The organism is Novosphingobium sp. PhB57, assembly GCF_004342985.1.
In the GTDB taxonomy this organism is placed as follows: Bacteria; Pseudomonadota; Alphaproteobacteria; order Sphingomonadales; family Sphingomonadaceae; genus Novosphingobium.
In genome coordinates this window covers 115,343-576,715 of sequence record NZ_SMBO01000003.1, presented here as the reverse complement: position 1 = coordinate 576,715, position 461,373 = coordinate 115,343, and the positions used below count along the sequence as shown (strand labels likewise).

The window sequence follows — 461,373 nt, the reverse complement described above, 5'->3', positions numbered from 1 at the left end:
GGCCGGCGTGGCCCGCATGATTTTCGACAAGCGGGCAGAAATCGAGCGGGTCTTTGCCGAGCACGACGCCATCATGGCTTCGGCCGACAGCCGCCGCCCGGAAGATCCGGTGGAACTCATTACCACCCCGGCAGCACAGATCCACGTCGTGAACTAGGCTGCGACTTGCGCGCTTTGCCTGGTGCTGGCGACAGCATCCAGGCGTGAGCGCGCGCTTGAAGTTCGCAGTGCCGCCGTCCGATGCCCATGCGGGCATCCTCCGGCGAAGTCTTCAGGCCTTGCGGGCCTTGTGTTCGGCCAGGAGCTTGTCCAGTTCGTCGATCCGCAGCCGCTCGGGCGAGCCCTTCGGAAGGCCTTTCAGGCGGCATTCGGCCCAAAGGCTCCTGCGTTCGGACTCCAGAGCTTTGAGATAGAGGTCAGCCACGGTGTTTATCTCCTGTCGCTGCGGCCACGCCGTTCGGGCACGCCAGCGGTGTTGTTGATGTCTTCGGCGGAGAGCTTGCGCCAGCGTTCCAACCGCTCGGGCTCCAGCGTGCCTGCGGCGAGCGCTGCCTGTATCGCGCAGCCCGGCTCCTTGTGATGCCCGCAATTGGAAAAGCGGCATTCGCTGGCGAGAATCGTGATGTCGTCGAACACTTCGGCAAGGCCGGTGGCGGCCTCGGCCAGCTTGAATTCGCGCATGCCCGGGGTGTCGAGTAGCCAGCCGCCGCCCGTCAGCCGGTGCATTTCGCGCACGGTCGTGGTGTGGCGGCCCTTGCCGTCATGCTCGCGCACGGCCTGGGTGGCGATGCTGTCGGACCCGCGCAGGCTGTTGACCAGGGTGGACTTGCCGACGCCGGAAGAGCCCATCAGCGCCACCGTCTGCCCGGGGCCGCAGCGAAGAGAGAGATGGGCAACGCTCTCAGGGTCGCGGGCGTTGACGGTTTCAATCTCGAGGTCGGCCTGAAGCCCCAGCGCGGCCTTGCGGAAATGGTCGAGCCGATCCGTCAGGTCGATCTTGGTGAGCACGAGCACGGGCGTGACGCCCACCTCGCGGGCCAGCACCAGATAGCGCTCCAGCCGCGGCACGCTGAAATCCTGGTTGCACGAAGTGACGATGAACAGCGTATCGACATTGGCGGCAATCAGCTGGACCCGGCGGTCGTTGCCGGGCGCGGGGCGCTTGAACAGGTTTTCACGGTCCAGCAGGCGCTGCGCTTCGTGCTTTTCCCGCCCGACGAGCATCCAGTCGCCCACGGCAGGGCGGTCCTCCGGTCCCCGGGAAGCAGGCAGGCGCGACGATATCAGCCCCTCGAACTCGGCGCCGACGACGGTGACGAGGCCGCGATAGACGGCCATGATCCGTACCGGCAAGGTATCGCGCCGTTCGTCATCGGAGAGCTGGTTGCTGAAGAACGGCCTCCAGCCGAGGTCTGCCAGCGAAGGGAGGGGCGCATCCATGAGCAGCGAAGGGGCTTTCCTGTCGATGTCCGCAAAGCTGCGGGCGGTGCTGAAACGCCGGGCGGCAGCCGCGCGGCGGCGTGACGCGGCGAGGTCCCATCGATCGGCGCCGGATCATCACGGCGCATACACATCAACGGGGCCGTTGGATATGCCCAGTTCGCAAAAAGCCGCAGTCCGGCGGCAAGGGGCGTGGCAGCCGCCCCGAACGCGGCGCTATCAGCTGCTGGCCTCGGCACCGCGATGATAGCCGTAGCCCGGTTCGGCGCCCCGAATGTCGAAAGTGAACCATGCGCTTTCGCCGTAATCGTACAGCTGGACGAAATGGTCGGTGACCTGGGCGGAATAGGCGTGGTCGGCGCCGCGGTCGTGGCCGCGGACCTTGGCACCGTCGATCTCCATGGAAACGAAGGCTTCTGCGCCGGTGTCATAGATCTCGGGAAGGGTGCCGCCGAACTTCACCGCGCGGTCGCCATCGAAGCCCTGCAACTGGGTGCCCCGGCTCTCTGCGGCGATCTGCAGATCGCGCTTGGCCGAATGATCGAACACTCCGGCGACTTTCTTGCCGGCGACAAAGGCGTAAGCTGCTGCGGCGATCATCGCGCGGGTTTCTGGAAGCATGCCCTTATGTGCCACTCCAGGGGCAGGGAAATCAAGCCTTCTCGGCGAATCGCGCCAGCGTCTGCATTGGGAGCGGGGAGGCTGCCAAGGCGCGGCGCGCAGAGCATGGCTTTCCTGCAGGAATGTGGCAGTCGATCCAAAACCCGCAGGTCCCGGCACGATTAGCGACGATATGCTGTAGACGCGAGCACGACTCCGTATTACTATGATTTCAATTAGTATTACTAAGACGGGTGGAAGAATAATACGAGGGCAGGCGCATGGACGGAGTTCGCGTAGGTAAAAGGCTGATAGGCACTCAGGCACCGGTCACGGTGGGCTGGGAAAACATTCCCCGGGTCGAGGGCGGTCCGGTCAAGCAGTTCGTTTTCACCTGGTTCCAGCCCACAGTGCTCTTCGCGCTGATCCTGTTCTGGTACTATGCTCCCAATTCCATCGCCAAGGCATCGACCGCGATCGGCATCGGCATCGGCTTCAAGGTGCTGCTGCTGGCGATGGAATGGAAATTCCCCCGCCACGAAAGCTGGAACCTCACCTGGAAGGAACTGGTGACCGACCTTTTCTACGTCGGATTAGGCTATACCGCGCTCCGCATGGTCGATGGCTACATCGGCGATGGCGCGATGATCGAGGGCATCCAGCACTTCTTCCACTCGGACAAGTTCACCTGGTTCCTCGGCATGCCGCTGCTGCTGCAGGCTTTCCTGATCGCCTTCATCTTCGACTTCGGGCAATACTGGATGCATCGCGGGATGCACAACTGGTACCCCTTGTGGCTGTCGCACTCGGTGCACCACTATATAACCCAGCTGAACATCAACAAGGGCGCCGTGGGCAACCCGACCGAGCTGTTCCTGATCGGCCTGGGTATCGGCGGTTTCTTCGATTTCCTGCCGCGCGCCGCGCTGCTGGCCGGGGCTTTCGGCATGGCGATCGGGACGTACCAGCATATCAACGTGCGCTTCAACAGCCCGCGCTGGTGGCGCTTCCTGTTCAACACCACCGAGCATCACAGCCTGCACCATTCGCAGGACTTCGAGGCCAGCCGCAGCAATTATTCCAATACCTTCATCTTCATCGACCGCATCTTCGGCACTTGCGTCGATGGCGAGGCGGAGTTGCTCGGCATGGAAGGCGGCCGCCGCATGTCGATCCGCGAGCAGATGACCTATCCCTTCACCGAGGGCTGGAAAACGCTGAAGGAGCGCGTCGCCCGTCCCGAGGCGGTACCGGCCGAGTGAGCGCCCGAGTGAGCGCCTGCCTGTACCGTCGGCCTCTTCGCTCCGCCATGCCTTGCCCGAAGCGGTCGTTCGCGGCCCGGCTTCAGCCCTGCCGCGCGAAGCGGCAGGGCGGGGCTCTCCACAAGGAGATCACATGAACCTGCGTTTCATCGACTGGATCTGGCATGTCCGGGGAAGCCTGGCTCTCGCGCCCGACCAGTCCGGCGACGATGCCTTTGACAGGCTTCGTCCGCTTTTCCGCCAGACCGGCACCAGCCACGAGCGCAACAGCGACCGGCTGGTCTTCCAGAAGAAGGACCAGGCCGCCCAGGACAAGATGTCCGTGTTCGACGGCGGCGTGCTGCGGATCGAGAAGGGGCTGGCCGGATCGGTGCTCCATTACCACCTGACCAGCCGTGCCCTGCTGTTCTGCTTTCTGGCGCCTCTGCTTTTCCTGGCGTTTGCCCAGCTGACCGTCGTTCTGGGCAAGTTCGAAAAGCCCGCCGCGGAGACCGAAAGCAAGAGCGCGAAATCGGCCAGGGATGACGCGGCGCTGCCGATGAACTTCATCGACAAGGCGCTGGGCGCCCCCGCTCCCGAAAAGAAGGATCCGAAGAAGCCCAAGGAAAAGGACAAGAAGCACTCGCCCACGCCCGGTTATGTCTTCGCCGGCATCTTCGCGTCGCTATATGTCGTGGGGCGCATTCTGGAGGACAGGCTCGTCCGATCCCTGTTCAAAAAGAAGTTGCTGGGATCGTAGCCGGTCGCAAGGCCCGGGCATCGGCCGCGCCGGATGAGATGGACTTGTGCGGGCGCATATGGTTTCTCTCCCTCATGGTTCTGCAAAGCATGACGATAGCGATGGGTGATTTCCTGTCTTGCTGACGGCCGTTTCGCCCGCGATGCTTGAGCGACAGGCGCGTGCCGCGCTCGCGCAGGGCGATCTGTCGCAGGCTGCCGCAGCGGCGCAGCAACTGGTCGCGGCCGATCCGCTTCGGGCCGAGGGTTACTTCCTGCTGGGCTTGGCGGCGGCGGAAGCCGGCCATGTGGCCAAGGCCATTCCCCTGATCGAGGCCGCTGCCGCGCGGGGCGGGCAGGCAGAGCATCTGGCGCAGCTCGCCAGATTGCTCGTTCTCGTCCGGCGCGAGGGAGAGGCGGGCGCGGCAGCGCGTGGCGCCATGGCGGCGGGGCCGGGCGATCCGCTCACCTTCGATACCATCGGCTGCGTCCTGGCGCGGCTTGGCGACCATGCGGGATCGCTGGCGCCTTTCAGCGCGGCGGTGGATGGCGAGCCCGAAAACCTCGACTACCGTTACAACCTGGCTGCTGCCTGCGGCTTTACCGGCAAGGTCGAAGCGGCGCGGGACCACTACGAGGCGATCCTGGCGCGCGATCCGGGGCATGGCCGCGCGCATTATGCCCTGGCGATCCTGTCGCGGCAGTCGGTGCAGAGCCACCATGTCCCGCGGCTGGAGGCGGCGCTGGCCTCGGTCCCGCGGCCGGAAGATGCGCTGCGCATCCGTTACGCGCTGTCCCGCGAACTGGAGGACCTCGGCGAGAGTGCCGCCTCGCTGGCGCACTTGTCTGCGGCCAATGCCGCGCAGAAACGCGCGCTCCGCTACGACTTCGCGCAGGACGCAGCCATCTTCGACGCGATCGAGGCTCAGTTCGGGGGAAAGCCCGCCGAACTGGCGCGCGGCGCGGGGGATGGCAGCGAAGCGCCGATATTCGTGGTGGGCATGCCGCGCACCGGCACGACGCTGGTGGATCGCATCCTGTCTTCTCATCCGGCCGTGGAGGCTGCGGGCGAACTTCAGGCCATGCCGCTGGCGGTCAAGCAACTGGCGCTGCCACATCTGCCCGGCGCGCCTTCGCGGCAGGTCATCGACCCCGAGACCGTCGCGGCCAGCGGCCGGATCGAACCCGCAGCGCTTGGCGCGGCCTATCTGGCGCGCGCCAAAGTTCACCGCACCGGTGAGAAGCCGCGCTTCACGGACAAGCTGCCCGCGAATTTCCTCTACATCGGCCATATCCTGCGAGCCCTGCCGGAAGCGAGAGTGGTCTGCCTGCGCCGTCATCCGCTGGACACGGTGTGGAGCAACTTCAAGAACCTCTTCGCCAGCCAGTCGGCCTACTACGCCTATTCCTACGATCTCATGGATACGGCGCGCTACTATGCGCGGTTCGACCGGCTGCTTGCGCTGTGGGAGGAAATCTGGCCCGGCCGCGTGCTGCAACTGTCCTACGAAGCGCTGGTCACGGACCAGGAAGGGGAAACGCGCAGGCTGCTGGAGCATTGCGGCCTGGATTGGGACGCGGCGTGCCTGTCCTTTCACGAGAACCGCTCGGCCGTCGCCACCCCCAGCGCGGCGCAGGTCCGCCGGCCGATGAACCGGGACGGGATGGGCAAGTGGCGCGCCTACGAGGCGGCGCTGGCCCCCGCGCGCGACTGGCTGCGCACCCAGGGCATCGAGGTCTAGCCTCCCGAAAAGGACAAGCGCCGCCGCCTCGGAAGGCGGCGGCGCCTGCGATGATCGGCGCAGGGGGAATGGGGCACCGCGCGGTACCCCATTCCCCCTGCTATCCGACGTTTCTCAGTACTTGATCCGTGCTTCCACGCCGACCGTGCGCGGGTTGACCACGGTCTGGCGATAGTAGCGCACGGCGACACCGTCGTTGACGCCGATGCGCGAACGGTCCTGACCCACAGAGACGACTGCGTACTTGTCGAAGATATTGTTCGCGAAGAGGCTGACGGTGTACTTGTCCGTCTCGTAGGACAAGGTCGCGCGGTGCAGGACGTAGCTGGGGATCTTGTCCCCGTAGCCGCGGTCCCAGCCGATGCGCGAGACGACGTTGCCACGGTAGGTCGCCGTCCAGTTGGCGCTGATGCTGCCTTCGCCCATCGGGACGGTGTAAGTCGCACCCAGGCTGCCGGCGTTCTTGGCCGAGCCGGGAAGCCGGTCGCCCGAAAGCGCGTCGAGCTGCGTGAATTTCGGCCGCCCGTCGTAGTCGTTCGGTGTCGTGCGGATGGTGATGATCCCCGGCACGTCCTCGGTCAGCTTCGCATCGGTGTAGGAATAGCTGCCCTGGATCGCCAGCTGCGGTACCGGCTTGAACTGGAACGAGGTTTCGAAGCCCTGCGACTTGGCCGAACCGCCATTGACGGTGATTCCGGTCACGCCGTAATACGTGGCGGAGTCGACCTGGATGCCGTCCCACTTGATGTGGAAGACATCGAAGTTGAAGGACAGTTTACGGTCGAACAGTTGCATGCGCACGCCGATTTCCGCATTGCGCGTCTTGTCGGGTCCGTACTGGACTTCGTTCGGCAGGGCGCAGGCGTTCTGCTGGTTGGCCGGAACCGGATCGGGGCATGGCGCCACGCGGTTCGGGCCGCCGATGCGATAGCCCTTGCTGTACGTGCCGTAGACCATGAAGTCAGGCGTGAAGTTGTACGAGGTGTTGAGCTTCCACACCCAGCCGTCCTTCTTGGCCTTGCCGCCGGCGGGATCGACATCGTAGGGGCTGAGCGGGTCGCCCAGCAGAGGCAGCACCAGCGCGCCCTGCACGTCGGAACTGTACTTGAAGTAGCGAGCGCCGCCGGTGATCTGCCATTCCGGCGTGATCTTGAAGGTGCCTTCGCCGAAGACCGCCTTTTCGGTCACCTTCGACTTGGTGTAGCTGACATATTCGAGATCGTCGGGATTACCGGTGACGCCGTAGAAGTCGGACAGGCCAGGCGTGTGCTCAGCATAGTCGTTATGGTACTTCTGCTGGTTGTAGAAGCCGCCCAGAACCCAGTTGAACGGGCCGCCATGGCGCGAGACCAGTCGAATCTCCTGGTTGAACTGCTTGCGGCGGCCGTCGCTTTCGTTCCAGCTGGAGAAAGCGGGGAACAGTTCGTAGTCGTAGTCGAGATCCAGCAGCAGGTCGGTATTGTCGGTCTGGCTGCGGGTGCGCACGTTGGTATAGGCGGTGGTGGAGACGAGATCGACGATATCGGCGATGTTCGCGTTGATTTCCATGCTGGCAAGGTGGGCGCGGCGGTTGACCGGCTCCTCGTAGCGGGCGGCGTTCTGATACTTGCCGGTGCCCAGCACGCCGTTGCTGTTGGACTGGGCGCCGTCCGTACGGGTGCGCTGGAAGGCGTAAGTGAAGATCGCCTTGAGGTCTTCGGTGGTCTGGATCAGCAACTGGTTGCGGGTGGTGAAGGTCCGCTCGAAGTTCAGGTCCTTGCTGCGGCGCAGATTGGCGGCGAACTCTTCACGGGTGACACCGTCCGTGCCGCCGGGCTGGGGTAGGGAAACGCCGGGCGTCTGCAGCAGCAGCGGATAGTCGATGAAGCCCGGATCGTAGTAGTATCCGGTGGCCGAACGGAAGGCGACATGGTCGCGCACCAGCGGAATGTTGATCATCCCGTCCAGCTGGTAGCCGAAGTTGTCGGAGTGGCTTTTCGTGGTGAGGCGGCCGTGAACCTCGCCTTCGAATTCCTCCACGTTCGGGCGGTTGGGAATATAGCGAATGGCGCCGGCCAGCGTGCCAAGGCCGTAGAGCGTGCCTTGCGGGCCGAGCAGGGTTTCCACGCGCGCGATGTCGAGCAGCTTGAAATCGTAGAAGAGCGGCACTTCGCCCAGGTAGATGCCGAGGGAATCGTCGTAGTTGGCACCGTTGGAATCGACATCCGAGGCGTTGAGGCCGCGCAGGACGATGGAGCCGGTCGAGCCCGGGCCGGTATCCGAGATCGTCAGGCCGGGGGTGAAGTCCGCCAGGTCGCGCACGTCGTCGATCCGCTGGCGCGAGAGTTCTTCGGCGCCGATTGCGGAGATGTTGATCGGCGTATCCATGATCGTCGTGGCGCGGCGCGTTCCGGTGACGACGATGGCGTCACCTTCCTGGATGGCCGCGGCGGGTGCGTCCTGGGCGTCCTGTGCCATGGCCTGCGTGGCACCGGCGGCGCCCGTGAAGAATGTTGCGGTCAGCAGCGCTGCCCTCAATTTCGCGCGATGTGTCATGTGCTTCCCTGTCCTTGGCTGAGGTTCCCCGGGCTCCGGCCTGCCTGCGCCGAAGGTCTCGGGTACCGCTTTTATTGGCATGACGGGCCGGCCATCTTCGTGGATGTCGCGCCTGCGCGTCTCTGGTTCCCGACATCGCCTTTCGGCGGGTCGAGGGTCTTCGTTTCAGTGCGGCGTTTCACTGCGGCCGGTTCGATCCCGGAGGATCAGCCGGTCGCCCGCACCGAATTGCCGCGCTTCGCTTCCGCTCGGCGCGCCTGGGCACGGTCGAGCAGGGGGCGGAAGGGGAAAACGAACTGTTCCCGGATCGACAGGCGACGGAGGTCGTCCTGTCCGACGACGCTGGCCTCGCCCTCGCGGTAAGTGCCGAACAGGCGGTCCAGCAGGATCAGCGAATTGGCGTAGTTGCAGCGCGTGCTCTCGTAATCGGTCGAGTGATGCAGGCTGTGGTGCCGGATCGTCGTGAAGAAGAGCGAATAGAACTTCGGCGGATCCGCGCGCACATTGGCATGGGCGAACGTGGAGACCGCGCCCAGGATGTTCAGCCCGCAGAACACGGCGGCGGCCGACAGGTCGAACAGGGCCAGCACGCTCAGGCCGATCAGGAACAGTTCGATGGGGTTGCCGACGTAGCCCTTCGCGGCGTTGAGCTGGGTGATATGGTGATGCGGTGCATGGGTCAGCCAGAAAGGCGTGAAATTGTGCATCAGGCGGTGCATCCAGTACTGCCCGAACTCGATCACCACGATCACCAGGGCAACCTGCACCAGGAAGGGCAAATGCGCGGCCCATTCGGTGGTGATGCCCAGCGACTGCTTCAGCGCCTTCAGCGGATCTTCCGCCAGATGGGTCGAAACCCAGGAAATGGCAGTCGCGCCCAGCACCACGTAGAACAGGTCGGTAAAGAACTCGCGCCGGTTCATGCGCCAGCCGGCGTGGCGCTCCTTCACCCATTCCAGCCCCAGCACGCTGAGCGTGATCAGGGAGGAGGTGACGATCAGCGTCCACGAGTTTTCGATCACCGCCTTGGGCGCGAAGGCCCAGAACGCCGCGATCACCACGAGATAGGCCGGCGGCACCAGGTTGAACAACCACTGCTTCGTGGTGTCTGCGGTCCGGTCGGCGTCGGCCGATCGCTCGTTGTCCGAGAGAACCGTGCAGGAGATTGGCAGTTGTTCCATCGAAAACCCCCCATCCAGGCCAGTGGACCAGCCTGCTGTTACAGATTCTCTCTCCCGGATTTTCATCGCTCTGCCTGGCGACTTGATACACGGTATGGATATTACGTTTCTCGTCAAGCGTATTAATGTCGGTTTGACTTGTTTTGGTACAGTCGGCCTGGAAACGCAGGATTAATGCCGTTTTTCGGCGGCGAGGTAACACTGGCGCATATCGCCGCAATCGTCGGAGCGGTGCTTCCGCTGCGAAATCGGGATGTCGATTCGCCGCGGAAGGTTCAATCGTAGCGATAGGGATTGCGGTCGATGGTGGTCGTCCCGCGCGTCTGGTTGCAGAGGAACACGGTGCCGGTAAAATAAATCCCGGGCTCGGTGATCTTCTGGGCATGGGCATAGGCTTCGCGCAATTGCTGCACGGTCATCTCCACGGGGGCCTCGTCCGGCTGGTAGGTCAGGCCATAGGGATAGTCCTGCCCGTCCTTGCTGATCTCGACATGGCATCCCATGACGTGCGCGACCGGATGGGTGTCGCAGAAATCGATCAGCCGTTTCATGCTGTCGAACCAGGGCTGCCAGAAGCTGATGTAGCATCGGCCGCGATAGAACATGTCGCCGGTATAGAGGATCTGCGTGTAGCTGTCGTAATACGTGAACTCGGACACGACATGGCCGGGCGAGCCCCAGATCAGGATCTCGCGGCCGCCGAGGTCCAGGGTCACGCGCTCCTCGGGAAACCGGGTCATGCCCCAGAAGCCGACCATTTCCTCGTGCGTAAGGCCCATGTACCGGGTGTTCGGCCGGTCCGCGAACTGGTTGGTCGCGGCGTAGTGGTCGGCGTGGAGGTGGCTGAACGCGACGAGCAGTTCCAGCGAGGCGGGATCGCGTCCGTTGCGGCGGCACCAGTCGTCGATGCACTGGTCCACCACGCCGCGCAGGTCCCAGTCGTTGCGAAGCTGCACGAAGCCTTCGTCGAGCAGGAGCACACGGTCGTTGCCGAAGTAGAGCGGAGCGAACGGCGCCTCGTAGCTGTAGGCCTTGTTCTGCCGCAGGATGGCCGCATGCGGATTGTACCAATGGACCTGAACGGGCGGGTCGGTATTGTCCATGCAGGACGGCGAACCGCAGATCCAGCGCTTGGGGAAACTGCCGGCGGCAGGAAGGTCGCTCGTGAAATCGATGGGCGCCGGCCGCGCGGCGGCGGCCGCCGTGTCGGAGAGGGCGGCCAGGGACAGCCCCGTCAGCGGGACGGCGGCGACAGCGGCATTGCGCGAAAGGAAAGTGCGGCGATCCATGGAGAGGGTCCTTGGCGTCAGAAGGGGCGCGGCGGGTTGATGTCGGGCACGCCCTCGGGCCAGACCTTGGTCTTCTGGTCGGGGCTGACGCCGTTGAACAGGACGAAGTCCGGCCGGATCAGCATCATGTCCTTGCCCTGGATCTCGCGCGCGTGGGCGAGCGCCTCGTCGATCAGGTCCGGGGTCATTTCCAGCACCCGCTCATAGGGTTTGTAGGTCGCGAAGCGGGGATAGTATTTGCCCGGCACGAACATCATCTCGACGTGGCCGCCCAGCAGCCACTTGACCGGCTGTTGCCGCACGAAGTCCCGCAGCCGCTCCAGCGAGGCGACGAAATCGCGGTCGTTGCCGATGTTGATCTTGCCGGGGAACAGCAGGTCGCCGGTGAACAGGAAATCGCAGTAAGGGTCGTGGAAACTGACCCCGTCCCGGTGCGTGCCCGGCGTCGGGATGACGCCGATGACGCGGCCGCCCAGATCGATCCGGCCCGATCCGGAAGGCCAGCTTGCGTCGAGACCGTAGAAGCGCTTCATGAGGGCAAGCGGCTTGGGCACGATCGTCGTGTCCGGCCGCCCGGCGAACTGGACCAGTCCCTGGTTCTGTGCGGCATCCTCTCCCGAGGTGAGCGCTACCGTCAGGGGCACGGACTTGCGTCCGCGGGCCTGGCACCAGCGAGCAAGGATGGCATCCACCGTCTCGCGCAAGGGATAGGCCTGCGCGTTCGCGGTGGCGCCGGTATCGATCAGCAGCGCGCCGGCATTGCCGAACAGGAGGTAAGTGAACGGCGCTTCCCAATGGACGCAGACGTTCTGTCGCAGCACGAACGTGTCCTCGTTGTACTGCACCACCTGCACGCGCGGATCGCGGTTCCGGGCCGCGACGTTGGAGCCGTAAGTCCAGCGAAATGCCAGATTGCCCGGTGCCGGACCGTCGCAGGCGTAGTCATGGACCACGGCCGTCTTGCGGTGAAGCGGCACTGCGCTGTCGGTATGGCGCGCACCGGGCGGGTTGTAGCCCAGCGCCGGGTTGCCGTTGGGATAGGTCCGCGCGGTGGCGGACTGCGGATTGCCCGACAAAGCGGAATTATAGGCTGGATTTTGCGCCACGGAGTTCCCCGATATGTCCGCACGAAGTCCGTCACGTTATCGATATTACCAAACTCTGCAACGGTAATATTTACCGACTATCCCCGTAACACGACCGGGTTTCGGGCGCGGACCCTCTGGGCATGAAGCGCGGCACGCTCTTGACACCCGTCCCCCAACCGGCCCAGCGTCGATCGCAAAGGATCGTCCCGCCCTCCGGTTTTCGGGACGAAGCCGCAGATGCAAGGATTATGACGATGGCCCAAGGGGATGCAGCGTGAAGACCGACGCCGCCAGTCTGGCCCGGCTCAGCATGAGCCTTCCCGCCGACCTGTTCCGCCAGCTCGATGCGATGGTCGAGGAACGCGGACTGCCCTCTCGCTCGCAGCTCATTGCCGAGCTGATCCGTCACGCCCTGGCCGAACATGAAGCGCTGACCCGGCCGGAAGAGATGCTGGCGGGCACGATCACCCTGGTCTACCGGGGCGACAAGGGCCGGGTGCGGCATCAACTGGCGCAGAGCCAGGCGGAGTACCTGAAGGAGGTCATCTCCTCGCAGCATGTGTTCCTGGAGGATGACCAGTCGCTCGAAGTGTTGCTGGTGCAAGGTCCCGCCGCGCGGCTGAAGGATCTCTGCGATGCCCTGCGCGCCATTCGCGGCGTGCATCAGCTCCAGCTCGTCACCACGACGGCGCTGCTTCCGCCGCTGCATGAGCAGGACGAGCTGGCGGGGACGGCGGACCGCGCCGCACGCAAGCGGCAATCCGAGGACGAAGTGGCGGCCTGATCTCTCGGGGCGGGAGGGGGGCGCTGATCGCGCGTTCCCGCGCACATGCTCCTGAGGCCGCATCAACCGCTCCCTGTGCCGCGCCGTCACGCGCGGCAGCTGGCGCAAGTATTACAAAACACGCGCAGCGTAATAATTTTCGATGGACAACCTTTCGAATCGCAGCAATGTTGCACTGCGAAAGGGGACCGACTCATGATCGTACCGATCCGTCGCATTGCCAAGGCCACGTTGATGGCGGGCGTGCTTCTCACTGCAGCCTGCTCGCAAGGCCCGAGCGAGGCGCCCAAGCGCACCGAGTTCAATATCGGATGGTCGATTTACGCGGGGTGGATGCCCTGGCCCTATGCCCAGCAGGCGGGCATCGTGAAGAAGTGGGCGGACAAGTACGGCATCAAGATCAACGTCGTGCAAGTGAACGACTACGTTGAATCGGTGAACCAGTACACGGCCGGAAAGCTGGACGGCGTGACCGTCGCTAACATGGACGCGCTGACGATCCCGGCCGCTGGCGGCAAGGACACCAGCGCGATCATCGTCGGTGACTATTCCAACGGCAACGACGGCGTGCTGATGAAAGGCATTTCGAATGCCGGAGGGGGCGATCTGAAGGCGATCAAGGGCCAGACGGTCAATCTGGTCGAGCTTTCGGTTTCGCACTACCTCCTGGCGCGCGGCCTGAATTCGGTGGGCTTGGCGCTGAAGGACGTGAAGACGGTCAATACCGGCGATGCCGATATCGTCGGTGCTTTCGCCAGCCCCGACGTCAAGGTCGCGGTCGCCTGGAATCCTCAGCTCAACGCCATGAAGGCGCAGCCGGGTGCGAAGCTGGTGTTCAGCTCCGCCGACATTCCCGGAGAGATCCTCGACCTGCTCTGCGTGGATACGGCCACGCTCAAGGCCAATCCCAACCTGGGCAAGGCGCTGGCCGGCATCTGGTACGAGACGACGGCGCTGATGATCCGCCAGGATGCCGAAGGCAAGGCCGCCCGCGCGGCCATGGCGAAGCTGGCAGGGGCCACCCCGGAATCCTTCGACTCCCAGCTCGGCACCACGCATCTCTACGCCGATCCCAAGTCCGCCGTGGCCGCAACGGATGCTCCGGCGCTGATCACGACGATGACGCGGGTGCGGGACTTCAGCTTCTCCAAGGGGCTGTTCAAGGGATCGAACTCAGCCGACGCCGTCGGCATGTCCTTCCCGGGCGGCAAGACGCTGGGCGACGCGCAGCACGTCACGCTGCGTTTCGACGACAGCTTCATGAAGATGGCGGCCGACGGAAAGCTCTAGTTCGGCAGGCGGGATTCGATTGCGGCAGTTTCGCAGTCGACCCGCCACGACGCCAACATCTCGCAAAGTGAGACAACGACAATGCGCTGGGTGAATCGTCACGTCGGGCGAGGGGGGCGGCTGTTCCTGGGAGCCACGCCGATCCTGCTGCTCGTGCTGGTCTATATCGTCATGGCCGCCAGCCGGCATGCGGTAAACCCGGCCGACAAGATCCTGCCGCTGCCGGGGGCCATGGCCGAAAGCATGTCGGCGCTGCTGTTCCAGCCCGACCAGCTCACCGGACAACTGGTGTTCTGGGCGGATACCCTCGCCAGCCTGCAGCGTCTGGGCATCGGCCTTGGCATCTCGACGCTGATGGCGCTGATGGTGGGTCTGGCGCTGGGGGTGCTGCCGCCGGTACGCGCTACCTTCGGGCCGCTGGTGACCGGCATCGCCGTCATTCCGCCGATCGCTTTGCTGCCGATCCTGTTCATCGCGCTGGGGCTGGGCGAGACGGCCAAAGTCGCGCTGATCGTGGTGGGCATCGCCCCGGTCATGATCCGCGACATCACGGCCCATGTCGCCGCTCTGCCGACCGAGCAGATCATCAAGGCGCAGACCCTGGGCGCGAGCAGTTGGCAGGTGATGATCCGCGTGGCGTTGCCACAGGCGATGCCGCGGCTGCTCCAGGCGATGCGCCTGGCGCTCGGGCCGGCCTGGGTCTTCCTGATTTCCGCCGAGGCGATCGCCTCGGACGTCGGCCTCGGCTACCGCATTTTCCTCGTTCGCCGCTATCTCTCGATGGATGTGATCCTGCCTTACGTCGCCTGGATCGCCCTGCTGGCGATCCTGATCGACGTGGCCCTCACGTTCCTCAGCCGGCGACTGTTCCCCTGGGCCCATGGAGCAAGCCATTGAGCACTCTGCTGCGCTTCTGCGATGTCTGGGTCGAATACGGCGACCGCATCATCATCGAGAAACTCAACCTCGACATCGAGGAAGGTTCCTTCGTTTCCATCGTCGGCCCCTCGGGGGCGGGCAAGAGCAGCTTCCTGCGGCTGATCCTGGGACAGGAAGGGCCGAGCCAGGGCAAGATCCTGATGGACGGAACGCCGCTCACGCCCGAATGCGGCCCTGACCGCGGCGTGGTGTTCCAGCGCTATTCGGTGTTCCCGCACCTGACGGCGCTGCGCAACACGACCCTGGGCCTGGAGTGCGAGAAGGCGCCGCTGCTCGGACGCCTGTTCGGCAGTGCCCGGCGCGCGGCGGAGGAGGAAGCGACGGCGATGCTGACCGCCGTGGGCCTGGGGCATAGCCTTGACCTCTATCCGGCGCACCTTTCGGGCGGCATGCAGCAGCGTCTGGCGATCGCGCAGGCCTTGGTGAAAAGGCCGCGCATCCTGCTCCTGGACGAGCCCTTCGGTGCGCTCGATCCCGGCATCCGTGCGGACATGCATGCGCTGATCCTGCGCCTGTGGCGGGAATATTCGCTGACCATCGTGATGGTGACGCACGACATCCGCGAGGCCTTCACGCTGGGAACCCGCGTTCTGGCGCTCGACAAGCGTCGTCACGATCCCCACGCGCCCCACCGTTTCGGCGCCACAGTGGTCTACGACCTGCCGATGCGCGAGCGTGCCGAGCCGGCACCCGAACAGCTCGAAAATATTACTATTGACGTAATTGGTAATAATTGAAAAGAGAGTGGGCATGGGCTCCGAATCCGCAAGCCTGGCGCGGCTCAGCATGAGCCTCCCGGCAGATCTCTTCAGACAGCTGGACATGATGGTGGCCGAACGCGCGCTGCCGTCGCGCTCCCAGCTCATCGCCGAGCTGATCCGCCACGCGCTTGCGGAGCACGGCTCGCTCATGCGCCCGGACGAGATGCTCGCGGGCACAATTACCCTGGTCTATCGGGGCGAGCGGGGCCGGGTGCGGCACCTGCTTTCCCAGACGCAGGCCAGTTACCTGAAGGAAGTGATCTCTTCCCAGCACGTCGTTCTGGAAGACGATCAGTCGCTTGAAGTTCTTCTCGTGCAGGGACCGGCCGTTCGGCTGAAGGAACTGTGCGACGCCATTCGCCGGGTGCGCGGGGTGCAGCAGCTTGAGCTGGTCACCACCACCGCCCTCCTGCCGCCGCTCTACGACCAGCACGGCAATGCATTCAGACAGACCGGAGCGCATTCATGACCCAGACCCTGGCCGATCCGCTCGCCGCGCGGGACCATGCCCGCGCCATGGCAGGGACGATCGTGGAGAGCATGCCCGTGCTCCCTCCCGTTGCCGAAGACTTGCCCGAGGGCGTGGACGGCGCTGACCTCGTGTGGGAGGAAACCATCGCGGCAGGCGGCTATGCCACGCGCCGGCTCTCGCGCGGATCGCGCCTGCGGCTGATCGACCTTGCCGGCGACGCCTGCGCCTCGCTGCTGGTGTTCAATGCGGAAATGCCGACCGAGCGCCTGAACGTCGCCGATACCGTCAAGGTTCAGTGGAATGCCTATCTCGGCGCGGGCAAGCTGCTGCTGTCCGACATGGGGCGCGTGCTCATGAGCATCCTTGAAGACGAGGCCGGTACCCACGACACCTTCTGCGGCACCTCGAACGCGGCCACCAATGCGGCGAAGTACGGCGATGGCCGCAACAGCGGCGACTATCCCAACGGCCGTGACCGCTTCCTGCTCGGCGCTGCCAAGCATGGTCTCGGCCGCCGCGACGTGCATCCCTGCGTCACCTTGTTCAAGGGCGCGCGGATCGAGGCGGACGGCGGGATCACGCCCGATGTCGGCCCCTTCGCGCCAGATCGCAGCCTGGTCCTGCGCGCCGAGATGGACGTGATCGTGGTGATCGCCAACGTGCCTCACGTCCTCGATCCGCGGACAAGCTGGAGCGTCACGCCGCTGCGCGCCTCGGCATGGCGCGGCGCGGTGACGGGCGAGGACGATCCGCTGCGCACCGCCAGCCCCGAAGGCCTGCGCGCCTTCCGGAATGTCGAAGACTATTTCCGTCGTTGAAAGGACAGGTTGCATGACCGCCGACCCCCATCTCGCCGGCCTTTCGGGCGCCGTGATCCACGACGTGACCGTCCCCGCCCGCGCGCCCTGGCTGCACCATGTCCAGGCCGGGCAGACGCTGCGCATCGTCGACCTTGAAGGCAACCAGGCCGTCGACTTCCTGCTCTATGCCGCCGCCGACGATGCCGAGCGCTACAGCGCGCAGGATACCGTGGCCGCGCAGGGCAACCTGTTCCTGCGGCAGGGCACCCGGCTGCTGTCCAACGAAGGCAATGCGCTGATGACGATTGCCGCCACCTCGGTCGAATACCACGATACCATCGGCGGCGCCTGCTCGTGCGAATCCAACACGCTGCGCTACGGCCACCACACCAAGGCCGAGCATGCCTGCGTCGAGAATTTCCTGGAAGCCAACCTCACCGAAGGCCGGGGCAAGCGGGACATCGTCTCCAACATCAATTTCTTCATGAACGTACCTGTCGAGCCGGACGGGTCGCTGGGCATCGTCGACGGAATTTCCGCGCCGGGCCTGACCGTTGACCTGCGCGCGGAAATGGACGTGATCGTGGTCGTGTCCAACTGCCCGCAGGTCAACAACCCCTGCAATGGCTTCAATCCTACGCCCGTTCGCATGATCGTCGCCGCATGAGCTTCGACACGGTCCTGATCGCCAACCGGGGCGCGATCGCCACCCGCATCATCCGCACCCTGCGCGGCATGGGCCTTCGCTCTGTCGCCGTCTACTCGGAAGCGGACGAGGGTTCCAGCCACGTCACCATGGCGGACGAGGCCGTCTGCATCGGCGGGGCCAAGCCCTCGGATAGCTACCTGAACATCCCGGCGATCCTCGACGCCGCCCGGCGGACCGGGGCAGGGGCGATCCATCCGGGCTACGGCTTCCTGGCGGAGAACGTGGAATTCGCCGAGGCCTGCGCGGCGGCGGGGATCATGTTCATCGGCCCGACCACGCAGAACATCCGCACTTTCGGCCTTAAGCACAGCGCCCGCGCGCTGGCGGCAGCACACGAAGTGCCGCTGGCACCGGGCACCGGCCTGCTGACGGGCGAGGAAGAGGCCGTGGAGGCCGCTGCGCAGATCGGCTACCCGGTCATGCTCAAGGCCACGGCCGGGGGCGGGGGCATCGGCATGCGCGTCTGCGAGGACGAAGCGGCCCTGCGCGAAGCCTTCGACGCGGTCGCGCGGCAGGGCCTCAGCAACTTCGGCGATGCCAGCGTCTTCCTGGAACGCTACATCCGCCGCGCGCGCCACATCGAGGTCCAGCTCTTCGGGGACGGGCAGGGGCGCGTCATGGCACTGGGCGAACGCGACTGCTCGTTGCAGCGCCGCAACCAGAAAGTGGTCGAGGAAGCCCCGGCACCGCTGCTGCCCCAGCATGTTCGCGCCGAACTGATCGCCTCGGCCATCCGCCTGGGCGAAGCCGCGGCCTATCGCTCGGCCGGTACCGTGGAATATCTCTACGACGCCGACCGGGAGCAGTTCTTCTTCCTGGAGATGAACACCCGCCTCCAGGTGGAGCACGGCGTGACCGAGGCGGTCATGGGCATCGACCTGGTCGAGTGGATGGTGCGCGGCGCTGGCGGCGACTATGCCTTCCTCGACGCCGGCACACCGGTGCCGCAGGGCCATGCGGTGCAGATGCGGCTCTATGCCGAGGATCCCTCGCTGGACTATCGGCCCACTTCGGGCACGCTGACGTGTCTTGAGTTTCCCGACGACATCCGCACCGAGACCTGGTGCACGGCCGGAAGCACGGTCAGCGCCTGGTACGACCCGATGCTGGCCAAGCTGATCGTTCACGCGCCAAGCCGCGCCGAGGCGGTGGAAGCCGCGCAGCGGGCGCTGGACGGCAGCCGCGCCGACGGCATGGAAACCAACTTGCGCTGGCTGCGCGAAGTGGTGCGCTCTGCGCCCTTCGTCAGCGGCGAAGTCTCGACCCGTGTGCTCGACACGATCGCCTACCAGCCGCGCGCGTTCCGCGTGGTCAGCGGCGGCACCGCGACCACGGTGCAGGACTGGCCGGGTCGGCAGAAGTTCTGGGCCGTGGGCGTCCCCCCATCGGGGCCGATGGACGACCAGTCCTTCCGCCTCGGCAACCGGCTGCTCGGCAATCCCGAAGGCACTGCCGGGCTGGAAGCCACGGTCACCGGGCCGACCCTATCCTTCGTCGCACCGGCCCGCATCTGCCTGACCGGCGCGGACTTCGGCGCCACGCTGGACGGCAAGCCGGTGGCGCGCGGCGTGCCGGTCGATGTGGCCGCAGGCCAGACGCTGGCGCTCGGCCGCGCCTCCACGGCGGGCCTGCGCGGATATATCCTCTTCGCCGGGGGTCTGGACATCGCGCCCTATCTGGGCAGCCGCAGCACCTTCGAGCTTGGCCAGTTCGGCGGCCATGCCGCGCGCCGCCTGCTGGCGGGAGACACGCTGCACCTGGGCAGCGACGATGTCGGCGCCGCGCTCCCTTCGGTGCGGCTGCCCGAGATCGGCAGCGAATGGACGCTGCGCGTGCTCTACGGCCCGCACGGCGCGCCGGATTTCTTCACGGGTGAGGACGTCGAAACCTTCCTCGCCGCCGAGTGGAAAGTCCACTACAACTCCAACCGCACCGGCGTGCGCCTGATCGGTCCGAAACCCCGCTGGGCGCGCACCGACGGCGGGGAGGCGGGGCTTCATCCCTCCAACATCCACGACAATCCCTACGCGATCGGCGCGGTGGACTTCACCGGCGACATGCCGATCATCCTCGGTCCTGACGGTCCCTCGCTCGGCGGGTTCGTCTGCCCCTTCGTGGTGATCGCGGCCGACCGCTGGAAGATCGGCCAGCTCGCGCCGGGCGACAAGCTGCGCTTCGCCCCCGTCACCATCGACGATGCGGCGGCGGCGGATGCGATGCAGCGCGACCTCGTGGCGACGGGCGCCGTGCCCGCCGCTTCCCCGGTGCGGCCGGTGGAGACGCTTTCCCCCATCCTCGGCGAGATTCCCGAGGGTCCGGGCCGTCCGCGCACCGTCTATCGCCAGCAGGGCGATCGCAACATCCTGGTCGAATACGGCCCGATCGTGCTCGACATCGAACTGCGCATCCGCGTCCATGCTCTGATGACGGAACTGGAGCGCCTGGCGCTTCCCGGCATCATCGACATCGTGCCGGGCATCCGCTCGCTCCAGCTCCATTTCGACGGTGCCGCGATGGACCAGCGCGCGGCACTCGCCACGCTGATCGCGGCGGAAGAGCGGCTGGGCGACCTGGAGGACTTCACGATCCCCTCGCGCGTCGTCCACCTGCCGCTGAGCTGGCGCGATCCGGCGACGATCGAGACCATCGAGAAGTACATGGCCACCGTGCGCGACGATGCGCCCTGGTGCCCGGACAACATCGAGTTCATCCGCCGCATCAACGGCATGCCCGACCAGGCCTCGGTGGAGAACCTGATCTTCGAGGCCAACTACCTCGTCATGGGGCTGGGGGACGTCTATCTGGGCGCACCCGTCGCCACGCCGGTCGATCCGCGGCACCGACTGGTCACCACCAAGTACAATCCCGCCCGGACCTGGACGCCGCCCAACGTGGTGGGCATCGGCGGCGCTTACATGTGCATCTACGGCATGGAGGGGCCGGGCGGCTACCAGCTGTTCGGACGCACCACCCAGGTCTGGAACACCTACCGCCAGACCGATGCCTTCACCGAGGGCAAGCCCTGGCTGCTGCGCTTCTTCGACCAGATCCGCTTCTATCCCGTCAGCGCCGAGGAACTGGCCGAATGGCGCCGCGAGTTTCCTGCCGGGCGCCGGTCGATCACGATCGAGCCTTCCGAATTCCGGCTGGCCGACTACCGCGCCTTCCTGGCGGACAATGCGGAAGGGATCGCCGAATTTGAGGCCCGCAGGCAGGCTGCCTTCGACGATGAGCGCGAGGACTGGCAGCGCCGGGGTGAATTCGACCAGGCAGAGGCGGCCGCCGAAGTGGAAGTCCCGGTGGAAGCCGCGATCGTCCCGCCCGACGGCGCGGACCTCGTGGAGGCGCCTTACGGCGGCAGCGTCACCCGGCTGCTCGTGGCAGCGGGTGACAGAGTTGAGGCAGGCGACAGGATCGCCGTGATCGAGGCGATGAAAATGGAATGTCCGGTCGAAAGCCCCGGCGCGGGAACGGTGGCGGCACTCTACATGCGCGAAGGGCAGTCGCTTCAGCCCGGCGCGCCGATGCTGGCCCTGAGGCGCAGCGCATGAGCGGGCCCGCCATCACCGCCCTGACCGCAACCGCAACCGCAACCGCAGCTGGCCGTCTCGGCGTGCAGGACATCGCCGCCGCCGTCCGGGGCGGGGCGACCTCGGCGCTCGCCGTGGCGCAGGATGCCTTGGCGCGCATCGAGGCTTACGACGCGGTGCAGCCGCAGATCTGGATCAGCCGGGCCAGCCGTGAGGATGTCCTGGCTGCCGCCAGCGCCGTGGACGCCCGCGTCGCAGCCGGGGAAGACCTGCCGCTGGCGGGCGTCCCCTTCGCGGTGAAGGACAATATCGACGTGTCCGGGCTGGAAACGACGGCAGCCTGTCCCGCTTTCGCCTACGAGCCCGAGAGCGATGCCGATGTGGTCGCGCGTCTGCTGGCGGCCGGGGCGATCTGCGTGGGCAAGACCAACCTCGACCAGTTCGCCACCGGCCTCAACGGAACGCGCAGCCCTTACGGCATTCCGCGCAATGCCTCGAACCTGGCCTATGTCAGCGGCGGATCGAGTTCCGGTTCCTCGATCGCGGTGGCGGCGGGACTGGTCGCCTTCGCGCTCGGCACCGATACGGCCGGGTCCGGCCGCGTGCCGGCCGCCTTCAACCACCTGATCGGCTTCAAGCCCACCAAGGGCCGCTGGAGCACGCGCGGGCTGGTACCCGCCTGCCGTTCCATCGACTGCATCACCGTCTTCACTGACAGCACGGCCGATGCGCGGCTGGTGGACAGGGTCGTGGCAGGCTTCGACCCGGCTGATCCTTACTCCAAGCCACTGGCCGACCGCCCGCTCGCCCTGCGCCGCATCGGCGTTCCGCGGCGCGAGCAGCGCGTGTGGTTCGGCGACGGCGAATCCGAGTACCTCTACGACCAGGCCCTGACCCACCTCGCCGCGCTGGGCGAAATCGTCGAGATCGACCTCGCGCCCTTGCTGGAGGCAGCGCAACTCCTTTACGGCGGCCCCTGGGTTGCCGAGCGTACGGCGGCCATGGCCGGGATCCTGGCCTCCAACCCGCTCGCCGTGGACCCGACCGTCCGCGCGGTGGTGGAGCCGGGTGCGGCTATCGCCGCTACCGAGCTGTGGAACGGGATCTACCGCATGGCCGATCTCAAGCGCCATGCCGATCTCCTGTGGAACGAGCTGGACATGCTGGCCTTCCCCACCACCGGCACCACGTACCGCGTGGCCGAGATGCTGGCGGCGCCGGTGGCGCTCAACAGCAACCTCGGGCTCTACACCAATTTCGTGAACCTGCTGGACATGGCCGCACTGGCCGTGCCCGCCGGGATCCGCGCCAATGCCACCGGCTTCGGGATCACCCTGATCGGCCCTGCCGACAGCGACCGTGCCCTGTTCGATGCTGCCGATGCCTATCTTTCGGCCGCCGCGCTTCCGTCAACGCCACCACTCGATCTGGAGGGAAAGATGCAGACCGTTAAGCTCGCCGTCGTCGGCGCCCATCTCAAGGACATGCCGCTGCACTGGCAGCTCACCTCCCGCGATGCCGAATTCGTGGGGGCTTTCGAGACCGCGCCCAACTACCGGCTCTACGCCATGGCGGACAGCGTGCCGCCCAAGCCCGCGCTCGTCCACAGCGCGGATGGCGCACCGATCAAGGTGGAAGTCTATGAACTGGGTGTCGCCGAGTTCGGGAGCTTCGTCGTCGACGTCCCGGCGCCGCTGGCCATCGGCACGGTTACCCTGGCCGACGGCAGCAGCGTCAAGGGCTTCGTGGCCGAGTCCCGCGCCCTGGACGGCGCCGAGGACATCACCAGCCTGGGCGGCTGGCGCGCCTTCGTGGCACGCGCTGCCTGAGCGGGCGGCTCGACACAAGCCGGTACGAGCAAACACCGGTACGAGAAACAGGGGGTTAGCATGCGCAAGTGGATTTCGATGGCGGCTCTGACCGGCGCTGCCATGGCCGGCGCCGCGGTGGCAGGCATTGGCCAGGCCCATGCGGAGCAGGTCATCGCCGTGCCGGGCTTCGCGGACTTCCTGGCGGTGGACGGCAAGACGGTCTGGACCACCAACCGCACCAGAGTGGAGCAGTGGTCCCGCAAGGGCAAGCTCGCGGAAGTGCCGGTGAGCCGCGCCTGCGGGGCGATGACGGTGGCTTATGGCTCGCTCTGGCTGGCGGACTGCCAGGAACTGGCCGTTAAGCGCATCGATATCCGTTCGGCCAAAGTGCTCGCGACGATCCCCACGGGCATCGCCAATCCGCAGGGCGAGCTGAACGTCGTTGCCGGCGCCGGCTCGATCTGGGTGGCCAGCGATGACAAGGGCGCCGTCTCGCGCATCGATCCGGCGACCAACCAGGTCATTGCCTCGGTAAAGGTCGATCGCGGGACCTGGTACCTTGCGTTCGGCTTCGATGCGGTCTGGGCGGTCAGCGCGGCGGAGCGCTCGGTCCAGCGCATCGATCCGGCCACAAACACCGTCACCGGGCGCGCTCCGCTCGGTGCGGAACCGGGCTTCCTGGTTGCGGGCGAGGGGGCGGTCTGGGTCCAGGAACAAGGCGATGGCACGCTGGCCCGCATCGATCCCCAGACCGTGACGGTCACCGGCCGCACGAAAGTCGGGGAGAACCTCAAGTGGGGCGATATCGACGCGGGCAGCGGCAGGATCTGGCTGCGCACCACGGACGACCAGGTGTTTGCGACCATCGATGCCGGGACCGGCGCCGTGGAATCGCGCTTCGGCAAGCCGGCCGGCAGCGGCGCGCTGCGCTTTACGCCGTCAGGCGTGTGGACGACGGCGCACGACGAGCATACGCTGACCTGGTGGCCGAAGTCGGAATTGAAGAAGAACAGATAGATAGCGTCGGGAGCGGCCGGACTGCGTTCGCTTCCGCTTCCGGTTGGCCGATCCGTCCGGTTCTGTTCGATCGCTGCGGTACCGGCGCCGATGGGACAGATGACGCATGAGCGAACCTACGCCGTTGACTGACAGGAAGTTCGCCAGCCGGGTGGACTGGAACCTGATGCGCACTTTCGTCGATATCGTGCGAGCAGGGGGAATCGGCGCGGCGGCACGGCAGCTTGGCAAGCAGCAGCCCAGCGTCAGCGCAGCGCTCAAGCGGCTGGAAGACCATGTCGGCGCCACCTTGCTGCATCGCTCCGCCAATGGCGTGGAGATGACCGCCGCCGGCAAGGCGATGATGATCCTGTGCGAGGACATGCTCGAATCGGCGCGGATGATGCCGCACCAGGTGGCCCAGGCCACCAGGCGGGTCGAGGGGGTGGTGCGGATCCAGATCGTGTCCGCCATCGTCTCTCCCGAATTCGACGAAGCGATCGCGAGCTTCCACCGGCGCAATCCGGACATCCGCATAGAAATCCGCGTCTCCGCCTGGCGGCAGGTGCTGGAGGCGCTGGAGGCGGGCGAGGTGGAAGTGGGCATCGGCTACGACAACAGCGTGCGCGGCAGCCTGGTCTACGAGCCGCTGTTCGTCGAACGCCAGCAACTCTATTGCGCCCGCAATCATCCGCTGTTCGGTTACCGCATCACTCAGCCGCGCGAACTGGAGCACGAGGCTTTCGTGCTCATGGGCAGTGACGAGATCGAGGTCATCACGCATCTGCGCCGCCGCTACAGGCTGGGCACGCGGGTGACCGGCCTGGCCGACGACATGAACGAGGCGCGGCGACTGATCCTGTGCGGGGTGGGCATGGGTTTCCTGCCCATGCCTGCCGTGCGCGCGGAAGTGGAGCGGGGCGCGCTCTGGCCGCTGCTCCATGCTGATATCGAACCGGCTTACGACATCTTCCTGCTCGCCCGCTCCGAGCCGGAACGCGACACGGCGACCCAGCTGTTCATCGACGAAGTGTTTCGCCGTCTGCGCGCCCAGCCTCGATCATAGATCCGATCTATGGGCGGCATCGGGATTTTACCCCTGCCGTGATGACCTCCGGCACTGCAGTCTTTTCACCAGACACAAGGTGAAGGCGGTAGATGAGCGTCAGGAACGATCTTCCCAGCAAGCACTCCCGGCAGGCAGGCCCGCTGCGCATCGCCGCTTCGGCGGTCCTGCGGTTCCTTCGCGACGGCATGGAGGCGCGGGCAGGGGCGATCCGGGGCGCTGCAGGCGGTAACGCGCAGCGCCGGACCAGCCGATGAGGCGGCGTTTTCCCCATCGCGCCGCAGAGGTTCGGGCCGGGCGGCGCAGGCCTCTCGGCGGACTGGCTCTCGGGGTTCTGGCTCCCGGGGTTCTGGCCGCCGCCATGACTTGCGCGCCTTCGGCTCAGGCTGCCCAGCACCCCGGCGCGAAACTGGTTTCCTGCGCGGATGCGGACTGCCTGCTCGTCTCGGGCGCACGCAGCGATCCGCAGGCGCAAGTCCTGATCAACGGGCATCCGGTAGAGGCGGAAGGCCGGCGCTCGTGGAAAGTGCTGCTTCCGGTCGAGACGGTGCGGGCCTGGTCGGCGCCCGGTGCGCGGAACATTGCCGTCACCACCCTCGGGGCGGGAAGCGACAGCAGGGATACCCGGCAGGTTGAACTGCCGATCGGAATGCTTGGAAGTATTACTGAACTAGCAGTGCTAGTAATACGCTGAACAAAAATTGACGGTTGGAGTGAATAAATGAGCTGATCGATTGTCATTTCTTTGATCGGGCGCTATGAGTGCGGTGGTCGCCACCGTGTGACTCCTTGTGTCTGCTTGGGAGAAGATGATGAAGATTGGCGTTCTTGCGCTGGCGTCGCTGGCTTTTGCCACGTCGGCCACTGCAGCTACCGGCGAAAATCCGTTCGCGAAGGACCAGACGGTTCTCGAAATCAAGGGTCTCGATCTCGCCACGGCAGACGGGCAGCAGCGCCTTGCCATTCGCATGGACCAGGCCGCGCGCACGGTATGCGGTGAAAAGATGGCCAGCGTTCACCTCGCCGCCGAGCGCAAGGCTCAGGATTGCCGCGCCGCCGTCGTGGCCGACATTCGCAGCCAGATCGAAACCCGCCGCGCGGATGCATCGACTGCGCCTGCCGCCAAGCTGGCCCTGGCCGACTGACGCTGCACCGGCGCTATCCGGTTTGACCTGAGTGCCTGGCCGGCCCCGCGGGCTGGCCATTGGCACTGCAGGTATACGCCGCGGCATTCAGATGCCTAGGCGGTGAATGCCCCAGCCGATCGGGCGCAGCGTGTTCCGCCGCCCCTCTGGCTATCAATCCCCGTTCCGCGCATCATGGATGGCGCGAAATCCCTTCAGGCAGGCCTCGCCCGAGGGGATGAAGCGGGATTCCACCCCGATCGACGCCAGCGCGGCCGCGTAGAGACGCGACAGCGGGCCGTTCCCGATCAAGGGGATCTGTGCCTTGCCGAAGTCCGCGCTGACATCCAGCGCGTCCGCCAGCTCCGAGCCGATCAGCAGTCCGCGCAAGTAGGACGGGCTCTCGCTGCGCTGCAGGTCGCCGCGAACCACTTTCGCGCGCACGCCGAAGAGTTGGGTGGCAAGACCGGGGCTCCGCGACTTTCCGGCCGCAACGCCCGCGTGGAAGGCATCGCCCTCCACTGCCTCGCCCTCCACGACCGAGGCGAGCAGGCCCTGGAGCGTGAGGCGGTCGAAGATTTCCCCCGACATGGCGGTGAAGAAGTCCGCGATGCGGCCGTCCTCGATCCGCACCCACTTGGTATGGGTGCCGGGCAGGGCCGCGATCCCCTGCGCCTGCCCCATGGCGAGAAGTCCGAGAAGCTCCACTTCCTCGCCGCGCATCACGTCGGGCGCGTCGTCGAAGGCGCGGCGACAGGCAATGCCGGGAACGATCCGCAGCGGCGTGCCGCCGATCTCGACCGGGACGCAGGCGGAGGCGACTTCGCCCAGTCCGGCAGGTGCCAGCGCGTAAGGGGCCTCGGCCCAGCCGATGTTCGATCCGATCATCCCGGACGCATAGATCGGCCCATGGTCCGGCCAGCGCGCCACCAGCCCGGCCACGGCCTCCACCATGCCGTCACGGTCGAGCGCGGCGACGCCGGTGGGCGCGGCATATTCGTCAATCGCGGAACCATCCGGCGCGATGCGATAGGCGCGGAAGTTGGTGCTTCCCCAGTTTATGCCGACGATATCGGCTTCGGATTCGGTCTTAGCGGCGTGTGACACCGGCGCCTCCATCGATGGGGTGTATGGCGCCGGTGATCCATCCGGCGCGGTCTGAGGCCAGGAACAGGGCCAGTTCGGCCACGTCCTCGGCCATGCCCAGCCGCCCGAGCGGGTGGCGCAGAACATTGTCTTCGCGCGCCCGGATCGGGTCCGTCTGGCTTTCAAACGAACTGCGCAGGAGCGGGGTGTCGATCGAGGCCGGGGCAATGGCGTTGACGCGGATGCCTTCGGGCGCAAGCTCCAGCGCGACTGTGCGCGTGAGGCTTTCGAGTGCGGCCTTGGATGCGGCATAAGCGGCAAGGCTGGGCGTGGCGAAGCGCGCGTTGATCGAGGAAAGCAGGAGCACCGATCCCTTGCGCCGGTTGCGCATGCCGGGAACGACACCGCGCAGCAGCCGCACGGCGCCGATGACGTTGACGTCGTAGATATCGGCATAAGCGGCAGGATCGGTATCCAGGGCGCCGCCCGGAACCGATGCCGCAGCCGCGTGAACGAGGATATCCGCCCGGCCGAGCTGCTCCTCCATGCGCTGCACGGCCGCTGCCACGGCCGCATCGGAGCGCAAGTCCGCCAGCAGCGGCAGGTCGGCCTCTTTCGCTGGTTGCAGGTCCATCCCCGCAACCCTGGCTCCGGCAGCGCGGAACCGCCGGGCAATCGCCGCGCCAATTCCGCTGGCCGCGCCGGTGACGAGCGCTACCCGGCCGTTCAGTTCGCTTTCTTCCACTCCGCTTCCCCTCCGGCCGTTCGCGTCCGTCAGAACTTCATGCTGACGCTGGCCTTGTACATACGCCCGAAGAACAGGTTGGTGCGCAAGGCGTCCTGCGTGCCGTCATACGTGCGCTGGTGCTCGTTGAGGATGTTGTTGGCCTCCAGGTTGAGCGAGACGCTGGGCGTGATGTCGTACCGGAACGTTGCCGAAAGGTCGGTGTAATTGTCGTTGTAGATGCCGGTTCCGGCAGCCGAAAGGCTGACGAGGTAGGCATCGCGCCAGTTGTAGGCGACGCGCAGGCTGACCGGCCCCTTCTCGTAATAGCCCACGAGATTGACGTTGTTCTTGGAAAGTCCCGGGAAGGCCAGGGTGCGGCCCACCACGTCGCGGATCGGTGTGGTGGAGTCGATGTAGGAGTAGGTCGCCATCAGGCCGAAGCCGTCGAACGGATCCGGCAGGAAGTAGAACGGCAACTGCACCAGTGCCTCCAGTCCCTTCACTTTGGCGCCGTCGCCGTTGACGCGGCGGTTGATGAGGTAGTTCACGCCGCCGTAGACTTCCGCGCTCTGTTCCGAGACGATGAAGGTCGAGACGTCCTTGTAGAACAGACCCAGCGAGGCCATCGCCTGGCGGCCGAAGTAGTATTCCAGCGATCCGTCGAACTGGTAGGCCTTGTAGGGATCGAGGTCCGGCGCGCCGCCGTTGCCGGTGCCGGGCGTGATCTGCACCCCGTCCACGAAGACCGCCGTGTTGAACAGGGTCAGGCCGTTGTTGAGGTCCGCGGTATTGGGGAAGGCCAGGACTTTGGCTGCGCCCAGGCGCAGCACAAGCCCGTCGGCGATGTCGGCCTTCACGGTTGCGGAAGGCAGCCATTCGTTGTCGCTGCGGCGGAACGTGGTGGGCGTGGCCGCGCCGGTGCTGCTGATCAGGTTGCCGATCGAGGTCAGCCCCCGATGCAGATAGCGCAGGCCGATGTTGCCGCTCAGGCTGAACCCGCCCTGGGTGGCGAATTCCAGCTTGCCGTAGCCTTCGTAGAAGTTCTCCTTGATCTCGTATGTCCCGGCCTGCGACGTCGTCGTGGCGGTCGGGTTGAGGCAGGCGGCGGCCTGGGAGACTTGCGGGAAGTCCGTCCAGCTGCTGCATCCGCCCGTGATGAGGTCGGTGGCGACGAGATAGGATCGCGGCAGGCCGGCGAAGTCGCCGCTGGCGAAGTCCGGATTGGAACGCAGGCGGACGTAATCGCCCAGCTGGGTCGCCGGGATGCCGCCGGCCGGGCGAATGTCCGCCAACGAAGGGTTGGCGCGGGTGTCGAGCCGCTGGTAGCGCGCGCCGACGCGCAGCTTGTCGAGGAAGCCGTCACCCAGCTTGAAGTCCCAGTCGTTGCGCAGCGCCGTGGCCTCGGTGCGGGCGCGGTAGAGGTTGTCGAACAGGATCGTGAAGCGAAGCTGGGCAGGATCGGTCAGGTCGATGCCGTTGATCGAATAGGCGCCCAGGTCGCCGCTGGAGAGATCGAAGTCGATCGTCGGCGTGATCCCGGCGACCGGCTGCAGGCGCAAGTAGTTCTGGTCGTAGCTGGAGGTGGAGCGGTTGTACGAGACTTCGGCGCTGGTGTGGATTGTGTCCGTCACCTCGAAGTCGCCGTGCAGCGCGGTGGACCAGGTATCGGCCTTGGTCTTGGCATATTCGGTGTTGGTCAGGACCGGCGCGGTGGACCGGCCGGAGATCAGCACGTTGTCCGGCGAATACGTCGCATTGGTGAGGCCCACCAACGGGTTGAACGAGAGCCAGTAGCGTTCGCGGTCGGAAACCAGCTTGGAATAGAAGCTGTCCAGCGTCAGTTCGATGCCCGGCGAGGGGCGCCACTGGATCACGCCGTCGAGGCCGAACTTGCTGCGCGTCTCGTCGATTTCCTCGGGCCGCGCATCGGAGAGGCCGAAGTGCGTGGCGCCGGCCGCATCGGTGAAGCGGGTATAGCCTGCAAACGTGTCGAGGCCCTGCTGCGAAAGGCGGCGGCGGCCGTAGGAGGCGGAGACGAGGACGCCCAGCGTGTCGTCCGCGAACTTGTGCGAGGCCAGGCCGAACATCTCGTAGCTCGGCTTTTCGGTGAGGTCGTCGTAGCTGATGCCGCCGCGGGCGGCGATCTGGTTCGGCCCGTCCAGCGGCATGCGCGTCTCGATATCGACGATACCGCCCAGCGCGCCGGCGATCTCGTCCGAGCCGGCCAGCTTGGTGACTTGCAGGCGGGAGATCAGTTCGGAAGGCACCAGCGCGAGCAGGCCGTAAGTGGAACTGCCCAGCTGGTCCAGCCCGGTGCCGCCGCGGCCGGTGGCGTCGAAGATCTCGCGGCCGTTGAACAGATAGACGTTCTGGCGCAGGCCGCGCACGGAAATGTTGGAGCCTTCGCCGATGCCCCGGTCCACCTGGACGCCGGAGACGCGGGCCAGCGATTCCGCCACGTTGCGGTCGGGCAGCTTGCCGATGTCGTCGGCCACGATGGCATCGACGAACTGCATGGAATCGCGCTTGAGATCGCGCGCTGCGCCCAGGCTCTGGCGAATGCCGGTAACGATGATTTCCTGCGCGGCCTCGTCGGAAATCGGCGGATTGGAACCGGTGGCCGGTGCGGCGGCTTCACCGCTCGTTTGCGCCTGCGCGAATGCCGGTATGCAGCAGGCTGCCGAAACCAGCGCGCTCGACGCCAGCAGGCTGCGAATCACATGCTCCTTCATCGTTCACCCCTCCATTTTCTTCGTTGTCGGCAGGTTTTCGGTCGTGTCACCGCCCTGTCTCTAGAATCGCTAATAAAGCAACATTACTAGTCGCGCAAGCGCATTGACATCTATAAATGAGTGGGTGTACCGCACATATAGCAACAGAAACATCGGGAGGGTTATGTGATCGAACTGAAGGGGGTCCTGCCGATCCTGCCGACGATCTTCACGGAAAGCGGCGCCATCGACGAGGCCGGCACGCGCCGCGTGCTCGACTATATCGTCGAAGCCGGTGCGCAGGGCGTGGTCTTCCCCGGCCTTGCCAGCGAATACGACATGCTGGACCGTGACGAACGCCTGCACCTGACAGCGCGGATCGGCGAATGGCTGGATGGCCGCATTCCCTTCGTGGTGGGGGGCAGCACCGAAAATACGGACGAGGCGATCGCTTATGCCGAAGCCGGCGCCCGGGCCGGCGCGCAGGCGGCCATGATCCTGACGCCCAAGGCCTACGCTGCCGATTTCGAAGGGATGAAGCGCTTCTTCGAAGCGGCCCATGCGGGCTCGGGAATTGCGATCATGGTGCAGAACGCGCCGCCGCCAATGGGGATAGGCATGCCGCTGGAGCAAGTCGCGCAACTGGCGCACGAGGTTCCGGGCATCCGCTATGTCAAGGAAGAGGCCGCGCCTTCGGGGCAGCGCATCACCCGTCTCAGCGAACTGGCGGGCGGCTCGCTAGACGCCGTGTTCGGCGGTGCCGGTGCGCGCTACGTGATCGACGAACTCGTGCGCGGCGCGCGCGGGACGATGCCCGCCTGCGAAGTGACCGAACTCCACGTTCGCATGCTGGCCGCGTTCGACGAAGGGCGCGAGCAGGACGCGCGCGATCTGTTCGAGCGGACCTTGCCCCTGCTCAGCATGCAGGCGAATTTCCGCTGGCGCCTGACAAAGGCGGTACTCCAGCGTCGCGGTCTGATCGACAGCACTTACGTTCGCGCACCCGGCCCGGAACTCGATCGCTACGACCGCCGGGAACTCGATGCCTTGCTGGCGCGCCTTGGCGATCTGCTGCCGCCCGGCATGGTGCAAGGAGCAGCGTGACGATGCGGATCGCGGCGGTCGACACCTTCATCGTCACGGTCCCCCGCGACACGCCCTATCTCGGGCCGCTGGGGCCGGGGGAGCGGGTCAACGCACGCGGCTACCTGGTGCGGAAGGGCAATGGGACGATCTACCCGACGGTGGATCGCTCCATCGTCGTGCGCGTGACAGACGGCGAAGGCAATGTGGGCTGGGGGGAAACCTACGGCATCTGCGCGCCGCGCGCGACATGCGAGATCGTCAACGATCTGCTTGCACCCGTGCTCATGGACGGCGTGGTTTCAGACCCGGCCGAAACGTGGGATCGCCTCTACGATCTCATGCGCGTGCGCGGATGCACGGGCGGTTTTCACGGCGACGCGCTGGCGGCGATCGACATTGCCTTGTGGGATCTGACCGGGAAGCATCGCGGACTTTCCGTGCGCGAACTGATCGGGCCGGCCGTGCACGGCGCGATCCCCAGCTACGTTTCGGGCCTGCCCGCCGCCACGCTGGACGAGCGGGTCGCCCTGGCCCGCGACTGGCAATCGCGGGGAATGACGGCGTTCAAATTCGCCGCCGTCGTCAGCCACGAAGGCGTGGTCGAGGAAATGGCCGCCCTGCGCGGCGCGCTCGGCGCCGATGCGGAAGTGCTGATCGACCTGCACTGGAAATTCTCGCCCGAAGAGGCGCGCGCCCTGATCGCCCGGCTCGCACCCTTACGCCCGGGCTTCGTGGAGGCTCCGCTCAAGCCCGAGGACATGCCGGGGCTGGCGCGTCTGGCGGCGGAGAGCCCGGTTCCGGTGGCGGCCGGCGAGGAGTGGTACACCGCCTATGAATTCGCCAATCGCCTGGCGTTCGGCCCGATCGCCTATGTCCAGCCGGAGATGGGGCACACCGGCCTGACGCAGTTCCTGCGCATCGCTGCCTTGGCCGAGGCCCACGGCGTGGCGGTGGCGCCCCATGCCACCATCGGTGCCGGCATTTTCCTGGCGGCCAGCCTCCATGCCTCCGCCACCCTGCCGGGCCTGTGGAAGCATGAATGGCAGCACTCCGTTTTCGAACGGAACCTGGCGGTGCTCGATACCGATATGGCGCACGGACCGGATGGTTATCGCGTGCCGACCGAGCCGGGCCTTGGCGTGCGGCCCAATGCAAAATTCCACGAGCTGGCGGAGCACGTCGCGTGACGGCGCTCCGATTGGCAACGATCGAACCTTGGTGCATAGGACCATGTTGTGCGCGCTAAACTCAATGCCCAGCCGAACCAGAGCCTGATCGATGGCATTGCCACGCTCCAGGCGCTTGCGACATCGCCGGAGCCGGTCGGTTGCCGCGAACTGGCGCGGCGGCTGGATGCCGATCCCACCAAGATCAATCGCCTGCTCAAGACGCTGGCCTACCTGGGCATCGCGCGGCAGACCGCCAATCGCAAATATACCGCCGGGGCGGGCATGCACGTCCTGGCGGCGCAGAGCCTCTTCGCCTCCGGCCTGATCCGCCGCGCACTGCCGGTCCTGGAGGGGCTGCGCCGCTTCGGCCACACCGTGGCGCTGGGCGTGCTGTGGGGAGACAGCGTGAGCTACCTGTTCCACGCGCCGCCGGGTATCGAGGCCTCGGCGGGGCTGGGGCGCATCGGCCTGCTGCCCGCGACGACCAGCGGCATCGGCATCGTTCTCCTTTCCGAGCACGACGACGACGAAGTGCGCGATATCTACCGGGACCGCGAGATTCCGATGTTCCCGGATGGGATCGAGCAATTGATCGCCAAGCTCGCCGAAGTGCGCGCGCTGGGCTACGCCCGCGTTCACGTTGCCGACGAACGCGATCATCATGTCGTGGCGGTTTCCACCGGCGACCCGGCCCATGCAGGCCTGGCTTTGTCGGGGTGGATTCCGGAAGCCGCTACCGAGCCGCTCGTCGCGGCGCTTCGCGAGGCCGCGCCCGAGATCGGAGGCTGACATGGCCTCACACGTTCAGGCCGCCTCCGCTTCGGCCGCTCCCGCGCCGAGCGCGGGTGCCGAGGCCGCTGCCCCCGCCGCGCCCGGCCGCATGCGCTGGGCAATACTGGCGCTGCTCTTCGCTTCCACGGTTCTCAACTACGTGGACCGACAGACGCTCTCGATCCTTGCGCCGATGGTCCAGAAGGACCTCGGCATGGACGATATCGGCTATGCCCAGGTCGTCCAGTTCTTCCTGATCGCCTATACCATCGCCTACCTGCTTGCGGGCTGGCTCACCGACCGACTGGGGACGCGGCTGGCACTGGCGCTGTTCGTGGGCTGGTGGTCGCTGGCCAACATGGCGACGGGTCTGGTCCGCAGCGCCGGAGCGCTGGGCGGCGCGCGCGCCATGCTGGGGCTTGGCGAGGCGGGCAACTACACCGCCGGGCCGAAAGCGATTTCCGAGCACTTTCCGCCGCAGGAGCGGGGCTTCGCCTTCGGTACCTATACTGCCGGCGCCATGGTCGGCGCGACGATCGCCCCGCCGCTGATCGGCTGGCTGGCCCTGACCCAGGGCTGGCGCGCGGCTTTCGTGGTGACGGGGGCGCTGGGCTTCGTGTGGCTCGCAGCCTGGCTGGCAATCTATCCGCGCGGCAAGGCCGGCCCCACCGTGACCGCCGAGCCGACGCCCTGGCGCGCGATCCTGCGCGAACGTCCGCTCTGGGGATTTGCGCTGTCGCGGATGCTGGCCGATCCGGTATGGTACTTCTACTTGTTCTGGTTTCCGAAATACCTGTCCGACGAGCGCGGGCTGAACCTGGCCACGATCGCCGCGACGGCCTGGATCGTCTATCTGGCGGCAGACCTTGGCAGCATCGGCGGCGGTGTCTTCTCCGGCAGGCTGATCCGGCGCGGGATCGACCCGGCACGCAGCCGGCTCATCGGTCTGGCGGTGGCGGCGGTGCTGGCGCCGGTGGGCATGGCGATCTCGACCGGGCCGGCCATCCCGCTGACTTTCGCAATCGCCGCGGCCGTCGCTTTCGCGCACCTCGTGTTCCAGATCAACCTGAGCACCCTGGTGGTCGATCTGTACCCCACGCGCGTCGTGGCCACGGTGTTCGGCATCGTCGCGGCGGGCAGCGGACTGGGCGGCATCTTCTCGACCCAGCTCGTCGGACGGCTGGCGCAGTCAGGGCACTATGACCAGGTGTTTCTGCTCATGGGCATGCTGCACCCGCTGGCGGCACTGGTGGCCTGGCTTTCGCTGCGCAGCCAGCCGCGCTCGGCACTGCGCTCCCCCGATCAGGCGGACTGAACGGGGCGGCTCAGGAAAGGCCGTTCCGGACCTGCCACTGGCGTGCGAGATCGGGCCAGCGGGCAATCGGCCAGGATGGATCTGCGCGCAGGCCCAGGCCATGGGCGCCGTCTTCGAACAAGTGCATGTCGATCGCCCCGCCCGATGCGCGCACGGACGCGAACAGCGCGAGCGCGTGATCGACCGGCACCACGCGGTCATGCACGGCATGGACCAGGAAGATCGGCGGCGTGATCCCCGGCAGCTTGCCGTCGAACGACCACTGGGCAATGTCCTCGGGCGAAGGGTCCGGGCCGAGCAGGGCGAGCCGCGAGCCGACATGGGTGCCGGCCCCGAGCGTGACCACGGGATAGAGCAGGATCGCCCCGTCCGGCCGGGTGAGCAGGTGGTCGGCCTCGTCCAGCACCGGGTAGGTGCGGTCGTAGACCTTGACGCAGAGGCTGAGCGCGAGGTGCCCGCCCGCGGAGCCGCCCATCACGGTGACCCGCCTGGGATCGACGCTCCACCGCCCGGGACCGCCCGCGCGGATCAGCCGCATGGCGCGCTGCGCGTCCTGAAGCGCCACCAGCGCCTTGCCGCCCCAGCGGTCCGCTGGAAGCCGGTAACGCAGCACGAATGCCGCCACGCCCTGCGCATTCATCCAGCGCGCGGATTCGTACCCTTCGCGGTCGATGCCGACGCGCGAATAGCCGCCACCCGGCACGATCAGCACGGCCGCCCCGGTCGGGTTGGCGGCGGCGAAATAGGACAGGGTGGGCCGGGTGACATGTTCGGCCACGCGGTAGCGAAGGCCGGCGTTGTCCCACTGGTCGTCCACGGATTCCGTCACTTGCGGCACCGGGCCTCCGGGCATCCGGCGTTCCGGCCAGAGCGGGAGGACGAGATCGGGTTCGCGGGTGTCCTTCGAGAAGCCGAGTATCTCGGTTGCCGAACTGGCCGCCTGGGCCAGCGCATGCGGCGCTGCGAGCGCGCCTGACAGAAGGGTGGCGCCGGCCAGCAGATCGCGGCGGGACGGCTTGGGCAGGTCTGTCATTTGCGGCGTATTCCTCCCTCTCCCTGGGCCTTTTGGCTCCAGGCGAAGAGTGCGGGTTTGTGGCGTAGTTAGCAATATGAATTTGCGGACAATTCGATAAATGCGCCAAGGCTCCGATTATACGGTCATAATCGTGGCTATATATGCAACGATGGTCCGCGCCGTTCCGGGCACCGCCGCCCGTCACCCTTACCCCGAAAAGACGAAGTTTACCGTCAGGGATAGGTGATATTCTCCGCGCACAAGCCGAGGATCGGCCCGACCGTGGAGAGCTGGGATGCAGGAGGACAATAGCGCGAAGCCGCAGAATGCGAACAAGGCCCTGTGGGAGAAAGGCGATTTCACCCGTCTTGCCGCAACCATGCGGGAAAGCGGTGAGGAACTGGTCGACTGGATCGCGCCCGAGCCGGACATGGAGGTGCTCGATCTCGGCTGCGGCGACGGCACGACGGCGGTTCCGGCGGCGCGGCGCGGCGCGCATGTGCTGGGCGTGGACATCGCCTCCAACCTCGTTGCCGCTGGCAATGCCCGGGCGCGCGCGGAGGGGCTGGAGAACTTGCGCTTCGAGGAGGGCGACGCCAGCGCGCTGACCGGGCTGGGCGATGCCCGTTTCGATCTGGTGGTCAGCATCTTCGGCGCGATGTTCGCGCCGCGTCCGCACGATGTCGCCGCCGAAATGGTTCGCGTCTGCCGGCCCGGCGGAAGGATCGTCATGGGCAACTGGATACCCGGCGATCCGACGCTGGTTGCCATGGTGCTGAAGACATGCGCCGCCTTCATGCCGCCGCCGCCCGAGGGTTTCGTCAGCCCGGTGAGCTGGGGCCAGGAAGACCTCGTGCGCGAACGCTTCGGTGCCGCGGGCATCGCACCGGAGCGGATCGCCTGCGAAAGGGCGACCTATACCTTTCGCTATCCCGGAACGGCCGCGGCGTTCCTCGCCGTCTTCCGTGACTACTACGGACCGACCATGAACGCTTTCGATGCGGCGGGGCGGGACGGGCGGCGGGACGCGTTGCAGGCGGAGCTGGAGGCGCTCTTCGAGGCCGAAAACCGGGGCACGGCCGGGCAGACGGTGATACCTGCGACATATCTGCGCGTGACCGTCGAGAGGTAGGGCTCCAGACGTGGCTCACGGCGCGGCGGGGGCGGCGGCCGGGGTGCCGCTTTCGAGTGTGAACAGCGCGACGAGACCGGATGCCACTGCAAGAACGGCTGCGACGATTGCGGCGGCCTGGAATGCCGCGGTGAGCTCCGCCGCGGAGACGGCGATGACCGCGCCGGCCACTGCGGTGGCGACGAGCCCGCCGGTGCGCGCAATCGCGCTGTTGAAGCCCGAGGCGGTGCCGGTATGGCGCTCGTCCACCGAGGAAAGCACGGCAGTGGTCAGCGGTGCCACCGCGCCGGCCATGCCCAGCGCAATCACGGCGATGCCGGGCAGAATGCTGGTCCAGTAGCTGGCCGTGGGATCTGCGCGCATCATCAGCGCGAAGCCGGCGCCGGTGACGATGGGGCCAAGAGTGAGCGGCCAGCGCGGGCCGATGCGCTCGGTCAGGCGCCCGGCAAGGCGCGAGACCGTGCCGATCACTATCGAGAACGGCAGGAGCGCAAAGCCGGCCTGGGTCGGGCTATAGTGTCCGCCGACGATCAGCAGGTAGGGCAGCAGCATCAGCAAGCCGCCCAGCGCGCCGTAGAGCAGCAGGGTCAGCAGGGTCAGGCCCACGAAGGGGCGGGAGGCGAACAGGGCCAGCGGCATCATCGCGCGCTCGCCCAGGCGGCGTTCCGTCATGACGAACAGGGCCAGCAGCAGGATACCCGCTCCCAGCCCGATCCAGGTTCCGGTCGATGCCGCGTGATGGCTGGACCACAAGGTCAGTGCCCAGGTGATCGCGCCGAGGGCGGCGGTCGCCAGCAGTGCGCCCGTCCAGTCGAGCGGTTCCCGCCCCTTTTCGCTCTCCTCCACATAGCGCCAGGCCACCAGGATCGCCGCGGCGGCCACTGGTATGTTGAGGTAGAAGATCGCGCGCCAGCCGACGCTGTCCACCAGCCAGCCGCCTAGCGGCGGGCCGACGGCGCTGGCGATGGCGCCTGCCGCTGCCCAAGTGCCGACGGCCCGCCCCCGGGCCTCGCCCTCGAACGAACTGCCCAGGATGCCGAGGCTGTTTGGCATGAGGATGGCCGCACCGATGCCCTGCGCCGCGCGCGCGGCCAGCAGCATCGCCAGGTCCTGGGCAAGGGCACAAGCGATCGAGGCAAGCGTGAACAGCACGATGCCCGTCACCAGGGCGCGCTTGCGCCCGAAATGATCGCCCGCGGCGCCGCCCAGCAGCAGCAGCGCCGAGAGCGGCAGGAGGTAGGCGTTGATGACCCAGGGCAGGCTTGCGGCATCTCCGCTGAGTTCCTGGCCGATGGCGGGCAGGGCGACATTGGTCACCGAGCCGTCGATGAAGGCCAGGCTGGATGCCAGCATCGTTGCCGCAATTGTCCAGCGCGGATGGGCGACGGTCTTGCCTTTGCGCGCCACGGCCTGGCCGCTGTCGCAATCGGTGGTGGGCAGGGCGGTCATGATGCCTCGGGCAAATTCAGCAAGGGCGAGGGCGGCAGGGCGGGCGGGGCAAGGCTGCCATGTCCGTCAGAGATGCCGGGTTTCGGCAGGGGGATGCTGCCAGTCGTCATGCAGGCCGTCCATGTAGACCAGGGGGGCGGAGACCAGGTCCCCGACCGGCAGATCGTCCAGCGCGGCAAGATGCACGGTGACGAAGTCTCCGCCCATCGCCTCGATATGGCCGTGACCGTGGGTCGCGATCCCGCAGACCGAGCAGAAGCGGTGATGACCTTCGCCCCAGTCGCCCGACTTGCCGTAGTCCGCCAGTTTCCCGTCTCCGCTCAGCAGGCGGAAATCGCCGGGGGCGAGATGGCCGGCGTTCCACATGCGCTGTTTCCAGCAAAACGTGCAGTTGCACTTGCCCGTCCCCAGGTCGAGATCGATGTCCGCTTCGAAAGTGACCGCCTTGCAGTGGCAGCTGCCATGATAGGTTTTCTTCATGATCCCGAGCGCTCCTCCGGCCCTGCAAACCCGCCGTCCCGGCCGGTCGTGCCGAAGGAACAACTCGGCGGCTCCGCATTGGTGCCGGACCATTTGCGGCGGTCTGCCGCGCAAAACGCCGCATTGGTCTCGCCCCGGATGCGGCCCGGCTGTTTTTCGCGGTTTTCCTCACGTCATGCGCTTGGCGGCGGGCACCAATCGACCGGGATCGAGTTGATCTGAGAGCGCGGTCTTCCCGCGCCTCAAAAATGCTGCCCCTCGAGAGGCCGATCACCATGACGATAGTTGTAAACGGCGCTGCCCTGGACGCTCCGCACGATGCGCGGGTATCGCTGCTGGACTTCCTGCGCGAGACTTGCGGGCTTTCCGGCACCAAGAAAGGCTGCGACCAGGGTGCCTGCGGAGCCTGCACCGTGCTGGCCGACGGGGAGCGGATACTCTCGTGCCTCTCTCTGGCCGTGCAGTATGAGGGGCGCTCGATCACGACGATCGAGGGGCTGGGCCAGCCCGGCCGGTTGCACCCCCTGCAGCAGGCCTTCGTGGAACATGACGGCTTTCAGTGCGGCTACTGCACGCCCGGCCAGATATGCTCCGCCGTGGGCATGGCTGCCGAGATCGCGCGCGGCGTACCAAGCCATGTCACGGTCGATCTGGGGGGCGAGGACATCCTGCTGAGCCACGAGGAACTGCGCGAGCGCATGAGCGGCAACTTGTGCCGCTGCGGCGCCTACAACGGCATCGTCGAGGCCATCGCCGAGACTTACGGGGCGGAAACCTTGGCGGAGGCTGCGGAATGACCCCGTTCAGGTATATGCGGGCCACCGATGCGGCGTCGGCGGTTCTCAAGGGCGGCGCGGCGGGTGCCCGGTATCTGGGCGGCGGCACCAACCTCGTCGACCTGATGCGCGAGAACATCGAGACGCCCGAAAGCCTCGTCGACGTGACCGGGCTGCCGGGTGGGATCGACGAGCTACCCGGTGGCGGGCTGCGGATCGGTGCTGCCGTGCGTAACACGGCGCTGGCCGAGCACCGGGCGGTCCGTCTGCGTTATCCGATGCTGGCGCGCGCCATCCTGGCCGGCGCGAGCGGGCAGATCCGCAACATGGCGACTGTCGGGGGCAACATCCTGCAGCGCACCCGCTGTTCCTATTTCTACGACGAGGCCGGATCGCGCTGCAACAAGCGCCATCCGGGAGAAGGCTGCGACGCGGTGGGCGGCTTCAACCGCAATCACGCCATTCTGGGCGCCTCGTCCGCTTGCGTCGCCGTCCACCCTTCCGACATGTGCGTCGCACTGGCGGCGCTCGACGCCGTGGTCCATCTGCGCGGAAACGGCGGCGAACGGCGCCTTGCCTTCACGGCTTTGCACCGTCTCCCGGGAGAATTGCCGGATGTCGATACCATGCTCCAGCCGGGCGAACTCATCACCGCAGTCGAGATACCGCCGATGCCATTCGCCGCGCGCTCCACTTACCGCAAGGTGCGGGACCGTTCGAGCTATGCCTTCGCGCTGGTTTCGGTGGCGGCGGCGCTCGATGTCGAGGGCGGGCAAGTGCGCGACGTGCGCATCGCACTGGGCGGCGTGGCGCACAAACCGTGGCGGGCCGAGCGAGCCGAGGCGCTGCTGCGCGGTGGTCCGCTGTCGGCCACCAGTTTCGCCGCCGCTGCCGAGGCGGAACTGGCTTCGGCGCAGGCGCTTTCGGGCAATGGCTTCAAGATCGATCTGGCACGGCGCACGCTCGTCGCCGTGCTCGAAGACCTTTCAGGAGAGATCGCATGAGCATCGCGAGCGACGCCAAGCAGGCGCTGCAGGGCGCGGTTCAGGGCGTCATGGCGAAAGCGGTCGCCCTCGCGCCGGACAGCTGGATCCCCGGAGGCGAGCCCGATCCTCTGATCCGCGAGCGTTACGGCCATATCGGCAAGCCGCTGTCGCGTATCGACGGTCCCCTCAAGGTGGCCGGTCGGGCCACGTTCGCGGCGGAGTTCCCGCTGGAGGACATGGTCTACGCCTCACTGGTGTTCAGCACGATCGCCAAGGGGCGTATTGCGGCGATGGACACTTCCCACGCAGAGACGGCGCCCGGCGTGGTGGCAGTGATGGACCACCGCAATGCCCCGCGCCTTGCTCCGCCCCCTGTCTTCATGTCGGCGCCGAAGGCCGCCAATGGCGACAATCTGCCGATCATGCAGGAAAGCGAGGTCAACTGGAACGGCGAGCCGGTCGCCGTCGTGCTGGCGGAAACGCAGGAGCAGGCCGACCACGCCGCATCGCTGGTCCGCGTGACCTTCGAGGCGGCTCCGGCCCTGACCTCGCTGGACGAGGCGCGCGAACAAGGCACCAAGCCGGCCCTGTTCATGGGCCAACCGCTTCATGACGAGCGCGGCGATGCCGAAGCGGCGCTTGCCGCGGCCGAAGTGAAAGTGGACGCGCTTTACACGACGCCGCGCCACAACCACAATGCCATCGAACTGCACGGGGTGACCGTGGCCTGGCAGGGCGATGTGCTGCGTATTCATGACGCTTCGCAGCTGGTCGCCCATACCGCCTGGTCCATCGGCCAGATGTTCGACATGCCGGAGGACAAGGTCATCGTCACCTCGCCTTTCGTGGGCGGCGGCTTCGGGGGCAAGTGTCTCTGGCAGCACCAGGTGCTGGCCGCGCTCGCCGCGAAGCTGTGCAGTCGTCCGGTGCGCCTCGTCCTCTCGCGCGAGGGTGTCTACCGGGTGGTGGGCGGGCGCTCGCCTACGGAGCAACGGGTGGCGCTCGGCGCGGATCGCGAGGGTCACCTGAAGGCGCTTGTCCATACCGGCGTGACCGTCAAAACCGCCAGCAACGCCATGCCGGAACCCTTCATCCTGCCCACCCGCAGCGCCTATGCTTCCGAGACGCTCAAGCTGGACGTGCAGGTGGTGGAACTCGACATGCTCGCCAACACCTTCATGCGAGCGCCCGGGGAGTCGGTGGGAACGTTCGCCCTGGAGAGCGCCATGGACGAACTGGCCGAGGCGCTGAACATCGATCCTGTGGAACTGCGCATCCGCAACGAGCCCGAAAAAGACCCGAGTTCCGGCCTGCCGTTCTCCTCGCGCCATATCGTCGAGGCCTGGCGCACGGGCGCGGCGCGCTTCGGCTGGGATCGCCGCGACCCGCGCCCCGGCCTGCGCCGCGAGGGAGAGTGGCTGGTCGGCATGGGCTGCGCCACCGGGACTTACCCCTATTACCGCATGGGCGGCGGCGCGGCCCGGATCACCCTGATGCAGGATGGGCAGGCGGTGGTCGATATCGCCGCGCACGAGATGGGCATGGGTACCGCCACGGCGCAGACCCAGGTCGCCGCCGAAAGGCTGGGCCTGCCTATCGAGGCCGTGCGCTTCAACTATGGCGATTCCACTCTGCCGGGCGTGGTGCTGGCGGGCGGATCGCAGCAGACAGCCGCTATCGGCGCCTCCGTGGGCGCCGCTCATCGCGAACTCGTGAAGCAACTGCTCAAGCTGGCGGGCAATGATTCCCCCCTCGCCGGTCTCAAGCCGGATGACGTGATCAGCCGCGACCAGGGGCTGTGCAAGGCCGATGAGACCGCGCGGCACGAGAGCTATGCCTCGATCCTGTCACGCGCGCAGCAGCCGTCGGTAAGCGTGGAGGCCGAAGGGCCGCCGCCGCTGGAGACCATGCACTGGTCGATGCACAGCCACGCGGCGATGTTCTGCGAGGTTCGCGTCAACACGGTCACCGGCGAGCCGCGCGTCAGCCGGTTCCTGGGCTCGTTCGATTGTGGGCGCATCCTCAATCCGAAGACGGCCACCAGCCAGTTCCGCGGCGGCATCATCATGGGGCTGGGGCTGGCCCTGATGGAAGAAGCGCAGTTCGATGAGCGCAAGGGCCGGGTGATGAACCCCAGCCTCTCCGAGTATCATGTGCCCGTGCACATGGACGTGCCCGAGATCGACGTGATCTGGACCGACATTCCGGACCCCCATGCGCCGATGGGCGCTCGGGGCATCGGCGAGATCGGGATCACCGGCACGGCGGCGGCAGTGGCGAATGCTGTCTACAACGCCACCGGCAAGCGCGTGCGGGACCTGCCGCTGACGCTGGACAAACTGCTTTAGGGTGCTGGACCGGCGGGGCGCCTCGGGCGGCGGACCTTTTCGTTCCTATGAACCGGCCTATGGGGCACGATCCGGTTCAGTTCGGAGGCAGGCGGCGGATGCGATAGGGGCCGGTCCGGGCCGATAACGGACGGCCTTTCCAGCTTAATCCCACGCGTCCCTCCAGCAGCAGGCAATCGACGGCGGCATGGACCTCGGGCATGGCCTCCCGCCAGGTGTCGCCGGGTGCTATCGCGCGGGCGACTTCGCTTGGGCATACCGTGGCCCCCGGTTCGCGGGATGCGAGCAAGGCCAGAGCCGCCGCGCGCGCGTCGCCCATCATTTCCCCCGCGGTTTGCCGCGTGGAGTGCGGCCGGACGTCATCGGATCGGGCCGGGGCGGCGGTTTCCAGCCGGCGGGCGGCGTGCTGCGTTGCTGGTTGGTTCCGAGCCCCATCGCGCCGGGGCGCTGGCGTTGCAATCCCGACAGATCGGCGCGCTCGACCTCTTCCGCGCCGGCGCCGCCGCGCAGGAGGCTGATCTTGTCCCGGCAGCGCTTCGCTTCCTCGAAGTCCAGGGCGCTGGCCGCTTCCTCCATCTTGCGCTGCAGGTTTTCGATCGTCTCGGTCATGGATGCTGAACGCGCGGCGACCCTTCCGGTGCCTGCAATCGCGGATGAACGCGCGGACCGCTGCGTTCCAAACCGAACCTCACCGGGAGTTCGGCTGGAATCGCGGCCAGTATCTCCTCATTCCTGCAGGTTGTCGCTTCACTGGAATGCGTAATCCGGTCGCTGCCGCGCAGCATCGAGAACTGCTCGTTCCATTCCATTGGCTGCGTTTCGATCGGATTATTGCAATTATCACCTTGCGCTTCGGTGATTGTGCAATGCAAGATTGTCCCGCATCATCTTCATGTAATCTCGGTCTGTTTTACGGACTGCCATTCCTATTACCTTGTCAGCACCTTGATCGCGGCAGCCAGCGACAGGATCGCCAGGGTTTCGAAAAGGGGACAGCATGAACCGGTCCGTCGCCAATCCCTCAAGCCCTGTGGCCGAGGCCCCGTGGTACGCCCTGGACGGCCGGCAAGTGCTGGACGAACTCGGCGCCGCGCCAGAGGGTCTGTCGCACGAGCAGGCGGCAGCGCGTCTGCGGCAATATGGACCCAATAGCCTCCCCGAAACCGCGCGCGTGCATCCCTTGCGGCGCTTCCTCATGCAGTTTCACAATCCTCTGATCTATTTCCTGATCGCGGCAGGGCTGGCGGCGTTCCTGCTGGGGCATCCGGTGGACGCATCGGTCATCATGCTGGTGGTGGTGGTCAATGCCATCGTCGGCTTCGTGCAGGAGGGCCGGGCGGAGGAATCGCTGAACGGCATGCGCGCGTTGCTCTCTCCCCACGCCGTCGTGCTGCGAGGGGGAGAGCGAACCTCGGTCGATGTGGCGGATCTCGTGCCGGGAGACATCGTGCTGCTGGAGCCGGGAGACCGCGTCCCTGCCGACTTGCGCCTGCTCAAGGCGCGAGGTCTCGCCATCGAGGAAGCCGCGCTCACCGGCGAATCCGTCGCGGCGGAAAAAGGGGAAGGGGCCGTTCCCGTCGACGCGCCGCTGGGCGACCGCGCCTCGATGGCCTTTTCCGGTACGCTGGTGGCCAAGGGGCAGGCCACTGGCCTGGTCGTCGACACGGGCAGCGCGACCGAGATCGGGCGTATCAGCGGCATGCTCCAGGCGGTGCCGGTGCTGGTGACGCCGCTGATCCGGCAGATCAACCGCTTCTCGCATCAGCTTACTTTCACCATCCTGGGCGCTTCGGTGCTGCTGTTCATCTTCGCGGTCCTGGTGCGCGGCTTCGCCTGGGACGATGCGCTGATCTCGATCGTGGCGGTGGCGGCCGGCGCCATTCCGGAAGGTCTGCCTGCCGTCATCACCATCACCCTGGCCATCGGCGTGCGGCGGATGGCCGCGCGCAAGGCAGTGATCCGCAAGTTGCCCGCCGTGGAAACGCTGGGCGCCACCTCGGTCATCTGCACCGACAAGACCGGCACACTCACGCGCAACGAGATGACCGTGCGCCACGTCTTCACCGCTTCCAGTGCACTGGAGGTGTCCGGTTCCGGCTATGCGCCGCAGGGCATGATCGCGGCCGATCCGCTGGACGACCCCGCTGGCGGGCAAGTCGATGGCGGCGATGCGGCGGCGATCATCCGCTGCGGCATGTTGTGCAACGATGCCAACCTGCGCGAGGAGTCCGGCGTGTGGAGCGTGGCGGGCGATCCGATGGAAGGCGCATTGCTCGCGCTGGGGATGAAAGCGGGGATGGCCCCTGCCCGGGTGGCCGCCGAATGGCCCCGGCTGGACGAGATCCCCTTCGATGCCGACTATCGCTACATGGCGACGCTTCACCGCGGGCCGGGCGGCGATCATGTGGTCTTCGTCAAGGGCGCGCCCGAGGCTGTGCTGGCTCTGGCGGGCGGGCAGGCCGATCCGTCCCGATGGGACCGGCTGGCCGCCCGCGCGGCGGCCCAAGGCGAGCGCTTGCTGGGCTTCGCCATGCTGACGTTGCCGACCGCCCGGGACCGGCTGCGCTTCGAGGATCTTCAGGGGCTGACGATGCTCGGGCTCATGGGCTTCATCGATCCGCCGCGTGAAGAGGCGCGCCGCGCCATCGCCGAGTGCCGCAGCGCCGGCATCGCGGTGAAGATGATCACCGGAGACCATGTCGAGACCGCGCGCGCCATTGCCCGCCAGCTCGATCTCGCGGACGATCCGGTGGCGATGTCCGGCGCGGAACTGGAGCGGCTGAGCGACGCCGAACTCATGGAGGTGGTGGGCGGCGTCAGCGTCTTCGCGCGGGCCAGCCCGGAGCACAAGCTGCGCATCGTGCGGGCGCTGCAGGCGCGGGGCGCCATCGTGGCGATGACCGGAGACGGCGTGAACGATGCGCCGTCGCTCAAGCAGGCCGATGTCGGCACCGCCATGGGCCTCACCGGCACCGAAGCCGCGCGCGAGGCGTCGCAGATGGTCCTGCTGGACGACAATTTCGCCTCCATCGTCGCGGCCGTGAACGAGGGGCGCACGGTCTACGACAATTTGCGCAAGGTCATCGCCTGGACCCTGCCGACCAACGGCGGCGAGGCCATGCTGATGGTGCTGGCGATCCTGGCCGGCTTCACCCTGCCGATGACGGCGACGCAGATCCTCTGGATCAACCTTGTCACCACGATCACGCTGGGCCTCGTGCTTGCCTTCGAGCCGCCTGAAACCGAAGTGATGCAGCGCCCGCCGCGCCGGGCCGACGCCTCCCTGCTCTCACCGTTCCTGCTGTGGCGGATCGTGTTCGTCTCCCTGCTGTTCACCGGCCTGATGCTGCTGGTGTTCTTTGGCGCCCTGGCCCGGGGTGAGGATGTCGAGACGGCGCGCACGCTGGTGGTCAACATGCTGGTGGTGGGGGAAATCTTCTACCTCTTCAACGTGCGCTACTTGCACATGCGGTCGCTGACCCTGCGCGGCGCGCTGGGAACGCCGTCCGTGCTGCTGTCGGTCGGCGCGGTGGTGCTGGCGCAGTTCGCCTTTACCTACCTGCCGGTAATGCACGAGGTGTTCGATACGCGGTCCGTGTCGCTGTTCGACGGCGTGATCATCGTCCTGCTCGGGGTGCTGCTTTTCGCCGTACTGGAAGCGGAGAAGTGGATCATGAAGCGGTTGGACTGGTTCGAAGACCTCCATTCCTGACCCAGGCGGCGCCCTGCGGGCCTCCCGCGCGGCCCGCAGGGCGTGCCGATGTGCGCGGGCGCGCACTGCCTGTTGCCGTCCTTTCGCCAGAGTACGTCCCGCCTGACGGTCTTCCCGCCGCAGAGCATGAGCCTTGGCAGCGAAACTGCCCTAGCCGCGTTTTCCCTTTGGACATCAAGGAGAAATACATGCGGATTCCGAAGTTATCCCTCGCCGTGGCACTGATTGCAGGGAGCCTTGGCCTGGCTTCGCCGGCGAGCGCTCAACATCATTACGACCGTCACGACCGTGTCGAACACCATCACGATGCCCGCCGCGACCATGCCCGCCGTGACGACCGCCGTTATCGTCCCGCGCCGCGCCGTCATGACGTCCGCCGCCGCCATTCGTATCGTCACTCCTATCGCCACGCCAGCCATTGCCGCACCGTATGGCGGCATCATCGCCGCGTGCGCGTCTGCCGCTAGGCCGTGAAAGCCCTCGGCCCGGTGCCGGGGGCTTCAGCCGACCATTCCCGCCGATGGTCCGATCGCGCGCTTGCCGGGCAGGGTCGTCGGAGACATATTCGCCGGCATGACCAAGTACCTCATCTCCTTCCCGAGCGAGGCCATGGTGCTGACGCCGGACGAACTCGCGGTGGCCACCAGGGAATCCCATGCGGTCATCGCCGCGGCCAAGGCCGCGGGAGTCTATGTTTTCGGCGGCGGAATAGAGGAGGGCGTTCCCCCCGTGCTGGTTTCCGGCGAGGGAGGCGTGTCTTCGCGGATCTATCCCGGCAGCCGGTTGGACGGCGGGTTTACCGTCCTGGAATTGCCCAGCCGCGAGGAGGCTGAGCGATGGGCGGCCAGGATCGCTGCCGCCTGCCGCTGCGCGCAGGAACTGCGCGAGTTCATGTACGATCCGGAAAGTTAGGCCGGAAAGCTAGGCCGAAGAGAAACGCCGGCAGCCGGGCGCTCGCTCAGGCGGGCACGATCTCGATATTGGGATGGTCGGCGAACACTTCCATCACGATGTCGAAGTAAGTCGTGCCGCGGCCTTGCTCCAGGGCCGTCAGCTGCCCGGCTATGGTGGAGCCATTGAACATCGTTCGCTGGCCCAGCCTTCCGCTCAGGAAGGCATGGGTGCATTCCGGCCCGAGGGCCGCGCGTGTCGCTGCCATGTCCTTCCAGCGCAAGGTGACTTTTTCGGCCCCCTGCATCGTGCCGTAGCCGCCGTAGAGCAGGTCGTTCAGGGCATCGAGGCTGTCTGCCAGTTGCCAGGATTCCCCGGCCATGAAGACCCTGTTGATCTCGGCATAGAACGCGGGAATGTCCGTGATGACGCTTCCGTCGATCTCGAACTGTCGCGCCTCCATCGGATCGCTCTCAGGCGGCGCGTTGGAGGAACCGCTGGGAGAGCCCGTGATAGAGCTTTTCCTTGCAGACGAACTGGGCGGCGAAATCGCCGATCAGCGCAGAGGCGAGAAGCGGCATCATCAGGCCGCGGCTGGCGGTCGTTTCCGAGATGATGATCACGGCCGTGAGCGGCGCGCGCACGACACCGGTGAAATAGGCGACCATGCCCAGCAGGACGATCGCGCCCGGCGAATAGCCCGGAAAGATTCCGCGCAGAAGTTCGCCGATCCCGGCACCGATGGAGAGCGAAGGCGCGAAGATACCGCCCGGCACGCCGGAGACGGCCGTCGCCAGTGTAGTCACGAACTTGGCCGCGCCGAACCAGACGGGCACGTTCTGGCCGGCGATGATGCCGTTTGCAGTATCGTAGCCGGTGCCCCAGGTCAGGCCGGTCGACACGCCGAGCGCGGCGACGATGGCGCCGCAGATCGCGGCGAACAGCACCGGGCGCGCGCGCAGCCAGCCCATCGGGCGCATGGTCGTGGTTCCTGCTCCCAGCATCAGCCGGGAGAACACGCCGCCGGCGATCCCGCCCAGGATGCCCGCGACCGGGGTGGCGATCAGCGCCTGCTGAAAGCCCAGCGTCTGGCGCATGGCGCCGAAGTAGATGTAGTCTCCCGCCAGCCCCAGGCTGACCATGCCCGCGATCAGCACGGCGGCCATGACCAGCAGCGTCATGCGCTGCTCGTAAGCTGCGGCCAGTTCCTCGATGGCGAAAGCCACACCGGCAAGCGGCGTGTTGAAGGCAGCGGCAACGCCCGCCGCGCCGCCTGCGATATAGACCGAAGACCGCAAGGGCACGCGCAGCATGCGGTGCATCCTGCCCATGATGGCTGCGGCGATCTGCACGGTCGGACCCTCGCGGCCGACCGAGGCGCCCACGAGAAGCGCGCCCACGGTCAGGAAGAACTTGGCAATGGCGGCGCGGGCAGACACCAGGGTGGACAGCGCCGCCTCCGGGTTCTTGGTCGCGGCCATCACCTGGGGAATGCCCGAGCCCTTGGCCAGAGGCGCGAAACGCAGCGTGATCCAGGCGATGGCGGCAAAGCCTGCAGGCGTCGCCAGCAGGGGCCCCCACCACCAGCGGGCTGCGAACATGTGGAACAAGGCGTTGGCTTTGTCCGCCATGTCCGCGAAGACCAGCGCCACCAGACCGACCAGCACGGCCCCGCCCACGATCGCCACGCGCCTGCGCCAGACCAGCGCTTCCGGACCGTGACGGCGCAGGACCACGCGAAGTCGGCGAGGCAGCAGGCGGCTCGGTTTGATCACGGTGCGAGACTCTCTGATGAGCGAATGGGAGAGGGCGGGGAGCCCGGCCCTATTGAAGCGCTTCGCCCGGCCTGTCCACCCATGCAGGGCATTCGTTCCTGTCAATCGCAGCCTGGGTACGGCGTAACAGGCAGGAAGCACTGTGCCGGTCGCAGCCTTTCCTATTGGGCGCGCGCTTTCCTTTCCCACCGCGCCCGCTGCTCGACGCAGGCACGGGCATAAACGCCTGCTCCAGCCGGACCGTTACCGGCTGGAGCGTTCGGCGGCGTCAATACTTGTAGGCGAAGCTCAGGAAGAAGCTGCGGCCGGGTTCGGGGAAGCCATCGGTGAGCACGTAGTAATCGTCGAACAGGTTCCGCGCGCCGGCGCCGATCACGACGCCGCGGTAGACCTCGTAGTTCACGGAAATATTGGCCTGGAAATAGGCGCCCGTGCGGTAATAGCGCGTGCCGGCGGTGTTCACCGTCCAGCGGTCCGAGGCGATATCGGCATTGGGCAGGATGTGCAGGCCGTCCAGAGGGGCCCAGTCGGCCCAGATGAATGCCTTGTGCGTAGGCACGCCGGTGGGCTGGAAGGCGGTGTTCGTCGGATCGTCGATATCGCGGTGCGTATAGGTGTAGTTGCCGCCGAGGCTGAGGGTGTCGCCAAGCGCCGCGGTCAGCGCGATCTCGCCGCCGTAATAGTTCCCGCTGCCGAGGTTGCGGCTCTGGGTTACGGGCTGCTGGTTGAAGATGGTCGGGAAGGCAACGATCACATCGTTCAGGTGCGAGTAGAATACAGCGGCCTCGGCGTGGAGCGGGCCGAAGTCGCGTGCTCCGCCGATCTCGTAATTGGTGGCGCGCTCGGCCTTGAGGTCGGGGCTGGAGGTCGCTCCGCCGAAGCGCGAACTGAAGCGCTCGAAAATCGTCGGGAAGCGGGCGCGCGAGGAAATGCCGGCATGGAGGCTGGTGGCCGGATCCGGTGTCCAGACCAGCTGTGCCTGCCCATTGAGCGCCTGGCCGTTGTGCAGCGGATATTCGATCAGCGCATTGCTGGCGTAGTCTTCCGCCCGGGTAAGATTGCGCCAGTCGAAGCTGACGCCGGCGGTGAGGGCCAGCGCGGGGCTGAAGGCAAGGTGGTTTTCGGCCGCGATGCTGTAGGTTTCCTCGATGCTGGTCTGCTTCGGCTCGGTCGTGCCGATACCGTTGGCGAAGCTCTCCTGCCATTCGACATGCTTGTCGCGGCGGTAATGCGCGGCCACGCTGAAGCGGTCGGCCTCGCTCACGTCCACGTCGAGCTGCGCCGATCCGCCCCAGGCCTTGTCGGCGTAATAGCTGTTGAAGGCGCGCGGGCGCGTCTGGGTGGTCTGGCTGGCATCGTCGAAAGCGCGCAGCAGGTTGTCGAAGCTGTTGCGGTAGACGCGTGTCTTCAGCGTCGCCAGATCGCCCAGCGCCGTGGTGGAGAGGAAGTAGATGCTGTCGATGTTCCAGTAGGGCCACGACCAGTTGCGCTGGGATGCGGAACTGTCGGTGATGTGCAGCGGCGCGTTCTTGGCGCCTTCCTGACGGGTATAGCTCAGCGAATATTCGTCAGTGGCATTGGGCGTGAAGCCCAGCTTGGCATTGACGCGCCAATCCTCGGTGCGCGAGAAATCGCGGTGGCCGCCGTCTTCCGCCGATCCGGCGCTGGGCTCATAGCTCCCGGGCAGGTCCCAGTGGTCGGTGAAGTTGCGGGTGTAGCTGGCCTGTGCGTACCACTTGTCCTGCCGCGTGCCGAGCAGGGCAAACACGTTGTAGCCTGCATATTCGGCCTCGCGGCCCAGGTTCAGCGTGCCGCGTGCCTCGGCCTCGATCGGCTGAGAGGGCTTTCGCGTCACCAGGTTGATCGCCCCGCCCATTGCGCCGGGTCCGTCGAGAACGGAAGCATAGCCCTTGGCCACCTGTACTTGCGCAATGTCGCCGGTCAGGAAGCGTCCATAGTCGGGCCTGCCGTCTGCCGGCAGGTAGACGCGGATGCCGTCGATGGAGAGCGGCACCTGGTAGCGGTCGAAACCGCGCACGTTGATAAGGCGCTCATTGCGCGATCCGCCGCTGTTCGACGAGGACACGCCGGGCATGAGGTTGACCGCATCGTCCAGGCTGTTGCGCTGGAACAGCCGCATGGCATCGGCATCAAGCGTGGTGGAGGATATCGTCGGCGTCGATTCCGTTGGCGCAGTGACGATGATCTGGCCCAGCGTAAAGGCATCGTCCCGACCTGAAGTCGTGCTCGTCTGCGCCAGAACAGGCACAGAGACCGACAAGGAAAGGGCGCAGGAAAAAGTAACCGCAAGCGCGGAAGCGGAACGTATCAAGGAAACCCCCATTTTTTTGACCTGTCGCCGTCCCGGCGATTCGCTATATCCGGTCGTATATAGCTTTGCCGCGCCGTAAAGCATAATGACGCCGGCGTTAGACGATGAGGATTGGCGATGGCGGCATGCGAAGAGGGAACGGACATCGAACCGAATTTCATGACTTGCGTATCCCGCCCGTCACGCGTCGCTCGCCTGTCCTGAGGCCGCGATGCGTTACGGGCTGATCGGCCTCCTGCTGCTGGCCACGGCCGTTTCGGGCGCCCTGGCCGGGGAGCGCGGCGCGTGGAATTGGGGCGCGGACGCACCCCCGATCCCCGCCGACAATCCGATGAGCGCTGTCAAAGTCGAACTGGGGCGGCGCCTGTTCTACGATGCCGACCTTTCGATCAACGGCACAATGTCCTGCGCGACCTGTCACGAGCAGCACCACGCATTCGCGGACGGAAACCGCACTCATGCCGGAGCGCTGGACGATCCGGGGCGGCGCAATGTGCCCGCGCTCCAGAACCTCGCCTGGCTTTCGCCGCTGACCTGGGCCGATCCGCGGCAGGCCACGCTGGAGGCGCAGGCCTCGGTGCCGATCCTGGGTGAGCACCCGGTCGAGATGGCGATGAAGGGGCAGGAAGCGGAACTGTCCCGGCGGCTCGGCCGCGATCCCTGCTATCGCAGCTTGTTCCGCAAGGCCTTTCCGCAATCCCGGGGGCGGATCGACTATGCCGACGTGGTGAGGGCGCTGGCCGCTTTCGAACGGACGCTGGTTTCCCGCGGCAGCGCCTGGGATCGTTTCGAGAGCGGGGAGACAGACGCGCTTTCAAGCCAGGCGCGGCAGGGGCTGACCACCTTCAGGCGCGACTGCGCGGGGTGCCACGCGGGGGCCGATCTCACGGACGCGAAGTTCCACAGGATCGGCCCGGTAGGCGCCGATCCCGGGCTTGCGGAGATATCCGCCTCTCCGGACGACCTGGGGCGCTTCCGCACGCCCGGTCTGCGCAATGTTGCCGTGACGGCTCCTTACCTGCACGACGGTTCGGCGGCGTCGCTGGCCGATGCGATCGCTGCGCACGGACAAGCCGTCCAGAGCGCGGACATGCCGCCGCTGCTCGCCTTCCTGGAGAGCCTTACCGACCACAGCTTCCTGACCGATCCGCAGTTTTCGCTGCCGATGGAGGCTTGCGGCAAGCCTTTGTGATCCCCGGCGTGGGCGCTAGAGCGTGACGCCGCGTTTCCAGATGCCGATGGCCCGCTCGTCGTTGCTTTCGTTGCGCGCGGGTTCGCCGCTGGCCACCGCGAGGATCCGGTCGAGCAGCGCCTCTGCCGCCGTTTCCATGCCCTGTTCCAGAGCGATGCCGGCGTCGAAATCGATCCAGCCGGGCTTGCGCGCGGCAAGATCGTGGTTGGAGGCAATCTTCATCGTCGGCACCGGGCTGCCCAGCGGTGTACCCCGGCCGGTCGAGAACAGTGTGATCGTTGCGCCCGCCGCCGCCAGCGCAGTGGTGGACACGGCGTCGTTGCCCGGACCTTCCAGCACCGTCAGGCCGCCTTGCGCCCGCAGCGGCGAAATACGCTCGCCATAACCGATCACGTCGCGCACGGGGGCGAGGCCGCCCTTCTGCACGGCGCCCAGCGACTTTTCCTCCAGCGTGGTAATCCCGCCGGCGATATTGCCGGGGCTGGGATTTTCCGAGACCGGTTCGCCGTGATCGAGGAAGTAGCGCTTGAACCCGTTCACCAGCGCGGAGAGGCTGTCGAACACTTCCTGGCTGTTGGCGCGTTCCAGCAGCAGGTTCTCGGCGCCGAAGACTTCGGGAATCTCCGTCAGGATCGCGGCGCCGCCGGCCTGGGTGACGGCATCGGCCATCAGGCCGATCAGCGGGTTGGCGGTCAATCCGCTCATGGCATCGGAGCCGCCGCATTTCACGCCCAGGCGCAGCGCCGATAGGGGCACGTCTTCACGGCTGTCGCCTGCCATCTCGGCCAGAAGCTCGGCAATCAGGGCCTGGCCGGCGGAGAACTCGTCCGTTTCGGACTGGGCGCGCAGGACCCGCAAGCGCGAACGGCGCACTTCGGGAATGCGTTCCAGCAATGCATCGAGCTGGTTCGATTCGCAGCCCAGCCCCAGCAGCAGCACGCCGCCGGCATTGGGGTTGAGGGCCAGCGAGGCGAGGATCGCGGCAGTGCCGTCCAGGTCCGCGCCAAGCTGCGAGCAGCCGAAGGGATGGTTGAAGGCGTGGACGCCCTCTGCCCCCTCCGGGCCCGCTACCATTCCGGCATTGGCCTGGGCGGCCAGTCGCTCGCCCAGCCTTCCGACGCAGCCCACCGTGGGCAGGATCCAGAGTTCGTTGCGCGTGCCGACGCTGCCGTCGGCACGCCGATAGCCGCGGAAGGTGCGCTCCGCGTTCGTGCTTGCGCCTGCTGCGGCAGGGCCGGGGCCGGCAAAGGCATAGGCTTTCTCACCTGCCAGGGCCGTGCTCAGATTGTGCGAGTGGACGTGCTCTCCCACCGCGATGTCGCGCGTGGCCAGGCCGATCGGGGCGCGGTAACGGTGGACGGCTGCGCCGGCGGCGATCGGCGCGACGGCGAACTTGTGACCCGCGGGAATGGGATCGCGCACGGTGACATGAAGGCCCGGCAGGCGAATTTCCCGGCCCGCATCGAGCGGGTGCAGGGCGACGGCGACATCGTCTTCCTGGGCAATTCGAACGGCATCGACGGAGGGGGCAAGAGTCTCGATCATGGGCCGACGATACGCCATTGCCAGCGCTGGCACAACTCGATATTCGGACGGCAGCCAAGGAGATTCCGGATGCCGCAGCTTTCGCTTCACCCCGACCGCCTGTTCCCCGCCGATCCCGGCACGCGGGCCATCGCGCGCGAACTCTATGCGCAAGTGGCGGGGTTGCCGATCGTCAGCCCGCACGGGCACACCGATCCCGCGTGGTTCGCTTCCGATGCCGCCTGGACCAATGCGACCGAGCTTCTGCTGGCACCCGACCACTACCTGTTCCGGATGCTCTATTCGCAGGGGATCGACCTCGATGCGCTGGCCGTGCCGCGCAAGGGCGGGCTTCTGCCCGATACCGATCCGCGCGAGGCCTGGCGTCTGTTCGCAGCGAACTGGCACTTGTTCCGAGGGACGCCTTCCAGCATGTGGCTGGACCATGTCTTTGCCGAAGTCTTCGGCATCGCGGTCACGCTGGATGCCGGTTCGGCGGACCATTACTACGACACGATAGCAGAGGCGCTGGCCTCGCCCGCATTCCGGCCGCGCGCGCTGTTCGAGCGGTTCAACATCGAACTGCTCGCCACCACCGAAGGCGCGGGCGACGATCTGAAGCACCACAAGGCGATCCGCGCTTCGGGCTGGAAGGGCAATGTGGTCACTACCTATCGCCCGGATTCGGTGATCGATCCCGAGCACGATTCCTTCGCGCGTGACCTTGCCCGGTTCGCACAGCTCTCGGGCGAGGACGTGGGGAGCTGGCAGGGATACCTCGCCGCACACCGCAAGCGCCGCGCCGATTTCCGGGAGATGGGCGCCACGGCGACGGACCACGGTTTCCTCAGCGCGCGCACCGCCGACCTCTCGACTGCGGCGTGCGAGGCGCTGTTCGCCAAAGTCATGGGCGGCAAGGCCGATGCCGCGGAAGCCGAGCTGTTCCGGGCGCAGATGCTCACCGAGATGGCGCGGATGAGCCTGGAGGACGGCATGACCATGCAGATCCACCCTGGCGCCACACGCAACCACAACGCGCGTCTCTTCGCCAGCCACGGCCGAGACAAAGGGGCGGACATTCCGCGCGGCACCGAATATGTCGAGGCGCTGCGCCCGATGCTCGACCTGTTCGGCAACGAGCCCGGTCTTACCGTCATTCTCTTCACCCTGGACGAGACGACTTACGCGCGGGAACTGGCGCCGCTAGCGGGCCATTACCCCGCCTTGCGCCTTGGCCCGGCCTGGTGGTTCCACGATAGCCCGGAGGGCATGCGCCGCTTCCGCGAAATGACCACGGAGACCGCAGGCTTCTACAATACGGTAGGGTTCAACGACGATACCCGCGCGTTCCTGTCGATCCCGGCCCGGCACGACGTGGCGCGCCGCATCGACTGCGGCTTTCTGGCGCGGCTCGTCGCGGAGCATCGCCTGGCGGATTGGGAAGCGGCAGAGCTGGCGCAGAAACTGACCCTGGGTCTCGTGCGCAAGGCCTATGGCCTGGAGGCCCCGGCGTCGCGCGTGGTGGAGCTGGCGTGACCCGCCTTTCGCAAGCCTCGCTGGCCGCGCTGCCGGGCTCGGTCGCGGCGCCGCGGTACGACCGCGCGGCCGTGCGGCCGGGCGTCGTCCACTTCGGGCCGGGCGCCTTCCACCGCGCCCATCAGGCGGCCGCGTTCGATACGCTGCTGGCTCAAGACCCTCGCTGGGGACTGACCGGGGTCAGCCTCCATTCGCGCGGCGTTGCCGATGCGCTGAACCCGCAGGATGGGCTCTACACCCTGGCGCGCCTCGATGCGGAGACCGACTACCGCGTGATCGGCGCGATCGGCCGGGTGCTCACGCGCGAAGATCCCGCTGCGATCCTGGCGGCCCTGGTCCATGCCGATACGCGCATCGTCAGCGCGACCGTGACCGAAAAGGGCTACTGCCTCGCCGCGGAGGGCACGCTCGATTTCACCAGCCCTGCCATCGCCGCGGACCTCGAAGCCGCGCGGTCCGCAGACTGGATGCCGTCATCCTTCACCGGCTGGCTGGTGCGCGGATTTCAGGGCCGCCGTCTCGCGGGGCTGCCCGGCGTGACCGTGCTCTGCTGCGACAATCTCTCGGACAATGGCCGCAAGCTGGAAGCCGCGACCCTGGCGCTGGCGGAGGCGGTCGACCCCGAGACCGCGCGCTGGATCGCCGATCATGCGGCGTTCCCGAACGCCATGGTCGATTCCATCACGCCCGCCACTGACGACGCCCTGCGCAGGCGTGTCGCCGCAGCGATAGGGCAGGAGGACGCCTGGCCCATCCAGCGCGAGCGCTTCACGCAGTGGGTGATCGAGGAGCGTTTCGCCGGGGAGCGCCCCGCGCTCGACCTGGCGGGGGTGACTTTCACCGGAGACGTTCGCCCCTTCGAAACCGCCAAGTTGCGCCTGCTTAACGGCGCCCATTCCTCGCTGGCCTATATCGGCCTGGGGCGCGGGCTGGAAACGGTGGCCGAAGCCATGGCCGACCGGGAACTCGCCGCATTTGCCGAGCGCCTGATGCGCGAAGATATCGCGCCATCGGTCTTCGCCCCGGCAGGGCTGGACCTGCAGGCCTATATCTCGGACATTCTGGCCCGCTTCGCCAATCCCGCGATCCGCCACCTGCTTTCCCAGATCGCCTGGGACGGATCGCAGAAGCTGCCCTATCGCCTGCTGGACACGGTGCGCGCCGCTCTTGCAGCGGGCCGCCCGGTCGTGCGGTTGGCGCTGCCCATCGCCGCCTGGCTGCGCTTCCTGGCCGCCGCCGCGCGTGAGGGCCGGCCGATCACCGATCCGTTGTCGGGTCCGCTGCTCCAGCGCGCCGAAGACTGGCGGGCAGTGCTGGCGATGCGCGAGGTTTTCGGCGAACTCGGCGCGGACCCCCGCTTCGTCGGCGCGGTGGAGGCCGGCCTCGCGGGATTGGCGGCGGGACGTCTCGACCCTGCCTGCGTCCACTGAAAGGGGCGGCCCTTTCGGCGTCAGGCCGGGGCGGGCCCCGTGGACTCGGCGGGCACGAGTTCCAGCGCATGGGGCGTGGTCGGTGTTGACGTCTTGCCTTCGATCCGCGCGATCAGTTGCCCGGCGGCGCTGGCGGCCATTTCACCGAAAGGGCGCAGGACCGAGGTGAGCGCGGGGGTCAGCATGCGCGTGAGGATGCTGCCGTCGAAACCGACGATGGAGAGCTGGTCGGGCACCGCGATCCGGCGCGTCGCGGCCACTTTCATGACCCCAGCGGCCATGATGTCATTGGCCGCGAAGATGGCGGTGGGGCGCGGCTCCCGGCTCAGCAGCTCTTCCGCCGCGAGGACGCCCGAGGCGAAGCTGTAGTCTCCCGAGGTCTCTGCCAGCGAGATCCCCGCCTGGTTCGCGATTTCGCCCAGGAAGCCCGTGCGCCTCTCCTGCGCGGAGGCGACCCCCTCCGGCCCGTTGACGAGGCCCAGGACGCGGTGGCCCAGGCCGAGCAGATGGCGCGCCACTTCGGCACCGGCCTGTCGTTCCTCGCTGAGGACCACGCCTGCAAATCCCTCGATCGGGATGGATGACAGCGCGACGGCAGTGACGGGGCAGGTATCCAGCGCTTCGGGCAGGCCCGGTACGCCCGAGACCGGCGGCAAGAGGATGATGCCGTCAACTCTCGACCTGTCGATGAAGGCCAGGACGTCGTCGATGACGGCGTCATCCTGATCGGGGCAGGCGTGGACCACCAGTTCGTAGCCGTTCGGCGATGCCACTCTGGCGATCCCGCGCTGGATGGAATCGAGCACCAGCGCGTTCTGGTCGTTATGCACCAGCCCGATCAGGAACGAGCGGCGCATGGCCAATGCCCTGGCGCCCCGGCTCGGCTTGAAGTTGAGCCGGTCGATGATGTCCTCGATCGACTTGCGGGTGTTCTCGTTGACCTTTGGCGACTTGTTGAGGACGCGGGACACCGTGCGGATCGAAACGCCCGCGGCGGCGGCTACATCGTCGATAGTGGGCTCGCCGCCTGGGGATCGCGCTTCCGGTGCTTTCATCGCCTGTCGTGTAATGGCCTGCGGGCGGCGATCAAGGGCTTTCCCAAGTCGGCGCCGGCACCTGCGCCCGCACATCCGAACAGACATGGTCGTTTTTCGACCGCGCTGACGACGCTCGGGAAGTTTTACTGATTTATTTCCGCATTGTAGCGAAACCGTCACCAATCCGTGAAATAGGCCCGCTCCGGAAAGTTGCCGGCGCCGTGAACTCGTCGCGGCGCTTTCGCATCCAAGGGGGGTATAAGTGTTGAACAAGTCCGTTGTCACGTTGGCGGTTGCTGCCGGCTTTACAGTATTCGCGCCCGGAATGGCCCAGGCGCAGGATACCGCGCCCAGTGATGCGGATGGCAGCGAATTCGGGGACATCGTCGTGATCGGCAGCGGCCAGACCCGCTCGGTCTCGACCCTGCTGCCCTCCAATCTCGAAGCCCTGCCGCCGGGTACCAGCGTGCAGAAGGCGCTGAACTTCCTGCCGGGCGTGAGCGCGCAGTCGATCGACGCGCTGGGCGTCAACGAGCAGTCCCTTTCGCTGCAGGTGCGCGGTTTCAGCACTACCCACCTCGGCTATACGCTGGACGGCATGCCGCTGGGCGACGGCGCCTACAACAACTACAACGGCCTTTCGATCAGCCGCGCGTTGATTTCCGAGAACCTCGGCCGGGCCGACCTGGCGACGGGCATCGCCGGCCTTGGCATCCCTTCGACCAGCAACCTTGGCGGCGCGCTGACCTATTTCAGCAGCGATCCGCACCAGGACATCGGCCTGACGGTCAGCCAGACGGTCGGCAGCGAAGATACCCTGCGCACTTTCGCGCGCTTCGACACCGGCGAGCATGGCGGTTTTTCGGCCTATGTCTCCGGCCACTACAGCGAACAGGACCTGTTCGTGAACCAGCGCGCCTATAACAAGTCGACCGGCAAGCAGTTCAACGGCAAGGCGAAGTACGCCTTCACCGGCGGCACGATTACTGCCTTTGCCGACATTTCGCGCACCAACCAGGCCGACGATGCCTATCTCTCCAAGGAAATGCAGGGTCGGCTCGGTTGGGACTGGGGCGGCTATGCGCCCGACTGGCAGTCGTACCTCGACCGCGCTTATTGCTCGGTGACGGGACCGACCGCGCCCACCAAGTGCGTTGCCGCGCCTTCACCGCAGAAGAACTCGGACGTGACCTTCACTAACGGTCAGATCCTGCGCAATGACAACTTGTTCTACCTCGCCGGCGATTTCGACATCACCAAGGCGATCAAGGCCCGCGTTCAGGTCTATCACCATACCGACAAGGGCGCCGGCAACAACTGGATCGTCGGCTGGTCCAAGCAGGGTACGGCGACCACTGCCGATGACGTGCCGGTGCAGATCCGCGACACGCGCTATACCATCAACCGTACCGGCGGGCTCGGCAGCCTGAGCTGGGACGTGGGCTTCAACCAGTTCCAGGCCGGCTTCTGGATCGAGGAAAACAAGAGCAGCGCCGCGCGCTACATCTGGACCAACGTGACCGGCCCGTTCGACATCGGGCAGTTCCTGGAGGGCCAGCCGGACACGGCGCAGTGGGTGCAGGAAACGAAGTGGAAGACCCGCCAGTTCTACGTGCAGGACACGATCAAGCTGCTGGATGACGCGCTCACCGTCGACTTCGGCTTCAAGGGCACGTACTCCCGCTCGGACGCCGAGGCGCAGGACGGCATCGCCAAGACCCCGCCGCCGGCCTCCAGCCAGTTCGCGACCGGCTCCCTGACGGCCAAGGACTTCTTCCTGCCCGAAATCGGCCTGCACTGGCAGGTCGCCCCGCAGCACGAACTCTTCGCCAGCTATGCCGAGAACATGGCCATGTTCCAGGGCGGCTTCAAGCTGGGCCCGCAGTCCGTCTCGCAGACCGTGTGGAACGCGCAGGGCAAGACCCTGAAGCCCGAGACCTCGAAGAGCGTCGAAGGCGGCTACCGCTTCGTCAGCAGCCAGTTGCAGGTCGCGCTCAGCGGCTATTGGGTGAAGTTCGACAACCGCCTGCTCCAGTACAATCCCTGCCCGACCAACCAGCAGCAGAATCCGGGCTGCGGCAACTCGTTCCACAATGCCGGCAGCGTCACCAGCAAGGGCGTGGAACTGGGCGTGCTGTGGAAGCCGCTGCCCTGGCTGAACTGGTACAACTCGGCCTCGTACAACAAGTCCACGTATGACGACGATCTGAACTGGTGCACCGGCGCGACTTGCGTCATCAAGGCAACCGCGGGCAAGCAGCAGGTCGATACGCCCAAGGAAATGCTGGCGAGTGTCCTGTCGGTGAAGCAGGACGGTTTCTCCGCTTCGGTACAGGGCAAGTATACCGGTCGCCGGTACTATACCTATACCAACGACCAGAGCTTCGGTGGCTATGTCACCGTGGACCTCGGCCTTGGCTACGACTTTGGCGACTTCGGACCGCTGAAGGGCGCGAAGCTCTCGCTGAACGTGACCAATCTGACCAACAAGCGCTATGCGTCGAACTTCGACAACAGCGTCTTCGCACCGGACGATGTCAACGGAACCATTCTCGTGTTCCACTCCTCGGCACCGCGCCAGGTCTTCGGTACGCTGGGCGTCAGCTTCTGATGCGATAGGAGCCCTTTCGGGCGGATTTCAACGGCCTTCCCCGCCATGGCGGGGGAGGCCGTTTTCGCATGTGGCCGGGGGGGCGCCCTGCCATCAACCGGCGGCGGAGATCACCTCGATACGCAGGGGAGCACCGCCCGCGGCGATGTCGAGCAGGAGGTCGACATTCGGATGGGCGCCGGGCCGGCTGCGCGCGTCGGGGGTGTGTTCGGCGAAGATAGCCAGGCCATGCTCGGCCGCAGCCGCATCGAGCGCACCGAAGGACTGCTTCAGGTAGTTGTAGACGGCCAGGGAGCCTTGCTTGCCCGGCTGGTTCTCGATCCCGGCGACGACCGCGCCGGTTTCGTCGAGCAGGTCGATGCGCTGAATGCCGTCGATCGGAGGCAGTTGCTGGAGATTGTCCTTGAAGGCGGCGGCGGGTTGGATCGTCAAAGCCGTGTCTTTCGTGTTTCCGGGTGAATGGCGCGGGCCTCTAACACCTTCCCCGTGCGGCAGTCGAGGCGGCAGTCGATGCTGGCCCCTCGCAGGCCACCCGCATGAAGCCGCGACATACGCAGCGAAAATCGACTTGAGATAGGTGGCAGGACCAGCCACTCCGTTGGGTCCGGTTGGCCAATTCACGCAAACAGGTTTCCCATTCGCGAACCGCGAACGGGAAAAGCGGCTGAAAAGCGAAGGATTTGCAAGGGGTTCAACCCGCTAACGCAATCGTTCTTGCCAGCGAACCGCCATTTGCGAAGCCTCTGCCACGCCATGCTCGAAAACGCGGGCACAATTCATGACGATCATGAGGCAGGCGCAGCCACCGCGCCGACTGGAGAATGGAACGATGGCTGTCGCATCACGCGTATTGCTGCTGGGCAGCGCGATATTCCTCATCGCTGCCGATGCCGCGGCAGAGCCGCAAAATCCCGATCCCATCGGCCGGGTCGATCTGGCCACCGTTCCTTTTGCCCAGGGCGAGCAGCTGATTTCGGCGACGTACACGCCCTCCGGCAAAGTCCTCGTCGCCTATCGAAGCCATGCCGGCGGCGACGAGCGGGACCTGACGCTGGCGACGATGAACGACGACGGCAGCGCCCTTCGGCCGTTCTTCGCGGGACGGATCCCCGAGCGCCCGAAGGACAACGGCCTTCGCTTCATGGTCTTTCCCGACGATCGCCGGATATTCCTCGGCGACTTCGTGATCGAATGCGCGACCCCGCTGGAAACTTGCGAAAAGGCCGGATTGATCCCGGTGCTCTACCCGTCCGAAGTCGCCGACGGCGATCATATCGCCCATCGCTGGTCGGAAATGGTGATCGCCCCTGACAACCGGCACGTCGCCTGGACGACGCTCTTCGCGAATTTCTCCGCGGCCGTGTTCACGGGGACCTTGCAGCGGCAAGGCGACAGCTACCGGATCACCGCGCCGCGCATCGTCAGCACGCGCGAACCTTTCGCCGCGGACCCGCGCCATGCCGATGGGGTGATCCCGCAGCCTGTCCGCGGCGGCGAAGTGAAGCAGTTCGTGCGCGGCGGCACGGCGCTCTCGCTGGTGGGGGCGATCAGGCGCGACTTGCCGGACTCGGTCACGCTGGACCTGGCGAGCGGCGGCCTTCAGGCCGTCACCGATACGCCTGGCTATACCGAAACCACCATCTTCTCACCCGACGAACGCCTGGGGCTGACGATGACGACGCGGTTTTCGGCGCAGACCGACCCGGCCATCCTGGGCCTGATGCCGCGGCCCTATCCCGCCGCGCTCAACATGGGGCTGAGCATGTTCGCCTATACCTATGCCGTTACCGGCGTGCGCAGTTCGCGTGAGGGCAGCATAGGTCCGGCGCTCATCGATATCGCCGCCTCGCAGCGACAGGACGGCTACCTCGGCAAGGACCTGGGTACCGAGGCGGGCTGGGTGTTCAACTCGCCGCTGTCCTGGCATCCGGATGGCAAAAGGGGAATGTGGATCGAGAACCGCAGGGGCAGTTCCACGAAGCGCATCCGCATGGTGCGGCTGCCCGATTACCGGCCCGGCCCCGCGGTGAAGGCGCGCGCGACGCCCGAACGGATGGCCTATGCGTCTTCCGATATGACCGAAGTTCCGAAACTGGCCGATCAGGCGAAGGCGGTGAACGTGAAGGTCTATGGCCGGACCTCCGGGTACATCGCCTATGAACGGACAGCGGCGATGATCTCCAAGACCTATGTCGATTTCAGCGACGATGGCGTCGCCCTCTACAACGGCCGCGAGACTACGCATGTCCATCCCGCCGGTGCATCGACCTATGAGGCCGACATCGTTCTGGCCGGTCCGAAGCCGGGTGAGATGAAGCTGAAAGTGACTTTCGGCCCGCTTTCGGGCGCGCGGCCCAGCGCGATCGACTTCTCGCGCGACGGGCAGGGCCAGCCGCGCAGTGGCGGCTTCGCCAGCTATGCCGGCCAGCGGCTGGAGGTGACCAGCTTGGTGCCATGAGCAGGACCGACGCCCCGCGACGAAACAAAACGGCATACCGGGCATTTGCAGGAGCGATACTTATCCCTTCCCATCGGGAGATCCACCTTGCTCAGTGCGCAGCCGGCCGTCCGGCCTATCCGTCCGCTTCGCCGGTCGCTTCATCCGCTTCACGCGCTGTTGATGGCCTTTCCAGTCGCGCTGTTTCCCAGCGCGCTGCTGTCCGACGTGACCTACGTGAAGACCGCGCAGATCCAGTGGACCAACTTCTCCGCCTGGCTGATTACCGGCGCGCTGCTGTTCGGCGGGTTTGCACTGCTATGGAGCGCCATCGTAACCTGGGCCGCGCGGGAGCCGATGGAGCGGCGCCATAACGGCGTGGTGACGGTGCTGCTGGCGCTCGCGTGGATCGCGGGGCTGTTCAACGCCTTCCAGCACAGCCATGACGGTTGGGCTTCGGTGGGAACGATGGGCGTGGTGCTCTCGGTTCTGAGCACGATCCTCGCGCTTGCCGCGGGCTGGGTGGGCCATTCGCAAGGCCGCGTTCTGGCAGTGGAGGCAGGCCGATGATCTTTCGCCATATCGCCATCGGCGCATCGGCGCTGGCGCTCGCGGCTTGCGGCAGCAGCAATCCCGACCTCGACCAGACCGGCGCGCAGCCGGACCTGCCGAAGCAGCGGCAGACCCTGTTGCCGCCCATGAACATCGCCACTCCGGCGGGCTGGAACGGTGAAGCGCCCAAGGCGCCGGCCGGCTTTGCCGTCACCGCCATCGCCACCGGGCTCAAGGTGCCGCGCCAGATCCTGGTGCTGCCCAATGGCGACATCCTCGTGGCGGAAGGCATGGGCGGCCAGGACGCGCCGACCGTGCGGCCCAAGGACGTGATCGCCGGCTACATCAAGTCCATGGGCAAGACCTCGGTGAAGGGCGGCAACCGCGTGACCTTGCTGCGCGACACCAATGGCGACGGCAAGCCGGACTTGCGCACCGAATTCGCGACCGGGCTCAACGCGCCCTACGGCCTCGCCTATGCCGACGGGAACATCTACGTGGCGGATCAGGATGCGGTGATCCGCTTCCCCTATCGCGACGGCATGACCCGCGCGGAAGGTCCGGGCGTGGAACTCGTGAAGCTGCCTTCGCGCATCAACCATCACTGGACCAAGGCGATGACGGCCTCTGCCGATGGCTCGAAGCTCTATGTCGGCATCGGCTCCAACAGCAATATCGGCGAGCGCGGCCTCGACGTGGAGCAGGACCGGGCGCAGATCTGGGAAATCGACCGGCAGACGGGCGCGCACCGGACTTATGCTTCCGGCGTGCGCAATCCCACGGCGATGGCGATCAATCCCGCCAATGCCCAGCTCTGGACAGTGGCCAACGAGCGCGACGAACTGGGCCCGCAATTGGTGCCGGACTATCTCACTTCCGTCCGCGACGGCGGCTTCTACGGCTGGCCCTATAGCTACTGGGGGCAGAACGTGGACCCCCGCGTCCATCCGCAGAAGCCTGCCATGGTGCGTGCGGCGATCCGTCCCGACTATGCGCTGGGATCCCATGTCGCCGCGCTGGGGCTGTCCTTCGTCACGGGAACGGGCCTCGGCGGCAACTTCGCGCAAGGGGCCTTCGTCGGCGAGCACGGCAGCTGGAACCGGCAGGACCTCTCCGGCTACAAGGTGGTCTGGGTGCCCTTCGCTAATGGCCGCCCCTCCGGCAAGCCGCAGGACTTCCTGACCGGCTTCATCAAGGACGGTCATGCCCGCGGCCGGCCGGTGGGCGTCGCCTACGATCCGGTGGGCGGAGCGCTGCTGGTGGCCGACGATCTTTCGAACACCGTCTGGCGCGTGGCGCCTGTCAGGCCCTGACACTCCCTGACCGCCGCCTGCGCTGGATCGAAACCATCGCACGCGGCGGCTCGGCCTTCGGAACGGGTGGCTCTGGTTCAGGGCGCTGAAATGAAGTCGTTTTCCGCTGCGCTCACAGAACCTCACGCCAATTAACAAGCCGGATCGGCGCGGCCCGTTTATGACCTCCTGACAGACAAGGAGGTCGTCATGCTCAACGAAACGCCCATTCTTACCCCTTCCCGGCGGCGCGAATTCATCGCCGCCGCCGCGGCGCTGGCATCGGCCATGGTGGCTGGTCTCGGGCCGAAAAGCGCCATGGCGGCCGCGCCCGTGCGGCAGGCATCCATTGTTCTTGAGCCGGTGCGGCAGATCGCTGCCGGCACGCTCGACATCGGCTACGTGGAAATGGGCCCGTCTTCCGGGCAGCCCGTGCTGCTGTTCCACGGTTGGCCATACGACATCCACAGCTTCGCCCAGGTCGCCCCGATCCTGGCCGCGCAGGGGCACCGCGTCATCGTTCCCCACTTGCGCGGCTTCGGCACGACCACCTTCCGGTCGGCGACCAGCCCGCGCAATGGCCAGCAGGCCGCGCTGGCGGCAGACGGCATTGCCTTGATGGATGCGCTCGGGATTCGGCAGGCCATCGTCGCCGGGTTCGACTGGGGCGCCCGCACGGCGGACATTATGGCGGCGCTCTGGCCGCAGCGGTGCAAGGCGCTGGTCTCGGTCAGCGGCTACCTGATCGGCAGCCAGGCGGGGAATGCCAAGCCCTTGCCGCCCAAGGCCGAACTGCAATGGTGGTATCAGTTCTACTTCGCCACCGAGCGCGGCCGCGCCGGCTATGCGGCCGACACCAAAGCCTTCAACCGCCTCATCTGGCAGCAGGCCTCGCCCCGCTGGGCTTTCGACGACGAGACGTACGACCGCTCGGCCGCGTCCTTCGCCAATCCGGACCACGTCGATATCGTCATTCACAACTACCGGTGGCGGCTCGGCCTGGCGCAGGGCGAGTCGCAATACGACACTGCCGAGGCGCAGCTTGCATCGGCGCCTGCGATCACCGTTCCCGCGATCACCATGGAGGGCGATGCCAACGGCGCGCCGCACCCGGAACCTGGCGCTTACCGCGCGAAGTTCTCCGGCCCTTACGAGCATCGCCTCATCACCGGCGGGATCGGCCATAACCTGCCGCAGGAGGCGCCTGAGGCCTTCGCCAAGGCCGTGCTCGATGCGGGGAAGCTGGCATGACGCTGCGTCCCGGTGCCTGCTGCCTCGCGCTGGCTGCGGCGGTCCTGGGCCTGTCCACCATGGTGGCGGCCCAGGACCGGCAGACGGAAGCGGCTCCTGTCTACGGCGTGAGGTTACCGGAGGGCTACCGCGACTGGAAGCTCATCAGCGTCGCGCACGAGGCGGGCAAGAACAACGACATCCGTGCGATCCTAGGCAACGAGATCGCCTTGCGCGCCTATCGCGCGGGAACGCGGCCGTTCCCCGATGGCGCGGTGATCGTGCGGCTGGCCTGGCGCTTCGAATCGTCGCCCCGGAACGATGCGGTGTTTCCCGCTCCGCAGTCCTTCGTGGCGGGGGCGGCCACTAACGTCCAGGTCAGCGTCAAGGATGCGCGGCGCTATGCGGCCAGCGGCGGATGGGGCTACGGCCAGTTCGAGGACGGAAAGCCTGACCCCGACGAGGCACTGACACGCTCCTGCGCCGCCTGCCATGCCAGGCTTGACGGGGGCGAGCCGGGTGCGGACCGGGTCTTCACCGACTACGCACGCTGAAGCGGGCGACATCGATCGCCCGCTTGCCGCCAGTCGCTGGCCATGACGCCGGTGCGGGACACTATCGCCCGCACCGGCGTTCCTGTCTTATTTTGCCATGGCGGCCCGCTCGATCAGCGCCGCGACTTCGGCCGGGTGCGACACCATGACGACATGCGAGCCGCCCTTCACGACTACCGTCTGCCGCGACTGCGCGCGCTCGGCCATGTAGCGCAGGGCGGCCGGCGGAATGTTCCGGTCGGCATCGCCATAGACGAACCACGAAGGCACATGTTTCCAGGCCGGCGCGGTCGAGGGTTCGGAGAGCGCGGCCTCGGCCACCGGGCGCTGTCCGGCCGCCATCAGGCGTGCCTCCGCTGCTGGCAAGTCGGCTGCGAACTGGTCGTGGAAACGGGCCTGAAGGATGTAGAGATCCTTGCCGCCGCCCGCGATCGGGACGGGCGGCGCCAGCGCCGGAGCGAGCGTACTGCCGGGAAACTTGCCGGTCAGACCCAATGCGGTCTCGCCCGCATCCGGCGCGAAGGCGGAGACGTAGACCAGCCCCTTGACGCTCGGCAGTCCATCGGCCGCCTCGGAGATGACCGACCCTCCGTAGGAATGGCCGACCAGCACCACGGGTCCAGCAATGCTTTTCACCACGTCCGAAACGACAGCGGCGTCCGCACGGACCCCGCGCAAGTTGTCAGGCGCGGCGACCACGGCATATCCGTCGTGCTGGAGCACGGAAATGACGCCGTTCCAGCTGGAGGAATCCGCAAAGGCGCCGTGGACCAGCACGATCGTCGGTTTCGGTGTCGGCGTGCGCGTCTGCGCCTCTGCCGCGGCATAGGGAACGAGCGCGCCTGCAGCCAGGGCCAGTGCGCCGGCAAGGACAGTCTTCATGATGGAAATCTCCGTTACAGGGTCAGGCCAGGGCCACGACGGTGTCGATGTTGCCCTTCACCGCCTTGGAGTAAGGGCAGGTGCGATGCGCCGCTTCGATGATCTGGCGCGCGAGGTCCGGTTCGAGCCCGGGCACATGGACATCGAGCCTTGCTGCCAGCGCATAGCCGTCCGGGCCGTGGCGGAGTTCGACATGCGCATCGATGGAAAGGTCGCTCGGGAGCGTCACGCCCCTGGTTGCGGCGGCAATGCCCATCGCGCCCTCGAAACAGGCCGACCAGCCGGCGGCAAAGAGCTGCTCCGGATTGGTGCCCTGGCCTGCCGTGCCGGGGGTGGACAGCGCGATGTCGAGGCGCCCGTCGGAACTGCGGGCCTTGCCTTCGCGGCCGCCGGTGACATGGACTTCGGCGGTATAGAGCGTCTTGATGTCGGACATGGGTATTCTCCTTTTATTTGAGGGGTTCGTCAGCGCAGGGGGCGGAAGGCGGCGCGCAGTTCCCGGGCGAAGAGCGCGGGCTGCTCCCAGGCGGCGAAATGGCCGCCGGTTTCTGTCTCGTTGAAGTAGAACAGGTTGCGGTAGCAGCGCTCGGCCCAGCTTTTGGGCGCGCGAAAGATCTCGCCCGGGAAGACGCTGACGGCCACGGGCAGGTCGATGATGCCGCGCGCGTTGAAGTTGTTCGAATGGTCTTCCCAATAGATCCGCGCGGCCGAGGCCCCGGTTTCGGTGAGCCAGTAGAGCGAGATGTCGTCGAGTATCGCCTCGCGGCCCAGGACGCGCTCCGGCTGCCCGCCGCTGTCGGTCCACTGGGCGATCTTCTCGTACATCCATGCGGCCATGCCCACGGGCGAATCCACCAGCGAATAGCCGATGGTCTGCGGCCGGGTGTTCATCATCGCGGCATAGGCCGAGTTATCGCGATAGAAGGCCTGGAGCTGCTCGAAAGCCCGGCGTTCCTTGGCCGAGAGCTGGCCGGGTGCGGGATCTCCCGCTGCCAGGGTCCGGGCGATGTCGGCCGGGACCACGGCGGGCATGTTGAGATGGATGCCCAGCAGGCCCGGCACATGCTGAAGCGCCATGCGCTGAGAGATCACCGAACCGCAATCGCCGCCCTGGCTGACATAGCGGTCGTAACCGAGCCGCAGCATCAGCGTGGACCAGGCGCGGCCGATCCGGTCCGATCCCCAACCCGGCGTGGTCGGCCTGGCCGAAAACCCGAAGCCCGGGATCGAGGGGATGACGAGGTGGAAGGCATCCTCGGCCGTGCCGCCATGGGCGGTCGGGTCGGTCAACGGAGCGATGACGTTCAGGAATTCCAGGACAGAGCCGGGCCAGCCATGGGTGAGGATCATCGGCATGGCGTTCTCATGGCGGGAGCGCACATGGATGAAGTGGATGTCCAGCCCGTCGATCTCGGTCATGAACATCGGCAGGGCATTGAGGCGGGCCTCCACCTGCCGCCAGTCGTAGGCGCCGCCCCAGTAGGCCATGAGCGGCTGCAACGTCTGGCGGCGCACGCCCTGGCTGTCGTCCTCCACGGGCTGGGGATCGGCCCAGCGGGTTTCGGCGATACGGCGCTTCATGGCCGCGATCCGCTCCGCAGGCACCGTGACCCGGAACGGGCGGACGCTACCGGCCTTTCCGGGCATGGCGGCCGCCCCGAGTGCATCGTCCGCTGCCAGCGCGCGGGCCGTGCCGGGCAGGGCGGCCAGGGCCACCGCGGCGGTTCCCGCCCCGGCCACGAAATTCCGGCGCGATGTCAGATTGTCTGCGATCATCTCTCTTCTCCTTGGCCGGTCTCCGGGCCGTGTGGCGGACAAAGTAGAGGGATCGTCGCGGTATGCCCGTTAGCTGCGGTGATGCCGCGTTAGCGCCTGTTGTGCGCCGCCGCCCCGGGCGAAACTGCGCGCAGCTAACGCAAGCTGGCGTGCAGGACTGCCTTCCCGGCGCCTAGAACGCGGGCTCCATCCAAGGGAGCCATCCGCCATGACAACGAACCGCTCGCTGGGCTTCATCGCCGCCGCCCTCATGACCGCAGGAAGCACGACGGCGCTCTGCTGCCGCGAGGCGCTGGCCCGCCCGCTGCAGGACGGCGACGCCGTCGCCGCAGCCACTCCCTCCCGCATCGGACCGATCGACCTGCTGGAACGGGCGCGGCCATGGCTGGCGCCGCAGGGCGCTCCGACGCTGCGCGGCAAAGTGGTGCTGGTGAATTTCTGGACTTACTCCTGCATCAACTCGCTGCGGGCGCTGCCTTATCTGCGTGCCTGGAGCGATCGCTATGGAGACAAGGGATTGCAGGTGGTCGGCGTCCATGCGCCGGAGTTCGGCTTCGAGCACGATCCCGCCAAAGTCCGCAGCGCCATTGCCGCGCTGGGCATCGGCTATCCCAACCTTCAGGACAACGACTATGCGATCTGGAGCGCCTTTTCGAACGAGGGCTGGCCGGGCTTCTATTTCATCGACGCGAAAGGCCAGGTCCGCGCCTATCGCGTGGGAGAAGGCGGTTACGACCAGGCCGAGCAACTGCTGCGCAAGCTCCTGACCGAGGCCGGCCATGACGTTTCGGGTGTGCCGCTGGCCTCGATCACGGGGCAAGGCATCGAAGCCGAGGCCGACTGGCGCAACCTGAAATCGCCCGAAGCCTATCTCGGCTATGCCAAGGCGGCCGCCTTCGCCTCGCCCGGCGGGTTCGAGCGCGATGCCGCACATCGTTATGCTCCCGCGCGGGCGCTGCCCTTGAACCGCTGGGACTTGTCCGGCGACTGGAGCGTGGGGCCGGATTTCGCGGTGTCGGGCGGTTCGGACGGCGCCATTCGTTTTCGCTTCCATGCCCGCGATGCCCACTTCGTGCTCGGCGCGCCTGCCGGTGGAAAGCCCGTGCGCTTCCGGGTGACCATCGACGGCGCGGCCCCCGGCGCCGATCATGGCGCGGATACCGACGCGGCCGGCTGGGGCGAGTTGCGGCAGGACCGGCTCTACCAGATCGTCCGCCAGCACGGCGCCGTCACCGACCGCACGGTTCGCATCGAATTCTCGCAGCCGGGCGTCCGCGCCTATTCGGTTACATTTGGATAATCCCGCCCTCCTTTGCGCACCGTGTCTTGATCTGGGAAGGAAACTGCTGAAAACGCCTAGTCAGGTTTGTGTGATCCCGTCGACACATAGTGGCAGGCGGGGATCCAGAGGACAGGCGATATCGTGGCGGATCAGGACAACCCGGCGTTCGGCGAGCAGATGGTGTTCGGGCCGTTCTGCCTCTCTCCCGGGGCGCGTCTGCTGACGCGTGACGGACAGCCGGTGGAGATCGGCGGGCGTTCGTTCGACTTGCTCGTTGCCCTGGCCGAACAGCCCGGCCGCGTCCTGTCCAAACGCGAACTGCTTCGGCGCGTATGGCCCGATGTGGTGGTGGAAGACGGCAGCCTGCGCTTCCACATGGCGGGCCTGCGCAAGATTCTGGGCGAAGGTAAGGCAGGAGAAGGCGGCGGGGCGGGCGAGGGCGATCAGGGTGGCGGCGCGCGCTACATCGCCACGCAAGTCGGCGTCGGCTACGCCTTCGTCGCCCCGGTCGAGAGACCGGCGGAGGCCGGTTCCCCGCCGGACGTCACGACACCGAAGGTGGCCGAAGGCTTCACGACCAATATCCCGCCGCCGCTGCCGCACCTCATCGGCCGTGAGCGCGATGTGGAACTCCTGCTGAACCGCGTGGTCGATACGCCGATATTCACCATCGCCGGCCCGGCCGGCGTGGGAAAGACGTCGCTCATGGTCGAGATCGGCCATCGGCTGACGGCGCGCTTCGCGGGCGATGCCGCTTTCGTCGACTTCGGCATGCTGGAGAACCCCTCGCTCGTGCCGCCGATGATCGCCGGGGCCATGGGCATATCCGTGCATAGCGGCGATCCCGCCGCGGTGATCCTGGGCCACTTGCGCGACCGGCCGTTCCTGCTGCTGCTCGACAATTGCGAGCATGTCGTGGAGCAGGCGGCAGAGATCGTCGAGCGGATCACCGAGGCCGCGCCGCAAGTGCGGATCGTCACGACCTCGCGGGAGCCGTTGCGGGTGAGGGGGGAACATGTCCACCGCCTCGACGCGCTGGACTATCCCGAGGATCCGGAGGGCATGACGCGGGCGCAATTGCTGGCCTATCCCGCCGTGCAGTTGTTCTGCGAAAGGGCGCGGGCGGCGGACAGCGCGCTGGAAATCGACGCGGAGGATGCCCGCCTCATCGCCGGGATGTGCCTCCGGCTGGACGGCATGGCCCTGCCTATCGAACTCGCGGCCGTGCGCGTCGCCGCTCACGGGGTGGCGGCCACGGCCCGCCAGATCGGCGAGCGTTTCAGCCTGGCATGGGCAGGGCGGCGCACCGCGCAGCCGCGCCAGCAGACCCTTCGCGCCGCGCTGGACTGGAGTTACGACTTGCTCTCCCCGGCCGAACGAACCGTGCTGGACCGGCTCTCCGTCTTCGTCGGCCCCTTCTCGATCGATGCCGCCATCTATGTGGTGAGCGATGCCGCGCTCGGTTCGGACGAAGTGGCGGCCTCGTTCGACGAACTTACGGCCAAGTCGCTCATTTCGCCCAATCGCCTGCGCGGCACGGGGACCTATCGGCTGCTGGAGATGACCCGCGCCTATGCCAAGGAAAAGCTTGCCGGGCGCGGGCCGGAGGAGCTTCGGGCCACCACCCGGCGTCATGCGGCGTTCTTCCTGACGGAACTGGAAGCGATCGCGGCGCAGGATGCCGCCGCCTTCCAGGATCCGCGGTCGTTTCGGCCGCAGCTGGGCAACATTCGCAGCGCCCTGGACTGGAGCTTCGGGCCCGAGGGAGACCTGAAGCTCGCCGTGCGTCTGGCCGCCGCCAGCCTGCGGGTCTTCCTCAATCTGTCGCACCTCGTGGAGTGTCGCACCTGGGCGGCCCGCGCCATCGCGGCGCTGGAGCCGGAGCAGCGCGGCAGCGCGATGGAACTGGAACTGCAGAGCGCGCTGGGCATCGCGCTGATGTTCACCCGCGGCAACAGTCCCGAAGCAGGGGCGGCGCTCACCCGCGCGCTGGACATCGGCACTGCGCTGGAAGATCGCTGGGGGCAGCTCTGCACGCTGGCCCGCCTGCACATCTTCCACGAGCGCATCGGCGAATACGAAGTCGCCACGCGCCATGCCGAACGGGCGGTGGAGATTGCCGAGGCGATCGGAGAACCCGAAGCCCTGGCGGTGGCCTATTCGCTTTCGGGTATCTCCCATCACCTGGCAGGCGACCAGACCCGCGCCCGGCACGACCTGGAACGCGCGCTGGCGGCCAGTCCGCCTTCCGAGCGCAGCCGGACGATCGCTTTCGGGTTCGATCATCGCAACCGGTCCACCATTGCCCTCGCGCGGACCCTGTGGCTCTCCGGCGAACCCATGGCCGCGCGCGCTCTGGCAGAGCAGGCGGTGCGCGAGGCGGCGGGGCTGGATCACCCGGTAACGCATTGCATCGCGCTCATATGGGCTTTCTCGGTCTACTTGTGGATGGGCGAGATGGCGCTGGTGGACCAGACGCTGGCAGCTTTCACCGATAGCGCCCAAGTCAACGCGCTCGGCCCCTATATCGCGGCCGCCGGGGGTTTCCGGGGCGAAGTGGCCGTGGAGCGGGGCGATCATGCCGCGGCCGTTCTGGCGCTGCAGGAGAGCCTCTCGCTTCTGCGCGCCGCGCGCTACGATCTGTTGACGACGCCGTTCTCGATCGCCCTGGCGCGCGGATTGGCCGCGGAGGGCCGGCTGCAGGATGCGCGGCAGGTCGTCGATGCCACCATTGCCCGCTGCACCGCCAATGAAGAGCGCATCGCCTTGCCGGAACTGCTGCGGATCAAGGCCGCGATAGTCGGTGCGGCCAGCGCCGACGAGGCAGGCGCGGCGCGGGCATTGCTGGAGGAAGCGCGCAGTCTCGCCCGCGATCAGGGCGCCCGTGCGTGGGAACTGCGCGCCGCGCTCGATCTGGCGGCGACGCTGGTCCAGGAGGGCAAGGCCCATGAGGCCAGGGCGCTTGTCGAGCAGGCCCGGCACGATATGTCACGACCCGCCCAGGATCGCGATCTTGGGCGGGCCGAAACGCTGCTCGCTTCCCTGTCGTAGGGCGGCGTCGCAAGGCGGGGCCCTGCGAAGCCGGCGGCTCAGGCCATGATGGCCTTGGCCTCCAGCAGGGCTTCGATGCCGAAGGCGCCGTTGTCCCGGCCGAGGCCCGAGTGCTTGAAGCCGCCGAACGGGGCGGTCATTTCCATCGGCGCGCCGTTGATGATGATGCGGCCCGCCAGGATGCGCTCGGCCACGGCGCGCGCCCTTTGCGGGTCGCCGCCGGCGACATAGGCGTGAAGGCCGTAGTCGGTGTCATTGGCGATGGCGACGGCCTCTTCGTCGCCCTCGTAGGGAATGATCGAAAGGACGGGGCCGAAGATCTCCTCGCGGGCAATGGTCATGTCGTTGCGCACGCCGGTGAAGATCGTCGGCTTCACGAACCAGCCCTCGGCCGCGCCTTCGGGCCGGCCTTCGCCGCCGGCCAGCAGGATCGCGCCTTCTTCCTGCCCCTTGCGAATGTAGGACTGCACGCGGTCCCACTGCCGCTGGCTGACCATGGGCCCGATCGTCGTTGCCGGATCGCGCGGGTCGCCGGACCGGACATGGGCCACGGCTTCCCGGATGCCGGTCTCGAACGCCTTCAGCAGGTGCGCCGGGACGAGAATGCGCGTGCCCGCGATGCAGGCCTGGCCGCTGTTGTTGAAGCCGGCGGCGAGCGCGAAGGGGATGGCAGCGTCAAAATCGGCATCGTCGAGCACGACCATCGGCGACTTGCCGCCCAGTTCCAGCGTGACTCGCTTGAAGGTCTCGGCCGCGGTGCGCAGGATCGCCCGGCCGGTGACCGTGGAGCCGGTGAAGGAGACTTTCGCGATATCGGGGTGGCCGCTGAGTTCCGCGCCGACCACGTCGCCCCGGCCATTGACGATGTTGAAGACGCCCGCCGGAATCCGTGCCTCATGCAAGGCTTCGGTGACGATCTGGGTTTGCAGTGCGCTCATTTCGCTGGGCTTGATCACGCATGTCGCCCCGGCCGCGATCACCATGGCCAGCCGGGCAGCGATGAACCCGGGATTGGCGTTCCAGGGCGTGATGATGGCGGCGACGCCGAGCGGTTCCATCGTTACCGTGGCGGTGCCCATCTGGCGCACGAAAGCATAGTCTTCCAGCGCCTTGGCCGCCTCGCGAAAGGCACCCACGGCGTAGTCCACCATCCAGGCGGAGCGTGAGACCGGCGCGCCGTATTCTTCGATCACGGCATCGAGAAGTTCGGCGCGGCGGGTCTCCAGGGCTGCGGCAAGGCGTTCCAGCATGGCGGACCGTTCGGCCTTGCTCGTCCGCGCCATCGCCGGGAAAGCGCGCCGTGCCGCAGCAACCGCCTTGCGGGCGTCGATCGCGTCGCCGAGCCGAACTTGCCCGATCACACCTGCGGTGGCCGGATTGTGGAGATCGAACAGTTCCGTGCCGTGCGGGGTCACGAACTGCCCGTCGATGTAGATGGTGTCGATGGTCTTCATGTCACTGGGTCCTTTCCTGGGAACCCGGCTGATGTAGTTCTGTGGAATTATCTGGATAAGCAGGATAGAACGGGATGGGTTGATGAAGGAATGAGGATAATGAAAGGCGGCCTGGCCGAATTCGAAGGCGTGGTGATGATCGCGCGTCTCGGCAGTTTTCGTGCTGCCGCCGAGGAATTGGGCCTGTCGACGTCGGCGCTCAGCCACGGCGTTGCGGCGCTGGAGCGGCGGCTAGGGGTGCGGCTGTTCAACCGAACGACCCGCAGCGTCTCGCCCACGGATGCCGGGGCGCAATTCATTGCCCGCATCGCCCCTGCGCTCGTGGAAATCGGCAGCGCCATCGAGGATGTGAACAGCCACCGCGACACGCCCGCCGGCACGCTGCGCATCAATACATCCGCCGGGGCTGGCCGCATGACCCTGACCCCGATTTTCCTCGAATACCTGGCGCGTTTCCCGGACATGAACCTGGTGCTGGCGACGGAAGGCCGGCTGGTGGACATCGTGCAGCAAGGGTTCGACGCCGGCATCCGGCTGATGGAACATGTGCCGCAGGACATGATCGCCGTGCCCATCGGTGGTCCGGTGCGGATGATCGTCGTCGCCACGCCGGGTTACCTCGCGCAATGGGGAACGCCGCAAGTGCCCGCCGACCTGCTGCATCACCGCTGCATCCGCGCGCGGCTGGCCACCGGCGCGATCTGGAAATGGGAGTTCGAGCGGCGGGGAGAGGCGGTGGAAGTCGACGTTCCCGGCGCCCTCGTCCTGGACGAGATGACGCTGATGCAGGAAGCGGTCCTGGCCGGTATCGGGCTGGCCTATCTCAACGAATGGTCGGTCAGGGAGCATGTCGCGCAGGGCCGGCTGGTGGCGGTGCTGGAGGATTGGAGCCCGCCTTATCCGGGCCTCACGCTCTATTATCCGGGCAACCGCCATACCCCGGCCGGTCTGCGGGCCCTGGTCCAGCTGATCCGGGAGCGAAACCTGGCGGAGGCCGGCTAGCGATCCGTTCAGGGGCTTGCTGGGGAAAAAAATTCGTGCCCGCCGGTTACCTTGGCTGCCCGAGATGGTTATGCCTCCCGTCATGCAGCAGCAAGCCCTCGTCTTCGCGCTGATCGGCTTCCTCGGTATCGGCGCGCAATGGATCGCGTGGCGTACCGGTTGGCCGGCCATTGCCCTTATGCTCGCCGCCGGTGTCCTTGCAGGTCCCGTCACCGGCCTCGTCGTTCCCGAACACACTTTCGGTGACCTGCTGGAACCGATGATCTCGGTCGCTGTGGCGCTGATCCTGTTCGAAGGCGGCCTCAGCCTCAATTTCCGCGAACTCAGAAAGACCGAAGGCGCGGTGACGCGCCTGATGATGATAGGCATTCCCGTGGGCTGGGTGCTTGGCGCCGTGGCCTGCTACTACGTCGCGGGGCTGGTCTGGCCGGTCGCGATCCTGTTCGCAGGCATTCTGGTGGTGACCGGGCCCACCGTGGTCATTCCCCTGCTGCGCCAGAGCAACATCGCGCCGCGGCCGCGCGCGATCCTGAAGTGGGAAGCGATCGTCAACGATCCCTTCGGCGCGCTCTGCGCCGTCATCACTTACGAATACCTGCGGCGGGCGGGAGAAGGCGGCACGCTGCTTTCGGTCCTGGCCGCCCTCCTGGCTGCCGCGCTCGTGGCGGGGCTCATCGGCTATGCCGTGGCCCGCGCCATCGCCTGGGCCTTCCCGCGCGGACATGTGCCGGAATATCTCAAGGCGCCCGTCCTGCTGGTGGCGGTGATCGGCACGTTCGTCCTCTCCAACATGATCCAGCAGGAAACGGGTCTCCTTGCTGTCACGGTGATGGGCGTGGCCATCGCCAACATGCGGCTGGATTCCCTGCGCGACATTCACCCCTTCAAGGAGAACGTCACCGTTCTCCTTATCTCGGGCGTCTTCGTGCTGCTGTCCGCCTCGCTCGACTTTGGAGTGCTGCGCCAGTTCGAGTGGCGCTTCATCGCCTATCTGCTGGCGCTGCTGTTCGTGGTTCGCCCGGCGACGGTGCTGCTGAGCCTGGCTTTCAGCAAGATCCCCTGGAATGAGCGGCTGTTGGTGGCATGGATCGCGCCGCGCGGCGTGGTCGCCGTGGCGATGTCCGGCCTTTTCGCGCTCCGGCTCGACCAGCTGGGTTACGGCGACGGCAGCATCCTGGTGACACTGTCGTTCTCGGTGGTCGTGGCCACTATCCTCGCGCATGGTTTCAGCATCCGCTACGTGGCGCGCTGGCTGAAAGTGACGGGCGCGCGCAAGAAGGGGCTGCTGATCGTGGGCAGCACTTCGTGGAGCCTCTCGCTGGCCAACCAGCTGCGTCAGCTCGACGTTCCGGTGATGATCGTGGACACCAGCTGGCAGCGCCTTTCCGTCGCCCGGCAGGCGGGCATTGCCACTTACCACGGAGAGATCCTGGCGGAATCGACTGACGAGCGCCTCGACCTCACGCAGTTCCAGGTCCTGGCCGCGACGACCGACAACGAAGCCTACAATGCGCTCGTCTGCAGCGAGTTCGCCCCGGACATCGGCCGGGACTCGGTCTATCAGCTCGGCGGGATGGGCGATGACGAGGACCACCGCAGCTTGCCCGAAGCCTTGCGCGGCCGCGCCATGTTCGCCTCCGGGATCGGCGTGGCGGAAATCGCCGAGCACGAACGCGCGGGCTGGGCCTTCCGCAAGACCCGCATCAGCGAGCAGTTCGACTTCGCCGATGCGCAGGCTGCGCTGCCGGAAGATGCGAACATGCTGTTCCTGCTGCGCAAGGACGGAAGGATCCTGTTCTTCACGCACGCCTCGCGGCCCACGCCGCAACCGGGCGACACGATCATTTCCTATGGCCCGTCGCGCCACGGCGAGCCCGAAAACACCCGCGACACGATTGAAAACAAGGAGGCGACAGCATGAAAAGCGCGCCCATGATCGCATCCGCGATCCTGCTGGCGGCCCTCGGCGGCTGCCAGCAGGGCACCGGAAGCGAGGGAGAGAGCACCGATAGCGCCACGCAGCGGGCAGCGCCCGATGGCGTCGTTCCCGACAGCGCCCTTCCTGACGCGGACGCCAGCGCCGCACCCGATCCTGCGGCGGACGAACCGAAGAAATCGATCATCCGCGCCGATGTCGATGTGGGGCCGACCCAGGCACCACCGGTCGAGACGGTCCACCTCGTCGTGCCCTATCCGGCAAAGGGCGCCAAGCCCGACGAGGCCGGGCGTGCGCTGCTGGACGGGTTGCTCACCACGCCCGCTTTCGCGGCCGGCGGGGCGATCACGATCTGGGGGCACAGCGACTCCCGCGGTTCGGATGCCGACAACCTGGCCGCCTCGCGCAGGCGGGCGGAAGCGGCGCGCGACTATCTCGAAAGCAAGGGAGTCGCGAAAGCGCGCATTTCGGTCGTCGCGCTGGGAGAGGCGCGCCCCATCGCGCCCAACCGCAAGCTCGATGGCAGCGACGACCAGGAAGGGCGCGCCAGGAACCGACGGGTGGAGGTGGAGATCGCCGCTCCGCAGCCCTCCGCGCCGGCCTCGCCGACGCCCTGAGGCAACGACGGGGCGGTTTCTCCGTTTGCGTGGTGCAGGCCGAACGCGCAGGGTTGCCGTCTCTTTCGAAACGAGCCTGCGCCTTCGGCCCCATGCCCTAAGGAGGAACACGTTATCATGACCCCCATCGAGCGAGCCGCACGCGCCGTGGTGCAGCAACAGTCCGCACCTGCGCGCTGGGAGGATCTGGCGGAGGCGGAGCAGGACCGGCTGAAAGCGGACATTGCCGCCGCCCTCCTGGCCCTGCGCGAGCCCGACGATCACATGGAAGCGGCCGGGGATCTCGCTCTGGAAAGCGCCAGCTGCCGCGCGATCTGGAGCGCCATGGTCGATGCGGCCTTGGCCGACCGGGACGAGCCCGATGCGACACCATCGCCCGATCCGCTCGCCTGACCGGCGGCGCGAATTCGCAGGCGCCGTGCGTCTCTCGCTTGCGCCTGACAGCAATCGGCGGCAGGACTTTTCGCGGTCGCAACGATTGCATGAATCGGCAGAGCCAGCAACTTGCCCGAGTTTCGCGAGTTGCACCCGGATTGCGGAATCAAAGGCGCATCCGGGCCGCGACCGGGCAGCCGAAGATCAAGAGGCGACGTGACGAACACTGGTATGACGGTCGATCTGACCAACTGCGATCGTGAACCCATCCACCTGCTGGGCGCCGTCCAACCCGTCGGCTACCTGATCGCCCTCAGCACGGACTGGGTGATCTCGCGCGTTTCCGCCAATATTGCGGCGCTGCTGGACGTTCCCCCTGAAAGTCTTGTCGGCCAGCCGTTTTCCGGCTTCATCCCGGCCTCGCTGATCCATGACTTGCGCAACCGCATGGCCTATCTGGTGTCTCCGGATTCGGTGGAGCGCATGTTCGGCGTGAGGCTGGTAGAGGGCGGGCAGTGCTACGACCTCGCGCTTCATCTCTCGCAAGGACAGATCGTCCTGGAATTCGAACCCGGCGTGCCGACCAGCGGGGATTCCAGCGGCATGGTACGCGCGATGATGGCGCGGCTGGACACCCGGCCGGACCTGGCCTCCTTCTACCGGGAAGGCGCACGCCAGGTCCGCGCGCTGCTGGGCTACGACCGGGTGATGGTCTACAAGTTCGCGGCAGGCGGCGACGGCGAAGTGGTGGCGGAGGCCTGCAAGGCCGGTATCGGATCCTTCAAGGGACTGCACTATCCCGCCAGCGACATTCCCCGCCAGGCGCGGGAACTCTACAAGCGCAACCTGCTGCGGGTCATTCACGATATCGATGCCGTGCCGGTTCCCATCGTGCCCCAGCTGGACGCCGAAGGTAAACCGCTAGACCTGTCGCTTTCGGTGCTGCGGTCGGTCTCGCCGATCCATATCGAATATCTTCGCAACATGGGCGTCAGGGCCTCGCTCTCGATCTCCATCGTCGTGGACGGCGAGCTTTGGGGGCTGTTCGCCTGCCATCACTATTCGCCGATCTCGCCCACGTTCGAGCGTCGCTCCGTCAGCGACCTTTTCGCCCAGATGTTCTCCATGCGCCTGGAAAGCCGGGAGCGCCGGGAGATGGCCGAATACGAGCGGCGCGCGCGCGATATCTCGGACCAGCTCCTCAGCGCCGTCGCGTCGGACGAAACGCTGTTGAAGGACCCCGACTGGCTTGCCGACATCCTGATGAGCGCGATCCCGGCCGATGGGGTGGGCGTGTGGATCAATGGCAACTACGCCTTTTCCGGGTCCGTGCCGCCCAGCGAGGACTTTCGCGCCATCGTCCGCGCCCTCAATGCCACGGCCGCGGGCAAGGTCTTTGCCACCGATCACATCGGCTCGCTGGTCAAGGGGGCCGGAAGCTATGCCGGGGACGCCGCCGGGCTGCTGGCCATTCCCATCTCGCGATCGCCGCGCGACTACGTCGTGCTGTTCCGTTCGGAAATGCGGCAGTCCGTGCGCTGGGCGGGAGATCCGCACAAACCGATCGAATATGGCCCGAACGGCCCGCGCCTGACGCCGCGCGAGAGTTTCGCCGAATGGAACGAGCAGGTGGAAGGCCGCTCCCGTCCTTTCCTGCAGCACGAGCTGCGGGTGGCCGAGACCTTGCGTGCCACGCTGATCGAAGTGGTGCTCCGCCTGGCCGACGAAGCCGCGGCGCAGCGGCAGCAGGCCAATGGCCGGCAGGAACTGCTCATCGCGGAACTGAACCACCGCGTGCGCAATATCCTGGGCGTCATCCGGGGGCTGGTGCGGCAGTCCCAGCCTGACGAGGATGCCGTGAAGGAATTCGTCGAGGTGGTCGATGGACGCATCCATTCGCTCGCCCGCGCGCACAACCAGATTACCGACGATCACTGGGGGCCGGCACCGCTGCAGGCGCTGATCGATGCCGAAGCGGCCGCCTTCGCCGCGCACAAGGAAAGCTCCATCCATTACGAGGGGCCGTCGATCCTGCTGAATCCGCAGGCCTATTCCTCCATGGCGCTGGTGGTTCACGAACTGGTGACCAACTCCACCAAATACGGCAGCCTCTCGGGCGAGGGGATCGTCCAGATCGCCTGGGAACGTGCCGACAACGACGACCTCATCCTGACCTGGACGGAAAGCGGGGGGCCGACAGTCAAGGAACCCACGCGCAAGGGTTTCGGCACGACCATCATCAAGCGTTCGGTTCCCTACGATCTGGGCGGCGCGGCGGACATCGTCTACGATCCGGCCGGGGTGCGGGCGACTTTCCGCATTCCCGCACGCCACCTTTCCGAACAGCGCAATTTCAAGGGCACCACGATCAAGCTGCCCAATCCGCGCCGAATTTCGCATGGACCCGCCCAGTCGAAGATGCCGATCCCGCACGATCTGCTGGCGGACATGTCGGTGTTGATCGTCGAGGACAGCCTGATCATCGCGCTCGACGCCGAAGACATCCTGGGCCGTTTCGGCGCGGAGATCGATACGGCTTCCAGCGCGGAAGGCGCGCATGGGGCGCTCGATGGCGGCATGCCGGACCTCGCGATCCTCGACATCAACCTGGGCGACCAGACCAGCTTCGGCGTGGCCGACCGGTTGACCGATGCGGGCGTGCCTTTCTTCTTCGCAACCGGCTACGGCGAACAGGCGCTGGTTCCGCAGGAGCATCGCTCGCGCATCGTCGTGCAGAAGCCCTATACGACGCACAATCTGGCGCGGGCCGTCGAAGACCTGCTGGGCCTGACGCCCATCGAATAGGACCAGCCGCTTCCCGCCCGCCCGGGCATCAACGTGGATGGCGGCGGGCGAGGGCTATGCCCGCCAGGTTCTGCTCGCGCTTGATCCAGCGAATGCGGGCGGGTCTGGCCTTGGCGACGAGGGCCAGAAATTCCGCCTCGTGGCGGTTGCGGGGTTCGCCGCGCTTCAGGGTCTCGTTGGCCTGGCGAACAACGGGAAGCGCATCGCCGACCAGCTCGATATCCTGCAGCCCCAGCGACTGCGCCAGTTCCAGCGCGCGGTTCAGCGCGCGCCATTCGGCATCCTCGTTGCTGCCCTGTCCCAGGTCTTCGAAGAGATGCACCGCGCCGCCGATGACGGCGGCGGCCTCGATCGGGCCGGGGTTGGGGCGGCAGCCGCCGTCGAAGAACACTTTCAGCCGGGATCGGGACATGCCGCGCTTGTGGTCCAGTTCGCGGTGAGATGCCAGCCGTCTCCGGCGCTTCGCAGGGCGAAAGGCCGGAGAACTGGCATGGGGGCGTGCGGGGCGTCAGCTTCCGAAGTTGAACTTCAGCCGCAGTCCATACATCCGCGGCGGGCCATAGGCGAAGTCCAGGATGCCGGAGCTTTCGTAGCCGCCGCCCGATGCGGTCTTGAAGCGCTTGTTGGTGAGGTTGGTGGCGAAGGCGGCAATGTCGAAGCCCGAGCCGAACACGTCGCTCCAGGAGGCATTGAGGTTGAAGAGGTTGGTGGCCGGGATCGTGACGCGCTGCGGGTTCGCGGCCGTGGCTGCGGTGAAGAAGTTGCCGTCCACCGCCTGGCTGGAGGTATAGGTATAGTTGCCGCCGAAGGACAGCGAGCCCGTCTTTTCGCCCAGCGGCACGTCGAGATCCGCCGATAGCGTCAGGCGGTTCTTCGGCGAATAGCTGAGCGGATCGCCTGGCTGGCCGCGCGGGATGATCTGCTCGAACGGGCTGTCCGGGCTGAGCGTGGGGGGCACCAGTTCCTTGATCTCGGTATCGAGGTAAGTGTAGCCCGCCGAGAGCCGCAGCCGCTGGAACAGGGTAATGCCCGTGTCCACTTCGACGCCCTGGATCTTCGACTTGCCCGCATTGATGATCGCTGCGCCGCCAGCAAGGCCGCTGCCCTGCTTGGCGATGAGGGCGCCGAACACCTGCTGGTCGCTGAAATCGTTATAGAAACCGGCAATGTTGAAATAGCCGGGCAGGGAACCGCGCAAGGTCAGCTTGGCGCCCAGTTCGTAGGAATCCACCTTCTCCGGATCCCATGTTTCGAGGCCGGGGTTGGTGAAGTTGACGCCGCCCTGGCGATAGCCGCGCGCATACTTGGCATAGAACAGCATGTCGGGCGTCGGCTTGAAGTCCAGGTCGATCAGCCAGGTCGGCCGGTTGGACTTGTTGGAAATCCGCGTGCTGCAAGCGGTCGTGTCGCCGCCGTTGGCGAGGAGGTTGACGGTGGGGTGATTGAGCACGTCGTTGCAGACGCGCCCGACAGGGATCGTGCCCAGTCCCGGTATCGTCGCCAGGTTCCAGCGGTTGCTTTCGGAGACGCCCACCGTCTTGTCGAACGTGTAACGGAAGCCGCCGGTAAGCGCGAACTGATCGGTAAAGTTGTAGGTGGCCTGCGCGAAGGCGCCGTGGTTGTCGAAATCGAAGCGCGTGCGCGATTCAGAGACCAGAGCGATGCCCAGGCTGGAAGCGGGCAGGCCCAGCGGCAGCACGCCGGAGCAGCCGAGGTTCCCGGCATCCGGGCAGTTCCCATAGATGCCGGTGCGCTGCTGGTTCCATCCGATCGGCCGGCTGAATTCCAGGTAGCCACCGATCACGTAGTTCAGCTTGCCATTGGCCGAGCGGCCCTGGAGCTGGAGTTCCTCCGTCGCGGTCGATTCCGCCGCTGCGTGATAATTGGGCTGGATGTCGAGCGCGATGTAGTTGAACGGCGCGCCCACCGTGACGTAGCCCAGCGACTGGAATGTGCGGGTGACCGGCGTGTCGGCGATGCGGAAGTTGTCGCTGTAGAGATTGAACGCCGAATCCTCCCGGAATTCGCCGTAGCTGGCGATGTTCTTCACCGTCATCGTGTCGCTGGCCTGCCAGGTCGTCGTGTTGATGACCTGCCATGTCTCCAGCAGGAAGCGCGGATCGGGATTGCTCACTTCCACGTCGAGCCTGCCGTCTCCGCGCGCGGCCTGCCGGTCGATCTGGGCGCAGGCGGCCGTTGCGGTGAAGTAGCGGGTGAACGGACCGCCTGCCAAAGGACTGGCCGCGTCGCGATCGCAGTTCTCGTAATGGGTGGCGTAACCGTTCGTGTCCGACCGGCTGTAATGGAAGATCGTGTAATTCTCGAGATTGGGCGTCAGGTCGGCGACCACGCTGAGACGGGCGTAGACGTAGTCGGTATTGTTGTAGGCGTCAGGCCCGATGCCGGAGCGGTTTTTCATGTAGCCGTCGCGCTTGTTGCGGTCCACCGCGAGGCGGACCTTGAACGTCTCCGCCAGCGGCACGTTGAGTGCCGCCTGGATCCGGCGCTGGTCGTAGTTGCCGATGGTGCCTTCGATATGGCCTTCGAACAGATCGGTCGGCCTGGTCGGAACCAGCAGGATCGCACCGCCGGTGGTGTTGCGGCCGAAGAGCGTGCCTTGCGGACCTTTCAGCACCTGCACGTTCTGCAGGTCGGTGAAGGTGCCGGCGCCCACGGTATTGCCGGAGGTCGTGCCGCCCTGCGCGCGAACGCCCACGACGTCCGCGAAATAGACGCCCACGGTGGGCGCCGTGGAGGCATCCTGGTTGAAACCGCGCAGCGAGAAACTGGCTTTCTCGGCGCCGTAGCGCGTGTTGACGGAAAGGGAGGGCGTATAGGTCGCCAGGTCCGATGCTACGACGATATTGCGCTTTTCGATGGTGGCGCCGTCATAGACCGTCATCGAGATCGGCACGTCCTGAAGCCGTTCTTCGGTGCGGCGGGCCGTAACGATGATGTCGCCGGGATTTATCGTCGGGTGGCTTTGCGCCAGTGCCGGCATCGCCGTCGAAGTGCCGCCCAGCACGGCGCCCATGATCATGACGCGCGTCAGCTTCCCTGCATTCATGCCTGTTCTCTCCTCCCGGTATCGTGTTTTTCTTTTTTGTTTTCCCACCGATATTGTTCTGTTTTCGGTGATGATTTGACTTTATCCCGCGCGCAGGCAGCCGATGCCGCGGCGGCGCGCGCAAGTGTTCGGTTCGGAATGATCTGGGTATACTGCCGAAAATCGCCGCAATTCGGCCGGGTTGTCCCGGCCGGTACTTGCTCCCTCGCTCCGTATCTTGCCCGGAGCGTAATGCGGGTGATGCCCGGTGAAAAGAAACTATCGTTTCGTTGCAACCCGTTGCCAAATCGCGCGCCGCGAAATTCGCGGTCTAACAAGAGCTTGGCGAATTAATCTTCCGTCACGGATTATTGTTAGTGCCGATGCAGACTATCGGGCGACCATGGTGCGGGCGGGCTTATCCGAGCCTTGCCAAGGGCCGGACGGGATTGCATGCAGCGGCCGATGCCCAGGCCGGAAGGCCGCTTGTCTGCGGGCTGTGAACCGCCCGGACCTGCGGCAGGAAACTGGAGATGACTTGTGTTTGCGATCGGCTGCCTCGCCCTCATCGTCCTTCCCCTTGCCGGACTGGCGCTGGGCGGGTTCCTGGCCGGGCCGCTCGGAGCGAAGTGGGGCGCGGGGGCGGGGTTCGCCATCGCCCTGGGACTGTGCGGCGTGACGACTTACGCGCTCGTCGCCGCCGCCCGCCGGCGCTAGCCCGGACCCTCCAGGGCCCGGCCCAGGTCGGTCTAGGCTTTGTTCACGCGCGGCAGGAATGCCGTCAGCAGGCCGATCGCCGGGAGGAAGGCGCAGACGTGGTAGACCGTCTCGATGCTCGTGCGGTCGGCCAGCCAGCCGAGCACGGCCGCGCCCAGACCGCCCATGCCGAACGAGAAGCCGAAGAACAGGCCCGAGATCATGCCGACTTTCCCCGGCACCAGTTCCTGCGCGAACACGACGATGGCCGGGAAGGCGGAGGCCAGGATCAGGCCGATCACCACGGTCAGCGGGCCTGTCCAGAACAGGCTGGCATAGGGTAGGAGCAGCGTGAAGGGCAGGGCGCCGAGGATCGAGAACCAGATCACGTATTTGCGCCCGAACCGGTCGCCCAGCGGCCCGCCCATCACCGTGCCGACCGCGACCGCGGCCAGGAAGGCGAAGAGGTGGAACTGCGCGTTCTGCACGGTGAGGCCGAAGCGGTGGATCAGGTAGAACGTGAAGTAGCTCGTCAGGCTGGCGAGGTAGACGTATTTGGAGAAGATCAGCGCCAGCAGGATGGCGATGCCGCGCGCGGCGTGGCCTTTGGGGAGGCCCGCGGAAAGCGTCGCCTTGCCGCCGGCCGCGAGCCGTTCCAAGCCATGACTGCGATACCAGGCGGCCACGTTCCACAGGACGGCGCCGGACAGCAGTGCCAGCAGCGCGAAGAAGGCCAGGCTGGACTGTCCCCAACGCACCACCACCAGCGCAGCGGCCAATGGCCCTAGCGCCTGACCGGCGTTGCCGCCCACCTGGAACAGCGACTGCGCGAGTCCGTGCCGTCCGCCCGCGGCCATGCGGGCCACGCGGGAGGATTCGGGATGGAACACGGAAGACCCCATGCCCAGCAGCGATGCCCCGACCAGCACCAGTCCATAGCTATGCGCGGCCGACAGCACGGTCAGTCCGGCCAGCGAGAACAGCGTGCCGCCGGGCAGGGCGAGCGGAGTCGGTCGCTTGTCCGCATAGAGTCCCACCAGGGGCTGAAGGATCGAAGCGGTGATCTGGTAGGCCAGTGTCACGAGGCCGATCTGGCCGAAACTCAGGCCCAGATCGGCCTTCAGCGCAGGATAGATCGCGGGCAGCAGAGACTGCATCATGTCGTTCAGAAGATGGCAGAAACTGATGGCGACGATCACGCCGAACACGGTTCCATTCACGGCCGCCTGTCTGCGATCGTCCATTGCCGGGCCGGACCCGCCTGCTGCCAATTTCTGGGCCATTTTTGCCGCCTCCTTCGCGGTCCTTTGCTCGTGGCGCCTCTCCTATTCGCTTTGAGATCGTCCCGCTTCGGCATATGGGTCAATCAATTATGATTGTGGGACATCGGATCCAGCAACGCCAGCCGGCGGATTACGAGGACGTGCCGCGGCCGGTCGTCGGTATCGGCAACGATTATCCGCCCTCGTTCGAGCTGGCGGAGCACAGCCATCGGCGGGGCCAGTTCCTCTATGCCTCGCGCGGCGTGGTGGCCGTGAGCACGCCGGATGGCGCCTGGGTCGCACCGCCGGAGCGCGCGGTGTGGATCCCTGCCGGAACGCCGCATTCGGTGCGGATGGTGGGCAAAGTGCAGACGCGCAGCGTGCTGGTGGCGCCTTCGGCGGGCGCGGCTCTGGCGGATACTTGCCGGGTGGTCGCGGTGTCCCCGCTGCTGCGGCAGCTTCTGGTGGCGGCGTCCGAAGTGCCCGCCGAATACGACCTGGAGGGCCGCGACGGACTGGTCATGGCTCTGCTGGTCGCCGAAATCTGCCAGGCGCCGGTCATTCCCATCGTCGTGCCTTTTCCGCGCAACCCTGCGCTGGCGGAACGCTGCCATCGCTTTCTGGAAAGCCCCCGCGCCGGAGACACGATCGAGCGATGGTCCGATGCCCTGGCGATGAACCGCCGCCGGTTCACGCGGCTGTTCCGACGGGAGACAGGCATGAGTTTCGCGGAATGGCGGCAGCAGGCCTGCCTCTCGGTGGCCCTGCCGCGGCTGGCTGCCGGCGATTCCGTCACCGCCATCGCGCTCGACCTCGGTTACGATGGGCCGGGGAATTTCTCCACGATGTTCAAACGCGTGCTGGGCGTGCCGCCGAGCCGTTACCTGCAGCAATAGTGGACCGGAATTATCCTAGATTAACTTTTTGAAGTCCGGCCGGTCTTCGTCGTTGACAGCGTTGTCACTGACCAGCGCTTAAGTCATGCGCTTCAGCGGGCGCGCAGGAGTCGCGGGGCGTTAACAGCTGGGGGCGATGGGTAGAAAACTTGGGGAAGAGGGTTTCGGCGGGCTTGGGCCGACGCCGGAGAGTGGCTTGTCCGGGCATGTATCCGCAGGCGGGCCAGACGGCCATCCAGGTGGCGAGGGGCTGGGTGACGGGGCCGCGGAAGGCGATGCTGGTCTGCTGCCCCTGGCCGAATATATCTATCGATGCCGCCGGATCCGCGATGAAATGCTCGGCGCGGATTTCTTCGGGGAGCCGGCCTGGGACATTCTGCTCGACCTTTTCATCGGCCAGTCCCGCAAACCCGCGGCGCCGCTCGGCACCTCTTCGGCCAATACGGTGCTGCGCTGGCAGAACGTGCTGGAAGCGAAAGGGCTGGTGACGCGCTGTACGGATGCCGCGTCGGGCGGCAACCATGCCTGTCTTACCGACAAGGGGCAGGCGCTGATGCGCGATTACTTGCGGCGGGCCGCGCGCAGTACCGGAAAGGTGAATATTTGACTATCCAATGGGAGTCATTCGTAATTCTACTTGGTTCGGAGCGTTCCTTGGCTTAGCCTGTCTTCTTGGACCTAGGGGGGATAGGCCCGAGGGGGAGGAACGGTCTGATGGCACTCACCAACCAGGAACAGCTTGTCCTTGAGCTGCGCAGCATTACGCACTTGCTGCAGGAAGCCATAGGCCGCCTCGACGCCTGCGGTCAGGATCTCGCGGCGATTCACGTCCAGACGGCTCTCGATGTCCTGCGGGACAAGGGCGGCGACGACGATTGGATCATGTTGCGGAACTGAGTGGCAGGGCGCGGGCGGGTTGGGAGCCTTGCGCTGCGATCAGGATGCCGGTTCGCTGCTGTTCAGATGTTCGATCTCTGCGGGACTGGAATTTCGGCCAAGAGCGAGATTGCGCCCCGGGAAGCGCCCGAAGGCGGCAATTTCGGCGCTATGGCCCGAAGCGAAGCCCGTCACCTCTTCGGCATAGTCGCGCAGGGCCTTGAAGCGTTCGACGCTCATGGCCTGGAGGACGGGGTCTTCGGCATGCATCAGCGGCATGTAGAAGAACTGGCGCTGCGCAAAGCCGAGGGTTTCGTCCATTCTGGCGGCTATGCCCTCGACGGCGAGGTGCTGCGCGGCGGGATCGTTGGCAAAGGCCAGCGCCGTGCCCCGATGGATATGGCGAGAGAACTGGTCGAGCACGAGTATCAGCGCCAGCCGCCCGAGCGGGGTCTCGGCCCAGTCCGCCAGCGCGCCTTCTGCGGCCTGGGCGTGAAGCGCGCCGAAACGGGAACGCACCGCGGGGTCCAGGGCCTCGGCGGTCTCGAACCAGTCTTTGGGAGAGAGTTCGCGGAACCAGAAGTTCAGCACGTCTTCCCGGGGGTCGTTTCCGCTTTCGGTCATGCCGATTTTGCCTTTCAGTGGAGCCTTTTGGTTTCGGGAACGCATGAGGCGCGCCGCTGGCTGCGCTGCGCGGGCGAATCCCGGGTGAAGGTCAGCGCGCGGTAGCGTCCCCGGACAGGGCCTTGGCGAGAGGATCGATTTGCGCCTCGGGAATGCGCCGGGCGATGACGGCCATCGGGTCGCGCGGCTTATGTGCGTCGATCACGGTTTCCTCGCCCCGCCATTGCCGCAATCTGGCGGCGAGGTAGTCCGCCCGCTGGCCGCCGAGCGCGGGCGCTGCCTTTCCGGGCGCGTGGCAGGTGGTGCAGGCAGGCAATTGCTGCGCGGGCAGTCCATCCGAAACGATGGCATGGGCGGCGAGGAGGGATTGGTCGCGCAGCCCCGGTTGCCGTGCGTAATGGCGGGCGGCCTGGCGCAACTCCGCGTCCGAGAGGCCCGATGCCGCAACCTGCATGACCGCACCGTGGCGCTTTCCGGAAGCGAAGTCGCGCAGGGCGGCGAGGAGATAGCTTTCCTTCTGCCCGGCGATCACCGGGATATCGGCCTGGCCGCGCCCCAGGCCGTCGGTTCCGTGGCAACCCGTGCAGCTGGCAAGAGCAGCGTCGCTGCCCGGCGCAGGCGCGGTGAGAGCCTCGTACTCGGCCGGGGTCATGTTCGGCAGGCGGCGCAGGAAGCCCACCATGCGGCGCACTTCGTCCGGTCGGTCGCCGGCCGGCCAGGCGGGCATGCCGGTGAATTTCACCCCGTGACGAACGATCCAGAACAGCTCCTTGTCGCCATATTCGCCCACCACGCGCGCAAGGTCCGGTGCGGGCGGCGTGGCGGACTGCATGACCGGCGATGGCGGCATGCCGGGCGCCCCGTGGCACACCGCGCAGGACTGCCGGAAATGGCCCGCCGCGCTGACGAGGGCGCGGTCGTCGCGCACGCGCTCCGGCGTCTGGAACGCGCTGTAAGTGCGCGCGGAGTTCTGCATGGTCCAGTGGAGGAACCAGTCGGTGATCGCCCAATGTCCCGAAGAAGCGGCGATGGGGAACAGGCCGGACCAGGCAAATCCCATGCCCAGCGCGAAGAGGGTGAGCAGCGCCAGGATCAGGCGTTTCCAGGTCAGTTTCACGGTCATTTCGAAGGTTCCGGCTTGGCTCTCAGCAGTCCCGCAAGAAGGGCAATGCCGCCGAGGAAGTAGCTTGCCCCGCCGATCACCAGCATGGCGACCCCGCCAAGCTGCTGGTCGGCCAGAGGGTCAAGGCCGAACGGCGCGCCGTGGTGGTGCATTCCGGGCATTCCCGAGCCGTAAAGCGGGCGCGGGGCGAGGCCGATGAGCACGCCCAGCAGCGTCATATGCATGGATGTCAGCAGAAGCGCACCGATCCCGGCTGCGCGCTGGGGGGTGTGGATCGCGGCGCTCCAGAGCAGCAGTCCAGCGCCCAGGAAGCTGGCGTATTCCGCGGCGCCCAGCCAGGGTGCGGCGTCGGCGGCGCGGCGCACGGCGGGCAAGTGCCACGCCCAGACGGCGACCAGTTCCACCAGCATCATCGCCATCGGCGTCACCAGGCGGGGCCAGCGGCGCGCAGGATCGAGAGCGGTTTCGGCCAGGCCGAATGCCAGCAGCGGCGCGGCCACGGCCACGGCGATCATATGCGCGGTCATGTGGCCGGTCATGCCGAAGTGCGCGCAGGCAAGGCCCAGCGGCACGAGCAGGAACCCGGTCAGGAGCGCAGCCCGCTTCACCGGCAGTCTCCGATGAACACCACCGGCAGCGCGGTGAAAAGCACGCCCACGAAGCTCAGTCCGGCCAGCAGCAGGGTTGCCTTCGCCAGAAAACGCAGCCGGTCGATGTCGGTCCCGTCCTGGTGCGGCGGTGGGCTGCCGGGCATGCGGACCTGCCGGTGGGCGATCCAGCCCGACAGGGCGATGGCCGCCAGGGCCAGCACCGTCCCGGCCACGAACAGCGTCGGGAACCGGGCGAAGTCGCCTTGCTTGGCGCAGGATATCGCCGCCCAGAGGTAGGAAAACAGGAAATGGGCCGCCCAGACCGTGGGCGGCACGATCAGGGTCCAGAGCGTGACTTGCAGCCGCTCGTGCCATTTCCTGCGGTCGCCGCGCGGGTCTTCGCTCATGCCACCTCCGGGAACAGGCCGATGGTGGCATAGGCGCAGGCGGCGGTGAGCGCGAAGAAGTGCATGTAGACGGTGACGTTGCGAATATCCGCGTCGTGATGCGGGGTCATCCGCCCTGCCAGGCTCCGCGCGAGAACATAGGCCTGCATGATCGCCGCGACGGCGGCATGAAGGCAGGTCCAGATCGCCAGCGTCCAGACGATTGCTGGGTAGCTGTGTGTGGCGGGATCCATGCCGGAGAGCCAGGGCCCCGCCAGTCCGGCCGGGACACCCGCCAGGCTGGTGGCCAACCCGAACAGCAGCAGCAATCGGCCCGCACCGATGCCACCCCGCGCGTGGATCTCGCGCGCGGCGACCGTGGCGACCCAGCCCGCAAGAGCCAGCATCAGCGCGATCATCGGCCAGAAGATGCCGGGCGCCGCGGCCATGTCGGGCGGCGGAAAGTCGGCATGCCGGGTCCAGAAGAAGAAGTAGCCGAACAGCAATCCGGAGAAGGCCGTGGCGTCCGCCATCATCGTGATGAACATGGCCCACCAGCCCGGAGAGGCTCCGCCCGAGATGTAGAGCGGCAGCTCCATGCCGTGCCCGATCGGTTTGCTGGGCTTTTCGGGAATTTCCGCCGTTCCGGTCCAGAGCCACCAGAGCACCATGGCCAGCGTCGCCACGCCCGAAACCAGCGCCAGCCAGTAGAGATGATAAGTGGTCAGGATGAACACGCCGCCAAGCGCCAGGGCGGTGAGCATCGGTTTCCAGCTGGGAGCGCCCAGGCGAATGACCGAGACCGGGCGCGCGTCCAGCACCGAGGTGATGATCGTCTCGCGCCGGCCTTCCTCCGCATCGGGCAGGAAATAGCGGCCTTCGTCCACCTTGCGCACGAAGTCTTCCTGATCCCAGATCGGATAGCGGCTCTCGATCAGCGGGATCGAGCGGATGCCCCAGTTCTCGTCCTGCGGATGGGCCAGCCATTCGAGCGTTCCGGCCTGCCAGGGATTGCGCGGGGCCATCTGGCGCCAGGGCGAGCGGCACAAGTCGAGCACGATCACCGCAATCCCGGCGGCGATCACGAAGGAGCCGATCGTGGAGGCCATGTTCAGCCCGCCGAGGCCAAGGTCGGCCGGATACGTGAACACACGGCGCGGCATGCCCTCCAGCCCCGAAAGATGCATCGGGAAGAAGCACAGGTTGGCACCCACGAAGATCAGCCAGAATGCCGTGCGTCCCAGCCGGTCGGACAGTTTCTTGCCGGTCACCAGCGGCCAGTAGTAATAGAGCCCGGCAAAGAGCGGCATCAGCGTGCCGCCGATCAGCACGTAGTGCAGGTGGGCCACCACGAAGTAGGTGTCGTGCGCCTGCCAGTCGAACGGGGCGAGCGCGACCATCACCCCGGTCAGCCCGCCGATCACGAAGATCGCAAGGCTTCCGGTGGCGTAGAGCAGCGGCGTGGACCAGACCACGCGGCCCGCCCAGAGGGTGACGATGAAGACGAAGATCTGCACGGCCGTCGGGATCGCCACCGCTTCGGACGCCGCCGAGAAGAAGCCGAGGCTGATCTTCGGCAGGCCCGTGGCGAACATGTGGTGGACCCATAGCCCGAACGAGAGGAACGCGGTGCCCACCGCCGCCAGCACGATCCAGGGATAGCCCAGCAGGTGGCGCCGCGCGAACGTGGGCACCAGCATGGCGAAAAGCGCGATGGAGGGCAGGAAGACGATGTAGACTTCCGGATGGCCGAAGATCCAGAACAAGTGCTGCCACAGCAGCGGATCGCCCCCGCGCGAGGCATCGAAGAAGGGCCAGTCCAGCAGGCGCTCCATCTCGAACAGCACATCCCCGGCGATCAGCGGCGGGAAGGCGAAGAGGATCATCACCGCTACCACCAGGATGTACCAGGCATAGAGCGGCATGAGGTTGAGCCGCATGCCCGGCGGACGGCACTGGAGCACGCCCACGATCAGCTCGACCGCAGCGGCGACCGACGACACTTCGATGAAGGAAAGCCCCAGCATCCAGATATCGGCGCCGAGACCGGAAAGGTCGGTTCGGGTGGTCAGCGGCGGATACATGAACCAGCCGCCGTCCGGCGCAGCGTCGAAGAAGATCGATCCCGAAACGAACACGCCGCCGATCAGGAAGGACCAATAGCCGAAGGCGGAAAGCCTGGGGAAGGGCAGGTCCCGCGCGCCCAGCAATTGCGGCAGGAGGATGATCGATACCGCCTCGAACATCGGCACGGCGAAAAGGAACATCATCACCGAGCCGTGCAGGGTGAACAACTGGTTGAACGTGCCCGGCCCCACCAGGTCGTTGTCGGGCACCGCGAGCTGCGTGCGCATGATGAGCGCCAGCACGCCTGCGAAGAGCATGAAGGCGAAGGCCGTGAGCACGTACCAGTTGCCGACCTGGTTGTTGTTGGTGTCCGTCCAGCGCAGGAAAAGGCCTTTGGGCGGCGCCCAGACTTCACGCAGGCGTTGTTCCTGCGCGGCGCGGAGGGCGGGATCGTCCTGGTCGTGCAGGCTCATCGCGCGTTCTCCGCCTTGGTCTGCTTCAGCCAGCGGGCAAGGGCCAGGGCTTCCTCCTGCGTGAGATGAGTATAGGCGGGCATGCGGGCGCCCGGTTTGAAGCGATGGGGATCGCGGATGAAGGCGGCGGTATGGCCGTCCGTCGGTTCGAGAATCCCGGCGCCAAGCGTCAGGCGCTCGCCGAAGCGGGTGAGATCGGGGCCGATGCGGGCCTGGGCCGATGTGCCGGCGAGGGCGTGGCAACTTCCGCAGCCCTCGCGCGCGAACAGTGCTGCGCCGCGGTCTTGCGTGCGGCGCGGGGGAATGCGGGCGGCGGTCAGCCAGGCATCGAAGGCGGCCGGTTCCATGGCGATGACGTCGAAGGCCATCAGCGCATGGCTGAGGCCGCAGAACTCGGCGCAGACCCCGCGATAGGTGCCGGGCTTCTCGGCCTTGACGACCAGCCGGTTGGTGCGGCCGGGGATCATGTCCATCTTGCCGGCAAGGCCGGGGATCCAGAAACTATGGATGACGTCCGTGGCGGTGAGTTCGAACACGACCGTCCGGCCGACCGGGAGGCGCACTTCGTTGGCGGAGAGCAGCAGCGGCTCCGTCCGGCCGTTTAGGCCTTTGTCATCGCTCCGCGCGTAAGCGACGCGCCACCAGAACTGCTCGCCCTCTACGCGGATGTGCAAATCGCTGTCGCCGGTGGGAAGGGGGCGCATGGCCGGAAGGGCCCAGACCAGCAGCGCGGTCAGCACCACGGTCGGAACCACGGCGCCGAGCCAGAGGACGAGACGCATGCCGCTCTGGTGAGTGAGCTTTCCTTCCGGAGCCCGCGCTGCGACGAAGTATATCGCGGCCATTCCAAGCGCGATGACACTGCCTCCCGCCGCCAGCACCGCCGTCAGCCAGAGCGTGGAGCGCGCCTCCAGCCCGAACGGCGCCAGCGCCGACTGATGCCCGTTGCAGCCCGCCAGCACCAGCGTCGCCACGGTAACGGACGCTAAGGTAACGGACGGTGCGGCAATCGATTTTCGCAAGACGACATTTCCCCTGACTCGTTCGGGGGCAACGCGTCAGGGGCCGCCGGGTTCGAGCGAAAGCGGCGAACGCGGCGTTACAAATGGTTGCTGCGGCGTGCCGCGGCGGAAAGGTCAGCCGTGAGAGCCTCGCCGCGCTCCGCCCACGCCGCCGGTCGTTTCGGCATCGGCGCCCGGATTGAGGCGCTCGTCTTCCTTGTCGGCGTGAAGCTCCGCTTCCCGGGCGCGGGCCGGATCCTTCTGGGGAACGCCTTGCGGCGGCTTGCCATCGCGGTTGGTCCAGCGTCCGTCGGGCGTGCCGGCGGTTCCGGTGACATTGCGGGAATCGTCGGGTTCGTACTCGGCCATGATCCTTCTCCTTCGACAGAAGAAAGGCGCGAGCAGGCGGCCCCGTTCCCAGCTTTCGTTTTCAATCGGTCTTGCCGGCAGGGCGCCCTGCGCTCGAACCAAACGCCGGGTCCCGCGTTGGTTCTGCAAACATGTATCGGAAGAAGGACGCCTGCCCGTGACACTCAAAGCCCTGGCCATCAATTGCACTCTGAAGTCCGATCCAGCCGAGCCTTCCTCCACGGACGCGATGATCGCGGTTCTCGCGAAGGCCTTTGCCGAACGCGATGTCGAGATCACGGAGACCGTGCGGGTCGCTGAGCTCAACGTGCTACCCGGCGTGACCTCGAACGAGGGCGAAGGTGACGATTGGCCCGGCTTGCGGGAAAAGATCCTGGCGCACGATATTCTGGTGTTCGGCGGCCCCATCTGGATGGGCCAGATCGGCAGCGTCGCCAAGCGCGTGCTCGAACGGATGGATGCTTTCCTCGACGAGACCGACGACCAGGGCCGCATGCCCAGCTACGGCAAAGTCGCGGTGGCAGCGATCGTCGGTAACGAAGACGGCGCCCATTTCTCATCGGCCCAGCTGTTCCAGTCTCTCAACGACGTGGGCTGGACGATCCCGGCTGTCGCGGCCTGTTACTGGGTAGGCGAGGCAATGGGATCCATTGATTTCAAGGACTTGGACAAAACACCTGAAAAAGTCACCAAGACGGCAAGGATGGTGGCAGGCAATGCGGCGCACCTTGCAGGTCTGCTGAAGACCTCGCCCTACCCCGGTTGAACCGCGCGATCAGGAGATTGGGAATGACCGATAGGAAAGAGGAAGTGAAAGGCGCTGCCAAAGTAATGAAGGGGTACGCCAAGCGCCTTGCGGGGGAGCTTGCCGGCCGTCCCGACCTGGTGGTGGAAGGAGAGAAGGAACAGACCTAGGCCCTCCACGAGATCCGCCGCGCCCGCGACGCGGGCAGCGAAGGGGAGTTATAAGTGCGGCACGCTCGATCCACATGAAGAGACAGGCCGGCAACGGGCGCTAGGCGCCGCACGCTGCCGACCTGTCCGAAACCGCGAGACCGCGGCTTCACCCCACCGGGGTGCGCTCATAGCGCCGCTTTGGCAGGGCGCATTAACCGAGGTTACTTTTCAGGATTTACGCTCGGTCCTCATTTGATACCTACCCATGTCTGATACTTATTGGCGAAGGCTGTCGGGCACGATGCCGCCATTCTTGGCAAGGCTGTCCATGACGGCGCGATGGAGGGCAATATTCTGCTCTGCCGAACCGTCTGCAGCGGCATGGACGCCCAGTTCGTCTGCGAGTTCCTTTCGCGCGGAGAGGCTGGAATCGAGATCCAGCAGTTTCAGCAGGTCGACGATGGAGGTCTGGTAATTGCCGCCATGGTCCGCCTTCATCGATGCCATTTCCTCAAGCACCGCGCCGACGTCCACGGGTTCCGCCGCTTCAGGCGCGGCTGCGGCAGGCGCGGGGGCGGCCTGCGTGGGGGCGGGTGCCGCAGGGGCGTTTTGCGTAGGCGCGGGGGCGGCTTTCGCCTTGTTGCGATGGAAGACCTTGTCGAAGATATTTCCTAGCATTCCCATAGTCTTGCTCCTGCCTTGCCGGGACGCTCCACGATCCTTGCGACCGAGAGCAGTCTGTCCGGGAACGCGCGGCGGACTGGTTGGTTCACGATGGAGCATAGTGAGGAAGAGGAAATCACCATGAAGCACCGGGTACTATACGCCGTCTCGTTCGCAGCACTGGCCCTCACGGCCTGCAAGAAGGAGGCTCCCGCCACGAATGACGTGGCTACGGCACCGGCAACGGAAGTGGTTCCCGGCGCCATTCCGGGGGCGGACATGCCGATGGGCACGGCCACGCAGACCCCTGCGCAGGCCTTCGCCAATGCCGCCGCCAGCAGCGACGCCTTCGAGATCGAGACGTCCAAGCTGGCCATGGCCAAGGGCCAGTCGGCCGCCGTGAAGCGTTTCGCCGAAAAGATGATCGACGCCCATACCCAGTCCACCGCCAAGCTGAAGGGCGTGGCTGACAAGCTGTCGCCCGCGATCACGCCGGACGCCGGCCTCAGCGACGCGCAGGATCAGAAGCTCGATGCACTGAAGAATCTCACCGGGGCCGATTTCGACAAGGCCTATGCCTCGGCGCAAGTCGATGCGCATCAGATGACTCTCGACAAGCTGAAGGACTACGCGGCGAACGGCGATTCCGCGCCTCTCAAGGCTTTCGCGAAGGAATTGGTGCCTACGGTGACAGCGCACCTGAACATGGCCAAGGCGCTCTAGTTCGCGAGCGGACCAAAGGTTTTAACCTGAAGTTTCGGGCCGTTTCCAAGCGGAAACGGCCCGAAACCACCATTGCCATCGGTGGTGCGACGGGGCGTTTCCGTTCTGTCGTGATACCGCAATGCTTCGGGCTTATCCGAAGCGGATGATATTTGTCTGCTGCGCGCGCCGCACTTCTGCTAGAGTCTTCCTGTGAGCACCGCGATTCCCCACGACTTCCGCATTGGTGTCGATGCAAACGACATCGACTTCATGGGCCATGTGAACAACGCCAGCTACCTCAAGTGGGTGCAGGACGCTGTCCTTGACCATTGGCGCGCCTTTGCGCCTACCGAAGTGGTGGGCCAGCATCTGTGGGTCGCGCTCAAGCACGAGATCACCTACCGCAAGCCCACTTTCCTGGGGGACGACGTGATTGCCACCGTGCTCCTGGAAAAGGTCCAGGGTGCGCGGGCGTTCTACGAAACGATCATCAAGCGCGGTGAGGAAGTGCTGGCCGAAGTGAAGTCCAGCTGGTGCTGCCTCGATGCCGTCACGCTCAAGCCTTCCCGTTTGGCACGCGACGTGATCGACCACTTTTTCGGCAGCGAGTCCTGACAGCCTGACCAGGTTTTTCCGGCGCTTCCGTGAAGGGCCGGTACTTGGGTCATCTGTCCACTCGTGGTATCAGCGCGCCATGTTTCCCGCCGCTATCTTGCTTCTGGCAGCGATGCCTCCGGCTTCTTCCTTCATAAAGGCGCACTCCGACCGGCCCATCGGTGAGGTTGCCGCCTGCGTGGAAACCGAGTTCGACGATGTCGGCGTCAGTGAAAACCTGTCGGTGGAAACCGGCAGGAAGGTGAATTTTCGCGTCGCCAAGGAAACCGATACGCCGACGAGCCCCTTGATGTCTTTCGAGGCGCGGCACGACGGCACGCTGGTTCTCTATGGTTTCGGGGACTGGAAGGACGCGGTGGAACCGATGTGGAAGAACCTGGCGCGGGAATGTTTTCCAGAGGTCCAGAGCACGGCGCCGAAACCAAAGCCCTGAAAACGGCCCGATCGATCTGCCTGGTTCATTCCACGGATCGCAGGGCCCCGAGTACCAAGGTGCGGTAGGTTCGCGAACGCAGGCCTGACGGGGATTGCAGATCGAGGCGTTCGAGCGCTTCCTCCTCCTCCCGCGTCGGCGTGGGGCGAGCAAGTCCGCGCGCTGCGATGGCTGCCAGCGCGCCGGGGCGCCCGCCGGTTTCGGACAGATGCTGCAGCGCGGGCACGAGCCGCTGCTCGACCGGCGTGAAATCGGTGCCGAAGGGATAGGCGGGAAAGTCGTACCTTGGCAGGGCGTCGGTGATGCGCTGCGGAAGGTTGGACCGCCATTCCTGCGGGATGCGCCAATCCGCTCCGATTTTTCCGGCGCTTTGCGCTGCTTCCAGAAGTTCGTCCTGAAACCGGCTGTCGGCCACGGCGATCAGGCGCTGGATCACCCGCTCGTCGCTCATGCCGCGAAGGTCGGCCACGCCGTATTCGGTGACCACCACGTCGCGCAAGTGGCGGGGGATCGTCTCATGGCCGTAGCTCCAGACGATGTTGGATTGCAGCGACCCGTCGTGCAACCGGGTGGCGGGCAGGGTGATGATCGAGCGCGCGCCGTCCAGTTCCATCGCCTGCGCCACGAAGTTGTATTGCCCGCCCACGCCGCTGACGACGCGGCCGTCCTCCAGCCCGTCGGAAACCGTGGCGCCGAGCAGCGTCACCATCATCGCGCTGTTGACGAAGCGGGCGTCGACGCGGGCGGCCCGCTTGGCCGCTTCGTCGCCGTAAAGCGCGTTGACCCAGGAGATCTCGCGCATGTGGATAAGGCCGCGCGTGGCTTCGTCCATGTCGCGCAGCGCTGCGTAGAAGGCGCGGGGACCGACGAAGAAGCCGCCGTGCAGCACGGCGCCGTCGACTTCGCGCTTGACGATATCGGCCCGGATCAGTTCGACGAAGCCGTCGACCAACATCTCGGTGGGCGCATAGAGGCCGTGTTCGAAGGCACCCATCTCCACGGGCGGGCGCACTTGCCCGGCCACGAGCAAGGTATCGATGGCGCTGCGGAAACGGTCTGGCTGGTGCTGGCGCAGGATCAGCGAATGGGCCACGGCATCGCCGATCTCGCCGATACCGATCTGCAGCGAACCGCCATCCGCCACCAGCGAGGCGACATGGACGCCGATCGCGTGCTGCGCCGGGCTGACCGGCTGCTTGGGCGGCCCGAACAGGGGAAACCGCGTCTCCGCACTGTCGAGGATCATGGCGAAAGCATCGGCGGGAAGGTCTGCCGGCCCGGGCATGAACGGCAGCTCGTCATTGACCTGACCGACCAGCAGGAAGTCGGCCTTGCCCGCCTCCCGATGGCGGAGCAGGTCCAGCGTCATGTCGCTGTTGCAGCTGAGGCTGAAGCGGTCCTCCCGGCGGGCGACGATCTGCGCGATCACGTTCACGCCCTGATCGAGCAGGCAGCGCACGGCATGGGTGTAGTTGGCCGAAATGTAGCTGCGCTGGGCCACGGCGTTGGTGAGCCGGCTGCCCGCCTGGAAGAAGAACTCGTTCACCTCGATGTTGGGCGGCAGGTCGCCCGCCCGCTGGGCGGCGGCATACGCAAATTCGGGATAGCCACCCATCGTGCGTGCGAAAACCGGCTCAAGAAAGCGGCGTTCGAGGTCCGACCCCAGCGCGGGCGGTTCCAGCGTCAGCGCGGTGAAGATCACGAGCCGTATCGATGGATCGCCCCGGGCACGATCGAACAGGGCATTGGCGACATGGGGAGACTTGCCCAGCCCCAACGGCAGGCCCAGCACGATCCGCCCGCCGGTATGGGCAATGATGCGATCCGCGATCTCTTCCGGATCGGTGAGATATGGGGTCACGTCAGCGCGTCCCACCCCGCGTTCGGTTCGAAGCGCGGCCCATGCTTGGCGGCCAGTTCGGTGAGCGCCGCGACCACGTCACTCACGCCGCGTTCTTTGGCATAGTGCAGCGGGCCGCCGCGGAACGGCGCGAAGCCGGTGCCGAAGATCATCGCCGCGTCGATCACGTCGGCATCGTCGTTCACCCCCTCGCGCAGCACGGCGACGGCGGTGTTGAGCATCGGCAGGATCAGGCGGTCCGCCAGATCGGCTTCGGGCGCTGCGGCGCTTCCGTGCCGTGCACCGTGCCCCTTTACCGCCTTGCCGTCTCGCCAGACGTAGATGCCCTTGCCGGTCTTCTTGCCGAGGTCGCCGGCCTCCACCTTTTCCTTCAGCCATGGCGGGGCATCGGGCATCGGCCAGTCGAGTTCGCGCTTCAGCATCTCGGCGACGGCCAGCCCGATGTCGAGCCCCACCTGATCGGCGAGTTCCAGCGGACCCACCGGCATGCCGAAATCGGTCGCCGCCTTGTCGATGACTTCGGGGGCGAGCCCCTCGTCCATCAGGGTCAGCGCTTCGACCAGGTAGGGCGTCAGCACCCGGTTGACGATGAAGCCCGGCGCGCTCTTCGCGGGCGCGGGCAGCTTGCCGATGCGACCAACGAAAGCGCGGGCCTGTGCCGCGACATCCGCATCGGTGCCGTCATGAGTCACCACTTCCACCAGATCCAGCCGCGAGACCGGGTTGAAGAAATGAATGCCGACCAGTCGTTCGGGCCGCTGGAGCCCTTCGCGCAGTTCGGCCAGCGGGATCGAGGAGGTGTTGGTGGCCAGAATGGCGCCGTCCTTCATGCGCGGCGCGGCATCGGCGTAGAGCTTGCGCTTGAGATCGGCCTTCTCCGGCGCGGCCTCGATGACCAGATCGGCGCTCGTCACGCCGTGGCCTTCGGGATCGGGGATCAGCCGGTCCAGCGCGTCGCGGATCTTGAGCCGGTCGCCATGCGCGATCTTCTCGTAGAGCGCGGCCGCGCGGCCGATGGCCTTGCCGATCGGCTCGGGCTTCACGTCGGACAGGCTGGTGCGCAGGCCCTTCCACGCGCACCACGCGGCAATGTCCCCGCCCATGGCGCCCGCGCCGATGACATGGACTTGCGCGATGCCGGAAGTCTTGCCGGCCAGTTCCTTCAGCTTCTGCCGCAGGAAGAACACGCGGATCAGGTTCTGCGCCGTGTCGGTCAGCATCAGCTTGGCGAAGGAGCCGATTTCCGCCTGCTTCATGGCATTCAGGTCGCCGCCGTGCTCCTCCCAGAGATCGATCAGCGCATAGGGCGCGGGATAGTGCGCAGACGGCGCGCGGCCCTCGGCCTGCGCGCGCATCTGCCGGGCGGCGATGCGGCGTGCCGGGGCGCTGTCCTTCAGCCGTTCCACCAGACCCTGCCGCGCCTGCTCCAGATCGCCGCCGACAGCGGCTGCGATGGCGGCGGCGACATGGCGCTCGGGCACCACGGCATCGACCAGCCCCATGCGCCTGGCCTGCCGGTCATGGATCGACTTGCCGGTGAGCATGGCGCTCATCGCCTCGATCGGATCGCACAAGTGCGTGAAGCGCGCGGTGCCGCCAAGGCCGGGGTGGAGGCCGATCTGCACTTCGGGAAAGCCGAATCGCGTGCCCTCCACGGCAATACGCTGCGTGCAGGCGAGGGCCAGTTCCAGCCCGCCGCCCATGGCGTAACCGTGCATGACGGCGATTGTCGGTATGGTCAGCGCGGCCAGCCGGTCGACCACCTCGTGCGCCGCCGCGATCCTCGCGCGGATCGCGCTTTCGTCAGTGACGCCGCGAAATTCCGCGATGTCCGCGCCTGCAAGGAAGCCGTCCCGCTTGGCCGACCGGATGACGAGCGCCTTGGGCGCACGCTGCTCGACAAGGTCGAGGATGCGGGAGAATTCCTCCAGCACCGCTTGCGACAGGGTGTTGGTGCCGGTGCCCTGCTGGTCGATCACGGCCCAGGCGACGCCATCGGCATCGCGCGCAAAGCTCCAGTGCGTGAAGCCTTCGGTGCTTTCCGGGTGGTCGTGGGGAACGGGGCCGAGCGTCAGGTCGCGGTCGGCCAGATAAGTCCATACGGGATCGTTCATCGTGGCCTCCTTCATGCGCGTTCGATCAGCATGGCGCCGCCCTGGCCCCCGCCGATGCATTCGGTGGCGATGCCCCGGCCGCTGCCCAGCCGCTCCATCGCCTGCACCAGATGGAGCGCGATGCGCGCGCCGCTGGCACCGACCGGATGGCCGAGCGAGATCGCCCCGCCGTCGACATTTATGCGCCCGGGATCGATGGTGCCCGCCGCGCCTTCCAGACCGAGCACCTCGCGGCAGAAGCCCTCGTCCTGCCAAGCGGCCAGGCAGGCCAGCACTTGCGCGGCGAAAGCCTCGTTCAGTTCCCAGAGGTCGATGCTGTCCAGCGAGAGTTCGTTGCGTTTCAGCAGCGCGGTGGAAGCAAGCACCGGCCCGAGGCCCATGATCGAGGGATCGAGCGCTGACCACTGGCTGTCGACGATGCGCGCGCGGGGCTTGAGGCCATGGCGCTCCACCGCCGCTTCCGAGGCGAGAATGGTCCAGCAGGCGCCGTCAGTGATCTGCGAACTGTTGCCGGCCGTGACTTTGCCGTAGGGCCGCTCGAACACGGGCTTGAGCTTGGCCAGCTTGGCAGGCTCGCTGTCCGGTCGGACGCCGTCGTCGTGGTCGTGGACGGTGCCGTCACGGGCGAAGGCGGGTTCGAGTTCGCCTTTCAGCCAGCCTTCCGCCTGCGCCTTCGCCAGCCGCTTGTGGCTCTCTACCGCATAACGGTCCGCCGCCTCGCGCGAGATCGAGAAGAGGTGGGCGAGCACTTCGGCGGTCTGCCCCATGCCGAGATCGGTGATCGGATCGGTCAGCCCGCGTTCGAGGCCGACGATGGGCTTCAGGAAATCGGGCCGGAAGTGGCTTGCGGCCTTGAGCGCGCCGAGCGGGCCGGACTTGTTGCCCTGCATTTCCGCCAGCCATTCCACCGCGTCCTGCCGCAGCACCAGCGGGGCGTGGCTCAAGGCTTCGGCTCCGCCTGCCAGGATCAGGTCGCTGCCGCCGTCGGCGATGTAGCGATAGGCCGTGTCCATCGCCTGCATGCCGGAGCCGCAGTTGATCTGCACGGTGAAGGCGGTGGTCTGGGGGCCGCAGCCAAGGCGCAGGGCGGCGACGCGGGCCGGGTTGGCCTCGTCCGCGATGACGTTCACGCAGCCCAGGATCACCTGATCGAAGGCCGTCGGCGTGAACGGCTGGCGCAGCAGCAGCGGCCGCCCGCACTGCACGGCCAGATCGACCGGGGTGAAGGGACCGGGGCCGCCGCGCGCCTTCAGGAACGGGGTGCGGGCACCGTCGACGATATAGACCGGGCGGCTCATTCGGCGGGCTCGGCAATGCGCGGGGTGGCCGTTTCGTGGCCGGACTGGTCGAGGTCTTCGGCCGCGAAGTCGTCCACCGCGATCACTTCCGCCACGGCCGCATCGGCGGCGCGCAAGCTCTCCAGTTCCCCATCGGTGATGAGGCCCTGTTCGTGCGCCTTGTCCAGATCGCGGATGCGCGCCTTGCGCAGGCGGTCGTGGACGGGCTGGGTCGCCACGGTTTGCTGGAAAGCGTCGGTCAGGCGGCCGACGGCCTCGTCCGCTCCGCCGATATAGACGTTCTCCACCAGCCGGTCGCGCGCGGCGCAGGGTTCCAGCAGGATGTCCGCGCACTGGCGGATCGTGCGGTCCGACGGGCCGTTGCGACGGCGGCCGAAAGGCTGGATGAACAGGCGCAGCATCCAGCCGACCGGACGGGCCGGGAAGTTGGCGATGATCTCGGCAAAGCGTTGCTCGATGGTGGCGAAGCCGCTTTCCATGCACCAGGCCAGCAGCGGCAGGTCTTCGTCCTGCCGGCCTTCGTCTTCCCAGCGCTTGAGCGCGCCGGACAGCAGATAGAGTTCGGAAAGCACGTCACCCAGGCGGCCCGAGAGCAGTTCGCGCCGCTTGAGTTCGCCGCCGAGCGTCAGGAACGAGATGTCCGAAACGAAAGCGAAAGCGGCGGCATAGCGGCTCATCTGCCGGTAATAGCGCGTGGCCTTGCCTGCCCTGGGCGCGGGGGCGAACCTGCCGCCGCTCCAGCCGCGCACGAAGGCGCGGATCGCCGTCTTCAGCGCATGGCCGATGTGCTTCCACAGCACCTGGTCGAAATTCGCCAGCGCCCGGCCGCGATTGGCATCGCCCACGGCGCGGATTTCCTCCAGCAGGTAGGGGTGCGAGCGGATCGCGCCTTGTCCGAAGACCATCAGGCTGCGGGTGAGGATATTGGCGCCTTCCACCGTGATGCCCACCGGAATGGCGCGGTACTGGCTGCCGAGGTAGTTGCGCGGTCCTTCGATGATCGCCTTGCCGCCGTGCACATCCATGGCATCGTTGATGACGACGCGCATCCGCTCGGTGGCGTGAAGCTTGAGGATCGAGGAAATCACCGCCGGGTGGTTGCCCTGGTCCAGCCCGGCGCACGTCAGCCGCCGCGCGCCGTCCAGCAGATAGGCGTTGCCGGCGATGCGGGCGAGGCGCTCCTGAATGCCTTCGAACTTGCCGATCGGCAGGTTGAACTGCGAGCGGACGCGGGCATAAGCGCCGGTGGTATGGGCCGCGAAAGCGCCTGCTGCCGCCGAGAGCGAAGGCAGCGAGATCCCGCGCCCGGCCGCCAGCGCGCTCATCAGCATCTTCCAGCCCTGGCCGACGCGCTCCGGCCCGCCGATCACGTTTTCCAGCGGGATGAACACGTCATGCCCTTCGTTGGGACCGTTCTGGAACGTCTGCATGGAGGGGATGTGGCGGCGGCCGATGGTCACGCCCGGCAGCTCCGTGGGCACGAGCGCGACTGTGATGCCGATATCGTCCTGATGGCCCAGCAGATGGTCGGGATCACGCAGCTTGAAAGCCAGGCCGAGAATGGTCGCGACCGGCCCCAGCGTGATGTAGCGCTTGTGCCAGTTGAGGCGGATGCCCAGCACGTCCTCGCCGTTCCATTGGCCCCGGCAGATCACGCCCTCATCGGTCATCGCGGCGGCGTCGGACCCGGCCTCGGGGCTGGTAAGCCCGAAGGCCGGCACTTCGCGCCCGTCTGCCAGGCGGGGCAGCCAGTGCTCCTGCTGTTCTTTCGTGCCGAAGCGCAGGATCAGTTCGCCCGGCCCAAGCGAATTGGGCACCATGGCCGTCACTGCAGTGGAGACCGATCGCGTCGCGATCTTGCGCACGATTTCGCTATGCGCGAAGTTGGAAAAACCAAGGCCGCCGTGTTCCCTGGGGATGATGATGCCGAAGAACTTCTCGCGCTTCAGGAAGTCCCAGGCTTCGGGCGGCAGGTCGCGGGTTTCCCAGGTCATGCGCCAGTCGTCGATCATGGCGCAGAGCCTGTCGACCGGGCCGTCCATGAAGGCGCGTTCTTCTTCGGTCAGCGTGGCGGGCGGGATCGCCAGCAATTGCTCCCAGTCCGGATTGCCGGTGAACAGCGCGGCGTCCCACCAGGTATTGCCTGCGTCGATCGCCTCGTTCTCCGTGGCGGACAGTGCGGGCAGCGCGGACTGAACGAGCGAAAGAACCGGACGGGTGAGGATTTCGCGGCGGGCGGTGGTCATGATATGGGTCGCGGGCGACATCGGGCAGGCTCCTTCTCCTGCCCCGCACAACGCCTCTGCAAGGCGAATTGCTCCCGGCTCCGTCTCAAGTCAGCCTCGCGCAGACGCGGCTTCAGGACTTGCGCCGCAGTTCCTCGGGCTTGTGCGCCGCTTTCTTGCCCGACTTGTCGCTCTTGACGATATATTGCGGGTCGTCCGGCGTGGCGGCGACCTTGTGGCGCTTGATATGCGTCTCGGTGGTCTGCTTCTTCTGGACAGTGCCGTGTGTCGCGCCCTGGCTGGTGTCCCACTCCACCTTGTCGCCTTTCTTGAATTCCTTCGTCATGGCGCTGTCGCTCCTGCTCGCGGATATTCTCCGCCAACGCCCGCCGCCGGGTCGGCGTTCCTGTCCGTCCGCTCCTTTCGGGCCTGTGCTTTAGTGCTGGGAGCTTGATGGCGGCCATGGTTTGCGCATATGCCGGGAGGATCACGAGTGGCCCATCCGCTGCCGGGTCATCTGAGAGGTCTTCCATGCCCCTAGTCAAGAAATCCGCGCTGGCTGCCCGCAAGACGGCCCCCACGGGCTCCGGCACCGATCCGGTCGCCCCGCAGGCGGTGCCGCGCACGGCCGCGGCATCGGCCCGTGGAGGGCGGCGCGCGGTCACCGTGCTCGAACGGCTGGACGAGGCGACACAGGAACTCGCCAGCGGGCTTACCGAGGCGGCGAGCGCTGCGGGAGAACTCCAGCGGGCCGCCGATCACATTTCCGTCTCGGCCGAAGAAGCGGCAGGCGCGGCCCAGGAATCGCTCGGGCTGATCGCCAGCCTGCGTGGCAATTTCCGCGAATCCAGCGAGCGCGCGGGCGCTGCGCAGCGGCACATCGAACTGGTGCAGTCGGGCTTTGCCGAAGCGGCGACGCAGATCGACGCTTCGGTCGCCGCGATCGTCCTGAATGGCGAGCGGCAGCTGGGATCGGTCCAGCTTGTCGAGAAGCTGGAGGCCACGGCCGCGTCGATCATCGCGATCGGCGGCACGGTGGCGGACCTTTCGGAGCAGACCGGGATGCTGGCGCTCAACGCGGCTATCGAGGCGGCGCGCGCCGACGAGGCGGGAAGGGGCTTCGCGATCATCGCCGACGAAGTGCGGGAACTGGCCGACGATTCGGAGCGGAACGCCGCGGAAATCCGCAGTCTGGGTGACAGCATCGTCTCCGAAATCCGCCAGGTGGCCGAGCGCATCCGCCGTGCCGCCACGGTTGCCATCAGTCAGGCCGATGGCGGGCGGGCGCTGGTGAACGATCTTCAAGAGGCGCGCGGGCGGCTGTCCTCGCTCGGGAAGGGCGCGCAGGATATCGCGCTGGCCGCCATGGAGGCCGACAGTGCCGCCACCGAGGCGGAGAAGGGCGCGGAGCAGATCGCCGCCGCGGCCGAGGAGCAATCGGCGGCAGCGGCAGAAGCGCGGCAGGCCGTGGAGCAGCAGGCGGCCTCGCTGGAGCAGAGCCAGCAGACCGCCGAGACGCTGGCAGTGCTGGCAGACCGGCTTTCGGGCGAAGTCGGCGGAGAGAACGCCGGGCAGGGCCAGGAAAGCGGCGCGGCCGAGCAGATCGCGGCGGCCGCCGAAGAGCTTTCGGCCACCGTGCAGGAACTGTCCGGCGCGGCGGGCGAGATCCTCGTGGCCATCGAGCAGATTTCGCGCGGCGCACAGATCCAGGGCGCGGCCACCTTGCAGGCCAGCGCCGCGATGGTGCAGATCGAAAAGGCGGCCATATCCGCCCAGGAACGCGCGGAAGAGGCCAGCACGGGCATCGCCGCAGTGATCGCCACGACCGAGCAGGGCAGCACCCAGGTGATGGCCCTGGTGTCAGGCGTCACCGAAAGTGTCGAGGAAACCCGCGCGGTGCTGTCGTCGCTCGGCACGATCGGCGACACCGGCCGCCGGATCGAGAAGATCGGCGACGGGCTGGCGCTGGTCGCGCTCCAGACCAACATGCTCGCGGTCAACGGCGCGGTGGAAGCGACCCGAGCGGGCAGTGCCGGCGCCGGTTTCTCGACCGTGACCGGCGATATTCGCAAGCTTGCGCGAGAGGCGGCAGCCAATGCGCAAGACGTCAAGGACGCGGTGCGCGCCATCCAGGACCACTTGACCCTCGTACGCAGCGATCTCGACCAGATCGTGGGCGCCGCTGAAACCGAAGGCGGGCGCAACCGCGCGATGATCGAGCGTTTCTCCGTCATGGCCGAAAACCTTTCCGAGACCGGGCGCGGAAATGCCGCCATTCTCGGCGGAGCGCAGGCGATCCTGCACGCCGTGCGCGAGATCCGCAGCGGCAGCGACCAGATCGCCTCGGCCGCCGAACTTGCCGCAGGCGCAGCCCGGCAGGCCAGCGCTGCCGCCCGCCAGCAGGCGCAAGGCGCGGAGGAACTGGCGGCGGCGATCGAGGACATCGCGGCGCTGGCCGTTTCGCTCGACCGCGGCGCCTGATCGGTCCGTGTCCGCGCGGGCGGCGGCCGAAAGCGAAGATACGGTTCTCAATTTCGTGGCGGACGGCCGGCGAATGGCCCTGCCTGCCCGGCTGGTTCGCGAAATCTCGGCTCTGCCGCGACTGACCCCGGTGCCGTTCGGTGCCGCCAGGTTGCTGGGCCTTGGCAACTTTCGGGGGCACATCCTGCCCGTTCTCGCGCTCGGGGATGCCAGGAATGGGGCCGGCGAAGGGGCGCCCGCGCGGGCCTTGCTGCTGGACGGCGCCCGGCCGGTGGCGCTGGCGGTGGATGCCGTGCTCGGCCTGGGCGCAGGAGGGGATGGCGAGAACCTGGACCTCGATGCGCTGCTCGCGGCCAGTTTCCCGGCTCCGGAGCGACGCGCTGCGACCCATGCACCGCTGCATGCGGAGCGCAGCGAAGCGGTGCGGGACGAGCGCCTGGCACTTCTGGTCATGGATCTGGCCGGCCAGCGTTTCGCCTTGCCCGCCGATCAGGTGCAGGAAGTGCTGACGAAGCCCGCCGATCTTGCCGTCGTTCCCGGAGCGGCGGCAACGGCGCTGGGGGCCATCGAACATCGCGGCAGCCTTTTGCCGCTGTTCTCGCTGGCCCGCCTGCTGGGTTTCGAGGCCGAAGCCCCTGCCGCGCGCGAGCAGATCGTGGTCGTGCGCGTCGGCGCGGGCCGGGTGGGACTGGTGACCGAGCGGGTGCGCAATGTCGTTCATGTCGAGCATGGGCGACTGGAGCCGGTGCCGGGCGTGCTGCTGCGCGGGGATGCGGAGACCTCGATCCAGGCGATCTGCCGTCCCGGTTCGGGCGAGCGCCTGATTTCCGTGCTCGATGCCGATCATTTGCTCGATGCCGAGGCGGTGGCCGGGATGGAGGCGCTTCCCGACTTGCCGGATGTGACCCCGGCGGCTGTGGAGGCGGAGAGCGCCTACCTTGCCTTGCGAGCGGGTGGGAACCGGCTGGCGATGCCGCTCGGCTCCGTGGAAGGGGTGGCGCGGGTGCCGGTTCTCTCGGCTATTCCCGATGCGCCGGGCTGGCTATCAGGCATGGTCAATGTGCGCGGGTCTGCAGTGCCGGTGATCGACGTTACCATGCGGCTCGGCGGCGGATCGGTGGCGGAACGGGAGGGCAGGCGCCTCGTGCTCGCGCGGCAGGGCGGGGATGTCGTCGGCCTGCTGGTCGAACGCGTGGACGGCCTCATCAGGCTGACGAAGGCGGCCATCGAGCATCCGGAGGCCGGCGGCGAGGCGGACGCGATCTTCGATGGCTATGTGCGCCTGGCCGATGGTGCCGGCGCGGGGGAGCGCATCGCACTGCTGGTCTCGCCCCTGACCCTGATCGACGCGGCCGGGCGCGATCTGCTGGAGGCGGTGCGTTGACCGCGATCCGGCTGCTGATCGTCGACGATTCCGCGCTGATGCGCAAACTGCTGATCCAGCTTTTCCGCGAGGACGGCGGGTTCGAGATCGCAGTCGCGCGCGATGGCGCCGAGGCGCTGGCCATGCTTTCCACTTTTGCGCCCGATGTGGTGACGATGGACGTGCACATGCCGCAGATGGATGGGCTCGCCTGTCTCGACCGGATCATGGTGGACCGGCCCTGTCCGGTCGTCATGGTCTCGGCACTGACGCAGGAGGGCGCCGACGAGACGCTGGAGGCGCTGTCGCTGGGCGCGGTCGATTTCGTGGCCAAACCCGAGGGGCCGATCTCGCTGGAGATCGACCGGATCGCCGACCCGCTCGTGGAAAAAGTGCGCGCGGCGGCGTCTGCGCGCCTGCCGCGCTTCGTGCGTCTGGCCGACCGCCTGCGGGCAAGGGCTCATGCGCGCGCTTCTGCGATGAGGACCGGGCATCCCGCTGAGACGCAGCTTGTCGGGAGGGAACCGGCCCAGCTGCCGGGCGCCGAGCCGCTGGACGGCATTTCCGCGGTGATCGTCGGTTCCTCTACAGGCGGCCCGCCCGCGCTCGATGCCTTGCTGCAGCCGCTGCCGGCTGATTTTCCCTGGCCCATCGTCATCGCGCAGCACATGCCGGCCAGCTTTACCGGGCCGCTCGCCCGCAGGCTCGACCGGCAATGCGCGCTGACCGTCAGCGAAGTGACCGGCGCCGTGCCGCTGCTGCCGGGGCATGTCTATATCGGCCGCGGCGATGCCGACGTGATCCTGTCACGCCGCCGGGGAGAGGCTTTCGTGCTGGCCGCGCCCGCCCGCGCCGACTTGCCCTGGCACCCGAGCACGGATCGGCTCGTCGAGTCCGCATGCGATGTGCTGGGCGCCGAGGCCCTGGTGGGGGTACTGCTCACCGGCATGGGCAACGACGGGGCGCAGGCCATGGCGCGCATGCGGCGCGAGGGCGGCCGTGCGATAGCGCAGGACGCTGACAGCGCCGTCGTCTGGGGCATGCCGGGGGCGCTGGTCGCGCTGGACGGCGCCGACCTGGTATTGCCGATGGACCGCATCGCCGGCCAGTTGCTCGACTGGGCCGGCGCATGACGGAAACAGGAACGGGCCTTTCGCCGGGTTCGGGCGTCGAGAACGCCGATATCGCGCGCATCAGCGACTTGCTGCGCGGCTGGACCGGCATGACTTTCGGCCCGAACAAGACCTATTATATCGAGCGCCGACTGGTGGATCGGATCCGGCGCACCGGATCGCCCGATGCGCGCGCCTATTTCACCCGCCTCCTGACCGACGCGGAAGAACGGCAGCAACTGATCAATGCCGTCACCATCAACGAAACCTATTTCTTCCGCGAGGAACACCAGTTCGCGGCGCTCGCCAATACGATCCTGCCGGAACTGGCCCGCACGCGCATTCCCGGCGACCGCATCCGCATCTGGTCGATGCCCTGCGCAACGGGCGAGGAAGCCTATTCCATCGCGATCTGGCTGCTCGAATTCTGGCCGCTGGTGGATGCCTATAACATCGAGATCGTCGGCTCCGACATCGACACAGCGGCGCTCGCCGCCGCGCGCGAGGGCGACTATGGCGAGCGCGCCGTGGCCCGCATGCCCGAAGAACTGCGGGCGGCCTATTTCGAGCGGGACGATCGGCACTACCGCCTGATCGCGGACTTGCGCGAATCCGTGCATTTTGCCTACGCCAATCTGATCGACGCCAGTTCCATGGCCGCACAGGGCCAGTTCGACGTGATCCTCTGCCGCAATCTCCTGATCTATTTCGATGAGGCAGGCAGGCAGGTGGCGGCGGACAACCTGCATGGCGCGCTGCGTCGGGGCGGCTATCTTTGCCTTGGTCACAGCGAATCGATGACCCGGATCGACGATCGCTTCAATCTCGTTCGCCTTGACGACGCGATCGTCTATCGTCGCTCATGATGGACGAATTGCTCGAACAGTTCCTGATCGAGGGACGGGATCTCGTGGCACAGGCGCAAGGCGATCTGGTGGCCCTGGCGCGCCAGCCCGAACGCCGCGACGTGCTGGACAGCCTGTTCCGCGCGGTCCACACGCTGAAGGGCTCGGTGGCCCTGTTCGAAATGGCGCCCGCCGAGCGCGTGCTGCACCGTGCCGAGACGCGCCTGGATCAGGCCCGGCGCGGCGATGCGGTGCTGACGGCGGAAGACTTCGACGGCTTCGTGGCAACGGTGGACCAGGTTGACCGCTGGATCGACGATGTGGAACGCGACGGCCGGCTGCCGGCGGATGCCGAGACGCGCAGCCTTGCGCTTGCGGCCTCGCTGGATGAAGCGGAACGCCCGCCCGCGCCGCCGGAAACGACCGGCGAACTGCCGGACTGGACCGCGCCGATTGTCCGCAGCGCTGCCGCGGCGGATGGAGCCGGCGCCATGTCCGCCTTCCGCTACAGGCCCGATCCGGACTGCTTCTTTCGCGGCGAAGACCCCCTGACCGTCGTGCGGGCGGTGCCGGGCCTGCTGGCGATGGAACTGCAACCGGCGCCGGACGCGCCGGACCTCGCGCAGTTCGAGCCGTTTCGCTGCGCGATGCATCTGCTGGGACTCTCCAGCGCCGAGCCGGACGATGTACGCGCGGCCTTTCGCATGGTGCCCGATCAGGTCGAGGTGGTGCGGCTGCGCCAGGGCGAGAGCGAACCCGGCGCGTTGGAAACGGCCCCGGCCGACCCGGGCGAGGGCGGCGGCATGCTGCGCGTCTCGGCCTTGCGGCTCGACGTTCTCGCTGCCGAAGTGGGCCAACTCGCGGTGGCGCTCAATGCCCTGGAGGCGACGGCCGAGCGCGCGGCGGTGACGGACCGCGCGCTGGCCGCCGAGCTGCGCCGCGTTCAGGGCGAGCTGTCACGCGCGCTGGGGCGGCTTTCCTCGACGGTGGCCGAAGTACGCCGGGTGCCGTTGCAGCCCGTCCTGCGCCGCCTGCCGCGCCTGGCGCGCGAACTGGCCGCCTCGCTGGGCAAGGACGTCCGGTTCGAACTGGCCGGCGAGGGGGCGGAAGTGGACAAGCAGGTGGCGGACGCCATCTTCGAGCCGCTGCTCCATCTCGTGCGTAACGCCATCGACCATGGCCTCGAAAGCGCCGAGCGACGTGCGGAGGCGGGCAAGCCTGCCACCGGGACCGTCCGCCTGAGCTTCCAGCGCAGCGGAGACCATCTTGCGGTCGCGCTTTCGGACGACGGCAAGGGCATCGATGCCGCGGTAATCCGGCAGGCGGCGGTGGCTCGCGGCCTCCTGGACGAGGCGGCCGCGGCAGCACTGACGGATCGCCAGGCCTTGCGGCTGATTTTTGCGCCGGGCTTTTCCACCTCGCAAGAGGTTACCGACGTGTCGGGCCGGGGAGTGGGCATGGACGCCGTGCAGCGCGCGGTCGAGCGGATGCAGGGCTCGATCGAGGTGGAGAGCACGCTCGGCCAGGGCACCGATATAGCCATCCGCCTGCCCCTCACGGCGATCCTGACGCGCCTGGTTACGGTGCGTGTCGCCGGCGAGCGCTATGGCCTGCGCATGGACCAGATCCACGAGACGCTGCGCATCGACCCTGCCGAGATCCAGGAGCTTGGCCATGGCCGTGCCTGCGTGATCCGCGACCGCACGGTGCCGGTTTTGTCGCTGGCGGCGCTGCTGGGCCACGAGGACACGCCGGGGGGCGAAGCGGCGAGACTGGTGGTGACCGGGGCGGCAGGCGAGCGGATCGCGCTGCGCGTAGACGCCGTGGGCGAGCGGATGGATGCCGCCGTGCGCGAGCGCTCCGGATTGCTCGCCGCGATGCCGGCCATCGGCGGCACTGCCGTCGATGCCGATGGCGGGGTCCTGCTCGTGCTCGATCTGCCGGAGCTGCTGTCATGAGCATCGTCGTGGAAAGCGAGATCGTGCGTCTGGTCGGGGCCTGCCCGGTCGAGGATGCGGAGCCGCTGCTTTTGGCGCTGCAGGACGATCCGCAGCGCGTCGTGGACGTCTCGGCCATGGAAGGCGCGCATTTCGCGGTGTTGCAACTGCTGGCGCTGTTCGCCCGGCGGATCGAGGGGGACTTTGCCGATCCCCTGCTTCAGCGCCTGTCCTTTGCCGCACCGCAACCGCCGGCTTTGTAATGAAAGTTATACCCGCCTTCAGGTTCGCGCCCTATAGGTCGGGAAAATCGCCCTCGCGGGCAGCACCATGAGCAGCAGAAATTGAGGAGCAGTCCGTGTCGGTTACCGTGATGATCGTGGATGACAGCAAGCTTGCGCGGATCGTGGCATCCAAGGCCCTGGCCCAGCTCCAGCCGGAGTGGAGCAAAGTGGAAGCCGGCAGCGCGCGGGAGGCGCTGGAAGTGATCGAAAACGAGACGGTCGATGTCTCGCTGATCGATTTCAACATGAGCGAGACGGACGGGCTGGAACTTGCGGCCGAGTTGCGCGCTATGCGGCCCGAGATGCCGATTGCGATCATCACCGCCAACATCCAGGACGAGATCATCGCCCGCGCCCGCGAAGTGGGTGCGGCGTTCATCGCCAAGCCCGTGACCAGCGATGGTCTTTCGGGCTTCCTTTCGGGTGCCGCGCTCAAGCTGAGAACCACGCGGGCATGATTCCGGAGCAGGTTGCCCTTACCGAGCTTGAACGCGATGCGCTGACGGAAATCGTCAATATCGGGGTGAGCCGCGCTGCCTCCAGCCTGCGCAAGATGATCGGCGAGCAGGTTCTGCTCTCCGTCCCTTCCATCGAAGTGGTGAGCCACCGGCGCGCCGCGCGCCTCATCAGCGAGCGCGAAGTGGCCGAGCTGATCGCGGTACGGCAGGATTTCCGCGGGCCTTTCTCGGGCCGCGCGCTCCTGATCTTTCCCGAGACGAACAGCCTCGAACTGGTGCGCGCCGTTACCGGCGGCGAACTCAGCGCCGAGGAAGTGGTAGAGATGGAGCATGAGGCCCTGGCCGAAACGGGCAACGTCATACTCAATTCCTGCCTGGCGACGATGGCGAACATGCTGAAACGGTCGTTGACGATGACGATCCCGGAAGTGCTTCGCGGCAATGGCGCGACCCTGTTCGAGGTGGACGAGTCCGGCGCCGAGGAAGGTCTCGTGCTGTTCCTCTACATCGACTTCGCCGTGCGCATGCGCGACATCAGGGGCTATATCGCCATGTTGATGGACATCCCCTCGCTGGCGACGCTGAAGGAACTGCTGGACGAATTCATCGCGAGCGTCGTGGGCGACGATGCCTGACACGGACGGGGGACCGGGCGGCGGCGCCGGTGATGGCACAGGCGGAAACGGGATGGCGCGCGCCGCGGGCAGCGCCCTGAACGACGAGCAATTGCGCGCGGTTCTTGCGGCGGCCGGGGCCAGCGGGTCCTGGGACTGGGACATCGCCGGGGAACGCTTGTTCCTCGATGCCAGCTTCGCCGAACTCTACGGCCTGCCCACCGACCAGATCCGGGACGGTTTCCCCACCGCCACGTTCTTCCGCTCGATCCATCCCGAAGACCGCCCCCGCATCCGCATCGCGGTGGCGGGCATGCTGGCCGGGGCCTCGCTGTTTTCCAAGGAGTTCCGCGTCGTCACGCCGGCGGGCAAGGTCCTGTGGATGCACGGGCGCGGGCAATGCCATCTCGATGCCGATGACGAGCCGTTGCGCTTCACCGGCCTGCTGGTCGACGTTACCGAGCGCAAGCGTACCGAAGAACGCCTGCGCATCGCGCAGAGTGCGGGCGGGGTCGGCACTTTCGAATATAACGACGGCTTCGCGACCGTGTCCGTCTCCACCGAATTCTGCGTGTTGCTGGGCCTGCACCCGGCGGACCGGCTCCCGCTGCGAACGATCAATTCGGTCGTCAGCGAAGGTGAACTGGCGCTGATCCCCGAAGGCGTGCAGGGCGCCCTTCCGGACACGCTGGCGGGCGAGTTCCTCATCCGCAGGGGCGACGACGGCGAACTGCGCTGGATCGCCCGGCGCGGCGAAGTGCAGTATGAGGCGGACGGCACGGGTTACCGTTTGCTGGGCGTCATCTACGACGTAACCAACGCCAAGCGGCAGGAAGCCACGCTGCGCGAACTGGCGGAAACGCTGGAACAGCGCGTCGCCGCCGAAGTCGCGGAACGCCAGCATGCCGAAGAGGCCCTGCGCCAGGCGCAGAAGATGGAGGCCGTCGGTCAGCTTACCGGCGGCATCGCTCACGACTTCAACAACCTCCTGACGATCATCATCGGCAGCATCGACATGGCCTCTCGCCGGGTGGCGCCTTCGGCCGATCCGCGCGTGCGGCGCTCGCTGGAACAGGCGATGAAGGGGGCCGAGCGCGCCGCCGCACTGACCCACCGCCTGCTCGCCTTCTCGCGCCGCCAGCCTCTGGACCCGCGCGCAGTGAACGTTCGCGACTTGCTGGAAGGCATGTCGGACCTGCTCTCGCGCACGATCACCGAGGCCATCGCCATCGCCATCGATGCGAATTCCGGCGTGTGGATGATCGAGGCCGATCCTCACCAGCTTGAAAATGCCATCCTGAACCTGGCGGTCAACGCGCGCGACGCCATGCCCGAGGGCGGTTCGCTGCGGATCACCGCTCGCAACGCAGTCCATTCCGGCACGGGCGGGGACATGCCCGCCGGCGATTATGTGGCCATCGAAGTGGTCGACAACGGCGTTGGCATGGACGAGGCGACGCTGGCGAAAGTCTTCGATCCCTTCTTCACCACCAAGGACGTGGGCAAGGGCACGGGGCTGGGCCTGTCGATGGTCTATGGTTTCGCCAAGCAGTCGGGCGGCGGCATCGACATCGCCTCGGAGCCGGGCAGCGGCACGCGGGTGGTGCTTCACCTTCCGCGCGGCGATGCAAGCGCAGTAGAGGATCAGGCCTACCATCCCGCCGCCGAGGATTTTGGCCGCCCTTCCGAGACGATCCTGGTGGTCGAGGACGATGACGACGTGCGCCGCTACGCCGTGGGCGCGCTCTGCGATCTCGGCTACCGCGTGCTGGAGGCGGCCGACGGTTTTGCCGCGCTCGACCTGCTGCGCGGGCGCGATCGACCCGTGGACCTGCTGGTGACCGACGTGGTGATGCCGCGCATGTCGGGCAGCGAACTGGCCCAGTCCGCCCACGAGATCGTGCCCGGTCTCGGCGTCCTCTACACCTCGGGCTACCCTCACGACGCGATCATGCACGAAGGGCGGCTGGGCGAGGGCGTGGAACTGCTCTCCAAGCCGTTCACCATGCAGGCGCTGGCCGCGAAAGTGCGCGAACTGCTGGACCGCTGAGCGCCGTCAGCGCCGCAAGGTTCCGGCTGGCGACGCTCCTGCCCGCTTGGTCTTTCCCTCGGGAGCATCGATGCCCATCACGGGTTGATTTCGGCAACCTCATGGGAGAACTGCAATGACCAGCAAGACCCTCAGCGACCTTGCCGAGAAGATGAAGGACATAGATTTCACGATGCTCTCCACCCACGGCCCCGGCGGCACGATCGCCGCGCGGCCGATGAGCAACAACCGCGATGTGGAATATGACGGCGATTCTTGGTTCTTCACCACCGAGGATACCGCGATGGTATCCGAGATCGCCGACGATCCCCGCGTCGGCCTGAACTTCCAGGGCAAGGCCGGGATCCTGGGCATGCGGCCATTCTTCATTGCCGTGGAGGGCAAGGGCGAACTGATCCGCGACAAGGCCCAGTTCGCCGCGCACTGGACCAAGGATCTCGATCGCTGGTTCAAGGACGGCGTCGATACGCCCGGCCTCGTGCTGATCCGCGTGGGAGCAGAGCGCGCTCACTACTGGGACGGCGAGGACGAAGGCGAAGTGATCGTGGAGAGAGGGTCCTACGTTGGTGGGCCCTGACGCTTTCGGCTCCGCAGGTCCGGCTCGGCGCGTCCCTCCGGGGGCGTGTTGAGCGGGCATGCGCGTATTCCTCGATTTCGAAGCGTCTTCGCTGGCGAAGCGCAGCTATCCGATCGAGGTGGCCTGGGTGTTCGAAGACGGGCGCTGCGAAAGCCATCTGATCCAGCCGCACCCGGACTGGACGGACTGGGACGAGGAGGCCGAGGCCATCCACGGTATCTCCCGAAGCCAGCTTGCGCGCGAGGGGGAGCCGCATGACCGGGTGGCGCTCCGCATGGTGGAGGTGCTGACCGGCCACGACCTCTTCGCCAGTGCGCCGTCATGGGATGCCAAGTGGCTTAACGCGCTGCTGCGCAGCGTGGGTTTCCCCAAGCACCAGCTTCGGCTGGGCAAGACTTCCGAGATGATCGCGCGGGAACTGGGCACTCTGCTCGGAGAAGCGTTTTCACCGGAGGAATCCCGGGAGGCTGTGAAGGCAATTCTTGCAGATACGGACCCGGCGCGGACGGGCTCGCCCGCCCATCGTGCGCTGCCCGATGCGCAGGCCGATCGCTCGCGCTGGCTCGCAGCGCGCGGGGCTGCCGAGGCGCTCCGGCAGGCGAAGGGCCATCTGCCGCCCCGGACGGCGTAGCGCCGACGCCTACCCGGCCAAACCGCCATGATCCTGACGAGCCGCGGCCATGAGGCGATCCTTGAACCAGATCATGCCTGCATCGCTCGCCCGGGCCGCGTGATACTGGATCATCTCCCGCATCGGCGGCATGGCGATCGGTGCGGGTCGGATTTCGAGCGGTAACAAGGGTGCAAATAGCCGGGCGAGCCGCTCATGCATCAAAGCCAGCAAGTGCGTGCCGGGCAGCAGCCATGGCACCAGCGAGAACGATGGCGCCGTCACTTCGATGCGCCGCCGGTCATCGGCCGCCAGCAGGTGCCGCTCCGCGAACGAGGGGACGCCGGTGATCCTTACCGCCACATGGCCGCAGGAATGGAAGGCCTCTTCGGTCATCTCGCCGGAAAAGACGGGGTTCCCCGACCAGCCCACCACGACGTGGCGCTCCTCGAACAGCAGTTCGCTGGGGTGGTCGGCGCTGAGAAACTGTTCCGGCGTGAGCTGGAAGTCGAGTTTGCCGTCTTCCAGCAGCGCGCTCGTCTGGCGGGTGGGCAGCACGACGTTGATTGCCACGTTCGGGGCTTCTGTCTTGAGCTGGGGCAGCAGGGGACTGAGCAGGATCGTGGCGATGTAGTCGGAAGCGGCGATTTCGAAGCGGCGGTCGGAGGTGGCCGGATCGAAGGCCGTGGCCCCGGATATGAGCGCGCGAAGGCTGCGGACCGCTTCGGAGACTTGCGGCGCCAGCGCCAGGGCATGGGGCGTCGCCACCATCCGCCGGCCATGCGGCACCAGCAGTTCGTCGTTCAGCGCCAGTCGCAGCCGCGCAAGCGCCGCGCTCATGGCCGACTGTGTCAGGTTGAGGCGCTGCGCCGCCCGCGTGACGTTCTGCTCCTCCAGCAGCAGTTCCAGCGCGATCAGCAGGTTGAGATCGAACTTGTCGAGGCGCATCGAATATCGATCCTGTCCATGATAAGAGCATTGAACCAGAGGTTTCATCGATGATGAACCGATCCAAGTCCAGCCCTATGGAAGCGATTTGCCAAGCGAGGCCGTCTGGCTATCATGCGCTTCATGTTAAAGAGGAATCACGCGGGCCGCACGGGCCGATGAAGGCCGACGCTGGTCGCGACGGGCAGGAGCGCGGGCCTCTTTCGAGGCGCTCGATGGTGATCGCCGCATTCTCGACCATCGTCGAGTGGTACGATTTCACGCTTTACCTCTATCTCGCGACCGTGCTGTCGCGCGTGTTCTTCGGCGGCGGCGAAGGATCGCTTTCGGTCACGCTCGGCGGGTTCGCCGTGGCCTATCTCATGCGGCCACTGGGCGCGGCGGTTTTCGGCCATGTCGGAGATCGCTATGGACGCCGGCGCATGATGCTGCTGTCCATGGCACTGATGACGGCGGCCATGCTCGCCACCGCCGCGATGCCGACTTATGCCAGCATCGGCGCGGCTTCGGGCTGGTTGCTGCTCGGCCTGCGCTGCGTCATGGCCTTCTCGGTCGGCGGCGAATATACCGGCGTCGTCGCCTATCTGATGGAAGGCGCTCACCGCCGGCGGCGGGGTCTGGTGACGTCCTCGGCGGCGGCCGCCAGCGAACTCGGCGGCCTGCTGGCGGCGGGCGTGTCGGCGCTGGTCGTCAATGCGCTGGCTCCGGCCGCGCTCGACGCCTGGGGCTGGCGCATACCCTTCCTGTTCGGCGCCGGCCTAGCCGGAGCCGTGCTGCTGGCCCGGGCAACGCTGGAGGAATCTCCCGAGTTCGAGCGGCAGGTGGTCCACCGCACGGTGCCCGAACGACCGCTGCGCCTCGTCCTTACCCGCCACCGCGCTGCGATCGGGCGCGGGTTCGCCATCTCCGCGCTGGGATCGATCACATATTACGTCGGCATCACTTATGTCCCGGCATTCGTCACCGAATCCGGTGTGATGGCGGAGAGCGAGGCCTTGTGGCTGTCCACGGCGGCGGCCTTTCTCGTCATCCTGGTCACGCCGTTCATCGGCGCGCTGTCCGACCGGATTGGGCGCCGACCGGTGCTTCTCGGCGTGGGCGCGCTGGCAGTGCTGCTGCCCGCCGCGTCCTTCGCCGCAATGGGAGAAGGATCCTACGGCGCCGCGCTGATTGGCGCGCTGTTGCTGGCTGCGCTGGGCGGCGCAGTGAGCTCGGTGGGGGCGGTAGCGACGGCAGAGCAGTTCCCCGGCGAGGGGCGTCTTTCGGGGCTGGCCCTGGGTGCCACGGCCGCGACGGCGATCTTCGGCGGGCTGGCGCCATTCGTGGCGCAATTGCTGGTCAAGGCAACGGGCTGGCAGGCCGTGCCAGGCGTGATGATCGCGATCGTGGCCATCGGAGCCTTGCCGGTATTCCTCAGAATGCCGGAAACCAGACCGACCCGCTGAAGCGCGCGAGTGTAGCCGGATTTCACAAATGGTGAAATCCGGCTTTGCCATTTATCGATGGTCGTCGCGGAAAAATCCCGTCATCTACACCGTTGCATCGCAGCAAAGTGCCGAATCCCGGTTCGGGCACGATAACGCTCCTGGCAGCAACGAGGTATTTCGATCCATGACGGCTTTGACTGAAACGCGCTACGTCTATCGCTTCGGTGGCGGCGTCGACGATGGTGGCAAGGGCGACAAGAACCTCCTTGGCGGCAAGGGCGCGAACCTCGACGGCATGGCTGCGATCGGCCTGCCGGTTCCCCCGGGCTTCACCATCACCACCGAGATGTGCACGCGCTACTACACGGACGGCGGCGTCTATCCCGAAAGCGTGAAGGCCGAAGTGGCAGAGGGCATCGCCCATATCCAGCAGGTGACCGGCAAGACCTTCGGCAACATCGCCGATCCGCTGCTGGTCTCCGTGCGTTCGGGCGCGCGCATCTCGATGCCGGGCATGATGGACACCGTGCTCAACCTCGGTCTCAATGACCAGACGGTCGAGGGCCTCGCCCAGACCTCGGGCGACGAGCGCTTTGCCTGGGACAGCTATCGCCGCTTCATCCAGATGTATTCGGACGTCGTGCTCGAACTCGATCACGGTGCCTTCGAGGAAGCGCTGGACATCGCGAAGGAAGACCGCGGCTACGACCTCGACACCGAGATGACCGCTGCCGACTGGAAGATCCTGGTCGCCGAATACAAGGCCATCGTCGAGAAGCTCTGGGACAAGCCTTTCCCGCAGGACGTGCACGACCAGCTCTGGGGTGCGATCGGCGCCGTGTTCGGTTCCTGGCAGTCGGACCGCGCCAAGGTCTATCGCCGCCTGAACTCCATCCCCGGTGAATGGGGTACGGCCGTCAACGTGCAGGCCATGGTCTTCGGCAACATGGGCGAAACCTCGGCCACCGGCGTCGCCTTCACCCGTGACCCCGCCACCGGCGAGAACGCGTACTACGGCGAATATCTCATCAATGCCCAGGGCGAGGACGTCGTCGCCGGCATCCGCACGCCGCAGTACCTCACCAAGGACGCCCGCGAGCGTGCCGGTGCCCGGGCCGCCTCGATGGAAGAGGCCATGCCCGAGACCTATGGCGAACTCGCCGGTGTGTTCGAAGTGCTGGAAAAGCACTACCGCGACATGCAGGACATCGAGTTCACGGTGCAGCAGGGCAAGCTCTGGATGCTCCAGACCCGCTCGGGCAAGCGCACCGCCAAGGCCGCGCTGAAGATCGCGGTCGACATGGCGCGCGAAGGTCTCATCAGCGAGGAAGAGGCCGTTGCCCGCGTCGATCCCGCCGCGCTCGACCAGCTGCTTCACCCCACGCTCGATCCCGATGCGCCGCGCGACGTGCTCACCAAGGGCCTGCCTGCATCGCCGGGCGCAGCTTCGGGCGCGATCGTGCTCGATGCCGATACCGCCGAAAAGCTGGCCGAGCAGGGCAAGGCCGTGATCCTTGTCCGCGTGGAAACCAGCCCTGAGGACATCCACGGCATGCATGCCGCCCGCGGTATCCTGACCGCACGCGGCGGCATGACCAGCCACGCCGCCGTCGTGGCGCGCGGCATGGGCCGCCCCTGCGTCTCGGGCGCCGGCAGCCTGCAGATCGACAATGTCGCTCGCACCATGCGCATCGATGGGCGTGTCCTGAAGGAAGGCGACACCGTCACCATCGACGGCGCCACCGGCGAAGTCATGGCCGGCGAAGTGGCCACCGTGCAGCCGGAACTCGCCGGTGACTTCGGCACGCTGATGGAATGGGCCGACAAGGTTCGCCGTCTCAAGGTCCGCGCCAATGCGGAAACGCCGCTGGATTGCCGCACCGCGCGCGAATTCGGCGCCGAGGGCGTCGGGCTCTGCCGCACCGAACACATGTTCTTCGATGCCGCCCGCATCACTGCCGTGCGCGAGATGATCCTGGCCGAGGGCGAGGCCGAGCGCCGCGCCGCGCTGGCCAAGCTGCTGCCCGAACAGCGTGATGACTTCGCGGAGATCTTCACGGTCATGGCCGGTCTGCCGGTAACGATCCGCCTGCTCGATCCGCCGCTTCACGAATTCCTGCCCCATGCCGAGGCCGAATTCGAAGACGTGGCGCGTGCCGCCGGCGTCAGCGTAGACACGCTCAAGCGCCGCGCTGCGGAGCTGCACGAGGTCAACCCGATGCTCGGCCATCGCGGCTGCCGCCTCGGCGTGACTTACCCGGAGATCTACGAGATGCAGGCCCGCGCGATCTTCGAGGCGGCGCTCATCGTCAAGGAGAACACCGGCGAGGCGCCGATCCCCGAAGTGATGATCCCGCTGGTCGCCACCCGCAAGGAGCTGGAGCTGATGAAGGCCATTGTCGACCGCGTTGCGGCCGAAGTCTTAAGCGAGCGCGGCGCCACCGTGGACTACCTCGTGGGCACGATGATCGAGCTGCCGCGCGCTGCGCTCAAGGCGGGCGAGATCGCGGAGCTGGGCGAATTCTTCTCGTTCGGCACCAACGATCTCACCCAGACGACCATCGGCATCAGCCGTGACGATGCCAGCCGCTTCCTGACGCATTATGTCGACAAGGGCATCTTCGCCCGCGATCCTTTCGTCAGCCTCGACGTGGACGGTGTCGGCGAACTGATCGAACTGGCCGCGGAACGTGGCCGCAAGACGCGCCCCGATATCAAGCTGGGCATCTGCGGTGAGCATGGCGGCGATCCGGCCTCCATCGCTTTCTGCGAAAAGACCGGCCTCGATTACGTCTCGGCCTCGCCTTACCGCGTGCCGATCGCACGCCTGGCGGCGGCGCAGGCGGCACTTGCCAACAAGTAAGTCATAACCGCGTCGGGGAGGAGGAGCGACCTGACCGGGAATGCGGATCGCGCGCGATAGCGTGCGGTCCGCATTTGCTTTGGCCATTGCGAAACGTCGGCCTTCAGCGGCCGGCGGAGCGTTCCACCAGGAAGTCGATCAGCAGTCGCGCCGGGCCGGACAGGCTGGCGCCGTTGGCGGCGATCAGCATCTGGCGCTCGGCCCAGTTCTCGTCGAGTTCCACCAGTTTGAGACCCATGGGCACGATGAAGTTCTTGGCGGCTTCGCTGGGCAGGACGCCGATGCCGAAGCCGGCCTGGATCATGCGGCAGACCGCGTCATAGCTGTCTACGGCCGCGCGCAGGCGGAAGGACCAGCCCTGTTCGTCGGCAGCACGGGCGAGGAGGCGGGTATTGGCGGTATCGTAGCCCATTTGCACGAATTCGTGCTCGGCCAGATCGTGGAAGCGAACCGAATGGGTGCCGAACAGCAAGTGCGGCGGGGCGACCACGGTGAGCCGGTCGCATCGGTATTTCCAGGTATCGAGACCCACCGTTCCCGGCTCTTCCATGATGACGCCCACTTGCGCTTCGCCGGCGCGAAGGCGGCCGACGATCTCTGCGGAGTAGACCTCCTGGATGTTGAGGCGGATCTTGTCGTTGGCGTGGCCGAAAGCGGCGAGGTCGGCGGGCAGGAACTGGGTGATCGCCGAAGTGCAGGCGAGAATGTCGACGCTGCCTTTCAGACCGTTGGCGTAGTCGGAGAGGTCGGACACCGCCAGCCCGATGTCGCGCATGATGCGCTGGGCATGGGCCAGCAGGGCATTCCCCGCCGCCGTCGGCGTCACGCCGCGCCCGTTGCGGACCAGCAGTTGCACGCCGAGGTCCTGCTCCAGCTGCGTGAGCCGGCGGCTGATCGCGCCGATGGCGAGGTTCGCCTCGTCGGCCGCCCGCGACAGGCTCCCCAGCTCCGCAACGCGAATGAACAGCTGCAGGGTCGTCAGGTTGAGCATCGGATTTCGCGCGTTACGGCCATGAGCCGGTCTCTATAGTGCGCAACGACCCCCGCGGCTAGCGCGCCGCGGCGGCTCGCGCTTGCCAGGCATAGGGGCCGACCACCGTACCTACGAAGCCGCCTGCCGATTTGGTGCTGAGAAAGCGCACGTCGACGTTCTGCGCCAATGTGGCGCGCTGGCCATTTGTGGCATAGGTCATGTCCACGCTGGCGCCTTTGAAGTGGAGGAAGAGCGTGACCGGCCCGGTGCCTGCGAAGGGCTGCGAAGCGATCTCACGCTCGGGCGCATCGCCATCGCGCACGAGAAGGGCCACGCGGGTGGTGCCCTGTTTGCGGAGAAGGCCGAAGAACAGGTAGGCCTTGTCGGACTGGACGGCGGCCAGTCCCGCGCGGTCGCCATCGGCGGCTGGCGCGTAGCGCAAGTCCACCGATATGGCGGCGTCATGGTGCTGCTGCCGCCTGCCCACGAAGGCGGGGGCGGCGGAGAGGTCGCCCAGCGGGGTCGCGCCTTCCAGCACCAGCGAGCCGTTTTCCAGCTTGTAGAACGGCGCGCGGGGCGTGCGCAGGCCGATCCAGGCCATGCCCAGCCGGTCGCCGTGGAACGTGTCGCGGTAGCTGTAGTCTCCCGAGGCAGCCGGTGCGGCGGCCCCGGCGGGCAGGTCCGGCCGAGCCGCGACCAGCGGGATGGCCTTGTCGGCCGGCAGGATACGCGGCCAGCCATCCTGCCAGGTGACGGGGAGCAGGAATGTCTCGCGGCCGATGTTGTAGTTATCGCCTTCATAGGGCCGGGTCGCGAGGAACGTTGCCCACCACTTGCCGTCCTGCGTTTCGACGAGCTTGGCATGCCCGGCGGAAGTGACCGGGTTGGCCCGCGCGGGATCGAGCGACCTCTGGCTGAGAATGGGATTGCCGGACCAGGGCACGAACGGCCCGCGCACGCTGCGGGAGCGGAAGACGACTTCGCTGTGCTGCTCTCCGGTGCCGCCTTCCGCGGCGATGAGGTAGTATTGGCCATCGCGGCGGAGCAAGTGCGGCCCTTCGATCCAGACCGGTTTGCGTGCCAGGTCCACGCCTCCGTTGACGATCTGCGTCGCTGCGCCGACCATCTTGCCGGCGTGCCAGTCGAATTCCTGAACCCAGATCGCGCGGTGCCCTTCGTAGAGCGCAGTCCCGCTCGGCGCCCGGTTGTTGACGATGAAGGCGCGGTCTCCTTCCCAGTAGAGCGAGGGATCGATACCTTCGAACGACAGCCAGACCGGGGCCGACCAGGGGCCTTTGGCGTCCTTCGCGGTCATCACGAAATTGCCGCCGCAATCGACGCAAGTGCCCAGCAGGTAGAACGTGCCCGCATGCCAGGAGATGTCCGGGGCGAACATCCCGCGCGAGCTTCGCAGGCCCGCGAAGTCGAATTGATCCGGCCGGTCGATGGCGTTGCCGATCTGGCGCCAGTTCACGAGGTCGGACGAAGCGAAGACCGGCAGTCCGGGATAGTGCGCGAAGGAGGAATTGACGAGGTAGTAGGTGTCGCCCACGCGCGTCGCCGAAGGATCGGGATAGTAGCCGGGGAGGATCGGGTTACGATATTCTCCCGGGCCGGGCTCCACGGCGTCCTGGCTGCGGCCCTGGTAGGCAAAATTGTCGAAGCGGGCGCCGCGATCCGGTTCTGCCGCGCGTGCTGCCGGCATGGGGGACGCCAGAAAAGGCAAGGCGCCGGCGGCGAGCAGGAATGCAGCGCGAACGGATTTCAGCAATGGTTCTCTCCCTTTGCGGGAGAGCTTAGGTCACGCTTGTTGGTAACGCTACCATAAACCGGGCACGCCGTGATCGAGGCCGCGAGGCGGCCCGGTCGGCGTAAATCGCACCTTCCTGGTTGTGGCGCATATCCCACACAAAGACGAGACAGGTTGTTTAATTAACCAGCAATCTCTCAGCAATCTTGCGAGCCAGTCGCATTATCACTAGTGGCGCGATCGCGACTCATTATCGATATCGAAAGGCAGTTTATGTTTCGAACGACGGTCCGCGGCCGCCTTCTCGTTGGAGCAGCTACCGGCATGGTGGCCATTTCCCTCCTCCCCGTTGCCGCACAGGCTGCGGCGGCCGATTCCGACGACACCATCGTCGTCAAGGGTGACCGTTCCGCAACCGTGGCCTCCTCGGGCACGAAGAGCGATGTTCCGCTGGCGGAAACGCCGCAGTCGGTGTCGGTGATCGACGCGTCCACGATCGCCGAGCTGGGCATTCAGAACCTCAACCAGGCCTTGCGTTATGTGGCCGGCGTCACGCCGGAAACGCGTGGTTCCTCGGCCGAGGTCTACGATCAGTTCAAGCTGCGCGGCTTCGATGCGCCGGTCTATCTCGATGGCCTGAAGATGTTCTCCAGCGGCTCGGGCTATGCGACGCCGCAAGTGGACATGTCGCGCCTGGACCGCATCGAAGTGGTGAAGGGCCCGGCATCGGCGCTCTACGGCTCATCCAGCCCGGGCGGCTTCGTCAACGAGCAGAGCAAGCTGCCGATCGACCGCGATTTCTACGGCGCCGTGTCCGGCACCTACGGCAATTACAGCAATTACCGCATCGATGGCGACGTGGGCGGCAAGGTGGGCGAAACCGTCCTCTGGCGCCTCTACGGCAGCGCCAACGGGGCCGATGCCCAGCAGCGCTACGGCAAGCGCCGCCGCGAAACCGTTTCCGGAGCCGTGACGTTGGGCGCCGGCACCTCGACCACGTTCACGGTGCTCGGCGCCTACTCGCACGATCCGTTCAACGGCAACTACGGCGTGTTCCCGGCCAGCGGTACCCTGTTCGACAACGCCAACGGCAAGATCTCGACCAAGTTCTACGGCGGCGAGCCGGACGACTTCTTCAAGCGTGAGCAGGCCGCGGGTACCTTCATCTTCCGCCACGATTTCGGCAATGGCTGGGCCTTCCGCTCGTCTGGCCGCTACCAGTACGTGAAGACCCGTCTGGGTATCGTCTATACCTCGGGAACGCCGGTCGAAACGGACAGCACGGTCTACAACCGCGCGTCCTATGCGACGAACGAGCAGCTCAACAACTGGACTTACGACAACCAGCTTTCCGGAGAGTTCACCACGGGTTCGGTGCACCACTCGGTCCTGTTCGGTGTGGACCGCCAGGTTGCCCATTCAACCGAGCTTTACGCTTTTGGATCGGCGACCACGATCGACGCGTACAATCCGGTCTATGGAACGATCGCAACGCCCGCGAACCCTTACGTGGTTCCAGGCTATGACGCGGACTTCAATTACGATCCGAACAATTACTCCGAGCCTGGCTACACCGCCACCCGCCAGCGCCAGCAAGGCATCTACGCGCAGGACCGCATCTCGGTGGGTAATCTGGACGTGACGCTCGGCGGCCGGCAGGACTGGGCGCGTCTGGAGCAGAACGGCTCGGTGCAGACCAACCGCAAGTTCACCTGGCGTGCGGCGGCGCTCTACAAGACCGAACTCGGCCTGTCGCCTTACGTGACCTACTCCACCTCGTTCGAACCGCAGTCCTCGGTGCTGGAAAGCGGCGAACTGGCCAAGCCTTCGGTCGGCAAGCAGATCGAGGCGGGCGCCAAGTACCAGGTTCCCGGCACCGATATCCTGCTGACCGGCGCCTGGTTCCAGATCAACCAGACCAATGTGGTGGTTTCCGACCCGGTGACGTTCACCGCGTTCCAGTCGGGCGAGGTCCGCTCGCGCGGGGTCGAGGTGGAGGCCAGCGGGTCGCTGCCCTACGACTTCAACTTCCGGGTTGCCTTCAGCACCCAGAATGTGAAGGTCCTTGAGGACGTCAATACGGACAACGTCGGCAAGGGCCTGGCGACTGTCGGCAAGGGCGGCATCTCGGCCAACCTGGCCTGGGCGCCGAAGTCCGGTTCGCTGGAAGGCTTCTCGATCGGCGGCGGTGTTCGCCATGTCGACAAGGTCTATGCCGGCAGCCTCGATGGCACGACCACGATCTACACCCCGTCCTACACCGTGTTCGACGGCCTGCTCCGCTACAATCTGGGCAAGCTGAATCCGGATCTCGGCGGCGTGACCATCGGCCTGAACGCCACCAATATCTTCGACAAGAAGTACCTGACGAGCTGCTTCGCGGCTTACAGCTGGTGCTGGTACGGCAACCGTCGCACCGTGCAGGGGACCATCGGCTTCACTTGGTAAGCCGGCCCGACGCGGTCACGAAAGGCCCCGCAGCGTACCGGACGCTGCGGGGCTTTCCTTTATCGGATCGGCGCGCCGAGGGGTTTGCCGTGACGGAAGACCCGGCGTTCCGAGGGCGGGGCGGCCACGGCCGCCGCCGCACTCACGGCCGGAAGCGCCACGAAGCTGGCCTCTGCGCCCACTTGCAGGCCCCGGCCTTCGAGGCCGAGCGAGACGGCGGCCTCGGTCGTCGCCATGGCCAGCGCCACGGCAAGATCCTCGTCCCGGTAGAAGCCCGAGCGATAGCCGATCAGCATCGCCCGCTGGAGCATGTCGCCATTGCCATAGGGCCACCAGGCGTCGCGGATATTGTCGTTCCCGGCAAAGACCCGCACGCCATGTTCGCGCAGGCGCAGAATGGGCGGAAAGGCGCGATCTCCCGGCGCGTTGGTCATGATCGCCACCCCGGCGTCGGCCAGGGCACGGGCAATCGTGTCGAGCACCGGAAGTTCCACGTCGCCCAGGGCATAGGCATGGCTCACCGTCACCCGGCCGCAGAGGCCCAGCGCCCGGGTGCGCGCGGCAATGCGGTGCAATTGCTCAACGCCCGGCAGTCCGGCCTCGTGCAGATGGATGTCGATCTTGGCACCGCGCCGCTCGGCAAGGCCGAAGACGATGCCGAGATGAGCTTCGGAATCGCCGTCCATTCCTTCGGGATCGATCCCGCCCACCACTTCCGCGCCTTCGCGGATGGCGGCGTCGAGAATGTCGGCCGTGCCGGGGCAAGTGACGATGCCTGCCTGCGGGAAGGCCACCAGTTCGATGTCCATCTGGCCGCGCCATTTCTCACGGGCGGCCATGACCGCGTGAAGATGCGAGAGCCCGGTCGTGGCATCGACATCCACATGGCTGCGCATCGCCACGGTGCCCAGGCTGGCGGCCTGACCGATCAGCACGTCGGCGCGGACCGCGGCAGGGCGCACGTCGGCGAGCATGGCTTTCTCCACCGCGAGCCGTTCGCGCAGGCTGGCGGCGGGGCGATGGGGTTGCCACGGTTCGCCGAAGAAGCTCTTGTCGAGGTGGATATGGCCGTCGACGAAGCCCGGCAGCACCAGGTGTCCGCCCAGGTCCACGCGCCCGGCGTTATCGTCGGCGGCAAGGTCGGGACCGATTGCCACGAAGCGGCCGCCCGAAACCGCCAGGTCGGCCAGGCTGCCGTCCGGGAGCAGGGCGCCGGTGAAGAGCTGCTCTATCATTGCGTGGCTCCGGCCTTGTCGGCGATGTTCCAGGCCGCGACCTTGTTCTTCGTATCCGTCAGCATCCCGTCCAGCGCCTTGCGGTCATAGAGCTTGCCGTTCATGATGACGGCGCGGATCGCGCGGGTGGCGGCGATGTCCTTCAGCGGATTGCGGTCCAGCAGGACGAGATCGGCCGCCTTGCCCGGGGCGACGGCGCCATAGCGGCCTAGCAGGCCGAACCAGGCGGGACCGGCGCGGGTCGCGGCGGACAGGGCCTGCGCCGGGGTGAGGCCTTCCTTCACGAAGAGGCTCAGTTCGTCGTGCAGGCCGATGCCGGGATAGTTGAAGGAATTGAGGAAGCCCGCATCGGTGCCCGCGATCACGGTGACGCCCGCCTTTTCCAGCAGCGGCAGCACCGCCGCCATGCGCTGGAAGTGCGCATGGCGCGCCTCGATCGCGGCAGCACCTGCCTTTGCGGCGCGTTCGATGCGCCATTCGTAGGTCTTGCGCAGTTTCGGACCGATATAGGCGAGATAGGAATCGTGCGCGTGATCGTCGGCATCGAGCCAGGCGAGGATGCGGCTGCCGTTCAGCGTGGGTGTGACGAAGACGCCTTTCTGCGCGAAGTTGCGATAGGAGGCCATGGCCGTCGCCGTGTCGAACCCGCTGTCGAGCCGGCGATTGGCCTCGGCGCGGTCGATGCGGCCCGCGGCGAAATCGGCGGCGATCGCCGCCTCGTCCTTCACACCGGCCTTGTAGGCATAGTCGATGTGTTCGATCGAGCTGATCCCGGCATCTACCGCCTGGCCGACGGTCAGCGCCATCGGGATATGGCCGGAGCTTCGCAGCCCGCGCGCCTTGGCCTGCGAGACGGCATAGAGGAACAGTTGCGGGTCCAGCGTGCTGTCGGTGATCTTCACGAAGTCGACTTTGTCCCGGTCCTGGAGTCGGGCCAGCGCCGCATCGACATCGGCCTTGCTGCCGACTTCGATCGTGCCTTTCCAGACCGGCTTGATCCCCTCGATCTTGGCGCCGGACGTCAGCAGGCGGGGGCCGAACAGGGTGCCGCCGGCGATCTCGCCGCGCCAGGACAGGACCTGGTCAGGAAGGTCGCCCGAACAGTCGCGGATGGTGGTGATGCCGTGAGCGACATAGAGCGGCAGCAGCGCCTTGTTCTCCTCGACGAGGTCCGGGCCGCCGCCGAAATGAACGTGCATGTCCCAGAGGCCGGGGATCAGGAAGCGTCCCTTGCCCTCGACCACGCTCTGCGCATGCCAGGCCCGGGCGATCTCGCCGTCCTTGCCGACTGCCACGACATCCTTGCCGCGCAGCACGACCGCCTGCTCGCCGATGGCGCGCGCGTGTTCGACGTCTATGACCGTGACGTGGCGGATCATCATGTCAGCGCTGTCGGTGACCGGTGCGCCGGCGGCGAGGGCGGAGGTCGTGGAGGCGAGGAGGGCGACGATCAGCGGGGCGACGAACTTCATGGCGGAAGGCTCCTTTTCCGCAAATCTACGCCGCCGCGTTATCATTCACAAATTAGATATTGGCATGTACATCATTCGCTCTATGAATGAAAATATGCTCGATCCCCGTCTCCTGCGCAGTTTCGTCGCCATTGCCGATACCGGCCATTTCACCCGCGCGGCAGAGCGACTGGGCATGACGCAGTCGACGATAAGCCAGCAACTCGGACGATTGGAAGACATGGCGGGCCATGCCCTGATCGATCGCGCCGCGCGGCCGGTGCGTCCGACGCCGATGGGCGAACGCCTGCTGGGCCACGCCCGCCGCATCCTGCAGCTCGATGAGGAAGCACAGAGCCTGCTGCGCGATCCGGCGGGCACGGCGGCGATCTCCATCGGCATGCCGGAAGACCTGGCGACGCTTGCCATGGCGCAGGGTCTGGCGCGTTTCGCTGCCCGCAACAGCCGGATCAGGCTGGACGTGGTCACCGGGCTGAGCCGCGATCTGGCCGGGCGGTACCGGCAGGGGGAATTCGACATCGTCGTCGTCAAGGAAGACCAGCCCGCCGCGGATTGCCGCGCCAGCTTCCCGGAGCCGCTGGGCTGGTTTGCCGGTCCCGGCCACGCGGTGGAGGCGCGCGATCCTCTGCCCTTGGTGACGTTTCCCAACGGCGGCCTCTACCGCGACACGATGTTCCGCGAACTGGAGGCTATCGGCCGCCGCTGGTACGTCGCCTTTTCCGGCAGCAGCCTGCAGAGCGTGCTTGCGGCAGTCTCTGCGGGCATGGGGATTTCGCTGCTGCCGATTTCGGTGACGCAGGGGCAGGGGCTGCGCCGGGTCGACGGCCTGGGCGAGGCGACGCCCATGGTCGTCTCGCTCTATGCGCGCGAGGATCAGGAGCCGATCGGCGATCTGGTGGCGCTGACCTCGAAAGTGTTGGAGAACCGGTGACCCTCCGCCCCGGCAATGGGGCAGAGGGTGGCTGCGCCTTCGGGCAGGCTACCGGGGTCCTCGCGCCGGGCGGCCGAGGTGAAGCGCAAGTCGGGCCGCGCGCGATCGGAACGCTCTAGTCTTCGAGGATGAGCCCGTGATGCCGCGTCTCGCGCATCCGCACATAGACCACCAGCGAGATGGCGATCATGACCGAGACGTAGATGTAGAAGGCCTGCTCCATGCCTGCCTGCTTGAACCACAGGGCCACGAATTCGGCCGTGCCGCCGAACATGGTGTTGGCCAGGGCATAGGGCAGGGCAACGCCCAGCGCGCGGATATGGGCGGGGAACAGCTCGGCCTTCACCACGGCATTGATCGAGGTATAGCCGGTGACGATCACCAGCCCGGCCATCACCAGCAGCCCGGCGACCAGGGGATTGCGGGTTTCCGCAAGCGTGGCGAAGATCGGGTATGTGCAGAGCACGCCGAATACCCCGAAGCCGATCATCAGCGGCTTGCGGCCCACCCGGTCGGACAGGGCGCCGGCCAGCGGCTGGAGCAGCATGAACACGAAGAGCGTGACGCCGTTGATCTCGGAAGCGGTCTCGCGGCTGAGGCCGCTGGTGTTGACCAGGAACTTCTGCATGTAGATCGAATAGGCGTAGAACGCGATCGTGCCGCCCGCCGTCAGCAGCATGACCGTCAGGGTTTCTCGCGGGTGATGGCGGATCAGTTCGAGGAAGCCGGACTCCGGTGCCCCCTCGGCGCGGGCTTTCTCGAAGCTGTGCGTTTCGGCCATGCCCCGGCGCAGGCGGAACACCAGAACCGCCAGGGCGCCGCCGATCACGAAGGGAATGCGCCAGCCCCAGGCATCGAGCTGGGCCTCGGTCAGCAGCGCCTGGAGCACCAGCAGGACGCAGATCGCCACGAGCTGCCCGGCAATCAGGGTGACGTACTGGAAGCTGGAAAAGAACCCGCGCCGGTCGCGTCCGGCCATCTCGGAGAGGTAGGTGGCGCTGGCGCCATATTCGCCGCCGACGGAAAGGCCCTGCATCAGCCGCGCCAGCACCAGCAGCAGCGGCGCGCCGATGCCGATGGACTGGTAGGACGGCGTCACCGCGATCAGCAGCGACCCCGCGCACATGAGCGCCACCGACAGCGTGAGCCCGCTCTTGCGGCCCTTGCGGTCGGCATAGATGCCCATCAACCAGGCGCCGACCGGACGCATCAGGAACCCGACCGCGAAGATCGCCGCCGCGCTCAGAAGCTGGGCGGTCCGGTCCTCGTCCGGGAAGAAATGCGGCGCGAAGTAGAGCGTGAAGGCCGAATAGGCGTACCAATCGTACCACTCGACCAGATTGCCGGTGGAGCCCGCGACAATGGCCTTCAGCCGCTGGCGGCGGTCGGGGGCGACGGGTGGCGGGGTTGTCGACATCGGGATGCGCCCTCTTGCTGGTCGTCCTGCCGCGGCACCGGGCGGAACGAGCGGACGGTTATGGGAATTGGCTGGCAAGGTCCAGAAAGCAGGTCGAGGGCGCCGGGAGGAAACCCCGGCTCAGCCCCGGGCCTGCTCCAGCGCTTTCAGGGCTTCGGTCAGCTGCGCGAAAGTGTAGGGCTTGTTCAGCATGAAGGCCGGCGGATGGGGCAGATCCCAATTGCCGCCGCCACTGGCGATGGCGAAGGGCACCGCGCGGGCACCAAGCTCGGCGATGATGGGATCGGCGCGCTCGCCGGCCAGGTTCATGTCGATGACGGCCACGTCGAACTCCTCGTCGCGCCCCGCTTCCAGTGCCGAGGCGAGGGTGGCGTAAGGACCGACCACGCGGCAGCCCAGGTCGTCGAGCATTTCCTCCAGCAGCATCGCCACCAGAATTTCGTCTTCGGCCACCAGAACGCGCAGCCCTTCCACTTCGGGGTTCCCCTCGATCATTTGCGTCAATCCTCGATGCTTTCGCGTATCCGCTTCGCCAGTGCATCCATGGCGAAGGGCTTTGTTATCATGGCCATGCCCGGTTCCAGAAATCCGGCGGCAAGCGCGGCGTTCTCGGCATAGCCGGTCATGAACAGCACTTTCAGGCCGGGCCGCGCGGAGCGGCCGCCATCGGCAACCTGGCGGCCATTCAGGCCGGGCAGGCCGATGTCGGTGATGAGCAGGTCGATGCGCTGGTCGGATTGCAGTATTTCCAGGCCGGAGGGCCCGTCCGCCGCCTCGATGGCCTTGTAGCCGAGTTCGTCCAGCACTTCTATGATGAGGCCGCGCACCACGGCCTCGTCCTCGACCACCAGCACGACTTCGCCTTCGACCGCTGCGGGCAGGTGGCCCGCATGTCCGGCATGCTCGTCCGCTTCTTCGACGCCGCGATGGCGTGGCAGGAAGAGCTTGACGCTGGTGCCCATGCCTTCCTCGGAATAGATCCGGGCATAGCCTTCGGACTGCCGTGCAAAGCCGTAGATCATCGAGAGGCCGAGCCCGGTTCCCTGTCCCATCGGCTTGGTGGTGAAGAACGGTTCGAAGGCCCGGTCGCTCACTTCGCGCGTCATGCCCACGCCGGTATCGCTGATCGCGATGCAGACATATTGCCCGGGCCGCAGGTCGCGCTGCTGGACGACGGATTGGTCGTCGAAATGGGCGTTGCACGTCTCGATGGTCAGCTTGCCGCCGTCCGGCATGGCATCGCGGGCATTGATGACCAGGTTGAGAATCGCGCTTTCGAGCTGGTTGGGATCGCAGCGGGTCTGCCAGAGCCCTTCGGAAAGCCCGAACTCCAGCTTGATGTGCTCTCCCAGCGTCCGCCGCAGCATGTCCTCCATCGAGGCGATCAGCGGGTTCGCGCGGACCGGGCGCGGGTCCAGCGGCTGGCGGCGCGAGAACGCGAGAAGACGGTGCGTCAGCGAGGCGGCGCGCTCGGCGGAGGCCTTCGCGCCTTGCAGCCAGCGTTCGAGATCGCCGGTACGCCCTTGCGCCAGGCGGTTGTGCATCATGTCCAGGCTGCCGGTGATGCCCTGGAGCAGGTTGTTGAAATCATGGGCAATGCCCCCGGTCAACTGGCCGACCGCCTCCATCTTCTGGCTCTGGCGAAGCGCATCCTCCATGGCGCGCTGTTCGGTGACATCGCGGCCCACGGCGTGAATGCGGCCGCCGTCCGGCACGGCGGTCCAGGCAATCAGGCGGTAGTCGCCGCCGCGGGTGCGATGACGGTTTTCGAAAGCGAGCATCCCGGCGGAGGCGCGGTCCGGCGCGCCAGCTTTGCCCGCGCCCGGTCCTCCCTGGTCCTCCTCCCCTTCATCAGGGGCCGTATTGAACAGGCCCGAACTGCTCGCCAGCCGCGTCAGGGCCGAAGCGGTGACGGCGCGGTCGTCGGGATGGACGAAAGCGGCGATCCGGCGGCCCAGCATCTCGCCCTCATGCCAGCCCAGCAGCCTCTCGGCGGAAGGGTTGACCGCCGTGATCAGGCCGGCATGGTCGCAGACCAGCATGAGGTCGCGGCTGATCGACCAGAGCCGGTCGCGATCCTGCGCAAAGGCGGCCTCGGCCTGTTTCTGGGCCTCGATCTCGGTATTGGTGCCAATCCAGGCCGTGGTCTCGCCCTGGGCATCGACGAGCGGCAGCGCGCGGGAGAGGTGCCAGCGATAACCCTCCTGCGCGTCGAGCAGCCGGAACTCGGTCTCGAAAACTTCGCCGGTCTTTACCGAGTGGGCCCATTTCGTCCGGGCATCCTCCCGGTCGTCAGGGTGGAGCACCGCGTTCCAGCCATCGTTGCCCAGGCTTTCGCGGGTACGTCCGGTATAGGCGTAGACACGCTCGTTGAACCAGTCGATCTGGCCGTCCGCCCGCGCGGTCCAGACCTGGTTGGGCATGTTCTGCGCCAGCGTGCTGAACTGCGCCTCGCTCTTTTCGAGCGCGCGCTGGATGCGGCGGCGGTCGGTCACGTCCTGCACCACGCCGATCATGCGGGCAGGGCGGCCCTCGCTGTCGAATTCGAACTCGGCCTTGCGGGCGATCACCCGCTCTTCGTCGGTGTCGGCGCGGTGGACCCGGTACTCCACGTCGAGCTGGGTCGCTCCCTGCTGGCGCCGGATCCAGGTGGATACGAGGTACCGGTCTTCCGGGACGACCAGGCCCTCGATCAGCTCGGTCGGCGGCGATCCGCCCGGCTGGGTGCTGGGATCGATACCGAAGATGCGCCAGAATTCCTCGGTGCCGTCGATCTTGTTGGCCGCGATGTCGATGGCGAAGAGACCCACCCCGCCCGCGCGCTGCGCGCGGCGGAGCCGTTCTTCGCTCTCCTCCAGCGCCTGACGGGCACGGTGTTCGGGCGTCCGGTCGCGCATGAGCTTGACGAAGCCGATCGCCTCGTCGGCAGGGCCGCGCAGCGGGGTCATTTCGCTGAGGCCCCAGAACCGCTCTCCCGACTTGCGCAAGTGCCAGCGCGCATCATGGGCGCGGCCGGTCTCCAGCGCTTCCTTGCGCTTCGCCGCGGGACGGCCGAGTGCGCGGTCCTCAGGGGTGAAGAACGTGGCCATCGGCTGGCCCAGCATTTCCTGCTCGCTCCAGCCGAGCATGGCGGCAGCGCCCGCGTTCCACAGAGTGATGCGGCCATCGGGATCGGTGGCGACGATGCCGTAGTCTATCGCGCTGTCCAGGATCTGGCGGTTGAACACTTCCCGTTCGCGCAGCTGCCCCTCCGCGCCCACGCGCTGGACGTGCGCCCACGACCTTTCGGTCACTTCGCGGATGACGCCGAGTTCGTAGTCGCTCCAGTCGTGCGGCTTGCGGTCGTGGATCGCCATCAGCGCGATCAGGTGGCCCTGTTTCACCAGCGGCATGCAGACCGTGGCGGCAATGCCGATATTCTCGAATGTCTCCGCTTCCTCGGGCGCGAGTTCGCGGCGGTTGTCGGCGATGATGAGCGGCCGCCCGGCATTGAGGTCCTGCACCGCGCGCACGCCGAAATCGGCAAGGCTGTAGTGGCCGACGATGGATGGCGAACCGGCCGCGTGCCAGTCGCCGCGAATGGTGAAGCCGTCGCCGTCGCGGTCCATGTCGGCATAGGCGCAGTTGGACAGCCCCAGATGCTGGGCGGTCATGCGTGTCGTGGTCGCCAGGATCTGGTCGGCATCGCGGCTGTCGCGCACGGCCCGGCCCAGATCGTCGAGGAAGCGCAGGCGGGTCTCGCTCTGCTGCAAGGCCTGGCGTGCGGCATGGGCCTCGGTCGTTTCCACCACGACGGCGATCACGCCCGCCGGGACGCCGTCGTCGCCAGGGACGGGGGAATAGTCGAGGTTGAGCCAGACCTCCTCCGGGCGCCCGTGGCGGTGCAGGGTCAGCACATGGTCGCGATAGCTGAGCGTTCCGCCGGAGAGGCCCACTTTCATGACGTTGTCGTTGAAGTCCGCCACTTCCTCCCAGCCGTCACGCACGTTCGAACCGAGCAGGCGGCTGTCCCGCGCGCCGGCGAAGTGGGAATAGGCATCGTTGTAGATCATGACGCCGCTCTCGCCCCAGAGCAGCACCAGCGGCACGGGGGAAGGCAGCATGAAGCCCACGGTCTGCTTCAGGCTGGCTTGCCAGCCGGCGATCGGGCCAAGCGCCGTCGCGCTCCAGTCATGCGCGGCGATACGGCGTGCGAGACCTCCGCCGTGGGACAGGAACCCTTCGGCCTCGTACTCGCCGTGTTTCATCGACCCCACCTCCTGTGCGCCCACCCGCCCGTGCCCCACCCATAGGCGCGCGACCCCGAGTGCGCCCGGCCCCGCCAAGGCTTTAGCCTATCCGCAGTCGGGACACGGCGAAATGCAGAACTCCCGGAAATGTTGCCAGTTCCCGCAAGGGGCGCAAGAGGCGACGTTTTTCGCCTTTTTAGCGTCTTACTCCGAAGCCTGATCGCCGGTGCGGCGTTGCAGGAAAAGGATCGAGAGGTCGCGTTCCGGTCGCCAGTCCGTCTTCGTCATCTCGAAACGGGTCGCACCGATCTTGCGCACGCCTGCTCCGCAGAAGCTGACGAGATCCTCGGGGCGTTCCTTGTCGACCACCAGGCGAAAGCGGCCGATCGGTTTCTTCCAGTTCCCGGCCGTCACCAGGATGTAGTCCAGCCAGGCCTCCGAGTAGATGATTTTGGCCGCCTCCGCCCGGCGCAAGGTGGCGAGCAGCGCTGGCTCTATGCAATAGTTCCGCACGGCCTGCGGCTCGGGATCGCTGCCGAGCAAGGTGCCGACGGTACCGCCCACCGAGGGCTGGTAGCGATGCTCGACGACGACGGGCACGCCGGCGGGAAAGCGCTGCATCCAGTGGTAGGTCGTTTCCAGCGTCCAGGCGGGATAGCCGTCGGCATCGACAAGGCCAAGCCGCTCGGCTTCCGCGCGCGCGGAGGGGGCAAGGCGGTCCACTGCCTCCTGCGCGGGGCCAAGATGAGGCGCCAGCGGCACCGCATGGGCGCGCAGCCAGGCGGCGCGGTCGACCTTGCCGGCCATGGCCTTCTGTTCGATCTCCATGGTCACCGGCTTGCCGTCCACCTTTGTCCGAAAGCCCAGGAAGTTGTCGGGCGAGTCCACCGGGATCGCGATGTCCACCTCGAAGAAGGCGCGGCCGCCCACGGCTGGCAGGGGGAAAGCCACGCGGCTGACCACGTCCTGGCCGCTGGTATTGACGAACGTGTAGCGCACCTTGACGGCCGACCGCGAGATTTCCAGGTCCTCGGTGCGCATCTCGATGGCATCGCTTTTGGTCAGGACCAGCCCGCCGGCAGCAAGCTGCGCAGAGGAATCGTTGGCCAGCGCCTCGCTCGGAAGGACCGAAAGCAGCGCCGCGACGGCGGCATAGGACGTTCTCCACATGAACCGGTCCTAGCCCGCCCAGTGCCCTGGTTTCAATCGCTTGCGATGCCGCTGCCATGCCAGGACCGTTCCGTGGGCGCGGCGGGCAGAGTTAACGCTTCATTCGCCAAGCCACGCTACACGCCGTTGCAGCGACCTTGTCGGGACGCGACTTTGCGGAGCTTGTTTCTTGGCGCGTTGGTCTGACCGGATAGTGGTGTTCGCCGCGGTGCTGCTGCTGGGCCTTGCGCTCGTCTGGACCTGCCTGCAACGCGGGCCGTGGTACGACGAGTTCTACACCCAGTTCGTGACCCGTCCCGGCCTGTCCTGGTTCACCGCGCTGCGCGAGAGCTGGATGGCCGACAATCATCCGCCGCTTTACTACATCCTGGCCCGGGCGACATCGTGGCTGGGGTCGATTGCGCAGCACCGCCTGCTCAACGTCGCGCTCGGCGCGCTGGCTCTGGCAGGGGCAGCCGTCATCGTGCGCGATGTTCCCCGGCTCGCACCGGCCGCCACGGTTACGACGCTGGCGCTCGCCGCCAATCCTTGGGCGTTGATCGCGGGCAGCGAGCTGCGCTCCTACTTCCTCTCGCTTTGCGCGGGGACCGTGTTCGCCCTGGGCCTCTGCGCGATCCGGTTGACCGGCGCGGCGGGCGGAAAGGCGCGCCAGACGGCATTCTGGGCCGCCGCGCTGCTGGCGTTCAACACCCATATCATCACCTCGCTGGCCTGCGCCGCGATCGCCCTGCCGTTCCTTTTCGCGGCCGCGCTGCGGCGCAACGGGGCTGAAGTGCGCGCGGTCGGCGCGCCGGTCGTGGCGGGAGGGCTGGTCTTTGCAGCCGTGACAGCGCTCCAGTTGCCGGTCTGGCTAGCCAATACGGCGGTGTTCTGGATCGAGCCGGGGTTCGATTCCGCCCGCTGGTCGGTCGAATGGGCGTTGCTGCGGACACTGGAAGCGAACCCGTTGGTGCTGGTCGGCGCGCTTGCCGGGGCCGGATTGCTCGCCCGGGACGTGCTGGTCCTGAAGAGACCGCGCGGCGAGGCGGGCGCGCTGGCGCTTCTTGCGGCAGGGGTGGTTCTGGCCGCTGGCGGGCTGGTGGTCCTCCACCTCCTGCGGCCGATTTTGGTCGAGAAATATCTCATGGCGCTGGTTGCCGCCCTCTGCGTGGGCATGGGGCTGGCGGGCGGGAGGTTGCTGGAAGGGCTTGCGTCGCACTGGCGTTCGCTGGCGCTCGTCTCGGGACTGGCGGCGACGGTCTGGGCCCTGTTCCAGAACGTGCCGCTGGCGGTGGAGCGGATCAGCTGGCTGAATACCGGGCGGGCGATTGCGCGCGAGGTCGCGCTCTGCCCCGGCACCGTCGTGCATACCGACCCGTTCTGGAATGCCGAAGTCATGGCGATGAAGCCGCGCGACAATGCGCAAGTCGTGCCGTTCGCCTATCGCTATATAGCGCAGTCCTTCGGTTTCGCGCTGGCGCCCGCTGGATCGCGAACGATGGGGCAGGAATGCCCGACCGTGTTCTGGGGCGAGCATGACAGCAAGCGTCAGTTCGATGCGGGCGCGGTGGCGGCGCATTTGCGCCAGTCCGGCTTCGCGGTGGAAGGCATGGACTTCCGGCGGCTTGGCGATGGCTGGATCGCCGTGATCCCGCCGCGTAACCCGCGGTGACCGCATGACGGGTTCCCCTGCCGGCCAGGCGTCCCGCAAGCTCTGGAGCATCCAGGCGCTGCGCGGGTTGGCGGCCCTTGCGGTCGTGGCCTACCATGCCGCGCGCCATCTCGGTAAGGCCGTGGACGCGTCCGCGATCACGCGCCTGACCCAGCCGGGCCATGCCGGGGTGGACCTGTTCTTCGTGCTCTCCGGCTTCATCATCCTCCACGTTCACCGGGCGGACATCGGGCGTCCGCAGGCCCTGCGACGCTATGTCTGGCAGCGCTTTGCCCGGCTCATGCCGATCTATTGGGTGGCACTGGCGGCGACCATCGCGCTCATGCTTCCCCGCCATGCGGACGAAGTGACCGCGGCAGGCGTGGCGCTTTCGGCCAGCCTCCTGCCGACGGTTCAAGACCCCTTGCTGGGCGTCGCCTGGACGCTTCAGCACGAGATGCTGTTCTACGGCGCCTTCGCGTTGCTGATCCTCAATCGGCGGCTCGGCCTGTGCTTTCTGGCGCTCTGGCTGGGCTGGGGGATAAGTCAGTTCTGCGGGCTCGTTCCGAGCGGACTGGACGTTCCGCGCCTGACCAGCGTGTTCAATCTGCAGTTCCTGTTCGGCATGATGGCCGCTGCTGCTGTCGCCTCCGGCCGCCTCAACCATGGCCGCCGCCTCGCGGCGTTTTCGGCCCTGCTCCTGGTGGTGGTCGGGATGCTGGAAGCAACCGGGCGGATGGACGGCTATGGCAGTGTGGCCCGCCTAGCCTACGGCGCTCCCTCGGCCCTGCTGATTGCGGGTCTGGCGGGCTGGGAAGGGCAGGCGGCCAAGCCTGTAAGCGTTCCGGGGGTGCTCACGGCGCTGGGCGACGCCTCCTACAGCCTTTACCTCTTCCACCTTCTGGGGATCGGGGTGGCCTGGCAGCTATGGCTTCGCGCCGGACTGGATCCCGCCGAGAATCTCGCGGCCTGCTACCTGTTCCTGCTGGCCGGAGCCACGGGGTGCGGTCTTGCGTGCCATTACGGCATAGAGAGGCCCTTGCTGCAATATCTGCGGTCGCGGCGATCAGCCGGGCTTGCGCGTGGCCAGCCGCGCGATACGCTTGATCCGGCGGTATCCGCTCCGCCGCCCACGCGCTGAAGGCTCGGCTTCCGACCGAACCCTTTGCAGCAGCGCACGCAGTTCTGCAGGCGTGGGATCCCGTTCCTCGCCGATGCGGGCGACCAGCGCGGGATAGTGCCACTTCGCCTGACCGACGGGCCGCGCCTCCACGCTTTCGGCACGGGTAGCTCCGCTCGTGGCCCAGAACAGCAGACCCGCCACGGCGACACATCCGAAGGTCAGTGTGGTGGCCCAGAGGCTCCCTCTGCCCACGCCCAGTACCAGCACGGCGACCAGTAGCGCCGACAGGCCCAGTCCGGCCGCCATCGGGTGATGCATGCGCAGCGCGGCCTTGACGCAGAGCACTGTTGCCGCCGTCACAAGCAGGGCGCTGACGGTGATTTCCAGGATCGCTTGCCCAAGAATGGTCAGGATCGTCATGAAAGGCTCCTCTCCCAAGAATGCCAGTTACAACTATATCGTATCGCGACGGAAAAGCCAAGTCGCCGACCCGGACGATCAGAAGGCCACATCGATGCGGATCGTGTCGCTATAGGCTCCGGCAGGCGGCGTGACCTGGCCAGGCAGGAGGGCCGCGCGGTAGGTATAGCCTTGCGAGGTCAGCGAATCGTAAGTCCCGGCATTGCTGTCTGCCGAGGCGCTGCTGCGGCGAGCGGAGCCGGTCGCGCCCCAGCGGTCGGTGGAACTGGCGGTCTTGTAGATTTCGTACTGGAGGTAGTTGGCGGTGGTGCCCGCACGCATGCGGCGTAGGCCGCTGGCCGCATTGCTGCCGTCGTCCAGGCCGACCGTGTAGGCGGTGCCGGCACTGCAGCGGATCAGGATCGTCCGCGTGATGGGATTGAAGCTGCCCACCAGCGGCGCCGAGCCGAAAGCGGCAGTGGGCGCGGTGATGATGCAGTCGTTCTGCACGACCAGGGTGATGGAAATCCGCACGGCCGTGCCCGTCCCCCAATTCGTGGGCGTGCCGAGTAGCGGCCGCACGAAACCGGGGCTGGAATCGTAGGCCAGACAGACCGCCACCCCCAGAGTGCAGACCGAATAGAACCAGCGCACATCGAGGAACCCCGTGTAGGTTCCGGCCCTTAGCGCGGATGTCGCGGTAGTGCGGAAGTAGATCGGGATCGAATTGTTGGTCCCGCTGAAGAGGCTGAGCAGCGTTGTCGAAGACAGGTTCTGCAAGGTGCCGATGGTCAGCGGCGTGCCGTTCTGCGCCAATGAGGCGACGAAGGGGATCGTCTGGCCGCTCGGCCCGGTCAACAGGAATGTCGAGGCGTCGACGCGCAAGGCGACGTAGTGGGTCGCCAGCAGGGCCAGCGCGACATCGCATTGCAGTCCGGACGAACCGCTCCCCTGCTGGGCAGTGCTGGCCACGCTGTAGGAACTGACGCTGCCGAGGTTGGTGCTGGCGGCGGATACGGTGCAGGCGGCGGCGCGCTGCGGTGAGAGAGCGAGCGCGAGGAACAGCGCGAGCGCGGGAAGGAACCGGCTCGCAGGTCGGCGGCCAAGAGGGGCAGGGAGCTGGCGTGCTATCAGGGCCGACATGTCAGGGTTCCCAGGTCGAGGATGTCATCGCGGGGCGGACCGGCGCTGAACTGGACGCGGCAGCTCGCGTCTTCGGGAAGGGCAACTTCCAGCGCGTTTTCCGGGGCGACGTTCTCGAGATAGAGCATGCCGTCCCACCCGACGTAGGTTCTGGCCCCATGGTTCAGCGTGACCGGCGTTCCTGCGGGAAGTGGCTGCCCCGCTGCATCGACGATCACCGCGCGCGCGGCGGCGACGCGCGCCACCGGGAAGCGCACCACGTAGCCGCTGCCCGCCGCCACCGCCACGCGCTGGCTCACCCGGTCGGCCTGGACACTGGGGGGCAGGGCGAGCGTGTCGATGTCGTAATGCGCCGGATACCAGGCGCTTGCGGCGGGAACGAGGAGTTGCCCGTTGCGGTCGGTCTCGCCGATGACCTGGTTTTCGTAGCGGACGGGGATGCCGGCCTCGCCATTGGTGGAAACGAGGGCGAAAGCGTCGGTCACGCGGTTCGCGGCGAACAGGCCGCCGTCCATGAAGACGAGCGCGCCACTGGCACCGAACCACCCGGTCATGCCCCCCGCGCCGCCGTGCGGCTGTCCATAAGCGCCCGCGCGAAGCTGGATGGGCTGCGTGCGCCAGGCCACATCGCCGCGCAGATAAGGGCTGTCGCCTGAGTCGCGGTAGGCGCTGGCGTTCCAGCCGAACCCACCGTCCGTGGGCACCGGCCGCGTGTAGTCCGCCCGCAGCCCGGTCCTGCCGCGATCGTCCCGCGTCAGGCCGCCGCTGACGGAGCCGGTGCCGAGCGGCACTGTCAGGGTCAATGCGCCCGACCAGCTCCGCCGCTCGCCGTCTCCGCCCGAGAATTCTCGCGAGAGCGTGGCGTAGATGCGGCTCTGGCCCCAGAGCGGAAGTGTCCAGGAGAGGTTGGCGAAGCGGGCATTGCGGGCATTCTCCTGCCGCAAGTCGAAGATGCCAACGCCCAGGGTGCCGGTGCTGCCCAGGGCGAGGCTGGCCGTGGCCGCCGTCTGGCGTTCCCAGCCTTCGTCCTCGCGTTCCAGGCGGCCCAGATCGGTGTAGCCGCGGTCATGCCGGGTATGGCGCAGCCCGAGTGAGAACGTCCGCGCCTGATATTCATAGCCGACTGCCAGTTCCCCGCCCGCGCGTGCGCCGAAGCTGCGGCTGTAGGAGGCGCTGACGATGCCGAGATTGCCGATCCGCGCCACGCCCCCGGCACCGAGCACATGCATGTCCCGCGTCGTCTCGGCGCGCATTTCCAGCGTCAGTCCGCTTGTCAGGCCGTGGCGGGCATAGGCGCTGCCGGCCACTGCGCCATAGTCGAAGCTGCGCAGGCCGTAATTGCGCCGAAAGGCTCCGGCGGCGATGGAATAGTCGGTGAAGCCGGCGCGCAGCAGGGTACTGCTGACGTAGAACGGAACGGAGGTCACCACGCTGCGGCCATGGACGTCGGTGACGATCAGGTTGGCCAGCCCGCTGCCGGAGATCGGCGGCAGGGTGTCGAGCGCGAAAGGTCCGGGATTGACGCGGCTGCCGGCGATCCGCTGGCCGTTGACCACCAGGTCCACGGTCGAGGGCAACGCGGCATTGCCCGCGAACTCGGGCAGCGGATAGGTGATGACGTCGGGCCGGACCGAGAAATCGCGGGACACTTGCGCGCCGCCGAGCCGAACCGCGGGCGCCCAGGACAGCGATCGGGTGATGACGTCGCCCGCTTCCACGGTGGTCATGCTGCGCTCGTCCGACCAGCGCCAATATGTGTCGTAGCGCATGTAGGGGCTTTGCGCGGCTGGCCCGCCGCCGACGCGCAGGGCGCCCGTGGTGGAGAAGATGCCGGCGGGTCCGAATATCCGCGCCTCGTGCCACAGCGAGGCCTGGAAACCGATGCCGCCGCCGCCGGTGGCATAAGCGTCGTAGTTGAGCAGGGCGCCCATGTCGCGCATGGCCGGGCGAAAGCCGCCTTGCTCCGTGCCGATCCGCTGGGCCGGCAGGTATTTCGGCAGGACGGTGAGATGAAGCTGCTGGCGCCCCGCGTCATAGTCCGCAACAACGCCGTCGAGACTGTCGAGGTAGAGCCGTTCCTCGGTAACGGACAGCACCATTCCGGCCCGGCGCAGGTCTTCCGCCCGCACCAGGAAACGCGGCCCTGCCTTGATGAGCGAGGCCACCACGCCGCTGTCCATGCCGTTGACCAGCAGTTCCAGCTCCAGCCTTTGCTCGGCGTCGAAGTCGACCCGTTCGGGCGGCGGGGGAAGCTCGGTGAAGACGTCAAGACCGGGCGCCGCGCTGGCGATCGCCGGGGCGGGGGCAGCCAGACACTCCGGTGCCAGGGCGAGGCCCGCCAGCGCCGTGATCGCGGGAATGCCGCCGGTCCGCGACATCCAGGCCGGGCGCGATCGATCCGGTAAGGCTCCCGGCATTCCGGCTCATTCCGGCCCTGTCGTCATGTGCCGGTCATTCCGGCAGCCGTTCGATGCGGGCCATCGCCTTGCCGTTGAGAGTCGCCTCCAGGTCTCCGGCGGCGTCGACGCCTTCGGGTAGCGGCCAGCGCATCGTCGCGCCGGGCAGGACGTAGCCGAACAGCCCCTCGTTGAGGCTCGAGCGCTTGCCGTTGCCCGAAAAGGCCACGCCGCTCAGGCGGGCATGGCCGCCGCCGCTGTTGCGGATCTCCAGGAACCGGCCGCCCGCCTCGGATACCGGGCGCCAGGCCAGTCGTGGCGGCGGAGCCGGCGCCTTCTTGCGGGCATCCTCGGGCCTGGCATAGGAAAACAGCGGCAACGAATAGCGCATGCGGAATGTGACCGTCGCGCCCGGCGTGGTCTGCGCATCGGCCGTGGGGATCTGGTCCACCACGACGCGGTAAGGCTTTTCGGGCACGCCCGGCGGCGGGACGAGGCGGGTGAGGCGCACCAGTTGCCGCTCGCCCGGCGCTATGGTGAGGATCGGCGGAGTGCCCAGGATATCGTTCTGGGCGGCATAGACGTTCTCGCCGTTCTGCTGGGCCCAGGCATAGACGCGGACTTGCAGCGTAATGGGCGCCTTCCCCGGATTTTCGAGCCAGAGTGCGGCCGCAGGCTGGTCGCCCTCGATCACCGGGCTGACCGGCCAGAGCAGCAGCGAGCCGGCCGACTGGGCCAGCGCCGGTCCGGCAGCCGGCACCAGGGCGCTGGAGGCAATCGCGGCACCGAGGGCGAGTTTAAACGACAGAACGGCGGCCTTCATCGGTGGCTCCTCGGAGGTGGCGGGGCGAAAAGGGGGCGCTGGTCACCATGTCAACGTGACGATCAGGGTGTCGGTATAGGTTCCGGGCGGCATGGTTCCGGAGGGTGTCAGCGCGGCAAAGATCGGAAGGCGCACGTCCTCGCTGTTGGTCGAGCCGATGCTGTTGCCGTAGGCCGTGCCGGCCACGATCGGCAGGGTGCAGGCCGCATCGCGGCAGAGCGCATAGGGGATGCGCGCGGTGGTCGTGCCGGTGCGTTGAAGGTTGCGCTGGCCCGAGGCGGCATGGGTGCCGCCGTCGATGGTCATGATGAGGTTTACGCCCGGCGTGCAGCGCAGCCGGATGGCCTGGCCGGTGGTGGTGGTGGCCGTCCTTTGCTGGGTAGAAAAGGTGGAGACCGTGCCGAAGTCCAGCGTGCCGACCCGTCCCGCATTGCCGCTGGAGCCAAGCCCGTCGACCAGGCAACCGGGCGTGACCGTGGCGGTGACGTCGAATGTCGCCGTCGTGGCCGCCCTTGCGCCGGCGGCGCCAAACGTGGCCCCGGCCGCGAGGATGCCGGCAGCAAGAGCGACGCTGGAGGCGGGAAAGGCAGGCGCAGAACGCCTTCCCGCCGCGGCAGGGCGGTCGGAGGGCATGACGATTTCGGGACGCTTCCCTAGAGTTCCAGGACGACCGTGACGATGTCCGCATAAGAGCCCGGCGTCAGGCCTGGCTCCCCGAAGGCGCGGCCGTAGACATTCACGGTCTGCACGGAGCCGTCGCTGGGCAGGACGATGTCTCCGCCCACGGGTATCACGGCATTGCGCGCCGCGTCGCTATAGAGGTTGTAGGTAACGAACTGGCCGGGCGCGGCCTGGTTGACCATGGCGTGAACGCCCACCCCGGCGCCCGATCCGTCGTTCTGTCCGGCGTTGAAGGAGAGCGTGGGGGTCACGCCGTTGCTACACTGGACAGTGAAGCCGGCGGCGCCGCTCAGCACTTGGGCGTCTACTTGCGTGAACAGGGTATTCTGCGATCCGAAGGCGAGCGTTCCGAAATTCACATTGGCCGAACCGTCGTCGTAATTCTGGCCGTTGATGATGCACCCTGCGGTCAGCGTGATCGTGGCGTTGATCGTCCCGTTGATGTCGGCATGTGCCGGCACGGCGGCCAGCATGCCCAGCGAAAGACCGCTTGCAGCAATGACAGTCCTCAACACGATGGCACCTCTCTTTCCTCTCTCGCTCCCGGTGGGAAGCAATGCGTTGGCAAAAGCCCGGCCGCGATCCCGCTTCAACCTGACCAGAGCCGCTGGCCGGGTGTCCTGCTCCAGCAATCGAATGAAATGGCTGGATGCGGCGGCGCAGTGCGTGAAATCGTAATCAACCCACAATGGGTGAAGTTCCGACCATTTTGGAATGAAAAGCCGCCGCATCGGTTATTTCTTGGGGAGGGGTACTTAATTCGGCTCATCGATAACTGCCGAAGAATCCGGAAAGACTGCGGTTTTTCGCAATGCTAATTGTAAATTAACCAAACGCGAATTTACCGCCGGATCGAACAGTGTTCGCCGCTCGATGATCCTCATGAGCAAATTTTTTGCCATAGATTTAGAGCATTAGCGGATACACAACCGTGAATCGGGCCATGGTCATGCGTTTCGCCATGTCTCCATGGCGGTATCGTAGGCCTGGCGGGCCTTCGCGGCACGCGCATCCAGCGCGTCCTGTCGCCGGGCGTGGGAACGGCGCAATTCCGTGATCTCCGCCGCGATCCGGACGCGTTCCGTTTCCAGATCCTGCATCGCCGCCTCGAACGCCCGCTCCTGCCGATCTCTTTCGTCCTCGGCGGCATCAAGCTGGGCGCGACTGGGCTTCGGCGGCGGAGCCTTGCGCTGTTTCGGAGCAGGTTTGCCGGAAGAACCGAGGGCCTCCACGGCCTTTCGCGGAGACTTGCGAGGCTGCGCCCTGGCGGCTTCGGCAAGATGCTGATCCGTGCTGCCGCGCGGCACGCGGACGACTTTTCCCGGATCTGCCAGGGCCGCCCTGGCCAGTTCCGGGTCCGTCACTTTCTCCGCCTGTCCCCGCGCAAAGAGGTCGGCTTCCGCGCCCCACGCCGCCAGCGCCGCCTTCTGGCTCGGCGCGGCCACATAGGCATCGTGGAAACCGATAGGGGTGCGGAATACCTTGAGCTTGGCGGCCATCACGACATCTCCGACGAGATCAGCGCATTTTTTGCGGCATGGTTCCCGCGGCGTCGTTCAGCAGCTTTGTTGCAAATCATGAAAATTCGCCCGGTTTCCGCGCGGGGCCGCATCATCGTCCTATAACGATTGCAGCCGCGTCCGGTCCGGGAGATCATCTCCCGGCTCGTGCTGCGCGGTGCCTTTCTCTCGTCTCCCCCCAACAGAGAACCGCCATGACCGCCATCCGTGCCTTTCTGAAACGCCAGCATCTCTCGACCAAAGTCACCCTCATGACCGTGGGTGCGCTCATCCTGCTATCCGCCGTGTTCTTCATCGGCACCCGCGTCCTCCTCGTCGACGACGCGCGGACCCAGGGAGAGGAGCGACTGGACACGAACATGCGCGTGGCCTGGTCGGTGATCGAATGGAGCGGTCTCAACTATTCTCTGCGCGGCGACACGCTCTATGCCGGCGAGACGCCGCTCAACGCGAACAATGCGGCGGTAGACCGAATGAAGGAACTCGTTGGCGGCACCGCCACGATCTTCATGGGCGACCAGCGGGTGGCGACCAATGTCCAGAACCCGGACGGAACACGGGCCCTGGGCACGCGGCTCGCGGCCGGACCGGTGAAGGACGCCGTACTCGGCCGGGGTGAACCCTATCGCGGCGAGACCGAGATCCTGGGAACCCGCTATTTCGCGGCCTACGATCCCATCAAGGATGCCAACGGCAAAGTGATCGGTATCCTTTTCGTCGGCGTCTCGGCCGAGGACTTCTACCGCAATGTCGACAGTCTCGGTTGGCACATCCTGCTACTGGCCGTCGTCGTCACGGCCATTGCGGCGGCGCTCTGCATGCGCGGCGCCCGGAAGCTGTTCGCACCGCTGGAAACCGCGAGTGCCACGATGATGCGCCTTGCCAAGGGCGACAACGGGACCGAGATCGTCGATACTGAGCGACCCGACGAAATCGGCGGGATCGCGCGCGCCTTGCTGGTGTTCCGCGAGGCAGCGGTGGCCAAGGAAGCCGCGGACCGCGAGCAGCGGCAGGTGGTGGAGCGTCTGGCCGAAAGCCTGGCACACTTGTCTTCCGGCGACCTCACGGCGCAGATCGATCAGGTCTTCCCGGAAACTTACGAGGCGCTGCGGACGAATTACAATTCGGCGCTTTCGGGGCTGCGCGGCATGATCGGCGCCACCGGGGACAGCACTTCGGCTATCCGCGGCAGCTCTTTCGAGATCGCCCAGGCCTCCGAAGACCTGGCCCGCCGCACCGAAGCGAGCGCGGCCAGCCTCGAACAGAGTTCGGCGGCGCTGCTGGAGATCGACAATGGCCTGCGATCGGGCGCCACGGCCGCAACCGAAACGGTGACCCGCGCCGACGAGGCGATTGCCACGGTCAGCGGTGGGCGCGCGGTGGCGGCCGAGGCAGTAGGCGCCATGCGCCGCGTTTCCGACAGCGCCACCAATATCGACGGTGTGATCGAGGGGCTGGACAAGATCGCGTTCCAGACCCGCGTGCTAGCCATGAATGCGGCCGTCGAGGCCGGGCGCGCCGGCGAGGCAGGACGTGGCTTCGCGGTCGTGGCCGATCTCGTCTCGGCATTGGCCAAGCGATCGGAAGAGGAAGCCCGCAGCGCCCGCGCACAGCTGACCGTCACGCAGTCCGAAATCGTCGCGGCCCTGGGCGCTGTGGAGCGGGTGGACGGGGCTTTCGAAGGAATCGCCGGAGACGTGGCGCAAGTCCATGTCCTGCTGGGCGGCATGGCGCGCAGCAATCGCGCCTCCGCCACGTCGGTCAGCGAGATCACCGCGGCCATCGGCGCGATGAACATTGCGACGCAGCAGAATGCCGCCATGGTAGAGCAGGCTTCCGCTGCCGCGCGGGGACTGACCGAGGAAGTGAACCGCCTTGCAGCGCAGGCATCGGCGTTCAGGGTCGCCTGAGCCGAGGGCGAATCAGGCCCTGGTCCTCAACGACGAACCGCTGAGCAAAGACCTTCTAGGCCGTGACGAGGACAGTCATTTCGGTGCGGGAACGGCGGATCGTGCAGAGCTTCAGGGCGCCGTCCCACAGTTCGGCGCTGCGCTTGGCCGCTTCGCGGTGGGCGATGATCAGGGCTCCGGCAATGTCCGGGGCCTTGAACTCCAGCCGCTTGGCCAGACCGTGCTCATCCTCGAAAAACCTCAGGGTGTAGATATTCATATGAGTCCTCCAGCGGTGCGCCGCCGTGTTCGGTATTCGCACTTGCGGAAGAACGGCTAACCCATTTCGCACCGTTCCGGAGTGATTTGCGTCAAATCGTTGCTCCGAAAAGCCGTGCGGTTGGCGGCGGGTGGAAGGCATTTCGGCGCTTCAGGCGGCTTCGGCCAGGCTTTCGACGGCGCTGCGGATATCGGCGACATAGCGGGCAAACTCCGCTTCCGCATCCGCGTCCGGTGGCAGGCGCAGCAGGTAGCTGGGGTGTATCGTGATCCAGCAGGGCGTTCCGTCCGGCAAAGCCACCGGGCGTCCGCGTTCCTGCCCGACCGTCACCGGGCGGCCGGTCAGCGAGCGCGCCGCCGTGGCGCCCATGGCGATGACGAGGCGCGGGCGGACGATGGCGCGTTCCTGATCGATCCACCAGCGGCAGGCCTCGATCTCTCCGGTGTTGGGACGGGCATGGATGCGCCGCTTGCCGCGCGGCTCGAACTTGAAGTGCTTGACGGCATTGGTGATGTAGGCCCGGGTCCGGTCGATCCCGACTTGCGCCATGGCGCGGTCGAACACGGCGCCTGCAGGACCGACGAACGGCCGACCGGCCAGATCCTCCTGGTCGCCGGGCTGTTCGCCCACGATCATGATCTCGGCATCGTGCGGCCCTTCGCCGAAGACCGTCTGCGTGGCCGGCTTCCACAGGGGGCAGCGCTGACAGCCTTCCGCTTCCCCGGCCAGCAGCACCAGCGCTTCCGGCCCCCCTACCTGACCGCGTATCTGACCGCGCCCGGAGCCTTTACCGCGCTCGGGCGCGCTGCGGGCCTGTTCGATCATTTCCAGCTCGCGCTTGCGCGCACCGGCGATGAGCTGCGGCACCAGGGCCGTTTCCGGCATGTTCTTCCAGTATTTGCGCGGCATCTCCTTCAGCATCGCCTGCGGCATGACCCGCGCAGGGTTGAAGATGGCGCTGTAATAGGCCTTCCACACGCTCTCCACCGGGTCGTCTCCGGGGGCGTCGGCGCGCGTGGCGGGCGGACCTTCGGCCAAGGCCATGCCATCCCAGTGCAGCGACCCGCGCGGGGTCAGGATCGACCAGCGCATATTGGTGAAGCGATCGACGAAGAAGCCGGCATTGGCACGCAGGATGTGATGTTCGGGCTCGAACCAGGCAATGAAGCGTGGCCCGTCCTGGTCCGCCAGTTCGCGGAACCGCACGAAGGCGTGCATCTTGTGGCTATCGCGGCGGACGTTGCGCGCCAGACCTTCGATCCGGCGCACCAGAGCGTCGGCGCGGTCCTGAAGCGCCTGGGGTTGGGCCAGCAAGCGGAGCAGGAGAGTGTAGAGCAGCGAAAACCGTTCCGGCTCGCTGTGCAGCACGGCATCGCGCGCGAGATCGAGGAACTCTCGCGTAACCCGCAAGGGCGCGATGCGGGCATGGCCGCCCGCTACGCCTGCAGCTTCCCCGGCGAAAAGGTCCACGGCGCCGTCTCCGACCTGCCAGACGATGTCCGACGGCGCCACGCCCTCGCTGGCGAAGGCACGGGCGGCAAGGCGCCAGCCCTCGAAATCGTCTTCGCTTTCCAGGCGGGCGACGCGCATGGTCAGGCCGCGAACAGTTCCAGTTGAGTCGCCCGGGGTGTGACCAGCGGGCGCAAGTCGGCACGGTCCAGCAGGCCGGTCGGGCGCCAGTCGGTGGTGACGATGAAGGGGCGCAGCTTCTTTACCGAAACGGTCATGCGCGCCACGTCGTCCAGCCGCAGCGTGCGCCAGCGCCTTGCGGCCAGGATGGCCTCTACGGCCTTGATGCCCAGGCCGGGAATGCGCAGCAGCATCTCGCGCGGCGCGCGGTTCACGTCGATCGGGAACCGATCGCGAAATTGCAGCGCCCAGGCGAGCTTGGGGTCTATGTCGAGCGGCAGCATGCCGGTGGCGGGATCGGCGGCCGCGCTCACTTCCTGCGGGGAATATTGATAGAACCGGATCAGCCAGTCCGACTGGTAGAGCCGGTGCTCGCGCATGAGCGGCGGACGACGCAGCGGCAGGACGGTACTGGCGTCCGGGATCGGGCTGAAGGCCGAATAATAGACGCGTTTCAGGTCGAACTTGTCGTAGAGCGAGGCCGCGCGCGTCACGATGTCGCGGTCGGTGGCGGCATCGGCACCGACGATCATCTGGGTCGATTGCCCGGCAGGCGCGAAAGCGGGTGCCGAGCGGAAACGCTTGCGCGCATCGGCGCCGTCTTCGATGGCCGAGCGCATCGTGCCCATGGCACCTTCGATGCGGGCCTGCGATTTCTCGGGCGCCAGCCGCAGCAACCCGCTGGCCGTGGGCAATTCGACATTGATGGACACCCGGTCGGCATGGCGCCCCGCCGCTTCGACCAGCATCGGATCGGCGTCCGGAATCGTCTTCAAGTGGATATAGCCGCGAAAATCGTGATCTTCGCGCAGGGATCGCGCCACTTCGACGATCTGCTCCATCGTATAGTCAGGCGTGCGGATGATGCCCGAGGACAGGAACAGCCCTTCGATGTAATTGCGGCGATAGAAGTCGAGCGTGAGGTCGACCACTTCCTTGGCGGTGAACCGCGCCCGCCGCACGTTGGAGGACTTGCGGTTGATGCAGTAGTGGCAATCGAAAATGCAGCTGTTGGTCAGCAGCACCTTGAGCAGGCTGATGCAGCGCCCGTCCGGCGCATAGGCGTGGCATATGCCGCCGCCGCCCAGCGTCGAGCCAATTCCCTTCCCATCGCGCGAATCCCGCTTCTTGACGCCGGAGGAGGAGCACGAGGCATCGTACTTGGCGGCATCCGCCAGGATCGTGAGCTTTTCGGCGATTTCGAGCGCGGGCATTTCGCGGGACCTTGCTTTCCGCGCCATCGGCAGCGCGGCAGTGAAGGTGCAAACTGGCTCATCGCTCCCGCGGATGCAATGAAAATGTTCTCTATACGTTCCGATTGCGCGATCGATTGCAGGAAGAGGGGATAGGAAGGACCTGCGCGCCTGCGGCGCGTGCCGCCCCGCTCAGTTCAGCAGGCGGGCGTAACGATCGAGCGCCGCTTGCGGCCCTTCCGGCCACCGGGAGAGCACCAGCAGCCGCTTGTGTCCCGCGCCGATCGCCAGTTCGTCGGTCACGCCCATGCCGCCATGGAACTGCACCATCTCATGCGCCAGAGTGAGCGCTGCCTCGCAAATGAACGCGCGCGCGCCGCTTACCGCCTCGGCGAAGCGATCGCCCTCCCAGGTCACGAGCGCGAGGTTCAGCAGGGCGCGGCTTTGCTCGATGGCAGCATACTGCGCCACCATGCGGTGCTGGATCGCCTGGAAAGAGCCCAGTGCGGCCCCGAACTGGTCGCGGGTGCGGACATAGTCGAGGGTATCGTGGAAAATGCGCTCCATGATGCCGAGCGCCTCGGCGCAGCGAGCGAGATCCGCGAGTTGCTGGACCTCTTCGATCTGCGCGGTGCCGCCCTGGAGGCGGTGGCTTTCCGGTATATGCACACTCTCAAGCGCCAGCGCGGAGGCGATGGAGCCGTCCGCCAATGGCCAATCGCGGCGGCGGAGGCCGGGCGTGTCGGCGGGGATGAGGAACATGGCTTCGGCCTCTTCGCCGGCCTGGCCGGAAAGGCGCGCCGAGACGATGTAGCCGTCCGCGCCGCCGCCGGCGATGGAATAGGGCTTGGCGCCGTCCAGCCGGTATCCGCCCTGTTCCGGGGTGGCCGTGGTCGCGATCGCGCCGCTTCCGCCCCGCATGCCGGTTTCAGCATGGGCGAGGGCGAGGCGCCTGCCGCCGGTGAGCAAGTCGCCGAGCCATTCGTCGCGCAGGTTCTCGCGCGCGGTCAGGGCGAAGAGGCGTCCCGCCAGCACCGAAGCCTCGGCCAGCGGCTCCACCACCATGCCGCGTCCCAGCGCCTCGAAAATCGTGGCTATGCCGGTGGCGTCCAGGCTGAGCCCGCCCAGTTCCTCGGGGAAGGGCGCGGCGATCAGGCCCAGTTCGCCCAGCAATGCCCAGTTCTTGCCGGAAAAGCCGCCCGGCTCGGCCAGGAAGGTGCGACGGCTAGTATGGTCGTACGTATTGGTGACGAAGCGCTCCGTGAGCGCCTTGAGCATTTCCTCGTCTTCGCTGAGATCGAAATTCACGTGGCTCTCCCGTCTGTCACACGGATGTAGCACCAGCCGTGGGAGCATCTCCGCTAGGCAAAAGACTAGTGTGCAAAAGACTAGGCCCGAACGGGCCGGATTTGGGCTTTCGAGCAATTGTGCACCCTGCCGGGGCGCGTTAAGCTCCACGGCAAGAGAGGAAAAACATGTCGCTGTTGTCACAGGAAAACATAGACGCCGTGCGCGTCTCGTCGCCGGCGGAGATCCGCCCGGCGGCGGAGGCCTTCCATCGCATCGCCATGGACCTGGGTTTCAGGGCCGCCCCCGCGCACGACATTGCCGACAAGCGCACGCCGGTCGATGCCGAGGGCAAGGTTCTGGCCATCGAGGTGTTCGGCTGGGCGGACGATGAAAGGGTCTGGTGGCGCAATTCGCGCATCGCGCTCGATTCCCCGCTCACCACCGCCTGCCGCTTCGAAAGCCAGCCGTTCTGGGCCAATGCCGAAGGTTTCCGCACGCGCGAACCCAACGCCTACCTCCAGTCCATCGACATCGCCAATTTCGAGCAGCGCGCCATGACGCGGGCCTGCATCGCGGTGCCGGTGCACTTGCCGTTCGGGCAGATCGGCGCGGTGAGCTTCAACCCGCTGGACCGCGACCGGACCGATCTTTCCGAAGACTTCCTGCGGCTGTCCGACGCGCTAGGCCTCTATGCGCGCACGTTCATCGCCACTTACGTCCAGGTGATGGGTTCGACCCAGGCTCTGCCGCCCGGTTCGCGCCTTTCCAAGCGCGAGGTGGAGTGTCTGCGCTGGGCGGCGATCGGCAAAACCGATCTGGAGATCAGCATGATCATGTCGCGCAGCCGCGCGACGGTGCGGTTCCACATCCATAATGCGGCGACCAAGCTGAATGCGGTGAACCGCAGCCAGACGGTCTTCAAGGCAGCGCAGCTCGGGTATATTTCGCTGCACAATTGAGGTTGCAAGGCGCGTCGTCCCGCATGGCGACGGGCTTTACCGCAGCCTGTCTTCCAGCATCAGCTTCGCGCCGCGAAGGCCCAGCGCCATGGCGGGAGCGTTGGTGTTGCCCGTGACATGGCCGGGCATCACCGAGCAGTCCGCCACCCGCACGCCGCGCACGCCTTTCACCCGCAGGCGGGCATCGACCACGGCGTCAGGGTCGTCGCCCATGCGGCAGGAGCGGATCGCATGGAGCCCGCAGCTGGACAAGCGGCGGAAGGCAGACAGGATCTCTCCGTCGCTCTCCACTTCTGCGCCGGGCACGAGTTCGGGGCCGACCATCTGCCCCAGCGGCGCTTCGGCGATGAAGGCGCGCATCTTGCGTACCAGCGCGACGGCGGAGCGGCGATCATGCTCGGTCGTCAGGAAGTTGTGGCGGATATCGGCCGGATCAGCGGAGTTCGGCCCCGAAACCCGCACCGCGCTCTCGCTGGTGAGGCGCAGCAGCTGGCCGTAGATGGTGACGCCGGGGAGCGGGTCGATCTTGTCGAGCGGGACCGGATCCTTGTCGTCGCCAACCTTGAAAGTGTAGCCGCCAAGGTAGAACTGCGCGTCGGTGCGGCCGTCGGGATGAGCGACATTGCAGAAGGCGCCGACTTCGAAGGGGCCGGTCGCCAGCACGCCGTCATGGCGCAGCAGATAGCGCAGCATGGCCAGCCCCGCACCCACCCCGAAGAAGCTGCGGTTGGTGCCGCGTCCGTGCTCAAGCCGGAACGGGATGGAGATCGACAAATGCTCGATCATCCGCTCGCCCACGTCGGGTGAATGGACGAGCGGGGCGATGCCCGCCGCCCGCAGCCGCTCGGTGTCGCCGATGCCCGAACGCTGGAGCAGCAGCGGGCCTTCCATGGCCCCCGCGCTCACCACGATCTCCCCGGCACAATCGAAGCGCTGGGGGCGGCCGTTTACGACCGCATCCAGCCCCACCGCGCGGGTGCCGTCGAACACGATCCGCTCGGCCAGCGCGCCTGTCACCACGGTCAGGTTCGGCCGTCCGCGCGCCGCTGCCAGATACGTGCGGGCAGAGGATTCGCGGCGTCCGTTTCGGATGTTGTGGCTGTAATAGCCGACGCGCGGGCCGGTTTTCGCGTTGAGGTCGTCCACCCGCGTGAGTCCCAGCGCCTCGCCGGATTCGATCATGCGCTCTGCCAGCGGATACGTGTAGCAAGCCGGATCGACATGGACCAAACCCCCGCTGCCGCGCATTGCGGAGGCGCCTGCGGCATGGTCTTCCAGTTCCAGGAAAGCCTCGGTCATGCTTGCGCCGTTCCAGCCGCTTGCACCGGCCTCGCTTTCCCAGGCGTCGTAATCCGCCGGTTCGCCGCGGCTCCAGATCATGCCGTTGATCGAGGAAGAGCCGCCCAGGCCCTTGCCCCGGATCCACACCTCGCCGCCGCTGTCCTCGTTCGCGCCTTCCTCGCGCGGCTGGGTGACGGGATAGGCCCACATGTGCTCGGGCTTCTTTACCAGCTTGGCCACGCCCTTGGGCAAGGTAACCCAGAAACTGTCGTTGCTGCCGCCTGCTTCCAGCAGCAGCACTTGCGACCGGCCGTCGGCGCTCAGCCGTTCCGCCATGACGCATCCGGCCGAACCGGCGCCGACGATGATGTAGTCCCAGGCCTTTGCCATCTGTTCGTTCTCCCGCCTCAATGCGTCGCACGAACTGGCACATTGGCTACCCTAGCGTTTTGATGAGTCACAAAGGGGGAGCGGGCGCGCTTAAACCATTCACATCAACGGACTCGAAAGCCGAGAGATGGGGAGAACGATGCGCGCCATTGCCGAAGGCCTGTTTACCGACGAGACGCCGCCCCGGCTGCTGGGCGGCCGCGAACGGGCAACGGGGCGGGTGGTGTTTCCCTGTCCCGCCGGAGATAGCTGCGATCCGGTGCCGCTGGCGCGGGAGGGCAGGCTCTGGTCCTATACGGTGCAGCGCTATCGCCCCAAGACTCCGCCTTATGCCGGGCCGGAAGCCTTTGCGCCGTGGATCGTCGCCTATGTCGAACTGCCGGGCGAAGTGATCGTGGAGGCACGGCTGGTGGGCGTGGATTTCGGCGCGGTGCGGATCGGCATGCCGGTGCGGCTCGTGCCGCTGGCCCTCGATCCCGAGGCGGCCGAGCCGCTGGCCATTCCTGCCTTTGCGCCGATGGAAGGAACCCGCGCATGAGCGACGTCTGCATCGTCGGCATCGGCATCCATCCGTTCGGGCGCACCGATGGCCTGTCCGGGCTAGACCAGGGCGTCTTCGCCGTGCGGCAGGCGCTGGCCGATGCCGGGGTGGACTGGCCGCAGATCCAGTTCGCTTATGGCAGTTCGGATGCCGCCGGAAACCCGGATACCATGGTGGACCGGCTGGGCCTCACCGGCGTTCAGTTCATCAATGTGCGCAACGGCTGCGCGGCTGGCGGATCGGCGCTGTTCTCGGCGCAGATGGCGATCAAGTCGGGCGAGTTCGAGCTTGGCCTTGCGGTCGGGTTCGACAAGCATCCGCGCGGCGCCTTCAATGCGCTGCCCAGCGAATACAACCTGCCGGACTGGTACGGGGAGGCGGGCTACATGGTCACCACTCAGTTCTTCGCGGCGAAGATCATGCGCTACATGCACATGTTCGGCATCTCGAACGAGACGCTGGCGCGGGTGGCGGAAAAGGCCTTTCGCAACGCTACGCATGCGCCGCATGCCTGGCGCCGCCAGCCGGTGCCGATCGAGGAAATCCTCGCCGCGCCGCTCGTTTCGGACCCCTATACCAAGTACATGTTCTGCTCGCCTGCGGAGGGCGGCGTCGCGCTCGTGCTCGCCAGCGAGAAGAAGGCGCGCGAACTGGGCAAGCCGCTGGTCCGCCTGAAGGCCGCCACCATGCGCACCCGTCCGCCGCACAGTTTCGAGGTTTTCGCGCCCAGTGTCGACGTAGTGGCGGACGATAGCATGCCGCGCGGCACCGCCACGCGCATCGCCTCCGCCGATGCCTTCCGCCTTGCCGGGATCGGACCGGGCGACATCGACGTCGCCCAGCTTCAGGATACCGAGGCGGGGGCGGAGATCATGCACATGGCCGAAAACGGCTTCTGCGCTGACGGCGATCAGGAGCGCTGGCTCTCCGAGGGCCGCACCGAGATCGGCGGCGCGCTGCCGGTCAACACCGATGGCGGCTGTCTGGCCTGCGGAGAACCGATCGGCGCTTCGGGGCTGCGGCAGGTTTATGAAAATGTCGTGCAACTGCGCGGAGACGGTGGCGGCCGTCAGGTGCCGGGCCACAAGCGAGGAAGCGGCCCGAAGACGGCCTACAGCCACGTCTACGGGGCACCGGGCGTATCGGCAGTGACGATTCTGGAACGATAGAACGCATGGACATCGAACTCTCCCCCGCCGACGAAGCCTTCCGCCAGGACGTACGTGCATTCCTGCGCGACAACCTGCCCGATGCGGTGAAGGCCGGTGCCGCCGCCACGCCATCGGTCTTCGTGGAGCCGGAGATCGGGCAGGCCTGGAATGCAGTGCTCGATGCCAAGGGCTGGCTGGGCTACCAGTGGCCGGTCGAGCATGGCGGCACCGGCTGGACGCCGCTTCAGCGCTACCTCTTCGAAAAGGAATGCGCCGCCGCCGGCGCGCCGAACCTGACTGTGCTGGGCCTCAAACTGCTGGCCCCGGTGCTCTGGACGTTCGGAAATGCGGCGCAGAAGGCCCGCTACCTGCCGCGCATCCTTTCGGGCGAGGATTATTGGTGTCAGGGCTTTTCCGAGCCCGGCGCGGGGTCGGACCTTGCCAGCCTGAAGACTCGCGCGGTGAGAGACGGCGATCACTACGTCGTCAACGGATCGAAGATCTGGACCACTCATGCCCACCACGCCAACGGCATGTTCACTTTGGTGCGGACCAATCCGGAGGTGAAGAAGCAGGCGGGCATCTCGTTCCTGCTGATCGACCTCGCCAGCCCCGGCGTCTCGGTACGGCCGATCCTGACGACGGCGGGCGATCATGAGGTCAACCAGGTCTTCCTCGAAGACGTGCGGGTGCCGGTGGAGAATCTCGTTGGCGCCGAGGGCGAGGGGTGGACTATCGCCAAGTTCCTGCTGGAGAACGAGCGCGGCGGATCGTGCCATGCGCCCAAGCTCGGCTACGACCTCGCCCAGATCGAGGCGGCCGCGAAAGATGAAAGCGACGGGCGCGGCGGGGCTCTGGCAGACAGCACCGACTGGCGGCGCCGGATGGCGAAAGCGCGGCTCGGCGTGGAGGCGCTGGAGATGATCGAACTGAAGATCATCTCGGAGATCGCCAAGGGCCGCAAGCCGGGGCCGCAGACATCGCTGACCAAGCTGCTGGCCTCCAACCTGCGGCAGGAGATCGACCTCCTGGCCGTGGACCTGTTCGGGATCGCCGGGCTTCAGCTGGAAATGTCGCGCCCGCTCTATGGCGATAATGCGCCGGAGCCGCTCCATTCTCGCGCCGCACAAGTGGCTGCCGCGCGCTATCTCAACAGCCGGGCCTGGACGATTTTCGGCGGGACAAACGAGGTGCAGAGCACCATCATCGCCAAGTCCGTGCTTGGTCTTTGAAAAGGAACCGTGAAGCGATGCGGACGACAACGGGAGAGGAAGCTGGCATGCAACTGAACCGCGAGGCGCTGACCCGCGCTTATCGGCAGATGAAGCTGATCCGCGAATTCGAGGAACGTCTTCACGAGGAAATCCAGACTGGAGAGATCGCGGGCTTCACACACCTCTACTGCGGGCAGGAAGCCGTGGCGGTGGGCGTGTGCGAGCACCTTTCGGAACGGGACAAGATCGTCTCCACCCACCGCGGCCACGGCCACTGCCTGGCCAAGGGCTGCGACGTCACGGGCATGATGAAGGAGATCTGGGGCAGCCAGGAGGGTCTTTGCAACGGCAAGGGTGGCTCCATGCACATCGCCGATATCGACAAGGGCATGCTGGGCGCCAACGGCATCGTCGGCGCGGGCGCGCCGATCGCGGTGGGCGCGGCGCTTTCGAACAAGATCGACGGGCCCGATGCCGATGGCAAGCTGGCCGTCTCCATCGCGTTCTCCGGCGACGGCGCCTGCAACCAGGGCACCACGTTCGAGGCGATGAACCTGGCCGTCGTCACCAAGGCGCCGGCGATCTTCGTCTTCGAGAACAATCACTATTCCGAGCACACCGGCGATGCCTATGCCGTGGGCACCGCGCAGGACATCGCCAGCCGCGCCGAGGCCTTCGGCATGAAAGTCTGGCGGGCGGATGGAACGGACTTCTTCTCGGTCTTCGACACATTTGGCGAAGTGCTGGAATTCGTGCGGACGCCCGGCAACGGCCCGGCGGCGGTGGAGTTCGATACCGAGCGCTTCTTCGGCCACTTCGAGGGCGATCCCCAGCGCTATCGCGGCGAGGGCGAACTGGATCGCCTGCGCGCCACGCGCGATTGCCTGCGCAAGTTCCGCGAGAAGGTGACCGGCGCAAAGCTGCTTACCGATGAGGACCTCGACGCGGTGGACGCGGACGCCCTGCAGGCCATTGAGGATGCCGTCAAGGCATCGCGCGCGGCGGCGCGGCCGCAGCCCGAGAACGTCCTCGAAAACGTCTACATCAGCTACTGACGGCGGAGCGAAGCACATGGCAAAGATGATGTACCGCGACGCCATACGCGGCACGATATTCCAGGAAATGCAGCGCGATCCGCGCGTCGTCGTATTGGGCGAGGACGTGGTGGGCGGCATGGGCACGGCGGGCGGGCCGGAGGCGATCGGCGGGATCTGGTCCACCTCCACCGGCTTCTACGAGGCGTTCGGGCCGGACCGGGTGATCGACACCCCAATCAGCGAAAGCGCCATCATGGGCGCGGCGGGCGGTTTGGCTCTGGCGGGCAAGCGGCCGGTGGCGGAGATCATGTTCGCGGACTTCATCGGCGTCTGCATGGACCAGCTGTGGAACCAGATCGCCAAGTTCCGCTACATGTTCGGCGGCAAGTCGGTGTGCCCGGCGGTGATCCGCATGCCTTGCGGCGCGGGCTATAACGCCGCCGCGCAGCACAGCCAGATGATCAGCCAGTTCGTCACCTCCATGCCGGGCCTGAAGGTCGTTATGCCGGCCACTCCGGCCGATGCTTGCGGACTGCTGCGGCAGGCGATCCGGGACGACGATCCGGTGGTCTTCCTGGAGCACAAGTTCCTCTATGCCATGACCGGAGACGTGCCGGACGATCCGGATTTCGTCATCCCCTTCGGCCACGCGCGGCTGGCGCGGGCGGGCGAGGACGTCACCGTGGTCGCCTCCGGCATGATGGTGGGCTACGCCGAGACGGCCGCCGACGATCTGGCGCAGGACGATATCGGTTGCGACGTGCTCGACCTCCGCACCACGTCTCCGCTCGATGAGGAAGCGATCCTCGATTCCGTGGAAGCAACCGGGCGGCTGGTGATCGTGGACGAGGCGCCGCCGCGGTGCAGCCTTGCTACCGACATAGCGGCGCTGGTGGCGAACAAGGCCTTTGCCAGCCTGAAAGCACCGATCGAGATGGTCACCGCGCCGCATACCCCGGTGCCTTTCGCCCGCGAGCTGGAAGGGGCCTATCTGCCCAGTCCCGCAAAAGTGGCCGCTGCCGTCCGCAAGACGCTGGCATACCGGTGAGGGGGGCGCTGTCATGAGCAGAATCCGCGCTTTCACGATGCCCAAGTGGGGCATCGAGATGACCGAGGGCACCGTGGCCGAATGGATGGTCAAGGAAGGCGATAGCTTCACGCGCGGCCAGACGCTGTGCCTGATCGAAACCGCCAAGATCACCAATGAGGTCGAGGCCGAATACGACGCCACTCTGCGGCGCATACTCGTCACCGGCGGTAGCGATGCGGAGCCGGTGGGCGCGCTGCTGGCGGTGTTCGACGAGGGGGCCCATTCCGAGGACGAGATCGAGGCTTTCATCGCCGCCTTCACGCCCGCCGAGGGCGGCGTGGCGCAAGGCGCATCCAAGGCCAAGGCCGCCGTGCCCGAGCCGGTGGGGGCTGTCGTCGGCACCTCGGAACGGATGCGCCTGCCGATCGATACCAACCGCCCGATCAGCCCTGAGGCGCTGCGTCTGGCCGAGGAGGAAGGCGTCGACATTTCGGATATCGAGGGTTCGGGCCGTCAGGGCAGGATCACCCATCAGGACGTGGTCAAGGCGATGCGCGGCCCGGCCAGTCCGGCGCTGAAAGGTGCGCTGGCGCAGCCCGAGGAGGATGGGAAAGTCTTCGCCTCCCCGCTCGCTCGCCGCCTCGCCGCGCTCCATGGGATCGCGCTGGCAGGCATGAAAGGCACCGGCCCGCGCGGGCGCATTTCCAAGGCGGATGTGCTGGCACTGGTCCCGGCACCGGCAAGTTCCGGTTCGCTCGCTGCACCTGAGTTCGTCGCGGGGCAGAACCGGCCCGAAATCGTTCCCTTCGATCGCATCCGCAAGGTCGTCGCCCAGCGGTTGACGCAAGCGAAGCAGGAAATTCCGCACTTCTACTTGCGCCTGTCCGCCCGCGCCGATGCCCTGCTGGAACTGCGCAAGAGCGCCAATCTCGTGCTCGACTGCAAGGCCTCGGTGAACGACTGGGTGGTCAAGGCCTGCGCCATCGCGCTGGTCCGCCATCCGGAGGTCAATGTGCAAGTCCACGGCACCGACATCTACCGCTTCCCCCATGCCGACGTTTCCATCGCCGTTGCAGGGCCGAAGGGCCTTGTCACCCCGGTCGTGCGGCAGGCCGACCGCATGCGGATCGACCAGCTTGCTGCCGAAACCCGCCGCCTGATCGACAAGGCGCAAGGTCGCGGACTGGGCATGGAGGACATGGAGGGTGGCACGTTCTCTGTCTCCAACCTCGGCATGTTCGGGGTGGAGAACTTCGATGCGATCATCAACCCGCCGCAGGGCGCGATCCTGGCCGTCGGCGCGGCGCAGCGCCAGCCGGTGGAGACGGCGGGCGGCGGCGTGGCGTTCGAGACGCGGATCGCTCTCACCCTCTCCGTAGACCACCGCGCCATCGACGGAGCTGCCGGCGCGCAGTTCCTCCAGACGCTCAAGACCCTGATCGAAGAACCCCAAGGCCTCTTCGCCTGATTGAAGGACACGCCATGACCAGTTCCGCCAGACCGGGACCTCTCAAAGCCTTGGGCGAGGTGATTCAGCTTGCCTATTTCCCCACCGATTTCGACGCTGCGCTGACGTACTGGATCGAAACCGTGGGCGTCGGGCCGTTCTTCGTGCTCAATGACGTCAGGCTCGGCGAGATGAAGTACAAGGGCCAGCCCACCGACGCGACGTTCTCCATGGCGATCGGCTATTGGGGCGATATCCAGATCGAGCTGATCCGCACCGAGAGTGAAGCGCCCTCGCTCTACACCGGCGAATATGCCGTGCGCGATAGGCTGCACCACGTCTGCGTCTTCGTGAACGACATTGCCGAGGCGCGCCGTGCCTGCGCGGAAGTGGGTGCGGACGTGATCGTGGAGGGCAAAGTGGGGGACGACGGCGAGGTGATCTACGTCGATCCCGGCCAGGGTCCAGGCTTCGTGATCGAATATCTCCAGCCCATGGCCGGATCGGAGGGTCTGTTCGAAATGATGAAAGAGGCCGCGCGCGACTGGGATGGCAGCGATCCCGTGCGGGTGCTGCAATGACCGCGCCGATTTCCGCCCAGGCCATGGCCATGGCCGACCGCGTGGAGAGCTTCGTCCGCGAAATCGTGGTGCCTTACGAGCAGGATCCGCGCCGCGACCATCACGGCGCTCCGACCGACGACCTCGTCATGGAACTGCGCGGCAAGGCGCGTGCGGCGGGCGTGCTCACGCCGCATATCCGCGATGACGGCAGCCACCTGACCCAGCGCGAGACCGCCGAAGTGCTGATCCGCTCCGGCCTTTCGCCGCTCGGCCCGCTCGCCTGCAACACCATGGCGCCCGATGAGGGCAACATGTACCTGATCGGCCATGTCGGTTCGCCCGCGCTGAAGGACAGGTTCCTGACGCCGCTGGTGGAGGGCAGGGGCCGCTCCGCCTTCTTCATGACCGAGCCTGCCGACTGGGGCGGTGCGGGGTCGGACCCGTCGATGATGAAGACCACCTGCCGCCGCGATGGCGACCACTGGGTGATTGACGGACGCAAGACCTTCATCACCGGCGCCAAGGGGGCGATGGTCGGCATCGTCATGGCCGCTTCGGTGGACGAGGCGAGCAAGGGCGGGGCCTGCATGTTCCTGGTCGACTTGCCCGATCCCGCCATCGTGATCGATGAAGTGCCGAACACCATCGACACCTCGATGCCGGGCGGCCATTCCACGGTGACGATCCGGGAGCTTCGGGTTCCCGCCGCGCATATGCTCGGCGAGCCGGGAGAGGGCTTCAAGTATGCGCAAGTGCGCCTGAGCCCGGCGCGCCTGTCGCATTGCATGCGCTGGCTGGGATCCTGCATGCGCGCACACGAAATCGCGGTGGACTATGCCTGCCGCCGCGAGGCTTTCGGCAAGACGCTGATCGATCACGAAGGCGTGGGCTTCATGCTGGCGGAGAACCGTATCCTGATCCAGCAGTGCCGGCTGATGATCGACTGGTGCGCGGGTGTGCTGGACGGCGGATCGCTGGGCACGGTCGAAAGCTCGATGGCCAAAGTCTCGGTCAGCGAGGCACTGATGAAGATTGCCGACAACTGCGTGCAGGTGATGGGCGGCATCGGCGTTACCGACCGCACGATCGTGGAGCAGGTGTTCCGCGAAATCCGCGCCTTCCGCATCTATGACGGGCCGACCGAAGTACACAAATGGTCGCTCGCCAAGAAGATCAAGCGCGAGTGGAAGCAGGCGCGAGAGGCCGCCCGCGCCGAGCAGGCGGCGTAGCCATGGCCGTCGACCTTGCCGCCGACAACGCGGGGACCGTGCCCGTCCGCGAAGGCTATCGCTTCGACGAGGCGGCGCTGGCGCGCTGGATGGCGGCGCATGTCGAGGGTTTCGCGGGGCCGCTCAGGGTGGAGCAGTTCAAGGGCGGACAGTCCAACCCGACTTACCGGCTCTCCACCCCCGGGCGCAGCTATGTCCTGCGCCGCAAGCCGCCCGGAGACCTGCTGCCGGGCGCGCACGCGGTGGACCGCGAGGCACGGGTGCAGATGGCGCTGGGCGCGGCCGGCTTCCCGGTGGCGCGCATCCATGGGCTCTGCACTGACGATGCCGTGATCGGCACCTGGTTCTACGTGATGGACATGGTAGAGGGCCGGATCTTCTGGGATGCGACCTTTTCGCAAGTCTCGCGCGAGGAACGGCCGGCCTACTTCGACGCGATGAATGCGACGATGGCCGCGCTTCATGCCATAGACCCGGTAGGGGCGGGGCTGGGCGACTATGGCAAGTCCGGCAATTACTTCGCGCGCCAGATCGGCCGCTGGACGAAACAGTACCATGCTGACGAACTCGCCGGTCGCAATGTCGACATGGACGCGCTGGTGGAGGCGCTGCCCGGCCTGATCCCGCCAGGGGACGAGACCTCGGTGATCCACGGCGATTGCCGCTGCGACAACATGATCTTCCACCCCACCGAGCCACGGGTGCTGGCGGTGCTGGACTGGGAGCTTTCAACGCTGGGCCACCCGCTGGCGGATTTCGCCTATCACACGCTGATGTACCGGATGCCGCCCGAAATCGTGCCCGGCCTCATCGGCGCGGACCTCGGTGCGCTCAACATCCCTCCCGAAGAGGACTACGTCGCCGCCTATTGCGCGCGGACGGGACGGGATGGCATCGCGAACTACGAGTTCTACGTCGCCTTCAACCTCTTCCGCCTCGCGGCGATCTTCCACGGCATCAAGGGCCGCGTCCTGCGCGGCAATGCCGCCAATGCCCAGGCGGCGAACCGGGCCGAGAGCTTTCCCGTCCTGGCCCGCATGGCGCGTGAAAGCCTGGAAGCCGTGGGCTGAAGCTCGCGCCGGTGGCCGGAACGAGCGGCCTGATCGTCGTTTCCGTCATCAGAAAGCGAAACTTCCCGTTCGCCGGCGCGCTGTGATCCTGTCAGCATCGTCCCGAAGCCTCGCGCCCGGCGCGCGAAAACAGGAAACCAGCATGTCGAGCCAGCACCGCCCTTTACGCAATGTTTCGGCCAAGTGGGACGAAGTCCTGCTGGTGTGCCGCAAGTGCAGCAGGAAGGTCCACGGCGGTTTCGGCAAGGACGGCGACAAGCGCCTGGAGAAAGCGCTCAAGTCGGCGCTGAAGTCTCAGGGGCGCTACAAGGTGGTTCCGGTCTCCTGCCTCGATATCTGTCCGAAGAACGCGGTCTGTCTCGTTCAGGCGAGCGCGCCCTCTACGGTTCATCTCGTGCCGCCGGGGACGCCGATGGAGGAAATCGTGGGCCGTCTCGCCCCTCTGCCCGAAAAAGCGCGCGTGCGCCGTGGCAAGGCGCCGCGCCAGCAGGCGCCCGATAGTTCCGCTCTGCCTTCGGGCTGAAACAGGCGCTGCTGCGTCTGGTCCTTGCATCCCGTTTCTGCTAAGGACTGCCGGACCAGCGGGGCATGGGCGCCTGCCGTGACGAGGGAGGGCGAAGATGAACTATCCGTACAGTCCCTTCCGCGCGCCGAACTGACGGCGAGAGTCCCGAACCCGGCGTCCCGATGCTCAGGCTCGGGCGGCCGCCTCCCGACTTAGACCCGGTATCGCCGGGTCGCTCCTGACAATTGCCGAACCGGGACCGCGCAAGGCCGCGCGGAAAAACCTCATGACCGATACCGACGAAGACCTTTTCCCGCGCGCCGCGGTCCTGCGCAAGGTGCTGTCTTTCACGTTCCGCCATTGGCGGCGTGCCCCGGTGCTGGCCGCGGCCTGCGGCAGCGCGATGATGGTGGCGACCGTCACCGAGGTGTTCGTCCCGGTCTATGCCGGGCGGATGATCGACGCGGTGGGCGGGGGCGCCTCGGCCGAGGCATGGCGCGCTTTTGCCGCGATTACCGTGCTGGGGCTGGGCCTTGTGGTCTTTCGTTTCCTCGGCTGGTGGGCGATCACGCCGCTGACGCTGAACATGATGCGCGATGTGACGCAGGAGGCCTTCGCCCGCGTGCAGCGCCTTTCCACCGATTGGCACGCCAATGCCTTTTCCGGCTCCACCGTGCGGCGCATTACCCGCGGAATGTGGGCGCTCGACACGCTGAACGACGTGCTGCTGCTCTCCCTCCTGCCTTCGCTGACGGTCCTGGCGGCTACGGTGATCCTGCTGGCCCTGCACTGGCCGGTGCTCGGGCTGGTCATGGCGATCGGCGCTTTCGCCTATATCGCGCTGACCGTGGGGCTGGCGATGCGGGTGCTGGCGCCGATCGCGCGGCTTTCCAACCAGTGGGACACGCGGATCGGCGGCATCCTGGCCGACGCGATCGGCACCAACGCCGTGGTCAAGGCGTTCGGCGGCGAGGAACGCGAGGAGGAATTGCTCGGCCGCACGGTCGCCAAGTGGCGGCAGCGGACGCGGCGGACCTGGATGGCCTTCACCTGGGCGGGCAGCGGGCAGACCAGCCTGCTCTGGCTGGTGCGCGCGGCCGTGACGGCTGCCGCGCTGTGGCTGTGGATGCGGGGCGAGGCCAGCCCGGGCGACGTCGCTTACGTCATCACGAGCTACCTGGTGCTCAACGGCTATCTGCGCGACATCGGGCAGCACGTTCACATGCTGCAGCGCTCGGTGAACGAGATGGAGGAACTGGTCCAGCTCCACGATGAGCCGCTGGGTGTGGCCGACCGCGCGGATGCCGGTCCGATCCGCATCGCCGATGGCGCGATCCGCTTCGACACCGTGACTTTCCACTATGCCGGGCAGGACAAGCCACTGTTCCGGGACCTGGACGTGACGATCCCCGCTGGGCAACGCGTGGGGTTGGTGGGACCCTCCGGTTCGGGCAAGACCAGCTTCGTCAAGCTGATCCAGCGGCTCTACGACGTCGCGCAGGGCCGCGTGACGATCGATGGGCAGGACGTGGCCCATGCCACCCAGAACTCGCTGCGGCGGCAGGTGGCCATCGTTCCGCAGGAGCCAGTCCTGTTCCACCGCACGCTGGCCGAGAACATCGGTTATGGCCGCCCGGACGCGACGATCGCGGACATCGAACAGGCTGCGCGCCTCGCCAATGCGCATGAATTCATCATGCGGCTTCCCAAAGGCTACCGCACGCTGGTGGGCGAACGCGGCGTGAAGCTTTCGGGCGGCGAGCGCCAGCGCATCGCGATAGCCCGCGCCTTCCTGGCCGATGTGCCGATCCTGATCCTGGACGAGGCGACCTCCAGCCTCGATTCCGAATCCGAGGCGGCCATTCAGGATGCCATGGAGCGGCTGATGGTCGGCCGCACGGCTATCGTCATCGCCCACCGCCTGTCCACGGTACGCGCGCTGGACCGGATCCTGGTCTTCCATCGCGGAGAAATCGTCGAGGACGGCACGCACGATGCGCTGCTCAAGTCGCAGCAAGGGCAATATCGCCGGTTGTTCGAACGGCAGGCCGGAACGGCGGAGGCGGAAATTCACTGATCCGCAGGCGGATATCCGGCCGCTTCGGCTCGCCATGGAGGCTCATCGGCGAGCGAAGATCGCGGCCCGTCGCAAAACTGAAATGCCAGGCGACTAGAGGCCGCGCAGGGCGTGCGGTCGTGCGCCGTTTCAGCGACGTGACATGCAGGTGCCATCCATCAGGTCCGCCCCGCGCCGGGCAGCGACACATTCGGTTACGGCGAACCCGGGCTTCGGGCGTGAGGCGCGGTTGCTGGGCTATGCCAGCGGCAATTTCGGCAAAAATCTGGTCTTCGCCGGGGCCGACGTCACATTTCTTTACCTGCTGACCGACCTTTTCGGGCTGCCGGGCTCGGTGGCGGGCCTGCTCATGCTGGTTGCGCTGGCGGGCGATCTTGTTTTCGACCTGCTGGCAGCGCTGCTGGTCATTCGCCTGCGCCGCGCGGGCAAAGGCTACCGCTGGCTCATTCTGGCGGGCGCGATACCGGGAGGCACGGGTTTCGCGCTGCTCTATGCGCTGCCGGCGCTGGGTGCGGAGCGGGTCTGGATGGTGGCCGCGGCGCTCCTGCTGTTTCGCGGTGCCTATGCCGTGATCGATGTGCCGCACAATGCGCTGATGGCGCGCATGACGGTGGACAGCCGCGCGCGCGGCAGGGTGTCGGGATATCGCCTGTTCTTCAGCACGACCTCCTCCCTGACGGTCGCCTCGCTGCTGATGCCGACCGTCCAGCAGGCGGTGGCGACGCGCACGCTGGATCTTCTGGCTCTGACCGGCTGCCTGGCGGGCCTGCTGTTCGCCATGACCATCGCCTTTTCGGCCTGCGCCTCGGGGAACGACACAAGCGCCGCAGGCGGGCGCGACGCGGAGGAGCATGACCAGGGGCGCGAGAGCGACGGCGACGGGATCGCCGTGCCTCTGCGGGAAGGGATGGTCGCCGGCATGGGCGTGCTCGCGCTCATCACCGGCTTTGCCGTGCCGACGTTCGAGCGGATGCTGCTTTACATGGGCACATACGTCTTTCACCGGCCGGAGATGGTCAGCACGCTCCTGATCTCCGTGACGCTGGGACAGTTCCTGGGCGTACTGCTCTGGACCCCGCTGACCGGCCGCTACGACAAGAGCCGGTTGCTGGGGACGGGGCATCTGCTTTGCGCCGCAAGCCTGGCGTGCTTCGGTCTCTGCATGGCCTGGCCGCCCGCGCTACTGGCTTGCGGCGTGCTGATCGGCATCGCCTTCACATGCGTCTTCATGCTGCCCTGGGGACTGCTGGCCGATACGGTGGATTTCGTGGCCTGGAAGCGGGGGCGCCGCTACGAGACCGGGCTCTTTGCCTTCTATCTCGTGATCGTGAAGGCAGGCGGCGCGGCCGCGAACGGGGCCATCGGATGGTGTCTCGGCAGCCTTGGCTACACGCCGGGGGCGGAGCAATCGGCACTGGTGCGCGCCGGTATCCTGACGCTGGGCCTGGGCGTGCCCATTGCCGGAAGCCTGGCCGCGGTTCTGCTGCTCCGCCGCTTCGATATCGGTCATGCCCGCCACGCCCGCCTGCTGTCCGCCCTGTCGGCCGGGCGGACCGGCGCGAGAGAGCTTGGACAGCAGAGGGGACGCCCGGTCGTTCCGGTCAGGCGCCCACTTGCGCCGGTGCCGAGCCGGTTTCCGGGTCGTAGGCCGGGTTGGCCGGATCGAGCGGCGAAGGCTTGAGCGGGGCGGGCTTCACCGCGCTTTCGGCCCAGGCTCGGCAGATCATGTCGCGCAGCATCGCCGCGCCCTTGGCCGTGCGTGCGTAGACGAGTTCGCGCACGTCCTTGTCCTTGAAGTTCGCGAAGCGGTCGCGCTTTTCCAGGACATAGACCTGTTCCATGTGACTGGCCGCCTCGTCGAGATAGGCGAGGACGGCGTCGAACATGTCGCCCTCCCGGTGGCCGGCGGCGCCGATGCGCGGGGCGATGTCCCCGGTGGTCAGGGCCATGCCGTCCACGAACTCGCTTTCGAACCGGCCGTGGATCGTGCGGTCGCGCGTATAGCCCTTGGGATTGTCACCCCGCCAGCCGTCGCTGTTGACCGAATCGTGCAGCGGCTGCGCGCCGTCGCCGATATAGTGGCCGAGGCGGATCACCTGGAAGGCGCAGTGCTGTTCGGCAAAGGCGGTCTCCTTGCCCTCGGCGCGCAAGGCGCGGACCTGGCGCATGCAGGCGATCAGGCGTTCATAGGATTCCATCGCGGCATAGGGAAGCGTCCCGGTCCAGCGGACATTGGTGCGCTGGGCGGTCAGCGGATCCTTGTCCTTGATCGCCTCGTAATGCTTGTAGAGCGCGATCACGAAAGCATAGCGCGACCGCGGGATCGGTTTGAGGAAAGCGAACTGTTCCTTGAACCAGCCGTGGTTCGGGTCTTCCTCGATCTTGGAGAACGGCTCGCTATCCCCGCGCCAGCCGTCCGGAAGGGAGGCGGAGCCGGCAATATAGTCCACCTGTTTGCGCAGGAAGACGGGGCCATCGTCCGGGATCGCCTCGATGGCCGCGCGGTCGATCACGGCATGGGCGGTCCCACCCCAGGCGAGTGCCACATTCGGGTGAAGCGCAGCGGGGAAAACGGCGGCGGTTAGCGCGGCGAGAACGAAGGGGCGCATGTCGGGCTCCGGTCGAGAAAGCGGGGGTCGAGAAAGCGGGGGTCGAGAAGGCGGGGATCGAGAAGGCGGAAAATCAGGGATCGAGCGGGTCGCGGGGATCGATCCGGGCGGACTGCGGCGAAGGGCGGAATTCCAGCTCGGTCGGCGAGACGCGTCGTCCGACCTGGCCGGGCTGGTAACCCAGTTCGGCAAGATTGCGCTGGACGAAAGCGGGGCTTTCGATCGAGGCGCTCTGGCCGGGGTTGCAGACGATCACCGTGTCCTTGTCGAGCGGCGCGCCCATGGCCACCAGCAGGCGCGTGGCATTGCGCAAGTTGGTGGTGGTGTGGCGGGCGTAAGGCTCGATGACGATGGCCTCGGCCGGCACGCCGTAGCGCTCGATCAGCGCCTTGCGCATCTGCTCCGCCTCCACGAAGCGGGTGGCGCGGGGATGGGCGCGGCCGCCGGTGACGATGATGAAAGGCACGTCGCCGGCCGCGAAACGGCTGGCGGCAAGGCGCAAGTGGTACTTCCCGAAGGGGCTGACCGCCATGTCGTCTACTTCCGGACCCACCCCGGTGACGATCATTGCGCTGTAGCGGTAGCGTTTCCAGTCGAGACTTTTGGCACGCTTCATGGCCGGGGCGTTGAGGCCGCTCATGAGCGGTTCGAAGCCGATGGCGTCCGTCCGGTCGCTGCCGTCGAGCAGGGCGAGCGCGAACTCGATGCTGGGGTCCAGCGCCTGAACCGAAGATGCGCGCGGGGTCTGGGCCAGCCATGCAGCGGCCTGGAGCCGGGCGCGGGCTTCCTGCGGGTCGATCGTGCCCGCACCGTCGATCTGCGGATAGGCGGGCACCTGGCCGAGACCGAACGTTCGCACGATGGCGTTGACGCCGGCGATCTCGCGCGCGGCCTGGGCCGCGGTGCCGTCATCCGCTCTGCCGAGGTTGGCCGGCTGGACCGCCGCGCCGGAGAGCGCGGCGCTTTCGGCCGGTGTCCAGATCATGGCCTGGGCCAGGCAGCCGAGGTCTGCCGCGCAGGCTTCGCGGCGTTCCTGGCGGGCGCGCAGCATCGCCGCAACCTCGGGCCTGGCCATGAGCGCGGCCATGGCCGAAGTGTCCTGGCCGAGAGCGCCGAGCAGGGGGAACAGCCGGTTGGACAGGGCTTCTGCCTGGACGTCGCGAACCGCCCCGGCCGAAGCCGGGACGGAAGCGAGCGAGAGCATGGCGGCAGCGACGAGCGGTGCCGCCATCCGGTACGCTTTTACGCGCATTACCAGGACTTGCTCACGACCAGGCGGAAGTTGCGGCCGAAGATCGGGCGGCCGTAGATCGCTTCCGCGCTGCCCTGGCCGGCCAGCGAGTCGGTGCGGGTATTGCCTTCGGTCAGGCCATGGGCGTTGAACAGGTTGTCGCCCACCACCTGAAGCTGCCAGGTACCGTGCGAGACCGTGAAGCCCGCGCCGATCGTGCCATAGGCCGGCAGCGCGGTGTTGTTGTAGAGGTCCACGAAGCGCTTGCCCATGTAGGTGTAGCGTCCATAGACCGAGATGTCGGTGTCGTCGGTAGAGAAGTTGAAGCTCGGACGGATGTTGCCGTAGACCTTCGGCTGGCGGACGATCTGGTTGCCTTCGGCCTGCTCCGGATCGGCGCCGGTGGCGCTTTGGAAGTTCTTGTACTTCGGATCGCTGACCGTGAGAGCGCCGTTCAGCGTGAACCACGGGGTGACCGACCAGGCGCCGTCGAATTCGATACCCTTGACTTGCGCTTCGCCGATGAAGGGTACGTTCACGTCATTGCGGCCCGTGGTCGGATCGAACGCGAGGAACGAGGCGTTGAGCGGGTCGAAGTTGGTGTAGAACCCGGTCACGTAAAGGTACGAACGGCCCGAGGCGAACTTGAGGCCGGCTTCGAACTGGTCGGCCACGGTGGTGATGATCGTCGGGTTGATGCTCATCACGGTCTGGACGTTCGGCGGCGTCTCCAGGTGCGAGGCGCGGCCGTAGACGCCGATGTGGCTGGTGAAGTCGTAGTTGGCGCCGACCGTCCAGTTGGTGACGTTGGGCTTCAGCTTCTGGTTCAGGATCACGCCGGTGAAGGCGCGGGTCGTGTCGTCGGCCAGGGTGGTCGCATCGCCCAGGTTGACCTGGGTGGTGAGTGCGGCCCAGCCCTTGTAGCTGTAGCGTTCGTGGCGGATGCCGGCATCGATGCGCAGGCCCGGCACGATTTCCCAGGTGTCGTTGGCATAGACCGCGAACATCTTGGCGTCGGAATCGCCCTGGTTGAGCGTGGCGGCGTAGTTGAGCACGCCGTTGTCGGTAACGCGGCCCACCACGGCGCCGGCAGCGTTGTAGCCGACAAGGTCCAGGGTGCGCGGTTCGCCCGCCACTTCGATCAGGTAGTTCTGATAAAGCGTGCGGCTGTCTTCGCCATAGAGGCTGCCGTAAAGGCCCAGCTTGATGTCATGGCTGCCGATGCCCGTCTCGAACTGCTTGGCGACCGAGAGATTGGCCTGGCCCGAGTAGAACTTCGAGTGGATGTCGCGGTATTGGCCCTGCATGACCAGGCCCGAGGCCGCATAGGGATCGTAGACGGTGCTGGTTCCGGCCAGCACATAGCCGAAGCGCGTGGCGCCGAAGGCAGCACCGCCGGAGCGGTTGAGATAAGTGTTGGCGAAAGCATTGGCGTCGACCGGGTTGGTGGTCGAATAGAACGCGGTGAAGTCGTTCTTGCCCTGGGTATAGCCTGCCGCGGCCGTGACCAGCCAGCCGTCGAAATCGCCTTCGTAGTGGACGCCGAAGTTCAGCATCTGCATGTGGCGACCATCCGACAGGTCGCTGTTGCGGCTCTGCACGACACCGTTGCCGTCGCGGTACTTCAGGTTGACGTGGCGGAACGCCGGCGAGTTCATCGTGCCGTCGAAATAGTCGATGTACTGGTTCAGCGATTCGCCGGTCAGCGGGTTGTTGGTCGGGATCGGCAGGTAGAAGACGTTGTGATCGTTGACGTAGTTGACGTTCAGCTTGATGAAGCCGTTGTCCATTTCATGCTTGATGTTGGCGCGGATCTGGCCGCCCTTGTCGTTGGGGAAGCCGTTGTCGCGGTAGCCGTCGTGATAGCGCATGAAGCCGCCGATCGCGTAGTAAGTCTTCTCGCCCAGCGGGCCGGCCTGATAGGCGTCGAGGCGGTAGAGGCCGGTATCGCCCAGCGTCACTTGCGCCTTGCCGCGCGCCACGTCGCTGCCGGTTACGGTGATGGCGTTGATGATCGCGCCCGAGTAGCTGGCGTAGACGGGGGCCGGGCCGCCGCGGACCACTTCGACGCGGTCGGTCATGAGGTCCTGCTTCAGGATCGCGTCGCCGCGGAAGAACACGCCGTCGTTCTCGTGGAACAGCGGCAGGCCGTCCTGCTGGAAGCTGACGAAGCCGCCGTCGTTGGGCAGGCCGCGGATGCGATAGATGTTCTGCACTTCGCCGCCGGTGATCTCGGTCTGGAAGCCGGGCAGCTGGCCGATCAGGTCCGCGAAGTTCACGGGCGCGATCTTCTGGATGTCTTCCTGCGACACGGTGTTGATCGCGTAGGACACGTCGAAGCGGCGCTGGGCGCGGGTCGAGCCGGTGACGATGATGTCGTCGGACGAGGAGGACTGGTCGTCGGCCTGAGCCGGAGCGGTGGACGCGGCAGCCGTCTGGGCGGCGGCCGGAGCAATGAATACGGTGCAGACGGCGGCCAGCGCCGTGCCGGAAGCGAGAATGCTCTTGAGCATTGGAAGGACCCTCATTTCGTTGATGCCGCCCTTCGAGAGGCGACGCGCAAGCCCCTTGACGGCTGAAGATGACGCTTTTAATTATTATTCGTGAAATAATTAATTATGACAGTTTCGCGGCAGCGCCCGAAGCCTGGAGCCGATCGCCATGCATTTGCCCGCCCTGGAAAAGGATCAGCGAAGGATCGTCCAGGAATTGCGCAAGGCCGGGGCCTTGTCCCGCTCCGCTCTGGCCAGCCGGCTGGAGATAAGCCCGGCGGCGCTTACCAAACTGTCGCGGACGCTCCTGTCTATGGGCGTGGTCGAGGAACTGGACGACCCCGCCCATGCCGCGCGCGGACGTCCTGCCGTGCCGCTGAAACTCGCCTCGGGGGGCGGCTATGCCGTGGGCGCCACGGCGCACAAGGGCATGCTGGACATCGCGCTGGTCGATTTTGCAGGCGGCACCATCGCTACGCATCACGAAACGATCGAGCCGATCGATCCCCGCCAGTTCGCCCGCAAGGTGCGCGAAGTGACCCATGATCTCGTCAGCCGTCACAATCTGCTGGGCCGCCGCATGCTGGGCATGGGGGTGGCCGTTCCCGGCCCGGCGCTCTCGACTACCGGAGACAAGTGGAGCGTCGTCGATGCCTTGCCCGGCTGGCGCGGTTCACCGCTGCGCCAGATCCTGTCGAGCGAGCTGGGCTGGCCGCTCTGGCTGGAGAACGATGCCAATGCCGCGGCGCTGGCGGAATTCTACCTTGGCGGGCTGCTCCGGGACTTGTCGACGGTCGTCGTCCTGCTGCTCGGTTATGGCATAGGCGCCGGGGTCATCGTCGACGGGCGGCTGGTGCGGGGACAATACGGCGTGGCGGGCGAAGTGGGATGCCTCTTCCCGATGGATCGCCCCCGGCCCAGCCCTCTCGATCTGCTTGCCTGCCTGCGGGCGGATGGCTGCGCGATAACGTCGGTGTCCGAGATCGACCCCGCCGCGCCGGAACAGCGCAGCACCATCGAGAGTTGGATGGACCGGGCTGCGGCCCAGCTCGAAGTGGTGTGCAATACCGCCTTCGCCTGGATCGATCCGGGCGCGATCGTGCTGGCCGGACCTTTGCCCTCCGTCATCCTGAATGGCCTGCAGGACCGCCTCAGGCACGCGCCGCTGGTACAGACCGTGGAAAGTCGCCGGCCGCCGGTGCGCGTCTCCGGCGTGGGCGGATCGCCGATCACGCTGGGAGCGGCGCTGCTGCCGATCCATGCTTTCGCGGCGCAGGAATGAGGGCAGGCTTCGGACCGGCGGAGCAACTCCCGGAAATCTCGTGAATTTGCCTGTGCTCCTTGCGCCTTCGCGCAAGGCCAAGGGGCCGGGCATGGCTTCGGTCTGGTCGCTTGCGGCAATGTGTCCTGTCTGTCGGCGAAGTAACGCAAGGAATTGCGGGGCGATCGATTGACCCCCGCCGCGCTCCTCCCCACGGCTTGGGGACGGGACCGAAAGCTCGGCCCGAAATCGAAAAGCGTATCGGGGAAGGCTCTGGCCTGACCGGCGACGGTGGCGGGGCTCGCCCCCGGATCGGCGGCGTCCCTGCGCGATGGAGGAGGGTGTGCCATGCCTGTTATGCGATCATCGACGAAGCGACCGGCCTTGCGACGAAGCGCGGGCGCGCTGGCCATGGCAGCGGCCTGTGCCGCGCCCGCCGCCCTGGCCCAGGCTGCAGCACCGACGGGAACGCAAGCCTCCCCCGATCCCGCGACCGTCCCGCAAGATTCATCGCACGGCTTGCAGGAAATCATCGTCACGGCCCAGCGCCGCGCTGAAAATCTTCAGGACGTGCCGATCGCGATCACCGCCGTGACATCGGCGGCGCTCGGCTCCGCGGGGATCGCGGAAACGAATACCCTGACCCAGGCGATCCCGGCGGTGCAGTTCTCGCGCTCGGGCGCGAGCGGCCTGTTCTTCGTGCGCGGCGTGGGCACGACCAATGCCTCCATCGGCGATGAGGGCTCGAACGCCTTCTACGTCGACGGCGTCTACATGCCGGACCTTTCCAGCACGGTCATGCAGTTCAACAACATAGACCGGGTGGAAGTGCTGAAGGGGCCGCAGGGTACGCTCTTCGGGCGCAATGCCTTCGGCGGGCTGATCCACGTCATCACCAAGGAGCCCGGCGATCGCCTGGAAGCGACGGCTCAGGCCGGCTATGCGAACTACGACACCATCCAGGGCCAGGCCTACGTCGGCGGCCCGGTTTCGGAAAACATCAGTGCGGACCTGGCGCTTACCGGCTACGACCAGCGGGACGGCTGGGGGCGCAACGTCACGCTGGACCGGGACATCAAGAAGATGTGGTACTGGGGCGCCCGCTCCAAGATCGTGATGCGGGCGAGCGATGCCGTCAAATTCGTGCTGGGCGGCGATTACTACCGGACGAACGACAATACGGCGATCGGCTGGAGCGTGGATGAGGACTACCTCGTCGTCGGAGGCATCCGGTCTATCGGCAGCATGGATACCGCGTCGAACAGCTATTCGCTGACCAAGCTGGAGAATTGGGGGCTGAGCCTGACGGCGGACGCCGATCTCGGCTTGGCCAGGCTGACGAGCATCAGTTCCCTGCGGGACAGCACCAATCGTTCGGACTTCGATGTCGATGCCACCCAGGTTCCCTACCTGCATATCGGCTTCACATCGGGCTCGCGCGCCTACCAGCAGGAGCTGCGCCTGGCATCGGACGACACCGATCCGCTGAGCTGGCAGATCGGCGTGTTCTATCTCCATTCCAACGTCTACAACCGCTCCCAGCTTGCGGGACTGGCGCTGGGCGGGATCAACACCGGCCAATATATCGACGCGACGCTCGACACCGATTCCTACGCTGCATTCGGCGAAGTGACATATGCGCTGACGCCGACCACCAAGCTGACGGGCGGTGTCCGCTATACCAAGGACAAGCGCCAACTGGGCGGCGGCTATGCCGCGCTGGTGAACGGTGTGGCGGGCACGCTCATCCCGGTCGACGACGAGATCAGCTACGGCAAGTTCACCTGGCGCGCTGCCCTGCGGCAGGAACTGTCGGAGGACGTCAGCGTCTATCTCTCCTACAACCGCGGGTTCAAGGCCGGGACGTACTCGCTGCAGAACCCGCAGCTTCCGCCAGTGCTGCCGCAATATATCAACGCTTACGAGGCCGGCGTGAAGTCGGAGCTGTTCGGCCGCGCGCTGCGGCTCAACGCGGCGATCTTCCACTACGACATCTCCGACTATCAGGTCCGCTCCGCCGCAGTGGGTACGCTGGGCACGGCAGCGCTGCTCAATGCCGCGTCGGTGAAAGTCGACGGGCTGGATGTCGATTTCGAGGCGGCGCCTGTTCAGGGCATCCGCATTTTCGGCGGCTTCACCTGGCTCAATTCCCGCTTCCACTACTTCGGCCCTACCGAGACACTGGCGGGTGCGCCGTTCATCTATCCCAATCCCGCGATCTGCAATGCGCCGGGCACCAGCGTTCCGGGTATGGTCACCGGGCCGCAAGTGGGCGGTTTCCGCACCTGTTTCGGAGATGCCTCCGGCTTCCAGACGCCCACCGCGCCGGACTTTTCGGCCAGCCTGGGCATGAGCGCGACAGTGCCGATCGACGAAATCCAGGAACTGCGGGTCTCGGTCATGGGCAGCTACAACAGCGGCTTCCCCTTCGAGACGGACGGCGTGCTGCGGCAGGATGAATACATGCTGCTCAACGGTTCGGTGGAGTACCGGCCAAGCGAGCATTGGGGGCTGGAGTTCTGGATGAAGAACCTGTCCGACACGAAGTATTTCCAGCAGAAGATTTCCACCGGGCTGGGCGCCACCACCGCGCGGGCGGCACCGCGCACATATGGCGCCACGCTGCGTTTCACTTACTGACGGGCTTTCGCAGGGGGAGGGCCGCGCCGGTTACGCTGCCGCGCGGCCCTTTCGCTCTTGCCCCTTCCGAAGCGAGGCTCCGCATGTCCAGCCTCCGGGAAGGGCGAGGAGGATGCCTTGCCGGCCTGGCCGGTTGACAGCGGAGCCGCCGGGCCGCAGTGCTCTGCCATACGCGCTTCGGGCGCCGTACCGGCATGGAGCTAGGCTTGCCCATCGATCTAGAGGCGCTATTCTCACTTTCACCCAATCCCTACATCGTCCTCGACCGCGATCTCAAGATCGCGTGGATGAACGAGGCCTACCTCAGGGCCACGATGCGCCGCCGGGAAGAACTGGTGGGGCAGGGCGTGTTCCAGGCTTTCCCCAGCGAACCGGGCAGCGATAGCTACGAGATGATGCAGGCCTCCTTCGCGCGCGTCCTGGCGACCGGCGAGAAGGACGAACTGGCCCTCATCCGCTACGACATTCGCGGCGATGACGGCACGATGGAGCGCCGCTACTGGAGCGCGACCCACACCCCTTTGGCAGGTCCGGACGGCGAAGTGGCCTTCATCCTGCAGCACACCGTGGATGTGACCGAACTGCACGGCCTGCGCAAGCTGCGGGACGAGATGCACGTCATGGACCAGGCGCGCGCGGTGCAGGCGCGGAACCGCGATCTCGCCGCCGAAAGCCAGCGGATCAGGACGATGTTCGACCAGGCGCCGGGCTTCGTGGCGATCGTCGAAGGGCCCAGCCACGTCTTCACCATCGCCAACAATGCCTACCGCCGCCTGATCGCCCAGCGCGACATCGTGGGCAAGACGGTGGCCGAGTCCCTGCCCGAAGTGGTGGACCAGGGCTTCGTCGATCTGCTGGACGAGGTCTATCGCACCGGTGAACCCTATATCGGCCGCGATGTGCGCGTGGCGCTGGCCAGCGAGGAAACCGACCAGCTTGAGGATCGCTACCTGGACTTCATCTACCAGCCGATCTTCGACGAGGAAGGCAATGTCGGCCAGATCTTCGTGCAGGGTCAGGATGTCAGCGAGGAAGTGGCCGCGCTGGAGCGGCAGCAATTGCTGATCGACGAACTGAACCACCGCGTGAAGAATACCCTGGCGATCGTCCAGAGCCTGGCCACCCAGTCGTTCCGAGACATCGAAACGGCCGGCGACGCGCGCCAGATCTTCGATGCGCGCCTGCGGGCCTTGGCCCTGGCGCATGACCTCCTTACCGAGCGAAGCTGGCAGCCTGCCGAACTGGCTGCGACCGCGCGCGCAACGGTGACGGCGGCAGTCGGCGGCGCGATCGAGCGCGTCACGATCTCCGGGCCAAAAGTGCTGCTGGCGCCGCACACTTCGGTGTCCATGGCCCTGACCCTGCACGAACTGGCGACCAATGCCGTGAAATATGGCGCGCTCTCGGATGCGAAGGGGCGCATCGCCCTGGCCTGGCATCTCGAAGTGGAGGGGGACCTGGAGCGGCTCGTCATCGAATGGACCGAGCGGGACGGGCCGCCGGTCGGTCCGCCGCTGCGCCGGGGCTTCGGCACGCGGCTCGTCGAACGCAGCTTCGTGGCGGACAAGGGGCTTTCGGTGCTCGATTTCGCCCCCGGCGGGCTCCATTGCCGGATATCGCTGGTCCTGCCGAAGACCGACGAGGCCGAGGAAAGCTGAGCCGCGTCGGCGGCGCCGCTTGAGGCAACACCGTCGACTGCGCTCAAGCGGCCGGGTTCAGACCATCGTTTCCGGCCGCACCAGACGGTCGAAAGTGGCGCCGTCTACCAGGCCGAGTTCCAACGCGGCTTCGCGCAGGGTCTGCCCTTCGGCATGGGCATGCTTGGCGATCTTGGCGGCATTGTCATAGCCGATTTCGGGCGCCAGCGCGGTCACCAGCATCAGCGAGCGCTCCAGCAATTCGGAGATCCGCGTGCGGTTCGGCTCGATACCGTCCACGCAGCGTTCCGCGAAGCTGGTCATGCCCGTGGCGAGCAGTTCGATGGAGCGGATCACCGCCGCACCGATCATCGGCTTGAACACGTTCAGCTCGAAAGCGCCCTGAAGGCCGCCGACAGTTACGGCCTGATGGTTGCCGATCACCTGAGCGGAGACCATCGTCAACATCTCGCACTGGGTGGGATTGACCTTGCCCGGCATGATCGAACTGCCGGGCTCGTTCGCCGGGAGATCGAGTTCGCCCAGGCCGGATCGGGGGCCGGAACCGAGCAGGCGGATGTCGTTGGCGATCTTCGTCAGTGCGACGGCCAGGGTCGATAAGGTGCCGGAAAGCTGGACCAGGGCGTCGTTGCTGGCGAGCGCCTCGAACGTGTTCGGTGCCTTGACGAAGGCCTTGCCCGTCTGCTCGGCCAGATTGGCGGCGATATCCTCGCCGAAGTTTTCCGGCGCGTTGAGTCCGGTGCCGACGGCGGTGCCGCCCTGCGCCAGGCGCAGCACGCCCTTTTCGGCGTCGCGGATCCGCTGGTAGGCATCGCGCAGCTGTTGGACATAGCCGGAGAACTCCTGGCCCAGTGTCAGCGGCGTGGCATCCTGCAAATGCGTGCGGCCGATCTTGACGATATCCGTCCAGGCCTTGGCCTTGGCATCGAGCGACGCGGTCAGCCGGTCCAGTGCCGGCACCAGCTCTTCCTCGATCGACACGACCGCCGCGACATGCAGCGCGGTGGGGAAGCTGTCGTTGGAGGACTGGCCGCGGTTGACGTGATCGTTCGGATGGACCGGGCTCTTGCCGCCGCGCTGGCCGGAAAGGATCTCGTTGGCGCGCCCGGCAATCACTTCGTTGACGTTCATGTTGCTCTGGGTGCCGCTGCCGGTCTGCCAGATCACGAGGGGGAATTGCGCGTCCAGCTTGCCCGCAACGATTTCACCGGCGGCCGTCTCGATGGCGTCTGCCAGCTTGGCGTCGAGGCCGTGCGCGCGGTTGGCACGGGCGGCGGCCAGCTTCACCCGGGCGAGGGCGCGCACGATCGGCAAAGGCATGCGTTCGGAGGCGGCAAAGGGAAAGTTCTCGATGCTGCGCTGGGTCTGGGCGCCCCAATAAGCCTCTGCAGGAACTTCGATTTCACCGATGCTGTCGGACTCGCGACGAATATCCATGGCCGTAACCGTCTCCTCGTTGCCGGACCGCGGTATCTGGTCCGTGTTGAACCTAGGATCTCCCCCCGAGGGGTTCAATGGCGGCGAATCAATGCACCGCGGGGAGACCATGGCCGCTGTTTGAAGAAAAGCATATGCGAAGCATTAGCAATTACTGCCTGAGGTTCGGCGGTTTTCGCATGAGCCGGTCCTTGTCCTGACGGGGAGGGTAAGGTGTGCATATTGCGCCGACGGTGTAATACCGTATACGATCCTGGTTTCCATTCCTTGCCGAGGTCCTATCCCATGTCGCTTGCTGCTCGTCGTGCCCGTATCTGCGGATTGATGTTGGCGGGCTGCGCGGCGCTTGGTTCCGGGGCGGTGATTGCGGCGCCGACGCGGGCAGACCTGGAACGGTCGCTGGCGTTGCGGGAAAGCTGGCAGTATCTCACCCGCGACGTGTCCTGGCCCGCGCACTGGACGCCGGACGGAACGGCCTTTTCCTATCGCAAGACCGTGGAAGGCGGCTTCGCCTTCGAGACTGTCGAAGCCGTTTCGCAGAAGCGCAGCGCCGCGTTTGACCAGCAGCGCCTGGCCGCGAGCCTGACCGAAGCGCTGGGCCATACGGTCGCGCCGCTGCGGCTCCCTTTCGCCGAGTTCGATTATGCAGGTGATCGGCAGACCATCCAGTTCTGGCTCGACGAAGAGGGCTGGCGCTGCAAGCTGACTGACTACACCTGCCAGAAGCAGGAAGACCCGCGCCGTCCGCGGGGTTTCGGCGTGGTGCGCGATCTCTCGGTACCGGCGGACAATCATCCGCGCCTTTCGCCGGACGGCAAGTGGGAAGCCCTTGTTCAGGATGACAATCTGGTGGTCCGCGCTGCGGGGACGTCGGAGGTCGTTCGCCTCAGCAGCGATGGTTCGTCCGGCAATTTCTATGATCCCGAGACGATTGCCTGGTCGCCCGACAGCCGGCACCTGATCGCTTATCGCGTGCGTCCCGGTTTCGCGCGCCATGTCCTGCGCGTGGAGGCGGCACCGAAGGACAAGGCGCAGCCGGACCTCCAGACGCAGCTCTATCCCAAGCCCGGCGACGCCATCGACCAAGAGCAGCCGGTGCTTTTCGACATTGCTGAAAAGCGGCAGACCGTGGTCGACCCGGCATTGTTCCCCAATGCCTACGAGCTTTCCGGGGTGCGCTGGCGCGCCGACGGCAAGAGCGCCGAATTCGACTATGTCCGCCGCGGCTTCGGGCAGGCACGGATCATCGCTGTCGACGCTGCCAGCGGCGCGGCCCATGCCGCCGTCACCGAGGATGCGAAGACGTTCGTCTATGCCGACCGCCGTTTCTCGCACGACGTGAAGGGGCTGGGCGCCGAGATCGTCTGGGCTTCGGAGCGCGATGGCTGGAACCACCTCTACCTGATCGACGGCCGCACCGGCAAAGTGAAGAACCGCATCACCACCGGCCAGTGGGTGGTGCGCGACGTGGTGAAGGTGGACGACGAAAAGCGGCAGGTCTGGTTCGCCGCCAGCGGCATGACCGCCGGTGAGGACCCCTATTTCCGCCACTATTATCGCATCGATTTCGACGGCCGGAACCTCATCCCGCTCACGCCCGAGCGCGCCGACCACACCGTCAGCTTCTCTCCCGACATGCAGTTCTACGTCGATACTTATTCGCGGGTGGACCTGCCCAATGTCAGCGTGCTTCACCGTACGAGCGACGGCGCGCCGATCATGGAAGTGGCCAAGGGCGATATCAGCCGCCTCGCCGCCGCCGGCTTCCACGCGCCCGAAGTGTTCACCGCCAAGGGCCGTGACGGCAAGACCGATATCTGGGGGCTCGTCGTCCGGCCGCGCGATTACGATCCGGCGAAGAAATATCCGGTGATCGAGAACATCTACGCCGGCCCGCACGACAGCTTCGTGCCCAAGAGCTTCTGGCCTTTCGGCTACCATTCCGGCGGCGACAAGGTGATCGGCATGCAGGCGCTGGCCGACCTGGGCTTCATCGTCGTGCAGATCGACGGCATGGGCACTGCCAACCGGTCCAAGGCTTTCCAGGACGTGGCATGGAAGAACCTCCAGGATTCGGGCTTTCCCGATCGCATCCTCTGGCACAAGGCTCTCGCGGCGAAAGACCCGGCCTACGACATCGGCCGCGTCGGCATCTACGGCGCTTCGGCGGGCGGGCAGAGCACGCTCAACGCGCTGCTGTTCCATGGCGATTTCTACAAGGCCGGCGTCGCCATGGCGGGCTGCTACGACAACCGCATGGACAAGATCAGCTGGAACGAACAGTGGCTCGGATGGCCGGTGGACAAGAGCTATGCCGATGCCTCTGGCGTCGACAATGCCGCTCGGCTCCAGGGCAAGCTGTTCATGATCGTGGGTGAGCAGGACAGCAATGTCGATCCCGCCTCGACCATGCAGGTCGCCGATGCCCTCATCAAGGCGGACAAGGACTTCGACCTGCTGGTGGTGCCGGGCGGCGAGCACAGCGTCGGGCGGTCGACCGGCCCGATCGATTATGTGACGCGCCGCCTGTCCGAGTTCTTCATCCGCAGCCTGCAGTGAGGTGGCACTGGCTGGCTTCGTTCCGCTCGGAATGATGGTCCCGGACTGGACGCCGCCTCAGGCTCGGCGCGGTACCTCAGCGGAGCGGCGATAGGGCGGCCACCACGTCGCCCTATCGCGCCGCCGCGCCGGCCAGATCAGTCGGCGTCCTTGGCCGGCGTGTCGTCGGCCGAGACGAAGCCGTCGTGGTTCGTGTCGTGGCGCAGGAACATGCCCCAGCCGGTGGCGGCGAATTCCGCCGGGGAGATGCTGCCGCTCTTGTCGCTGTCGAGCACGCCGAAGCGCACTTCGGCCTGACGGAGCTGGCGGGTACGCTCTTCGGCGCGGTCCTTTTCGGGGCGCTGCGCCAGTTCGCGCTCCAGGCGCTCCCGGTAGTCGCCGACATATTCGTCATGCGAGAGCACGCCGTCGCGGTTGCGGTCCATCCGGGCGAATTCGGCGTCGCGGCCGCGCTGGAACTCTTCCTTGCTGACCTTGCCGTCACCGTCGAGATCCTGCTCCTTGATGAAGGTGGCGAGATCGTGGGAGGCAGCATGGGCCGCCGTGCTGCCGGCGAGGGTCGCGGCGATCAGGGAGGCCGCGCAGATGGCTGTCTTCATGGTATTCATCCTCAGTTGGTAACCGAATAAGTCAGGGCGTAAGTGTAGCTTCGCGCGGGCTGCGCGCCGATCACCCCGACGCGGTGGCGCGTCATCGCAAAGTAGAGACCAGGCTCCGGCGCGGAAATGGTGAAGCGTCCGCGGGCGTCGCTGGTGATGATCGGCAGCCTTCGGTTCTCGACCTGCCCGGCGCGGGCTTCTTCCACTTCGACATCGGCATTGGCGAGCGGCTTGCCGTCGAATAGCAGTTCGAATTCGGCGGGCTGTCCCGCGCGAATGAGCGATGGGTGGGTCAACGCGCGATATTCGATGCCCTTGCCGGAAGGCGCGAGTGCGGCATCGCCGGGCTTGCCGCGCGTCACATAGGCTTCGGCCTTGGTCACGCTCTGCATCTCGACCGGGACGACGCCGGCAGGAAGCGGCCGGTTCGGCGCCACGAATTCCCATGTGCCGTCGATCAGCGCGGCCTTGGCGACGCGGCCCTGCCGTTCTCCGCTGGTCAGGCGGTAAGTGCCGTCAGCGGGCAGCGGGGCTTCCAGGATCACGAGATCGCGCAGGGCCACGGGTTTCAGCGGCACCGCCTTTTCGTCCGGTCCCACCAGGTGAAAGTCATCGGACTGCATGGCGATGGTCGGCACGAAGACGTGCTCGCTGAAAGAGGCTTCCACGGTGACGTGATCCTCCTTGTCGAGCACGAAGCCGTTGGGCAGCAGGTAAGGCGAATGGGCAAGGGCCGGCGAAGCCACGAGAGTGGCGGCGGCGAGACTGCCGAGGACAGGGGCGATCGTGCTGAAGCGGTGAGAGAAGGGCATCGGGTCTTTCTCGATGATAGGCATGGCGAACTCTTGGCCATATAATCTAATGCGAATCAATAGCGATAATTGTATCCGGAGAGCAATATCGCCGTGCGGTTGCGGCATCCTCGGCACCGGCAGGAGACTCACCCGCCCGGCCATCTGCAAAGAAGTTTGACCGCAAGGATCGGATCGCTATCGCCGGGCTATGAGCTTAGGCGCTGCCCGATGATCGAAAGCACGTACTGTTCCAAGGACGCCGCCGCCTGGGCGAATGCCGAGACCCAGCTCGACGGCGAAGGATGGGCTTTGCTGCCTGGCCTCCTGGATCCAGCCGAATGTGCGCGGATCGCGGCGCTCTACGATGTTTCCGGGCCGTTTCGCAGCCATATTCACATGGCGCGGCATGGCTTTGGGCTGGGGGAATATCGCTATTTCGCTTATCCCTTGCCGGATCCGGTGCAGGCCTTGCGCAAGGCGCTCTACGCCCGCCTGGCGCCGCTTGCGAACCGCTGGAACGAGCGCATGGGCCTGACCACCCGCTTCCCGCCGGACCACGAGAGCTTCATCGCCCGCTGCCATGAGGCCGGCCAGCGCCGTCCCACCCCGCTGCTGCTGCAATACGGGCCGGGCGACTATAATTGCCTCCACCAGGACCTTTACGGCGAACATGTCTTTCCGCTGCAGGTAGCGGTCCTGCTGTCCGCGCCCGGCCGGGATTTCACCGGCGGAGAATTCGTCCTGACCGAGCAGCGACCGCGCATGCAGTCGCGGCCGATCGTGGTGCCGCTGGCTCAGGGCGACGCGGTGGTCTTCGCCGTCAACAATCGGCCGCAGCGCGGATCGCGCGGCGACTACCGCATGACCATGCGGCACGGCGTTTCCAAGCTGCATTCCGGCAAGCGGCATACTCTGGGGATCATCTTCCACGATGCAGCCTGACCTGTTCGCCGAAAGCCGCGAAGCCATCCCGCTCGGCCCCGGCGCGGTGCTGCTGGGCGGTTTCGGACTGGCTGAGGCTTCCCCGCTGCTTGCCGAGATTCCCCGCCTCGCCGCTATTTCACCGTTCCGGCACATGACGACCCGCAGCGGCGGGCGTCTGTCGGTCGCGATGTTCAATTGCGGCGAGACCGGGTGGGTCAGCGATCGCAAGGGCTACCGCTATCAGCCGCTCGATCCGGAAACGGGGTTGAACTGGCCGCCCTTGCCGCAGGCCTTCCTGTCGCTGGCCGGGCGTGCCGCAGCCAGGGCGGGATATGATGGCTTCCTGCCCGATGCCTGTCTCGTCAACCGGTACGATGCGGAGACGCGCCTCTCGCTGCACCAGGACATGGACGAGCGCGACCGGGCGGCGCCGATCGTTTCGGTGTCGCTGGGGCTTTCGGCCAGCTTCCTCTGGGGAGGCCTCGCGCGCGGTGACAAAGTGCGGCGGCACCGCGTGCACCATGGTGACGTGGTGGTCTGGGGCGGGCCCTCGCGACTGGTTTTCCACGGACTGGACAGCGTGGAGCGCGGGCACCATCCTGAGACCGGACCCTGGCGCTACAACCTCACATTCCGGAAAGCCCGATGCCGAGAGACCTCGTGACCGAAACGATCCACCGCTGCCGCTGGGCCGAGGGCGATGATCGCATGCGGGCCTATCATGACGAAGAGTGGGGCGTGCCCATCCGTGATTCCCGTGCGCTTTGGGAAAAACTGGTGCTGGACACGTTTCAGGCGGGGCTGTCGTGGCGAACGATCCTTCACAAGCGCGATGCCTTCCGTGCCGCTTTCGAGGGCTTCGATCCCCTTCGCATCGCCGCCTATGGGCCTGCCGAGATCGAGCGGCTGATGGGCGATGCCGGTATCGTCCGCTCGCGCGCCAAGATCGAGGCCACTATCCGCAACGCCCGCGGTTTTCTGGACATGCAGGAGCGGGGCGAGGATTTTTCGGCTTTCGTCTGGTCCTTCGTGGACGGCGATCCTGCCATGGGTGACGGGACCGGCAGCGCGGCGCGGTCGGCTGCGGGCGATGCGCTGTCGGCGGCGCTCAAGAAACGGGGCTTTGGCTTCGTCGGACCGGTGGTCGTCCATGCCTGGCTGCAGGCGGTGGGCGTGGTCAACGACCACGAGACGACGTGCTTTCGCAGGGACGCAGTGGCCGGCGCGCAGATTTCTTGACTTTGCCCGGATCGGGGCTTATCGGGCCAGGTTCACCGATCCACCAGATTTTATACGGAGTGCCCATGGCGCGCGTTACCGTCGAAGATTGCGTCGACAAGATTCCCAACCGCTTCGATCTGGTCCTTCTTGCCGCGCAGCGCGCGCGCGAGATTTCGGGCGGTGCGGAACTCACCCTCGAGCGCGATCGTGACAAGAATCCGGTCGTCGCCCTGCGCGAAATCGCCGAGGAAACCGTCACCCCTTCGATCCTCAAGGAAACGCTGGTCACCTCGATGCAGCGCGTCCTGCCGGACGACGACGACGAGATGGACGAAATCGGCTCGCTCAGCCAGTCGGCCGAAGCCCTGCGCATCACGGCCTCGGCTCCGACCCGCAACACCTCGCTCGGCGGCGACTACGACGGCTGATTTTCCGGGCTGACCGGGAAACCGGATTCAGCCCTTTCAGTCGATCCCGCGGCATCTTCGGCCCGCGCTTCCTTCCGGTTCTCCCATGCAGTGCAGACTGCGGGAGATCGGATGAAAGCGCGGGCCGTGCCCGTTTGGCTGGGCGGCCATTCGTTCCGTTCGAATGCCCTGGGCCATAATACCAAGGTTCGCGGTTGACGGATGGGCCGTGACGGGCAACGATCTCCGCGTGGCTGGAAAGAAGAACAAGTTGCCCCGGATCGCCGGCGGATCGGTGCGGGCGCGGATGCTGTCGGCAGTCGCGCGTGAGGACGAGGATGAGGGGCCACGTCCGGAAAACAGCGCAACGATCGCCATCTACAGCGTGAAAGGCGGCGTCGGTAAAACGACGTTCGCTGCCAACCTGGCCTGGTGTTCGGCGCAGGACGGGCATTCGACCTTGCTCTGGGACCTCGACGCAGCGGGCGGCTCCGGGTTTCTCTATGGCCTCGAACCCAAGGGTTCGGGACTGGCCGAGGATGTTTTCTCGCGCGATCGATCGCCCACGCGCCTGATCCAGCGCACAGCCTGGGACGGGATCGACGTTCTTCCTGCAGACGAAAGCATTCGCGCGCTCGACGCCCAGCTGGTGCGCATCGGCAAACGTCGGCGCCTGGCCAAGCTCACGGAGGAACTGGCCGGAAACTACGCCCGGATCGTGCTCGATTGCCCTCCGGTGATGAACGAGCTGTCCGCGCAAGTGGTCCGCGCGGCCGATCTGGTGATCGTGCCGCTGCCGCCATCGCCGCTTTCGGCACGCGCCTTCGATCTGGTCGTGCGCGAGATTGCGGGCAATACCCGGCGTCATCCGCCGATCCTGCCCGTGCTGTCCATGCTGGATCTGCGGCGCGCCCTTCACAAGCAGGCGCGCGACGCCAACCCCAATTGGCCGACCGTACCTTATGCCAGCGCGGTGGAACAATGCGCGGTGCACCGCCAGCCCGTCGGCGCGCATTCCCCGCAAAGCCCTGCGGCGCAGCAGTTTGCCCGGCTGTGGAATGCCATCGAAGCCAAACTCGCCGAGCGGCGGGTCTGACGCGGGCTTCTCCGGAACGACTGTTCAGGGCGGCGACAACGCGGTAGGTTCATCGGCGTTTCAGGGGGAAACGCATGAACGGGATCTCGGAAAGTCTCGCGGAAATCGGCCAGGGCACTTTGACTGCCACTGCCGTGGACCCGGCGCAAGCGAGCCAGGGCCATACGCATGAGACGGCCTGCCTCAATTGCGGAACGTCTCTGATCGGTACGCATTGCCACGCTTGCGGCCAGGCGGCCCATGTCCATCGCAGTCTGGGCGCTTTCTTCCACGACCTGCTGCACGGCGTGTTTCATTTCGAGGGGAGGATCTGGCGGACGCTGCCGATGCTCGCCTGGCGGCCCGGGCGGCTGACCCGCGAATATATCGATGGGCGGCGCGCCAGCTATGTCTCGCCGATCGCGCTGTTCCTGTTCAGCGTGTTCCTGATGTTCGCGGTCTTCCACGCGCTCGAAGGCAGTGAGGGCGGCGAAACGCCGGCCGTTCGCAGCGGCGATCTCGACAAGGCGATCAGCGGCACCGAGGCCGAACTCGGCGTCTTGAAGGCCCAGCGGCAGAAACTGAAGGACGGCCGTGCCGATACGGGCGACTTGGACCGCCGTATCGACGGCAGGGAGCAGGCGCTGGAGGCGATGAAGGACACCCGCTCCGCCATTGCCGAAAATATTCCCGATACCCGGCGGTTCAGCGATTTCCACCAGATCGACAAGGCCATCAGGAAGTTCAAGAAGAACCCCGAACTCGCCGCTTACAAGCTTCAGACTTACGCCTACAAGTACAGCTGGGCACTGATCCCTATTTCTGTGCCGTTCCTGTGGTTGCTGTTTCCGTTCAGTCGGCGGTTTCACCTCTACGACCATACGGTTTTCGTCACTTACTCGCTCTGTTTCATGACGATGCTGGTGATTCTCGGCATGGTGATGGACTGGCTCGGCGCCAATGCACTGTTGGCCGTGCTGTTCTTTCTCCCGCCGATCCACATGTTCCGGCAATTGCGCGGGGCTTACGGCCTGGGCCGTTTCGGCGCCTTGTGGCGGACGGTGCTGCTCGTCTGGTTCTCCTCGACGGCGCTGATCATCTTCTTCGTGATGATCATGGCACAGATCAGCCTCTGATCGGTCAGGATGGGCTTTCGGTGAGCGCTCTGGCCCGGCGGGTCTGCTTGAGCGTCAAGGCGACCATGATCCGGGTCGAGCGGATCGCGAGATCCAGCAAGCGGCCGCGCGGCTCTTCGCAGGGGAGAGCGGCGGCGCGGGTCGCGGGTCCTTCCAGCAGAGCCACCATCAGCCGTTCGTCCGGGGAGAGGCTATGCGACCTGCCCACCCGGAACGGGCGGCCGAGCGCGCCTTCGAACAGGAGGCAGAAGCTGTCGATCACCGGCGCCAGCACGACGCAGTCCAGTGTATCCAGGCACGAGGCGAGCGACGGCTGTGTGGGGCGATCCTGTCCGCGAGCGTGCCGCCAGCACCGCGCCGCATCGACCAGCACGCTCGGTGGCAGCATGGCCGAGAGGTGAGCGGGTGCGAGCGGAGCAGGTGCAGGCCGGATTGGTGAAGGCCGGATTGGTGAAGGAAAGTGGAAGGTCATCGTCAGGCACTCCAGATCGCCAAATCAATGCTATTGCAAATCATTCGCAAATACTAGCCTTAACTTTCCCTTCCCGATGCCGTTCGCTTCAAGCTTCGATCCGGCGAGGCGAAGGCGGCGGATCGGGCCGCCTTCGCCCTGTCGTTCAGAACCGGGTGTTGCCGGCCGAGCGCTGCTGGCCTCCGGGAGGTCCGGTGAAGAAGAGCTTGCGGAATGTGATCTGGAAAGCCCGGCCTACCGGGTCGAGGTAGTAAGGCGAATAGGCCAGCGGCGTATTGCCGTTGCCGTCCCGCACTTTCTGGCGCGCATCGAACAGGTTGGCGACGGAGAATGTCACCCGCGCCCCGCGCAGGAAGGGTATCTTGTCCACCAGCTTGGGCTGCTGGCCCAGGTCTGCAAAGAGGCGCAAGTCGAACTTGGCGAAATCCTCGAAACGAAGTTGGGTGGTGGGATAGCCGTCCACGCCGTCGACCGTGGTGCCGCTCTGCCAGCTGCCGGTGAGGCGCAGGCCCAGCCCGCTCTGGGAATAGCCGCTCTGAAGTTCCAGCTTGTGGCGCGGGGTGCCGCCGCTGCTGGCGCCGATCGTGCCGCCGTCGAGCAGGTCGATCTCGGGTTGCCCTTCGCGCAGCACGACGCGGTCCGAGAAGACCCAGGTGTGATAGAGCGAGAACGTCAAGCGTCCGCCGCGTCCGCCCCCACCGCCGAACCCGCCGCCGCCGAAACCGCCGCGACCGCCGAAACCACCGCCGCCCGGGCCGCGTCCTTCGCCGCCACTCCGGCCTTCGCCGCCGCCAGCCTCCGTCCCGCCGCTGTTGCCGGGTGCACTCGCCGCTGCATCGGGCGAGGCGCCGCCCGGCGCGTCACGCCCGGCTGCGGCGGTGTCGCCCTCGCCGGGAGGCGGCGGGGGGGCATCGTTGTCACCCCCGCGGCGACCGGGAAAGCCGTTCGGGAAGCGCTTGCGCATGCTTTCGCGCATGGCATCGATCTGCGATTGCGGCGTCTTGAGCGACTTGGTGAAGGTGATGCCCATGCGCAGCTGGGACTTGTCCTCGCTGGCGATGTTGATCGGTCGCAGGTCCACGGCGACCAGTTCGCCGTCGGCATCGCGGGCGAAGCGTTCGGGGAAGGCGGCGACCACGGCCGGGGTCGCGCCGGGCAGGGCGGTCACCTGATTGCGCTGCCAGGTGCGGTTATAGTCGAGGTTGAGCGTGATGTTGGGATCGTTCAGCCGGAACGTCCCGCCCAGTCTGAAATTGCGCATGCCCGCCGCTTTCAGGTCGGGATTGCCGCCGGTCACTGCCGTCACCCGCACGGATTCGCCGCGCGTATAGTCGAAGATGTCGACATTGGCCGTAGTGATAACGGCGCCGCCGAGCTGTGCGGCCGTGGGGGCGTTCTGGTCGTCGCGGTAGCTGGCGATCAGGCTGAACTGGCTCGTGGGGTTCCAGGTCAGGCCGCCGCCGAACGTGCGCAAGGTTCCGAAATCGCCGATCTGGCGCACGGCGGCATTGGCGTTGAGCGAGATCCGGCCCGCACCCGGGAACAGCGGCACGGCGCGGCTGCTGAGCGGAATGTCGATGTTGATGGAGGCCTCGCCCTGGTCGCGGCCGACGCTGGTGGGCTGGGAGATGCCGAGGCGGGTCACCGTGCCGTCCGAACGGTCGAGATTGCCGCCCAGCTTCATCGTCGTGTTCACGGCGCCCGCGGGCAGTTGCAGGGGCGAGGTGGTGGCGACGAGGTTGAGTTCGGCGCTGTCGGTGGAATTGCGCGTCTGGTTCACCGGCAGGAAGTCGAGGAATTCCCCCGCTACCGGCAGGGAGGGATCGGCCAGCGGATCACCCGCGGCTACGGCTGCTGCATAGTCGGCCAGGTTCAGCGGCCGCTGCTGGATCGAGCGGGTGTCGCTGTGGTCGTAGTTGCCGATTACGCTCCACTGCCATTTCTGGGTGGTGCCGTTCAGCGTCAGCCCGAGGTGGCCGGTCTGGGTGCTGTTGCTGTTGCGCAAGGGCGAAAGCCCGTCGACGGTCGGCAGGAAGCTCTCGTCCGCGGTGCCGCTGGCATAAGGGCTGCCGCCGGGGATGGTGACGTTGGGCACCGCGCTGCCGCGCAAAGCCTGGGTGTCGGTGGTGGTGGCCTCGCCGTTGAGCGTGGCGATCCAGACATGGGATAGCGGCTTGGCCCAGGTTCCGGTGAGCGTCAGCGCTTCCGATTCCGGGCGAAGCGTGCGGTTGTTGCCGTCGCCGCCGCTCGTGGCCAGGCCGCGCTGGGCCTCGGTGATCGGATTGGCGTGCGAATAGTTGGCGTCGATATTGACGCGTTCGCCGCGGCGGATCGCCAGGAAATCGCCCTTGGTATTGACGCCCAGCCCGTCGCCCTGGGTGCCGAGCTTGCCGCCGCCTTCGATGGCGAAGGCGCGGAAACGCTGGCGCAGGATGATGTTGACGACCTTCTGAGTGGCCGAATAACCATACTTTAGGGCCACTTCCTCGGGCAGGATCTCGACGCGCTGGATCGCCTCGGTCGGGATCGTTCCAACTTCGCGGAAGCTGGCGATGCGACGGCCTTCCAGCAGCACGACCGGCGCACCGCCGCCTGCGCTCTCGGTTTGCGGCGCCAGTTCTTCGAGCAGCTCGGTGACACTGGAAACACCCAGGGCGCGCACGTCGCCGGCATTGAAAGTCACTTCGGGCGCGATATCGCCGATCACCGAGCCGCGGGGTTTCTGCCCGGCGACGACGATCTCGAATTCTTCGCCGCTTTCCTCGGGGGCGGCGTGGACCGGAGCGCTCGCTACAGGGGCGCTCGTCGTGGGAGCATTCGCCGCAGGTATATTCGTCGCAGGTGTTTGTTGGGCCGGTGTGGACGCCGAATTCGCGGCAGTGCCGGAAGTCGATTGCGCATGAGCAGAGACGACAGGCCACGCCACCAGGGCGGCCGACGCCAGCAGACCGAAACGGAGTCGCACCACTTTCGTAATTCCCTCATCTTGTTTTGTTGCTGCCATGACAAAGTTCGCGCCCTTTGGGGCGTCTCAATTTGTATTAATTGGTGACAGCGTCGCACCACTTGCCGCCTCGCCTAACCGAGCGGCGGGGGTGGCATGCCTTTGCGGAGATTTACGGGAGATGAGTGGGCGCGGGAAAGCGCGGTATCACGCGCCGGAAAGGGTAATGACTCGCTCCCGCGTGATATCGGCAAGCCTGGGGCAGCCGAGCCCTGCCATGGTCACTTCCAGCTCGGTGCGCAGCAGGTGGATCGCATGGGCGACCCCCGGCATTCCGGCGACTGCCAGGGCGTGCATCTGCGGCCTGCCGATCAGCACGGAGCGGGCGCCGAGCGCCAGAGCCTTGACCATGTCCGTGCCCGACCGGAATCCGCCATCCACCAACAGCGGTATGCGGCCGTCCACCGCGGCCGCCACATCCTCGATCATGTCGAGCGCACTCGGCAGCCCGTCGAGCACCCGGCCGCCGTGGTTCGAGACGATCAGGCCGTCCGCGCCGAGGTCCACGGCGCGGCGGGCGTCTTCGCCCAGGACCATGCCCTTGACCAGGATCGGCAGGCGCGTCGCTTCGCGAAGCCAGGCCAGGTCCTCCCAGCGCGGCGCGGCATCGGCCAGCGGTGTGCCGAGCAGGATGCGCCCGCCCGGGGTGGCGGTATGGCGGGGCATCGGCATGCCGGCGAGGTTCGCCGCGGAGACCCCCGGCGGCAGGGTCATGCCGGAGAGCTTGATCGCCGCATCGATGGTGAGCACGATCGCTTCGTAACCGGCGGCTTCCGCGCGCCGGACCAGATCGAGGCTGTGGCGGCGGTCCGGCTGAAGGTAGAGCTGGAACCACAAGGGCGCTCCGTCCTTGCCGAGTTCGCCGGCGAAGGAACGGCCCGCTTCGGCAATCTCCTCCAGCGTGAAGCTGGCAAGCGTGCTGACGATCATGCCGGTGTCGAGCGCCGTGGCGGCGCGGACGACCGCCAGTTCACCGTCGGGATGGGCCAGGCGCTGATAGGCCAGCGGGGCCAGCATCAGCGGGGCTGCGTGACGGCGTCCGAACAGGTCGAGCGCAGTCTCGCCGCCGCGCAGGTCCGCCATGGCGCGGGGGAGTAAACCCCGGCGGGCGAAAGCGGTGCGGTTGAGGCGCAGCGTCTGCCCTTCGCCCGAGCCTTCCTCCAGATGGTGCCAGGCCTCGACCGTGAAGTGATCGGCCGCGCGGCGGGCATAGTCGGCAAGGCTGCGCAAGTCCGCCGGGATCTGCGTCAAAGGCGGCAAGGGGCGCTCGCTCACGTCGAGGACCATTGGCGCAGGAGGTTGTGGTAGACCTGCGTGAGCGTGTCGACCGAGGCGTGTTCCGGATGATCGACGGCGACGCCCTGGATCGCGCCGTCGAGTTCGAGCAGCAGCCGGCGGCGTTCGGGCGAGGCGACGAAGCTCTGGGTCCAGAAGAACGAAACGAGGCGCGTGCCGCGCGTCACCGGGGCGACGCGGTGCAGGCTGCTGCCGGGATAGACGACCAGGTGCCCGGCCGGCAGCTTGACGCTGTGGGTGCCGAACATGTCCTCTATCACCAGCTCGCCGCCGTCATAGGTCTCGGGGTCGCTGAGGAACAGGGTGCCGGAGATGTCGCTGCGCAAGTGCTCGCCGGTTCCGGGGATCGGGAAGATCGCATTGTCGACGTGGTTGCCGTAATGCCCGCGCCCGTCGTAGCGGCTGAAGCGGGGCTGGAGCACCCGCTGCGGCAGGGCGGCGGCGATGAACAGCGGCGTCTGCATGAGCCGCGCCAGCACGCGGTCGGCAAGTTGCTTTGCCAGGGGTTGGCCGAGCGGAAGCTGCTCGTTTTCCTTGACCTGCGCTGCGCGGTGACCGGCCGTTGCGCGGCCGTCCGCCCAATCGGCGCCTTCGAGTGCTGTGCGAATTTCGCGCACTTCCTGGGGCGAGAAAAGCTCTGGAATTTCGATGACCATGCGGCTTCTCTTGCCGAATTCCCGGGCGCTGGCAATCGCTGCGAATGAATTGCAGGAACCCGGCGGACGCCCGAGGGCGCCCGCCGGGCCGTTGGGACCTGTTACATCTTCGCCGTGAGGGTCAGCACTGCCGAGCGGGCATCGCCGGGCGTGGCCCAGCCCACACCGTTGCCGCGGATGCGGGTGTAGTAGAGCTTGTCGCCGATGTTCTTCACGTTGAGCTGCGCCGAGAAGTTGGGCGAGAAGTCATAGGCCAGGTAGGCCTGGTGGATCAGGAAGTCGTCGGACTTGACGGCACCTGCGGTCGGCGTTGCCACGGCAAGGACGAAGCCGTCCTGGTACGTGAGGCCGTAGCCCACGGTGAGGCCGAAGGGCAGGCGGTAAGTGGTGAAGAGGCTGCCCGAGTTCTTGGGCGTCTGGGGCAGGTACTGCCCGCCGCCCGGGTTCGGATTGGCGGGGCTGTTGGTGCAGGTTCCGGTTCCGGGGTTCGCGAGGCACGCATCGGAGACGGACTGCAGCAGCTTCGACTTGAGATAGGTATAGTTCGCCGTGATCGTCCAGGCCGGGGTAATCGTGCCCGAGGCGCCGAGCGCAATGCCGTCCACGCGCGACTTGCCATCGAGCTGCTGGTCGGGAACGGTCGGATCGCCGGAGATGACGGCGTATTTGTCGCGCTCGTTGCGGAAGGCCGAGGCGGTCAGCAGCAGGCCGCCGTCGAACAGCTCGCCCTTGACGCCGATCTCATAGTTTTTCGCCGATTCCGGATTGACGTTGCAGGTCGAGGAGGTCGCCCCGTTCTCGCCGGAATTCGTGCAGGCACCGTTGACCGAGTTCTTGGAAGGGGTGCGGGAATTGCCGTAGGCCGCGTAGATGCTGACCTCCTCGACCGGCTTGTAGTTCAGGCCCACGCGGTAGGAGAACAGCGTGTCGGCATTGCGGGTCCTGATGCCCGGCGTCACCTGGCCCTGGGTCACGGTCGCCGTGGTGGAGGGCGCTATCGCATCGGTGCGGGTGGTGCCCACATTGCGCTCCACGCGGGCACCTGCGCTGAGTTCGAACTTGCCCAGCTTCATCGTGTCAAACAGGTAGCCTGCGACGTTGGTCTGCTCACCCACGGTGTGGCCGGTCCGGATGAAATTGACCGGGCCGGTGTAGACATTGCTGCCATACGTGAAGTTCGCGGAGGCCGGGCCGGCGATGACCTCGTTAGGATTGTCGATATTCATGAGCGGCAGGCGGGCGAAGGCGGCCGTGCCATCGGCATTGCGCAGGACATTGCCGTTGTAGAGGTCATACTTTTCCCAGGTCGCCGCGCCGCCGATGTCGATGGTGTGCTCGATCGCGCCGGTGTTGAACACCGCCTTGAGGTCGATCTGGTCGAACATCAGCTGGTTGCGGGTATCGCGCGTCGTGCCGCGCGGCCCGGTGGGATAGTAGTAGCCCGCCGGAACCGGTGTCGAGATCCCGGTGACCGTGCAGGCCGCGCCGGTCGGGGTCACGCCGCTGGCCAGGCACCAGGTGCCCTGCGGCGGATCGACTTGCGTCAGCTGGCGCGAATCCTGCCAGCGGGCAAGGTTGCGGACCGAGACGGTGTCGCTCACCTCATGCTCGAAGATCGCGGTGAGCTGGTCGACGTTGATGCGCTGCTTGTCGACATTGCGGAAGCCGAAATAGTCGCTGCGATGAACGCCCGGCAGACCCGATCCCGCGTAGTAGGGCACGCCGTACTGGGGAATGTTCCGGTCTTCCTGGTGGTTGTATTGCAGCGTGAGGCTGGTCGGGCTGTCGATGCCGATCGTGACCGAGGGCGCCACGCCCCAGCGCTTGTAGTCCTCGACATCCCGGCCGGGCACGTCGTTGCGGTGCCACATGGCGTTGAGGCGGAAAGCCACGAGGTCGTTGACGCGCTTGTTGAGATCGACGGTGGCGCGATAGTAGTTGTCAGTGCCGATCCCGGCCGTCGCCAGGTACGCATCGTCGGCCTTCGGCCGCTTGGTGACGATGTTGATGTTGCCGCCCGTCGAACCGGCGCCGGAAATCACCGAATTGGCGCCATTCGTCACCTCGATCTGTTCGAGGTTGTAGGAATCGGTGCGGGTGATCTGGGCGCTGTCGCGCACGCCGTCGACCGTGATGTCGTTGCTGGCGCTGTATCCGCGGAAGGTGATGTTGTCGCCGGGTCCGGTGCCGCCTTCACCGGCGCCGAAGGTGATGCCGGGAACCGTCGAGAGGACGTCGCGCAAGGTGAGCAGGTTCTGCTGCTCGATCACTTCACCCGAAAGCACGGTGATCGTCTGCGGCGTGTCGAGGACGGGGCGCGTGCGCTTCGGCGATTCCAGCACGCGACCGGGCTTCTCGTCGATTGCGGTATCGCTGACGGTCACGCCGCCCAGCACGCGCTGTCCATCAGCCTGCTGGGCCTGCGCGGCGGGGGCAAGAGCCGGGGCGATACACGAAAGCGCGAGGAAAGTGCGGCGCGCAGCCGCCGACGAAGGCTTGAAAGACATAATTCCCCTCATGACCGGATAATTCCGTTGCCGCTTCCGATAATGAGAGTCATTCGCATTCGCAATATGCTTTGTTACATTTGTATCGCTTTTGTTGCAAACGCGCCCCGGCGTTGGCTGACGCTTCAGGAAGGGGCGGTTTCGTTGTCGCCGACGATGAGTTCTTGAAGCGCCGGGCTGAGCCATTCCTGGATCCCATCGGCACTGCGGATCAACGCACGGACCGCAAGGTTCTGCCGCAAGGCCAGAGCGCGCATGGCGTCCGCAGGCTCGACGCAGAGCGCGGTCGCCCAGGCATCGGCGAGCATGGCGGAGCGATGGACGACGCTGACTGCCATGGCCGTCTCGACCGGAATCCCGGTGCGCGGATCTATCGTATGACGCCCGCGAACGTAGTCGCCCGATGTCGCGACGGCGAGTTGGTGCAGGGCGATACGCAAGGGCGCGACCCCAGCTGCGGGCGTCTCCAGGTCGACCCACCAGGGATCGCCGTCCGGCCGCAGCCCGGCGCCCACCAGCTCGCCGCCGATCTCGACGAGGAAATGGCTGCAACCCCGTCGCCGCAGGAGCGCGGCCAGCGCGTCGACGGCATAGCCCTTGGCAATGCCCGAGAGATCCAGGCGCAGGCCGCCCGGTTGCCGGAGCCGCTGCCGATCGTGGTCGAAGTCCAGGCGGCGATAGCCCGAGAGCTGGCGCGCACGGGACAAGGCCTCGGCAGAGGGCGGTCCGGCGACCCCCGCTGGCCCATGGCCCCAGAGATCGACGAGGCACCCGATGGCCGGATCGAAAGCGCCCGCGCAGACTTCGGCGACCGCCAAGGCCGCCGTCATCACGGCAGCGAAGTCCTGCGGCAGCGCGGTCCAGGTTCCGGCGGCAGAGCGATTGAAGCCGCCGAGCACGGAGTCCGCCCGCCAGTGGCTCATCTGCGCTAGAATGTCTTCAAGCCGGGCGGCGATGGCGGCGTCCAGTCCGACCCGGTCGAGGCCGACGGGAGCGGCGAGGCGCAGGCGCCAGTTCGTCCCCATCGTCTCTCCGGCGAGATCGACGACGGGAGAGTCCTGAAGCCAATCGGCCAGGCAGGCGGCGTCGATCTCGAGCGGGACGGCCAGGCGCGGGATTGTCCCCGCGCCTGGTGCGATCGGCCTGGAAACGTCGTTGCCGATCAGGGCGCGACGACTTCCACGGTGGCCGTGTAGCTCATCCGGCGCTCGCTCGCGCGCTTCTCGCTGGGCTTGGCGTCTGCGGCGCTGGCGTTGATCCAGTACATCCCGGCAACCGGCCACTTGACGTGCAGCACGCCGTCGGCGCCCGTCGTCAGTTCCTGCGCCTGCTCTGCCTCGCGGTACTTCTTGCTGCCCGGCACGACCGTGACTTTCACCCCGGCGGCGGGCTTGCCGTCGACCAGGAAGCGGAACTGGCCTTCCTCGTTGGAGACCAGTTCGTCGGGGTGCGTGATCGGCTCGATCTCGAGGCCTTTGCCGGTCGCCGTGAACACGGTCTTGGTGGGGGCGTCGGCGGTGACGTAGATGTAGTTGGCGGCAAGCGTCTCGACGAGCTTCACGTCGGTGGCATTGGCGGGGATGTCGGCGACATTCTCGACCCGCCGGGCAGGAGCGCCGCCCTGAGCGCCGGGGCCACCGGCACCGGGCGCACCCATCGGCCTGCCGCGGCCGCCGAGGCGCCACTCCTCGCCATTCACCTTGAAGGTGCCCATGACGCCGGAGCGCTGAGTGCCGATCTTCCACGTTCCGGGCTTGTCGATCTTCACGTCGAAGGTCGAACGGTAGCGCCCCGTGGCGGGGTTCTCGAGCTTGCCCACACTGCCGTCCGGTGCCCAGACGGTGACCTGGTCAGGGCTCATCGGGAAGTGATCGGGGTAGAACAGGTCGTTGGAGACGGCGGCGTCCACGGTCACGTATTCATCGGTTCCCGCTACCGTGGTCGTGGACGGCAGAAGCCACTGGCGATGGGCCGAGGCGGGCGAAGCAAGAACCGCAGCGACGGCGGCGGAGGCGATCAGGATATGGTTTCTACGCATTGAAAATCCTTGAAGATCGTATTCCATTATGCTGGAAAACAGGGAAAATTGCGCTGATCAACGTACAGTGACGGCACCCAGCTCGCTGCTGCCGGAGGCCGAGCCGCCCTTCTTCACGGGAACCGAAATCGGCACCGAAACGAGTTCGCGTCCGCCCGTCTCGCGCGCAGCTTCGACCTTGAGGACATAATCGCCGGGGGCAAGGTTGGCGGGGAGAGGGACCTGGTAGGTCCCCGGTGCGCGGGTGGCGCCGCTAAGGCCATCGGCGGGGAGCTGCATCGAGCGGCCGCCCTTGCGCCACCAGGTGCGCAAGTCGGCCAGCCACTTGGTGCCGGACTCGCGACCGGCCTTCTTGACGTCGTACCAGACGAAGACCGTTCGCGCGGCGCCTCCAGCGGCCGGTTCCAGCCAGCCAACCACGTAAGGCCGGTGGTATTCCGCGACATTGACGCGCGGGATGGTGATGCTGACCGTGGCGGCAGCGGCCGGGGCGGCCATCGTGCCGGCGACGAGCGCCGGGGCCATCAGGGAAAGCGCGGGCATTACCTTCGATGTCGTCATCGGTGCCTTCTTGTCTCAGTGGATGAATATCAGGGCGATCGCGAGCGGGATCAGCAGGCTCAGCCCCACCAGCGGCCAGGTCGAGGGCCGATGCCTGGCGTGAAGCTGGAGCAGGAACAGGCCCGTCACCGTGAAGATCACGCAGGCCGCCGCGAAGAGATCGATGAACCAGAACCACACGGAGCCGGTGTTGCGGCCCTTGTGCAGGTCATTCAGATAGGAAATCGCGCCGCGCCGCGTCACCTCGGCGGAAACGGCGCCGTTCGAACGGTCGATGCTGACCCAGGCATCGCGGCCCGGGCCGGGCATGGCGACATAGACCTCGTCTTCGGCCGACCAGTCCGCCGCGAAGCCCGAGGGATCGAGCGGAACGGCTGCCGCCACGGCTTTCGCCACTTCGGGGGGGAGTGCCAGGTTCCCGTCGCCCGGGGGCGGCAGGCGGCGCAGGAGGGAAGGTGCGATCTTGCCCTGGCTTTGCACGACTTGCGGTTCGGCGCCGATCGAGGCGGCGTGGTTGAGCGTGATGCCGGTGATCGCGAAAAGGAACATGCCGGCCAGCGAAACGGCCGCGCTTACCCAATGCCACGTATGCAGCTGCTTGAGCCAGAAGGCGCGCGCCTTCTTGTTTTTCTTCTTGCTCGAAGCGCTCTGCCGGGCAGGCTTCGTCGAGCGACCGGAAGATGCGTGCGACGCGGGCGAAGATGCTCTGCCTAGCCCGTCGGAGGACTCCGGGTCCACCTTGTCCAGCACTTCGAGAGTTTCGCCCTGGCCGCCCAACTCGCTCGTTTCCCTCATGAAGAGGGGGCATGCGCGGCGATGCGAATATCGAATCCCGGCCCCCTCATGGCCGAGCCATTACTGCAAGTGCGAATGCCTCGCAATAACAAAGACTGCCGTGATGATAAGGATCGCTGCTGCGACCCTGGACCAAGGTGACATGCCGGCCCACGCAAGGAGGACTTGCTCCCGCGCGGGCCGGCATGTCGACTTAGAACGTCAGTTAGAAATCAACCTGAACCAGCTGATTTAAAGTCATTGTTTCAAAGTCAGCATCACGGCACCGCGGGGTGGAACCGTGTAGCTGGAGGGCAGCCTGGACGATTTCGCGCCGGTCCAAAGATCCTCCACCTGAGAAACGGTGGCAAGAGCGGCATCGGCCGGGGTAAGGGCCAGCGAAGCGGCGGTATCGCCGCGGTTGAACAGGGCCAGGGCGACCTGACCATTGGCCAGCGGCTTGGCCCATACTTCCATGGAGCCCACTTTGCGCACGGCCTTGCCCTGTACGCCCTTGGCATCCTGGTCCACGGCGATGACGCGGCGATTGGTAAGCATGGCCAGCGTGGCGGCATCGGTTTCGCGCAAGTCATGGCCCATCATCAGCGGCGCGGCGGACATGGCCCAGAGTGTCATGTGAGTGCGATATTCGTCCGCCGACATCCCGCCATTGCCGACTTCCAGCATGTCCGGATCGTTCCAGCCATGCGGGCCGGCCCATTCGGGCTTGCCGTTCTTGTCGAACCCGATCTTCGCCATCGTCGGATAGTCGTCGGTAATGTCGCCCGTCGTTCGCCAGAGCTGTCCGCCAACATCGCGGCCCCAGCTGCCCACGTCGAAGCGGCCATATTCGCAGAGCGAGAAAATGAACTCGCGGCCCGTGGCCTGGAGCGCCGCGCCCATCTCATAGTAGCTGCGCTTCACGGTGTCCGCGTCGTCATAGAACCATTCGCCGGAGCACAAGTCGTACTTCAGGTAATCGAAGCCCCAGTCAGCGAACGTCCGGGCGTCGGTCTTGACGTGGCCGTAGCTGCCTTCAAAGCCAGCGCATGTGCGGGGACCCTGCGAAGAGTAGATGCCGATCTTCAGGCCCTTGGAATGGACGTAGTCGGTCAGGGCCTTCATGTCCGGGAACTTGGCGTTGGGCTGGAGCACGCCATTGGCGTCGCGCTTGCCTTGCCAGCCGTCATCGATGTTGACGTAGAGGTAACCGGCATCGCGAAGGCCCGATGAAACCATGGCATCCGCCATGGCGCGCACGGTCTTGTCGTCGATATGTTCGGCGAACTTGTTCCAACTGCTCCAGCCCATCGGCGGGGTGGCGGCGAGCGGGCTGGGGATCGGGGCGCCGAGCGGTGGCAGTGCCGCGAACTGGAAGGCGCGGGCTTTTGCCTCGGCAGCCTTGCCGCGACGGCCCTTGCTGTCGACGTCGGTTTCCCAGATCCGCCCCTTGAGGTGTGCCTGGCCGTCCTCCAGCGCGACGCTCCAGGGGCGGGTGAGGTGTTCCCTGTCGTTGAGGTTTCGGGCCTCGAACTTCAGCTCGCCGTTCTCGACGCGCGGGTTGATCATCTCGACCGGGCCGTACCACTTGGTGGTGACTTTGCCCTCGATCCTGCCGCCCCGGGAGGTGACTTCCATCATCGTCACGCCGGGTGTGGGCGGGGTATCCTCGAACACCCAGACTCCGTCATAGGCGGTCTTTGCCAAGGCTGGCGAGGCAAGGGAAAGGCTGGTGCCGAGAAGGGCAGCGGCCATGAAAAGGGCGCGTTTCATCGCGATCTCCTGGAGACTTGCAGGGAACTGTTGAGAAGGATTTGAGGTTTGCCGCGTCAGGCGGTCGCGGCGGCTTCCCGGCCTGCCTCGCTGCGGCGACGGCCGTAGAGGAAGTAGACCAGCAGGCCGATCACGTTCCAGGCACCGAAGCGGACGAGGGTGCTTTCGGGCAGGCTGAACAGCAGGTAGGCGCAGCCCAGGATCGTCAGGGTGCCGATAAGATAGGGCTGCGGGCAGCGGAACAGGCGGGTGAGTTCAGGCGAACGACGCCGCAGGATCATCAGGCAGGCACCGACCGAGATGAAGGCGATCAGCGTGCCGGCATTGGCCAGCTCCGCGATCTCGTCGAGGCGGAAGATGCCGGCGACGATGGCGATCGAAATGCCGGTCATCAGCGTGATGCGGGTCGGCGCGCCGGTGCGCGGGCTGATCTTCGCGAGGCTGCGGGGCAGCAGGCCGTCGCGGGCCATGACGAAGAACACGCGGCTCTGGCCATACATCATGACGAGGATCACGGAGGGCAGGGCGAGCACGGCGGCCAGCGCGATCAGGTGCGCGGCGACGGGCTGGCCGAGCTGGCGCAGGACGAGAGCCAGCGGCTCGGGCGAATTGGCGAGCTGCTGGAAGGGCAGGGCGCCGATGGCAGTGATGGCGACGGCCATGTAGATGAAGGTGCAGACCACCATCGAGCCGACGATGCCGATGGTCAGGTCGCGCCCGGGGTTCTTCGCTTCCTCGGCCGAAGTGGCGACCGCGTCGAAGCCGTAGAAGGCGAAGAAGACGATGGCGGCGGCCGCCATCACCCCGCGCTTCTGGCCTTCCACTTCGGTGCTGCCGAAGCCGTAGGGCATGAAGGGCTCCAGATTGCCGCCGTGGAAGGCCGGCAGGGCCATGACGACGAAGATCGTCAGCGCCACGAGCTTGATGATGACCAGGACGATGTTGAGCGTCGCGCTCTCCCGCGTGCCGGCAATCAGCATGCCCATCACCGCCAGGGCCACCAGCACCGCAGGCATGTTGACGATGCCGCCGCCATGCGGGCCGACCAGCAGCGCGTGGGGCAGGTGAATGCCCGCCGACTCTATCCAGCCGACCAGATAGCCGGACCAGCCGACCGCCACCGTGGAGCAGGCCAGCGAATATTCGAGGATGAGGCTCCAGCCCACGATCCAGGCAATCGTCTCACCCATGGCGGCATAGGAAAACGTATAGGCGCTGCCGGCGGCGGGGATCATCGTCGCCATTTCGGCATAGGCCAGTGCCGCGCAGGCGCAGACGGCCCCGGCGATCGCGAAGGCCAGGATCACGGCCGGGCCGGCACGCTCGGCGCCGACGCCGGTGAGGGTGTAGATCCCGGTGCCGACGATCGCGCCGACGCCGAGTGCAATCAGGTGAGGCCAGCTCAGGGTCTTGGCCAGGGAATGCCCGGATTCGCGTTGTGAGAGTTTTTCTATCGATTTACGCGGTCCGAGCATGGATCCCCCTGGTTATGGTCTCAGCCTGTCTGGCTGGCGGTAAAATGAGCGCGCAAGTCGTCGAGCGTGCTGGCGATGTGCTGGGTGAGCAGTGTCTTCACCTGCTCCGCATCCGCGGCGAGCCATGCGTCGAGCAGGTCACGGTGTTCCATATGCGCGCGGTCGCCGCGCCCGGCCGGTTCGAGGTGCGCGATGACATAGCGCTCCGCGAGCACTTCGAGGCGTTCGACGAGCTGGGTGGTCAGCAGGCGCTTGCCGGGGCGCACCAGCGAGACATGATATTCGCGGTTGCGGACGGCGACGTCGCTGAGATTGTCCTTGGCGGCCGCGTCGAGCACTTCGAAAGCCTTGACCGCGGCCTTGCGGTCCTCGTCGTCGGCCTGGGTGCAGGCATAGGCGGCGGCGGCCGGTTCGGTCGCGAGGCGCAGGAGGTAGATCTCCTCCGCCTGGTCGCTGGACATCGGGCGCACGAACCAGCCGCGATTGGCCTGGCTGGTCAGCAATCCCTCGTGTTCGAGCCGGGCCAGAGCCTCGCGCAGCGGTATCTTGCTGACGCCGAGTTCGGCAGCCAGGGCATCCTGTCGGACCGGCTCCATGACGGGGAGCTTTCCTTCGACGATCCTTTCGCGGATCACGTCGAAAATGCGTTCGGCAAGGGTGCGGACGACGATTGTCACCAGTGAATCTCCATACAGGTCTCGACGGCGCGAAACGCCGTCGATCTAACGTATACGGTAGATGATCGCCAATGGTGCTGCAATCGGACCTTTTCTGCCGAGCCATTGCCCTTTGTTAATCCCGACCGGACACCGCCCCGGCGAACCGGGGGGCGGAGATTTCGGTGGATCGAGACGTTCATGGCGCGGTGCAAAGCCTTGTGCGAACGGGCGGTGATTGATATATGGTATACGATATAGTCTGACTTATGCAACGGAGTTTTTGTGGCGTCGATTGGAATTGTCGGTGGCGGGGTGGTCGGGCTTTGCGCGGGCATCGAATTGCTCGATGCCGGGCGCCAGGTTGCGATCGTCGATGACGACGCCGCCGGCGCGTCGGCCTCCTGGGGCAATGCCGGGCATATCGCGGTGGAGCAGGTGGAGCCGCTGGCCTCCATGAGCATGGTGCGCAGTCTCCCGCAGCGGCTGTTCCTGCGCGGCGGCCCCTTGGCTTTTCCTCCATCGGCTCTGGCGCAGTGGGTGCCTTTCGGCCTGCGTTTGCTCTCGGCTGCTCGTCCCGCCAACTTCCGCAAGGGGTGTGAGGCTCTGGCGCCGCTGCTGGCCAGATCGATGCCGGCCTGGGTCGCGACCGCCGAGCGCATCGGTGCACCCGATCTGCTGCGGCAGGACGGGCACTTCGTCGTCTGGCACGACGCGTGCGCCGCACGCGAGGGCCATGCTTCGTGGCAATCGTCCGAGACCGGCTCGGCCGAGGTCCACGCCGCCACGGAGGCCGAACTGGCGCTGCTGTCCGGCTTGACCGATCGACCGGCGGCCGGCGCGATCCGCTTTTCGGGTAGCGGCCAGATCGCCGATCTCGAAGAGTTGCGGCAGGCTTTGCGCAAGGCCTTCACCGATCGCGGCGGTATCCTCGTAGCGCAGCGCGGCGAACTGCGCGTTGCCGGCCAAAGGGTGGAGATCGGCGGGGTCGATGCCGATCAGGTGCTGGTCTGCGCGGGCGTGCGCTCACGCGAACTGATGGAGTACCTTGGCCACAAGGTGCCGATGATCGCCGAGCGCGGTTATCATGTCCGCGCCGATGCCAGCCGATGGCCCGCGGATCTGCCACCCGTGGTCTTCGAGGAGCGCTCGATGATCGTCACGCGCTATCGCGGCGCGGTTCAGGCCGCGAGCTTCGTGGAACTGGGCAAGGTCGACGCCCCGGCCGATCCGCGCAAGTGGGAGCGCCTGGAGCGCCACGTTTCGGAACTGGGCCTGCCGATCGAGGGACCGTTCCGTCGCTGGATGGGCTGCCGCCCCACTTTGCCGGACTATCTTCCTGCCATCGGCCGCTCGACGAAGGCATCCAATCTCTTCTATGCCTTCGGCCATCAGCACCTGGGGCTTACACTGGCGCCGATCACGGCGCGGCTGGTCGCGGCGATGGTCGCAGGCGGGCAGCCGGAACTGCCGCTCGCGCCCTTCGACATCCAGCGTTTCGCATAAAGGAAGAATGACATGATTGGCGGATCGACCGCAGACATCGAACTGGCCGGCCTCACGGCCTGGGCCGACCGCGCCCCGGCCATCGCCGTGCCGGAGCGCGAGGCGCGGATGGAGCGCGCCCGCGAACTGACCGACCGACTGGGCGCCGATGCACTGCTCGTCAATGCAGGCGCCTCGCTGCGCTACTTCTCGGGGCTGCCCTGGGGGCAGACCGAACGCCTGGTGGCCATGATCGTGGCGCCCGGTCGCCAGCCGATCATGATCTGTCCGCATTTCGAGATCGGTACCCTGGAGGCGGATCTGGCGATCCCCGTGGACATCCGCTCCTGGCAGGAAGACGAGGATCCGGTCGCGCTGGTGGTCGGCGTCCTGGCCGAACTGGGCGCGAAGACGGTGGCGATCGATCCCGAGCTGCCGTTCCATTTCGCCGAGCGCATCCGCCAGGGCAGCCCGGCCCGGCCGGTCGACGCCATGCCGGTGATCAAGCAGTGCCGCATGGTCAAGTCGGCCGCGGAACTGGCGCTGATGCAGCAGGCGAAGAACATGACGCTGCTGGTCCATCAGGCTGCAGCCCGCATCCTGCGCCCTGGTATCCGGCAGAGCGAAGTGGTCCACTTCATCGATGCGGCGCACCGCAAGCTGGGCGCCAGCGGTTCCAGCTTCTGCATCGTCCAGTTCGGTGAAGCGACGGCCTATCCGCACGGGCTTCCGGGCGACCGCGAGCTTCAGGAAGGCCAGCTCGTGCTGGTCGATACCGGCTGCACCATCCAGGGCTATCATTCCGACATCACCCGCACTTACGCGTTCGGCGCGGTTTCCGACGAAATCCGCCGCATCTGGGATATCGAAAAGGAAGCGCAGCAGGCCGCCTTCGACGCCGTGCGTCCCGGCGAGCCTTGCGAGTCGGTCGATCATGCTGCCCGCGTGGTGCTCGAAAAGGCGGGACTTGGCCCCGATTACGCCCTGCCGGGCCTGCCGCACCGCACCGGCCACGGCATCGGGCTCTCGATCCACGAGCCGGCCTACCTCGTGCGCGGCGACAAGACGCCGCTGGAGCCCGGCATGTGCTTCTCGAACGAGCCGATGATCGTCGTTCCGCAGAAGTTCGGCGTGCGCCTGGAAGACCACATGTACGTCACCGAAACGGGCGCGCAGTGGTTCACCCGGCCGCAGGTCTCGATCGACCGTCCTTTCGCGGCGTGAGGAGAGTGGCTGCGGTCACAGCGGCCAGCAATACATGATGAGGGGCGTCCCCAGCAGGAGCACGAGCACTGAAAGGGGCGCCCCCAGCCGGGCATAGTCGCCGAAGCGATAGCCGCCCGGCCCCATTACCAGCGTATTGCACTGGTGGCCGATCGGTGTGAGGAAATCGCATCCCGCGCCGATCGCCGTGGCCATCAGGAAAGCGTCGGGCCGGTAGCCGAGGTCCTTGGCGAAGACGGCCGCGATGGGCGCCACGACCAGGACCGTCGCGGCATTGTTGAGGAAGGGCGTCACCGCCATAGAGGCGGCGAGCACCATCGCCACGGCGCCCCAAGGCGGCATATCCCGCGCCAGGTGCGAGAGTTCGGTGGCCAGAATGTTCGAGGCGCCGGTGGTCTGCAGCGTTTCGCTGACCGGGATCAGCGCCCCCAGCATGATGAGGATCGGCCATTCGACGGCCTCGTAGGCATCGTTCACGGGCAGTGCCCCGGTGATGATCACGGCGCCCGCTGCGGCGAAGAACGCCACGGCCACCGGCACCAGCCCCAGCGCCGTGGTGAGCATCGCCGTGGCCAGGATGACAAGGGCCAGCCAACTGCTGCGATTCATGCCGAGCCGAATCTGCCGCTGCGCCAGCGGCAGGACGCCGAGCTGGCGCAGGCGGCCGGGCATCTCGCTGAGCACGCCCTGAAGCACGATGACGTCGCCGGCCTGGATCACGACATTGCCCGGCTTGTTGCGCAGGATCTGCCCGCGCCGGGAAATGGCCACGAGACGCAGGCCCATCCTCTCCTTCAGCATCAGCCGTCCAGCGGTGCTGCCCACGAAGGCGGATTCAGCCATGATGACGCCTTCGATCACGCCGATCTCGTCGCGGGCGCCGGCATGTTCGTCGTCGTCCTCGTGGTCGTCGAGCGTGAGCTGCGAGCGGGCGATGGCGCGTTCCAGGGCGTCTGGATCGCCGGATAGGATCAGCACGTCGCCTTCGACTATGTGCATGGCCGGATGAACGTCACCGCGCAGTCCCGAACGCAGGACGGCAGTGACTTCGATTTCGTTGTCGTGACTGGCAGTGAAGTCCTCGATGGTCTCGCCGATGGCCTTCGATTCCTCCGAGACGGTCGCCTCGGTGGTGTAGTCGGAAATGTTCAGCGCTTCGCCCATGGTCGCGGCGGCGCGGCGGTCGGCCGGGACGAGGCGGTAACCGAAGCGCAGGAACAGCAGGCCCATCACCAGCATGCCCAGGCCGGTGGGAAGATAGTCGAACATGCGGAAGGGTTCGCCGGTCATTTCCTCGCGCACCCGGCTGACAATGATGTTCGGCGAAGTGCCGATCATCGTCGTCAGGCCGCCCAGCAGCGAGGCGAAGGCCATCGGCATCAGGAAGCGCGAAGGGTTGGTCTTGCTGCGCCGCGCGAGTTGGGACGCGGCAGGCATCATCATCGCCAGCGCGCCGATGTTCTTGATGAGGCCCGACGCCACGCCGACGGCCGAAGTCAGCACGAACAGCTGCGAGCCCGGCTTGTGTACCCATTGGCTGACGAGCGTGACCGCACGCTCCACCAGCCCGGTCCGCTGCACGGCCGCCGAGAGCACCAGCGCCGAGGCGATGATGATGACGATATCGTCCGCGAAGCCGGTAAACGCCTTTTCCGGTGGCACCAGCCCCAGCGCAAGCGCCGCCATCAGGGCTATGATCGCCGTTACGTCGTAGCGGAAACGACCCCAGATGAAGAGAATCATCATGCCGCATAAGGTGGCGACGGAAAGCCACTGGTTCAGGGTCATTCTATCTCGCTTTGGTTCGGCCGGTCGTCCGGTACAGACGCTAAATGCTCGAAAGCGCAGGCGGTGCCGCATGATGGATCGGCCTTGGCGATATGGCGCAAAGAGGGTGAGGGCCCAGGTCATTTCCGAAGCCGGAACGCAGCAGTCCAGCGTCATCGGCGGAGGCTGACAATTAGCCGAACCTGGTTAATCCGGTAACCTTGTTGAAGGCGCAAATGTGCCATAGGTCGCGGCGCAATGGTTTGCGACTCGCCCTTTTTGCGCTTTTTTATGCGTACCTTGACCCTCCTTTGCGCCGTGGCGGCCATGGGATGGACAAGCGCGGCTTCGGCCGAGGTGCTTCGTATCGGCCATCCCCTGTGCCATGCGGTGAGCCCTGCCGTGCCCGGCAGCGATGCCATTCCCGAAAATTTTGCCTGCGACGGTCAGCCCGAGGGATACCAGAAGGGCACGCTCTGGCTTCATGCGCTCCTCCCGCCGGGGGCGGACGAGCGCGACGATCTTTCGCTGATCATTCACAGCTCCCGGTTCGACCGACTGGTCGTCTACTTCTCCTATGCCGATGGCGCGATCGAGCGACAGGATGTGCGCAGCGGCGATTTCGGCACGCACTGGCGCGCCGGCGGTCAGCTCGCCTTTCGCGCGCCGCACCGCGACGTGCCGCTGGTCGGCGTGACCATGCGTTTCGACAAAGTGGCGAGCGCCGGGCTTCTGCGGATGCGCCTGGTCGGACGCGGCGAAGAGAGCACGCAGACTACCGGCCTTGCCACGTCGATCGGTGCCGCGCTGGTGCTGCTCCTGGCGGGGGCGATCTACAATGCCTCGCTGGCGGTGGCGGTGCGGCGGCAGTTCTCGGCATGGCAGGCGGGCTGGGCGGCCTGCATGATCCTTTGGGGCGGCTGCTGGTCGCAGCTCCACCTGTTCTTCTTTCCGCGCATGGCCGGCGCGCTTTCCTCACAGATCTGCACGGGCCTGTCGTGCCTGGCGATCTGTCTGGCGACGCTGAGCGCCGTCACCGCGCTTGACAGCCAGAGCGTCAACCGCTGGCTGCGGCGCGCCGCACTCTGGCTGACGGGCGGGGTTGCCGCGCTGGGCCTGCCGCTCTCGCTCATGCGCTCCGGGCCGATCGAGACACTCGGCAGCCTGCTGGGGGTGCTGATCCTGGCCAACCTGCTTGCGGTGGCTTGCTGCATCGGCCAGGCCTGGAGGCGCGGAAGCGCCGAGGCGCGCAGCTTTGCAGGCGCCTGGTCGGTGCCGATGCTGGTGCTCGCCTCCACCGAATTCGTCGACACGGACAGGATGTTCTGGGGCGGGGGATCGCAGATCCTCGTGCTTTTCGCCGCAGCCTGGCAGACGCTCTGGCTCTCGATCGCGGCATCGCGCTCCCATGCCCGCCTGCGGATCGAGCGCGACATGGCGCGCCGCGCGGAAGCACAGGCCCAGGAACTGGCGCGCCGGGATGCGCTGACGGGCCTGCCCAACCGGCGCGGCTTCATCGAACGGGTCGGCACTGTTCTGGAAACCTCGCAGGAGCAGGGGCAGGTCGTGGGCTTGCTGCTGATCGACGTGGACTGGTTCAAGTCGATCAACGACGTCTACGGCCATGAGGCGGGAGACGTAGTGCTCGCAGCGATCGCGCGGCGCATCGCGCCTTACGAAAGCCCCAGTTGCACGGTCGCCCGCCTTGGCGGCGAGGAATTCGCGGTCATGGTCGCCGGACTCGAGGGTTTCGCGCTGATACGCTTCGCCGAGACGCTGCGGCAGGAGATCTCCGCTTGCGAGCACGGCGATCTCATCGGTCAACGCAAGGTCACGGTCAGCATCGGCATCGCGGAAGCCTCGACGGGCGGCGATTTTCGCTCGCTCTATCGCCTGGCGGACGAGGCACTCTACGAAGCGAAGCGACAGGGCCGGGACCAGGTCGCCATTCGCCTGCTGGACGAACCGGAGCCCACAGCAGACGATCTCGGCCAGGTCGCGCTCGGCAGTTGAGCCGGCGCCGCGCAGCCGATGCTGTTCAAACCGGATCCATCGCCGCTTGCATGCCTTCGATGGGCCGGTAAATAACCCACGGATATTACCGGGGGGTGATTCAAGTAATGCGATCGATGATCATGGCCTGTCTGCTGGCCCTGTTCCTGTTTCCGGGCGCGGCGCGCGCGGAATGGCTGGAAGCATCCAGCGACCATTTCGTCATTTATGCCGAGGACAACGAGCGCGACTTGCGCAAGTTTTCCGACCAGCTCGAACGCTACCACGCCGCGATGGCGCTGCTGTTCCACGTCAAGGCGCCGCCGCCCAGCCCATCGAACCGGGTCACGGTCTATGTCGTGGGCAGCGAGCAGGCCGTCAGGAAGATCTACGGCGCCAACAGCAAGTACATCGGCGGTTTCTATCTTCCGCGCGCCGGTGGATCGCTGGCGATCATACCCCGGGTCGATGCCGCGAAAAGCGCCACTGACGGGTCGATGACCACACTGCTTCACGAATATGCCCATCACTTCATGATCTCTGCCACGGCGATGCAGCGGCCGAAGTGGTTTACGGAGGGCGCGGCGGAGTTCTTTTCTTCCAGCAGCTTTTCGTCGGATGGCAGCATGGTGGTGGGCCGCCCGGCGCTTCACCGTGCCGGGGAACTGTTCTACGCGCCCGACGTCAAGGTGGCCGATCTTCTGGATCCGACCGCTTACGACAAGCGCACTCATCGCAACTATGACGCATTCTACGGCAAGAGCTGGCTGCTCTATCATTACCTGACCTTCGACCCGTCCCGCCAAGGCCAGTTCTCGCGCTATCTTCAACTGCTCGATCAGGGGAAGGGGCAGCGCGAAGCCGCCGCCGAGGCCTTCGGCGATTTCGAAAAGCTTGAGAAGGATGTCGAGCGCTACCTCATGCGCCCGAAGATGAGCGCTCTGCCGATAGCAGGGGACAGGCTCATCGTCGGCCCGATCACCGTACGCAGGCTGACTGCGGGCGAAGCCGCCATCATGCCGGTGCGGATCCGGTCCAAGCGCGGCGTGGACGAGGACAGCGCCAAGAGCGTGGTCGCCGAGGCCCGGGCCATCGCCGCCCAATATCCGCGCGACGTCGCCGTGCTGGGTGAACTCGCCGAAGCTGAGTATGACGCGGGGAACGACAAGGAAACGATTGCCGCGGCCGATGCGGCCCTGGCGGTCGATCCGTCGCAGACGAATGCCTACATCCAGAAAGGCTATGCGCTGTTCCGCGAGGCCCAGGAAACGGATGGAGACAAGGCGCTTGCCTATCGCCGTGCCCGGGCGCCGTTCGTGGCGCTCAACAGGCTGGAGAACGATCATCCCCTGCCGCTGATCTATTATTATCGCAGCTTCGTGGAGCAGGGGGAGCAGCCACCGAAATTGGCCATCGACGGGTTGATCCATGCCGTGGAGCTGGCGCCCTTCGATTTCGGCCTGCGCATGAACCTGGGCTGGGCGCTGATCCGCTTGGGGCGCGTTGATGATGCCAAGATCATTCTGGCGCCGGTGGCCTTCAATCCGCACGGCGGCGGCATGGCCCAGCGCGCCACGGAAATGATCGCGCGGCTGGACAAGGACCCCAGCTGGAAGGGCCCCGAAAGCAGTGCCGGTCTCGATGACGATGGCGAAGACGGAGAAGGCGAGGATTCCGGCGGCGCATCGAAGCCCGGGGCAAGCACACCCAAGGGGGCGACAGCGCCCGCAGGATCGTGAGCCGCGCGCCTTCGATCTGAAGCAAGTCCTACCGGGAACTCCGCAAAAGCCGAAATGCCGGCCCCACGGATTCTCAAGGGCTTTCCAATAGATGCGTCCTCATGAACAAGGACCGCATCTCACTTCGCCGAGGAGCCGGCGCCGCTGCGGCAGCATTCGCGGCCGTGCTCGCTTCCTCGATTTCGACCAATGCCTTCGCGGCGACGGCCACGGCCCCCATGGCCGTGACGGCCACGGTGCAGTCTGCCTGCATCGTCGCCGTCACCCCGCTGGCCTTCGGTGCCTATGATCCCACATCGGGTTCGGCCAAGGACGGCACCAGCACGATCACGGTGACCTGTACCAGCGGCACGTCCTTCACGGTGGGACTGAATGGCGGATCGACCAGCGGCGCCACGGTCACGACGCGCCAGATGGTCAATGGCGCCAGCCGCCTGAACTACGCGCTCTATAGCGACGTCAGCCATTCGACCAACTGGGGCAACACCCCTGGCGGCGACACGCCGACTGCCACCACTGCCACCGCGGTGCCGAGCATTCTCACCGTCTATGGCCGTGTCGGCGCCTCCCAGAACGTCCCGGCGGGGGCCTATACCGACAGCGTTACCGTCACGGTCAATTATTGACGATGAACCCCGCCCCGTCCCGGTACTGGCGTCTCTTGCGGCGGTTGCTGGCAGCGCTCGCCCTCGCGGCAGGACTGTTCGCGCCGGGCTCGTCCGCGGTCGCCAGCGCCTTGCGAGTAACGCCGATCCGGATCGAGTTGCAACCGGACAAGCGGTTCTGCGCCCTGACCCTGGCCAACGACGGTGACCTTCCCGTCAGCGTGCAAGTGCGCGGCTTTCGCTGGTCTCGCGGCGAGCAAGGCGAAGACCTGCTCGAACCCGTGGCAGGGTTTTCGATCAATCCCACGATCGTCACCCTGGGGGGACAGGAAAGCCGCCTGATCCGGTGCAGCCTGCCCGCGGCCGAAGGGCCGGCGGAGCAGACGTGGCGCTTGTTGTTCGACGAACTCGCCACGCCTGACACGCCCGTCGGGCCGGGTGAAATTCGCACCCTTCTTCGCATCAGCGTGCCGATTTTCCGGGCGCCGCGCGGCGCCGAACCCGCGCTGGACTGGACTTTCCGGCACGATCCCGGTGGCGGGATTGCGGCCGTGATCGTCAATCGCGGCCAGCGTCACGTCAGGGTGCTGTCCATCTCCATGACGGCGACTTCGGGCGAGACAGTCCATCTCGACCGCGGCGGCTACATCCTTGCGGGCGGCCGCCTCGCCTTTCCACTACCACCTTCGTTCCCCGTCTCGATTGCGGAACTCCGGGTGCAGACGGATGAAGGAAACCTCATTCCGACCCGGCTCGCCGAAGCGACCGGCACGGGCCAGTGAGGGCCAGCCGGCATGCGGCTGCCTTCGCGGCTCTGGCCGGGGCTGGCGGTCTCGGCCCTCGCGCTTGGCGTCGCGGTTCCCGCGGTTCGCGCCCAGGAGAGTACCGGCCCCTTGCCGGTCGACGTCGTGCTGAACGGGCGTGACATGCAGCGGCCAGCGCTGGCCGTGCTGCAAGCGGGACGCGTGCTTGTGCGGATCGAGGACTTACGGGATCTCGGCATCGTAACGGTCTTCGACGGTGATCTCCTGATCGAGGGTGAGCGCTATCTCGATGTCGATGGGGAAGCCGGACTGTCGGCAAGGCTCGATCCGCAGGGCACCGCGCTGCTTCTCGACGTCGATCCTCGCCATTTGCCGCGCAGGCATGTTGCCGCGAAGGAACGAGGCGTGCCGGTGGCCGCGGCGGTTCCCGTGGCGTTCATCGACTACGACCTCAACTTCTCCGACCAGCGCGGCCATACCCAGGCATCGGCCGTTCTCGATGCCGGTGTTTCCGGCGCCTGGGGAGTGATCGGCAGCAGCGCACTGATCGACAGCCAGCGTACGCGCGTGGTCCGCCTCGACACGGCTTTCGTCCGGGATTTCCCCGAGCGAAACTTGCGCCTTGCCGTGGGCGATACGTACACCCGCGCTTCGCCCTGGAGCCAGCCCGCCCGCTTCGGCGGCATCCGGTTCGGCACGGACTTCTCGCTGGACCCTTCGCTGATCACTTATCCGGTTCCGTCGCTGGCGGGCAGTGCGCTGTTGCCCTCGACCGTCGAACTGGCATCACGCTCGTCCCGCCAGTCCCTGTCCGTCGAGCCGGGCCGCTTCGCCTTCGATTATCGGCCGCGCTTCACTGGGGCGGGCGAGGTGACCATGATCGTGCGCGATCTCGCCGGAACCGAGCGCGCCGTTACCCGCAGCTTCTATTCAAGCACCGCGCTCCTACGTCCCGACATATCCGAGTTCTCGCTGGAGGCCGGTGCCCTCCGACAGGACTACGGCTGGAGCAGCTTTTCCTACGGCGCGCCCTTCGTGGCGGCGTCTTACCGGCGCGGACTGTCAACGGTGGTGACGCTGGAAGGGCGCGCCGAAGCCGATGCTGTCACGCGCATGGCCGGGGCGGGCCTGACCTGGGTGATTCAGCCTCTCGGCGAACTGCGTGTGGATGCGGCGGGATCGCAAGGCGAGGCAGGGTGGGGTGGGCTCTATCAGGTGCAGTTTCAAAGGCTTGCACCGGGTTACTCGGTAACGGCGAGCTACCGCGGGGCGGGGGCCGGTTTTCGCCAGGTAGGCGATCTGCGCCGGGGTCGAGCGGCGACACGCGAACTGGCCATATCCGGCAGCATCGTGATGGGCCGGTTCGGAGGGTTCAACGCAAGCTATCTGCGTAGTGAGGAAGGCAAGATCCGGCGTTCGATCGCCTCGGCCGGTTATTCGGTCAATCTCGGACGCGCGTTCCTCTCCATCGGCGCGCAGCGTTTCGATCGCGGGGACGGCACCGACATGTCCGTTTTCGGCAGCCTTACCTTGCCGCTCGGGGGGCGCCGACATGCCGGGTTCTTCGCCGACAACGACCGCATGGCCGCCACGTTCGAGAAAGTCGCTCCGGCGGGGACAGGGCTGGGCTATCGGGCGGCTGTCGGGCGCGAAACGGGAAGGGGGGCATGGCTCGAGGGCGCGGCCACCTTGCGTTCGTCGGCCGGACAGTTGGACATGGCGGCGACGCGGCGCAGCGGCGTCGTCATGACGCGCGTGGAAGCGCGCGGCGCGCTCGTGGCGACCGGCGGCCTGCTGATGGCGACGCCCAGTGTCGACGATGGACTGGCGATCGTCGAAGTGCCGGGAGGCGAGCGTATTCCGGTCTTCCTGGAGAACCAGCCGGTGGCCGCAAGAGCGGGCGGCGGCCGGCCGGCGATCGTCACCGGTCTCCAGCCTTATGTCGCCAACCGGATCTCGGTCGACCCGGAAGCCTTGCCGATCACCGGCGAACTGGGCGGGGTGGAACAAGTGGTGGCGCCGGGGTGGCGTCAGGCTGCACGCGTCGTGTTCGGTGCCCGCGAGGTTCATCCCGCGCGGCTGCGGCTCGTGGATGAGAACGGCTCGCCCCTGCCACCGGGCTTGGCAGTGAGCTTGGGATCGGGGGAGGAGCCGACCGTTACGGGCTATGACGGCGAAGTGTTCCTGAACGATTTCGAACCTGGCGCCCCGCTGGTGGTCCAGCGCAGCGGCGTGACCGCCTGCCGTGCAGTGCTTCCCGCAGCGATGGTGCAGGATCCCCTGGCAAGGGCGACGCAGGTCATCTGCCGATCGTATTCGACGGAGTCGCATAAATGACGCGCAAGTTTTTGATGATACTCGCATTTTGCGCCGTCATGGCACCTGTAGGCTCGGCTCGGGCCTTGTGCGTGCTCTGCTCGTGTTCGGCGTCGACACCGGGGCTTGCTTTCGGTCCTTACGATCCGACATCGAACAGTCCGCGCGATTCCAACGCGACGGTCTCGATCAACTGCACCGGCGTGGCGGCCTTGCTGGGGACGATCGATATTGCGCTGAGCCCCGGAGGATCGAACAGCATTCCGAACCGCAGGCTGATCCAGGGCGCGGACAGGCTGACCTACAACATCTATTCGGACTCCAACTATACCACACTATGGGGTGACGGTTCAGGTGGCACCACCGGCGTGAGCCTCCCGTTCAATGGGCTGCTGACCTATGCCGCTACAGTCACGGCTTACGGGCGCATCCCCGCGCATCAGTATGTGCGCGCGGGGGCCTATACCGATACCGTGACGATCACGGTCACTTATTGAGCGGGCGCCGGCCGATCACGGCGTCAAGGTGACCATCACCACATCGTGGGGGGCGACCGTGGCAGAATAGCTGCCCTTCATCGCGCCCAGCTCCCTGTGGGCCCAGAGATCGCGCAGCTTGAGCGACTGGTCGGCCGGATAGTCCAGCTGCGCCCAGTTCACCGTCAGCTTTACAGGCGCCTCGCCGCGATTGAACAGCAGTGCGGCGCGCTTGCCGTCCGCCAGGGTGCGGACCCAGACTTCGCCGTTCCCATCCCTGGCGATGCGGCGGCCCTGACGGCCCAGCTTGTCCTGATCGACGGCGATGACATCCTTGTTAAGCAGGATTGCCTTCGTCTCCGGGGTCATGTTTGCCACGTCGTTGCCGGCGATCAGCGGCGAGGCCATCATGGCCCAGAGCGAGAAGTGGCTGCGGTATTCGGTGGTGGTCATGCCGCCGTTGCCGACTTCCAGCATGTCCGGATCGTTCCAGTGCCCCGGCGCGGCATAGGGCCAGAGCGGCTCGTTGAGATCGACGATATCGAGCATGCCCAGCGCATAGCCGTGCTTGCCGGACCACTTGTCGGTAATGTCGCCGGTGGTGCGCCACATGTTGCCGATCTTCGAGGCCCAGAGCCACGGCTTGTTGGTGCCCCATTCGCAGAGCGAGAGCAGCACATCGCGCCCCGTGGACCGCAGCGCGTCCGACATCAGCGCATAGGCTTCTTCCGCGTTGCGGCTGCCGGTGCTGCACCAGTCGTACTTCAGGTAATCGACGCCCCACGAGGCGTAAGTGATCGCGTCCTGATATTCGTGGCCCTGACTGCCCGGGCGGCCGCCGCAGGTCTTGGTGCCGGCATCCGAATAGATGCCGAACTTCAGGCCCTTCGCGTGGACGTAGTCGGCCGTGGCCTTGATCCCCGAGGGGAAAGCCTTGGCATTGGCGGTGATGAAGCCTTTGGCATCACGCTCGCCATGCCAGCAGTCGTCGATCACGAGGTAGTTGTAGCCCGCGTCCTTCATGCCGGTGGCGACGATCGCGTCCGCCGTATCGCGGATCGTCTTTTCCGAGATATTGCAGGCGAACTTGTTCCAGCTGTTCCAGCCCATCGGCGGCGTCTGCACCAGGCCATTGGCCTCGCGCGCCGGGTCCTGCGAAGGCGGAAGCCGGTTCTGATCGACTTCCTCCGCCAGCGCGGGGCAGGTGAGCGCCACGGGGGCAAGGCTCAGGGCGAGCGCGGCGAACTTCGCAAAACGCGGCATGATAGGCGTTCTCTCTTTTCGGCTTAGTTGGGGCAGATCGCGCCAGTGGGATCGGCATCGAGCTTGACGGTGGAGATGGCGATCGTCTGTCCCGCATTGCCTTGAAGGACGAAGGGGCGCGCGATCTTCGTCATGTCCGCACCGGCCTTGGCGAAGCAGGAGAGCGAGACCTTGACGCTGCTCCATTGGCCGGGCGCGCCGGTGAAGACCTTGCCGCCGTCGAGGAAGGTGGTGCCTACCGCCAGCTTCGGCGCAGCGGCTCCCTTGGCATCGACGCGGTAGTCGATGCGCAGGCTGAGCATCGCATTGCTCTGGCGATTGAGATCGACCGTGGGGCCTTCGATCCGCACTTCGCCGGGGCCCGAGAAAGTGAGCTGGCGCGCACCTTCCTGCGTGCCGCCGCCGTCGACATTCTTCACCGCGACCGCACCGCCTGTGGCGAGCTTCCACGGGGCGAGCACCTTGCCCGGCAGGTAGTAGACAGAAACGTTCGAGAGCGAGGCATCAAGCCCGACTACTTCGCTCAGCTGCGGGACCGTGGTCTTGTCCTTGTAGCTAAGGCCATAGCCATAGGCGAACTGCGGATCGTAACCCGGCTGGCCCACGTTGTTGGCGAACTGGCCCGCGTTCTTCGGCCAGGAATAGCTGAGCTTGCCGCGGAAATCCTTGTTCGGCGTGCCGTCCTTCCTGGCGACCAGCACATCGGCCAGCCCCTCACCCTCCGAACCGGGCAGGAAGGCCGCGACGAAAGCGTCGGACTGGTTGATTTCCGGATTCACCCAGAGCGCGCGGCCGGAGATGAAGACCGAGACGACCGGGATGCCCGCCGCCTTCAGCGCCTTCAATTGCGCCAGCGCTTGCTTGTCGCCCGGCTGGAATTCCAGCGTGGAGATGTCGCCGACCATTTCGGCGTAAGGCGTCTCGCCGAAGACGACCACGGCGACGTCGGGCTTCGGCCCGGTCACTTTGCCGTCGGCGCTCAAGGTGGCGGTGCCGCCTGCAACTTCGATCGCGGACTTGAGGCCGCCCCAGATCGAAGTGGCGCCGGGGAAGTCGGCATTGGTGTTGCCGGTGCCCTGCCACGACATCGTCCAGCCGCCCGTCTGCATGCCGATATCGTCGGCATGGGTGCCGGTGACGAGCACTTTCTGGCCCGGCTTGATCGGCAGCAGCGCGCCGTTGTTCTTCAGCAGCACCAGCGATTCCGCTGCCGCCTGACGGGCCACCGCGCGGTGTTCGGGCTTGCCGAGTTCGGTGCGCTGCTCATAAGGACGCGCGGGATCGAACAGGCCCAGCTTGAACTTCACGCGCAGGATGCGGCGCACCGCATCATCCACGCGCGCCATCGGGATCGTGCCGTCCTGAACCTGCTTCAGCGTATTGTTGAACAGGTCCTTCCAGTCGTTCGGCACCATCGCCATGTCGAGGCCGGCGTTGAACGTCTGCGGGCAATTGCCGTTGGTGCAGCCGGGGATCTGGCCGTGTGCGTTCCAGTCACCCACGGTGAAGCCGTCGAAGCCGAGGCGGCCTTTCAGCACATCGGTCAGCAGTGTCTTGTTGCCATGGTTCTTGACGCCGTTCCACGAGGAGAAGCTGGCCATGACCGTCATCGCCCCGGCATCGATGCCGCTGACGTAGCCGGGCACGTGAAGCTCGATCAGGTCCTTTTCGGGGATCTGCGCGTCGCCCTGGTCGATGCCGCCATGGGTGCCGCCGTCGGCGAGGAAGTGCTTGATCGATGCGGCGACATTGCCGTTCTGGATGCGGCTCTTGCCCGGCGCCCCCTGAAGCCCGCGCACCATGGCGGCGGAGTATTCGCGGGTGATTTCGGGCCGCTCGGAATAGCCCTCATAGCTGCGACCCCAGCGGTCGTCCTGCGGCACCGTGACGGTCGGCCCGAAGGCCCAGTCGAAGCCGGAGGCGGCGCTTTCGGCGGCCGTGACCTGCCCGATCTTCTCCATCAGCGCGGGGTCACGCATCGCGCCCAGGCCGACGTTGTGCGGGAAGATCGTGGCGCCGAAGACGTTGGAATTGCCGTGGACCGAATCCATGCCGAAGATCACCGGGATCGGCACGTGGCCGGGCCGCTTCTCGATCGAGATCTGGCGGAACGCTTCGGCCGTCGCGATCCAGTCGCTGGCGGGGCCGCGATCGTTGCCCGAAAGCGGCGGATCGTTGCCGCCGCCCAGGATCGAGCCGACCGGATATTCGCGCAGTTCCTCCGGCTTCATCGAGGCGATGCTGGGCTGGATCATCTGCCCGACTTTCTCGCGCACCGACATCTCGGCCATCATCCGGGTGATCTTCGCCTCGGTTTCCGGATCGACGAGGCCGGTGCTCCTGGCCTTGGGCCAGAGTTCGGGATGCGCAGTGGCGGCAGGCGATGCCTCCTGCGCGAGCGCGCTGGCGATCGGCAGGCTCGCAGCGCCAAGGGCAAGAAACACGGCAAGAGTACGAGGCATCGAGTGGTCCTAGATTATGGAGACGGGCGCTGGTTGTGCGGATCGTGCAATGTCCGTCTGCATGGCGCAATGTTCGGCGATGAATTCGTCGTGCGGAATGCCGAGCGCCGTGGCCCGGCCGATGGCTTCGCGCATCTTGGCGAAAGACGCGCCGAGTTCCTCGGCGCTGAGCTGGTCTGCCAGAGGATCATGGCGTGGGGGCAGGATGTCCAGCCCGGCGTACATCGACAGCCAGCTCGGCGGCTGGAAGGAGTCCCATTCGTAGCGCGGCAGCTTCCCGCCGCCTGCGAAGGCGCGCACGCGGCTGGCCAGGGTCTCGGGCAGTTCCAGCGCGCGGCATGCGTCCCACATCGGTTCGCCATGCCGGCGATTGCCCCAATAGTGCAGCAGCAGGAAATCGCGGATACGCGCATATTCGAGGCTGGTGATGCGGTTGAACTCGTCCGCCAGCGAGGGTTCGAAATCCCGGTCCGGGAAGTGGGCCAGCAGCCGCTCGACCCCGCTCTGGATCAGGGTGATCGAGGTGGATTCCAGAGGTTCGAGGAACCCCGCCGCCAGACCGATCGCCACGCAGTTCTTTTCCCATACGCGGGTGCGATGGCCGGTGCGGAACCGCAGCATGTTGGGTTCGGCCAGTTGCTCGCCTTCGAGGCGCGAGAGCAAGGTGGCGGTGGCCTCGTCGTCGGAAATGTGGCGGCTCGAATAGACGTAGCCATTGCCGACGCGGTGCTGGAGCGGAATGCGCCATTGCCATCCGGCGGACAGGGCCGTGCTGCGGGTATAGGGCGTCAGTGCGTCGCCATGGGTGCAGGGCACGGCCACGGCGCGGTCGCAGGGAAGCAGGTGGGTCCAGTCGTCGTAAGGAACTTCGAGTGCCTGGCCCAGCAGCAGGCTGCGGAAGCCCGAGCAGTCTATGAACAGGTCCGCTTCCAGGGTGTCGCCACCGGTGAGGGTGACGGAAGCGATGCGTCCGTCGTCGCCGCCGCGATGGACGCCGGCAATGGTGCCTTCGACATGGGCGACGCCCAGTTCCTCGCGGGCGCGCTGCGAGAGAAAGCGGGCGAAAAGCCCGGCGTCGAAATGGATGGCCCAGTCGAACACGCCCAGATCGTTGGCGGGTTGCTCGGGCGGCAGGACCACGAGATTGCGCATGGCCGCCTCGGTCGCCAGACAATAGGCCGAGAGCGGCGTATCGTCACCGGCAATGCGCCGTTTGAGCCAGAACTGGTGGAACGGCACCGAGAAGGCATCGACGCCGTAGCGGCCGAAGGGATGGAAGAAGTTCGTGCCCGGCCGTGACCAGTCGCGGAACTCGATACCGAGCTTCACCGTGCCGTGGGTCGCGCGCATCACGTCGAATTCGTTGACGCCGATGGCGCGGAAATAATCGCGGATCGCCGGGACCGTGGCCTCGCCCACGCCTACGGTGCGGATATCGGGAGATTCCACCAAGGTGATCTGCACGGGGAGGCGCCGCAGCCGGGTCGCCAGGAGATTGGCCGTCATCCATCCGGCGGTGCCGCCGCCGACGATCAGGATGGATCGGATCGCATTGTCTGTCATCGCAGGAAACTCCCCGGGCTGGGTCTAACCTGTCGGGCCGAGCCGGAAAAGGATCCCCCCCGCCCGGAGGAGGTGGGCGGGGGAGAAAGGGAGGAGCTTAGAACTTGACGCGCGCGCCCATGGTGAAGCGGCGTTCGAAGATATTGTTGTAGGCCTTCTGGTCCTTCCAGGTGAGGTAGTACTTCTCGTACTCGCCCGTCAGGTTGGAACCCTGGCCGTAGATAGTGATGTTCGGCGTGATGTCGTAGCTGACCGAGGCGTCGACGTAGTTGGTGGGCGCCTGGTACAGTTCGAGCCCGGTGATGCCGCCGAAGTTGGACTGGACCGCACGCTCCGAACGGTAGTTCCAGGCCACGCGCGCCTGGAAATGCGAGTCCTGGTAGAACAGCGCAGCATTGGTCTGGATCTTCGAGTTGTCCTGGAACGGGATCTTCTTGCCGGCCAGGTCCTTGTCGCCGGTGTTCGAAGGCGAGAAGGTGAAGTTCGTGTCGATGCCGAAGTTCGACAGGAACCCGGGGACGAAGCCAAGATCGGTGAACGAGATCTTGGCGCCGGCCTCGATGCCCTTCAGCGAGCCGCCGGATCCCTGGACCGGGGTGCTGATGGAGACCGTGCGGCCGCGAACGACGCCATCGTTGTCCGGCAGGTCGGTGCGGTTCTCGTTGCCGGCCTGGATGAAGCTGTCGACATCGATGTAGAAGGCGCCGACGCTCAGCAGGCTTCCCCGGCCGAGATAGTATTCGAGGGAGCCTTCCACATTGGTGGCGCGCCAGGGATCGAGGTTGGGATTGCCCGTCTGGCTACCGCCGGTCACGCGGAAGATCGGCGTTCCGGGTACGCTGGTGTCGATGGCATAAGTGGGGTTCAGGCCGCCGCCCCACTGGTTGAGGTCCAGCAGGGTCATCGTCTTCGAGAAGGCGAAGCGGAACTTCAGGTTCTGCGCGAAGTCGAAGGCGACGTTGAAGGCCGGAAGGATGTCGGTGAAGCTGCGCTTGGTGTCGACCGAGCCTCCCAGCTCGTTGGCCAGACCGTAGGGCTGCGGCCCGCCGGTGACGTACTGGGTGATGTCGAGCCGGGTGTTGATGACCTTGACGCCGCCGTTACCCGAGAAAGGCACGCCGAAGAAATCGCCGTGGAAGTCGGTCTGGACGTAGCCGGAGATCTGCTTGACGCCGACGTTGAAGGAAGCGCCGGGGTTCATGACTTCGACGTTTCCGGGGTAGAACTCGTTCTGGAAGGCCAGGGCGTTGTCCATCGCCTTCGGGTCGAGCACATACATGTTCGGCACGCCTGCCACGCCCGGGTTGAACAGCTTGACGCGGCCGCCAAGGGTCGGGTCGTTGGCAAGGCGCGTCAGGCCCGCCGTGTAGAAGCCGGAAGCGTCGCCCGCGCTGCAGGAGCTGTCGCTCATCGGCACGTCGAAGGCCTTCCACTTGACGAGGCAGCCGTTGGGATCGCTGGCCTGTCCGGCATAGAGCGGTGCCGCACGGTCGAATTCGTAGTCGTTCACCGAACGCTCGGAATAACGGCCGCCGAAGCTGACCGTCAGTTCGGGCGATGCTTCATAGGAGCCATCGGCGCGCACGACCTTGAGGTCGCCGTTGCGGCGATAGTTGCCTTCGGAAGACATCGTCTTCAGCGCATAGTTGCTGATGTCGCCCAGTTCGGTCAGAAGCTGCGAGGGCAGGGTGAAGACCGGCTTGTTGCCGGTGAAGTCCACCACGGCCGGAAGCGAGTTCAGGCCGGCGATGGTATTGACCGTGTAGCCGTTCGGGTTGAACACCCGGTCGCCGCCCGGATAGTGGCCGATGCCGCCCGGCTGCCACTGCTGGCCGTCCGACATGCTGAACTGCAAGTAGCTCTGGTCGTAATACTGGTGAGCCTTGCCATAGATGCCGCGCAGGCTGCCCTTGAAGGGGCCGCCGTTGTCGAACTTCAGTTCCAGGTTGTAGTTCTGCGACTGCGATTTGTAGCGGTCGGTCTGGGCATAGGAATCGAAGTTGCCGAGGTCGTAGTTGTAGACCTGCGTGGTGTTGAGATTGTAGGTCCGGCCGTCCTTGCCCACCACGGTCGTTCCCGTGTCGCGCGACTGGCCGGGCACGAATTCCGCCGCCTGCCAGTTGACGTCCTGCATCTGGAAGCCGGCCGTGCGGTCATGCTCGGTCTGCTTGGTGAAGAAGGCGTCGCCCGTCAGGGTCAGGGCGTCGTTGATCATCCATTGCGCCGAGCCGTTGATGCCCAGGCGCTGGCGCTGGTTGATCTTGTTCCAGCCGGTGAAGCCCTGGGGAACGATGAAGGCGTCGTTGGAATTACCGTTGCCGTTGACGTCCACGCCGCCGGCCACCACCGTGCCGCGCGGGCGGTTCGCGGGTGAGAAACCGTTCGTGGAGGTGGCGTCCGGCGTGCCTTCGTCATGCAGAGTGGCGCCGTAGCCTTCCTGGATGCCGTTGTGCGAATTGGACAGGCGCACGTCGGAATAGGCGGCGGAGACCATCACCCCGAAGCGGTCGTTGTGCCAGGACAGCAGGCCGTTGAAGTTCGGATCGAACTTGTGCTTGGTCTTGTCCCCGTAGGCGCCTTCCGCGGCAAGAGCGACCGTCACGCCCTCCTTGAGGTCGAAGGGGCGCCGCGTGCGCAAGTTGACCGTGCCGGTGATGCCGGCATTGAGCGAATCGGCCGTGGCGGACTTGATGACATCGGCGCCGGCGAAGAGCTGCGAGGGGATGTCGTTGAAGTTCGGCTGGATCGTGGTGATCGACTGCGCGCCAAGGTAGGCTTCGCCGTTGAGCAGCGTGGTCACCTGCGGCAACCCGCGGATGTTGATGGTCGAGCCTTCGCCCGCGCTGCGCAGGATCTGCACGCCCGGAATGCGCTGGAGAGAGTCGGAAATGGTGACGTCGGGCAGCTTGCCGATGTCTTCGGCGGAAATGGAATCGACCACCGATGTGGCATTGCGCTTGATGTTGACGGCGCGTTCCTGCGAGGCGCGAATACCGGTGACGACGATGTCGCTTCCCGTGGGCTCGCTGCCCGGTTGGGCGGTGGCGGGGCTGCCGGCCTGTTCCGCCACGGCCAGCCTGGTGGCCGATCCCGTGACGACGGGCGCGCCCTGCTGCGCGGCTTCCTGAGCCAAGGCGCCATGCGCCGAACCCAGGGCGACCATCGACGTCGCGGCCATCAGGACACTGCGACGCACGAAACTGTGCTGATTCATTCCCCTCATTTCCTCTCCTCTCACGCGCTATGCGTGCCTCGCTGGTTCGGAGAGGGGCGTCGACCCAGCGGTCATGAGCGCCGCTTTCCTCTCCTGGTACGAGCATTCTTTGTGACTCGTGTTGCGGTACACATCCGCTCAAAGCAAAAAGCGGTCAACTTAAATTTTTTCTTTTTTGTTAGTTAGGGGACTGTTCCGGTTGTAGTCATTGGCACCATGAAAAGAGAGGATCGCACTGTAACCGCTCCCGATTCGGGAGAAACCCGCGGCAAGCGACTGGCCGTTTCGCTTTCCGGTACCAATTTGGCCCGGGCCAGCGACTACAATCAGCGCATCGTGCTCCAGGCCATTCGCCTGAGCGGAGAGACTACGCGTATCGCCCTGGCGAAGCAGACCGGGCTGACGGCGCCCACGATCGCCAACATCACCTCGCGCCTCGGGGAGATGGAACTGATCGCGCATATCGGCCGCAAGCATGGCGGCCGGGGGCAGCCGGCGCTGCGCCTTGCCATCAACCCCGACGGCGCCTTCGCCATCGGCCTCAATGTCGATCGCGACCATATCACTCTGGTGGCGCTGGACCTCGCCGGCGAAGTCCGCAGCCGCGTGACTCGAGAAGTCCGTTTCGCCATGCCGTCCGACGTGGTGGACATCATCTCGGCCGAGCTGGAAGGCGTGCTGACCGCGGGCAAGATCGACCGTGAACGCATATTGGGGGTCGGCGTCGCGCGCCCTGACGACCTGGGCGGGATCGTCCTGCCGCACAAGCCCGAGGGTTACGAAAGCTGGTCGCAAGTCGACTTTTCCGCGCTTTTGAAGGAGGTTCTGCCCTGGCCGATCCACGTCGACAACGACGCGGCGGCGGCAGCACTGGGCGAGGCGCAAGGGGTGGGCGGACAGGAGCGGCCGAGCTTCTTCTATCTGCTCATCAGCGCGGGCCTGGGCGGCGGTCCGGTGGTCGACGGCAGCTACTATCGCGGTGCGCGCTCGCGCAGCGGAGAGATCGGGCTCATGCCGGATGCCGGCGGCGCGGAGCCCGGGGCGGTGGTGCAGGATACTGTCTCGTTGTCCGCCATCGAGGAGCGTCTTCTGCGCGAAGGTCGTCCGCTGAAATCGCTCGACGATCTCCTCGCGCTCGATCCGGTCATGGCGACCACGGTGGATCAATGGATCGCCGATGCCACCCGCGCGCTGACCGGCCCGTTGGTGGCGGTGTCCTGCCTGCTCGATCCCGATGCGGTGGTGATTGGCGGACGCCTTCCGGTGCCGCTGATCGAGCGGCTCAGCGCCCGGATCGACGCGGCCCTGGCCCAGGTTCCCATGCCCAACCGGGTACCGGTCCATCCCGGGCAGATGCCCGCGGAAGCCCCTGCGATCGGCGCAGCGATCCTGCCCTTCCTCGATCAACTGCTTCCTTCGGATGCCATCCTGATGCAAGCAGGTCGATCCGAAGAGTTATAAAAAAGAAATTGTCTTATTCATCCGCCATGCCATCATGCCGCGACATCGAAGCGGTGTGGGGCATGACCGGGTGAACCGGCGCGCCAGCTCCATCTCCGTCCCATGACATGATCCAATGCCGGAGAGGAATATGCCGAAGATCCCACCCATGCAGCGGGCTGCTGCGTGACCATGCGGATTGGAATCGATTACGGTGGGACGAAAATCGAGGCTGCCGCTCTCTCGGAGGACGGTGAGGTCCTGCACCGCCGCCGCATACCAACACCCGACAAGTACGATCTGGCGCTGACGACGCTGCGCGATCTGGTGGCGGCTGTGGAGGCGGAAGTTGGCCGCCGGGGAACTGTCGGAATCGGCACCCCGGGGTCTCTCACGCCGGGTACGGGGCTGATCCGCAATGCCAATTCGGCTTGCCTGAACGGTCAGCCTTTCCAGCGCGATCTCGAAGCCGCGCTCGGCCGGGAGGTCCGGCTTGCCAACGATGCCAATTGTTTCGCCCTGTCCGAAGCCGTCGACGGCGCGGCAGCGGGGAAAGCCTCCGTTTTCGGGCTGATCGTCGGCACGGGTTGCGGCGCGGGCTATGTGCTGGACGGCAAGGTGGTTGGCGGTGCGCATGGGCTGGCCGGCGAAGTCGGGCACATGCCGTTGCCGGACCCCGGCCCGGATGAACTGCCGGCGCCCGCCTGCTGGTGCGGGCTGCGCGGATGCCTTGAGAACTGGGTCTCGGGAACGGGGTTCCAGCGCGCATTCAAGGCCGCGACGGGGCGCGATCTCGATCCTCCCGCAATCGTGGCGGCCGCGCGGGATGGCGATGCAGCGGCGCAGGAAGCGCTGCGGCGCTACCGAGACAGGCTGGCGCGCGGGCTGTCGGTGGTGGCCAACCTCATGGATCCGGATGTGATCGTGCTGGGCGGCGGAATGTCGAATGTCGGCCAGATCTACGAAGGATTGGCCGAAGCGGTTCAGGCCCGAACGTTCTCGGGCGCGTGGGCCGGAACAGTGGTTCCGGCGCGCTGGGGCGACAGCTCGGGCGTGCGCGGCGCAGCGCTGCTCTGGGATCCGGAGGAAATACCGGCGCCTTCGTGACGTGTCAGGGCGCCGTGCGAAGGGTGCAGACTTCGGCCGAGAGCTTCTCAACGACCCTGGATCCGGTGGCGGTGAATTCCATTGAGCGGGCCTCGTTGGAGAATCGCGGCCATGCGGGCAAGGCGCCGCCGTTGGGATCGCCGCTGCGGGCAAAGTTCACCCAATAGGCGGCCAGCGGCGCGAGGGCCTGATCGAAAGCGCCTTCATCGCCGAGCACGTAGCGGATTTCGGAGCCATGGGTCACGGGCTTGGCGTCCGGCCCATCGAGGTCGAACTGGTAGTGCCACGTTGCGCCGCCCGATCGCCCGCGCTCCGCGGCAACATGGAGCGAAGGGCAACGGAAGGTAAGGTCGTTGGCCAATCGCAAGTTGAGGTCGGCCGGAGGTGCCTTGCCCTGGACAAGCCCGTAGGCCTCCATGGCCCTGCCGGCATTGGCACCGAAACCCCGTACGATGGCACGCTCCGGTGCGCCGTATAGCCCGAGTTCGTAGAGGTTGTTGCCGATCAGCAGGGGAATTTCTCGCCCCACGCCGCGCGACAGGGCGGCCGCGGGCGTCTCGGTCAGGACCGTGCCGTCGGTCACGGCCTGCAGCCAGATGAAGCTCTTGTCGTCCAGGCCGGGAACGTCGGCGGTGTCGCTGGCACGGAGCAGGGCCTCGGCGGGAAGCGCGCGAAGCTGCCGGGCACTGGCGTGAGGCGGCGCTCCGGCCGCGCGCACGATGGTTTCGCCCAGCGCCTCGTTCTGCGCCAGGCTTCGCGGCGGCAGACCGAAACCCGGCGTGCCGCTTTCGGCGATGGCCTTGCTAAAAAGCCCCTTCGCGCCGGGTGAGAGCATCTGCAGCCCGACATCCTGAGCGCCTGCCGATTCCCCGAAGATCGTGACATTGGCCGGATCCCCGCCGAAGCGGGCGATATTCGCGCGGACCCAGCGCAGGGCGGCCTGTTGGTCCATGAGGCCATAGTTGCCCGAATGTGCGCCCAGGGCGGCATGCGAGAGGAAGCCGAACGCGGAAAGGCGGTATTGCAGGCTCACCAGCACAACACCGCGGTGCACGATGGGGGAGGCTACCGTTCCCGCGCCGCTACCGGCGCGGTTGCCACCGCCATGGATCCAAACCATGACCGGCAGCGGCGCCTTCGGTTTCAGGGAAGGCGTGGCGACGTCCAGGTAAAGGCAGTCTTCCGACTGGTTTGCGGCCGCCCCGTGGTTCCACCCATAGTCGACCTGCATGCAGGCCGGAGCCGAGCGCACCGCTTCTCGCATGCCTTGCCACGGCGCGACGGGTTGGGGCGGCTGCCAGCGGAAGTCGCCGATCGGCGGAGCGGCGAAGGGAATACCGCGGAACAGGCTGCGACCGTCCGGCGTCGCTTCGCCCTGGATCGTCCCGACATCGGTTTCGACGACCGGGGCGGGGGTGCTCGCAGCCGCAGCCGCGAGCAGCATAGCGGCGATCACGGTATGCGGGCGGCGGCAAGCGGCCGCGGGGCGGGCAGAGCCAGCGCCTGGGTGAAGGCGGCCTCGGCCACCTTGTTCATCACTTCGTAGCCGGCCGGGGTCGGGTGGACGTGATCCGATGTCAGCCCTTCGCGTGCGCCGAGACCGGTGCCTTTCATGGCCGTCCAGTAATCCGCATAGACCGATCCGGTTTTGGCAGCATAAGTCCTGAGCCAGGCGTTGATCCGCTGGATACGCGGACCCGTATCCAGGCCGGGGCGCCAGGGGAACAGATCGGCGGGCGGGATGGAAGCCAGGATCACGCGGATGCCGTGAGCCTGCGCCATTTCCACCATGGAGCGGAAGTTGGCCTGGATCTGCTCGTCGGTCATCGGTCCGGTATTTCCGGCGATGTCGTTGGTCCCGGCCATGATCTGGACGACTTGCGGATTGAGGTCGATCACGTCCTGCCGGAAGCGCAGCAGCATCTGGGAGGTGGTCTGCCCGCCGATGCCGCGCCCTATCCTGCCGGGCGTGAAGAAGGCGCGATCGAGATCGTACCAGCCCTGCGTGATGGAATCGCCCATCAGCACGATACGGGGCTTCACGGTGCCCACGACATCGGTGGCATTGGCCTCGCGGTAGCGCGCGCTCCAGGCCCAGTCCGTACGCAAACGCAAGTCCGCGGCCTGCGCGGCGGTCTGGACCGGCAGGGTCGAAACGGCCGGGGCCTGCGCCAGGGCGGGGCGCGCGATGGCAAGGGCCGCGACGGCAGCGGAAAAAGCGGGCAGGGTCTTCAGTCGCAAGGTCATTTTCCTGTGGCGATGGTCCGGGGTGCGACGTTCCAACCGCGGAGCTTGACGGAAGGTGAACTTCCGGCCGCATCCCTGGGGGCCGTGATCGTCACGTTACGCGTCTCGCCTGGCAGGAGCGAGATGTAATTGTCTGAAAAATAGGCCGGCAGGACCTGTTTGCCGGCAGCGTCGAACAAGGTCAGCTTGGTCTGGATCGCAGCCGTCTTGCCCGGATTGCTCAAGGTGACCTCGATCTTCGCTTCGTCGCCAGCTTCCGCGGCCCGCGCTTGCGCCGTCAGCGGGACGGGGGCCATGGTGCTGAGGGCCTGAAGCGCCTCGTCGCTGGCGGCCTGCCAGTAGAAGTTGTCGGAAAGGCGTGTTCCCGTTGTGTCGAGCGCTTCCAGGCGGATCAGGACCGGCCCGGATGCCGTCAAGGGCGCCAGGTCGAGCGTGAAGGCATCGCCGACTTTGCCGCCGACGAGGTCGAGCTTCTTTTCCTGCGCCGCGAGCTGCCGGCCATCGAGCGCCTGGACCACCGCGCGCACCGTCACGCCGCTCAGTGCCGTCATCCGGTTGTTTACCAGGATCACCTTGTGGTCCGGCAGGTTCATCTGGACGTGGACCGGTTCGGAGGCTTTCTTCATCCCGTAGAATGCGCCATGGGTGTCATAGTCGGAAGACAGGATCTGCCAGGCCGAACTCGGCCATGCGGGCTGCGTCATCCAGAGCATGCGTCCCGAATTCTCGGTCCAGAGTCCGGCATTCATGCCCTCGAAGATCGCGCGGTAGCTTTCGTACTCCAGCATTTGCGCCTTGCGCTCGAAGTCCGGCAGGCTGGTGGCCTTGCCGAATTCACGGTCCATGGCATCGGTGAAGCTCTTCACCGCGCCGTTCCCGGTCTGATGCCAGTCGTGATAGGCCCAGGTATCGCTGATCGGCCAGCGCTCGCTTGCCGGGATGGCGCGTTCCCAGGATTCTAGCGTCGGGAAGGAAGGCGTGCCAACTTCGACCGCGAAGCCCTTGGAATATTCGGTGAAATACTTTTCGGGCGCGCGCCAGTTATAGGGCCCGGAATCGTGTAGGTTGATGCGATTGGAAGAGGCCATGTAGAGCCGCGTGCCGTCTTCCTTGCGCAGCATGGCATCCAGGCCCTCGTTGAGGATCGGCTGCGGCACGCCTTCGTTGCGGCCGAACCACAGGATGATCGAAGGGTGGTTGCGGAAGCGCTGGACCACGTCCGTGGCATTGCCGAGGAACAGCCCGGCGTCCTCGGCCTCGATGTTGTAGTCCTGCGTCGATTCCCAGAAGTCGCTCATGACCATCAGGCCGTATTCGTCCGCCAGGTCGAAGAAGCTGGCCTGGGTGTTCTGGCCCACCCAGTTGCGGATGACGTTGACGTGGGCGTCCTTGTGGAGCTTGAAGAACGGCTCCAGCCGCTGGCGGTCGACCCGCTTCATGAAATCGTCCATGCCGATCGAGCCGCCGCGCGCGGCGATCCGCACGCCGTTGACGCGCAGGACGAGGAAGGGCGAGAGCGCTTCGTCGCCCTGGATCGGCGTGACGGCTGGGGACTTGTCGGCGCCGGGAGCGAAGGAATAGGCCCAGCCGCCGCGCACCTGCCGGATCGCCTCGTGTCGCTCGTCGACGATCTGCTGGCCGAGCGCGCGGGCCTTTTCGAAGTCTATGACGACCCGGTCGAGGTTGCCGGTATCGTCCACCAGCGACATCTCGTACGTCACCTGCCGCATGCCGAAACGCAGGTCCTTCGCGTCGGACCTGGCGCCGTCCACCGAAGCGGTCAGATGCAGCGTGTGCAGCGCCGGGTCGCCGTAGCCGTTCGGCCACCAGAGCTTCGGATTGCGTACCGCAAGGGCCGCGTCGCTGTCTGGCGAGAAGCGCACCGCCGCGGACTGATGCGCGGGTATGGTGATCGACCGCTCGACCGCCACGTCATCGAAAGCGGCGCGCACGGTTGCTGTGCGGGGCTGGTCGGACAAGTTCTCGACAGGAACCGTGATCTCGACGTTCGCCACGGAATTGTCGGCGCGGGGCAGGGTGGTGACGACTTGCGGATCGCCGATCTGGACGTCGCCCGAGGCGAGCAGTTGTACGTCCTGCCAGAGACCTGTCTGTCGGTCGCGAATGGTGGGGATCCAGTCCCAGCCTTCGGAAGCGCCGAAAGTCGGGCCGTCCAGCATCATGGCGCCGCCGTTCTCGCCCACGCCGGACGTCAGCGATTCCTCATGGGCGTGGCCCGGATGGGGCGGCGGCGAAACGCGGATCGCCACGGCATTGCGGCCGGGGTTGAGGTAGGCCGAAACATCGAAGCGGCCGCGCACGAAAGCGCCTCGGGTCGTGCCGACCTCGACACCGTTTACCCATACCTGCGAACTGAAGTTCACGCCATTCAGCAACAGTTCCAGATGCTTGCCCGATGTTTCTGAGGGCAGTTCGAACTCGGTGCGGTACCAGTAGTCCTGCCGCGCCAGCTTTTCGGGAATGACGAGGTTATTCAGGCCATGGGCCGGGTCGGGATAGACGCCGCGATCCACCAGCGTGGTCAGCACCGTGCCGGGAACGGTTGCGGCGTACCACTTGCCGTTGGTGAAGCCGGGGCGCGAGATCGTGCTGCCGTCACCGGACACGGCCGGCGCTTCGGCGAGCGTCCATTTCTGCAGCGTCCACGCGGCATCGCCTTGGGCGACGAGCGCGGACGTTGGCGCGACGGGCTTCGCGATGGGCTTGTCCGGGGCTGCCGCGCTGCGCGGGAGTGTGGCCGGGGGCTGGGGCGTCAATTGCCCTTGCATTTGCTTGACTTGAAGCGGCCAGCGGGCACTCGTTTCGGTGAACTGGACCAGAGCCGGATCGCGGCCCTCTACAGCAGCATTGCGCAAGTCGGCCGGGGACATCGCTCCGGCATCGATACGGAGCCCGACGAGGCGCGCGGCAATACCGCCAGAGGGCTGGGTCGATGGCGCCACCAGCAGCTTGCCGGGTGCTCCGGCAAGCGGCTGCGTCAGTGTCGCGGCCAGGCGTCCGTCCACGAAGAGGCGCTGGCTGCCGCCTGCGGAGACGATGGCGTAGTGGTGCCAGGCGTCCGCTTTGTTCAGGGCGCCGCCCCGCGCAGTCTGCCTGCCGCCGGAAAGAACGGGCCGTCCCGCCGCGATGGAGAGCGAAAGCTGCGCCGCCGTCTCGTCTCCCAACGCGACCAGAGTGCCTTCGCTGCCGGCTTCAAGGGAGGCCCGGAACGAGAGCGTCCAATCGCCTGCGGGCAGGGAGAGGTCGCTGGACCATGTCGGCGCCGCGGGAATAAGCTGGAGATCGAAGGGGCCGGCCACTTGCGCCCCTGCCGAAGCGGACACCGCCAGCCAGGAAACCGCGCATGCCATGCCCAGAACTGCTTGCGCAGAACGCTTCGTCCGTTTCATCATCCCCTGCCCCTCTATGCCGCTTCGGCCTTGTTTGACCAAGAAACACGGCTTCCGGGAAAAAGACAAATGTTTTTACATATTGCGGGACGGCTTTTTAACGGGAAGACTGTTCGCCGCTATTTCTGCTCTGTCGTTGACGTGGCAAGCCGCCTCGGCAATGTGCGGCGCGAAAGACGGGCTTCACTTCGATGGAATTTGGGCACTCGATGAGAATCGTCATCATCGACGACAGCGGATTGCGCGCGACGGTTCTCGAAGAGGGCCTGCGCGAGGCCGGGTATGACGATATCCATATCGTCCCGCCGCGCGGCGCCTTCGTGGCCCGCCTCGAACGGATGGCGCCCGACGTGGTGCTCATGGACCTTGGCAGTCCCAGCCGCGACACTCTGGAGGAAATGCTCAGCGTCAGCCGTGCGCTCGCGCGGCCCATCGCGATGTTCGTGGACCAGTCCGACGAGGCGATGATCGGTGCGGCCATCGATGCGGGTGTCTCGGCCTATGTCGTCGACGGGTTGCGCAAGGAGCGGGTGAAGCCGGTGCTTGAGCTGGCGGTGCGGCGCTTCAATGCTTTCGCCCGGATCCAGGCCGAATTGGACGAGGCGCGCAATGCGCTTTCGGACCGCAAGGTGATCGATCGCGCCAAGTCCATCCTGATGGCGCAGCGCAACCTGTCGGAACAGGACGCCTATACGCTCCTGCGGTCGAGCGCGATGAACCAGGGGAAGAAGATCGTGGACGTGGCGCAGGCCCTGATTACCGCCAGCGACCTTCTGGGAGGGGGACTATGACGACGAACTTGCGCATCGCCTTCCTGCCGCTCACCGACGTGGCGGTGCTCGCCGTGGCGCAGGAGCGGGGCTTTGCCGAGGAAGAGGGGCTTTCGCTCGACCTCGTTCGCACGACCAGTTGGGCGACCCTGCGCGATCGTCTGGTCTATGGCCAGGTGCAGGCCGCGCACATGCTGGCGCCGCTGGCCGTGGCGGTGACGCTGGGCCTCAGCCAGCAACCCGCCGCGCTGGCCGCCCCTTACAAGCTGAACGTGAACGGCAACATGCTGGTGATGGCCAAGGACTTCGCGGCCGCGCTGGACCCGGACCTCGCCGGACGTCTGGCCGATCCGCTGGGCACGGCGCACGATTTTGCCGCTGCGATCGGCCTCTGGCGGCGCAAGCCGGTGATCGGCGTGGTCCATCGTTTTTCGAGCCATGCCTTGATGCTGCGCTACTGGCTGGCCAGCGCCGGTGTCGATCCCGACCGCGATGTCGTCTTGCGGGTGCTGCCGCCGTCGCTGACGGTCGAGGCGCTCCATGCCGGTGAGATCGACGGCTTCATCGCAGGCGAACCCTGGGGCAGCGCGGCGGTAGAGGCCGGGCTTGCCGAAACCGTCGCCGTGGGCGAGCGGATCTGGCGGCGCGGCGTGGAGAAAGTGCTCGCCTTCCGCCAGAACTGGATGGAGGAGAACCCCGAGACCGTCGATCGGCTCCTGCGGGCGCTGGTCCGCGCGGCAGCCTGGTGCGACGAGCCGGACAATCACAGCGCGCTGGCGGATCTGCTCGCCGCGCCGCGCTATGTGGATCAGCCTGCGGACCTGATCCGCCGCGCCCTGGCCGGTGAAATGGTGAACCGGGCAGGCGAACCGGCGATCCCCAATCCCGACTTCATGCTGTTCTCGCGCGAGGCCACGCCGTTTCCCTGGCGCAGCCAGGCGCTCTGGATCTATTCGCAACTGGTGCGTTGGGGCATGGTGGAGCACTCGGCCGACAGCGCCGCACGCGCCGGAGCGGTGTTCCGTCCCGATGTTTTCCGCCGCGCCCTGGCCGGAAGCGATGTGCCCATGCCGGGCGCGAGCATGAAACTGGAAGGCGCCGTCCATTCGCCGCTGGCCGTGGGATCGCGCAAGGGCGACCTGACCTTGGGGCCGGACAGGTTCTTCGACGGGCGCGTATTCGATCCCGAGCGTATCGACGATTACCTTGCGGGTTTTGTGCAACTGCGTTGATCGCCTTGCCGAAGGCAGTCGAAAGCGGCGGATTCGCTGCCTGGGCAACGCTGCTCAGGTATCCTTTGACCAGGCGCCGAATTTTGTGCCTTGCAACATGACGCGAATCGCATGATGATGAGGGCCTCACGCGAAGACGCGTGACTACCGGATGCGCTGCTCCAAGGGCGGGGCGCCATCCTCACCGATATTCGCAGCAAAGCCGCTGACCGGGCTCACCCAAGGGTGACGTCCGGCCTGCGGCTTTTTTCGTGCCCGCTCTATGGGGAACCGACGATGGCAACCGCTTACTGGAAACGTGACGCAGAGGGCCGACAGGCCGACAACGCATCGGCCGATCTCGGCGGCGCATCGGAGGCCGGGACCAGCTTCTGGAAGGCCGGTCACGCGCCGACCTTGATCGCAGCCTTCCTCTATTTCGACCTCGCCTTCATGGTCTGGGTCTTGCTCGGCCCGCTGGCGCCGGAAATCGCCAGGACGCTGGGGCTGACTTCGGCCGAAAAGGGACTGATGGTCGCCACGCCGACACTCGCCGGCGCCCTGCTGCGGGTGGTCAACGGGCTGCTGGTCGACCGTATCGGACCCAAGCGTTCAGGCGCGATCAGCCAGCTTATCGTCATTGCCGGTCTGTTCTTCGCCTGGTTCATGGGCGTGAACAGCTTCGCGGGAACCCTGGCGCTCGGCGTGATCCTGGGCTTTGCAGGGGCTAGCTTCGCGATCGCGCTTCCGCTGGCGAGCCGCTGGTATCCGGCCGAGCACCAGGGCAAGGCGATGGGCCTTGCCGGCATGGGCAATTCGGGCACCGTGCTCGCTTCGCTTTTCGCGCCGATGCTTGCCAAGATGTTTGGCTGGAATGCCGTGCTGGGCCTTGCCTGCATCCCGCTGTCACTGGTCTTCGTCGTCTACATGCTCATGGCAAAGGATTCGCCTAACCAGCCGGCGCCGCGAAAGCTGGTCGACTATTTCGAACCGCTCAAGCAGGCCGACGCCTGGTGGCTCATGGCCTTCTATGCCGTGACTTTCGGGGGTTTCGTGGGCCTTGCCGCCTCGCTGCCGATCTATTTCACCGACCAGTTCGGCCTTACGCCGATCGTGGCGGGTTACTGCACGGCTGCCTGCGTCTTTGCAGGTTCGCTCGTGCGGCCGATGGGCGGCGCGCTGGCCGACCGCATCGGCGGGGTGAAGGCGCTGATGGCGGTCTACTTCGTTGCCGCTGTGGCCCTGGCGGGCGTGGCCAACGCCGTGAGCCTGCCGGGCGCGCTGGGCATGTTCGTGTTGGCCATGCTGGCGCTGGGCACGGGCAATGGCGCGGTCTTCCAGCTGGTCCCGCAGCGTTTCCAGGCCGAGATCGGCGTGATGACCGGGCTTGTCGGCATGGCAGGCGGCATCGGAGGGTTCTATCTCGCCAGTTCGCTCGGCCTTGCCAAGCAGATGACCGGCAGCTTCGCGCCTGGCTTCCTGATCTTCGCAGGACTGGCCGTGATGGCACTGGCGAGCGTGGCCGCGGTCAAGGGCCGCTGGCGCGCCCGCTGGAACACCGCAGCACGTATCTGATCGGAGAGGAGGCGGCGGCCGGGCAAGGCCGCCGCCCCGTTCGTCTCGAAGGGGGGGCGTCAACTTCATGCGATATCTCATCGGAACGGCGGCCGCATTGGCCGCCGCGGGGCCGGCTTGCGCCCAGGAAATGACGCTGAAGCCCGTGGCCGAAGCCCGGGCGCGCTACGAACATGTCGATCAGGACGGGCTTTCCCAGGCAGCGGACGCCCTGACCTTGCGGGTGCGAGGCGGCGTAACTGCCGCCAGCGGCGCGATCAGCGCGACCGTCATCGGCCAGGGCACGCTGGCTGCGGTGGATCACTACTACGACGGTTTGAACGGCGCGGCGACGCGGCCGCTGGTCGCGGATCCGCAGAACGTGGCGCTCTATGTCGCGCAGCTGCAATATCGCACGAAGGCGCTGAGCCTTACGGCGGGACGTCAGAAGATCACGCTCGATGACGAGCGCTTCGTCGGCAATGTCGGTTTTCGCGACAATGCGCAGACTTTCGATGCGGTGCGCGCCGAGATCACCCCTATCAGGGGGCTGAAGCTGGATATCTCCTACGCCTGGAGCGTGCGCACGATCTGGGGCATCGACGGCGCGGGCGCACGTCAGCAGGCAGTCGGAGGCGACAACGTCCTCGGCAATCTCTCCTACGTCACGCCGCTCGGCACCTTGACCGGCTTTGCCTATCTCGTCGATCAGGACGAAGCGGCCGTGCAGGCATTCCGGCAGTCCAGCCAGACCTACGGAGCGCGGCTCGCGGGAAGCCATGCGTTCGGCCCGGCGGTGAAGCTGGCCTATCAGGCCAGTTACGCCCGGCAGTCCGACTACCACCGGAACCCCAACGATTACGCGGCGGACTATTGGCTTGCGGACGGCCTGCTCGATGTGAAGGGCTGGAAGCTCAATGCCGGTTACGAGGTGCTGGGCGCCAGCAAGGGCCTGCCATTCACCAGTTTCCAGACGCCGCTCGGCACCAACTTCAAGTTCCAGGGGTGGGCGGACAAGTTCCTGACGACTCCGGCGAACGGCTTGCGCGATCTCTATTTCGGCGGTGGCTATGGCTGGAAACAGGCGGGGCCGCTCTCCGGCCTGTCGGTTCAGGCGACCTGGCACCGTTTCGACAGCGATCGACTGGACCAGCATTACGGCAACGAGATCGATCTTCTCGCATCTGCGAAGGTGCGCAAGACGGCCGTTTCCTTGCGCTATGCCCATTACGACGCGCGGGAAATGGCGACAGACACGGATAAGTACTGGATTCAGCTCGATTGGGCCTATTGACCCCTGGCGCGACGGAATCGCTTGAGCACCATGCCGTTTAGCCGTATGGTGCAGTGCAAAGGACGACGCTGTCCTTCCAAACCATAGCCGATGCGATCCACTGACGGGCCGCAGAAGCGCGAATGATGGCAAGGCCGCCATCCAGACTTTCGGTTTTCGAACCGAGGGTCCGGATGGCGGCCTTTTTCTTTTTCTCCCTCAGTTTTCTGGAGTCACGGGGATGGAATTTCAGGACGGGATCGAGCGTTCGACGGACTATGAGACCGCGCTTATCGTGCCTTCGGCCGATGTGCGCGAACATCTGGTGGTGGTCGGAAACGGCATGGCCGGGTGCCGCGCGGTGGAGGAACTGCTGGCACGCGACGCGGGGCGCTACCGCGTCACCATCTTCGGCGCCGAGCCGCATGTGAATTACAACCGCATCATGCTCTCGCCGGTGCTGGCGGGTGAGAAGACCTTCGACCAGATCGTCATCAACACGCGCGAATGGTATGATGAGAACGGCATCGAGCTGGTCACGTCCGATCCCGTCGTCACCATCGACCGTCCGGGGCGGACCGTCACCGCGCAGTCGGGCCGCAAGGTTCGCTACGACCGACTGTTGATCGCCACCGGCTCCGATCCGTTCATCATCCCGGTTCCCGGCAAGGACCTGCCCGGCGTCATCTCCTTCCGCGACATGAAGGACGTGGACACCATGCTCGAAGCCGCAGCGGACGGCGGCGACGCGGTGGTGATCGGCGGGGGGCTGCTCGGCCTTGAGGCCGCGCACGGCCTGACCCTGCGGGGCATGAAAGTCACCGTGATCCACCTCATGCCCACGCTGATGGAGCGGCAGCTCGACGAAGCGGCGGGCTGGTTGCTCAAGAGCGCGCTCGAAGCGCGCGGCCAGACCATCCTGACCGGCGCGGACACTGCCGAGATCATGGGCGAAGGCAAAGTCGAAGGCGTGCGCCTGAAGGACGGGCGCGAGATCCCGGCCAGCCTCGTCGTCATGGCGGTGGGCATCCGTCCCTCCACGGCACTGGCGCGCGAGGCGGGCCTCGACGTGGGCAGGGGGATCAAGGTCGATGACCACATGGTCACCAGCGACCCGCACGTCCTGGCGGTGGGCGAATGCGTGGAGCATGACGGCAACGTCTACGGCCTCGTCGCGCCGCTCTGGGACATGTGCCGCAGCCTGGCTGACGGCCTGACCGACCGGCACAGCGGCTATCGCGGCTCGGTCACGTCCACCAAGCTGAAGGTCGCCGGGCTCGACGTGTTCTCGGCGGGCGACTTCTCGGGCGGCGAGGGCTGCGAGGACATCGTGCTGCGCGACGCCTCGCGCGGGGTCTACAAGCGCGTGGTCGTGAAGGACGGCAAGGTCGTCGGCGCGGTGCTCTACGGCGATACGGCGGATGGAAACTTGTACTTCGATCTGCTCAAGAAGGGCGAGGACGTCTCGGAAATCCGCGACCTCCTCATTCTTGGCCAGGCCTTCGCTTCAGGCGGCAGCGCCGACCCGCTGGCGGCGGTCGCGGCGCTGCCTGACGATGCCGAGATCTGCGGCTGCAACGGCGTGTCCAAGGGGCAGGTCGCGGCCTCGATCGCGGCGGGCGCATGCAGCCTCGATGCCGTGCGCGGCACTTGCAAGGCCTCGGCCAGCTGCGGTTCCTGCACCGGCCTTGTCGAAAGCCTGCTGGCGCTGAGCCTGGGCGAAGAGGTCAAGTCCGGCCCGAAGACGATGTGCAAGTGCACCAGCTTCACTCATGACGACGTTCGGCGCGAGATCGTGGCGCAGCACATGAAGTCGATCCCCGAAGTGATGCACAAGCTCCACTGGTCGACGCCCGACGGCTGCTCTTCCTGCCGTCCGGCGCTCAACTACTACCTGCTCTGCGCGCTGCCCGGCGAATATGTGGACGACCAGCAGAGCCGCTTCGTCAACGAGCGCATGCACGCCAATATCCAGAAGGACGGCACCTATTCGGTGGTCCCGCGCATGTGGGGCGGCCTTACCAACCCGCGCGAACTGCGCGCGATTGCCGACGTGGTGGAGAAGTACGACGCGCCGATGGTGAAAGTGACCGGCGGCCAGCGGCTCGACATCTTCGGCATCAAGAAGGAAGACCTGCCCGCCGTCTGGGCCGATCTCAACGCGGCCGGAATGGTTTCGGGCCATGCCTATGGCAAGTCGCTGCGCACGGTGAAGACCTGCGTAGGCTCCGAATGGTGCCGCTTCGGCACGCAGGACTCTACCGGGCTGGGCGTGAAGACCGAGCGTATGACCTGGGGATCCTGGATGCCGCACAAGTTCAAGATCGCGGTCTCGGGCTGCCCGCGCAATTGCGCCGAGGCGACGATCAAGGACTTCGGCGTGGTCTGCGTGGACTCGGGCTACGAACTCCATGTCGGCGGCAACGGCGGCATTCACGTGCGCGCCACCGACTTCCTCTGCAAGGTCGCGACCGAGCAGGAGGCGCTCGATTACTGCGCCGCCTTCACCCAGCTCTACCGCGAGGAAGCGCGTTATCTTGAGCGCACCGCGCCGTGGATCGAGCGCGTCGGCGTGGAATACATCAGGCAGCGGATCGTCGAGGACGACACCGGCCGCGAAGAACTGCGCGTCCGCTTCCTCTACTCGCAGAGCTTCAGCCAGGAAGACCCTTGGGCCGAACGCGCGGCGGGTCACAAGGCCGAACTGCATCAGCACCTTGAACCTTTGGCACCCCAGGAACTGGCGGCAGCGGAGTAACGCATATGAACGACTGGATCGACATCGGCACCCTGTCCGACATTCCCCTGCGCGGGGCGCGCACCGTGCAGATCGCGGGCGAAAAGGAAATCGCGGTTTTCCGCACCGGCGACGACAAGGTCTTCGCGCTCGTCAACGAATGCCCGCACAAGAAGGGGCCGCTCAGCCAGGGCATCGTCCATGGCCACTCGGTTGCCTGCCCGCTCCACAACTGGAACATCGCACTCGCCAGCGGCGAGGCCCAGGGCGAGGACAAGGGCTGCACGCCGACGATTGCCGTGCGCCTTGAAGGTGAGCGCATCCTGATCGCCCACCCGGAAAGCTTGCGGGTCGCGGCCTGATGGCGGGCGATCCCATGGGGGGCAATCCCGTCAGGGCCCATCTGATCGAGCGGGGCGAGGTCTGGCTCGTCGGGGCCGGGCCGGGGGACCCGGACCTGCTCACGCGCAAGGCCCAGAAGCTGATCGAGGCGGCGGACGTCGTCTTCGTCGACGCCCTCGTCGGACCCGGCGTGCTGGACCTGATCCCGGCCGGAACCGAGCGGGTGAGCGTGGGCAAGCGATCGGGCCGGCACAGCAAGGCGCAAGGCTCGATCAACGATCTGCTGCTGGAGGCGGCGCAGGCCGGCAAGCGCGTGGTGCGGCTTAAGGGCGGCGATCCCTCGATATTCGGGCGCTCGGCCGAGGAGATGGATCATCTCATGGCAGCGGGCATTCCGGTGCGTATCTGTCCCGGCATCACCACCGCCAGCGCGGCGGCGGCGAGCGGGCTGGCCTCGCTCACCTTGCGCGGCGTGGCGCGCGGGCTGACGCTGGTGACGGCGCACCTCAAGGCGGGCGAGGCCCTGAAGCTCGATTGGGAAACGCTGGCCCGGCCGGGCGGCACCCTGGGCGTCTACATGGGCCGTGCGGCGGCGGGTGAGATCAGCCGCTCGCTGATCGCCGCGGGGCGCCATCCGGATACGCCGGTGATGATCGCGGTCAATGTCTCGCTGCCAAACGAACGCATGATCCGCGGCAGGCTCTCGGCGCTGGCCTTCCTTGTCGCCGCGATCAGCGATGACGATCCGACTCTGCTGCTCATCGGCGAGGCCGTGGCGGCGCGCGATGTGCCTTTGCAGGTGGTAAGGGAAAGGATCGGCGCGATGCAGTGACCGCGCCGACCCTTTTCATGCTCAGTCCAGATAGGCCGCGCGCAGCTTGGCGATCTGCGGCTTGTCGAGACCCATTTCGTCCTTGAGGTAGCCCATGGCGCCGCCCCGATGGGCGTCGAGCGCCTTGAACGCCGCTTCGATATAGGCCCGGTCGGCCTTCATGAAGGCGGCTTGCACGGCCGGTGGCAGCGACAGGAAAGCCTGCCCCGTGGCAGCACTGGCGCCGGTCTTGGCCTTGGCAAGCGCGGCAGGAAGATATTGGTTGGTGAGCAGGTAGTCCTGGATCACCGTTTCGCGCGGCACGCCGAGCGCGGTGAGCAGGAGAGCGGACGATACGCCGGTGCGGTCCTTGCCTGCCGAGCAGTTGAACGCCAGCGGGGCGTTGCCCGCCAGGAGCTGCGCGAACATCCGTTTGAACTGCGGCGCGAAAGTCTTGAGCATCGCCGGGTAGGTTTTGGTCATGACAGCCGTGGCCGCTTCCGGTGTGATCTTGCTCATGTCCTTGGGCATGAGGCCGACCGCCATGCCGTCGTAGTCGTCGGCGAAGATCGTGGGGCCGGTGCCGGCGGCCCAGGGCATCGGCTCGGCCTTGCGCTCGCCCCGGTCGCGGTAGTCGCAGATCGTTCGGATGCCCAGCTTGTTCAGATAGCCCAGATCCTGCGCCGTCAGGTCCACCATCGAACCCGAGCGGAACAGCAGGCCCCACTTCACGGTGTGGCCATCGGCAGTGCGATAGCCGCCGAGGTCGCGGAAGTTGCGGCCGCCTTCCAGCGGCAGGAGGCGCTGATGCGCCGTTTCAGCGGCAGGAGCCGGCGCTGCGACTTTCGCCGCTGCTTGGAGTGCCGGCTGAGCGAACAGGCCGAGCGCGATCAGGGCGCCGGCGGGGAAACGCCAGTTCATGTTCTTTTCCAATGTCTTGAGCTTAGTACTTGACGGTCGCGGAGACGCCGACGGTGCGCGGATCGTTGAAGATCCCGTAGTAGCCGAGCGAGGAACCGCCATTGGCCTTCACGAACGTATAGGCCTCGTTGAACAGGTTGCGCGCCCAGACCGAGAGTTCCAGGTTCGGTCCGCTCGCCATGCGGATGTCGGCAAGGGCGACGCGGCCGTTGACGATGAAGGACGATCCGGTCTTGGTGGGATCGCTGGCCATCGAGTACTGACCGGTGGCGTAGTTGCCGTCGAGGTGGAAGCGCAGCATGGCGTCGGCCACCGGCAGTTCGTAGTCGATCGCGGCGCTGGCGGCATGGCTCGGCGTGTAGACGGCATAGACTCGGGTCAGTGCGTCGCCGTTGAAGGGGTTCGGCGCCGGCGGCAGATGGACGTCGGTATAGGCATAGGAGCCGGTGAGTGTCAGGCCCTGGAACGGCGTGATCGTGAGGTCGGCCTCGATGCCCTTGATCCGGCCATTGCCGCTGGCGTTGGTGGTTTCCAGCGTCGTGCGGGTGGTGTTCAGGACCGGCGCGATGAAGTCGATCTGCATGTCCTTGTAGGCGGACGTGTAGGCCGCGACGTTGAAGCGGGCATGATTGTCGAAGAACTCGGTCTTCGCGCCGATCTCGAACGTGGAGACCGATTCCGGGTCGAACTTGCGATAGGTAAGCGAACGGCTGTTCGCGCCGCCTGCCTTGTAGCCGGTGCTCCACTTGCCGTAGACGTGCACGTCCTGGGTCACGTCGAACGCAAGGTTCACCATCGGGTCGAAGCGATCCCAGGAGCCGTCCAGCGTATAGTTCGTGGCGACGCCGTTCACTTCGTCGAGAGCGCCGGTCTTCTTGTCATGCGTGAAGCGTCCGCCGGCCGTGAGGTGGACGCGGTCGTCCAGCATGGCCGGCGTATACGTCGCCTGGCCGAAGACGCCGATGCTCTCCGTGACTGCATGGCTGGCGCGATCGGGGAAGGGGATCGAGGACGTCGGCGTGGGGAGAATGGTGTAGCTGGTGCCGTCCGCGTTCCACTTGTTGGTGTAAGGCGTCCAGGCGTTATCGCTCACCTTCTCGTGATAGTAGAAACCGCCGACCACGAAGTTCAGCTGCTCCATGGTGCCGATGAGCTGCACTTCCTGGCTATACTGCTTCTGCCAGACGTCGGCGAGGCTGAAGCGGGCGAAATTGGTGTTGTTGCTATAGCCCGGGATGAAGACGCCGAGGTTGCTGGAACCGTTGTCGTTCTGGGTCTGGGTGAGCTGGCGATAGGAACTGATCGACTTGATTTCGAGTTCGGGTGAAACCGTCCAGTCGAGCGTGAGCAAGTGGCCGTGCGTCTTGCCGAGCGCCCAGGGCTGCGGCACGCCGATATTGGCGGTCTTGGCGCGATCCGACTGCATCTGGAGCAGCGGGCCGGTGGTGCGGGTCAGCAGCTGCAGATAGTAAGGCGTGGTTTCATCGCGCGAGATGTCGAAGGAATAGAGCGCGTTGAAGCTGCTGGATGGCTCCCACAGCACGGCGGCGTGAAGGCCCTTCTTGTTGTAGGCGTTGAAATCGTGCTCGCCGGCCAGCGGATTGTCGACCGTGCCGCCGCGAGTGGTGATCAGGCCGTCCAGCTTGACGGAGATGTTGGCGAAGCTCGGCAGGTCGAGGTGCAGGCCGGCCTCGCGCGAATCGTAGCTGCCGACGCCAACCGTGGCGCGCGCGCCGAATTCGCCGCTGGGCTTCTTGGTGACGATGCTGATGGCGCCGCCTTCGGTGTTGCGGCCGAAAAGCGTGCCTTGCGGGCCCTTGAGAACCTCGATGCGCTCGACATCGTAGAGTGCCGAGCCAAGGCCCTGTGCACGGCCCATGAACACGCCGTCGATGTAGACGCCGACACCCTGGTCGCGGGCAGGCTGGTTGGCGTCACCCAAGGTGCCGACGCCGCGCATGCCCACGGTGAGGGCCGAGCTGCGCGAGAACATCGGCGCGATGCGCAGCGAGGGGATGGAACCGTCGGCCAGGGATTCGAGCGAGACGACGTGACGGTTCTGGAGATCCTCGGCGCCCAGCACCGCGATCGAGATCGGCGTGGTCTGAAGGCTCGTCTCACGCTTCTGGGCGGAGACGATGATGTCGGTGAGGCCGGAACCGGCTTCGGCGCTTTCGGCAGCCGCATCGGCTGCGGCATCGGCGACTTCGGCGGCGTGAGCGGAACCGGCCGCGAGCAGCGCGCCGAGCGCGCTGCTGGCCAGGGCTATGGAACGGAAGGTGGAAGAGCGGCGGACGGACATGAAACGACCCTCATGGTGATGACGAGGCGTCGGCTAGAACGTCTGTATGTCAACTGTGTTACGCTTGTTGGGAATCGTGACAGGCGCTGGAACGGTTCGCTTGTCTGCGCATTCAGGCTTATGGCAAAGTCATCGAGTCCACGCCCGCGCCTGGCGTAGATCCTGGAACAAGGCTGTCGGCAAGACGTGATAGATCATGAAATTCAAGAGTTTTCGTCGCAAGAGAAGCTGATCCGGGCTGCCTTGGACGTCTGGGCGAATCAGGGCCATTCCGCGATGTCCGCGCGCACTCTTTCACGCGCGACTGGCCTGCCGACCTCCAGCATCTATCATCACTTTGGTTCGATGGAACAGTTGTTGCAATCGGCCCAGGCCTATGCGCGCGATGCCGCGCAGACATGGTGCACCGATCGGCTGGACGATCTTGCGGGTTGGCCGGAAGGCCTTGGAGCGCAATCGATTGCCCGGGCGCTTGCCGTGCTGGTGGACGATTGGACGGGCGAGCGGAGAGAACTGGCCTTCGCGGCAAACCAGTGCCATCTGCTTGCCCAGCGCGACGAAGCCTATCTCGTCGCCATCAATTCGTGGCGTGACCTCTGGGCGGATTTCTGGCGCGAGGTCTGCGGGCGCGCAGGGCTCGGCCAATATGCCGCGTTGACGGCACATGTCTTCGAAGCGACGGTGCAGTTCCATCTCATTCGCTGGAACCGCACCATCGACCGCGCGGCGCTCGATGAATTCTGCACCGGCTGGGGGGAATGGCTGTCGGGCAACCTTGCCGAGGAAGGCCCGTGGCGCCGACATGCGCGTGAGATCGCCCTGGCCTCAGCGCCCGAAGTGCCGGCGCAGAACGGCGTTGCGGCCCGGATTTCGGACGCGGCGGCCGATATCGTCGAGGAAGGCGGCGTAAGCGCGCTGACTCACCGCGCGGTGGCGGCGCGCGCCGAAGTGACGCTGGGGGTGGCCTCCTACAATTTCCGCACGAGCGCAGATCTGGTGCGGGCGGCCTTCAACACGATCTATCGCCGGCTTACCGAAGTCTCGCGCGAGGGGCCGGTGGAGCAAGTGGAACGGAGCGAATGGACCGCGGCTTGGCGGGATTTCTCCTCGCAGCCGCGCCGGCTCGCCGCGATGGAGGAGCTGATGCTGGCGGTCGCGCGCGATCCGGAACTTCGCGATTTCGCGCCGCAGCTTCGCTACTTGCGCGGCCGGAGCAGCGGGCTGCAGCTTCAGGCGCAGCTGGAGCCGGGTGCCCGGATTTCTCCGCTGGATGCCGCGCTCTATTCCAGCATGATATCCGGGCAGCGGCGCGCGCTGATCGGCAGGCCGGAGGCGGAAATGCACGACAGTCTGGACCAGGCTGCGCGGATCGTCGCCGGGTTGCGCCGGGACGGCTAGGGCAAGGGTCGACGCCCGGGTGGCATGGCCGCGCCGGGCGTCTTCCCGAAAGCTCAGGTCAGGTCGAGATCAGAAGCTCGCGCCGACCGAGAACAGCACGGTCGAGCCGGCGATCTGCGAACCGTTCTTGGTCGAGGAGAAATTCGGCTGCAGATAGGCGCTCTGCGACTTCGAGATATCGGTGTCGACATAAGCGACACCCAGCGTGACCGGGCCGAGCGCGAGGTCGGCGCCGAGCATCCAGTCGAGATACTCGCCGGTGGGGGCGACGCTGGTGCCGTTCGGGCCAAGGCCCGAGTTGCCGTTCGAATAACCGAAGTGCGCCTTTACGGTGAGCGGGGTGTCGGGGATGGCGGTGTTGCCGTCCACCCAGAGGTAGATGTTGTCGGTCTTGGCACCGAAGTTGCCGATGCCGTCCGCATAGTCGGCGCCGCTGGCGTAGACTTTGCCGAGGGCCTGCTGCTTGGGGGCATAGGCCACGCCGACGAGGAGGTTGGCCGGGCCGACGGCACCCGACAGCTTGACGTAAGGCTCGGCAAAGTCGGTATCGTCCGCGCCGCCCGGATACATGTACCAGGTGAGGCCGACGTCCAGCTTCACGCCGCTGGTGATCTCGGTGGCGTAACCGGCCACGAGGTCGAGTTCCATGTTGGAGCCGCCGAAGGTGCCCCAGCCCGACAGGTTCGAGGCCCAGGTGCCGACGTAGATGCCGCTTTCATGCGATACGGTGAGGCCGCCCTGAACGGCCATTTCCTTGTCGCTCTGCGAAACGCCGCGGAAGCGATAGTCGGACACGAGCCCGACAGTGCCGGAAACGGTGATTTCGCTGGGAACCTCTTCTTGCGCCATGGCCGGTGCGGCGAAAGCAAGGCCGGAGGCAGCAAGGCCAAGCAGGCCTGCGGCAAGACGGATTTTCATATGGAACGCCCTCATGATTGTTGTCGCGTTCCATCCTGCGGCCTGCAGCCGAACTCTACTTACATGGCGAGTTCGTTTCATGCAGACAGGACCAATAATACGTCCAATCATTGTCCTTAGCGTGTCGCATCGGTGACAAAGTGTTTCTCGAACAAAGCGGCGTCATTCGCGCAAAAAGAAACCGGACGGTCCGCGGGGAACCGTCCGGCAAGGAGAGGGACGCGGACGTGAGGAGGTCCGCGTCTTACGAGATGTGAAACGTCGTCATGCCGCGACAGGCAGCGGGCGCAGGATCAGCTCGGGGCCGGTCACGCGGTCCGCATGGCCGCTCTGGCGGCGGCGGTTGAGCCATTCGCTGATGGTCTCGGCAGTGGTGTGGTCCATGACCTTCAGCTGGCCGAGGTCAAGGTGGACCGGGCGGCCATGCGGGAGCTTTTCCAGGACCTTGTTGAGACGGGTGAGGCCGAGGAACGTCGCGCCGCCGCCGAGGGCGAGACGGGTCGATTCGCCGGTGTCGTGCTCTTCCACGTTCAGGCGCAGGTTCTTGAAGTGCGGAGCCAGCTCCAGCACCGTCAGAGCCAGGCCGACGAGGACGCCGGTGAGCAGGTCGGTGGTGACGACCAGCACGAAAGTCACGGCCCAGATCACGGCGGGGAAGGCGCCATAGGCATGGAACAGGTGACGGACGTGGCTGAGGCTTACCAGACGGAAGCCGGTCACGACCAGGACGCCGCCAAGGGCCGCCATCGGCACTTCGCGCAGCAGCCAGGGCAGCAGCGCGATGAACGCCAGGATCCAGGCGCCGTGGAAGATCGTCGAAAGACGGGTCCGGGCGCCGGCCTGGACGTTGGCCGAGCTGCGAACGATCACGCCGGTCATCGGCAGGGCGCCGAACACGCCGCAGAGCAGGTTGCCGATGCCCTGTGCGCGCAGTTCCTTGTCGTACTTGGTGCGCACGCCGTCATGCATCCGGTCCACCGCAGCGGCCGAAAGCAGAGTCTCGGCACTGGCGATGAAGGCGATGGCAAGCGCCGCCACGATCAGGGCCGGATTGGCGAGCGGGGCGAACCAGCCGGTGCTGGTCGGCAGGGCGAAGGCCGCGCCGATCGATTCCGGCACGGCGATGCGCGCCACATCGAGGCCCATGGTCCAGGCGACGGCCGTTGCCGCCACGACGCCGAGAAGCGCGCCGGGGACGAGGCCCATGTTCTTCGGACGAACCTTTTCCCAGCCGATCATGACGATCATCGTCAGGACGCCGAGCATGACGGCCATTTCGGTGGAGGCCATGTTGGTGGGGTCGAGGCCGAGGACGCGGGCGGGCATCATCGCCATGTTCTGGAGCCCGCTCGACATCGGCTTCTCGTCGAAGAGGATGTGGAACTGGCCTATCACGATCAGCGCGCCGATGCCGGCGAGCATGCCGTGGACGACGGCCGGGCTGATGGCGCGGAACAGGCCGCCGAGGCGCAGTGCGCCGGCCACGAGCTGGAACACGCCGGCCAGCAGCAGGACCGGGCCAAGGGCTTCGAGGCCGTGCTCGCGCACGAATTCGAAGACAATGACGGCAAGGCCGGCTGCCGGGCCGCTCACCTGCAGCGGCGAGCCTGCCAGCAGGCCGACGACCAGGCCGCCGATGATGCCGGTGACCAGGCCCTTTTCAGGCGGCACGCCGGAGGCGATGGCGATGCCCATGCAGAGCGGCATCGCCACCAGGAAGACCACGATCGAAGCCGTGAAGTCTCTGGCGAGGTGGGCGAAGGGCCCACTGCGGGTTTCCTCCGCAGAGGTGGCGGTTGCGGTCGTCATTCAGCTGCCTCGGCGAATTCGGTGGCGATGCGGGTCTTGGCCCGAAGCGCGACCGGAAGCGGTGCATTCTCGCGAAGCGGTTCGAACTGGCCGGTCTCGCCGTCGAGGCCGAGGACCTGGCCGGCGTGGATGTCCACGAACCAGCCGTGAAGCGTCACGTCGCCGCGGGCGATCGCGGCCGCGACCGACGGATGCGTGCGCAAGTGGGCGATCTGGGCAATGATGTTTTCGAGGCTGATGGCGCGGATGCGCTCATTGCCGTCAAGTTCGCCGTGGCAGGTGCTGACGATGTGCTCGGCAGCCGCGCCGTGCTTGAGCCAGGCGGCCACGTTCGGCATGGCTTCGAGGCCGGTCGGGTCGCTGAGCGCCTTCATCGCGCCGCAGCCCGAGTGGCCGCAGACGATGATGTCGCTGACGCCGAGGGCGGCCACGGCGTATTCCACGGTGGACGTGACGCCGCCGTTGAGCGTGGCGTAAGGCGGCACCATGTTGCCGGCGTTACGGCAGACGAACAGGTCGCCCGGCTGCGCCTGCATGATCTGCTCCGGCACGATACGCGAATCGGCGCAGGAGATCATGAGGGCCTTGGGTTCCTGGCCTTCGTTGGCGAGCTTGCCGAACAGTTCGCTGCTGGCGGGGAAGATGGTCTTCTCGAAATGGAAGACGCGTCCGATCAGTTCATTCACTCTCGTCACCTTTCCTTGATTTTAGGTGCTCCGCGCTCTCCGGAGGGGTGGGGGAACGGGGCGCGGAGCTTGATCGAGAAAAGTACGGATCGCTGTTTTCGGCTGTCGTGCGCCTTTGTCAGGAAATGTTGCTGCGCTGCAGCGTAAAGGAACGGCTTTCCGCCGGAATTCCCCGGTCTTCGGTGGTTTTACCGAAGACCGGATCGTGTTGCTGGCTATTGCGGAACGATAACAGGAACTTGGCTGGGTAATTCTGAGGCGTGCCGAAGGCAGGCCGCGTCAGTGGGCCACGATGGGAAGGCGAATCGTGGCGCGCAGGCCGCCTTCGGGGCGGTTCCTGAGGTCGAGCGTGCCGCCCTCCAGCCTGACCGCCTTGCGCACGATCGGCAGGCCCAGGCCCATGCCGGCGGTGTCACGGGCGCGCGCGGTGTCCAGCCGGACGAAAGGCTGGAGCGCGTCCGTGATGCGCTCTTCCGGGATGCCCGGGCCGTCGTCGTCCACGGTGATCTCGGCGGCTCCGCCGTCGCGCCGCAGACCGACGCGGACGTTGCCGCCATAGTGGAGCGCGTTCTCGATCAGATTGGACAGCGCGCGGCGGATGGAGACAGGGCGGGCCATGATTTCCAGGCTCGGAAGGCCGGAATAGGTCGCATCGGCGCCGCGATCCGCGGCGGTGTCGACCAGGGTTTCGGCCATGATCGCCAGGTCGATGCGCTCGGCCGGGATCTGGGTGCCGCCGGTATCGACATAGGCCTGGATCGAATCGAGCAGCATTCGCATCTCGTCGATGTCATGGTTGATGCCATCGCGCACCACGGGGTCCACGTCGCCGTCGTCCAGCCGCAGGCGCATGCGGGCGAGCGGCGTCTTGAGGTCGTGGCCGATGGCCAGCATCGTGTGCGTACGATCGAGCAGCGACTGGTGGATGCGTTCCTGCATCTCGTTCATCGCGCGGATCAGTTCCCGCATTTCGTCGGGGCCGCGCTCCGGCACGAGGCGGGGCGGGCCGGCACCGAAGTTGCGGGTGGCGCGGATCAGGGAGCGCAGCGGGTGCAGCGCGGCGCGCAGCAGCAGCCAGGCGAGCGAAATGAGCAGGAGCGTCGGCAGGACCAGGCTGGCGAAACGGCCGATGCTGAGTTTCCAGGCGGAGCGGGCATGGGTGCGGAAATCGAGCACGGCGCCGTCGGCCAGCCGCAGCGAGCCGCCGATATTGCCGTCTCTAGGGATCGATTCCAGATGCAGTTCGAGATCGCTGTGGGCCAGTTCCGGCGCCATCTCGATCACTTGCGCGCGCAAGTTCGCAAGGCCCAGGGAGCCGCGATAGCGCTTGCCCTGCTCGTTCAGTCTCAGCGAAAACTGCGCCGTGCTGAGCGCGGAAGTTACGATCTGGCGATCGTCGGTCTTCGCATGGTCGATGGCGCGGCTTGCCAGCACCAGGTTTTCGGCGATGCGCTGGGCGTCGTCCCGGCGCAGCTCGAACGTATTGGCGCGTTCGAACAGCACCGTGTTGCAGATCACGTCGATGACGAAGACCAGCAGCAGGACGGCGATCAGTCGCTCGGGCAGGCCGAAGCGCCGGAACAGACGAAACCGGCGCAAGGACATCAGGCGCGCGTGACCTCGGCCTTGAACATGTAGCCGACGCCGCGAACCGTGACGATGGGCGATTCCCCGCCCTCGGCCTGAAGCTTGCGGCGCAGGCGGCTGACGAGCACGTCCACGCTGCGATCCGAGCTGTCGCCCAGGCGCGAGCGCGAAAGTTCGATCAGGCGCTCGCGGCCCAGAACGCGCTGCGGATAGGCGAGAAAGGTGGCGAGCAGGTCGAACTCGGCGCCGGTCAGGTCGACCATGGCCCCGGTGGGCGAGCGCAGTTCGCGGCGGGCCATGGAGAGGTTCCAGCCTTCGAAGCGTATCGATTCCGGCGTGCGTCCGTCGGCAACGGTCTCGCTGCCGGTGAAATCTGCCGTGGCTGGATTGTTGCCGCCGCGGCGCAGCACCGCGCTGACGCGGGCAGCGAGTTCGCGGGTGCTGAAGGGCTTGGCGAGGTAGTCGTCCGCGCCCAGTTCCAGTCCGAGCACGCGATCTTCCTCGCTGCCGCGGGCGCTGATGAAGATCACCGGGATGTCGCATTCGCGGCGCAGACGGCGGAACAGGTCGAAGCCGCTGGTGCCGGGAAGCATGATGTCGAGCACGACCAGGCTCACCGGCCCTTCGCGCAGGGTCACCCACATTTCCGCGCCGGTTGCGGCGGTGAGCACGTTGAAGCCGGTCTGGCGCAGGGCCCGCGCGGTCAGCGTGCGCAGAGGACCATCGTCCTCCACCAACAGGATCGTCGGAGTGGGCATCGGGCCTTCGTCGAGATGGCGATAGATGGGGGCTGTTGTGTTGCTCATCGTCTCTTCATGCACAGGTGTAGTTTTTCACGCGCCGCTTTGCAAACGACGCCCGCGATTTGCCGGCAATGCGGCAAGGGCCAGCGGCGGCAGGATGGGCCGCAACCGCCGGGCTGCGGGGGGTTATCGGGTGCGAGGGGCTTCCGCTCTGGCCAGAGCCGGCGCGGCCGTCTTCGCTTCGGCCTGGGCATTGTGGTGGCGGCAGGCGCGACCCTTCGAGGGGTCGGGATGGCAGACGGCGCGGGGCTTGGCCTTGTTCGTGGAAGGCTTCGCCGGTGCGGCGACCGCGGTGTGGCCCTTGAGGTGCGCAACCGTGTTGTTGGCAAGCGCGGCGCCAGGCAGGGCAAGGGCGCAAGTGGCGGCAATGGCGATGAGGGTGGATTTCATGTCGTTCGGGTCTCCAAGCTGTTGGAGCCGAATCTGGTCATGCCAGGTGTCTTGCTTTGTGCGCGATTGTTACGAAAGGTTTCTGGCGGGAAATAGTTCGAAACCATCGAGCAAGGTTCCGGCAATGGCGGCCCGCGCGATCAGGTTCCGCGTGTCAGGCACTGCGCGCGAATTGTACGCGCAAACTCGGCGCAGTTCCAGAGGGCCTGGTCCGCAGCGCCGGGGCGGCGCACGAAAGTGAAGGAAATGGCGTCCACCGAACCACCGGGCAGGGGGAGGGCCTGGGCGCGGCGGGCAGGGTCGGTCCAACCGATGAAACGGCATTCTTCCAGCCCTTCGCAGCGCCGTTCGGCCAGTTCCGGGAAAGTGCCGGGCGCATTGGCGGGCAAAGTGACGAGGAACAGGCCGGGGTCGGGTGCCGCCCATGCGGTTTCGGGCAACGAGGGTTCGGGCGCTATGACGTCCGATACGGCCGGGGCCTTGCCAGCGGGCAATTGGCCGAGATGGGCGGCGGAAAGCTGCGCCAGTTGCGCGATGCGGGGTTCGCCTCCGGCGTAGTGGCGGATGAAAGCGGCGGCCTTGCCGGCGGCTCCCGGCCAACCGAAGAACAAGTGGCTTTTGACGACCGCCAGCTTCTCCATGGTCCGGTCCCACGACGGGCTGACCCAGTCGGTATGGTAATGCGTGGCCTTGCCTACCCCGATTTCGACCCGGCCCAGCAGCATTTCGCCCGCCGTCTCGCGCGCTCTTCGCCAGTCGGCAGCCGAAGGGCGGCGGCGCGTGAGCGATCCGTCGCAGGTGAACGTGAACTGGCAGCCCGTCGCCCGCTCCGCCCCCGCAAAGACGACGCCGCAAACGGTGGCCGGAAAGGCCGCGTGGCGCACGCGGTTGAGCACCACTTGCGCCACAGCGCGCTGGTCCGCAGGCTCCCGTCCCGCTTCGTAGTAGTCGGCGGCGGCAAGGCAGTCGATCGCTCTGGCCCGGTCCTCCGCACCTGCATCGAGATGGAATGGCCGCGCCGGCGCCAGGAACCCTGTTGCAAGCGGGGCGGCGGCATTGATCGCGCGGGCCAGCGCGGCGGTCTTTGGCGCGCCAGAGGGCGGGGGCAGCGTCTCCGGAGCGACAGCGCGCGCCACCGGCAGGCTGCGTCCGGAACCGTGGCTTGCCGGAGCCAGCATGACCGCCGCGCCGAGCAGCAGGGCACCCGGCCGCATCACGAGACGCGGCCGGGCGTCATGCGTTCTGGTTGGCGGCGGCGGGGTGGGCCGAATCCACCAGCCTCACCGCCTCCTCCACCGGGGCGCGGCACGATCCGCTGAACGTCCGCGTCGCTCGAAGCAGGGCGCCGGACATGACCAGCACTTCTTCCGGCAGGGGATGGCTGATGAAATGGACCGGGCTGGCGGTCAGCCCGTAAGCGCCGCTGTTGTGGACGGCCAACAGGTCGCCCTCTTCCAGCCGGGGCAGTTCGATGTTGCCGGCAAGACGGTCTATCGAGGTGCAGAGGGGGCCGACCACATCCACCGGCTCGACCGCGTCCTCATCGCTCCGCCCGATCCGGTGCATCAGGTAGTTTCGCCGCACGACCATGCCGAAATGGCCCGAAGCGGGCAGGTGATTGTTCATCCCGCCGTCGCAAATGGCGATGCGTCTCCCGCGCGAGAGCTTGGTAGAGACCACGCGGGTGACGAAAAAGCCCGCCTCGGAGACGAGATAGCGGCCGAGTTCCAGCACCATTCTGGTGCGGGCAAATCGTGGATTTTCGCGCAGCACGGCCAGTTCGTGAAGGAGCGGCTCGGCTACTGCGGAAAGATCCAGAGGCGTGTCTCCTTCGTGATAGGGCACGCCCAGCCCGGAGCCCATGACCAGCACTTCGGGAATGACCGCATGAGCCGCGCAGAGCTGGCTGAATATCGCGATCAGGTGCCGGTATGTTTCCGCAATGGCATCGGCTTTCAGGCACTGCGTTCCGGCATAGATGTGGAAGCCCGCAAGGTGCAGGCCCGGCAGGGTCTGGACTTCCTCCACGGCGGCGTCCGCATCCTCGATGTCTATGCCGAAGGGCGTGGGGCGGCCGGCCATCTGGTCTCCGAAGCCCTTGGGAAGGCTGTCGGGCGAGATCCGCAGCAGCACCGGTTGCACACGCGCCGCCTGTCGCGCGATCCGGTCGGCAAGCCGTGCTTCCCGCAGGGATTCGATCACGAGGTGGCCGACGCCGGCGCGGATTGCGTCGCGGATCTCGGTCTCGCGCTTGCCCGGCCCCGTGAAGCTCAGAAGCGCCGGGTTCCACCCCGCCTCCTGCGCCAGATGCAGTTCTCCGATCGAAGAGACGTCGAGCAGATCGATCCCGCCGGAGAGCCAGGCCAGCAGCGTCGGGTTGGGATTGGCCTTGACCGCGTAGCTCAGTTCCAGCCTGTCTCCGAAATGGGCGCGCAGAAGGGCGATGCGCTGTTCGATCCGCTCGCTGAAATAGACGAAGCACGGCGTGCCGAAACGTTCGGCCGCCTGCTCTAGAAGCCCGTCTTCGTCGCCTGGCGTCATGCCGCCAGCTTCCTCGCGAAATCGAGAATGCGAGTGGCGGTATCGAAGTTCTCCAGCGTCACGTCCTCGGCGCGGATCTCGGTGCCGGTCTCGCGCTCCACGAACATGATCAGATTGAGCATGGCCACGGAATCGAGCGTGCCGCTGGAGAACAGCGGGGTTTCGGCATCGACTTCGCCATGGAGCGCTGCGAACTCCTCGATGCTGCGGATCAGGCTGTCTTCGGTCAGGGCCATGACGGGGAGGTCCTCTTGAACGGGATGCTCAGCGAGCGGAATGAAGGCTGGAAGTGTCGCTGCAGCCGCGAATGACGTCGGGACGGGAGAGCTTGCCGCTGGCCGTGCGCGGCATGGGTTCCGGCCAGACGTGAATGCGCTGCGGCACCATGTAGGCGGGCATCGCCGCCCGGCAGTACGCCAGCAGCGCCTCGCGGCTCGCCTCGCCCAACAACGTCACCGCGACTTGTACCGACTGGCCGAGCATGTCGTCCTGGACCCCGAAGGCGACGACATCGGCGGCAAGGCCGCTGCGATAGACCAGGTCTTCCACTTCGTCGGGACTGACGCGGTAGCCGCTGGTCTTGATCAGCGCATCGTTGCGGGAGACGAACCACAAGTCGCCGTCCTCGTCGATGCGCACGATGTCTCCGCTATAGACCACCGGCTCGTCGCCGATCCGGTCGCGCAGTTCGGGGCAGGGGCGGATCTTCTCCGCTGTCGCTTCGGGGCGGTTCCAATAGCCCTGGCTGACCAGCGGGCCGCGGTGGACGAGTTCGCCTTGCTCGCCGGGACGCGCGACGCCCTCGCCATGGCGGATGACGAAGACTTCGGCGCCGGGGATCGCCTGTCCGATCGAACCCATCTTGGCCGCGAACCGGTCAGGAGCAAGGTAAGTCGAACGGAACGCCTCCGTCAGGCCATACATCAGGAAAATCCGTGCCTTGGCGAAGATACCTGGCATACGTTCCAGAGTGCTCAGCGGGATCTTTCCGCCCGAGTTGGTGATGAAACGCAGGCTCGGCAGCGGCGTGGGCGCGCTGGCCAGCAGGCGCACGATCTGGATCCACAGCGGCGGCACGGCCGCCAGGCCGGTGACTTCGTGGCGAAGGATGGCACGCACGATCTCGCTCGCCATGGCCACGCCTTGATGAACCACGCTGCCACCCACCAGCATCATCGTCGTCAGCTGGTTGAAGCCGTAGTCGAAGCTGTAGGGCAGCACGCTGAGCAGCCGATCACTTTCGGCAAGCTCCAGATATTCGGCAACCGAACGCGCACCTGCCAGGACATTGGCGTGGCTGAGCATGACGCCCTTGGGTTTGCCGGTGGAGCCGGACGTGTAGATGATCGCCGCCAGGTCGTCGGCGCGCCGGGGCAAGGCCTCGAAAGGGAGCGCCGGCAGGTCGGAAAGGCAGGGAAGTCCCTCCAGCCCGCGCGCAGCCGACACCGGTAGGAGGCGGGCGGGGTCGATCCCCTCGGCGGCCAGGACCCGGGCCATGGCCGGCTCGACGATCAGGATAGAGGCTCCGCAGTCTTCTGCGACGAAACGGACCTGCTCGGCCGTCCAGGCCGTGCTGATGTCAACGAGCACGGCGCCTGCCCGCGTCACGCCGAGCAGGGCGGAGACCTCGGCGATGCCCTTGCGCACCTGGACCAGCACGCGGTCTCCTGCGCCCACGCCGCGCGCCGCGAGATGGGTGCCGATCGCCCCGGCCAGGGCGTCGACTTCGCCGTATGTCGCCTGGCGGCCGGCATCGATGAGGAAGGTCTTGCCGGACCGCTGCGGCAGATTGGCCGCGAAAAGTTCGTGGAGCGTGTTAGCGCTCATCGCAGCGGCCCCAGTCGCGGATAGATGCGCGCGGGCGATCCGACGACGATGGAGTCCGAGGGCACGTCCGTGGTGACTGCGGTGTTGGCGGCGATCCGCACCCGGTCTCCCACGCGAATGGCGCCCAGCACGGTGGAATTGACGCCGATGAACACGTCGTCCCCGATCACCGGCGCGCCTTCGCGCATGTTGGAGCCGATGGTGACGTTGTGCATCACGCCCAGCCGGTCGCCGATCACCGATTCCGGGTGGATCGAGAGCGAACCCTCGTTGTTGACGATGTGGAAGTCCCGCCCCAGCGTGGTGGCGGGCGGTATCCAGATCTTGGTGAGGTTCGCCACGAAGACGTGGGCAAAGCCGTACGTCCTGGAGACCAGAACGCGGCCGAGTGGATTGCGCAGGCTGCGGCCCCAGCGGCCGTAGCGGTAAAGGCTCAGCGCGATGAAGGCACCGCTCGTAAACGTGCCGCCATGCCGCCGATAGTCCGCTTTCAACGTGGACCAGCCCCCCGGAGCGGCTGCAGCGGGCAGGCGCGGCACGGTGCCGTCAGACGAGGTCGAGCGTGCGCTCGATCTCGTCGATGTTCGCTGTGAAAGCATGGTTGGTTCCTTCCCCGACGACCAGCGCGTAGTCCTGCCCCTGCCGGTCGGTCAGCAGCTTGAGCGCCGCGACCGCGCGCAGCGGCGGTTGAATGACGAAGGCGCAGCCATCGGGTGGCATCATCGCCAGGCCGTGGACCAGATGGCTTCCCTCCACCCCCATGACGACTTTGGCGCCGCCGCAGGCCCGGACGATCTCTTCGAGACCGGCGTGACTGGGATCGAGCACCTGAAAGCCGCGCCGCCTGGCAAGGGTTTCAGCAATTTCGCTCTCGTTCGTCAGGAACCGCGCATCGCCGCTGCGCCCGCGCAGCAGGAATACGCCGGGGTGCCGTTCGATCGGTCCGCGAATAAGCCGCTGCCGCATGGCCTCGGCCCGCAATCGCTTGTTCTCGTTGTGGGCCGCATCGTCGAACAGCACCAGTTCGCGGAAGAACGCCGATGGGCCTCTGACCGGAAGCATGTCCAGCGCGCGTTCGTAGTCTGGGACATGGCCGCCGGAGCCATGGGTGGTGAAGGGAATGCCGGCGTTCTCGGCCAGGCGGTAGGTCAGGCAATCGTCGCTGAGCCAGTTTCCGAACCAGCGATTGCCGAGCCAGGATTCGAACAGCGCCATGCGCGCTTCCTCGCGCGGGGCGCGGGCGACAGGCAGGAACCGCGAACGCCGCTGCAAGTGCCGGAGCGTGCCCCCGGCATAGAGCACGCCGTCGTGAAGCAGCGCGTTCTTCAGCCGGTAACCGATGGTGGCGGACTGCTTGGCTTCGAAGTCGCCCTTGAACTGGCGCACCACCTCGCTGATCGAGGCGAACTCGCTGCCCGCAATGCGCTCGAACTGACCGGGCAGCACTTTCGCGCGCCTCACTTGCGTGCAGGAGCCCGGCGCCACCTGCCAGCGCTCGACGGCGGCCTGGGCGATGTCGGGGCGCGGTTGCCGCAGCAGTCTGGCGGCGAGCGCCATGGCCGGGCGCAGCGACAAGGCCTGCGGCGGCGCGGGGCGCGGGGCTTCCACGGTCAGGGGCCTGAAGAGGCCGGCGTTCATGACGGGGCCAATTCGCAAGAGCCCTGCTTGCGGGAAGGAGACAGCAGCAGGGGGCAGGATAGTGGCAAGGCATGTCTCCGCAAACTCTGCGCAAGTTCGCATGTCGTGCCCTTCCGGCGCATCCGGGCGATGGGGTTCCCACGCCCCACAGGTCAAATTCCATTGTGAAAACTCGCAATGCCGCGAGGCCCGGGGCTCGGCCATAGTCGCGGCATGACTGAGATTGCGGAACAGGCGGCCCCGACGGCGTTCGCCTTTCGGGAGCGCGGAACCGGCGGCGCTGCGCCGAGCGCGGAGCGTGTCCCTGCTCGGGAGACGGTGGCGGACGATCGCCTGAAAGTGGCCTATTTCACCAACGTCTACCCCAAGATCAGCCACAGCTTCATCAAGACCGAGATCGAGGCGCTGGAACGCCGCGGCTTCGTGGTCAGCCGCTTCACGGTTCGCCGGTCGGGCGAGCGCTTCGAGGATGTGTCGGATCGGCTCGAGGCCGCCTGCACCCATGCCCTGCTGGAGCATCGCGCCGCACTGGTGCTGGCGGCAATCTCCGCCTGCGTGGTCCGGCCGGGTGCCGCCATGGGTGCGCTCGCGCTGGCCTGGCGAACTGCGGGAGCCGGCAGGCGATGGAAGGCTCTTGCCTATTTCGCCGAGGCAGCCCTGCTGGCGCAGCGGCTGACGCGCCGGGGGATAAGCCATGTCCATGCGCATTTCGGCACCAACCCGGCGGCAGTGGCGCGACTGGCGGCAAGACTGGCCCCGATCACGTACAGCTTCACCGTTCACGGCCCGGACGAGTTCGACGATCCTCGCGGGCTGGATTTACGAGGCAAGATTGCCGAGGCGGCTTTCGTGGCCGGTGTTTCCAGCTTCGGACGCGGGCAACTGATGCGCTGGGCCTCGCCGGGCGATTGGCAGCGCCTTCATGTCGTGCGCTGCGCTCCCTCTCCATCGTTCGTCCCGGCGTCCGAAATCGGGGCTTCTCCGGTTGAGTTTCCGCCGGCGCCGCATTTGCTCTGCGTGGCGCGGCTCAGCGCGCAGAAGGGCTTGCCCTTGCTGATCGAGGCGATGGAACGGGTCGCGGTGGATCGCGCGGTCACGCTCGATGTGATCGGCGACGGCGAGGACCGTGCCGCGATAGAGCGCCAGATCGCCCGAGCCGGGCTGGAGCGCTGCGTCCGGCTGCTTGGCTGGGCCACGCCAGAGGCGATCCGCGCCGCCTTGCAGCAGGCTCGGGCGCTGGTGCTGCCGAGTTTTGCGGAAGGCCTTCCCGTCGTGCTGATGGAGGCGATGGCCAGCGGGCGCCCGGTCATTACCACCGCGATCGCGGGTATCCCCGAGTTGGTGGACGAGCGCGTGGGGTGGCTGGTTCCGTCCGGTTCCTCCGATGCCATGGCCGCCGCGATCGAGGCCGCGCTCGATGCATCGCCGCGAGAACTGGCCGCCATGGGCGAACGCGGGCGCCGGCGCGTGCTGGAACGGCATGATCCCGACCGCAGCGCCCAGCAGCTTGCCGATCTGCTCGCGCCACTCGTGCAGGCAAAGTCAGGTTTCAGTTGGGGGTCAGCCCAGATTCGACAGGATTGAGGACAGGATGTCTCCGCCCGTGCGCATGGCCAGGAACGTGGCGAAGCGCCGTGTCGAGCCGCTCTCCTCGAACAGGCGGTCGTAAAGCGCGATCCAGCTGCGCAGGACGCGGGGCCAGTCGTAGCCTACGGTTTCGGCCTTGTGCCGGGCCTTGATGGAAAGTGTCTCGGCGAAGTCCGGATCGCGGGCGAGGCGGGTCATGGCGCTTGCCAGACCCTTGACGATCGCTTCCTCGCTTTCGGGTGGGATCAGAATGCCGGTCTGGGCATCGAGCAGCATCTGCGGCCCGCCCCAGTCCACACAGACCGCGGGGAGCCCCAGCATCATCGCTTCCTGGATGACCGTGCCGCTCGCTTCCGCCAGGGTCGGGAACAGGAAGCCGCGAAACTGGCGCAGATGCGCGAAAAGGGCCTCCCGGTTGGTGCTGTAGGGTTTGAAGACGAGCCGCGAGGAAACGCCCTGGCGCAAGGCGAGTTCGCGAAGCCTGCGGCTTTCGGGGCCGTCTCCGATCACTTCCAGTCTTGCCTGCGGCACCCTGGCCAGCGCCCGGATCACCAGATCGCAGGCTTTGTAGCGTACCAGCCTGCCCAGGAACACGAAGTTCCAGTTCTGGCTCTGGTGCACGATGCGGCGATGGTCGCGCAGGCGCGGATCGACGCCGCTGTTGATGACCGTGACCATCCGGTCCCTGCGGCATCCGCCCAGTTCCAGCGTGCGGGCCGTGCGTTCGCCGCCCGAGACGAACAGGCGTGCCTGCAGTTTGCCGCGAAACAGCACGCGGCTCGATAGCTGCACCGGCCGCGTCAGCATGGCGCCCAGCCGCTTGGTCCAGCTCTCCCGGAACATCAGGGTGGGAGGATGAAGGATACTGCCGTTGAGCGGGCCGATCACCACCGGCGCGCCGCGAATGGGGAAGCTGATGCCGCTGGGCGCGATCGGGGCGGTGAAGTGGACGATCCAGGGCTGCACCCTGTCCACCTCGCGCTGGACGGCGCGATGCAGCAGCCAGCTATCCACCAGCCCGAGCAGCCAGTGCAGCCGGTAGCGATCGAGGCCGCGCTGCAGCGGCCCGTCCTTCACATAGACCACGCCGCTGTCGATGCCGTAGGCCGTCAGCTCCCCTCGCACGCGGGCATGCGTGACCTGGGTCACGTCGAAGCCCAGTTCGCGGTAGCCCAGGAAGACCGACAGGGCCTTGAGCGCTTCGCCGCCCATCCGGCGGGACAAGTTGGGAGAGGCAAGGACGATGCGGGGGCATTCGCATGGCGCGTCCGGCTGCGGCATCGTCATGAGTGCAGGGCCCGTGTTCACAGACTGGCGGGCGGGATCAGCTTGAGCAGCGGCGGCAGACGGCGGCGCCAGAGCGCTGCGCGCCGCTGCCGCTCCGGCAGACGGCGCACCATCCACTCAATGTCCGCGCGGGAAAGGCCGGTCCGCTCGCAAAGAAACGGGTGGCGCGGCGGGTCGGCGAAGTAGCTGTAGAACAGGGCGGCGCGATCGCGTGAGATGGCCGGCTTGCCGCGGTGGAAATAGCGAGCCGTGTCGCAGAAGACCACGGTGCCGCGCGGGCCTTCACAGCTGACCACATCGGCTTCATAGCCTGCGCCCAGGCGCTGCTCCAGTTCCCGGTCATCGGACAGGGCATAGGTGAAACCCTTAAGGTCGTCCTGCAGGGTATCGGGCCGCGAGATCTGCTGGAAGGGCCCGCCCGCGTCATCGACGGCATGGAGATAGACGGCCACTTTCAACATGCGCCGGTCCTCCCAGTCGCGGTGCCACTTGCGGGTGGAGACGGCCCTGCCGTCGGCGACCGTGTAGTTGATGGCGACGCCGTCGTAAGCGGCCGGCAGGCCCAGGTAGGCCTCGGCAATGTCCAGCAGGCGGTCCTGGAGGCCCCATCGGAAGATCATGGCGCTCCGCACGATCTTTTCCGGCGGCACGATGATGAAGGAACGGCCCTCACGAGAGAGGGCACGGGCGGAATCCGCAAAGTTCTCCGCCAGCGTCGCGGCGCGCGACAGCACGGCCTCTCCCCCCGGAATGCCGAGCGCGCCAAGCGTGGTGACGTGGATTCCCCGCGTGTCGAGGTCTTCGACGATCCCTGCGTCGGGCAGTGACAGCGGGGGCAGGGCGGCGCGGTGGCGCAGGACAGTGGCGTCGTAGCGATGGCCGAGCCAGCTGCGGACGTGGCGCTGGTTAAACAGCTTCAGCGTCGTGCGCGCGGGCAGGTCGCGCAGCCATTGACTGTCCTTGAGGCCGATCATGGCGCGTCTCCCCGGCGCATGGACGCCTGAACTCGAAAGCCATGTCGCGGCGATGAGGAACCGGCGCGGGCGATGGTCATGTCCGCTTCCGTCCGGTTGCGGGCGCCGTCCTGCCGGACATCTCGCGGTCCGGGCCGCGACCGGCGGGATAGCCGTATTCATTGCGCCGCGCGGGCTGAGAAAGGGACATGTTGAGGATCGAACCGATGATCGGCGTGCCGCCCAGCGCGCCGGTCACTTCGCGCACGCCGCTCTTTCGGCTCCGGCCCTCCTGCGCGACCAGAAGTACGCCGTCGATGTTGCGGGCAATGTGGACGAGGTCGTCACCAATCAGCGCCGGCGGGGTGTCGATGATGCAGATCGCCTCTTCCGCCTCGGCGGCGATGTGCCGCAAGGCATGGGCAAGGCGCGGGGAGGCCAGGAGTTGCTCGGCGCTCGGGTGGGCGCGGCGGACACGGTGGACGGCCAGGTCGACCCCGTCGATGCGGGTCGCCGTGTCGCTCCAGGCAGCTTCTCCTGCCAGGTAATCGTCGATCCCCGGCCCGGCGCCCGTCAGCCCTAGGCGCGCGCCGAGGGTGGGGCGGCGCAAGTCCAGTTCGACCAGTATGGTCGGCCGCACGCGGCTGAGTACGGCCGCGAGGTTCGTCGCGACATGGGTCTTGCCGTTCCCCGCCTCGATCGAGGTGATGGCGAAAGTGCGATGCCCGGTCGCCTCGACATGCGCCAGCAGCGTGGAGCGGATCATGAAGAAGGGATAGAGCTGCTCGCTCATCTGCCCGAAACCGCAGATGCGGTTCTCTGCAAGGTGCCGCGGATCGAGCAGTGCCGGGGCATCGTCCGGAATGCCGGCCGTTCGCAGCAGCGGCGGGATACCGGGCTCGGCGTTCATCGGTTCACCTCCGTGGAGAGGCCGGGCAGATAGGCGCGCAGCCTTGTGAGGGTCTCGTCGGCCAGACGCGAGAAGCGGCTCTCCTCTGTCACCAGCGGCACGACCCCGAAGGAGGGCACCTGCATGGTCCGCGCCAATGTGTCGGCGCCGTGGATGGTGCCGCTCAGCAGTTCGAAGCCCAGGATCATGCAAAGGCCCACTGCGGCCCCGCCAGCAATGCCCAGGGCCAGGAGTATCGCCGGTTTCAGCCCCAGCGGTTGCAGCGGCAGGCTGGGCTGGTCGACCACGGTAAAGCGCTCGCCCTTGTCTTCCGACTGGAGGTTGGCCGCGACTTGCGCCTCCAGCTGCTTTTCACGCAGGGAATCGTACTGGCGCTTGATGTTGTCGTATTCGCGCTCGATCATGTTGAGTTCGTAGGCGGCCTGCGGGGCCTGCGCGGCGCGCTGGTCGAGGTCGGCCATGGTGTGCACCAGCTCGGCCCGCCGGCTGGCAAGCACGCCGATCCGTTGCCGCCCGGCGGCGATTTCGGTTTCGATGAGGTTAGTTCCAGCCGGGGGCAGGTGCGATTGCAGGGCCTTCTGCCGCTCCAGTTCGGCCCGCGCGGCCACGACGTCCGGGAAGACATCGGAATGGACCGCGAGCAGCTGCGCCAGCCGGTCCTCTGCCCGGCGCACACCGTCGGCGCCGCTGGGCGGGGCCTGTCGAAGCTCCTGCTGGCGGGCGGCGAGCAGGCCGTTCTGCTGGACCAGCCCTTGCGTTTCCGCATCCGTGCGCGAAACTTCGGCGCGCAGGGCCGAACTGGACTGCGCGCTGAGGGCCACGCTGCTGGGCAGGGCGCCGGCGTAATGTGCCTCCACGCTGCGCCGTTTGTCCTCAAGGTCCCGCAGCTGCCGCCGCAGTTCCTCCGATCGGCTCTCCAGGAACGAGGCCGTTCCCGTCGCCTGTTCGGTGCGGAAGCGCTTGTCCTCGACCAGGAACATGCGCGTGAGCTGCTCGGTGACGTTGCGCGCCTTGAGCGCGTCGGGATATTTGAACGAGAGCGTGAAAGCGATCGTGCTGCCGCCGCCGCGTGCCTGGTCGGCGCCGACCAGATCGACGCCGATGTCGCCGCGCATCACGTCCAACAGGCCGGGGAAATCGATGCGGGTGCGCTTGTCGGGATAGAGGTCGTTGCCGCGGATGAGCCCGGCCAGGCTGTCGCGGCTGACGATCTGCTGGCGGATCTTCGCGATCCGCTCGTCCGCGATATCGGTCAGCGGCGAGGCGATGAGGCTGGTGGGGATCTGCGGGGAATCGATCAGCAGCGTTGCCGCCGACTGGTAGACCGGCTTGCGCAAGGCCACGGCAATGCCCGCGGCCAGAAGGCCCAGCACGATCGGCGCGATCATCCAGCGCCAGCGCCGGCGGAACATCGCCAGGATCTCGCGCGGGTAGATGCCGATGCTGTCGGGATCGACACCGAGCGCTGAAAGGGCCTGGTCGCTGCTTCGTGCAGGTGCCGGGCCTCGTGAAAGTGAGGGTGAGGGCCGGTTCATGGCCGGGGTATCCGGTAGAGCAGCCCGGTGCGGAACGTCAGCGAGTTCAGCCTGATGTCGCTCAGTCCCGTCCTTTGCTGAAATTCCGCACCGCCATAGAGCAAAAACTGTCCGTCCAGCCGGTGCTCATAGCGGGAGGTGAGGCTGAGGACTTCGATGTCCGGCAGGTTGCCGCCCGGGCCGCCGCTTTGGGGAGAACGGCGATATTCCCCGCGTGCGATGAGCCGCCCTCGCTCGCTGCTGCGCCAGTCCAGGCTGGTCGCGGCGGAGACTTCGCGCTGGATGCCGCCGAAGCTGCTGACCACCGAGGCGACGGCGGCGGAAGCGCAGAAGCGGATATGTCCCGGCTCGTGGCAAAGGCTGCCGTTCCCCGAGAATTGCACCGGCCCGCTCTCGCGCCCGCTGCCCGGCCTGAGGCGCGAAAGCCGGGTTACGCCGATCTCGATCTCGGCATTCCAGGCACGGGGAAAGCGCCGGATCGCCTTGGCCTGGACGGCCCAGGCGTGCGGATCGCCCCCGCTGCTCGAGCGGCTCGACGTGATCTGTCCGCCCAGGCCGAGGGTAGTGGCGGCGTCGATCCGGTTCTCCGCGCCGAAGTCGAGCGAAACGGCGTCGGTCGGCGTCAGCAGCAGGGAGCCGCGCGGTTCGATGCGGCTCCAGCCCAGCCTGGCATTCAGTGCGGTGCGGGCGTCGGTATGGACGGTCACGCCTTGGGCCACCTCGTAGCGGTCCTGAAGGCTGACCGGGTCGATCGCGCTGTCGAGGCTGGAGGCCACGGCCTCCACCGGCAGGACACGTTCGAAGGAAAGCTCGGTGCGCAGCGACAGGTATTCGTTGCGGTGGTGGACCAGCGCCAGTTCGGCGCTGCCGGTCAGGAAGTTTCCGTATTCGCGCGTATACTGGCGATAGGCCAGCGAACCGCCGGTCTCGATCCTGGTGCGGAAGTCGAGCGGCCATTCGGCGCTGGCCTTTCCGGCGATCTGCCCGCCCAGGGTGACGGCATCGTCACCGGGCAGCAGGAAGGGATTGCGCGCGGCGAACAGGCTCATGTCGACCTCGATACGGGGCTGGTTCTGCGCCGCAGACCGGGCCGGCAGCATTGCGGCGAGTGCAAGAGCGCCGATCGCGAGAGCAGGAAGCGGACCACGCTGCCGCGCCTTCACGGAATGACGAGGACGTCGCCGCTCGACAGGGTCGGCAGCGGCTTGGCGAGATTGCCGGGATCGAGGCTGCGACCGCCCTTCAGCAGGCGCTGGAGCTGCACGGGTTCCACCACCTGGCCTTGCGCCGTTTGCCGCAGGATCACGGCATGACGGACATCCGCGAACTCGGCGGTGCCCCCGGCCATGCTGAGGGCCTGAAGGACGTTCGGCGCGGTGCCGCTGGTGAAGCTGCCGGGCGTGCGGACTTTGCCCAGGACATAGAAGCGCATGCCCGTCGCCCCGCGCAGCGAGACGGTGACATCGGGCGGCGCCGTGCGATAGTTGAGGGAAATGCGCTCGCGCAGCTCCGCCGCGATGTCGGAGACATTGCGCCCGCTCGCCTTGATCGTACCTGCGAGGGGGAACGCGAAGGTTCCGTCGGGCTGGACCAGCACCTGCCGCTGCATCCGCTCCTCGCCCCACACGAAGACCTCGAGTTCGTCGCCCGCATTCACGGTATAGCGGGTGGAGGCAGCGGATTGCGGCTGGGCGCCTGCCGCCGATACGGCCGCCGCCGTCACGGCTTCACCGGCCTCCTTGGCCGCAAGGTGACCGCACATGCCCCATGACAGGAGCGCCAGGCATCCGGCGAATGCGCGAAAGATGCGCGCGGCGCGGCGGCCTGACTTTCCGGAACGCATGGACGACGCGCGGGCAAAGGACACGATACCTCCCTGGACGCGGGCTCTCTCCCGCAGTCCGGTCAGGAGGGTATCGGTCGGGCCAAACGCCCGTAATCGTTCGATCGGGGGGCGGGCTTCACGGGTAGGAGAATTCGCCAGTGGCCTGATCAGCGCCTGCATCGACAGGACGGCGGAAGCGGATCGGCAAATGCGGATGGCGGAAAGGGGGACCGGAATCTTCGCAGGCGGATGGACGGTCCCGGTAGCCACAAGAGATCGGCGACCGGCCCTGCGGCATATTCGTCCACGGGGAGAAACACCATGTACCTCGACAAGTTCCACAAGACTTCGGGAGAATTCGCGCCGGCTGACATGCGCGAGCTGGCTGCTCTGGTGGCGGCCACTTCTGCAACTCTGGCAGAGCCTCTTTCGGCACTTGAGCGGCCCGATCCCGGTCCCGTGGAATTTCTCGAACTGGCTTTCACGCGGATCGACATGGCAGGGGCGCTCGACGCCATCGTTTCGCGCCCGCCGTCGGCACCGTTCGCTTATGTGGTGACGCCCAATGTCGACCATGTCGTGCGGCTGCAGCGCCGCCGCTCGGACCTCTGGCCTGCTTATCGCGGCGCCTGGATGACACTCTGCGACAGCAGGATCCTGGCGAAGATGGCGAGGGCCGTGGGGCAGGACCTTCCCGTCGTGACCGGCAGCGACCTCACCGCCGCCTTGTTCGACCACCATATCGATCGGAACGACAGGGTGGCGATCCTGGGCGGCAGCGAGGACATGGTGGCCCGGATCGCCGCCCGTTACGGGCTCTGCGATCTGCACCACTACAATCCGCCGATGGGCTTCATCCGTGATCCGCGCGAAGTGACGCGGGCCGTAAGGTTCCTGGCCAACACCAAGGCTCGGTATGTCTTCCTGGCGGTCGGATCGCCGCAGCAGGAGATCATTGCCCGGCGCCTCGCCAGGGCCGGTGCGGCCTGCGGTATCGGCTTCTGCGTGGGGGCGGGACTGGAGTTCCTCACCGGCGACCAGGAACGCGCGCCGCGCCTGATGCAGCAGATGTCTCTGGAGTGGCTCTATCGCCTGGGATCCGATCCGCAGCGCTTATGGCGGCGCTACCTGATCGATGGGCCGCAGATATTCCGCATCCACCAGACCTGGCGGAGGATGACCCTTGGGCTCCAGAACGCGGCCGGGGGACTGACACCCTGAAACGGACCGCGATCGCGCTGTCGCTATGCGCGGTCGCGGCAGCGGCCGTGGCGGTTTTCGGGCCTCAGGCCGTGCGCCGCCATTCCCTCGTCGAGCAGGCACGCTCGGCGCAGGATGCGCTGCGGCCCAACATCGTTCCGGTAGCCGCACCTCCCACCGCCCTGGGCATCAATTTGTTCGGGCTTCAGACCTTCAATCGGCAGCAGGTCTTCTCCAACATGATCCTGCAAAGCGAGTGGTTCTCCTCGCGCGGGGATGTCTGGACGCCGATGCCCTCCCAGCAGCTCGATGCCGCGGGGTGGGTGCGCAGCCTGGAACCGGGGCAAACAGCGCCGCGTCCGCTGGTCCTGCCTGCTGCGCCGTTTCGGGCAATGGCGGTGCGGTGCACTTTTGCCGGCCGCGGCGGGCTGGAGGCTGGCGGTGTGGCACGCGTTCTCGGCGTTTCTGCCGGCGCGGTCGATCTGGAACTGCGGCCAACGGGAGCGGAAGGCGAGGGCGCCTGGGTCGAGCTGATCTCCACCGACCCGGCCGATCCCTTGCGCGAACTCGATTGCCGCAAGGCTGGCGTCCCGCGCAGCCAGCGGTTCGACCCGGAATTCCTCGCCTTCCTCTCCGGCTTCAAGGTCGTTCGCTTTCTCGACTGGCAGCGCACGAACGACAATGCGCCAGCCTCGTGGGCGACCCGCAGCCTTCCGGGCAGCGGGTCTCAGGTTGGCGTGGCGGGCGCCTCGGTCGAGGACATGGTCGACCTTGCCAATGCCGCCGGCGCGGACCCGTGGTTCCTCATGCCCTACGATGCCGACGCGGATTATCTGCGCGGCTTCGCGGTGCTCGTCCACGCCCGCCTCGATCCGGGGCGCAAAGTCTATGTCGAACTTGGCAACGAAGTGTGGAACGACATCTTCGATGCCTCGGGCCAGGCTGAGCGGGAGGGACTTGCCTTGGGGCTTGGCGGCGGCGATCCCATGCGGGCACGGATGGAGCGCTATTCCCAGCGCATGGTCGCGGCCATGCGCATCTGGACCGCGATCTATGCCGACCGGCCGCAGGCGCTGATCCGGGTATGCTCCACCCAGCATGCCAATCCCGAGCTTGCGCGCATGGTCCTGAACTATGGCCATGCGGACCGCTGGGTGGATGCTCTGGCAACCGCGCCTTATCTCTGGCTGGAACTTGACGGCTATCGCAAGCGGGATCTCGATCGCATTTTCACGCAGATGCCGGGTTCGATGGAGCGGACGCTGGCGATGGCGGAGGCCAATCGCGCCGTGGCGGCCCGGCATGGCCTGCGCTACATCGCCTATGAAGGCGGCCAGCATCTCGTCACCACCGATCTGGACCTCGCGCGGGCCGTGCAGCGCGATCCGCGCATGGGCGAGGTCTATCTGCGCTACCTCGAAGGCTGGCGCCGCCGTTTCGGCGATACCCTGGTACTCTACGCGGCGACCGCGCCGATCGGCGAATATGGCTCATGGGGCCTGCGCGAATATGCCGGCCAGCCTGCGGCCGAGACGCCGAAGCTCTCGGCCGTGCGCCGCTTTCAGGCGGAAGCGCCGTGAACCGCCACGCGGTTCAGTCGATGATGGGGACGGGCGGGCTCTTCGCCTTGCTGGCGGTCGCCTATTACAGCATCCATTCGGCGCTCTATGTCGCTTGTGCCAGCGGGGCGGGCGTCGCGCTGTTCCTGATTTGCCTGCGCCGCGTCCACCGCGAGGAAATGGCCATGCGCAGCCTGTTCTGCGTGATGGCGCTGCCGATGCTGGCCTGGTCGCTCCCGGCGGTGCGGCTGCTGCATCTGGCGATGTGTTTCTGGGTGCCGGTGGTGGCGGGGCGGCGCGAACGTATCGCTCCGCTCTATCTGTTCAGCATGTTGCTGCTGCCTCCGCTGGACGCCCCGGTGGAAATCGGCGGGTTGAAGCTGTTCGATTTCGGGGTGCAGGACGGGCTTGCCATTGGCGCGGCAGTGGCGATCTGGCTGAAGTTCCGGAAATCGGAAAGCGCGCCGCGGCGGCTGACAAGCGATGGATGGGTCGCCGCGTTCCTGCTCATGCTCGGCCTTGCCCTCTCGCGCGAGACCACGGCCACGAATTTCCTTAGAACGACGGTAAATCTCGTCCTCGACCTGGGCCTGCCCTATTATATCCTCAGCCGCGGCGTGACGAGCACCGAGGGGCAACGTATGGCCCTGCGCTGGCTGGCCTGCGGGGGCGTGGCGCTGACGGCAGTGCTGGTCCTGGAAATCTGGCGCAGTTGGCCGATCTACAATGAGCTTTACGGCCAGTATAACGTGCCGATGATGCTTCTGGTGAAGGCCCGGGGCGGTTTGATGCGGGCCGGGGGACCGTTCGTGGAGCCGACCTCCATCGCGCTCGTCCTGGCCATGTGCTTCGCCGCCCTCAGCCTGCTGCGGGAGGATTTTCGATCTGCCCTGCGTCATTCCGGGCTGCTGGCGATCACGTTCCTTGGGGTATCGGCGCCGCAATCGCGGGGCGCCTGGATCGGGCTCGCGCTCGCATCGGTGGCCATGGCGATCTATCGGGGACGCTGGCGCTCGCTGCTGGCCTGTGCCGGTGGGATCGGCCTGGCGCTGGGCATCGTCTTCGTGACGGCCCAGCTTTCCCTCACTTTTGCCGAAGCGCTGGGGCTGTCCGACGGGGGCGCCAACGAGACCACGACCTATCGCCGCGATCTTTTCGAAAAGGGCAAGGAAGTGTTCTGGCAAAGCCCGATGTTCGGGCATTCGATGCCGCGGCTCAATGTGCTGCTGGCAGACTTGCGGCAGGGAGAGGGAATCATCGATTTCGTGAACACCTACCTCTGGATCGCGCTGATCGCCGGATCGGCAGGGCTGGCGATCTTCATCGGTAACTTCCTCGACCCTCTCGTTTCGCTGTGGAAGCGCCGCCGCGTCCTGCGCCGCACGCCGGGAGAGGCCCCCGCGGCCTTCGTGTTCGGGGTGCTGGTGATGCTGAGCGAGATGCTGTTCTTTACCTCCTTCGGCGGGCGTCCCGCTTTCCTGACGCTGGGGCTGTTCGGACTGTCTGCCACTATCCTGGCGAAACCGCAGGCCCGGCGTGCGCCGCTGCAATGGATGCCGGACAGCGCCCCGCTGCGCGCATGAACCGCGGATCGACTTTTTCCTGGACGGCACTTCTGGCGCAAAAACCCGGCAGCACCATGCGACTCTGCCGAAGGCGAGAAAAAGCCCATCGAAGTCAACGACGTTGATGGTGCGCTGCAAAAACATCGGCGAGCCACGCAACGAAGCGGCACCGTGATATTTCTACAACATTTCCGCCCGATCTTATTTCTGCAACGCAGCATCGAAAACAATGCGTTTGCGAGTGCACCCGCAAGTCCCTACTCCGCGCGACAAACAAGGTCTCAGGGTAATCAGGGTTTCATAAAAACATGACTCAGCGTCGATTCCGCCATCGTGCCGCCGTTTCGCTCATCGCTCTTGCTTGCACCGTGCCGGCCGCAGCGCAGGCGCAGAGCATCGCCTCGCCTGCCAGCGAAGGCGCCAGCAGCACCGATATCGTGGTCACCGCGACCCGCCGCGAAGAACGCGCTGTCGACGTGCCGATCGCCGTATCGTCGCTGAGCGGAGACAAGCTCGCCGCCATCAATTCCAGCGGCCAGGATATCCGCTTCCTGTCCGGCCGCGTGCCTAGCCTCCTGGCGGAATCGTCGTTCGGCCGTACTTTCCCGCGCTTCTACATCCGCGGCCTGGGCAATACCGACTTCTCGTCGGACGCGGCCCAGCCGGTCTCGGTCGTATACGACAACATCGCGCTTGAAAGCCCGTTCCTGAAGGCTTTCCCGGCCTTCGACCTTGAGAACATCGAAGTGCTCAAGGGCCCGCAGGGTACCCTGTTCGGCCGCAACACCCCGGCCGGCGTGATCAAGCTGACCTCGGCCCGCCCGACGGACCATTACACCGGCCACGGCAGTGTTTCCTGGGGCACCTACAACACGATCAACAGCGAACTCGCGCTGAGCGGCCCGATCACCGAAACCCTGCGCTTCCGCGTTGCCGGCAACCTGCAGCACCGCGACGACTGGGTGAAGAACGACTACGCCGAGACGATCAACGAGCGCCGCTTCGACGGTTACGACGATCTCGCCGGCCGTGCCCTGCTGGAATACGACAACGGCCCGCTCAACGTCCTGGTGAACCTCCATGGCCGCCACTTGCGCGGTTCGGCCCGCGTGTTCCGCGGCAACACCATCAAGCCCGGCACCAACGACTTCGTGGACGGCTTCGACGTCGAGCACACCGCGCAGAACGGTTCCAACCCCCAGCGCCTCGACGGCTGGGGCAGCAACGTCCAGGCCAGCTACGATTTCGACGGCCTGGGCACCCTGTTCTCGGTGACCGGCTGGGAAAAGGTGAAGGTCTTCTCGCGCGGTGACGTGGACGGCAGCTATCCCGCCGCCGTGCCCTTCTCGGTCGAGAGCGGCAGCAAGGCCAAGCCGCGCGAATTCACGCAGGAACTGCGCTTTGCCTCGGAAAAGTTCGGCGACGTCAGCTTCCAGGCCGGCGCCTACTACTTCAACCAGAACCTCGACACCGAGGCGCTGAGCTGGAGCACCACCAACGTCCAGACCAACGGCAACACCAGCCATCTCGACAACGAGACTTACGCGGTGTTCGGCTCGGTCGAATATACTCCGGTGGAATCCCTCATCCTGCGCGGCGGCCTGCGCTGGTCGCACGACCGCAAGTACGGCAACCTCAACGCCGCCGATGGCGTGCTGCTTTCCGAAGGCCGGGCCAAGGGCTCGAAGGTTTCCTGGGATGGCAGCGCCACTTACAAGCTGGACCCGGACCACTCGCTCTACGCCCGCGCCGCTTCGGGCTACCTGGGCGCTTCGCTGAAGAACGACGCTGTCTCGGGTGTCGCCTCGGAAGCCAAGCCGCAGACCACGACCTCGTTCGAAGTCGGCTTCAAGGGCGAAGAGCGCGGACTGGTCAGCTACTCGGCGGACGTGTTCTACATGAACACGCGCAATATCCAGCTCACCGCCGTGGGCGGCGCGTCCAACACGACCACGCTGATCAACGCGAAGAAGGCGATCGGCTGGGGCGTAGAGGGCGAAATGGCGATCACGCCGGTGGAGGGCCTCTCCCTGACCGCAGGTGGCAGCTACAACTTCACCAAGCTCAAGGACTCGGACCTGAGGGTCGAGCCCTGCTCGGGCGGCTGCACCGTGCTCGATCCGGTCGTGGCGGGCACCTCGCTCGTCTCGATCGACGGCAACCGCCTGCCGCAGGCGCCGCGCTGGATCGCCAACTGGACGGCCAGCTACACGGTGCCGATCAGCGAGAACCAGGAAGTCTTCGCCTATACCGACTGGGCCTACCGCAGCTCGGTCAACCTGTTCCTCTACGATTCGGTGGAATTCACCGGCAAGGCATCGCTGGAAGGCGGCCTGCGTGCAGGCTGGCGTGACAATGCCATGGGCATCGAAGTGGCCGCTTTCGCGCGCAACATCACCAACCAGATCCGGATCGTCGGCGCCATCGACTTCAACAACCTGACCAGCATGGTCAACGAGCCGCGCATCATCGGCGGCGAAGTGAAGTTCCACTTCTGATGTAACGGCCTCGCCGGTCCCGGTTCATGGGGCCGGCCGGCGAGGCTTTTCATCTGCGGTGCGGTTCACCGGCTGACCGCTTCGGCATGGACGACGTAGCGCCACGGGCCGCTCCGGATCGCGTCGAAGGGAAAACAGGTCACCAGATCCAGCCTTTCGCCGAGCGGCGCATCGGCCACGGCGTAGCCGTCCCATCGCACCACTTCGGCACCGGTGACGCGGTAGCGCCGTTCCAGGCCTTCGCGGGTCTGGACGAAGATGAGATCGCCTTTCTTCATATCGCGCAGAAACCGGAAATGGGTGTCGCGATGGGCGGCGACCACGGCGGTTCCAGCCTGTCCCAAGGCCGCTCCACCCGGCAGCAGCGTCGGGCCGAAAGCCAGAGCCTGGCCCGATCCGCTGTCCAGCACGATCCTTGAGATGCCAAGGCCGGGAACCACCAGCCGGGCCGTGGGGGTCATGTCGGCCCAGGGCCAAGGCTTGCGCGGGGCGTGATCGACGCGACTGCGGTCGAAGGCGCGGTCCAGCAGGACCTGGGCCACTGCGGCTTTGGCGGGGATGTAGAGCCCGCATGCGATCTGCGCCAGGCCGGTCAGGCACAGCCCGAGCAGGAGGATGACCAGGAGGCCGCGTCCCCGCGCGACCTCCTTCAAACGGTTGGACCAGAGGGGCGCCGTTCGCAGGATTGCGACGTTCATGCCGCCCTCCGGCGCAGGAGCAGGGCGAAGCCGGTCATACCCGCCAGCAGCAGCGCCAGCCCCTTGCCGATCAGGCCGAGGCAGCCGGTCGCGGTCTGCGGCAGTTCCAGGGCCTGGGCCTGCATGGCGGCGAGACTGCCGGTTCCTTCCTGTCCGGGCGCTGCCTGCACCGCGTCCTGGCCGAAGAGGGCTTCGAAGTCCCAGCCGGCCGGCAGGTTGATGGGCAGTTCCTCGCGCGTCAGGCGGGCACCGGCAGGCCGCGCAGGCGTCTCGTCGACGGCGACCAGGCTGGTCTGGCGCGTGACGATCGCGTGCTCCATGCCGATCCTTTCGATCTCGGCATCGGCGCGGTCGTCCTCCAGCTTGCCGAGGGCGCGGTCGGCCTCGACATCGGTGATGCGGCGATGGGCCCAGAGCTTCTCGATGGCGGGGCTGGGCAAAGCAGCCGAGAGATCCACCCGCTGCACCCAGGGCTTGCCGCCGATGTTGCCGGAGACGGTGAGCGTTCCGGAAAGCTTGTCGCTGCGGCCGACGAGCACCAGCGGCCGTCCGGCGTAGACGTCCGGCAGGCGCGAGGGGGTGAGATCCAGCGATCCGCCTTCGACCCGCACCGAGAGATCGCGCACCGCCGGATGGCTGAGCACATCGAGTAGCGGCGTCATCTTGGCAGCCACTTCGCCGGGCGCGCCGACATGGGTATAGACCCCGCCGCCGATGGTCGACATGCGCTCCATCAGGAAGTCGTTCGGTGCGGAGCCGATGCCGACCATGAAGACGTGGCTGCGGCCCCCGTCGTCCCCGATCGCGGCCATCATCTCGCGTTCGTTGGAAATCTCGCCGTCCGTGAGGAACACGATCTGGCGCAGCACCTCGGGACTGGTGCCGCCCCCGGTCCCGGCATCGTCCAGCGCGGCCTTGAGCGCGGGGAGCATCTCGGTGCCGCCTTGGGCCTGGAGCGATTCCGCGAAGCGGGTGGCGAGCGCGACCTGGTCCGAGGTGGCGGACACGCTGTGCTCGAACAGGCGCGTCATCGTGTCGTCGAAGCGGATCACGTTGAAGTGGTCCTGCGGGCGCAAGGTGCCGAGCGCATGGATGAGGCTGGCCTTGGCCTCCTCCATGGAATCGCCGCCCATCGAGCCGCTGTTGTCGATCACGAAGACCATCTCGCGCGGGGGGCGGGGAAGGCCGTCGAGATTGGCCGGCGGCGTGATTGCGGCCATGACGTAGTCGCCCTTGTCCGTATGCTGGGCGAACAGGCCGAGCGCGGGGTCGGCCGAAGCGGAGCGCCAGTCGAGCACGAAATCGCGGTTGGCGGGAACGGTGGTGTCGGCAAGGGTCACGGTGCGGTTGTCGGTGGCCCCGGCTACGTTGATCCGATGATAGCGACTGATCAGGTTGGCAACCTCGAAGCCGGGCGCGAGATGGACCGAGATCGAGGTGGGATTGAGTCCTTCGCCCCGTCTGCCGCCCAGTCTGGCGCCAAGCGCGGGATCCAGAACCGGCGCGGCGGTCACGGCATCGGCGTCCTCGACAGCCGCGGCCGAGCCCAAGGTAAGCGGCGGCGTATAGCGGGGCCCCACGACCAGCGGCAGGCGCAGCGAGAACGTGCCGTTCGCCTGGCTGACCGGTGCCTGATATTCGATCGCGATCAGCACGGTCTCGCCGGGGGCGACATTGGCGACCATCGTGCTGAACATGTTGGGGCGCTGCTGCTCGACGAGACCGGCCTTGCGGCCACTGGCCTTGGCGGCCTCATAAGTCTCGCGGGCTTTCGCGCGCGGTTCGATGTGGCCGACGATCACGCGTTGGCCGACCACCATCTTCAGCGAGTCCACCGCGCCGTCCTGGGGCAGGGGGTAGAGATAGCTGGCCTCCATCCACTTGTCCGAGGTGTTGCGGAAGGCCTGGGTTACGCGCACGCGGGCAACCTGTCCGGTCACGGTGACGTCCATGTCGGTGCCGAGGCGGACCGCCGGAAGGCTTTTCGCCACGCCTTGTCCGCGCAGCATGAGCGTGCCGGCGGCGGGGCCGTCATCCGGAGCGGCATCGTCGACCGCGGTTTCGTCGGCCACGGCGGCCGTCGAATGGATCGCCACGGCAAGCGGGGCGCCGAGCGCCAGGACGATTGCCGGGACCAGGGCGCGGCGGATGGCCAGAATGCCGGGGCCGGAATGGCTGGAACCGAGAGGACGAGGGGCGGGGGACTGCGGCATGGCGGGGCTCCATCTGCTAGGGGAGCCCTTCGTCTATGCGCATGCCATGCCGCACAGCCACGAGCAGTTTCGGCCGGTTCCGGCACGAGATGTGCGGAAATGCGGAACGCACGTGCGGGAAAGCGGAACGCGCACGAAATGATTGACGACATGTGCGGGTTTGTGCGGAAAGAGACGCACGATGACAGTGACCGAAACAGAGCCCGCCGATTCCTCACCGCTTTCGGCCGAGGGCGCCGAGACCGCTCGCCTCGTGCGCGAGGAGATCGCCCGCCGCCGCATTTCGCGTCAGGCGCTGGCGGACATGGCGCGCATCAGCCTGTCCACTCTGGAAAAGGCGCTGGCAGGCAAGCGCTCCTTCACGCTGGCAACGCTGCTGCGCATCGAGGAGGCGCTGGGTGTCGACTTGCGCGCGGGCCGTCCTGCGCCTCCCGCGGCGCCGGTCCTGGGCGACGTGGCGCCGGAGTCCATGGGGGCCTATGCCCGCTCGGCCGTTGCCTGGCTCGAAGGTCGCTATCTGACGATCAGGCCGAGTTTCGGCACGCCGGGCGGCCTTTTCGCCTATCTCACTACCGTGCGCTGGGTGCCGGAAAAGGCCTGCCTCGGCTTTGCGGAATCAGGCCGTTCGGATTCCCGGTTCGAGCAGGCCGGCCATGTCTCGATGCCGAACCTGTCCGGACATATCTATCTGGTGACGAACGAGCAGGGCCAGTACCGCCTGGCCATCCTGTCGCGGCCCACGATCGATGGTCAGCTCTTCGGGATACTGACAACGCTGGAAGTGGGCAGCGGGTCGCAGCTCGTACCCGCCGCCGCACCACTCGCCTTGCGCAAGTTGCTGGAGGGAGAGGATCCGCCGCTGGGCCTCGTCACGGACGCGATGCCGCATTTCGCGGACTACCGCGCGATGCTGGGCCGCTCGACCGACGGGGACTTCGCGCGTCTCCATCTTCCCTGCTGACCTAAAGACGCCGCTTAGCGCCAGAAGCGTTTTGCATCGACGAAAGTCTCGTAAGCCTCTGCGGCGGCTTCCAGAAGGTCTGCCTTCTTGTCGTGGCCCAGCAGGTGAGTTGCCTCGGGCGCATCGGCGAGACCAAGGTTGTCGAGCAGTTCCGGGGCGCCGACAAGATCGTTGAGCAGACCCAGGCGATCTTGCAGTTCCTCCAGCGCGGAAACGAAGCGCTTGTGGCGGCGGCGCTCACGCTTCTCGGGGAAAAGCGCCACGAAGAAGTCCGTGGCATAGCGCAGCTTCTTGGCGGTCTTGCGCACTTCATGGCGCGCATGATCGTCCAGTTTCTCCAGCCGGCGCCCACCTTTCTTGACCTTGCGGCGGAAGCGTTCGAGTGCATTGGCGGCAAATTCGCGCGCCGTGGTTTCGCGTAAGGCGCGGCGATCCTCGTCGGTCAGCCAGTCCCCGATAACGAGCCATTCCGACAGGTCGAGCATGAGCATGCGCGCCCGCCGGGAATCGAGCGCGGCGATGGCCCCCAGATAGGCATCGTCCCGCGCCGTCGTAATGCGGTTGAGAAGCGGCCCTTCGCTCGCCTGGTCCGCAAGCACGTCCAGGTCTCGCGCCTTGCCCAGTTCCCCGGCCAGCCAGCGCAGTTCGCCATTGAACCGGCGGCGCGTCTCGTCCGGGAACAGGGTCTTGAAGAGCGTCAGTGCGGAGCGCAGGCGGCGGATGGCGACGCGGGACTGGTGCAGGGCTGCGCCATCGCGGTGATCCAGCACCAGTGGCTCGTTGAGCCGGAAATGGCGCAGGCAAGCCGCTGCAATCGCCTGGAATGCCTTGCCGGCGTCCATCTCGGTTTCGAGCACGACACGGGGCGCCTTGGTCGCGGTGGGGGCCGGGCCGAGCAGGCGATAGCCGCGCTCGGCCTTGCTCGATACGCCGATGCGAACGGGAGCTATCGCATCGATCCGGCGCGCCAGGGCGAAGAGCGCGGCGGCGCTGCCTTCCTTCAGTTCCAGTTCGACTTCGCAGACCGGGGTTTCACGCTCGGCCGCAATGACATGGCCGCGATCGAGCGTGATCTCGATGCCGTCCTGAACCCAGAGGCGGCGCTCGTTGTCCACCGTGAACACCGGGGAGAGCGAGGCAATGCGGTCTCCCAACAGCGCGGGGATCGGCGTGGTATGGTCGATGATCGGCTCGTCATCCGGAACGGGACGCTCCCATTCGGGCCGGATGAACATGCCGGCCGAGGGGCCGTCGGCTTTGACCGTCTGCACCCGCTTCGAACCATCGCGACGCACGCGCAGCGATAGCCCGGCCTTGGACAAGTCGTGATCGGGGGTGTCGAAATAGATGGCATGTTGCGGGATGAGGGCGGGCTCGCCCGCGAACAACCCCGAGGCTTCGAGCTGATCGGCGCTATCCGGGGCCAATTCCAGCTTGAGCTCGGCTTCCTCGTTCGCGACCGCTGTCATGGCAGGCCCTCCGGTTGACAGGCCGCGGCCGGCGGCTCGGGAGACGGCGCGCTGTCGAAGGGTGGAATGTCCCGTCCGGCGACTGCCATCGTGATGGGGATAAACGCATGAGGGCACCGATCGTTCTCGAAGCGGGCGATGGTGCAGGGAATCGGAAGGGTCACAGCCGCCTTATGGCCTGTCGACGTGACTGCCCGACGACACCGGCGGCACGGATGAGACGCCGTTGTAAGGATAAGGGCGCTTGACGGAATTGCTAATACGGATATTAAATATCCGTATTAGCAATTCCCAAGGATGAAGCGAATGTCCCAGCGTATCGATTATGCGAAGCAGGCTCCCGAACTCGTTCGCAAGATGATGGATCTGTCGGCAGCGGTGAAGAACGGCTCGATCGAGCAGAACACGTTGACGCTTGTCGACATCCGCGCATCGCAGTTGAATGGATGCGCGTTCTGCCTCGACATGCACGTCAAGGAAGCCAGAATTCACGGCGAGCGGGACCTGCGCGTTCATCATGTCGCGATCTGGCGGGAATCGCTGCTGTTCAATGCGCGCGAAAGGGCGGCTCTGGCCTGGACCGAGGCGGTGACCCGACTGGGTGAGGGCGGCGTCCCGGACGCGGTCTATGCCGAGGTTCGCGAGGCGTTTTCCGAGAAGGAGATCGTCGATCTGAACTTCGCGGTGATGACGATCAACGCTTGGAACCGACTGGCCATAGCGTTCCAGGCCGTGCCCGGTTCGGCGGACAAGCTCTACGGCCTCGAAAAGGCCAATCTGGCCTGAACTGGCGCGGGCAGCCTTGCGCGAAAGGGGCGGTTTTCGCCCCTTTCAGCCTGCCCGCTCCATCAGCCAGTCGAAGCTGCGCTTGAGCAGGTCGGCGGGCACGTCCTCCTGCAAGGTTTCCTGCAGGTCTGCCAGCGTCACGGCCGCCAGCGTCTGGCGCCAGGCCTCGTCCGCGCGCCACATGATGCGGGCGACGGCACAAGGCTTGTCGTCGCAGAGGCTTTTCGGACGGCAGGGGTTGTTCGCCCTGATCTCGCTGCACTGGAATGTCGACTTGCGGCCTTCCACCGCCTCCACCACTTCGAGGAAGGTGATGGCTTGTGCCGGCCTGGCGAGGCGGTAGCCGCCGCTTGGACCCAGCGTCGTATGCACAAGCCCGGCCTTGGACAGGCCCTGCAAGGCCTTGCCGAGATATTCCTTGGGCACGCCGTGAAATTCGGAAAGGCTGCGGGTCGAGAGATAACGGCCTTCGGGCAGACTGGCCATCACGGAGCAGCAATGGAGCGCCCATTCCACCTGGTTCTTGAGATTCATGCGCCGGCCGGGTCAATCATGGACATTCGATATCCTAGATTGACCCGGCCGATTGCGCAACGAAAAGGCGGCACCTTTCAGGTAGAGGCGTTTCCGTGCCGGGTCAGTATTTCACGCCCAAGGTGAGACCGTAAGTGATCGGATCGGCCCAGATGCTGCCTACGCCGAGCGAGGCGTAGTTCACGGCGGCCCGGTAGCGATGGTTGGTGACGTTCTCGCTGAACAGAGCGACCGAGATCTTGTCCGAAGGATCGACCCATTCCGCGCGCACGCTGAGGAGCGCGTACTGGCTCTGCTTGAACTGCTCCGCGATGCCGAAATAGAAGGAGGACGTGTAGTAGAGGTTGCTGGACAGGTTCAGCCGGCCGCCCGCCAGGTCGATGCCGTAGGACACCGCCAGGTTGCCGGTCAGCGCAGGGGTACGCTGCATCTTGAAGCCGCTGGCATCCGTGGTGGTCTCGACCAGGGCACCGGGACCGAGGCCGCCAAGGCTTGGCGGCGTGCAGGCCACCGGCGAGGTACCGAAGACGGCCGCGGGGTCGCAGAATTGATAGAACGGTGCATTGGGGAAGGTCTTGTAGCGGGCGTGAGTCCAGGCAAGCCCGCCGCTGACGGTAAGGTCGTTGGTGACACGGGCGCTGGCCTGGCCTTCGATGCCGTAGATCTCCGAGCTGGCAGCATTGGTGATGCGGGCGGTTCCGGCCTGGAAGCTCGACACCTGCAGGTTCTTGTAGTCGTAGTAAAATCCGGAAAGTTCGGCGGTGAAGCGGCCGTCGCCGTACTTGTAGCCCAGTTCGTAGGCATTGATCTTCTCGGGCTTGACCGGGCGGTAGGAATAGCCGCCGACGTTCAGCAGCCCTGCCTTGTAGCCTTGCGTGAAGGAGGCGTAGACGCTGGATTCCTCGTTAGGTTTGTAGCGCAGGACGAAACGCGGGGTGACGCGGTTGTTCGTCAGCTTGGGCACGTCGAAACGGGTGTAGAGAGGGGTTGTCGCGAAGGATCCGAAGGGCACGGCGTTGCCGTTCTCATCCTCGTAGACCGAGGCGGTAAGGGCGCGCAGGAAGTAGGCCTGGTCGACCCAGTCGTGGCTGTAGCGCGCACCGGCCGTCACGAAGAACTGCGGGGTGACCTCGTATGTGGCGTCGCCGAAGACGGCGATGGACTGAGAGAGCGTCCCGGATTCGCCGTTACGCGCAAAAGGTGCGGTGCCCAGCTTGGCGTCGGTGGGCCAGGTGTCCCGGTTACGGAAGTAGTAGACGCCGGTGGTCCACTGGAGCGGCGATCCGGCCTTCGAACTCAGCAATACCTCCTGCGTGAAAGTCTTGCTGTTGGAACCGATGCGGATCGTGAAGATCGGCAGGGCCGTCGCGTCGAGGTCCTGCACGCTGGTGACGCGTTCGTCGCGGAACTGGGTGTAGGAAGTGAGGTTGGCAAACCCGAGATCGGCCTTGATCGTGCCTTGGATCACGTCGGTGTTGGTACGGGCGCCGATGCCGTCCGCGGGATTGAGCGCGACTTCGTTGGGTTTCGTGGCATAGAGACCCGCAGGCGTGAACTGGTAGATCCACGGGGTGCCCTGTTTGTCCACGAAGGCATTGTGCATCAGCGACGAGGGATCGTCCGTCTGCGCATGGGTGTAGCGCAGCAGCACGCTGACATCCGGTGTCAGATCGGCTTTCAGGCCGGTGCGGATCGACCAGCGGTTGTATTTGCCGACCTGATCGTTGCCGTCGATGATGTTGCGCTGGAAGTTGTCGCTGCGCCGATAGAGGCCCTCCACATCGAAAGCGACGCCCTCGGTAATGCCCGAGGTTGCATAGGATTGGACTTCGACCGTATCGAACCGGCCGTAGGACACGCGGAATTCGCCCGCTGCGTCCTGGCTGGGCTCGGCCGTGGTGACCAGGATCGCGCCGCCAGTGGTATTGCGGCCGAACAGGGTACCCTGCGGCCCTTTCAGAACCTGGATGTTCTGGACCTTGAGTAGCTGGAAGTCCGTTGCGGCGGCGCTGGGCAGGAAGAAGCCATCGACGTAAGTCGCCACGTTGGGGCCACCGCCGGACGTGGTGATCGCCGTTCCGACGCCGCGGATCGTGGGCTGGGTGTAGACGCCCGCCTTGTCGAAGCGCAGGGCCGGGACGACCTTGGACATGTCGGAAAGCTGCCGCACACCGGTGTCCTTCAGCGTTTCCTCGCTGAGCGTCGTCACCGTGATCGGCACGTCCACGGACCGTTCGGCACGGCGTTGGGCCGTGACGATGATTTCGCCGTTCTGGCCCAGGGGGTTGGAACCAGCCGAGGCCGGTGCGGCAGCGGGGGCGACTTCGCTTCCTGTTTGCGCGCTGGCCGATCCCGCGACCAGGGCCGATGCAAGCGCCCCCAGCGACGCCATTCGTTTCAGCTTCGAAATTCGCGGCATATGTGTCCTCCCGTTCCCCATCCGGCTTTCCTGCCGGTTGCCGCCATTTTCCACGATCCTGCGGGCAGGTGAAATCTCTCCTGGGCATCATATCGCGGTGGCGGTTCGGAAACGTTCCGGCGACGCACGGCGGGGTTGCGAACGGGGCTGGCGGGAAAGTTCCGATCTCCACCGTAAATTGAAAAGGCGGATTGAAATTTCGCTGCGACATTGTGCAAGTAACGCTTCTGCGAATCATTAGCAGTAGGATCTTGCATCAATGACTTCTCCCAAGCGGCGTGCGCTGTTGCGCGCGCTGAAACAGACTTCCGCCCTTGCCGCCGCGGCGATCCTCTGCGCCGGTGCACAGGCCCAGGCGGCCGACGGTGCCGCCACTTCCAGCGAAGACCCGGTCAAGCTCGGTTCCGTCCGCGTCGAGGATACGGCGATCGGCAATCAGCAGCAGGGCGTCGATCGCAATGCCGCCGGCAAGCCGGCCGTCCTCACCACCACCACCACGGCCGAGACGTTTCGTGAGCGCATGGTCGACAATATTGCCGATTACGCCCGGCGCGTGGATGCGGGGGTGAACTTCAACACCAACAACCAGAGCATCAATATCCGCGGCCTCGACGCCAATCGGGTGCTGACGACGGTGGACGGGATCCGTCTGCCTTGGATGAGCGACGGGGCGCGGGGCGTGCAGGGCGGCGTCGCGGCCTTCGATTTCAACTCGCTGAGCGCGATCGATGTCGTGAAAAGCGGGGATTCCAGCTACTTCGGCCAAGGCGCGCTCGGCGGGGTCTTTGCGGTGCGCACGCTCGATCCCGAGGACCTGCTGACGGATGGCAAGAAGCAGGGCGCGCTCGGCAAGGCGACGTATGACAGCGCCAGCGACAGCGTCTATCTCAACCAGGCTGCCGCCTTCCGTACCGGAGACACGCTGGTCCTGATCCAGGGCGGCTACCAGAACGGCCACGAGACCGAGAACCAGGGCAAGATTGATGGTACCGGCACGACGCGGACCGCCCGGAACCCTGCGGCCTATGACCAGGAAAACCTGCTGGTAAAGGTCCACCAGTACCTGGGCGGCGGCCACCGCATCGGCCTGACGGGTGAGACCTTCAAGCGCAGCTACGACGAGGACACACTCACCAGCATCGGGTCGACCTATTCGTCCTATGGCACTCTGGAGCAGAACAAGCGCAAGCGCATTGCCGGTACCTACGATTATCAGGCCGAAGGCGAGGGCTTCGTTCAGGAGGCTCACCTCGTAGGCTATTGGCAGCGCCTGAACCTGCGCACGTATACGCAGGCCATGCGCAAGACCGCGCCGATAGGGCAGTATGACCGCGACAGCGACCTTCAGGACGAATCCTGGGGTGCGAACGGCTCCATCGTCGGGCGCGCGGCCACCGGCGCGGTGCAACATGCGATCAGCTTCGGCGGCGAAGTCTATGCGACCAGGACGACGCAGTATGCGTCCGGCGTCGATAACTGCACGGCGGCGATCTACTCGTGCTCGTTTCTTCATGTGAACCAGTCCGACATGCCCGATGTCGACGGCATCGATCTCGGCCTGTTCCTGCAGGACCGGATGACGTTCGGCGCCTTCCACCTGACGCCGGGCCTGCGTTTCGACTGGTATCGCCGCACGCCCCAGGACACGCCGAGCTATACGGTGAATGCGGCCTATGAGGGCCTTCCCGAACGCTCCAGCGACTCCCGCTTTTCGCCCAAGATCATGGCCGAATACGATGTCGTTCCGGGGCTGACGGCCTATGCGCAATATGCCCAGGCCTTCCGCGCGCCTTCCGCCACGGAACTCTATCTGACCTATGGCGGCACCGGCAGCTACGTCAGCATCGGCAACCCGGACCTGAAGCCGGAAACGAGCAAGGGCTACGAACTGGGCCTGAAATTCGGCGATGCCAAACGCGGCGCCAAAGTCAGCTTCTACGACAACTACTATCGCAACTTCATCGACACCATCACCACGACGGCCTCGGCCGCCGGGCTTAGCGGCAGCTATCCCTTCGGTGTGTTCAAGTACGTCAACCGCGCCCATGTCCGCATCTATGGCATCGAGGCCAGTGCCCAGTGGGCGCTGACGGAAACCTGGCGCGTCTGGGGTTCCATCGCCTATGCCCACGGCAAGGACACGGATGAGGACACTTACCTGAACTCGATCCCGCCGCTGCGCGGCATCGCCGGGTTCGGCTATAGCCAGCAGCGCTTCGGGGCCGACCTTTCCGCCACCGTGGCTGCCAAGCGAAACAAGGTCGAAGACCCGACATCGACCATCAACAAGACGCCGGGCTACGGCATCGTCGACTTTACGGCATGGGTTAAGCCGGGGCTGTTCGAGGGCCTGCGCCTCCAGGGCGGCGTATACAACATCCTCGACAAGACCTATTACAACGCGCTCGACATTTCGGACAGCGCCACGGTCTCGCAGAGCTATTACAGCCAGCCGGGACGGACCTACAAGGCCTCGATGATACTGGCGTTCTGACATGACATGCCGGGGCGCTGAGGCCGCGCCCCGGTTTTCATGTGGCAATCGAAGAAGGACTTCCCATGAATACGACACTTCAGACCCCGGCTGAAACCGGCCCCGAAATCGGAGCCGGTAGCGGATCCGAAGTCGGAAGGGCGAAGCGTCTCAAGGCGGCTACCACGCAGGCGCACGACCAGCTCGACAAGCGGATCATGGCGGGCGAGCCCTTCGCGGCATTGGCCAATTACGGCCGCTTCCTGGCTGTGCAACACGCCTTCCACCGCGACATCGACGCGCTTTACGACGATCCGGCAATCGCGGCCCTGGTGCCCGATCTCGCCGAGCGTCGGCGCTTTGCCCAGATCGGGCAGGATCTGGCGGACCTGTCGCTTGCGCCGGCAGAGCAGACCGAGGCACCGCGCTTCGCGGGCGGAGAGATCGACGTGCCGACGGCACTGGGCTGGCTCTATGTGGCCGAGGGATCCAACCTCGGCGCGGCCTTCCTGTTCAAGATGGCCCGCGCGCTGGGGCTCGACGAGAACCACGGCGCGCGCCATCTGGCCGGTCATCCCGATGGCCGAGCCCAGCACTGGCGCTCGTTCACCGGGGCGCTGGACGAGGTGGCGCTGGACGAGGCGGAAGAAATGCGGGTGATCGAGGGTGCCAATGCCGCGTTCCGCCGCGTTCATGGGCTGGTGGAACAGCAATACGGGTGATGGAGGAAGGGGGGCTCAGCGCTGCATCAGCAGTCTGCTGACGCTCCTGGAGACGAGCGGCAGCCGGGCCGCGGCCCTCAACCCGGCATGGCGCGCCGCGCGTGCCGCGGGATGCTCGGCCGTGTAGAGCCCGACGATCAGATTGGTCGCGGTATAGATCGGCCGGGTGGCCAGCCGGTGCGCGGCCTCGTAGCGGCGGAGCAGCATGCCGCCCCCGATGTCGCCGCCTTGCAAGGCCGCCTGAGCGACCAGCTTGCCCAGAGAGCAGGCGCTTGCCAGACCCAGATTGAAGCCGTGGGCGGTCACCGGGTGCATGCCGACGGCGGCATCGCCGATCAGCGCCGCGCGCCGGGCCGCGAAGTGATGGGCATACGTTGTGGCCAGGGGATAGACATGAGGGCTGCCGATGGCCTGCATCCGTCCCAGTCGGCTTTCGTAACGGCGCGTCAGCTCGGCGCCCAGCGCCTCGGCATCGAGCGCGGCCAATTGCGCGATCTCGGCCGACGCCAGCGTCAGCACGGCGGAAGACCGGCGGCCGTTCAGCGGCAGCATCGCCATCGTCTGCCCATGGTCGAACCATTCCGTCGCGATGCCCTGATGATCGCCTTCATGTGCGACCCGGCAGACCAGCATGGAGCGGCCCAGACGGTTCACTTCCGCGCCAATGCCCAGCTGCTCGCGCACGAAGGAGAACCGGGAATCCGCGCCCACCAGCAGGCGCGCTTCGAGCCGGTTGCCATCTTCCAGGCTGACGGATACGCCTTGCGCGCCGTTGCCGATTGCGCCGTCGATGGACGCAACACTCTGCCCTGCCAGCACCTCGACCTCTGGCAAGTCCTCCACGACCCTGAACAGCGCCCGGCGGATGAGGTGGTTGGGGACGAGCTGCCCCAGCCTTTCCGCATCGCCGCTGCCGAAGGAGAGCGCGAAAGGAGACCCGCCGTTCAGTACGCGGGCTTCGCGCAGGGGCGCGATCGCCTCCGCGTCGATGAGCGGCCAGCCGCCCAGTTCCTGCAAGGCGCGGATCGAACGATGGGTCAGGGCGATCTCGCGCCCGTCCATGGGGGGATCTGCCAGTACCGAGGCGGGCTGTCGCTCGATCACGGCGATGCGCAGTCCCGATCCCGCCAGCGCGGCGGCGAAAGCGAGGCCTGCGGGACCGGCACCCACCACCACAACGTCATGCGTCATCATCGCGCTTTCTCTTTTCCGTTCCTCGCCGGGAGTGCCTGCACTATTGGAAGGCAGGGCACCATGATCGAGGTCAATTCGTCAGGCGTGCTCTTCCCGGCGCTCGGGCTGTCCGGTTTCGGCGTGGCCGCTGATCTCGGAACCGGCGTCGGGCGCGAAGCGCAGGTTCCAGAACGAGGCCGTCAGCGAGATCGCCGTCACCACCCAGAAGGCGATGGAGAAATCGGCCAATGACGGCGCGGCGTGATCGTTGGCCATCATCGCGAGGTGCAGCGCAAGTGCGGCCACGCAGATGCCCAGCGAGAGCATGAGCTGCTGGAAGGTGGAGTAGAACGCCGTGGCGCGGCTCATCTGCGTCTTGTCGATGCCGTCATAGGCGATCGTATTGTAGGCGGTGAACTGGAACGACATGAAGAAACCGGACAGGCCCAGCACGCAGAACATCGCCCAGACCGGCCAGCTCGGATTGAACAGACCGCAGATCGCATAGCCGGCCGTGGCGATCACGCCGTTCCACACCAGCGCGCGCCGGAAACCGAAGCGGCGCAGCACGCGCGGGGCGAAGCTTTTCATGGCCAGCGAGCCGATCGCCGTCGCCACCGTGATGGTGCCGCTGCGCGCTGCCGAGAAACCGAAACCGACCTGCATCATCAGGGGCAGGAGGAAGGGCTGCGCGCCCTGGGTGATGCGCGTGATCGAACCGGCGATCACCGACAGGCGAAACGTCTCGTCACGCAGCAGCGAAAGGTCCAGGATCGCGCTTTCCCGCTTGCGCGCGTGAAGGACATAGAACGTCCCCGTCACGAGGCCCACAACGATCAGCGCGGCCGCCAGGGCGCCTTCGTTCGGACGACTGGCCATCTCGAAACCGAACAGCAGGCAGCCCAAAGAGAGCCCGCTCAGCACGAAGCCCAGCGTGTCGAACGGCGCGGGCTGGTCCTCGCGGATGTTGGCGATGAAGCGGCCGACCAGCCAGAAGCCGAGCACGCCCATCGGCAGGTTGATGTAGAAGATCCAGCGCCAGTCGAGGTAAGTGACGATGAAGCCTCCCAGCGGAGGGCCGATGATCGGGCCGATCAGGGCCGGCACCAGCAGCCAGGACATCGCATTGACCATGTCCTGCTTCGCCACCGATCGCAGCAGGACGAGCCGGCCGACGGGGATCATCATGGCCCCGCCAACGCCCTGGAGAAACCGCGAGACGACCATCATCTCCAGCGTCCAGGACTGGCCGCAGGCAAGGCTGCCGAGAACGAAAAGCAGGATGGCGGCGCGGAACACCGTTCGCGATCCGAAGCGGTCCGCGATCACGCCCGAAGCCGGGATGAAGACCGCCAATGCCAGCAGGTAGGAGGTGAGCGCCACGCTCATTTCCTGCGGCCGCACCCCGAAGTCCCGCGCCATGGTCGGCAAGGCGGTTGCCAGAACGGTTGCGTCCACGAATTCCATGAACAGGGCAGAAGCGATGATGAGCGCCACCAGCCGATAGTTCGCACCCGAAACCGCGGGGCCTTCGTCGCGTGTCTTGGCGAGCGAACCGGCGGCGGGGACGATACCGTCGCGCACTTCCGCATTCACCGAGGCCATGCCGCGACGGCGCGGCCTCAACATGGGGCCTGCGAGCTGGGGAGGGGAAGGGACATGGGCAACTTTCGAAATCGCGGACTTGTAAGATCCCCTCCGTCGAATTGGCCGTCCATCTGTCACGCGGGCGTGCCGACAGCAGGCATATAGGCATTCGGCCGCGAAATGAAACCCGCGGTTTGCCTTTCCAGCCTAGTCCGCCAGCTTGCCGAACGGTAGCAGCTTGCGGGCGAGCCGGGCGGCGGCCTTGCCGTCATTGGCGCGAAGGGAGGGGAGAATGGCTGCCGCGGCGCGCTTCATCTGGGCGTCGAGCGGTGTCGGCGCGGAAGCGCCCGCCGCAGCCTCGGCCCAACGGCGGGCCTGCGCGACATCGGCGGGGTCCTTGCGGATGTGCATCATGGCGGCCAGGCCGAGGTAGAACGCCCTGTCTCCCCCCAGCGAAACGGCGCGGGAAAGCGCAGCCTCTCCGGCATCGGCCCTGGCACCGACCATGGTGCGGGCCATGAGCCCGCCGAGTTGGTCGATGGCGTCGAGATGCCAGCCGGCGATGACCATCTGTGCTTCGGGATCGCGGGGGTTCTGCGCGGCGAGGCGCTGGAAGATCTCCAGCGAGGTGCGTGCGTCGGTTCGGCTGCGCGTGAGCTTGGCGCGGTAGCCGATGGCGACGCCGCGCTGGAGCGTGGCTTCCCGGTCACCCGGGCGCGCGGCGAGTATCCGGTCCGAGGCGGCGATTGCCTGCCCTATGAGCGTAAGCGCCTTCTTCTTGTCAGGGGCCTGGAATGCCGCGGCGGTCAGGATCTCGCGCGGTGTATCCGCCAGCGCGGCCGGAGCGGCGGCGGTAGCGGCGATCATGGCGCCCACGGCAAACATCGTCGGTTGGTACACGCAGTCTCCTGAAAGAACCGGGCCTGAAAGAACCGGATCCGCAGGATGACCGAACATGCCGGACAAGACCAGAGCCTATCGCCGATCCTCAGGCAGCACGCCGGTCAGCGCAGTTGGTTTGTCGTACTTTCCGGGTCATCAGGCGATGCCACCGGTTGGAAAATGCCTTTCAGAGCAGCCAGCCGATCGAAAGATGGCTCGCCACGCCGACCAGCAGGTGATCGAGCGAGCCCATGCCCGGCTCGTTCCGCTGCACGGTGCGTTCGCTCCCGGTGCCGCAGCTCCACGTCAGGGCGTCGTCCGGCCCGAGCGTCACCGCATAGGCGGCATCGGGCACGATCGTTTCGAAGGCGTCCGCAACCTGTCCCGCGATGAGCGGGCTGTGGATGATGAAGCCCAGTTCGGTGTTGAGCTTCAGCGACCGCGGATCGAAGTTGAACGATCCGATGAAGACACGCTCGCGGTCGGCCGTGAAAGTCTTGGCGTGGATCGTCGAGGCACCCGAGCGCAAGGCCGCGAAGGATCCGCTGCCCGATGCCCGCAACCGGCTGCCGATGCCGAGCCGATTACCCTCGCGGCGCTGTTTCTTGGACGGCGCATCGCGGACCTGGGCCGCCGTTTCGAACAGGCGCACGCCCGCTTCCAGCAACACCTTGCGCCAAGGTGCGTAGCCCGCGTGCACGAGCGCCACGTCGGTCGCCGAATAGCCATTGGTGAGCACGGTCACCTGGACGCCGTCACGGGCGAGGGCGCAGAGCTGCTGGGCGCCCTGTTCGCCGGGGACGAAGTATCCCGAGACGATGGCCAGCTCGCGGTGCGGATCGCCGATCGCGCCGTCCAGCTTGCCTGCAAGCAGCCGCTCGTGATCGAGGTCCGCAAGGGTCTTGGCGGGATCGTCGCTGATCAGCTCGACCTCGGTCCATTCGAAATCAAGCTCGCCGGCAACGAATTCACGGACCAGCGGCAGGCTGCGCAGACGTTCGACATAGCGGCGCGCCGAAGGGTCGCGCTCGACGATGGAGGCGCGCGATCGCAGCTTGGCAAGCTGGCGTGCGCCGACGCGTGGCAGGATCTGCTGGGCCGGATAGGCGGACTGGCAGTCCCAATAGCGCTGGAAATCGGTTTCCACGTCGCGGGCGACCGGCCCGATGGCCAGTACGTCCATGTCCGCGAACAGCGCACCGTCGCCTGCGCCGAAATACTCGTCGCCGATATTGCGCCCGCCGACGATGGTGACGGCCCCGTCGACCGTGAAGCTCTTGTTGTGCATCCGGCGGTTCAGCCGGCCGAAGTCCACCGCGAAACCGATCGCCTTGGGGTAGCGGATGCGGAAGGGATTGAAGAGGCGCACTTCGATGTTGGGATGGTCGTTCAGTGCGGAGAGTACGCGGTCGAGCCCGGCGATGCCGTTGTCGTCCAGCAGAAGGCGCACCCTGACCCCGCGCTGGGCCGCCTCGAAAGCCGCTTCCAGCAGGAGGGTGCCGGTGCGGTCGCCGTGCCAGATGTAATATTGCAGGTCGAGCGTGCGCTCTGCGGCGCGGGCGAGGAGCAGGCGCGCGGCAAAGGCATCGACCCCATCGGTCAAGAGATGGACGCCGGACTGTCCCGGATTGCGCGCGGCGCGCTCGCTGGCCGCGCGGGCCAGCGGCGGTTCGCCACGATGGCGGGCAGGGGGCTCGGAAGGTACGTCGCGCCGTGGCAGCCGGTTGGCGCGCATCAGGGCGAACCCTGCCGCCGCCAAGCCCAACGCGGCCGGCAATACCGTCTTCCACCGTTTCGCGCGGGACATCTTCACTCCTGGATCCTGAAAACCCTGAGAGCCTTTCAGGCGCCGGGCAGCTGCGTTTCGATCAGGTTCACGCCGTTACGCTCGCAGGCGCTGCGCAAGTCGGGATCGGCAATACGGTCGCAGACGAAAAAGTCGATGGCTTCCATCCCGCAGACCCGCACCGGGGCGGAACGCCCGACTTTCGAGGAATCGGCCACGAGGATCACCTTGCGGGCGTTGCGGATGATCGTCTGCGAAACTTCGACCTCGTCGATGGCGAAGTCCAGCAGGCTGCCATCGGCGTCCAGCGCGGAAATGCCGATCAGGGCATAATCGACGCGGAAATTCTCGATGAAGCGCATGGCGAGCGCGCCTACCACGGCCCGGTCGCCGGTCCTGACCTTGCCGCCCACGCTGACCAGTTCGAGCGCGGGATGGCTGGAGAGGGTGTCGATCACGTTGAGATTGTTGGAGATCACCATCAGATTGCGATGGTGTGTGAAGTTGGCCGCCACGGCTTCGGTGGTCGTGCCGATGTTGACGAAGAGCGAGGCCCCGTCCGGGATCAGCGCCGCAGCGGCAGCGCCGATCCGCGCCTTGGCGTCGGAGGCGACATCCCGGCGCTTGTCATAGGCCAGATTGTCCACGCCCGAGGTGATGAGCGCGCCGCCGTGAACGCGCGAGAGCAGAGATTGCCCGGCCAGGACGTTCAGGTCCTTGCGGATGGTCTGCGGGGTCACGCTCAGGCGCTCCGCAAGATCGTCCACGCTCACGCTGCCGGCACCGCGCGCGATCTCCAGGATATGTGCGCGGCGCTGGGCCACGATGTCGCCGTTGCTCTCCGCCGTGCTCTCGATCATTTCTTGCGGTCTCGCCCCTGGATGGATCGAACCCTTAGCGCGGCCGGGCCGCATCGATCAATCGCGCGCGAGCCAGGTATCGATCGCTTCGGCGGCGCCGGGGGGCACATGAAGGCCCAGCTTGCTGCGGCGGAACAGGATATCCTCCGCGTCGCGCGCCCATTCCGCGGTCGTCAGATAGTCGATCTCCCGGGCATGGAGGCCGCCGCCGAAGTCCTGGCCCAGATCGGCAGGGGTGCGGGCATCGGCCAGGATCGTGCGGGTACACGTGCCGTAAGCGCGGGCGAGGCGGCGGAGAAGCGCAGACGGCATCTGGGGATAAGTGCTCTCCAGTTCGCCAAGGAAGCCCTCGAAATCGCCTTTCGCAATGTCTCCGCCCGGCAGCACCGCGCCTGCGGTCCAGGGCTTGGCAGCCTCTGGGAAGAGTTCGGCGATGTGCTCCATCGCATGTTCGGCCAGCTTGCGGAACGTCGTGATCTTGCCGCCGAAGATCGACAGCATGGGGGCCTGTCCCGCATCGCCCTTCTCGAAATCGAGCACGTAGTCGCGCGTCACGGCAGAGGCGTTGGCGGCATGGTCGTCATAGAGCGGCCGGATTCCGGCATAACTCCAGACGATGTCCTGCGGGGTCACGCCCCGGTCGAAGTAGCGGTTGACGGTTTCGCACAAGTAATCGACCTCGCCCGGGCTGATCGAGGGCTTGCCGGGGGCTTCGGTCCAGGGCTCGTCGGTCGTGCCGATCAGCGTGAAATCCTGCTCGTAAGGGATTGCGAAGACGACCCGCCGGTCGGGGTTCTGCAGCATGAAGGCATGGTCGCCCTCGTAAAGGCGCGGCACGACGATGTGGCTGCCCTTGACCAGGCGCACGCCCCGGTCGTCCCTCGCCCGGCCGAGGTTGCGCAAGACCGCATCCACCCAGGGACCGGCCGCGTTGACGAGCATGCGCGCGCGGACCTGACGCGGGCCGTGGGCATTCTCGACCGTGGCCAGCCACTCGCCGTCCTGCGTGACGGCGCCGGTCAGGCGCGTGCGGGTCTCGATCCGGGCTCCGCGCGCGGCGGCGTCCATCGCGTTGAGCACGACCAAGCGGCTGTCTTCCACCCAGCAGTCCGAATAGACGAAAGCCTTTCCTTTGCCTTTCGAATTTTGCGTTTTCAGCCCATTGCCCTGCCGGCCGCGATCGAGGTCGATCGTCTCGGTGCCGGGCAGGTTCTTGCGGCCGCCGAGGTGGTCGTAGAGGAACAGGCCCAGGCGGACCATCCAGGCCGGGCGCGGCGAAAGCGATTGCGGCAGCACGAAACGAAGCGGCCAGATGATGTGCGGCGCCATGCCCAGCAGGCGCTCGCGCTCGATCAGTGCTTCGCGCACGAGCCGGAACTCATAATATTCCAGATAGCGTAGTCCGCCGTGGATGAGCTTCGTGGAGGAGGAGGAGGTGTGGCTGGCGAGATCGTCCTGCTCCACCAGCAGCACCGAGAGGCCGCGCCCCGCGGCATCGCGCGCGATCCCTGCGCCGTTCACGCCGCCGCCCACGATCAGAAGGTCATAGACGTCGTCCGGGGCGGGGGGCTGCATGGCGACTTCTCCCTGGGGCTTGGGCATTTCGGTTCTCTGGCAACTTCACGGGATGACTTTCGTTTTCTGAAAATAGAGTTCGAAATACGAAAATGCAAACGAAACTGTTGACGTTCGTTCGAAAGCGTGTGCAGATGCCCGAACCAAGCAGAGTTGCGAGAGGATCCATGGTGGCAGATGACCTGCGCGCGCTGCGCGGCGAACTGATTTCCGAAATGCTGGCAGTGATCATCATCATCACGATCGGCGATTCCGCCGCTGCCATGATCACGCTCTACGATCCCAGCCCTTACGCCCAGGCCTATTGGGGCGTTTGCATCGCCTGGGGCCTTGCCGTCACCATGGCGATCTATGTGACGGGCTCCGTCTCCGGCACTCACGCCAACCCGGCCGTCACGCTGGCGCTCATGCTGTTTCGCGGATTTCCGAAAAGGAAAGTGCTGCCCTACTGGGCCGCGCAAGTGCTGGGCGGGATGATCGGCGCGGCATTGGTGCTGCAACTCTATCATCCCGTGATCGACGCCTATAACGCCGCCCACGGCATGACCCGCGCCACCGGCGGCGCGGCGGGCGTGTTCTTCACGCATCCCGGTGAACATATCACGCCGATCCACGCATTCTGGGATCAGGTCATCCTCACCGGCATGCTGCTCCTGGGCATTTTCGCCATTACCGATGAGTTCAACGACATGGCACCGCGCGCCAATTCGGGCGCCTTGATGATCGGCCTGCTGGTCGCCATGATCGGCGCCTCGGGCGGTTACCTCGAAGCCTGGGCGATCAATCCGGCGCGCGATTTCGGCCCGCGCCTGTTTGCCTACTTCGCCGGTTGGGGCAGTTCGGCTCTGCCCAGCCCCGGCAATTACTGGTGGGTTCCGATCGCGGGGCCCCTTGTCGGCGGCGTGGCCGGAGCGGGCCTCTACCAGATCGCCATAAAGCCCTACCTGCCCTCGGGTCGCAAATCGAGGCAGGACGCCGCCGCATCTGACGCTTGACTGAAACGACAAGATACCCTCGGAGAGTCCCCGCTATGACCCAGCCCCGCCATGTTCTCGCCATCGACCAGGGCACCACTTCGACGCGCGCGATCGTCTTCGATGACGCCGCTCGCCCGGTCGCGACTTCTCAATGCGAGTTCGAGCAGCACTACCCCGACCTGGGCTGGGTCGAACACGATGCGGAGGACATCTGGCGCGACACCGTGAAAGTGGCGCGTGAGGCTATCGAACGTAGCGGCGTCGGTGCGGCGGCCATAGCCGGGATCGGCATCACCAACCAGCGGGAGACCGTGGTCGTCTGGGAGCGCGAAAGCGGCAAGCCGATCCATCGGGCGATCGTCTGGCAGGACCGGCGCACGGCCCGGCTCTGCGCCGAGCTTAAGGCCGACGGCGCCGAACCCGACGTGCGCGCCCGCACCGGCCTGCTGATCGATCCCTATTTCTCTGCGACCAAGCTCGCCTGGATCCTGGACAATGTCGACAATGGCCGTGCGCGCGCCGAACGCGGAGAGCTGGCCTTCGGCACGATCGACAGTTTTCTGCTCTGGCGCCTGACGGGCGGGAAAGTCCACGCCACCGACGTCACCAATGCCGGGCGGACATTGCTCTACAACATTCGCGAACAGCGCTGGGACGAGGAACTGTGCCGCCTGTTCAGAGTGCCTGTGCAGATGCTTCCGGAAGTGCATGATAATGCCCATATCTTCGGGATGACCAGCAAGGACTTGTTCGGCGTGGAGATCCCGCTGGCCGGTGTCGCCGGGGACCAGCAGGCCGCGCTCTTCGGTCAGGCCTGCTTCGAAGCCGGCATGGCCAAGTCGACCTACGGAACCGGATGTTTCATGCTGCTGAATACCGGATCGGAAGCGGTGGCATCGGAGAATCGCCTGCTCACCACCCCGGCCTACCGCCTTGACGGCAAGATGACTTATGCGCTGGAAGGCTCGATCTTCGTGGCTGGCGCTGCGGTGAAGTGGCTTCGCGACGGCATCGGCGTCATCACCCATGCCCGCGAAACCAACGATATGGCCACGCAGGTTCCGAGCAACCACGGCGTCTACATGGTGCCCGCCTTCGTCGGCCTCGGGGCGCCCCACTGGGACCCGGACGCGCGCGGCGCGATCTTCGGGCTGACGCTTGGCGCCACCCAGGCCCATCTCGCGCGCGCGGCGCTGGAGGCGGTGTCCTACCAGACCATGGACCTCGCCCGCGCCATGATCTCGGACGGCGGCGAGGAACTTGCAAAGCTGCGCGTGGATGGCGGCATGGCGGCGAACGACTGGCTCTGCCAGTTCCTGGCCGACATGCTCGATGCCCCGGTGGAACGGCCGGTCCATCTGGAAACGACCGCGCTGGGCGCCGCCTTCCATGCCGGTCTGGCAACAGGCGTCTGGCCTGACCTCGACGCATTGGCGGCAACCTGGACTCAGGGAAGCCTGTTCACACCGCAGATGAGCGGCCAGACCCGCAAGGTGTTGATCGACGGTTGGCACGATGCCGTGCGGCGAACCTTGAGCAAGTAAACCGCGGGCAGCTGAGAGAGGGAGTTGCGCGAGCGGGGCGCGCCTGCGATAGGCGCGGCGCTCCGTTTTTTCGCGTTTGCAGCAAGGACCTCCCAGATGCCGACCAGCACGGTCACTTCCCGTTCCGATGGTCCTCGCTCGGTCGGTATCGACTTCGGGACCACCAATTCGGTCATCGCGCTGGCAGACGATGCCGGAGGGGCCGAACTCGTGGAGTTCGCCGCGCCGGGTGGTCCCGGCTCGGTGTTCCGTTCGGCGCTTTGCTTCTGGCAGGAAGAGGGCGTGCCCGGCGGGCTGGCGCATGAGGCCGGCCCCTGGGCGATCTCGGAATTCCTCGAATTCCCGCAAGGATCGCGCTTCCTGCAATCCTTCAAGTCGGTAGCGGCCAACCCGGCTTTCGAGCAGGCCACGCTTTTCGAGAAGCGCCTGCGTTTCGAAGAGTTGGGCCAGGTATTCCTCAAGCACCTTGTCGCCCATGCCGGGGATGCCCTGCGCGCCTTGCCCGAGCGCGTCGTGGTCGGCCGGCCGGTGCGCTACGTCGGCTCCCGGCCGGATGAGGCCCTGGCGCGGACACGCTACGATGCGATGTTCAAGCTGCTCGGGCGTCAGGTTCACTACGTCTACGAGCCGATCGGCGCGGCATTCAGCTTCGCTTCCCGCCTGACGGAACCCGCGACCCTGCTGGTGGCCGACTTCGGCGGCGGCACCAGCGATTTCTCGATCGTGCGCGTGAACGCACCGGGCACCGCGCGGCGCTGCGAGCCGCTGGGCTCTGCCGGTATCGGTATCGCCGGCGACCGCTTCGACTACCGCATCATGGACCATCTGGTGCTGCCGCTGCTCGGCAAGGGCGGCACCTATCGTTCCTTCGACAAAGTGCTGGAAATCCCGCCCGGGCACTTCGCCGACTTCGGCGACTGGTCGCGCCTGGCGATGATGCGTAACCGCCGCACGCTGGAGCAGTTGGCCAAGCTGAAGCACGGGGCGACCGATCCGGCCGCCATCGATCGCATGATCGCAGTGGTGGAGCACGAACTCGGCTTCGGGCTTTACGAGGCTGTCGGCCGCTTGAAACGAGCGCTATCAGGCGCGGACCACGGCGCTTTCCACTTCGAGAGCGAGGCACTGACCATCTCGGCCGATGTCAGCCGCCAGGAATTCGAGAGCTGGATCGCGCCGGATCTCCAGCGCATCGGCGAAACGGTGGACGGTGCTCTGGCTCAGGCCGGGCTGCGCGCCGATGAGATCGACCACGTTTTCCTGACCGGTGGCTCCTCGCTCATTCCCGCGGTGCGCGCTCTGTTCGAGCAGCGTTTCGGGGATGGCCGCATCGCCACCGGCAACGAATTGACCTCGATCGCGCATGGCCTTGCGCTTATCGGGCAGTCGCCGGATCTCGACGAATGGGTTGCCGCGGAATCCGCCTGACGCGGTTTAAGCCCGGCGCCGGGAAGGCCTAGATCGGCCACTGCTCCTGGCGATGGGCGGAATCCCAGAACATCCATTCAAAGCGCGTGGCGTTGCGGAAGGCCGTTGCCATGGCTTCTCGGGTCGCGGGCGAGGCATGTGCTGCGGCTTCATCCACCAGCCTGCACACGCGGTCGGTCGCCTCTCCGAACGAGGGTGCGGCATATGTGTCGATCCAGGCGGCATAGGGATTGGGAGAAGTCGCGCGCGGCTTGATCGCGCAGCCGACTTCCCAATAGACCCAGAAACAGGGCAGGATTCCGGCGATCAGTTCTTCGTAGCTGCGGGTCGCGGCCAGGCTTGCGAGGTAGCCGGTATAGCCCAGGCACGCGGGCGAAGCCTCGCTACCTGCTGCCGTTTCCGCCGTCACGCCGAACTGGGCGAAGAAGGCCTGGTGCAGCGCTTCCTCGACCTGAACGGCCACTTTGGCGCCATCCGAGAATTCCAGTCGACCTGCCGCCGTGGGCGCGCGGGCGGCGGCGATTGCCAGGACGCGGGCATATTCTGCGAGGTAGAGGCTATCCTGTACGATGTAGTGGCGGAAGCTCTCGGGCGCGAGCGTGCCCTCGGCCAGCTCGTCCAGAAACGGATGAGCCAGGATCGCACGGCGCAGGGGCGCCACATCGGCCCAGATCGTTTCGCAAAAGCTCATGGTGTCCCCAGGTTTCGATGTCCGCACATCATTGGCCCCGCCCGTCACTTTGCGGCGGGCGCTTCCTGATCGAAGATCCAGTTCAGGTAGGCCGCGATACGGACACCCGCGCGTTCAAGGCGGTCATCGATCTCGGCGCGGTGCTGATATGCATAGTCCCAGGAAATGGAGGGCTGCTTCGGATAGATCGTCTTGCGCAGGGCAATGCTCTCCGAGGTCCAGACTTGCGGGTCGCGGACGTTCCAGGCCACGACCTGCTCGGGCGTGATCTTGCGCGAGAGCCAGTGCGCATATTCGGAGTAGGACAGCGAGCGCTGTTCGATCATCCCGGAATCCCACACCGAGTGCAGGTTGGTTTCCTTGCCGAACCACGTCACCTTGAAGGCATTGCCGCCGCGGTCCGTGCCGCCGCCGACATGGAGAGGCTGGTGCAGATCGCCGATGATGTGAACGATGAAGCGCAGGGCAAGGCGCTTGTCCTCGATCGATGCCTTCGGATCGCGCAAGGTGGCGGTGAAGCGGGGCAGGGCGGTGAGCGCATCGCCTTCCGGCGGCGCGTCGGAAGCCTTGTAGGCATCACCTTCGCGCACGGTGACATAGTGCCAGGGACTGGCCTTCTTCTGCCAGAAATCGGAAGGGTCGGACTTCATGTCGTCCGGCCAGGTCGCCGCTTCGGCCAGGTCTTCGTTGCCGAGCAGGAGGCGCACTTGAGCCCGGGCGACGCCGCTCAGGTTCTCGTCCGCGATGGCGCCGGTGATGCGGTGCCCAATCGCGCCCCAGGCCATGGCCGGCGCAGTGGGGGTGAGGGCGGCGCCGAGGGCAGCGAAGAGCGAGGCGGCAAGAGTCGGATAACGCATGGTGCACTCCATACAGCAACCGGAGGCTCTTGCCAGTTGCCGCAAGCAAATCAATCGCCTGCGGCTCCTATCTGCACCAGAGTGCCATTTTCACGAGACGAGGCTGCGGGCACCCCGAGGCGGGCAGCGGCAGAGGTTGGCCCGCGCGCCACAGGCCGAGCCGATTGTGGATGTTCGGCATTTCGGCATCTATGACCGCGAGAGGATTTCCGTCCCCATAGGCCGTCGCACTGCGGAACCGCAGGACCTGCCGATAGGGGCCTTGCGGAGAGGGGCGATCGACGGTGATCCAGTAGCCATAGGGTGCATCGCCGGTCGGCTCGGCAGCGATCACGGCGCCTCGCAGCGGTCCCGCCTCGACATAGCGCAGTTCCTGATTGTTGTTCCGGCCGGTTCTCCGCGCAAATACCAGGGCGAAATCATCTTTCACCCGGTCATAGGCGTAGAGTTGCAGGCCGATGCGCTGGTCGTTGTTGCCGGCGTGGAAACTTGCGAACTGGACCAGCAGCAGCGGATGTTCGCTGCCCGGCCGGACCACGTCCGCACGTTGGAGATAGTGCGGGACGGAGAACGCGTCGTCTCCAGCAGGAAGTCGCAAGGCCGAAGAAGTCGCGGGATGGCATGACCGTTCCCGATCCCGGGAGATGCAGGCTGTGATGGGTCCGGGGGCCATTTCGCCGGAAGGGTCTTCCTCCTCGCCGCCCTGCCTTACGATCAATTGCCAGGGCGAGCGCGCTTCGAAAGGAGCAGCCAGGTCTACGGTCCGGATGACCTTTTCGGGGGCGGCATAAGCGGGTGCCGGCAGCAGGCACGCCATACAGAGCCATGTCTTCAAACCAAGCCGGTTCATGTAAGTTCTGGTCCTCACTATCAACGACAAGTCACTGTTTTAAAACACTATCGTTCTTCGCTATCCCGCCGGATCGACCTCGTAAAGTTCGAGCGGAAGTCCATCGGGGTCGGCAAAGAATGTAAAGCGCTTGTCCGTGTAAGGATCGATACGGATCGGTTCGCAGGCCACACCCCTGACTTCTAGCCTGGCCACTTCGGCATCGAGGTCGGCTACGGCGAAGGAAAGATGGCGCAGCCCGCAGGCTTCCGGCCGCGACGGACGTGGGGGCGGCTTGGGGAAGGAGAACAATTCGATCTGGGCGTTGCCCGCGTCGAGGTCGCATTTCCAGGAGGCCCGCTCCTCGCGAAAGACCTCGCGGATGATCGGCAGGCCCAGCGTCTCGTGATAGAACGCTCTGGAGCGTTGGTAGTCCGATCCGATGATGGCGATATGGTGGATGGCGCGCATAGCGGCCCCTTAGCATCGCGCCGAACCGCTGTCCTCCTTGCGACTATCGGTGAGGGTCCGGCTTGCGACAAGCTGCCCGACAGCTTCGGCGGATCCGTGCCCTTACTGGCTGGGGGCCAAGGTCAGGGTTTCCCTTGGTCGTAGGCTTCCAGCGCCGCGCGGTCTTCATTGGATACGAATTCGCAGGCCAGCAGCGTCTTGCCCGGCATCGCCGGACCCTCCCGCGCCACGATGGAGATCAGGCCCAGGTCTTTCATGCCTTGCTGTTCTTCAGGCAGAACCCGCGCAAAACCAGTCGTGGAGGCGCCGAAAAGGTGGCTCTTCTCGGCCGACAGAGCGTACCGCTTGCCAAGTTCCGCCGCCACGGCGCCTTCCAGCAGCACGCCGACCGACGTCCCGGCAAAGACGACATCCTGTGTCTTGAAGCCGTCCCGCTCTATCGGCGCAGGCAGATGATAGATCGCGGCGCCGAGCGAAGAAGTGTCGGGCTTGGCAAGCTTCTCCGCCGCTTCGTAAAGGTCCATGGCGTTGCCGGTGGAATAGGGCGGTTCACAAAGGGCAGCGCCAAGGAAGTCCGGCGTCTGCGCCGCAGCGTGGGAAGGTGCGGCCAGCGCGGCGACGAGCAGGGCAAAACGATTCATGACCGGAAATTGCACCATGTTATAAGCAATTTCAACGGTTTGATGCCGCCTCGAAGAAAAGACCTGAGATCAGTTCTTCGGTGCCATCGGTTTCTGGGATCGCACTTCTCCCAGCAGCAGGCCGAGGTATTTCTCGGCTTCGGCCGACTGGCTCTTGGGGAAAGCGGCCGTCATCCGCCCGCTCCAATAGCCGTAGTTCACCGTGGTCAAGCTGAACAGCCAGGGCTGGTTGTCCCGATAACCGCTGAACGTGCCGCGATAGGCGTCCAGCTTGCGGTTGGTCGGGATCTTGGTGGGACCTTCCGAGACGATGGCGGGGGCAGCGAAGTGCGCCATCGCGGCCTGGCGCATGATCATGTAATGATCGCGCGCAGACATATCGTCGATATGGAGGATCGCCATGCGCACGGCGATCTTGTCGCTGCCGCTGCCGATCTGCCGGTCATAGCCGATAGCGACATATTCTCCGCTTGGGTCGTAGGCTTTCTCACTAAGCCGTTTGAAACCTTGGAATTCTGCCGGGAAACGCAGCCCACTGGCGGTGTGGACAAGCGTGGTGCCATCCGCCGCGAGGGTGAAGCCTTCGGGAACGTCCACGGAGGGGACAGCAGCCATGGGCGAAACGGCCGGGGAAGGCTGGGCGAGGGCCGGCGCAGCAATGCCGGCGGCCAGCAGCACGGCCAGCGCGCCAATAGAGGAACAGATGGTTGAAGGCATCGGCGTCAAATCCCCTGGTCACGGCGGCGCTGCGGTAAATGACGCCCCCGTCGCGATCAAGTCTAGGACCATTCACAAGTTGCAATCAACATTTGAATTGCGGGCGAATCTCTTGAATGTCGATAAACGTGCTTAACAAAATCCATGCGCGACTTCGAAGGCAGGGCGAGTTCGCGCAGGCTTGAGGCTTGGCCGTAATCGGCTAGAGCTTGGCCACCTGCATGGAATTCGGGCAGGCGTTGGAGAGCGACATGAGTGAAGGCATCCTGGTGATCGATGACGGCGGCGTTCTCGAGATCCTGATCGATCGGCCCGAAAAGAAGAATGCCCTCACCGCGCCGATGTACCGCGCGATGACGGCCGCTCTGGCTTCCGCGTCAGCGCGGACGGACATCGGTGTGGTGCTGGTCGGCGGGCAGGGAGATGCCTTCTGCGCCGGGAACGACCTTGCCGATTTCATGTCCGGGCCGGATGGCGCCGAGGCCGCGCTCGATTTCATCCGGGCGATCGCGGTGTTCGAAAAGCCGCTGGTTGCGGCCGTGCAGGGGCTGGCCGTGGGTGTCGGCACGACGATGCTGTTTCACTGCGACCTCGTCTATGCCGCTCCCGATGCCGCCTTCGTCATGCCCTTCGTGAACCTGGGTATCGTGCCGGAAGCGGCATCGAGCCTGCTCGCGCCTGCCACTCTGGGCCATGCCAAGGCGGCGGCAATGCTGCTGCTGGGCGAACCGCTGGATGCGCAAGGTGCGGAGCGTGCGGGCCTGGTCACCGCGGTGGTGCCGGTAGACGCCTTGCTCGGCCATGCACGCGCCAAGGCGGCGGCACTCATGGCCAAGCCTCCCGAGGCCCTGCTGGCGACGCGCCGGTTGATGAAAGGCGATCCGGCGCTCGTTTCGGCCCGGATCGAAGAGGAGGCGCGGATCTTCCGAGAGGCGCTGCAATCACCCGAGGCGCGCGAGGCCTTCACCGCCTTTTTCGAAAAGCGTCCGCCCGTGTTCCGGCGCGGATGAGCCCGGTCATCCGGGCTCGCGTCGGGGCTGCTCGGCGCCGGTGACGCGGCGCCAGTGCTCGTCTGCGCGGCGCTCGAACGTGCCGCTTTCGCGTGCCTCGCTGCGGTAGAGAGAGCCTCTGGGCATGGGCGAATAGACCTGATCCACCCAGCCGCGCGGATCGTCGTGAGGCCAGATATATCCGACGTGGCCGAGCTGGCTGGCGCCCTTGTAATGGGCGTCGCGCAAGTGCAGCGGCACTTGCGCGGGCGGCATCTCGGCCACGAATTGCAATGCGGCCGAGATGCCGCGTGATGCGGAAGCCGATTTCGGCGCGCGGGCGACGTGCAGGGCTGCATGGGCCAGGACGATCTGGGCCTCGGGATAGCCGATCTTCTCGACGGCGTGGAGCGCTGCCACGGCTGTCTGCAAGGCGGTGTTGTCGGCCAGGCCCACGTCCTCGGAGGCGTGGATCATGATCCGCCGCGCTATGTAGCGGGGATCCTCGCCGCCGTGGACCAGGCGTGCCAACCAGTAGAGGGTGGCATCCGCATCGGAGCCCCGCATGGACTTCACGAAAGCCGAAACGACATCGTAGTGGGCATCGCCCGAGCGGTCGTGGTTTACCGGAGCGGCGGCGTAGGCCTCTTCCAGCATGGCATCGGTAACTTCGAACGCCGCGTCGCCATGCCCGAGTGCCAGACTTTCGAGGGTCGTCAGCGCACGGCGGGCATCACCGCCGGACCGCCCCGCGACCATGCGTACCTGCTCGGGCGTCATGGCGATGGCAGCGCCCTCGGCGTGGAGGTGCCCGATCCCCCGGCGCACCACCTTTTCCATGTCCTCTATCGAGAGCGGTTCCAGCTTGAGGATGGTCGAGCGGGAGACCAGCGCCGGAGTGAGGACATGATAGGGATTGCCGGTGGTCGCGCCGATGAAGTCGGCGACTCCGTCTTCGCAGATCGCCAACAGGTCGTCAGTCTGGGTGGCGGTAAAGCGCTGCACTTCGTCCACGAAGATCAGCAGGGGATGGACGCGCGCTTCATCCGCCAGCTTGCGGATTTCCGCGACTCCGGCGCGCGCGGCATTGAGCGGGCGGAAGGTCTTGCCCAGCATGGCGCCCACGGCCCGCGCAATCGAGGTCTTGCCGATGCCGGGCGGCCCGTAAAGGATCACGCTGCCCAGCGCCCCCGCCTTCACGCGCCGCCGCAGGATCGAGCCTTCGCCCACCACATGGCCCTGGCCGATCACATCGTCCAGCGAGGCGGGGCGGAGCAGGGCGGCAAGCGGCATCCTGCCGGCCGGCCCGGAACCTGCGAAGAGATCAGACATCGGTCATTTGAAAGTGCAGGCGGACGATCAGACCGTCAGCAGCAGCGTGTCGTCGCTTCGCGGCGCCGCAGGCTCGAAATCGGGGAGCGGTTCGAAAACCTCTTCAAGCAGTTCGGTCACTTCCAGGCCGGCGAGCTTGAACTGGCCGAGGCGGCGTTCTTCGGGCGAGCGCCATGCCTTGCTCAGGTTCAGCGCGCTGACGAAGAGGTCTCCGTGGCGCTCGAACATCAAATGCGGGGCGAGCTTGATGATGCCGCCGTTATAGCGGGCATTGACGGTGCGGCGAAACGAGATCGCTTCCATGAGAGAGAGACGGGTATCGATCATGCGCGTGTAGAAGCCAGTTCGGTATTCGGTAGATTTTGCATTGCAGCATTGTGAAGGCGACAACGGTTCGGCGCAAGAGCCTAGCGCATCATGAGCCACAGTTGATGCGGTGCGGTTGCGATCAGGCGCTGCGTCGTTCCTCGGGGTCGGCGGGGAGCGGCAGGCCCGTCCGATTGCGGCCGCCCTGCTTGGCCCGGTAGAGCGCGTCGTCGGCCTGGGTCATGATCGTGCGGCTCTCCTCGCCCCGCACGATCAGCGCAATTCCCACGCTTACGGTCGCTTCCACGGCGTTGCCGAGGGGGTCGCGGATCGTCGTTTCCTCGAACCGCATGCGGATCCGCTCGCAGACCAGATGGGCCTGGTCGACGCCGAGACCGGCCAGCAATACGGCAAATTCCTCACCGCCAAGGCGGGCCACGAGATCGCCCTCGCGAACCGCGCCGCGCAGGATCGAGACGAAGCGCACCAGCACATCGTCTCCGGTGGCATGGCCGTGGCGGTCGTTGATGCGCTTGAAGTGGTCGAGATCGAACAGTGCCAGGCATCCCGCCGGGGTTTCTTCGGCAGCGGGTTCCGCAAGGGACTGGCTGAGCACGGCGAGAAGCGCCTCGTCGAAGGCGCGGCGGTTGCAGGCGCCGGTCAGGTGGTCGGTCATGGCCTGAGCGGTCAGGCTTTCCACCAGCTGCCGTCGGCGCGTTATTTCGCGGATGATGCTGACGGTGCCCGAAGTCTGCCCGTCCTCGTCAAGGATGCCGCGGATATGGCTTTCCACCCAGACGATGTCGCCGTTCTTGCAGCAGACCCGATATTCGAGGATCGCCGTCTGGTCAGGGTCGGCCAGCGCGCGGCTGCGCGCTTCGAGGATAGTGGGCACGTCGTCCGGCAGGATAAGCTTGAACATCGAGCTTCCCACCAGTTCGGCAGGCGCATAGCCGGTCACCTGCCTGGCCGAAGGCGAGGCGTAGCGCACCGTACCGTCCGCGCTCACGCGCACGACGATGTCGCTCATGCGGTCGAGCACCGCGCGGTGCAGCGCCTCGGCGGCGTGCAGGCGGTCCACCAGGCGGCGGCGCGAGCGCAGTTCGGCGGCCAGCGGCAGGATGATAAGCACGATGGAGGCGAAATAGATCTGCAGGACCTGCAGCTTCATGGCCATCGGACCATGAAGCAGGGTCGTCGGCCCGCGTCCTGCCAGGGAGAAGGACAGGCCGATGCTCACCAGGATGACGATGGAGGAAATCGCACCGAACCGACCCAGTCGCAGAGTGGCCGCGACCATCGGTACGAAGGGAATGATGACCAGCGGTATCACGTTCTGACCGAAGGTGATCAGCGAGGCCGCCACCACCAGCCCGAGCAGTATGGCCGCTTCGCCCACCCGCTTGCTTCCGGCTGCGGCGATCCACTGGCGGGTTTCGCCGCGCAGGGACAGAAGCACCGGCGGTGCGAAAGTCACGAAGCCGAGCGCATGGCCGGCATACCAGTCGAGCCAGGCTTTCCAATAAGGAATGCCGCTTGCGGCATGGGCGCATAGGGCCGCGCCGAAAGCTGCTGCCGCCGGGACCAGCAGTCCTGCGACAAGCAGGAACATGCCGACTTCCGGCAGCGACTGGAACCTGCCGAAACGCGGATAAAGCCGGCGCACCAGCCAGGCGGCGGAGACCGCCTCGGCAATGCAGAGCAGGGAGAGCGGCACGGCCACCAGGCCGTGGAAGCCGAAAAGCATGGAGGCGCAGAACCCGACCGGCGCGCATGCCAGCGCGATGCCCGCCCAGCGCCAGCGCGGCGTGCTGCTCAGCCTTGCGAAAAGGATCGGCCCTGCAAGCCACACGATGGCGATGCCCGCGTCGAAACGCGTCAGCTGCAAGGCGATGGCCGCGCAGACGAAATAAGTCGTGGCTGTCAGAACGGCCTCGCGCAGCGGCAGGCGAAGTCGTCTGGGGAACGAACGGGGCATCGCGCATGGCTAGTGGAATATGGTTAGCATCCTGTAAATGGGTAACTTGCCTGACCGCGGGTTTCCGCCGGGCGCCATTTCGGCTTGGCCCGGCGCCTCATCCGGGCTCGGCTTCCGAGGGGAAGCGGGCTTCCGCCACGAAAGCCGCCACGGTTGCCGCCTGCTCGTCGTTTCGCGTTGCCAGGGCCAGCGCGACTTTGGGGGCGTTGCCGGTGAGGTCGTGATACGTCACGCCCCTGAACGAGGCGTCGCGCATGGATTCCGGCACAAGCGCCACACCCAGTTCGGCCGCGACGAGGGCCAGCACCGAAGCGACCTGTGGTGCCGACTGGCCCAGTATCGCTTCGAACCCGGCGCGGCGGCAGGCCTCCAGCGTGGCGTCGAACAAGGTGGGTCCGAGGGCGCGGGGCGTCAGGATGAAGGCGTCTTCGGCAAGCTGCTCCAGCCGGATCGGCTCGCCATGCGGCATTCGCGCCGAGGCGAGGGCGGCAATCAGCGGCTCGTCGGCCAGGTGAAAGAGGCGCAGCCCCTGCTTGTCCACGGCGTCGGGACGCAGGAAGGCTGCATCGAGCGAACCGTTCTTCAGGCCCTCCACCAGGCCGATGGAATTGTGCTCGGCCAGGCTCAGTTCGACGTCGGGGAAGCGGCGGCGATAGATGCGGATTGCCTGAGGAACGCGGGGGTTGAACGCGGCCGAGCCGGTGAAACCCACCCGAATGCGGCCGGTTTCACCGGCGGCGGCGCGCTGGGCGGCAACGACGGCCTCTCCGACGAGACCGGGGATCTGGCGCACCCCGGCTTCGAAGGCCCGGCCGGCCTCGGTCAATTCCGCGCCTTGCGGGATACGGTGGAAGAGGGGCGTGCCTACTTCGCGTTCCAGATCCTTGATCTGATGGCTGAGCGGCGGCTGCCCGATCCCGAGGCGCTGGGCGGCGCGGGTAAAGTGGCGTTCCTCAGCCACGGCCAGGAAATACCGGATGTGCCTGAGTTCCATCTGCCGTCTTCGCCCCATACCTAAAACATATCGAGATTGCCATCATCATGAATTGGACAGATGGAGCGCACAAGCCCATTTCGGCCTCAGGAGATTTGAAATGGCTAGTTTGGCAACCGACACCGCAGAGTTCACGACCGAGGCGCATTCCGCGCCGGGGCAGAGCGCATGGAACCGCGCCAGCGCCGACCATGTGCCGGCTCTGGAGCCCGTGGTGTTCCTGCCCGGCCTGCTCTGCGACCAGTCGCTTTGGCGCCGACAGGTCCATGCGCTAGCCGATGTCGCTGCGCCGATGATCGCCGATCTTACGTTGGACGACACGATCGGCGCCATGGCCGAGCGCACCCTGGCCGCCGCGCCGCGCCGTTTCTCGCTGGCGGGTCTCTCGATGGGCGGCTACGTCGCGCTGGAGATCATGCGCCGGGCGCCCGAGCGCGTTTCGCGCCTGGCTCTCATCAATTCCAGCGCTCGCGGCGATACGCCCGAACGCAGCCGGCAGCGCAAGGCCGGCATCGAATCCCTGCGCCGCGGCAAGTTCGTGGGCATCACGCACCGCCTGCTGGGTGATCTGGTCCATGCGGACAACACTGTCGGCCCGGTTGCCGACGAGATGCGCGGCATGGCCTCGCGCGTCGGCGGTGATGCCTTCATTCGTCAGCAGCATGCGATCATGACGCGTCCGGATTCGCTGGACAGCCTGGAAGCCATCCGCGTTCCGACCATGATCGTGGTAGGCGAGGGCGACCGCATCACCCCGCCCGATCACGCCCGTGAGATCCATTCGCGGATCGAAGGCTCCAGCTTCCACATGATCGGCGCCTGCGGCCATATGGCGGCGCTCGAACATCCCGAGCAGGTGAACTTCCTGCTGCGGAACTGGCTCCAGCGCCAGGCAGCCTGATCGGGGGCAGCCCGTTTTGAACCGATAGGACGCGAAAAGCTCTCGGGCATTTTCGCAAATGCCGCTAACGAACTCTCCATGGGGGGAGTTCGCCATGTCCGCACCTGATCTTTCGCTGCTGGCGAAGCGGCGGTTCGCGCCGATGTTCGTCGTCCAGTTTCTGGGCGCCTTCAACGACAACCTGCTGAAATTCGCCATGCTGTTCCTGGCGAATTTCGTGATCTTCGCCGGTGAGGCCGACAAGGCGGGAATGCTGGCGGCCATCGCCAGCGGGGTGTTCATCGCACCCTATTTCCTGTTCTCCGCCCTCGCCGGACAACTTGCCGACCGGATCGACAAGGCGCGACTTGTCCGCTGGATCAAGCTGGCCGAAATCGCGATCATGGCCGTGGGCCTGGGTGGGTTCTGGCTCCAGTCGATCCCCGTGCTGATGACGGCGCTGTTCCTGATGGGGCTTCATTCCACGCTCTTCGGACCGGTGAAGTATTCGATCCTGCCGCAGCATCTTGCCGCGCACGAGATCATGGGTGGCACCGGCCTGATCGAGGCGGGAACATTCCTGGCGATCCTTGGCGGGCAGCTCCTGGCCGGCGTGATCCCGGCCCGGGAAGCGGGCCTGGCCGCCATGGGCATTGCATTTCTCGGCTACCTTGCCGCTCGCGCCATCCCGCCGGCGCCTCCGGTTCGCGGCGAGCATCCGGTCGACTGGAACCTCTGGCGCGGGACGATGGAAGTGCTGCGGACCGCGCGCAGCGGCCGGGCGGTCTGGCTCTCGGTCCTGGGCATAAGCTGGTTCTTCGCGGCAGGCGCCGTACTCGTGTCGGAATTCGCGCCGCTGGTGAGTGGTACCCTGGCGGCCCGGCAGGAAGTGGCGACGGTGTTCCTGGTGATCTTTTCGGTGACGATCGCGCTGGGCTCGCTGGCGGTCAACAAGCTGCTGGGCGGCGAAGTCTCTGCGCGATATGTGCCGATCTCTGCATTGGGGCTGGCGATCGGCCTGATCGACCTCTGGCTCTCCACCAGCGGTTTCATCCCCGCCGCGCAGGAGGCTTCGTTCCGTCAGTTCCTGGCAAACCCCGGCGCGCCGCGGATCCTGGCAGACCTGGTGCTGGTGGCTTTCTCGGGCGGCATGTTCATCGTGCCGCTCTACGCGATCCTGCAAATGTACAGCGCCGCAGAGGAACGCTCCCGCATCATTGCCGCCAACAATATCGTCAATGCCGCGGTGACGGTCGGGGTCGTGCTGGCGATGACGGGGCTGCTGGCAGCGGGGCTCGACGTGCCGGAATTGATCGGCGTGCTCGGTTTCGCCTCGCTGGCTGCCGCGCTTCTCGGCCTGCGCCTCGCGCGGGAGACGGCGACAGGGTGATGAGTAGCGCTGCGGGGACTTATCCCCGAAGCGCTCCCCGTCGCAGTGTCAGACGAGTTCGCCCAGAGTGGCGGCGTCGAAGCCCTTGAGCTTGCCGGATTCGCCCTTGCCGATCTTGCTGACCCAGTCCGGATCGGCGATCAGCGCGCGGCCGACGGCGATCAGGTCGAATTCGTCGCGCTCCATGCGCTCAACCAGATCGTCCAGCGCAGTGGAGGTTGAGCTTTCGCCGCCGAAGGCTGCCAGGAATTCGCCGGAAAGGCCGACCGAGCCGACGCTGATCGTGGCCGCGCCCGTGAGCTTCTTGGCCCAGCCCGCGAAGTTCAGGCCCTTTTCACCGTCGATTTCGGCGAATTCCGGCTCCCAGAAGCGGCGCTGCGAGCAGTGGAGCACGTCCACCCCGGCATCGACCAGCGGCTGCAGCCAATCGGCCATGAGATCGGGCGTCTCCGCCAGACGGGCGAGATAGTCCTGCTGCTTCCACTGGCTGAGGCGCAGGATGATGGGGTAGTCGGGCCCGACGGCCTCGCGCACGGCGGAGACGACCTCACCGGCAAAGCGCGATCGTTCGCGGATCGTGGCGCCGCCGTAGCTGTCCGCACGCTCGTTGGTGCCGGACCAGAAGAACTGGTCGATCAGGTAGCCGTGCGCGCCATGGATCTCGACCGTGTCGAAGCCGAGGCGCTTCGAAGCCGCTGCCGCGCGGGCGAAGGCGGAGACGGCATCGGCAATGTCTTCCTCGCTCATGGCCGAACCACGCGGCTGACCCGGCGCCAGCAGCCCGGAAGGGCTCTCGACCGGCACGCCCGGATCCCAGCCATCCGGCCCCACCGTGGAGCCGGTGTGCCAGATCTGCGGGCCCATCTTGCCACCGGCGGCATGGACCGCGCCGATCACGCTCTTCCAACCCTCAAGCGCTTCTTCGCCGTGGAACAGCGGAATACCGGCCATGTTGCGAGAGGCGGGGCGGTCGATCACCGTGCCTTCCGAAAGGATCAGCCCCACGCCGCCTTCAGCGCGGCGCTGATAATAAGCCGCTTGCGGAGCACCGGGAATGCCCTCTGGCGCAAATCCGCGCGTCATCGGCGCCATGACGATCCGGTTCGGCAGGTCGAGCGAACGGATGCTGAAGGGGCGGAACAGGACTTCGGTATTGGATGCCGACATGCAGGCAGGTCTCCATTGAAACAGGAAGGCCCTTAGGTATAAACTGGAAACCTAGCGTCAATGAGGCACCTTTAATCGCCTAGGTATACTGGAGGATACCGCTTGCCCGAATGCCAGCATTTCGACATCGGCTGCCCGAGCCGGCAACTGTTCGACCAGATCGCGGACAAGTGGTCGATGATGGTGCTGACTGTGCTCGTTCCCGGGCCGATGCGTTTCAACGCCATCAAGCGGCACATGGAGGGCGTGACGCAGAAGGCGCTCACCCAGTGCCTGCGCAAGCTGGAGCGCAACGGTCTGCTTTCCCGCCGGGTGATCCCGACTTCGCCGGTCGGCGTGGAGTACGAGATCACGGCCTTGGGCCAATCGCTCCATGCACCGTTCAAGGCGCTCTATCGGTGGACTCTCGACAACCTTGACGAAGTGGAGGAATCGCGGCGCGCTTTCGACCTGCGGGCCGCATAGGGCAGGGCGGGGCTCAAAGCTTGTAGGGGTTTCCGGGAAGCAGGCGGGCAGTGAGCGGTTCGTCGAGGTCCGGCACGCTCATCTCCACGCGGTCGCCGCTGATGGAGATGCTGGCGCATTCGCTGTCCCGGTTTTCCGGGCCGCCGACATCCTTTGCGCGGCGCTCGGAAACGCAGAGCAGTCCTTCGGGGCTGATCGCCCAGCGCTGCTGCATCACCCTGTGACCCTGGCCATGCTCGCGCATGCGGGCGATGCCGCCGGGCTTGAGGAAAATGACGTGTTCGCCCGGAAGCTGGGAATCGTCTTCTTCCAGCGTGTTGCCTGCAAGCCGTTCCACGGCGGCGCGCCCGGTAAGTGCTGCGGGGTCCTCGCCATCGGTCAAGGCGGGCAGGCTCGCGGCGGCGAGGATTGCAAATCCCAGTGCAATGTCCGTCATGTCCGTGTTCCTGTCTGGTGATCCGAAAATCCCACCCACCCCGATTTGATATAGAAACAGAAGCGGTTGCGGAATGGGGATTGGATGAAAATGACCGTCTTCGGCAGCCCCGACACGGCCGTAACGCAAAAAAGGCGGCTCTCGCGAGCCGCCTTTTCCTCGTCCTCGTCCGGCCTTCCCGGTGGCTGGCCGTGATGCCGGCCGGACGAAGGCGTCAGGTCAGAACTTCATGCCGACGCCGACCAGGCCGACATCCGCATCCGGCGTGTTGTCGCCGACGAGCAGGTGCTTGTATTCGACCTTGCCGTAGAACTTGTCGTTCAGGTCCTGCTGCAGGCCGCCGCCCACGCCGACGGCGCTGTTGCCGTACTTGGTGAACTTCGACTGCCAGGTCGAGGCGGCATAGAGCTTGGTCGAAGGCGTGACCTTCACACCGGCGCGGCCGCCGACGCCCCACGAGACGCGGGTGTTGTCGGTCAGCACCTTGTCGGCCGAACCTTCCACGCCCACGAAGAACTTTTCGCCGAGATCGTAGTCGTAACCGGCAGCGACGCCAGCTACTGCATCGCTGTCGCTACCGTCCCAGATCACGCCGGTGCGCGCTTCCACGCGGGCCTCGTTCGCGAAAGCGGGCGAGGCGGCAGCGACGGCGGCAACCGCGGCGAGCGAAACAAGTGCAATACGCATATTCAAACTCCAGTATCTTTCTTCCCCGGCCCTCTTCCGGGCAGCCACCGAGTGGAGGCCAGGGCCTTGCACCGAAGTGAACAAGTCATTCTGATGACAGTCAGAATTCCGGCCCGTCTGACCTTTGCGTGGCGGAAGGAGCCAGGTTTCCTGCGGGCTTCGGCTTGTTCTGCGTGGCTCTGCGGGTGCCGCGAACGGTCAAAAATGCTCTGTGGATAAAATCGGCAAAACCGCGGGATAGCGAGTGGATGGGGCGGTAAAACCCCCGTGCACGCGGCACATCTTCGCGAAGACCGGGCTGCCGCGCCGTCCATTGTATAAGGATGCTTCTGGAAGGAGAGGAAAAGATGCTGGTCCGGAAGGCATAGGCAAGCGCGAATCCTTTGCCTATGAGGGCCGCCATGGACGACAATCTCCGCCGCGCCGCCCTCGACTACCACCTCCATCCGCAGCCGGGTAAGCTCCGTATCGAGCCGACCAAGCGCATGGTAAACCAGCGCGACCTGGCGCTGGCCTATTCGCCGGGGGTCGCCGCACCCTGCGTCGAGATCGCTGCCGATCCCGACAAGGCGATGGACTATACCGCGCGCGGCAATCTGGTGGCCGTGATCTCCAACGGCACCGCAGTGCTCGGCCTGGGCGCGATCGGTGCGCTGGCCTCGAAGCCGGTGATGGAGGGCAAGGCGGTCCTCTTCAAGAAATTCGCCGACATCGACGTGTTCGACCTGGAAGTGGACACCACCGATCCGGACAAGTTCGTCGAAGCGGTGGCCCTGCTGGAACCGACTTTCGGCGGTATCAACCTAGAAGACATCAAGGCTCCCGAATGCTTCGCCATCGAGGCGCGGCTCAAGGAACGCATGAACATCCCGGTGTTCCATGACGACCAGCACGGCACGGCCATCGTCGTCGCCGCCGCGGTCCGCAATGCGCTGGTGCTTCAGGGCAAGACCCTGGCTGAAGCCAAGCTGGTCACCTCGGGCGCGGGCGCGGCAGCTTTGGCCTGCGTCGACCTGCTGGTTTCGATGGGCCTCCAGATCGAAAACGTGACGCTGACCGACAAGGACGGCGTCATCCACTCGGGCCGCGAGGGCATGTTGCCGAACATGGCGCGTTACGCGCGTGAGACCAATGCGCGGTCGCTGCCGGAAGTTCTGCCCGGCGCGAACCTCTTCCTCGGCCTTTCGGCGCCGGGCGTGCTCAAGCCGGAATGGCTGCCGCTGATGGCGCCGAACCCGCTGATCTTCGCGCTCGCCAATCCCGAGCCCGAAATCCGCCCCGAAATCGCCCGCGAAGTTCGTCCGGATGCGATCATCGCCACCGGCCGCTCGGACTATCCGAACCAGGTCAACAACGTCCTGTGCTTCCCCTACATCTTCCGCGGCGCGCTGGACGTAGGCGCGACGGCGATCAACGAAGAGATGAAGGCGGCTGCGGCAGAGGCTATCGCTGCACTCGCCCGCTTGCCCGCGCATGACAGCGTCGCTCAGGCCTACGGCGGTCGCAAGCTGGTGTTCGGCCCCGAATATATCATCCCTACGCCCTTCGATCCGCGCCTGATCGGTGAGATCGCGGTAGCTGTTGCCCGGGCGGCCATGGCCAGCGGCGTCGCCCGCAAGACCATCGACCTCGACGAATACAAGCGCAAGCTGACGCGCCAGAACACGCGTTCCGGACAGCTCATGCTTCCGGTGTTCCAGGCGGCGCGCGGCTCCGGCCGCCGCATCGTCTACGGCGAAGGCGAGGACGAGCGCGTGCTGCGCGCCATCCAGGACGTGCTCGACGAAGAAATCGCGCGTCCCACCATCGTCGCCCGCCGCCGCGTCCTGGAAGAAAAGCTGCCCGGCCTCGGCCTCGGCTTCCAGCTCGACCGCGACGTGGAAGTGATCGACCCCGAAACCGACCATGAGATCATGGGCGAACTCGTCGAGGCCTATCGCGCGGTGGCTTCGCGCAAGGGCGTGCCATCCGACGAGATCCCGCGCCATGTCTATCGCCGCCCGACACTGACCGCGGCGCTCCTGCTGCGCACCGGCCGGGTAGATGCGGCGCTGGTCGGCGGGCGCTCCGAATATTGGGGCCAGATCGAGCACGTCCTGCGCGTGATCGACCGCGAGCCGGGCAGCAGCCGCGTCTACGCACTTTCAGGTCTGATCCTGGATGCCGGCGCGCTGTTCATCACCGACACGCACATGGTGCCGGATCCCACACCGGAGCAGATCGCCGAAATGGCGCAGCTCGGTGCCACCCAGCTCAAGCACTTCGGCCTGCGTCCTCGCGTCGCGTTGCTCTCGCACTCCAATTTCGGCGCTTCGCATAGCCCGAGCGCGCGCAAGATGCGCGCCGCCCTGGACATCGTGAAGGCCGCAGCACCGGATCTGAAGATCGACGGTGAAATGCATGCCGATGCCGCGCTCAGCCAGGCCCTTCGCGATCGCCTGGTGCCGGATGCCCGGTTCGAAGGACCCGCGAACCTGTTGGTGATGCCAAACCTCGACGCGGCGAACATCACGCTGACAGCGCTCTCGGCTTCGTCCAGTTCGCCTACTGTCGGCCCGATGCTGATGGGCCTTTCCCAGCCCATCCACGTCCTGACGCCGGGCGTCACCGCGCGCGGCATCCTCAATCTCACGGCCATCGCGGCCGCTCAACTCGAGCAGGTCTGAACCCGATACCTGCGGATGCGGCGCTTGAAGGCGCTGTGTCCGCAGGAAACTGATCCCGATCGGAACCACTCGGCCGAAGTTTCGATGACATTCTGCACGATGATCGAAGAATCGGGTCTGAGGAGAGCCTCGATTCTTGCTCGTGCTGAGAAAGGTGATTTGCGCCAGGCGCAACTAAGGGCGCGCAGGGCCTCAGCAAAGACTGCAACCGAGGTTGCATCTTTTACATCAGCCTTGGCTTTTCACCTCGCATCCGACGCCAAACGCGATCGAAGATCGCGTGCGTCAGTTGACCCGATGACGGTGCTTGCCGCCGAACTTCTTTCCGCAGAATTGTTCGAGCTGGCGCATTTCCGTGGCGGCGGCCGTTGCCAGCGCACTGGCGCAGGGCAGGTGGCTCTCGGCATCGGCGATCCGCGCTTCGACCTTGTCGCGCAGCTCTTCGATATCGGCACGGGTAAGGACATTCTTTTCACGCAAATAGCAGATCAGGCTCTGCAACAGGATCATTGCCTTCTCGCCTGAGTCCACCTCGTTCTTCTCGATCATTATCGGCATCCTCCGCGCGACTTTTCTGGAGGGTCGCGTCTCGTTAGAGGATGATACGATTCGAACGGCCTGTCCAGTCATCATGACAGGTTTGCGCAATGATCGGTCTCCAAACCGACCGTCTTGCGAAACAAACGCAATATCAGTTACCTGCCGGGAATAATGCCCGTCCCTCAATCGTTTAAGGCGGCCAGCTCCTTGCGGAGCACCGAAACGATGTGATCCCGCACCGGCGCATGCTTCTTGTCGGGCGACAGTTCCATCATCGCCATCATCCCCCACGAGAGCAGGAAGATGAGATCCACGACCAGCGACCGGCGCTCTCGGGACACGCCGGGCAAGAGGGATTCAAGCGCTTCGTCCAGCCGCAGCCGCACGCGATCGTCGGTTTTCTGGTTTATGGCGGCAATGATGGGGTTACGACCGACTTCTGCCAGGAGTTCTGCCATCAGCCGGCGGTCTTCCAGGGTCGGCTCGTCCAGGCAGAAACGCTCGATCCAGGCGCGGATTGCCGCCGTGTCGCGGGCCGCCACCGCGGCTTCCAGCTTGTCTTCCTCCAGCCAGGCGAGAAGGTTGATCTCGCAGATGGCAGCGATGATCGCCTCCTTGTTCTCGAAGTCCCGGTAGATCTGGCCGACCTTGATCCCGGAGGCGAGGGCGATCTGCGCCATGCCGGTGCGATGGAACCCTTGCTCCACAAAGAGCTTTCTGGCCGTGTCCAGAAGATGCTCGCGGCGGGCGACCGAACGCGCCGCTCGCGAGCGATCCATAATTGTGTCATCTTTCACTGCATCCTCCTCACCTTGCAATCGTTCTAGCGACCCAATACACATCGCGCGAATCAATGAGTGAACATTCACTCACGTTTTAACTCTCATTGCGGGCTTGCTCCATGAAAAAGATCACCCCGGCTCTTGCCTTGCTTCTAACCGCGTGCGGCGGCGGTGGAGAGCAGCCGGCTCCTGCCGGTCCCCCGGAGGTCGGAGTCGTGACTGTGAAGGAGGGCGCGGTGACGCTCAGCTCCGAGCTTCCGGGCCGTACCACGGCCTACGAATCCGCAGACGTCCGCCCGCAGGTCAACGGCCTGATCCTCCAGCGCCTGTTCCAGGAGGGCGACATGGTGCGCGCCGGTCAGCCGCTCTATCGCATCGATCCGGCGCCTTACGAGGCCCAGGCCGCCAGCGCGCGCGCCGCGCTCGTCCGCGCCCGTGCCAATATCGCCAATACTGCTGCGCTGGCCCGCCGCTACGGCGAACTGGTCAAGATCAACGCGATCTCGCGGCAGGAGGCGGAGAACGCATCCGCCAGTGCCGCCCAGGCGAGGGCGGACGTGGCCGCGCAGGAAGCGGCGCTGCGCAGCGCTCAGATCGATCTCGGCCGCACGACCATTCGCGCACCGATCTCGGGCCGCATCGGCCGCTCCACTTTCACGACCGGTGCGCTCGTCACCGCCTCGCAGGCCGACGCGCTGACCACCATCCAGCGCCTCGATCCGATCTTCGTAGACATCCAGCAGTCCAGCGCCGACGTGCTGCGCCTGCGCCAGCAGCTGCTTTCGGGCGACCTTTCGCAGAGCGGCGGCGCCGCTCGCGTGCGCCTGAAGCTGGAAGACGGCAGCGACTATTCCGAAGAGGGCACGCTGAAGTTCACCGACGTGACGGTCGATCCCTCGACCGGCAGCCAGGTGGTGCGCGTGCAGTTCGGTAATCCGCGCGGCCTGCTGCTGCCCGGCATGTATGTCCGGGCCGAGCTGGTCGAAGGCACCCGGAGCAACGGCATTCTGGTCCCGCAATCGGCAGTCAGCCGCGATGAGAAGGGCAATCCGACGACGCTCGTGGTCGGCGCCGGCAACAAGCTGGAGATGCGCAAGCTCACCGCGCCGCGGACCGTCGGCAGCAGCTGGCTGGTGACCTCGGGCCTGAAGGCGGGCGACAAGGTGGTTCTCGACGGTGCGCAGATGCTGCGTCCCGGCGCCGCCGTGAAGCCGGTGGCCGCGCAGGCCGCCAAGCCCGCAGGCGCGGCACCTGCCGCACAAGGCCAGGGTGCCGGTCAGCCGCAGGCCGGCCAAACTCAGACTGGCCAAACTCAGGCCGGACAGGGTCAGTAACCGATCATGGCACGCTACTTTATCGACCGACCCATCTTCGCATGGGTCATCGCCATCGTGCTGATGATGTTCGGCGCACTGGCCATCCGCAGCCTGCCGATCTCGCAGTTCCCGGAGATCGCGCCGCCCACCGTCACCATCAGCGCCACATATCCCGGCGCCGACGCGGAAACGCTGGAACGCACGACCACCCAGATCATCGAGCAGCAGCTCAAGGGCATCGACCAGCTCCGCTACTTCTCGGCGCAGTCGTCCTCGGCCGGCAATGTCACCATCACCCTGACCTTCGAGCAGGGTACCGACCCCGACATCGCCCAGGTTCAGGTCCAGAACAAGCTGCAGGCGGCCACCGCACTGCTGCCGCAGGAAGTCCAGCGCCAGGGCGTCACCGTCGCCAAGTCGGCGGCGAGCTTCCTGCTGGTTGCGGCGATCTATTCGCAGGACGGCAGCCATAGCGCCAACGACCTGTCGGACTACATCGTCAGCCAGGTGCAGGATCCGGTCAGCCGCATCAACGGCGTTGGCGAACTGCAGATCTTCGGCACCCAATATGCCATGCGCATATGGGTCGATCCGCTGAAGCTGCGCAGCTACAACCTGACCATCGCTGATGTCAGCACGGCCGTTCAGGCGCAGAACGCGCAGGTTTCCGCCGGCCAGATCGGTCAGCTTCCCGCTTCGAAGGAGCAGGAACTCAACGCCACCGTTTCCGTCCAGTCCCGCCTTCAGACGCCCGAGCAGTTCGGCAACATCCGTCTTCGCCAGGGCCAGAACGGCTCGGTCGTGCGCCTGCGCGATGTCGCCCGGGTGGAACTCGGCGCCGAAATCTACGGCTTCGACACGCAGTACAACGGCAAGCCCGCATCGGGCTTCGGCGTCAGGCTGGCATCGGGCGCCAATGCGCTCGACACCGTCGACCTGGTGAAGGCCGAAGTCGAACGCATCGCCAAAAACTTCCCGCAGGACGTGAAGGTCGTCTATCCTTACGACTCCACGCCGTTCGTTCGCCTCTCCGTCGAGCAGGTGGTCCACACCCTGTTCGAAGCCGTCGTGCTCGTCTTCCTCGTCATGTTCCTGTTCCTGCAGAACTGGCGCGCGACGATCATTCCCACGATCGCGGTTCCCGTGGTCCTGCTCGGCACCTTCGGGGTCATGCAGGCGCTGGGCTACTCCATCAACACGCTCACCCTGTTCGGCATGGTGCTGGCGATCGGCCTGCTGGTCGATGACGCCATCGTCGTGGTCGAGAACGTCGAACGATTGATCCAGACGGAGCACCTGACACCGAAGGAAGCCGCGCGAAAATCGATGGACGAGATCAGCGGCGCGCTGATCGGCATCGGCATGGTGCTTTCGGCGGTGTTCCTGCCGATGGCCTTCTTCGGCGGCTCCACCGGCGTCATCTACCGCCAGTTCTCGATCACGATCGTTTCGTCGATGGCGCTTTCGGTCATGGTCGCACTGATCCTGACCCCCGCGCTCTGCGCCACCATCCTCAAGCCGCACGATCCCACGAAGAACGAGGGCAACGGATTGCTCTCGCGCTTCTTCCGCTGGTTCAACGACAAGTTCGACCGCGGCACGGAGAAGTACGAGAAGGGCGTGCGCTCTTCGGCACGCAGCTGGAAGCGTTCCGGCCTCGTCTACCTGCTGATCGTGGTCGCCATGGGCCTGATCTTCTGGCGCCTGCCGAGCGGCTTCCTTCCCGAGGAAGACCAGGGCACGATGTTCGCGCTGGTCCAGGCGCCTCCGGGTGCCACGCTGCCGCGTACCCAGCGCGGCCTGGACGTGGTGCGCGACCACTTCCTCAAGGACGAGAAGGCCAACGTCGAATCCGTCTTCACCATCAGCGGCTTCTCGTTCAACGGCCAGGGCCAGAACGCGGGCATGGCCTTCGTGAAGCTGAAGGACTGGAAAGACCGCAGCGGTGCCGACAACCGTGCTCCGGCCATCGTCGGTCGGGCCATGGGCGCCTTCTCGAAGTACCGGGATGCCATGATCTTCGCGCTGGTTCCGCCGGCGGTGCAGGAACTCGGCAATGCGACCGGCTTCGACATGTGGCTGGTCGACCAGAACAACATCGGCCATGACAAGCTGATCGCGGCGCGCAACCAGCTTCTGGGCCTTGCCGCCCAGGACAAGCGCGTGGCGCAGGTTCGCCCGGTCAGCCTCGACGACGCCCCGCAGCTCGACGTCAATATCGATCAGGACAGGGCGGGTGCGCTCGGCCTCGACCTGAGCGCGGTGAACAGCGAAATCTCGACCGCGTGGGGCGGCGCCTATGTGAACGACTTCCTCGACCGCGGCCGCACCAAGCGCGTCTACCTCCAGGCGGACGAGCAGTATCGCTCCTCGCCCGAGGCGATCGAGAACTTCTACGTTCGCAGCAGCGACGGCCAGATGGCACCCTTCGGTTCCTTCTCCAACCTGTCATGGAAGACGGCTCCGGTCATCCTCACCCGCTATAACGGCCGGCCCGCCGTGCAGCTGCAGGGTGCACCGGGCGAGGGCGTCAGCACCGGCGCCGCGATGGAGGCCATCACCGAAATCCAGCAGAAGCTGCCCGCGGGCACTTCGCTGGAATGGACCGGGCTGTCCTATGAGGAACGCCTGTCCGGCGGTCAGGCACCGTCGCTCTATGCGCTGTCGCTCTTCGTGGTCTTCCTCTGCCTCGCGGCCCTCTATGAAAGCTGGTCGGTTCCGATCGCCGTGCTTCTGGTGGTTCCGCTCGGCGTCATCGGTGCCGTTCTTGCCGCCAAACTTACCGGCCTCAACAACGACATCTACCTCCAGGTCGGCCTGATCACCACGATCGGCGTCTCCGCGAAGAACGCGATCCTCATCGTCGAATTCGCCGAGGAACGCGTGCAATCCGGCATGAATGCCTTCAGCGCAGCCATCGAGGCGGCAAGGCTTCGCCTTCGCCCGATCCTCATGACCTCGCTGGCCTTCGTGTTCGGCGTGCTGCCACTGGCGGTTTCAACGGGCGCAGGTGCGGGCGGACAGAACGCCATCGGCCGTGCGGTCGTCGGCGGCATGCTTTCGGCCACGATCCTCGCGATCTTCCTGGTGCCGATGTTCTTCGTGGTCGTCAGCCGCCTGTTCAAGCACGGGCAGACCGACCGCCACGAGGAAACCGAGGCCCATGTCGAGACCGAAGCCGGTCCCCGCTCCTCCGACGGCACCGAGCCGCAGGGAATCTGAACATGAAAAAGTCCCTTATCGCCCTGATCGCCGGCACCACGATGCTGGCAGGGTGCAATCTGGCGCCGAGGTATGAGCGGCCCGTGGGTGCGGTTCCGGTGGCGCTGCCGCAAGGTGGTGTCTATCCGGTCGCCCCGACCGATGCCCTCGACGTGACCCGTATCGGGTGGCGCGATTTCTTCCTCGATGACCGACTGCGGCAGGTCATCGAGACCGGGCTTGCCAACAACCGCGACTTGCGGATTGCAGCCGCCAACGTGCTCCAGGCCCGCGCGCAGTTGAAGGTCCAGCGTTCCTCGCTGTTCCCGACCGTGAATGCGGGCGGCACCGCGACGTATACCAACAATATCGCGGGCGCCGTCGGCGGCGGCACCGGCGCGGGTGTCGTCGGCGCCCAGGACGTGGAGATCTATTCGGCGACCGCCGGGATTTCCGCGTTCGAACTCGACCTCTTCGGCCGGATCCGCAACCTGAGCAAGGCCGCGCAGGAGCAGTTCTTCGCCAGCGAGGAAGCGCAGCGGTCCACCCGCATCAGCCTGATCTCGGAAATCGCCACCGCCTGGCTGACCATGGCCTCGGACAACGAGCAGCTCCGCCTCTCGCGCGAGACGCTCAAGACTTTCGAGGAAACGCTTCGCCTGACTCGCGAGCAGTTCCGCATCGGTGTCGGGTCCGAGCTCGAAGTGCGGCAGGCCGATACCAACTATCAGGGCGCGGTGAACGACATTGCCGCGCTGGAAGCCAGCGTGGCGCTCGATCAGAATGCGCTGAACCTTCTGGTGGGCACCACGGTGCCGCAGGAGCAGTTGCCGACGGGGCTCTCGTCGACCCCGGTGACGCGTGATGCGCTGCCGGCGGATGTCTCGTCCGATGTCCTGCTGCGCCGCCCGGATGTGCTTCGGGCCGAGCATCTGCTCATCGCGGAAAACGCCAATATCGGCGCCGCCCGCGCGGCGTTCTTCCCGACGATCTCGCTCACCGGAACCATCGGCACGATCAGCACGGCGCTTTCGGGCCTCTTCAAGAGCGGCACTTTCACTTATACCGCCTCTCCGGGAGCGACCCTGCCGCTGTTCGACGGTGGCCAACGGGCGGGCAACCTGGCTTATGCCAAGGCTTCGCAAGTGGCGGCCGTCGCCACTTACGAAAAGTCCATCCAGACCGCGTTCCGCGAAGTGGCGGACGCCCTGGCGCAGCGCGGCAAGATCGGCGACCAGGTCCGTGCCCAGTCGAGCCGCGCCGAATCCGCCCAGGTTGCCGCGCGCCTTTCCGACGCGCGCTTCAAGGCCGGGGTGGACTCGTTCCTGACCTCGCTCGACGCCCAGCGCACCGCCTACGCGGCGGAACAGCAATTGGTCGGCACGCGCCTGACCCAGGCCAGCAACCTGGTGGAACTCTACCGCTCGCTGGGCGGCGGCCTCGCTGACGAACAGCAGGCGGCAGGCCAGCAATCGGGCGGAGCAGGGGCCTCCGCCACGCCGCTGAACTGAAACCCTGCAGGGGTCCGGCCGGTCTCGATGGCCTCGAAACCGGCCGGACTGCCCTTGCGAGGTGAATTTCTCTCAACTTCCCTGCACGGCAGGGCTGGACATGGCGGCAGGCTCGACCAAGAACGGTCGGCATGAAATTCAGCCGTTCCGATCTCGCGGACTTCGCCTACTTCCTGGCGATTGCGCGTAACCGCAGTTTTCGCCGTGCCAGCCTGGAACTGGGCATCAGCGCCTCCGCGCTCAGCCATGCGCTCAAGGGCCTGGAGGATCGCCACGGCGTGCGTTTGCTCAACCGCACCAATCGCAGTGTAACCCTCACGGCCGCGGGCGAAGCCTTTCGCGATGCGATTTCCGAACATTTCGATGCCATCGACAACGCCGCCGAAGTCCTCAACCGTTTCAGGGACGCGCCGGCCGGGCGCATCCGTCTCAATGTGCCCGAAGATGCGGCCGAACTCCTGTTGGCGCCGGTCCTGCCCACGTTCATCGACCGTTATCCCGACATCGAGATCAACCTTTCGATAGACAACCGCATGGTCGACGTCATCGAACAGGGTTTCGACGCGGGCATCCGCTATGGCGGCACGGTGCCCGAGGACATGATCGTCCAGAGGCTGTCGCCCGCGATGCGCTGGGTCGTGGCAGGATCGCCGGCCTATTTCGAGCGCTTCGGCGTGCCGGAAGTGCCGCAGGACCTGGAACGTCACCGCTGCATGAGGATCAGGCTCGGCAACGACCGCATCTACAACTGGGAGTTCGAACGCGGCGAAGAGGCCTGCGTCATTGCCGCGCCCGGTCCGGTGACGATCGGCAATTCGCGGATCGGCATGCAGATGGCGCTCAGCGGCGCGGCGCTCGTCTATTCGGCGGAACCGTCGATCGCCGCCGAAGTGGCTGCCGGCCGGCTTCGGGTCGTTCTGGAGGAATGGGGCTCGATGGGCGAGGCCTTCCACATCTACTATTCCAGTCGGCGGCAGGTGCCTTCGGGACTTCGCCTGCTGATCGACCTGATCCGGGAGATACGCCCGATGGGGCTCTAGGGCGTCCCGGGGCGATCAAGCTGAATTTCATTCATCGCTGCGTTCGACGCGCGCGGGGATGATATGCATTCGTTTGCGCACTAATTGGGAGCTGGTGGCGGACCGTCACCACATTCTCTCAGCATCAAGGATTCAGCAACGATGACGAAAGCTTTCGGAGCCGTCACCGAAAAGACGCCGCTCGTAGCGCTCGATATCGAGCGTCGCGCGCCCGGCGCGCACGACGTCGCAATCGACATCGCCTATTGCGGCGTTTGCCATTCCGACCTTCACCAGGCCCGCGGCGAGTGGGCAGGGACCCATTATCCCTGCGTACCGGGCCACGAGATCGTCGGCACGGTCAGCGCCGTCGGCAGCGAAGTCTCTGCCTTTGCCGTCGGCGACACGGTCGGCGTCGGCTGCATGGTCGACAGCTGCCAGCATTGCTCGGCGTGCGACGAAGGCCTGGAGCAATATTGCGACAATGGCTTCGTCGGCACTTACAACGGCCAGACTGCGGATGCGCCGGGTCACACGCTCGGCGGTTACTCGCAGAACATCGTGGTCAGCGACAAGTTCGTCCTGAAGATCAACCATCCGGCCGAACAGCTCGCCGCCGTGGCGCCGCTGCTCTGCGCCGGCATCACCACCTGGTCGCCGCTGCGTCACTGGAATGCCGGACCGGGCAAGAAGGTCGGCATCGTCGGCATCGGCGGCCTTGGCCACATGGGCGTCAAGCTCGCCCATGCTCTCGGTGCGCACGTGGTTGCCTTCACGACTTCGGAAAGCAAGCGCGACGCGGCGCTGGAGCTGGGCGCCGATGAGGTCGTCGTCTCGCGCAATCCCGACGAGATGGCAGCCCATGCCAACAGCTTCGATCTGATCCTGAACACGGTCGCCGCCAGCCACGATCTCGATGCCTTCACGGCCTTGCTGAAGCGCGACGGCACGATGACCCTGGTCGGCGTGCCAGAGCATCCGCATCCGTCGCCGAACGTCGGCGCGCTGATCTTCCGCCGCCGCACCATCGCCGGTTCGCTGATCGGCGGTATCGCCGAGACGCAGGAGATGCTCGACTTCTGCGCAGAAAAGGGTGTGGTTTCCGATATCGAGATGATCGACATCAAGGACATCAACGAGGCCTACGACCGCATGCAGCGCAGCGACGTGAAGTACCGCTTCGTGATCGACAACGCGACGCTGGCGAACTGACGTTTGCCGATTGGCCCTGGAGCTTCGGCTGCAGGGCCAATCGGTTGCGTCCGCATGGGAGCCGCATGTGAGGGGCCTGGAAAGCGGCGTGAAAACCGTACGTTAGCCAGCTCCATAGTTTAACATAATCTATATTATCGATCCTACACAAGGGCCTTCGAGTTTGGCGCGTTTCGCCGCCCTGTCTCGGATCTACGGGACGGCCCCTTCATGGTTGACCGGTCATCCGGTCCCATCGAACGAATGGCAGGATCGAGGCGTGGTCGTCCGTCCAGGATCGAGCCGCCCGCTCGTCGAGCGGCGCCCAGGGCGCGTCGGCGCTCATCCGGTCCAGAGCCTTCAGCACGCCCCCATCCCGAGACAGCGCGATCCAGCGTGACGGTGTGTAGTGATCCGTGTCCGTGGGATGGTCCAGGCGCGACATCGCCGCCATTCCGCTGACTTCCGCATTGGTTCCCACCACGGGCGCCAGATTGATGTAGCGGTTGGAGATATGGAGCAGAAGCAGGCCGCGCGGCGTCAGTGCCCGCGCATAGACCTGCAGCGCTTCCGTCGTAAGCAGATGGACCGGAATGGCATCGCTCGAAAAGGCATCGATCACCAGCACGTCGAAAGCGCGGGCCGGCATATGCGACAGTTCCAGACGCGCATCGCCGAGGACGACCTTTGCCTGAGGCGTGCAGTCACGCAGGAACGTGAAACGGCCTTCGGTCGAGAAGCGCAGGATCACCGGGTCGATCTCGAAGAAAGTCCAGTGCTGCCCCGGCGCCGCGCGGCAGGCCAGCGAACCGGTGCCCAGCCCGACGACACCCACGCGGGCGGCCGGCCCTTCGAGGTGCGGTGCCGCGGCCAGCGCCAGCGCGACGCCTGAAGTCGGGCCGTAATAGGTCAAGGCATCCCGCGCGCGGCCGGGCTCCAGCGATTGCTCGCCGTGGAGCGTCGTGCCGTGCGCCAGCGTGCGCAAGGTGCCGTCGGCCGTGTCGCGCACGGTATAGATGCCGAAATAGCTGCGGGTACGCTCACCGCCCAGCGTCGCACGGATCGTCCAGATGCCGCCCTGCGCGACCATCGCCACGGCCAGGACAGCTACGAAAGCCCAGCGCCAGGCCATGACCATGACGCCGGTGCCCACCAGGAAAACCGTGAGCAGGACCGCCGCCAGCCCTTCTTCCGGACGCAGGGCAAATTGGTCGAGCTGCCAGCCCAGAAACGCCGCGAACGCCAGCAGGAGCACAAGCGCCACGCGGGCCATGCCCGGCTCGATCCCCTCGCCGCTACGCCAGCGCAGCACTGGTTCGAGCGGCATGAGCATGGCCGCGGCCAGAACCAGCAGCGGATGCTCCCATGCCCAATCGAAAACGAGCGGTGCGACCAGGGCCGTGAACAGCCCCCCCAACGCTCCTCCCGCGGACATCACGAGATAGAAGCGGGTCAATTGCGCCGGTCCCGGCCGGAGGTCGTAGAGCCGCTTGTGGAGGGAAACGGCGATGCAGAACAGCATGAGACAGGCCCCGCCCGCGATCCACAGCGTGCCGGAACCATTGGACAACATGGCATAACTGCCCGCGAAAAGGACCACGACAGGCGCTATCCGGGAAATCGCCAGCGCCGGCCCGCGCCGATCAGCGAAGGCCACCACAAAACTCAGGAGGTAGAGACCAAGCGGAATGACCCAGAGCAGCGGCATGGCGAAGATGTCGGTGGTCAGATGCGTCGTCGTCGAGAGCATGAGGCCGGAGGGAACCGCCGCCAGCGCCAGCCATCGCACCGTGGTCCCGCCGTCGATCCGGGGCGCGGGTTCCTGGGCCTCTTGCGCTTGAGAGATCGGCGGCAGCCCTCTCCGGCTCGCCGCGGCGACCCCGACAAGCAGTACGAGCACGCCGAAGCCGAGCGACCAGGCAAGGCTCTGGCTGCGCAGCGTCAACATCGGCTCGGCCACGAGCGGATAGGCCAGCAGTCCGGCGAAGCTGCCGAGATTGGAGGCCGCGTAAAGCGCCCAGGGCGCTCCTGCCGCCGGGTCTGCAGCGAACCAGCGCTGCATCAGCGGGGCTTGCGCGGAGACGGCGAAGAACACCGGGCCGATGCTCAGGCCCAGGAGTACCGGCACCCAGAGGGCTTCGGGCAGACCCCTGGGCTGGGCGAGATCCACCAGTCCGACCGGCAAAGTCAGGCCTGCCAGGACCAGCACGCCGAGATGGACGAATGCCTGCTTCGGCAAGGACAACCTGCCGAGCAGATGGGCATAGGCGTAGCCTGCAAGCAGCAGGGCCTGGTAGACCAGCATCGCGCTGTTCCAGACGTTGGGCGCGCCGCCGAGACGCGGCAAGGCCATCCGCGCGACCATCGGCTGCACCAGAAACAGCAGGAAGCTGCCTGTCAGAATGGTCGCGACGAACAGTCCGCGCGCGGCACGGCTGTTACCCCGGCCCTTCGTTTCAGCTTTCACCTGTCGTCCTTGCTCTCGTCCAGGATGCGCGCTCTATCCCACGCCGGAGAAACGATAAAGCCGCAACGATAAATCCCTCGGGCCGCTGTTCGGGGAAACCCTGCCCTCTTCTGCGGGTTTGGACGGGAATGAGCGAAGGAGCGCAATATCCCGAGACACCGGACGGTCGCTACTTCGTGGTGCGCGGGCGGTTGTGGCGCAAGTCCGACCCCTCGCTGACAGAGGAGCACCGCAGCGCCCTGGTGAAGGAGCTGATGCGCGCGCGGCGCGCCGTGGGAACAGCCATGCGCACCGGTGATGCCGCGGGGGAAGCCGCTGCGCGGCAAGGCGTCGATCACGCTAAACGCGCCCTGGGCGAGCGAGGACCGGTATGGTGGAAGGACGGCGAACCGGACCTCAATCGACATCTGGTCCCGAACACACCTTATGCCGAATGGTTCGCAGGCCTGCCTGCGAAGTCATGACGGAAGCCGATCACAGATAACGGCTTTTCGCGATCCTTCCTGAAGCCCAGGCGCGCTAGTCTGGCGACATGACAAAGCTTGAACAAGACCTCGCCCTGCCCCTTCGCCAATGGGTCGGCCCCGTCCAACTCGGCCTCGGTGCCGCCATAACCTGCGCAGGAATTGCCCTCGCGCTGGGCCACCTTGCGGTGTCGTTGTAACGGAAGGCGCGCGCGGTCACTCCTGGGCCTGAGCACGGGGCGCGATGGTGAGCTGTTGCACCACCGCACGGCGTGGCTGCGTCAGCAGGTAGTGAACGCCCACGGCGATGTCCTCCGCGCGCAGCATGGTTTCCTCGGCGATCATCTCGCGCTGCTTTTCCGCCGGAATGTCGGGGTACTGGAAATCGGCGCCGGTCTTGCCGGGCTCGACCAGTGCGACCTTGATCCCCTGCGGTCCGAGTTCGCGGCGAAGTGCCTCCGAAAAGCCGGCGATCCCGGCCTTCATCCCTGCATAAACGGTCGAGCCGGGGCCGAGCACATGGGCTGACATGGAGCCGATGAGGACGATGTCGCCCTGGTCCACCAGCGCTTCCTGCGCGGCTTTGGCACTCAGGATATAAGCCGTGAAGTCCACGGCCACGGCATAGCGGATTTCGTCCGAGGTCATGTCCGAGAGGGCGCGGGCGGGCACGGCGGCATTCACCACCACGATGTCCGGCTGCCCCAGACTGGCGCGCGCCTCTGCGAAGAAAGTGTCCAGCTGTTCGGGATCTGCAAGGTCCAGAGCAACGCCCTCGCCCTTCCCCACTTCCCGGATCCGCTCCAGAGCATCGGCAAGGTGGTCCGGCGAGCGACCGCATATGAACACGTCCACGCCCTCGCTGGCCAGTAGCACGGCGATGGCGCGGCCGATGCCGGTCGTTCCCCCGGTGATGATCGCCTTGCGACCCTTGAGGCTGGGCGTTTCGGTGTGAGCGTCGGCCTGGTTCTTCATGGAGCGGTGCGTCCTTGCTGGAAGTGCGGGCTAAGCCGCTCAGCCAGGACAAGTCGCGAGCCCGCGTACTCGTTCCGCTTCAAGCGCACGAATACGGGAAATAACGGTTCATCGCACTATTCAGGTCTCTTGCAGCAAGCCCAGACAATCGAAGAAACATAGATCAATAGAGCGGGAACGCGTGGAACATCCGCGAGCTTAACAGGGCAAATCCGACAAGGAAGACGCCATGACCGAATCCTTCACCGACGCCATTGCCCTCCTCAAGGCCGATCATCGCAAGGTCGAAACACTGTTCGATACCTTCACCGCTGCGAAGTCTTCGTCGCAAAAGAAGAAGATCGCGCATCAGGTCTGTATCGAGCTGAAGATCCACACCTTGATCGAAGAGGAAATCTTCTATCCGGCATTCCGCGGCAAGATCGAGAATGACACGCTGGACGAGGCCTATGTCGAGCACGATGGCGCAAAAGTCCTGATCAACGATATCGAAGCGGCCTCTCCCGAGGACGATTTCTTCGAGGCAAAGGTCAAGGTGCTGTCCGAAGAGATCAAGCACCATGTTCACGAGGAAGAGATGCCCTCCGAAGGCATGTTCGCGCAATGCCGAAAGGCCGGTGTCGATCTTGTCGACCTGCGAGACCGCATGTTGGCCCGCAAGCAGGAACTGATCGCCCAGGCCAAAGCCGACGGCCTTCCCCCGGCACGGCCGACCGCTCTCAATCTTCTGGCGGCATGATGAAGGACCGCGACAAGCCCAGCCCGCGCCGCCTGCAACGCGCCGGAATTACCGTTGTCGTGATCCTGCTGGCCATGATCGTGCTGATCTTCGTCGGCCGCAACATCTGGCACGCGGAGCGCCTCGATCAGGAAGAACGTACCGGCGTTCAGGAACGCAAGGGCCTGAACTGAAACGCAAGATAATCGAAGCATCGGTTCACTGCCACCGATGCCGAAGCTGGAGAGGAAGCAGCGTGTTTTCCGAAGAAGATCGTTCGCTCTGGGAAGAGCGTTTCAGGGCATTCATCGGGTCCAGAGCGTTCCCCTGCGTTGGCGCGAAATCGGCGCTTTCGCGCGGTATTCTGGCGATTGCCGTGTGCCATTCGATCGAGAGTTCGTGGGACGATCTCGTCATCTATGAAAGGCTGCTGGACTGGTCGGCAAGCTACCAGGAGGACCCGTCGCTGTTCCGCAGTCTGGCCGTGATCTTCGCGGATGACGGCCCCTTGAGCGAAGATCGGTTCGAACATGCCTTGTGGAACCGCGTCCAGTCCCTCACGGACAAGGATGCCTGGCTGGGCCTGCCTTACGATCGCCGCGTCAGCAGCGATCCCGACGACCCGCATTTCTCGCTGAGTTTCGGCGGCGAGGCGTTCTTCGTCGTCGGCATGCACCCGCAGGCCAGTCGCCCTGCCCGTCGTTTCGAGCGGCCGGTCATGGTATTCAATCTCCATGACCAGTTCGAGCAGCTTCGCGCGCAGGGAAGCTATGAAAAGATACGCGAAACGATCCTGGAGCGCGATGTGAAGATGGCCGGTTCGATCAATCCCATGCTTGCGCGCCACGGTGAGGTGAGCGAGGCGGCGCAATATAGCGGCCGCCTGGTCGGCCCGGAATGGCAGTGCCCTTTCCAGAACCCGCGCTCCGCACGGTGAGCGACATGAACCGCATCATGCCCCGCAGCGGCGCGGCGTTCCCCTTGGCGCGCGGGCAATTGCTCACCGTAGTCGACCCGCTCGGCACACAAGTGTCCGACCTGCTGGCTTTCTCCGCCAGTGATGTGCGCGAAGTGATCAGCAATGGCCGGACCTTCGATTATGAGGAAACCCTCAGGCTCACGCGCGGCAACCGGATCTGGTCCAACCGCTCCCGCGTGCTGCTCACGATCGAGGAAGACAGCGTGGGCTGCCATGATTTCCTGCTGACCCCGTGCAGCGTCGATACCTTCAGGCATTTCTATCCGGACAAGCCGGAACATCGGGGCTGCTTCGGCAACCTGGCAGAAGCGCTGGCGCCCTACGGTTTCTCGCCGGACGATATTCCGGTGGCCTTCAATTGCTTCATGAACGTGCCGGTAGACAGCACCGGGGGCATTTCCGTGCTGCCGCCGCCCAGTCGTGCCGGTGACAGCGTGTCGTTCCGTGCCGAACAGGACCTTGTCATCGGCCTCACCGCCTGCTCGGCCTATGCGAGCAATGGCGGGACGTTCAAGCCGATCGACTATCGCATCGACGACTGATCGCGCTAGCTGGCGTCCAGCGCCTGGGCGAGATCGGCCACGATATCGTCCGGGTGTTCGATGCCGATGGACAGGCGAATGGTCGATTCCATGACCCCGATCCGATCGCGGACTTCCACCGGTACTCCGGAATGCGTCGTCGTCGCCGGATGACTGGCCAGGGACTCGGTACCACCCAGGCTCACCGCCAGCTTGAATATCTCCAGCGCGTTGAGGAAGCGGAACGCGGCGGGCTGTCCGCCCGCGATGTCGAAGGCGAACGTGGAGCCCGCGCCGCTGCATTGCGCGGCGAAGACTTCGGCCTGCCTGCTTCCTTCGGGGTAGAAGGGCGGATAGGCCACGCCCACGATCTTGGGATGGGATCGCAGGAAGTTCGCCGCCGCCGCGGCGTTGGTATTGGCCCGCTCCATGCGCAGGCCCAGCGTTTCCAGCGAGCGGCCGAGCATCCAGCAGCTATGCGGATCGAGCTGGGTGCCGATGGCACTGCGCAGCAGCCGCACCTCGCGCATCAGCTTGGCCGACCCCAGGGCCGCACCCGCCACGAGGTCCGAATGACCACCGACATATTTGGTCAGCGAATAGAGAGAAATATCCGCGCCGAGCCGCAGGGGATGCTGGAAGACGGGACCGAGCAGCGTATTGTCGCAAACCAGCAGCGGGCGGTGCCCCTGCTGCCGCTCGATATCCTCGCACAGCCGCCTCAGCAGCGCGATGTCGACGAGGCTGTTGGTGGGATTGGCCGGCGTTTCGATCAGCACCAGTGACACTCTGCCATTGGCGATGGCCTGCCTGGCGGCGGCGGCTATGGCTTCTTCGTCCAGCCCGTCGCTGAAACCCATCGCCTTGATGCCGAGGTTGGCCAGTGTCTTGGCAAGAAGCGTTTCGGTGCCGCCGTAAAGGGGCTGGGAATGGAGGATGACATCGCCGGGCCGGGCGAACGTCAGGATCGTGGTCGTGATCGCGCCCATGCCCGAGGAGAACACCACCCCCGCTTCCGCCCCTTCGTAGACCGCCATGCGGTCCTCGACGATCTCGCTGTTGGGATGGTTGAAGCGCGAATAGACCAGGCCCCGCCCCTGTCCCGGCGGCGGTTCCTTACGTCCCGCGACATAGTCGAAAAAGTCGCGGCCTTCTTCGGCGGTGGGAAATACGAATGTGGAGGTAAGGAATACCGGCGGTTTCACCGCTCCTTCGGAAAGGAGCGGGTCGTAGCCGTAATTGAGCATCAGGGTATCGGGATGAAGCCGATGGTTGCCGATGGACGTCTTGCTTTCGCGCGGTGCCGTCATGTCCCTCTCCTTTCCAATGCTCGCGGAGCATGGCTTTTTCCGAAGAGGTTAAACCGACAACTCTTCCGTGGGTTGCAGCGGGAGCCGGTGCTATCGGCGAACTTCGGAGGTTCGCGCCGAACCACTCGAATTCGGGCTGAAACCCATCTGGCTGAGCAGATCCATCAGCCGCTGCCCGTCTGCCCGGACGCGCTCTATCCAGTTCTCGTGGTCCATATGGCCGAGCGCGGAGCGCTGGAACTGCCCTGCGGCGCGCACCGAATCGCCCAGCAGATGTACCTGAAGAACGGCCGCGTCGCTGCGCCCCTGCTTGCCGAGCGACTCGTCCTCTCGCGAAGCGGGCCTTGCGACATGGCTCCGCGGTCCTGCGTAGATATCCACTTTTCCTGGCTCCCAATGGTGCCGGCGGCCGGACAGCGGCGCGCCGAACTTGTCCTGTCCTGAAACGCGCCGGACGCGTTCGAGTTTCGGATGACACCCTTGTGAAGTGCGAAAAATGGCAGTTTTCCGCTTTTGCAGATCGCGTCGACGGACGATCGTTTGCAGCCGGTCGCAAGGCAGCCGCCATTCACCGCCAGATGCACGGGGATGGGAACACCGGGCTTGACGATGCATTCTCAAGTAAATAAGTTGACAAACAAGGCCGCGAGCCGGCCTCCGCAAATTACCGCCCCTCAAGGGGCAGATTGACAGCGATCGAGCCAACCGCGACGCTACGTCACAATCGGGATTGGCCAGTGTCAAAATCGAAAGGGAGTATGGTTTCATGCCTCACAGCGATTTCCACGTCGTCCGCAAGGGCCTCGACTGGGCGGTAAGCCTTCATGGCGTGTTCCTGGCCGCATTCGAAAGCCAGCGAGCCGCACTCAACCGTGCCATCGATGCCGCGCATCAGGTCGGCATGAAGGGGCACAGTGCCAAGGTCCTCCTGATTGACGGTCAGGCCGATCCGCGAACGCACTGGGTCTTCGGCCATCACCCCTATCCGCCCACCGCGTGATCGAAGGCGGAAAGAGGAAGCCAGGATGTTCAAAGCCCTTTTCATCGAGCACCCGCGAAAAGTAAACGAAAGCTATGGGGAGCACTGGCTGGTCGCCAATCGCTTCGGCCTGCGCATGGTGGTGGCCGGCCTTGGGACCATGCTGCACGGGTTCGTTCCCGGCCTGCTCACCCATGCCGGCAGCGACATGGTTCGCAAGCTTCATGGCGAGATGGCCCGCCGCCAACAGGGGCTGCCCGTGAAGAAGCAGGAACGCGTCGCCGCCAAAACATGGCAACCGGAATACGAAATCTAGGCACGTCGCCGATTTTTGCCGCTCAGGACCATGCCGGAGAACGATCCTGACCGCCGGGGCGGATGAAATCCTTGTAAAATAACGCCGACAACCCCTTCCGGCGCAACATCATCTTGAGCAGGCGGCGGTTCTCACGCTAGGTGGCTATCCATGAGCGACCTCGAGACAATGCCCGGACATCTGATCCGCCGCCTGCAGCAGATTTCCCTTGCGCGCTTTGCCTCGCGCATGGCGGAAGCCGGTCTCGATCTCACGTCCGTGCAATATGCGGCGCTGCTCATGCTTCGCGACCATCCCGGACTGGACCAGCAGACCCTCGCCGGCATGATCGCCTATGACCGCGTGACCATTGGCGGCGTCATCGACAGGCTGGTGCAGAAAGGCCTCGTAGACCGGGAAGTCAGCCCTACCGACCGGCGGGCGCGGGTGCTCATGCTCAGCAGTGCCGGACTGGTGACGCTTGATATCGCGGAGCCCTGGGTCGACAAGGTTCAGGACGATCTCGTCGTCCACCTGTCGCGGGACGAGCGCGATGTCTTCTTGAGAGTGCTCCAGAAAGCCACGCAGGCGGGCAACGAGATGAGCCGTGCGCCGCTCCGTCTCGTGGCCAAAGTGCAGAGTTCCTGAACCAGGCAGCTCTGCACTCCAACCGATTGAACGATCAGGACTTTGCCTTCTGCAGCACGCGCTCGGCCCAAAGTCCGAAAGCGAGGCCGATCGTCGCCCATAGCACCAGCTGCGTGCCGATGGAGGCCACGCGGAAGTTCCACAGAAGCACGGCCGGGAAGTCCGTGGGAACCTCGTTCACTGCAGGCAGCAGGAACTGCCCCAGGCCCACCAGGCCCAGATAGATCACAAGACCGAGCAGCGTGGCATCGAAACCGCGTCCCGGTCGTGCAAGGGCGCTCCTGATACGCGCTGCCACGACGGCGGCGCCGAGCGACAGCGCGATCATGCCGAAATAGGCGGCAGTGCGCAGGGCCACGGTTTCGTGCTTGCCCACGGCTGGCGGGGTCTGGGGATATTTGATCGCCGGTACCAGCACCACCAGCGCGAACGTCAGCGCGGCCAGCATGAGTGCGAAGCTGCGCGGGCCAAGATGTCCCATGCGGCCGTAGCCGTAAGCGAAGACGAGCGAGAAGATCCCGCCCACCGCAGCGCCGTACAGCACGAGCGCGGTCACCAGTCCCGCACCTTTCTGCGTATCGCGGCTGACGAGTTCCTCTTCCTGCGGCTCGGCCGGCGTGCCGGCGTGGGGCATGGCCATCCCGGCATGGCCGGACGGGGCATCATGCGCGGAGTGGCTTTCCTCGTAACCGATCGCCAGATCGATCTGCGGTTCGGCAAAGCCACGCGCGAAAAGCGTGGCAAGAAGCGCGCCCAGAATGCCGGCAAGCATCCCGCGCCAGAGCAAGTCCTTGGTCATGTGCAGCGCCTCAGTGGCAGGGGAAGCCGAGGAGGTGACGCCCGTCGTGGACGAATTCGTGGACGTACATGCCCTGGAACAGGGAGAAGGCGCCCTGCTCGGTGCTGACGAAATAGATGAAGATCACGGCCAGCAGCGTGCCGAGCACGGCCCAGGGCGCGATGTCTTCCAGGGGAATGGCGTTACCGCCCTGCACGGGAATGAAAGCGTCGTCGAAAACTGCGGTGGAAACAGCCATTGTCATGCTCCTTGGCGGGATTGCGCGTCCCCGGAAAACCTGTTGCCAAGAAGGAAGGTCTGGCTCTCGACGGGACGGTTCCCGTGCGATTACAGTGGCGCGACCGCGCCGGATTCTCACCGGCTTCTTCGATACTCGACGCCGCTTCCTTAGGACCGCGCGGGCCGCGGCGTCAACGACCCCACGGAATTTACCCTTGGCGACAACCCTCCTGCTGATCTGCATCGCCGCCACGGCGTCGAGCCGCGAAGGCCGGTTTCCCGAGCCGGCGGAACCGCTGGATGTGGCAGGGCGACGCGATGCCGCCCTGGCCATGTTGCCCCAACGCTACCACGCCGCGCTGCAAGCCAGCCCTGCCCGCGCCGCTGCCGAGACCGCCTCAGCGATGGGGCTTACGGCCAGGACCGAACCGGCGCTTGCCGATATCGATCATGGCGAGTGGCAAGGCTTGTCCTTCGCGCAGATCGAGGCGAGCGATCCCGGACAGCTCGGCCGGTGGCTGGCCGAACCCGCGCAAGGCGCGCCCGCGGGTGAAACACTGGATCAGGTTCGCACGCGGATCGGGGCATGGATGGACCGCGTTGCCGGATCCGACGCGCCGACCTGCGCCATCACGCACCCGACGACGATCCGCGCCGCCCTCTCCCATGCGCTGGATCTGCCGCTGCGCGCAGCGCTCGCCATCGATGTGGCGCCGCTCTCCTGCACCGTTCTTTCCTTCAACCGGAGTTGGCGATTGCAGTCTCTGGGTCTTGCGGTGCGGGGCGTCCCCGGCTAATCGCCTCCGGGTTCGGGATGCCTTCTGGCGGCCCGACGAAGATCGCGCCGGTGCCCCGCAAGGGGCTTAATACGGGAACGCGGTAAGGTCGGTTCGCCTTCCCGATCCGCGGCTGTCCCTGCAACTGTAAGCGGCGAGCGCGATGCACATTCGCGGCGGGGCAAGCCCCCCACCGCAGCCACTGGGCCGGACGCTAAGTCATGCGAGGCCTGGGAAGGCCGTGCATCGCGTGATGACCCGCGAGCCAGGAAACCTGCCGGCGTCGATGTCGCTCTTGCCCGGGTCCAGGGAATGGCCAAGGCACGGTAACTCTTCCGTCTGAGCGACGTGACGCATGCGGCCGGGGCCGCAGCGGCATATCGCGTCGGGCGCCCGTGCGCCGGTCCGTCGCGGCGTGCCGCCATCGTCGCGCCCGCGACGGGACGCCCCGCCGTTTCAGGTCGCTGGCGCGCGGGAGACGAGATATGAGCAAAGTTCCCACCACCGTCATCACCGGCTTCCTCGGCGCCGGCAAGACCACGCTGATCCGCCATCTGCTCCAGAACGCCAAGGGCCGCCGCCTCGCGCTCATCATCAACGAGTTCGGCGACGTCGGCGTCGACGGAGACCTGGTAAAGGGCTGCAATGACGAGGCCTGCCCGGAAGACGACATCGTCGAACTGGCCAACGGCTGCATCTGCTGCACCGTCGCAGACGATTTCCTGCCGACCATGCAGAAGCTGCTCGACCGCGAGAACAAGCCCGATCACATCATCATCGAAACCAGCGGTCTCGCCCTGCCCAAGCCGCTGGTGAAGGCGTTCCAGTGGCCGGATATCCGCACCCGCGCCACCGTGGACGGCGTGGTTGCGCTGATCGACGCCGATGCCGTGGCCGCTGGCCGCTTCGCCACCGATGAAGCCGCCCTTGCCGCCGCGCGCGCCGCCGATCCGATGCTGGATCACGAAAGCCCGCTGGAGGAACTGTTCGAGGAACAGCTCGGCTGCGCGGACATGGTCGTGCTCAACAAGACCGACCTCGTCGATGCCGAAGCGCTGGCCCATGTAGAGACGCTGGTCTTGGCCGAGACACGCCCGGGCGTGAAGATCGTGCGCGCGGACCACGGCGCGGTCGATATCGCCGCGCTGCTGGGCATTACCGCTGCTGCCGAGGACGACCTCGATTCCCGCCCCTCGCACATCGACGGGCTGGACGAGGATCACGACCATGACGACTTCGACAGCTTCGTTGTCTCTGGCGGCGATGTTGCCGATCTCGACGCCTTGCTCGCCCGCCTGAAGGACCTGATCGCCGCGCACGACGTACTGCGCGTGAAGGGCATGGTCGCGGTCGGCGGCAAGCCGAGCCGCCTTGTGGTGCAAGCCGTCGGCCCGCGCATCCAGCACTTCTACGACCGCGCATGGCTGCCGCAGGAAGCGCGCCGCACCCAGCTTGTCGTCATCGGCCAGAAGGGACTGAACCGCGCGGCCATCGAGGCCGGGCTGGCAGACGTTCTCGGCGCCGTGGCAGCGTGAAGCATAGGCTCCCCTCCCCACTTCGTCATTGCGAACCCGCAAAGCGGGTGAAGCAATCCAGAGCCACGCAGAGCTGCCCTGGATTGCTTCGCTTCGCTCGCAATGACGAGGGAGAGTTCTGTCGCGGTGTCGGGGGGAACGCCTGATGCACCTGCTGTCCGCCACGCCGGGGACGATCTCCAACGGCGAGGAGGCGATCGACCTCGACCAGTCTCCCGGCGACATGGTGATCCTCACCGTGGCGGACAGTGAGCTGGCCTGCTTTGCGGGGGCGGCGGCGCGGTTGCCCTCCGATGCTCCCAGCGTCCGCCTCGCCAACCTGCTGCAACTGCGTCACCCCTACTCGATCGACCTCTATGTCGAGAAAGTGATCGCGCACGCCAAATTCGTCTGCGTGATCCTGCTCGGCGGCAAGAGCTACTGGGGCTACGGCATCGACGAGATCGCCCGCGTCGCCCGCGAAAACGGCATTGCCTTCGCGGCCATTGCCGATGGGCGAGAAGCCGATCCGGCGCTCGACCGCGCGTCCACCCTGCCCGCCGAAATGCGTGAGAAATTGCGCGACTATCTGCGGCAGGGTGGTACCGCAAATGCGCTCTCTTTCCTGCGCACCGCCGCGCAGGCAATCGGCTTTGATGCGGGCGAACCCGACGATCCCGTGCCGGTGGCCGATGCAGGGCTCTATCTCGCGGGAACCGAGCGGGCGGGCCTTGCCGATGTGCAGGCCGGATGGGTGGAAGGCCGGCCGCTGGCGCTGCTGGTGTTCTACCGCGCGCTGATGATCGCAGGCACGCTCGACGCGGTGGACGTCATGATCGCGGCGCTGCGGGAACGCGGCTTCAATGTCGCCGCCGTCCACGTCCGCGCCTTGCGTGAGCCTTTCGCGGTGGATTGGCTGGGCGGCCTGCTCGGCGAAGTCGCGCCCGATGTAATCGTCAACGCCACCAGTTTCGCATCTTCCTCGGCAGGCGACGACCGCAAGCCCGGCATTCTGGAAAAGGCGAGCTGCCCGATCCTGCAAGTCGCCTTCGCGGGCGTGGAAGAAGCCGATTGGCAGGGCGCCGCGCGCGGTCTTGGCCCGCGCGATCTGGCGATGAATGTGGCGCTACCCGAAGTCGACGGCCGCGTGTTCACTCGCGCCGTCGCCTTCAAGGCGGCCGAGCGCTTCGACGAAGTGACGCAGTGCGGCATCGTCGTCCCTCGCGTCGCACCGGACCGCGTGGCCTTCGTCGCCGACCTCGCCGCCGGATGGGCCAGTCTGCGCCGTAGCGCCCCGGCCGAGCGCCGTGTGGCGCTGGTGCTCGCGAACTACCCCAACCGGGACGGGCGCATCGGCAACGGCGTCGGACTCGACACCCCCGCCAGTACCGCCGCCATTATCGCCGCGCTGGCCGGGGCGGGCTATGATACCGGCGATGCCCCGCGCGACGGCGCCGCGTTGATGCGCGTCATGACCGGCGGCGTGACCAACGCGCTTTCTTCGCTGGACCGGCCGGGCGAAGTCTCCCTGCCGCTCGCAAGTTACGAAACCGCCTTCGCCGCAGTCCCCGAAAGCGCGCGCAAGGCGATGCTGGAACGCTGGGGCGAACCCTCCGCCGATCCCTTCGTGCGCGCCGGCGCGTTCCGGCTGCCCATTCATCGCTTCGGCAAGCTCGCCATCGCGGTGCAGCCCGCGCGCGGCTACAATATCGATCCCAAGGCCAGCTACCACGATCCGGCCCTGCCTCCGCCGCACGCCTACCTCGCGTTCCACATCTGGCTGGCCCAGGACTTCGGCGCGCAGGCCCTCGTCCATGTCGGCAAGCACGGCAATCTGGAATGGCTGCCCGGCAAGGCAATCTCGCTTTCGCGCGATTGCTTCCCGGAGATCTGCGCCGGGCCGCTGCCGCAGCTCTATCCCTTCATCGTCAACGACCCCGGCGAAGGCACGCAGGCCAAGCGCCGCATCAGCGCGGTGGTCATCGACCACCTCACCCCGCCGCTCACCCGCGCCGAGACTTACGGCCCGCTCAAGCAGCTGGAAGCACTGGTGGACGAGTACTACCTCGCCGCCGGCATGGACCCGCGCCGCCTCGACCGGCTGCGGCGCGACATTCTCGACCTTGCGCGTAGCCATGGCCTCGACCGCGATGCCGGCGCCAGCGGCGATGATGACGATGCGCTTTCCGCTATCGACAACTACTTGTGCGAGCTGAAGGAATTGCAGATCCGCGACGGGCTGCATGTCTTCACGCAATCGCCCGAGGGCCGGCTAAGGCGCGATCTGTTGGTGGCTCTGGCCCGCACTCCGCGCGGATACGATCATGCGGGGCAGGCCTCGCTGCTGCGCGCCATGGCCATCGACTTGGCGCTCGACTTCGATCCGCTCGACTGCCGCATGGGCGATCGCTGGGACGGCGCGCGGCCGCAGGCGCTGGCAGCGGTTTCGGACGAGCCGTGGCGCACGCATGGCGATACCGTCGAGAGACTCGAACTCCTGGCGGCCGAACTGGTCGACACGCCGAGTGACAACCTCGGCAGCGAGACCACCGCCGTCCTCCACGCCATCCAGACCGACCTCGCCCCCCGCATTGACCTCTGCGGCCCGCGTGAGGCCGAAGCGCTGCTGGCGGGCCTCGACGGTCGCTTCGTCCTGCCCGGCCCCTCTGGGGCGCCCACGCGCGGACGGCCCGACGTGCTGCCGACCGGCCGCAACTTCTATTCGGTCGACACCCGCGCCGTGCCCACGGCGGTGGCTTGGGAACTCGGGCGCAAGTCCGCCGATCTGCTGGTCGAGGACTACCTCCAGCGCGAGGGCGAATATCCGCAGGCCATCGCTCTATCCGCATGGGGCACCGCCAACATGCGCACCGGCGGGGACGACATCGCGCAGGCCCTGGCGCTGATGGGCGCGCGGCCGCGCTGGGACTGGACTTCGGGCCGCGTGGTCGGCTTCGAGATCATGACCGTGGCCGAACTCGGCCGCCCCCGCGTGGACGTGACCTTGCGCGTCTCCGGATTCTTCCGCGATGCCTTCCCCGAACAGATCGACCTGATCGACAGCGCTGCGCGCGCGGTGATGGCGCTTGACGAGCCACTGGGCGACAATCCCGCCGCAGAGCGCCACCGCGCCGAAGCCGCCGCACTCGTTGAGGGTGGCGAGGCCGAAACGCAGGCCACCCGCCGCGCCGGAGCGCGTGTGTTCGGATCGAAGCCGGGCGCTTATGGGGCCGGGCTTCAGGCCATGATCGATGAGAAGATCTGGCACGAGCGCGGCGATCTGGCGGACGTCTACCTTGACTGGGGCAGCTACACCTATGGCAGCGGCGTCGAAGGCGATGCCGAGCGCGGGCTTTTCGCAGCCCGCCTCGCCTCGGTCGATGCCGTGGTCCAGAACCAGGACAACCGCGAGCACGACCTGCTCGACAGCGACGACTATTATCAGTTTGAGGGCGGGATCGCCGCTGCCGTCGAGCACCTGAAGGGCCGCGCGCCGCTCAGCTATCACAACGACCACAGCCGCCCCGAGCGCCCGGTGATCCGCACGCTGGAGGACGAGATCGGCCGCATCGTGCGCGGGCGCGTCACCAATCCCAAGTGGATCGCGGGCGTGATGCGCCACGGCTACAAGGGCGCGTTCGAGATCGCCGCCTCGGTCGATTACCTCTTCGCCTTTGCCGCCACGACCCACGCGGTGAAGGACCACCACTTCGACGCCGTCCACGCCGCTTTCATAGAAGACGAGGCGGTGCGCACCTTCATGGCCGAGGCGAACCCGGCGGCCTTGCGGGAAACTGCCGCGCGCCTAGCCGAAGCGCTGGAGCGCGGCCTCTGGAAACCGCGATCGAACAGTGCGGGCCTGGCGCTCGCGGCCCTCTCAGGAGCATGACCATGGTGCAGCGTACCGACGAACAGCACGCCGAGAAGATGAAAAAGAAGCAGGCCGCGCATGACAAGATCATGGCCGGCAAGACGGTCGAAAAGGGCCTTCTGGTCGTCCACACCGGCAAGGGCAAAGGCAAGACCACCGCCGCGCTCGGCATGGTGGTGCGCATGATCGGCCACGGCAAGAAAGTGGGCGTCGTCCAGTTCGTGAAGGGCGCGATGACCACGGGCGAGAAGGTCGTCTTCGATGCCTTCCCGGATCAGGTGGAATTCAAGCCGATGGGCGAAGGCTTCACCTGGAACACGCAGGACCGCGCCCGCGACATCGAGCTTTCGCGTGAGGCGTGGGAGGAAGTGAAGCGCATGATCGCCGACCCTGCTTACGACATGGTTCTGGCGGACGAACTCAACATCGTGCTGCGCTACGACTACCTGCCGCTGGACGAAGTGCTGGAAGTGCTGACTGCGCGCGGCGAGATGAAGCATGTGATCGTCACCGGCCGCAATGCGCCCGAGGGGCTGCTGGAGGCGGCGGACCTCGTGACCGAGATGACGCTCGTGAAGCATCCGTTCCGCTCCGGCGTGAAGGCGCAGGCAGGCATCGAGTTCTAGAAATGCCGCCCCGGTTCGGCCCCGATTTTCAGGATGAACTCTCCGCGCTGCTGGCCTGGCGGCGCGATGTGCGCCATTTCCGGCAGGATCCGCTGGACGAGAACATGGTGGCCGAACTGCTGGCAACCGCGCAACTTGCGCCTTCGGTGGGCAATTCGCAGCCCTGGCGTTTCGTCCGCGTCCGGTCGCCGGAATTGCGCGAGGCACTGGCCGCCCATGCGGATCGGGAAGTCACCCGCGCCGGCGCGGCGATGGGCGAAGAGCAACGCGCGGCCTATTCCGCGCTGAAGCTCCACGGGATCCGTGAAGCACCCGAGGTCGTGGCCGTGTTCTGCGACGAGGCGACGACCGCCGGAAGCGGCCTTGGCGCAGCGACGATGCCGGAAACACGCGGATTTTCAGTCGTGCTGGCGATCCATACGCTCTGGCTTGCGGCCCGCGCGCAGGGCCTGGGACTGGGCTGGGTATCGGTGGTGGAAGCCGATTTCGTCACGGCCCTGCTGGACGTCCAGGAACATTGGCGCCTGATCGCGCTGCTCTGTCTTGGCCATCCACGGGAGCCGGACCTGGTGCCCGAACTCGAACGGCGCAGCTGGCAATCACGGCTCGGCTGGCGCGAAAATGTCAGCGAGCGCTGATCTGTTCCGCCAGCGCCTTGGCAGCCTTGACGTAGGCAGGACCGCCGCAAACCGTCCAGGATTGGGGGATGGCGATACGCGGAATGTCCTGCAGGATCGGATGATTGATCATCTCGGTCCCTTGGTCGCTCACTCGCCGGGTGGCACTGTCGATCACGATGAAGTCCGGATGGGCTTCGGCCATTTCCTCCAGGCTTATCTGCGAGAGCGCCGGTTTGCCGAGCTTCCCGGCCAGATTGACGAGGCCGACGCGGTGCATCAGGTCATCCACGAGCGTGCCGGTGCCGGTCATGTAGCCTCGGCGCTGGTAATAGGCCGCAACCTTTCCATGCCCCCGAGTGCCCAGGCCGGCCAGCCCGGCATTCATCCGCGCGATCATGGCCTCGCCGCGCTCGGGATGGCCGACCGCGCGGGCGACCTCGCGGATCGATGCCAGAATCCCGGCATAGTCATGCGCGGACTTGAGATCGACCGAGGCATAGTGCTGGCTGGCCAGCACGGCGATGGCCGAATTGCGCCTTGCGGGCATGCCGATGACGAGATCCGGGTCGGCCGCCATGACTTCTTCGGCGGAGCCGCCGAATACGGGCAGGCTCCGCGCCCTGTCTGCCACGTCGGACATGTCGGGATCGGAGGCATAGCGGGTCAGTCCGGCGATCTGGCCGCGATCCGCCAGCGCCACTATCAACTGATCCGCGCAAAGGTTGAGCGAGACGATGCGCTGCGGCCTGGGCTTCGCTGCCGCGATGGAACGGGGCGCGGCAGGCGGAACAGCGCCTTGCACGCCTGCGCCGGCCATGCCCGCCAGCAGCAGGCAGGGGACAAGCCGAAGATAGCGATGGATTTTTCCGATGCCCATGTCATGGACTCCTTACCAACACGGACCCGGGACACAAGCGTGACGGGTAGCCGATCGCATGCGAGGTTATCGTGCAGAGCCCCAGTTCGTCGCCCCTCGCTTCACCGCCCCTCATTTCACCCCCCGCGCGCCATCCCGCGCTGATCCCCCTTCTGGCCGCGGCGCTGGTTCTCGTTGCCGTCGCATCGCTTTGTATCGGTCCGGTGGCCCTGGGGTGGAGCCGGACGATCGCGGCCTTCGGCGATCACGGAGACCGCGTCGCCCAGGCAATCCTGTTCGAACTGCGGCTGCCGCGCATGCTGGTCGGCGTTCTGGTGGGCGCCATGCTCGGGCTCGCGGGCGCAGTCCTGCAAGGCTATTTGCGCAATCCGCTGGCCGAACCTTCCGTGCTGGGCGCCTCGAACGCATCTGCACTCGGCGCGGTGATCGCGCTCTACTTCGGCATTTCCGAATGGAGCCCGGTAATGCTTCCCCTACTTGCCATCGTGGCGGGCCTGGTGTCCATCACCCTGCTTTTCGCGCTGGCGGGGCGTTCCGAAAGCCCGCTGAGCCTCATTCTTGCAGGGATTGCCGTCTCGACGCTGGCGGGCGCCGGGATCAGCCTGGCGCTGAACCTTTCGCCCAACCCCTTCGCGGCGATGGAGATCATGTCCTGGCTGCTCGGTTCGATCGAGAATCGGTCCATGCAGCACGTCTGGATCGCGCTGCCGTGTGTAGCGGTGGGTGCCGTTCTGCTGCTGGCCCATCCGCGCGCGCTGGATGCCCTCTCGTTGGGCGAGGACGGCGCGCGTTCGCTCGGCGTCGATCTTCGCCGCACGCGCCGCCGGTTGATGCTGGGCGTGGCGATCGGCGTGGGCGGAGCCGTGGCCGTTTCGGGCTCGATCGGCTTCATCGGCCTGATCGTGCCGCACCTCATCCGCCCGATGACGGACCGCAGTCCTTCGGCGCTGCTCCTGCCATCCATGCTGGGCGGCGCGGTGCTGCTTTCCGCCGCCGACATCCTGGTTCGCCTCATTCCCACCGGCGCCGAACTCAAGCTGGGCGTGGTGACGGCATTCCTCGGCGTTCCTGTGTTCCTCTTCCATCTGCTTCGGGAGCGCCGCCTGTGGTGACCATCGCCATCGAGAACCTCGCCGTCCGCCTCGGCCGCCGCGAGGTCCTGCGGGGCCTATCCGCCACACTGCGGCCCGGCGCGCTGGTGGGCGTTATCGGACCCAACGGGGCAGGCAAATCGACACTGGTGCGGGCCATGCTCGGGCTCGTAGCCGCAGAGCGCGGCGGCGTGTCGCTGGATGGCGCGCCGTTGTCCCGTCTTCAGCCGCGCGATCTGGCGCGGCAGGTCGCCTATCTGCCGCAAGGCCAGACACTGCACTGGCCGCTCACCGTCGAGCGCCTGGTTGCGCTGGGGCGGTTGCCGCACCTCGGGCCGATGTCGCGAATATCCGCGGCGGACAGCGCAGCGGTCCAGGAAGCCATGGCGCGAGCCGATGTCACCGCGCTTGCCGCACGCGTCGCCACGGAACTCTCGGGCGGCGAGCGCGCGCGCGCCATGCTGGCCCGGGCGCTGGCTGTCGGCGCCCCGGCGCTGGTGGTCGACGAGCCGCTGGCCTCACTCGATCCCGGACATCAGATCGACGTCATGGACCTGCTGGCCCGCGAAGCCCATGACGGCAAACTGGTAGTCGCCGTGCTGCACGACCTGACGATGGCCGCGCGCTATTGCGATCGCCTGCTGCTGGTCGATAACGGTGCGCTGGTCGCCGATGGATCGCCGCGCGAGGTCCTGACGGCCGAGCGGCTGCGCAAGGTCTACGGGGTGACCAGCCATGTCGACATGACCGGGCCACTGCCGTTCGTCGTGCCCCTGGAGCGCGCGCCGCATTAAGGCGCGAGGACGGAAAGGCGCGCTTTGCGCCTTCCCGTCCTCCGGATCAGGTGACCTGGAAACCGGCCCAGAACGGGTCGGCCTGGTCGATCCAGATCGTGTTGAAGCCGGTGGCAATGGCCGAACCCTCGATAGAGGGAATGATGGCCGGCTTGTCGCCCAGCATGACTTCCTGCTCCACCCGGCCGATGAAGCGGCTGCAGATGTAGCTCTCGTGCACGAAACGCTCGCCCACCTTCAGGCGGCCGGTGGCGTGCAGGTGCGCGATGCGTGCCGAGGTGCCGGTGCCGCAGGGGCTGCGGTCGATCGCCTTGTCGCCGTAGAACACGGCGTTGCGACCATCGGCGCCGTCATGTTTGGGCTTGTCGGCCCAAAGGACGTGGCTGACGCCGCGGATCGTGGAATCGAGCGGGTGGACCGGCTCGTACTTCGCGCGAACTGCTTCGCGAATGCGTCCCGAAAGCTCGACGATGCGCGAGGCGCACAGGTCGTCGAGGCCGGTGTAGTTGCTCTGCGGTTCGACGATCGCGTAGTAATTGCCGCCGTAGGACACGTCGATGGTGAGAGGGCCAATGCCCTCGACATCCACCGCAATGCCGCGCTCGGCAACATAGGCGGGCACATTGGTGATGCGCACCGAAGTGACCTTGGGGCCATCGGTTTCGTAGGCGATCTCGATCACGCCCGCGGGAACTTCCACGCGCAGCTTGCCGGGCGTCGCGGGTTGGATCAGCCCGTGTTCGAGGCCGAAGGTCACCATGCCGATGGTGCCGTGGCCGCACATGGGCAGGCAACCGCTGGTCTCGATGAACAGGATGCCGATGTCGTTGGCGGCATCGGTCGGCGGATAGAGGAAACCGCCCGACATCATGTCGTGCCCGCGCGGTTCGAAGCACAGGCCGGTGCGGATCCAGTCGAAGCGGGACAGGAAGTCCTGCCGCCGTTCGGACATGGAGGCGCCCTTCAACAGCGGAGCCCCGCCCGCCACAAGGCGAACGGGGTTACCGGCTGTGTGGCCGTCGATGCAGAAAAACGTGTGCCGCATCGACGCTCCCTTAGGCTGCTGCCGCGACCGAAAGGTCGGGGCGGGTTGCGGCGGCCTGTTCGACCATCGCGATCACTTCGGCGCGGCGTTCGCCCTGAAGGACGTAGCGCGGAGGCAGGACGCGCTCCGAACCGCGGCCCATGACCTGTTCGGCCAGCTTGATCGACTGGACGAGGTCGTGGTCGGCATCGAGGTGGAGGAGCGGCATGAACCAGCGGTAGATTTCCATGGCCTTGGCGTGATCGCCGCGCTCGAATGCCTTGACCAGCTCGACCGATTCCTTCGGGAAAGCGTTGGTGAGGCCGGAAACCCAGCCCTGGGCGCCGAGGTAGAGACCTTCCAGAGCGACATCGTCGAGACCTGCGAACAGGGTGTAGCGATCGCCGAAGGTGTTGCGGAAGTCGGTGAAGCGACGGGTGTCGGGAGCCGATTCCTTGACGGCGACGATGTTCTTCACATCGACCAGGGCGGTGAGGACGTCCTTGTCGATCACCGTGCGGTAGGCCGGCGGGTTGTTGTAAAGCATGATCGGCAGGGCGGTCTGGTCGGCCACGCCCTTGAAGTGGGCGACGAGTTCGTGGGGCTTCGTCACGTAGACCATCGGCGGCAGCAGCATGAGGCCATCGGCGCCGGCCTTTTCAGCGGCCTGGGCATAGCGAACGGCGCGGCGGGTATCGAATTCCGAAACGCCGGTGACGACCGGAACGCGGCCGTTCACGGCTTCCACGATGGCCGAAAGAACCTGGACCTTTTCGTCGTATTCCAGCGAGTTGTTTTCACCAACCGTGCCGAGCGCGATCACGCCGGTCACGCCGTCGTTGATGAGATCGTCGACGACGCGCTGCGTATCGGCGAGGTCGATCGACAGGTCCTCACGGAGCTGCGTGGTGACCGCCGGGAACACACCCTTCCAACCAATTGCCATGTAAATCTTCCTACTCTCTCTGAATTGAGATATCGTATACGATATTACGAAGTATGCGACAATTGCAAAATTCGCACACGATGGGAAAATTTGCTCATCTGCCGATTTCCCGGATTTGCGAACGGTCAGGCGCGGCGGCGACCCGCTCTACTCTGACAGATAAAATGCCTGGGGCGGGAGACTTTCGGTCCCCCGCCCCAGTTTCATGTCCGTCCTCAGGCTGCCCTATCCGAACGTGAACGCGAAGGCCTGCACACCGGGATCCGCGAATTCGATCTCGAACGTCCGGTCTCGCACCGGGCCCTTCTGGCGAACCAATTGATAGAGCCGTTCGCTCTGGACCACGCCTTGGCCTTCGGCATCGATATCGACGCCATGGTCCTTCCCGGGCGCCTGCCCATCGACCGTCACCCGGAAGCGGACCGGACGGACGCCTTTTGCCGGGCCGAGCACGAGGTGCAAGTCGCGCGCATGAAAGCGGAAGGCGATCCGCCCTCCGGCCCGGTCCAGCGTGGCTTTCTCAGCGCTTACCGTCCACGGGCCTGCGAGACCCCAATCGTTCAGCGTTCCCAACCTGGGCAACACATAGTCCTGGGACCGGTTCGGAACATAGCCGCCGGCAGAGACGAAGCGCTCGCCTCGGGAATGGCCGATGTAGGTTTCGGGAGAGCGGTTCGCGTTGCGGTCTGCCGGTGCGGCGATGCCGGTACCTTCCACAAGCACCATGTCGCTGTCGCTCTTGCCGGTGCCGTTCTCGGCGAGCAGTTGCCGGATCACGCGTTCCGATTGGGCATAATCGCCTTCGCCGAAATGGTGGTAGCGAATGCGACCCCGGCCATCGATGAAGTAATGGGCCGGCCAATAGAGGTTCTGGAACGCGCGCCAGATGGCGCGGTCGTTGTCGAGCGCCACCGGATAAGTCACCCCAAGGTCCCGGACCGCCTTGCGCACGTTCGCGGGGTCTTTCTCGAAAGCGAATTCCGGTGCGTGAACGCCGATGACGACCAGACCCTGATCCTTGTACTTCTCCGCCCAGGCCCGGACATAAGGCAGTGAGCGAAGGCAGTTGATGCAACTGTAGGTCCAGAAATCGACCAGCACGACTTTTCCGCGCAGCTGTTCGGGGGTGAGCGGCGGGGAGTTCAGCCACTCCGTGGCGCCGGACAGCGAGGGGAACTGGCCCTCCACGGCGAGTTTCCCGTCGCTGCGCGGCCTGGCCGACTGGCCGGTACCCGCGCGGAAACGGTCGAGCAGCCCTTGTTCGACCGTCGATGTGCTCGAGAGCGAAAGGCGCGTCAGCAAGCCGGTATCGAGGCCAAGCGCGATCGCCGCCACGGCCACGAGCACCGCCAGCCCGAGCAGGCGCCGGATCCACTCGCCCGCGCCGATCGAGCGCTTCATGGCGGAGAAGACTTTGCCTCCGACCAGAAGCGCCAGCGCCAGCGAACTGGCCGCACCCAGGGCATAGGCCAGCAGCAGCAGGGTACTTTGCCCGCTGGCCCCCTGCAGCGCGGCGCCTGTAAGGATCAGGCCGAGGATCGGTCCGGCGCAGGGCGCCCAGAGCAGGCCGGTTGCCACTCCCAGCAGCAGCGAGGCCGCGAATGGAGAGGCACCGCCCTGCCCCGCTCCCGCGACCGGCCCCGCGGCCGATTGCGAGAGCCGCGCCCCCAGAGCGACCAGCGGTCGCGTCGCGCGTTCGGCAATGGCAGGGAACAGCAGCAGCAGACCGAAGATCGCCAGGATCACCAGCGCCGCGGCGCGACCGTAGCTGTTGGCTTGGACGACCCAGCCTCCGCCGACCGACGCCAGCGTCGCCACGCCGGCGAAAGTGACGGCCAGCCCCAGCAGCAGCGGCAACCCGCTGCGCAGGAATGGCTGGTCGGCGCGGGCGAAGACGAAGGGCAGGACCGGCAGGATACAGGGGCTGATGATCGTTAGCGCGCCGGCCAGGTAGGAGAGGAGAAACAGGATCATGGTCAATCTCCGCCATGGCCGAAAGAAGGGGATCAGATCGCCCCTCAGCATGAACGCAAGCTGTCCAAACGGCAAAGCACGAATATTCCGTTTGGGGTGCATCCGTCCGGCTTCCTGGCGCGTACTATGAGGGCCAAGGCTGTGGAAAGCTCGACATGCAACCGATAATCGGCAAGCGCCTTTTGATGATCGCCGGCCTCGCGACCGTGCTAGGAGCATCGCTCCATGGGCAGTGGGAACAGGCCGTGGCCGTGCCTGCGCAGGCAAGGCCCGCCGTGCCCGCCCCGCTCGTAGACACGCCCAACCCCGCGCGCAGCGAAACCGCCGTACTGGCCGGAGGCTGCTTCTGGGGCGTGCAGGGCGTGTTCCAGCATGTGAAGGGCGTGAGCAGCGCCGTGGCAGGCTACTCCGGCGGAGCCTCCGGGACCGCGCGCTATGACAGCGTGTCGGGCGGCAATACCGGCCATGCCGAAGCCGTGAAGATCACTTTCGATCCCCGGCAGGTCAGCTACGGCACTTTGCTCAGGATCTACTTCACGGTCGTGGCCGACCCCACGACGCGCGACTATCAGGGCCCGGACCACGGGACCCAGTATCGCACCGCCCTCTTCCCCCAGAGCCCGCGCCAGCGCGACATCGCCCAGCGCTACGTTGCGCAGCTTGGGCAGGCCGGTGTCTGGAAACGCCCGATCGTCACCCGGATCGAACCGTTCAAGGGCTTTTACCCGGCCGAGAGCTACCATCAGGACTTTCTGACCCGCCACCCTGAATCGAGCTATATCCGCATCAACGACCAGCCCAAGGTCGACGCCCTGAGACAGGCGTTCCCACGTTCCTATCGGAACAATGCCGTGCTGGTCCGGCCATGACGAACCTTGGCATCAGGCAGGCTCGCCGCGCATTCCTGGCGAAGTGCGGCATGGCAGCGGTCGCCGCCGTGATCTGCGACTTTTCCGTTTTAACGCCCCGCGCCGATGCGGCGAACTGGAACCTTCCGGACGCGGAATGGCGGCGTCGGCTTTCGCCGCAGGCCTATGCCGTCCTTCGCCAGGCCTCCACCGAACGCGCCTATTCCAGTCCGCTCTTGAAGGAGCACCGGAAGGGGCAGTTCGCTTGCGGAGGCTGCGCATTGCCGCTCTACGCGTCCAATACCAAGTTCGAGAGCGGCACGGGCTGGCCAAGTTTCTGGGATCACCTGCCCGGCGCGGTCAATCTGCGCCGGGACGGCAGCCTCGGCATGGTTCGCACCGAAGTCCGCTGCGCTCGGTGCCTGGGCCATCTGGGTCACTTGTTCGACGACGGCCCGCGTCCCACCGGCAAGCGCTATTGCATGAACGGCGCAGCCCTGACGTTCAAGCCGGCCTAGCGGCAAGACCGGCCTTGCGAAAACCGGTCTGGCGTTCAGATCCCCGCCGCGGAATTGTTGCCCCCGCCGCCGGTCCGGAACACGCGCGAGCGCGACACGAAGCGCCATAGCGCGCGCGGATGGCGCAAGGCCAGCGACAGGAACTCCCCCCACTGCCCCGTTCGGCGTAGCTCCCCAAGGCGGTGGGCATCGGCATAGAGCACTTGCCATTGCCGCCCTTGCCGCAGGGCCGCCATCGTTGAAGGCGGCGTGCTGGCGGCGTAGTCCGAGATCAGCCCGTCCATGATGTCGACGCGGGTCTGCGGCGTGAAACGGGTTCGGGTTCCCTGCGAGCGGGCACCGCTTACTTGCCCGAGCTGGGTGGTATAGACATAGTACGCCCGGCGATCGAGGATCCCGCGCGCGCCGGAAAGCAGGCACCGGGCGTAAAGATCGAAGTCCTCGGCAAAGCGCAGGCTTTCCGAATAGCGCAGGGCCTTGTCCATGATGAAGCTGCGCCGCATCATCGGCTTGAGGAACCCGAATTTAAGCGGAGAACCGGGCCGTTCGGCATCGATCAGTTCGGCAATCGTCACCGTCGAAATGCCCTCCTCCTTGAACGAGCATCCCGTTTCCCGGCGTTCCTGATCGTCGTAATAGATCAGCCCGTCGAAGACGAGGTCGGCGGCGCGCTCGTCTCCCAGGGCGGTCAGGCTGGCGAGGCGGGCGGGCTTGAAGGCATCGTCGGCATCCAGGATCGCCAGCCAGTCGCCCAGGCTTTCCCGGATCCCGATATTGCGCGCGACGCTGGGCCCGCCGTTCTTCACCGTCTGCAGGCAGCGCACGCGCGGATCGCGGCGCGACCATTCCTGCAGCCGGGCGCGGGTGTCGTCGGTCGAGCAATCGTCGATGGCCAGGAGTTCCCAGTCCTGCAGCGTCTGGTCCAGCAGGCTGCCGATCGCGCGGTCGAGAAAGGTGGCCGCATTGTAGCAGGGCATGATGACGGAAACCTGGGGCATGAAACCTCCACTTGGGCAGGTGCGAAAGGGACGCGGGCTCGGCCGGGCCTAGCGGCGCAGGCTTCGCTTGATCTTCGCGATCGTCCGGTCTCCGAGAATGCCGAAAGCCACCGCCCGCACCAGTCGTTTCGCGGCACCGCCGCTGCTTTCGCCGCGCCGGACATAGCTGCGCCGCGCCGCCGTGGCGTTGCCGGGCCAGACCATGCGCTGGCCTTCGATGCTCAGTACCGGGCGCTCACTGAGCTGGGCAATCTCCTGCGCCTGCTTGTCCTCGCTCTCCACGAACAGCCCGGCGCCGGTCTTGATGTAGACCGAGGCCTTGAAACTGGCATGGGCACGCTGGCGGCGCCGTTCCTCCGCGGATGGCAGATCGAGCATCCAGAGGTTTTCGTACTTCACCCCGTTGGCCGCGAGCCATTGCTCGGTCTCGGGACGGTATTTCTCCAGCCTGCTGGTCACGAGATGCTTGATCGGCACATTCGCCCGCAGGAGCGGCTTGGCCGTCAGCAGGAAATCGCGGTATTTCTCGCCATCGTCGTTCTGGGAGCTGTGCGGATCGTGGCAGAGGATGCCGTCGATGTCGAAACAGGCATCGGCCAGTCGCTTGTGCCGCATCAGGTTCCACTCGAAGATGCGCGGCGAGGGTACGGCCTCGAAGATCAGATCGGCATCCTCATGGGCGGCGCGGGTGCCGTATACGGCAAGGTAGGTTGCCGGAACTTGCGGGGCCGCGGCCTGCACCCGCTCGCGCACCGCGCGCATCGATTCGCCCGAGGCGATGCTGTCGTCCACGATCAGCACCCGCCGCGGCCGGACTTTCTCGTCGATCGTTTCGCGCGCTGTTCGCCCGACGGTGGGCGTGCGCCCCTCAAGATAGCTTTCCAGGTCGAGCAGTGGCTTGTGCAGCTGAACCGCCAGAAGATTGGCCGGCAGCAATCCGCTGCGAGGGACGCCCACGATCAGGTCGACGTCTTCCGGAATGGCGTGGGCGTTGAAGAACACGGTCTCCGCCAGGTCTGCGAACGAGCGATATTCCATGTCGTCTTCCTCGAATTGGCGGTCAGGTCGGCGCATCGGGTTGGAGGTAGAAGGCCTGCACTTGCGCGCGCACCTCGTCGCTGAGCAGACTCTCCGCGGTGGACCGCGCGGCCTGACCGAGCGACTGCCGCAGCGCAGGGTCACCCTTCAGCCGCATGAGCAGTTCGAAGGCCTCTTCCGTCGTGTCGAACAGCAGGCCGTTGCGGCCGTGCTCGATCACGGAGGATGCGCCCGAAGTGCGATCGGTCACCACCGGCAGGCCGCTGGCCATGGCCTCGATGATCACACGTCCCCAGGGTTCGGGCCACTCCGGAGCGGTCCGGTAGAAGAAACAGTCGAGGCCCTGCAGGAATACCGGCGCCTTCACGCTGCCGATCGCGCGCATGTGAACCTGTTCGGGGGCGAGGCCAGCGGCCCGCATTTCGCCGGTCGCGCCCAGAACGTCGATCTCGCAGCCCTGCTCCGCGAGGCGGGCGTAGAGGGCCATGTCTTCCGGGTGGTGCTTTTCGGGCGCATCGCGGCTCAAGCGGCCGATGCGGAAGCCGTCCCGCCCTGTCCTGTCGGTAGGGGCGAAGGCATCGAGGTCCACCAGCGAAGGCTCCACGATGCCGCGATAGGGGACTTGCGCTGCCAGTTCCCTGGAGCAGAACACGATCTCGGGCTCGATCCCGCAGGTCTTGCGAATGAGATCGACCCTGGCTGCAAGGCGTTCGGCATCGGGCGTGTTGTAGGTGAGGATCACCCGCCTGGGCCGGGCGAGCCGGATCCAGTGGCTGATGTTGAAATAGACCCCCACGAAAACCAGCGTGCCCCCGCGCGGAAAGGACAGGCGGCGCGTATCGATTTTCCCCAGGCTGATGCCCGAGAACGCCTCGGACGGGGCTTCCCGGAAATGCCAGATCTTGACTTCGGCCGAAGGCTGGAGCTGCCGGTACAGGCTGACCGTCCGCCATTCGCTGCCCCCCGAAGGATTGAGCATGGGGTTCACCAGATGGACTTGCGGCTTCCGGCTCATCGCAGCGCGATCCGCATGGGAACAGGCATGGTCATCTCCTCATCCCGCCTAGGCCCTGGCCGACAGTTTCTTGAGGCGCACCCCGAGCTGCGCCAGCGGATGGCCGAGCGGCGAGGACAGGCCCAGCAGGACCGCGAACTGGAACGGATTGTACCAGGGCTTGAAGTGCTTCCAGCTGGCCCGCCGCACCCGCTGGCTCTTGGCGGTGCGCAGCGCGTATTGGAAGGTTTCGCGATTGGCCAGGCGAACCAGCAGGTTCCGCGTCGCCGGCGGCTCGCTCTGCTCCATGGTCATGATCGTCTCGATCATGCAGTGGCAGACGTTGTCGTGAGACAGGGCCGTCACCATGTTCTGGGAGTCCTTGAAGTAGATCGCCGTCGGCACCGGATTCACGCGGGTGCCGCCCTGCCGCGCGAGCCGCAGCCACAGGTCCTTGTCGCCCCCGCGCCGGCAGCGCTTGTCGGGGAAAAGCCCCGCCTCGATCAGCGCCGTCCGCCTGGCCGCAATGGCCGAGGTCCAGACCGGGCATTCCCCGCAATCCAGCCAGGCCCTTACGAAATCCGCAAAGGAGAGCACTCTCTCCCGCCCGCCCGAGCGCCGGTAGACGTCTGCGATCGTTCTGCCGCCGGGATGGATCTCGTCATAGCCGGTGCCGAACAGGACGGTGTCCTGCGGGGAACTGCGGATCATGCGGTCCAGCGTTTCCAGGTGGGCGTCATCCCACTCGTCGTCGGCATCGAGAAAGGCGATGAAGTCGGATTGTGCCGTACGGATACCGAGATTGCGCGCCGCATAGCCTCCCGGTCCCGGCCGATCCCGGCTCAGGACCTGCACGCCGTCATAGCTGCGCGCGATCTGCGGACCATCGTCCTTCGATACGTCGTCCACCACGATGATCTCGGCCGGCTTCACCGTCTGACGCAGGACGGAATCGAGAGCGCGCGCAATATGCGGGCCCTTGTTATGCAATGGAATGACGACACAAATAGACGTCACGCGACCATCCCGTCCTTGTTGTGGAGCCTCTGTTAGGCTTGGCGTAGAAAGGCGATCAATGACCATAAATGGCTAGCGCGGCTCCCATCGGGGCAGCCCTACCCGGCCGGCGCCGGATAGGCGGCTGCATCTTTGCTCGCCGCTACCGGCATGCGCAGGGGATTGCCGAAATCCCGCACGAGAGAGGCGATCTGAAGGTCGTTTTCCCGCTGGTTGTGATCGTAGAGCCGCTCCTTCTGCGAAGACCACCAGGCCGTCTGGTCGAAGCGCCCGCCCACTTTCCTGTAGGCCGTCCCAGCACGCCTGGCGCACCAGTAGAACCACAAATCGTCCGCAGAAGGGGCATAGCGCTCGAACAGGTCCTGCCGGATGGCATCGGGATGAAGTGCGTGCGGCGGGTAGAGAATGCCGCCGATGCCGGTGGGCATCAGGTCGACGCTGGGGCGCCGTGCGCGGGCGTCCTGAACGTCCCATTCCCAATCGTGATAAGGCACCAGACCGCCGCCTTCCTGGGCAGCGAGGCGGTGCGCGCGGTGGCAGGTAATCACCGGATCGCCGCCGCGCTGCCCCTCGACCAGATCGGTGAGCCAGTCCGGCCGGTAGAATACGTCGTCGTCGGCCGTCGCTACATAGGCCGCTGGGAAGGCGGGCAGCGCGAAGATCAGTTTCTTGTAGCTGCGGGCATCGCTGACGATCCGCATCTCGATACCCTGGCGCAGCAATTCCCGCGTCTTGCCGGGAAGCGCTGCGTCATCGCCCTCGGCGATCCACAGGACGATCCGGTCGGGCGCCGTGTCCTGCCGCAGGAGGCTTCGCAAGGTAAGATGCAGGGTGGCGTAGCGCGCCGGATAGGAGGTGAGCGAGACGATCAATTCGCCCGGCAGGCCATGAGGCTTCGGCGCCCCGGCAGGAAACGCCCTGGCAATCTGCCGATACTGCGCCTCGCTCCAGAGCCGGGTCGCCACCGGCCGTGGCAGCAGCCTGTTCACGATGCGCTTTGCTAGGCCGCTCAAGGGTCTTTTCCCGGATAATTGGCAATCCGTGGACGAACTTAGGCGAAGTCACCGAGACCCGCCATTATACTATAGAGATCGTCCAGCACCCGCCTCCGAAGGCGCGCTCGCCCTTTGCGCCCGGCAAGCGGCAACAAGGGTTAGTGTGGATTCTGAAAGGATTAGAGCGGGGCGCGTCGGCGTAAATCCTTCATCCCGCAACGCTTCAGCCGTTCCCGTTCCGCCTGCGGGTTTCCCAGCCCTTGCGCGCGGCAGCGGAGCGCTGCTCCGGTGAACCGGACTTGTGCGCCTTGCCCCCGCGCGATGACGAGGCATGGGTGTCGGGCTTGCCGCGACCGGAGCCCGACTTGTTGCCGCCGCCAGATTCCTTGTTCACGGTAGCCCAGGCGCGCCGTTCTGCTTCCTTGTGGCTGACCCCGCGATCTTCGTAGCCTTCCTCGATGTGTTCGGCCTTGCGCTTCTGCTTGTCGGTGTAGCTGCTCTTGTCACCTTGCGGCATGACATTTCTCCGGATGCTGGGGCGCCGTGCTGCGCGAGTCTCTGAGAACAACGGCGCCGCCCCTTATGCGTATCCCGAATTTCGCCGGCGACGCCCAGTTCCCGGAGCAGCGTCAGATGCGCGACGGGCGCACTCCCCTTTCGGAGAGCGCGCCCGCTTCGGTTCTACAGGCGTCAGGCGGCTTGTATTCCCGGAGTGCCGGCCATCAATGGCGCTTCGGCAGCATCCTCCACCCGGGCCGGCTCATCGCGCGAGTAGTTCCCGACGAGCATTCCGGCGGCAAGCACACGGCCGCTGATCGCACTGACCACTTCCGACCTTCCGGGATTGTCATCCACGTCGATCACCTCGGAAAGCGCGAAGAGCTGGAAGACATAATCATGCAGCCCATGACCCGGTGGGGGGTCTGGCGGAAGCCAGCCTTCCAGGAAATAGCTGTTACGCCCCACGTCGCGTCCATCGGGGCCTCCGATACCGTCGGCGACGATCTCCCCTTCCGCCAGGCGGCATTCCGTGGGCGGGAGGTTCCAAACCAGCGCGTGGACCAGCGGACTGGCTGCCGGGGCGTCCGGATCCTCGACCAGCAGCACCAGGCTGACCGTTCCCTCCGGAACATCCCCCCAGACCAGCGGAGGAGAAACCCCTTCGCCATCGGCGGTGAAACGCAGGGGAAGCCGTGTGCCGTTGGCAAAGGCCGGGCTGGACAGGTCGATGAACCCGGCGCCGCGCGTCACTTCTTCCTGGACGATGGCGAGCTTGGAATGGCCTGCCCGCACGTTGGTCATCAGCGCGCCGAGCCAGCGGGGAACATGTTCGAGCATATCATCTCCAGAGGTCGCGGGAAGCGCCATAGGGCGCTTCCCCTTAGTCAGTCACTGTTATCGCCGGCCGTTATTCGGAGTCGCTTTCGTCGTCGTCATCGTAATCCTCGGCAGGCTCGTCGTCTTCGTCGGGATCCACGAAATCGAGCGGGTCAAGGCCGAGTTCCGCGGCCACTTCCAGCCGCGTCGCCACAACAACGACCTCGTCGCCATCGTCCAGTTCGATGATTGTCGTCTCGTCCTCGCGGCCTTCGGAAATGTTGACCACGTCGGCCGGATCGACCTCGATCTCGTCACCGTCGGGGGTTTCAAACTTCGCAATCGGCATGATGCACTCCTTGTCGAGAGAACCACCGAACTCGCCATTCGCTCGCTGGTTCCAGCAGGCTCAGGAAGCGAGTTCGGGCCAGTCCACTGCCAAGTGCCCACGGCGGGCATCGCGGCGGGAGAGCATCCACACGAGGAAGGCCCGCGCCTTTTCGCAGACCGGCTCGGGAATGAGGGTTTCCCCGGCGCAGAGCACGACGAGATCCGATGGCGGGATATCCGGAGATGCCTCGTCAAGCCGCGGTCGGAATTCCCTTGCTGTCATCACTGCTCTCCACACGCTTGCCAAGGCAACGCGCGGGGTCCGGCAGAGGTTTCCGCCTCCGGGCGGCCACCTTTCAATAGCGCTCAGTAGACATCGCGGAGGTACCGCCGATCCTCGCGCATCTGGGCGACATAGTCCTCGGCCGCGTCGGGCTTCATTCCGCCATGCGTGGCAACGATGCGACGAAGCGCGAGGTCGACGTCCTTGGCCATGCGCCCCGCATCGCCGCAGACGTAGAAGTTGGCGCCGCCCTCTATCCAGCGCCACAGCTCCGCACCTTCTTCCACCATGCGATCCTGCACGTAGATCTTCTCGGCCTGGTCGCGGGAGAACGCCAGGCTCAGCCGGTCGAGATGGCCCGAGCGGCGCCAGGCGTCGATCTCCTCCCGGTAGTAGAAATCGGTCGCTTCGTGCTGCTCTCCGAAGAACAGCCAGTTGCTGCCGGTCGCGCCGGTTGCCAGACGGTCATGCAGGAAACCCCGGAAAGGCGCGATCCCCGTGCCCGGACCGACCATGATCGCGGCGCGCGAGGGATCGGCAGGCGGCCGGAAGTGCGCCGAGGATTGCAGGAACAGGCCCGCCCCCAGCTCTTCCGCCCGGTCCGCCATGAACGCCGAGCAAACCCCGCCGCGCCGCCGCCCCTTGTTGGCGTAGCGCAGCACGGAAACGGTCAACTGCACTTCATCGGGCTGGGCATGAGGGCTGGAGGCAATGGAATAGAACCGCGGCTGGATCGGCCGCATGACTTTCATGAGATCGCTGAGCGTGAGGCGCGCGCCGGTCTCATGCAGCACGTCGGCGATCTGGTGTTCGCGAAGGAAGCGATCGTATTCGGGCTTCCTCTCGGGATCGAGCAGCGGCACGAAAGCCGCTTCGGGCAAGCGCTCGGCAACGAGTTCCAGAATGTTGCGCGTGGGCTTGGCGATGTCCCAGTGCCGCAGGAGCGCTTCGTAGAGCGGCACGTCCCCAACATCCTTGACAGTTACCAAGCTATCGGGCGCAAGTTCCAGTAAATCCAGGATTTCCGTAGCCAAGGCCGGACAATTGACAGGCCACACGCCCAGCGCGTCCCCGGCTTTGTAGGCGAAGTCATGGCCCGTCAGGTCGAACCCGAACTGGCGTACTTCCTTCGCGGCGCCAAGGCCGCTCAGCACGGAGTTGCGCACCATGCGGGTGCGCAGCGGTGCTTTTCGGCTGTAGGGAGCGCCGGGTCCGCTCACTATGGGCGCTGCTGCAGGAACGGCGAGTGCCGGCACAGACGGGACATCCGCAAGCATGGCGCCGATGACCGTTTCCAGCCACTGGCCGGCCACTTCCTCGTAGTCCGGCTCGCAGTCCGCACGGGCGGCGATCCGCTGCGCGCCCAGTTCCTCGAGTTTCGCATCCAGCTTACGGCCAAACCCGCAGAACTGGTCGTAGCTCGAGTCCCCGAAGGCCAGCACCGAGTAGCGCAGCGCGTCCAGCCCGGTCGGCGCCCCGGCCTCCAGCGCCGTCCAGAAGGTGCCGCCGTTGTCGGGCGCATCGCCGTCTCCGAACGTGCTGGCGATGATGAGCGCGCTTCCCGCCTCGGCCAGTTCGGCGGGTTTCACGCTGTCGAGCGAGGCCAGGCGCACCCGGCACGATCTGGCCTCCAGCTTCCGGGCGCATTGTTCCGCGAACCCTTCCGCCGTTCCGGTCTGCGAGGCCCAGAGCACCATGACGTGCGAGGCCGGCATCGCGCCCGCCGGGTCGGAAACGAGCCCCGGGGAACCGGCAATCTCGTCACCGGCCAGCGGCACCCGTGCGAACAGCCCCGCTAGCAGGCCATTGACGTAGTGCAGCTTGCCGCCTTCGAGCGGCGCTCCGGGGGGAAGAAGGGGCACGGCATGAGCCGGTTCGCTGGCGCGAAGGCCGGTCATGAAGCCGCTGAGATAGCCTTCCTCTGCCGCCGTGAAAACGGGCGGAACCCCCGGTGACAGCCCCATGACCTGCGCGAAAGCATCGATGGCGGCCGCCTGCGACGGCAGAAGGCGCGGGGCGGCGGGAATGGCCGCGGAATAGGGCTTCGTCATGTCTTCCGGTGCCGCAATCGAGGGAGCCTGCTCGACCGGCCCCGACAGCCGGGTGAGCGCCACGGCCGAGAACTTGAACTCCGGCTGCAGCGAGATCGGGTCCACGGCGTCGTTGGTCACGGCATTGACGCAGAGATCCTCGCCGAAAACGTCGTTCCAGTGGAAGGGCGCGAAGCAGTTTCCGGGGCGGACCCGGTCCGTCACCACGGCGGGCAGCACGGCCCGTCCCCGGCGCGAAGCCAGTTCCACCATGTCCCCCTCGCCGATGCCGAGGGCGGCGGCATCTTCGGGGTGGATTTCCAGGAAGGGAGCGGGATTGAGCTTGTTCAGCGTCGGCACTTTGCCGGTCTTGGTCAGGGTGTGCCACTGGTGCTGGAGACGGCCGGTGTTGAGCACCAATGGGAAATCGGCATCCGGCATCTCGGCCGGGTCCATGTGCGGGCGCGGCAGGAAGTGCGCCTTGCCGCTCTCGGTCGGAAAAGCGATGGCGGGACGGCTGCCGTCGGTCTCGATCCGGGCGGACTGGCTCACGCCGTCGTTGATGTAGCGGATTGGATTGCGATCGTTCCCTGCTTCGGGCGGACAAGGCCACTGCATCGGCGTTTCGCGCAGGCGGTCGTAACTGGCGCCGCGAATGTCATAGCCGGTCCGCGGGTTCCAGAAGGCCCGGATTTCCTCGAAGACATCGGCAGCCGAGCCATAAGTGAAGGCCCGGGCATAGCCCATTTCGCAAGCCACGCGGGCGATGATCTCCCAATCCGCCATCGCCTCTCCGGGAGGATCGACGGCTTTCTGCATCAGGGTGAGGTTACGCTCCGAATTGATCATCACCCCTTCCGCCTCGGCCCAGAGCGCACCGGGCAGGATCAGGTCGGCATGGCGGTTGGTCTCGGTATCGACGAAGACATCCTGCGCGATCACGAGTTCGGCGGCTTCGAGCCCGGCAACCACCGTCTTGCGGTTCGACACGCTGGCGACGGGATTGGTACAGATGATCCAGCATGCCTTGATCCGGCCGGCGGCCATGTCCTCGAACATGGAAACCGTGCCTGCTCCAGCCTCCACCCGCAGCGTGCCGCGCGGAATGTCCCAGGCATCCTCCACGAAATGCCGGTCCGCCTCGCTGGGTGTGGCGCGCTGGCCCGGAAGACCGGGCCCCATGTAGCCCATCTCGCGACCGCCCATGGCGTTGGGCTGGCCGGTCAGCGAGAACGGCCCGGCGCCCGGGCGGCAAATCGCGCCGGTCGCCAGATGCAAATTGCAGATCGCATTGGTGTTCCAGGTGCCGTGAGTGCTCTGGTTGAGGCCCATGGTCCAGCAGGACATCCATGCCCCCGCTGTCCCGATCCACTGCGCGGCCTGGCGCAAGTCCGCTTCGGCAATCCCCGTCAGCGCTGCAACCGTCGCCGGGGGATAATCGGAGAGGAACGCCACCATGGCGTCCCAGCCCTCGGTATGCGCGGCGATGAACGCCGGGTCGATGTGGCCCTGCTCGGCGATCAGATGGAGCAGCCCGTTCAGCAAGGCGAGATCGGTGCCCGGTCGCACCTGCAGGAACAGGTCGGCCTTGTCCGCCGTGGCATTCCGGCGCGGATCGACGACGATCAGCTTTGCCCCGGCTTTCACCCGGTCCATCATCCGCAGGAACAGGATCGGGTGGCAGTCTGCCATGTTGGCCCCGATCACGAAGAACAGGTCCGCCTTGTCGAAGTCCTCATAGGATCCGGGAGGCCCGTCCGCGCCGATGGAAAGCTTGTACCCACTGGCCGCGCTCGCCATGCAGAGGCGCGAATTGCTTTCGATGTTGTTGGTGCCGATGAAGCCCTTGCAGAGCTTGTTGGCCAGATATTGCGCCTCCAGCGACATCTGGCCGGAGACGTAGAAAGAGACCGCATCCGGCCCGTCACGATCGATGATCGCGCGCAGTCCCTGCGCCGTTCGCGTGATCGCCTCTGCCATCGGGATCGCGCCCTGGTCGCGGCTGCCCTCGATGCGGGCATAGGCGGTTTCCGCCCTGCCGGGGGCGGTTACCGGGACGTGGCAACTGCTGCCCTTGGTGCAGAGCCGGCCGAAATTGGTCGGATGGCTCTTGTCGCCCGACACCTTGACGATGCGCCCATCCGCCACGTCCATCACGATGCCGCAACCGACGCCGCAGTAGGGGCATGCGCTCTTGACCTTGCTGCTAGCCACGTCTTCCCCAAACGAAAAAACGCCACCGGCCGGAACCCTGTTCGGGGTTCGACCGATGGCGTCGTTGCCTTGTTAGCCAGCCCTTGCGGGCTGCTGGAGAGAACCCCGCGCCTTTGCGGGTCTCACTCCGATTTGACCGTTATCTTGCCGTAAGGACCCGGCGGCTGCAAGCCCCTGTTTCGCAGTGCAGCATGGAGCGCTGCCGCTCGTCAGAACCTGCGGGAGATACCCATGTAGATCTCGAGATCGTCGGCATCGCGGTCCAGGCCCGCGTTGGCGCCGAGGTCGATCTGGAAGCGATCGGAAGTCTGCCATCCCAGCGACAGGCCCGAGAGATGCTCGGAGTGATGCTCGCCCGGCTCCCGTACGGTGCGGTACTGATACTCGGCCGTGGCAGTCAGGGCATCGCTCAGCTTGGCCGCCACACCGACGACGTCTCCGAATGCGAAGTGGCGGCCATGCCCGTCCTCGTTCACGTCGGCGTCGAATTCGGGAACCATCTCCAGCGAAATCGCGGACGTCACTTCGTAGGAGAGCGGGATGCGCAATCCAGCGCCCCAGTCACCCGCGCCGATCGGCTCGCGCCCCGTGGGCAGCGACACGAAAGGCATGACGGCGGCCGAGAAGCCCGACCCGTCAGGATTGGCAAGATTGCGCCGCAGGGCGAGCGTCAGGTCGCCGGTGCCGCTGCGATGCTCGACCTCGCCCGTCGTCCGGTCGCGGCTGCGCGAAAAGCCCAGGCTGGTCCAGCCGACCTGGACTTCCGCATGATCGGCAATGCCCATGCGCAGCAGGAAATCGCCGACCACGAACACATCCTCGCGCTGCGTGGAATCACGGTTGAGCGTCCAGTCGCCAAGGCCGGTTTCCAGCGAGAAGCGGCCGGCGTCCATGGTGCAAGCCGGAGTGCCGATGCCGGGGCGATCGGGGCAATAGTCACGGCCCTGCGCGGCGGCCATCGTCGGGGCGGCCATCAGGGCAACGAACAGGAGAGCGCGAAATTTCATAACAGCCCTTATAGACGACTGCCGTGCAAATCGTCCGCTGCGGGCGCTTGTTCCCGCGCGCTTCCGGCCGGGTGACGATTGATCAGCGGGTGTAGCGTCCGCGTCCCAGTTCGTCCGGCAGCAGCGCGTCCCCGTCGATACGAAGCGTCATCCGTTCGAAGGGTGGGTCCATGATCTGTTCGATATCGATGGAAAACCGCACCACGCCCGAGCGGACCGGCGGAACAGGCACGTCGATGTCTCGGCCCGGAACATAAGGTGCGCTCAGGGTGGCGGAGACGAGGTCTGCGGACGGTCCCTCAGGCACCAGGGTCAGGCCTTCCCCGGCGGTGGTCACTTCGCTCTCCCGGCCGTCCGCGAACCGGAGCGCCACCCGCACACCGCGCGCATCGTTGCCGGACTTGGGGTCGATCACCAGGACGGCCAGGCCGCCCTGCCATTGGTCGGGCGACTGCTCATCGACGGCAACCGGCTCGGGCATTCGGCACATATCGGGCAGCACCGGGTCGGGCAGATCCGGGCGGGACCTTCCGGCGGCGCTCGCTGTGCGTTCGGCCCTGTCGCGCGCCTCCTGCCAGGCCAGCGTTACCTGCCGCGCCTCCTGCGCCGCATCGTCGGCGACAGGCGTGCCGGCCGACAGGATACGGCTTGCCGCTTCCTCCATGCGCGCCCGGGCCTCCTCTGCCGCGGTCAACGCGGCATCCGCTGCGGCATCGCGCTCTGACTGCGGCACCTGCACCTGACTGCCCGGCGCTTCGACCGTTTCGACGACTGGCTCGGTGGTGGCGACGGAATCGACCAGGAAAGGACAGCGCGCCTCCACCGCATCTTCTGCCGTAGCGCGATCGCGCGCCAGTCGCTCCTGCTCGGCCAGCGCCGACCAGGGCTGGGTGTCCAGATAGGCGAACAGCGGCCGATCCCGCACCGGCCGGTCGGCTGACAGGACGATTTCGGCGCCATCCCGCCGCCAGGTCCCGTGCGCGAACTGGTCCAGCGCGCCAACCGAGATGTACCATTCGAACGTGCCGTCGCGGCGCAGGAGCATTTCGGACCCTGTCTCCATGACGCCCGACAAATAGTAGTGCCCGGCGAAGTCCGTATCGACGCCTGCCCCGATCCTGCCGCTTTCGTCAGCCCTGGAAGTCGGCGCTTCGGCTTCCGGGACATTCCGATCCTGCGCCCCGGCAGGCACCATCGGTGTCGTCAGGGCCAGTCCGGCAGCAATAAGGAAACCTGTCCGCATCCGCCGATGTTTACCGCAGCGACTTGGCCCGACAACCACAAACTCCCGCGCGCAGTGGCGAGAACGTGGCACGAACGTGGCAAGAACTCAGGGGGCGATAGCCCGGATTACCCGCGCGGCTATCCGATAGGACAATGCCGAAAGGCAATGCGAATAACCGGGTAGCGGATGCAATGATGACGCCAGCAGCGGAAATCAGGCCGATGACGGGCATACGCGGCGCCGCCGCGCTGTTCGTGATGCTCTATCATTTCCACCTCAAGATGATCGCCACCGGACCGCTTTCGACCATGCTGCTGCATGGCTATCTGGCGGTGGACCTGTTCTTCATCCTGAGCGGCTTCGTCATGGCCCATGTCTATGGCCAGGCGCTGGAAGCCGGGACATTCCGTCAGCGCAGCTTTCTCCTCCACCGCCTGGCGCGGGTCTATCCGCTCTATCTCCTGGCCACGCTGGCATGCCTGGTGCTGGCGCTGGGTCGCAGCGGCAGTCCGGGCGCGCCGCTGTCCGCGCTCGCGGCCAATCTCGTGATGCTGCAAGCGCTCGGCAACTGGCCCAGCATGGACCCGCCCGCATGGTCGGTGAGCACCGAGATGGTGGCCTACCTTCTGTTCCCGGTGATCGCGATGGCCTGCTTGCGGTCGAGCCGCCGGACCGCGCTCATCACGGGCGCCGCCGCCTTGCTGGCCGTGCTGGCGATGACATTCGCCGCAAGCCGGCACTATATCGGCGCACCTGTCGCGAAAGGCGAACTCGACTTGTTCTTCTCGCCTTACACCCTTGTGCGGTGCCTGGCCGGTTTCACCATCGGGCAATTGCTCCACCGGCTCTACCGCAACGGCGTTCTCAATCAGGTGCTGTCGGGCAATCTCATCCAGTGCGCGGTCCTGCTGATGGTACTGGCGACGATGGCGCAGGCGCTCTCGGACTTTCCCGCCTATCTGGCATTGATCGCGTTGATTGCGACCCTGGCGCAGGACCGCGGCGTGATGAAACGGCTCTTCGCCTCGCCGCCGTTCATGCTGCTGGGTAAAGTGTCCTTCGGCATCTACCTGCTGCATTTCCAGGCCATCGGCCTTGTGGAGCGCCTGCGGACTGCCGCGCTGCACCGGGGCCTGAGCGCCGATGCCAGCGACTGGATCGCCTCGCTCACCGCCTGCGCCATGGTGATCGCGCTCGCCTGGGTGTTGCACCGGGGGTTCGAAAGCCCGCTGCGCCGCATGATCCGGCGCCTCGAAGCGCGTCCGGCAACGCCGGCTCTGGCGAGATGAGCCGGGCGTCAGCGCATGGTGAGAATTACCCTCCCCAAAAGGAGGAACTGTCAAAATCGGCCTGTTCGCAGTAGGTTCATCTAAGAATTAGCGAACGAGGCTTAGCACTCGTATTTTCCGGGTTCTGTTGGGCGGAACGGATCTTCTCGGACCTCAGGCATCTTCCCAGGATGCGACCAAGACGAGAGGCCTGCGAACGATCATGACGACGGGTACATCGGTGGTGGTCTCGGTGGCCATCAGGAATTCGCTGATACGGGAAGGGGTTCGGCGCATTCTTTCGGACTCCGGGTTCGATCTGGCGGAGTCGGTCGACGCTCTGGAGCGCTTGTCGCCGCGCAGCGAGACGGAAGCCGCGCATGTGATCGTGGTTGGCGGCTCCCTGCTGGGTGACGAGGGTGCTGCCGTCATCGCCGATGTCCTCCACCATTTCCCGAACGCGCGCGTGGTCGCGCTCGTCTCTTCTTTCGATTTCAACGAAATGGCCACAATCTACGCCGCCGGAGCTTACGCTTATTTCCTCGATCAGGTACCCTATCAATCGCTCGTGGCGATGATGCAGATGGTGGCCGTCGGCCAGAAGGTGGCCCCGCCTGAGATTATCGCCCTGCTCGACAACCTGCTGCTCATCACGGAATTTCCCGCGCAGCAACGCACCGCGCAAGGGTACGATCTCAGCGACCGGGAATGGGACGTGCTGGGTGCCCTGGAGCGCGGGCTGCCCAACAAGACGATCTCGCGCGATATCGGCATCAGCGAATCGGCCGTAAAGGCGACGGTCAAGTCCTTGCTTAAAAAGCTTTCCGTGAGCAACCGGACGCAGGCTGCCGTGCTGGCGCGCGAACTGGCCAACCAGGGGCGTGCCCGGATGATATGCGGCCGCCAGATCGCCAGCGCCCTGCCCGGCCTTCCCCACCATCTCAACGGCGAAAGCACGCGGCGCGACATCCTGCAGTCGTGATCCCGGCACGCGATTGCTTGCTTATGTGCAATCGTGAACATAACTCTCCCGGATTATACGAATGAGTATCCGGTCGAATCGGGATAGTCCCCACGCTCATGCGATCGTCCCTGAACCCGGTTTAAATCCAAACGGCCGCCCCCCGTCGCCAAAATATAGCGTGACTCGAATCTTCGCCAATGCAACATTTGCCATTGAGGCTCGGTAAAAGTCTCAATGGAAGGTAGGGGGGTTCGATAATCATCATCGAAATGTAGGGGGAAATTCATGTACAGATTTGACAATGAAGCTGTGCAACTTACCGCTCGTGAATTGGATGTCTTACGCTTTGTGGCCATGGGACGGTCTGCAAAGGAAACGGCGATCGAGCTTAACATTGCGCCCTGCACGGTCGAACGGCATGTCGAAAACGTGCGCCTCAAGACCAGAACACGTAATCGTGCGCATATGATCGCTCATGTCATCCGCGAAGGGCTCCTGCAGCTCCACCAGTAACGGAGCCTGCAGGAACAAGCCGATGGTTCCGATCAGACCGGCTCATCCGGATGCATCGGGCCCAGGCGACCAGCAGGTCGTCCTTCAGGTCGTAGACGTGACTTTCCACAGGAGAGCCGTCGATTTCAACGAGAGCTGACCCCGGGTCAACGTCGCAATCGAATGACGAAGGTGCTATGGCAAGACCGCGTCCCAGCGCCTTCACGCAGGCTTCCTTGCGTACCCACACCGTCAGGAACGCGCGGCTGTAGCTGGACGCGTCCTTATCGGAGAGCCGCTGCCGCTCGCGCGCGGTGCAATGGAGATCGGCCAGTTCGGCCGCTTCGGCAATCGGCCGCAGACGCTCGGCATCGACGCCGATGTCATGGTTCCACGACCAGCCCACAACGATACTTTCGCCGCTGTAGCTGAGACTGCACTTTGCCTCCGGGGCATTCGTCAGCATCGGCTTGCCATGAGCATTGGCTTCGTAAGACTGGCGCCCGGCCGGGATGCCGGTCCAATATTCCCCCAGCAAGCGCAAGGCTCCATGCGCGATACGGTAGCGGTTGGCGAGTTCGGGAAAGCGGAACCGTGCTGCACGGGCCTGTTCCTCGTCGGAGAGGCAGGCTGCGAGCCGAGGATCGACGCGGGCCGGAACCGTGATCCGCCAGAGGCCGAATGGCCCTGAAAGCCTCACGGCCGCAAGCCCCAGCGAACGCGCATCTCTTTCCCAGCCAGTTCCGTTCATCTGCGGCGCGGGAAGAAGGCACTGTGCCGCGCGAAATCGGCCAGGAGCCGCGGCGGGTCCAGGCTCTGCTCCCGGCGCAAGGCCTGTTTGGCCAGAAACACCGAATGGGATGCCATCCAGGCGAGATCGGCGAGGAGCGCATAGATCCGGCCGTGGTTCTTGCGAAAATAGCGGTGACGGGATTCGAACCAATATGCCGGCATCCGCCGCGGCTTTGCCTGCGGGTCGGTAATCCCGGTGCTCTGGCCGGAGATGTGAAGCACGCGGGCCTGCGGCAGATACCAGCACTCCCACCCTTGCCCGCGGACGGTGCGGCACAAGTCCGTTTCCTCGTAGTAGAGAAAATAACCCTCGTCGAAGCGCAGGCCCTCCCACAGCAGGGCGGGCCGGATGGCGAGGCTGGCGCCGCTGACCCAATCCGCGCGTTCCGGCCGGTCCCCTATCCTTCGCAGCAGGGCGTGGCGCGCCAGCAGACGGGAACTGGCTTTCCATCGCAGTCCCCGCTCGATCTCGCCCAGGATCGAGGGAAACCGGAAGGCAAAAGGCCAGGGACTTCCATCGGCTTCGAGCAGCGCCGTTCCGACCAGCCCGGCCGCCGGCGTGCTCGCCATGAAACGCGCCAGCGCGCGCGCCGCGCCGGGCATGACGCGGGTGTCGGGATTGAGCAGCCAGACCAGATCCGCCGGTCTTTCCTGCGCCAGGGCAAGGTCGATGCCCTGGTTGTTGCCCGCCCCGAAGCCGCCATTCACCGGAGAGCGGACGACGCGCGCCCAGTTCCAGTCCTGCTGCAGGAGGGCGGCCTCTATCGCATCGGCCGATCCGTCGCGGGAATCGTTGTCGATCACGAAGGCCCTCAGCTGCAGCCCTTCTCCCGCTTCGGCCGCCAGGCTTTCCAGGCACGAGACGACCAGTTGCGCCGTCCGGTAGTTCACGATGACCACGTCGATGGCGTGGAACGGCAGGTAATCGCTCATTCGGCCGCAACCCCGATGAGGTCCTGGGCCAGTGGTTCGAAAGAGGCCAGCGCGGCATCGAGCGCGTCCTGGAACAAGGGAGCAAGGCGCTCGACGTAAGGTTCCTGGAGGTTGCTGCTGTGTCCGCCCGGAATGTCGACGATCACGATTTCATCGCGGACGCGCTTGCCCCAACCGAGCGCATAGTCGCGGTATGTCAGGCTGTAGGGCGTGTCGTCGACCAGGCCGGTATCGTCGCCGGCCTTGAACAGGGCCACGGTGCCGCCCTCGAAGATCCCGGCAGGACGATGCTCCTTGTGAGCGACCTCATAGAGCTTGAGGAAAGGGATCGATGCCGGTCCGCCCGGCTCGCTCGCTCCCGCCGTGTGCGCACGCATCGTCCGCACCGTGCGGCGATCCTCGGCCTGCCGCAGGCGGGAGCCGACCTCCCAGCGCGCGGCGTTCCAGGCCCGCCGTCCGACGTCCGGCAGCACGCCCAGGGCTCCCGTCCGCGTCACGAGACCGCGCAGGCGGGCAAGACGCAACCGGGTCGTGAGGAACCGGAACTTGCGCGCTTCCACGTCGGCGGCATCGATAATGCCCACGAAGGCGACCTGCTCCCCGCCATCCTGGAGCTGACGGGCCATTTCGAAGGCAATGACACCGCCCGCGCAGAGCCCGGCGAGAAGATAGGGCCCGGCGGGCTGCACCGTGCGCAGCCTCGCCACGTAATATGCCGCCATCTCGTCGATCCGGGTATGGGCATAGGAGCCGTCACTGCGCCGGAGCGGCTCCATGCCCACGACGTCACGGCTCCTGTCCAGCCTGAGCGCCAGTCCGCGATAGAGCAATGTCTCGCCCAGCCCGTCATGAACGAAGAACAGCGGAGTGCGCGCCCCGCCCTTGCGGATGGTGACGAGGCCGACCGGCGCCTGATCGGCATTCGCCGCTTCCGCCGGTCGATCTGCCAGGCTGCCCGGATCGACGATCGCCGCCAGGTTGGCGACGGTCGGCTGTCCCAGCATCGCCGCCAGGGGCAGCGTCTTGCCGGTGCGCTTACGCAGGCGATTGGTGAACTGGACAGCCAGCAGCGAATGGCCGCCCATGTCGAAGAAGTTGTCGTTTCGCCCGATCGCGGGCACGCCCAGAAGATCGCACCACAAGTCCGCGATGACACGCTCGGTTTCGGTTCGCGGAGCATCGGCGGGATCGCAGGCCACCCCGGTTGCGGCGGGCTTCGGCGGCTGCCGCAGGGCCGCGAGCACCGCGTGGAGATCGTAGGGCGAAATCACCAGATGCGGCCGCCCTGCCCCCGAAAGCAGGCGCGAGACGATTTCCGCGCCTTCCTCGGGACGGATGCCCATTCGCGGTCCGGGTTCGGAAACACCTGCCGCATCGACGGAGCCTGACGAAGACGCCGCAGCGGAAAGGTTCATCGCCGTGCGGATCATCGTGAAGTCGCTGGCCTCCGCCAGCACCCTTCCATCGGGATCGGTGATCGTGACATCGAACACGGCCGTCTGGCCGCCGTCGTTCGCGTTCGGACGATGGCGCACATGGCTGACGATCCGCGCCGGCAGCGGTGCATGGAGCACCAGTCGGCGATAAGTAAAAGGCGCAAGGAAATCGCGCTCGGGGTCGCGTCCGGGAATCAGCGACTGCGCGCCCGCCGTCGCGAAGTCGAGCATGGCGGGGTGCAGCAGGATCTGTTCCAGCTCGCCTTCGAAGGCTGCCGGCAAGTCGATATGGAGCAGCGCTTCGCCGTGTCCGATCAACGTCTTCGAAAGGTTCTGCCAGCGCGGCCCGAAGCGAAGACGGGGCTGGTCTTCGCTGCCGCCCCGGCCCGGCCGACACCGAGCCGCGATGGCATCGAGGTCCAGCGTGGCGCGGAGCGGTGCTGCTGCATGACTGCTGACGGTCCCCCGGGCATGCTCCGTCCACGCCCCGCGGTCCCCAGCGGGACGACCGAGCACGGCGACCCGCCAGGCCTCCTCACCCGTGGTGCCATCCTCCTTGCGGACATGGACCCTGAGATCGCGCGCTTCGCCGTCGGCAACGGAGAAAGGTTCGAGAAACGTGAAATCGCTCAGCTCCAGCGGCCCCGGCTCGACCATGGCCACCGCGGCACGGGACAGCTCCAGGTAAGCCGTGCCCGGCAGCAAGGCGCCTGCCGGCTGCTGCTCGCGGATCATCCGGTGCTCATCCAGCACCCATTGTTGTTCGGGCGAGAGCATTCCGGCCAACACGAACTCGCCGTGCGACAGGGAATGCGCACGCGTCAGGAAGGGGTGCGCGAAAGGACGGCCCTTGCCGAGATCGTCTGCGAGCGCGGTTCCGACGCCCTGCCCCGGCCCCTGCCGTCCGCCCTGCGCGGCCGCCATGCCTACTTCGGCCCATTGGCTCCAACCGGCAGATACCACGCGCGTGACCGGATCGTGCCGCCGCGACTGGGCATAGGCATCCAGGAAAGCATTGGCCGCGGCATAGTCGGTTTGCCCCGGCAGCCCGGCAAAGGCACTGATCGACGAGAACAGCATCAGGAATTCGGGAGGCCGCCCCGCCATGGCCTGCTCGAGGGCGAGAGTGCCCGCGATCTTCGGCCGCAGCACGGCCTCCATGGCCGAGCGGCTGCGGGTCTCGACCAGTTCGTCATCCAGCGCGCCCGCCGTGTGAAAGACGCCGGATATCCTGCCGAACCGGGCTTCGACGCGGCGGACAGCACGGCGCAGAGCCCGCAGATCGGCGACATCGGCAACCACGAGTTCGACTTGCGCGCCTGCCGCCTCAAGGGTCGCGATCTGCCGCAGCTTGTCTTCCACGGCCAGTGGCAGATCACCCGCCTCCAGCAAGGCGCTCCAGCGCGCGCGTTCGGGCAAGGCGGTGCGGGAGAGCAACGCGATGTTCGGCGTGCAAGTCCGCGCGAGGTGGTGCGCGATGGTCAGGCCGATGCCGCCGAGACCACCGGTAATGAGATAGGTTCCGCCTTGCGCGAGCCAGCAGCCGGCACCCCCTGTCGGCGCGCCGGAAGAAGCGGCGCGATGGCCCAGCACCCACCGCTCGCCCGCTCGAAAGGCTACGTCCCGGCCATCTGCCGACACCGGCTCGCGGATCAGCGCGTCGACAGTTCTTTCGAGCGCCAGGGCGTGCTGCGTTGCGGGCTCGATATCCACGGCGCGGAACAGCAAGCCGGGATACTCGGTGGCGAGGCTTCTGCGCGCGCCGAGCGCCGTGGCCTTGATCGGCGCGACATCGCGGTCTCCGGCGATGCGCTGCGCGTGGTCGGTGATCAGCAGGACTTCCACTTCGGCGCCGTCGCAAGCCGCGGCAAGCTCCGGCGCCATCGCCGCGAGCGCGAAAAGACCGTGATCCAGCAGTGCATCGTGAGGGTCGCCGGTCTCCCCGGTCACGAGCCAGGCGTGATAGATCCGGCCGGGCAGCAGGCTGCGTTCCGCAAGGGCCGCGAACAGCCAGTTCCAGTCCTCGCGGTGTGAAGGGCGAACGACGAAATCCTCGACATCGCGTTCCGCGCGGCGCCGACCGGCGTGCACGGTCACGACATCGACGCCCGCACCGCGCAGCCGCGCGACCAGACGGTCGGACAGGCCGCGATCGTCGCAAAGCACCATCGCCGGCTGTTTAGCGGGCTCGCGATCGGGAGCGTCCTCTCGCGCCCAGACCGGCTCGTAGATCCAGTCCGCAAGCTCCATCCGCGTATCGGGATCGGCCTCGGCCAGATCGTGAGCCCCGGCGCTGCCCATAGCAGCGGATGGCTCGATCCAGTGGCGCTGCCGGTCGAAGCGGTATCTCGGCAGCGGCAGGCGCAAGCGGCGCTCCCCGCTCCAGAAGGCGGTCCAGTCCACCGCGACGCCCAGTGACCACAGCTCGCCCAGAGCCTGCAGGAAGCGGGCGTCGTCGGGGATGTCCTGATCGGGGTGACGCATCGAATTGACGACGGGCTGCAAGGCTCCGCGTCCCGGATGCTGCCGCGCCAGGCTCGTGATCGACCGGCCGGGGCCGACTTCCAGAAGAACCCGCTGGGGATCGCCCAGCAGGCATTGCAGACCGTCAGTGAAGCGCACCGGTTCGCGCAAGTGGCGGACCCAGTATCCGGGATCGGTCGCTTCGGCCGCCTGCACCCAGTCTCCGGTGAGATTGGAGGCGAAGGGAATGCGCGGCGCGTGGAAGGTGATTGCCGCCAGCATAGTGCGGAACTCAGGCAGGATCGGATCGAGCATGGGCGAATGCGCGGCGACCGTGATCGGGATTGGCTGGGCTTCGATTTCGCGCGCGGCCAGCGTCTCGTGAAACCGCGCGATCGCCGGTGCCGCGCCGGAGACGACGCATAGGCGCGGACCGTTGATCGTCGCGATCGACAAGTTGGGCGGCAAAAGCGGCGCCAGTTCCTCTTCCGCCATCGCGACGCCGAGCATGGCGCCAGCGCCGGTCTGCTCGAACAGCATGCCGCGCGCCTGGACGATGCGCAGTCCGCTTTCGAGGTCGATCACCCCGGAAATGTGCGCCGCTGCATATTCGCCGCAGCTGTGGCCGATCATCGCGGCCGGCTCGACGCCCAGCGAGATCCAGAGCCGTGCGAGTGCGGTCTGGACGATGAACAGCGCGGGCAAGGCGAGCGAGGGCCGCTCCAGCTCGGCGGCGGCATTCGCGCGGTCGGCCTCGCTGGGGAAGAGCCAGCGGCGCAGCGCGTTCGGGCCGATCCGGTCCAGCAGGTCCAGGCCGCGATCGACCTGAGCGCGAAATAGCGGCTCGCTTTCGTAGAGTCCGCGCGCCATGTCGACATGCTGGGGACCGCCGCCGCAGAACAGGAAGGCCACGCTCCGGCCGGGAATTGCGGCCCCCTGGCCCTTGGCCTCGGCCGCTGCGGTCAGCGCCGCTGCCATGGCCTCGGGCGCCTCACCGGCGGCCACGGCGAAACCGCGCATGGGCAGTTCACGCCGTCCGGTGCTCAGAGTGAACGCCGCGTCGGCCAGAGAAATATCCGGCCTTGCGGTGACATGCCCGGCCAGCGCCGCGAGGTTCGCGGCCAGCGCCGTTTCGCTCTGGCCCGAGGATATCAGCAACTGGTGACGGCGGCCCGGCGTGCCTTCCCTGCGCAGCGGGGCTTCTTCCATCACGACATGAGCGTTGGTCCCGCCCACGCCGAGTGAACTGACCCCGGCGCGACGGGGGCTGTTATCGCGCCGGGGCCAGGCTTCCCGCGAATCCTGGATGCGCAGCGGGCTCGTAGCGAACGCGCAGTCAGGATTGGGCGCCTCGAAATGAGGCACTGCGGGAAGTTCCTCGTGACGCATCGCCAGCGCCACCTTGATGACCCCGGCAGCGCCCGCTGCCGTGTCGGTATGACCGATATTGGCCTTGACCGAGCCGAGCCCACAGGGCCTTGTCCGGGGGGCGGATTGCCGGAAGACTTGCGTGAGCGCGGCCACTTCGATGGGATCGCCAATAGGCGTGCCGGTGCCATGAGCTTCCACGTAGTCGACCTCGGAGGGATCGACACCGGAGACCGCCAGCGCCTCCGCAATCACGGCGGCCTGACCTTCGACGCCCGGCGCGAGATAGCCCACTTTGCCGCTTCCGTCGTTATTGATCGCCGATCCGCGCAGCACCGCGTGGATATGGTCGCCGCTTTCGATGGCGTCGGCCAGGCGGCGCAGGGCCAGTATGGCGACGCCGCTGCCGAACACGGTCCCTTGCGAGCCGGCATCGAAAGGCCGGCACTTTCCGTCGGGTGAGAGAATTTCGCCGGGCTCATAGAGATAGCCCTGGCGGTGCGGCAGTTCGATCGAGACCCCGCCCGCCAGCGCCATGTCGCATTCGCCGGCGAGCAGGCTCTGCGCGGCCATGTGGATCGCCACCAGCGAAGTCGAGCACGCGGTCTGGACATTGATGCTCGGCCCCTTGAGGTCGAGCAGGTAGGAGGCGCGGGTCGTCAGGAAGTCCTTGTCGTTCCCGGTGTGACGCAGCAGGAACAGGCCGGTGTCCCGCACCAACCGCCGGTTGCCGAGCAGATTGTACGGCATGTAGGCGTTGTGCCCGGACCCCGCGAAGACGCCGATCACCCCGCCGAAGCCCTGGGGCGTGTGCCCGGCATCTTCCAGCGCCTCCCACGAGCATTCGAGGAAATGCCGGTGCTGCGGGTCCATGATCGCAGCGTCCCGCTGGCTGAGACCGAACAGCGCGGCGTCGAAGCATTCCATGTCTTCCAGCGGGGCCCCGCGCCGGACATAGTGGGGATTGCGCAAGAGTGCGGGACTGACACCGGCCGCGATAAGTTCGTCCTCGCTGAAGGTCTCTATCCCCTCGCGCCCCTGACGCAGCATGTCCCAGAACGCGTCCGGGCTTCGTGCGCCCGCAAATCGGCAAGCCATGCCGACGATGGCGATGGAGCTGGCGTCGGGCGCGCCGTCGCGGTCTTCGAAAGAACCGAATGCCTGGTCCATCGTTCAGGTCCTTGCCACGGTGCGAACGGCGCCCCGGCGTGCCAGGGCGGCACGGCGGGCCATCGCCCGATCCTGGCCCTCGCGCGTCGCGGCCGCGTCTTCGGCCTCGCCCGAGAGATGGGCCCCCAGCGCCGCGATGGTCGGGAAGCGGAAGATGTCCGTCAGGACCACGGGGCGCGACGCCGCGGCGGCCAGGCGGCGGTGAACCTGGATCGCCAGCAAGGAATGCCCGCCGATGTCGAAGAAGTTCTCCTCGCGCCCGACATGCGGCACATGCAGCAGATCGCACCAGACTTCCCGGATCTGCGCCTCGATCGGACTGGCCGGTGTGTCCACCGGATCGCGCCGAGGTTCGCTCTCTCGAACGGCGCCCGGCTCCGGCAGAGCCTTGCGGTCGATTTTGCCGTTTGGCGTGCGCGGCAAAGCGCCCAGCAGGACGAGGCTTCCCGGCACCATGAATTCGGGCAGTTGGCGCCGCAGGTGTTCGCGCAACCGGTCCCGCAGCGCATCGAACGGAGCCGCGGCGCTAATACCGGCGACATAGCCGATCAGACGCGTGGCCGCGCCTTCGCTGCGGGCGACCACCACGGCCTCCGCAACTTCGTGATGGGCGGCCAGGGCGGCCTCGATCTCACCCAACTCGATCCGGTACCCTCTTATCTTCACCTGGTGGTCGAGCCGACCAAGGAATTCCAGCGTTCCGTCGGCCCGCTGCCGCGCCAGGTCCCCGGTGCGATAGGCGTGCGCGCCGGTGACGAACGGATGAGCCACGAAGCGCTCGGCGGTCAGTTCGGGCCGGCGATGATAGCCGCGCACCACTCCCGCGCCGCCGATCACGAGTTCGCCCGGCGCCCCGGGCCTGACAGGTTCCAGCCTGCGGTCGAGAATGTAGATCTGTTGGTTGGCCAGCGGACGGCCGAGCGGCGGCGCGTTGTCCTGCGCGGTCACGTCATGGACGGCAGACCAGACTGTCGTTTCCGTCGGCCCGTACATGTTCATCACGGAGCCGCGCACAAGCCCGCGCATGTCCTGCGCGAGGTGGGGCGGGAACGCCTCGCCCCCCACCATGAGCCGCCTGAGACCGGCCAGGGCAGGACGCGAGGCCGGGTCGCTCGCCAGGGTCTGGAGCAGCGACGGGGTGCACTGGAGATGGGTTACGCCGTGACGAGCCATGAGGGCGTGCAGCGCGGGTTCGCCGGTCCCGCTCGATACGTCCGCCTGTGCCAGCCCCCGAAGCCGGTCGATGGCCGGAAGATGCGCAAGGACGCGTTCGGTCTCGATGCCGAAGTCGATCAGGCAGCCGATCTCGTCGACGCCCAGTTCTCCAAGCCGCCGGACCAGCGGCAGGTTGTCCTCCGGCGTGCCGAACAGGCCGCTCGTCTCGAAGTAGCGCTCGAAAGCATGTTCGAGCAGCGCCTCGGTCTCTTCTTCGCTAAGGGCACCGAGATCGACCTGGCTATCGGCGGCAACCCCGCCGGGACGCCGGAACGCGGGGAAAGCCCAGGCATGCTGGTGCAGCAGCGCGGTGGAAGTGCGCAGGTATTCGATCAAAGGCCCGCGCACGGCGTCGCGCACTTGTGCTTCGTCTTCGCCCAGGAACGTATGGAGCATCAGGGTGGCGTGGCCCTCGCCGGCATGTCCAGCCTCGCGCCAGGCCAGACGATAGGCAGCTATCTTCTCGGCCACTTCCTCGATCGACTGTCCGAGCAGGTGAGTGAGGACGTAGGCACCCACCCGTCCGGCTTCGATGAAGGTCTCGATGTTTCCGGCCGAAGTGATCCAGCATGGCAGTTCGGCCTGCACCGGGCGCGGATAAGTGAGCACCTCGACGTCGCTCCCCAGCGGCCCGGGGAAACGTCGCGCCTCCCCGCGCCAGAGGGCACGCACGTCTTCCATGCAGGCCTTGAGCGTACCGGGCCGGTCGGCGAAAGCCGAAGGGTTGAGCACGAAGTCGTTCGGCTGCCAGCCAGAGGCGAATGCCAGTCCGACGCGTCCTCCCGAGAGATTGTCCACCAGGGCCCATTCCTCCGCGATCCGCAAGGGATGGTGGAGCGTGCCGACGACGCTGCCCGCCCGAATGCCGACGCGAGAGGTGACGGCAGCGATCGCAGCGGAAGCTACCGAGGGGTTGGGATAGGGACCGCCGAACGCGTGGAAGTGGCGCTCGGGCGTCCACACGGCCTCGAACCCGTGCTCGTCGGCAAACCGCGCGCCCTCCAGCAGGAGCCTATAGTTCTCGGCGGCGCTGCCCGCGCTCGAACTGGCGAAGTAGAACAGGCTGAAGCCGGTGTGGCGCGTCGGCTGGGCAAGGGAAACATCGCCCCTCACCTGCCGCTCGGTCGCGATGACGACATGGTATCCGTGCATCAGCGGCCAGAGCAGTTCGAGCACCGAGATGTCGAAGCTCAGACTGGTGACCGCCAGCCATGTCCCCTCCTGCTCGATATGGCCATCCATTCCGGCGAAGAAGTTGAGCAGGTTGCGATGCTCGACGACGACGCCCTTGGGCAGCCCGGTCGATCCCGAGGTATAGATCATATAGGCGAGACTTTCCCCGCCCACTCCGCTCTCGAAGAGTTCGGGCGAGAAGGCCGCGCTTTCGCGGCGCAGATCCTCCATGCAGAGCACTTGCGCTTCGCCGTGCGGCAGGGCGTCCTTCAGCGCCGTTTCACTGACGATCAGGGCCATTCCGGAATCCGCAACCATGTGCGCAAGGCGGTCTTTCGGGTAGGCCGGGTCCAGCGGGACGTAGCCGCCCCCCGCCTTGTGCACGGCGATCAGGCAGGCGAGCATTTCCACCGAGCGGGAGAGATGAAGGCCCACCAGGGTTTCCGGCCCTACGCCGCGTGCCGTCAGGAGCCGTGCCATCCGGTTGGACAGAGCTTCCAACTGACCATAAGTGAGCGAGGTAGCGCCTGCGGTCACTGCCACGCGGTCGGGCGTCGATGCGGCCTGATCGGCGAAGGCGCTGTACCATGTCGCCCTATCGGCAAGCGGGGCGGCCGGCTCGTTCCACACTTCGAGCACGCACCCACGCTCCGCATCCGATAGCAGCGACAGCCGTCCCAGATCGGTGTCCGGCGCCGCACGGAACGCCGCCTGGAATATCTCGAACGCGGTCAGCAGATCTTCGGCATCTGTTTCCGGCAGCCGCACCGCGTCGTATGTCCAGCGGCAGGCGCCGTCCGAAGTGCAGATCGCCAGTTCGAGCACGGTCTCCCCAAACGGCACCGCGTCGTCGAACCTGTCTACCAGACGCACCGCGATCGGGTGTTCGATGCTCGCCTTGCCGCGCAATTCGGGGCAGCGGGCGAGAAGGTCCGCCGAATAGCCGACATGGCGGTGCAGCGCGGCGATCTCCTGCTCGACGCGCTCGACCAGCAAGGCCAGCGGCGCGCCGAAATCGACCGCGACCTTGAACGGCAGTTCGTGCGCGAACCAGTTCGACACGTCTTCAAGCCGTGCCTGGCTGACCGCATCGGCAAAGCCGATTTCCACGCTGTCCCGGTCGGCCAAGCGCGCCAGCCAGCCGATGACGACGGCGAACGCCTCGGCTGCGCGTCCGGTCGGGACCGTAGCGTCCAGCCGGTTCCATCGCGATGGCTCGCCTTCGCGGAGCGGGCGAAACGAAGGTAATTGCAGGCTGTCGCGCTGCCGCAGCCGGCGGCGCCACCACGCTTCGTGACGCCCCGCCGCCGCATCCAGCAAGTCGAGACGAGCCCGGCGGGATGCATCGAGCGACTGGAATGCACCGGCAGCGTAGCCGTCCAGCCCCGACAAGGCCGATCCGTCGAGCGCCGTCATGCGATCGATCCGCAAGTCCCGGTCGCCGGTCGCCACCACCGGCCGTTCGCCGCCGGATAACAGCGTACCCGGCGCTCGTCCGGAACGGCCGGCCAGCACGGTGACCTGCTGAACGAGCACCAGGCCTTGCGCCAGCACCGCCTTGGGCAGGCCCATAGGGTTGGCATAGGGCCCGAAGTCCAGCGCCGACACGAGCCGGGCGATTTCCTCCGCGGAACGGGTCCAGTCGATCGTCCCGGCCGCCGATGGTCTATGCGCGCGCCCGAACATGCGGACCGGAGCATGGGGCTGCGGCGCGGCAGCGACAACCGCGCCGTCCAGGTCGTCGACGATACGCGAGAAACTGCGCAGCCCCGCTTCGAAGCAGCGCGTGTTAAGCGAAAAGGCGGTTTCGCCGTCACTCACGCTGATGGGCTCGGCAGCCAGCACCGCACCTTCATCGACGGCGCCCGTCATGAGATGCCAGGTGACGCCGTGGTCCCGCTCGCCTTCTAGAAGCGCCCAGACCGGCGTGTTGAGGCCGCCTCGCGCGGGCAGCGGGCCGTCGTGGAAATTGATCGCTCCGCGCGCCGCAAGCGACAGGACTTCGCCGGGCAGGATAGCAAGGTTGGAAATGCTGAAGATCCAGTCGAGCGGAGCGTTCCCCTTGGCCAGCAGGTCGCGCGCGCGGGTCAGCACCCGAATGCGGCTGCGACGCGCCCAGGCCGCGGCGGGCGACCCTTCGGCCGTCACCACGGCCACGATCTCATGCCCCCGTGCCCGCAGCAATTCGCCGCATTCGACCAGCAGAGTTTCCTCGCCGATCAGCACGGAGCGATATCCGGTGTCAACGCCGCCCGCGCCTGGCGCCGAGATGTCGACGATAGTGCCCGCCACCACCGGATCGAATGTCGCATCCATGGGTATTCTCCTTAGGTTCCGAGCGTAACGGCTCGCCGGCAGCGAAGCCATTTCGTCAACTCGGTGCGGAAATTCATGGTGCTGGAAATTGTGGTGGAAAGTTCGGTAATCTCGTCCCGGCGTTTTACTTGTATTCGATCAGGCGCGTCTCTCCGGTCGGAGCCTTTCGGCGCATCGATCGCCACCAATATTGCAATTGCCCCTGACAATGCGGGATCTTCCCGAGGGTGATGAAGCTCGCCACCAGTGGCCCGCCGCGCCGACATATCCGCGCCCAGAGCACGGGCCAGAGCAGCCACATCGGCGGCATCGCCCATATGACGTTGCTCGCCACGGCATGGCGCAAGCGGACATTGCCCTCCCCGCGCAAGGCGAACGCCTCGGCCGTTGCATAGCCGCTGCGGCGGTTGCGCTGCCACCATTGGGCGAAGCGCGTCATCGCCGCATCGTGGACTGTCATTTCCGCATCGACCCGACGGATAAGCCAGCCTTGCCTGCGGATCCGGTGGCACAAATCCGGCTCCTCACCGGCGATCAGGTCCTCGCGAAAGCCACCGACGCCGCGAAAGGGCGTAACGCGAAACAGGGCATCGCCGCCGCATGTCTCGCGCAGACCTACCGGCGTGTTCCACTCGTGATCGCAGAGGCGGTTGTAGGGGCTGGCACCCGGTGCCCGCTCGCGCCGACGCCCACAGACGGCGGCGAGCCCCGCGTCTGAGCGGATCGCGGCCAGGGCCCGGTCCAGCCAGCCTCTGACAAGTTCGCAGTCGCCATCGATGAAATGCACCAGTTCCAGTTCGGGATGGCGGCTCGTCAGCCAGGCGAAGCCGGCATTTCTCGCGCGCGCCGCGGTGAAAGGCACGGCGGGATCGAGTTCGACCACCGGCAGCCCGCGCGTTCCGGCCAGCGCCACGCTGTCATCGGTGGAACCGGAGTCGACATAGACCGCCAGCGATGACTGGCGCAGCACGCTGTCTATGGACAGGCCGAGCCGCGCCCCTTCGTTGCGGCCGATGATGACGAAGCCGACGACGCTCATGGATCACGCTCCGTTCGCAGCCAGACCCGCTCGCGCCGCGTGACGAACTGCGCGAGAAGCGGCATCTTCCAGATGACATAGCCAGGTATTCGCAACAGGCTCGCCAGCGGCAGCATCGCGCGTGCATGATACCACCATGCGGCGAGCAATGCCGATCCCAGACAGGCTTCCACGCCCAACAGAACCTGCAGCGGCAGGCCAAAGCCACCCGCAGCCGCCACCAGGATCGTGGCGAGCACCAGCAGAAGCAGAAGCAGCACGGTGGGCGGCACCAGCAGGTCCAGCGCGACCAGCGCCAGCCCCCCGCGCCCGCGGCGCAGCGCGGCCGCAAGCAGCCGGGGCGCATATCGACAGGCCGTCTGCATCATGCCGTGCTCCCAGCGCCGACGCTGGCCCGCAGTCGCCTGACGCGAGCTGGCCGCACTGGTGAAGCGAGCCGTTTCGGCAAAGACGACCCGGCGCCCGGCCAGGAGCAGATCGAGGCCCATGTCGAGATCTTCGACCAGCGAGGATGTCCAGTGCATCCGCTCGAACGTCGCCCGCGGAAACGCCATGCCCGAACCTTGCAGCAGCGTCATGCCCGCCAGACGCTGGAGCCCGGATTGCCGGACGAGGTTCTTCACGAGAAAGGCGAAGCAGGATACCCGCACCATGGCATCTGCGCCCGGCGGCGGCTCCATGAGATAGGCGCCCTGAACGACGGCGCGGCGCGCTTGCGATAGGGAGGCCAGCGACGCCAGAGCGCCGCTTTCGGGAACGCAGTCCGCATCCAGCACGATGACCACGCGCGGTCCCTGGAGCGATGGTGCCGAGGCCAGGTAGTCCCGCCCGAATTCGAGCGCATGGCCTTTTCCGCGCTCCGCCGGATCGGTCCGCTCCACTACGACGGCGCCAAGGCCGCGGGCGATGGTCGCCGTGCCGTCGGTGCAGTTGTCGGCCACCACGACGAGCGCGTCGCAGGCTCGCAACTGAACCATGACAGCCGCGACGACCTGCGCGATCCCCGATGCTTCGTCATGGGCAGGCATGAGCACGACGAAAGGTGGCGCCGCGGCCATGTCCCGCCCGTTCCGACGCGGCAACAGGCCCAGCGCGCATTCGATGGCGAGCATGGCGGCGGGAACCGAGATCCCCAGAGTCACCGCCCAGATGCCCGCCTCGATCATCAGGACGCCGCCGTGGCGGGGTCGATGGGCACCGTTTCGAGCGGCTCACGGTTGCGGCGCTGGAGGATCGGTGGAAGCCAGTCCGATTTGAGATTGTGAAGCCGAACTCTCCAGTCGGCCTTGTCGCCGCTACCGGGGCGCGCCCGAAAATCCGTGGTCCGCTCGATCGCCGGCAGGCTCGCGCCGATCGCTGTATAATAATAAGTGGCGATCGAACGGCGGGAACGGCCCGCGGGACAGGCCAGCGGATCGGGATGGCCGTGGTAAGTGTCGCGGTCGGTGCTGAAGATCACCGCGCGGCCGAACTCCGGCTGAATGCTGCGCTCGGCGCGGGTCATGCCCCGGTCCCAGAGTTCCAGCGCCCCGCCGTAGCCCGGCATCCATTCCTCGTTGAGGTAGATCAGCAGGTTGAGCCGCCGCTCCACTTTCATGCCGCCGTGGTGCGGAAAGTCGGCATGGATCCCCAGATGCCCCCCGCGCCGGGTCTCGTGCAGTCCGGCGCCTGCATGGTAGGGATCGGCGATCAGTCCCCGGATCCCGGTCAAGGCCGAGAGAAACGCCAGGAAAGCCCGCGAATTCAGCTCCGCGAAAAGCATGCGTGTAACCGGCCCGCTGCACTGGTCGGGTCGGAACTGGAACTTCAGGCGCTCCTGGTCCCGGTCGAAGAAGTCGCGCCCCTCGCTGTCCGGGAATTCCTCGCAGACCTTGCGCAGGACTTCCGGCGCCAGAAAATCGTCGAGCATGACATGTGGAAAGGGCTGGTTTCCGCGATATTCGGCCGCCTTCGCCGCACCAGCGGCCTTGCACGCCTCATGGTCGAAGCACTTGTAGCCGCCAAGGTCGGTCATCTCCAGAAACGCCATTGCACCCCTTTCCGCGCCGCCGCGCCCCATCGGAGCCCGCCGATCGAGGATAACCGCGCACACCCGCGCCCGGCAGGCAGGAAACTCCCTTGGAAGTTCTCATGATCGACAGCTTTCGGTCGGCTCCGTAGGCTTTCCAGGAACCCGCAGCGGGAGGTATCTGCGTGCACATCGGGCTATGCTCTCCCCATTGGCCGCCTTCGCTGGGGGCCAATGGCATCGTCAGTTACGTTGCCGCCGTGCGCGACCATTTCATCGCCCGCGGGCACGAGGTATCGGTCATCTCGCAGGAGCGTCTCTACGCGAGCGACGGCAGCGCCGTCCCGCTGGCGGCACGCGGCGCGGGCAGGATCATGGCGTCGATCGGAGAGAAGTTCGCTCGCCTGCGCGAGGATGCGAAAGGGGCCTTGCCCGAAGTCGGCCGGAACGTCGCGCGCCAGATCGCCGCGGCCCACCAGATCCGGCCTTTCGACATCGTCGAGATGGAAGAAAGTTTCGGCTGGTCCGAACGTGCCGGCCGCGCCATCGCCGCGCCGGTCGTGACGCGGCTCCACGGGCCACAGGCCCTGAAGCCCCCGCGCCATCTGACCGATGAGGAACTGCGCGACGAACGCGATCGCTGCGCGGCGGAGGCGCGCGCCGTGCGCAGCGCTCCGGTCGTCACCGCGCCCACGCAGGCCATCATGGCCGGCGCCTGCCGCAGCTACGGACGCGATCCGGCGCAAACTTCGGCAGTGATCGCCAACCCTATCCGCCTGCGCGCCAATACGCCGCGATGGAGCCTGGAGGGGGCCGATCCCGACCATGTGCTGATGGTCGGCCGGTTCGACTTCTGGAAAGGCGCCGATACGATGCTGCTCGGCTTCGAGCACCTGCTCCGTCTTCGCCCCCATGCCCGACTGACGATGGTCGGCCCCGACGAAGGATTGGAGACTAGGCCGGGAGAACGGCTGAGCTTCGAACAATTCGCCGAAGCCCGGCTTTCGCCGGAGGTCCGGGCCCGGATCACCTATCGCGGCCTGCTGAAGCCTGCCGAGATCCTGCCGCTGCGGATGAGCGCGATGGCCACCGTCATCAGTTCGCGCTGGGAGAACTTCCCCTACATCCTGCTGGAAGCGATGGCCGCCGGAAGCCCGCTGGTTTCGACCGATTGGCCAGGTGCCGACGAGATCGTCGTCGACGGCCGGAGCGGCCTGCTCTCGCCGGTGGCCGATCCCGCACCGCTCGCCCTGGCGCTGGACCGTCTTCTGGGAGATCCCCAGCGCGCCGCGGCAATGGGCCAGGCCGCCCGCGATCGCTGCGCAGCGGAGTTTTCGCTCGAAGTCGTGGGGGACAAGCTGCTCGACTGCTATGCCCGGACGATCGCCCCCGCCGGGTGCCGGCCATGAACGAGCATGCCGCCAGCCCGGGCTGGCCATCGTTCGCCGCGCCGCGCGGGCTCTGGAGCCGCCTGCGCGAACTGGCGGCGCGCGACACCAATGTCGTCATAGTTTCGGTCATCCTGAACAATCTGCTGCGCGCCGTTTCCGGCATGGTGCTGACGCGGCTGCTGGTGCCGGAAGTCTTCGGCATTTCGGGCGTCATCGCCTCCGTCCAGTTCACGGTCGCACTGGCCACCGACCTCGGCTTTCAGGCTTTCGTCGTCCGTCAGGAAAACGGCGAGGACAAGCGCTTCCTCGATACGGTCTGGACGGTTTCGCTGATCCGTTCCCTGTTGCTCGCGCTGACGCTGGTCGTGCTGGCGCTGCCCTTGTCCCACGCCTTCGGAAAGCCCGACCTGGCGCCGTTGATCGCCGCCTCGGGGCTGACGTTCGTGATCGAAGGACTGACCTCCACGAGCCTGCTCACCGCCCTGCGCCATCGGCAGATCCTGCGCCTCTCGGCTCTGGAACTGGCGGCGATGGTGGCGCAGATCGCCGCCAGTGCCGCGCTGGCCTGGGCCTGGGGGTCGTATTGGGCGATCCTGGGCGGGCTTTTCGTCAGCGGGCTGCTGAAAGTCCTGTTCAGCTACACGCTTTTCGCCGATTCCCGGCGCCGGCTCCGCCTCGATCCCCAGACGCTCAAGGCGCTCTGGGCCTTCTCCCGCTATGTCACCGGATCGAGCATCATTTTCCTGCTGATCTCGCAATGCGACAAGTTCGTGCTGGCAAAGCTCATGCCGCTGGATCGGTTCGGCTTCTACATCCTGGCCGGTAACCTCGCCTCCGCACCGCTCGGCTTCGCCGCCAATTATGCGAGCCGGGTCCTCTATCCGACATATGCCCAGCTCTGGCGAGACGGCGCGCAGGACCTGCGCCGCCAGTTCTATGAAAAGCGCCGGCTGCCGGCCCTGCTCTATGGCTTCGCCACCGGCGGCATCATCGGCAGCGCGCCGCTGATCGTGGGCGTGCTCTATGACGACCGCTACGCCGACGCGGCGGGCTATCTGCAGATCCTGTGCCTGTCCTCGCTCCTCGCACTGCCGTCCAACGCCGCGAACGAGGCGCTGACAGCCACCGGCCGGATCCGCGCCACCCTGGAAGCGAGCGTGGTCAAGCTGGTGTGGCTGTCCGGCGCTGGATTTGCCGGCTATCTCCTATGGGGACAGCTCGGCCTGGTCCTCGCCGTCGGCCTCATGGAAGCGCCCGCTTTGGTGATGAAATGGGTGCGCCTGCGCTTTGCCGGGCTGCTCGACATGCGCGAGGAGCTTCTGTTCCTGGCGGCGGGACTGGCCGGAACGGGCTGCGGCTTCATCGGCACACGAGTTCTGGCACCCTTCCTGACATAAGGTCCCGCGCCGCATATTCCCTGTTTGGCACTAACGAAAAACCCCGAGAGCGACAGGCTCCCGGGGTTTTCGATTTTGATGTCGTCCGGCAGGGGCCGAAACGATCAGAACGGAATGTCGTCGTCCAGATCGTCGCCGAAGCCGCCGCTGCTGCCGGTCCGGCCCCATTCGCTGCCGCCGGAAGCACCGCCCGAGGACGAGCCGCCGGAAGACGAGCCACCCGTGCTGCCCCATTCGTCACCGCCGCGCGAACCGCCGCCCGAACGCGAACCGCCGCCCGAGGAGCCGCCTTCGCCCCAGCCGCCGCCGCCACGAGCGCCGCCACCACCGGCACCGCCGCTGCCACCCTGGGCACCGTCGAGCATGGTCAGCACGCCGCCGATGCCGCCTACCGACACTTCGGTGGTGTAGCGATCATTGCCGTTCTGGTCCTGCCACTTGCGGGTGCGCAGCTGGCCTTCGATGTAGATCTTGGAACCCTTGCGCAGGAACCGCTCGACCACGCCGACCAGGCCTTCGCTCTGGATCACCACGGAGTGCCACTCGGTACGCTCCTTGCGCTCTCCGGTGGCGCGGTCCTTCCAGTTTTCCGAGGTGGCGATGCGCAGGTTGGCGATGCGCCCGCCGTTCTGGAACGACTTCACTTCGGGATCGGCTCCGAGGTTGCCGATCAGAATGACCTTGTTGACACTGCCTGCCATGATGGAATCGCTTTCTTCTGAATCTCGGCGAACGGGTTAGCGAATGGAGCGGCCCTGCGCGAGTCTGCCGCCCCGGGTTTTCTACAATCCCGCGCCCACCGCGATCCAGTAGGTCACCCCCGCCGCCAGGTAGGCCAGGCCGAAAAGGTATACCAGCATGAACGTCGGCCATTTCCAGCCATTGGTCTCACGCCGGGTCACGGCGATGGTGGACATGCACTGCGGGGCGAAAACGAACCAGGCCAGGAAGGCCAGCGCCATCGGCAGGGTCCAGCGGCCCTTGAGACGGTCGCCCAGTTCGACGGCCTGCTGGTCCTCGTCGTCGCCCGCGTCCACCGCATAGGTCGTCGCCAGCGAGGATACCGCCACTTCGCGCGCAGCCATGGCGGGGATCAGCGCCAGCGCCATGTCGCGGTTGAAGCCGATCGGTTCGACCACCACGGCCAGGCCGTTCGCCAGCTTGCCCGCGATGGAGGCATCGACCTGGCTCTCGCCAGGCTTGGCCTGCGGGAAGTTCAACAGGATCCAGAGCACCACCGTGACCGTGAAGATGATCGTACCGGCGCGGCGCAGGAAGATCCACGCGCGCTGCCACAGGCCGATCGCCATGTCCTTGAGACGGGGCATCTGGTACTTCGGCATTTCCATGATGAAGCCGGAAGCGGCGCCCTTGGTGATCGAGCTGCGCAGCAGCAGCGCGACGACCATGGCCCCGACAATGCCCGCCACATAGAGCGCGAAGAGCACCACGCCCTGGAGGCCGATGCCCCAGCCGAGGTTGGTGTTCGGGATGAAGGCGCCGATGATCACGGCATAGACCGGAAGGCGCGCCGAGCACGTCATGAGCGGGGCGATCAGGATCGTCGTCAGGCGGTCCTTGGGATCCGTGATCGAGCGCGTCGCCATGATCCCGGGAATGGCGCAGGCGAAGCTGGAGAGCAGCGGAATGAAGCTGCGTCCCGAAAGCCCGACATAGGCCATCAGTCGATCCATCAGGAACGCCGCGCGGGCCATGTAGCCGGAGGCTTCCATCGCCAGGATGAAGGCGAAGAGGATGATGATCTGCGGCAGGAAGACGACCACCGAGCCGACGCCGGAAATGACGCCGTCAGTCAGCAGGTCGCGCACCAGGCCGGGCGGCATGGAGGCCTTCACCGTATCGTGAAGCCAGCCTGCGCCCGCGTCCAACCCGTCCATCAGCGGCGCGGCCCAGGCGAACACGGCCTGGAACACCACGAACAGGAACGCGAAGAGAATGAGCGGCCCCAGCCAGGGGTTCAGCAGGACCTGGTCCAGCCGCGCGTGGAGCCGGTGCTGCTTCGATTCCGAGAGGATCGCGGCATTGGCCATCGCATGGGCGGCGACGCGGCGCTCGGTCGGCCCGAGGTCGGTCAGGCCTGGCCCGGCGTGGCGCGTTTCGGCCGAGGCGATCGCCTCGCCCAGTTCGGCGAGCCCGCGGCGGCGCACGGCCACAGTCGGCACCACGCGAACGCCCAGTTCTTCCTGCAACACGGCCGCGTCGAGCACGAGCCCGTCGCGTTCGGCAAGGTCCACCATGTTGAGCGCGACGACGGAAGGCTTGCCCAGCGCCAACAGTTCCTGCGCAAAGACCAGGTGCTGTTCGAGGTTGGAGGCATCGAGCACGATAACCAGAACGTCCGGCTCCGCCTCGCCTGCGAACTTGCCGGCGATGACCTTGGAGGTCACTTCCTCGTCGGGGCTGGTGGCGTCGAGGCCGTAGGCGCCCGGAAGGTCGGTCATCTCCACCGGCTCGCCCGTCGGCAGGACCATGCGGCCGGACTTTCGTTCCACGGTCACGCCGGGATAGTTCGCGATCTTCTGGCGGGCGCCGGTAAGCGCGTTGAACAGCGCGCTCTTGCCCGCATTCGGGTTGCCGACGAGGGCGATCTTGCGCTGGCGGCTCATAACGGCGAAACTTCCATGGCGACGGCGTGGGCACGGCGCACGGCAATCGTCATGCGCCCGATGGTGATGGCGATCGGGTCGCGCCCGCCGGCGACGCCCCGGTGCGCCACGGAAACCGTCGCGCCTTCCTCCAGGCCGAGCGCGCGAAGGCGGCGCGCCTCTTCGGGAACCAGTGCATTCCAATCCACCGCGACGATTCGAGCGCGCTGGTCAATGGGGAGAAGATCCAAAGTCATGCCGCTCCGCTGCCAGATCAGCGCAGCGATTGCAACTTGTTCGCAATAACTAACAAACCCTGATCCGACTGCGGACACCCTCTCCCGATGCCGAAGCGCGCATCATCAGCCCGGCCGGCCGGTCAGCGGGCCGGATAACGCAGCCGCCCGAGCAGGCGCACCAGGCTGATGCGTTCTTCCGGCGCGCGCAGGAACTGGGCCTTCGTCTTCTCGAAGCGAATGATACCCTCGATCCGGCGATCCAGGAAAGCACGGGTTTCCGCCTTGTCGGCGCTCTTGTCCGAAGCGAAGACCCGCAGAGTCGCCGCATAGATCCCGCCCAGGATCGTGCGTTTGGTATAGTGGTTGTAATCGGTCGCGGTGTCGCCCGCGAGCCGCCACATGGCGTCCGCGCTGTTCCACCCCAGACGGAGTGAAGTACGCAGGTTCTGCGGCATCGCCATGATCGTCAGCGCCCGGTTCAAGGCTTCCTCCCGGCCCGCCACGGCATCGAGACGGGCCATGACCAGACGGCGGATACGCTCGCGAATGGAGACGCCCTGCAGCGATGACGCTGGGGTGGAGCGCTCCATCTGCTGGTCGACATGGCTCACCCAGGCCGAGATCATCGCCATCGGGCCTTCGCGGAATGCGAATTCCGCCAGCGCCGCGTCGATGCCGGCCAGACGCGCCGCCTGTCGCACGGCGTCCATCGTCCAACCGTCGAACACGGCGGCATCGGCAATGGCCGGCGCAAGCTGGCGGCGCAGACCTTCGAGTGTTTCTGGCTCTTGCATCATCGCGCTCAGAACGTCGGGCCGTAGACGGCCTTGCCCTTGCCCGAATTCTTCTTGGCATAGTCGTCCAGCAAGGTTGCCAGCGTGCTGCCACGCGCTTCCTGCGCGGCATAGTCGCGCGCGCTGCGGCCGGAATTGTCGGAGCGGCTGGGATCGGCACCGGCTTCGAGCAGCGCCTTCACCATGTCGCTATCCTTGCGGTGCACTGCGAAGATCAGCGGAGTTTCGCCGGCATCGTTCGACGTGCTCGGGTTCGCCTTGTGATCGAGCAGCACCGAAACGCCGTCGCGCCAGCCCAGGCTGACCGCAACCGAAAGCGGGGTCCGGCCACGGTCGTCGGAAGCGTTGACGTTGGCGCCCTTGCCGATGAGGTAGCTCAACCAGGTGATGTCCCGGCGGTTCGTGACGATCAGCAGCGCCGTCTCGCCCGTCGTCACGTCCTTGGCGTTGACGATCTGGCCATTGTCGGCAAGCGCCTGCTCGACTTTCTCGCCTTCCTTTTTCTTCACCGATTCGAGGAACTTGTACCCCTCGGAGAAATCGGCGTGAGCCGGGGAAGCGAACATCAGGCCTGCGGCCAGTGCGGCCAGGAATGCCCTGACAGGACGCGCTCTGAGGATTCCACGCGAGCGCTGGGACACGTTCCCGGACATGGTCTTCGACACCTTCATTACCTCCAGACAGACAAGGGCGCCCTGAAAACCGGCCTTCCCTTCCGGCATCGCACCCTTGCGCCAGAGGCTCTAGCAGAGCATGAAGCGCGGCGCCATGACATACCTGCTGCGCCGTATCGCCCCCCTCGCCCTGGCCCTTTCGCTGGGCCTGTCGCTCGCTGCCTGCCAGCAGTCCGCCACCGAGGCGCCGCCGCTGGAAGGCGCGCAGATCGGCGGGCCCTTCACGCTGACGGACAAGGACGGCAAGACCGTTACCTGGGAGAGCTTCAAGGGCAAATGGCGGATCGTCTACTTCGGCTACACCTTCTGCCCGGATGCCTGCCCGATGGATGTCCAGGCGATGATGCGCGGCTTCTCTCTCTACGAGAAGGCCCATGCCGCGCAGGCCGCCAAAGTGCAGCCGATCTTCGTGACCATCGATCCCGCGCGCGACACGCCCGAAGTCGTGGGCCAGTGGACCGCCGCCTTCGGACCGCGCCTCTATGGCCTCACCGGCAGCCCCGCGCAGATCAAGCAGGCGGCCGACGCTTTTGCGGTCTATTACAAGAAAGGCGAATCGACGCCCGGAGGCTATCTCATGGATCACAGCCGCACGGCATTCCTGATGGACCCGGAGGGCAAGCCGATCGCCATGCTGCCGGTGGACAAGGGACCGGAAGCCGTCTCGGCCGAACTGGCGAAGTGGGTGAAGTGAACGCAGCCAAGCCTTTCTGGGAACGCCCGATCGACACGCTCAACCGCGAGGAGTGGGAAGCCCTCTGCGACGGTTGCGGCCAGTGCTGCCTGCACAAGGTCGAGGATGCCGATACCGGGGAAATCTACCACACGAACGTCGCCTGCAAGCTGCTCAATCTCAAGACGGCGCAGTGCAGCGACTATCCCCGGCGGCACAAGTTCGTGCCGGACTGCCTGAAGCTGACGCCCAAGACGGCGGGCAACCTGGCCTGGTTGCCGCCCAGCTGCGCCTATCGCCTGCGCGCGGACGGTGAGCCCCTGCCGGAATGGCACTATCTCGTCTGCGGCGACCGCGAGGCGGTCCACGCGGCGGGGATCTCCGTTGCGGGCAAGGTCATCAGCGAGACGGTGGCCGGGCCGCTCGAAAACCACATCGTCTGGCCCTATGGCGACGATGAGGACGCTGAGGAATATCTGGAACCCGAAGGCCCCGCGCCCTGGGAGAGCAAATAGCCCGTGCTCGACTGGCTTCGCCGTGACCCTCGCAAGGAGCCGGTGCTCGAAATCGCCGGCCGTCAGGTTCCCGTCGTGATCCGCAGGTTGGCGCAGTCCCGGCGGATGACCATGCGGCTCGCGCCCGACGGCAGCGAAATCCGCATTTCCGTCCCGCAATGGACGCGCACCGAGGACGCCGTGGCCTTCGCCCGCTCCAAACAGTCCTGGCTGGCGATCCAGATCGAGGCCCTGCCCAAGGTGCAGCCGCTGGGCGACGGCGCCCTTCTCGACTTTCGGGGCCACCGCTTCACGATCCGGCACCATGCCGCCCTGCCGCGCCGCCCCGTGCCGGATGACGGATTGCTCTTGGTCGGCGGCCCGGAAGACTCGCTGGCTGCGCGACTGAAGCGCTGGCTCGAAGGCGAAGCGCGCGACGTGCTCGCGCAGGATCTGGCGGAATACTGCGACCGCGCCGCACAAGCGACACCGGCGCTGGCGCTGTCGAGCGCACGGCGGCGCTGGGGCAGCTGCGCGGCGGATGGATCGATTCGCATCAACTGGCGGCTCATCATGGCGCCGGACCCCGTGCGCCGCTCGGTAGTGGCGCACGAAGTGGCACACCTTGTGCACTTCGACCATTCGCCGGCATTCCATGATTTTCTGGGACAAATCTTCGAAGGCAGCGTGCCCTCGGCCAATCGGTGGCTCAAGGAAAATGGCCGCTCGCTCTATGTGCCGTTCGGGTAGCGTTCCGCCCTTTTAGCGACTACATAGCCCGGCATGGCACTGTTCAAGCGTTCTGGTTACTGGAAAGACGTCAGCCCGGTCGGCATGATCGCAGACTTCCGCGCGGTGTGGAAGCAGGCGGGCAGCAACCGCTGGCGCATCGCCGCGGTCTCGGCAGCATGCACGTTCTCGGTTTTCTATCTCATGTCGACCCAGGAAGGGCGCGGCCCGCATCCGCCGCCCAAGGTCGTCTATATCTCGGTGCTTCCGGCCCATCGCACCGAGGAACAGATCCTCGCCTCGAACATCGAGAACCAGAAGCGCAAGGAAGCCTGGGCGGCCGAGCAGGCCCGGCGCGAGAAGGACGTTCGCGAAATCTACAAGACGATCGGTCGCTACTCCGGGATGGACGTGGACAAGATCGCCCGTGAGGCCGACGCCGAGGAAGCCGCGCGCAAGAAGGCCGAGATGGACCGCATCGGCAAGCCCCGCCTGCCCGAAGGACGTACGCTGCCGCAGGTCGATCAGGTTCCGACCCAGCCTGCCCAGTGAAAACTGCTGACAAGGTGAAAGCTGCCGCCGGTCACGACGCGCGCTGGCTGGCCGCGGCCGCCGCGATTGCTGCACGCGCACGGCCTTCCAGCAGGCCAAACCCCAGCGTCGGCGCGATCCTCGTGAAGGACGGCAAGGTCATCGCCCGTGGCTGGACCCAGCCCGGCGGTCGCCCGCACGCCGAGGCGATGTGTCTTGCGCTCGCGGGCAAAGCTGCGCGAGGCGGCACGCTCTACGTCACATTGGAGCCTTGCGCCCACCAGTCGGCGCGCGGCCCCGCCTGCGCCGATCTCGTCTGCGCGGCCGGACTGGCCCGCGTGGTCATCGGCTGCATGGACCCCGACCCCCGCACCTCCGGCGCCGGCCTTGCGCGCCTGATCGCGGCCGGGATCGAAGCGATTTATCTGCCTTCAATGGCCTGCCAGCAGAGCCTTTCCGGCTACCTGATCTCCAAGCGCCTCGCCCGTCCCGAAGTGACGCTCAAACTGGCGCTGTCGCTCGACGGCTGCATCGCCCTTGCCAGCGGCGAGAGCCAGTGGATCACCGGAGCCGAGGCCCGTGCCCATACCCATGCCATGCGGGCCAGGGCCGATGCCATCCTCGTTGGCGGCGGAACGCTGCGCGCCGACCGCCCTCGCCTCGATGTCCGTCTGCCGGGGCTCGAAGCGCGCAGCCCGGAGCGCTGGGTGCTGACAAGCGGCAGCGTTCCCGAAGGCTGGAAGGCGCTGGCAAGGCCCGAGGACGTGACCGGCATGGCGGGCATTCAGCACCTCTTCGTCGAGGGCGGCGCCGGCGCTGCGACTGCCTTCCTGCGCGCCGGCCTGGTCGATCGACTGCTGATCTATCGCGCACCGATCCTCATCGGAGGACGTCCCGCTCTTTCCGACTTCGGGCTTGCAAGCCTTTCCGAAGCCCACGGCCGCTGGCGCCTGGCCGAACGGCGGCGGCTTGGCAGCGACACGCTGGAAGTCTACGAAACCGCACATTCATCAGAGCACCCGCTCGAAAGGTAGCCATGTTCACCGGAATTGTCACCGCCATCGGCCAGATCCGCGAAGCCCGCCAGACGGGCGATTTGCGCGCGGTCATCACTTGCCCCTTCGATCCGGCCGGCATCGCCATGGGCGCTTCGATCTCGTGCTCGGGCGTGTGCCTGACCGTGGTGGACAAGGGCGGCGTGGCCGGCGACGCCTGGTTCGCAGTGGACATCTCGGCGGAATCGGTTTCCCGCACCGTGCCGGGCCGCTGGACCCAGGGCACCAGCCTCAATCTCGAACCTGCCCTCAAGCTGGGTGACGAACTGGGCGGGCACATCGTGACAGGCCATGTCGACGGCGTCGGCACCATCGTCAGCGTGACGCCGGAAGGCGATTCGAAGCGCTTCGTGATCGCCGCCCCGAAGGAACTGGCGCCCTATCTCGCCCCCAAGGGATCGATCACCGTCGACGGCGTATCGCTGACGGTGAACGACGTGACCGACCAGGCGGACGGTAGCTGCCATTTTACGCTCAACATCATTCCCCACACCTCCGAAGTGACCACGATCGGCACGTTTAAGGCAGGAGACAGCGTGAACCTGGAGATCGACGTGCTTGCCCGCTACCTGCAGCGGATGCAGTCGCTGCGGAACTGAGGGAAATCAAAGCCGCGGAAGGGTCGCTCGGAGACCCTTTCAAGGCCTCCAGCCAGAAATCCTCAATCCGCAAAAGGCCCATGAGCAAAGCTCTCGCGGGTGATTTCGAAAAGCACATGCGGAACGATCACGCCGCATAGTTCGCGTTCGAAAGCGCGATCCGTCAGAACGCCGCCGATATGGCCCATGGCCTTGCGTGAGATCACGTTGTTTGCGCCGACCATGAAGGTCACCCGCGCGAAATGGACAAGCGCATGGGCAAGCATCAGGCGCTTCATCTCGGCATTGCAGCCGCGGCCCCAATACGCGCGCGCCAGGAAAGTCCAACCGATCTCGATCTCGTCGCCATCAGGCTGGCCGTAACGGCTGGAGCCGATCAGCGCCCCGCTTTGCCTGTCGACAACCGCGAGAGCCCCGCCGCTGGCCATTGCCTCGGCAAAGAAGCGCCGGAACACCGGCTCCTGCCAGCGATCGTGAGCGGGATGGCCCGCCCAGATCTCGCGATCGGAAGCCACGGCAAACAGCGCGTCCCAATCGTCGGCACGAAGCGGACGAAGGACCAGCCGGTCCCCTTCAAGGACCGGCTGGCGATCCATTCAGGCCGTCACGTCCGCCACTGCGGCGATGAACTTGTCGATGTTGCCCATCGTCAGGCCCGCCACGTTGATACGGCCCGAACCGGCCATGTAGATCCCGTGCTTCTCGCGCATTTCAAGGACCTGGTCCTTGCTGAGCGGCACGATCGAGAACAGGCCGTTCTGGCCGCCCATCGGCGTCAGGTCCACCGCACCGGCAGTTCCGGAAGCGGCAAGCTTGGCGCGAACCTGGCGCATGCGGTCGCGCATCTCGTCGAGTTCCGCGAGCCACTGCGCGGTCAGCGCTTCATCCTCAAGGATCAGGCGAACCGCGGCACCGCCGTGATCTGGCGGCTGCGACCAGTTGGCGCGCGCCAGGTTGTGGCCGTTCGACATGACCTTGGCGAGGTCGGCCGGATCGGAGACCATCGCATAGAGAGCGCCGACGCGGTCGCGATAGAGGCCGAAGTTCTTGTCGCACGAATAGCAGATCAGGGCTTCCGGCATGGCCACGAGCACGCGGCGCAGGCCATAGGCGTCTTCTTCCATGCCCATTCCCAGGCCCTGGTAGGCAAGGTCGAGGATCGGCAGGATCTTGGCATCGGCGATGCGCTGGGCAATCTCGTCCCACTGCTCGTTCGTGTAGTCGATACCGGTGGGGTTGTGGCAGCAGCCGTGCAGCAGGATGGCATCGCCTTCCTGGGCACCGGTGATCGCGGCGCGCACGGCGTCCATGTCGGGGTGGCCCGAGGGCAGTGCGTGGTTGAATTCAACGACGCCCAGGTCGAGGTCGGCGCAGATCTGCGCATGGTTCGGCCAGCTCGGCGTGCCGACGATGATCCGCTGATAACCCGCGCGCTTCACCATCGCGAGTGCGAGGCGCAGCGAACCGGTGCCGCCGGGGGTCTGCATGCCTTCGATGCGGCCGCCCATGTCGGGGCTGTCCTTGCCGAAGACATAGGGCATGAGCGCTTCGACGAAGCCCATGTCGCCCTCAGGACCGAGATAGGCTTTCGAGTCCTGCTCGGCGACGAGTTTCGCCTCGGCCGCCTTGATCGAGCGGAACACCGGGGTATCCCCCTCGCCCGTGCGGTAGACGCCGACGCCGAGGTCGATCTTGTCTGCGCGCGGATCCGCGTTGTGGAGCTTGATGAGCGCGAGAAGCGCATCGGCGGGCTGTTGCTGAAGGTTCGTAAGCATGGCGCGCGGGGCATTAGACCGAGCAGGGACAGCGCGCAATGCCGGATCGACCGACAATTGCCGAGAACTGCAAATTTATCGCGCCCGGCGATGCCGGATGCCCGTCAGGGCGAAATTTTGTTTGAATGGAACGAAAGATGCAAAGCCGTGCAGCGCCGACCGGGAGCCGACGCTGCATGGATCCAAAACCGGGGAGCTGGACGCGCCTTAGAAGGGCATCCAGCTCTGCTTGTGGGTGAACTTCATGTAACCGATGTTGGCCCCGAGACGCAGGCCCGCACCGGCGCGAACCGGAATAAGCACGACGTTGCCGCGGCGCAGATAGCTGATGTTGAAGCCGCCCACGAGATAGGCCTGCCCCTCGCCCGCACCGAATCGGTGGTAGAGGTCTTCGGTGTCGTAGAGGTTGTAGACCAGCACGAAGGCTTTGCCCGCGTTGGCACCGGCATCGAAGCCGATCGAAGGGCCAGTCCAGTAGACCGGCTGCTCGCCCTCCACCTTGTGATAGAGGGTGCCCGAACCATAGCGCAGGCCCACGGCGATCGCGCCGCCGCCTTCACGGCCGATGATGTAGCCGTTCGGCTCGCCCTGCTTCTTGAGCAGATCCTCTATCACGCCGGCGAGCCCCTTGGCACCCTTGCCGAAGACGCCCTCGGCGGCGCCGATCAGGTCGTCCTGGCGATAGGTCGTCGATCCGTCGGCAGGCGGCGTGGTCTGCGAACGCGTAGTCTGCGAGGGGCTGGGCGCGGGCTGGTAGGTCGAACCGTTAGCTGACGAATCGACCGGCGTTCCGTTGCCCGGATAAGGCGAAGGCGCGTCCACCGGCGGCGCTTCGGCCGGGGGCGCATACGTGTTTCCTGAGGCGTTTCCGCCGTTGAGATCGCTGTCGATCGCCGCGTCGGGATCGACCGTGGTCACTTGTGCCGTGGCGGACCCTATCGGAGCGAGCAGGACCAGCATGGCCGCAACGGCGCCGCCGACCCTCCGAGACAGGCGAACCGTCGCCCCCCTGGCGGCGATTTGCGTGGTGAATGACATCTGGTGGCCCTCCAATGGCGATCCCGAATTCCATACGACAGGTACGCTCCCGAGCGCACACTGCGACATGCCACTAAAGAATCCAGAGCGCATGACCCCGCAATGAACGGTCGACAGGACGACTCGGTTTTGCGGCAGATCGAATCCCCGCGAAACCCCATGCCTCGACAAACATTTCCACAGGCGTAAAAAACTACGCCAAGACCCTCTTGCCGACACAAACACCCCTCGTTATACGGCGCCTCCTAGGCCGCTACGGAGACGTGGGTGAGTGGCTGAAACCAGCGGTTTGCTAAACCGTCGTACCCTTAAGGGGGTACCGAGGGTTCGAATCCCTCCGTCTCCGCCACGGCGGCGCAGTTTTCTGCGCTTCGTGGGCCTAGGTTTCAGCCCAAACCATTGATGATTCCCTTGAGAATATCCCCGCTACAGGGGAACACGCTGGGACTTGTCAGGACATTCGGTTGACGAATCTGCGAGCCAAGGCAGTGGCTAGCTACTCACAGAAATTCAATTATCCCGATTCCAGATGACGCCACGAAAATATGGTCCTGTCGGTTCGCTCGCATCTGTGAGGACCACAACCTAGTTGCTTGCAGCGGCTTGCGCCTTCGCCGGGCCGCACGATGATTGTCGCCCTCGCGACTGGCTTCCGACACCTGGCGGCGCCTTCTCGCTCTCCATCCGTGCCTACTGGGGCAAGGATGCCATTCTTGACGGCAGTTGGGAGCCTTCCGAAGATCCTGAAGTCCGCCTGACTTCGGGGGAGCTTACCGCAACGGCGATTGTTGCGGGACGAAATCGGCTGTCGGAAGCTGAAGATTGCATCGTTCCGAGGTATGCAAATAGACTCCCTTCCTGTCGGCCTCTCACCATCCCAGCGTGCTTCCGTCTAACCCGACCGTTCAGCGGCGTCTTAGATATGCCTTGAGCTCCTCGGGGAAGTTGGTCTGTATCGCAGTGACGCCGGCGTCGAGCAATTCACCCCATACTTTGTCCGGCAAGGCCAGGGCGTCACCTTCCTCGCGGCCGGCCATGAACGTCGGGCCAAGCGCGTTGACCCAGATGCCTGCCTTGCCGCCAACCGAGCGCACCTGCGCGAGGTAGGTGTCGGAGCAGAATACGGCCTCATAGATATCTGCCTTCACGCCTGCATAACGGGCCTTGTCAGCGGCGGCATCCGCGGCCCCTCGGCATTGCCCGTGATCGTGCTCGTCGAACTTGGGCATCGTTGCTGCTGGCGGGATGCCCAGTGCAGCGTAGAGCGCCGGGCCATAGGTCCCGTTCATCGACCAGAGCACGCTATCCTCCATGCCGTAGCGCCTGACCAGCGCCGCGGCCTCGGCATGAACCGGCTCCTTGATATCGAGGAACAGAAGCGTTCGGCCTTTGGCGGCCTTCAGAACCTGTTCGAACGAAGGGACGTGCTGGTCGGTCAATGGCGCGTCCGGCCCGCCCATGCCTTCACGCAGGCGCGCGGCAAGCACGTCTGCCGCAGGGGTGTTACGCAACAGGCCTTTGAGGTTGGTGGTGCGGTCCAGCGTGGCATCGTGCATCACGACCAGTTCGCCGTCCGCGGTCTCGCGCAGATCCACTTCCAGCATGTCGGCCCCGTGATCGATGCAGTAAAGCATACCCGCCAGCGAGTTCTCCGCGGGCATGCGCCAGCAACCCCGGTGCGCGACCACGAGCGGGCGGGGATCGGCGAGGCGCTGCGCCAGTGAGAGATGGTGGGGTGCCTTGGCCGCGGCGGGCGCCGCCATACCGATGGCGAGCATGATAAGCGCAGGCGCAAGGGTTTGAGCCCCTTTTCTGAAGGGAAAAAACACGGTTTGGAGAATCCTTCGATGGACCTCCTGCCCATCGATCGGCGGGCAAGAGGTCACAGGTTTTCAGTCAGGGATCAGAAGCGCGGGGTGAAGCGGATGCCCGCCCACACTGTCATCGGCACGGTATAGGCATTGCGCAACAAGTCCTTGCCCGGCCCCGTGCTCGAGACGATACGGTTCTTTGTGACGTTCGATGCCTGCACGTAGATGCTGGCGCCGTCGGCGAAGCTGTAGCTGCCTGTCAGGTCGAACTGACTGCGCGGCGCCCAATACAGGTCTTGCCAGTAGACATCGCTCTGGATCGCGCGGAGTGAGCGGCCCTGCCGGTTCCATGCTGCGCGCAGTTCCAACCCATTGGCTGCGTAGAACAGGCTGACATTCTGCGTGTCGTCAGGCTGGTTGACGAGATTGTTCAGGCTGCGGCTTTGCCCGTCGCCAAAGGGAACGTTGAGCTTGCCGTCGTAGAAGGCCGCGTTGGCGCTGATGCCTAAGTCCCTGACGATGGGATGGATGAAGCCCAGCGAATTGACGATCGCGTTCAGTTCCACGCCCTTGATGCGCGCTTTCGAGGCATTGATCGGCTGACTGACGCGGGCGTTGGCGTAATTGACACCCTGATAGATGTATCCGACCGTGGTCGAAGTGAAGATCTCGTCCTTGATGTCCTTGTAGAACGCCGCGACCGATACGATGCCGCCATACTCGCGCGAGGGCACCCATTCGACCGAGATGTCGTAATTGGTGGACAGGCGCGGCTTGAGGTTCGGGTTGCCGACCGTCACGTTCACACCTTCGGCATTCGGATTGCCCTCGTCCGAGGTGTCGACGAACGTTATCGAACTGCGCGAGGCAAGCGTGTCGTAGCTGGGGCGGCCGATGGTCTGACTGAAACCGCCGCGCACGTCGAGCGAAGGCGCAGCGTGCCAGGTGCCGACAAAGGATGGCAGCACGAAATCGTATTTCGAGCTTGCCGGCGTATCCTGAAATACGCCGGAGACGCGGACTTTGCTGGTCGTGGTCTGTTTCGTATTGTCATAATGAAGGCCGCCCTGGAGCGAAACCGCATCGCTGCGGAAGCTGGCCAGCATGTAGCCGCCCAGGGTGCGTTCCCAGTGCGTGAAGTCGTCCTGCATGTTGAACGTGGACTGGTTCGTCTCGTTGAACGCCGAGGAAGGCTGTGCGGCGAGCTGGGCCAGCGCCCTATTCTTGTCGATGGAAATGAGGCGCAAGCCCTCGGTAAAGCTCATCAAGTTGCCGAACCGGCCGACACCTTCCGACAGGAGCAGCGATCCTGCCGTGGTATTGGGATGGAATTCCGTGCGCTCCACACCATAATCCGCGCTGTCATCGACATAGGAAAGCCCGGCTGCAAAGCCGAACCCCCGATCGCTGCGATCGCGGTTGAAGGCATAGTCGGCACGGATGTTGTACAGTTCATCCCGGGCGGTTCGCTGCACCGAAGGCCGGTAGTACAGCAGCGAGTAGTTGCTGAGATCGTTATACTCGCCAACCGGCAGGATGTAACGGAAATCGAAATCGGAGGTATCGTAGCCGAATGCGAATTCGCTGATGTTGGCTTGCGACGTGCCCGATGTGCCCGAAACCTTGCGGGTCACGCCGCTGGCATATTTGACCATCATCGAGTCTTCATCATAGGTCGCCCTGGACGCACTCCCGCGCAGGCTCAACACGTGACGTTCCGCCGGTCGCCAGGTCACACCGGCCTGCGCTATGCGGGTCGTCTGGTCGATATAGTCGTCCATGTAGCCGATGCGCACGCCGCCCATGGCGTAGCGGCCGGTCGTCGGGGTCTGATCCAGCACCTTCGACTGCGAATTGGGCGCTAGCGAGAGTTCGACTTCGTTGCGCTCATAGTGAGTCTTGAACTTGTAGTAGCCTCCCATCACGAAGGCTTCGAAATCGTCGCCCGGCTTGAATTCCAGCTTGCCGGTCATGCCCCAGCGAGTGCGGGTGGTGGGGCTGACCCAATAGCGGTCCTGGCTCGGCACGGCGATGCCGTTGCCCAGCGTGCCATTGGTGACGCGGGTGCCGTTGTCGTCGTAGAAGTTGTAGAAGCCGGTATCGAATGTCGCGTGCTGCTCAGTATAGCTGGAAATCGTCTCGTAATTGCCGGACAGTACCAAACCGAACTCCCGGTTGGCGCCGAAGGTGGTGCTGCCGGTAGCGTTGAGGCGATAGCCCGGGCTGTCCTGTTCGGTTGGCTGCCCGCGATCGCTGGCCAGTCCAAGCGCGCCTTCCATCGTGAAGAACGGCTTTCCACCGTCCTCGAAAGCGCTGCGCGTCACGATGTTGATAGCGCCGCCGACCGCATTGGGATCGAGATCCGGCGTGAACGTCTTCACCACCTGCAACTGCGAAATCATCGAGGTAGGCAGGATGTCGAGCCGCACGCCGCGCGCGATATTACCGACCACGCCGTTGGGCGTACCCGGGGAGGCAATGGCAAGCCCATCGAGCGTGACGTTGTTGTAGGCCGCACTCAGGCCGCGAATGGCGGGGCTGATTGCTTCGTCCTGTGTGTGTTCGTTATCGTTGGTGGGGAACACCGCCATGCCCGGAATGCGCTTCAGCGCCTCTACCACGGTGTTGTCGGGCAGCGCGCGCACGTCGTCGGCGCTGACGGCATCCATGATGTTCACCGCATCGCGCTTGGTGTCGATCGCGGACTGGTTGGCGGAGCGAATGCCGGTGACGAGAATGGACGGCGCCTCGGCGTCTTCCTCGGCGTGGGCGGTGGTGCAGGATAGCACGATGGCTATGGTGCTGGCGGTCAGGAAGAAGGTTTTCATGTTTGGTCCCCGCTGTTTGGCAATATGCAGGGCCGCCCTTTCCCTGCGCAGCGTGACGCTTTTATTTATTTAAAATGAAATTAATCGCGGCAGCCCCCATGCCGTCTGTTCCTCGCCGTCTATTCCTCGCCCTCTATTCCTCGAACGTCATGACATGATGGAGAGGCAGCAGCGCCGCGCCGATGGGAATGGCCCAGCTACCAAGACGCGTGACATGGATCGGCCGTGCCGGGCGCGGCGAAGGCCATGGCGCAAGACGCGCGCGCTCGCCGATCTGCTGGAGAATGGGAAGCGGAATGGAGCCGGTGATCAGCAACGCACCGGGATCGTTCCAGGCGGCGCCGCTATAAGCCAACATCATCAGCTGGCCGGTGGCACGCTCTACCCAGCGCGCTATGACGTCTGCATGAAGATCAAGGCAATCCGCGACCTCGTGCAGCGAACCGAGGGTGCCGCCCGCTTCGTTGATGGTCCGCACCAGGTCGATGCCGGAAGGGCGCGGCAGATCGAGGTCCGGGTACAACTGGCCGACGTCTCCGGCATTGCCGTATTCCCCGCTCATGATGTCACTGCGGGACACGATACTGCCGCCCACGCCATGGCCCACGAAGAGAGAGAGTGCAGAGGCGTAGCTTCGCGCCAGCTCCTGATCGTGGAAGTCCGCAAGACCCGCCAGCGTACTCTCGTTCTCGGTCCAGACCGGCAGACCGAGGCAATCCTCGAAAAAGTCGGGCAGGTCGATCTCTCGCCAGCCTTCCAGCCATTGCGTGGTCCAGCGGCGCGGTGATCCCGGGTGCGGCACGAAGCCGGGGACCGCTACGCCCAGCCCCAGAAAACGCGAGCGGATCAGCCGGGTTTCGCCCGCATGCTGCTTGAGCAGTTCGCCCACCCGTTCGATGAAGGCGCGCGGGTCGGGGCTGGAAAAAGGCTCGGCATGGCGCACGAAGACGTCTCCGGCAAAGTCCATCAGCACCAGTTCGAGCCAGCCCGGATGGGCCATGGCGCCTGCCGCGTAGCCGACCCGCCCGCTGAGTGCGAGCGGCACCAGCGGGCGGCCGCGCTGGGTGGTCTGGCTCTCGGTTTCGTCCAGGCAGCCCAGGTTTATGAGTTCGCGGGCCAGTCGGGTGATCGCGGCATTATGCATGTCGAGATCGTCGGCAAGCCGCGAACGGGGCATTGGGCCATGCCTGCGGATATGCCACAGGATGCGTTTCTGGTCGCTGGAGAGCGAGACGGGAGACTTGCGGGCGTTCAGCATAGTAATGTGGCGCTGCAGACCATGCCGCCCGAGGTCAGGTCAAGATACATGCGCGTTGCCCATGCGAATGGCGCAGTGCGCCCCACGTCCCCACCGCGCCCAAAAGCAGGATCGCTCCCATGGCCCATGCGGCCATGGGCATTCCCTGACGATAGGGCTCGATCAGCAGGCCGAAGATCAGAGTGGACAGGGCGATGGCCAGCTTGAGGCTGGTGGTAAGCAAGGCGAAGGCGGGCGCATCGATCTGCCCACCAGTACGGATGCGATGATCGTGCGCGATGGTGCCGACCCTTTCCCAGATCAGGTTCGCCATTCCGGATGTTGCGGTGCCGTAGATCATCGCCAGCACCAGCAGCGCGGCTCCTGCAAATGGCAGGGCAAGCGCAATGCCCGAGATCGCCGCCACAGCGCCGAGTGATCCGACGATCATGCTCTTGTCGACCGACGCCGCCAACCGTTGCTCAAGGAAGGGGCCGATGATCGTGCCTGTCACCATGCTGATGACCAGCGAACCGGCAAGACCCGAACCAGCGGCCGGATCGCCGTGAAGTGCCAGAAAGCGGGACGCTGCACCCAGCATGCCGTAATGGAAGAACGTCGCGATGATCGGCGGCATCAATCGCCGATAAGGCAGGGCCCGCCAGCTTGCCGTCTCCATCGACATCCGGGCAGGCACTGGGCCTCTCGCCAGTCGCGCCAGGCCGAAGCCGCTGGCTGCGATAGGCAGGATCGTGATCGCCAGCAATTTCATGTCGGCCAGAGCATCGGAAGGCGAGAGCAGCGCGGCAAAGATAAGCAACGAGGCGATCAGCCTGCCGACAGAGGCCATGACGGTCTTGTTGGTGGTATAGCGCGCCACGTCGCTTCCGTCCGCCGGTAGCAGTGAGATCAAGGCGTTCTGGCTGACATCGTAAGCGGCGTAGGCGAACCGGAACAGTACCGAGGTCACGCAGATATAGACAATCGCGGCAACGGTGCCTTCCGGCTTGGGACCGAACAGGAGCAGCGCCAGCAGCGCGGCCAGAAGACCGAACCACGCCTGCGCTTTCAATGCCGCTCGCTGCGGATCGCGCCTGCCGGCCAGCCACTGCGCGATAAACATATCGGGAAACGCACTGATCAGCACAGTCGCGAATAGGATTGCCCCTGCCATTTTTCCGGAAAGGCCGGTCCGCTCGATGAAGTGATAGCCGATCAGCAAGTCCACCGTGGACCACAAGATGGAACGCGCGCATTGGCCAAGCCCGAAGAGCGCAAAACTGCGACCTTCCGCACTGCTGCTTCGGGCAAATTTCATGAAATCGCTTCTGCTCGATCCTGCTATTCAAAGCAGCGCCATGGACCGCAATTCTTCCAGATTTATGAAGGCGCTGCCGCATACGCAGCTTAGCATGGCACACGAAGAAATATCCCGGCGGATCGAGATGCAATGTATCACCCTCCATTGCTCTCATTTTGCACCGAGAGGCGGCCACCTGAAAAGCGAATCGCCACTCGGCAGTGCGGCCGGCAGCTTTCGACCCAAGTTCAGCCATTCCATAGCGAAGGTGGAAATAACTGCTGTTCCTGGAACCTGCCGCTCGCAGTCCATAGCAGGAGTCCGGTGACGCTGATGACGCCACCGGCCATGCACACACCGGCCCAGCCCCAGAGGCTGTACATGAAGGGCGCTATAGCGGCCCCTGTCGCGCTGCCGAGTGAATAGAGCACCATGTACGCGGCGATCGCGCGGCCGGCGGCATCGGGATGACGATCGACGATGAGTGTCTGGCTGGTAACATGCACGGCCTGAACCGCCAGATCGAGTAGCACGATACCGGCGATGAGCCACCACAAGGACAAGTATAACATGGCGATGATGCCCCAGGAGAAACAGAGCAGCAGGAGGGAGGCTCCTGTTACACGCCCCGCATGACCCAAATCGGTGAGACGACCGGCGCTGCGGGCGCCGATCGCGCCTGCTATGCCGACCAGTCCGAACAGGCCGACCTGCGTATGTGACAAACCCGAACCGGGAGCCGTCAGCGGCAGAACCAGGGCGGTCCAGAATGTGCTGAAGGCTGCAAAGATGACGAAGGCAAACGCAGCGCGAAGCCTCAATGTGCGGTCGCCGACGAAAAGGCGCGGCAATGATCGCAGTACCTCGCCATAGCGCTGTTTGCCTGATTGCCTGTCATCTGGAGGCAGCATCCAACTCAGCGCCAGCGCCGCGATCGCGCTGGCTGCAGCGGCCAGCAGATAGACCGCGCGCCAGCCGAGAAGATCGCCGACGCTGCCCGAGATCACCCGTGCAGCCAATATTCCCACGACGACCCCACTCGTGACTTTCCCTAAAACGATGCCGCGTTCTTGCGGCGGTGCGAGTGCTCCGGCGTAGGCCACCAGCGTCTGAACCGTCACGGCCAGCGCGCCGACCATCGAAAGTGACGCGAGCAAGACGGCCGGTGTCGGAGCACATGCGACGGCAACAAGCGCCACAACGGAAAGCCCACTCTGACCCAGGATCAGTCGTCTTCGATCCATGATGTCAGTGAGTGGCACCAGAAAAATGAGACCGATGGCATAGCCAATCTGCGCCAGGGTAACCGCCAATCCGATCTCTGCAGGACGGAAATCAAGGCTCTTGCCGATCAGGTCGAGCAGCGGATGCGCGATATAGACGTTGGCCACCGCGAGACCGGCTGCAAACGCCATGACAGTGGTCGTCCTGCTTGAGAGCGGGGATAGCCTTTCAGAGGCCACGAGAATTCCAGAGGTTGTCATGGTCTTATATCAAGACCAGATAAGGACTTCGATCCAGTTCGAAATCCGGACCACATCTGAAGGACCTTGCCCTTGGTGAAGCGCGTCAGCCTCTCTCATGCCCCATGCCCCGTGGCTCGCGCGCTGGATGTCATCGGCGATTGGTGGTCGCTGCTGATTATCCGCGATGCTATAGAGGGCGTCCGCCGCTTCAGCGCGTTTCAATCCAGCCTTGGTATCGCCAAAGGCATGCTGGCCACCCGTCTGCGGGCATTGATAGAGCGCGGCATCATGACGCAGGCGCCAGCATCCGATGGGAGCGCTTACAGGGACTATGTGCTCACCCCGAAAGGCCAGGCGCTCCATCTGGTGATCGCGGCCCTGCGGCAATGGGGTGAGGAAGAACTCTACGAAACTGACGAAGCCCATTCTGTTCTCGTAGACAAGCACGACTCTTTGCCTGTCGCTCCGCTTATATTGCGCAGCGCCGATGGTCGCACGCTCTACTGGAGCGACACGCAGGTTCAGCGCGTAGGAGACTGATCAGGTTGCTGAATGACCATTCCCGACAAAAGCAGCCGATCAGGGCCTTGAACGCGGCCGAGGGATTTCGTCGGTTGGGATAATAAAAGCACAAAGGCGTCAGCGGTGGCGTCCAGTCTTCCAAGACCCGAACAAGGCGCCCTGCCTTGATGGCAGTACTGTCGGAACCGTCTGAAGGCGGCAACAGAGCGCGAATGATTGGGTTAGCGGTGACAGCCTGGAAATTCGCCCCGCATGAGCGCCTCCTGTTGCCGGGAGTGCGGGCAAGCGGATCGGCAACTTCTGGGTGTGAGTATTGCAAACAGGACATGATCGGCTGAATACCCTCCGCCCTTCTTACTCGACCGACAGTTCGCGATTGCTCCTTCGGCGCGGCTTGAGTTCGCTGACGATCACACCGGCAATGATGAAGGCCGCGCCGAGGATCGCCAGCGGGGCGAGCCTGTCGCCCCCGATCCGGCCTATGACGCCGGCCCAGACAGGCTCGCTGGCGTAGATGATCGTGGCGCGCGTGGGCGATACGGATTTCTGTGCCCAATTCATCGTCAGCTGGATCAGAGCACTTGCGATGCCCAAGCCGATACCGGCGACCAGCCAGACCCAGGAGAACGCCGGAACGCCCTCGCCCGCAATGGGCATCGTCGCGAAGGAGAGCAGTCCGCCCACGAGCAGCTGCACGACGGTGATCCTGGAACTGACCACTTCCGACGCGAACCGCCCAATCAGGAGTATCTCAGCCGCGATCGCTGCGGCGCTGAGGAGCGTGGCGATTTCGCCGCGGCCGAGGCCGAGCTGCCATGCATCCGGGCCAGCAAGGAAGACCAGACCGACGAATGCAAGTGCGATACCGGCCCATGTCAGCGCGCGCGGCGGTCGACGCACCACCAGCCATTGGATGAGTGGCACCATCGGCACATAGAGCGCCGTCAGGAAAGCCGATGTGCTGCTGCTGATCGATTGCAAACCATATGTCTGCAAGCCGTAGCCCAGGAAGATGGTCACGCCGACGGCCGACCCGGCCACCAGCTCCTTCTTCGTGATGCCGCGGAGCGCGCGGCGGAACACGACCATCGTAAGCAAGCCTGCCACGACAAAGCGGAGACCGACGAAGAACAAAGGGCCGGAGTGTCCCACAGCCAGATGCACGATCAGAAACGTCGCCCCCCACATCAGGGTGATCCCGATAAGTGCAGCCTCCTCGCGGCTGAAAAAGGATTTGTGCGTGGTGGATTTGTGCAACATACTGCGCATCTATGAGCAATATATTGCGCAGTCAATCCGATCGTTCCGACGTGCTTTCCCACGTCTCGGATAATCTCAAGCGGCTCCGCCGATTGGCAGGCCTTAGCCAGGCCGCACTCGCGGAGGCGTCGGGCGTAAGCCGCCGGATGATCGTCAATCTGGAGGGGGGCGATACCAATGTCAGCCTGTCCAGCCTGGACAGACTGGCCTGGGCGCTCGGCGTCGACTTCGTGGCGATGGTTGCCGATCCGCAGGTCAGCGCCGAGCGAATTGAAGCACTGACCTGGAGGGGAAGTGACGATGCCAGCAAGGCAGTGCTCCTCGGCAGCGTCCCTGCTGCAGCATCGGCTCAGCTTTGGTCCTGGTCACTCGGGATTGGCGACAGATATGTTGCCGAACCGGATCCGGCAGGCTGGCACGAGATGATCTTCGTATCTGCAGGACGACTTCGAATCGACAAGGCTGACGGGGCAGTCACCATCGATGCGCAGGACTTCGCCATCTACAGCAGCGCGCAGCCGTTTTCCTACACGAACGCGGGCGACGAAATCGTAAGGTTCACGCGCGTCGTCGTCTGTTGAGCATGGACGAGCGGCCACTTGCCAGTAGTGATGAATGCCCGGCAATGACCATATAAGGGCGACAGCGGAACCGTCCTTTTCTGCAGCCGGTATCCGAAGGCAGCCAGCGGCCAACGCGAGTCATTCCCGTCTCATCGAGCGGTCTGGCGGCCGGGCAAGAGTTTCTGTCCGGCCAGCTTGACGAGAGCAGGTTTCCTCTGCGCTTGACCTATCGTCATCGTTCTTTCTTCAGCTTCGATCGATCGCGACGGTCGCGGATATCGAAGGGAGGCGAGCGATAGGACTTTCCTATGGCCGCGATACAGGAATGACGCCTTCTATGCGGAAATGACTGCATTTATCTTGCCGACAACAGATCGATGAGAGGATGCAGCCATGACTATCAGTCTCCTGCCGGACAATCCGGGAGCCTGGACTTATCGCCGTTTCGAGGATCTTTACGCGATCCCGCGCGAAGAGCGCGAGACGTTGCAACTCGAGGCCGTCCGGATCAATTTCGCAAAGCTGCGCAACCGCATCCCGGGCCCTCAAGAAGCTGGCTGACCGCCAGGGCGTGGAGGCGATCGATAAGCTGGAAGACGTGTTGCCGGTCTGCTTCGACCACCGTGTCCTCAAGAACTATCCGATCCAGATCATCGAGAACCGCGATTTCGCCAAGCTGACCGGTTGGCTCGACAAACTGACCGCGCATGACCTCACTCGTGTGGACCTCACGGGTGTCACCACGATCGAGCAGTGGCTGCGGAGGCTCGAGGCTTATGGCATGCTCGTCACTTATTCCAGCGGGACGACCGGGAAGCTGTCTTTCGTGCCCCGTTCCTACGATGAACTCGGGCCGTGGAAGTACCACTTCTTCAGCGTCAATCGCGCGTCGAGCGGCGTGGACCCCTGGACGACCAAGCTGCCGACGTTCTTCCCCGGCTATCGCGGCGGCTATCAGACGATGCTCAAGATGATGAGCCTGTTCAATGTCGAGATGGCAGGCGGCGAGGAGCACTACCACACGCTCTACGACACGCATATTCCGGCCGATCTCATGGCCCTTTCCGGCCGCCTGCAAGCGGCGGAGGACAAGGGTGAGGTGATGAACCTGGGCCTCGACCCTGCCCTGCTCGAGCAGCGCCAGCAGATGCTGGCCCAGGGGCGTAGCCGCGAAGGCGACATGGAGGCCTGGTTCGGCAAGCTCATTCGCGATTATCGCGGGCAGGGAGTGAAGATCGGTGGCACTTTCGCCGACGTCTACCGTGTCGCCAGAGCGGGCCTCGACAAGGGCATGACTTGTGAATTCGCTGCAGAACGCCGGCCACGAGGTTTTTGCGCCGACACTCACCGGATTGGCGGACCGCAGCCATCTGCTGTCCCCGGAGCTGGGTCTCGGGACTCATATCACTGACATTGCCGCTTTGCTCAGGTTCGAAGACCTGCATGACGTTGTTCTGGTCGGTCACAGCTACGGCGGCATGGTCGTCACCGGCGCCGCAGATCGCGAAGCGCATCGGATAGAGCGGCTCGTCTACCTCCACGCAGCGATCCCTCAAGATGGTGAAGCGCTGATCGATGTATCGCCCGGCCTGTTGCTATTGGCCGGGACGACACGCATGGTCGATGGCGTTGAACTGGGACTTTGGCCCGACGCGGCAGCGGGGGAGATATACGGGCTCGGCACTTGTCCGCTCAAGGATTGGGCCCTGGAACGCCTTACGCCGCATCCTTGGAAAACCGTTACCGACAAGGTGATCCTGAACGATCCGGCTCGCCTCGCTCAAATTCCCCGGACGATCGTAAATTGCCCAACATCATTGGCTAATCGGCCGGAAGCGCTGCGCCACCGCTGGTTGCAAGCGGAAACGGTATTGTCGCTCGATACGGGTCATGACGTCATGCTGACGGCGCCGCAGAGCGTAATAGATATCCTGCTTAAAGCCGGATAACGCGTCCGATACATCGTTCTATTTCCCTAGATCACCAGGTCTGATCCCTGCACGAGTGAAAATCGAGCCTTGGGATGGGCGGTTTGGGTGTTTGTCTTAGAATGGCTTTGCTCAAAGCCTGGCCTCTCATGCGGGAACGCTTCAGGTAGTAAGCGCCCCTTTCAGAAAGCTGACGTGACGCCGAACTCGGCGACGACGCGGCGATAGTCGTAAATTTCGATGGTGGAGCGATTGCGCTCCCACTTGAGACGGACCAGCGGCGCGAAACTGCCCAGGTGAAGCGCGCGCAAGGTCGCGGCAATGCTCGCGCTGTAGCGATTCTCGATGCGCCGCTCAGGATAGAGAAACAGGCGCTCGTCCGCTTCGAGATGACTATAGCCAAGCGTACCGACCAGCGTGGTGCGCCCCAGCTCCCGGAAAAGATAAGCCGAGCTTCCACCCATCGACAGCGAGTACCCCGCATCGCGCGCAGACTCGCGAAAGCCGAAGACCTGCACACCCCCACCGAAGCGAGCGCTGAATGCCCGGTCAAAACTGGCCGATACCGTGAAATCGTCCGCCGTCTGCAAGGCATTGCGCTTGTTGCTGACATGCGCGATATTGCCGTCGAGCCGCAACTGCCCGCGTTTGCCGATTGGGTTCTGCCAACTCACCCCGCCGCCCAGGGTCGTGCTGAACAGCTTGCCTCCGTACCAGCGCCGGGCAGGACCAAACGAAAACGTAAGCTGATTGCCGTCCCAGGCATATTGTGGGCCGGCCTGGAGCGCTACGGTGACATCGTTGAAATCCGCATCGCGATAGAGCGTGGCATCCGTGGAAGCGCGTATCAGCAGATCGGTGCCGCGCTCGATTCCGACACGAAGGTAGCCCTGCCCCTGAAGATCCAGGCCGACCCCGGATTTTGCGCGTGCATCGTCGTCGAGCGTGAAGTCTCCGATGACGGTGCCCAGAGTATTCGAGCGGGTGGCACGATTGATATTGCTGTCCGGAGCGAGCGCAATCTCGATCGATCCCCCCAGGGGTTTGCGGGCATTGAGTGCGCGCGAATAGAAGCGCACGAGCTGCTCCACCGCCGACGGTAAGCCCGCCGCCTGTGCCGCACGCAGTTCCTTTCGCGCGCCCGCCATGTTGCCCAGCATCGCCTGCATCCGCGCAAGTTCCAGCCGCACCCGCCCGGCCCCTGGCTTGTCATCCAGAATGCGCCGAAATTCGAGTGCCGCATCACTGTAACGCTTGAGATCGTCGGCGAGCATCATGCCGAGACGGAAGCGCGCCTCCGTTCGCACTTCAATATCGCGGTCCTGCGTGAGCGCCCGATAGGCCGTCTCGGCGGTGGAGAAATCGCCTTGGCCACGCGCGTTATCGGCCAACGCAAAGACTTGCGTCGCCGAGAGATGATCCTGCGCGGAAATCGGCCCTGACAGGACGGCCGTGTCCTGCGCACCCGAACCGGTCGCGATGCCCGCCAGTATCGCCGCGACCAACAGTTTCCGAATTGAAATGTTACACCCCCGTTTGGGCGGCGCTTATCGCAAGAGCACGTTTATTGTCCATATGCTCCTCATCCCACTTGTCGCAGGGGCACACAGTTTCAAATTATTAATGGCGGTTTCACGACGCGACTTGACCTTTCGGACCTCTCGGCCGCATGCGCAAGAAGCGATTACGAAACAGGGGCATACATGAATACTCGGTACTGGACGGCAAGCGCCGTCGCACTGCTATTGCTGTCCGGCTGTGGCGGCGGTTCTGGCGGCGTGAACAGCACGCCAACTCCCGCACCGTCCCCAACTCCAACGCCGACCGCCAATGCGACCATGACCGATCTGAAGGTCAGCCAGACCTTTACCAACGATGCAGCAACACTGAAGGGAACCTGGGACATCCCGACCGGAACCGTAATTGACGGGTCCAGCAAGCCAGCGACCCTGTCGATCCGCTACGATGCGAAAACCGGGTCCTATGCCTTGAACACGGATGCCCGAAACGAGACTTTCGGTACAGCAGACGTGTCCACCCAGGATGCCTACGACACCAGGTACCGTCGGTCAAACGACACCGGTAACGCGTATCTGACACTGGTCAAGCAGGGTTATACGGGCCAGGCGGCCAAGCAATACGTCGCCATGGGGTATTGGCAGAGCAACAGCGTCACCGATGGCCGGCAGTCAACCGAGTTCACGGCATTCACTTACGGTCTGCCCACAGGTTCGGCAGCGGTGCCCCGCACGGGATCCGCTGCCTACGGGATCGACATCTTCGGGCTGGTGACGATGCCGGGTGAAGAACCGATGTCCATGCAGGGCACCGGGAAATTCAGCGTCGATTTCTCACAGGGGATCTTCTCGACCCAGGGGTATACGAGCGAGAGCGGGCTGGTCACCGACAAAGGCGTGTCGGGTGGCGGCATTGAACTGCGCGCCGGTGGCAGCCTGACTTCAGGCGACGGAACCTTTTCAGGAAACGCCGTCTATGGCAGCAGCTACGGCCAAGCCTCCGGAACCATAGCGGGCCGGTTCTACGGCCCCAACGGCGAAGAACTCGGGGCCACGTTCCAGACGGCCAATGCAGGGGGGATGGCAGCCGTCGGCTCGATCGTCGGATCGCGCGATGCGAGCCAAACCGTTGATGCCCAGACGCTGACCGCGCTGACATCAGGGCAGCACTTCTATGCGCGAGGCGGCGGCGGCAGCGGTGGCAGCCTGACGTGGCTGAACTCGGAGACCTTCGACTATGGTGGATATTCGTCCGACATGGTGGGCGGTCGCTTCACGGTCAACGAGAAGGTGGCGAGCAACGATGCCAACTTCAATGCCTACGCCAAGAGCGGAGACAATGGATACGGCCTTCAGCAAGTAAGGTTGGAGCTTTACAAGCCGGGGCCGGCGAACACCGAACTGGCCCTGACTTACGCCTCGTTCGGACACTGGGCAGGTACCCGGGCCGGTTCAACCCAGGATTTCTATTTCACTTACGGCTTCGCGACCGGAAACAACTTCCTCGCAGCACGTACTGGCAAGGCCCGCTACGAAGGCTTGGCATACGGCACCGGGGTCAACAGCAACGCTTCGGCTCGTTACAATGTAAGGGGTACCTCCAGCTTCGACGTCGACTTCGGCACGCAGAAGTTCGGCGGTGCCCTGTCGCTGGCCGGAACTGAACAGACCTCCGGCGCCCGGGCGGATTTCGGCAGCTACGACATGGCAGGCACGCTTTCGGCTTGGGACTCCAGCTTGCAAGGCAATGTGTCGCGCGAGGGCAGGTCCCTGGGTAGCGTCATTGCCCAGTTCTACGGCGCGGATGCGCAGGAACTGGCCGGCACCTTCTACTTCAACGCGCCGGCGGGCAGCGGCGAGGCAAGGGAAGTTGGGATCCAGGGAGCCATCGTCACCAAGCGCCGGTAGTTTTTGCGACCAAGGACGAACAGCCTCACAGCGGGGTTTGCTTTGAGGCTGTTCGTCGGAGATGTCGGCATGCGCTCGTTTGGCGAACCGGCCTCCCCGGCCCCTGTCCTGCCGGAAGACATCCGCATTGCGCGGCCTTCGATGGGGCGTGCTTAAATCGCAATTGATGCGGGTGACCGAAGTGGGCAGGCTGGCCGGAGCGTGATGACCGACAAGCCTGATCCTCGCCGGCCTCGGCCCCATACCAGGACGATCGTCCGAAGAGCCGCGCGACGTCTCGAGCTGCGCTCCTTCGGCCTGCTCCCAGAGCTCTTCAACCATGTCGAGGGCCTGCGTGCTGCCGTCGCCGTCGCGCTCCCCCTCGTGCTGGCCGTGGCGACCGGACGCGCCGGGTTGGGGTGGGCCGTCTTCGCGGCGTTCTGGACGTGCCTTTGCGACTGTCCCGGACCGGATACCCAGCGCCGCCGCCTGCTGGCTATCTTCGTGGGCTGCGGCACCGTCATTTCCTTCGCCGGCTCATGGATCGCCTCGTTCGCGCCCATGGCAGGCATGATCGCGGGGCCGACCATCGTTTTCTGCGCGGTCCTGTGGTCGGCACGTATCCGGTTCGGTGGACTGCTCGGTACGCTGCTCGCGGTCGTCGGCGTGGTGGCCGTCGGTTTCCCGCATCCACCGGCGCAGGCCGCGGTACAAGCCGGCGCCTTTCTCGGTGGTGCGGTCTGGGCCTATCTGCTGATCAATGCGCTATGGCCGATCGACGCCGCCCTGCCGCTTTCCCGCGCATCGGACGCCGTCATCGTGCGCCTGCTCGACATGGCCGAAAGCCTCGTGCAGCTCGGAGACGCGCAGCACCGCGACGATCGCTGGCACCGCGAACATGCGGAACACCGACGCGCGGTACGGCTGGCCATCGAGCGTTTTCGCAGCATGCTGGAACGCTATGGCGAAGACCCTTCGGTCACCGCCCGGTTCGAGCAGGCCTGCGAAGCCTGCGAGACGCTGTTCGGCGCCTTGATCGCGCTGGACCAGGCCTACATCACCAGGGCCGGACGGATCGAGGAGCGCGCCGCCGTCGCCCATGCCTGCAAGACGACCCTGCTGGCCTGGGCCCTCTCTTCCCGCTCCGGCGGACGTCGGCGCGACCCGCTCGATTGGGCCGCGGGCCGGCTGCGGCGCCTTCAGGGCCAACTCACCGATGACCTGTTCATCGGCTGTCTGCGGGCGTTCGAGAGCGCGCTGGAAGGATTGGCCTGCCGCCAATCCGGAACCCATCTACAGGGCAAGGCTGGGCAGGCACGTCCCCTCCACGGAACGTCCCCGGTCGCCCTGCGCCAGGCCGTGCGGCAATCGGTAGGATTGGTCGTCGTCTATCTGTCGGCCATCGTCTTCCAGCTGGGCTATCCTTATTGGGCGGCCATGGCGCTTGTCGTGGTATTGCAGGGCGGCGCCCGGGTGACATGGGCGCGCTGCCTTGAGCGCATCCTGGGCAGCGTGCTGGGCGGGATGCTCGCATGGCTGCTGGTGACTGTGAGCAGCGCTTCACCAGTCCTCGTCATGCTGGCGGTCATCCTGGCGGGCGCGGCGATCGCCATGCGCTCGGTGAACTACACCATCTTCGTCATCTTCCTCACCATGCTTTTCGTGATCGTCGCCGAAATGCTCCAGCCCGGCGCGGGCATCGCCTCATCCCGCATGCTCGACAACGTGATCGGCAGCCTGACGGCGCTGATCGCCGTATTCACCTTGTGGCCCGATTTCGGCGCTTCTCTGAAGAACCGCATCGACGAAGGCATCGACGCCAATCGCGGTTATTTCGAGGCCGTGCGCCGGAACGAGCCGGTTGCCGAAATCGAACAGGCGCGCCGCGGGGCCGGGCTTGCCAGCGTCGAGGCCGAAATCGCCCTGCACGATGTTGGCGGCATGCTGCGCCGACTGTTCCAGTCCGGGCATGGCGGCGAACCGTTGCAGGACCTGCGAAATACCGCGGGCGAAGCCGCGATGGCATGGCACCGGCGGCTGGGCACTCAGGTCCAGTCAACCCCGATCTTTGACGATGGGCGTTTCAATCAAGCTTAGGCATAGCCGAAAGAAGAACTGCTAGGCGTTCAGTTGAAGCACCTGGGCCAGTACGGCAATGGCGATGACATCCGGTTCGCTACCGGTCACACCGGGAAGCCCGATCGGTGCGGTGAGGCGCGCCAAGACATCTTCGCTTACCCCCTCCGCCAGAAGACGCGCCCTGACGCGTGCGATCTTGGTCGACGATCCGATCAGCCCGACGAAGGCCAAAGGCGTTCGCGTCAGGGCGGCAAGGGCCAGACCGTAGTCGAGCGAGTGGTCATGGGTGAGGATGGCGACAGCCGCATCGTCCGGCGCCTCTTCGAGACATTTTGCGATCTGCTCCTCAGAGATCACCGTTACCCCGTCAATTTCGGCCGATTCCGGTCTCGTGTCGAACCAGGCGAGTTGCAGCGGCAGGCCGATCGTGTGCCGGGCGATCGCCCTGCCGATGTGCCCCGCACCGAACAGGTAGAACGGCCTCGGCCGCCTTCCCAGCGGCTCCACCATGCGCGTCCCGGCGCCAGGCAGCTCGCCGCGCGCCGACTGGCGCGTGGCCGTTTCACGCCGGAATATCGCGCGTTCGACCCGAGTTTTCTCCAATGTCGTCACCAGCATGTGCCAGGGCTCGGCATCATGCAGCCAGTCGAGATCGCCTGGATCCAGATGCTCGATGAGTATCCGCATCCGCCCGCCGCAGCACGCATCGAGCCGCCGACCGAGAGGATAGTCCTCCACGCGCCAGTTGCCGGGCGGCAGCGTCAGCAAGGTGCGCGCCTGTTCCAGCACCAGGCGTTCGAGCTCTCCCCCACCGATAGTGCCAAGCTGGCCGCCGGTCGTCACAAGCATGCGCGTCCCTGCCCCGCAGGGTGCTGCCCCTTCCGTCGCCAGTACCGATATGAGCGCAGAGGGCGGCCCGGGAAGGCGCCGCAGCCAGCCGATCCACTGGGTCATGCCGATACCAACCCGGAGCCGGATCGACCGTCGGACTGCCGCACTTCCCGGCATTTAAGAGCGTTGTCATCAGACATCACGCCGCATGTATCCTCTTGGCGAACGTTGCGTTTTTGTCACGATGTTGCGCTTTTGTTTCAAAAATGTGGCACTTTCAAGAATTCTTGTTGCAGTGCAGAGGCAGGCAAGAGAGCTTTCATTTCACCCGAGTTCAGGCGACTTACGAAAGGGTGAAATAATGAATTCCATGCGTTTTCATTTGCATTGCAGCATGGCCGTAATGGCCTTTGTACTTCCTGCCACCGCCTTCGCACAAGATGATCCCGCTTCGACTGACGCTATTATCGTGACCGGTTCGCGCATTCGACAGAACCCACTCGACAATCCCAGTCCCGTCGTCACCGTCAGTAACGAGGACATAGCCAAGACCGGCCTTTCCTCCGTCGCCGATGTGCTGCAACGCCTGCCCAGCGCGGCGGGCGGCCTCAATACCAAGGCCAACAACTCGGGCAATATCGGCAACCCGCAGGACGGCGGCGGCGTAGGTGCCGGCACCAGCGAAATCGACTTGCGCTATCTTCTGGCCAAACGCACGCTCGTGCTGGTGGACGGCATGCGCTACGTGAACGCCACGGCGGCCAGCGGCATCCCCTCCACGGTCGACCTCAACACCATTCCCGCCAGCCAGATCGAACGGATCGAAGTGCTGCAATCGGGGCAGTCGCCGCTCTACGGATCGGACGCGATCGCCGGTGTCGTCAACATCATCACCAAGTCCGAGCAGGAAGGGCTGCGCGCCTCGGGCCAGTTCGGCACCTATCGACAGGGTGACGGGCATACGCAGGATTACAACGTCAGCTACGGGGTGAAGGGCCCGACCACTTCGGTCGTGTTCGGCGCCAGCTACGTGAAGCAGGACAAGGTCAGCACGGCGGACCGTTCGATCTCGCAATTCCCCAACCCCGGCCAGACTTCGTGCCTGGATCCGCGCGGCGGCTGTTCGTCGGCAGCCGTGAACGGGCGCATCGTCTTCAACGAGGGCAATCCATCGCTACCGGCAGGGGGCAGCATAACCCCCCGCAATCCTCCGCTCACCACCCAGGGCGTCTACGATCCGACGCTTACAGGCGGCGATTTCCGCGCCTTCACCGATGCCGACCGCTTCAACTTCTCTCCCTACAACTACTTCCTGACGCCGCAGGAGCGCTATGGCTTCTGGGTCAGCGCCAAGCAGGAACTCACCTCCAACATCACCTTCCGTGCCAAGATGGTCTACAACCATCGCAATTCGCAGAACCAGGCCGCCTTCCTGCCGCTGTTTATCGGGCCGGACGCGGGCAACGGCAACTTGCTCGACACCGTCTCTGTCGATGTGACCAACCCTTACAACCCCTTCGGCATCACGTTGAATTCCGGCGCGAACGGGGAACCGGCAACTTACGGTTTCGTCGCCCGCCGCCTGGTCGAAGCCGGGCAGCGCACTTACACGCAGCGCGTCGACACGATGACCGCCAATGCCGGGCTGGATGGCAGCTTCCATGTGGGTTCGCGCAAGTTCTACTGGGATGTCAACGCCGCTTTCGGCTGGAACGACGCCAAGCAGATCTTCACCGGCAACGTCAACGCCGCGCGGGTAGCGCAGGCACTGGGCCCACTGGCGGACTGCACCGGAGCCTGCGTGCCGCTGAACATCTTCGGCGGCGAAGGTTCGATCACGCAGGCCATGCTCGACTACATCTCGTTCACCGAGCGAGACCGGTCCAGCCAGCGCATGCAGGACTATACCGCCAACCTCACCGGTGACTTGTTCGACTTACCTGCGGGCCCGGTCGGCATCGCGGTCGGCTATGAGCACCGCTACCAGTTCGGCTCGTTCACGCCCGATCCGATCATCCAGGCGGGGCTCGGCGCAGACATTCCCGCGCAGGCCGCGGCAGGCAGCTACAATTCGGATGAGTTCTACGGCGAATTGCGCGTGCCGATCCTGAAGGACACCCCGTTCTTCCAGCTGCTGGAAGCCGACGGCGCGGTACGCCACGCCAATTACTCGACCAGCGGATCCAGCACGACGTTCACCGCGACCGGCCTGTGGAAGCCGGTCTCCGACCTGCTGCTGCGCGCCAGCTATGCCGAAGGGTTCCGCGCTCCAGCGATCGGCGAACTGTTCGGCGCCCAGTCCCGCGCCGACGCCCCGATCGACGACCCCTGCACCAACGTCGCCGGATCGCTGTGGCAAAGTTCCGCCACGGTGCGTACGAACTGCATCGCCAACGGCGTTCCCGCCAGCGGCAGCTATCAGGAGCCGCAGGGCGGCCAGATCGGCACGCTGACCGGCGGCAACGACCAGCTCAAGCCGGAAACCAGCAAGACCCTGCTCTTCGGCGGTGTCTATAGCCCGTCCTGGGCACGCGGCGGCATTGCCCGCAATCTCAGCCTCGAAGTCAATTACTACGACATCAAGGTGAGCGACGCGATTTCGGCCATCAACCCGCAAGTCACCCTGTCGCGCTGCGCCGAACTGGGCGATCCCAGCGCCTGCGCCAATGTGGTGCGCACGCCCAGCGGCATCATCTCGCGCGTGGTCGGCCTGCTGCAGAACATCGGCAGCATTCGCACGCAGGGTATCGACGTCAGCCTGAACTACACCTCGCCCGATACCGGCGCGGGCACGTTCGGCCTGTCGTTCAATGCCAACCGACTGCTCAAGTATACAGAGACGTTCCCCACGGCGGACGGTTCGGCCACGATCAGCTACAAGGGCACCACGCGCGGTTTCCCGGATCAGTCCTATCCCAAGTTCAAGGGCACCGGCATCCTCTCGTGGTCCATCGCCGGCATCGATGCCTCGTTCACCGGCCGCTACATCGACAGCGTGACCGAGAGCGACGGCCACAAGATGAACAGCCGGTTCTACGGCGACGTCCAGCTTGGCTATACACCCAGCTTCATGGACAGCGCCTTCACCTTCACGCTGGGCGTGGTCAACTTGTTCAACACCGATCCGCCGCCGTGCAACACCTGCACGGGCCCGAACTACGATCCCACCACCTACGACGTGCCTGGCCAGTTCGGCTACTTGCGCGTTTCGGTGAAGATGTAAGCACGGATCCGGGCGCCGGTGCCAGATGCACCGGCGCCCGGCGCCTATTGCCCGCGAAGCGACATTGCAGCAGCGGAAACTGACCCCCGGCCCTGATGCGCTGGCCGCAAAATGCAGGCCGCTCCCAATTCAGCCCGCGGGATGCCGCCCGTGCATCTCGGCGGTCACCACTGCCGCCGCCGCACATAACCGCTGCGCGCAGGCTTCGATCTTGCGCGGATCGAGGTCGGTCGGCAGCCCCGTCACCACCAGTTGGAATGCCACCGTTGCCGCCGGCGAGAACACCGGGGCAGCCATGTAGCTGACGCCTGCCTCCTCCGCCCGCGCGAGGTCGACCAGCTGGATCTCGTCCGCCGAGAGCTGCCCGATCAGTTCGTGCACCCGCGTCCAATAGGCATCGTCGCGGACCTGATCGCTGGCCGTCACCAAGACCTGGCGGCTGGCCGCGGCGCCCGGGCCATTCGCGCAGACGGCATAACCGCGCGCACGGATCAGCGGCAACGCATCGCGCAAATGATCGAGCACGGAAGCCGCCATGAAGGGCCGAGCCTTGCCAATGTAGTCGTCGATCAGCGTCTGCTCGCCCCAGGCGACGTGGCACAGCCCGACCGGAGGCATGAGCGGGCGCCGTTCTCCCACGCGCGTGAGCCCAAGGTGGGATTGCGGCCTGCCTTCCTTGACCAGCACCACGATCTCTTCGTCCGCAAGGCAATTCGCGCTGCATTGCATATCCAGCTCGGCCGCGAGCCGCGCCAGCTCTCGCCGCGCGATCTCGATGCCCTGGTGGCCGGCAATGGCGGCCTGGCCGATGGCGACGAGCGATAGGCCGAGCGAATAGGTCCGGTGCTTCTCATGGCGCGAGAGAAACTGCCCGGCGGCCATCGTCGTCAGCAGGCGATGCGCCGATCCATTGCTGAGCCCGACGTGCCGGGCGATCTCTGCCAGAGTGAAACGCTCGGTCGGATGGGCGGCCAGGAATTTGAGGACATCCATGACGCGCGTGGTGGGGTTCGACGGATCGGACAATGAGACGGCTCCAACCATCGCCAAGGCGGCGTTGACTTGGATGACACCCTGACACATCATTCCAGCATTATCCAGTGTCGTTCCATTATTGGAATAACGGGAGATGTCCATGAGCAAGGTCTCCAAGAACGTCGCCTTCGCCCAGAGCGCCGTCGGGGCGGAATATCCGTCGATCCCGGCCGTGCGTCAGCGCGAACTCGACATCGCGGGCAAAGTGGTGGTCATAACCGGCGCCAGCCGGGGGATGGGCAAGCAGGCGGCGCTCGACTTCGCGCAGCGCGGCGCCAGGGTCGTGCTTGCCGCAAGGACCGTTGGAACGGATGCCTCGCTGCCCGGCACGATCGGCGAGACGCTCGCGGCCATCGAGGCCGCCGGCGGCGAGGCCATCGCGGTAGCGACAGACCTTGCCGAAGAGGCCGATCTGCGCGCGCTGATCGATGCGGCCATGGCGCGCTTCGGCGGCGTCGACATATTGGTCAACAATGCCGCTGCCACCACCGGCGACATCTGGGGCAAGCCCTTTCTCGACCTCACGCGCGAGGAATGGCTCTACCAGTTCGCGGTCAACGTCCATGCCCCCTTCACGCTGACGCAGCTGGTGGTTCCGATCATGGAAGCCCGCGGCGGCGGACGCATCATCAACTTGTCCACGGGCAGCGGTGAAGTCTTTCGTCAGCCGGAAGAGCTGCCCAAGCTGGGCGCCGTCGGCGGCTTCAGCCTGGCCGTGCCGGGATACTATTCCAGCAAGCGCGCGCTCGACCGCTTCGGCAACGCCATGGCGCCCGAGCTGCACGCCCGCAACATCGCCATTATCGGCCTTCATCCGGGGCTTGTCGCCACCGAACTGGTCGCCATCCGCGTCAAGGAGCGCGGGCTTGATGACAGTGTGGCCGTGCCCATGACGGTGCCTGCGCGCATGATGGTCTACTTCGCGGCCTGCGAAAATCCATGGGAATATACTGGTCGCCTGTTCTGGGCGGAGCGTGAACTGGAAGGACTGGGCATCCCGCTCGCCTGAACAGCCTGAGAAAAAACGGGCCTAGGCAATATGCCCCAGAACGAACTTCACGCGCTCAGCAATCGATGACAGGGGCAGCGTGACAAGAGCATAGCCCAGCGCCGAGTAGGTCTCCACCATGCCATGAAAGGTCGCCTCGGCCTCGGCCAGCGTCTGCTTGCGTTCCTCGTCCTGCCGGAAAATCGCGGGCCATGGCGGGGCCACGAAGACTTTGGGGGCATATCGCCGCAGTTCGGCCGCGCGCATTGCGGGCGCCGGAACGGGCAATCCGCAAAGTCTGAGGTAGCCGATCACGTCGGGGATGCCGCGATCGAAGAGCACGGTGCCGGGACTGGCTGCAGCTTCGCGGTGCGAGCGCATTTCCCAGTTGAGCATCAATGCCGCGAAGGCCGCACGATCCGCCCAGGGGAGAGCTTCGCCGCCGATATCGACCTGGTCCTGGATAATGGCTCTGCCCGCCTCCGGCATGTGCCGGAACCCTTCGGCGGCCAGGGCCTGGATCAGGCTGGTCTTGCCCGAGCCAGGACCGCCGGTGATGACATGGAGATGATCGGTCATGTGTTCGATGTTCCGTTCGAGATTGGCTAGAGGATAGCGCAAGCGACGGTCGGCCGACACCGGCGCGGCCCTCAGAATGATCCCCGCTTTTCGAAATCCGGCCTTGCGCAAGGCGTTGCTCCCCCGGCTGGCTCCGTCCTAGAACTCCCCCCTTCGATGTTTGCTGATGGACCGCTGCCCATGACGATCTTCACCGGCCTCTCCGCCTTTCCGCTCACCCCGGCCGACGAAAACGGTATCGTCGATACCGATGCTCTGGGCTTGCTGGTGGACCGGCTGGCGGGTGCGGGCGTCGATTCCATCGGCGTGCTGGGCAGCACAGGCACTTATGCCTATCTCGACCGCGACCAGAGAAACCGCGCCGCCGTCGCAGCGGTGGAGGCAGCCGGTGGCCGTGTGCCTGTCGTAGTCGGCGTGGGCGCCTTGCGCACCTCCTGGACCTGCAAACTGGCCGCCGCGGCCGAACGGGCCGGAGCGAGCGGGCTGCTGCTGGCGCCCATGTCCTATGCCAAGCTGACCGAACGGGAAGTGGCGGATCATTTCAAGGCCGCCGCGGGCAGCACCGCCCTGCCGCTTTGCATCTACAACAATCCGGGCACGACCAATTTCACCTTCTCCCACGGGCTGATCGCCGCGCTGTCTCACGTCGACGGGATCGCCGCCGTGAAAATGCCGCCACTGGAAAGCGGGGACTACGCAGGCGAGATCGCCGAGCTTCGCGCCTCGGCGCCGGAGGATTTTCAGATCGGCTACAGCGGAGACTGGTGCGCCGCGCCGGCTTTCCTGGCAGGTGCGGATGCCTGGCACAGCGTGATTGCCGGGATCCTCCCCGCCCCCGCGCTTCGACTGGCGCAGGCCGCCCGCAATGGCGACCAGGCCGAGACCGCCCGCCTGCAAGCGGCCTTCGCGCCGATGTGGTCCCTGTTCCAGCAGCATGGTAGCCTGAGGCTCATCTACGGGATAGCCGAAGTGCTGGGACTTCCGGCGGGCAGGCCGCCGCTCCCCTTGCAGGCCTTCACCGGCGCAAACCGCGTCGATGGGCTGGAAGAGGCCATGGAGCGCATGACTTCGATCTGAGGCCCGGCCGCGACAGCCCATACCGAGGCAGGCTCCCGCTCACGTCCGAATGTGGTTCCACACGCTGGAAATGACCACGGACCCCTCCCCTACCGAGGATGCGACGCGCTTCACCGACCTCGCCCGAACGTCGCCTACCGCAAAGATGCCCGGACAGGAGGTGGCGTAAGGCGAGCTTCCGCCAACGCTCTCGCCCGTCTGCACGAAACCGCAGTTGTCGAGAGTGATGAGATCCGCCAGCCACTCCGTGTTCGGCGCGGCGCCGACCATGATGAACAGCGCGCAAGCGGGATGCTCGCGAGTGCCCTGCGCGTCGCGGATGGTCACGGATTCCAGCTTACCATCCCCGTGAACCGCCACGACTTCGCACTGGTAGTCGATCGAGACCGCGGGGTCGGCCTGGAGCCGACTGGACAGGTAGTTGGACATGGATGCCGCCAGCGTGCCGCCCCGCACCACCACGTTCACATGGGCCGAGGACCGGCTGAGGAACATCGCCGCCTGCCCCGCCGAGTTGCCGCCGCCGATCACCACGGTCGGTGCATTCCGGCAGAAACGCGCCTCGTTCTCGGTGGCGGCGTAGTAGACGCCCTTGCCCTCCAGCTCCGCCAGGCCATCGATGGGCAGGCGGCGGTACTGGACACCCGTGGCGACGACGACCGCTCCGGCCCGCACCCGCTGGCCGTTGTCGAACGTGGCGCAGAACTGCTTGTCCTCCAGCCGGTCCAGCTTCACGACACGCCGCGGCATGGCGAAGCGCGTCCCGAACTTCATCGCCTGAACTTCGCCGCGCCACACGAGATCGGCGCCGGAAATGCCGGTGGGAAAGCCCATGTAGTTCTCGATGCGACTGGAGGTTCCGGCCTGACCGCCGATGGCCGTATCTTCCACCACCAGTGCCCGCAGGCCTTCGGCTCCGGCATAGACACCGGCCGCAACGCCGGCAGGCCCGCCGCCGACGATGACGACATCGAATTCCTCGTCGTCCACCAGTTCCCGGTTGAGACCCAGCAGGCGCGCCACTTTGTCCGGCGTGGGGTCCGCCACGACATTGTTGCGCCCGAAAATGACGGCAGGGGTGTCTTCCGAAACGGAGCAGCTTGTGGCGACGAGCCGAGCATCCTCGCTGCCCAGCGCGTAGCTGGTATAAGGAAAGCGATTGCGGCTGGCGAATTCCGCGATCCGGCGGATAGACGCGTCTTCGTCCTCCCCGATCAGCACCAGCATCCCGTCACCGGCATCGAGCTGCCGCCGCCGCCGCGCGGCGAGCACGGTGATGATGATGTCGGACATTTCCGGAATTTCCGACATGAGCCGCAACATCACCGGCCTCGGCACTTCGATGACCTTCGTGTCGCTGACCGTCCGCATCGGCAGGGACCAGCTGCCGCCGTCCAGGAAGGACATTTCCCCCATGAACTGCGTCGGCCCGAGCGTCGATGGAACGTGCCGCTCCCGGGTGAACGGGTTCACGACCTCGATCTCCCCTTCCTCAACATAGACGAACCGGTCGACCGGATCGCCCGTATCGACGATGAGCGTGCCCGCGGCATATTCCACCTCGGATCCGGCCTCGCGAAGGGCGGCGACGTGGGAGGCTGCCAGGGGCACCCGCTGCATCTCGCGAAGATCTCTGCCTATGGTTTCCAGGACGTGTCTCCAGCTTCACGGATCGGGCGTGCTCGCTAGTCCCTGACATGCGGCTTCCCGCGATCCTTGGCAACCTTCGGGCGACGATCCGATCCCTGGCCATGCCGGCCGCCGCCCACGCGGCTCTCATGACCGCCTTGGGCGACCGGACGCCTTGCACAGCAGGCGGGGCCGACTAAGTTGGCCCGGACGTGCCGCGCTGTAGAGCGCCCTGCCAGCTTCGGCCCCCTCGGCCGCCAACCGGAGAAGATCATGGACCTCACTGGACGCGAACTGAGATCGACGATCGAGGACGGCAGACTCACCCTGTCGCTGGAGGACGTTCGCATCGACGAACCTGCCGACGACGAGATCGTCGTGCGCGTGGAGGCCACACCGATCAATCCGAGCGATCTCGGCCTGCTCCTCGGCCCGGCGGATGTCTCCACCATGGAAAAGCTCGAAGGCGATCGCCCGCGTCTGCGTTTCGCCATTCCGGAGAGCCGCATGTCCGCCGTATCCGGCCGGCTTGGCCAGTCGATGTCCGTCGGCAACGAAGGGGCCGGCATCGTCGTGGCAGCGGGCGGCAGCGCGGCGGCGCTGAAGGGCAAACGGGTCGGCATGATCGGCGGCGGCATGTTCGCCGACTATCGCCGCATCAAGGCCAGCGACGTGATCCCCCTGCCCGATGGCGCGACTTCGGCCCAGGGCGCCTCGATGTTCGTCAACCCGCTGACGGCCCTGGGCTTCGTCGAAACGGCCCGGCGCGAAGGGCACAAGGCCATCGTTCATACCGCAGCGGCCTCTAACCTGGGGCAGATGCTGCAGAAGATCTGCCTCCACGACGGCATCCCCCTGGTCAATATCGTCCGCTCCGAGCAGCAGGCCGACATTCTGCGCAAGATCGGCGCCGAGCACATCGTCAACAGCCAGGACGAGGACTTCGGCGCCCGCCTGGCCGAGGCCGTCGAGCAGACCGGCGCCACCGTCGCTTTCGATGCCATCGGCGGCGGCACGCTTCCCGGCACGATCCTCCAGGCCATGGAACGGGCTTCGTTGAAGCGGATGACGGAATACAGCCGTTACGGCTCCATGGAGTTCAAGCAGCTCTATATCTACGGCGCCCTGGACCCCTCCCCCACGGTGCTGAACCGCCTTGCCTTCGGGTTCCAGTGGGGCGTCTCGGGCTGGCTGCTCTTCCCCTTCCTCCAGAAAGCCGGTCCCGAAGTGGCGATGAAGCTGCGCAGCCGCGTGGTGGCGGAACTCGATACGACTTTCGCCAGCCATTATTCCCGCGTCATCGGCCTGGCCCAGGCGCTCGATCCCGACGTGCTGCGCGTCTACGAGCGCAAGGCGACGGGCGAGAAGTTCCTGATCGATCCGAGCCTCGGCTGAAGCCTGTCGGCATGGCGGTCAGCGGGTGCCGAACAGCGGCAAGGCCGCTTCCTCTTCCTCGGGCTTGTCGAAGTTCGAAACGGTAACGCCCACCAGGCGTATGCCCTTGTCGGTCGGGAGGACGGAGCGGATCAGCGCGAGGCTCGCCTCGCGCAAGTCCTCGTGACGGCGGACGACGCCGGGCTGGGTGCGGCTGCGGGTGATGAGCTGGAAATCGCCGTACTTGACCTTGACCGTCACCGTGCGTCCGAAGGCCTGCGCCCGCTCGCACCAGGCCCAGACATCGTCAGCCTGACCGAGCACACCGGCCTCGATCTCGGCGTCGAGCGTGAGATCCCGATCGAACGTGGTTTCCGAGCCGGAGGACTTGCGCTCACGATCCGGATTGACCGGCCGCTCGTCTATGCCGCGCGCGATGCGGAAGTACCATTCGGCGGAGCTTCCGAAATGCCGCTGCAGGAATTCCAGCGACTTGACGCGCAAGTCTGCGCCCGTTTCGATGCCCAGGCGCTCCATCTTGGCCGCCGTGACCGGCCCCACGCCGTGGAAGCGCTTCACCGGCAGCGTCTCCACCCAGTCCGCCCCCATGTCGGGCGTCACCGCGAACTGCCCGTTCGGCTTGCGCTGGTCCGACGCCAGCTTGGCGAGAAACTTGTTGTAGGAAATGCCCGCCGAAGCGGTCAGCCCGGTTTCCTCCAGGATGCGCGCGCGGATCTCCTTTGCGGTCTTCCACGCGGTGGGAAGGCCGCGGCGATTGGCGGTGACATCGAGATAAGCCTCATCGAGCGAGAGCGGCTGGACGAGATCGGTATAGTCCGAAAAGATCGCGTGGATCTGCCGCGACACGGCCTTGTAGACGTCGAAACGCGGCGGCACGAACAGCAGGTCCGGGCAGCGGCGCAGCGCCGTGACCGATGGCAGCGCAGAGCGCACGCCGAACTTGCGCGCCTCATAACTGGCCGCCGCCACCACGCCCCGCGCAGCAGCATGGCCGACCGCCACGGGCTTTCCCCGCAGTGCAGGATCGTCCCGCTGCTCGACCGACGCAAAGAATGCGTCCATGTCGACGTGAATGATCTTCCTGTCCGCAGCATCCGGCATATGGGGGGCCTAGCACTGCGCGAACAAAATGTGAACACATGACGTGCCCGGACTGTTCGATCCGTCGGATTTCCGGCACGGCTGCCTTTTCGTCGGCAAGCGAAAGGCGCAGGCAATACCTATCTCACCGACTATCTCGGGAACATCGCTGCCCCGTTGGAGCCGACCATGACGATCCTTGACGCGCGCGCCATTACACGCACGATCGACTGCCCGTTCGATGCGGCCTATGCCTTCGCATCCCTGCCTGAAAACTTTCCGGAATGGGCCTCCGGCATGTCATCCTCGCTGCACCGGGACGGCGCGCGCTGGCTGGCCGAAACGCCCGCAGGCACGGCCACCGTGCGGTTCAGTCCGCCCAATGCTTTCGGCGTGCTCGATCACTGGGTATCCCTGCCCGGCAAGCCGGAAATCTACATACCCCTGCGCCTCGTCGCCAATGGCGAGGGGACCGAAGTTGTCTTCCTGCTGTTTCGTCAGCCCGGCATGTCCGACGAGGACTTCTTTGCGGACGCCGCCACGGTCACGAAGGATCTCAAGGCGCTCAAACGCCTGCTGGAGGGGGAAAGCGCCGAATGGCGAGATCGACCGGAACGGTGATAAGGTTACGCATCCGGCCAGGCGGGGGACGACAGGGTGACATCGAAAGATCAAGCGGTGAGCGAGAACCAGGCACTGCCCGTCATCGTCACCGAGCGGCTGACCTTGCGCGGGCGGACGCCTGACGATGCCGAAGCCCTGTTCCCGGCGATGTCCGATCCGGGGATCATGACATGGTGGTCCCGAGCGCCTTTTGCCGGCCCGCGCGAACTGCGCGAGGATTTCGGGTTGGAGAAAGCCGGATCGTGGCGAACCTGGGCGATCCTGGAGACTGGAAGCCGCCATGCCATCGGCTTCGTCTCGGCCGGGAGCAAGCGGCAAGGTGTCAGCGAGATCGGCTATCTCCTCTCGCGGGAGGCGCAGGGCCGCGGGATCGGCCGCGAGGCCGTGGCCGCCGTGATCGGACAGCTTTTCGCGGAGGGCCAGCGGCGCGTCTTCGCCGATACCGACCCCGACAATCGCGGTTCGATTGCCCTGCTGGAAAGCCTGGGCTTCCGGCTCGAAGGCCATCTGCGCGGCGAATGGCACACTCACATCGGCATTCGCGATTCGCTGATCTTTGGCCTGCTCGCCTCGGAATGGCACGGCTAAACGGAGCGGATAGCCCGGCCCTATCCGTTCAGCAGCTGATCGCCGATCGATGCGTCGAAATGGGCGGTCATGGCCGCAGCCGCCGCGTCCGGATCACGGTCGGCAATGGCCTGGGCGATGCGGCGGTGGAGACTGAGGATCGCCGCCTTCTCCTCCTCGGTCCGCCGGGTATCCCAGGCGCGCGGCACGGCGAACTCCATCTGCGGCTCGAAAGAGCGGACGATCTGGCTGAACAGGAAATTGCCCGAGGCGGCCGCGATCACCTGGTGGAAGGCGGTATCGAAGGCCGTTATCTGTGCCATGTTGCCATCGGCGCGGGCCATGGATTCCGAGAGAGCGAGGATCTGCTCGGCCTGAAGGTCGCTGCGCTTCTCGGCCGCCAGCGCGGCGATGCGGACTTCGACGGTGCGGCGCACGTCCCATACTTCGGCCACGCTGATCTGCGATGTCGCCACGGCATGGTCCAGCGAGGTGCCGATCACCGAGCCGTCGATCGCACCGACGCGGGGACGTCGGCCATTGCCCACGTCGATCAGGCGCAGGGCAGCCAATGCGCCGAAAGCCTCACGCATGACGGCGCGACTGACACCGAGATCGGCAGCGAACTGCCCCTCACCCGGCAGGGTATCGCCCACCTTGAGGTCGTTCGAACGGATATGACCGCGCACGGCCTGAACCGCCTGCTCCACCAGCGAGCCGCCGCCCTCCGCCATTCGCCCTTCCAGCGTCCGTGTCGTCACGCGGCCAGTCTCCCTGCGCGGTAGTAAGTGGGCGCCTGCCCGAACTTGCGGGCGAAGGCGCGGGTGAAACTGGCATTGTTGAGATAGCCGCAGCGATAGCCGATGGAAGAGACCGGCAGATCGGTGGACAGCAGCATCTGTCCCGCCCGGCGCAGCCGTTGATCGGCAAGGGCGTCGGCCACGCTGCAATCGAACATCTCGCGGAAACCGCGGGTGAGCTTGGCGCGGTTGAGACCGGCTGCGCGGGCGATCATGTCGAGCGTCAACTTTTCCGCCCAGCGTTCCTCGATGATGCGGCGCGCGGCCAGAAGCCGGCGGGTATCGGCGCTGGAAATTACGCGGTCCTGGCTGACGGGCACGAGATCGCCCTGCCCTTGCGCGCGCAGGATATCGCAAAGCAGTTCGATGCTCTTGGCCAGACGATAAGGCGTGCGCGCCATTTCCGGCAGGTCGCAATCGCGAATGGCCAGGGCTATGGCCCGCAAGTCTGCCGGGAGGTGATGGAGCGCACCGTCGGCGGGCAGCGAGGCCGCGCCCAGGATCCGCTCGCAAGCGGCGCGTGCCACCAGCAGGATCACCCGTTCCTGCCGCTCGGCGTCCAGAGACGGGCAATCGGGGGCGGCCAGGTAGCGCAAGGTCGCTGCTATGCCCGCAGAGCCAAACGTGACCACGAAAGCGACCGGCGCGGCTGGGGACGACAGCGCATCGAGCGGCAGCACGGGGCCTGCTCCAACCAGACTGACCATTTCCGGCGACACTTCGATCGCAGCCATTGGGGATTCGTTTTCCATCGCCCCTCCTCTCCTTCTGGCAAGATAACCTATCTGACAGCTTCTGCAAGAGCTATCAGATAGGTTCCAAGGTCGCGGAAAGCGGCGCCCGGCGCATGGCCTGGAGGAACGCCAGGACCGAGACGGCTCCTACGATAGCGCCGACGATCGCCAGCCCCTGCCCCAGGTGCGCCTCGCCGCCGAGCAGGCCGCTGACCCAGGCCACCAGCGAAGGTGCCACACCGAAGCCGACCAGCCCGGCCAGGGCGATGAAGGCGCCGATGCACAATCCGCGCAGTTCGTTGGGGATCAGCACGGTGAGAGCCACCGAAGTTATCAGCCCGGTGACCGTACCGCAGAACATCAGCAGGCCTACCGCAGCAGCGAACAGCGGCACGCTCGGGGCAATGGGAAACAGTGCCGCCGGTACGCCTGCCGCGGCCGCCAGAACCGCGCCGATCAGCAAACCGCCCCGACGCCCGGTCTTCTGACCAAGATCCGCCGCAAGCCCGCCGAGGATCGATCCCACCAGCCCGGCCGAAAAGATCAGCGCGCCCATCCATCCGGCGAAGGCCTCAGGCGCCAGGCCATAGCTGCGCGACAGGACCGGCGAGGCCCAGATGCTGGCGGCCGCATCGGCCATGACCACGCTCACTTGCCCGATGAACAACGGGATCAGGAACGCCCGCCTGGCCCAGAGTTCGTGGACGACGACCGCGAACGGCGCATGGATGCTCGCCTCCACTTCGTGGCGCTCGGGTTCCCGCAAGGCGAGCAGTGGCAGGATCAGGCACACGCTGATCGCGGCCAGCAGGACGTGGGTTCCGCGCCATGGGGAGAGGCCGTGCATGAAGGGAAGCGGCGCGTGGATCATGGCGCCCAGCAGCCATCCCGCCAGTGCGAAAGCACCTGCCTGGCCCAGGCACTTGCCCAGTGTCACGACCAGCATCGCCCGCCCCCGCTGCTCGGGCGCGCAGAGGTCCGCGGTCAGCGAAAGTGCTGCGGTCAACGCACCGGTCGTGCCGATGCCCGCCATCATCCGCGCCAGGAACAGCACCGGCAGGTTCTGCGCGAAAGCGGTCAAGAGCGTGCCCGCGGTCCAGACCAGCCCCAGCAGAAGCAGCAGCCGAACCCGGTTGCGGCGGTCGACGAGAATGCCGATCGGGATCGAGAAGACCACCAGCGGCACCGCTGCCGAAACGCCCTGGACAAGGCCCAAGGCATAGTCGCTCAGCCCCATTTCCGCCTTGGCGCCTTCCTGCACCATGCTGAAAGAACCCATCATCGTGAAGCCGCCGGCCATGGCGAGCGCCAGGATCAGCAGCGGCATCAGCCGGTGGCGGAAGGAGGGCGCCGAACGGGGCGCTTCGAGAGTGAGGCTGGTCATGTCTTGCGATCCCGAAAGGTCACCCGGCCGCCTGGGGGGTACCAAAGGCGACCGGGCGGTTCCGCCCCACCCGGCGGAACGTGGCTCAGGCGTTTTCACTCGGAAAACGCGAAAATCTTGCCCGGATTGAACAGGTCCTGCGGATCGAGCGCCCGCTTGATGAGACGCATCATCTCCACCGCCTCGCCCAGTTCGGCAACAAGCCAGTCCTGCTTGCCAAGGCCGATGCCGTGCTCCCCGGTGCAGGTGCCGTCCATCGCCAGCGCGCGCTCCACCAGGCGGGCGTTGATGGCCTCCACTTCCTCCATCTCCGCGGGAGCATCGGGGTCCATCGAGAAGACGACATGGAAATTGCCATCCCCGACATGCCCCAGGATCGTGCCCGGAACGCTGGATCCTTCCAGGTCGCGCTTGGTCTCGGTTATGCATTCGGCAAGGCGGCTGATCGGCACGCAGACGTCGGTGGCCCAGCCCACCGCACCGGGGCGCAAGTTCACGGCCGCGTAATAGGCCTCGTGCCTTGCCTTCCAGAGCTTCGAGCGCTCTTCCGGCAAGTTGGACCAGCGGAAGGCGCTGCCACCGTTCATGTCGGCGATCTCGCGCACGGTTTCCACCTGCTCCTCGACATAGCGGCTTGAGCCGTGGAATTCGAAGAACAGCGTGGTCAGTTCCGGGTAGTCGAGCTTCGACCAGCGGTTGACCGCCTTCATCTGCAGGTCGTCCAGGATCTCGACACGCGCCAGCGGCACGCCGAGCTGGATCGACTGCACCACGGTATCCACCGCGCCTTCCAGCGTCTCGAAACTGCATACGGCCGAGGAAATCGCTTCGGGAATGGCGTGAAGGCGCAAGGTCACTTCGGTGATGATGCCCAAGGTGCCTTCGCTGCCGATCATCAGGCGGGTGAGATCGTAGCCCGCCGCCGACTTGCGCGCCCGGCGTGACGTGCGGATGTCGCGGCCATCCGGCGTAACGACCCGCAGCGACAGGATCGCCTCACGCATGGTGCCATATCGCACGGCGTTGGTGCCCGATGCCCGCGTCGCCGCCATGCCGCCGATAGTGGCATTGGCGCCCGGATCGATGGGAAAGAACAGCCCCTGATCGCGCAAGTGTTCGTTGAGCTGCTCGCGCCGAACGCCGGCCTGGACGGTGCAATCGAAATCCTCGGCATTGACTGCAAGGATCGCATCCATCTGGCTGAGATCGACGGTGACGCCGCCCCGTACCGGCAAGGCATTGCCCTCGATGGACGTGCCCGCGCCATAAGCCACGATCGGCACGCCCGCCGCCACGCAGAGCCTTACCAGTTCGACCACGTCCTCGGTCGAACGGGCGAAGACCACGGCGTCCGGCAGCGCGGGCTCGAAATGGGCCTCGCTCTGGCCATGCTGGCTGCGGATGGCTTCCCCTGTAGCCAGACGTTCGCCGAAAGCTGAGTGCAGGCTATCGAGGAAGCCCTCCGGCAGGGGCTTGCGGGGCGGTTGGGGGGGAGACGCGCCCATCGGATCAGAACCGGAAGCTCGCGCGCACGCCGTAGCGTCGCAGGTCACCGATGATGCCCAGATCCGATGCTGGCAGGCCCGCCAGCGCCAGAGTGGTCTTTTCGATGTAGGAGTCGAAATACTTCTTGTTGAACAAGTTGTTGCCGAACACGGAAAGCTCGATCCCGTTTTCCATCCGGTAAGTGATGGAGCCGTTGAACAGGACGTAGCTTTTCAGGATCGTCGCCGTCGTCTGGTTCAGGCTGGCGGCGGAGCGGCTGCCCTTGCCGTTGACGCTGGCATTGAAGGTCAGGCTGTCCGCGCCGATCGGCACGACGTAATCGCTGGAGAGGTTGAACATCCAGTCCGGCTGGAAGGTCAGCCGGTCGGTGGCCAGCGTACGGCCGGTAACCTCGGTATATTGCGAAGAGTCGGTCAGGCGCGCATGCATGTAGGTGGCGCCGCCCGAGAGCGTCCATTGCTCAACCGGCCGATAGCTGAACTCCAGTTCGGCACCGTAGCTTTCGACATCGCCCGAATTGAGGTCGACGGTGACAAGGCCGCCGGTCGAGGACGGAGCGATGGAATTGAGGCCGATGTAGTCGCTGTAATCGTTGTAGAAGAGATCGCCCGAAAGGGTGAAGCTGCGGTCGGCCGAAACGTACTTGGTGCCCACTTCGTAAGTCCAGGCGGAGTCGCCCTTGTACTTGCGGACGGGCGCGGTCACCGCATTGAACCCGCCGCCGCGATAGCCGCGTGCGACCGAGGCGTACGTCATCAGTTCGGGCGTCCAGTGGCGCGTGACCGAAAGGCGCGGTTCGACCTGGTCTGACTTGAGACCGACGCTGCCCGCGGCGCCCGCGTTGATCGCGCCGCTCGCCGAGCGGTCCTCATGGTCATAACGCAGGCCCAGCGCCACTTCCCAGTCGGGATTGGGCTTCCAGAACACCGTACCGAACGCGGCATACGTGTCGGCCTTGGTCCGGTTGCTGTTGTTATTGGTAAGATTGAAGGGAACGATCAGCGTCGCCTGGTTGGAGCGCGTATCCTCGCGGCTGTAGAACAGGCCAAACAGGGTGGAGAGCTGGTCGCTGAGCTTAGTGTCGAAGCGCAGCTCCACCGTCTTGGTGCGCAGGCTGTCGCTGGAGGCCTGGCGCACGATGTTGAGCGGGCCGAAGTCACCGTCGGTATCGGGCGCGCTGCTGTTGCGCGCGTCGTAGGCGGCCTGGAGCGTCACGGTAGTGGCGATGGCCTCGATCGGCGTCTCGACCTTGGCGTTGATGCCGCGATACTTGTAAGTCGTGGTGCCCAGCGTGTTGAACTGGTTGCTGCGCGAATAGTCGGTGGGCCCGGTGACGCGAGCATAAGGGACATTGGTGCCCTTCACCCAATCATAGTAGCCGTTGACCACCAGCGTCAGGTCTTCGGTGGGCGTCGCGCGGATCGTGGCGCTGACCGAGTCCGTGTTGAACTTGTTCGACTTGCCGCCGATCGTGGTGTTGTTGATGAACCCGTCCTGCTGGCGGTGCGAGGCACCGACGCGAACCGCCAGCTTGTCCGTGACGATCGGCGCCGAGACCGAGCCCGATACCAGCCACGAATCGTCCGGCCCGGCATAGCTGGCCTGTCCGCGCGCCTCGAACTCGTTGCCGGGCTGGCGGGTGATGACATTGATCGCGCCGCCCAGCGTGTTCTTGCCGTAAAGCGTGCCTTGCGGGCCGCGCAGCACTTCGATCCGCTCGACGTCGAGCAGCGGATTGTTGAGGTAAGCGGTATTGGGGCGGTAGATGCCGTCCACGAACAGCCCGACACCAGGCTGGACCGACTGGACCAGCGTTACGCCGACGCCGCGGATCGAAACGAACGCGCGGCCGGCGCCGTCGCTGCTAATATTGAGGCCGGGCGTCAGCACCGCTGCCTCGCGCACGGAATTGATGTTGCGCTTGGCCAGCGTGTCTCCCGAGACGGCCGTGACCGCGACGGGTACGTCGAGCAGGGTCTCGGTGCGCTTGCGGGCGGTGACGACGATTTCGGGAGCGGCGCTATCGGCCGAAGCGGCCGGTGCGCGCTCCTGCTGCGCGGTAGCCGGCGATGCGGCCAGAGCCAGACACGATGCGCCGACAGACAGGCAAACCCTGAGATTCATAGATCCTCCCTCGCTACCGCCTGCCGAGGTCCATGCCTGGCAAGTCGGCCAATTCAACCTATAAGACAGGTCTAACCTATCTGAAAGGTCCTTGGGGAGTCATTTCGAGTTTGCCGATCGGCGCAATGTGTTGACCGATCGGCATCGGCAGGGAGACGGTTGGCGCTTGCAGGCCTGTTTTCCCGCATGAAAAACGCCGACAAAACAACGTCATCCTGAAACGGATCCAGGATGACGTTGCTAGTGGAAGATGGCTGGTGCTCGTGCGGTTACCAGCAGGTGTAGCCCCCGTCGGCCAGCACGATGCTGCCGGTCATCAGGCTGGCCGCATCGGAAGCGAGGAAAGCGACGACAGAGGCCACTTCCTCCACTTCACCGAGCCGGGCCATCGGCGTGGAGTCGATCCAGCGGCGATACATCTCGCCCTGCTTGTCGGCGAACTCGTTGAGCGGCGTGCGGATGTATGTGGGCGCCACGGCATTCACCCTGACGCCGCGGTCCGCCCACTCGGCGGCAAGGCTGCGCGTGAGCTGATGGACGGCCGCCTTCGAGGCGTTGTAATAGCTCTGACCCTGTGGCCGGTTGACGATGAAGCCGCTCATCGACCCGACATTGACCACGCTGCCACGCCCGGCCGCGAGCATGTGCCGGCCGAAAGCGCGGGCGCACCAGAAGGTGCCGTTGAGATTGACATCGATGACGTTGAGCCAGTGCTCGTCCTCGACCGTTTCGGCCGCCGTCTCGCTGCGCGCAATGCCGGCATTGTTCACCAGGATATCGATCGCACCCAGTTCATCGGCGACCTGGGTTACCCGGGCGGAGTGAGTCACGTCCATGACACGGCCCTCGCAGGCATAACCCTTTTCCCGCATGGTCCCACGGGCGCTCTCGATGGCGGCCTCGGACAAGTCGGCGATCACCACCTCGGCGCCCATCTCGGCCAGCGCCTCGACGCAGGCGAGCCCGATGCCGCTGGCGCCCCCGGTGACGAGCGCGCGGCGCCCGTCCAGTTTCAAGCGTTCAAGATACATGGAAGGTCCTCAGGGAAGGAAGGGGGCGATCGGGAACGGCGGTTCCTCGACAGCTTCGCCGCGTTCCAGCTGGAACACGGCGCGATGCTCTCGGGTGAATTCGCGCCAGGGCAGGCTGCCGTCGCGGGCGAAATCCACCCAGATGCGGTGGACGCGGTCTGCCAGTTCCTGCGGAGGATTTTCCCCGCAAAGACCGTCGGGACCGGTCGTCGTGGCTAGGGAGTCGAACACGAAGGGCAGTTCCATGGCGTGGGCGGCGCCCAGCCCGCCGAACAGCGGGGAGCGCCATTCGAACTCGTACATATGCGTTCGGCCCTGGTGTTCCTCGGCAAATCGGCGGGCCGGCCAGCGGAAGACCAGATCGTTCGCCGCATCTGTGAAGGCATGGCCCGGCTTAACCCCGCGGCGGCCCATGCCGTAAGCCTTGAGCAGCTTGCGCGCATGCGGATGGACGCGGTGGAACACGTACGTTGCCAGAAGCCTGCCGATCTTCTCGCGCAGGCCGCTCGGCACGAAGTAGAGGTTCATCTCCTCGGCATTGGTACCGATCAGCAGGTCTATTTCCGCGCCCGTGCCGGCCTTCAGCGCATCGAGCGGTTTCAACGGCAGGACATCGTCGCCATGGACCGGAACGAAGCGGCTGATGCCGAACACCGGTTCATGTCCTTCGGCATCGCGCAAGTCGAGCCGGGTGGTGGGCAGGCTGACTTTCTCCACCGCGTCCAGCAACGTCTCGCCGGGCTCGACACTGCGATAGCCTTCCGCATCCGGGGAAATGCGCAGGAGTTTGGCCAACTTGCGGACGAGCCGCTGCGCCACCGCGATGTCGCGGGTCATGCGGCCGTGCCCGCTCTGGACGATGGCGCGGCGGAAAAGGCCCTTGGCGAGCGGCGAGGCCACAAGATCGGCAATCGCCATGGCGCCCGCGGATTCCCCGAAGACCGTGACATTGCCCGGATCGCCGCCGAACGAGACGGCGTTGCACCGCACCCATTCGAGCGCGAAAAGCATGTCGCGCAGACCGAGATTGGTGGGCACGCCCGGAATGGGCAGGAAACCATCGACACCCAGGCGGTAGTTTATCGAAATGAAGACGATACCGTCCCGCGCGAAGCTGCTGCCGTCCTGGACCGGCGCGTCCTTGCTGCCGATCACGAAGCCGCCGCCATGGATAAACACCATGACCGGTCTTCTCCGGCCGTCCTCGGCCTGGCCATCGCCGGGCGCGAATACGTCCAGCGTCAGGTATTCATCGCCGTGCCGCCAGCCCTCTCCGACAAGCGCCGCCGCGTCGAGGCCGGGCACCCCCTTGACGCGCTGCGGGGCATTCGGTCCGGGTTCGAGAGCGTCACGCACACCGTCCCATGGCGCCGGATCGCGCGGGATTGCAAACCGGGCCGCGCCGACCGGTGCCGCCGCATAAGGCACGCCCCTGAACCGCGCGACGCCTCCGTCCACGATGCCGCGTATCGCTCCCGCTGTTGTCCGGACGATCACCCTTGCCTTCTCCCTGCCATTCCTCGGCTTTTCAACGCGAGAATAGCGGCTTGGGGTCCTCCTCCCACCTGCTTTTACTATGCAGATCGGCGCAATTCGATTGCCTTCCGGCCGAGGAACGCCGCCGGGCGGTCAGAAATAGATGTCGATGTAGTCGGTCAACGCATCGCACCATTCGAATTCCCGCAGCCGGTAATAGCTGCGGTTCTGAGTGATAGCGAAGTGCCAGGACTTGTCCTGCGAGCATGAGCGGCCGGGATCCGGCGTGTTCGTAATGCTGATGCGGCCCTGGAAGGTGAAGTAATCGGCGCCGATCTCGGTTATCGTGCCGTCCAGCACCAGCCTGCCCGGCCCGCCTGCTTCCGCCTGGGTGCCATGCAGCTTCCACACATCGCCCTCGCGCCGGACATCGGCGCTGCCGCGTCGATCCCAATCGATCCATTGCAGGGTCAAACCCTTGTTCGCCAGAAGCCGTTCCGCCCCTCGCTGGTCGAGGATGCGGGTCGCCTCGCCCTGGCTGACGGCGCGCGGCGGCGCCTCGTCCGCCTGCGCTGCGGGACCGCTGGCCGCCAGCAGGACGAGCGGCATGAGAATGTGCAGTGCAGTGGCTTTCATCGCCTTAGTTGCCTTCTTCGCTGCCGGGGTGGTCGATCGCCGGGCAGGATAGGCGGGGTTCGCCTCTCTTTCCAGTGGCTTGCGGGAAATACCGGGTCGAGGCTGGCTCCTCCCGGCGGCTATGCGGGGACCTGTTCAATCTGACAGTCACGCTCAGAAAATCAGCCATTAGTCTCGTGCGCAAAGCAGCGCCCGCATCGAACGAGTCTCGGCAGGACCGGGTTGAGGCAGGGCCGCTCGCCAAAAAAATCGACACGGGAAAATCGAAGCAAAAGGGAGACAAAGGATGGGCGAAGTCCCCGAATGGGACCTGGAAGCTGACGTCGTGGTGCTCGGATCCGGAGGCGCGGCCATGACGGCGGCGATCTCCGCACACGATTTTGGCGCGAAGGATGTCGTCATCCTGGAGAAGACCGGAATGGTCGGTGGCACCACGGCCATGTCCGGAGGCATGCTCTGGATCCCGGGCAACCATCACCAGGTCGAGGCCGGTATCGCGGAATCCGACGAAGACGTGGTGGCCTACCTCGATGCCCTGGCTCCGGGCGCGCTCGATCCCGATACGCTGGGCGCCTTCATGGAATGCGGGCCGGAAATGATCCGCTATCTGGCCGACAGGACGCCGGTGCGCTTCCATGCCTACGCCGATTTTCCCGACTATCAGCCCTATATGCCGGGCGCGAAACCCGATGGCGGGCGCTCGCTGGACAACGATGCCTTTTCCTTCGAAAGACTTGGCAAATGGGCAACGCGGGTCAATCCCACGAAAATGGCCTATCCCGTCCGCGGCAGCCTCATGGAAGCGATCAACGGAACGCTGGATGAAGCCACACTCGCGGAGCGCGAGGCCGGCGACTACCGGGGGCTGGGCCAGGCGCTGGCCGGATCGCTGTTCCGGGCCGTGCTGGACCGCGACATTCCCGTCCAGTTCGAAAAGCGCGCCCGCAAACTGGTGAAGGACGGCGACCGCGTTGTCGGCGTCGTGGCGGAAGACGCCAATGGCCGCGATTTTCGCGTGCGCGCGCGCCGCGGCGTGGTGATCGCCACCGGCGGTTTCGAATGGAACGAGACACTGGTGAAGACCTTCCTGCGCGGTCCGCTCACCGGCCCGGTAAGCGTCCCGGAAAACGAGGGTGACGGCCTGCTCATGGCGATCGAGGCCGGCGCGCAGCTTGGCAACATGCAGCATGCCTTCTGGCAGCAGAGCGTGCTCGAATTCGAGCCGCAGCACCGCGCGGCCAAGCCAAACTACCTGCTCGGCTCCGACGAACGCGCCCGTCCCGGCGCCATCCTCGTCAACCGCGCCGGCAAGCGCTTCGTCAACGAGGCCGCCAATTACAACGCGATGGGCAAGGCGCTGCACGCCTTCGACGCAGGCACTCACGCCTATGCCAACCTGCCTTACTGGCTGATCGTCGACCAGCGCTACCGCGAAAAGTACCAGACCTTCAACACGCCGCCGGGCGGTCCCACGCCGTCGTTCATGATGAAGGCTGACACGCTGGAGGAACTGGCGGAAAAGGCAGGCATCGACGCCAAGGGGCTGACTGCCACCGTCGCCCGCTTCAACGACATGGTGCGCAAGGGGCATGACGACGACTTCAACCGCGGCGACAACACTTACGACAATTTCTATATGTGGGGCGATGCCGAATTCGACCCGCCTTACCGGACGCTGGGCGTGATCGATCGGGGACCCTACTATGCCGTCAAGATGGAGTCCGGTGCGCTCGGGACTGCCGGCGGCCCCAAAACCAATGCCGATGCCCAGGTGCTGGACTGGAGCGGCCATCCGATCCCCGGCCTCTACGCTGCAGGCAATGCCATGGCGGCCGTGCTGGGCGAGGCCTATGGCGGCGCGGGCGGCACTTTGGGACCGGGGATGACTTTCGGCTATATCGCCGGGCGCCATCTCGGCACGTATATTCCCAATCACTGACGCGGGACGGACGGGCCGGCGCAACCTTGTCCAGCGCCGGTTCCCTTAGCGAAAGCGCTGGAACAGGCGCTCGCTGCCCAGTGCCGCCCGGGCATGTTCGGCCATGCCGCGCTCCGCGGCCGGCGCATCCCCCAGTCTGATCGCGGCAATTACCGCCAGGTGATCGCGGTGCGCCGAATGGAGGTGAGCGAATTCGTCGGCCGGCTCGTTTTCCAGCGCGAGCGCAACAGCCGAAGCGAACGGCAAGTGGTCGTTCCGCTCCAGCGCCTGGCCGATGGAAGGGTTGCCGCTGGCCTCCACCAGCAGGTTGTGGAATGCCAGATTGTAGTCGTGGAAACGATCGACATCGCCCTGGGCCAGAGTGCCTTTCGCGAAGATCGCCTCGCCCTCGGCAAGGCAGGCCGCAAAGCGTGCGTCTTCGGCCGGGGTCAGTCCCCGTACCGCGAGCCGCCGCGCCGCCAGGCCCTCCAGCACGCCGCGAACCTCGATCGCGCCGTGAATGTCGGCCGCGGAAATGGAGCGCGCCGCATAGCCGCGCGCCCCGAGTTTCTCGACCAGCCCCTCGGCCTCCAGCGCGCGCAGCGCCGTGCGCACCGGCATGCGCGAGACGCCGAGGGCCTCTGCGGTGGCGATCTCGGCGATCCGCTCGCCGGGACGAAAACTGCCTTCCGCGATCATCCGCCGCAACGAGATGATGACGTGCTGGCCGGGCTTCAACCGGCGACCGCCTTGCGCTTGGGCATTCCATTCATCGTCCATGGCCTGCTTTCGTCGGCACGAGGCGAACTGTCAAACCCCGCCGGCTTCCTCCCGCACCGGCTCGGCGGGCAGATCGCCCGCGTTCGCCGCCCCGTTCGGCTCCGCGTTCTCGGCGGCGATGGCCCGGTCGATCATCATGCGCGATCGCACGCCGCCGGCATCGATGTTGAGCTTCAGCAAGCGCCGTTCCGGCCAGCGCAGCAGGTTCGCCTGCTGTTGCTCCAGCATGTCGAGGTCTTCCGAGAAGATCTTGCCCTGGCCTTCGCGAATGGTGTCCGTAAGCGCCGCATCTTCGACGGCGAAGCGGCGCGCCATGCCCCAGAAGTAGTGATGGCTGGTCTCGGTTTCGGGCGTGATGAAATCCACGACGATGCTGGAGGCCTTGGCCGCTTCCGGCGCGTCGTAACCGCCCTGGCCCTCAAGCGCCACACCCACTTCGATCATGACATGGCTGGGCAGCGAGAAGCGGCAGACCTGCCAGCGGTCGACCGTGGCATCCTCGCTGAGCCCGGCGCCGCGCAGCGCCATGCGCCAGAACGGCGGGGCCTTGATCCCCTCCATGAACCGGCTGGTGACCACTTCATTCTCGTCGGCCCGCGTGCGGACCGGCGCCTCGTCGATTTCCTTCTGGCCGATGCTGGCGGCATGGACATACGTCTCGTGCGTCAGGTCCATCAGATTGTCGATCATCAGGCGATAGTCGCAGGCGATGTGATAATAACCGCCGCCATAGGCCCAATCGTCGCTTTCCGCCCATTCCAGATGGTGCAGCCGCGCAGGATCGGCCGCCTCGGGATCGCCCGGCCACACCCAGATGAAGCCGAAGCGCTCGATCACGGCGAAACGGCGGCCGGCCGGGAAACCGCCGACCTTCTGGCCGGGCATTTCCGCTGCCTTGCCAAGGCAGTCCATCACCAGCCCGTGATAGCCGCAGACCAGCCGTCCCTCGCGCATGAAACCGAGCGAAAGCGGTGCACCGCGGTGAGGGCAGAAATCTTCCAGCGCCGTGGGGACGCCATCCGGCCCGCGAAAGAACACCATGCGCTCTCCGCAGATCGTTCGGCCGAGCGGGCGGTCTTCGATCTCATCGGGTGTGCAGGCGACGTACCACGCGTCTTTCGGCCAAATCCGGCCCTGCCCTGCTTGCATTGCGCTGCCCATACATCCGCTCCTGTGAATCGTTATTGGATCCAATAATGAATTTATTGGATCCAATGTCAAGGAGCGGATCGCGGCAGGCGCGGGAAGATTTTCAGAACTTCATGGAAAAGGGATCACGCCGGTCGCCCGAAAAATCGATGAACACGTTTCTGGTCTGCTGGAATTCCTGGATCCCCGCCTCGCCTCTCACCCGGCCGAAGCCGGAGTCCTTCATTCCGCCGAAGGGCGCCTGCGGCGCGGCCACGCGGTAGGTGTTCACCCATAGCACGCCAGACTGCACGGCACGCATCATGCGCAGGCAGCGATTGATGTCCTGCGACCAGACCCCGCTCGCCAGCCCATAGGGCGTATCATTGGCGATGGAGACGGCTTCCTCCTCCTCGTCGAAGGGGATGATCGACAGCACCGGGCCGAAGATTTCCTCGGCAGCCACCTTCATGTCGTTGCGCACGTCGGCAAAGATGGTGGGCTCGATGAAGAAGCCCTTCTCCAGCCCCGCCCCCTCGGCCCGGCCGCCGCCGGCGACAAGGCGGGCGCCGTCGCCCCTGGCCGCTGCGATGAAGGAGAGGATCTTGTCGAACTGCGGCTCGTTCGCCGCCGTGCCCATTTCCGTTTCGGGCAGGCGCGGGTCACCCATGCGGATCTGCGCCGCCCGCGCGGCAAGGCCTTCGACCATGCGCTCGTAAATGCCGCGCTGCACCAGGAGACGCGATCCGGCGATGCAGGTCTGCCCGGTCGCACCGAAAATGCCCGCGAGCGCGCCGATCAGGGCGCGGTCGAAATCGGCATCGTCGAACACGATGTTGGGGCTTTTGCCGCCCAGTTCCATCGTCACCGGCTTGAGGTTCCCGCCCGCCACCGCCGCGATCTTGCGGCCGACGCCCGGACTGCCGGTGAAGCTCACCTTGTCGACCAGCCTGCTGCCCGTCAGCGCCGCGCCCACGTCGCCCGCGCCGGTAACGACCTGCACCACGCCTGCCGGAAAGCCTGCCTTCTCGCACAGCTTCATCATTTCCAGCGTGGTGGTGGACGCATGTTCGCTGGGCTTGAGGATCACGCAATTACCCGCAGCCAGAGCGGCCGGCAGCGTGTTCGTCAGGATCGCCACTGGAGAGTTCCACGCCGTCACGCAGGCCACGACACCGTAAGGCACGCGTATGGCGAAATCGAGCGTGTCCTTCTGGTCCAGCGGAACGACATCGCCGTGCATCTTGTCGGCCCAGCCCGCATAGTACCGGAAGATCCGCGCGGCATAGCCCATCTGGTTGTGGGTCTCGCGAATGACCTTGCCGTTGTCGGTGGTTTCCAGCAACGCCATCCGGTCGGCATCGGCGTCGAGCAGGTCCGCCACGCGGTTGAGCAGCTTCGCCCGTTCACCCGGGGTGGTCTTGCTCCAGACGCTATCGAAAGCCCGCCGCGCCGCGGCAATGGCGGCCTCGACGTCCTCGGCCGTGGCGACGGCGATATGGGCGTGGATCGACTGGTCGTAGGGATTGATGGCGGGTAGCGTGCCGCCATCGGCAGCCGCGCGCCACTGGCCGTCGATATGGAGCTGGTACGTCTCGGTCATCGTCTTCTCCCGGTCAGGTGGTGCGCACGGTGGCGATCATGTTCTTCGCCTCGCCCTGCTGGGTCCAGAATTCGCCGCCCTGGTCCGTCACGTTGCCGCAGACGTGCAGGGGGATGCCGTCGAAGGCAGGTTGCTGCCCGCGGAAATCGAAGCCGGTGACAGGCCGGCCAAGTGCCTTGCCCGCCAGTCGGATCAGGAGCGCCGCCTGTAGCGGACCGTGGACGACCAGCGCGGGATAGCCTTCCTCGCCCATCGCATAGGGCCGGTCGTAGTGGATACGATGGCCGTTCATGGTGAGCGCGGAATAACGGAACAACAGCACCGGATCGGGCGCGACCGTTTCCGCCCAGGCCGCATCCGGCACGGGTACCGCGACCGGCAGCGGCAGGACGCCGGGCGCGGGATCGCGGTAGACCAGATCCTGCTCCTCGCTGACGGCGATGCCGCCTCCGGCATCCAGTTCGTGGCGGACGGTGACGAAGACGAGCGTGCCGCTTTTCCCGACCTTTTCAGTGACGGCCGTGATCGTCGAAGTACGCGTGACGGTTTCGCCCAGGTGAAGCGGCTGGAGGAACGTCAGGCGTCCCCCCGCCCACATCCGGCGCGGCAGCGGCACGGGCGGCAGGAAGCCCCCCTTGGCAGGATGGCCGTCCGTGCCCAGCGCGGCCGGCGGCTTCACGTCCCAGAAGTGCAGCCAGTGGTCGAGCAAGGGCAGCGCATCGCCCGCCGTCAGAGCGCCCGCGCCGCCCAGCGCCACGTCGAGCGCATTGCTGCGGGCGGGATCGAGCACGTCGGTCGCGGTCTGGCTGCGGCCGACCCAGTCTTCGTAGACGCTCAAGCGGTAACTCCCATGCGTTGGTGCAGCAGCGGCAGGCCGGGGCGCGGCCAATCGACCGCGATCAGCAGGCCGCGGCCGGAAACGGTGATCCAGGCGGTCTTCATGGCGGGGCCGCCGAAGCAGATATTGGTGCAGTAGGGCTCCGGCCCCTGCCAATATTCCAGCTTCTCCCCTTCGGGTGAAAATACGCTGATGCCGCCGGTCACCAGGGTCGCGACGCAGATGTTGCCATTGGCCTCCAGCGCCATGGAATCGAAGCGCTGGTAGCCGGTCGCCTGGCCGTGCAGGATCCCGCCGTTGGGGGAGGGCCATGCCTGTTTCGACACTTCGCCGCGCCCGGAGATCGGCCAGCGCCAGAGGCGGCCGGTCTCGGTCTCCGAAACATAGAGCGTGCGCTCGTCGGGCGAGAGCCCGGCGCCGTTGGGGGTCACCATCGGGAATATCGCCTGCCGGATCCACGAACCGTCCGCCGCCGCGTGATAGACGGCGCCGCTATCCATGACGCGGCCGTAAGTCTTGCCGTGGTCGGTGAACCACATGTCGCCATTCGCGTCGAAGACGATGTCGTTGGGGCCATTGATCGGCACGCCGTCGCAATAGGTGTAGAGCGTCGTGACCTCGCCGGTCTCCAGATCGACCCGCTGGATCGATCCTCCCGCATAATCGTGCGCGCGGCCGTGGGGCCGCATATAGCCACGGGTGTCGAAGATGTCCTCGGTCAGCCAGTGGAAGCCGCCGTTGTTGGCGACGTAGCAGGCGCCGTCCGGGCCGATCGCCGCGCCGTTGGGACCGCCGCCCAGCTCGGCCACGACCTGCTTGCGCGCATCCGGCCAGACCCGGATCAACCGCCCGCCCTTGATCTCGACGACCAGCACCGAGCCGTCGTCCATTGCGATGGGGCCTTCGGGGAACAACAGTCCCTCCGTGACCACGCGGTAGTCCAGCTTGCGTTCCTGCATCGGGCTCTCTCCCATCCGGCCGCCGCTATCTGCGGTCGACCACCTCGATCACGCCGGGGAAGTAACTCTCCCCAAGGCCCTGGTCGATTGCCGCCTGGTAGTATTCGGCGGCCAGGCGCGGCAGCCGGGGCTCGACGCCCATCTCCTCGGCCAGTTCGATCGTGTAGCCCAGGTCCTTGAGCGTATAGGCCATTGGAAAGGCCTTTGCCGGAAAGGCCCGCGGGACCATCGCCTTGAGCCCGTGGTTCCGCAGCGCAAAGCTGTCTCCCGAACCGAGCGAAACCGCCTCCACCAGTTTGGCGGGCGCTACTCCCGCCCGCTCTGCCACCACGAACATTTCCGCCAGTGCGGCCACTTGCTCGAACAACAGGGTATTGTTGATGAGCTTGACCACCTGCCCGCAGCCCACCGCGCCGCAATGCGTGACGTCGGAGCCCATGTAACGCAGCAGCGGCTCGATCCGCGCGAAGAGTTCCGGATCGGCGCCGACCATGATGGAGAGCGTACCGTCGATGGCCGCCTGCCGCGTGCGCGCCACCGGCGCGTCCGCGAAAGCGATGCCCCTTGCAGCCAGCAAGTCTGCAACGTCGCGCGCTTCGGCCACAGCCGTGGTGGACAGGTCTATCACCACCGTCCCGGGCGCGGCATGGGCCGCGATTTCCGCGCAGACCGCCCGCACCTGCTTGCCGCCGGGGAGCGAGAGGAACACGACCGAGGCCGCGCGCGCCACTTCCGCCACCGAAGCGGCGCCCCGCGCGCCGCCATCGACTTGCGCCCGCAGCGCCTCGGCATTCATGTCGAAGGCATGGAGCGGCGCGCCGTGCTTCTTCACGGCATTCGCGCACATACCGCTGCCCATGACGCCAAGGCCGATGAAGCCCAGGCTTGCTGTCTCGCTCATGTCCATCCTCATCCCGCGATCAGTGGATCACTTCGGCCGCCTCGAGCGCGAGACGCTCGGCGCGCCCCATGCCCAGGATCTCGCCGTAAACGTAGTCTTCGTGCTCCCCCAGCCGAGGGGTTCCGCGCAGGATACCGATGTCCTCCCCCTTGGAAAGGCGCAAGGGCACGCCGACTGCCGCGCGCAGCGTACCATCCGGCTCCGCCACCGAAACGATCGCTCCGCGCTGCCGCAAATGCGCGTCCGCGGCGATTTCGGGCGTGGTCCAGGAGGCATGGGCGGCGACGCCGGCATGCTGAAGCTGTTCGGCCGCCGCGTTCGCCTCGACACCGGCGCTCCAGTGCGAGACCATCGAGTCCAGCGTTTCGCGGTGCCGAATGCGCGAGGCGCCGTCCGCAAAGCGGGGGTCCGAAGCAAGGTCCGGTCGTTTCATCACCCCGCAAAGCGCAGTCCAGGCCGCATCGTCCTCCACGGCAAGCGCCAGCCAGCGGTCCTCCCCGGCAGCGGGATAGACGCCGTGCGGCGCCATGCGGGGATGGGCATTGCCGATCCGCGCCGTTGCGCCGCCTGCCGCCGCCAGCAGGAGCAGATCGCCGACCAGCGAAGCGGCGACTTCGCGTGCGGCAACGTCGACGTGAACGCCCTGCCCGCTCGCGCGGCGGCGATGCAGCGCTGCCATCAGCGCGACTGCCGCATTCATGCCGACCGTATGGTCCATAACGTGGCGGATCTCCACCGGCGGCCCGTCGGCGTAACCCGTCAGCTCGCCAAGGCCGCCCCAGGCGCCGAACAGCGGCGCATAACCCGCAAAGTGCGAATCCGGGCCGCTCTGCCCCGAGGACGAGACCGACAGCATCACGATATCCTCGCGCACCGCGCAAAGGTCGGCATAGCCAAGCCCGAGCCGGTCCATCACGCCGGGGCGAAAGCTCTCGGCGGCGACATCACTGGCCGCGACGATGCGCTTGGCCAGGGCGACGCCCTCGGCCTTCTTGAGGTTGATGCGGACGGACAGCTTGTTCGAAGCCACCTGGTCGAAAGTCGCCGGCCCTTCGCGGCCGTAGACCGGGTGCGGCTTGCGAAAAGCGTCGAGGCGCATGGCGCTCTCGATCTTGATGACTTCGGCGCCGAGCTGCGAAAGCAGGTGCGTGCAGAAGGGACCGGCATTGTGCACGGTGAAGTCGGCGATGCGGATGCCTTGCAGCGGCCTCATGGCGTCACTTCCAGCATCCCGGCCAATGCAGGCGGCCCGCTTCGCAGCGAAAGCGCCGCGCCGCCAAAATGGAACGGTGAAACAAGGACATCGAGCAGGCCCGCGCCTCCCATGTCAATCGACTGGAACAGGCCGCGATGCGCTTCCTGTTCGCCCGAGAGGATTTCCGCGGGCGACTTGTAGCGCGCCAGGGGCACGCCGAGCTTCTGGCCCTCGGCGACGATGTCGTCCACGCGCCGCACGCTGGCCCATTCGCGGATATGCCGGTTGATCTCCGGCCCGCGCCGCCCGCGCTCGATACTGCTCGCCAGGGCAGGGTCCGTCGCCCAATCGGGGCTGCCGAGCAGCCGCACCAGGCCATCCCACTGCCGCTGCTCAAGGGTCAACAGTTCAAGGTGACCATCGGCGCAGGGGATCACCCCGCCGTAGCGGAAGCTGCGCTCCACCCGGTGCTCCACCGAACCGTCGCCTAGGCGCTGGATGGCGAAAGCGCCCACCGCCAGCATCGCGTCCTGGCTGGATATATCGACGGCCTGCCCGCCCGCCTCCGGCCGTGCCCAAAGCGCCGAAAGCGCGCCGAGAGCCGCGGCGATGCCGCCCTGCATCTCCCCGAAGTGACCGCCGATCTTGAGCGGCGCGCGGCCGGGAAACATTTCGACCGCAAGCCCGTTCGGCAGCAGGTTGCCCTCGCCGCCCGCGTGCTGGACGATCAGGTCGGCGCCCTTCCAGCCAGCCTTGTCGCCTTGCGCGCCGAAGGGCAGCACCGAGACATGCAGCAGGCGGGGAAACCGCGCAGCAATGCCCGCCTCGTCGAGAGCCACCGCCGCGCGCTCGCCTGGCGGCGTATCGTCGAAGAAGATGTCCGCTTCGGCCAGGTGCTGGTCCAGAGCCTCGCGTCCCGATGAAGACGCAAGATCGATCACCGCGCTGTCCACGCCCGCCGCCAGATAGGCGAAGAGCGCGCTCACCTCGGTCTCTTCGCCGGATGGTCCGGGGAGGAAGGGCGGCTCCCGGCGCAGCGGCGAGCCGCCGGCCGGTTCCACCAGCAGGACGCGCGCGCCCATGGTTGCCAGCAGCCGTGCGGCATAGGCCGAGGCCACGCCCTGGGCGATGGCGACGATCCTTATGCCTGCCAGCGGCGCCTGATCTTCCTGCCCCGGCATTGCCCCTGCCTCAGCGCACGACCGGCAGTTCGAGATCGAGACCCGAACCGTCTACGAAGACCTTGGTATTGGGATCGAGCGATGGCAGCACCACCGTCGCCAGGCCAGGCGTGGTCAGTTCGCCGCGCTGGTTCTCGCCCTTGATCTCGATATCGACCAAGGCATAACCGTCCTTGATATATTTGCGCGTCACGGTGCCGCGTGCCCAGGTGCAGTCGCCCATCGTATTGAAGCGGCTCATGCGCGTCTTGATGCGCTTGAGGAAGCCAGCGTCGCCCATCCAGTTGGTGACCATCGATGCCATCCAGGACGAACGCTGCGGGCCGTAATCGTAGACGCCGGGGACGCCCACTTCCTTGGCGGTGGACTCGCGGTGGTGGCCGATGCCGGTATATTCGATGCCGCCGCCCGCCTCGGGATTGCGGAAGAAGTGGCCGGGATGCTTCACCGCGTTCTTGAAGATCACGCCGTGGGTGTGGCCGCGACCGCAGCCGACCAGGAAGCCCATCGTGTCCATCAGGCTGAGCGGGCCGCGCACGATCTCGGGAAGCTGCTCGCCTTCCTGAACTTCCTCCCAGTAGCGCACATTGCCGCCGCGGATGCTCTTTTCCTCGTCGAGGATCGCGTTGTCGATCCGGTCGAACTCTTCCGGCGTATACTCGTGTGTCTTGATGTCCGCGTATTTGCCCGCATCGCGCGCCGCCTTGCGCTCGTGCCGGGTGCAAGTGCCCAGCGCCTTGGCGACGAGTTCGCCGCGCTGGTTGAAATAGGTCGCCTCGACATATTGCAGCACGAGCGTCCCGGAGAACTGGCTCTCCTTCACTTCGACGCCGACCACGCGCTCGATCGCGCTGATACGGTCACCGGGGCGAATGTGGCGGAACAGTTCCCAGTCGTTGCCGGCGTAGAAGCCGTGGACGCCGGGCAGACCCCAGCGGGTGCGGCCGACCCAGCCGAAGGCCATCGGGAAGTTCGGGTGCGCCAGCATCGAACCGTGGCGCGTCAGGCGGCCACTCTCCAGATCGCGGTAAAGCGGGTTGAGGTCACCGATGCCGTTGCCGAAGTTGCGGATCGTGTCTTCCGTGGCGTCCTGCAGATAAGGCCCCTCCGGGCGCAACTGCATGCCGATCATGTTTTCGGCCGCCTTGATCGCCTCGGGGGTGATTTTGCCTTCCGCCGGCGCGCCGCCGACTTCCTTTTCCTTCAACTCCACCGTCATCGCTGGGCTCCCTATCGCGGCAAGCGCATTCGCTGCCGGCTGCATTTGATGGATAATGCATTATCCAGGAGCGCATCATGAGTCCACGTCAGCCAAGGTAGGCCACAAGCATGATCGCTGGAGCGTTAGAGGCCTATTTCCGCAATTCTATGAATCTTCGGCCGATCCGGCGGCCGTCATTCGGTCCAGTTGAAGGCGGTGCTGGGCACGATGCGGGCGTAACGGCCAAGGCAGGCCAGGGCTTGAGCGTGTTCATCCATTGTCGCGCCGGCGCAGCAGTCTTCCAGGATCACCACCTCGTAATCCCGATCATGAGCCTCGCTCGCGCCCGAATGCACCACCCCGTTGGTGGAGACGCCGCAGAGCACCAATCGTTCGATCCGATGCGCCCGCAATATCGCCTCGAGCGAGGTCGCGTAGAAGGGGCTGACACGGTGCTTCACGATATCGAAGTCGCCCTCGCGCGGCGCCAAAGCCTCGTGGACTTCGGTGCCCCAGGTGCCAAGCTTGAAGATGCCGTTCTGGCGGGCACCGGAAAAGATCGGCGAGTTTTCAGGCGCTTCCCGGTAGTCTGCCGAGAACCCGATCCGGACGTAACCCACCCGCGCCCCTGCGCTTCGCGCCGCCGCCAGAGCAGCTGCGGTGTTGTGCAGAACCTTGCGCTCCGCCACCTGAACGCCGTAGCTCCCGGCGCTGAAACCGTCTTCGGCGACGAGATCGTTCAACATGTCCATGACGAGGAAAAGCGTTTTCATGGGACGTGGAACTCCTGCCTGAGGATGATGGAATAGAGTGCGCGGACCTCAGCCCGCCACCGAACGGCGCAATTCGTTGAAGCCGGCCTCGATGTGCTGGCGGGTTGCCAGCATGGCCGTGGCGGTGTCCCCGGCGATAAGCGCAGCCAGCAGTTCGTCATGCTCCTCGGCCGCGCGGCTGACGCGGCCCTTGAGGCGATTGATCAGATCGAAGGGATAGCGCGCCCAAAGGATCTGCACGAAGTGCAGGGTCTGCGGCATTCGGGCAATTTCGAACATACGATGATGAAAACGATAGTTGGCCGCCCGCACCGCCTCGTTCTCGCCCGCTTCGAACGCCGCGGCGAACTTGTCCGCCAGCACTTTCAATTCGGCGATATCCTCGCTCGTCACGCATGCCACCGCGCCGCGAACCAGTTGCGTTTCCAGAAGAATGCGCAGCGCCAGCACTTCACTGGAAGCCTCGATATCGAACGGGGCCACGGTCGCGCCGCGGTAATTGTCGCCCAGGACATACCCCTCGGCCGCGAGCAGTTTGAGCGCTTCGCGGACCGGCGTGATGCTGGTGTTCAGCATCGTGGCGATTTCCTGCTGCTTGAGCCTGGCCCCGCGCGGAAAACGGCCGGAGATGATGCCTTCACGCAAGAAATCGGCGACTTGCTCCTCTTTCGTGCGATAATGCATCATCTTGTCCGTCATCTCTTGTCCCGTACCGGCGCCCAGGCGAAATCGCCGGTCTGATAGGCCCTGGCAGCGCCCGATGACAATAGGTCCTCCACCTCCGCCGCCCCGTACCCGAGTTCCTCCAGAAGCGTGGTGGTATGTTCGCCGATCTCGGGCGGCGGGAGATTGGACGCAACTTGCGGGTGACCCGGAAATTCAGGGACCTCGAAGTCCAACCCGCGGAAATCCAGCGATCGAAGCTTGCCCGGCTGCCGCGCCTGCGGCGCATCCAGGACGCGCTCCAGCGGCATGACTTCGTTGAAACCGATGCCCGCATTGCGCAGCCGAGCGGATATGTCCTCGAAATCGAAACCAGCCACTGCCGCCTGGACGGCAGCCTCCACCACATCCCGCGCCTTCTTGCGATCGCGCAGCCTGGCATAGTCGGGATTGCCGTCTTCTGGCATGTCCAGAGCGCGGGTCAGCTTCGCCCAATGCGCGTCGGTCAGGATCAACAGGTAGACCCAGCGCGCGTCCGCCGTGAGATAGGCGCCATAACCCGGCATTGAGAACTCGCCGCCGCCCTCCTTTTCAAGGCGGCCCAGAAGCTGCGTTTTCAATTGCATTCCGGCCAGGTCGCGGGCCGCCAGATGAAGTCCGGTCTCGTAGAGGCCGATCTCGATCCGGCGCGCGGCTTCCGGCGCTTCGGGATCGAGCAGAGCGCCCAGCACGCGGATGACGGCATAGGTTCCCGCGAACTGGTCGTGGTAGGACGGCCCGAAACGCGTGGGCCGCTGGTCCACCCGGTGATCGTCCATCGCCCCTGTCGCCGCTTCGGCAATCGGGTTCGTCATGAGGTCGTCCGCCTGTGGGCCATGGGCATAGCCCTTGATGTGGACGTGGATCCCCCTAGGATTCTCCGCGAGGAAATCGTCCGCGGTGACACCCAGCTTGCGGGCGGCCGAAGGCGCCAGATTGTGGATCACGACATCGGCGCTCGCGGCCAGCCTGCGGAAGACGTCCTTGCCTGCCTCCGTGGTCAGGTCGAGACAGATCGCCCGCTTGGAATGGCTGTAGGCGATGATCGTGCCCGACGGCCCGCCGCGAACCAGCGACCGCGTGGTATCGCCTGCGGGCGGCTCGATCTTGATGACTTCGGCGCCCATCTGCGACAGGATATGCGTGGCAAAAGGGGCCGCGATCATGGTCCCAAGTTCCAGGACGCGCTTGCCGGCAAGAGGCATGAAAGATGTGCTCATGGGCAATCGTCTATAGATAATGCATTTTACATCAAGGTGAGGCAGGCCCGTTCGTTGCGTTTGAAATCTCGGCACTGCCGATATCGCCACAGCGGACCGCATGGACCGCTATGGCGCCGTTTTGCGCGCGGATTTTCGGCACCCCCAGACCATTCCATGATCGATGGGTTGATGGCAAGTATTGCACGGAATAAGATCGAACCTGCATTCTCGCGCTGGTTTGGCATCAATTTCAGATGTTCGTTCCTCATATCGCCGGGCTGATACGCGGTCGCTTGATGCATCCTGCACGATGAGCGAAACCCTTGCCGATAATGCCGGTGGTCTGAGCCGTGTGCACAGTCGTCCGGGCGAACTGATACGGGTTTCGGAGAGGGAAGATGCCGGCATACCTTCAGGAACTCCGCGCCCAGTGGCGCCCCTTGCTGGCGGCCGTCATCGGCCTCAGCTCGGGCTATTCGATCACCAGCTATATCACCAGCATCATGGCCCCGCACCTGCTGCGCGAATTCGGCTGGTCCAAGGCCGAGTTCGCTGCGGTCGGCAGTCTCACGCTCGTCTGCGTGCTGGTGTTCCCGTTCATCGGGCGCCTTACGGACGTTGTGGGCGTGAGGCGCACGGCCTTCGTCGGCGTGATCGCCTGTCCGGTCGGATACGGTCTGCTAAGCCGCATGAACGGCGACATCCGCGTCTATATTGCCCTGTTCGTGGCGATGGGCCTCATCTGCATCACGACCACGGCCACCGTCTATAGCCGGGTGGTGGTGCAACATGTCGTCCATGCCCGGGGCGTCGCGCTGGCGATTGTGGCCTCGGGCCCCGCCGCGATGGGCGTGCTGGCCGCGCCACTACTCAACCAGTATGTGGAAGCGCAGGGCTGGCGGGCCGGCTATGTCCTGGTCGCCGTGGTCTCCGCACTGCTTGGCGGACTGGCGCTGGTGCTGATGCCTTCGGAAAAGCGTGGCGGCGGCGCCGGGGTCACGCGCCGCGCCGCGCGTGAGGACTATCCGGCCATATTTCGCAACCGGGCGTTCTGGGTGCTGGCAGGTGCCATGCTGCTCTGCAATCTCCCGCAGATCATCGCGCTCACGCAATTGAACCTCATGCTGCTAGACAAGGGTGTCGGCGCGGGCGGCATTGCCGTCATGATCTCCGCATTTGCGAGCGGCACGCTTGCCGGGCGCTTCGCCTGCGGCCTGGCGCTGGACCGGCTCCCCGCACACCTCGTGGCCTTCGCGGCCATGGCGCTTTCGTCCGTGGGCCTGTTCGTGATGGCATCCCCGCTTTCATCGCCGGCCATCGTGGCTCTTGGCGTCGTGCTGATCGGCCTGACGATCGGGGCCGAAGGCGACCTCATCAGCTACCTGGTCGCGCGCGCCTTCGGGGTGCAGGTCTACAGCACGGTCATGGGTATGATGACGGCCATCATCGCCGGCGCCGCTTCCACGGGTGCGATCATACTCAGCCTGACCTTGCGCGGCGGGGGCAGTTTCGGGCCCTTCCTGACGTTCTGCGGCGTGGCGGTCCTGGCGGGCGCGATCCTGCTGCTGTTCATGCCGAACAGCCCGCCGGGCGAACCGGTTCCGGCCTGACGAACGACGCGGCGGCACGCTCCCGCGGCGCGGCGCGCATGGCTTTCCCGCCCTGCCCCAGCCTTACGCGGAAATACCAGGCGGAGGCTGCCATCATCGCCAGGCAAGCGGCGGACGAGGCATAGGCGAGCCAGATGAAGAAGTGCAGCCAGTCCAGCGACACGCCCGGGACGTTGCGCAGCAGCGTGAGCGCGACGCTGCCCCCATAGCCCGAGGCATCGGCCACGTAGATCAGAAACCCCGCTGTCCCCGCCCTTCGGCTGGCCGCGACCAGCCGGTCGAACAGCATGGCGTTGAAAGGCGCGTAACCCAGGTAGAGCCCCAGACCGGAAAGGATCATCCACGGCAGGGGCGCGATCCACGAGAGCTGGAACGCCAGGGTGGAAAGTCCGATCAGCAGCGCGCCGGCCATGACGATGACATGCACCGCCATCAAAGCCCGGCGGTTGTCCCGCACCATCACGAGGCTGCCGAGGATCGTCAGCGTCACCACCGCGATCGGCAGCTCGCTGGCGGTGAAGACCTCGGAAACGCCCGCATAGCCCAGTTCGCTCCAGATCTCGGCAGCGAAGTTGTCGCGCAAGTCTCGCAGTGCGGTGAAAAGGACGTAGGCGAGCACCAGAAAGGCCACGCCGGGGCCGTAATCGCGCAGGAATTCGCGGCGCGCAGCGGCGGCCATCGGGGGTCGGGCCATGCGTTCGGCCTGTTCTTGCGGACTGGGCGGCGGCATTTGGGACAGGCCGACGACCGCGACGAGCAGCACCGGAAAGAACACCAGTCCCGTCGCCGCGGGCATCCAGAACTCGCTGATGTCCATGGCCGTCATCAGCCAGAGGCCGACCGACTTGACCACGCCGGACGAGACGATGAAGCTGGCGCAAAGGATGGATGCCAGCACTTCGCTGGTGCGCCGTCCTTCGACATAGCCGAAGACCAGGCCCCAGATCATGCCCAGCGGCAAGCCGTTGAGGAACAGCGCCAGCACTTTCCACGAGAGCGGCAACACCGCGAACAGCACCAGCGCTACCCACGAAAACGCCACGAGGCCGACGATGGCGCCGGCACGGCGGGTCGCCGCCATCTCGGACACGACCTTCACCCCGATGAACTTAGAGAGCGCATATCCGGCCACTTGCGCGATTACGAGCGCGACCTTGAAGTCCACCACGCCCTCCCAGCCCGGCACGTCCGCATATGTCGCGGCGGCGAAGGGCCTGCGGAAGGCATACATGGAGAAATAGGCCGCGAAACTGGCCAGCCCCCCGTAGAGTGCCAGCATCCACGAAGGCCCCCGGGCCAATGCTTGGCCCAGCGAGGGCCTAGTTTTCATGGCAGCGTCCGGCCCACTCCAGGCCGGCATTCGCTCCGCCGCCAGCGTGTTCATGCGGCGTGCCCGATCAAGCCCGATATCGCGCCGAAGTGTTCCGGGATGCCGCAGCATGGGCGCGCCGAAGGTGCCCGAAGCTTCGCCCTTTTCCGACATTCGGCAACAATTCCGGGCATCCTGCGACCTCCTAGCGAGAAAGCACCGGTTGCGGCACCTGCGACTCGCTCGCCAATGGCGACGGCTGCCCCCATGCCTGCGCCGCACGTCACCACGGTGACATGCGGCAAGGTCTCTGCAGCCGAGAGGTGATGGACGCCGCGGCGGACGCGCTGTTCGAACGGTTTATTCTAAGGGCGTGAAGGGATCGCTGGTCGTCGCCTGACCAACCTCATCGAGCCGTCCGGCAAGGCGGCGCTGCCAGAGGCTGCCCTGCGCGGCCGTGACGGTGACATCGTACCAGCCGCGCGTTTCGCGCAAGGACAGGCGGGCATGGCCGCCCTTCAGCGCCGCTTCCTTGCGCTCTCCCTTCAGGCCGAGTGACAGGACCTGCAGACCGGCCGCCTTCGGCGCAGCGGACCGCAAGGACAGGCTCGCCCCGCCAAGCCGCCACGTCAGGTCCGGCGATGGATCGTCGCGGTGACCCACGAAGTGGCGGTGGAAGCCGTTCGGCCCCAGCACCCAGAGATCGTAGCCCCCCGATGCGCTCCAGCCCCAGCGACCGTCCAGTGCCTGGCCAGCGCTCACGGTGTAGCGGCGAGGTGGAGCCGAAAGCGCGTGCCGATCGTAGACGTGGAAAACGGCGCCCGCACCCTCAGCCGAGAATTGCAGGAGGATCCCGCTTTCGCCCAACCGGTCGGACACTTCCAGCCGGTAGGGCAAAGCGCGCGAGGGCCTGAGGCCCGGCTCCTGCCAGAGCATCTCGTCCGTGGGCGGCGCGACCGGATCGGGCTGGCGGCCCACGGCCGCGGCGCGCAGGGCGTCCGCACCGGGGTCCGGCAGGGGGCCGAACGGGTCCCGATCTGCCGCCGTGAAGTCGAAAGCGGAAGTCAGATCGCCGCACACGGCACGGCGCCAGGGCGAAATGTTCGCCTCGTGAATGCCGAAACGCGTCTCCAGGAAACGGATCACCGAAGTATGGTCGAACACTTGCGAGTTGACCCAGCCGCCACGGCTCCACGGCGAAACGACATACATCGGCACGCGCGGGCCAAGGCCATAAGGACGCCCCCGGAGTTCCGGCAAGTCAATCTTCGCCTCGCCGGGGGCGGAGCGCTCATGATATTCACCGGCGAGGTCCACGCTGGAGGCGCCCAGCACTGTCCCGTCGGACAGACGGGAAGGCGGCGCGGGGGGCGGCGCATGGTCGAAGAACCCGTCGTTCTCGTCGAACATCACGAGCAGGACCGTGCGCGCCCAGACGCGCGGATTGGCGGTCAGGGCATCGAGCACCCGCGACGTATAGACCGCGCCCTGTGCCGGGCTGGAGGGGCCGGGATGCTCGCTGCTGCGCGCGTCCGCGACGATCCAGCTCACTTGCGGCAATTGGCCTGCCACCACGTCGGACCGCAGCCGGTCTAGCGCCTGGGTGGTGAGGGCCCGTTCTTTCAGGGCCGGATCGCCCTTGCCCCGGTGCGCCTCGCGATAGGCGCGGAAGCCGACCAGAGGATTGTCGGTGAAGTTGTCCGCCATGTCCTGGTAGATGCGCCAGTCGATCCCCGCCGCCTGGAGGCGCTCGGGCACGGTGGTCCAGAGATAGTCGTCGGCCGCACCGCCCTTTTCCGGAAATTCATCGTGCGAATTGCCGATGGCAGGGCCGCCCGCCCGCCCCTGCGGGTCGTTGGTGCCGCTCCAGAGGAACAGGCGGTTGGTATTGGTGCCGGTCTGGATCGCGCAGTGATAGGCGTCACAGATGGTGAAGGTTTCCGCCAGCGCGAACTGGAAGGGAATGTCGGCGCGGCGATAGTGGCCCATGGCGCGCTGGTGCTTCGCCTCCGGCCAGTTACCCATGCGGCCCTCGTTCCAGGCGGCTTGGGCATCCGGCCAGGTGTGCGGCGTGCTCTCCACCCGCATGAGATCGAATTCGCGCCGGGTGTCGAGATGGAAAGGCGCAACCATCCTTGCGCCGCCGGCGGCATGACGGTCCTGCTGCTGCCAGACCTTGCGTTCGCCGCCCATGCCGCTCGCAGCGCCCGTCGCCGTGCCCGTTCCTGCACCGGAATCCGGCGCGACCAGCGGGATCGGCAAGCGGTCAGCAAAGCCGCGCACGCCGCGCAAGGTGCCGAAATAATGATCGAAGCTGCGGTTCTCCTGCATCAGGATCACCACATGCTCCACATCCGCGATCGTTCCGCTGCGCATGTCGGGCGCGATGGCCGCCGCGCGGGCGATGGACGCCGGAAGACCTGCCAGCATGGCGGTTCCGGCTCCGGCAAGAAGCGATCGGCGGGAGAGATCGGCCATCGAGTATCCTCAGGGAGAACCGGGAGCATGGGGCTTTGCAGCTGCCACACTCCCGGTCTGCAATTTCAGTTCAGAAGTCGAACGTCAGCGATGCGGTTACCGTGCGCGGTGCGCCGAGGAAAGCCGCGCCGCCGCCGCCGCCGCCCAGATAGCGCTTGTCGGTGATGTTGGTCGCCTGGAGCGTCACCGCCATGCCGCGCAGCTTGTCCGAGAAGTCGGCAAGGTCAACCCCGATATAGCCGCCCAGCAGCGTGTAGGAC

General features: G+C 66.0%; 385 protein-coding genes, 1 tRNA gene, 1 pseudogene and 2 riboswitches (2 of these 389 only partly in view). Of the genes and pseudogenes, 180 read left to right on the top strand and 207 right to left on the bottom strand.

The window, feature by feature from the left end; translation table 11 throughout:
- On the top strand, window positions 1–157 hold the 3' portion of the coding sequence (locus EDF58_RS13210) for a hypothetical protein (RefSeq protein ID WP_243654233.1). It extends 122 nt beyond the left edge of the window; only the last 157 of its 279 coding nucleotides appear in the window; the start codon falls outside the window, past its left edge; the stop codon is at window positions 155–157.
- A 114-nt stretch (window positions 158–271) separates the two neighbouring features.
- Here the strand turns inward: EDF58_RS13210 and EDF58_RS25865 are convergent, their stop codons facing one another.
- From EDF58_RS25865 to EDF58_RS13200, 3 genes are all read right to left on the bottom strand, one after another.
- Complete coding sequence (locus tag EDF58_RS25865; RefSeq protein WP_165921400.1) at window positions 272–424, bottom strand: hypothetical protein; 153 nt, start codon at window positions 422–424, stop codon at window positions 272–274.
- Between the two features lie 5 nt (window positions 425–429).
- Entirely contained in the window at window positions 430–1,440 is a 1,011-nt protein-coding gene (gene rsgA / locus EDF58_RS13205) for a ribosome small subunit-dependent GTPase A (RefSeq protein ID WP_132266087.1), read from the bottom strand.
- Between the two features lie 219 nt (window positions 1,441–1,659).
- The gene (locus EDF58_RS13200) at window positions 1,660–2,061 is read right to left on the bottom strand and encodes a hypothetical protein (protein WP_132266085.1); all 402 of its coding nucleotides are present in this window, start codon (window positions 2,059–2,061) and stop codon (window positions 1,660–1,662) included.
- A 260-nt stretch (window positions 2,062–2,321) separates the two neighbouring features.
- On the opposite strand from EDF58_RS13200, the gene EDF58_RS13195 reads away from it, so the two are divergent.
- The 3 genes from EDF58_RS13195 to EDF58_RS13185 all read left to right on the top strand — a co-directional run bounded on the left by EDF58_RS13195 (window position 2,322) and on the right by EDF58_RS13185 (window position 5,761).
- On the top strand, window positions 2,322–3,302 hold the full coding sequence (locus tag EDF58_RS13195) for a sterol desaturase family protein (protein WP_132266083.1): 981 nt from the start codon (window positions 2,322–2,324) through the stop codon (window positions 3,300–3,302).
- Window positions 3,303–3,435: 133 nt separating this feature from the next.
- Window positions 3,436–4,041 carry a hypothetical protein gene (locus EDF58_RS13190; protein ID WP_132266082.1) on the top strand — a complete coding sequence of 202 codons (606 nt, stop codon included), beginning with the start codon at window positions 3,436–3,438 and terminating at the stop codon, window positions 4,039–4,041.
- A 118-nt stretch (window positions 4,042–4,159) separates the two neighbouring features.
- Window positions 4,160–5,761, top strand: coding sequence for a sulfotransferase (locus EDF58_RS13185; protein WP_347812891.1), 1,602 nt, complete (start codon window positions 4,160–4,162; stop codon window positions 5,759–5,761).
- A gap of 114 nt (window positions 5,762–5,875) precedes the next feature.
- On the opposite strand, the gene EDF58_RS13180 is transcribed toward EDF58_RS13185, so the two are convergent.
- From EDF58_RS13180 to EDF58_RS13165, 4 genes are all read right to left on the bottom strand, one after another.
- Window positions 5,876–8,296 (bottom strand): TonB-dependent receptor, encoded by a 2,421-nt coding sequence (locus EDF58_RS13180; RefSeq protein ID WP_132266080.1) that lies wholly within the window; start codon window positions 8,294–8,296, stop codon window positions 5,876–5,878.
- Window positions 8,297–8,502: 206 nt separating this feature from the next.
- On the bottom strand, window positions 8,503–9,477 hold the full coding sequence (locus tag EDF58_RS13175) for a sterol desaturase family protein (RefSeq protein WP_132266079.1): 975 nt from the start codon (window positions 9,475–9,477) through the stop codon (window positions 8,503–8,505).
- Window positions 9,478–9,752: 275 nt separating this feature from the next.
- Entirely contained in the window at window positions 9,753–10,766 is a 1,014-nt protein-coding gene (locus EDF58_RS13170; RefSeq protein ID WP_132266077.1) for an MBL fold metallo-hydrolase, read from the bottom strand.
- A gap of 17 nt (window positions 10,767–10,783) precedes the next feature.
- Window positions 10,784–11,872, bottom strand: a complete 1,089-nt coding sequence (locus EDF58_RS13165) for an MBL fold metallo-hydrolase (RefSeq protein ID WP_132266075.1) — start codon at window positions 11,870–11,872, stop codon at window positions 10,784–10,786.
- 292 nt (window positions 11,873–12,164) lie between these two features.
- On the opposite strand from EDF58_RS13165, the gene EDF58_RS13160 reads away from it, so the two are divergent.
- The 14 genes from EDF58_RS13160 to EDF58_RS13100 all read left to right on the top strand — a co-directional run bounded on the left by EDF58_RS13160 (window position 12,165) and on the right by EDF58_RS13100 (window position 26,157).
- Window positions 12,165–12,638, top strand: coding sequence for a CopG family ribbon-helix-helix protein (locus tag EDF58_RS13160; protein ID WP_132266307.1), 474 nt, complete (start codon window positions 12,165–12,167; stop codon window positions 12,636–12,638).
- Between the two features lie 195 nt (window positions 12,639–12,833).
- Window positions 12,834–13,928: a putative urea ABC transporter substrate-binding protein gene (locus EDF58_RS13155; RefSeq protein WP_132266073.1), complete on the top strand. Its 1,095-nt coding sequence runs from the start codon at window positions 12,834–12,836 to the stop codon at window positions 13,926–13,928.
- Between the two features lie 81 nt (window positions 13,929–14,009).
- Window positions 14,010–14,825 (top strand): ABC transporter permease, encoded by an 816-nt coding sequence (locus EDF58_RS13150; RefSeq protein WP_132266072.1) that lies wholly within the window; start codon window positions 14,010–14,012, stop codon window positions 14,823–14,825.
- Window positions 14,822–15,604 (top strand): ATP-binding cassette domain-containing protein, encoded by a 783-nt coding sequence (locus tag EDF58_RS13145; RefSeq protein ID WP_132266070.1) that lies wholly within the window; start codon window positions 14,822–14,824, stop codon window positions 15,602–15,604. The genes EDF58_RS13150 and EDF58_RS13145 overlap by 4 nt, the downstream gene beginning before the upstream one ends.
- Before the next feature lie 13 nt (window positions 15,605–15,617).
- Window positions 15,618–16,097, top strand: a complete 480-nt coding sequence (locus EDF58_RS13140; RefSeq protein WP_132266068.1) for a CopG family ribbon-helix-helix protein — start codon at window positions 15,618–15,620, stop codon at window positions 16,095–16,097.
- Window positions 16,094–16,918, top strand: a complete 825-nt coding sequence (locus EDF58_RS13135) for an urea amidolyase associated protein UAAP1 (RefSeq protein WP_132266067.1) — start codon at window positions 16,094–16,096, stop codon at window positions 16,916–16,918. Before EDF58_RS13140 ends, EDF58_RS13135 begins: the two co-directional genes overlap by 4 nt.
- Window positions 16,919–16,931: 13 nt before the next feature.
- A complete protein-coding gene (locus EDF58_RS13130) occupies window positions 16,932–17,567 on the top strand; it encodes an urea amidolyase associated protein UAAP2 (RefSeq protein ID WP_132266065.1) in 636 nt (211 codons plus the stop codon).
- Window positions 17,564–21,160: an urea carboxylase gene (gene uca, locus EDF58_RS13125; RefSeq protein WP_132266063.1), complete on the top strand. Its 3,597-nt coding sequence runs from the start codon at window positions 17,564–17,566 to the stop codon at window positions 21,158–21,160. Before EDF58_RS13130 ends, uca begins: the two co-directional genes overlap by 4 nt.
- Window positions 21,157–22,968: an allophanate hydrolase gene (atzF, locus tag EDF58_RS13120; RefSeq protein WP_132266061.1), complete on the top strand. Its 1,812-nt coding sequence runs from the start codon at window positions 21,157–21,159 to the stop codon at window positions 22,966–22,968. Before uca ends, atzF begins: the two co-directional genes overlap by 4 nt.
- Window positions 22,969–23,028: 60 nt before the next feature.
- Window positions 23,029–23,967, top strand: a complete 939-nt coding sequence (locus tag EDF58_RS13115) for a YncE family protein (protein WP_132266059.1) — start codon at window positions 23,029–23,031, stop codon at window positions 23,965–23,967.
- A 106-nt stretch (window positions 23,968–24,073) separates the two neighbouring features.
- Window positions 24,074–25,012: a LysR family transcriptional regulator gene (locus tag EDF58_RS13110; protein WP_132266057.1), complete on the top strand. Its 939-nt coding sequence runs from the start codon at window positions 24,074–24,076 to the stop codon at window positions 25,010–25,012.
- Between the two features lie 92 nt (window positions 25,013–25,104).
- On the top strand, window positions 25,105–25,269 hold the full coding sequence (locus EDF58_RS25860) for a hypothetical protein (RefSeq protein WP_165921399.1): 165 nt from the start codon (window positions 25,105–25,107) through the stop codon (window positions 25,267–25,269).
- A complete protein-coding gene (locus EDF58_RS13105) occupies window positions 25,266–25,706 on the top strand; it encodes a hypothetical protein (RefSeq protein ID WP_243654232.1) in 441 nt (146 codons plus the stop codon). The genes EDF58_RS25860 and EDF58_RS13105 overlap by 4 nt, the downstream gene beginning before the upstream one ends.
- Before the next feature lie 118 nt (window positions 25,707–25,824).
- A complete protein-coding gene (locus EDF58_RS13100) occupies window positions 25,825–26,157 on the top strand; it encodes a UrcA family protein (protein ID WP_132266055.1) in 333 nt (110 codons plus the stop codon).
- 153 nt (window positions 26,158–26,310) lie between these two features.
- Here the strand turns inward: EDF58_RS13100 and EDF58_RS13095 are convergent, their stop codons facing one another.
- Genes EDF58_RS13095 through EDF58_RS13085 form a run of 3 tightly spaced genes read right to left on the bottom strand, consistent with a single transcriptional unit; the run spans window position 26,311 to window position 30,681 of the window.
- A complete protein-coding gene (locus EDF58_RS13095) occupies window positions 26,311–27,243 on the bottom strand; it encodes a 2-dehydro-3-deoxygalactonokinase (protein ID WP_165921398.1) in 933 nt (310 codons plus the stop codon).
- Window positions 27,227–27,967, bottom strand: coding sequence for an SDR family oxidoreductase (locus EDF58_RS13090; protein ID WP_243654231.1), 741 nt, complete (start codon window positions 27,965–27,967; stop codon window positions 27,227–27,229). The genes EDF58_RS13095 and EDF58_RS13090 overlap by 17 nt, the downstream gene beginning before the upstream one ends.
- 29 nt (window positions 27,968–27,996) lie before the next feature.
- Window positions 27,997–30,681, bottom strand: a complete 2,685-nt coding sequence (locus EDF58_RS13085) for a TonB-dependent receptor (RefSeq protein WP_132266051.1) — start codon at window positions 30,679–30,681, stop codon at window positions 27,997–27,999.
- A 165-nt stretch (window positions 30,682–30,846) separates the two neighbouring features.
- Between EDF58_RS13085 and EDF58_RS13080 the strand changes: the two genes are divergently transcribed.
- Genes EDF58_RS13080 through EDF58_RS13065 form a run of 4 tightly spaced genes read left to right on the top strand, consistent with a single transcriptional unit; the run spans window position 30,847 to window position 35,001 of the window.
- The gene (locus tag EDF58_RS13080; RefSeq protein WP_243654230.1) at window positions 30,847–31,764 is read left to right on the top strand and encodes a dihydrodipicolinate synthase family protein; all 918 of its coding nucleotides are present in this window, start codon (window positions 30,847–30,849) and stop codon (window positions 31,762–31,764) included.
- Window positions 31,765–31,766: 2 nt separating this feature from the next.
- Window positions 31,767–32,933: a mandelate racemase/muconate lactonizing enzyme family protein gene (locus tag EDF58_RS13075; RefSeq protein WP_207912967.1), complete on the top strand. Its 1,167-nt coding sequence runs from the start codon at window positions 31,767–31,769 to the stop codon at window positions 32,931–32,933.
- 48 nt (window positions 32,934–32,981) lie between these two features.
- A complete protein-coding gene (locus EDF58_RS13070) occupies window positions 32,982–33,704 on the top strand; it encodes a helix-turn-helix domain-containing protein (protein WP_132266047.1) in 723 nt (240 codons plus the stop codon).
- 1 nt (window position 33,705) lies between these two features.
- Complete coding sequence (locus EDF58_RS13065; protein ID WP_132266045.1) at window positions 33,706–35,001, top strand: MFS transporter; 1,296 nt, start codon at window positions 33,706–33,708, stop codon at window positions 34,999–35,001.
- A gap of 10 nt (window positions 35,002–35,011) precedes the next feature.
- Here EDF58_RS13065 and EDF58_RS13060 read toward each other — a convergent pair whose 3' ends face one another.
- The gene (locus tag EDF58_RS13060; RefSeq protein WP_132266043.1) at window positions 35,012–36,034 is read right to left on the bottom strand and encodes an alpha/beta hydrolase; all 1,023 of its coding nucleotides are present in this window, start codon (window positions 36,032–36,034) and stop codon (window positions 35,012–35,014) included.
- A 277-nt stretch (window positions 36,035–36,311) separates the two neighbouring features.
- Between EDF58_RS13060 and EDF58_RS13055 the strand changes: the two genes are divergently transcribed.
- On the top strand, window positions 36,312–37,148 hold the full coding sequence (locus EDF58_RS13055; RefSeq protein WP_132266041.1) for a class I SAM-dependent methyltransferase: 837 nt from the start codon (window positions 36,312–36,314) through the stop codon (window positions 37,146–37,148).
- A 15-nt stretch (window positions 37,149–37,163) separates the two neighbouring features.
- On the opposite strand, the gene EDF58_RS13050 is transcribed toward EDF58_RS13055, so the two are convergent.
- Complete coding sequence (locus EDF58_RS13050; protein ID WP_132266040.1) at window positions 37,164–38,597, bottom strand: MFS transporter; 1,434 nt, start codon at window positions 38,595–38,597, stop codon at window positions 37,164–37,166.
- 66 nt (window positions 38,598–38,663) lie between these two features.
- Window positions 38,664–39,077, bottom strand: coding sequence for a GFA family protein (locus EDF58_RS13045; protein WP_132266038.1), 414 nt, complete (start codon window positions 39,075–39,077; stop codon window positions 38,664–38,666).
- A gap of 275 nt (window positions 39,078–39,352) precedes the next feature.
- On the opposite strand from EDF58_RS13045, the gene EDF58_RS13040 reads away from it, so the two are divergent.
- From EDF58_RS13040 to EDF58_RS13030, 3 genes are read left to right on the top strand one after another with little or no spacing between them, the layout of a single operon-like run.
- Window positions 39,353–39,874 carry a 2Fe-2S iron-sulfur cluster-binding protein gene (locus tag EDF58_RS13040; protein WP_132266036.1) on the top strand — a complete coding sequence of 174 codons (522 nt, stop codon included), beginning with the start codon at window positions 39,353–39,355 and terminating at the stop codon, window positions 39,872–39,874.
- Complete coding sequence (locus EDF58_RS13035) at window positions 39,871–40,857, top strand: xanthine dehydrogenase family protein subunit M (protein WP_132266034.1); 987 nt, start codon at window positions 39,871–39,873, stop codon at window positions 40,855–40,857. The genes EDF58_RS13040 and EDF58_RS13035 overlap by 4 nt, the downstream gene beginning before the upstream one ends.
- Entirely contained in the window at window positions 40,854–43,187 is a 2,334-nt protein-coding gene (locus EDF58_RS13030) for a xanthine dehydrogenase family protein molybdopterin-binding subunit (protein WP_132266032.1), read from the top strand. The genes EDF58_RS13035 and EDF58_RS13030 overlap by 4 nt, the downstream gene beginning before the upstream one ends.
- A 76-nt stretch (window positions 43,188–43,263) precedes the next feature.
- Here EDF58_RS13030 and EDF58_RS13025 read toward each other — a convergent pair whose 3' ends face one another.
- Window positions 43,264–43,506 (bottom strand): DUF3253 domain-containing protein, encoded by a 243-nt coding sequence (locus tag EDF58_RS13025; protein ID WP_132266030.1) that lies wholly within the window; start codon window positions 43,504–43,506, stop codon window positions 43,264–43,266.
- Window positions 43,506–43,796 (bottom strand): UvrB/UvrC motif-containing protein, encoded by a 291-nt coding sequence (locus EDF58_RS13020; protein ID WP_132266028.1) that lies wholly within the window; start codon window positions 43,794–43,796, stop codon window positions 43,506–43,508. Before EDF58_RS13020 ends, EDF58_RS13025 begins: the two co-directional genes overlap by 1 nt.
- 44 nt (window positions 43,797–43,840) lie before the next feature.
- On the opposite strand from EDF58_RS13020, the gene EDF58_RS13015 reads away from it, so the two are divergent.
- From EDF58_RS13015 to EDF58_RS13000, 4 genes are all read left to right on the top strand, one after another.
- Window positions 43,841–44,188, top strand: coding sequence for a hypothetical protein (locus EDF58_RS13015; RefSeq protein ID WP_132266027.1), 348 nt, complete (start codon window positions 43,841–43,843; stop codon window positions 44,186–44,188).
- Complete coding sequence (locus tag EDF58_RS13010) at window positions 44,185–46,899, top strand: cation-transporting P-type ATPase (RefSeq protein WP_132266025.1); 2,715 nt, start codon at window positions 44,185–44,187, stop codon at window positions 46,897–46,899. Before EDF58_RS13015 ends, EDF58_RS13010 begins: the two co-directional genes overlap by 4 nt.
- Window positions 46,900–47,087: 188 nt before the next feature.
- Complete coding sequence (locus EDF58_RS13005) at window positions 47,088–47,366, top strand: hypothetical protein (RefSeq protein ID WP_132266023.1); 279 nt, start codon at window positions 47,088–47,090, stop codon at window positions 47,364–47,366.
- Between the two features lie 106 nt (window positions 47,367–47,472).
- Window positions 47,473–47,811 (top strand): transcription initiation protein, encoded by a 339-nt coding sequence (locus EDF58_RS13000; RefSeq protein ID WP_132266021.1) that lies wholly within the window; start codon window positions 47,473–47,475, stop codon window positions 47,809–47,811.
- 46 nt (window positions 47,812–47,857) lie between these two features.
- On the opposite strand, the gene EDF58_RS12995 is transcribed toward EDF58_RS13000, so the two are convergent.
- The 3 genes from EDF58_RS12995 to EDF58_RS12985 all read right to left on the bottom strand — a co-directional run bounded on the left by EDF58_RS12995 (window position 47,858) and on the right by EDF58_RS12985 (window position 51,846).
- A complete protein-coding gene (locus EDF58_RS12995; RefSeq protein ID WP_132266019.1) occupies window positions 47,858–48,253 on the bottom strand; it encodes a barstar family protein in 396 nt (131 codons plus the stop codon).
- A 10-nt stretch (window positions 48,254–48,263) separates the two neighbouring features.
- Window positions 48,264–49,562 carry a chloride channel protein gene (locus tag EDF58_RS12990; RefSeq protein ID WP_243654244.1) on the bottom strand — a complete coding sequence of 433 codons (1,299 nt, stop codon included), beginning with the start codon at window positions 49,560–49,562 and terminating at the stop codon, window positions 48,264–48,266.
- Window positions 49,563–49,833: 271 nt separating this feature from the next.
- Window positions 49,834–51,846 carry a TonB-dependent receptor gene (locus EDF58_RS12985; protein ID WP_347812890.1) on the bottom strand — a complete coding sequence of 671 codons (2,013 nt, stop codon included), beginning with the start codon at window positions 51,844–51,846 and terminating at the stop codon, window positions 49,834–49,836.
- A gap of 262 nt (window positions 51,847–52,108) precedes the next feature.
- On the opposite strand from EDF58_RS12985, the gene EDF58_RS12980 reads away from it, so the two are divergent.
- Window positions 52,109–53,089, top strand: coding sequence for a cytochrome c peroxidase (locus EDF58_RS12980; RefSeq protein ID WP_207912953.1), 981 nt, complete (start codon window positions 52,109–52,111; stop codon window positions 53,087–53,089).
- Between the two features lie 15 nt (window positions 53,090–53,104).
- Here the strand turns inward: EDF58_RS12980 and EDF58_RS12975 are convergent, their stop codons facing one another.
- The gene (locus tag EDF58_RS12975; RefSeq protein ID WP_132266015.1) at window positions 53,105–54,634 is read right to left on the bottom strand and encodes an altronate dehydratase family protein; all 1,530 of its coding nucleotides are present in this window, start codon (window positions 54,632–54,634) and stop codon (window positions 53,105–53,107) included.
- Between the two features lie 69 nt (window positions 54,635–54,703).
- On the opposite strand from EDF58_RS12975, the gene uxaC reads away from it, so the two are divergent.
- Complete coding sequence (gene uxaC / locus EDF58_RS12970) at window positions 54,704–56,149, top strand: glucuronate isomerase (RefSeq protein ID WP_132266013.1); 1,446 nt, start codon at window positions 54,704–54,706, stop codon at window positions 56,147–56,149.
- Entirely contained in the window at window positions 56,146–57,579 is a 1,434-nt protein-coding gene (locus EDF58_RS12965; RefSeq protein WP_132266012.1) for a mannitol dehydrogenase family protein, read from the top strand. The genes uxaC and EDF58_RS12965 overlap by 4 nt, the downstream gene beginning before the upstream one ends.
- Window positions 57,580–57,599: 20 nt before the next feature.
- On the opposite strand, the gene EDF58_RS12960 is transcribed toward EDF58_RS12965, so the two are convergent.
- Window positions 57,600–58,634: a LacI family DNA-binding transcriptional regulator gene (locus EDF58_RS12960; protein WP_132266010.1), complete on the bottom strand. Its 1,035-nt coding sequence runs from the start codon at window positions 58,632–58,634 to the stop codon at window positions 57,600–57,602.
- A gap of 244 nt (window positions 58,635–58,878) precedes the next feature.
- Between EDF58_RS12960 and EDF58_RS12955 the strand changes: the two genes are divergently transcribed.
- Complete coding sequence (locus EDF58_RS12955) at window positions 58,879–61,227, top strand: TonB-dependent receptor (protein WP_132266008.1); 2,349 nt, start codon at window positions 58,879–58,881, stop codon at window positions 61,225–61,227.
- Window positions 61,228–61,320: 93 nt separating this feature from the next.
- Here the strand turns inward: EDF58_RS12955 and EDF58_RS12950 are convergent, their stop codons facing one another.
- Window positions 61,321–61,659 carry a DUF2322 family protein gene (locus tag EDF58_RS12950; RefSeq protein WP_207912951.1) on the bottom strand — a complete coding sequence of 113 codons (339 nt, stop codon included), beginning with the start codon at window positions 61,657–61,659 and terminating at the stop codon, window positions 61,321–61,323.
- Window positions 61,660–62,056: 397 nt separating this feature from the next.
- Between EDF58_RS12950 and EDF58_RS12945 the strand changes: the two genes are divergently transcribed.
- The 5 genes from EDF58_RS12945 (at window position 62,057) to EDF58_RS12925 (ending at window position 67,292) form a co-directional block, all read left to right on the top strand.
- Entirely contained in the window at window positions 62,057–63,685 is a 1,629-nt protein-coding gene (locus EDF58_RS12945; protein ID WP_132266006.1) for a hypothetical protein, read from the top strand.
- Window positions 63,686–63,772: 87 nt separating this feature from the next.
- Window positions 63,773–64,234: a DUF2231 domain-containing protein gene (locus EDF58_RS12940; protein ID WP_347812889.1), complete on the top strand. Its 462-nt coding sequence runs from the start codon at window positions 63,773–63,775 to the stop codon at window positions 64,232–64,234.
- The gene (locus EDF58_RS12935) at window positions 64,231–65,529 is read left to right on the top strand and encodes a sorbosone dehydrogenase family protein (RefSeq protein ID WP_132266002.1); all 1,299 of its coding nucleotides are present in this window, start codon (window positions 64,231–64,233) and stop codon (window positions 65,527–65,529) included. The genes EDF58_RS12940 and EDF58_RS12935 overlap by 4 nt, the downstream gene beginning before the upstream one ends.
- Before the next feature lie 189 nt (window positions 65,530–65,718).
- A complete protein-coding gene (locus EDF58_RS12930; RefSeq protein WP_132266000.1) occupies window positions 65,719–66,759 on the top strand; it encodes an alpha/beta hydrolase in 1,041 nt (346 codons plus the stop codon).
- Window positions 66,756–67,292, top strand: coding sequence for a cytochrome P460 family protein (locus tag EDF58_RS12925; RefSeq protein ID WP_132265998.1), 537 nt, complete (start codon window positions 66,756–66,758; stop codon window positions 67,290–67,292). Before EDF58_RS12930 ends, EDF58_RS12925 begins: the two co-directional genes overlap by 4 nt.
- Window positions 67,293–67,379: 87 nt before the next feature.
- On the opposite strand, the gene EDF58_RS12920 is transcribed toward EDF58_RS12925, so the two are convergent.
- Genes EDF58_RS12920 through EDF58_RS12910 form a run of 3 tightly spaced genes read right to left on the bottom strand, consistent with a single transcriptional unit; the run spans window position 67,380 to window position 69,950 of the window.
- The gene (locus EDF58_RS12920) at window positions 67,380–68,174 is read right to left on the bottom strand and encodes an alpha/beta hydrolase (protein WP_132265996.1); all 795 of its coding nucleotides are present in this window, start codon (window positions 68,172–68,174) and stop codon (window positions 67,380–67,382) included.
- Between the two features lie 22 nt (window positions 68,175–68,196).
- A complete protein-coding gene (locus tag EDF58_RS12915) occupies window positions 68,197–68,610 on the bottom strand; it encodes an organic hydroperoxide resistance protein (protein ID WP_132265994.1) in 414 nt (137 codons plus the stop codon).
- A 29-nt stretch (window positions 68,611–68,639) separates the two neighbouring features.
- Window positions 68,640–69,950, bottom strand: a complete 1,311-nt coding sequence (locus EDF58_RS12910; protein WP_132265992.1) for an epoxide hydrolase — start codon at window positions 69,948–69,950, stop codon at window positions 68,640–68,642.
- Window positions 69,951–70,158: 208 nt separating this feature from the next.
- On the opposite strand from EDF58_RS12910, the gene EDF58_RS12905 reads away from it, so the two are divergent.
- Entirely contained in the window at window positions 70,159–71,250 is a 1,092-nt protein-coding gene (locus EDF58_RS12905; RefSeq protein WP_132265990.1) for a redoxin domain-containing protein, read from the top strand.
- Window positions 71,251–71,373: 123 nt separating this feature from the next.
- On the top strand, window positions 71,374–74,283 hold the full coding sequence (locus tag EDF58_RS12900; RefSeq protein ID WP_243654229.1) for a winged helix-turn-helix domain-containing protein: 2,910 nt from the start codon (window positions 71,374–71,376) through the stop codon (window positions 74,281–74,283).
- A gap of 38 nt (window positions 74,284–74,321) precedes the next feature.
- On the opposite strand, the gene EDF58_RS12895 is transcribed toward EDF58_RS12900, so the two are convergent.
- A complete protein-coding gene (locus tag EDF58_RS12895) occupies window positions 74,322–75,737 on the bottom strand; it encodes an aldehyde dehydrogenase family protein (protein ID WP_132265988.1) in 1,416 nt (471 codons plus the stop codon).
- Between the two features lie 99 nt (window positions 75,738–75,836).
- Between EDF58_RS12895 and EDF58_RS12890 the strand changes: the two genes are divergently transcribed.
- The 5 genes from EDF58_RS12890 (at window position 75,837) to EDF58_RS12870 (ending at window position 82,472) form a co-directional block, all read left to right on the top strand.
- On the top strand, window positions 75,837–76,739 hold the full coding sequence (locus tag EDF58_RS12890; RefSeq protein WP_207912949.1) for a LysR family transcriptional regulator: 903 nt from the start codon (window positions 75,837–75,839) through the stop codon (window positions 76,737–76,739).
- Between the two features lie 82 nt (window positions 76,740–76,821).
- Window positions 76,822–78,660, top strand: a complete 1,839-nt coding sequence (locus EDF58_RS12885; protein ID WP_132265984.1) for a sodium:proton antiporter — start codon at window positions 76,822–76,824, stop codon at window positions 78,658–78,660.
- Window positions 78,657–79,292 (top strand): OmpA family protein, encoded by a 636-nt coding sequence (locus EDF58_RS12880; RefSeq protein ID WP_243654228.1) that lies wholly within the window; start codon window positions 78,657–78,659, stop codon window positions 79,290–79,292. Before EDF58_RS12885 ends, EDF58_RS12880 begins: the two co-directional genes overlap by 4 nt.
- A 117-nt stretch (window positions 79,293–79,409) precedes the next feature.
- On the top strand, window positions 79,410–79,685 hold the full coding sequence (locus tag EDF58_RS12875; RefSeq protein WP_132265982.1) for a hypothetical protein: 276 nt from the start codon (window positions 79,410–79,412) through the stop codon (window positions 79,683–79,685).
- Between the two features lie 213 nt (window positions 79,686–79,898).
- On the top strand, window positions 79,899–82,472 hold the full coding sequence (locus EDF58_RS12870; protein ID WP_132266283.1) for an HWE histidine kinase domain-containing protein: 2,574 nt from the start codon (window positions 79,899–79,901) through the stop codon (window positions 82,470–82,472).
- 28 nt (window positions 82,473–82,500) lie between these two features.
- Here EDF58_RS12870 and EDF58_RS12865 read toward each other — a convergent pair whose 3' ends face one another.
- Together EDF58_RS12865 and EDF58_RS12860 are read right to left on the bottom strand one after the other, a co-directional pair.
- A complete protein-coding gene (locus EDF58_RS12865; RefSeq protein WP_207912947.1) occupies window positions 82,501–82,884 on the bottom strand; it encodes a reverse transcriptase-like protein in 384 nt (127 codons plus the stop codon).
- A 96-nt stretch (window positions 82,885–82,980) separates the two neighbouring features.
- Window positions 82,981–85,539: a TonB-dependent receptor gene (locus EDF58_RS12860; protein ID WP_132265980.1), complete on the bottom strand. Its 2,559-nt coding sequence runs from the start codon at window positions 85,537–85,539 to the stop codon at window positions 82,981–82,983.
- A gap of 519 nt (window positions 85,540–86,058) precedes the next feature.
- Between EDF58_RS12860 and EDF58_RS25855 the strand changes: the two genes are divergently transcribed.
- The gene (locus EDF58_RS25855) at window positions 86,059–86,235 is read left to right on the top strand and encodes a hypothetical protein (protein WP_165921397.1); all 177 of its coding nucleotides are present in this window, start codon (window positions 86,059–86,061) and stop codon (window positions 86,233–86,235) included.
- A 32-nt stretch (window positions 86,236–86,267) separates the two neighbouring features.
- On the opposite strand, the gene EDF58_RS12855 is transcribed toward EDF58_RS25855, so the two are convergent.
- Window positions 86,268–87,458: an MFS transporter gene (locus tag EDF58_RS12855; RefSeq protein ID WP_132266278.1), complete on the bottom strand. Its 1,191-nt coding sequence runs from the start codon at window positions 87,456–87,458 to the stop codon at window positions 86,268–86,270.
- A gap of 128 nt (window positions 87,459–87,586) precedes the next feature.
- On the opposite strand from EDF58_RS12855, the gene EDF58_RS12850 reads away from it, so the two are divergent.
- From EDF58_RS12850 to EDF58_RS12840, 3 genes are all read left to right on the top strand, one after another.
- Window positions 87,587–88,372: a helix-turn-helix transcriptional regulator gene (locus tag EDF58_RS12850; protein WP_243654227.1), complete on the top strand. Its 786-nt coding sequence runs from the start codon at window positions 87,587–87,589 to the stop codon at window positions 88,370–88,372.
- A gap of 196 nt (window positions 88,373–88,568) precedes the next feature.
- Window positions 88,569–88,979 carry a hypothetical protein gene (locus EDF58_RS12845; protein WP_165921396.1) on the top strand — a complete coding sequence of 137 codons (411 nt, stop codon included), beginning with the start codon at window positions 88,569–88,571 and terminating at the stop codon, window positions 88,977–88,979.
- Window positions 88,980–89,086: 107 nt separating this feature from the next.
- Window positions 89,087–89,269 (top strand): hypothetical protein, encoded by a 183-nt coding sequence (locus EDF58_RS12840; protein ID WP_132265977.1) that lies wholly within the window; start codon window positions 89,087–89,089, stop codon window positions 89,267–89,269.
- Window positions 89,270–89,308: 39 nt separating this feature from the next.
- Here EDF58_RS12840 and EDF58_RS12835 read toward each other — a convergent pair whose 3' ends face one another.
- The 7 genes from EDF58_RS12835 to EDF58_RS12805 form a co-directional block, all read right to left on the bottom strand.
- Window positions 89,309–89,872 carry a DUF924 family protein gene (locus EDF58_RS12835; protein ID WP_132265975.1) on the bottom strand — a complete coding sequence of 188 codons (564 nt, stop codon included), beginning with the start codon at window positions 89,870–89,872 and terminating at the stop codon, window positions 89,309–89,311.
- Between the two features lie 91 nt (window positions 89,873–89,963).
- On the bottom strand, window positions 89,964–90,995 hold the full coding sequence (locus tag EDF58_RS12830; protein WP_132265973.1) for a c-type cytochrome: 1,032 nt from the start codon (window positions 90,993–90,995) through the stop codon (window positions 89,964–89,966).
- Window positions 90,992–91,603, bottom strand: a complete 612-nt coding sequence (locus tag EDF58_RS12825; protein ID WP_132265971.1) for a cytochrome c oxidase assembly protein — start codon at window positions 91,601–91,603, stop codon at window positions 90,992–90,994. The genes EDF58_RS12830 and EDF58_RS12825 overlap by 4 nt, the downstream gene beginning before the upstream one ends.
- Window positions 91,600–91,992, bottom strand: coding sequence for a hypothetical protein (locus EDF58_RS12820; protein ID WP_132265969.1), 393 nt, complete (start codon window positions 91,990–91,992; stop codon window positions 91,600–91,602). Before EDF58_RS12820 ends, EDF58_RS12825 begins: the two co-directional genes overlap by 4 nt.
- Window positions 91,989–94,511: a cytochrome c oxidase subunit I gene (ctaD, locus tag EDF58_RS12815; protein ID WP_132265968.1), complete on the bottom strand. Its 2,523-nt coding sequence runs from the start codon at window positions 94,509–94,511 to the stop codon at window positions 91,989–91,991. Before ctaD ends, EDF58_RS12820 begins: the two co-directional genes overlap by 4 nt.
- Entirely contained in the window at window positions 94,508–95,533 is a 1,026-nt protein-coding gene (gene coxB / locus EDF58_RS12810) for a cytochrome c oxidase subunit II (RefSeq protein ID WP_243654226.1), read from the bottom strand. The genes ctaD and coxB overlap by 4 nt, the downstream gene beginning before the upstream one ends.
- Before the next feature lie 114 nt (window positions 95,534–95,647).
- Entirely contained in the window at window positions 95,648–95,881 is a 234-nt protein-coding gene (locus EDF58_RS12805; RefSeq protein ID WP_132265966.1) for a hypothetical protein, read from the bottom strand.
- A gap of 157 nt (window positions 95,882–96,038) precedes the next feature.
- Here EDF58_RS12805 and EDF58_RS12800 point away from each other — a divergent pair, with 157 nt between their 5' ends.
- Both EDF58_RS12800 and EDF58_RS26630 read left to right on the top strand, forming a co-directional pair.
- Window positions 96,039–96,647, top strand: coding sequence for an NAD(P)H-dependent oxidoreductase (locus tag EDF58_RS12800; RefSeq protein ID WP_132266270.1), 609 nt, complete (start codon window positions 96,039–96,041; stop codon window positions 96,645–96,647).
- Between the two features lie 23 nt (window positions 96,648–96,670).
- The gene (locus EDF58_RS26630; protein WP_279388323.1) at window positions 96,671–96,796 is read left to right on the top strand and encodes a hypothetical protein; all 126 of its coding nucleotides are present in this window, start codon (window positions 96,671–96,673) and stop codon (window positions 96,794–96,796) included.
- Window positions 96,797–97,054: 258 nt separating this feature from the next.
- Here EDF58_RS26630 and EDF58_RS12795 read toward each other — a convergent pair whose 3' ends face one another.
- Window positions 97,055–97,462, bottom strand: coding sequence for a DUF3597 family protein (locus EDF58_RS12795; protein WP_132265965.1), 408 nt, complete (start codon window positions 97,460–97,462; stop codon window positions 97,055–97,057).
- Window positions 97,463–97,582: 120 nt separating this feature from the next.
- On the opposite strand from EDF58_RS12795, the gene EDF58_RS12790 reads away from it, so the two are divergent.
- The 3 genes from EDF58_RS12790 (at window position 97,583) to EDF58_RS12780 (ending at window position 99,194) form a co-directional block, all read left to right on the top strand.
- Complete coding sequence (locus EDF58_RS12790) at window positions 97,583–98,164, top strand: DUF4142 domain-containing protein (RefSeq protein WP_132265963.1); 582 nt, start codon at window positions 97,583–97,585, stop codon at window positions 98,162–98,164.
- Between the two features lie 192 nt (window positions 98,165–98,356).
- The gene (locus EDF58_RS12785) at window positions 98,357–98,761 is read left to right on the top strand and encodes a thioesterase family protein (protein WP_132265961.1); all 405 of its coding nucleotides are present in this window, start codon (window positions 98,357–98,359) and stop codon (window positions 98,759–98,761) included.
- 79 nt (window positions 98,762–98,840) lie between these two features.
- Window positions 98,841–99,194: a hypothetical protein gene (locus EDF58_RS12780; protein ID WP_132265960.1), complete on the top strand. Its 354-nt coding sequence runs from the start codon at window positions 98,841–98,843 to the stop codon at window positions 99,192–99,194.
- Window positions 99,195–99,219: 25 nt separating this feature from the next.
- Here the strand turns inward: EDF58_RS12780 and EDF58_RS12775 are convergent, their stop codons facing one another.
- From EDF58_RS12775 to EDF58_RS12755, 5 genes are all read right to left on the bottom strand, one after another.
- Window positions 99,220–101,055, bottom strand: coding sequence for an acetyl-CoA hydrolase/transferase C-terminal domain-containing protein (locus tag EDF58_RS12775; RefSeq protein ID WP_243654225.1), 1,836 nt, complete (start codon window positions 101,053–101,055; stop codon window positions 99,220–99,222).
- A complete protein-coding gene (locus tag EDF58_RS12770; RefSeq protein ID WP_132265958.1) occupies window positions 101,052–103,169 on the bottom strand; it encodes a 3-hydroxyacyl-CoA dehydrogenase NAD-binding domain-containing protein in 2,118 nt (705 codons plus the stop codon). The genes EDF58_RS12775 and EDF58_RS12770 overlap by 4 nt, the downstream gene beginning before the upstream one ends.
- 11 nt (window positions 103,170–103,180) lie before the next feature.
- The gene (locus EDF58_RS12765) at window positions 103,181–104,467 is read right to left on the bottom strand and encodes an acetyl-CoA C-acetyltransferase (protein WP_132265956.1); all 1,287 of its coding nucleotides are present in this window, start codon (window positions 104,465–104,467) and stop codon (window positions 103,181–103,183) included.
- Window positions 104,464–106,734: an acyl-CoA dehydrogenase gene (locus tag EDF58_RS12760; protein ID WP_243654224.1), complete on the bottom strand. Its 2,271-nt coding sequence runs from the start codon at window positions 106,732–106,734 to the stop codon at window positions 104,464–104,466. The genes EDF58_RS12765 and EDF58_RS12760 overlap by 4 nt, the downstream gene beginning before the upstream one ends.
- A gap of 91 nt (window positions 106,735–106,825) precedes the next feature.
- On the bottom strand, window positions 106,826–107,038 hold the full coding sequence (locus EDF58_RS12755; RefSeq protein ID WP_132265955.1) for a DUF2945 domain-containing protein: 213 nt from the start codon (window positions 107,036–107,038) through the stop codon (window positions 106,826–106,828).
- Window positions 107,039–107,223: 185 nt separating this feature from the next.
- Between EDF58_RS12755 and EDF58_RS12750 the strand changes: the two genes are divergently transcribed.
- The 11 genes from EDF58_RS12750 (at window position 107,224) to EDF58_RS12700 (ending at window position 119,044) form a co-directional block, all read left to right on the top strand.
- Window positions 107,224–109,173: a methyl-accepting chemotaxis protein gene (locus EDF58_RS12750; RefSeq protein WP_132265953.1), complete on the top strand. Its 1,950-nt coding sequence runs from the start codon at window positions 107,224–107,226 to the stop codon at window positions 109,171–109,173.
- A gap of 7 nt (window positions 109,174–109,180) precedes the next feature.
- Window positions 109,181–110,557, top strand: coding sequence for a chemotaxis protein CheW (locus EDF58_RS12745; protein ID WP_132265952.1), 1,377 nt, complete (start codon window positions 109,181–109,183; stop codon window positions 110,555–110,557).
- A complete protein-coding gene (gene cheB, locus EDF58_RS12740; protein ID WP_279388322.1) occupies window positions 110,554–111,669 on the top strand; it encodes a chemotaxis-specific protein-glutamate methyltransferase CheB in 1,116 nt (371 codons plus the stop codon). The genes EDF58_RS12745 and cheB overlap by 4 nt, the downstream gene beginning before the upstream one ends.
- Window positions 111,666–112,514, top strand: a complete 849-nt coding sequence (locus EDF58_RS12735) for a protein-glutamate O-methyltransferase CheR (RefSeq protein WP_132265950.1) — start codon at window positions 111,666–111,668, stop codon at window positions 112,512–112,514. The genes cheB and EDF58_RS12735 overlap by 4 nt, the downstream gene beginning before the upstream one ends.
- A complete protein-coding gene (locus EDF58_RS12730) occupies window positions 112,514–114,451 on the top strand; it encodes a chemotaxis protein CheA (RefSeq protein ID WP_132266258.1) in 1,938 nt (645 codons plus the stop codon). The genes EDF58_RS12735 and EDF58_RS12730 overlap by 1 nt, the downstream gene beginning before the upstream one ends.
- On the top strand, window positions 114,448–114,693 hold the full coding sequence (locus EDF58_RS12725; RefSeq protein ID WP_132265948.1) for a hypothetical protein: 246 nt from the start codon (window positions 114,448–114,450) through the stop codon (window positions 114,691–114,693). The genes EDF58_RS12730 and EDF58_RS12725 overlap by 4 nt, the downstream gene beginning before the upstream one ends.
- Window positions 114,694–114,788: 95 nt before the next feature.
- On the top strand, window positions 114,789–115,172 hold the full coding sequence (locus EDF58_RS12720) for a response regulator (protein ID WP_132265947.1): 384 nt from the start codon (window positions 114,789–114,791) through the stop codon (window positions 115,170–115,172).
- Entirely contained in the window at window positions 115,169–115,807 is a 639-nt protein-coding gene (locus tag EDF58_RS12715) for a chemotaxis protein CheX (RefSeq protein WP_132265945.1), read from the top strand. The genes EDF58_RS12720 and EDF58_RS12715 overlap by 4 nt, the downstream gene beginning before the upstream one ends.
- Window positions 115,808–115,859: 52 nt before the next feature.
- Window positions 115,860–117,836, top strand: coding sequence for a hybrid sensor histidine kinase/response regulator (locus tag EDF58_RS12710; RefSeq protein ID WP_132266255.1), 1,977 nt, complete (start codon window positions 115,860–115,862; stop codon window positions 117,834–117,836).
- A 115-nt stretch (window positions 117,837–117,951) separates the two neighbouring features.
- Window positions 117,952–118,413, top strand: coding sequence for a pyridoxamine 5'-phosphate oxidase family protein (locus tag EDF58_RS12705; RefSeq protein ID WP_132265943.1), 462 nt, complete (start codon window positions 117,952–117,954; stop codon window positions 118,411–118,413).
- Between the two features lie 58 nt (window positions 118,414–118,471).
- Window positions 118,472–119,044, top strand: coding sequence for a transcriptional regulator (locus EDF58_RS12700; protein WP_132265942.1), 573 nt, complete (start codon window positions 118,472–118,474; stop codon window positions 119,042–119,044).
- A gap of 9 nt (window positions 119,045–119,053) precedes the next feature.
- Here the strand turns inward: EDF58_RS12700 and EDF58_RS12695 are convergent, their stop codons facing one another.
- Window positions 119,054–119,971, bottom strand: coding sequence for a LysR family transcriptional regulator (locus tag EDF58_RS12695; RefSeq protein WP_132265940.1), 918 nt, complete (start codon window positions 119,969–119,971; stop codon window positions 119,054–119,056).
- 215 nt (window positions 119,972–120,186) lie between these two features.
- On the opposite strand from EDF58_RS12695, the gene EDF58_RS12690 reads away from it, so the two are divergent.
- Together EDF58_RS12690 and ppdK are read left to right on the top strand one after the other, a co-directional pair.
- Window positions 120,187–121,416, top strand: a complete 1,230-nt coding sequence (locus EDF58_RS12690) for an MFS transporter (RefSeq protein ID WP_132266253.1) — start codon at window positions 120,187–120,189, stop codon at window positions 121,414–121,416.
- 166 nt (window positions 121,417–121,582) lie between these two features.
- A complete protein-coding gene (gene ppdK, locus EDF58_RS12685) occupies window positions 121,583–124,261 on the top strand; it encodes a pyruvate, phosphate dikinase (RefSeq protein WP_132265938.1) in 2,679 nt (892 codons plus the stop codon).
- A gap of 103 nt (window positions 124,262–124,364) precedes the next feature.
- Here ppdK and EDF58_RS12680 read toward each other — a convergent pair whose 3' ends face one another.
- Window positions 124,365–125,252 carry a LysR family transcriptional regulator gene (locus EDF58_RS12680; protein WP_132265937.1) on the bottom strand — a complete coding sequence of 296 codons (888 nt, stop codon included), beginning with the start codon at window positions 125,250–125,252 and terminating at the stop codon, window positions 124,365–124,367.
- Between the two features lie 58 nt (window positions 125,253–125,310).
- Window positions 125,311–127,005 carry a glycoside hydrolase family 43 protein gene (locus tag EDF58_RS12675; protein WP_132265935.1) on the bottom strand — a complete coding sequence of 565 codons (1,695 nt, stop codon included), beginning with the start codon at window positions 127,003–127,005 and terminating at the stop codon, window positions 125,311–125,313.
- A gap of 303 nt (window positions 127,006–127,308) precedes the next feature.
- On the opposite strand from EDF58_RS12675, the gene EDF58_RS12670 reads away from it, so the two are divergent.
- Window positions 127,309–129,432 (top strand): TonB-dependent siderophore receptor, encoded by a 2,124-nt coding sequence (locus EDF58_RS12670; protein ID WP_243654223.1) that lies wholly within the window; start codon window positions 127,309–127,311, stop codon window positions 129,430–129,432.
- Between the two features lie 59 nt (window positions 129,433–129,491).
- Here EDF58_RS12670 and EDF58_RS12665 read toward each other — a convergent pair whose 3' ends face one another.
- Together EDF58_RS12665 and EDF58_RS12660 are read right to left on the bottom strand one after the other, a co-directional pair.
- On the bottom strand, window positions 129,492–130,667 hold the full coding sequence (locus EDF58_RS12665) for an amidohydrolase family protein (protein ID WP_132265932.1): 1,176 nt from the start codon (window positions 130,665–130,667) through the stop codon (window positions 129,492–129,494).
- Window positions 130,664–132,139 (bottom strand): amidohydrolase family protein, encoded by a 1,476-nt coding sequence (locus tag EDF58_RS12660; RefSeq protein WP_132265930.1) that lies wholly within the window; start codon window positions 132,137–132,139, stop codon window positions 130,664–130,666. Before EDF58_RS12660 ends, EDF58_RS12665 begins: the two co-directional genes overlap by 4 nt.
- A 94-nt stretch (window positions 132,140–132,233) precedes the next feature.
- Here EDF58_RS12660 and EDF58_RS12655 point away from each other — a divergent pair, with 94 nt between their 5' ends.
- Window positions 132,234–133,070 (top strand): LysR family transcriptional regulator, encoded by an 837-nt coding sequence (locus EDF58_RS12655; RefSeq protein ID WP_132266250.1) that lies wholly within the window; start codon window positions 132,234–132,236, stop codon window positions 133,068–133,070.
- Between the two features lie 115 nt (window positions 133,071–133,185).
- Here the strand turns inward: EDF58_RS12655 and EDF58_RS12650 are convergent, their stop codons facing one another.
- The 4 genes from EDF58_RS12650 to EDF58_RS12635 all read right to left on the bottom strand — a co-directional run bounded on the left by EDF58_RS12650 (window position 133,186) and on the right by EDF58_RS12635 (window position 139,886).
- Entirely contained in the window at window positions 133,186–134,487 is a 1,302-nt protein-coding gene (locus tag EDF58_RS12650) for an MFS transporter (RefSeq protein ID WP_132265928.1), read from the bottom strand.
- A 120-nt stretch (window positions 134,488–134,607) separates the two neighbouring features.
- The gene (locus EDF58_RS12645) at window positions 134,608–134,982 is read right to left on the bottom strand and encodes a response regulator (protein ID WP_132265926.1); all 375 of its coding nucleotides are present in this window, start codon (window positions 134,980–134,982) and stop codon (window positions 134,608–134,610) included.
- A gap of 5 nt (window positions 134,983–134,987) precedes the next feature.
- Window positions 134,988–138,734 carry a PAS domain S-box protein gene (locus EDF58_RS12640; RefSeq protein WP_132265924.1) on the bottom strand — a complete coding sequence of 1,249 codons (3,747 nt, stop codon included), beginning with the start codon at window positions 138,732–138,734 and terminating at the stop codon, window positions 134,988–134,990.
- A 186-nt stretch (window positions 138,735–138,920) separates the two neighbouring features.
- On the bottom strand, window positions 138,921–139,886 hold the full coding sequence (locus tag EDF58_RS12635) for a DUF4424 domain-containing protein (protein WP_132265922.1): 966 nt from the start codon (window positions 139,884–139,886) through the stop codon (window positions 138,921–138,923).
- 169 nt (window positions 139,887–140,055) lie between these two features.
- Between EDF58_RS12635 and EDF58_RS12630 the strand changes: the two genes are divergently transcribed.
- Window positions 140,056–141,537: a hypothetical protein gene (locus EDF58_RS12630; RefSeq protein WP_132265921.1), complete on the top strand. Its 1,482-nt coding sequence runs from the start codon at window positions 140,056–140,058 to the stop codon at window positions 141,535–141,537.
- A gap of 4 nt (window positions 141,538–141,541) precedes the next feature.
- Entirely contained in the window at window positions 141,542–142,657 is a 1,116-nt protein-coding gene (locus EDF58_RS12625; RefSeq protein ID WP_132265919.1) for an acyltransferase, read from the top strand.
- On the opposite strand, the gene EDF58_RS12620 is transcribed toward EDF58_RS12625, so the two are convergent.
- The 7 genes from EDF58_RS12620 to EDF58_RS26345 form a co-directional block, all read right to left on the bottom strand.
- Window positions 142,583–143,059 (bottom strand): hypothetical protein, encoded by a 477-nt coding sequence (locus EDF58_RS12620; RefSeq protein WP_132265918.1) that lies wholly within the window; start codon window positions 143,057–143,059, stop codon window positions 142,583–142,585. The two genes, EDF58_RS12625 and EDF58_RS12620, sit on opposite strands and share 75 nt — an antisense overlap.
- 78 nt (window positions 143,060–143,137) lie before the next feature.
- Complete coding sequence (locus tag EDF58_RS12615) at window positions 143,138–144,181, bottom strand: spore coat U domain-containing protein (protein WP_132265916.1); 1,044 nt, start codon at window positions 144,179–144,181, stop codon at window positions 143,138–143,140.
- Window positions 144,169–146,598 (bottom strand): fimbria/pilus outer membrane usher protein, encoded by a 2,430-nt coding sequence (locus EDF58_RS12610; protein ID WP_132265914.1) that lies wholly within the window; start codon window positions 146,596–146,598, stop codon window positions 144,169–144,171. Before EDF58_RS12610 ends, EDF58_RS12615 begins: the two co-directional genes overlap by 13 nt.
- A gap of 34 nt (window positions 146,599–146,632) precedes the next feature.
- A complete protein-coding gene (locus EDF58_RS12605) occupies window positions 146,633–147,400 on the bottom strand; it encodes a molecular chaperone (protein WP_132265912.1) in 768 nt (255 codons plus the stop codon).
- A gap of 42 nt (window positions 147,401–147,442) precedes the next feature.
- The gene (locus EDF58_RS12600) at window positions 147,443–148,033 is read right to left on the bottom strand and encodes a spore coat U domain-containing protein (RefSeq protein WP_132265910.1); all 591 of its coding nucleotides are present in this window, start codon (window positions 148,031–148,033) and stop codon (window positions 147,443–147,445) included.
- A 20-nt stretch (window positions 148,034–148,053) separates the two neighbouring features.
- On the bottom strand, window positions 148,054–148,596 hold the full coding sequence (locus tag EDF58_RS12595; protein WP_165921394.1) for a spore coat U domain-containing protein: 543 nt from the start codon (window positions 148,594–148,596) through the stop codon (window positions 148,054–148,056).
- 432 nt (window positions 148,597–149,028) lie between these two features.
- Entirely contained in the window at window positions 149,029–149,580 is a 552-nt protein-coding gene (locus EDF58_RS26345; protein WP_243654222.1) for a hypothetical protein, read from the bottom strand.
- A gap of 215 nt (window positions 149,581–149,795) precedes the next feature.
- Here EDF58_RS26345 and EDF58_RS12585 point away from each other — a divergent pair, with 215 nt between their 5' ends.
- Window positions 149,796–151,511: a methyl-accepting chemotaxis protein gene (locus EDF58_RS12585; RefSeq protein ID WP_243654221.1), complete on the top strand. Its 1,716-nt coding sequence runs from the start codon at window positions 149,796–149,798 to the stop codon at window positions 151,509–151,511.
- Between the two features lie 55 nt (window positions 151,512–151,566).
- Here EDF58_RS12585 and EDF58_RS12580 read toward each other — a convergent pair whose 3' ends face one another.
- The 4 genes from EDF58_RS12580 to EDF58_RS12565 form a co-directional block, all read right to left on the bottom strand.
- A complete protein-coding gene (locus EDF58_RS12580; RefSeq protein ID WP_132265906.1) occupies window positions 151,567–151,770 on the bottom strand; it encodes a hypothetical protein in 204 nt (67 codons plus the stop codon).
- A 150-nt stretch (window positions 151,771–151,920) separates the two neighbouring features.
- Window positions 151,921–153,360, bottom strand: a complete 1,440-nt coding sequence (locus EDF58_RS12575; protein WP_132265905.1) for a UdgX family uracil-DNA binding protein — start codon at window positions 153,358–153,360, stop codon at window positions 151,921–151,923.
- 2 nt (window positions 153,361–153,362) lie between these two features.
- On the bottom strand, window positions 153,363–154,613 hold the full coding sequence (locus EDF58_RS12570; protein WP_132265903.1) for a putative DNA modification/repair radical SAM protein: 1,251 nt from the start codon (window positions 154,611–154,613) through the stop codon (window positions 153,363–153,365).
- Between the two features lie 171 nt (window positions 154,614–154,784).
- Window positions 154,785–155,900 carry an acyl-CoA dehydrogenase family protein gene (locus tag EDF58_RS12565; RefSeq protein ID WP_132265901.1) on the bottom strand — a complete coding sequence of 372 codons (1,116 nt, stop codon included), beginning with the start codon at window positions 155,898–155,900 and terminating at the stop codon, window positions 154,785–154,787.
- A gap of 167 nt (window positions 155,901–156,067) precedes the next feature.
- On the opposite strand from EDF58_RS12565, the gene EDF58_RS12560 reads away from it, so the two are divergent.
- Window positions 156,068–156,841, top strand: a complete 774-nt coding sequence (locus tag EDF58_RS12560; protein ID WP_132265900.1) for a LuxR C-terminal-related transcriptional regulator — start codon at window positions 156,068–156,070, stop codon at window positions 156,839–156,841.
- Window positions 156,842–156,877: 36 nt separating this feature from the next.
- Here EDF58_RS12560 and EDF58_RS12555 read toward each other — a convergent pair whose 3' ends face one another.
- Window positions 156,878–158,512: a GMC family oxidoreductase N-terminal domain-containing protein gene (locus EDF58_RS12555; protein WP_132265898.1), complete on the bottom strand. Its 1,635-nt coding sequence runs from the start codon at window positions 158,510–158,512 to the stop codon at window positions 156,878–156,880.
- A 139-nt stretch (window positions 158,513–158,651) separates the two neighbouring features.
- On the opposite strand from EDF58_RS12555, the gene EDF58_RS12550 reads away from it, so the two are divergent.
- From EDF58_RS12550 to EDF58_RS12495, 12 genes are all read left to right on the top strand, one after another.
- Window positions 158,652–159,050, top strand: coding sequence for an OB-fold domain-containing protein (locus tag EDF58_RS12550; protein ID WP_132266245.1), 399 nt, complete (start codon window positions 158,652–158,654; stop codon window positions 159,048–159,050).
- Window positions 159,047–160,222: a thiolase family protein gene (locus tag EDF58_RS12545; protein WP_132265896.1), complete on the top strand. Its 1,176-nt coding sequence runs from the start codon at window positions 159,047–159,049 to the stop codon at window positions 160,220–160,222. The genes EDF58_RS12550 and EDF58_RS12545 overlap by 4 nt, the downstream gene beginning before the upstream one ends.
- Before the next feature lie 5 nt (window positions 160,223–160,227).
- On the top strand, window positions 160,228–161,436 hold the full coding sequence (locus tag EDF58_RS12540; RefSeq protein ID WP_132265894.1) for an acyl-CoA dehydrogenase family protein: 1,209 nt from the start codon (window positions 160,228–160,230) through the stop codon (window positions 161,434–161,436).
- A gap of 47 nt (window positions 161,437–161,483) precedes the next feature.
- Window positions 161,484–162,473, top strand: coding sequence for a thiamine pyrophosphate-dependent dehydrogenase E1 component subunit alpha (locus tag EDF58_RS12535; protein ID WP_132265892.1), 990 nt, complete (start codon window positions 161,484–161,486; stop codon window positions 162,471–162,473).
- A 16-nt stretch (window positions 162,474–162,489) separates the two neighbouring features.
- Window positions 162,490–163,503 carry an alpha-ketoacid dehydrogenase subunit beta gene (locus tag EDF58_RS12530; RefSeq protein WP_132265890.1) on the top strand — a complete coding sequence of 338 codons (1,014 nt, stop codon included), beginning with the start codon at window positions 162,490–162,492 and terminating at the stop codon, window positions 163,501–163,503.
- A gap of 13 nt (window positions 163,504–163,516) precedes the next feature.
- Entirely contained in the window at window positions 163,517–164,953 is a 1,437-nt protein-coding gene (locus tag EDF58_RS12525; protein WP_132265889.1) for a 2-oxo acid dehydrogenase subunit E2, read from the top strand.
- Window positions 164,954–164,967: 14 nt separating this feature from the next.
- Window positions 164,968–165,513, top strand: coding sequence for a VOC family protein (locus tag EDF58_RS12520; RefSeq protein WP_132265887.1), 546 nt, complete (start codon window positions 164,968–164,970; stop codon window positions 165,511–165,513).
- Window positions 165,510–166,724, top strand: coding sequence for an acyl-CoA dehydrogenase (locus EDF58_RS12515; protein WP_243654220.1), 1,215 nt, complete (start codon window positions 165,510–165,512; stop codon window positions 166,722–166,724). Before EDF58_RS12520 ends, EDF58_RS12515 begins: the two co-directional genes overlap by 4 nt.
- A 2-nt stretch (window positions 166,725–166,726) precedes the next feature.
- Complete coding sequence (locus tag EDF58_RS12510) at window positions 166,727–167,794, top strand: phosphotransferase (protein WP_132265885.1); 1,068 nt, start codon at window positions 166,727–166,729, stop codon at window positions 167,792–167,794.
- A 142-nt stretch (window positions 167,795–167,936) separates the two neighbouring features.
- Window positions 167,937–168,317: a (2Fe-2S) ferredoxin domain-containing protein gene (locus EDF58_RS12505; RefSeq protein WP_132265884.1), complete on the top strand. Its 381-nt coding sequence runs from the start codon at window positions 167,937–167,939 to the stop codon at window positions 168,315–168,317.
- A gap of 268 nt (window positions 168,318–168,585) precedes the next feature.
- Window positions 168,586–170,376 (top strand): ABC transporter ATP-binding protein, encoded by a 1,791-nt coding sequence (locus EDF58_RS12500; RefSeq protein ID WP_132265882.1) that lies wholly within the window; start codon window positions 168,586–168,588, stop codon window positions 170,374–170,376.
- A 148-nt stretch (window positions 170,377–170,524) separates the two neighbouring features.
- Window positions 170,525–172,057, top strand: a complete 1,533-nt coding sequence (locus EDF58_RS12495; protein WP_243654219.1) for an MFS transporter — start codon at window positions 170,525–170,527, stop codon at window positions 172,055–172,057.
- On the opposite strand, the gene EDF58_RS26340 is transcribed toward EDF58_RS12495, so the two are convergent.
- The 3 genes from EDF58_RS26340 to EDF58_RS12485 form a co-directional block, all read right to left on the bottom strand.
- Window positions 171,978–172,985, bottom strand: a complete 1,008-nt coding sequence (locus EDF58_RS26340; protein WP_243654218.1) for a nuclease — start codon at window positions 172,983–172,985, stop codon at window positions 171,978–171,980. The two genes, EDF58_RS12495 and EDF58_RS26340, sit on opposite strands and share 80 nt — an antisense overlap.
- 73 nt (window positions 172,986–173,058) lie before the next feature.
- Window positions 173,059–174,216, bottom strand: a complete 1,158-nt coding sequence (locus tag EDF58_RS12490) for a YdcF family protein (RefSeq protein WP_243654217.1) — start codon at window positions 174,214–174,216, stop codon at window positions 173,059–173,061.
- 20 nt (window positions 174,217–174,236) lie between these two features.
- Entirely contained in the window at window positions 174,237–176,729 is a 2,493-nt protein-coding gene (locus EDF58_RS12485) for a TonB-dependent receptor (protein ID WP_132266239.1), read from the bottom strand.
- A 148-nt stretch (window positions 176,730–176,877) separates the two neighbouring features.
- Between EDF58_RS12485 and EDF58_RS12480 the strand changes: the two genes are divergently transcribed.
- The 3 genes from EDF58_RS12480 to EDF58_RS12470 all read left to right on the top strand — a co-directional run bounded on the left by EDF58_RS12480 (window position 176,878) and on the right by EDF58_RS12470 (window position 182,267).
- On the top strand, window positions 176,878–177,990 hold the full coding sequence (locus EDF58_RS12480; protein WP_132265879.1) for an ROK family transcriptional regulator: 1,113 nt from the start codon (window positions 176,878–176,880) through the stop codon (window positions 177,988–177,990).
- Window positions 177,991–178,353: 363 nt separating this feature from the next.
- A complete protein-coding gene (locus EDF58_RS12475; RefSeq protein WP_165921393.1) occupies window positions 178,354–180,609 on the top strand; it encodes a TonB-dependent receptor in 2,256 nt (751 codons plus the stop codon).
- 206 nt (window positions 180,610–180,815) lie between these two features.
- The gene (locus EDF58_RS12470) at window positions 180,816–182,267 is read left to right on the top strand and encodes a PAS domain-containing protein (RefSeq protein WP_243654216.1); all 1,452 of its coding nucleotides are present in this window, start codon (window positions 180,816–180,818) and stop codon (window positions 182,265–182,267) included.
- 57 nt (window positions 182,268–182,324) lie between these two features.
- Here EDF58_RS12470 and fumC read toward each other — a convergent pair whose 3' ends face one another.
- Entirely contained in the window at window positions 182,325–183,704 is a 1,380-nt protein-coding gene (gene fumC, locus EDF58_RS12465) for a class II fumarate hydratase (protein ID WP_132265873.1), read from the bottom strand.
- 285 nt (window positions 183,705–183,989) lie between these two features.
- Between fumC and EDF58_RS12460 the strand changes: the two genes are divergently transcribed.
- Window positions 183,990–186,263: a DPP IV N-terminal domain-containing protein gene (locus tag EDF58_RS12460; protein WP_132265871.1), complete on the top strand. Its 2,274-nt coding sequence runs from the start codon at window positions 183,990–183,992 to the stop codon at window positions 186,261–186,263.
- 137 nt (window positions 186,264–186,400) lie between these two features.
- Here the strand turns inward: EDF58_RS12460 and EDF58_RS12455 are convergent, their stop codons facing one another.
- Window positions 186,401–186,862 carry an EF-hand domain-containing protein gene (locus EDF58_RS12455; protein ID WP_132265869.1) on the bottom strand — a complete coding sequence of 154 codons (462 nt, stop codon included), beginning with the start codon at window positions 186,860–186,862 and terminating at the stop codon, window positions 186,401–186,403.
- 11 nt (window positions 186,863–186,873) lie between these two features.
- Window positions 186,874–187,698 (bottom strand): DUF4198 domain-containing protein, encoded by an 825-nt coding sequence (locus EDF58_RS12450; RefSeq protein WP_165921392.1) that lies wholly within the window; start codon window positions 187,696–187,698, stop codon window positions 186,874–186,876.
- A 186-nt stretch (window positions 187,699–187,884) separates the two neighbouring features.
- On the opposite strand from EDF58_RS12450, the gene EDF58_RS12445 reads away from it, so the two are divergent.
- The 6 genes from EDF58_RS12445 to EDF58_RS12420 all read left to right on the top strand — a co-directional run bounded on the left by EDF58_RS12445 (window position 187,885) and on the right by EDF58_RS12420 (window position 192,419).
- Window positions 187,885–188,598: a 2OG-Fe(II) oxygenase gene (locus EDF58_RS12445; protein WP_132265865.1), complete on the top strand. Its 714-nt coding sequence runs from the start codon at window positions 187,885–187,887 to the stop codon at window positions 188,596–188,598.
- On the top strand, window positions 188,588–189,244 hold the full coding sequence (gene alkB / locus EDF58_RS12440) for a DNA oxidative demethylase AlkB (protein ID WP_132265863.1): 657 nt from the start codon (window positions 188,588–188,590) through the stop codon (window positions 189,242–189,244). The genes EDF58_RS12445 and alkB overlap by 11 nt, the downstream gene beginning before the upstream one ends.
- Window positions 189,226–189,819, top strand: a complete 594-nt coding sequence (locus tag EDF58_RS12435; RefSeq protein ID WP_132265861.1) for a DNA-3-methyladenine glycosylase I — start codon at window positions 189,226–189,228, stop codon at window positions 189,817–189,819. The genes alkB and EDF58_RS12435 overlap by 19 nt, the downstream gene beginning before the upstream one ends.
- Window positions 189,820–189,884: 65 nt before the next feature.
- On the top strand, window positions 189,885–190,229 hold the full coding sequence (rpoZ, locus tag EDF58_RS12430) for a DNA-directed RNA polymerase subunit omega (RefSeq protein WP_132265859.1): 345 nt from the start codon (window positions 189,885–189,887) through the stop codon (window positions 190,227–190,229).
- Between the two features lie 286 nt (window positions 190,230–190,515).
- Window positions 190,516–191,304, top strand: coding sequence for a ParA family protein (locus EDF58_RS12425; RefSeq protein ID WP_132266237.1), 789 nt, complete (start codon window positions 190,516–190,518; stop codon window positions 191,302–191,304).
- 74 nt (window positions 191,305–191,378) lie between these two features.
- Window positions 191,379–192,419 (top strand): DUF3667 domain-containing protein, encoded by a 1,041-nt coding sequence (locus EDF58_RS12420; protein WP_132265857.1) that lies wholly within the window; start codon window positions 191,379–191,381, stop codon window positions 192,417–192,419.
- Window positions 192,420–192,423: 4 nt separating this feature from the next.
- Here the strand turns inward: EDF58_RS12420 and EDF58_RS12415 are convergent, their stop codons facing one another.
- The 12 genes from EDF58_RS12415 to EDF58_RS12360 form a co-directional block, all read right to left on the bottom strand.
- Window positions 192,424–192,891, bottom strand: a complete 468-nt coding sequence (locus tag EDF58_RS12415) for a hypothetical protein (protein WP_165921391.1) — start codon at window positions 192,889–192,891, stop codon at window positions 192,424–192,426.
- Between the two features lie 145 nt (window positions 192,892–193,036).
- Window positions 193,037–195,856: a TonB-dependent receptor gene (locus EDF58_RS25850; protein WP_165921390.1), complete on the bottom strand. Its 2,820-nt coding sequence runs from the start codon at window positions 195,854–195,856 to the stop codon at window positions 193,037–193,039.
- 186 nt (window positions 195,857–196,042) lie between these two features.
- The gene (locus EDF58_RS12405; RefSeq protein WP_243654215.1) at window positions 196,043–197,170 is read right to left on the bottom strand and encodes an alpha-hydroxy acid oxidase; all 1,128 of its coding nucleotides are present in this window, start codon (window positions 197,168–197,170) and stop codon (window positions 196,043–196,045) included.
- Window positions 197,167–197,847, bottom strand: coding sequence for a Fe2+-dependent dioxygenase (locus EDF58_RS12400; RefSeq protein WP_132265852.1), 681 nt, complete (start codon window positions 197,845–197,847; stop codon window positions 197,167–197,169). Before EDF58_RS12400 ends, EDF58_RS12405 begins: the two co-directional genes overlap by 4 nt.
- Window positions 197,848–197,948: 101 nt before the next feature.
- A complete protein-coding gene (locus EDF58_RS12395) occupies window positions 197,949–200,354 on the bottom strand; it encodes a TonB-dependent receptor (protein ID WP_132265850.1) in 2,406 nt (801 codons plus the stop codon).
- Between the two features lie 125 nt (window positions 200,355–200,479).
- Window positions 200,480–201,379 (bottom strand): FAD:protein FMN transferase, encoded by a 900-nt coding sequence (locus tag EDF58_RS12390; protein WP_132265848.1) that lies wholly within the window; start codon window positions 201,377–201,379, stop codon window positions 200,480–200,482.
- A gap of 137 nt (window positions 201,380–201,516) precedes the next feature.
- On the bottom strand, window positions 201,517–202,392 hold the full coding sequence (locus tag EDF58_RS12385; protein ID WP_132265846.1) for a DUF4198 domain-containing protein: 876 nt from the start codon (window positions 202,390–202,392) through the stop codon (window positions 201,517–201,519).
- Window positions 202,393–202,449: 57 nt separating this feature from the next.
- Window positions 202,450–202,953: a DUF2271 domain-containing protein gene (locus EDF58_RS12380; RefSeq protein WP_132265844.1), complete on the bottom strand. Its 504-nt coding sequence runs from the start codon at window positions 202,951–202,953 to the stop codon at window positions 202,450–202,452.
- A 15-nt stretch (window positions 202,954–202,968) separates the two neighbouring features.
- On the bottom strand, window positions 202,969–203,748 hold the full coding sequence (locus EDF58_RS12375) for a PepSY-associated TM helix domain-containing protein (RefSeq protein WP_132265842.1): 780 nt from the start codon (window positions 203,746–203,748) through the stop codon (window positions 202,969–202,971).
- Window positions 203,749–203,985: 237 nt separating this feature from the next.
- Window positions 203,986–205,500 carry a glycoside hydrolase family 27 protein gene (locus EDF58_RS12370; RefSeq protein ID WP_243654214.1) on the bottom strand — a complete coding sequence of 505 codons (1,515 nt, stop codon included), beginning with the start codon at window positions 205,498–205,500 and terminating at the stop codon, window positions 203,986–203,988.
- 56 nt (window positions 205,501–205,556) lie between these two features.
- Window positions 205,557–206,975 carry an amino acid permease gene (locus EDF58_RS12365; RefSeq protein WP_132265840.1) on the bottom strand — a complete coding sequence of 473 codons (1,419 nt, stop codon included), beginning with the start codon at window positions 206,973–206,975 and terminating at the stop codon, window positions 205,557–205,559.
- Window positions 206,976–206,995: 20 nt separating this feature from the next.
- On the bottom strand, window positions 206,996–207,652 hold the full coding sequence (locus tag EDF58_RS12360) for a GntR family transcriptional regulator (RefSeq protein WP_132265838.1): 657 nt from the start codon (window positions 207,650–207,652) through the stop codon (window positions 206,996–206,998).
- A 264-nt stretch (window positions 207,653–207,916) separates the two neighbouring features.
- On the opposite strand from EDF58_RS12360, the gene EDF58_RS12355 reads away from it, so the two are divergent.
- Window positions 207,917–209,137 carry an FAD-binding oxidoreductase gene (locus EDF58_RS12355; protein ID WP_132265836.1) on the top strand — a complete coding sequence of 407 codons (1,221 nt, stop codon included), beginning with the start codon at window positions 207,917–207,919 and terminating at the stop codon, window positions 209,135–209,137.
- Between the two features lie 12 nt (window positions 209,138–209,149).
- Complete coding sequence (locus tag EDF58_RS12350) at window positions 209,150–210,340, top strand: Xaa-Pro peptidase family protein (RefSeq protein ID WP_132265834.1); 1,191 nt, start codon at window positions 209,150–209,152, stop codon at window positions 210,338–210,340.
- A gap of 15 nt (window positions 210,341–210,355) precedes the next feature.
- Here the strand turns inward: EDF58_RS12350 and EDF58_RS12345 are convergent, their stop codons facing one another.
- Window positions 210,356–212,128 carry an SLC13 family permease gene (locus EDF58_RS12345; protein ID WP_132265832.1) on the bottom strand — a complete coding sequence of 591 codons (1,773 nt, stop codon included), beginning with the start codon at window positions 212,126–212,128 and terminating at the stop codon, window positions 210,356–210,358.
- Window positions 212,129–212,398: 270 nt separating this feature from the next.
- Here EDF58_RS12345 and EDF58_RS12340 point away from each other — a divergent pair, with 270 nt between their 5' ends.
- From EDF58_RS12340 to EDF58_RS12315, 6 genes are all read left to right on the top strand, one after another.
- Window positions 212,399–214,120 (top strand): GGDEF domain-containing protein, encoded by a 1,722-nt coding sequence (locus EDF58_RS12340; RefSeq protein ID WP_243654213.1) that lies wholly within the window; start codon window positions 212,399–212,401, stop codon window positions 214,118–214,120.
- A gap of 107 nt (window positions 214,121–214,227) precedes the next feature.
- Window positions 214,228–215,838, top strand: a complete 1,611-nt coding sequence (locus tag EDF58_RS12335; RefSeq protein WP_207912944.1) for a hypothetical protein — start codon at window positions 214,228–214,230, stop codon at window positions 215,836–215,838.
- 101 nt (window positions 215,839–215,939) lie between these two features.
- On the top strand, window positions 215,940–216,464 hold the full coding sequence (locus tag EDF58_RS12330; protein WP_132265828.1) for a spore coat U domain-containing protein: 525 nt from the start codon (window positions 215,940–215,942) through the stop codon (window positions 216,462–216,464).
- 2 nt (window positions 216,465–216,466) lie between these two features.
- Entirely contained in the window at window positions 216,467–217,225 is a 759-nt protein-coding gene (locus EDF58_RS12325; protein ID WP_132265826.1) for a fimbria/pilus periplasmic chaperone, read from the top strand.
- A 12-nt stretch (window positions 217,226–217,237) separates the two neighbouring features.
- A complete protein-coding gene (locus tag EDF58_RS12320; RefSeq protein ID WP_132265824.1) occupies window positions 217,238–219,544 on the top strand; it encodes a fimbria/pilus outer membrane usher protein in 2,307 nt (768 codons plus the stop codon).
- Window positions 219,541–220,020 (top strand): spore coat U domain-containing protein, encoded by a 480-nt coding sequence (locus EDF58_RS12315; protein WP_132265822.1) that lies wholly within the window; start codon window positions 219,541–219,543, stop codon window positions 220,018–220,020. The genes EDF58_RS12320 and EDF58_RS12315 overlap by 4 nt, the downstream gene beginning before the upstream one ends.
- Window positions 220,021–220,035: 15 nt before the next feature.
- On the opposite strand, the gene EDF58_RS12310 is transcribed toward EDF58_RS12315, so the two are convergent.
- The 4 genes from EDF58_RS12310 to EDF58_RS12295 all read right to left on the bottom strand — a co-directional run bounded on the left by EDF58_RS12310 (window position 220,036) and on the right by EDF58_RS12295 (window position 228,501).
- Window positions 220,036–221,262, bottom strand: coding sequence for a glycoside hydrolase family 27 protein (locus tag EDF58_RS12310; protein WP_132265820.1), 1,227 nt, complete (start codon window positions 221,260–221,262; stop codon window positions 220,036–220,038).
- Between the two features lie 23 nt (window positions 221,263–221,285).
- The gene (locus tag EDF58_RS12305) at window positions 221,286–223,724 is read right to left on the bottom strand and encodes a glycoside hydrolase family 3 protein (protein WP_132265818.1); all 2,439 of its coding nucleotides are present in this window, start codon (window positions 223,722–223,724) and stop codon (window positions 221,286–221,288) included.
- A 9-nt stretch (window positions 223,725–223,733) separates the two neighbouring features.
- Window positions 223,734–225,287, bottom strand: a complete 1,554-nt coding sequence (locus EDF58_RS12300) for a tryptophan halogenase family protein (RefSeq protein WP_132265816.1) — start codon at window positions 225,285–225,287, stop codon at window positions 223,734–223,736.
- Between the two features lie 97 nt (window positions 225,288–225,384).
- On the bottom strand, window positions 225,385–228,501 hold the full coding sequence (locus EDF58_RS12295) for a TonB-dependent receptor (protein WP_132265814.1): 3,117 nt from the start codon (window positions 228,499–228,501) through the stop codon (window positions 225,385–225,387).
- Between the two features lie 216 nt (window positions 228,502–228,717).
- On the opposite strand from EDF58_RS12295, the gene EDF58_RS12290 reads away from it, so the two are divergent.
- Together EDF58_RS12290 and EDF58_RS12285 are read left to right on the top strand one after the other, a co-directional pair.
- Entirely contained in the window at window positions 228,718–229,962 is a 1,245-nt protein-coding gene (locus EDF58_RS12290) for an ROK family protein (RefSeq protein ID WP_132265812.1), read from the top strand.
- 171 nt (window positions 229,963–230,133) lie between these two features.
- Window positions 230,134–231,048 (top strand): ROK family protein, encoded by a 915-nt coding sequence (locus tag EDF58_RS12285; RefSeq protein WP_132266233.1) that lies wholly within the window; start codon window positions 230,134–230,136, stop codon window positions 231,046–231,048.
- 4 nt (window positions 231,049–231,052) lie between these two features.
- On the opposite strand, the gene EDF58_RS12280 is transcribed toward EDF58_RS12285, so the two are convergent.
- The 3 genes from EDF58_RS12280 to EDF58_RS12270 are packed head-to-tail and all read right to left on the bottom strand — an operon-like array spanning window position 231,053 to window position 236,666.
- Window positions 231,053–232,492 (bottom strand): carboxylesterase family protein, encoded by a 1,440-nt coding sequence (locus EDF58_RS12280; RefSeq protein ID WP_132266231.1) that lies wholly within the window; start codon window positions 232,490–232,492, stop codon window positions 231,053–231,055.
- 8 nt (window positions 232,493–232,500) lie between these two features.
- Window positions 232,501–233,289 (bottom strand): GDSL-type esterase/lipase family protein, encoded by a 789-nt coding sequence (locus EDF58_RS12275; protein ID WP_347812888.1) that lies wholly within the window; start codon window positions 233,287–233,289, stop codon window positions 232,501–232,503.
- A gap of 2 nt (window positions 233,290–233,291) precedes the next feature.
- Window positions 233,292–236,666: a sugar-binding domain-containing protein gene (locus EDF58_RS12270; protein WP_207912943.1), complete on the bottom strand. Its 3,375-nt coding sequence runs from the start codon at window positions 236,664–236,666 to the stop codon at window positions 233,292–233,294.
- A gap of 248 nt (window positions 236,667–236,914) precedes the next feature.
- Between EDF58_RS12270 and EDF58_RS12265 the strand changes: the two genes are divergently transcribed.
- The 7 genes from EDF58_RS12265 to cobA all read left to right on the top strand — a co-directional run bounded on the left by EDF58_RS12265 (window position 236,915) and on the right by cobA (window position 245,424).
- Entirely contained in the window at window positions 236,915–237,496 is a 582-nt protein-coding gene (locus EDF58_RS12265) for an ANTAR domain-containing protein (RefSeq protein ID WP_132265806.1), read from the top strand.
- A complete protein-coding gene (locus EDF58_RS12260) occupies window positions 237,493–238,707 on the top strand; it encodes an ABC transporter substrate-binding protein (RefSeq protein ID WP_132265804.1) in 1,215 nt (404 codons plus the stop codon). Before EDF58_RS12265 ends, EDF58_RS12260 begins: the two co-directional genes overlap by 4 nt.
- Window positions 238,708–238,983: 276 nt before the next feature.
- Window positions 238,984–240,261, top strand: coding sequence for a nitrate/nitrite transporter (locus EDF58_RS12255; protein ID WP_132265802.1), 1,278 nt, complete (start codon window positions 238,984–238,986; stop codon window positions 240,259–240,261).
- A gap of 67 nt (window positions 240,262–240,328) precedes the next feature.
- Window positions 240,329–241,534: a hypothetical protein gene (locus tag EDF58_RS12250; RefSeq protein WP_132265801.1), complete on the top strand. Its 1,206-nt coding sequence runs from the start codon at window positions 240,329–240,331 to the stop codon at window positions 241,532–241,534.
- Between the two features lie 220 nt (window positions 241,535–241,754).
- Window positions 241,755–244,271 (top strand): nitrite reductase large subunit NirB, encoded by a 2,517-nt coding sequence (gene nirB, locus EDF58_RS12245; RefSeq protein WP_132265799.1) that lies wholly within the window; start codon window positions 241,755–241,757, stop codon window positions 244,269–244,271.
- Between the two features lie 5 nt (window positions 244,272–244,276).
- Complete coding sequence (gene nirD, locus EDF58_RS12240; protein WP_132265797.1) at window positions 244,277–244,612, top strand: nitrite reductase small subunit NirD; 336 nt, start codon at window positions 244,277–244,279, stop codon at window positions 244,610–244,612.
- Between the two features lie 14 nt (window positions 244,613–244,626).
- Window positions 244,627–245,424, top strand: a complete 798-nt coding sequence (gene cobA / locus EDF58_RS12235) for a uroporphyrinogen-III C-methyltransferase (RefSeq protein WP_132266228.1) — start codon at window positions 244,627–244,629, stop codon at window positions 245,422–245,424.
- A 21-nt stretch (window positions 245,425–245,445) separates the two neighbouring features.
- Here cobA and EDF58_RS12230 read toward each other — a convergent pair whose 3' ends face one another.
- Window positions 245,446–246,324: a tyrosine-protein phosphatase gene (locus EDF58_RS12230; RefSeq protein WP_132265795.1), complete on the bottom strand. Its 879-nt coding sequence runs from the start codon at window positions 246,322–246,324 to the stop codon at window positions 245,446–245,448.
- A 22-nt stretch (window positions 246,325–246,346) separates the two neighbouring features.
- Window positions 246,347–248,626 carry a TonB-dependent receptor gene (locus tag EDF58_RS12225; protein ID WP_132265794.1) on the bottom strand — a complete coding sequence of 760 codons (2,280 nt, stop codon included), beginning with the start codon at window positions 248,624–248,626 and terminating at the stop codon, window positions 246,347–246,349.
- A gap of 186 nt (window positions 248,627–248,812) precedes the next feature.
- On the opposite strand from EDF58_RS12225, the gene EDF58_RS12220 reads away from it, so the two are divergent.
- Complete coding sequence (locus EDF58_RS12220) at window positions 248,813–250,024, top strand: TetR family transcriptional regulator (RefSeq protein WP_165921389.1); 1,212 nt, start codon at window positions 248,813–248,815, stop codon at window positions 250,022–250,024.
- 69 nt (window positions 250,025–250,093) lie between these two features.
- Here the strand turns inward: EDF58_RS12220 and EDF58_RS12215 are convergent, their stop codons facing one another.
- From EDF58_RS12215 to EDF58_RS12160, 12 genes are all read right to left on the bottom strand, one after another.
- Window positions 250,094–250,942: a TorF family putative porin gene (locus EDF58_RS12215; protein WP_132265790.1), complete on the bottom strand. Its 849-nt coding sequence runs from the start codon at window positions 250,940–250,942 to the stop codon at window positions 250,094–250,096.
- A 264-nt stretch (window positions 250,943–251,206) separates the two neighbouring features.
- Window positions 251,207–252,751: a SulP family inorganic anion transporter gene (locus EDF58_RS12210; RefSeq protein ID WP_132265788.1), complete on the bottom strand. Its 1,545-nt coding sequence runs from the start codon at window positions 252,749–252,751 to the stop codon at window positions 251,207–251,209.
- Window positions 252,748–253,437: a carbonic anhydrase gene (locus tag EDF58_RS12205; RefSeq protein ID WP_132265786.1), complete on the bottom strand. Its 690-nt coding sequence runs from the start codon at window positions 253,435–253,437 to the stop codon at window positions 252,748–252,750. The genes EDF58_RS12210 and EDF58_RS12205 overlap by 4 nt, the downstream gene beginning before the upstream one ends.
- Window positions 253,438–253,716: 279 nt before the next feature.
- Window positions 253,717–255,042: an ATP-binding protein gene (locus EDF58_RS12200; RefSeq protein ID WP_132265784.1), complete on the bottom strand. Its 1,326-nt coding sequence runs from the start codon at window positions 255,040–255,042 to the stop codon at window positions 253,717–253,719.
- Window positions 255,042–255,782, bottom strand: coding sequence for a response regulator transcription factor (locus EDF58_RS12195; RefSeq protein WP_132266225.1), 741 nt, complete (start codon window positions 255,780–255,782; stop codon window positions 255,042–255,044). Before EDF58_RS12195 ends, EDF58_RS12200 begins: the two co-directional genes overlap by 1 nt.
- A 171-nt stretch (window positions 255,783–255,953) precedes the next feature.
- The gene (locus tag EDF58_RS12190) at window positions 255,954–256,217 is read right to left on the bottom strand and encodes a hypothetical protein (RefSeq protein ID WP_132265782.1); all 264 of its coding nucleotides are present in this window, start codon (window positions 256,215–256,217) and stop codon (window positions 255,954–255,956) included.
- A gap of 140 nt (window positions 256,218–256,357) precedes the next feature.
- Window positions 256,358–257,431: a cell wall hydrolase gene (locus tag EDF58_RS12185; RefSeq protein WP_132266222.1), complete on the bottom strand. Its 1,074-nt coding sequence runs from the start codon at window positions 257,429–257,431 to the stop codon at window positions 256,358–256,360.
- A 19-nt stretch (window positions 257,432–257,450) separates the two neighbouring features.
- A complete protein-coding gene (locus tag EDF58_RS12180; protein ID WP_132265780.1) occupies window positions 257,451–258,758 on the bottom strand; it encodes a type III PLP-dependent enzyme in 1,308 nt (435 codons plus the stop codon).
- The gene (locus tag EDF58_RS12175) at window positions 258,755–258,994 is read right to left on the bottom strand and encodes an acyl carrier protein (protein WP_132265778.1); all 240 of its coding nucleotides are present in this window, start codon (window positions 258,992–258,994) and stop codon (window positions 258,755–258,757) included. The genes EDF58_RS12180 and EDF58_RS12175 overlap by 4 nt, the downstream gene beginning before the upstream one ends.
- Before the next feature lie 28 nt (window positions 258,995–259,022).
- A complete protein-coding gene (locus tag EDF58_RS12170) occupies window positions 259,023–260,585 on the bottom strand; it encodes an AMP-binding protein (RefSeq protein ID WP_132265776.1) in 1,563 nt (520 codons plus the stop codon).
- Complete coding sequence (locus EDF58_RS12165; protein WP_132265774.1) at window positions 260,582–261,184, bottom strand: serine acetyltransferase; 603 nt, start codon at window positions 261,182–261,184, stop codon at window positions 260,582–260,584. Before EDF58_RS12165 ends, EDF58_RS12170 begins: the two co-directional genes overlap by 4 nt.
- Entirely contained in the window at window positions 261,132–262,223 is a 1,092-nt protein-coding gene (locus EDF58_RS12160) for a glycosyltransferase family 61 protein (RefSeq protein WP_207912941.1), read from the bottom strand. The genes EDF58_RS12165 and EDF58_RS12160 overlap by 53 nt, the downstream gene beginning before the upstream one ends.
- 213 nt (window positions 262,224–262,436) lie before the next feature.
- On the opposite strand from EDF58_RS12160, the gene EDF58_RS12155 reads away from it, so the two are divergent.
- Complete coding sequence (locus EDF58_RS12155; protein WP_132265772.1) at window positions 262,437–263,807, top strand: glycosyltransferase family 4 protein; 1,371 nt, start codon at window positions 262,437–262,439, stop codon at window positions 263,805–263,807.
- Here EDF58_RS12155 and EDF58_RS12150 read toward each other — a convergent pair.
- The 6 genes from EDF58_RS12150 to EDF58_RS12125 all read right to left on the bottom strand — a co-directional run bounded on the left by EDF58_RS12150 (window position 263,784) and on the right by EDF58_RS12125 (window position 270,362).
- Window positions 263,784–265,097, bottom strand: coding sequence for a glycosyltransferase family 4 protein (locus EDF58_RS12150; RefSeq protein WP_132265770.1), 1,314 nt, complete (start codon window positions 265,095–265,097; stop codon window positions 263,784–263,786). The two genes, EDF58_RS12155 and EDF58_RS12150, sit on opposite strands and share 24 nt — an antisense overlap.
- A 17-nt stretch (window positions 265,098–265,114) precedes the next feature.
- Complete coding sequence (locus tag EDF58_RS12145) at window positions 265,115–266,071, bottom strand: hypothetical protein (protein WP_132265769.1); 957 nt, start codon at window positions 266,069–266,071, stop codon at window positions 265,115–265,117.
- Window positions 266,072–266,147: 76 nt separating this feature from the next.
- A complete protein-coding gene (locus EDF58_RS12140) occupies window positions 266,148–266,960 on the bottom strand; it encodes a CpsD/CapB family tyrosine-protein kinase (protein ID WP_132265767.1) in 813 nt (270 codons plus the stop codon).
- Window positions 266,957–268,495, bottom strand: coding sequence for a lipopolysaccharide biosynthesis protein (locus EDF58_RS12135; RefSeq protein ID WP_132265765.1), 1,539 nt, complete (start codon window positions 268,493–268,495; stop codon window positions 266,957–266,959). The genes EDF58_RS12140 and EDF58_RS12135 overlap by 4 nt, the downstream gene beginning before the upstream one ends.
- The gene (locus EDF58_RS12130) at window positions 268,492–269,544 is read right to left on the bottom strand and encodes a hypothetical protein (protein ID WP_165921388.1); all 1,053 of its coding nucleotides are present in this window, start codon (window positions 269,542–269,544) and stop codon (window positions 268,492–268,494) included. The genes EDF58_RS12135 and EDF58_RS12130 overlap by 4 nt, the downstream gene beginning before the upstream one ends.
- 110 nt (window positions 269,545–269,654) lie before the next feature.
- Window positions 269,655–270,362 (bottom strand): polysaccharide biosynthesis/export family protein, encoded by a 708-nt coding sequence (locus EDF58_RS12125; protein WP_243654211.1) that lies wholly within the window; start codon window positions 270,360–270,362, stop codon window positions 269,655–269,657.
- Between the two features lie 279 nt (window positions 270,363–270,641).
- On the opposite strand from EDF58_RS12125, the gene EDF58_RS12120 reads away from it, so the two are divergent.
- The 4 genes from EDF58_RS12120 (at window position 270,642) to EDF58_RS12105 (ending at window position 277,142) form a co-directional block, all read left to right on the top strand.
- The gene (locus tag EDF58_RS12120; protein ID WP_243654210.1) at window positions 270,642–271,541 is read left to right on the top strand and encodes a WecB/TagA/CpsF family glycosyltransferase; all 900 of its coding nucleotides are present in this window, start codon (window positions 270,642–270,644) and stop codon (window positions 271,539–271,541) included.
- Window positions 271,542–271,612: 71 nt separating this feature from the next.
- The gene (locus EDF58_RS12115; RefSeq protein ID WP_132265760.1) at window positions 271,613–273,100 is read left to right on the top strand and encodes a hypothetical protein; all 1,488 of its coding nucleotides are present in this window, start codon (window positions 271,613–271,615) and stop codon (window positions 273,098–273,100) included.
- Window positions 273,097–274,662 carry an O-antigen ligase family protein gene (locus tag EDF58_RS12110; RefSeq protein ID WP_165921387.1) on the top strand — a complete coding sequence of 522 codons (1,566 nt, stop codon included), beginning with the start codon at window positions 273,097–273,099 and terminating at the stop codon, window positions 274,660–274,662. Before EDF58_RS12115 ends, EDF58_RS12110 begins: the two co-directional genes overlap by 4 nt.
- A 290-nt stretch (window positions 274,663–274,952) precedes the next feature.
- Window positions 274,953–277,142, top strand: coding sequence for a TonB-dependent receptor (locus EDF58_RS12105; RefSeq protein ID WP_132265757.1), 2,190 nt, complete (start codon window positions 274,953–274,955; stop codon window positions 277,140–277,142).
- Window positions 277,143–277,207: 65 nt separating this feature from the next.
- Here the strand turns inward: EDF58_RS12105 and EDF58_RS12100 are convergent, their stop codons facing one another.
- Window positions 277,208–277,840, bottom strand: a complete 633-nt coding sequence (locus EDF58_RS12100) for a class GN sortase (RefSeq protein WP_132265755.1) — start codon at window positions 277,838–277,840, stop codon at window positions 277,208–277,210.
- Complete coding sequence (locus EDF58_RS12095; protein ID WP_132265753.1) at window positions 277,837–280,053, bottom strand: marine proteobacterial sortase target protein; 2,217 nt, start codon at window positions 280,051–280,053, stop codon at window positions 277,837–277,839. The genes EDF58_RS12100 and EDF58_RS12095 overlap by 4 nt, the downstream gene beginning before the upstream one ends.
- A 181-nt stretch (window positions 280,054–280,234) precedes the next feature.
- On the opposite strand from EDF58_RS12095, the gene EDF58_RS12090 reads away from it, so the two are divergent.
- The gene (locus tag EDF58_RS12090) at window positions 280,235–281,014 is read left to right on the top strand and encodes a helix-turn-helix transcriptional regulator (RefSeq protein WP_132265751.1); all 780 of its coding nucleotides are present in this window, start codon (window positions 280,235–280,237) and stop codon (window positions 281,012–281,014) included.
- Between the two features lie 14 nt (window positions 281,015–281,028).
- On the opposite strand, the gene EDF58_RS12085 is transcribed toward EDF58_RS12090, so the two are convergent.
- Window positions 281,029–282,483, bottom strand: coding sequence for a CHAD domain-containing protein (locus EDF58_RS12085; RefSeq protein ID WP_132265750.1), 1,455 nt, complete (start codon window positions 282,481–282,483; stop codon window positions 281,029–281,031).
- Between the two features lie 306 nt (window positions 282,484–282,789).
- Between EDF58_RS12085 and EDF58_RS12080 the strand changes: the two genes are divergently transcribed.
- Window positions 282,790–283,269 carry a carboxymuconolactone decarboxylase family protein gene (locus EDF58_RS12080; RefSeq protein WP_132265748.1) on the top strand — a complete coding sequence of 160 codons (480 nt, stop codon included), beginning with the start codon at window positions 282,790–282,792 and terminating at the stop codon, window positions 283,267–283,269.
- 45 nt (window positions 283,270–283,314) lie between these two features.
- On the opposite strand, the gene EDF58_RS12075 is transcribed toward EDF58_RS12080, so the two are convergent.
- A complete protein-coding gene (locus tag EDF58_RS12075) occupies window positions 283,315–283,803 on the bottom strand; it encodes an Rrf2 family transcriptional regulator (RefSeq protein WP_132265746.1) in 489 nt (162 codons plus the stop codon).
- Window positions 283,804–283,906: 103 nt separating this feature from the next.
- The gene (locus tag EDF58_RS12070; protein ID WP_132265744.1) at window positions 283,907–286,222 is read right to left on the bottom strand and encodes a TonB-dependent receptor; all 2,316 of its coding nucleotides are present in this window, start codon (window positions 286,220–286,222) and stop codon (window positions 283,907–283,909) included.
- A 259-nt stretch (window positions 286,223–286,481) separates the two neighbouring features.
- Here EDF58_RS12070 and EDF58_RS12065 point away from each other — a divergent pair, with 259 nt between their 5' ends.
- Together EDF58_RS12065 and EDF58_RS12060 are read left to right on the top strand one after the other, a co-directional pair.
- Window positions 286,482–288,716: a TonB-dependent hemoglobin/transferrin/lactoferrin family receptor gene (locus EDF58_RS12065; protein WP_132265742.1), complete on the top strand. Its 2,235-nt coding sequence runs from the start codon at window positions 286,482–286,484 to the stop codon at window positions 288,714–288,716.
- 65 nt (window positions 288,717–288,781) lie between these two features.
- Window positions 288,782–289,417, top strand: a complete 636-nt coding sequence (locus tag EDF58_RS12060) for a biliverdin-producing heme oxygenase (protein ID WP_132265740.1) — start codon at window positions 288,782–288,784, stop codon at window positions 289,415–289,417.
- A gap of 15 nt (window positions 289,418–289,432) precedes the next feature.
- Here the strand turns inward: EDF58_RS12060 and ubiM are convergent, their stop codons facing one another.
- The 6 genes from ubiM to EDF58_RS12030 form a co-directional block, all read right to left on the bottom strand.
- The gene (gene ubiM, locus EDF58_RS12055) at window positions 289,433–290,608 is read right to left on the bottom strand and encodes a 5-demethoxyubiquinol-8 5-hydroxylase UbiM (protein WP_243654209.1); all 1,176 of its coding nucleotides are present in this window, start codon (window positions 290,606–290,608) and stop codon (window positions 289,433–289,435) included.
- A gap of 81 nt (window positions 290,609–290,689) precedes the next feature.
- Complete coding sequence (locus EDF58_RS12050; protein ID WP_132265736.1) at window positions 290,690–292,219, bottom strand: MDR family MFS transporter; 1,530 nt, start codon at window positions 292,217–292,219, stop codon at window positions 290,690–290,692.
- A gap of 165 nt (window positions 292,220–292,384) precedes the next feature.
- Window positions 292,385–293,062 (bottom strand): hypothetical protein, encoded by a 678-nt coding sequence (locus EDF58_RS12045; RefSeq protein ID WP_132266214.1) that lies wholly within the window; start codon window positions 293,060–293,062, stop codon window positions 292,385–292,387.
- A gap of 184 nt (window positions 293,063–293,246) precedes the next feature.
- On the bottom strand, window positions 293,247–294,866 hold the full coding sequence (locus EDF58_RS12040) for a phospholipase D family protein (protein ID WP_132265734.1): 1,620 nt from the start codon (window positions 294,864–294,866) through the stop codon (window positions 293,247–293,249).
- Window positions 294,867–294,901: 35 nt separating this feature from the next.
- Window positions 294,902–295,705, bottom strand: coding sequence for a DeoR/GlpR family DNA-binding transcription regulator (locus EDF58_RS12035; RefSeq protein ID WP_132265732.1), 804 nt, complete (start codon window positions 295,703–295,705; stop codon window positions 294,902–294,904).
- 57 nt (window positions 295,706–295,762) lie between these two features.
- Window positions 295,763–297,307 (bottom strand): glycerol-3-phosphate dehydrogenase, encoded by a 1,545-nt coding sequence (locus EDF58_RS12030; protein ID WP_243654208.1) that lies wholly within the window; start codon window positions 297,305–297,307, stop codon window positions 295,763–295,765.
- A 140-nt stretch (window positions 297,308–297,447) separates the two neighbouring features.
- On the opposite strand from EDF58_RS12030, the gene EDF58_RS12025 reads away from it, so the two are divergent.
- The 3 genes from EDF58_RS12025 (at window position 297,448) to EDF58_RS12015 (ending at window position 301,229) form a co-directional block, all read left to right on the top strand.
- The gene (locus tag EDF58_RS12025) at window positions 297,448–298,275 is read left to right on the top strand and encodes an MIP/aquaporin family protein (protein WP_132265728.1); all 828 of its coding nucleotides are present in this window, start codon (window positions 297,448–297,450) and stop codon (window positions 298,273–298,275) included.
- A 35-nt stretch (window positions 298,276–298,310) separates the two neighbouring features.
- Window positions 298,311–299,801 (top strand): glycerol kinase GlpK, encoded by a 1,491-nt coding sequence (gene glpK / locus EDF58_RS12020; protein ID WP_132265726.1) that lies wholly within the window; start codon window positions 298,311–298,313, stop codon window positions 299,799–299,801.
- 96 nt (window positions 299,802–299,897) lie between these two features.
- Window positions 299,898–301,229, top strand: a complete 1,332-nt coding sequence (locus EDF58_RS12015) for an Hsp70 family protein (protein ID WP_132265724.1) — start codon at window positions 299,898–299,900, stop codon at window positions 301,227–301,229.
- Window positions 301,230–301,257: 28 nt separating this feature from the next.
- Here EDF58_RS12015 and tenA read toward each other — a convergent pair whose 3' ends face one another.
- From tenA to EDF58_RS11985, 6 genes are all read right to left on the bottom strand, one after another.
- Window positions 301,258–301,920, bottom strand: a complete 663-nt coding sequence (gene tenA, locus EDF58_RS12010) for a thiaminase II (RefSeq protein WP_132265723.1) — start codon at window positions 301,918–301,920, stop codon at window positions 301,258–301,260.
- A 44-nt stretch (window positions 301,921–301,964) separates the two neighbouring features.
- Window positions 301,965–302,705: a S1/P1 nuclease gene (locus EDF58_RS12005; protein WP_243654242.1), complete on the bottom strand. Its 741-nt coding sequence runs from the start codon at window positions 302,703–302,705 to the stop codon at window positions 301,965–301,967.
- Between the two features lie 139 nt (window positions 302,706–302,844).
- Window positions 302,845–303,627, bottom strand: coding sequence for a hypothetical protein (locus tag EDF58_RS12000; RefSeq protein WP_165921386.1), 783 nt, complete (start codon window positions 303,625–303,627; stop codon window positions 302,845–302,847).
- A 60-nt stretch (window positions 303,628–303,687) separates the two neighbouring features.
- A complete protein-coding gene (locus EDF58_RS11995; protein ID WP_132265718.1) occupies window positions 303,688–304,077 on the bottom strand; it encodes a VOC family protein in 390 nt (129 codons plus the stop codon).
- Window positions 304,078–304,199: 122 nt separating this feature from the next.
- A complete protein-coding gene (locus EDF58_RS11990; RefSeq protein ID WP_132265716.1) occupies window positions 304,200–304,718 on the bottom strand; it encodes a hypothetical protein in 519 nt (172 codons plus the stop codon).
- 69 nt (window positions 304,719–304,787) lie between these two features.
- Window positions 304,788–305,435, bottom strand: a complete 648-nt coding sequence (locus tag EDF58_RS11985) for a hypothetical protein (protein WP_243654207.1) — start codon at window positions 305,433–305,435, stop codon at window positions 304,788–304,790.
- Window positions 305,436–305,686: 251 nt separating this feature from the next.
- Between EDF58_RS11985 and EDF58_RS11980 the strand changes: the two genes are divergently transcribed.
- Window positions 305,687–306,445, top strand: coding sequence for an enoyl-CoA hydratase (locus EDF58_RS11980; protein ID WP_132265714.1), 759 nt, complete (start codon window positions 305,687–305,689; stop codon window positions 306,443–306,445).
- Between the two features lie 6 nt (window positions 306,446–306,451).
- Here the strand turns inward: EDF58_RS11980 and EDF58_RS11975 are convergent, their stop codons facing one another.
- The 4 genes from EDF58_RS11975 to EDF58_RS11960 form a co-directional block, all read right to left on the bottom strand.
- Window positions 306,452–307,756, bottom strand: a complete 1,305-nt coding sequence (locus tag EDF58_RS11975; RefSeq protein WP_132265713.1) for a replication-associated recombination protein A — start codon at window positions 307,754–307,756, stop codon at window positions 306,452–306,454.
- 27 nt (window positions 307,757–307,783) lie between these two features.
- Window positions 307,784–308,083: a hypothetical protein gene (locus EDF58_RS11970; protein WP_132265711.1), complete on the bottom strand. Its 300-nt coding sequence runs from the start codon at window positions 308,081–308,083 to the stop codon at window positions 307,784–307,786.
- Between the two features lie 121 nt (window positions 308,084–308,204).
- On the bottom strand, window positions 308,205–310,040 hold the full coding sequence (locus EDF58_RS11965; protein ID WP_132265709.1) for a sensor domain-containing diguanylate cyclase: 1,836 nt from the start codon (window positions 310,038–310,040) through the stop codon (window positions 308,205–308,207).
- Window positions 310,041–310,137: 97 nt separating this feature from the next.
- A complete protein-coding gene (locus tag EDF58_RS11960) occupies window positions 310,138–311,034 on the bottom strand; it encodes a LysR family transcriptional regulator (RefSeq protein WP_132265708.1) in 897 nt (298 codons plus the stop codon).
- 100 nt (window positions 311,035–311,134) lie between these two features.
- Between EDF58_RS11960 and EDF58_RS11955 the strand changes: the two genes are divergently transcribed.
- Complete coding sequence (locus EDF58_RS11955; RefSeq protein WP_132265706.1) at window positions 311,135–311,935, top strand: alpha/beta fold hydrolase; 801 nt, start codon at window positions 311,135–311,137, stop codon at window positions 311,933–311,935.
- 94 nt (window positions 311,936–312,029) lie between these two features.
- The gene (locus tag EDF58_RS11950; RefSeq protein ID WP_243654206.1) at window positions 312,030–313,304 is read left to right on the top strand and encodes an MFS transporter; all 1,275 of its coding nucleotides are present in this window, start codon (window positions 312,030–312,032) and stop codon (window positions 313,302–313,304) included.
- A gap of 48 nt (window positions 313,305–313,352) precedes the next feature.
- Here EDF58_RS11950 and EDF58_RS11945 read toward each other — a convergent pair whose 3' ends face one another.
- Entirely contained in the window at window positions 313,353–314,471 is a 1,119-nt protein-coding gene (locus tag EDF58_RS11945) for an NADH:flavin oxidoreductase (RefSeq protein WP_132265704.1), read from the bottom strand.
- Between the two features lie 102 nt (window positions 314,472–314,573).
- Between EDF58_RS11945 and EDF58_RS11940 the strand changes: the two genes are divergently transcribed.
- The gene (locus EDF58_RS11940) at window positions 314,574–314,936 is read left to right on the top strand and encodes a helix-turn-helix domain-containing protein (protein WP_132265702.1); all 363 of its coding nucleotides are present in this window, start codon (window positions 314,574–314,576) and stop codon (window positions 314,934–314,936) included.
- 13 nt (window positions 314,937–314,949) lie between these two features.
- Here EDF58_RS11940 and EDF58_RS11935 read toward each other — a convergent pair whose 3' ends face one another.
- Together EDF58_RS11935 and EDF58_RS11930 are read right to left on the bottom strand one after the other, a co-directional pair.
- Window positions 314,950–315,372: a hypothetical protein gene (locus tag EDF58_RS11935; RefSeq protein WP_132265701.1), complete on the bottom strand. Its 423-nt coding sequence runs from the start codon at window positions 315,370–315,372 to the stop codon at window positions 314,950–314,952.
- A gap of 219 nt (window positions 315,373–315,591) precedes the next feature.
- Window positions 315,592–316,059, bottom strand: a complete 468-nt coding sequence (locus EDF58_RS11930) for an outer membrane beta-barrel protein (RefSeq protein WP_132265699.1) — start codon at window positions 316,057–316,059, stop codon at window positions 315,592–315,594.
- A gap of 401 nt (window positions 316,060–316,460) precedes the next feature.
- Here EDF58_RS11930 and EDF58_RS11925 point away from each other — a divergent pair, with 401 nt between their 5' ends.
- Window positions 316,461–318,725 (top strand): NADP-dependent malic enzyme, encoded by a 2,265-nt coding sequence (locus EDF58_RS11925; protein ID WP_132265697.1) that lies wholly within the window; start codon window positions 316,461–316,463, stop codon window positions 318,723–318,725.
- Window positions 318,726–319,010: 285 nt separating this feature from the next.
- On the opposite strand, the gene EDF58_RS11920 is transcribed toward EDF58_RS11925, so the two are convergent.
- Window positions 319,011–319,274 carry a hypothetical protein gene (locus EDF58_RS11920; protein ID WP_132265696.1) on the bottom strand — a complete coding sequence of 88 codons (264 nt, stop codon included), beginning with the start codon at window positions 319,272–319,274 and terminating at the stop codon, window positions 319,011–319,013.
- Between the two features lie 173 nt (window positions 319,275–319,447).
- Window positions 319,448–320,062 carry a TetR/AcrR family transcriptional regulator gene (locus EDF58_RS11915; RefSeq protein WP_243654205.1) on the bottom strand — a complete coding sequence of 205 codons (615 nt, stop codon included), beginning with the start codon at window positions 320,060–320,062 and terminating at the stop codon, window positions 319,448–319,450.
- Between the two features lie 104 nt (window positions 320,063–320,166).
- On the opposite strand from EDF58_RS11915, the gene EDF58_RS11910 reads away from it, so the two are divergent.
- The 5 genes from EDF58_RS11910 to EDF58_RS11890 all read left to right on the top strand — a co-directional run bounded on the left by EDF58_RS11910 (window position 320,167) and on the right by EDF58_RS11890 (window position 328,306).
- Entirely contained in the window at window positions 320,167–321,381 is a 1,215-nt protein-coding gene (locus EDF58_RS11910; RefSeq protein WP_132265694.1) for an efflux RND transporter periplasmic adaptor subunit, read from the top strand.
- Between the two features lie 6 nt (window positions 321,382–321,387).
- Window positions 321,388–324,585 carry an efflux RND transporter permease subunit gene (locus EDF58_RS11905; RefSeq protein ID WP_132265692.1) on the top strand — a complete coding sequence of 1,066 codons (3,198 nt, stop codon included), beginning with the start codon at window positions 321,388–321,390 and terminating at the stop codon, window positions 324,583–324,585.
- Between the two features lie 2 nt (window positions 324,586–324,587).
- Window positions 324,588–326,075, top strand: coding sequence for an efflux transporter outer membrane subunit (locus EDF58_RS11900; protein ID WP_207912937.1), 1,488 nt, complete (start codon window positions 324,588–324,590; stop codon window positions 326,073–326,075).
- 131 nt (window positions 326,076–326,206) lie between these two features.
- The gene (locus EDF58_RS11895; RefSeq protein ID WP_132265689.1) at window positions 326,207–327,115 is read left to right on the top strand and encodes a LysR family transcriptional regulator; all 909 of its coding nucleotides are present in this window, start codon (window positions 326,207–326,209) and stop codon (window positions 327,113–327,115) included.
- Window positions 327,116–327,256: 141 nt separating this feature from the next.
- Window positions 327,257–328,306 carry an NAD(P)-dependent alcohol dehydrogenase gene (locus EDF58_RS11890; protein WP_132265687.1) on the top strand — a complete coding sequence of 350 codons (1,050 nt, stop codon included), beginning with the start codon at window positions 327,257–327,259 and terminating at the stop codon, window positions 328,304–328,306.
- A 208-nt stretch (window positions 328,307–328,514) separates the two neighbouring features.
- Here EDF58_RS11890 and EDF58_RS11885 read toward each other — a convergent pair whose 3' ends face one another.
- A complete protein-coding gene (locus tag EDF58_RS11885) occupies window positions 328,515–330,752 on the bottom strand; it encodes a fused MFS/spermidine synthase (RefSeq protein WP_132265685.1) in 2,238 nt (745 codons plus the stop codon).
- Window positions 330,753–330,880: 128 nt separating this feature from the next.
- On the opposite strand from EDF58_RS11885, the gene EDF58_RS11880 reads away from it, so the two are divergent.
- A complete protein-coding gene (locus EDF58_RS11880) occupies window positions 330,881–331,216 on the top strand; it encodes a hypothetical protein (protein WP_132265683.1) in 336 nt (111 codons plus the stop codon).
- A 216-nt stretch (window positions 331,217–331,432) separates the two neighbouring features.
- On the opposite strand, the gene EDF58_RS11875 is transcribed toward EDF58_RS11880, so the two are convergent.
- Window positions 331,433–332,191 carry an SDR family oxidoreductase gene (locus EDF58_RS11875; protein WP_132265681.1) on the bottom strand — a complete coding sequence of 253 codons (759 nt, stop codon included), beginning with the start codon at window positions 332,189–332,191 and terminating at the stop codon, window positions 331,433–331,435.
- Window positions 332,192–332,420: 229 nt separating this feature from the next.
- Here EDF58_RS11875 and EDF58_RS11870 point away from each other — a divergent pair, with 229 nt between their 5' ends.
- From EDF58_RS11870 to EDF58_RS11860, 4 genes are all read left to right on the top strand, one after another.
- Window positions 332,421–332,930 (top strand): hemerythrin domain-containing protein, encoded by a 510-nt coding sequence (locus tag EDF58_RS11870; protein ID WP_132265680.1) that lies wholly within the window; start codon window positions 332,421–332,423, stop codon window positions 332,928–332,930.
- Window positions 332,930–333,103, top strand: a complete 174-nt coding sequence (locus tag EDF58_RS25845; protein WP_165921379.1) for a hypothetical protein — start codon at window positions 332,930–332,932, stop codon at window positions 333,101–333,103. The genes EDF58_RS11870 and EDF58_RS25845 overlap by 1 nt, the downstream gene beginning before the upstream one ends.
- A gap of 113 nt (window positions 333,104–333,216) precedes the next feature.
- A complete protein-coding gene (gene gntA / locus EDF58_RS11865; RefSeq protein ID WP_243654241.1) occupies window positions 333,217–333,846 on the top strand; it encodes a guanitoxin biosynthesis heme-dependent pre-guanitoxin N-hydroxylase GntA in 630 nt (209 codons plus the stop codon).
- A 5-nt stretch (window positions 333,847–333,851) separates the two neighbouring features.
- Complete coding sequence (locus tag EDF58_RS11860) at window positions 333,852–334,430, top strand: urea carboxylase-associated family protein (RefSeq protein ID WP_132266203.1); 579 nt, start codon at window positions 333,852–333,854, stop codon at window positions 334,428–334,430.
- A 5-nt stretch (window positions 334,431–334,435) separates the two neighbouring features.
- On the opposite strand, the gene EDF58_RS11855 is transcribed toward EDF58_RS11860, so the two are convergent.
- Window positions 334,436–335,719 (bottom strand): cystathionine gamma-synthase family protein, encoded by a 1,284-nt coding sequence (locus EDF58_RS11855; RefSeq protein ID WP_132265676.1) that lies wholly within the window; start codon window positions 335,717–335,719, stop codon window positions 334,436–334,438.
- 90 nt (window positions 335,720–335,809) lie between these two features.
- Window positions 335,810–336,100, bottom strand: a complete 291-nt coding sequence (locus EDF58_RS11850; protein ID WP_132265674.1) for a hypothetical protein — start codon at window positions 336,098–336,100, stop codon at window positions 335,810–335,812.
- 385 nt (window positions 336,101–336,485) lie between these two features.
- On the opposite strand from EDF58_RS11850, the gene EDF58_RS11845 reads away from it, so the two are divergent.
- From EDF58_RS11845 to EDF58_RS11835, 3 genes are all read left to right on the top strand, one after another.
- Window positions 336,486–336,719 (top strand): hypothetical protein, encoded by a 234-nt coding sequence (locus EDF58_RS11845; protein ID WP_132265673.1) that lies wholly within the window; start codon window positions 336,486–336,488, stop codon window positions 336,717–336,719.
- 25 nt (window positions 336,720–336,744) lie between these two features.
- Complete coding sequence (locus EDF58_RS11840; RefSeq protein ID WP_132265671.1) at window positions 336,745–337,014, top strand: DUF6356 family protein; 270 nt, start codon at window positions 336,745–336,747, stop codon at window positions 337,012–337,014.
- 150 nt (window positions 337,015–337,164) lie between these two features.
- Complete coding sequence (locus EDF58_RS11835) at window positions 337,165–337,641, top strand: MarR family winged helix-turn-helix transcriptional regulator (protein ID WP_132265669.1); 477 nt, start codon at window positions 337,165–337,167, stop codon at window positions 337,639–337,641.
- A gap of 34 nt (window positions 337,642–337,675) precedes the next feature.
- Here the strand turns inward: EDF58_RS11835 and EDF58_RS11830 are convergent, their stop codons facing one another.
- Window positions 337,676–338,440 (bottom strand): CbtA family protein, encoded by a 765-nt coding sequence (locus EDF58_RS11830; protein ID WP_132265667.1) that lies wholly within the window; start codon window positions 338,438–338,440, stop codon window positions 337,676–337,678.
- 10 nt (window positions 338,441–338,450) lie between these two features.
- Window positions 338,451–338,678, bottom strand: a complete 228-nt coding sequence (locus EDF58_RS11825; protein WP_132265665.1) for a CbtB-domain containing protein — start codon at window positions 338,676–338,678, stop codon at window positions 338,451–338,453.
- A 35-nt stretch (window positions 338,679–338,713) separates the two neighbouring features.
- Window positions 338,714–338,844, bottom strand: a riboswitch (cobalamin riboswitch).
- Window positions 338,845–338,874: 30 nt separating this feature from the next.
- Between EDF58_RS11825 and EDF58_RS11820 the strand changes: the two genes are divergently transcribed.
- From EDF58_RS11820 to bluB, 5 genes are all read left to right on the top strand, one after another.
- The gene (locus EDF58_RS11820) at window positions 338,875–339,456 is read left to right on the top strand and encodes a histidine phosphatase family protein (protein ID WP_132265663.1); all 582 of its coding nucleotides are present in this window, start codon (window positions 338,875–338,877) and stop codon (window positions 339,454–339,456) included.
- A gap of 31 nt (window positions 339,457–339,487) precedes the next feature.
- Window positions 339,488–339,732: riboswitch (cobalamin riboswitch) on the top strand.
- Between the two features lie 188 nt (window positions 339,733–339,920).
- Window positions 339,921–340,970: a cobalamin biosynthesis protein CobW gene (cobW, locus tag EDF58_RS11815; RefSeq protein ID WP_132265661.1), complete on the top strand. Its 1,050-nt coding sequence runs from the start codon at window positions 339,921–339,923 to the stop codon at window positions 340,968–340,970.
- A 145-nt stretch (window positions 340,971–341,115) separates the two neighbouring features.
- Window positions 341,116–344,838 carry a cobaltochelatase subunit CobN gene (gene cobN, locus EDF58_RS11810; protein ID WP_132265660.1) on the top strand — a complete coding sequence of 1,241 codons (3,723 nt, stop codon included), beginning with the start codon at window positions 341,116–341,118 and terminating at the stop codon, window positions 344,836–344,838.
- Window positions 344,839–344,840: 2 nt separating this feature from the next.
- Window positions 344,841–345,446, top strand: coding sequence for a cob(I)yrinic acid a,c-diamide adenosyltransferase (gene cobO / locus EDF58_RS11805; RefSeq protein WP_132265658.1), 606 nt, complete (start codon window positions 344,841–344,843; stop codon window positions 345,444–345,446).
- Window positions 345,447–345,448: 2 nt separating this feature from the next.
- A complete protein-coding gene (gene bluB / locus EDF58_RS11800; protein ID WP_132265657.1) occupies window positions 345,449–346,084 on the top strand; it encodes a 5,6-dimethylbenzimidazole synthase in 636 nt (211 codons plus the stop codon).
- Here the strand turns inward: bluB and EDF58_RS11795 are convergent.
- The gene (locus tag EDF58_RS11795; RefSeq protein ID WP_243654204.1) at window positions 346,071–346,943 is read right to left on the bottom strand and encodes an ABC transporter substrate-binding protein; all 873 of its coding nucleotides are present in this window, start codon (window positions 346,941–346,943) and stop codon (window positions 346,071–346,073) included. The two genes, bluB and EDF58_RS11795, sit on opposite strands and share 14 nt — an antisense overlap.
- 113 nt (window positions 346,944–347,056) lie before the next feature.
- Between EDF58_RS11795 and EDF58_RS11790 the strand changes: the two genes are divergently transcribed.
- Together EDF58_RS11790 and EDF58_RS11785 are read left to right on the top strand one after the other, a co-directional pair.
- Complete coding sequence (locus tag EDF58_RS11790; protein WP_207912963.1) at window positions 347,057–348,055, top strand: iron ABC transporter permease; 999 nt, start codon at window positions 347,057–347,059, stop codon at window positions 348,053–348,055.
- On the top strand, window positions 348,049–348,828 hold the full coding sequence (locus EDF58_RS11785; RefSeq protein WP_132265655.1) for an ABC transporter ATP-binding protein: 780 nt from the start codon (window positions 348,049–348,051) through the stop codon (window positions 348,826–348,828). The genes EDF58_RS11790 and EDF58_RS11785 overlap by 7 nt, the downstream gene beginning before the upstream one ends.
- 46 nt (window positions 348,829–348,874) lie before the next feature.
- Here the strand turns inward: EDF58_RS11785 and EDF58_RS11780 are convergent, their stop codons facing one another.
- The 3 genes from EDF58_RS11780 to EDF58_RS11770 form a co-directional block, all read right to left on the bottom strand.
- Window positions 348,875–349,873 carry a 4-hydroxyproline epimerase gene (locus EDF58_RS11780; protein ID WP_132265653.1) on the bottom strand — a complete coding sequence of 333 codons (999 nt, stop codon included), beginning with the start codon at window positions 349,871–349,873 and terminating at the stop codon, window positions 348,875–348,877.
- A gap of 10 nt (window positions 349,874–349,883) precedes the next feature.
- The gene (locus tag EDF58_RS11775) at window positions 349,884–350,798 is read right to left on the bottom strand and encodes a dihydrodipicolinate synthase family protein (RefSeq protein WP_132265652.1); all 915 of its coding nucleotides are present in this window, start codon (window positions 350,796–350,798) and stop codon (window positions 349,884–349,886) included.
- Between the two features lie 225 nt (window positions 350,799–351,023).
- Complete coding sequence (locus EDF58_RS11770; RefSeq protein WP_132265650.1) at window positions 351,024–352,772, bottom strand: cytochrome c biogenesis protein DipZ; 1,749 nt, start codon at window positions 352,770–352,772, stop codon at window positions 351,024–351,026.
- A gap of 155 nt (window positions 352,773–352,927) precedes the next feature.
- Between EDF58_RS11770 and msrA the strand changes: the two genes are divergently transcribed.
- Window positions 352,928–353,641 carry a peptide-methionine (S)-S-oxide reductase MsrA gene (msrA, locus tag EDF58_RS11765; RefSeq protein WP_132265648.1) on the top strand — a complete coding sequence of 238 codons (714 nt, stop codon included), beginning with the start codon at window positions 352,928–352,930 and terminating at the stop codon, window positions 353,639–353,641.
- A gap of 50 nt (window positions 353,642–353,691) precedes the next feature.
- On the top strand, window positions 353,692–354,138 hold the full coding sequence (gene msrB, locus EDF58_RS11760; protein WP_243654203.1) for a peptide-methionine (R)-S-oxide reductase MsrB: 447 nt from the start codon (window positions 353,692–353,694) through the stop codon (window positions 354,136–354,138).
- Between the two features lie 35 nt (window positions 354,139–354,173).
- On the opposite strand, the gene EDF58_RS11755 is transcribed toward msrB, so the two are convergent.
- From EDF58_RS11755 to EDF58_RS11700, 12 genes are all read right to left on the bottom strand, one after another.
- On the bottom strand, window positions 354,174–355,136 hold the full coding sequence (locus EDF58_RS11755; protein WP_132265644.1) for a glycosyltransferase family 2 protein: 963 nt from the start codon (window positions 355,134–355,136) through the stop codon (window positions 354,174–354,176).
- 48 nt (window positions 355,137–355,184) lie between these two features.
- Window positions 355,185–356,174, bottom strand: coding sequence for a phosphoribosyltransferase family protein (locus EDF58_RS11750; protein WP_132265642.1), 990 nt, complete (start codon window positions 356,172–356,174; stop codon window positions 355,185–355,187).
- 22 nt (window positions 356,175–356,196) lie between these two features.
- Window positions 356,197–357,189 carry a glycosyltransferase family 4 protein gene (locus EDF58_RS11745; protein ID WP_132265640.1) on the bottom strand — a complete coding sequence of 331 codons (993 nt, stop codon included), beginning with the start codon at window positions 357,187–357,189 and terminating at the stop codon, window positions 356,197–356,199.
- A gap of 48 nt (window positions 357,190–357,237) precedes the next feature.
- A complete protein-coding gene (locus EDF58_RS11740) occupies window positions 357,238–358,185 on the bottom strand; it encodes a glycosyltransferase family A protein (RefSeq protein WP_165921385.1) in 948 nt (315 codons plus the stop codon).
- Window positions 358,186–358,283: 98 nt separating this feature from the next.
- Complete coding sequence (locus EDF58_RS11735) at window positions 358,284–359,198, bottom strand: glycosyltransferase family 2 protein (protein WP_132265636.1); 915 nt, start codon at window positions 359,196–359,198, stop codon at window positions 358,284–358,286.
- 205 nt (window positions 359,199–359,403) lie between these two features.
- Window positions 359,404–359,697, bottom strand: a complete 294-nt coding sequence (locus tag EDF58_RS11730) for a plasmid stabilization protein (protein ID WP_132265634.1) — start codon at window positions 359,695–359,697, stop codon at window positions 359,404–359,406.
- A 173-nt stretch (window positions 359,698–359,870) separates the two neighbouring features.
- On the bottom strand, window positions 359,871–360,518 hold the full coding sequence (locus tag EDF58_RS11725; RefSeq protein WP_132265633.1) for a YbhB/YbcL family Raf kinase inhibitor-like protein: 648 nt from the start codon (window positions 360,516–360,518) through the stop codon (window positions 359,871–359,873).
- Window positions 360,519–360,588: 70 nt separating this feature from the next.
- Complete coding sequence (locus EDF58_RS11720; protein ID WP_132265631.1) at window positions 360,589–360,846, bottom strand: hypothetical protein; 258 nt, start codon at window positions 360,844–360,846, stop codon at window positions 360,589–360,591.
- A gap of 60 nt (window positions 360,847–360,906) precedes the next feature.
- The gene (locus EDF58_RS11715; protein ID WP_132265629.1) at window positions 360,907–361,110 is read right to left on the bottom strand and encodes a hypothetical protein; all 204 of its coding nucleotides are present in this window, start codon (window positions 361,108–361,110) and stop codon (window positions 360,907–360,909) included.
- Between the two features lie 83 nt (window positions 361,111–361,193).
- The gene (locus EDF58_RS11710; RefSeq protein WP_132265627.1) at window positions 361,194–365,354 is read right to left on the bottom strand and encodes a bifunctional nitrate reductase/sulfite reductase flavoprotein subunit alpha; all 4,161 of its coding nucleotides are present in this window, start codon (window positions 365,352–365,354) and stop codon (window positions 361,194–361,196) included.
- Between the two features lie 209 nt (window positions 365,355–365,563).
- Complete coding sequence (locus EDF58_RS11705; protein WP_132265625.1) at window positions 365,564–366,361, bottom strand: transporter; 798 nt, start codon at window positions 366,359–366,361, stop codon at window positions 365,564–365,566.
- Window positions 366,362–366,443: 82 nt separating this feature from the next.
- Entirely contained in the window at window positions 366,444–367,604 is a 1,161-nt protein-coding gene (locus tag EDF58_RS11700) for a hypothetical protein (RefSeq protein ID WP_132265623.1), read from the bottom strand.
- A 203-nt stretch (window positions 367,605–367,807) separates the two neighbouring features.
- On the opposite strand from EDF58_RS11700, the gene EDF58_RS11695 reads away from it, so the two are divergent.
- The 3 genes from EDF58_RS11695 (at window position 367,808) to EDF58_RS11685 (ending at window position 370,331) form a co-directional block, all read left to right on the top strand.
- Entirely contained in the window at window positions 367,808–368,875 is a 1,068-nt protein-coding gene (locus EDF58_RS11695; RefSeq protein WP_165921384.1) for an acyltransferase, read from the top strand.
- Window positions 368,876–369,095: 220 nt separating this feature from the next.
- A complete protein-coding gene (locus EDF58_RS11690; protein ID WP_165921383.1) occupies window positions 369,096–369,836 on the top strand; it encodes a response regulator transcription factor in 741 nt (246 codons plus the stop codon).
- Between the two features lie 267 nt (window positions 369,837–370,103).
- Entirely contained in the window at window positions 370,104–370,331 is a 228-nt protein-coding gene (locus tag EDF58_RS11685) for a helix-turn-helix transcriptional regulator (RefSeq protein WP_031342197.1), read from the top strand.
- Here the strand turns inward: EDF58_RS11685 and EDF58_RS11680 are convergent.
- The 7 genes from EDF58_RS11680 to EDF58_RS11650 form a co-directional block, all read right to left on the bottom strand.
- Window positions 370,297–371,061, bottom strand: coding sequence for a 4'-phosphopantetheinyl transferase superfamily protein (locus EDF58_RS11680; protein WP_132265617.1), 765 nt, complete (start codon window positions 371,059–371,061; stop codon window positions 370,297–370,299). The genes EDF58_RS11685 and EDF58_RS11680 overlap by 35 nt on opposite strands.
- Complete coding sequence (locus tag EDF58_RS11675; protein ID WP_132265615.1) at window positions 371,058–372,035, bottom strand: glycosyltransferase family 2 protein; 978 nt, start codon at window positions 372,033–372,035, stop codon at window positions 371,058–371,060. Before EDF58_RS11675 ends, EDF58_RS11680 begins: the two co-directional genes overlap by 4 nt.
- Complete coding sequence (locus EDF58_RS11670; protein ID WP_132265613.1) at window positions 372,032–378,472, bottom strand: type I polyketide synthase; 6,441 nt, start codon at window positions 378,470–378,472, stop codon at window positions 372,032–372,034. The genes EDF58_RS11675 and EDF58_RS11670 overlap by 4 nt, the downstream gene beginning before the upstream one ends.
- Before the next feature lie 3 nt (window positions 378,473–378,475).
- A complete protein-coding gene (locus tag EDF58_RS11665) occupies window positions 378,476–383,176 on the bottom strand; it encodes a MupA/Atu3671 family FMN-dependent luciferase-like monooxygenase (protein WP_132265611.1) in 4,701 nt (1,566 codons plus the stop codon).
- A gap of 124 nt (window positions 383,177–383,300) precedes the next feature.
- Window positions 383,301–384,215, bottom strand: a complete 915-nt coding sequence (locus EDF58_RS11660; protein WP_132265609.1) for a glycosyltransferase family 2 protein — start codon at window positions 384,213–384,215, stop codon at window positions 383,301–383,303.
- Window positions 384,212–385,381 carry a glycosyltransferase family 2 protein gene (locus tag EDF58_RS11655; RefSeq protein WP_132265607.1) on the bottom strand — a complete coding sequence of 390 codons (1,170 nt, stop codon included), beginning with the start codon at window positions 385,379–385,381 and terminating at the stop codon, window positions 384,212–384,214. Before EDF58_RS11655 ends, EDF58_RS11660 begins: the two co-directional genes overlap by 4 nt.
- Window positions 385,381–386,244, bottom strand: a complete 864-nt coding sequence (locus EDF58_RS11650; RefSeq protein ID WP_132265605.1) for a 2OG-Fe(II) oxygenase — start codon at window positions 386,242–386,244, stop codon at window positions 385,381–385,383. The genes EDF58_RS11655 and EDF58_RS11650 overlap by 1 nt, the downstream gene beginning before the upstream one ends.
- Before the next feature lie 164 nt (window positions 386,245–386,408).
- On the opposite strand from EDF58_RS11650, the gene EDF58_RS11645 reads away from it, so the two are divergent.
- Both EDF58_RS11645 and EDF58_RS11640 read left to right on the top strand, forming a co-directional pair.
- The gene (locus EDF58_RS11645; RefSeq protein WP_132265604.1) at window positions 386,409–387,632 is read left to right on the top strand and encodes a glycosyltransferase family 4 protein; all 1,224 of its coding nucleotides are present in this window, start codon (window positions 386,409–386,411) and stop codon (window positions 387,630–387,632) included.
- Complete coding sequence (locus EDF58_RS11640) at window positions 387,629–389,011, top strand: oligosaccharide flippase family protein (RefSeq protein WP_132265602.1); 1,383 nt, start codon at window positions 387,629–387,631, stop codon at window positions 389,009–389,011. The genes EDF58_RS11645 and EDF58_RS11640 overlap by 4 nt, the downstream gene beginning before the upstream one ends.
- Before the next feature lie 104 nt (window positions 389,012–389,115).
- On the opposite strand, the gene ssb is transcribed toward EDF58_RS11640, so the two are convergent.
- The 5 genes from ssb to EDF58_RS11615 all read right to left on the bottom strand — a co-directional run bounded on the left by ssb (window position 389,116) and on the right by EDF58_RS11615 (window position 393,216).
- Window positions 389,116–389,712, bottom strand: coding sequence for a single-stranded DNA-binding protein (gene ssb / locus EDF58_RS11635; protein WP_132265600.1), 597 nt, complete (start codon window positions 389,710–389,712; stop codon window positions 389,116–389,118).
- A gap of 81 nt (window positions 389,713–389,793) precedes the next feature.
- Window positions 389,794–391,638, bottom strand: coding sequence for a ferrous iron transporter B (locus EDF58_RS11630; protein ID WP_132265598.1), 1,845 nt, complete (start codon window positions 391,636–391,638; stop codon window positions 389,794–389,796).
- Window positions 391,635–391,874 (bottom strand): FeoA family protein, encoded by a 240-nt coding sequence (locus EDF58_RS11625; protein ID WP_132265596.1) that lies wholly within the window; start codon window positions 391,872–391,874, stop codon window positions 391,635–391,637. The genes EDF58_RS11630 and EDF58_RS11625 overlap by 4 nt, the downstream gene beginning before the upstream one ends.
- Before the next feature lie 122 nt (window positions 391,875–391,996).
- Window positions 391,997–392,650, bottom strand: coding sequence for a COQ9 family protein (locus EDF58_RS11620; RefSeq protein WP_132266196.1), 654 nt, complete (start codon window positions 392,648–392,650; stop codon window positions 391,997–391,999).
- An 8-nt stretch (window positions 392,651–392,658) separates the two neighbouring features.
- On the bottom strand, window positions 392,659–393,216 hold the full coding sequence (locus EDF58_RS11615) for an ankyrin repeat domain-containing protein (RefSeq protein ID WP_243654202.1): 558 nt from the start codon (window positions 393,214–393,216) through the stop codon (window positions 392,659–392,661).
- A 202-nt stretch (window positions 393,217–393,418) separates the two neighbouring features.
- Between EDF58_RS11615 and EDF58_RS11610 the strand changes: the two genes are divergently transcribed.
- The 6 genes from EDF58_RS11610 to EDF58_RS11585 are packed head-to-tail and all read left to right on the top strand — an operon-like array spanning window position 393,419 to window position 397,405.
- Window positions 393,419–394,018, top strand: coding sequence for an SCO family protein (locus EDF58_RS11610; protein WP_243654201.1), 600 nt, complete (start codon window positions 393,419–393,421; stop codon window positions 394,016–394,018).
- The gene (locus EDF58_RS11605) at window positions 394,015–394,512 is read left to right on the top strand and encodes a YcgN family cysteine cluster protein (protein WP_132265593.1); all 498 of its coding nucleotides are present in this window, start codon (window positions 394,015–394,017) and stop codon (window positions 394,510–394,512) included. Before EDF58_RS11610 ends, EDF58_RS11605 begins: the two co-directional genes overlap by 4 nt.
- A gap of 3 nt (window positions 394,513–394,515) precedes the next feature.
- Window positions 394,516–395,241 carry a SprT family zinc-dependent metalloprotease gene (locus tag EDF58_RS11600; protein ID WP_132265591.1) on the top strand — a complete coding sequence of 242 codons (726 nt, stop codon included), beginning with the start codon at window positions 394,516–394,518 and terminating at the stop codon, window positions 395,239–395,241.
- A gap of 33 nt (window positions 395,242–395,274) precedes the next feature.
- The gene (locus EDF58_RS11595; RefSeq protein ID WP_132265589.1) at window positions 395,275–395,772 is read left to right on the top strand and encodes a hypothetical protein; all 498 of its coding nucleotides are present in this window, start codon (window positions 395,275–395,277) and stop codon (window positions 395,770–395,772) included.
- A complete protein-coding gene (gene ribD / locus EDF58_RS11590; RefSeq protein WP_243654200.1) occupies window positions 395,769–396,785 on the top strand; it encodes a bifunctional diaminohydroxyphosphoribosylaminopyrimidine deaminase/5-amino-6-(5-phosphoribosylamino)uracil reductase RibD in 1,017 nt (338 codons plus the stop codon). Before EDF58_RS11595 ends, ribD begins: the two co-directional genes overlap by 4 nt.
- Before the next feature lie 2 nt (window positions 396,786–396,787).
- A complete protein-coding gene (locus EDF58_RS11585) occupies window positions 396,788–397,405 on the top strand; it encodes a riboflavin synthase (RefSeq protein WP_132265587.1) in 618 nt (205 codons plus the stop codon).
- A 62-nt stretch (window positions 397,406–397,467) separates the two neighbouring features.
- Here EDF58_RS11585 and EDF58_RS11580 read toward each other — a convergent pair whose 3' ends face one another.
- The 3 genes from EDF58_RS11580 to EDF58_RS11570 form a co-directional block, all read right to left on the bottom strand.
- Window positions 397,468–398,001, bottom strand: coding sequence for a GNAT family N-acetyltransferase (locus EDF58_RS11580; protein ID WP_132265586.1), 534 nt, complete (start codon window positions 397,999–398,001; stop codon window positions 397,468–397,470).
- A complete protein-coding gene (locus tag EDF58_RS11575) occupies window positions 398,002–399,180 on the bottom strand; it encodes an aromatic amino acid transaminase (RefSeq protein ID WP_132265584.1) in 1,179 nt (392 codons plus the stop codon).
- A 207-nt stretch (window positions 399,181–399,387) separates the two neighbouring features.
- On the bottom strand, window positions 399,388–400,140 hold the full coding sequence (locus EDF58_RS11570; RefSeq protein WP_243654239.1) for a DUF1134 domain-containing protein: 753 nt from the start codon (window positions 400,138–400,140) through the stop codon (window positions 399,388–399,390).
- Window positions 400,141–400,475: 335 nt separating this feature from the next.
- On the opposite strand from EDF58_RS11570, the gene EDF58_RS11565 reads away from it, so the two are divergent.
- Window positions 400,476–400,567, top strand: a tRNA-Ser gene (locus tag EDF58_RS11565).
- 556 nt (window positions 400,568–401,123) lie between these two features.
- Here EDF58_RS11565 and EDF58_RS11555 read toward each other — a convergent pair.
- From EDF58_RS11555 to EDF58_RS11535, 5 genes are all read right to left on the bottom strand, one after another.
- Window positions 401,124–401,996 carry a glycerophosphodiester phosphodiesterase family protein gene (locus EDF58_RS11555; protein WP_132265579.1) on the bottom strand — a complete coding sequence of 291 codons (873 nt, stop codon included), beginning with the start codon at window positions 401,994–401,996 and terminating at the stop codon, window positions 401,124–401,126.
- A gap of 125 nt (window positions 401,997–402,121) precedes the next feature.
- Window positions 402,122–404,857: a TonB-dependent receptor gene (locus EDF58_RS11550; protein WP_207912935.1), complete on the bottom strand. Its 2,736-nt coding sequence runs from the start codon at window positions 404,855–404,857 to the stop codon at window positions 402,122–402,124.
- A gap of 133 nt (window positions 404,858–404,990) precedes the next feature.
- Window positions 404,991–406,034: an ROK family protein gene (locus tag EDF58_RS11545; protein ID WP_207912933.1), complete on the bottom strand. Its 1,044-nt coding sequence runs from the start codon at window positions 406,032–406,034 to the stop codon at window positions 404,991–404,993.
- Window positions 406,035–406,149: 115 nt separating this feature from the next.
- Window positions 406,150–407,412, bottom strand: a complete 1,263-nt coding sequence (locus EDF58_RS11540) for an MFS transporter (protein WP_132265575.1) — start codon at window positions 407,410–407,412, stop codon at window positions 406,150–406,152.
- Window positions 407,413–407,642: 230 nt separating this feature from the next.
- Entirely contained in the window at window positions 407,643–408,809 is a 1,167-nt protein-coding gene (locus tag EDF58_RS11535; RefSeq protein WP_207912931.1) for an MFS transporter, read from the bottom strand.
- 144 nt (window positions 408,810–408,953) lie between these two features.
- On the opposite strand from EDF58_RS11535, the gene EDF58_RS11530 reads away from it, so the two are divergent.
- Complete coding sequence (locus EDF58_RS11530; RefSeq protein ID WP_243654238.1) at window positions 408,954–409,400, top strand: helix-turn-helix domain-containing protein; 447 nt, start codon at window positions 408,954–408,956, stop codon at window positions 409,398–409,400.
- On the opposite strand, the pseudogene EDF58_RS26335 reads toward EDF58_RS11530, so the two are convergent.
- Both EDF58_RS26335 and EDF58_RS11520 read right to left on the bottom strand, forming a co-directional pair.
- A pseudogene (locus EDF58_RS26335) lies at window positions 409,330–409,551 on the bottom strand (hypothetical protein); the annotation flags it as partial. The gene EDF58_RS11530 and the pseudogene EDF58_RS26335 overlap by 71 nt on opposite strands.
- A gap of 185 nt (window positions 409,552–409,736) precedes the next feature.
- Window positions 409,737–410,642 carry a DMT family transporter gene (locus EDF58_RS11520; RefSeq protein WP_132265570.1) on the bottom strand — a complete coding sequence of 302 codons (906 nt, stop codon included), beginning with the start codon at window positions 410,640–410,642 and terminating at the stop codon, window positions 409,737–409,739.
- 23 nt (window positions 410,643–410,665) lie between these two features.
- On the opposite strand from EDF58_RS11520, the gene EDF58_RS11515 reads away from it, so the two are divergent.
- The 4 genes from EDF58_RS11515 (at window position 410,666) to EDF58_RS11505 (ending at window position 413,154) form a co-directional block, all read left to right on the top strand.
- Window positions 410,666–411,223: an XRE family transcriptional regulator gene (locus EDF58_RS11515; protein WP_243654199.1), complete on the top strand. Its 558-nt coding sequence runs from the start codon at window positions 410,666–410,668 to the stop codon at window positions 411,221–411,223.
- A 375-nt stretch (window positions 411,224–411,598) separates the two neighbouring features.
- Window positions 411,599–411,766, top strand: a complete 168-nt coding sequence (locus EDF58_RS25840) for a hypothetical protein (protein WP_165921381.1) — start codon at window positions 411,599–411,601, stop codon at window positions 411,764–411,766.
- A gap of 10 nt (window positions 411,767–411,776) precedes the next feature.
- Entirely contained in the window at window positions 411,777–412,616 is an 840-nt protein-coding gene (locus EDF58_RS11510; protein ID WP_132265566.1) for a hypothetical protein, read from the top strand.
- The gene (locus tag EDF58_RS11505) at window positions 412,504–413,154 is read left to right on the top strand and encodes an alpha/beta hydrolase (protein ID WP_132265565.1); all 651 of its coding nucleotides are present in this window, start codon (window positions 412,504–412,506) and stop codon (window positions 413,152–413,154) included. Before EDF58_RS11510 ends, EDF58_RS11505 begins: the two co-directional genes overlap by 113 nt.
- A 161-nt stretch (window positions 413,155–413,315) precedes the next feature.
- Here the strand turns inward: EDF58_RS11505 and EDF58_RS11500 are convergent, their stop codons facing one another.
- The gene (locus tag EDF58_RS11500; protein ID WP_243654198.1) at window positions 413,316–414,638 is read right to left on the bottom strand and encodes a surface lipoprotein assembly modifier; all 1,323 of its coding nucleotides are present in this window, start codon (window positions 414,636–414,638) and stop codon (window positions 413,316–413,318) included.
- 198 nt (window positions 414,639–414,836) lie between these two features.
- Here EDF58_RS11500 and EDF58_RS11495 point away from each other — a divergent pair, with 198 nt between their 5' ends.
- A complete protein-coding gene (locus EDF58_RS11495; protein WP_132265563.1) occupies window positions 414,837–416,558 on the top strand; it encodes a transferrin-binding protein-like solute binding protein in 1,722 nt (573 codons plus the stop codon).
- A 204-nt stretch (window positions 416,559–416,762) separates the two neighbouring features.
- Window positions 416,763–418,634 carry an FUSC family protein gene (locus EDF58_RS11490; RefSeq protein WP_132265561.1) on the top strand — a complete coding sequence of 624 codons (1,872 nt, stop codon included), beginning with the start codon at window positions 416,763–416,765 and terminating at the stop codon, window positions 418,632–418,634.
- Between the two features lie 21 nt (window positions 418,635–418,655).
- On the opposite strand, the gene xdhC is transcribed toward EDF58_RS11490, so the two are convergent.
- On the bottom strand, window positions 418,656–419,570 hold the full coding sequence (xdhC, locus tag EDF58_RS11485; protein ID WP_132265559.1) for a xanthine dehydrogenase accessory protein XdhC: 915 nt from the start codon (window positions 419,568–419,570) through the stop codon (window positions 418,656–418,658).
- Between the two features lie 346 nt (window positions 419,571–419,916).
- Between xdhC and EDF58_RS11480 the strand changes: the two genes are divergently transcribed.
- On the top strand, window positions 419,917–422,670 hold the full coding sequence (locus EDF58_RS11480) for a TonB-dependent receptor (protein ID WP_347812887.1): 2,754 nt from the start codon (window positions 419,917–419,919) through the stop codon (window positions 422,668–422,670).
- A 129-nt stretch (window positions 422,671–422,799) separates the two neighbouring features.
- Here the strand turns inward: EDF58_RS11480 and EDF58_RS11475 are convergent, their stop codons facing one another.
- On the bottom strand, window positions 422,800–423,807 hold the full coding sequence (locus EDF58_RS11475) for a helix-turn-helix domain-containing protein (RefSeq protein ID WP_243654237.1): 1,008 nt from the start codon (window positions 423,805–423,807) through the stop codon (window positions 422,800–422,802).
- Here EDF58_RS11475 and EDF58_RS11470 point away from each other — a divergent pair.
- Complete coding sequence (locus tag EDF58_RS11470) at window positions 423,806–424,714, top strand: SDR family NAD(P)-dependent oxidoreductase (protein WP_132265553.1); 909 nt, start codon at window positions 423,806–423,808, stop codon at window positions 424,712–424,714. The genes EDF58_RS11475 and EDF58_RS11470 overlap by 2 nt on opposite strands.
- Window positions 424,715–424,735: 21 nt before the next feature.
- On the opposite strand, the gene EDF58_RS11465 is transcribed toward EDF58_RS11470, so the two are convergent.
- A complete protein-coding gene (locus tag EDF58_RS11465) occupies window positions 424,736–425,272 on the bottom strand; it encodes an AAA family ATPase (RefSeq protein ID WP_132266183.1) in 537 nt (178 codons plus the stop codon).
- A gap of 180 nt (window positions 425,273–425,452) precedes the next feature.
- Between EDF58_RS11465 and EDF58_RS11460 the strand changes: the two genes are divergently transcribed.
- Entirely contained in the window at window positions 425,453–426,349 is an 897-nt protein-coding gene (locus tag EDF58_RS11460; RefSeq protein ID WP_132265551.1) for a dihydrodipicolinate synthase family protein, read from the top strand.
- Window positions 426,350–426,388: 39 nt separating this feature from the next.
- Here the strand turns inward: EDF58_RS11460 and EDF58_RS11455 are convergent, their stop codons facing one another.
- Complete coding sequence (locus EDF58_RS11455; protein WP_132265549.1) at window positions 426,389–427,999, bottom strand: cyclic nucleotide-binding domain-containing thioredoxin-disulfide reductase; 1,611 nt, start codon at window positions 427,997–427,999, stop codon at window positions 426,389–426,391.
- A 252-nt stretch (window positions 428,000–428,251) separates the two neighbouring features.
- Here EDF58_RS11455 and EDF58_RS11450 point away from each other — a divergent pair, with 252 nt between their 5' ends.
- Window positions 428,252–429,373: a zinc-binding dehydrogenase gene (locus EDF58_RS11450; protein WP_132265547.1), complete on the top strand. Its 1,122-nt coding sequence runs from the start codon at window positions 428,252–428,254 to the stop codon at window positions 429,371–429,373.
- A gap of 18 nt (window positions 429,374–429,391) precedes the next feature.
- Here EDF58_RS11450 and dinB read toward each other — a convergent pair whose 3' ends face one another.
- The gene (gene dinB / locus EDF58_RS11445) at window positions 429,392–430,474 is read right to left on the bottom strand and encodes a DNA polymerase IV (protein ID WP_132265545.1); all 1,083 of its coding nucleotides are present in this window, start codon (window positions 430,472–430,474) and stop codon (window positions 429,392–429,394) included.
- Between the two features lie 168 nt (window positions 430,475–430,642).
- On the opposite strand from dinB, the gene EDF58_RS11440 reads away from it, so the two are divergent.
- Window positions 430,643–431,074 carry an SRPBCC family protein gene (locus EDF58_RS11440; RefSeq protein WP_132265543.1) on the top strand — a complete coding sequence of 144 codons (432 nt, stop codon included), beginning with the start codon at window positions 430,643–430,645 and terminating at the stop codon, window positions 431,072–431,074.
- A gap of 57 nt (window positions 431,075–431,131) precedes the next feature.
- Window positions 431,132–431,665: a GNAT family protein gene (locus EDF58_RS11435; protein ID WP_132265541.1), complete on the top strand. Its 534-nt coding sequence runs from the start codon at window positions 431,132–431,134 to the stop codon at window positions 431,663–431,665.
- Between the two features lie 20 nt (window positions 431,666–431,685).
- Here EDF58_RS11435 and EDF58_RS11430 read toward each other — a convergent pair whose 3' ends face one another.
- The 8 genes from EDF58_RS11430 to EDF58_RS11395 all read right to left on the bottom strand — a co-directional run bounded on the left by EDF58_RS11430 (window position 431,686) and on the right by EDF58_RS11395 (window position 441,335).
- Window positions 431,686–432,405 carry an FCD domain-containing protein gene (locus EDF58_RS11430; RefSeq protein ID WP_243654196.1) on the bottom strand — a complete coding sequence of 240 codons (720 nt, stop codon included), beginning with the start codon at window positions 432,403–432,405 and terminating at the stop codon, window positions 431,686–431,688.
- On the bottom strand, window positions 432,402–433,178 hold the full coding sequence (locus EDF58_RS11425; RefSeq protein ID WP_132266180.1) for an AraC family transcriptional regulator: 777 nt from the start codon (window positions 433,176–433,178) through the stop codon (window positions 432,402–432,404). Before EDF58_RS11425 ends, EDF58_RS11430 begins: the two co-directional genes overlap by 4 nt.
- Before the next feature lie 73 nt (window positions 433,179–433,251).
- Complete coding sequence (locus tag EDF58_RS11420) at window positions 433,252–434,562, bottom strand: MFS transporter (RefSeq protein ID WP_132265540.1); 1,311 nt, start codon at window positions 434,560–434,562, stop codon at window positions 433,252–433,254.
- Between the two features lie 95 nt (window positions 434,563–434,657).
- Complete coding sequence (locus EDF58_RS11415) at window positions 434,658–436,067, bottom strand: FAD-linked oxidase C-terminal domain-containing protein (RefSeq protein ID WP_132265538.1); 1,410 nt, start codon at window positions 436,065–436,067, stop codon at window positions 434,658–434,660.
- Window positions 436,068–436,071: 4 nt separating this feature from the next.
- On the bottom strand, window positions 436,072–438,192 hold the full coding sequence (locus EDF58_RS11410) for a TonB-dependent receptor (RefSeq protein WP_132265536.1): 2,121 nt from the start codon (window positions 438,190–438,192) through the stop codon (window positions 436,072–436,074).
- Window positions 438,193–438,461: 269 nt separating this feature from the next.
- The gene (locus tag EDF58_RS11405; RefSeq protein WP_132265534.1) at window positions 438,462–439,223 is read right to left on the bottom strand and encodes a glucose 1-dehydrogenase; all 762 of its coding nucleotides are present in this window, start codon (window positions 439,221–439,223) and stop codon (window positions 438,462–438,464) included.
- Window positions 439,224–439,232: 9 nt separating this feature from the next.
- Window positions 439,233–440,720, bottom strand: coding sequence for a carboxylesterase family protein (locus EDF58_RS11400; protein WP_132265532.1), 1,488 nt, complete (start codon window positions 440,718–440,720; stop codon window positions 439,233–439,235).
- 132 nt (window positions 440,721–440,852) lie between these two features.
- Window positions 440,853–441,335, bottom strand: coding sequence for a hypothetical protein (locus EDF58_RS11395; RefSeq protein WP_243654195.1), 483 nt, complete (start codon window positions 441,333–441,335; stop codon window positions 440,853–440,855).
- A 286-nt stretch (window positions 441,336–441,621) separates the two neighbouring features.
- Between EDF58_RS11395 and EDF58_RS11390 the strand changes: the two genes are divergently transcribed.
- Window positions 441,622–443,274 carry an FAD-binding protein gene (locus EDF58_RS11390; protein WP_132265530.1) on the top strand — a complete coding sequence of 551 codons (1,653 nt, stop codon included), beginning with the start codon at window positions 441,622–441,624 and terminating at the stop codon, window positions 443,272–443,274.
- A 45-nt stretch (window positions 443,275–443,319) separates the two neighbouring features.
- Here the strand turns inward: EDF58_RS11390 and EDF58_RS11385 are convergent, their stop codons facing one another.
- From EDF58_RS11385 to EDF58_RS11330, 12 genes are all read right to left on the bottom strand, one after another.
- Window positions 443,320–444,033 carry a GntR family transcriptional regulator gene (locus EDF58_RS11385; RefSeq protein WP_132265529.1) on the bottom strand — a complete coding sequence of 238 codons (714 nt, stop codon included), beginning with the start codon at window positions 444,031–444,033 and terminating at the stop codon, window positions 443,320–443,322.
- Between the two features lie 30 nt (window positions 444,034–444,063).
- Window positions 444,064–445,194 carry an aromatic ring-hydroxylating dioxygenase subunit alpha gene (locus EDF58_RS11380; protein WP_207912927.1) on the bottom strand — a complete coding sequence of 377 codons (1,131 nt, stop codon included), beginning with the start codon at window positions 445,192–445,194 and terminating at the stop codon, window positions 444,064–444,066.
- Between the two features lie 91 nt (window positions 445,195–445,285).
- Window positions 445,286–446,764, bottom strand: a complete 1,479-nt coding sequence (locus tag EDF58_RS11375) for an aldehyde dehydrogenase (protein ID WP_132265527.1) — start codon at window positions 446,762–446,764, stop codon at window positions 445,286–445,288.
- A 13-nt stretch (window positions 446,765–446,777) separates the two neighbouring features.
- Entirely contained in the window at window positions 446,778–447,602 is an 825-nt protein-coding gene (locus tag EDF58_RS11370; RefSeq protein WP_132265526.1) for a MaoC family dehydratase N-terminal domain-containing protein, read from the bottom strand.
- A complete protein-coding gene (locus EDF58_RS11365) occupies window positions 447,599–448,561 on the bottom strand; it encodes an SMP-30/gluconolactonase/LRE family protein (RefSeq protein ID WP_132265524.1) in 963 nt (320 codons plus the stop codon). Before EDF58_RS11365 ends, EDF58_RS11370 begins: the two co-directional genes overlap by 4 nt.
- A 25-nt stretch (window positions 448,562–448,586) precedes the next feature.
- A complete protein-coding gene (locus EDF58_RS11360; RefSeq protein WP_132265523.1) occupies window positions 448,587–449,462 on the bottom strand; it encodes an NAD(P)-dependent oxidoreductase in 876 nt (291 codons plus the stop codon).
- 19 nt (window positions 449,463–449,481) lie between these two features.
- Window positions 449,482–450,675, bottom strand: coding sequence for a CoA transferase (locus EDF58_RS11355; protein WP_132265521.1), 1,194 nt, complete (start codon window positions 450,673–450,675; stop codon window positions 449,482–449,484).
- Window positions 450,672–451,838 (bottom strand): CoA transferase, encoded by a 1,167-nt coding sequence (locus EDF58_RS11350; protein ID WP_132265519.1) that lies wholly within the window; start codon window positions 451,836–451,838, stop codon window positions 450,672–450,674. Before EDF58_RS11350 ends, EDF58_RS11355 begins: the two co-directional genes overlap by 4 nt.
- A gap of 10 nt (window positions 451,839–451,848) precedes the next feature.
- Window positions 451,849–453,057 (bottom strand): MaoC family dehydratase N-terminal domain-containing protein, encoded by a 1,209-nt coding sequence (locus EDF58_RS11345; protein ID WP_132265517.1) that lies wholly within the window; start codon window positions 453,055–453,057, stop codon window positions 451,849–451,851.
- 176 nt (window positions 453,058–453,233) lie between these two features.
- Entirely contained in the window at window positions 453,234–453,812 is a 579-nt protein-coding gene (locus EDF58_RS11340; protein ID WP_132265515.1) for a cysteine hydrolase, read from the bottom strand.
- A 48-nt stretch (window positions 453,813–453,860) separates the two neighbouring features.
- On the bottom strand, window positions 453,861–454,511 hold the full coding sequence (locus EDF58_RS11335) for a GntR family transcriptional regulator (RefSeq protein WP_207912925.1): 651 nt from the start codon (window positions 454,509–454,511) through the stop codon (window positions 453,861–453,863).
- Window positions 454,508–455,734, bottom strand: coding sequence for a CoA transferase (locus tag EDF58_RS11330; protein WP_207912923.1), 1,227 nt, complete (start codon window positions 455,732–455,734; stop codon window positions 454,508–454,510). The genes EDF58_RS11335 and EDF58_RS11330 overlap by 4 nt, the downstream gene beginning before the upstream one ends.
- A gap of 380 nt (window positions 455,735–456,114) precedes the next feature.
- On the opposite strand from EDF58_RS11330, the gene EDF58_RS11325 reads away from it, so the two are divergent.
- Complete coding sequence (locus tag EDF58_RS11325; RefSeq protein WP_132265513.1) at window positions 456,115–457,326, top strand: MFS transporter; 1,212 nt, start codon at window positions 456,115–456,117, stop codon at window positions 457,324–457,326.
- Here the strand turns inward: EDF58_RS11325 and EDF58_RS11320 are convergent.
- The 3 genes from EDF58_RS11320 to EDF58_RS11310 all read right to left on the bottom strand — a co-directional run.
- Window positions 457,286–458,656 carry a DUF5690 family protein gene (locus tag EDF58_RS11320; protein ID WP_243654194.1) on the bottom strand — a complete coding sequence of 457 codons (1,371 nt, stop codon included), beginning with the start codon at window positions 458,654–458,656 and terminating at the stop codon, window positions 457,286–457,288. The genes EDF58_RS11325 and EDF58_RS11320 overlap by 41 nt on opposite strands.
- Window positions 458,657–458,995: 339 nt before the next feature.
- Window positions 458,996–461,113: a phospholipase C, phosphocholine-specific gene (locus EDF58_RS11315; RefSeq protein WP_132265511.1), complete on the bottom strand. Its 2,118-nt coding sequence runs from the start codon at window positions 461,111–461,113 to the stop codon at window positions 458,996–458,998.
- Window positions 461,114–461,183: 70 nt separating this feature from the next.
- Window positions 461,184–461,373, bottom strand: the 3' end of a protein-coding gene (locus tag EDF58_RS11310) for a TonB-dependent receptor (RefSeq protein WP_132265509.1). The gene runs 2,159 nt beyond the window's last position; the window shows 190 of its 2,349 coding nt (coding positions 2,160–2,349); its start codon lies off the right edge, out of view; its stop codon occupies window positions 461,184–461,186.

Excerpts from the sequence above, each read along its gene's own strand:
- rsgA (WP_132266087.1), bottom strand. The coding sequence starts at position 1,440 with ATGGATGCGCCCCTCCCTTCGCTGGCAGACCTCGGCTGGAGGCCGTTC.
- EDF58_RS13200 (WP_132266085.1), bottom strand. The coding sequence starts at position 2,061 with ATGCTTCCAGAAACCCGCGCGATGATCGCCGCAGCAGCTTACGCCTTT.
- EDF58_RS13195 (WP_132266083.1), top strand. The coding sequence starts at position 2,322 with ATGGACGGAGTTCGCGTAGGTAAAAGGCTGATAGGCACTCAGGCACCG.
- EDF58_RS13190 (WP_132266082.1), top strand. The coding sequence starts at position 3,436 with ATGAACCTGCGTTTCATCGACTGGATCTGGCATGTCCGGGGAAGCCTG.
- EDF58_RS13180 (WP_132266080.1), bottom strand. The coding sequence starts at position 8,296 with ATGACACATCGCGCGAAATTGAGGGCAGCGCTGCTGACCGCAACATTC.
- EDF58_RS13175 (WP_132266079.1), bottom strand. The coding sequence starts at position 9,477 with ATGGAACAACTGCCAATCTCCTGCACGGTTCTCTCGGACAACGAGCGA.
- EDF58_RS13170 (WP_132266077.1), bottom strand. The coding sequence starts at position 10,766 with ATGGATCGCCGCACTTTCCTTTCGCGCAATGCCGCTGTCGCCGCCGTC.
- EDF58_RS13160 (WP_132266307.1), top strand. The coding sequence starts at position 12,165 with ATGAGCCTTCCCGCCGACCTGTTCCGCCAGCTCGATGCGATGGTCGAG.
- EDF58_RS13155 (WP_132266073.1), top strand. The coding sequence starts at position 12,834 with ATGATCGTACCGATCCGTCGCATTGCCAAGGCCACGTTGATGGCGGGC.
- EDF58_RS13150 (WP_132266072.1), top strand. The coding sequence starts at position 14,010 with ATGCGCTGGGTGAATCGTCACGTCGGGCGAGGGGGGCGGCTGTTCCTG.
- EDF58_RS13140 (WP_132266068.1), top strand. The coding sequence starts at position 15,618 with ATGGGCTCCGAATCCGCAAGCCTGGCGCGGCTCAGCATGAGCCTCCCG.
- EDF58_RS13135 (WP_132266067.1), top strand. The coding sequence starts at position 16,094 with ATGACCCAGACCCTGGCCGATCCGCTCGCCGCGCGGGACCATGCCCGC.
- EDF58_RS13130 (WP_132266065.1), top strand. The coding sequence starts at position 16,932 with ATGACCGCCGACCCCCATCTCGCCGGCCTTTCGGGCGCCGTGATCCAC.
- uca (WP_132266063.1), top strand. The coding sequence starts at position 17,564 with ATGAGCTTCGACACGGTCCTGATCGCCAACCGGGGCGCGATCGCCACC.
- atzF (WP_132266061.1), top strand. The coding sequence starts at position 21,157 with ATGAGCGGGCCCGCCATCACCGCCCTGACCGCAACCGCAACCGCAACC.
- EDF58_RS13115 (WP_132266059.1), top strand. The coding sequence starts at position 23,029 with ATGCGCAAGTGGATTTCGATGGCGGCTCTGACCGGCGCTGCCATGGCC.
- EDF58_RS13110 (WP_132266057.1), top strand. The coding sequence starts at position 24,074 with ATGAGCGAACCTACGCCGTTGACTGACAGGAAGTTCGCCAGCCGGGTG.
- EDF58_RS25860 (WP_165921399.1), top strand. The coding sequence starts at position 25,105 with ATGAGCGTCAGGAACGATCTTCCCAGCAAGCACTCCCGGCAGGCAGGC.
- EDF58_RS13105 (WP_243654232.1), top strand. The coding sequence starts at position 25,266 with ATGAGGCGGCGTTTTCCCCATCGCGCCGCAGAGGTTCGGGCCGGGCGG.
- EDF58_RS13100 (WP_132266055.1), top strand. The coding sequence starts at position 25,825 with ATGAAGATTGGCGTTCTTGCGCTGGCGTCGCTGGCTTTTGCCACGTCG.
- EDF58_RS13085 (WP_132266051.1), bottom strand. The coding sequence starts at position 30,681 with ATGAAGGAGCATGTGATTCGCAGCCTGCTGGCGTCGAGCGCGCTGGTT.
- EDF58_RS13075 (WP_207912967.1), top strand. The coding sequence starts at position 31,767 with ATGCGGATCGCGGCGGTCGACACCTTCATCGTCACGGTCCCCCGCGAC.
- EDF58_RS13065 (WP_132266045.1), top strand. The coding sequence starts at position 33,706 with ATGGCCTCACACGTTCAGGCCGCCTCCGCTTCGGCCGCTCCCGCGCCG.
- EDF58_RS13060 (WP_132266043.1), bottom strand. The coding sequence starts at position 36,034 with ATGACAGACCTGCCCAAGCCGTCCCGCCGCGATCTGCTGGCCGGCGCC.
- EDF58_RS13055 (WP_132266041.1), top strand. The coding sequence starts at position 36,312 with ATGCAGGAGGACAATAGCGCGAAGCCGCAGAATGCGAACAAGGCCCTG.
- EDF58_RS13050 (WP_132266040.1), bottom strand. The coding sequence starts at position 38,597 with ATGACCGCCCTGCCCACCACCGATTGCGACAGCGGCCAGGCCGTGGCG.
- EDF58_RS13045 (WP_132266038.1), bottom strand. The coding sequence starts at position 39,077 with ATGAAGAAAACCTATCATGGCAGCTGCCACTGCAAGGCGGTCACTTTC.
- EDF58_RS13040 (WP_132266036.1), top strand. The coding sequence starts at position 39,353 with ATGACGATAGTTGTAAACGGCGCTGCCCTGGACGCTCCGCACGATGCG.
- EDF58_RS13035 (WP_132266034.1), top strand. The coding sequence starts at position 39,871 with ATGACCCCGTTCAGGTATATGCGGGCCACCGATGCGGCGTCGGCGGTT.
- EDF58_RS13030 (WP_132266032.1), top strand. The coding sequence starts at position 40,854 with ATGAGCATCGCGAGCGACGCCAAGCAGGCGCTGCAGGGCGCGGTTCAG.
- EDF58_RS13025 (WP_132266030.1), bottom strand. The coding sequence starts at position 43,506 with ATGGGCGACGCGCGCGCGGCGGCTCTGGCCTTGCTCGCATCCCGCGAA.
- EDF58_RS13020 (WP_132266028.1), bottom strand. The coding sequence starts at position 43,796 with ATGACCGAGACGATCGAAAACCTGCAGCGCAAGATGGAGGAAGCGGCC.
- EDF58_RS13015 (WP_132266027.1), top strand. The coding sequence starts at position 43,841 with ATGAACGCGCGGACCGCTGCGTTCCAAACCGAACCTCACCGGGAGTTC.
- EDF58_RS13010 (WP_132266025.1), top strand. The coding sequence starts at position 44,185 with ATGAACCGGTCCGTCGCCAATCCCTCAAGCCCTGTGGCCGAGGCCCCG.
- EDF58_RS13005 (WP_132266023.1), top strand. The coding sequence starts at position 47,088 with ATGCGGATTCCGAAGTTATCCCTCGCCGTGGCACTGATTGCAGGGAGC.
- EDF58_RS13000 (WP_132266021.1), top strand. The coding sequence starts at position 47,473 with ATGACCAAGTACCTCATCTCCTTCCCGAGCGAGGCCATGGTGCTGACG.
- EDF58_RS12995 (WP_132266019.1), bottom strand. The coding sequence starts at position 48,253 with ATGGAGGCGCGACAGTTCGAGATCGACGGAAGCGTCATCACGGACATT.
- EDF58_RS12980 (WP_207912953.1), top strand. The coding sequence starts at position 52,109 with ATGCGTTACGGGCTGATCGGCCTCCTGCTGCTGGCCACGGCCGTTTCG.
- EDF58_RS12975 (WP_132266015.1), bottom strand. The coding sequence starts at position 54,634 with ATGATCGAGACTCTTGCCCCCTCCGTCGATGCCGTTCGAATTGCCCAG.
- uxaC (WP_132266013.1), top strand. The coding sequence starts at position 54,704 with ATGCCGCAGCTTTCGCTTCACCCCGACCGCCTGTTCCCCGCCGATCCC.
- EDF58_RS12960 (WP_132266010.1), bottom strand. The coding sequence starts at position 58,634 with ATGAAAGCACCGGAAGCGCGATCCCCAGGCGGCGAGCCCACTATCGAC.
- EDF58_RS12945 (WP_132266006.1), top strand. The coding sequence starts at position 62,057 with ATGGCTGTCGCATCACGCGTATTGCTGCTGGGCAGCGCGATATTCCTC.
- EDF58_RS12935 (WP_132266002.1), top strand. The coding sequence starts at position 64,231 with ATGATCTTTCGCCATATCGCCATCGGCGCATCGGCGCTGGCGCTCGCG.
- EDF58_RS12930 (WP_132266000.1), top strand. The coding sequence starts at position 65,719 with ATGCTCAACGAAACGCCCATTCTTACCCCTTCCCGGCGGCGCGAATTC.
- EDF58_RS12925 (WP_132265998.1), top strand. The coding sequence starts at position 66,756 with ATGACGCTGCGTCCCGGTGCCTGCTGCCTCGCGCTGGCTGCGGCGGTC.
- EDF58_RS12920 (WP_132265996.1), bottom strand. The coding sequence starts at position 68,174 with ATGAAGACTGTCCTTGCCGGCGCACTGGCCCTGGCTGCAGGCGCGCTC.
- EDF58_RS12915 (WP_132265994.1), bottom strand. The coding sequence starts at position 68,610 with ATGTCCGACATCAAGACGCTCTATACCGCCGAAGTCCATGTCACCGGC.
- EDF58_RS12910 (WP_132265992.1), bottom strand. The coding sequence starts at position 69,950 with ATGATCGCAGACAATCTGACATCGCGCCGGAATTTCGTGGCCGGGGCG.
- EDF58_RS12905 (WP_132265990.1), top strand. The coding sequence starts at position 70,159 with ATGACAACGAACCGCTCGCTGGGCTTCATCGCCGCCGCCCTCATGACC.
- EDF58_RS12895 (WP_132265988.1), bottom strand. The coding sequence starts at position 75,737 with ATGAAGACCATCGACACCATCTACATCGACGGGCAGTTCGTGACCCCG.
- EDF58_RS12890 (WP_207912949.1), top strand. The coding sequence starts at position 75,837 with ATGAAAGGCGGCCTGGCCGAATTCGAAGGCGTGGTGATGATCGCGCGT.
- EDF58_RS12885 (WP_132265984.1), top strand. The coding sequence starts at position 76,822 with ATGCAGCAGCAAGCCCTCGTCTTCGCGCTGATCGGCTTCCTCGGTATC.
- EDF58_RS12880 (WP_243654228.1), top strand. The coding sequence starts at position 78,657 with ATGAAAAGCGCGCCCATGATCGCATCCGCGATCCTGCTGGCGGCCCTC.
- EDF58_RS12875 (WP_132265982.1), top strand. The coding sequence starts at position 79,410 with ATGACCCCCATCGAGCGAGCCGCACGCGCCGTGGTGCAGCAACAGTCC.
- EDF58_RS12870 (WP_132266283.1), top strand. The coding sequence starts at position 79,899 with ATGACGGTCGATCTGACCAACTGCGATCGTGAACCCATCCACCTGCTG.
- EDF58_RS12865 (WP_207912947.1), bottom strand. The coding sequence starts at position 82,884 with ATGTCCCGATCCCGGCTGAAAGTGTTCTTCGACGGCGGCTGCCGCCCC.
- EDF58_RS12860 (WP_132265980.1), bottom strand. The coding sequence starts at position 85,539 with ATGAATGCAGGGAAGCTGACGCGCGTCATGATCATGGGCGCCGTGCTG.
- EDF58_RS12855 (WP_132266278.1), bottom strand. The coding sequence starts at position 87,458 with ATGGACGATCGCAGACAGGCGGCCGTGAATGGAACCGTGTTCGGCGTG.
- EDF58_RS12850 (WP_243654227.1), top strand. The coding sequence starts at position 87,587 with ATGATTGTGGGACATCGGATCCAGCAACGCCAGCCGGCGGATTACGAG.
- EDF58_RS12840 (WP_132265977.1), top strand. The coding sequence starts at position 89,087 with ATGGCACTCACCAACCAGGAACAGCTTGTCCTTGAGCTGCGCAGCATT.
- EDF58_RS12835 (WP_132265975.1), bottom strand. The coding sequence starts at position 89,872 with ATGACCGAAAGCGGAAACGACCCCCGGGAAGACGTGCTGAACTTCTGG.
- EDF58_RS12830 (WP_132265973.1), bottom strand. The coding sequence starts at position 90,995 with ATGACCGTGAAACTGACCTGGAAACGCCTGATCCTGGCGCTGCTCACC.
- EDF58_RS12820 (WP_132265969.1), bottom strand. The coding sequence starts at position 91,992 with ATGAGCGAAGACCCGCGCGGCGACCGCAGGAAATGGCACGAGCGGCTG.
- ctaD (WP_132265968.1), bottom strand. The coding sequence starts at position 94,511 with ATGAGCCTGCACGACCAGGACGATCCCGCCCTCCGCGCCGCGCAGGAA.
- EDF58_RS12805 (WP_132265966.1), bottom strand. The coding sequence starts at position 95,881 with ATGGCCGAGTACGAACCCGACGATTCCCGCAATGTCACCGGAACCGCC.
- EDF58_RS26630 (WP_279388323.1), top strand. The coding sequence starts at position 96,671 with ATGACCGATAGGAAAGAGGAAGTGAAAGGCGCTGCCAAAGTAATGAAG.
- EDF58_RS12795 (WP_132265965.1), bottom strand. The coding sequence starts at position 97,462 with ATGGGAATGCTAGGAAATATCTTCGACAAGGTCTTCCATCGCAACAAG.
- EDF58_RS12790 (WP_132265963.1), top strand. The coding sequence starts at position 97,583 with ATGAAGCACCGGGTACTATACGCCGTCTCGTTCGCAGCACTGGCCCTC.
- EDF58_RS12780 (WP_132265960.1), top strand. The coding sequence starts at position 98,841 with ATGTTTCCCGCCGCTATCTTGCTTCTGGCAGCGATGCCTCCGGCTTCT.
- EDF58_RS12770 (WP_132265958.1), bottom strand. The coding sequence starts at position 103,169 with ATGAACGATCCCGTATGGACTTATCTGGCCGACCGCGACCTGACGCTC.
- EDF58_RS12765 (WP_132265956.1), bottom strand. The coding sequence starts at position 104,467 with ATGAGCCGCCCGGTCTATATCGTCGACGGTGCCCGCACCCCGTTCCTG.
- EDF58_RS12760 (WP_243654224.1), bottom strand. The coding sequence starts at position 106,734 with ATGTCGCCCGCGACCCATATCATGACCACCGCCCGCCGCGAAATCCTC.
- EDF58_RS12755 (WP_132265955.1), bottom strand. The coding sequence starts at position 107,038 with ATGACGAAGGAATTCAAGAAAGGCGACAAGGTGGAGTGGGACACCAGC.
- EDF58_RS12750 (WP_132265953.1), top strand. The coding sequence starts at position 107,224 with ATGCCCCTAGTCAAGAAATCCGCGCTGGCTGCCCGCAAGACGGCCCCC.
- EDF58_RS12735 (WP_132265950.1), top strand. The coding sequence starts at position 111,666 with ATGACGGAAACAGGAACGGGCCTTTCGCCGGGTTCGGGCGTCGAGAAC.
- EDF58_RS12730 (WP_132266258.1), top strand. The coding sequence starts at position 112,514 with ATGGACGAATTGCTCGAACAGTTCCTGATCGAGGGACGGGATCTCGTG.
- EDF58_RS12725 (WP_132265948.1), top strand. The coding sequence starts at position 114,448 with ATGAGCATCGTCGTGGAAAGCGAGATCGTGCGTCTGGTCGGGGCCTGC.
- EDF58_RS12715 (WP_132265945.1), top strand. The coding sequence starts at position 115,169 with ATGATTCCGGAGCAGGTTGCCCTTACCGAGCTTGAACGCGATGCGCTG.
- EDF58_RS12710 (WP_132266255.1), top strand. The coding sequence starts at position 115,860 with ATGGCGCGCGCCGCGGGCAGCGCCCTGAACGACGAGCAATTGCGCGCG.
- EDF58_RS12705 (WP_132265943.1), top strand. The coding sequence starts at position 117,952 with ATGACCAGCAAGACCCTCAGCGACCTTGCCGAGAAGATGAAGGACATA.
- EDF58_RS12700 (WP_132265942.1), top strand. The coding sequence starts at position 118,472 with ATGCGCGTATTCCTCGATTTCGAAGCGTCTTCGCTGGCGAAGCGCAGC.
- EDF58_RS12695 (WP_132265940.1), bottom strand. The coding sequence starts at position 119,971 with ATGCGCCTCGACAAGTTCGATCTCAACCTGCTGATCGCGCTGGAACTG.
- EDF58_RS12690 (WP_132266253.1), top strand. The coding sequence starts at position 120,187 with ATGGTGATCGCCGCATTCTCGACCATCGTCGAGTGGTACGATTTCACG.
- ppdK (WP_132265938.1), top strand. The coding sequence starts at position 121,583 with ATGACGGCTTTGACTGAAACGCGCTACGTCTATCGCTTCGGTGGCGGC.
- EDF58_RS12680 (WP_132265937.1), bottom strand. The coding sequence starts at position 125,252 with ATGCTCAACCTGACGACCCTGCAGCTGTTCATTCGCGTTGCGGAGCTG.
- EDF58_RS12670 (WP_243654223.1), top strand. The coding sequence starts at position 127,309 with ATGGTGGCCATTTCCCTCCTCCCCGTTGCCGCACAGGCTGCGGCGGCC.
- EDF58_RS12665 (WP_132265932.1), bottom strand. The coding sequence starts at position 130,667 with ATGATAGAGCAGCTCTTCACCGGCGCCCTGCTCCCGGACGGCAGCCTG.
- EDF58_RS12660 (WP_132265930.1), bottom strand. The coding sequence starts at position 132,139 with ATGAAGTTCGTCGCCCCGCTGATCGTCGCCCTCCTCGCCTCCACGACC.
- EDF58_RS12655 (WP_132266250.1), top strand. The coding sequence starts at position 132,234 with ATGCTCGATCCCCGTCTCCTGCGCAGTTTCGTCGCCATTGCCGATACC.
- EDF58_RS12650 (WP_132265928.1), bottom strand. The coding sequence starts at position 134,487 with ATGTCGACAACCCCGCCACCCGTCGCCCCCGACCGCCGCCAGCGGCTG.
- EDF58_RS12645 (WP_132265926.1), bottom strand. The coding sequence starts at position 134,982 with ATGATCGAGGGGAACCCCGAAGTGGAAGGGCTGCGCGTTCTGGTGGCC.
- EDF58_RS12640 (WP_132265924.1), bottom strand. The coding sequence starts at position 138,734 with ATGAAACACGGCGAGTACGAGGCCGAAGGGTTCCTGTCCCACGGCGGA.
- EDF58_RS12635 (WP_132265922.1), bottom strand. The coding sequence starts at position 139,886 with ATGTGGAGAACGTCCTATGCCGCCGTCGCGGCGCTGCTTTCGGTCCTT.
- EDF58_RS12625 (WP_132265919.1), top strand. The coding sequence starts at position 141,542 with ATGACGGGTTCCCCTGCCGGCCAGGCGTCCCGCAAGCTCTGGAGCATC.
- EDF58_RS12620 (WP_132265918.1), bottom strand. The coding sequence starts at position 143,059 with ATGACGATCCTGACCATTCTTGGGCAAGCGATCCTGGAAATCACCGTC.
- EDF58_RS12615 (WP_132265916.1), bottom strand. The coding sequence starts at position 144,181 with ATGTCGGCCCTGATAGCACGCCAGCTCCCTGCCCCTCTTGGCCGCCGA.
- EDF58_RS12610 (WP_132265914.1), bottom strand. The coding sequence starts at position 146,598 with ATGCCGGGAGCCTTACCGGATCGATCGCGCCCGGCCTGGATGTCGCGG.
- EDF58_RS12605 (WP_132265912.1), bottom strand. The coding sequence starts at position 147,400 with ATGAAGGCCGCCGTTCTGTCGTTTAAACTCGCCCTCGGTGCCGCGATT.
- EDF58_RS12600 (WP_132265910.1), bottom strand. The coding sequence starts at position 148,033 with ATGCCCTCCGACCGCCCTGCCGCGGCGGGAAGGCGTTCTGCGCCTGCC.
- EDF58_RS26345 (WP_243654222.1), bottom strand. The coding sequence starts at position 149,580 with ATGGCCGCCAAGCTCAAGGTATTCCGCACCCCTATCGGTTTCCACGAT.
- EDF58_RS12585 (WP_243654221.1), top strand. The coding sequence starts at position 149,796 with ATGACCGCCATCCGTGCCTTTCTGAAACGCCAGCATCTCTCGACCAAA.
- EDF58_RS12580 (WP_132265906.1), bottom strand. The coding sequence starts at position 151,770 with ATGAATATCTACACCCTGAGGTTTTTCGAGGATGAGCACGGTCTGGCC.
- EDF58_RS12575 (WP_132265905.1), bottom strand. The coding sequence starts at position 153,360 with ATGCGCGTCGCCCGCCTGGAAAGCGAAGACGATTTCGAGGGCTGGCGC.
- EDF58_RS12570 (WP_132265903.1), bottom strand. The coding sequence starts at position 154,613 with ATGCCCGCGCTCGAAATCGCCGAAAAGCTCACGATCCTGGCGGATGCC.
- EDF58_RS12560 (WP_132265900.1), top strand. The coding sequence starts at position 156,068 with ATGTCGCTGTTGTCACAGGAAAACATAGACGCCGTGCGCGTCTCGTCG.
- EDF58_RS12555 (WP_132265898.1), bottom strand. The coding sequence starts at position 158,512 with ATGGCAAAGGCCTGGGACTACATCATCGTCGGCGCCGGTTCGGCCGGA.
- EDF58_RS12550 (WP_132266245.1), top strand. The coding sequence starts at position 158,652 with ATGCGCGCCATTGCCGAAGGCCTGTTTACCGACGAGACGCCGCCCCGG.
- EDF58_RS12545 (WP_132265896.1), top strand. The coding sequence starts at position 159,047 with ATGAGCGACGTCTGCATCGTCGGCATCGGCATCCATCCGTTCGGGCGC.
- EDF58_RS12540 (WP_132265894.1), top strand. The coding sequence starts at position 160,228 with ATGGACATCGAACTCTCCCCCGCCGACGAAGCCTTCCGCCAGGACGTA.
- EDF58_RS12535 (WP_132265892.1), top strand. The coding sequence starts at position 161,484 with ATGCAACTGAACCGCGAGGCGCTGACCCGCGCTTATCGGCAGATGAAG.
- EDF58_RS12530 (WP_132265890.1), top strand. The coding sequence starts at position 162,490 with ATGGCAAAGATGATGTACCGCGACGCCATACGCGGCACGATATTCCAG.
- EDF58_RS12525 (WP_132265889.1), top strand. The coding sequence starts at position 163,517 with ATGAGCAGAATCCGCGCTTTCACGATGCCCAAGTGGGGCATCGAGATG.
- EDF58_RS12520 (WP_132265887.1), top strand. The coding sequence starts at position 164,968 with ATGACCAGTTCCGCCAGACCGGGACCTCTCAAAGCCTTGGGCGAGGTG.
- EDF58_RS12515 (WP_243654220.1), top strand. The coding sequence starts at position 165,510 with ATGACCGCGCCGATTTCCGCCCAGGCCATGGCCATGGCCGACCGCGTG.
- EDF58_RS12510 (WP_132265885.1), top strand. The coding sequence starts at position 166,727 with ATGGCCGTCGACCTTGCCGCCGACAACGCGGGGACCGTGCCCGTCCGC.
- EDF58_RS12505 (WP_132265884.1), top strand. The coding sequence starts at position 167,937 with ATGTCGAGCCAGCACCGCCCTTTACGCAATGTTTCGGCCAAGTGGGAC.
- EDF58_RS12500 (WP_132265882.1), top strand. The coding sequence starts at position 168,586 with ATGACCGATACCGACGAAGACCTTTTCCCGCGCGCCGCGGTCCTGCGC.
- EDF58_RS26340 (WP_243654218.1), bottom strand. The coding sequence starts at position 172,985 with ATGCGCCCCTTCGTTCTCGCCGCGCTAACCGCCGCCGTTTTCCCCGCT.
- EDF58_RS12490 (WP_243654217.1), bottom strand. The coding sequence starts at position 174,216 with ATGGCGGCACCGCTCGTCGCTGCCGCCATGCTCTCGCTCGCTTCCGTC.
- EDF58_RS12485 (WP_132266239.1), bottom strand. The coding sequence starts at position 176,729 with ATGCTCAAGAGCATTCTCGCTTCCGGCACGGCGCTGGCCGCCGTCTGC.
- EDF58_RS12480 (WP_132265879.1), top strand. The coding sequence starts at position 176,878 with ATGCATTTGCCCGCCCTGGAAAAGGATCAGCGAAGGATCGTCCAGGAA.
- fumC (WP_132265873.1), bottom strand. The coding sequence starts at position 183,704 with ATGGATATTCGTCGCGAGTCCGACAGCATCGGTGAAATCGAAGTTCCT.
- EDF58_RS12460 (WP_132265871.1), top strand. The coding sequence starts at position 183,990 with ATGTCGCTTGCTGCTCGTCGTGCCCGTATCTGCGGATTGATGTTGGCG.
- EDF58_RS12455 (WP_132265869.1), bottom strand. The coding sequence starts at position 186,862 with ATGAAGACAGCCATCTGCGCGGCCTCCCTGATCGCCGCGACCCTCGCC.
- EDF58_RS12450 (WP_165921392.1), bottom strand. The coding sequence starts at position 187,698 with ATGCCTATCATCGAGAAAGACCCGATGCCCTTCTCTCACCGCTTCAGC.
- EDF58_RS12445 (WP_132265865.1), top strand. The coding sequence starts at position 187,885 with ATGATCGAAAGCACGTACTGTTCCAAGGACGCCGCCGCCTGGGCGAAT.
- alkB (WP_132265863.1), top strand. The coding sequence starts at position 188,588 with ATGCAGCCTGACCTGTTCGCCGAAAGCCGCGAAGCCATCCCGCTCGGC.
- EDF58_RS12435 (WP_132265861.1), top strand. The coding sequence starts at position 189,226 with ATGCCGAGAGACCTCGTGACCGAAACGATCCACCGCTGCCGCTGGGCC.
- rpoZ (WP_132265859.1), top strand. The coding sequence starts at position 189,885 with ATGGCGCGCGTTACCGTCGAAGATTGCGTCGACAAGATTCCCAACCGC.
- EDF58_RS12425 (WP_132266237.1), top strand. The coding sequence starts at position 190,516 with ATGCTGTCGGCAGTCGCGCGTGAGGACGAGGATGAGGGGCCACGTCCG.
- EDF58_RS12420 (WP_132265857.1), top strand. The coding sequence starts at position 191,379 with ATGAACGGGATCTCGGAAAGTCTCGCGGAAATCGGCCAGGGCACTTTG.
- EDF58_RS12415 (WP_165921391.1), bottom strand. The coding sequence starts at position 192,891 with ATGACCTTCCACTTTCCTTCACCAATCCGGCCTTCACCAATCCGGCCT.
- EDF58_RS12400 (WP_132265852.1), bottom strand. The coding sequence starts at position 197,847 with ATGGTCATCGAAATTCCAGAGCTTTTCTCGCCCCAGGAAGTGCGCGAA.
- EDF58_RS12395 (WP_132265850.1), bottom strand. The coding sequence starts at position 200,354 with ATGTCTTTCAAGCCTTCGTCGGCGGCTGCGCGCCGCACTTTCCTCGCG.
- EDF58_RS12390 (WP_132265848.1), bottom strand. The coding sequence starts at position 201,379 with ATGGGGACGAACTGGCGCCTGCGCCTCGCCGCTCCCGTCGGCCTCGAC.
- EDF58_RS12385 (WP_132265846.1), bottom strand. The coding sequence starts at position 202,392 with ATGCGTAGAAACCATATCCTGATCGCCTCCGCCGCCGTCGCTGCGGTT.
- EDF58_RS12380 (WP_132265844.1), bottom strand. The coding sequence starts at position 202,953 with ATGACGACATCGAAGGTAATGCCCGCGCTTTCCCTGATGGCCCCGGCG.
- EDF58_RS12375 (WP_132265842.1), bottom strand. The coding sequence starts at position 203,748 with ATGAGGGAAACGAGCGAGTTGGGCGGCCAGGGCGAAACTCTCGAAGTG.
- EDF58_RS12370 (WP_243654214.1), bottom strand. The coding sequence starts at position 205,500 with ATGAAACGCGCCCTTTTCATGGCCGCTGCCCTTCTCGGCACCAGCCTT.
- EDF58_RS12365 (WP_132265840.1), bottom strand. The coding sequence starts at position 206,975 with ATGCTCGGACCGCGTAAATCGATAGAAAAACTCTCACAACGCGAATCC.
- EDF58_RS12350 (WP_132265834.1), top strand. The coding sequence starts at position 209,150 with ATGATTGGCGGATCGACCGCAGACATCGAACTGGCCGGCCTCACGGCC.
- EDF58_RS12345 (WP_132265832.1), bottom strand. The coding sequence starts at position 212,128 with ATGACCCTGAACCAGTGGCTTTCCGTCGCCACCTTATGCGGCATGATG.
- EDF58_RS12340 (WP_243654213.1), top strand. The coding sequence starts at position 212,399 with ATGCGTACCTTGACCCTCCTTTGCGCCGTGGCGGCCATGGGATGGACA.
- EDF58_RS12335 (WP_207912944.1), top strand. The coding sequence starts at position 214,228 with ATGCGATCGATGATCATGGCCTGTCTGCTGGCCCTGTTCCTGTTTCCG.
- EDF58_RS12330 (WP_132265828.1), top strand. The coding sequence starts at position 215,940 with ATGAACAAGGACCGCATCTCACTTCGCCGAGGAGCCGGCGCCGCTGCG.
- EDF58_RS12325 (WP_132265826.1), top strand. The coding sequence starts at position 216,467 with ATGAACCCCGCCCCGTCCCGGTACTGGCGTCTCTTGCGGCGGTTGCTG.
- EDF58_RS12320 (WP_132265824.1), top strand. The coding sequence starts at position 217,238 with ATGCGGCTGCCTTCGCGGCTCTGGCCGGGGCTGGCGGTCTCGGCCCTC.
- EDF58_RS12315 (WP_132265822.1), top strand. The coding sequence starts at position 219,541 with ATGACGCGCAAGTTTTTGATGATACTCGCATTTTGCGCCGTCATGGCA.
- EDF58_RS12310 (WP_132265820.1), bottom strand. The coding sequence starts at position 221,262 with ATGCCGCGTTTTGCGAAGTTCGCCGCGCTCGCCCTGAGCCTTGCCCCC.
- EDF58_RS12305 (WP_132265818.1), bottom strand. The coding sequence starts at position 223,724 with ATGCCTCGTACTCTTGCCGTGTTTCTTGCCCTTGGCGCTGCGAGCCTG.
- EDF58_RS12300 (WP_132265816.1), bottom strand. The coding sequence starts at position 225,287 with ATGACAGACAATGCGATCCGATCCATCCTGATCGTCGGCGGCGGCACC.
- EDF58_RS12295 (WP_132265814.1), bottom strand. The coding sequence starts at position 228,501 with ATGAATCAGCACAGTTTCGTGCGTCGCAGTGTCCTGATGGCCGCGACG.
- EDF58_RS12290 (WP_132265812.1), top strand. The coding sequence starts at position 228,718 with ATGAAAAGAGAGGATCGCACTGTAACCGCTCCCGATTCGGGAGAAACC.
- EDF58_RS12285 (WP_132266233.1), top strand. The coding sequence starts at position 230,134 with ATGCGGATTGGAATCGATTACGGTGGGACGAAAATCGAGGCTGCCGCT.
- EDF58_RS12280 (WP_132266231.1), bottom strand. The coding sequence starts at position 232,492 with ATGCTGCTCGCGGCTGCGGCTGCGAGCACCCCCGCCCCGGTCGTCGAA.
- EDF58_RS12270 (WP_207912943.1), bottom strand. The coding sequence starts at position 236,666 with ATGGCATGCGCGGTTTCCTGGCTGGCGGTGTCCGCTTCGGCAGGGGCG.
- EDF58_RS12265 (WP_132265806.1), top strand. The coding sequence starts at position 236,915 with ATGAGAATCGTCATCATCGACGACAGCGGATTGCGCGCGACGGTTCTC.
- EDF58_RS12260 (WP_132265804.1), top strand. The coding sequence starts at position 237,493 with ATGACGACGAACTTGCGCATCGCCTTCCTGCCGCTCACCGACGTGGCG.
- EDF58_RS12255 (WP_132265802.1), top strand. The coding sequence starts at position 238,984 with ATGGCAACCGCTTACTGGAAACGTGACGCAGAGGGCCGACAGGCCGAC.
- EDF58_RS12250 (WP_132265801.1), top strand. The coding sequence starts at position 240,329 with ATGCGATATCTCATCGGAACGGCGGCCGCATTGGCCGCCGCGGGGCCG.
- nirB (WP_132265799.1), top strand. The coding sequence starts at position 241,755 with ATGGAATTTCAGGACGGGATCGAGCGTTCGACGGACTATGAGACCGCG.
- nirD (WP_132265797.1), top strand. The coding sequence starts at position 244,277 with ATGAACGACTGGATCGACATCGGCACCCTGTCCGACATTCCCCTGCGC.
- cobA (WP_132266228.1), top strand. The coding sequence starts at position 244,627 with ATGGGGGGCAATCCCGTCAGGGCCCATCTGATCGAGCGGGGCGAGGTC.
- EDF58_RS12230 (WP_132265795.1), bottom strand. The coding sequence starts at position 246,324 with ATGAACTGGCGTTTCCCCGCCGGCGCCCTGATCGCGCTCGGCCTGTTC.
- EDF58_RS12225 (WP_132265794.1), bottom strand. The coding sequence starts at position 248,626 with ATGTCCGTCCGCCGCTCTTCCACCTTCCGTTCCATAGCCCTGGCCAGC.
- EDF58_RS12215 (WP_132265790.1), bottom strand. The coding sequence starts at position 250,942 with ATGAAAATCCGTCTTGCCGCAGGCCTGCTTGGCCTTGCTGCCTCCGGC.
- EDF58_RS12210 (WP_132265788.1), bottom strand. The coding sequence starts at position 252,751 with ATGACGACCGCAACCGCCACCTCTGCGGAGGAAACCCGCAGTGGGCCC.
- EDF58_RS12200 (WP_132265784.1), bottom strand. The coding sequence starts at position 255,042 with ATGTCCTTGCGCCGGTTTCGTCTGTTCCGGCGCTTCGGCCTGCCCGAG.
- EDF58_RS12195 (WP_132266225.1), bottom strand. The coding sequence starts at position 255,782 with ATGCCCACTCCGACGATCCTGTTGGTGGAGGACGATGGTCCTCTGCGC.
- EDF58_RS12190 (WP_132265782.1), bottom strand. The coding sequence starts at position 256,217 with ATGAAATCCACCCTCATCGCCATTGCCGCCACTTGCGCCCTTGCCCTG.
- EDF58_RS12185 (WP_132266222.1), bottom strand. The coding sequence starts at position 257,431 with ATGCGGCCGGGTGCCCTGCTGCTCGGCGCGGCGGTCATGCTGGCTCCG.
- EDF58_RS12180 (WP_132265780.1), bottom strand. The coding sequence starts at position 258,758 with ATGACGCCAGGCGACGAAGACGGGCTTCTAGAGCAGGCGGCCGAACGT.
- EDF58_RS12175 (WP_132265778.1), bottom strand. The coding sequence starts at position 258,994 with ATGGCCCTGACCGAAGACAGCCTGATCCGCAGCATCGAGGAGTTCGCA.
- EDF58_RS12170 (WP_132265776.1), bottom strand. The coding sequence starts at position 260,585 with ATGAGCGCTAACACGCTCCACGAACTTTTCGCGGCCAATCTGCCGCAG.
- EDF58_RS12165 (WP_132265774.1), bottom strand. The coding sequence starts at position 261,184 with ATGCTTTCACAGCGAACATCGACGAGATCGAGCGCACGCTCGACCTCG.
- EDF58_RS12160 (WP_207912941.1), bottom strand. The coding sequence starts at position 262,223 with ATGAACGCCGGCCTCTTCAGGCCCCTGACCGTGGAAGCCCCGCGCCCC.
- EDF58_RS12155 (WP_132265772.1), top strand. The coding sequence starts at position 262,437 with ATGACTGAGATTGCGGAACAGGCGGCCCCGACGGCGTTCGCCTTTCGG.
- EDF58_RS12150 (WP_132265770.1), bottom strand. The coding sequence starts at position 265,097 with ATGACGATGCCGCAGCCGGACGCGCCATGCGAATGCCCCCGCATCGTC.
- EDF58_RS12145 (WP_132265769.1), bottom strand. The coding sequence starts at position 266,071 with ATGATCGGCCTCAAGGACAGTCAATGGCTGCGCGACCTGCCCGCGCGC.
- EDF58_RS12140 (WP_132265767.1), bottom strand. The coding sequence starts at position 266,960 with ATGAACGCCGAGCCCGGTATCCCGCCGCTGCTGCGAACGGCCGGCATT.
- EDF58_RS12135 (WP_132265765.1), bottom strand. The coding sequence starts at position 268,495 with ATGAACCGGCCCTCACCCTCACTTTCACGAGGCCCGGCACCTGCACGA.
- EDF58_RS12130 (WP_165921388.1), bottom strand. The coding sequence starts at position 269,544 with ATGAGCCTGTTCGCCGCGCGCAATCCCTTCCTGCTGCCCGGTGACGAT.
- EDF58_RS12120 (WP_243654210.1), top strand. The coding sequence starts at position 270,642 with ATGTACCTCGACAAGTTCCACAAGACTTCGGGAGAATTCGCGCCGGCT.
- EDF58_RS12105 (WP_132265757.1), top strand. The coding sequence starts at position 274,953 with ATGACTCAGCGTCGATTCCGCCATCGTGCCGCCGTTTCGCTCATCGCT.
- EDF58_RS12100 (WP_132265755.1), bottom strand. The coding sequence starts at position 277,840 with ATGAACGTCGCAATCCTGCGAACGGCGCCCCTCTGGTCCAACCGTTTG.
- EDF58_RS12095 (WP_132265753.1), bottom strand. The coding sequence starts at position 280,053 with ATGCCGCAGTCCCCCGCCCCTCGTCCTCTCGGTTCCAGCCATTCCGGC.
- EDF58_RS12090 (WP_132265751.1), top strand. The coding sequence starts at position 280,235 with ATGACAGTGACCGAAACAGAGCCCGCCGATTCCTCACCGCTTTCGGCC.
- EDF58_RS12085 (WP_132265750.1), bottom strand. The coding sequence starts at position 282,483 with ATGACAGCGGTCGCGAACGAGGAAGCCGAGCTCAAGCTGGAATTGGCC.
- EDF58_RS12080 (WP_132265748.1), top strand. The coding sequence starts at position 282,790 with ATGTCCCAGCGTATCGATTATGCGAAGCAGGCTCCCGAACTCGTTCGC.
- EDF58_RS12075 (WP_132265746.1), bottom strand. The coding sequence starts at position 283,803 with ATGAATCTCAAGAACCAGGTGGAATGGGCGCTCCATTGCTGCTCCGTG.
- EDF58_RS12070 (WP_132265744.1), bottom strand. The coding sequence starts at position 286,222 with ATGCCGCGAATTTCGAAGCTGAAACGAATGGCGTCGCTGGGGGCGCTT.
- EDF58_RS12065 (WP_132265742.1), top strand. The coding sequence starts at position 286,482 with ATGACTTCTCCCAAGCGGCGTGCGCTGTTGCGCGCGCTGAAACAGACT.
- EDF58_RS12060 (WP_132265740.1), top strand. The coding sequence starts at position 288,782 with ATGAATACGACACTTCAGACCCCGGCTGAAACCGGCCCCGAAATCGGA.
- ubiM (WP_243654209.1), bottom strand. The coding sequence starts at position 290,608 with ATGACGCATGACGTTGTGGTGGTGGGTGCCGGTCCCGCAGGCCTCGCT.
- EDF58_RS12050 (WP_132265736.1), bottom strand. The coding sequence starts at position 292,219 with ATGTTGAGGCCGCGCCGTCGCGGCATGGCCTCGGTGAATGCGGAAGTG.
- EDF58_RS12045 (WP_132266214.1), bottom strand. The coding sequence starts at position 293,062 with ATGTTTGCCGTGGGCGCCATGATCGCCGCTACCGCCGCCGCTCCGGCC.
- EDF58_RS12040 (WP_132265734.1), bottom strand. The coding sequence starts at position 294,866 with ATGTCCCGCGCGAAACGGTGGAAGACGGTATTGCCGGCCGCGTTGGGC.
- EDF58_RS12035 (WP_132265732.1), bottom strand. The coding sequence starts at position 295,705 with ATGATCGAGAGCACGGCGGAGAGCAACGGCGACATCGTGGCCCAGCGC.
- EDF58_RS12030 (WP_243654208.1), bottom strand. The coding sequence starts at position 297,307 with ATGCCCAAGCCCCAGGGAGAAGTCGCCATGCAGCCCCCCGCCCCGGAC.
- EDF58_RS12025 (WP_132265728.1), top strand. The coding sequence starts at position 297,448 with ATGGTGGCAGATGACCTGCGCGCGCTGCGCGGCGAACTGATTTCCGAA.
- glpK (WP_132265726.1), top strand. The coding sequence starts at position 298,311 with ATGACCCAGCCCCGCCATGTTCTCGCCATCGACCAGGGCACCACTTCG.
- EDF58_RS12015 (WP_132265724.1), top strand. The coding sequence starts at position 299,898 with ATGCCGACCAGCACGGTCACTTCCCGTTCCGATGGTCCTCGCTCGGTC.
- tenA (WP_132265723.1), bottom strand. The coding sequence starts at position 301,920 with ATGAGCTTTTGCGAAACGATCTGGGCCGATGTGGCGCCCCTGCGCCGT.
- EDF58_RS12005 (WP_243654242.1), bottom strand. The coding sequence starts at position 302,705 with ATGGCCTGGGGCGCGATTGGGCACCGCATCACCGGCGCCATCGCGGAC.
- EDF58_RS12000 (WP_165921386.1), bottom strand. The coding sequence starts at position 303,627 with ATGAACCGGCTTGGTTTGAAGACATGGCTCTGTATGGCGTGCCTGCTG.
- EDF58_RS11995 (WP_132265718.1), bottom strand. The coding sequence starts at position 304,077 with ATGCGCGCCATCCACCATATCGCCATCATCGGATCGGACTACCAACGC.
- EDF58_RS11990 (WP_132265716.1), bottom strand. The coding sequence starts at position 304,718 with ATGAATCGTTTTGCCCTGCTCGTCGCCGCGCTGGCCGCACCTTCCCAC.
- EDF58_RS11985 (WP_243654207.1), bottom strand. The coding sequence starts at position 305,435 with ATGCCTTCAACCATCTGTTCCTCTATTGGCGCGCTGGCCGTGCTGCTG.
- EDF58_RS11980 (WP_132265714.1), top strand. The coding sequence starts at position 305,687 with ATGAGTGAAGGCATCCTGGTGATCGATGACGGCGGCGTTCTCGAGATC.
- EDF58_RS11975 (WP_132265713.1), bottom strand. The coding sequence starts at position 307,756 with ATGTCTGATCTCTTCGCAGGTTCCGGGCCGGCCGGCAGGATGCCGCTT.
- EDF58_RS11970 (WP_132265711.1), bottom strand. The coding sequence starts at position 308,083 with ATGATCGATACCCGTCTCTCTCTCATGGAAGCGATCTCGTTTCGCCGC.
- EDF58_RS11965 (WP_132265709.1), bottom strand. The coding sequence starts at position 310,040 with ATGCCCCGTTCGTTCCCCAGACGACTTCGCCTGCCGCTGCGCGAGGCC.
- EDF58_RS11960 (WP_132265708.1), bottom strand. The coding sequence starts at position 311,034 with ATGGAACTCAGGCACATCCGGTATTTCCTGGCCGTGGCTGAGGAACGC.
- EDF58_RS11955 (WP_132265706.1), top strand. The coding sequence starts at position 311,135 with ATGGCTAGTTTGGCAACCGACACCGCAGAGTTCACGACCGAGGCGCAT.
- EDF58_RS11950 (WP_243654206.1), top strand. The coding sequence starts at position 312,030 with ATGTCCGCACCTGATCTTTCGCTGCTGGCGAAGCGGCGGTTCGCGCCG.
- EDF58_RS11945 (WP_132265704.1), bottom strand. The coding sequence starts at position 314,471 with ATGTCGGCATCCAATACCGAAGTCCTGTTCCGCCCCTTCAGCATCCGT.
- EDF58_RS11935 (WP_132265701.1), bottom strand. The coding sequence starts at position 315,372 with ATGACGGACATTGCACTGGGATTTGCAATCCTCGCCGCCGCGAGCCTG.
- EDF58_RS11930 (WP_132265699.1), bottom strand. The coding sequence starts at position 316,059 with ATGCGTATTGCACTTGTTTCGCTCGCCGCGGTTGCCGCCGTCGCTGCC.
- EDF58_RS11925 (WP_132265697.1), top strand. The coding sequence starts at position 316,461 with ATGGACGACAATCTCCGCCGCGCCGCCCTCGACTACCACCTCCATCCG.
- EDF58_RS11920 (WP_132265696.1), bottom strand. The coding sequence starts at position 319,274 with ATGATCGAGAAGAACGAGGTGGACTCAGGCGAGAAGGCAATGATCCTG.
- EDF58_RS11910 (WP_132265694.1), top strand. The coding sequence starts at position 320,167 with ATGAAAAAGATCACCCCGGCTCTTGCCTTGCTTCTAACCGCGTGCGGC.
- EDF58_RS11905 (WP_132265692.1), top strand. The coding sequence starts at position 321,388 with ATGGCACGCTACTTTATCGACCGACCCATCTTCGCATGGGTCATCGCC.
- EDF58_RS11900 (WP_207912937.1), top strand. The coding sequence starts at position 324,588 with ATGAAAAAGTCCCTTATCGCCCTGATCGCCGGCACCACGATGCTGGCA.
- EDF58_RS11895 (WP_132265689.1), top strand. The coding sequence starts at position 326,207 with ATGAAATTCAGCCGTTCCGATCTCGCGGACTTCGCCTACTTCCTGGCG.
- EDF58_RS11890 (WP_132265687.1), top strand. The coding sequence starts at position 327,257 with ATGACGAAAGCTTTCGGAGCCGTCACCGAAAAGACGCCGCTCGTAGCG.
- EDF58_RS11880 (WP_132265683.1), top strand. The coding sequence starts at position 330,881 with ATGAGCGAAGGAGCGCAATATCCCGAGACACCGGACGGTCGCTACTTC.
- EDF58_RS11875 (WP_132265681.1), bottom strand. The coding sequence starts at position 332,191 with ATGAAGAACCAGGCCGACGCTCACACCGAAACGCCCAGCCTCAAGGGT.
- EDF58_RS11870 (WP_132265680.1), top strand. The coding sequence starts at position 332,421 with ATGACCGAATCCTTCACCGACGCCATTGCCCTCCTCAAGGCCGATCAT.
- EDF58_RS25845 (WP_165921379.1), top strand. The coding sequence starts at position 332,930 with ATGAAGGACCGCGACAAGCCCAGCCCGCGCCGCCTGCAACGCGCCGGA.
- EDF58_RS11860 (WP_132266203.1), top strand. The coding sequence starts at position 333,852 with ATGAACCGCATCATGCCCCGCAGCGGCGCGGCGTTCCCCTTGGCGCGC.
- EDF58_RS11855 (WP_132265676.1), bottom strand. The coding sequence starts at position 335,719 with ATGACGGCACCGCGCGAAAGCAAGACGTCCATCGGCAACCATCGGCTT.
- EDF58_RS11845 (WP_132265673.1), top strand. The coding sequence starts at position 336,486 with ATGCCTCACAGCGATTTCCACGTCGTCCGCAAGGGCCTCGACTGGGCG.
- EDF58_RS11840 (WP_132265671.1), top strand. The coding sequence starts at position 336,745 with ATGTTCAAAGCCCTTTTCATCGAGCACCCGCGAAAAGTAAACGAAAGC.
- EDF58_RS11835 (WP_132265669.1), top strand. The coding sequence starts at position 337,165 with ATGAGCGACCTCGAGACAATGCCCGGACATCTGATCCGCCGCCTGCAG.
- EDF58_RS11830 (WP_132265667.1), bottom strand. The coding sequence starts at position 338,440 with ATGACCAAGGACTTGCTCTGGCGCGGGATGCTTGCCGGCATTCTGGGC.
- EDF58_RS11825 (WP_132265665.1), bottom strand. The coding sequence starts at position 338,678 with ATGGCTGTTTCCACCGCAGTTTTCGACGACGCTTTCATTCCCGTGCAG.
- cobW (WP_132265661.1), top strand. The coding sequence starts at position 339,921 with ATGAGCAAAGTTCCCACCACCGTCATCACCGGCTTCCTCGGCGCCGGC.
- cobN (WP_132265660.1), top strand. The coding sequence starts at position 341,116 with ATGCACCTGCTGTCCGCCACGCCGGGGACGATCTCCAACGGCGAGGAG.
- cobO (WP_132265658.1), top strand. The coding sequence starts at position 344,841 with ATGGTGCAGCGTACCGACGAACAGCACGCCGAGAAGATGAAAAAGAAG.
- bluB (WP_132265657.1), top strand. The coding sequence starts at position 345,449 with ATGCCGCCCCGGTTCGGCCCCGATTTTCAGGATGAACTCTCCGCGCTG.
- EDF58_RS11795 (WP_243654204.1), bottom strand. The coding sequence starts at position 346,943 with ATGGGCATCGGAAAAATCCATCGCTATCTTCGGCTTGTCCCCTGCCTG.
- EDF58_RS11780 (WP_132265653.1), bottom strand. The coding sequence starts at position 349,873 with ATGCGGCACACGTTTTTCTGCATCGACGGCCACACAGCCGGTAACCCC.
- EDF58_RS11775 (WP_132265652.1), bottom strand. The coding sequence starts at position 350,798 with ATGGCAATTGGTTGGAAGGGTGTGTTCCCGGCGGTCACCACGCAGCTC.
- EDF58_RS11770 (WP_132265650.1), bottom strand. The coding sequence starts at position 352,772 with ATGATCCTGTTTCTCCTCTCCTACCTGGCCGGCGCGCTAACGATCATC.
- msrA (WP_132265648.1), top strand. The coding sequence starts at position 352,928 with ATGCAACCGATAATCGGCAAGCGCCTTTTGATGATCGCCGGCCTCGCG.
- msrB (WP_243654203.1), top strand. The coding sequence starts at position 353,692 with ATGGCAGCGGTCGCCGCCGTGATCTGCGACTTTTCCGTTTTAACGCCC.
- EDF58_RS11755 (WP_132265644.1), bottom strand. The coding sequence starts at position 355,136 with ATGCCCCAGGTTTCCGTCATCATGCCCTGCTACAATGCGGCCACCTTT.
- EDF58_RS11750 (WP_132265642.1), bottom strand. The coding sequence starts at position 356,174 with ATGGAATATCGCTCGTTCGCAGACCTGGCGGAGACCGTGTTCTTCAAC.
- EDF58_RS11745 (WP_132265640.1), bottom strand. The coding sequence starts at position 357,189 with ATGAGCCGGAAGCCGCAAGTCCATCTGGTGAACCCCATGCTCAATCCT.
- EDF58_RS11730 (WP_132265634.1), bottom strand. The coding sequence starts at position 359,697 with ATGCCGCAAGGTGACAAGAGCAGCTACACCGACAAGCAGAAGCGCAAG.
- EDF58_RS11725 (WP_132265633.1), bottom strand. The coding sequence starts at position 360,518 with ATGCTCGAACATGTTCCCCGCTGGCTCGGCGCGCTGATGACCAACGTG.
- EDF58_RS11720 (WP_132265631.1), bottom strand. The coding sequence starts at position 360,846 with ATGCCGATTGCGAAGTTTGAAACCCCCGACGGTGACGAGATCGAGGTC.
- EDF58_RS11715 (WP_132265629.1), bottom strand. The coding sequence starts at position 361,110 with ATGACAGCAAGGGAATTCCGACCGCGGCTTGACGAGGCATCTCCGGAT.
- EDF58_RS11705 (WP_132265625.1), bottom strand. The coding sequence starts at position 366,361 with ATGAAATTTCGCGCTCTCCTGTTCGTTGCCCTGATGGCCGCCCCGACG.
- EDF58_RS11700 (WP_132265623.1), bottom strand. The coding sequence starts at position 367,604 with ATGCGGACAGGTTTCCTTATTGCTGCCGGACTGGCCCTGACGACACCG.
- EDF58_RS11695 (WP_165921384.1), top strand. The coding sequence starts at position 367,808 with ATGACGGGCATACGCGGCGCCGCCGCGCTGTTCGTGATGCTCTATCAT.
- EDF58_RS11685 (WP_031342197.1), top strand. The coding sequence starts at position 370,104 with ATGTACAGATTTGACAATGAAGCTGTGCAACTTACCGCTCGTGAATTG.
- EDF58_RS11680 (WP_132265617.1), bottom strand. The coding sequence starts at position 371,061 with ATGAACGGAACTGGCTGGGAAAGAGATGCGCGTTCGCTGGGGCTTGCG.
- EDF58_RS11675 (WP_132265615.1), bottom strand. The coding sequence starts at position 372,035 with ATGAGCGATTACCTGCCGTTCCACGCCATCGACGTGGTCATCGTGAAC.
- EDF58_RS11670 (WP_132265613.1), bottom strand. The coding sequence starts at position 378,472 with ATGGACCAGGCATTCGGTTCTTTCGAAGACCGCGACGGCGCGCCCGAC.
- EDF58_RS11665 (WP_132265611.1), bottom strand. The coding sequence starts at position 383,176 with ATGGATGCGACATTCGATCCGGTGGTGGCGGGCACTATCGTCGACATC.
- EDF58_RS11660 (WP_132265609.1), bottom strand. The coding sequence starts at position 384,215 with ATGAGCGTCGTCGGCTTCGTCATCATCGGCCGCAACGAAGGGGCGCGG.
- EDF58_RS11655 (WP_132265607.1), bottom strand. The coding sequence starts at position 385,381 with ATGATCGAGGCGGGCATCTGGGCGGTGACTCTGGGGATCTCGGTTCCC.
- EDF58_RS11650 (WP_132265605.1), bottom strand. The coding sequence starts at position 386,244 with ATGGCGTTTCTGGAGATGACCGACCTTGGCGGCTACAAGTGCTTCGAC.
- EDF58_RS11640 (WP_132265602.1), top strand. The coding sequence starts at position 387,629 with ATGAACGAGCATGCCGCCAGCCCGGGCTGGCCATCGTTCGCCGCGCCG.
- ssb (WP_132265600.1), bottom strand. The coding sequence starts at position 389,712 with ATGGCAGGCAGTGTCAACAAGGTCATTCTGATCGGCAACCTCGGAGCC.
- EDF58_RS11630 (WP_132265598.1), bottom strand. The coding sequence starts at position 391,638 with ATGAGCCGCCAGCGCAAGATCGCCCTCGTCGGCAACCCGAATGCGGGC.
- EDF58_RS11625 (WP_132265596.1), bottom strand. The coding sequence starts at position 391,874 with ATGACTTTGGATCTTCTCCCCATTGACCAGCGCGCTCGAATCGTCGCG.
- EDF58_RS11620 (WP_132266196.1), bottom strand. The coding sequence starts at position 392,650 with ATGCAAGAGCCAGAAACACTCGAAGGTCTGCGCCGCCAGCTTGCGCCG.
- EDF58_RS11615 (WP_243654202.1), bottom strand. The coding sequence starts at position 393,216 with ATGTTCGCTTCCCCGGCTCACGCCGATTTCTCCGAGGGGTACAAGTTC.
- EDF58_RS11610 (WP_243654201.1), top strand. The coding sequence starts at position 393,419 with ATGACATACCTGCTGCGCCGTATCGCCCCCCTCGCCCTGGCCCTTTCG.
- EDF58_RS11595 (WP_132265589.1), top strand. The coding sequence starts at position 395,275 with ATGGCACTGTTCAAGCGTTCTGGTTACTGGAAAGACGTCAGCCCGGTC.
- EDF58_RS11585 (WP_132265587.1), top strand. The coding sequence starts at position 396,788 with ATGTTCACCGGAATTGTCACCGCCATCGGCCAGATCCGCGAAGCCCGC.
- EDF58_RS11580 (WP_132265586.1), bottom strand. The coding sequence starts at position 398,001 with ATGGATCGCCAGCCGGTCCTTGAAGGGGACCGGCTGGTCCTTCGTCCG.
- EDF58_RS11575 (WP_132265584.1), bottom strand. The coding sequence starts at position 399,180 with ATGCTTACGAACCTTCAGCAACAGCCCGCCGATGCGCTTCTCGCGCTC.
- EDF58_RS11570 (WP_243654239.1), bottom strand. The coding sequence starts at position 400,140 with ATGCTGGTCCTGCTCGCTCCGATAGGGTCCGCCACGGCACAAGTGACC.
- EDF58_RS11555 (WP_132265579.1), bottom strand. The coding sequence starts at position 401,996 with ATGCTCGCCATCGGTATGGCGGCGCCCGCCGCGGCCAAGGCACCCCAC.
- EDF58_RS11550 (WP_207912935.1), bottom strand. The coding sequence starts at position 404,857 with ATGAAAACCTTCTTCCTGACCGCCAGCACCATAGCCATCGTGCTATCC.
- EDF58_RS11545 (WP_207912933.1), bottom strand. The coding sequence starts at position 406,034 with ATGCCCCGTTCGCGGCTTGCCGACGATCTCGACATGCATAATGCCGCG.
- EDF58_RS11540 (WP_132265575.1), bottom strand. The coding sequence starts at position 407,412 with ATGAAATTTGCCCGAAGCAGCAGTGCGGAAGGTCGCAGTTTTGCGCTC.
- EDF58_RS11535 (WP_207912931.1), bottom strand. The coding sequence starts at position 408,809 with ATGGCGTTTGCAGCCGGTCTCGCGGTGGCCAACGTCTATATCGCGCAT.
- EDF58_RS11520 (WP_132265570.1), bottom strand. The coding sequence starts at position 410,642 with ATGTTGCACAAATCCACCACGCACAAATCCTTTTTCAGCCGCGAGGAG.
- EDF58_RS25840 (WP_165921381.1), top strand. The coding sequence starts at position 411,599 with ATGACTATCAGTCTCCTGCCGGACAATCCGGGAGCCTGGACTTATCGC.
- EDF58_RS11495 (WP_132265563.1), top strand. The coding sequence starts at position 414,837 with ATGAATACTCGGTACTGGACGGCAAGCGCCGTCGCACTGCTATTGCTG.
- EDF58_RS11490 (WP_132265561.1), top strand. The coding sequence starts at position 416,763 with ATGACCGACAAGCCTGATCCTCGCCGGCCTCGGCCCCATACCAGGACG.
- xdhC (WP_132265559.1), bottom strand. The coding sequence starts at position 419,570 with ATGACCCAGTGGATCGGCTGGCTGCGGCGCCTTCCCGGGCCGCCCTCT.
- EDF58_RS11470 (WP_132265553.1), top strand. The coding sequence starts at position 423,806 with ATGAGCAAGGTCTCCAAGAACGTCGCCTTCGCCCAGAGCGCCGTCGGG.
- EDF58_RS11475 (WP_243654237.1), bottom strand. The coding sequence starts at position 423,807 with ATGGACATCTCCCGTTATTCCAATAATGGAACGACACTGGATAATGCT.
- EDF58_RS11465 (WP_132266183.1), bottom strand. The coding sequence starts at position 425,272 with ATGACCGATCATCTCCATGTCATCACCGGCGGTCCTGGCTCGGGCAAG.
- EDF58_RS11460 (WP_132265551.1), top strand. The coding sequence starts at position 425,453 with ATGACGATCTTCACCGGCCTCTCCGCCTTTCCGCTCACCCCGGCCGAC.
- EDF58_RS11450 (WP_132265547.1), top strand. The coding sequence starts at position 428,252 with ATGGACCTCACTGGACGCGAACTGAGATCGACGATCGAGGACGGCAGA.
- dinB (WP_132265545.1), bottom strand. The coding sequence starts at position 430,474 with ATGCCGGATGCTGCGGACAGGAAGATCATTCACGTCGACATGGACGCA.
- EDF58_RS11440 (WP_132265543.1), top strand. The coding sequence starts at position 430,643 with ATGACGATCCTTGACGCGCGCGCCATTACACGCACGATCGACTGCCCG.
- EDF58_RS11425 (WP_132266180.1), bottom strand. The coding sequence starts at position 433,178 with ATGGCTGCGATCGAAGTGTCGCCGGAAATGGTCAGTCTGGTTGGAGCA.
- EDF58_RS11420 (WP_132265540.1), bottom strand. The coding sequence starts at position 434,562 with ATGACCAGCCTCACTCTCGAAGCGCCCCGTTCGGCGCCCTCCTTCCGC.
- EDF58_RS11415 (WP_132265538.1), bottom strand. The coding sequence starts at position 436,067 with ATGGGCGCGTCTCCCCCCCAACCGCCCCGCAAGCCCCTGCCGGAGGGC.
- EDF58_RS11410 (WP_132265536.1), bottom strand. The coding sequence starts at position 438,192 with ATGAATCTCAGGGTTTGCCTGTCTGTCGGCGCATCGTGTCTGGCTCTG.
- EDF58_RS11405 (WP_132265534.1), bottom strand. The coding sequence starts at position 439,223 with ATGTATCTTGAACGCTTGAAACTGGACGGGCGCCGCGCGCTCGTCACC.
- EDF58_RS11395 (WP_243654195.1), bottom strand. The coding sequence starts at position 441,335 with ATGAAAGCCACTGCACTGCACATTCTCATGCCGCTCGTCCTGCTGGCG.
- EDF58_RS11390 (WP_132265530.1), top strand. The coding sequence starts at position 441,622 with ATGGGCGAAGTCCCCGAATGGGACCTGGAAGCTGACGTCGTGGTGCTC.
- EDF58_RS11385 (WP_132265529.1), bottom strand. The coding sequence starts at position 444,033 with ATGGACGATGAATGGAATGCCCAAGCGCAAGGCGGTCGCCGGTTGAAG.
- EDF58_RS11380 (WP_207912927.1), bottom strand. The coding sequence starts at position 445,194 with ATGGGCAGCGCAATGCAAGCAGGGCAGGGCCGGATTTGGCCGAAAGAC.
- EDF58_RS11375 (WP_132265527.1), bottom strand. The coding sequence starts at position 446,764 with ATGACCGAGACGTACCAGCTCCATATCGACGGCCAGTGGCGCGCGGCT.
- EDF58_RS11365 (WP_132265524.1), bottom strand. The coding sequence starts at position 448,561 with ATGCAGGAACGCAAGCTGGACTACCGCGTGGTCACGGAGGGACTGTTG.
- EDF58_RS11360 (WP_132265523.1), bottom strand. The coding sequence starts at position 449,462 with ATGAGCGAGACAGCAAGCCTGGGCTTCATCGGCCTTGGCGTCATGGGC.
- EDF58_RS11355 (WP_132265521.1), bottom strand. The coding sequence starts at position 450,675 with ATGAGGCCGCTGCAAGGCATCCGCATCGCCGACTTCACCGTGCACAAT.
- EDF58_RS11350 (WP_132265519.1), bottom strand. The coding sequence starts at position 451,838 with ATGCCGGGGCAGGAAGATCAGGCGCCGCTGGCAGGCATAAGGATCGTC.
- EDF58_RS11345 (WP_132265517.1), bottom strand. The coding sequence starts at position 453,057 with ATGACGGTGGAGTTGAAGGAAAAGGAAGTCGGCGGCGCGCCGGCGGAA.
- EDF58_RS11340 (WP_132265515.1), bottom strand. The coding sequence starts at position 453,812 with ATGAAAACGCTTTTCCTCGTCATGGACATGTTGAACGATCTCGTCGCC.
- EDF58_RS11335 (WP_207912925.1), bottom strand. The coding sequence starts at position 454,511 with ATGACGGACAAGATGATGCATTATCGCACGAAAGAGGAGCAAGTCGCC.
- EDF58_RS11330 (WP_207912923.1), bottom strand. The coding sequence starts at position 455,734 with ATGAGCACATCTTTCATGCCTCTTGCCGGCAAGCGCGTCCTGGAACTT.
- EDF58_RS11325 (WP_132265513.1), top strand. The coding sequence starts at position 456,115 with ATGCCGGCATACCTTCAGGAACTCCGCGCCCAGTGGCGCCCCTTGCTG.
- EDF58_RS11320 (WP_243654194.1), bottom strand. The coding sequence starts at position 458,656 with ATGAAAACTAGGCCCTCGCTGGGCCAAGCATTGGCCCGGGGGCCTTCG.
- EDF58_RS11315 (WP_132265511.1), bottom strand. The coding sequence starts at position 461,113 with ATGGCCGATCTCTCCCGCCGATCGCTTCTTGCCGGAGCCGGAACCGCC.